A 449,981-nucleotide genomic window follows, 5' to 3' on the forward strand; every position below is an offset into this window, starting at 1 on the left:
TCGTCGATGACAAGATCATCACCAAGGAACGCGCGCTCCAGGCCGGCATCCATGTGCCGGAACTGTATGGCGTGATCTCCACCGAGAAGGAAATCGACAAGCTCGGCGAGATCATCGGCGGGCGCAACGATTTCGTGATCAAGCCGGCCCAGGGCGCCGGCGGCGACGGCATCATCGTGGTCGCCGACCGCTTCGAGGGCCGCTACCGCACGGTGTCGGGCAAGATCATCAGCCACGAGGAGATCGAGCACCACATCTCCAGCATCCTCACCGGCCTGTATTCCCTGGGCGGCCACCGCGACCGCGCGCTGATCGAGTACCGGGTGACCCCGGACCAGATCTTCCGCAGCATCAGCTACGAAGGCGTGCCGGACATCCGCATCATCGTGCTGATGGGCTACCCGGTGATGGCCATGCTGCGCCTGCCGACCCGCCAGTCCAACGGCAAGGCCAACCTGCACCAGGGCGCCATCGGCGTCGGCGTCGACCTGGCCACCGGCCTGACCCTGCGCGGCACCTGGCTGAACAACTTCATCAGCAAGCACCCGGACACCACCAACGCGGTGGACGGCGTGCAGCTGCCCTACTGGGACGGCTTCATGAAGCTGGCCGCCGGCTGCTACGAACTGTGCGGCCTGGGCTACATCGGCGTGGACATGGTGCTGGACCAGGACAAGGGCCCGTTGATCCTGGAGCTCAACGCCCGGCCGGGGCTGAACATCCAGATCGCCAACGATTGCGGGCTGACGTCGCGCACCCATGCGGTCGAGGCACACCTGGAGCAGTTGAAGGCCCGGGGCATCACCGAGTCGGTGGCCGAGCGCGTGGCGTTCACCCAGGAAATGTTCGGGCACATCCCGGCGGTCGAGGGCTGACCCCCTGTGGCGAGGGAGCAAGCTCACTCGCCACAGGGTCATGGCAACCGTTCGCCATTTGCCTCTTCCCGACATCCCCTCTAGGAGCGAACCCCTGAGGGGACTACAATCCCCACCCCGCCTCGATGGCCGATTTGCCCCGCCCATGCCGACCTGTTCCGTACACCCGCTGCCCTACCGCGCCGATCCCGCCGACTACTTCGCGGCTGTCCGCCACGCCCCCGGCGCCGTGCTGCTCGACAGCGGCCGCCCGAGCGCCGACCGCGGCCGCTTCGACCTGCTCAGCGCCTGGCCGTTGGAGCAACTGGCGGTGTTGCCGGACGAAAGCGGCGAGCGCTTCCTGCAACGCCTGCGCAGCCAGCTGACGCGCCTGGGCGACGCCGCATTGCCCGACGGCAGCGAACTGCCGTTCGCCGGCGGCCTGATCGGCTACCTGAGCTACGACTTCGGCCGGCACCTGGAGAACCTGCCGAGCCAGGCCCTGGACGACCTGCAATTGCCCGACGCACGCTTCGGCCTGTACGACTGGGCCTTGATCAGCGATCACCTGGCGGCCACCAGCCAACTGGTGTTCCATCCGTCGCTGGGCGACAGCGAAAGGCAACGCCTGATCGAGCTGTTCAGCCGGCCGGCGAGCGCGGCAGACACGCCTTTCGGCCTGCAGTCGCCGATGGCGGCCGACCTCTCGGCCGACCAATACCGCCAGGCGTTCGAGCGCATCCAACAGTACATCCAGGCCGGCGACTGCTATCAGGTCAACTTCGCCCAGCGCTTCCGCGCCCCGTGCGAAGGCGATCCATGGCTGGCGTACAAGGCGTTGCGCGCAGCCTGCCCGACACCGTTTTCCGGCTTCCAGCGCCTGCCCGACGGCGGTGCGGTACTGAGCCTGTCGCCGGAGCGCTTCGTCAAGGTCAGCCAGCGTCAGGTGGAGACCCGGCCGATCAAGGGCACCCGCCCCCGCGGCGCGACCCCGGCCGAAGATGCCGCCAATGCCGCCGAACTGCTGGCCAGCCCCAAGGACCGCGCAGAAAACCTGATGATCGTCGACCTGCTGCGCAACGACCTGGGCCGCACCTGCCGCACCGGGTCGGTGCGGGTGCCGGAGCTGTTCAGCCTGGAAAGCTATCCGAATGTGCACCACCTGGTCAGCAGCGTGACCGGCGAGCTGGCGGACGGCCGCGATGCGCTGGACCTGATCGCCGGCAGCTTCCCCGGCGGTTCGATCACCGGCGCGCCGAAGATCCGCTCGATGCAGATCATCGACGAACTGGAACCGACCCGGCGCGGCCTGTACTGCGGCTCGTTGCTGTATCTGGACGTGCGCGGCGAGATGGACAGTTCCATCGCCATCCGCAGCCTGCTGGTCAAGGACGGGCAGGTGTGCTGCTGGGGCGGCGGCGGGATCGTCGCCGACTCGGACTGGCAGGCGGAATACCAGGAGTCGATCACCAAGGTGAAGGTCCTGCTCGATACCTTGCAGAGCCTCTGAGCGGTGTGGCGAGGGAGCAAGCTCCCTCGCCACAATAGGCCTTACAGGCTCAAGTCCCGGTTCGACGCCTTGAGGAACTCCTGCTTCAGTTCGGCAAAGCTGTGCACCGCCGGGAACTGAGGGAACTCGCGGATGACGTTGTCCGGCGCATGGAACAGGATCCCCGCGTCCGCCTCACCCAGCATGCTGGTGTCGTTGTAGGAATCGCCGGCGGCGATCACCCGGTAATACAGGCTCTTGAAGGCCAGCACCGACTGGCGCTTGGGATCTTTCTGACGCAACTGGTAGCCGGTGACCCGCCCGCTGTCGTCGGTGACCAGACGGTGGCAGAGCAAAGTCGGGAAGCCCAGCTGACGCATCAGCGGCTGGGAAAACTCATAGAAGGTGTCCGACAGGATCACCACCTGGAAACGCTCGCGCAGCCAGTCGACGAATTCCGCCGCGCCTTCCAGCGGCTTGAGGGTGGCGATCACTTCCTGGATGTCCGAGAGCTTGAGGCCATGCTCGTCGAGGATCCGCAGGCGTTGCTTCATCAGCACGTCATAGTCGGGGATGTCCCGGGTGGTGGCCTTGAGCGATTCGATACCGGTTTTTTCGGCGAAGGCGATCCAGATTTCCGGCACCAGCACCCCTTCAAGATCAAGACAGGCAATTTCCACGACGACACTCCGTTTTTTAATGTTTATCGGGCCGAGCGACCCCGAACTCTAGCCGCTCGCCCCCGGCCGCGCAACGCAGAGCGCGCCCCGGCGGGCCGCGCTTTTTGTTACCATCGGCGCCACATAGAGCGCCCAGCGCCACCGACCTGTAGGAAGCCGCCCTGATGAGTGCAACGTTCGACATCGTGGAACTCGCCACGACCTATGCCAGCAAATCCCCGCAGGACATCCTGAAGCTCGCCTTCGCCGAGTTCGGCGACGACCTGTGGATATCCTTCAGCGGCGCCGAGGACGTGGTGCTGGTGGACATGGCCTGGAAGCTGAACAAGAACGTCAAGGTGTTCAGCCTCGACACCGGCCGCCTTCACCCGGAGACCTACCGCTTCATCGATCAGGTGCGCGACTTCTACAAGATCGACATCGACATCGTCTCGCCGGACTACACGAAACTGGAACCGTTCGTGAAGGAAAAAGGCCTGTTCAGCTTCTACAAGGACGGCCACGGCGAGTGCTGCGGCATCCGCAAGATCGAACCGCTGCGGCGCAAGCTGTCCGGCGTCAAGGCCTGGGCCACCGGCCAGCGCCGAGACCAGAGCCCCGGCACCCGCAGTGCAGTGGCGGTCATGGAGATCGACTCGGCCTTCTCCACACCGGAGCGCGTCCTGTACAAGTTCAACCCGCTGGCGCAGATGACCAGCGAGGAGATCTGGGGCTACATCCGCATGCTGGAACTGCCCTACAACAGCCTGCACGAGCGCGGCTTCATCAGCATCGGCTGCGAGCCCTGCACCCGCCCCGTGCTGCCGAACCAGCACGAGCGCGAAGGCCGCTGGTGGTGGGAGGAAGCGACCCAAAAGGAATGCGGGCTGCACGCGGGGAACATCATCAGCAAGGCGTAACGCCTTTCGCCGGCACGCTGGCTCCCACAGTGGTTTGGGGGTGGCGGCCGATCCCGAGTACATCCGCGATATCTGTGTGAGCTAGCTTGCTAGCGATAGCGGCCTGTCAGCCACCGGAGATGCCGGCCTTAGCGACCCAATCGCTGGCAAGCCAGCTCCTGCCGAACTGCACCAGCCAAAATGTGTACACATGAATGTCACCATCCGTGCCATTTATGTGTGCACTTTTCGTTTCCGCGCCCTGAAAAGTTACACCCGACGCTTCACCGCCCTCCTTCCATTCCCCCTCAAAATCCCCGGCGAAAAAATTTACCTGTTCAAACGGTCAATTTATATCGCCTCCATTTCAGTCACTTATCGCGCATCGATAACTTTTCGAAATGAGCGACGCCGCGCATAGATCTGCGACTGGCACGCATCTGGCTTAAGTGCATGCATGTTTTGTATACAAAACTATTCAAGACATACACACACTTTCGATCCGCACGCCTGAAGCGCCCTATCCCGTACAGGCTGCAGACGCCCCATCACCAGTGATGCCTCACTGGCCGCGACGAAGATTTGTCGAGCCCCAACGCTCATGCACAGTCATCGCGGCCCGGACATCAGGAGCCTGCCGGAATGCGTACAAGTCTCTCCAACAACATCGCGCTGAATCTGCCCGCCGTTTCCCCCGACCGAACCGTGACCGATGACGATGCCGCTGAACCGCTGCAACTGAGCCCGCGCCTGCACAACCGCGACCTGGCGCCGACCAAGGCCGAAGGCCGGCGCTGGGGCCGCTACAGCATCTTCGCCCTGTGGACCAACGATGTGCACAACATCGCCAACTACTCCTTCGCCATCGGCCTGTACGCCATGGGTCTGGGCGGCTGGCAGATTCTGCTGTCGCTGGGCATCGGCGCGACGCTGGTGTACTTCTTCATGAACCTGTCCGGCTACATGGGGCAGAAGACCGGCGTGCCCTTTCCGGTCATCAGCCGGATCAGCTTCGGCATCCACGGGGCACAGATTCCGGCCCTGATCCGGGCGGTGATCGCCATCGCCTGGTTCGGCATCCAGACCTACCTCGCCTCGGTGGTGTTCCGCGTGCTGCTCACGGCGATCCATCCGGGCTTCGCCGACTACGATCACGATTCGATCCTCGGCCTGTCGAGCCTGGGCTGGGTGTGCTTCGTGGCGATCTGGCTGGTGCAACTGACGATCCTGGCCTACGGCATGGAAATGGTGCGGCGCTACGAAGCCTTCGCCGGCCCGGTCATCCTGCTGACCGTCGCCTGCCTCGCCGCGTGGATGTACACACAGGCCGGCGCGACCGTCGCCTGGTCGATCCGCGAGCCGCTGACCGGCGCCGAGATGTGGCGCAACATCTTCGCCGGCGGCGCGCTGTGGCTGGCGATCTACGGCACGCTGATCCTCAACTTCTGCGACTTCGCCCGCTCCTCGCCGTGCCGCAAGACCATCAAGGTCGGCAATTTCTGGGGGTTGCCGGTCAACATCCTGGTGTTCGCCGGCATCACCGTGCTGCTGTGCGGCGCGCAGTTCCAGATCAACGGGAAGATCATCGAAAGCCCGACCGAAATCATCGCCTCGATCCCGAACACCTTCTTCCTGGTGCTCGGCTGCCTGGCGTTCCTGATCGTCACCGTGGCGGTGAACATCATGGCCAACTTCGTCGCCCCGGCCTTCGTGCTCAGCAACCTGGCGCCCAAGTACCTGACCTTCCGCCGCGCCGGTCTGATCAGCGCCACCCTCGCCGTGCTGATCCTGCCGTGGAACCTCTACAACAGCCCGTTGGTGATCGTGTACTTCCTGTCGGGCCTGGGCGCCCTGCTAGGCCCGCTGTACGGGGTGATCATGGTCGACTACTGGCTGATCCGCAAAGGCCGGATCCACGTACCGCAGCTCTACAGCGAACACCCTGCCGGGGCCTATTACTACAGCCGCGGGGTCAATCTCCGCGCCGTGGCGGCGTTCATTCCTGCGGCGCTGATCGCCATCGTCCTGGCGCTGGTGCCGGGCTTCCACAGCATTTCGCCGTTCTCCTGGCTGACCGGCGCCGGCATCGCCGCACTGCTCTACCTGATCATCGCCCAGCGCCAGCCGCACTACGCCGACGTCAGCGGCGAGGCCATCGCCGTCGACAACGTCAGCCACTGAACCTTCCGGCGGCCCGCCGACGGGCCGCAGCACCCACCGCAATAAGGACTTTCCATGCGCATTCTCGTGGTCAACGTCAACACCACCGAATCCATCACCCAGGCCATCGCCCGCTCCGCCCAGGCGGTCGCCGCCCCCGGCACTGAAATCGTCGGCCTGACCCCGTACTTCGGCGCCGACTCGGTCGAAGGCAATTTCGAAAGCTACCTGGCCGCCCTCGCCGTGATGGATCGGGTGATGGCCTACGACCAGCCGTTCGACGCCGTGATCCAGGCCGGCTACGGCGAACACGGCCGCGAAGGCCTGCAGGAGCTGCTCAACGTGCCGGTGGTGGACATCACCGACGCCGCCGCCAGCACCGCGATGTACCTGGGCCACGCGTACTCGGTGGTCACCACCCTGGACCGCACCGTGCCGCTGATCGAGGACCGGCTCAAGCTGTCGGGCCTGTGGGACCGCTGCGCCTCAGTGCGGGCCAGCGGCCTGGCGGTGCTGGAGCTGGAGCACGAGCCGCAGCGCGCAGTGGAGGCCATTGTCCGCCAGGCCGAGCTGGCGGTGACCCAGGACAGGGCCGAAGTCATCTGCCTGGGCTGCGGCGGCATGGCCGGGCTCGACGAGCAGATCCGCCAGCGCACCGGCGTACCGGTGGTGGACGGCGTGACCGCGGCGGTGACGGTCGCCGAATCGCTGGTGCGGCTGGGGCTGTCGACGTCCAAGGTGCGCACCTATGCGACGCCGCGGCCGAAGACCATCATTGGCTGGGGCGGGCGGTTCGGCCGCTAGACCGCGTCATCGTTCGTCGCCGGCAGGCGGGATCCCACATTCGGATCGCCTCCCACCCTGTGAGAGCCAGCCGGCTGGCGATCGGCCGTGCCTGGGTTCCGAACCAGGCTCACACAGCACTGAACCGCTGCGCCAGCCCCTGCCCGGCGAACCGCTCGATGATGAAATCGACGAACGCCCGGGTCTTGCCCGGCAGCAGCCTGTGCTCGGCGTAATAGATGGAAATGTTGCCGTCGTCGACGTACCAGTCCGGCAGCACCCGCCGCAGCGTGCCGGCCTCCAGGTACGGCACGGCGAACGGCATGCTCACCAGCGCAATTCCCAGCCCTTGCATCGCCGTGGCGCAGGCCGCTTCGGAATCGCTCATGGTCATGCGTGCCTTGAGGGTCAGCGGGCTGTGCTGACGGTTGCGGTGGGTCAGCTGCCAGGAGCGCACCCGGCCGGTCTGCGGCGAGCGGATCAGGATCCCGTCGTGGTCCGCCAGATCCTCCGGCCCCTGGATCACGGCGTGCCTGTCCAGATAATCCGCTGCGGCCACCAACACCCGATGCGCCGGGGTCAACCGGCGGGCGACCACACCTTGGGGCAACTCGAAGCCGCCGCCGATCGCCGCATCGAACCCCTGCCCGATCAGGTCGACCTGACGGTTATCGAAATGCCAGTCCGGACTGATCGCCGGAAACCGCCGCAGGAACTCCCCCAGCAGCGGCACGATGTACAGCCGTCCGAACACCGTGCCCATGCTGACCTTCAGCGTGCCGGCCGGTTGCCCGCCGGCGCTGGCCAGGTTGGCGACGGCGTTCTGGATGGTGGTGAGGCTGGCGCCGACTTCACTCAGGAACAGCTGCCCCGCTTCGGTCAGCGTCAGGCTGCGGGTGCTGCGCTGGAACAGCCGCACCCCCAGGCGCGCCTCCAGTTTCGCCACACTCTTGCCGACCGCCGCCGGCGTCAGGCTCAGGCGCCGGGCGGCCTCGGCGAAGCTGCCGACCTCGGCGCTGCGGACAAAGCATTCGATACTGCTGAAGGTTTCCATGGGCATCACTATAAACTTTTGGTTTACACAGACTATAGCAACCATGGTCTACCCTGCTCTGGGCCCGAAGCCGATACTCGGCTCCAACAACAAGGCATCCCGCCTTGAATTTTCCGGAGATCGAACATGACCACTCAAACCCTCAGCGGCAAAGTCGCTCTGATTCAAGGCGGATCCCGCGGCATCGGCGCCGCCATCGTCAAACGCCTGGCCGCCGAAGGCGTCGCCGTCGCCTTCACCTACGTCAGCTCCGCCGCCAAGGCCGAGGAACTGCAGAACAGCATCACCGCCACCGGCGGCAAGGCCCTGGCGATCAAGGCCGACAGCGCCGACGCCGGCGCCATCCGCCACGCGGTGAGCGCCACCGTCGAAACCTTTGGCCGCCTCGACATCCTGGTCAACAACGCCGGCGTCCTTGCGGTCGCCCCGCTGGAAGACTTCAAGCTGGAAGACTTCGACCAGACCCTGGCCATCAACGTGCGCAGCGTGTTCATCGCCACCCAGGAAGCAGCCCGGCACATGGGCGAAGGCGCCCGCGTCATCAACATCGGCAGCACCAACGCCGACCGCATGCCCTTCGCCGGCGGCGGTGTGTACGCCATGAGCAAATCCGCGCTGGTGGGCCTGACCAAAGGCCTGGCACGGGACCTGGGCCCCCGCGGCATCACCGTCAACAACGTGCAGCCGGGCCCGGTCGACACCGACATGAACCCGGCCCACGGCGACTTCGCCGACAGCCTGATCCCGCTGATGGCCGTCGGCCGTTACGGCACCGCCGACGAGATCGCCAGTTTCGTCGCCTACCTCGCAGGCCCCGAAGCCGGTTACATCACCGGGGCCAGCCTGACCATCGACGGCGGTTTCGGCGCCTGATCCGCCCTCTTCTGCCCAGAACGAAAAACGCCGCCCCTCCCGGCCAGGAGGGGCGGCGTTTTTTCGTGCCCGGGCCTTACGGGCCGGTCAGGCCCAGTCCAGCGCCGGCAAACCGCAGGCGCCCGGGGTGAAGGCTTTCAACGAGCGGAGAATCCCGTCGGCATGGGCGTACTTCTCATCGGCCATGGCCGCGTCGGGAATCGCGATGGCCGTCATGCCGGCCGCCTTCGCCGCCGTCACGCCGAACGGCGAGTCCTCGAACACCAGGCAATCCTCAGGCGCCACGCCCAGGCGTCGGGCGGCGGTGAGGAAAATGTCCGGCGCAGGTTTGGCCGCACCGACTTCCGGGTCGTCGGCGGTGACGATGAAGTCGAACAGCGCGAACCAGTCGCGGTGCAAGGTGGTTTTCTGGCCGAACGACTGGCGCGAGGAACTGGTGCCCACCGCGATCGGCACATCGTGCGCCTTGAGGTGGCGGATCAGCTCCTCGGCGCCCGGCATGGCCCGGGCGGTGGGGAAACGCTCGCGCATCAGCGGCTCGCGGATGACCAGGAACTCCTCGGCGGTGATCGGCAGGTCCAGCGCCTCGACCACATACCGCGCCAGATCCTCCGCGCCGCGACCGATGATGTTCTGCTTGACGCTCCAGTCGAAGGTCCGACCGTACCGCCCGGCGATGATGGACGTGACCTCGGTGTAGATGCCCTCGGTGTCCAGCAGCAAACCGTCCATATCGAAAATCACGGCCTTGACCGGGCCGAACGCCTTCATCGGTGCATTCATCACAGGATCCGTTATCAAAGACATCCCAGGCGGCTCGAACGGGCCGCTGCTCGGATCTGATTAAAGGGTTCAGCAGCATAACGAGAGCCGCGCGGATTGGGCAACGGGCAATCTCACCGCCGGTCTGCGGGCACCCGGATCATTTAAGGAATTGCCCTACAAGCATTGCCTCCTTTCCCGGCTTATTTACTTTTCGATCCCCAGCAAAGTTCCGCGCCTATCCATTGATCTGCGCGAGTGACTGCCCATGCTTCCATCCGACCGCCTCCTGGCCCTGAACAACAGCATCGGCCTGCTGGTGGTCGCCGCCCTGAACCCCGACCACCCCGACTTCGAATCGCTGATCGCCGAGTTCCGCCTGTGCCTCAACGACTACGACAGCTGGGCCGAGCAGTTCTGGGACGGCACCGCGCTGGATGTCGGGCAGGTGTTCAAGGTCGGCAACGACGTGCGCCTCGGCGCGCCGGTCAACCCCGCCAAACCCGTCAGCACCTCGGTGGTCATGTGCCCGGCCACAGGGCCCCTGACCCTGGTTCATCTGTTCGAAGCCGCACGCTTCGTGCCGATCGGCGACACGCCGGTCATGCTGGAACCGGTGCTGGCCGACAAGGGCGGAGTCCTGACGTACGGCGAGCCGTTGCACCGCACCATCGGCCCGAGCGGCATTCTGGAAGTCGACGACTGCGAACGGGGCCAGCGTTATCGCATCACCTTCTTTCCCGATGTTTCCTCCGACCATGTCAAGGCGCTGCATGCCTCCTATCAGGACGTCGTCAACGGGCTGGAAGCCTGGCTGCGTGAGGAATGGACGGGGTTCCAGCCCTTGTGGGCGGAGTTTTCCGACGCCGGCTTCCGTGAACGCTACGGCCAGCTGCAACGGGCGGACTGGCGTGGTTTCGAGCGCGCAATGCAAAGCGTCTGGGACGACATCAAGCAGGTGTTCGGCCTGCTCGCCGACCTGCAGGCCAACAGCGAAAAACTGCTGCAGTACCTGACCGACGTCGAGCTGGAGGCGTTGCTGAAGGCCTCCTCCGAGGCCCTCGCCAACGGGTTGCTGGTGCTCGGCGATGAGCCGTTGCTGTTCATCCATCTCGCCGCCTTCACCAGTTGGCTGAAGATGCTGCCGCCGCAGTGCCTGGCCGAAGTGGTGGCGGAGGTTCGGGCCGAGCTGCTGGTCGGTTTCCTGCTGACGAGCGTATCCGGTGGCGTGGGCCTGCCATTGCGGTTGAGCGACAAGGTGCTGGACAAGGTGAAGTCGCCCCGGGCCCGGCAGTGGCTGGCCGCTGCGGCCTTGCGGCTGTCCGAACAGGCGGCGGCTCCCGGCCTGACCCGGCACGCGAACGCACTGAAACCCTTGATGGTCAACGCACGGCCGGCGCCGTTGAGGCCGACGCCTGCCGTTCCATTGGAAATCCGCACGGCCGGCCCGCTGGTCTTGCGGGTGCCCAATCCGGCCCCGGTGGCCCGTGGCAAGTCCCGGGACATGACGCTGCTGGAGCGGCACGAACCCCGCCACGACGCCCCGGACCAGGCAAAGAACCCCAACGGCGACAGCGCCGACTGTGCTGCCCGCACCTGCACCAACGGCTGTCCGGTGTCGATGGTCACCGGCGAAGAACTGCTCACCCTCACCGACGGCACCCTCGACGGCCTGCTGCCGTTCGCGTTCACCCGGCTCTACCGCACCAGCGCCGCCGAGATCGACCTGGGCCTCGGGTTCGGCTGGAGCCATTCGCTGGCCCACCGGCTGGAGCCCGACGGCGACGGGGTCGTCTGGATCGACGACGAAAACCGGCGCACCCGCTTTCCCCTGCCGGACCGCGAGCGCCCGGCGATCCACAACAGCCTGTCGCGGGCGGCGATCTACCTCGGCGACGACCCGGAGGAACTGATCGTCGCACTGGCGGGCGAAACGGTGCGGTTCCACCACTTCCGGGACGGATGCCTGACCGCCATCAGCGATGCCTACGGCAACCGGCTGACCGTGCAGCGCGACATTTCAGGGCGGATCCAGCGCCTCGACAACGGCGCCGGCCGCTCCTTGCTGCTGCGCTACGAGCGCCGGCACCTGGCGGCCCTCGAATACCAGGTGTTCCGCGACGACGCCTGGCAGGCCGGGCAGCCCCTGGCCCGCTACCGCTACGACGCCCGCCACCGCCTGACCGAAGCCACCAACGCCGCCGGCGAGAGCGAACGCTACGACTACGACGACGCCCACGTCATCCTCCAGCGTCAGTTGGCCGGCGGCGCCAGTTTCTATTGGGCCTGGGAGCGCGTCGGCAAGGCAGCGCGCTGCGTGCGCCACTGGGCCTCGTTCGCGCAGATGGACACCCACTACGTCTGGGACGACGCAGGCCAGGTGACGGTGCGCTACGCCGATGGCCGCGAGGAGGCCTACGTCCACGACGAACGCGCGCGGCTGGTGCGCCAGGTCTCGGCGGACGGCGGCGAACGACGCATGGCCTACGACGGGGCCGGCCGCCTGACCGCCGAGCAGGATGCGCTGGGCGCCGTCACCGAGTATCGCTACGACGATGCCGGGCGGCTGGTGGCGCTGGTTCCGCCCCAGGATGCGCCGACCGCCTACGAGTACCGCGACGGTTTCCTGCACAGAAGACGCCGGGGCGATGCGGTCTGGACCTACCGGCGCAACGCCCAGGGCGACGTCACCGAGGCGATCGCTCCCGACGGCCAGGTCACCCACTGCCACTACGACCCGCAGGGCCGGCTGCTGTCGGTTCGCTATCCGGACAACGGCCGCCACACCTTCACTTGGAACGACCTTGGCCAACTGCTGGAGGAGACCCTGCCCGACGGCGGCGTGCGGCAGTACGCCTACGATGCCCTGGGGCGGCAGGTCAGCGTCCGGAACGAGCATGGCGCCGTCACCCGCCGGCAATGGGATCCCGTGGGCAGGCTGGTGCAGGTCACCCACCCCGACGGCGCGAGCCGCGACTACAGCTACAGCGCCTACGGCCAGGTCACCGCCGAACGCGACGAACTGGGCCGAATCACCCGCTATGAGTATGACGACGACCTGCACCGGGTCAGCCGCCGGATCAACCCCGACGGTACGCGGGTGCAGTACCGCTACGACCACGCGCAACTGCTGCTGACGGAGATCGAGAACGAGTCCGGCGAAAAGTACTCGCTGGACTACACGCCCACCGGGCTGATCCGCCAGGAGACCGGCTTCGACGGCCGACGCACCGGTTACGCCTATGACCGCAACGGTCATCTGCTGGAGAAGACCGAGTTCGGCGACGACGGCTCCACGCTCGTCACCCTTTACCAGCGGGACGCGGCCGGACGACTGCTGCGCAAGACCCTGCCCGACGGGGTGGAGGTCAGCTACCGCTACGACCTCCTCGGCCGACTGGTCGGAGTGGACGACGGCCAGGACCATCCGCTGGCGTTCGAGTACGACACCCAGGACCGCCTGACCGTCGAGCACCAGGGCTGGGGCACGCTGCGCTACGCCTACGACGCCTGCGGCCGGCTCACGCGCATGCGCCTGCCGGACAACAGCAAGCTCGATTACCGCCATGCCAAGGGCGGCGCACTGACGGGGATCGACCTCAATGGCGCGCCCCTGACCCGCCATGTCTATCGCTCAGGCCGCGAACAGCAGCGCCAGCAAGGCCTGCTCCTGAGCGAATACGTCTATGACGAACAGGGCCGGCTGAAGGCCCATGCCATCGGCCAACAGCACCATCCGCTGTACCGGCGCGACTATGCCTACAGCGCCAACGGCAACCTCGATCACATCGCCGACACGCGCCACGGCCAACGCAGTTACCAGTACGACGCCCTCGACCGGCTGATCCGCGTGCGCCACTCCCGGGACGAGGCGCCGGAGCGCTACGCCCACGACCCGGCCGGCAACCTGCTGATGCAGAACCGGCCCGGCCCCGCGAGCATCAAGGGCAACCGTCTGCTCAGCGATGGCGACCGGCTCTACGACTACGATGCGTTCGGCAACCTGATCCGCGAACGGCACGGCCAGGGACTGCCGCTCGTCACCCTGTACCGCTACGACAGCCAACACCGTCTGATCGGCCTCACCCGCCCCGACGGCCAAACCGCCAGCTACCGTTACGACGCCTTCGGCCGACGCATCGCCAAGACCGTCGACGGCCAGACCACCGAGTTCTTCTGGCAGGGCGACACCCTCGTCGCCGAAAGCGGCCCGGCGCACCACCGCAGCTACGTCTACGAACCCGGCACCTTCCGCCCGCTGGCCCTGCTCGACGGCCCCGGCCCGAAAAGGGCCTGCCCGTTCTACTACCAACTCGACCACCTCGGCACCCCGCAGGAACTCACCGACTTCAGCGGCGAAATCGTCTGGTCGGCGAAATACGACGCCTACGGCAAAACCACCCGCCTGAGCCAAAGCCCCGGCGAACGCCTCGACCAACCGCTGCGCTTCCAGGGACAGTACTTCGACGCGGAAAGCGGACTGCACTACAACCGACACCGCTACTACGACCCGGAGACCGGCCGCTACCTGACGCCGGATCCGGTGAAGCTGGCGGGCGGGTTGAATCAGTACCGGTATGTGCCGAATCCGACGGGGTGGGTGGATCCGTTGGGGTTGAATGATTGTCCGGGTGGTGACAACTGCAAACCTATCGCTAGAACGGTAGACCCAGCAAAAAGTGCGAAACTTGACGAAGGAGAACCTCCACTCCCAACTAGCGTGCAAAAAGAGGAGTACCTTTATCGCGGCGACATGAAGCATCCGGAAGAGATATTTGAAACCGGATTTCTAAGAAAAGGAGAAAGCAAAGACTTATTACTGCATGCAATAGACAGCAGCAATCCTCCAAGCTATTTTATTAGCACATCTCCATCATTGCACACGGGAATTGAGTTCGGCACAAAATTTAGAACCAGAAAAGGCTATGTCTATGCGCTCAGAAAAATGCTCGGACTACATGTAAACAAGGAGCTTGGAAACCTAACACCTTTCGCAGAAGAGACTGAAATTGCAATCCCAGGAGGCATCCACAGAAGCGAAATCCTAGGTGCAACACCACTCAAGAAAGATGGAAGCTATGTAGGATATTCAATCCCTAACCCGAATAGAGAATGACATGGAAAAAACCACCATATCGATTATTTTCAACAAAAAAGAACAAAAACTGAAAATTCTTTACGACTCGGCACGCGGATCAATAAAGCTCACTCTCCCTAATAAGCCCACTAAGCTTTATGAAGCGGACGATCTATACCTATGCTTGGCGAAAATCAGAGATGAAAATCCCGAAATAACCTTTTTGTGCAAAGGCGCAAAATTAAATGTAACGCCCTCAAGAATGTGCTCACAGATGAGCGGAGGCGAAGTAGCTTATGAACTTCAGCCCGGAAGATCCGCAACTTTCAAAAACATCGTTCACATCTTTGACTATGAAGACAAGAATCTTTCGAACAACCCTACAGAACAAAAAGAATTCTACATAGCTTGGCTAAACTCTCTCAACACGAACCAAGAAGGGTAACCATGATAATCCCAATGCCGCCCGAAACCCAAAAAGCCACTACAAAAACAATTGAAATCAAAATAGTATCAAATCTCAAAAATGAGACTGCGCTTCTTGAGCTAGACACCAAAAAATACAGGATGACATTCAAAAGAAAAAACGGCTTCACAAAAACCTACAAAACAGACAACTATTACTCTTGCTTTGGGCAATTAAGAGCAGACCTTCCAGAGATAACATTTTTATGCAAAGGCTCCAAGATAAATGTACATCCATCTAGTATGTCATCACAGATGTCGCGAGGTTTGGTAGCATATGAGTTAACGCTCGGAACTCCTAGCGAGGAAACTGACATGGTTAGAATTTTCGACCATGAAGAAAAAAATCTAACAAACAGCATAGAAGAGCAAAAACAATTCTACGCTCGCTGGAGAGACTCCTTCAACGCCCCCTCAACTCCCCTACTAAATGCTAAATTTTAATCACCCATTAAGTTTTTTCTATAAAACTCTCCAGATAGAGTGACGCTATTCAGCCAAATTCAACAAGCTCATAACAATCACTCATCATCGTCATAGTCGTTGTATTCAAACTCACCAGCCTCACTATCCTCCCAAAGCGGCACCAACACATCATCCATCAACGACCCCGGATCCTCATTCCCCGGGTCATTGATGAGCGGCAGTTCCTCAGGCTCCTGCCCTTCACAGTCATCTCGTTCGGCATCCACGGCACACCTCACCTTGTTCAGTCACGCATGAAATTCGAAGGCCCCTGCAACCCCATGTTCCTCCCGCTTCCCTGCAGAAGCAAAAAACCCGGCATCTCGCCGGGTTTTCGCTGACGCGGCACAGGGTCACCGGTGCCGGTATTTGTGTTTGTGCTTATGGCCACCGCCTGAATGGGATTTGCCGCCGTCGTCACCCAGGCTGCTGCCCACGGCGCCACCTGCTGCGCCGCCCAGGCCGGCGCCGATGGCGGAGCCGGTCGAGCCTCCGAGGCTGTTGCCGATCACCGAACCGCCGGCCGAGCCCAAGCCGCCGCCGATGGCCGCTTCGGTACGATTGCCTTTGCGTGCACCGACAGCGCTACCGGCTGCGCCACCCACGCCGGCGCCTACCGCCGCTCCGGTGCTGCCGCCGAGCTGGCCGCCGACCACGTTGCCCAGCACACCGCCCAGACCGCCCCCCACCGCTGCCGAGCCGTCGCCCGCCGCCATGGCGCCCTGAGCCACCAACAACCCCAAAACCAGTGCGGATAATGTCAAGCGCATACACACCTCACAGTTCCCGAAACGGGACGGTTCGCCCGATAGTGATCGAATGACGGGCCGTATGACGTTGGAGGCATGTTCGGGCAAAACGTTCAGGCACAAAAAAGCCCGGCATCGAGCCGGGCCTTTTGATCAGCAGTCGCGATCAGTGACGCTTGTGCTTGGACAGGTTGCTGCCCACCGCACCGCCGGCGGCACCGCCGAGGCCGGCGCCGATGGTCGCGCCGTTCTTGCCGCCGAGGCTGTTGCCGATCACGGAACCGCCAGCAGCGCCGATGCCGCCGCCGATGGCCGCCTTGGTGCGGCTGCCCTTGCCCGCCGCCATGGCGCTGCCGGCAGCGCCCGCAACACCGGCGCCGATAGCGGCGCCTGTGCTGCCGCCCATTTTCTGGCCGACCACATTACCCAGCGCGCCACCCAGGCCGCCACCCAGTGCGGCGGTGCCGTCGCCGGCCATTGCACCTTGAGCGACCAGAAGCCCCAGAACCAGAGCAGGCAGTGTTAAACGCATGACGAAAACCTCAACAATTAGGGATGACGAAAGGGCGGAGATTGAATGCCGACGCGGCGTTAAAGTCCAGACAAAATCCGACGACAAGGCGGACTTCGCGCCGATTGGACAACCATTCTGGAAAAGGTTTTACGCCGGACAAAAAAAAGCCCGCTGGGGAGACGGGCTGGAGACTTGCTTTCTAACGGATGGCTTCACCCTACGTCGGTAGCTGTGAAAAGTTTGTGAAAACTGTCAGGCGCATGGCCATACCCTGTAGGACATTTCAACAATCAACCTCAGACAAAAAACCCCGCTCATCGACGGGGTTTCGCTACGGCGGTTTACTTCCTGGAACGTGTCGTCACCTTGGGCAAAAACTTCGTTTTCGGCCCCTTGGGTGCAATCGACTTGATCTTGCCGGTCTGCACCGGATCTTCGCCAAAGCCAGCCTGATACTCGGTCTGGCCGCAACGCACGCAATTGTTGAACGGAAACTCGGCACCATCGTCTTCGATATACGGATCAGTCATCTCATCGCCCCTTATCAAAAACGGGGTCGATACCGGCAAGCCCTTTGCCTGAAGAATAACGACCCCAAGGCTTTTGAGACTAGCCGGTCATTACTGGACTCGTGGTTCAGATTGCCTGGAACCGACGAATGGCCTACACCGATTAAACAGCGCTCGGGCGCCCCTGAGAAAGAATCACCGTACCTGGGATCAGCGCAGTTTCACCGCGGTCCCGGTGGCGAACACCACGACCATGCCGCCCTTGCCGGCCGGCATGCTGATTTCGAAGTCCAGTCCGATCACCGCATCGGCCTGCAGCGCGCGCGCTCTTTCCTTGATTTCATCCGTCGCCTGGATCCGCGCCTCTTTCAAGGCTCGCTCCAGTGTCTGCGAGCGTCCGCCAAAAAAATCGCGCATGCCCGCGAACATGTCGCGGATCACATTGACGCCCTGCACCGATTCGGCGCTGACGATGTCGAGATAGGTCACGACTTGCCGCCCCTCGACCGTTTGAGTAGTCGTGATGATCATGTAAGCGATCCTTGCGTCAGTGCGAAAGCGGTGATTGTAGGCGAGCGCGGCATGACAATGGAAACAGGCAAAAAAATGGGCGACCCTGTGGTCGCCCATCACACTCGACATGTCGCCCTCAGAGAGAGGAAGAGCCCGGCCGTGCCGCGCCCCAGCCTTCGACCTTGTCCAGGATCTCGCCCAGGCACACGGAAATGGACTTCTCGCTGGCATCCAGCGTCAACGCCGGCGCCTCAGGCGCTTCATAGGTTGCGCTGACGCCCGTGAAGTCAGGGATCAGCCCTGCCCTGGCCTTACGGTACAGCCCTTTCGGGTCAAGGCCTTCGCAGACGCTCAGCGGGGTATTCAGATAGATTTCCAGGAACCGCTCGTCGCCGATGATCTCCCGGGCCTGTTCCCTCTGCAGCCGGCACGGAGAAATACAGGCAACGATGGCGATCAAGCCCGCCTCATTCATCAAACGTGCGACTTCTGCGATGCGACGAATGTTTTCGGACCGGTCCTCGGTGGAAAAGCTCAACCCCTTGCACAATCCGTGGCGGACGTTGTCGCCATCCAGCACAAATGCCGGCCTGCCGCTGTCGACCAACAGTTTTTCCAGGGCAAAGGCCAATGTCGACTTGCCTGCGCCACTCAAGCCCGTGAACCAAAGGGTCAGCGGTCGCTGCGAGAAAAGTCGCTCACGATCGGCCGGTGTCACGCGGGTCGGATGCAGCACCAGATTTTCGATGGCATCCGTTGTTGTTCTGTTCATACCGTTTCCTCATCTCGAGAAGAGTCTGAGCCCCGTCTACAAGATCGCCTCACTCAGCGGAACGACTGATGGTCGAACCGATCCAGCGCACGCCCAGGGAACCGCTCAGGTAAGGCAGTCTGTCCGCCTCAATGCTGAGCAGCAGTTTCGTGTTCAGGTAAATCTCAAGTCCACGGTCATTGGCCACCACGTTCAGGTCGCCGCTGAGCGGCAGCCCCGGCACCACAATGTCCGACTCCGGCGCCCATTGCGTTCCATCCTGGGTCCACAGCACCAGACGCGCTTCGGTGGCGCTCGCAGGCTGGATCAGCAAGGCGTTCATATCGGTGTCGTCACCGATGCCCTTGTAGATGACCACCGCCACGTGCGCATCCAAGGAAGACTGATCCATCGAATAACTGAACGACATCCGACGTTCGGCACCGGCTGCGACCTCACGTTGTTTCAGCAAGCACAACTGACCGGGCTTCGCCTCTCTTTCGCCCGACTCGAGCGGGACCGGAGCACCGAACACAAGTTCCCAACCCTTCCAGGCGTCCTGACTCTTGCGGTGACGATGGAAACTGGCCAGGCGCTCTTGCGAGTTGCGGGCGTACAGGTCTTTCTCAAGCAGTTCGCAGACCGACGAGAAGACGTGACCGTGGTGCGCGAAGTCTTTGACGTTCAGCAGCCTGACTTCGTTGACCGCGCCGTAGGGCCCCAGAGAGAGGTAGTCCAGCGGTTTGAGCGTGCTGCGCTCCAGCACCCACAGACCGCTCATGGAACTGCGACGTGATTCGCGCCCGGTCATCTGGCTTTCGCCCACGAGCATCACATCGGAAGACACCGCCAGCCCTCGGGCGTAGATCGGGCTGCCCGCCTGCCAGAGGACCTCATTGGAATCCAGATCGACCAAAGAGCCGATGGAACTGTGGCAGGCGATCTTCTGGCCCTCGTCCGACACCCATATGTTGTGCAGCCCCGTTCGCTGCTCCACGGGATCAAGGCTCACCACTTCCAGTTCAGGATAGGTCAGCACCGCCAGCACCGAACCGTTATGGTGCCCGTGGGCAATGACATAGAGGCGCCCGTCTTTTTCGAAGACGGAATTGAGATGATCGCCGGTGATTTCCTCGAGCGACAACCGGTCCCAGCGGACGCTGGTCAGTCGCTTCTCCTGAAAATGCCCGGGTTTGTTCAGGTCGATGACCGAGATGGCGTTCCGGCCGGTATTGGTGCAGACGACCCGGCCATCGGAAGCGCAAAGAATCTGGTGGGGCTGTGACAGGAACGGCTGGGTGGAGTGGGCGCCGTGGGAAAGATAACCGACTTCGGAGTTCGCATACCCCTGAATGTCGGTCAGCGTGAGATTATCCAGCCCCGAGTGGGACAACACGAGATCCTTGCCGCCCGGAAACCATGACACACCATAGTATTCAGGACGTTCGTTCTCGATCGGAGTGACTTTTCTGGTGTGCAGATCCACCAGAAGCAAGTATCCCGTTGTAGCGACAACCGCAAATAATGAATCCAACGCACAAACCTCAGCGTGACAACTCAACTCGACTCCAATACATCCTTGTCACGTGCAGAGCCACCGGTCGGCAATTTTAACCAGCCGGTTCAATAATTCAACCGACCTGGACGACTTATACGTGACCACTGCGTCACGGTTTCGATACAAATTGTTTTCGGGGGCGCTTTGACTCAGAGCAATGAAAAAACCCCTGGTTCCTTTCGAAACCAGGGGTTTTGTCTACATCGAATTTGGCGGTGAAGGAGAGATTCGAAACTACCCGTTTGCGTTTTTCGGAGCACACCCCCCCGGTTTACAAGGGCTGCAGAGGAGCGAGCCTCGCAAGCTCAGTCCCATGCCAGTCCCATGGGTTTTGCGCGCCAGGCTGAAAAACAGGGTCGCGAAGGCCATCCCGACGTTTCATGTTGACCCACGGGAAAAAGGTAATTTTGGTAATACGGCGTGAGGCCACCTCTGGAGGCCTTGAAAAACGGGGCGTTCAGAGAATTTCGCTGAGGTAATAATTTGGTAAGCAAAAGGTTAGGAAATTACCTTTCACATGGGTAATACGTCACATCAGCGAGCCCCAGTAAAATAGGGCTGTTGAGAAAAAATTACCTCATCCCTTACCTAAAATTACCCCCTGAGGTAATGCCTGGAAGCCAGGAACCACGAGGGCTGTAGCCCATTTCTGCTACTCGCTTACCAAAATTACCTTTTTCCCAGCCCACCTCTGAAAAATGGCCCAAGCGACAGCCCTTTCCGACGCTTTTCGCATCATGCAAATGGTACTGATTGCCAGGGGACTCTTGGTGACGCGATGCAATGCCGCAAAACACCGGAGAGCCAAGCACGCCGGGCCGTACAGCCGCTTTGCAAGCGGACTCGGCTGTGCCGGATAAGCCGTTGGTGTGAACAGGTCCGAAAAAGAAAATGCCCTGTACAGCAGGTTTTCCGGACCGTCCCCCCCTGCCCGCCGGGCGTTTCACTCTCCAGACGAGCTCGTCGCCGCTCCATAACGCTGTGCAGGGCCTCTGCACCTTTTTGCAAAACCTTGCACAGTGTGCAATCACAACAACGCCCACAGCCCCCGCAGCAGGCTTGGACGAGGCCGACACTTGCACCGCTCTGACCTTTGCAAAAAAAACGGACGCATAGCCCGCCGGCGGGAGGGGGATAAGTGCTTTTTGAAAGCCTTTTTCACAACGTTCAATCTAAATCCACCAACCTGGCGTACGCGCCAACCAAAGCTCCTTTCCAAGGGTGGATCTTGACCTGAGTCGAATCATGTGAAGCTCTACCGTTATGAGTTTTTACCGCTTGGAGCGGGAACGCTCGTCTGCTCCCCAATCGATGGAGTGAGGATCCGTAGATCCAAATCCTCCGAAATGCATAACAAGGGGGCAAATGGCCAAAGGCCACTCCCCTTGCTCTCAAAACCCATGCTACAGTTCGATTCGTGGGCATTTTTGACATTTTTTGTCAAAAAGTGGATCCAAAGGAGGCTTCAAAAGATGTTGATTCAGTTATCAGTAAGGAACTGGCGTTCTGTTCGGGATGAACAAACCTTTAGCTTGGTGAAAGCAGGCGGGGGTGAATTAACGGAATCGAACTCGTTTAACCCTCAAGCTCCGGCTACTGGTGAGCTTTTGCGTTCGGCAGCAATCTACGGTGCAAATGCCGCCGGAAAATCGAATTTAATTAATGCCATGAGAGTTATGGCACAGGTGGTTATTGGCTCTGCCAATCCCCAGCCAGGCAATGAAATTCCTGTACAGCCCTTCCTGCTTGACTCAAAAACCGAAAATGCGCCAACGGAGTTTGAAGTTGTATTTGTCGCGAAAAATGTAAGATATCAATATGGTTTCGCCGCCACAAAAAAGCGCATTACAGCAGAGTGGCTAATTGCTTTCCCAAATGGTAGACCGCAAGCATGGTTTACTCGTATGTGGGACTCTGAAACAGATGACTATATCTGGGATTTCAAGAACTCATTCTCAGGACAGAAGCAAGTTTGGCAAGACTCGACATTAAGCAACGCTCTATTCCTGTCCATTGCAACAAGCTTAAACAGCAAGCAACTTCAACCAGTTTTCAACTGGTTTAAATACACACTCCGCTTTGGAAGCGTTACGGGCTGGTCGACAAGCTATACGGCTTCCCAATGTGAAGTATCAGACCAGAAAGAGAAAATCCTCGACTTCCTCAGGGCGGCCGACCTCGACATCAAAGATGTAGATGTACAATCAGAAAAATTTTCGGCCAAACACTTACCAGACAGCCTGAGTGAAGAAGTCAAGAAAGATATCCTAGACAACATGAAAGACAATATGGTCTATGATATTAAAACCATTCACAAAGGAGCCCAGGGGCAGCCTATTGCATTTGAATTCGGTGAAGAGTCCGACGGAACACAGAAGTTATTTTCATATGCAGGCCCTTGGCTTAACGTACTTGAAACTGGCAGAGTTCTCTTTATCGACGAACTTCACGACAACCTGCATCCAAAACTCGTCCGTTTCTTGGTTGACCTATTCCACAACTCAGAAACGAACCCTAAAAACGCGCAGTTAGTATTCACAACCCACGAAACTTCAATCTTAAACCAAGATGTTTTTCGCAGAGACCAGATCTGGTTCTGCGAAAAAAATAAAGAGCAAGCTACGAGTCTCTATCCCCTGACTGACTTCAGCCCCAGAAAAGGTAGAGAAAGTCTTGAGGACGCTTACTTAGCAGGTCGCTACGGCGCTCTCCCATATGTAAGATCTATTCGCAGGACGAGGGTTAGCTGATGGGGACGGATAATTTATTCCACAAAAGGAAAGCTCAAAAACTCCAACGAAACAAGCCATCCAGAAAGCCTTACGAAAAGGTTCTAATTGTATGCGAGGGAAGAAAAACCGAACCAAACTACTTTAACGAGCTAAAGGATTTTTATGAGATCGACACTGCAAATATTCACATTAGCGGCGATTGCGGCTCGGATCCTATTAGTGTAGTCAGGCATGGAGAAGACCTCTTCAAAGAGGCCGCAAAAACTTCCGAACCGTTCGACAAGGTATTTTGTGTTTTTGATCGGGACAATTTTGGCGAGAAATTTCATGACGCGATTAGACTGATTGACTCTTTAAAACCAAAGAACACCTACAAAGCAATCACGTCTACTCCTTGCTTTGAGATTTGGCTCATCCTTCACTACACCTACATTTCCACTTCGATTGAGACTGTTGGCAAAAAGTCTTGTGGAGCGAGAACATTGGAGGAGCTTCATAAATATTGGCCCGAGTATAACAAGGGCCACCAAGGCGTATTTGAACATCTATTTAACCAGCTCGACTCTGCAAAATCTCTAAGTGCAAGATTGATTAACGACTCAAAAAACACAGGCTCTACCAATCCGTTGACCTTAGTCCACGAGCTTGTCGAATACTTACAAAACGTGAAGACTTAACCTGTAACTTCTTTCAGCTCGCTTTCTAAGCTGGCAGCTAGATTTGAATTTTCATAAAATCTCTCTGCATTAGAGGGCGGTTGACTGCTTCCATGAACATGCAATCCAATTTCAATATTAATTTCTTTTAAAATATTCAGTATCTCGCAAACTACCGCGAACAAATTCACGTCCTCAGACCCAATCCAGCTTTTTGGTGCCTGCATCCGCTGACTGATGCCGACTACACTTTCAAGCAAGCCCTCGATCCGCTCCCGCATGTCCCCGCCCACCGTCGCGTTATGCTTCTGCCCCACTACCAGGTTCAAATCTCGCCCGGTCGCCTGGTGCAGATCATCCACCGCCGCCAAGCTCGCGGAACCGCCCGACAACAATTTGAGCGCACCCAGCGCCTCGATCTTCTTGACGCCGCCCACCGTCTCGGTTGAGTGGTCATCGACCGCCCGCGTGTGACTCTGGAACTGCTCCCGGTTGTCCAGGGCCTCCACCTCGCGCTCTATCGCATGATCCCGGATCTTTCCGTCCGTCTGGCGCAGCCAGTTGCCGTCGGCATCGACGCGCTGCTGGGCGGCGCCGCTGTGCTGCCAGACCTGGTCACCTTTCGGCACCTTCGGCATGCTCAGCCCATGGGGCAGTATCGACTGGATGTAGGGCTTGTTCGGCAAGCCGTAGGCGAAGCACACCACCACCCGCGTGCCTTCCTCCGGGAAGGCGTAGACGCCCATTTCCTCGCCGCCGGTGGGTAACGGCAAGGGGACGCCGGTGAGCGGCGGCATGGCCGGATCCGGCTGGTCGTCCGGGCCCAGGACGACGATGTCCACGGCGTAGCGCGGGCGGTAGTCGTCGCAGATGCCGGCATCCACCGGCGCATCGGCCACGGCGGTGACCTGGGCGAAGCGCGGCAGGTGGTAACCGCCGGTGAGTTCGGGGAACTGGCGCTCTACTGAGCGGCGGATTGCGTCTTCCATCGGATGGCCATCTGGTCGTTGGCGAGCGCCACGCTGGTGATGCACTCGCCGTTGTTGATCGTTGCGCCTGGCCGCAGCCCGGGAAGGGCCGCGACCATCGCGCTTTGGTTGCCTTGGTAGCCGTCGAACAGCTCCGTGGGGATCTGCAGCGGCGCCCGTGCGCCGAAGAAGCTGTCGGCCCAACTGCCGGCGAACACCTCGCCGTTGCCCGCCTGGTGCCAGGTGAAGTCGGGGATGCCGAACACCCGGGCAAGGCTGTCCATCGCCTGGTAGCCGGCGGCGAGGTTGTAGAAGTACGGCGCCTTCACGCCGGCATAGGGCCGGTCCGGCACGCGGAAGCGCAGTCCGGTCTGCTCGCTGATGGCGGCCAGCACGGCGCGCAGATCGACGTGACGCAGGTTCAGCGGCAGCGGGTTGGCCAGCACTGCGGCCAGCTCGCGGCAGAACAGCACCTGCTCTACCGCGTTAGCCGCGGTGCAGCGTTCGACGTAGCCGACGAAGTGGCGCTGCAGCGGACCGTCGTTGTAGCCGATGTCCAGCGTCACCAGCCCTTTCAGCGCAACGGCGGACTGAACGGTGAAGTTCGCCCGGCCGGGGCTGGTGGCGTCCAGCCGGACGTCCTCCTTGACCAGAGCCACCCGCGACCCGTTGACGGCCAACACCTTGTGCAGCTTCATGCCTGCTCACTCCCGCCCAGCCACTTATCCACACGGCCCAGCACCTTTTCAAAGCCGCTCAGCTCGGGCTTGTCGCCCGGAGCGCTGCCGCCTTCGCCGACCGCGCTGCCCGGCGCGCCCTGGGCGTTCACCTTGTTGCCGGCGCGGCGCTCTTCGACCTTCTCCGGGTTCGACTCGCGCTCGCTCAGCGTGAACTGCACCAGCCAGGCTTTCAGGTTGTCCGCCTCGCGGGCGCTGACGCCCTCGGAGAACTCCACCTGGCGCACGCCGAAGGCCTCGGCGGTGTCGTTGACGACGCGGTACAGGTGGAGCTGGCCACCGCCGGCCGTGGCTTCGGCCAAGCGCATGAGGTCGGTCAGTTGCGTTTGATCGACAAACGGGATCGTCAGCGACACGGCCAGGGTCTTGGGCTTGAAGCCCTTGTGCGCCTTGTCGGTGTTGCTGGTCTGCCCCGACATGTCGCCGCTCTCGATACGCAGGTTGGCGGTGACCTTGAGGTTCTTCCCCTGGACCTTCTGTCCGTCGAGCAACAGCGTCATAGGCCCACCAGCTCTTGGACGAAGCTCAATCCCTCTTTCGTGCCCACCAGCAACAGGCCGGCGCACTGCACCCACTCATGCCCCGGGGCGTCTCCGGCCAGCAGCTCGCGGCGCAGCTCGCTGGTGTTGCCCGGGCCGATCAGGCGCGCCCGCATGCTGACGTCAGCGGATCCCCCGGCCAGCAGCTCTTTCAGCTCAGCCAACTGCCGGTCCCGTCCTTGCTGCTGGGCGCTCTTGCGGGCGGCGAGCGCGGCCAGGTCGCCCAGCGGCGAGCTGTCAGCCGCGTAGCCCTCCAGCACGGCGAGCTGGCCCGCCATGGACTGCTTGGCGGCCTTGACCACCGTGCAGCGTTCCAGCGGCAGCGCCTGCCAGCGTGGCAACGGCCCGGCGCCGGGGATCTCCCACTTGTCGTTCTCCAGCTTGGCCAGGTGCTGGGCGCGGCGCTCCGTGCGCACCAGGTCGGGGATCGGCAAAAGGGCGTTGAACCGCGACAGGCCGCTGGCCAACTGCTCCAGGCGCGTGCCCAGGAACAGGATCGACAAGGCGTATTGCTGCCCCCCCGGGCGCCCCGTGTCGGTGGCGTCCTCCAGCTTTTTCGCCAGGTGTTCCAGCACGTTCGGCGCCGACAGGAAGCGCTGGTAGCCCTTGCCCTGGCCGATGCCGCTCTGGAACGGCGTCACCACCAGGCACGCCGGTGCCTGGCCCAACTGCTCGCTGAGCGCGGCACGGCCGGCCGCAATCGCGTCCTTTGCCGCGTCGCCGACGGGCCCCGGGTTGGTGCTGGCCAGGCCCTCCAGCCCGGCGAGGCGGCGGGCGGTGCCGGCCAGCTCCCCGCCGGCCAGGCCCTGAGCCGCCGCCAGTCCGCCCATCCATTGCGTGGCCTTCTCCGGCCAGCGCATCGTCACCGGTGACCAGGTCATGCCGGCACCGTCCAGGCGATGTCCCTCATCGCCTGCAGGTCTTTGTCCTGCAGGGCCTTGGCCACCGCCTGGCGCAGGCTCTCGGCGCGCTGCTGCGCGGCCTGGCGGAAGCGCACCAGGTCATGGCTGACTTTCTGCAGTTGCGCGATGGTGTGCGGCCGGAAGGCCATCACCTGATGGGCGTCATAGCATGGGTAGGTGTCGTCCAGGCCCAGCAGCACCTGGGCGTTCAGGCTAACCTGGTCGTCGATCGCGCTGCCGTAGCGGTAGGCCTCGCCCAGGGCGCTGGAACTGAATCCGCCGGCGACGTGGGCCGCGCACTCGCTCTCGATCAGCTGCAGCTTTTTCGCCTGCAGCGCGGCCAGCACGGCATCGATGTCGTCGATCCATTCGCCGTCCTTCCAGACCTGGTTCGGCCCGGGCTTCTTCATCGTGTAGCCGGCCGGCACCGGCTCGAAGCCCTCCAGCGTGCGCGGCTCGCCGGTGTCGATGCTGTACACCACGACGCCGCCGAAGTAGTCCACAAGCTGCCAGGCCTTGCCGTTCCACCATGCGGCCTTGTGTTCGGGGATCGCCGGCGGCGCGGTTTCGACGCAGCCGCCGGGGATCAGGTAGACGCCGGGCTCCAGCGGCGATTCGTCGGCGGTCACGGCCGCGACGAAGATGCCCAGGTGGTTGGTCTGGTAGACGAGTTTGTCGGTCATGCTCGATCTCAATACTTGATGCAGAAAAGGAGGGCCATGTTCTTCGGCCGGGTTTCATTGCCGCCCGAGGGCGTGACGACGATGCCGTGGGTGTGGGCGCCCCCGACGTTCACGCCAACGTTGTGGACGTGCGCTTCCGCCCAGCCGATGCCGACGTTGTGCGCGTGGTTGCCTTGGTAGTCCGTGCGGTAAGGGCGGTTGTCCGCGTTCTGGCCATACGGCAGCTCAAGCGTGACCGCGCTGCCGCCAGCGGTTGAAGCGCCAATCGAAATGCCGGCGCCGTTGTCGACGTACCGAAAGCCGTGGTCGTGGTTGCCCTGGGCGTCGGTCCAGGCCGTGTGGATGTGTGCCCCCTGGGCGTCGGTCGAGGCCAAGTGCGCGTGGTCGCCGGCGGTGGCGGCCGATGCGGAGTGCGCGTGGGAGGCCAGCAGCATTTCCTGATAGCTGCCCAGGGCGCGTCCCGGATCGATGCCACGTCCGTCGTCCCAGGCCCGGGGGAACAGCCCGCGCAGATCTGGCAAGCCGAACGTGGTGCTTCCGTCGCCGGCGCCGAATGACGTGCCGAGGCGGGCAAAGAGCGTAGCGAAGGTGGTTCGGGACACGTTCGCGCCGTTGCACTTGAGCCAGCCGGTGGGCGCCGAGGAAAGAGCGAACCCCGCCACCATGCCGGTCATGGAGTCGCCGACCAGCTTCTGCACCTTGTTCAGTGCGGCGGTCGTGGCCAGGATCTCGCTGCTGTTGGTTTCCGGATCGTCGCTCTTGGCGTTGGGCAGGTTGCCCAGCTGGATGTCTTCTTTGGTTGTGCCCCGGGCGCGGAGGTTCGCGTAGTCGCCGTCCCGCGCCGCGAAGTGCTGGATCAGCGGGCCCGTGACCGGCTCGGGCTGGCGCATGTCCGAAAACCCCACTGAGGACAGGAAGTGGGCCACCGGCACGCAGTAATGGCGGGCGCCGGCGGAATCGGTGTAGTCGGCCTGTTCGCCGTACACCACTTTCCAGGTCGCCACCCGGTCGTTCAGTTGGCGTTCCAGGCACACGTCCAGGTTGATTCTGCCGACCGGGATAACGCCGGTGATGGGCAGCGCTTCGGCCAATGCCACGCGAATCCCCTCGATGTACGCCGTGCCCGGGCGCAGCTGGAACCCGTTGGCGGTCTTCTCGAAGGCCAGCGAGTCGGCGAAGAAGCAGGCGCGGCCGTACAGGCTGCGGTTGCTCTGGCGCTCGCGCTCATCGATGCCCGCCAGGCGCACGGTGAAGTCGTGTTGCCAGGTGCTGGCGTCGATGGTCACGCCGGTCAGCGCCTGGGCGCCGTCGAAGGCCACCAGGAAGTTGCGGGTGACGTTGTTGCCGACCTGCAGCGGCGGGATGTTCTTGCGCTTCTGCTGCAGCGGCACGTAGGACACGGCGAACAGGACGCCGTCGGCGTCCTCAAGGCCGACCCAGTTGAAGTCCCAGTCGCCGACGTCGGAACCCAGCTGGGCGCTGTACACCACCTGGTTGGGGTTCACGAAGCCGGCATTCTCTTTCGGGACGTCATAGACGTGGACGATCTGCGCCGCCGGCGGCTTGCCCACAGCGCGGTCCACCGGTACGTCCGGGATCAGCCCGGGCACGTTGGCGAAGACAAACCGGGTGATGATCAGGGGCTTGCTCTGGCTTTGCTTCAGGGCGATCTGGCTTTCGCCCGCCAAGGTGATGCTGGCGCTCACGGTGCGCTCCTACAGGCTGGCGACCAGCGTCTGCTGGTCGTCGTTGAAGTCGATCAGGCCCAGTTGCAGGCCCACGGGGGTGATGGTCACGAAGTCATAGCGCCGGCAGGTGCGGCCGTACTGCTGGATCAGCACGCGCAGCAGCTCGGGGTTGAGCGACAGCTGTGCGTTGCTGAACTTCAGCAGCACCACGTCCCAGTCCCGGCCGGGCTGGCGCTCCTCTATCTCGACGTAGCCGACGCCCAGGCGCTCGAAGATGCGCTTCATGCCGGCGGTGCTGCCGGCGTCCACCGAATTGATGAAGGCGTACTTCACGCGCAGGCGGAACAGCGCTTCGGGCTCTCCGGTGAAGCGCGTCACGTCGCGCTGCCAGGCCCACAGCTCCAGGATCGCCAGGTGGCAGGTGTCGGGATCGATCTGCTGGTATGGCCAGCGCAGCCAGCCGGTGACCGTCTCCCACCAGGCCTGGGCGGCAGCGACCAGCTTGCTCAGCTCTGTTCCGCCGAGCCAGAAAGGCAGTTTCAGCTTGGTCATTGCACCGTCACCTTCAGCTGAGCCAGGCGCGGGATGTTCAGGCCGCTGACGATGTCCTGGCCGGGCATGAAGCGCAGCGAGGCGATGTCGGCGAACTGCTGGTGCAGTTCTTCGCTGAGGCGGCTGTAGCTGAACCGCGACTGGGGATAGGTCAGGGTCGGCTGGTAGTCCGTGGGCGTGCTTTCGCGGAACGCGGCCCGGACGAACAGTTCCACCTCTTTCACCAGGGCGCTGACGCGCTCGGCGCCGAGGTTGGGTTTCGGCCACAGGAAAAGGGTCACCGTGGCGGGCACTTCCGGCATCACGAAGGTCAGCAGGTCGTCGCCGTGGCCGTGGTTGCCCTGGTCGCGGATATGCGCGTTGATCTGCGCCAGGTAGGTGTCCGCCGGCACGCCGGCGTCAAACAACACGTAGGCGTTCGCGCTGCCCGGCCCACGGGGCGCGCCGTGTTCGAAGTACACGCCGTCCGGCCGCACGCCCGGGAAGGCGGAGATCATGGCGCGGTACACCGCGTCCGTGTGCCACTGGTTGACCGCCGAGAATTGGTTGCGCACGCGCAGGCGCAACTGGTCGTTCGGCTCCGGATTTGCCCCAGGGGACGCCAGCCAGCCGTCGCGGTTCACCACCTGGACGATGCCGGGGATCGGCACCGGCAGGATCGCGTAGTACCCCGGCGCCAGGTTGAAGCCGCTCCCGGCCTCGACCGCCTCCACCGGAACGTCCAGCTGCAGCTGGCCCTGCTGGAAAGTCGCCGGCGCCGTGGTCACCAGCTGATAGACGTTGCCGTTGATCGCGGCCGACTGCACCACAATCCCTTTTTCCAGCTCCAGGACGCCGTCCGGCGTGGCCCGGGTGAACAGCAGTTTGCCCTGGGCCTTGGTGGCGCCCTTGCGCTCGACGTTGACCGCCCACGCCAGCATGTCCAGCCAGGCGTCCGCCGCCGTCTTCACGAAGAAGTTCGGCAGCACGGTCAGGCACAGGAAGTCCAGCAGCCACAGCACCGGCTTGGTGACCAGCGCGGTCATGACCCGCCAGAACGGCGAATAGCTGCTGGTGTTGGCGACCTTGGCGCCCTGGGCCTCGACCTCCTTTTCCCAGGCGGCCTTCAATCCCGCCTCGGTGGTCGGGATGCCGGCATCGGCGATCACCTTTTTGAAATCGACGCTCACAGGCTTACCTCTATCGATCCGAATTTCAGGGTTTTGGCGGTGACCAGGTAAACGCCCGGCGACTGCTCGGTGATGCGTGCCGTCCCCGGCACCAGGCGCACGTCGTCTTCCACCAGCAGTTCCATCCGCTGCACGCAATCGCGCTGTTTCAGCCGGTCGCGCTCGGCGACCAGGACGACCAGGAGGCCGCTGTCGCGGATCATGTGGGCGATGTCCTGGGCGATGCAGGCGCGATCGTCGATCAGCAGCGGCTGCTGCGACGGATCCAGCGCCAGGTCGTTGTCGACGATCAGCAGGTCCACGTACTCGCTCATCCGCCCACCGCCATGGCGACCATGTTTTCCATCTCCAGCGGCGTCATCGCCTTTCCGGTGTGAATGTTCACGTTCTCCACGTGCGTGCCCTTGTTCTGGCTGCTGCTGTTGTTCTGGATGCTGGTCAGCAGCCCGCCAGGCGGCACCGCCGAAGGGCGCGCCGGCGACAGGCTGGGGATCGCGGCGTTGATGGTCTGCTGGGCCTTCTGCGCGGCGTTGGCGGTGTCGGACGCACCGGTCGCGGCATCGACGCCCGGGATCTCCGGCATCCCGCCGAAGCGCGCTTCGATGTTCACACCGGGGATGCTGTTCAGCAGCTCGATCACGCCGTTGACGGCCTTGGTGAAGATGCCGACGATGCTGTCCCACGCGGCCTTGGCCATGCCTGACCAGCCGCCCATGGAGTTGAACCAGTCGGCGAGCTTCTGGAACTTCTCGGACACGAACTGGAACGCGGCCGTGTTCATCAGCGCCGCGGTCCAGGTGTCCCAGTAGTAGATCGCCGCAGCGACGACGGCGACCAGGGCGAGGATGCCGACCACGATCCACGTCACCGGGTTGGCCAATAGCGCCGCGTTGACCAGCCAGATAGCGCCCTGCCACAGCAGCATGGCGCCGCGAATGAGTGCCAGACCGGCGTTCAGCGTGTAGATCACCGTGACGTAAGCCAGGATCACCAGCTTCTGCAGGACGAACATCGCGATGGTGCGCAGCCCCATCAGGCGGAGGACTTTCCACACCGTCAGCAGGCCCAGCCAGGTCATCCTGGCGACACCGACCGCCACGGTCAGCAGCGACAAGGCGCTGATGATGGTCATGATGGCCAGCGAGGTGATGCCGATCACGCGGGTGATGTTGGGGAACATGCTCGACCAGCGGACCAGGGTCTTGCCGATGTCCACCATCTTGTTCATGAACGGCGTCAGCACCGGGATCAGCACCTGGCCGAACACCGTGCGCATGACCTCGACCAGGGACGCCCACTGCTGCCACGGATCGACCATCGCCTTGGCCATCTGCTCGGCGTTCTCCAGCCCGCGCACCTTGCCCAGTTGCTCGATGCCGTTGCGCAGGCGGTCGCTGTCCTTGGCCAGCGCGCCGATCACCTGGGCGCCCTCGCCGCCGAAGGCCTCCATGAGCTTGGCCCCGGCCGACGCGCTGGTCAGGTCGCCGAACTTGCCCTGCAGCTTTTCCAGGATGGCCATGATCGGCAGGATCTTGCCCTTCTGGTCGGTGAGCTTCATGCCGAGCTTTTCCGAAGCGGCGCCGATGTTCTCGAAGAACGCCTTGTAGCGCCCGCCGGCGTCGCCGCCCTCCATGGTGCTGCTCAGGGTGCCGATCACCGCCATCTGTTCGGCCAGGTCAACGCCGGAGGTCGTGGCGATCGCCCCGGCCTCCTTGAAGGCGTCCTTCATGGCCGCGCCGCTGGTGCGGAACAGCTTCACCGCCAGCGCCGTCTGGCCGCCAAGCCGCTCCACCCACGCGCCTTTGCCCATGGCGTCGGCCTGGGACTTCTGCAGGTTGTAGAGCGTGCCGACGTACTCGCCCATGGTTTCGGCGTCGGTCTTGGTGGCCTTGGCCAACAGGTTGCTGGTGTTGGTGAAGATGGCCAGCTGGCTGCCGGCCAACCCCTTGATGGCGCCCTCGATCAGGTAGGCCGAGGCCACAAAGTCCTTGGCGTTCTCCCCGTAGTCCACGGCGAACTCCAGCGACTTGGCGTTGAGCGCCGACAGCGCATCCTCAGCCACGCCGAGCGACCGCACGTCGCCCAGGGCACGGTTCACCTCCAGCGCCGGTTTCATGGACTCACTGATGGCGACCACGCCAGCGGTCAGCCCGCCGACGCCCAGGCCGATGGTCTTGATGTGCTTTTCGCTCTGTTCGGCAAGGTCGGAAAAGCCCGCCTTCACTTTGCCCAGGGGCGCGGTGACCTTGTCGTGCAGGCTCAGGATGAAAGCCAGGCTGGCGCTACGGTCTGCCAATGTCGTTACCCGTTCAGCGCAAGGGCTATGCCGTTAGCTACAGCAAACTCCATGCGTCTCCAGTGTTCGTCCTCAAGCCACTTGGCCGTCCCCATCGCCTCGGGCGTGGGTTCGGCACCAGGTAGCCAGCGGTTCGTCAGGGCCATCAGCTGGCCCAGGCCGTTTTCGCTCAGGCGCTCAGCGTGCTCGAGCGCTTTTTTACGATCACCTCAACGTTGGGGGCGTATTCCTCCAGCAGCGCGCCGGCGATCTGCATCACCATCACCGGGTTGCCCAGCAGCGGTTTCAGCGTGGCCTTCTGCTCCTGCTGGACGGTGGTCATCAGCAGGTTGTGGCCCGGGGCGACCTTGTTGGTCTGGGTCAGGGCGTTGAAGTACTTGGTCACGTCCGCCGGGGTCAGGTTGAAAGTGAATTCCTGTTCGCCGACTTCCAGGGTGATTTCTGCGTTTTGCTCGTTCATGGGGTGGTTCTCTCGTTGGGGTTGGGGAAAGTGGTGCCCGGGTTCGCCGGCGTCCGCCGGCACACGCCGAGGGCGTATTGCTGCAGTCCGAGGATCATTTGCCGGCTGAGGGCGATTTCTTCTCGGAGGGCGAAATAATCCGGTCGAGCGTCTGCAGCGAGTTCGGCGCCTCCTGCAGCAGCCACGCCGGCGGTTCCGGCGGTGTCGCGCACAGGTTCTGGGGCGGAACAGGTGGCGCGGATCCGCAGCCGTAGAGAGCCGTCGTCAACAGCGCGGCGCAGGCGCTCGATTTCAGTGCGTGCATGGGTCAGTTCCGTGGTGTTTCGTTGGTCGATGGCGTCCCGCTCGGCGAGCATTTCGCCGCTGATGCGCGCCGCTTCCTGCAGGCCTCGCACCTCCCGTTGCGCGCTGTCGCGCTCTTGCCGCGCCGTGTCGCGTTGTTCTGTGAGCGTGTCGAAGCCGATCCAGGCGATCAGGCACAGCACGGCGATAGACAGGCCTACGCGCAGCATCACAACCCCTCCGCGCACAGCTGGGACTCGGCCAGCCGGCGGTTGTGCAGGCCTGGGACAAACTGCTTTTTGCCCTTGGCGTCGGTCACGAAGGCCCACACCGGCGTCCTGCCGTCCGGCGCCCAGGCCAGGGCCCTGCAGCCCTCGGCGATGCGTCCGGCGTTGATCAGCGCCACCGCACGGCTGGCGCAGGTGCTGGGCGCGCCGAAGTTGTGACCATGGCTGGTCAGTGCGTCGAACGTGGTTTGGCTGACGTTCGGGTTGGTGATGCACTCGGCCAGCTGCAGCTGCGTCTTGCGGATCACCAGTTGCTCCACCTCGGCGCACTTGGTGGGCGACCAGTAGTCGCCGACCACGACCGGGTACGGGCTGGTGTACCGGGTGATGCCCTTGCACACGGTCGGCAGGCCGCCGGCCAGCTTGTCGGCGTAGACGGTGTTCTGGCCGTTGCCCTCCCAGGTGCCCAGGAAGATCACCAGCGGGGTGCTGGCCAGCGCGATCAAGCCGACGGTGATACGTCCGCGCAGGCTCATGGGAACCAGATCCTGAGCAAGGCCGGCCCGACCATCTGCGCGACAACGCCCAGGACGGTCAGCACGGCGAGCATCCGGGTCACCTTGGTGCCGATGTCGGCAACGGTGGCGGTCAGCTCGCGCTGGCCGTCGTTCAGGTCCGAGAGCTGGCCGGCCATGTGTTCGAACTCGCCTTCCAATCGGGTGACCCGCGTCGGGACGGTTTCATGGCGGTTTTCCAGGTCGGTGACCCGGTGCTCAAGCACGGCGAAGCGACTTTCCTGGTTGCCTTTCGGGGTGGCGCGTGGGGTCATCGGCGCTGTCCTTGTTCGATAAGGGTCTGGCACGGCACGCAGCGGGTCATGCCGCCGAGCGCCTGGCGTTTTTCCGGGATCGGCTGGTCGCAGTCCTCGCAGTGGGTCAGGCTCGGCCCGCTCGGCCGCTTGCGGTCCAGCTGGGCCTTGATCGCCTGGTCACGCTGGCGCTGCTCCAGGGCCTGTGCGCGGTCGAACCAATCCACCATCAGCGCAGCCCCTCGGTCTCTGCAGCGGCCAGGTAAGGCACGCCGTTGATTCGGATGAAGTCGGGGCTGGTGACGTCAAACGGCACCTTGTGCTTGCTCTTCTCGCCGCCCTTCGGGTCGATGGCCAGCAGGCTGGACACCTTGATCCGGCACCCGAACGCCTCGACGCGCATTTCCTCGTCCTCGCCGGCCTTGGCGAAGAACACCGCGTCAAAGGGTTTCAGCTCGCGGAAGCTGCCCGCCGAGCGCGCCGCATCCACCAGCAGGTTGAAGTTGGAGGTATCCAGCTCGAATTCGCCGGCGGCGGCGACGTCGCCGTCCACGTAGCCGTCCGGAACGCCCCGGGTCTGGGCCACGGCGGAGTTGTCGGTGATGTCCAGGGTGCAGCTCTCGACGTGCAGCGCGATGTCGCCCAGGTTCACGTCGAAGTTCTTGCCACCAATCTTTGCCATGGGGCGTTACTCCGTTTTGTCGGTGGAAAGGTCCAGGGCGATGTTCGCCTGCAGATCCTTGGGGCAGTTCAGGGGACGGAGCTTGAAATAGGCCACGACCTTGGTCTTGCTCAGCCACTCCAGCACCAGGTCGCCGTCCTTCGGCGGCTCGATGTCGCCGGGGAACACCTCGCCGTTGAACTTGACGGACTTGGCCATGGCACGCAGCGGCGCCATCAGTTGGCTGGTGTTGACCGCCATGCTGTTGGGGGTGTTGTTCAGGCGCCGGTCGGCGACGCGCCGGATCAGCAGCGGGCGGATCTGGCGGGCGGCCTTGTCGGTGATGCGCAGGTACTCGATCACCTGGAAGTCGCTGCCCGGAGCGTCCAGCATGTTGCCGTCGCCCCAGTACACGCCCGGGTAATCCGGATAGGTCTGCGACACGGAGATCCGTGCGCGGTCCAGCTCGCTGCGCACGGCCGACGGCAGCGGCACCTTGTCGGCGTCGATAGGCACAGGGCCAAGGCCCAGCACCGGGCCGGTGGCCACGCGCATGGGGCTGTCGGCGATGCTCACGGAGGCGTTGGCCAGGCGCCCGGCCACCACGCCCAGGTCATTGCCGTGCAGTTGCGCCACCGGCGAGACACGCGGTGCCGCCAGGTTGCCCACCAGCGCCTTTTGCTCGGTGACGTACTGCGACCAGGTCTGCTGGGCGGTGACGCCGGGAGTGGCCGCCAGGATGAAGAGGCGCCGGCCGTATTTGTTGTTGATGGCGACGGCCGCGTCGTTCATGGCCGTCAGCTCGGCGGCGGTGGTCACCGGCTTGGTGATTACCGCGCCTTCCACGGAGTAGCCCTGTTGCTGGGCCTTCTCCAGCGCGCTGGCCCAGTCGCCTTCCGAGCCGATGGGCGCGGCGACGCAGGCCCAGCGCTGGCCGCCGTTGAGCCGAGCCGCGGTGATTTGGGTCTTCAGGTCGCTGGCCGGCGCGCCCAGGGTGGCGTCCAGGTCGCTGTCGGTGTTCAGCGCGATGAACTGGCCGACGTTCTTGCCGGCCGGGCCGATGAAAAGGAAATAACGCTCGACCTCAGTCACGGCACCCTGGCCCAGATTGAGATTGTCGACGGTGACTGTTCCGAGTGCCATGCAGTGCCTCGTTAGCGGGGTGAAGTTAGGATCTGTTGCAGCACCTGGTTAACCAGGATGTTGGTGTCTCGTTCGGTGGCGGCGCCGATGAACTGGCGTTTGGGCAAAGTGATCTCCCAGCTCTGCGCGCCGCTGGACTCGTTGCGCTGGTCGTCCAGGATCCGGATCAGCAGGCCCGCCTGGGCGTAGTTCACGTGCTCCTGGATCCACGCCACGGACGGCCTGGCCAAGGCCTTCTTGCCGGCCTGGCGCACGCGAAAGCCCAGCCGGCGCAGGCGCTTCGCCTGCTTGTCGGTGGCGGCGAGCCCCGGCGGCGCCTTGTTCCATCGGCGCATCTGCGCGGCGGTTCGCCGCTCGCTGACGCCGTTGTGCTGCTGGGCGGCGACCCAGCGGGTCAGGGCGTTTTTCCAGCCCAGTTCCGCTTCGTCAGCGGTCAGCCGCGTGACGACCATCAGCTTGGCCAGGCCGGCTTCCATCTTCTTTTTGCCTTTGCCGTCGCCCTTGCGCGGGGCGAACGGCGAGCCGTCCAGGTTCCGCTGCTCACGCACGCGCTGGCGGCTCATCGTCCGCACGCGCTTGGTTACCTGGTTCAGCAGCCGGCGGCGTAGCTGAGGCGGCAGGCTGAGCAACGCCAGCTGCTCGCGCACGCCCAGGTGGCCCCGGACGTCGAGTTCGAAGGTGCTACGTCCCGCCATTGGTGGCCACCTCGCCGCGCTCGGCGATCCATAGGTCAAACGGGACGAACGCCCAGGCCTTGCCGAAGGCCTCGATCTCGCCGGCCGGGTCTTCGGCCAGGTACTGCGGTTCGACGAATTCCAGCGTGATTTCCACGTCGAACAGGTCGTTGTCGTCCGGCTCCACGGCGAACTCCGGCGCCGGCAGTTCGTGCAGGTCGCGGTCGGCGTCGTGGTTCTCCAGCCAACTGCCGACCAAAGCCATCAGGCGCGCCGGGTGGTCGGCGAATCGCTCCAGGATGATCGCGGCGCGGTAGCGCATGTCGCCCAGGTGCATGCCGTCCACGTCGGGTTTCCAGATGAGCTGCAGCTTTACCTGCTCGGTGAAGCTGTCCAGCTGCTCAGGCTCGACCAGGCGGCGCTGCAGCAGGTACGCGGTGAGTGCCTGCAGCTTGGTCATAGCAGCGCTGCCGTGATGCGGCCGCGTCCTTGCAGGACGCGCACGGCCGATTGGCTGTAGGCCAGGAAAGTGTCCTCGCGCTCGGGGGCTTCCTTGCCGGTGTTCTCGGCGCTTTCCCGGCGCGTCACGGTGGCGAACTGCTGCAGGGCGCTGGCCTTGGCGCGGCAGTACACCGCGCGCTTGTAGAGCCTGGCCTTGTGCGCATGGGCCCAGGCTGCGGGTGTCGCGATGCCTGCCACGGAGCCCAGATCCGGCACGCCGCTGTCCTGCAGGGCGGCCTTCACGGCGGCCAGGTCGCCGTTGACCTCGACCATGGCGATGGCCAGGGCGTCGGTCAGCAGGTCGCCCAGGAACTCCGCCGGCAGGCGGTAGCCCTTCTGGAACTCGGACACGGAGAGGTCCGGCCAAAAGCCGTCGTTCTCGATGATCTGTTCCACAAAGGTGGTGGGTTTCCCGGAAAAGCTCATTGCTGACCGCTCGAATAGGGCGGGGAGACTGTTTCTCATGGGGCTGGCCATAAATGGCAGACTCACGTCCACAGTTCCCCGCTGGGGGGGTAGTCGGTTATTGGGCGCCGGTAACGGCGGGTGCTTGCTTGGTCAGGGCCTTGCGGCACTTCGCGATGCGCGTCTCGTTGCCGGCCTTGGCGTAGAGCGCGGTGGAGCGTTCCAGGTGATGGAGCGCGGTTTCCCACTGCTCCGCCTCCATGGCGCGGATGCCGACCAGCTTGTGGTACTTGCTCGGGATCTGCTCCGTCAGATCCCATTCGCCATCCACACGCGGCAGCAGGTTCGACAGGTAGGGTTCCGGACTGCGGCCGCCGTTGTGTTCGGCATAGGCCCAGTCGATCACCGCGTCCGCGACAAAGGTCTGCACGTCGCGGCGCTTGAATCGCTCCGGCATCTGCTGGCCCTGCCCGATGGCGAAGTCCGCCAGCTCCAGGCCGTCTTCGAACTGCACCGTGTCGAACAGCCAGACCATCACCTGCACCAGGACGCGGTTTTCCATCACCAGCCCCGAGTCCATGTAGCGCTGGATAAAGTCCTGGTACTTGGGCAGCAGCTCGTCGCGCTTGAGCGCCTGTTTGCTGGCCAGATTCTTGAGGTTGCTCAGGCGCTCCAGGTCCTGGTCCAGCGCCGCTTCCATCAGCAGCAGGTGCTTCTTGGCGTTAGCCGGGCTGCTCAAGGCTTCCGCCGGCGAATACGCCTGGGGAGCCGCTGCAGCGGCGATCGCTGCAGCGCTTCCCATAGCCAGGGTGCGGCGCTTGTGCGCCAGGGCCAGGCTCACTTCACCAGCTCCACGTTCTCGGTCAGCGCGATCTTTTCCAGCTGCTCGATCACGTAGCCTTCGTTGCGGCTGTTGTAGTCCTCGACGCGGGAGCGCTTGGGGTTGTCCACGGTCTGCTTGCGCCAGCTGGAACCCTGGAAGTAGATCGACAGGTTGTCCCAACTGGTGACCAGCACCGCGTTGACCGGGAAGAACGGCACGCTGAAGCTCGGCAGGCCGCCGTAGGTGGCGATCACTTGGGCGTCCTCGATGCGTTCCTTTTCGGTCGGCACGTCGCCCTGCTTGGCGTACAGCTTCGCCTTGTCGGCGGCCAAGAGGTCGGAACCGATGATCGCTACCAGGTCGCCGCCGTCGCGCAGGCGTTCGTCCACCATCTGCTTGGTGTCGTGCACCAGGGCGTCCAGGTTGGCGTAATCGCCGCCCTGCCCCAAGGTGACCTTGCCGGCGGTCTTGCCTTCCTTGAGCACCTGTTGCGGCGCCTGCTCGCGTAGTTGCTGCAGCCAGCCCTTGTTCACGTCCTGCAGCATCGGATAGGCGGCGATGTCGGTCTGTACCGCCGCCTTGACGCCGTGGAAGCCGACCATGATGCGGTCCAGCGCGATCTGCTTCTGCACTGCCGCCGAATAGCGTTGATGGAAGTCAGGAAACTTGGCCCAGGCGTCGATCTTCGCGTAAGGCAGGCCCACGTCGGATTCGGTGGGCGACAGCTCGTAGGTGCTGTTCTCCAGCGCCGAAGCGTCCTTCGCCTCGCGGTCGGTGGTCTTGGTGTTGGTGCGGCCGGTGACCGGGCCGGAGACCCCGATAAAGATCTTCTCGCCCTTGATCTCGTCCACCGGAAAGACGTTGATGCGCTCCAGGAAGTCCGCCTTGGCGGTGATGGCGTCGTTCAGCTCCTGGGCCACCGACGGTTCGACGCTGAACATCTCGCTGGCCACCTCGACACCGTAGGTCTCGGCGATGGCCAACTGCATTTGGGCGTACATCTTGGCGCCGTAGGCGCTCAGGGAACGGCTCATGTCAAAGCACCCGAGGTTTGGCTTTGCCGGCTGGGCCGGCGGTGCGCGGCAGGTTGCGGCCGGCGGTGGTGTTCTGCAGGGCGGTAAACTGCTTTTGCAGGTTGCCCAGCGCGGCCATCACAGCCTTGTTGCCGTTGGCGTTACGCTTGAACTCGCGTTCCTCTTCGGCGGTGGTGACGATTTCGTCCACGGCCGCGCTCACGTCATCGACCAGCGACTGGTCAGGTTCCGGCGCCTCTTCGGCGGCAGGCTCGATCACGGCCTGGATGCCGGCGGCGACGACCAGCAGCTGGGCCAGCAGGGCCTTCAAGGCCGTTGCGGTAGCTTCATCCATTGGGGTTTTGCTCTCGGTTGGGGGTTGCTGAGTGGTTTCGGTGGGCGTGTCTTCGATCCCGAAACGCTTGAACAGGCGAGTGAACATCGCGGCAAGGCGCCCGATCTCGCCCTGCGGCTCGGTTTGGCTGAACGAGCCAAGCTCCTGGGAGGCCGCGAAGTAGGAATCGCGGTTGGTGCGGCTGGAAAAGTAGAGTTCCTGGGTGCCGACGCTGGCGGGTTCGTCGGTGACCGCGATGCCGGTCATGTACGCCTTGCCACGGCCCCGGAAATTCGGGGCGATCTCAATGCTGCTGAACAGCTTTTCGCCGGCGTCGTTCAGGCGCAGCAGCTTGTCGTTGGGCTTCAGCTGCGCTTCAAGGGCGACTTGGCCAGGCTCCAGGTCCTCGCCCTCCTCGATCAGGCGCACGGCGAACACGGTGCCGAACGAGCCGAACCAGCGGTCGTGCTCACACCAGATAACGGCGGTGTACAGGGTCGGCGTGTAGGTCTCGGCGATGTCGCGCAGTTCCTGTGGCAGGATCTCGCGTCCATCGACGGTCGGGCCGCTGGTGGCTACACGTTTCCAGTAGGAGACAAGGGAACGGGGCATGGTCGGTGACTGCGCTCAATCGTTGAATGAGCCGCCACGATAGGGAGCCGTGGGGGCCCGAACAAACGGTTGAATTCCGGCTTCCTCCTATTTCCGTGATGTAGGAGGTTCGCGGAATTTAACCCCGCGTTTAGCGCGTTTTCGCCGCATAGACTGCGGCCCATGAACTACCCAACCGAAGTCAAAGAAGCCGCCAAACGCCTCTACCTGCGCCGCTGTTCGGTGAAGGAAATCCAGGCGCACCTAAAGCTGCCCAACATCCGAATCGTCTACTACTGGATCCGCCAAGGGTGCTGGGACGAGATGCTGACGGATGAGGAGCCGCTGAGCGCGGTCAGCCGGCGGATCACCTTGATCCTGGAGAAAGCCGAGACGCTGGCAAAGGGCGAACTCGACGAGCTGGAGCGCCTGACCACGCTCCGGGAACGCCTCATCAAGCAATCGACCAAGCCGGCGCAGGTGCCGTCTCCGGACGGCCCGGACCAGGCCCGGGAGCGCCCGTCCGGGCAGCGCCGCGAGCGCGGCGAGGGAGGCGGCAAGAAGCGCGAAAAGAAGACCAAGAACGACGTCAGCGGCCTGACCGAAGTGGACTTCCTGGATAAGTTCATCTCCAAGATGTACGCCTACCAGAAAGAGCTGTTCGCGGCGAAGCAGAACCCGCTGACCCGCCGAATCCGGAACATCCTCAAGAGCCGCCAGGTCGGCCTGACCTACTACTTCGCCGGCGAGGCGTTCATGGACGCCGTGCTGAGCGGCGACAACCAGGTGTTCCTGTCCGCCAGCCGTGCGCAGTCGGAGATATTCCGCAGCTACATCGTCCAATTCGCTCAGCAGTGGTTTGGCATCGAACTGACCGGCAACCCGATCACCCTGAGCAACGGCGCCGAGCTGCGTTTCCTCAGCACCAACAGCAGCACCGCCCAGGGCTACCATGGCCACGTCTACGTGGACGAATACTTCTGGATCCGCGACTTCGAGAAGCTCAGCACCGTGGCCAGCGCCATGGGTACCCACAAGAAATGGCGCAAGACCTATTTCTCGACGCCCAGCGCCGTGTCGCACCAGGCGTACCCGTTCTGGTCGGGGGAGGAGTTCCGCAACAGCAAACGCGGCAAGAAGGCCGGCGGGGAGTGGCCGAGCGAAGCGGCCTACACGCAGGGCGCGCTGTGCCCGGACGGCCAGTGGCGCAAGACGATCACCCTGGACGACGCCATCGCCGGCGGCTGCGACCTGTTCGACCTGGAGCAGCTGCAGCTGGAGTACGACGAGGACAAGTTTCAGCAGCTCTTCTACTGCAAGTTCATCGACAGCACCCAAAGCGCGTTCAGCCTCAAGGACCTGGAGCGCTGCTACTCGGACCTGTCGTTGTGGGACGACTTCAACCCGGAACTGGATCGGCCGTTCGGCAACAGTCCGGTCTGGCTTGGCTACGACCCGAGCCGCACACGCGACGACGCCACCTGCGTGGTCGTCGCGCCGCCGCTCGAACCCGGGGCGAAGTTCCGGATCCTGGAGAAGCACAGCTGGCGGGGCCACTCGTTCACCTACCAGGCCGCCCAGGTCAAGAAGCTGACCGAGCGCTTCAACGTCCAGCACATCGGCATCGATGTCACCGGCGTGGGTTACGGCGTTTTCGACCTGGTGCGCGATTTCTACGCCAAGGCGACGCCGATTCACTACAGCCTAGAGGCGAAAAACGCCCTGGTGCTGAAAGCCCAGGACACGATCCAGGGGAGCCGCATCGAATGGGACGCCGGCTGGACCGACATTGCCCAGGCCTTCCTGACCATCAAGCGCGGCGCCACCAACAGCGGCCAGATCACCTACAGCGCCTCGCGCACCGATGCCACCGGCCACGCCGACATCGCCTGGGCGGTGATGCACGCCCTTTCCAACGAGCCTTTGAACACCAACAAGCGGCGCCGCAGCCGCTACGTAACGAGTAACCAGAACAGCCATGGCCAACCGCAAACGCAGAAAGCAACACGAAGCCAAACCGAAGCAGCAGCCGATGCGCACGTTTACGTTCGGGGAACCGGAGCAGGTGCTGTCCGGCAACATCGGCGAGTACGTGGGCGTGTTTCCCAGCGACGACGGCAGGATCTACAAGCCGCCGGTGTCGCGGGCCGGCCTGGCCAAGCTGCTGCGCGCCAACGCGCACCATGGCGCCATCCCGAAGTTCAAGCGCAACCTGCTGCTGCGTGAGTTCATCCCCTCGGCGGGCTGCAGCACGGAGACAATGGGGCGCGCCGGCCTGGACTACATGGTGTTCGGCGAAGCGTACTTCTACAACGACACCAATGCGTTCGGGCAGGTGCTGGAGCTGCAGCACCTGCCCGCGATCAACATGCGAGTGAAGGTCGACGGCGGCTTCGTGATGCTGCTGCCCGACAACAAGGAAATGGAGTTCGAGGCGCACGAGATCTCCCACGTCCTGGACTACGACGTGGAACAGAACATCTACGGGATTCCCGACTACCTGGGCGGCCTGCAGGCGCTGCTGCTGAACGAGGCCGCCACCCTCTTCCGCCGGCGGTACTACAGCAACGGCGCGCACGCCGGCTACATCTTCTACACCAACGACCCCGACCTGACCGAAGAGGACGAAGACGAGCTGCGCGCCCAGATCAGCGCGAGCAAGGGTGTGGGCAACTTCCGTTCGATGTTCGTCAACATCCCCAACGGCAAGGAGAACGCAATCCAGATCATCCCGGTGGGTGACTTCCAGGCGAAAGACGAACTGGAGAAGGTGAAGAACATCACCCGGAACGACGTCATTGCGGCCTGGCGAATGAACCCCGCGCTGGCCGGCATCATTCCGGAGAACACCGGCGGCTTCGGCGACATCGAGAAGATCGATCGAGTGTACACCAGCAACGAGATCAGGCCGATCTGCCAGCTGTTCAACCAACTGAATGATCGACTGCGAGATGATAGGCGATTTAGCTGGATACATGCGACAAAAACAGTTGAATCGACTGCATAAAAGACATCTTGCAGCGAATACCACTACAAAATATGGCACTATGGTGGCGATCAGTTGCCCCTGGGGAGGGACACCATGAGAGTTGTATGCAAGTGCGGCCACAAGGGCCGGATTGCCTCGCGGGAAGAGGTAACAACGGAGTTCGTGAAGCTTTACTGCCAATGCCTGGACGCAAAATGCGGGCATACCTGGGTGGCGAACCTGACGTTTTCGCACACGCTCAGTCCGTCATCGCAGACGTTCGAACGGATGCTCATCGATCGCCTGCGCGAGATGCCCAGGGCGAAACAGCGGGAGCTATTCGAGCAGTTGGGAACGCAGGCGGTGGCATGAGGTGAAAACCGCCGACATTGGATCGTCGGCGATCAGAATCAGGATGAGTCGATCAAGGCGTCAAGTATTGGCCGACTCTTCAGGATTTACGGCCAGAATCTCAGAGAGCCGGCGGATCTGTCCTTGTTCTCTTTCGCTCAATGACCGGTATAGGCCAATCAGACGGCGCTCTGGTTTGCTCAGGTTGTGCCAATCGAACTCGGCAAATCCCGTGCAATCAGGTTCTGTTTTGATGCGATCCAACATGCTTACTACTCCATAAAATGCATGGCTGAATCGGCGTTGACGGGGGAATCACTGGCTTTGGAACAAGGGGGTGCGTATGTCGCGGAAGCGTTGTTACAAGTTAACTCTGCTGACGGGCAGCGTCATCGGCCATTGCTTTCAAAAACCGGCGGATTGCTTCTTGGTCACCCGGAGTGATGCTCCGGTATTGGGTAATTAAGCAATCTTCCACTTCTGAAAGAGCTTCGTTCGGGAGTGTGGCGCGGATGCCATTGACGATAAAAGCAACGTCAAAACCTAGCTCACTAGCTGCAAGGCTCAGGTACGAAGCTGGAGCATCACTCGCGCCAGATTCGTAATTTCCTTGAGTTCGTTTTGAGACACCAAGTTTTTCAGCGAGCTGATCTTGCGTCAGCCCAGCTTGAGCGCGCAGTTGCCGCAGTCGGGCGCCAATCTCTTCAGACAGAGTCAATTTTTTTCCACTCAGATATTTACAATGGCAATTTTTTGCCACATCCTGCGCTCGTCATCACACGAAAACGCAAGGAATTGCACTATGCCCAACACAGCCATCAGCGAGCAAGCCCGCAAACAAGCGCGTGAAGCGCTGGAGAAGCGCGGCCAGACCGCGAAAAAATTTGCTGAATTGAACAACCTGAATCCCAGCACCGTGTATGCGGTGCTGAGTGGTCAGAGCCATTGTCGCCGGGGAGAGGCACATCGCGCCGCCGTACTACTTGGCATCAAAGACGGCGTTATCGAACAGTAATGGCACCACTCAACAGGGAACAGTAGAAGATGAAAAGCCACATTCTAGAGACGCGCAAGGAAGCCATGCGCGAGATCATTCGAAGTCATCCGGATGGGCGCGAAGGTGCTGCCACTCGTTTGGGAATGAAGGTGAAAAAGTTCGACAACCACGCCTATGAAAATGCGGGCTGCAGTCCACTGACAGACGCTCAGATTCATACGCTAGAGCAAGTCAGTGGCACCAGCTATTTCCCAAGTTACGTGGCGCAGTTGTACGGCGGTCTGTTTGTAGCCGTCGCCGCTCCGGAGAAACTGGACAACGTCGAGTTGTATGCCCGATCGGTTCAGGCATCGGCAAAGCGCGGCTGTGTTGATCAGGCAATCGCCCAAGCGCTTGAGGACGGCTCAATCAGCGTGGAAGAGGCCGAACACATCCTCGCCGCCCACAACCTCCACATGGCAGCGCGTCACGCTGAGGTGCTTGCCGCTATCGACCTGTATCGCGCCAAACCGGGGAAAAGCCAATGAACAACTTGCCGGCAGTACAGGAATATCAGGACATGCTGAAAGCCGCAGCTCTCGCGTTCCTTGAGCGGCACCAGTGCGAACACCTGGGCGACGATCAGCAATTGTTCAAGCGGGCCGTCCAGCACCTTGTGACTGATTACAACGCCACGACGCAGCATGCCGAACGACTGGTGCATTTGGCCAATAGCGAACTGTCAGCGGTGAGCGATCGGCAGCGATTGGACGTCGTGAACAGCACCTCCACGCACACCGTAATTTTCGATACCTCCACCGGCAACGCCTGGGCAATCCCGGTCAGCCTGATCTACGAGCGCATCCTCGTTGCTCCCGATAACGGGCGCTTCCGCATAACCGCTTCGTAACAACCAACCCATAAGTCCCCTACCCCACCGCCGTGGGTTTGGGTGAGCTGCGCCCGAAATTGAGGTTTGACGATGGAAAACACCCTGAATATCCACGCAAAGCTGCCGCCGAATCAGGCTCAAGCGCTCCTGGCCAACCTGCGTGAACAGTACCGTCTCAGCCTCAATGACCTTTGGTACGCAGACCAATACCGCTTTATCCCCGAAGGCCTGCGTCACGGTTCGATTCTCGCCAATTCCCCCGTGATGGCCGCTCAGAAACATCTGATCGGCGCCCTCTCCCTCTGCCTCAAGAAAGTGAAGTAACCATGAAAGAGCAATTGCGCGACGACGTGATCGAGCGCCTGAAAAAAGAATATGGGCTTAAGCAACGGTCAGGCGCCCACTACATGCGCGGGGGCACTTGCCCGAAGTGCCGGCAGAAGACGCTGTACACCCGTTTTGATGCTCCGTGGTTGGTGATCTGCGGCAGACCCGAGAAGTGCGCTCACACGATGCATGTGAAAGAGCTGTACGAGGATCTGTTTGAAGACTGGAGCAAGCGTGCGCCGGCGACCGATCAGCACCCCAACGCGACGGCTCGCGCCTATCTGGAGTTCGCCCGGGGCTTCCGCATTGAGCTGATTCAGGGCTGGTTCACCCAGGAAAGCTTCTACTCCGTCGAACACAACGCCGGCAGCGCCACCGTTCGCTTTGCATTGGAGAAAGGTGGCTGGTGGGAACGCCTGATCGACCGCCCGCACCGCTTCGGCAAGATGAAAGCGCGCTTCAAATCCAAGGATAGTTACCGCGGCGTCTGGTGGTGCCCGCCCTGCGTGGATCTGCTGGAAGCCAAAGAACTCTGGATTGTGGAAGGCATATTCGACGCGATCGCCTTGGTGCACAACGACATCGCAGCCGTATCGGCCATGTCTTCGAATGCATTCCCGGAGGAATCGCTACGGGCGCTCGCCCGTGACCGTGAAGGCAAGCTGCCGAAGCTGGTGTGGGCGCTGGATAACGAACCAGGCGCGCACACCTACACCAAACGCTGGGCAAAGCAGGCGCGAGCCTTAGGGTTCGTCTGTGAGGCGGCACAGATCCCTCTTCGTGACGGCCGCAAGACCGACTGGAACGACCTGCACCAGCGCTGGGGTTTCATCGAAGACGAAAGCGATCGCGCTAACCAGGTGGCGGCAGATCTGAAACAGGCACGCCACCTGGGCGCCCTGCTGCTTGCCGAGAGCGCCGCAGAAAAAGCCCTGCTCATGTACGACTGGAACAAGCGGGGTGAATTCCACCTGGGCTTCGGCAGCCGCTTGTACTGGTTCAAGTTGGACATGGAGAAATTTAACCGGGCAATGCAAGACATCGAGGACAGCGAGAACCACGACGACCAGTTGCTGAACCAGTCGCAGCAACGCGAAAAGGCCCTGCAGCAGTCAGGCAGCGTCGTCGAGATAGCTAACTGCTACCCGCAAGCCCTGTATTTCCAGCGCAACGAAGTCACCGACGAGTCCTGGTACTACCTGCGTGTGGACTTCCCGCATGACGCCGAAAGCGTGAAGAACACCTTCACCAGCGGTCAGTTGTCGGCCGCCAGCGAATTCAAGAAACGTCTACTCGGCATGGCCGCCGGCGCCATGTACACCGGCAGCGGGCAGCAGCTGGACAAGCTCATGAAGGATCAATTGTTCGGCATCAAAACCGTTTCGACGATCGACTACGTGGGCTACAGCAAGGAATACGGCTGCTACGTCTATGGCGACATCGCGATCAAGGAAGGCGTTACCTACAAGGTCAACAGCGAGGACTATTTCGAGTTCGGAAAACTGCGTCTGAAGACGCTGCAGAAAGGTGTGTCCATCACGCTGCAGCGCGATGGCAAGGACTTCGACGAAGCCTGGCTGAAATTGCTCTGGACATGCTTCGGCGCCCAAGGTTTGGTCGCCCTGGTGTTCTTCTTCGGCTCGCTGTTCTGCGAACAGATCCGCAGCCGTTGCCAGTCCTTCCCCTTCCTGGAAGCCACAGGCGAGGCCGGCGCCGGCAAGACCACCTTGCTCAATCTGCTGTGGAAGCTGCTCGGCCGCGAGGGTTACGAAGGCTTCGACCCCATGAAGTCGACAAAGGCCGGTCGCTCACGCTTGATGGGCCAGGTGTCCGGCATGCCCGTTGTGTTCCTGGAGGCCGACCGCCACGGCGATGATCGATCGCATGCCAAGACGTTCGAGTGGGACGAACTCAAGGACTACTACGGCGGCGGTACCCTGGCCACCAAGGGGGTGAAGACTGCCGGCAACGAGACCTACGAGCCACCGTTTCGCGGAACGATCGCCATCAGCCAGAACGCCCCCGTGGTCGCCCACGAAGCGATCATGACCCGGATCGTCAAACTGCACTTCATCCGTCCCACCGTCACCCCGCAAAGCCGCGTGGCGGCAGACAAGCTCAACGCCCTGGACGGCAAAACCTTGAGCCACTTTCTGATTCGGGCGGTCAGCAAGGAGTCCGCCGTGCTTGAGCTCTTCACCCAGCGCATGCCCGAGCACGAAGCCAAGCTGCGCCGCCTGCATACCCACTGCTTCACTTGCGGCGCGGAGTACCCCAGCGAGCAAGGCAGCTGCAGCAGTTGCGGGTATGACCTGCGCGGGTACATCCGGGTGGAGCGGATCAGCAAGAACCACGCGCAACTGCTCTCGCTGCTCGATGCTTTGCACTTGGTTGTGAAACTGGAAGATCCCCAGGTCGCCGCCACCCAGCGCCAAATCGTGCGCATGGCCATTGAGCGCCAGGCCTCGATCAGCTCCGACCACCCGGTGGTCGCCGAGTTTTGGGAGGTATACGACTACCTCCAATCGCTCAGCGAAGACCCCGTGGTCGACCACAGCAGCGATCCGAATGTGATTGCGATCAACCTCAACGAATTCAGCGAGCGCGCCGCCGAGCACAAACAGAAGCTGGCCGACGTAGCGACCCTGCGCGACCTGCTGAAAGAGTCCCGCTCGCACAAGTTTGTGGAGGCCAACAAGGCCGTCCATAGCGCCGCACGGGCAGCCCTGAACGCCAAAACCCCACTGGCCCCGGGCCGTCCGACGACGGTCAAGTGCTGGATCTTCAAAGCCTGAGAAGGAGGCAACACCGATGCAAATCCAAGTGTTTATGGGCAATGCCGGCGACGGCAACACGAACAAGCTGCAGACGGTTATCGACCAACTGCAGGCGTTGGGGCACACCCAACCGATGATCCAGGCCGGCGCCTACGGCGAGGAAGGTCTGCTGCAGATTCTTGAGGTGCGGGCCGCCGGTGGCCAGCGCGACATCCTGGTCAACGACTGCAGCCGGCAACAGATTTTGAGGGTCTTGGAATGGCAATCATGCGTGGAGCATGAACCTGTTTTTGACGACCTGGTGATACACCTGGCACGCAAGGACTGACCTGAAAAAAACAGTGTCGAGGAGTTGCAGCCCCCCGACACCCAACCACCACCGAGGGCAATACCATGCAAGCACAGCACCACAGCAGCAGCAGCGCCGCGAAGGCTACCACACCGGCACGGCACCTGGTGGCCACCGCGATCATCGGCGCGGCCATGATCGGCTACCTGATTCAGAAAACCCCGGAGTCGCGCACGCGCCTCGAAAACCTGAGCCAGATCGCCGGCACCTTGGGCCAGCTCAGCGATCGGGACGCCGCCGTCGTGGCCGACCTGCTCGCCCACCCACCCCGCCGGCGGGAAACGGCAGTCGCCGGGAGCGAGCGTCATGCCTGACCAATCCAGTGCCCACGGCATGCCACGTTTTCCCTGGAACCTCGACGCCGCCAGCCTGTGCGACCAGTGCGGCAAATGGCGCGTACAAGGCAGCCACGCACAGTGCAGCCGCACGCGGCAGTTGCTCAATGCCCACCGGCGCAAGCAGCCGCCCAAGCGATAGCCGCGTCCACTAGAAAACGCGCATCCAAATACTTGGCCCGGAAACGGGCCTTTTTGTTTCCGATCGTCAGACTGTCGATACACGAGTACAGCGTTAGGGGTTTACATGAGTGGCGTCGAAGCTCGCGGCAATTCCGTGAGAATCTACTTTCAATACAACGGGGAGAAATGCCGGGAATCCGTCCCCGGGGGCAACACGCCGGCAACCGTCGCCCAGGCCAGACGCCTGCTCGACATCATCGATTACGAGATCCAGACCGGCACCTTCGATTACGCCCGGCACTTTCCCCACTCCTCGAGGCTGGTGGAAAACACCTTCGGCCACTACCTGAACCTGTGGTTGAAGATCAAGGCCAACAGCGTGGCGGCGTCCAGCTATCGCGGGTATGCGAACAAGGCCGAAGTGCATGTGCGCCCGCGCTGGGGCAAACACCAGATCAACCAGATCGATCACCTGGATCTGCAGGAATGGATTCAGGGCACGCTGTCGAAGACCCTGAAGAACAAGACCATTCGCGACATCATCAGCAACGTGCGCCAGGTGTTTCGCCTGTACCGCACGCGGATGAAGGTCGCCCATGACCCGACCGAAGGGCTGATGGTCCGCCTACCTGATCCGGAGGCGCCCGATCCGTTTACCCGTGCCGAAATCAAACAGATCCTCACCACGCCAACCGACCGCACACTGGAGCTGCTGATGGTGCAGTTCATGCTGTGGGCCGGGCCACGGGTCTCGGAGACCATCGCCCTGGCCTGGGAAGACGTCGACCTGGCACAAGGCACCGTGAACTTTCGCCGCTCCAAGGTGCGCGGCGCCTACCGGGTCACAAAGACCCGCCGATCGACGCGCCGGGTGCGTCTGCTGGCCCCGGCGTGGGAGGCGCTACGCAAGATTGATGCGCTGACCCGCCGGCGCAAGGCGGAAACCGTCGAGGTCGTCGAGCGCGACAACAAGACAATCCGCCGACACACCCTGCACTTCGTCTTCCTCAACACGAAAAGCGGTCTGCCGCATGCCAACGACTTTGTCGTGCGAGACCGCTTTTTCAAGGCGCATCTGCTCGCCGCCGGCGTGCGTTACCGGGGGCCGGGGCAATGCCGGCATACCTACGCCAGCCAGTTGCTGACCACCGGCGTGGCGTCGATCGACTGGATCGCCGAGCAGATGGGCCACACCAACGGCAACATGATCCGCCAGCATTACGGGACGTGGATCAACGAAGACGGGCCGGACGTGGTGGGGATGTTGCAACTGGCCCTGAAGCTGTCACCCATTGGAGTTACTTGAAGCACGTTGTGGCCTATGGCGGGTACATCGTTGGATGTGCCCCCTGAACGCAACGCTTTACTTTCGGTCAGGTCGATGGCGGCGCGCATGGCTTCATAAACTCTTGTATTGACCAACCCGCCTGCGCGTAAGCCCCAGGCGAAGCCCTTGGCAAAAATCAACTCTCTTTGAACAATCTCCAGCTCAATCGACTGAGTAACACTAAATAGGGTGCGTTCCAAATGCTGCGTAAAGCTCCGTAAGCAGTCCTTCCAAGGCTACTAAAAGTAAGGGAGTAATCAGCTGCGGACTGGACATATGGTTAGTTCCTTTTCGAGCGAGTAGTGCTCTTTGAGTAAAACTAATCGATGGGACTCCGGCCTTTCAGTTCAAGACGGCTCTGCGGCAAACGAGAAAGTGACTCCCTCCAAAATCTAGATCTACCATAGCCATTGTGGTGTACCAAACACTAACCGGCGCGTGTTTTAGCTAAGCGTAATCCGCGAGTAGGCGACTGCGACACAAATCAAAAAAAGGTATAACAGGTAACGCCGCATAATAAGATGTTTTTAGCGCATGATCAAAATCCGGCCACTGACTCTTAATAGCTTGAACTCTATGCACATGATCAGAATACAGCGCTGTAACTCGAACTATCTCTGCATCCCGAATACCCAATGATGTTTTCAATAGAGAGCTAACTAGTCCTTCATACACACAATGCCCCCTCACAAAAAGATAAGCATTACTACTCGAATAACCGGTTCCAATAGCATCCGCCCGAAACCGATCATACTCAACTTTCTTTCCGGTCGAGACAATAAGGTTCTCAAGGCTTCTTTTAAGCTTCAGGAAAGAAGAAGAAATTCTTGAGAATTCTGGGCACGAACTCAGCGCTCGCTGACAATCTAGCTTAAGCTGTGACTGAAGTATTCTATTAAATTTATCTTTAAAAACATTGCGAGCTTTACGGGAGTGCAAAACAACGTCATAGAACGCCAAACCCAAAGCCACATCAAAAACAAGACTAGAGACCTCAGCAAGCAATCCCGAAGGCTTAGTAGCTAAGCTAGCGACCGGTGTCCCTGTCACACTTTCGAACACCCTATCCAACAAGTCAGACTGTAAGAAAACATTGTCTATCGCATAGACATTAGTAACATACACAAAATCCCTTTCTAGTTTTTGTGACGAGAAGCCGCTTATAAATTTCTTTAAGTAACTATCATCACTATCCAAACAAAAAATCTGCGCCTTGCCCAGGGTTATAACGCCATCTCTTTCCATCTTAAACAACCTATCGCAACCTGTTGAGACCTTTCCGTCAGGCGCGGTTATTTGATCTGGAATTTTTGGAAAAAACTTGTACTTCGGGGAATTCGGTAGATGAGCAAGCCAGAACCGTTTATCATCGAAAGCCTCCACCCACACATCAACATGAATAACACTAGTTCCATCAAGATTAAAATACTTAGTTTTCTCTAAATCTGCACTATTGAATGAAAAGCCTACATCCTTGTTTTTCCCCAACATAGTCACCCCCGCGCGGACGTTACGCAGCTAAAATTAGCCATATTCACAACCTGCTCACACTCAGTATTCATGACCATAAAGGGGGAATGAGTTGAAATAACAAACTGAGAGTTAGGTGCGAGCTTAGTTAGTGAAGGAATAAGCATACGCTGCCACTCCATATGTAAGGAGAGATCGGGCTCATCAAATAGAAAAACTGCAGTACTACTGTAAAGATGCACAATCAAGAACAACGCAAGAAGAGTTTTCTCTCCTCTTGAAAAATATATCCAAGGAATTTCTTGTCCATCTTCCAGATGCATCACTGCATGCTTATTTGTCCACTTCAACTTTCGATTTGTTAGCGCAAAAAATTTATTAAGCTCAACAAAGACTTCCGTACTCTCGAACGCATTTAGTGTATTTTCAAGGATTGCAGGATCTATTTTTTCTCGAACATATTCTCGAGCGGCACTTTCATCCTCCCGCCCACCAGACTTCTCCTCAAATTCTTTTAGCAAAGAGTAAACCGTATCAAAAACATTTGGGTTTTTCACTTGCCTTACCGCAAGCTCATAAAACAATGAAAATAAGGTTTGATTTATTCCTGAATTCCCATTCATTACCTCCTCAGAGACTTCACGCTTATAGTTAAAGTGAATTTCCGAATCAATAAATGCAACAGCTTCGACTTCCCCCCCAAACTCTTCGATTGTTTTGTCACTATTTGAAGAAAGTGCAATACATCCAAAAGCGCGCTCCGCCTTGTCACTATTAGACTTAAAGCTAGCACTAGGTTTATACTCTTTCACTACATCCTGAACACGATTATAAGCATCCTCAATCGTATCAGCACCTGTGAACTCTTTTTCAATTAAGTTTTTGATATCAGCTGGCGAGGAAGAGTGCGCATTCATCTTTAACGCCCGAAGTTTTAACTCACCCTCAAAAACAAGTTCAACAATCCAGTCATAGCTAGTCACTCTATACTCCTCATCCCGCAAAAGAGATAAGGATTCAAGTATCACACCAAGGGTTCTGCTTTTCCCTGACCCGTTATAACCCGTCAATACAAGAACGTTCTTCCCAGGCTCGATAGCTAGCTTTACGCTAGCATCCAATACCGGTGTATTAAATAGAGATATGCTAGTAATTTTTTTCAATTTTCGTTCCCAAATCTGCATCAGCCCACAATCGTCGTGCGTTTGTGTGAAAGGCCATCCATCGATCATAGCGAATGACCATCGGAATATCACTCCATCCCCAGAAATCCGTTAGACAAGGCCTTCCTACACCGCATCATAGAGTAGATCGATTGACTTAGCTGACATCTGCTGGTAGCGGCAATCTCTCTGGCTCGAGTCAGCAGGGGGGGGAGTTAGCGAATGTCCGTTTTTGACCGATTGCTTTTCGTCGGAGAGGTTCCCTAGAGCTGCCGTAGTCGCGTAATCACATCGGTAATTGCGCTGGCATTTGCATCCAGTGTTTTCATCGCTACGACCGCATTTTCTGCAACTGCTTCTAGGCCATTTTCTGAGAGCCATTTAGTGACCTCTTCTATTGCCGCCCCCAAGGCATGCTGGTTGTGTAGGAGCAATGTCAAAGCATCTGCTGTGGCGATGTTAGAGTCTGAGTTGTTTGGCATGGATCCATCCTTGAGCGAGGTGTCTAGAGAGACTAGTTCATGGGCGTCAGGTCATGACCAACGACTGACTCACGGCGCTCCATTTTTTGCACCAAAATAGCGCACCAGTCCCATGCCAGTCCCATATGGACTTTTTTCAGATGCCAGAAACCACAAACCCCCGACTTTCTCTAGGAAAATCAGGGGTTTGCGTTTACTGAATGTGGCGGTGAAGGAGAGATTCGAACTCTCGATACAGTTTCCTGTATACACACTTTCCAGGCGTGCTCCTTAAGCCACTCGGACACTTCACCGTATCTCGTCATTCGCGTTGCGTCTGTCGAGGCGCGCTAATGTAGTCGAAAGCTTTTCCGATGGCAAAGGTTTTTTTCAGAATTTTCATGCGGTTAAGGCATTTACCCTTTTCTGCGTGTTCCGGCCCATGGCAAACCGGCCATTCTCCGGGCGGCGCCAGGCCGTCTTCGGCACCGGAAATGCCTTCCATAGGGATCGGCAAGCGGAATGCGGTGACCGGCGGGTCAGTCACAGTGCTTTACCTGACCTGCATCGCTGGGTAACGTCTGCCTCAACTTTCTTATAAGGAATAGCGTCATGAGCGACCTGGTTGCCTATCACCTCGAAGACGGCATCGCGACCCTGACCCTGAGCAACGGCAAGGTCAATGCCATTTCCCCGGATGTGATCGCCGCGTTCAACGCAGCGCTGAACCGGGCCGTGACCGATCGCGCCGTGGTGATCATCACCGGTCAGCCGGGCATCCTGTCGGGCGGCTATGACCTCAAGGTAATGACCGCCGGCCCTAAAGAGGCGGTGTCGCTGGTGACCGCCGGTTCGACCCTGGCCCGTCGCCTGCTGTCGCATCCGTTCCCGGTGATCGTGGCCTGCCCGGGCCATGCGGTCGCCAAGGGTGCGTTCATTCTGTTGTCCGCCGACTACCGCATCGGCGTCGACGGCCCGTTCAGCATCGGCCTGAACGAAGTGCAGATCGGCATGACCATGCACCACGCCGGCATCGAACTGGCCCGTGACCGCCTGCGTCGCTCGGCCTTCCACCGTTCGGTGATCAACGGTGAGATGTTCGATCCGCAAACCGCCGTGGACGCCGGTTTCCTGGATAAGGTGGTGTCGGCCGAAGAGCTGCAAGGCGCCGCCCTCGCCGCTGCGCGTCAGTTGAAGAAGATCAACATGACCGCGCACAAGAACACCAAGCTCAAAGTGCGCAAGGCCCTGCTGGAAACCCTGGACAACGCGATCATTCAGGATCAGGAGCATCTGGGATAAGCCCCTGCCCCGCCATCGCGCAGCAAACAGAGAGCCCGGCCGTCGTGTCGGGCTTTTTCTTACGCGAGCATTTGAATCCTCCGACAACGCTCTAGGTCGCATCTGACCAACGAGTCGGAAACATGCGCTTAAACATCGGCCATCTCCGGACTCTTGAGCGGCAATTGCCGAAAACAGTGCACATCCGTACACTGCGCCACCTTTTTGTCCCGGTGGGCGTAAAAATGCTGTTTGCGTTTCGTATGTTGTTGATGGGGCTGCACTTTATCCTTGCCGGCGTGTTGGGTGTGATCCTCGGTCTGTGCCGGCCGTTCAATCCGGACAACAGTCGTCTGTGCGCCCGCCTCTATGCGCTGCCGGCCATGTGCATCCTGCGCCTGAGGGTTCGGGCCGAGGTCAGCGGACTGATGAACAAGCCCGCGAGCTGCGTGATCATCGCCAATCATCAGTCCAACTACGACCTGTTCGTGTTCGGCAACGTGGTGCCTTACCGCACCGTGTGCATCGGCAAGAAGAGCCTGAAATGGGTACCGCTGTTCGGCCAGTTGTTCTGGCTGGCCGGCAACGTGTTGATCGACCGTGGGAACGCGCACAAGGCGCGCAAGTCGATGTTGACCACCACCCACACCCTGCAGCATGAGGACACCTCGATCTGGGTGTTCCCGGAAGGCACCCGCAACCTGGGCAAGGAACTGCTGCCGTTCAAGAAAGGCGCGTTCCAGATGGCGATCGCCGCCGGCGTGCCGATCGTTCCGGTGTGCGTCAGCAACTACATCAACCACATGCGCCTGAACCGCTGGCGCAGCGGCAACGTGCTCATCCGTTCGTTGCCGGCAATTCCTACGGCAGGGCTGACGATGGACGACATGCCCCGGCTCATGGCCCAGTGCCAGGAGCAGATGCGCGAATGCATCGATGCGATGGACCGGCAGCTGCAAGCCGCCTGAAGATGAAACCCGCCCCGTGCGGGTTTTCTTTTGCCCGTGAACCATGCAGATTGCACGCACTCTGAAGCAACCACACGGCTAAGCTGAAGCCTGAACCCCCTGTCATCTGCCAAGAAGAAGTGAATCACCACCATGGGTCGAGTTGTCGCTGCTGCGGTTTACAGTGCCGGTAAGAAAGTCACCAACATCACCCTCGACGAAGGCGCGGCCTGGGCCGCGAAAACCGGGCACTTCGTCTGGATCGGCCTGGAAGAGCCGAACGCCCAGGAGCTGACCAACCTGCAACGCCAGTTCAACCTGCACGAACTGGCCATCGAAGACGCCCTGGAAAAGCACAGCCGACCGAAGCTGGAAACCTTCGGCGACGCGCTGTTCATCGTCACCTACTCGCCGGTGCGCCAGCACGGCATCCTGCAATTCATCGAAACCCATATCTTCGCCGGCAAGGGCTACATCATCACCGCCCGCAACGGCCACTCGGCGTCCTACGCCCACGTCCGCCAACGCTGTGAGGCGCGTCCGCTGCTGCTTGAGCACGGGGAAGATTTCGTACTGTATGCAATCCTGGATTTCGTGATCGAGAACTATCAGCCGGTGGGCGAAGCGATCCATGCCGAAATCGACGAACTGGAACGCAACGTGTTGTGCAGCGCCTTGAACGAGCATGACATCCAGAAGCTTCACGGCCTGCGTCGGGATGTCCTGCGCCTGCGGCGCTATGCGGCGCCCATGGTGGAGATCGGCGAGGAACTGCAGAAGCTGAGCTTCCCGTTCATCGACAAGAACATGCGCCCCTACTTCCGGGATGTGCAGATCCACGTGACGCGGCAGATGGAAGACCTGACGACCCTGGCGGACATTGCCAGCCAGACCATCGAGATCGGTGTGTTGCTGGAGGCGTCACGCCAGAGCGTGGTGCAGCGCAAGTTCGCCGCATGGGCGGCGATCCTGGCGTTCCCCACGGCGGTGGCCGGGATCTACGGGATGAACTTCCAGAACATGCCGGAACTGAGTTGGCACTACGGCTATTTCGGCGTGCTGGGGTTCATCACCGTGGGCTGCGTGGGATTGTGGGCGAGCTTCAAGAAGTCGGGCTGGCTGTAGCGAACCCCATGGCCGGGCCGCTTGGCGGCCCGGCGGGAGCAAACGCCATCGCCACAGGAGGCGGGTCAGGCGGTTGCCGGCTTGTGCGCCACGAAACGCATCATCCACTCCGCCACCGTGGTGCCATGGTGCTGATGCTCCAGGCTGGCCACGCCTTTGCTGTAGACCTGCTCGCCCAGGGCTTCCTGGCGCAGATCCAGCAGCGCACGCGAATAGTCGTGAATGAATTCCGGATGGCCCTGGAAGCACAGCACCTGATCGTTGATGTGGTACGCCGCGAACGGGCAGAAGTCGCTGGAGGCGATCACCGTGGCGTTCTCCGGCAATGCGGTGACCTGATCCTGGTGGCTGATCAAAAGCGTCAGCTCTTCCCGCACCGGGCTCATCCACGGCGCCTTGGCGGCCATCTTGTAGTTGTGGATGCCGACGCCCCAGCCCTGGGTGGCGCGCTCGCTCTTGCCGCCCAGCAGCAGCGCCAGCAACTGATGGCCGAAGCATACGCCGAGCAGCTTGTCGCCGCGCTCGTAGCGGGTCAGCAGGTAGTGCTTGAGGGTCTGGATCCACGGGTCTGTGCCGAACGAATCGGCCTTGCTGCCGGTGACCAGGTACGCATCGAAGGTCAGGTCATCGCTGGGGTAGTCGCCCTGCATCACGTTGTAGACGGTGAACTCGGCGGCGATCGGCTGCTGCGAGAACAGGCGCTGGAACATCTGCCCGTAGCCCTGATACTGATCGACCAGTTCCGGACGCAGGATGTCGGTTTCCAGAATGCAGATGCGTAGCGACATAAAAAATTCCTGACACGTGATGGGAATAATGCACACCCCAGAGCCTGCCTTGAAACCACCCGGCAAGGCAAGCCCCGAAATGCGCCCGATCCCTGTCAGGGCACCGTCAGAACATTTCCCCCTTCGCCGCCTTTTCAAGCAGCAAGGCCGGCGGCGCGAAGCGCTCGCCGTACTGTTCGGCCAGGTATTGCGCGCGGGCGACGAAGTCCTGCACGCCGTACTGGTTGATGAACTGCAAGGCACCGCCCGTCCACGCCGCGAAACCGATGCCGAAAACCGAGCCGACGTTGGCGTCGGCCGTGGACATCAACACGCCCTCCTCCACGCAACGGACGGTTTCCAGGGCCTGCACGAACAGCAGGCGATCACGCACGTCCTTCGGCGGGATCTGCCCATCGGGCTTTTCGAACCGGGCCTTCAGTTCGGGCCAGAGGTGTTTCTGGCCGCCGGCCGGATACTCATAGAAACCGCCTCCCGCCGCCTTGCCCGGCCGCTTGAATTCGTTGAGCAGCAAGTCAATCACGGCGAACGCCGGGTGCTCAATCAGCGGTTTCCCTTCCGCTTGCAGGTCTTTGGCCGTTTGCAGACGGATATGGCTCATCAGGCTGAGGGAAACTTCGTCGGAGATCGCCAGCGGACCGACCGGCATCCCGGCCTTGCGCGCTTCGGTCTCGATCATCGGCGCGCTGACGCCTTCGCCGAGCATGGCGATGCCTTCGTTGGTGAACGTGCCGAACACCCGCGAGGTGAAGAAGCCGCGGCTGTCGTTGACGACAATCGGGGTCTTCTTGATCTGCAGGACGAAGTCGAAACCACGGGCCAGGGTCTCGTCGCGGGTGTGCGCACCCTTGATGATCTCCACCAGCGGCATCTTGTCCACCGGGCTGAAGAAATGCAGCCCGATGAACTTGCCCGGATCCGGCACCGCCGTCGCCAGGCCGGTGATCGGCAGGGTCGAGGTGTTGGACGCGATCACCGCATCGGCGCCGGCCACCTGTTGCGCGGCCGCCGACACCTTGGCCTTGAGTTCGCGGTCCTCGAACACCGCCTCGATGATCAGGTCGCAGCCGACAAGGTCAGCATCGCTTTCGGCGGGACGGATCCGCGCCAGCACCGCGTCGCGCTGCCCGGCGCTCATGTGGCCGCGGGCGACTTTCTTGTCCAGCAGCGCCGCCGAATGGGCCTTGCCCTTCTCGGCGGCGGCCAGGCTCACGTCCTTGAGCACCACGTCGATGCCCGCCGCCGCGCTGACATAGGCGATCCCCGCCCCCATCATCCCCGCCCCGAGCACGCCCACCCGGCGTGTCACGTAAGGCGCATGACCCTGCGGCCGCGAGCCGCCGGCATTGATTTCGTTGAGCTGGAACCAGAACGTGCCGATCAGGTTCTTCGCGACCTGGCCGGTGGTCAGTTCGGTGAAGTAGCGGGTCTCGATCAGGTGCGCGGTGTCGAAGTCCACCTGCGCGCCTTCCACCGCCGCGCAGAGGATCTTCTCCGGCGCAGGCAAGGTGCCTTGGGTTTTCGTGCGCAGGATCGACGGCGCGATGGCCAGCATCTGTGCGACCTTCGGGTTCGACGGCGTGCCGCCGGGGATCTGGTAGCCCTTCACGTCCCAACGCTGCACCGCGTCCGGATTGGCCAGGATCCAGGCCCGGGCCTTGGCCAGCAGCTCGTCGCGGTCGGCCGCCAGTTCGTCGATCAGGCCGGCCTGCAACGCCTGCCGCGGGCGGACTTTCTTGCCTTCAAGCAGGTAAGGCAGCGCCTTTTCGAGGCCGAGCATGCGCACCATGCGCACCACCCCGCCGCCGCCCGGCAACAGACCTAAAGTCACTTCAGGCAGGCCGAGCTGCACCGACGCGTCGTCCAGCGCCACACGGTGATGGCAGGCCAGGCAGATTTCCCAGCCGCCGCCCAGCGCCGCGCCGTTGATGGCGGCGACCACCGGTTTGCCGAGGGTCTCCAGGGTGCGCAACTGGCCCTTGAGGGACAGCACCATGTCATAGAAGGCCCGGGCTTCGGGCTTGCCGACCTTGATCAGCTCGTTGAGGTCGCCGCCGGCGAAGAAGGTCTTCTTGGCGGAGGTGACGATGACGCCGGCGATCGTGTCCTTTTCCGCCGCCAGACGGGCGACGCAAGCGGCCATGGCCTCGCGGTACACCGCGTTCATGGTGTTGGCGCTCTGGCCCGGCATGTCGATGGTCAGGGTGACGATGCTGTCCTGGCCCAGTTCGTAACGGATGGCTTGGCTCATTGGGTTGGGTTCCTTGAAGTCCGGGCTCAGAGGCGTTCGATGATGGTGGCGATGCCCATGCCGCCGCCGACGCACAGCGTCGCCAGGCCATAGCGCAGGCGCCGGGCTTCCAGTTCATCGAGCAGGGTGCCGAGGATCGCGCAGCCGGTGGCGCCCAGCGGATGGCCCATGGCGATGGAGCCGCCGTTGACGTTGACCTTGTCCGGATCGACGGCCATGTCCTTGATGAACTTCAGCACCACGGAAGCGAAGGCTTCGTTGACTTCGAACAGGTCGATGTCCTCCACCCGCAGCCCGGCCTTGGCCAGCGCCTTGCGGGTGGCCGGCGCGGGGCCGGTGAGCATGATGGTCGGGTCGGTGCTGGTGACCGCCGTGGCGACGATCCGCGCCCGGGGCGTCAGGCCCAGCGCCTTGCCGCGGGCTTCGGAGCCGATCAGCATCAGCGCCGCGCCGTCGACGATGCCGGAGCTGTTGCCCGGCGTGTGCACATGGTTGATCCGCTCGACATGGCTGTAGACCCGCAGCGCCGTCGCATCGAAGCCCATCTGGCCGATCATTTCGAAGCTCGGCTTGAGCTTGCCCAGGCCTTCGAGGGTGGACTCGGCGCGGATGAACTCATCGTGATCCAGCAGGACGATGCCGTTCTGGTCCTGCACCGGCACCAGGGATTTGCTGAACGCCCCGGCGGCCCGCGCCCGTGCGGCCTTTTGCTGCGAATGCAGGGCGTAGGCGTCGACGTCCTGCCGGCTGAACCCCTCGAGGGTGGCGATCAGGTCGGCGCCGACGCCCTGCGGAGTGAAATGGCTGTGCAGGTTGGTCTGCGGATCCAGCGCCCAGGCGCCGCCGTCGCTGCCCATCGGCACCCGCGACATGGATTCGACGCCGCCGACCACCACCAGCTCCTCGAACCCCGAGCGCACCTTCATGGCCCCGAGGTTCACCGCCTCCAGGCCCGAGGCGCAGAAGCGGTTGATCTGCACGCCCGCTACGCTGATGTCCCAGTCGGCCACCTGCACGGCGGTCTTGGCGATGTCCGAGCCTTGGTCGCCGATGGGCGTGACGCAACCGAGCACCACGTCATCGACCTGGCTGGTGTCCAGCGCCGTGCGCTGCTGCAGTGCGGTGAGCAGCCCGGCCACCAGGTTCACCGGCTTGACGCTGTGCAGCGATCCATCGGCCTTGCCCTTGCCGCGGGGCGTGCGTAACGCGTCGAAAATCAAAGCTTGGGTCATGACGTCTCGAACCTGTGCGGTGAGTGAAATTCGTGCGCTCACTGTTGGCTCGCGCCGCCCCGGATTCAATGACCGCAGCGCTCAATGGCGTTGACGCGCACGCTCAGACGGACGGTCATCCCTGGCCAGGTTAACCGGTTCAGGCCGCCGAGCTGTCTAGCAAAAGGGCGGCAAAGAAGCTGGCAATGGGCCTCATGCCGTTTTAATCGCGACTTGCAGCCATTCCATACGAAATGGATCTAAGCCAAGCGTGACGCGGGCCCTAAGGTGAACAAGTACGCCGTTGTCGTCGGGTTTTGCCGAGGCACGCGTTCGTTACAGGAAGTGCAACGCTTGCCGTCATGGAGATCAGGCAAGCCTCAGGAAATAACAAAAAAGGCGGTCAAGCCATGTTCAAACAACCGAAAGTTCGTCAAGCGGGGCTCATTCTCTTTGCCACGACGCTGTTGTTGATTCTGCCCAACCTGACCAAGGTGCTCGGCTGACTCAAGCGGCAGGTTTCGCTCATCGCCACCTATCCTGTGACTGGCCCGCTACCCGGGCCAGCGTGGCTGTGCCACTCTTTGCGCACTTCCACGACATGGACGGCGATCATTTGAAAGCGCTCACTCTGTTCGGGGCCCTGCTGCTGAGCACGCCCCTCTACGCCGCACAGCTGAACCTGGAGCTGGGCGCGAACGGCCGCACCTGGCAGACCGAGGAACTGCTCAAGCATCCTCAGGCGCAGACCCTCACGATCAAGAACGATGTTTCCTACAAGCGGGACATGACCTACCGCGCCGTGCCGGTGGCCGCGCTGTTGACGGGCATCCAGCCGGCCGACCACCTGCAAGCGGTGGCGCTGGACGGTTTCGCCGCGGAGCTGGCCGCCGCACCGTTGCTCCAGACCCAAGGCGCGCGGGCCTGGCTGGCCATCGAAGACCCGGCGCAGCCGTGGCCTCCGCTGTCGGAAGGCAAGCCCAGCGCCGGGCCGTTCTATCTGGTCTGGACCGATCCCGAGGCCAGCCACATCAGCCCGGAGCAGTGGCCGTTCGAAGTCGCCAGCATCAAGCGCATGGCGCCGGTGGCCGAGCGCTTCCCGGCCCTGCTGCCGGATCCCGCACTGAAGGCCGACGACCCGGTGAACAAGGGCTTCGCGCTGTTCCAGAAGAACTGCCTGGCCTGCCACCGCCTCAACGGCGCCGGGGACGCGCAGTTCGGGCCGGACCTGAACATTCCGTACAACCCGACCGAGTACTTCGGTGCGGACTTCCTCAAACGCTACATCCGCGACCCGCAGAGCCTGCGCCAGTGGCCGCAGGCGAAGATGCCGGGCTTCTCCGCCCAGGTGCTGCCGGACGCGGAGCTGCAGAACCTGGTGGGCTACCTCAAGCACATGGCCGGACGCAAGGTTAAGCCCTGACCCCACACCATCCCTGTAGGAGCGAGCCTGCTCGCGAAGCGATCCGTCAGCCACTGCAAAGGTGGCCGATCCGCCTTCGCGAGCAGACTCGCTCCTACAGGGGCCCTCATCACTGTTGCTGGACGGAAATCACCGGCGTCGGCGACACCACCACCTTGGCGTGCATCTGTTCGTACCCGCCGCCCCGGCGCATGCCGCGCACCGGGCAGGCGTCGAGGTAGTCCAGGCCCACCGCGAGCTTGAGGTGCCGCTCCGGACGGGCCAGCCGGTTGGTCACGTCGAAGCTGTACCAGGCGTCGTCCAGCCAGGCCTCGGCCCAGGCGTGGCTGGCCAGGTGCTCGCAGTCCTCGCTGTACAGGTAACCCGACACATAACGCGCAGGCACCCCCAGGCTGCGCGCGCAGGCGAGAAACGCATGGGTATGGTCCTGGCAGACACCGGTCCGTGCCGCGAACGCCTCCGCGGCGCAGGTATCGACTTCGGTCGAGCCCGGCAGGTAGGCCATGTGCCGGTTCAGGCCGTGCATCAGGTCGATCAGCGCGGTGCGGTCACGGCGCTGCTTGCAGGCCTGCCCGGCGAATGCGCGCAACGCTTCGTCGGCCTCGGTGAGGCGGGTGAAGCGCAGGAACGGCAACGCCGACTGGCTCTCGTGTTCCGCCTCGCGCCGTTCGTCGATGTCGACCACCCCCCGGGCGCCGATGACGATCGCTTCGTGGGGTTCGTCGAGGGTCAGCACATGCAGGATGTTGCCGAACGGGTCGAGCTGCGCGCGCACCGGGCGCGGCAGGTTCAGTTGCCAATTCAGCACCTGCTGGCGTTCGCTGTCGTGCGGGGTCAGGCGCAGGTACTGGATGCTCGCCCGCACCTGATCTTCGTAGTGATAGGTGGTCTCGTGGCTGACGGAAAGTCTCATGCGGCCTCCAGGTAGGAACTGTGAATGGCGTTGCCCAGCTGGCGCACCAGCGGGATGAATTCGGTGAGCCAGGCGTGCAGGCCCTCTTCGAGGATTTCGTGGATGCCGGTGTAGCGCAGGCGCGCGTCCATTTCCGCCGCCAGCCGTTGCGCGGGCCGGCCGTTGGCCCCCGGCAACTGGGCGAGGATCTGGTCGATTTCCTCGGTGCAGGCCCGCAGCGAACGCGGCACGTCGGCGCGCAACAGCAACAACTCGGCGACATGCCGGGCGCCGGGCGCATCGCGGTAGATCTCGGTGTAGGCCTCGAACGACGACAGGGCCCGCAGCAGCGCGCTCCACTGGTAATAGGCGTGCGCGGTGCCGTCGCTGACCGCTTCGGCTTGGTCGCCGGCCATCTCGTAGCGGGCGTCGAGCAGGCGCAGGGTGTTGTCCGCCCGTTCGATGAAGGTGCCCAGGCGGATGAAGCGGAACGCGTCGTTGCGCATGATGGTGCCGTAGGACGCGCCGCGGAACAGGTGCGAGCGCTCCTTGATCCATTCGCAGAAGCGGCTCATGCCGTAGCGGCTCAGGCCCTGGTCGGCGATCCCGCGGATCTCAAGCCAGGTGGCGTTGATGTTCTCCCACATGTCGGCGGTGATCCGCCCGCGCACCGCATGGGCGCTGGCCCGGGCCGCGCCGAGGCAACTGTAGATGCTGGCCGGGTTGGCCGCATCGAGGGCGAAGAAGTGCAGCAGCCGTTCGGCGTGCAGCTCGCCGTGGCGTTCCAGGTAGTCGTCCAGGGTGCCGGTGATCATCAGCGGCATGGCGAGTTCGTGCAGGCCGTCGCCGCGGCCGCCCTGCGGCATCAGCGACAGCGAATAGCTGACGTCGAGCATCCGCGCGAGGTTTTCCGCCCGCTCCAGGTAACGCGACATCCAGTACAGATCCGAGGCAGTTCTACTTAACATGGCAGGCTTCCTTCAATCCTCGACCACCCAGGTGTCCTTGGTGCCGCCGCCCTGGGAGGAATTCACCACCAGAGAGCCTTCACGCAGGGCGACACGGGTCAGGCCGCCGGGCACCACCCGGGTTTCGCGGCCGGACAGCACGAACGGACGCAGGTCGATGTGGCGCGGCGCGATGCCGTTCTCGACAAAGGTCGGACAGGTCGACAACGACAGCGTCGGCTGCGCGATGTACGCGTGGGGCCTGGCCTTGATCCGCTCGCGGAACGCGTCGATCTCCGCCCCCGTCGCCGCCGGCCCCACCAGCATGCCGTAGCCGCCGGAGCCCTGGGTCTCCTTGACCACCAGATCCGGAAGATGGGCCAACACGTGGGACAGTTCCGACGGATTGCGGCATTGCCATGTCGGTACGTTCTTGAGGATCGGCTCCTCGTCGAGGTAGAAGCGGATCATTTCGGTGACGTACGGATATACCGACTTGTCGTCGGCCACGCCGGTGCCGATCGCGTTGGCCAGCACCACGTTGCCGGAGCGGTAGGACGACAGCAGCCCCGGCACGCCCAGCATCGAATCCGGGCGGAACGCCAACGGGTCGAGGAAGGCGTCGTCGAGACGGCGGTAGATCACGTCCACGGCCTTCGGGCCGTCGGTGGTGCGCATGTAGACCTTGTCGTCGCGCACGAAAAGGTCCGCGCCCTCCACCAGCTCGACGCCCATTTCCCGGGCGAGGAACGCATGCTCGAAAAACGCGCTGTTGAACCGCCCCGGCGTCAGCACCACTACGCTCGGGTCGTCCAGGGGGCTGGAGCTCTTGAGCGTGTCGAGCAGCAGGTTCGGGTAGTGGTCGATGGGGGCGATGCGCTGGGCGGCGAACAGTTCGGGGAACAGGCGCATCATCATCTTGCGGTCTTCGAGCATGTAGCTCACGCCGCTGGGGGTGCGCAGGTTGTCCTCCAGCACGTAGTAGGCGCCGTCGCCGTCGCGCACCAGGTCGACGCCGGAGATGTGCGAATAGATGTCGCGGTGCAGATCCAGCCCCTGCATCGCCAACTGGTACTGCTCGTTGGCCAGCACCTGCTCGGCGGGAATGATCCCGGCCTTGATGATGCGCTGGCCATGGTAGAGGTCGGCGAGGAACAGGTTCAGCGCCTTGACCCGCTGGATGCAGCCGCGTTCGACGGTCCGCCATTCGCTGGCGGGGATGCTGCGCGGAATGGTGTCGAAGGGGATCAGGCGCTCGGTGCCCTGCTCGTCCCCGTAGAGGGTGAAGGTGATGCCGGCACGGTGGAACAGCAGATCGGCCTCGCGTCGCCGCTGGGCCAGCAGTTCGTCGGGCGTCTCGGCCAACCAGCGGGCGAATTCCCGGTAATGCGGGCGGATCTGGCCGCCGGCATCGTACATCTCGTCAAAACGGGTGCGGTTCATGCCGTACTCCTTGTCACTCCGGACATCCGAACCTTCGCAAGGCCCGTGCCATCGGCAGAAACGCTTTGATTTCAGTCGGTTGGATAATCGCGCCGCGAACACCGCACCATTGCTGTGCGGCAAACGCCCCAACCCGATCGCCCCCGCTCCATGGCGACGCAACGCCGTCGCCTATCACCAGCATAGTCAGAGTTGATTTCACTGCCCGGCGGCGCCTGCGGATAATCCGCGCATCCGCTGCACGACGTCCCCCGCGAAGTGTGCAGCCCAACTGATCGATGGCCGCGACCGCAGCCCGCCCAGCCGTGACCCTGACCGGTTCCCTCTCCTTCCGGTCTTCCCTTTGAGCCACCTTCGACGGTGGCTTTTTTTTGCCTCGGATTCTTGTTTCAGGGTTTTGCCACGGCGTTTCCGGGGTTCGGAAACGACAACGGCCGACCCGAAGGTCAGCCGTTGCCCGACGCTGTCGCGAAAGATCAGTGCAGGCGCCGCCGGTTGCGCACCTCGTGCTTGACGCCCCAGCCTTCGATGACGCCGCCCAACGGCTCCACCACAGCGGAGAAACGCTGCTCGAAGTCGCCGATGCCGCCGTAGGTCGCATGCATGACCTTGCTCAGTTCCAGGTGCCAGGCGCCGTCGTCGCGCACGCTGACCTGGGCATTGAAGGATTCACCGCGAAAATGACCTGCCGCCCTGCGCGCCCGCTCCTCGTTCGGGAAAATGGCGTAGAACTCGATGGGATGGATCCTGGAGAAATCGAAACCGCCTTCTTTCATGCGGCGCAGCACGTTGCTGCTGATGTCTTCTTGGTAGGCTGTGCTCATGAAACGTCCCCCTCTGACAGATGGATAGACTTTCCGTATTCCCTGCACTCAAGCGTTGCGGCAACCGGGTTGCCCACGGGAAACAAGCATGTAGCTGACAAGACCAGACCTTAGCGATCCGTTCGCTGATCTCGCTTGCAGATTAGCCCCATGACAGAGCCGCTGCCAAGGCCTGGCGGTCAGCTGTCAGAAAGATTCAGACTGGGGTGATGCCGAGGATTTCGATGCTGTGCTGAGCCTTGAGGCTCTTGACGCCGGCATCGGCGGTGCGCCCCTCCAGATCGTTCAGATCCAGCTCGGCGGCGACGGGAAGGAATCGTTCCTTGATGAGACGGGCGGCGTGCTCGTGGCTCGGGCACTCCTCGCACTCGAAGACTTCGTTGACGGTTTCGCCATGATCATCCACGAAAGTGACTTTCCACTTTGACATCGGAGCCTCCTCGGTCAAGCCCGCAAATGGGCCTACACCTATCTCGACTTTTAGCCGAATTGATCGTTCCCGGGGAATGTCGCCGACGGAGATGAAAAACCTTTCATGCGGGAGCCGTTGCGCAAGGCGGCGCCTTGGCGGGCGCCATCGCCAGCAGGCTGGCTCCTGCAGTGCAGCGGGCAGCCTGGTGTCGCGGGAGCGGCGGTGCGACCCGCAGCTCCCGCAAGGGCTCAGTCGTTGGCCGGCTTGTTCACCGCCTGCAGCACGTATTGCGGCAGGGCGAAGGCGCCGATGTGGATTTCCGGGTTGTAGTAGCGGGTGACGATGCCGCTGCCGATGAAGCGCTGCTGCAAGGTTTCGCGGCTCAGCTTGCGGTAGGCCGGGTCGGTCGAGCCCCAGGCGAAGGTCATCGAGCCGCCGATGTAGGTCGGCACGGCCGCCTGATAGAAGTGCCAGTCCGGGAACAGGCTGCGCAGGCGGCCGGCGGTGGTCTTCACTTCGTCGATCTGCATGAACGGCGTGCCGTTCTGGGTCACGAGGATGCCGCCCTCGTTCAGGCAGCGGTGGCAGGCCTGGTAGAAGTTTTCCGAGAACAGCACCTCGCCCGGGCCGATCGGATCGGTGGAGTCGGAAATGATCACGTCGAACTTCTCGGTGGTGGTGGCGACGAAACGCATGCCGTCGTCGATCACCAGGTTCAGGCGCGGGTCGTCGTAGGCGCCCTTGGAATGGTTCGGCAGGAATTCCTTGCACATGTCGACCACGGTGCCGTCGATCTCGACCATGGTGATGTGCTCGACGCTGGCGTGCTTGGTCACTTCGCGCAGCATGCCGCCGTCGCCGCCGCCGATGATCAGCACGCGCTTGGCGGTGCCGTGGGCGAGGATCGGCACGTGGGTGAGCATCTCGTGGTAGATGAACTCATCCGCCTCGGTGGTCTGGATCACGCCGTCCAGCGCCATCACCCGGCCCATGCGCGGGTTCTGGAAGATCACCAGGTGCTGATGTTCGGTGCGCACTTCGTGCAGCATTTTTTCCATGCGAAAACGCTGGCCGTAGCCTTCGTAGAGGGTTTCCAGGTACTCGCTGGTCTTGGTGGTGCTCATGGGACGTGCTCCGGTGAATGCTGGGGCGACGGTCGCAGTGACGACTGCCCGGGAAAGGCGCGCATTCTACGTTGCGCAAGATGACAGGTCGAACCCCGGTTCATCGGCCGGGCGCGATCCTTGCGCGAGAGACGGCATCAATCCGGCCGGGCGGCGCTTCGGCTGACGCCGTCGCCAGCAGGTTTGCGCCCTGGCACCTGAGGGCCGGACCGGACAGTGGCTCGCAGGTTCGGGTCAAAGCCGCACATTGCCCCTTGGCCCCGCGATCGCCCAGATGATCAGGCCCAGCACCGGCAGGAGGATGATCAGCAGCACCCAGAGGATCTTCATCCCGGTTTCGGCGCCGCTTTTCAGCACATTGATGATCGCCCAGATGTCCAGGGCAAGGATGATCAGCCCGACCAGGCCGTTGAACGTGGAACCCATGGCGTCGCTCCGAAGTGGTGGCATGCACCTTTAGGATAGACGGCGCCGGCCGGGGTTCCTTTTTATTGCCTCAGACGTGCACCGCGACCTTCAGGGCCTCCAGCGCCGGCGCGGCGGCGATGCCGGTTTCGGCGCACAGCTCCAGCACCCGCGGCACGTCGTTGCCGTACACCAGCACCACTTGCAGCTCGTCATCGAGCAACTGGCTGAAGTTCATCAGCGTATAGCCGCCGTTTTCCTTGTTCAGGCTGCTCATCTGGATCTGGATGCGGTTGAGCGCGGTCAGGGCTTCGGTCTTGGCCAACTGCTTGGGCTTGAGGTTGAACGCCACGCCAGGGCCGAACGACGCGACGATCTGCGCGAACAGGTCCGCATAGGTGTCGGCCTGGAACAGCACGGTGTCCGGCAGGCTGCCGACCACTACCCACTCGCCCAGCGGGATCGGGAAGGTGTCGTCGTAGTTGATGTCGGTGTTGGCGGCCAGGAAGGCATCGGCATCGGCGTAGGCCTGCGCCGCTTCATCGGCGACCTTCAGGATCTCGTCCTCGGCCATGCAGCCGGAGCTGATTTTGCTGATGAGTTCGGCGAGTGCGGCTTTCATGGGGGCAGATCCTGTGGCGAAGGTTTTTCGAGGGCGCGAAGGATAGCGCATTCTCGCCTGCGCCACAGGCCCGGTTCCGGCCTGAGGCCGGTTTCAGCCCAGAAGCTTTTCCAGCAGCGCCGTGGTGTCGGCCGCGCCCATGGTGCGGGCCGCGTCGAGGGCGGCGACGCCGTTGGCGTCCTTGGCTTTCGGGTCGGCGCCCTTGCCGATCAGGTACTCGACGATCTCCACCCGGTTGAACATGGCCGCCATCATCAGGGCCGTGCGGCCGTCGAACGACGCGCCGTCGATGTCGGCGCCGCCGTCGACCAACGCCTTGACCACCGCCAGGTCACCCTTGAACGCCGCGCCGGCGATCGGGCTCTGGCCGTTGCCGTTGCGTTGCTCCGGGTCGGCCTTGTGCTTGAGCAACACCTGCACCGCGTCCAGGTGCCCGTAATAGCTGGCCAGCATCAGCAGCGTGTCGCCCTTGCCGTTGCGCAGGTTCACCGGCAGCCCCGCGCTGATCAGCCGGTCGAGCATCGCCGCATCGCCCTCGCGGGCCTTGTTGAACACCTGCTCGGTGAAGGCGGCGGCCTCTTCGGGGGTCATCTGGCGGTTTGGGTCGGACATGGGAAACTCCACTTTCGGTCAATCGGAATAGCGACAGTTTCCCGAGCCGGACGATAGCTGTCACCCCCTTTTTTCCAAGCCGCCCAATAGCCAAACTCAATAACGGTATTTCCCTGCGCCGATATCGGCCAATACCTGCCCGGTGACCTGCACGTACGTCTGGCTACCGGGCAGCCACGCGTACACCGGATCGTCCCCCGCAAGGTCCGGGTCGAAGCCTTCGCTCTTGAGGCGGGTCTTCTGGTACTTGAACGTGCCGGTGGTTTCCATCTTCACCTTCACCCGCAAGAACAGCGGCACCGCATAGGCCGGCATGCGCTGGCGTGCGAAGGCCAGCAGTTCGGCGAAGTCCAGGGTGGCCAGGGATTCGGCCGGCGTGATCGCCGCCATGCCGGCGCGGCCGTTGGTGTTGGGCACCTCCACGCCGTAGGCCACCGCCTCGGATATGTTCGGGTGCTGCAGCAGCAGGTTCTCCACCTCGGTGGTCGAGACGTTCTCGCCCTTCCAGCGGTAGGTGTCGCCGAGCCGGTCGACGAACTGCGCATGGCCGAAACCGATGTTGCGCAGCAGGTCACCGGTGTTGAAGAAGCGGTCGCCGCGGGCGAACACATCCTGCAGCACCACCTTGGCGGTCTTCTGCGGGTCGGTGTAGCCGTCCAGCGGCGCCTTGTCGTCGATCCGCGCCAGCAGCAGGCCCTGCTCCCCCTTGCCGACCTTGCGCATGAAACCGTCGCCGCCGCGCACCGGCTGACCGCTGTCGTGATCGTAGGCGACCAGTTCCCAGGCCATCAGCGAGAACCCGATGGTGTTGTCGAAATTGAGGATGTTGGTGAAGCCGATGTTGCCGTCGCTCGCCGCGTACAGTTCGCAGATGTGCTCCACCGCGAAGCGGGTCTTGAACTCGGCCCAGGCGCCGGGACGCAGGCCGTTGCCGATCATCTTGCGCACTTCGTGGCGGCTGTCGTCGGCGCTGGCCGGCTGGTCCACCAGATAGCGGCACAGCTCGCCGACGTAGCCGATGGTGGTCGCGCGGTAGCGGCGCACGTCGCCCCAGAACTGGCTGGCGCTGAACTTGCGGCGGATGGCGAAGCCCGAGGCGCCGTTGACCGCCGAACCCCAGCACACGCACAGGCCGGTGGCGTGATACAGCGGCAAGGTGCAGTAGACGACGTCGTCGGGGCCCATGTTCAGGGCGATCATGCCGAAGCTGGCCGAGCTGCGCATCCAGCGGCCGTGCTTGAACACCCCGGCCTTGGGCAGGCCGGTGGTGCCGGAGGTGTAGATGTAGAAGCACGGGTCGTCGAAATGGATGTCGCGGCTGCTGGCCGGGTTGTCGCCGCAGGCATCGGCGCTGGCGCTGATGAGGTTGACGTAGCCGTCGGGCGCGATGCCCGGATGGCGGAAGGTGTCCTGGTCGGCCACGAACCAGGTGCGCGGGGCCGGGATCGACACTTGCTCGCGCACCGCCGCATAGGCCGGCAGCAGTTCCGCGCCGACGACGATCGCCACCGGCGCCACCAGGTTCACGCTGTGGATCAGCGTGTCGCGGGTCTGGGAGGTGTTGAGCAGCGCGCTGACGGCGCCCACCTTGGCCAGCGCCAGAATGGTCACCAGCAGCTCCGGGCGGTTCTCGATGAACACCGCCACCACGTCGCCCTTGCCGATGCCCTGCCCGATCAGGTAGTGGGCGATGCGGTTGGCCCAGCGGTTGGCCTGGGCATAACTGAGCACGACGTCGCCGCACAGCAGCGCGGGGCCGTCGGGATTGCGCAGGGCCGCTTGCTCGAACGTCCAGCCCAAGCCACAGGTCTGGGTCGGATCCTTGACGTTGGCCGCCTTCATCCCCTTCACCACCCGTGGGAGGGCTTTGGCGATGGCCGGCAGTTTGCGGAGCATCATGCTCCAGGTGATCGTGTCGCTTGGCGCGTGACTCATGGCAGCTCCCGTTCGGCCTTGGCGTGCAGGCCGGCTTTTTTATTGTCGGGCAATCCTGTGCGGCGACCGGCGCTGTGGCAGCCAGGGCCGAGACCGAAAATACGTCAGCGCTTCTCGGGCTGTACACGCGGTTTTTGCAATGTTTTGTATCCGCCGTCCGCCCCGCCCGGGACGCGGTCACGGTGGCGGCGTAAACGTTCCTTCCCATCGGTCGCGATCCCGCAAAATGCAGGATGCACGATGGCCATTCATGCAGATTGCACGACAACCCAATCACAGCGAGTTTATAAGTTACTGATTTATAAAGAATTTTAAAAACAGGAATGCTGGCACAATCGCTGCAACCCTCTGTGCATGCTTGCCATTCATGTGCATACGGAGCTGAACGACATGAGCCTGATCCAAGAAAAATTCTCCTCCCTGTTCTCCCAGTACAGCGTCACCACCCAGGCACGCCCCGACGGCGGCATCCTGCTGACGCTGCGCGATAGTGAAGGCAAGGTGTTCAAGCGGGCGCTCACGTATCAGCAACTGCACAACGGCGACCAACTGTCGTGGGCGATCAGCGCGATCCGCCGCGACCTGGCCGAACAGGCCAGCGAACTGCCGCAGATCTCCATGCTGCAGAGCCAGCAGCGCTTTGCCCTGCCGACGTATCACTCGCTGTAACCCGACCGCAAAAGCAAACAGGCCGTGAAGGTTCGCTTCACGGCCTGTTTGCTTTTATGCGGACTGAAGGTCAGAACGCTTCCGGTTCGATGCCGGTGAAGCTGTCGACGGTGACGTGCCCTTCCAGTTCGCCGCCGTCGCGGGCCAGGCCGCAGGTCTTGAGGCCGGCGGCCTGGGCGGCATCGAGTTCCTGGACAATGTCCGACAGGAACAGGATCTGCTCCGGCCGGGCGCCGATGGCCTGCTGAATGTTGCGGTAGGACTGTTCTTCACGCTTGGGCCCCGACGTGGTGTCGAAGTAGCCGTCGAACAGCGGCGTCAGGTCCCCCGCCTCCGAGCAGCCGAAGATCAGTTTCTGCGCCTGGATCGAGCCCGAGGAATAAACGAACAGTTGATGGCCCGCCTGATGCCAGCGCTTGAGCGCCTCGACGGCATCCGGATAGACATGGCCCTTCAGTTGCCCGGCCTGATAGCCCTGTTCCCAGACCATGCCCTGCAACGCCTTGAGCGGCGTAGCCTTGCGGTCCTCGGCGATCCAGCCCAGCAAGATCGCGATGACGCGCTCGACATCGGCCTGCGGCTCGCCGCTGTCTCGGCGCACGGCGTCGAGCTGTTCGGCGACGTCCGTCCGTGCGGCGTTCTGCCGGACGAAATCCGGCAAGTGTTCGGCGGCATACGGGAACAGCACATCGAACACGAAGCTCACCGCACTGGTGGTGCCTTCGATGTCGGTGAGGATGACCTTGATCGACATCGGCTCAGTCCTCCAGGCGCGGGAAGCGGCCGGCGATGTCTTCGCCGGTGAAGTTGGCGACCCAGCCTTCGGGGTTGTTGAACAGGCGGATCGCGACGAAATGCGGGTGCTCGCCCATGTCGAACCAGTGTTTGGTGCCGGCGGGCACCGAAATCAGGTCGTTCTTTTCGCACAGCACCGCGTACACGTAGTCATCGATGTGCAGGGTAAACAAACCTCGGCCGGCGACGAAGAAGCGCACTTCGTCTTCACCGTGGCGGTGCTCGTCGAGAAACCTGGCGCGCAGCTCGGCCTTCTGCGGGTGGTCGCTGTTGAGGCTGACCACATCGACAGTGATGTAGCCGCGCTCGGTCATCAGTTTGTCGATCTGCTCGCGGTAGGCGCCGATGACCTCGTCCTGGCTGGCGCCGGGCTCGATCTTCGTGGCGGCCTGCCAGCGGTCGAAGCGCACGCCCTGCTCGGCCAGGGTCGCGGCGATGTCTTCGAAGTGGGTCAGCACCTTGTTCGGGATCTCAGGGCTGGATACGTGGTAGACGGACAGGCTGCTCATGGGGCGATTCCTCGGTTTCGGCCGCGCCGTCCGGTTTGTGGACACCGGTGGGCGCAGCGCTGCATCAGGCGGTCGGCGACGTCGGCGTCTGCCGTTAACGGTTCAATACGCTGCGGGTCTTGAGCTCGCATTCAAACAGGAATTCGAAGGCCTCGATCTGGCGCAGCGCGTCGCTCATCTGCGCGCCCCAGGTGTAGAGGCCGTGGCCGCGGATCAGATACCCGACGCAGTCGGGGTGGGCGTCCAGCCAAGGCTGCACCTTGGCGGCCAGGCGCGCAATGTCCTGGTCGTTGTCGAAGATCGGCACCCGCACCCGGGACTCATGGGTCGAAACGCCGCTGAAGGCCTTCTGCAGTTCGTAGTCTTCGAAATCGATGAAGTCGCCGGGCGTCAGGCGCGACAACACCGTGGCGTTGACCGAATGGGTGTGCAGCACCGCGCCGATTTGCGGGCGCCAGGCGTAGAGCTGAGTGTGCAGCAAGGTTTCGGCGGACGGTTTCTTGCCCGGCTCCAGGCTGTTGCCGGCAAGGTCGGTGGCGAGCACGTCGTCCGGGCCCAGTTGGCCCTTGTGCTTGCCGGACACGGTCAGCAGCGCCTCGGTCGGCGACAGGCGCGCCGAGTAGTTGCTGCTGGTGGCCGGCGACCAGCCGCGGCCATAAAGGAAGCGCCCGGCGTCGATGATCTGCTGGGCGAGCTGTTCACGGGTAAGGCTCATGGCCTGTCCTCTTGCATTCGAGTGGCAATGATAACGGCAGCGGCGAAGGCTGCGAGGCTTGCGATACTAAAGGTCAATGTCGCGCCGAGGGCGTTCCAGCTGTACCCGGCATACAGCGCGCCGAGCGCACCGCCGGTGCCGGCCAGCGCAGCGTACAGCGCCTGGCCCTGGCCTTGCTGGCGGGCGCCGAAGCTACGTTGCACGAACTGGATGGCAGCGGCGTGAAAGCTGCCGAACGTGGCGGCGTGCAGCACCTGGGCGAACAGCAGCGCCCCGAGGAATTCGGCGAACGACCCCAGGAGCAGCCAGCGCAGCGCCGCCAGCAGGAAACTGGCCATCAGCACCCGGCGCAGGGAAAAACGCGCCAGGATCCGGCTCATGGCCATGAACATCAGCACTTCGGCGACCACGCCCAGCGCCCACAGCATGCCGATCACGCCGCGGCTGTAGCCCAGGCGTTCGAGGTGCAGGGTGAGGAACGTGTAGTACGGCCCGTGGCTCATCTGCATCAGCGCCACGCACGCGTAGAACGCGAGCACGCCGGGGCGGCGCAATTGCTTGAGGAAGCCCTCCCCCGTCGGCCGGTCGCCCTGGGCGGGCTGCGCGTTCGGCACCCACAGGCTGCTGAGGACGATGCCCGCCATGATCAGCACCAGCGCCGCCGGGTAGATGTCCAGGCTCAGCCATTCGAACAGCCGGCCCAGTGCGACCACGGTGATGATGAAGCCGATGGAGCCCCACAGGCGGATCTGGCTGTAGCGGGAGGTCTGGCCTTGCAGGTGCGCCAGGGTGATGACCTCGAACTGCGGCAGCACCGCGTGCCAGAAGAACGCGTGCAGCGCCATGACCATCGCCAGCCAGGCGTAGCTCTTGCTGACGAAGATCAGCGAGAACGTCAGCAGCGTGCACACCGCACCGAAGCGCACGATGGCCAGGCGCCTGCCGGTGTGGTCGCCCAGCCAGCCCCAGAGGTTCGGCGCCACGCAGCGCATCAGCATCGGGATCGCCACCAGCTCGCCGATGCGCGCGGCGCTGAACCCCAGATGATCGAAGTACAGCGCCAGGAACGGCGCGGTCGAGCCGAGCAAGGCGAAATAGAACAGGTAGAAACTGGACAGCCGCCAGTACGGGAGCGCCGCCATGCCGTCAGGCCACGGCGGCTGTCAGGCGGCCCATCAGAGCTGGCCCAGCACCGGGGTGCTCACCTTCACGTCGGCATTCTGCCCGCGGTGGCGCAACAGGTGATCCATCAGCACGATGGCCATCATCGCCTCGGCGATCGGCGTGGCGCGGATGCCGACGCACGGGTCGTGACGGCCCTTGGTGATCACGTCCACCGGGTTGCCGTGGATGTCGATGGAGCGGCCCGGCGTGGTGATGCTGGACGTCGGCTTGAGCGCCAGGTGCGCCACGATCGGCTGGCCGGAGGAAATGCCGCCCAGGATGCCGCCGGCGTTGTTGCTCAGGAAGCCTTCCGGGGTCAGCTCGTCGCGGTGCTCGGTGCCGCGCTGGGCCACGCAGGCGAACCCGGCGCCGATCTCCACGCCCTTCACCGCGTTGATGCTCATCAGCGCGTGGGCCAGTTCGGCGTCGAGGCGGTCGAAGATCGGCTCGCCCAGGCCCGGCATCACGCCTTCGGCCACGACGGTGATCCTGGCGCCGACCGAATCCTGGTCGCGGCGCAGCTGGTCCATGTAGGCCTCCAGCTCCGGCACCTTGTCCGGATCCGGACTGAAGAAGGCGTTCTGCTCCACCGAGTCCCAGGTCTTGAACGGGATTTCGATCGGGCCGAGCTGGCTCATGTAGCCGCGCACGACGATGCCCTGGCTGGCCAGGTACTTCTTGGCGATGGCGCCAGCGGCCACGCGCATCGCGGTTTCCCGCGCCGAGCTGCGGCCGCCGCCGCGGTAGTCGCGCTCGCCGTACTTGTGGTGGTAGGTGTAGTCGGCGTGGGCCGGGCGGAACAGGTCCTTGATCGCCGAGTAGTCCTTGGACTTCTGGTCGGTGTTGCGGATCAGCAGGCCGATGGCGCAACCGGTGGTGCGGCCCTCGAACACGCCGGACAGGATCTCGACTTCGTCGGCCTCCTGGCGCTGGGTGGTGTGGCGGCTGGTGCCCGGCTTGCGCCGGTCGAGGTCGCGCTGCAGGTCGTCCAGGGAGATTTCCAGGCCCGGCGGGCAGCCGTCGACAATGGCGACCAACGCCGGTCCATGGCTCTCGCCTGCGGTGGTGACAGTGAACAGCTTGCCGTAGGTATTGCCGGACATGCAGGACGCTCCGTGAAATCGAACCCAAATTCGTGATGCGCGCCAGTATACGCAGGCTAACCGACTAGTTCATCCTCGAACCTTACGGGAGATGCCGAGTCCAACCGGCACCTTTGCAAATGATGGCGTGATGATGCTGCGAGTTTTGATCTTGAGCCTGACCCTGCTGACCGGCTTTGCCCAGGCGACCGTCCTGCAACGCCCGGTCACTTTGACCACCGACGGCGGCGAACTTTTCGGCTCGCTGTTGCTGCCAAAGTCCGACAAGCCTGTGCCTGTCGTCCTGATCCTTTCTGGCTCGGGGCCTACGGACCGTGACGGAAACAACCCCGACGGCGGGCGCAACGACAGCCTCAAGCGGCTGGCCTGGGTGCTGGCCAAGCACAATGTCGCCAGCGTCCGGTTCGACAAGCGCGGCGTGGCCGCGAGCCTGGCGGCCACGCCGGACGAGCGCAACCTGACCGTGGAGGCCTACGTGGCGGACGCGGTAGCCTGGGGCCGCCAGCTCAAGGCCGACCCGCGCTTCGGCCCGCTGATCCTGCTCGGCCACAGCGAAGGCGCGCTGATCGCCAGCCTCGCCGCGCCGAAGGTCGATGCGGCGGCGGTGATTTCCCTGTCCGGCAGCGCCCGCCCCATCGATCAGGTGCTGCGCCAGCAACTGGCCCGCAGCCTGCCGCCGGCCTTGATGCTGCGCAGCAACGAACTGCTCGACAGTCTCAAGGCCGGACAAACCGACGACCGCGTGCCGGCGCCGCTGCAAGTGATTTTCCGACCGAGCGTGCAGCCGTACCTGATTTCCCTGTTCCGCCAGGATCCGGCGGCGGCCTTCGCGGCGCTGAAGATGCCGGCGCTGATCGTCCAGGGCAGCCACGACATCCAGGTGCAGGTCGATGACGCCCGCCTGCTCAAGGCCGCCAAACCGGATGCGCGACTGGCGCTGATCGAAGGCATGAACCATGTGCTGCGCATCGTTCCCAACGACGTGAAGCGGCAACTGGCCTCCTACAAGGACCCGAATCTGCCGCTGGCGGCCGAGCTCGGCGCGCGGCTCCTGGAGTTCATTGACGGACTTCGCACCCGATAAGCGCCGTTTGCCCTCCAGTCCTCGCAAATGCGGCCGATAAGCCTTTGTCGCCCGCGTATCGGCTGGCGGCAAGCAGGGCTTGGACAGGATCTCGCCGTTATGACTGATACCCAGACTTCACCCGACACCACCGCTGAAAAAGACGCACCGCCAGCGGTCGAGCTGCCGTGGGCGGATGTCCACGTCGAGCACCACAAGATGCTCCGCCTGGCCCCCCAGCAGACCGACCGGAACACCGGCGCAAGGCCGCTGCGCTTTGTCGAGTTCGGTTACGCCGAACGCCACGGCAAGGACAAGAGCCTAATGCGCATGGCCATCAAGCTGCCCGGCCAGCGCGTGCGCAAGGAACAGAACCACCTGGACGTGTGGGTCGACCACACGGCCAAACGCGTGCATTTCGGCCCGGACACCGGCCTGCAGATCGAGCCGGTGAACCGCGGCATCGGCCGCTTCATGGCCGCCCAGGGCATTACGTGGGCGAAAAAGCGCTGGCCCGGCTACACCGTCGACGGCACCGACCTGAACAACAAGGACGCGCTGAACGAAGACACCCGCCTGCGCCGCGACCATTTCCTGCGCGGACACGGCTTTGAAGTGGCCTATGCCGACGCCCAGCACCTGAAGGGCAGCGTCAAGGACGTTGAGGTCGGCGACTTGCGCGGCGACTGGAACACGGAAAAGCTGCAGATCGTCGAGATTCTGGAGGCCGCGCAGATGCTGCAGCAGGCCGAGCAGAACCTGGCCGAGCAGGAAGTCAAACTGAAGAAACAGGAAGAAAAGGTCAGCAAGTTCAAGCGCGAAGACGCCGGGCTGCGCTTCACCATTACCTGCCTGGTAGCGTTTGCGGTGTTCCAGGCCGGCCTGCTGATCTGGATCGCCACCCACCGCTGACAGGTGTCGTGGCGAGGGCGCTCACGCCCCCGCCACACGCTGCACCGTCAGGTCAGACGCGCGAAGCGAACAGTGCCTGATGGGCGCGGCACTGTTCGGCGGTGAGCATGAACACGCCGTGCCCGCCGCGCTCGAACTCCAGCCAGGCGAAATCGACTTCCGGGTACAGCGCCTCGACGTGCACCTGGCTGTTGCCCACCTCGACAATCAGCAAACCTTTCTCGGTCAGATGGTCCGCCGCCTCGGCGAGCATCCGCCGCACCAGGTTCAGGCCATCGTCACCGCAGGCCAGGCCCAGTTCCGGTTCGTGCTGGTACTCGTCCGGCATGTCGGCGAAATCTTCCGCATCGACGTAGGGCGGGTTCGACACGATCAGGTCGAAGCGTTGCCCCGGCAGACCGTCGAAGCCGTCGCCCTGCACCGTGTACACGCGCTCCTCGACGCCATGGCGCTCGATGTTCTGGTTCGCCACCTCCAACGCCTCGAACGACAGGTCCGCCAGCACCACCTCGGCGTCCTGGAACTCGTAGGCGCAGGCGATGCCGATGCAGCCGGAACCGGTGCACAGGTCGAGGATCCGCGCAGGCGCACTGCCGATCCACGGGGCGAAGCGGTTTTCGATCAGCTCGCCGATCGGCGAACGCGGGATCAGCACGCGGGGATCGACTATGAACGACATTCCGCAGAACCAGGCCTCGCCCAGCAGGTAAGCGGTCGGGATGCGCTCGACGATGCGGCGCTTGAGCAGGTGCTGAAGATGGACCAGCTCATCGTCCTCCAGCGCGCAGTCGAGGTAGCTGTCGGCGATTTCCCACGGCAGGTGCAGCGCGCCCAACACCAGTTGCCGGGCTTCGTCCCAGGCATTGTCGGTGCCATGGCCGAAAAACAGATCCTCCCCATGGAAGCGGCTGACGGCCCAACGGATATGGTCACGCAGGGTACGAAGTCGGGAAGTGATCACGGGGCAGAACTCCAGAAAAAACGACTGGCGATTCTATCAGCCAAAACGCATCGCGACGATGCGGGAAGAAGACTGGCTCATCGGTAGGACGATTCTGTTTTTCACGCCGGCTATTGAACAGAACGTGTCACTTGACAAGGCTGCAGCCCAGTAACGACGGTGCCTACGATGGTAGCGATTCACAGAACCGCTCAGCCAGAGGAGAATGTCGCAAAAGCCCCCTCCCAAGGAGCCCCAGAATGTCCGTTCCAAAAACGATGTTTCAACTCAGCGGCCGCGGTTACGCAGCGGCCACGTTGAGCCATGCCACCGTGGTCATCATCGATGCCCAGAAGGAATACCTCAGCGGCCCGCTGGCCCTGAGCGGCATGGACGCGGCTGTCGCGAACATCAAGCAACTGGTCGCCGCCGCCCGTGCGGCCGGCCGCCCGATCGTGCACGTGCGCCACCTGGGCACCGTCGGCGGCCTGTTCGACCCGCAGGGCGAGCGCGGCGAGTTCATCCCCGGCCTGGAACCCCAGGGCGATGAGACCATCATCGGCAAACTGCTGCCGAGCGCCTTCCACGGCACCGAACTCTACGACCGCCTGCAGACCCTCGGTTCGCTGGACCTGATCGTCTGCGGCTTCATGAGCCACTCCAGCGTCAGCACCACCGTGCGCGCGGCGAAGAACCTGGGTTTCCGCTGCACCCTGGTCGAAGACGCCTGCGCCACCCGCGACCTGCCGTTCAAGGGCCGCGTGCTCAGCGCCGAACAGGTGCAGGAAGCGGAAATGGCGATCATGGCCGACAACTTCGCCACCCTCGCGCTGACCCAGGACCTGATCTGAAACCCCCTTCGGTGAGCGGCCCGCCGCGCCGCTCATCCGCAAAAGCCTCGCATTCGCTTCAATTACCCTAGCCTCAGGAACAACCCGGTCAACTCCCGGTCGAAGGGCCGATACCATTGAGGAAGGTCGGAATGAAGTTATCCGATGGATTTGACGCACGCCGCTTGCGGCCCAAGGGCCAACGCAACTGGCGTTTTCGGTTTGGCGCTGCGGTCGCCGCCATCCTGGCGATGTTCGGGGTGCTGCTGGCGATGGCCGGGGCCGCCAGCCTGCTGGGGCGCCCACCGGCCCTCGGCGACCTGAACGCCACGCCCGCCGCTTCGGCGATCGTCCTGGCGCTCGGTCTGCTGTTCCTGTACTTCGGCGTGGCCTTGTGGCGCCGCTGCCGGCGCCGCGCCCGGCAATCGCGGGAGCTGAACATGTCCCCGCACCTGATGAAAAAACACGACTGACCATACGGCCCGGCTTTTTGCCGGGCCGTTTTGCGTCGACTTGGGTAAACTGGCCGCCCTTCGCGGAGGCTGACATGCAAGACGACGATTTTTCCCTGTTCAAAAGTGCGATCCAAGGCGTCAAGCCGATCAAGCACGACCGCGCCGACACCGGCAAACCCAAGGCCGACCGCGCACAGATCGCCAAGCTGCGCCAATCCGCCACCGTGCGCACCGACACCACCACCGTCGACGGCCTGTCCGATCAGTTCGTGATCGACGTCGGCCCGGAAGACGAGCTGATGTGGGCCCGTGACGGCGTCCAGGAAAGCCAGGTGCGCAAGCTCAAGGCCGGCCAGATCCCGTTCGAGGGCAGCCTCGACCTGCACGGCATGACCGTCGAGAAGGCCCGGGAGACCCTGTGGGCATTTCTGGCCGAAGCCACGAAGCTCGAGATCCGCTGCGTGCGCGTCACCCACGGCAAGGCCGTGCGGCTGGACGGCAAGCGGCCGATGATCAAGAGCCACGTCAACACCTGGCTGCGCCAGCATCCGCAGGTGCTCGGCTTCACCTCGTGCCAGCCCCGCCACGGCGGCGCAGGGTCGGTGTACGTGATGCTCAAACGCACCATGATGGAAGGCCGCGACGAATAAAGCCGCCACGCCGAACTTGCAGGGCCGCGTCCGCCACCGTACCCTTGCCCTTTGCGAAAATCCCCACAGGTAGATTCATGTCCCTGGAACAGAATTACACCGCGATCCTCGGCCAACTGGGCGAAGACGTGTCCCGCGAAGGCCTGCTCGACACGCCAAAACGTGCAGCCAAGGCCATGCAGTACCTCTGCCGCGGTTACCAACAGACGCTCGAGGAGGTCACCAACGGTGCCCTGTTCAGCTCCGACAACAGCGAAATGGTGCTGGTCAAGGACATCGAGCTGTACTCGTTGTGCGAACACCACCTGCTGCCGTTCATCGGCAAGGCCCACGTCGCCTACATCCCGAGCGGCAAGGTGCTGGGCCTGTCCAAGGTGGCGCGGATCGTCGACATGTACGCCCGCCGCCTGCAGATCCAGGAGAACCTCAGCCGCCAGATCGCCGACGCGGTGCAGCAAGTCACCGGCGCCCTGGGCGTGGCGGTGGTGATCGAGGCCAAGCACATGTGCATGATGATGCGCGGTGTGGAGAAGCAAAATTCGTCGATGATCACCTCGGTGATGCTGGGTGAGTTCCGCGAAAACGCGGCGACCCGCAGCGAGTTCCTCAGCCTGATCAAGTGATTCGCGGCACAGGAAAACCGGCGTTGATCGCCGGTTTTTTTTCGTGCGCGAAAAATCGGGTAAGCTGCGCGCCTTCTCCAATGTCCCTGTGAGGCTTGTAACGTGTTCGTCAAAGCGCTTCGTGTCGGCCTCGGCCAACTGATCATCTTCATCGACTTCCTGACCCGCCCAGGCAAGAAACAGCGCCCCGCCGCCGCCCAGGCCCAGGTGGACGCCGCCGCCAAGGACCTGACCCTGTACCAGTTCCACGCCTGCCCGTTCTGCGTGAAGACCCGCCGCACCCTGCGCCGCCTGAACGTGCCGGTGGCCCTGCGCGACGCGAAGAACGACGAGCAGCACCGCCAGGCCCTGCTGGAACAGGGCGGCAAGATCAAGGTGCCGTGCCTGCGCATCGAAGAGAACGGCCAGACCACCTGGATGTATGAGTCCAAGGTGATCATCGAGTACCTGGACAAGCGGTTTGCGGCGGCCTGACCGCGGTGAGGCCCGCCGGATCGCCACAAGATCCAGACAAAAACAAACCGGCCCCTGGCCGGTTTGTTCGTTTTCAGGCCGCCTTGTCCGCCTGGGCCCGCCGAACCACCACCGCCAGCCGTCTGATTCCCTCCTCCAGCCTGTCCGGGTCGATGTGGCTGAAGTTCAGCCGCAGGTGACCGGGGTTGCGGTCCGGTTCGGGAAAGAACGGCTCCCCCGGCATGAACGCCACATCGTCGGCCAGCGCGGCGTCGAGCAAGGTGCGGGTGTCCAGCGGCCGCTTGAGGGTCAGCCAGAAGAACAACCCGCCCTGGGGCACGTTCCAGTCCGCCAGGTCTGAAAAGTGCCTTTCCAGCGCCGACTGGAACGCATCGCGGCGCTGGCGGTAGAAACTGCGCAATTGCGTCAGATGCGCCTGGTATCGCTCACTGCCGATCCATTGCAGGGCTTGCCACTGGCCGATGCGGTTGGTGTGCAGATCCGCCGACTGCTTGAGCTTGAGCAAGTGGGGGAACAGGTCCGGACTCGCGATCAAATACCCGACCCGCAGGCCCGGCAGCAGCGTCTTGGAGACCGTGCCGGTGTAGATCCAGCTGGATTTCTTCAGGCGCCCGGCGATGGGCCGGGCACTGCCGCCGTCGAAGGTCAGTTCGCGGTAGGGCTCGTCCTCGATCAGCGTGACGCCGAATTCGTCCAGCAACGCGGCGACCGCTTCGCGCTTGGCTTCGCTGTAGCGCACGGCCGACGGATTCTGGAAGGTCGGGATCAAGTAGATGAACGCCGGGCGATGCCGTTCAAGGCGCTGGCGCAGTTGCCCAAGATCGGGGCCGTCCGCCTCCAGCGGCACGGTCAGGCAGTCGGCGCCGAACAGCTGGAAAATCTGCAGCGCCGCCAGGTAGGTCGGTGCTTCGAGCAGGATCTGCGTGCCCTTGTCGATGTACAGCTTGGCGGCCAGATCGAGGGTCTGCTGCGAGCCGCTGACCACCAGCACCTGGCTCGCTGAGCACGGCAGGCCCAGCGCCCTCGCCTCGGCCGCTAGCATTTCGCGCAGGGCCGGCTCGCCTTCGCTCATGCCGTATTGGCCGAGGGTCACCGGCATGTCGCTCCAGTCGACATTCGGCAGCATGGCTTCGGCCGGCAGGCCGCCGGCGAACGACATCACTTGCGGCCGCTGGGCGGCGGCGAGGATTTCACGGATCAGAGAACTTTTGAGGCGCGAGACACGTTCGGAAAAAGCCATGGGAATCACCGCTGGCGAGGGTTGAGGGAGTTGAGTCAAACTGCTTGACCGAAACTACGGCAACCCGAACGAGTACGTCAATATGCTTGACCTTAAAAACCCCGTCAGCCAGCAACAGGCCATGGAAGCGTTCTTCTTCGGCTATCAGGCGTTCACCGCCAAGGCCGATGAAATGCTCGAACGGCGGGGCCTGTCCCGGGTGCATCAGCGCATCGTGTTTTTCATCGCCCGCTATCCCAACCTGAGCGTCAAGGAACTGCTGGCCTTGCTCGGCGTCAGCAAGCAGGCGCTGAACATGCCGCTGCGCCAATTGCAGGAAATGCACTTGGTGGACAGCGTGGCGTCGCAGACCGACAAGCGTAAGCGCCTGCTGGAGCTGACGGCCGAAGGCGCGAAGTTCGAACAGGCGCTCCGGCGCGAGCAGGTGAAACTGCTGGAGCGGGTGTTCGGCGAAGCCGGAGAGGCGGCGGTGAACGGCTGGCTGGCGGTGAACATGGCGCTGGGGAACAGTCAGGTTCAGCCTGACTGATCCGGCCGGCCTCACGCTGGCCAATCGAATCGTCGCACTGCAGCACCCACAGAATCGGCAATGGCGATATAGCCCTATCGCCAGAACTTTCGTCGACAAAGCCAAAAACATTATTTGCTTTATTTGTATACAAAAGCATAATCCACTGCGTGCGAGTTCCTGACCTAACGGTCAACAAATTCGCGTAAGCCTCAAAGGGCCGCTGCCACCCCTCCTGGGTCCGGCCCTGGAAATAACAATAAAACTCTTGAGGAGTACCGCTGTGGAAAGCCGCAAATCCGAAGCATCGACGCTGGACCTCTCGCCGCCGTTACGCAACGGCCTGTTGGAGCGCATCTTCAAACTCAGCTTGCACGGCACCACGGTGAAGACCGAGCTGATAGCCGGTCTGACAACCTTCATCACCATGGCTTACATCATTTTCGTCAACCCGAACATCATGGCCGACGCCGGCATCGACCACGGCGCGGCGTTCGTCGCCACCTGTATCGCGGCGGCGCTGGGCTGCCTGCTGATGGGCCTGTACGCCAACTGGCCGGTGGGCCTGGCGCCGGGCATGGGCCTCAATGCGTTCTTCACCTACACCGTGGTCGGCACCATGGGCTACAACTGGGAGACCGCGCTCGGTGCGGTGTTCGTCTCCGGCGTGCTGTTCATGATCCTGACCTTCTCGCGCATCCGCGAATGGCTGCTCAACAGCATTCCGGTCAGCCTGCGCTTTGCGATGGGCGCCGGCGTCGGCCTGTTCCTCGGGCTGATCGGCCTGAAGACCGCCGGCATCGTGGTCGACAGCCCGGCCACCCTGATCAAGCTCGGTTCCCTGCGCGAACCCGGCCCGCTGCTCGCCGCCCTGTGCTTCCTGATGATCGCGATCCTCAGCTACCACAAGGTGTTCGGCGCGATCCTCATCAGCATCATCACCGTGACCCTCGCCGGTTGGGGCCTGGGCCTGGTGCACTACGAAGGGATCCTGTCGGCGCCGCCGAGCCTGGCCCCGACCTGGATGGCCATGAACGTGGCCGGCGTGTTCAACGTCAGCATGATCAGCGTCGTGCTCGCGTTCCTGTTCGTACACATGTTCGACACCGCCGGCACCCTGATGGGCGTTGCCCAGCGGGCCAACCTGGTGGCGGCCGACGGGCGCATCGAAAACCTCTCCCGCGCCATGAAGGCCGACAGCGCCTCCAGCGTGTTCGGCGCGGTGGTCGGCGTGCCGCCGGTCACCAGTTACGTGGAGAGCGCCGCCGGCGTGGCCGCTGGCGGTCGGACCGGTCTTACCGCCGTCACCGTGGGTGTGCTATTTATTGCCGCCATGTTCTTCGCTCCGCTGGCCGGCATGATTCCCGCCTACGCCACCGCCGGTGCGCTGATCTATGTCGCGATGCTGATGATGGGCGGCATGGCCCACATCGAATGGGACGAGGCGACCGACAGCATTCCGGCGATCGTCACCGCGATCATGATGCCGCTGACCTTCTCGGTGGCCGACGGCATCGCGCTGGGCTTCATCACCTACGTGGCGCTGAAGGCCGGCACCGGCAAGTACAAGGAAATTTCCGTCAGTCTGTGGGTGCTCTGCGCGATCTTCATCGCCAAGTTCATCTTCTTGTAAGCGTCTCGCAGACCTGGCTACGAACCGGCCTCACCCCTTCGGGTGAGGCTTTTGCGCAAATGGAGGAAAGTGATGAGTCTGGAAACCTGGTTGCTGTTCAGCGGCGCTGCATTGGTGGTGATCCTCATTCCCGGGCCGCTGTCGTTGCTCATGATCAGCAACAGCCTGAACTACGGGCTGCGTCGTTCTTACCCGGCGTTTCTTGGTGGGGTGATCGCCTCGATCTGCCTGCTCAGCGCCTCGGCGCTGGGGCTCGGCGCGTTGCTGCTGGCCTCGGAGCAACTGTTCAGCGCCTTGAAGATCGTCGGCGCGCTGTACCTGTTCTACCTCGCCTGGCAGAGCTGGCAGCAATCGCGCCTGCCGTCGGTCGGCGCCGAAGTGCCCCAGGCCGCGCCGGTTCCGCGCTTTCGCACGCTGTTCGGGCGCGCTTTCGTGCTGGGCGCCAGCAACCCCAAGGACATCCTGTTCTTCGCCGCCTTCCTGCCGCAGTTCCTCAGTGCTCAGCAGCCGTTCCTGCCGCAGCTGCTGATCATGATCGCGACCTGGGTGGTGCTCGACCTGTGCTGCAAACTGGCCTACGGCCTCGGTGCCCACGGCGCGGCGCGCTACCTGCGCAGCGGCAAGGGTCAGAGCTGGTTCAACCGCGTCAGCGCCGGTTTGTTCAGCGGCGCGGGGGCGGCGTCTCTGCTTAGCCGTTAAAAGCATCGCCGGCAAGCCAGCTCCCACAGGCTCGGGGTGTTCAGATTCATTGCGCACGACCTGGACACTGTGGGAGCTGGCTTGCCAGCGATGGCATCAGCACAGGCACAGCTTTTCTGCAGGCAAAAAAAAGCCCGCAGTGTGAGCGGGCGAAAGACCAAAGAAGCTATATGCGCAGTCGCTTCCCGGCGGGGGCAGCTGCTTGGGGGTCAGCTGCCCCGATAGGTGGAATAGCTGTACGGCGAGATCAGCAGCGGAACGTGGTAATGGTCCTGCTCGGCAGAGATGCCGAAACGCAGCACCACCACGTCCAGAAAGGCCGGCTCCGGCAGCTGGACGCCACGGGCGCGGTAGTAGTCGCCGGCATGGAACTGCACCTGGTAGACCCCGGTGCGGTAGTCGTCGCCCTGCAGCAGCGGTGCATCGACCCGGCCGTCGCTGTTGGTGAGCGCACTCGCGACCAGTTCCAGGTGCGAACCTTCAACGCGGTACAGCTCGACCTTGATCGAGCTGCCCGGGCAACCGTGTGCAGCGTCCAAAACGTGTGTCGTCAAACGTCCCATTGATTCTGCGCGCCTGCCTGCCGGAAGCAGTCAGGCCTCGCGCCTCCCGAAGTCAGTTGAAAAGGAGGCCGCACCGTTTCGGAGCCCGAAAAGCTGCGGCGAGCGACTGATTAAGACATTTTTCATAAAAATTGTACACAATAAAAACGACATTTTTCCGCCCACCCCCGCCATCCGCCGATTTCCCGCCGATTCTCCAGCAAACCCCGCCTTCATTGAACCTCCGATCCATTAGCTGACCGGTCAGGCAGATTTCTTGCAGGCTCACGCCTTTATCAGGAAAAGATGACGGCCGGCGAAAAATGCGAAAATTCAGGCTTACAAATTGAGAATAAAGTTGTATACAATCAGCCCATCGCTGTGACGCCAGCCTGCCATCTCACGCCAGGGCGCCACACCACCTGTCAACGAATAAGAAGGAAGACTGCAGTGAGCGCTGACTATCCACGCGACCTGATCGGTTACGGCAGTAACCCTCCTCACCCACACTGGCCGGGCAATGCCCGGATCGCCCTGTCCTTCGTGCTCAACTATGAAGAAGGCGGCGAGCGCAACGTCCTGCACGGCGACAAGGAATCCGAAGCCTTCCTTTCCGAGATGGTCGCCGCGCAGCCCCTGCAGGGCGTGCGCAACATGAGCATGGAATCCCTTTACGAGTATGGCAGCCGCGCCGGCGTGTGGCGGATCCTGAAACTGTTCAAGGAATTCGACATTCCCCTGACCGTGTTCGCCGTCGCCATGGCCGCCCAGCGCCACCCGGACGTGATCCGTGCGATGGCCCAGGCCGGCCACGAGATCTGCAGCCACGGCTACCGCTGGATCGACTACCAGTACATGGACGAGGCCCAGGAGCGCGAGCACATGCTCGAGGCGATCCGCATCCTCACCGAAATCACCGGCGAACGCCCGCTGGGCTGGTACACCGGCCGCACCGGCCCGAACACCCGCCGGCTGGTGATGGAAGAAGGCGGCTTCCTCTACGACAGCGACACCTACGACGACGACCTGCCCTACTGGGAGCCGAACAATCCGACCGGCAAACCGCACCTGGTGATCCCGTACACCCTCGACACCAACGACATGCGCTTCACCCAGGTGCAGGGCTTCAACAAGGGCGACGACTTCTTCGAGTACCTCAAGGACGCGTTCGACGTGCTCTACGCCGAAGGCGCCGAGGCGCCGAAGATGCTCTCGATCGGCCTGCACTGCCGCCTGGTGGGCCGTCCGGCGCGCCTGGCCTCGCTCAAGCGCTTCCTCGAATACGCCAAGAGCCATGAGCAGGTGTGGTTCAGCCGCCGCGTCGACATCGCGCGCCACTGGCACGCGACCCACCCGTACCAAGGGGCCGCCAAATGAGCACCTTCCAGACCGTCAAGCCGTCGGCCCTGGGCCGCGACGCCTTCGTCAAGGCCTTCGCCGACATCTACGAACATTCGCCATGGGTGGCCGAAAAGGCCTTCGACCTGGGCCAGGACGCTTCGCTCGACGAGATCGAAACCCTGCACCAGCGCATGAGCGATATCCTGTTGAGCGCCGATCACGCAAGCCAGCTTGCCCTGATCAACGCTCACCCGGACCTGGCCGGCAAAGCCGCCGTCCAGGGCCAACTGACCGAAGCCAGCACCAACGAACAAGCCGGCGCCGGTATCCACCAATGCACGGCCGAAGAGTTCCAGCGCTTCACCGAGCTGAACGACGCCTACAAAGCCAAGTTCAAGTTTCCCTTCATCATGGCGGTAAAGGGCAGCAACCGGCATCAGATCCTCGCGGCGTTCGAAACGCGCATCCACAACCCGGTGGACACCGAGTTCAAGTGCGCGCTGGCGGAGATCAACAAGATCGCCCTGTTCCGATTACTGACTCTCTAGCAAGCCTGGCCCGAGAGACCTCTAGAACGCTTGTGTTTCCCAGGGCCTTGCAAGCATCCCCAGCCAACTATTTAAAGGCAGACAAGAAGAATGAAAGCTTACGCCGTACCTTTCGAGAAGTTCGTCAACCTGGCCGACGCCCGCCTGGGCACCAAGATCATTTCGGTCACCGATGACTGGTTCGCAGACGCCAACCGTCTGTTCCAACCGACCCCGGCCGTGTGGAAGGAGGGCGTGTTCGATGACAACGGCAAGTGGATGGACGGCTGGGAGTCGCGCCGCAAGCGCTTCGAAGGCTACGACAGCGCGGTGATCCGCCTGGGCGTGCCGGGCTCGATCAAGGGCGTGGACATCGACACCTCATTCTTCACCGGCAACTTCCCGCCGTCGGCTTCCCTGGAAGCCTGCTTCCTGGCCTCCGGCGAGCCGGACGAAAACACCCAGTGGACCGAAGTGCTGTCGGCCGTCGAGCTGCAAGGCAACAGCCACCACTACCATGAAATCAGCAACGGCCAGGCGTTCAGCCACCTGCGCTTCAACATCTACCCGGACGGCGGCGTGGCCCGTCTGCGCGTGTACGGCATTCCGTTCCGCGACTGGTCGGCGGTGGGCGACAACGAGCAAGTGGACCTGGCCGCCGCCCTCAACGGCGGACGCGCCCTCGCCTGCTCCGACGAGCACTTCGGCCGCATGAGCAACATCCTCAACCCGGGCCGCGGCATCAACATGGGCGACGGCTGGGAAACCGCACGCCGCCGCACGCCGGGCAACGACTGGGTCATCGTCGCCCTGGGCCATCCGGGCGAGATCGAGAAGATCGTCGTCGACACCCTGCACTTCAAGGGCAACTACCCGGACAGCTGCTCGATCCAGGGCGCCTTCGTCAAGGGCGGCACCGACAGCCAGATCGAGACCCAGTCGCTGTTCTGGCGTGAACTGCTGCCGAGCCAGAAGCTGGAGATGCACGCCGAACACACCTTCGTCGAGCAGATCAAGGCACTGGGCCCGATCACCCACATCCGTCTGAACGTGTTCCCGGATGGTGGTGTGAGCCGCCTGCGCGTTCTCGGCAAGGTCGCTAAACAAGGGTGAACCCCATCGCTGGCTAGCCAGCTCCCACAGGTCTTGTGAACGCCACAGTCCACTGTGGGAGCGGGCTCGCCCGCGATGGCGACAGTTCTAACAACACAGAATCCTGGACAAGAAGAACAGCATGCGCACACTGACGATTGAACCGCTGACCAAAGAAGCCTTCGCCCCTTTCGGTGATGTCATCGAAACCGACGGCAGCGATCACTTCATGATCAACAACGGTTCGACCATGCGCTTTCACAAACTGGCCACGGTCGAGACCGCCACGCCAGAGGACAACGCGATCATCAGCATCTTCCGCGCCGACGCGCTGGACATGCCGCTGACCGTGAGCATGCTGGAACGCCATCCGCTGGGCAGCCAGGCTTTCATTCCGCTGCTCGGCAACCCCTTTCTGATCGTGGTCGCGCCACTTGGCGATGCACCTGTATCAGGCTTGGTCCGCGCCTTCGTCACCAACGGCAGGCAGGGCATCAATTACCATCGCGGCGTCTGGCACCACCCGGTGCTGACGATCGAAAAGCGGGATGACTTCCTGGTGGTTGATCGCAGTGGCTCCGGCAACAACTGCGATGAGCATTTCTTCAAAGAGGATGAGCGTCTGATCCTCGCCCCCCACCAATAAGAGAAGGTCCGATCACGCGACGACAAGCGTGACGGGCGAGAGGTAACAACTGTGGAAGCACATCTGTTGGAATGGCTGAACCTGAGCGTGCGCTGGGTTCACATGATCACCGGCGTGGCCTGGATCGGCGCGTCGTTCTACTTCGTCTGGCTGGAGAACAACCTCAACCGCGTCAACCCGAAAACCGGTCTTGCGGGCGACCTGTGGGCGATCCATGGCGGCGGCATCTATCACCTGGAAAAGTACAAGCTGGCCCCGCCGTCGATGCCGGAGAACCTGCACTGGTTCAAGTGGGAAGCCTACTTCACCTGGATGTCGGGGATCGCGCTGCTGTGCGTAGTGTTCTACTCCAACCCCGTGCTCTACCTCGTGGCGCCCGGCAGTGGCCTGAGCGGCCCTGAAGGCGTGGCCATCGGCGTCGGCGCATTGATCGCCGGCTGGTTCATCTACGACTTCCTGTGCGATTCGCCGCTGGGCAAGAAACCCGCCCTGCTCGGCTTCATCCTGTTCGTGCTGATCATCGGCGCGGCCTACGGCTTCAGCAAAGTGTTCAGCGGGCGCGGCGCGTACCTGCACGTCGGCGCGATCATCGGCACCATCATGGTCGGCAACGTGTTCCGCATCATCATGCCGGCCCAGCGCGCCCTGGTGGCCGCGATCGCCGAGAACCGCACGCCGGATCCGGCCCTGCCGGCCAAAGGCCTGCTGCGTTCGCGCCACAACAACTACTTCACCCTGCCGGTGCTGTTCATCATGATCAGCAACCACTTCCCGAGCACCTACGGCAGCCAGTACAACTGGCTGATCCTGGCCGGGATCGCGGTGCTGGCGGTGCTGGTGCGTCACTACTTCAACACCCGCCACGACAGCCACAAGTTCGCCTGGACCTTGCCGGTGGCAGCGGTGGGCATGATCAGCCTGGCCTACGTGACCGGCCCCGCCACCGCCCCGACCGCCCCGGACGTGGCCAAGGCACCGGCGAAGATCGAGTACCAGCCCCTGCCGGAAACGGCGTTGGGCGGCGGCGCCAAACCGGCCGAGGCCGCGCAGCCGGCCGCACCTGCAGCCCCTGCCGCCGCACCGGCCCAGGCGTCCAGCGCAGGCCCTGCGTTCGACAAGGTGCACAGCGTGATCCAGGAACGTTGCGCGGTCTGCCACTCGGCCAAGCCGACCAGCCCGCTGTTCAGCGCGGCCCCTGCCGGCGTGATGTTCGACACCCCCGAGCAGATCCGCCAGAACGCGGCGCGGATCCAGGCCCAGGCCATCACCACGCAGATCATGCCGCTGGGCAACATCACCCAGATGACCCAGCAGGAACGTGACCTGATCGGTGCCTGGATCGCCCAGGGAGCCCAGACCAACTAAGCAATAAAAGCATCGCTGGCAAGCCAGCTCCCACAGGGTCCTGCATTGCCTGTGTGGGAGCTGGCATGCCAGCGAATTGCCGCAACGCGGTTTACCTGATGCAAAGAAACAGCTGTGAGCAACCCGGCAGCTGTTCAATCACAAGAATAAAAAAGATCCGAGGTGTTGCATGTCCGAGCTGTCCAAAGCGCGCATCCCCGACGCACCCGCCATTCAGCGTTTGCCCCTTTTGCAACTGATCCTGGTCGGTCTGCAACATGTTCTGCTGATGTACGGCGGCGCCATCGCGGTTCCGCTGATCATCGGACAGGCCGCAGGCCTGAGTCGCGAGGAAATCGCTTTCCTGATCAACGCCGACCTGCTGGTCGCCGGCATCGCCACCATCGTCCAGTCTCTGGGCATCGGCCCGATGGGCATCCGCATGCCGGTGATGATGGGCGCCAGCTTCGCCGCCGTCGGCAGCATGGTCGCCATGGCCGGCATGCCCGGCATCGGCCTGCAGGGGATCTTCGGCGCGACCATCGCCGCCGGGTTCTTCGGCATGCTCATCGCGCCGTTCATGTCCAAGGTCGTGCGTTTCTTCCCGCCGCTGGTGACCGGCACGGTCATCACCTCGATCGGCCTTTCGCTGTTCCCCGTGGCCGTGAACTGGGCCGGAGGCGGCGCCGCCGCCGCGCAGTTCGGCTCCCCCGTCTACCTGGCCATCGCCGCCCTGGTGCTGGCCACCATTTTGCTGATCCACCGCTTCATGCGCGGTTTCTGGGTCAACATCTCCGTACTGATCGGCATGTGCCTGGGCTATGTGCTCTGCGGCGCCCTCGGCATGGTCGACCTGAGCGGCATGGCCAACGCGCCCTGGGTTCAGTTCGTCACCCCGCTGCATTTCGGCCTGCCGAAGTTCGAGCTGGCGCCGATCCTGTCCATGTGCCTGGTGGTGGTGATCATCTTCGTCGAGTCCACCGGCATGTTCCTGGCGCTGGGCAAGATCACCGGCGAGGAGGTCTGCCCGCGCCGGCTGCGGCGCGGCCTGATGTGCGACGCCGCCGCCTCGTTTTTCGCCGGTTTCTTCAACACCTTCACCCATTCCTCGTTCGCCCAGAACATCGGCCTGGTGCAGATGACCGGCGTGCGCTGCCGCTCGGTGACCATCGTCGCCGGCGGCCTGCTGATCGTGCTGAGCCTGCTGCCCAAGGCGGCGTTCCTGGTGGCGTCGATTCCGCCGGCGGTGCTGGGCGGCGCGGCCATCGCGATGTTCGGCATGGTGGCGGCCACCGGGATCAAGATCCTGCAGGAGGCCGACATCGGCGACCGGCGCAACCAACTGCTGGTGGCGGTGAGCATCGGCATGGGCCTGATCCCAGTGGTGCGTCCGGAGTTCTTCGCCCACCTGCCGGTGTGGATGAGCCCGATCACCCACAGCGGCATCGCCATGGCCACCCTCAGCGCCCTGGTGCTGAACCTGCTGTTCAACATCCTCGGCGGCGCCGAACGCGCCGCGATCAACGACTGCCACGCTCACCCGCATTGATGCCAGCACCACCTCTCCTGTAGGAGCGAGCCTGCTCGCGATGACGGTATGACATTCAACAATACGTTGACTGAAAGAACGCTATCGCGAGCAGGCTCACTCCTGCAGGGACGTGCAACACCCTGCCTCAACAATAAAAACAAGAGGGAGCAACCGATGATTCGCACGCAATCGAACTTGCTATTGAGTGGCTGCCTGCTCGCCGCGTCCCAAGCCATGGCCGGCGATCTATTGCTGTGGCAGACCAACAGCCTGAGCTACCTGTACGGCAAGAACTTCGCGATCAACCCGTCGATCCAGCAGACGGTGACCTTCGAGCATGCCGACAAATGGAAGTACGGCGACAACTTCCTGTTCGTCGACAAGATCTTCTACAACGGCCAGGAAGACCGCAACAAAGGCCCCCACGCGTTCTACGGCGAATTCAGCCCGCGCCTGTCGTTCGGCAAGATCTTCGACAAGCGGATCGAATTCGGCCCGGTCAAGGACGTGCTGCTGGCGATGACCTACGAATACGGCGAAGGCGACAGCGAGGCCTACCTGATCGGCCCGGGCTTGGACCTCAAGGTGCCGGGCTTCAACTATTTCACCCTCAATTTCTACCGCCGCCAGACCGAAGGCCCGCGCCCCGGCGACGGCGTCTGGCAGATCACGCCCGGCTGGTCGTACAGCATTCCCGTGGGCAACTCCGACGTGCTGATCGACGGCTACCTCGACTGGGTGGTGGACAACGACGAGAACGCGCGCGGCACCTACCACGCCAACCTGCACATCAACCCGCAGATCAAGTACGACCTGGGCAAGGCCCTCGGCTGGCGCGAAAAGCAACTGTACGTGGGCACCGAGTACAGCTACTGGAAGAACAAGTACGGCGTCGAAAGCAGCCACAGTTTCGACACCAACCAGAACACCGCCAGCCTGCTGGTGAAGGTGCACTTCTGAGATGGCCCGCAACCGCGCCCCTGACCTGTCGTCGGTGCTCTGTTGCGGGGCACTTGAGGCCTGGCCGTCGAGTCAGTATTCTCCGCGGCCTCCTGAATTCGGTCTAAAAAAAAGCCCGAATTTAATTCCTGACCGAAAAGCCAACTTATCCAGGCCGCGGTCGGTGCCGAGGCATTCCGAAAACACGTTCATCCGACTGTTTTTCAGCAGCCGGACGGGCGTTTTTTTGCTTTCCGAAAGCCTTGGCGCAGCTCTTGCTGAATGCACCTGCCACAAGCGGCGGAGCTGACCGGACGGACGATTTTCGCAGTAACGAGAAAAGGCGCCACACCAGAGCGCCGACCTTAAAAAAATAACGTGGAACACCTACTTTGGGAGCAACCGAATGAAACGCACCTGCACCAGCCTGATGCTCGCGGGATCCTTGCTGGCCGGCGGCCAGGCCATGGCCGGCGACCTGCTGCAATGGCAGAACAACAGCCTGACCTACCTGTACGGCAAAGACTTCAAGGTCAACCCGGCCATTCAGCAGACCGTCACCTTCGAGCACGCCGATGCGTGGAAGTACGGGGACAACTTCCTGTTCATCGACAAGATCTTCTACAACGGCAAGCCGGATGGCGGCGTCGGCAACAACACCTACTACGGCGAGTTCAGCCCGCGCCTGTCGCTGGGCAAGATCCTCGACCAGAAGATCGAGTTCGGCCCGGTCAAGGACGTGCTGCTGGCGATGACCTACGAGTTCGGTGAAGGCGACGTCGAGTCCTACCTGATCGGCCCGGGCTTCGACCTGGCGATCCCAGGCTTCGACTACTTCCAGCTGAACTTCTACCAGCGCCACACCGAAGGCCCGCGCGCCGGCGACAACGTCTGGCAGATCACCCCGGTCTGGTCCTACACCATTCCGGTCGGCAAGTCGGACGTGCTGATCGACGGCTTCATGGACTGGGTGGTCGACAACGACTCCAATTCCAAGGGCGACTACCACGCCAACCTGCACTTCAACCCGCAGATCAAGTACGACCTGGGCAAGGCGCTGAGCTTCGGCGAGAAGCAGCTGTACGTGGGCGTCGAGTACGACTACTGGAAGGACAAGTACGGGATCGACGACACCCGTGCGTTCACCACCAATCAGAACGTGACCAGCTTCCTGGTGAAGTTCCACTTCTGATTCCGGGCCGCCCGCCAGGGCGCCTTCGCGAGCAAGCTCGCTCCCACAGGGTTTTGCAGAGGCCACAGAATCTGCATTCAATGTGGGGGCCAGCCTGCTGGCATTTTCACTGGCTGGCGCACCGCCGGCCTCAGGCCGGCACCACCGCCTCGCCGATCCCCAGGAACCGGCACAGCTCCTCGCGCTTGGCCAACGCATCGCGCCGGCCCAAGTCGATCAGCTCGCTGCAGTACCCCGCCTCGAACAGCAGATAGCTCAGCACCCCTGCCCCGCTGGTCTTGGTCGCGCCCGGCCCGCGCAAGAACAGCCGCAACGCCGCCGGCAATTCCTGACGGTGCCGCGCCGCGATTTCGTCGATCGGCTGACTGGGCGAAATCACCAGCACCTCCACCGGCGCCGCACCCAATGACCGGGTCGGCGTACCGTCGGGCAGCAGATGGCTGAACTGGTTCAGGCGCTGGAGCAGTTCGATGTCGCTTTCCAGGCTGTCGATGAACGTGCTGTTGAGCATGTGCCCGCCGATCTGCGCCAGCGTCGGCTGCTGGCCGGTGTAGGTGCGCTCCAGCGGCTGCTGCGGGTCGAAGCCGCGCGGGTTGCCGCTCACGCCCACCACCAGCACCCGGCTCGCCCCCAGGTGCAGCGCCGGGCTGATCGGCGCCGACTGCCGCACCGCGCCGTCGCCGAAGAACTCGGCGCCGATCTTCACCGGGGCGAACAGCAGCGGGATCGCCGAACTGGCCAGCAGGTGATCCACCGACAGTTGCGTCGGCACGCCGATGCGCCGGTGACGCAGCCACGCATCGATGGCGCCGCCGCCCTGATAGAACGTGACGGCCTGGCCGGACTCGTAGCCGAACGCCGTCACCGCCACCGCATGCAGCTGTTTGCGGGCGATGGACTCGGCGATGCCGGGCATGTGCAGCTTGTCGTGCAGCAGCGTGCGCAGCGGCGCACTGTTGAGCAGCGCCACCGGCACCCGCCGGCCCAGGCCCAGCAGGCTGTGGAACACGAACCGGGCGGCCTGGCGGATCACCCCCGGCCAGTCGCTGCGCAGCACCCGGTGGCTGCGAAAGCCCTGCCAGAACTGGGTGAGGCGCGCGACGGCGGCGCGAAAATCGGTGGCGCCGCTGGCCAGGCTGACGGCGTTGATCGCCCCGGCGGACGTGCCGACGATCACCGGAAACGGATTGTCCGCCCCCGGCGGCAGCAGTTCGGCGATGGCCGCCAGCACCCCGACCTGATAGGCCGCCCGAGCCCCGCCGCCGGAAAGAATCAAACCTGTGACCGGTTCAGCTGGGCTCATCGCAACGCTCCGTGGTGCTTTAAGGGAAAGGGAACATCAACCGCGCTTGGCGTACAGCTTCGGCTCGCCCGGCGGGCGGCTCTTGAAGCGCCGGTGGGCCCACAGGTATTGCTCGGGGCAATCGCGCAGCACGCCTTCGACCCACTGGTTGATGCGGATGCAGTCGGCCTCTTCGGTCTCGCCGGGAAAATCCTCCAGCGGCGCGTGGATCACCAGCCGGTAGCCGCTGCCGTCGGCCAGGCGTTCCTGGGTGAACGGCACCACCAGCGCCTTGCCCAGCCGGGCGAACTTGGTGGTGGCGGTGACGGTCGCCGCCTGGATGCCGAACAGCGGCACGAAAATGCTTTGCTTGGCGCCGTAGTCCTGGTCCGGCGCATACCAGATCGCCCGGCCCGAACGCAAAAGCTTGAGCATGCCGCGCACGTCGTCACGCTCCACCGCCAGCGAATCGAGGTTGTGCCGCTCGCGGCCGCGGCGCTGGACGAAATCGAACAGCGCGTTCTTGTGCTCGCGGTACATGCCGTCGATGGTGTGCCGCTGGCCGAGCAGCGCCGCGCCGATCTCAAGCGTGGTGAAGTGCGCGGCCATCAGGATCACGCCCTTGCCCTCGCGCTGGGCCTTCTGCAGGTGCTCAAGCCCTTCGACATGGGCCAGTTTGGCCAGGCGCTGGCGCGACCACCACCAGCTCATCGCCATCTCGAAGAAGGCGATGCCGGTGGAGGCGAAGTTCTCCCTGAGCAGGCGCTCGCGCTCGGCGGCGGACTTTTCCGGGAAGCACAGCTCCAGGTTGCGCTTGGCGATGCGCCGCCGGTCGCCGGCCAGGCGATACATCACGGCGCCGAGAAACCGACCGATGGCCAGCAAGGCCGGGTACGGCAGCTGCACGATCAGCCACAAGAGCCCCAAGCCGCACCAGAGCGGCCAGAAGCGCGGGGAAAGAAAGGCGGTTCGAAAACGCGGGCGTTCCATTAAAGCTTCCGTCAATGCAGTGGCCGCGCATTCTACATCGTTCGACCCGGCTTGCGGCTGGCCGGCGTTCTCGTTATAAGTCTCGGCACTTTTAGTGACAAGCCGTTGTATCCCGACATGAGCCAAACCGAACCGCTAGACCAGGATCCCGTGTTCCAGTTGAAGGGCAGCATGCTTGCCATCACCGTGCTGGAGCTGTCCCGCAACGACCTCGACAGCCTCGACCGGCAACTGGCGGCCAAAGTGGCCCAGGCCCCGAACTTCTTCAGCAACGCGCCGCTGGTCCTGGCCCTGGACAAACTGCCGCCGGGCGAAGGCGCGGTCGACCTGCCGGGACTGATGCGCGTGTGCCGCCAGCACGGCCTGCGCACCCTGGCGATCCGCGCCAGCCGCATCGAGGACATCGCCGCCGCCATCGCCATCGACATCCCGGTGCTGCCGCCGTCCGGCGCCCGCGAGCGGCCGCTGGAAGCGCCTGAGCCCGAGGTGAAGAAGCAGCCGGAAAAGGCGCCGGAGCCGGCCGTCAAGCCGACCCGCGTCATCACCTCGCCAGTACGCGGCGGCCAGCAGATCTACGCCCAGGGCGGCGATCTGGTGGTGATCTCTTCGGTCAGCCCCGGGGCGGAACTTCTGGCCGACGGCAACATCCATGTATACGGCCCGATGCGCGGACGTGCGCTGGCCGGCGTCAAGGGCGACACCAAGGCGAGGATTTTCTGCCAGCAATTGAGCGCTGAACTGATCTCCATCGCAGGCCATTACAAGGTTTCCGAAGATTTGCGCCGCGACCCGCTGTGGGGCGCCGGCGTGCAGGTCAGCCTGTCGGGCGACGTGTTGAACATCATTCGGCTTTAACGGATACTGCCGCATTTTCCAAGCATCTCTGAAACATAGCGAAAACGGCTCAAACGAAGTAGGAAAAAGGCCAAAAGCCGAATTCCAGCCAAGGCTGTCCGACTGCATTAGTTTTCAAGAGATGTTTTTCAGGGGCTGAACAGTCCTTCTTCCTTAGGGGTGAAACACCTTGGCCAAGATTCTCGTGGTTACATCCGGCAAGGGTGGTGTGGGTAAGACCACCACCAGCGCCGCTATCGGTACCGGCCTCGCACTGCGCGGGCACAAAACAGTCATCGTCGACTTCGACGTGGGCCTGCGTAACCTCGACCTGATCATGGGTTGCGAGCGTCGCGTGGTGTACGACTTCGTCAACGTGGTCAACGGCGAAGCCAACCTGCAGCAAGCCCTGATCAAGGACAAGCGCCTGGAGAACCTGTACGTGCTGGCCGCCAGCCAGACCCGTGACAAGGACGCGCTGACCCAGGAAGGCGTGGAAAAGGTCCTGATGGAACTCAAGGACCAATTCGACTTCGTGGTCTGCGACTCCCCGGCGGGCATCGAAAAAGGCGCGCACCTGGCCATGTACTTCGCTGACGAAGCGATCGTCGTGACCAACCCTGAGGTTTCCTCGGTACGCGACTCCGACCGCATGCTGGGCCTGCTGGCCAGCAAGTCGCGCCGCGCCGAAAAAGGCGAAGAGCCGATCCAGGAACACCTGCTGATCACCCGCTACCACCCGGAGCGTGTCGAGAAGGGCGAAATGCTCGGCGTCGAAGACGTCAAGGAAATCCTCGCCGTCCGCCTGCTGGGCGTCATTCCGGAATCCCAGGCCGTGCTCAAGGCCTCCAACCAGGGCGTCCCGGTCATCCTCGACGACCAGAGCGATGCCGGCCAGGCCTACAGCGACACCGTCGACCGTCTGCTGGGCAAGGAAAAAGAACACCGGTTCCTCAATGTCGAGAAGAAGGGATTCTTCGAGCGTCTGTTTGGAGGTAGGTAATGAACCTTTTTGACTTCTTTCGTGCCAACAAGAAGCCCAGCACCGCCTCGGTAGCGAAAGAGCGTCTACAGATCATCGTGGCGCATGAACGCGGCCAGCGCAGCACCCCCGACTACCTGCCGTCCCTGCAGAAGGAACTGGTGGAAGTGATCCGCAAGTACGTCAACATCGGCAACGACGACGTGCACGTGGCGCTGGAAAGCCAGGGCAGCTGCTCGATCCTGGAACTCAACATCACCCTGCCAGACCGCTGATCCGGCCTGACGGGAACGACGGCGGCTTCAGGCCCTTCCAGCGATGGAACGGCCTGAAGCCGCCGTCGGCATTTGTCACGAGACTGTTTTAATGCCGCTGTCCAACATCCGCATCATCCATCAGGACGCCGCCATTCTGGTGGTCGACAAGCCCACCCTGCTGCTCTCGGTGCCCGGCCGGGCCGAGGACAACAAGGACTGCCTGATCACCCGCCTGCAGGAAAACGGCTACCCGGAAGCGCGAATCGTCCATCGGCTGGATTGGGAAACGTCCGGCATCATCCTGCTGGCCCGCGACCCCGACACCCACCGCGAACTGTCGCGCCAGTTCCACGACCGGGAAACCGAAAAGGCCTACACCGCCTTGTGCTGGGGCCAGCCGGAACTGGACAGCGGCAGCATCGACCTGCCCCTGCGCTACGACCCGCCGACCAAGCCGCGCCATGTCGTGGACCACGAGTTCGGCAAGCACGCCCTGACCTTCTGGCGCGTGCTGGAGCGTTGCGGCGACTGGTGCCGCGTCGAGCTGACCCCGATCACCGGCCGCTCGCACCAGTTGCGCGTGCACATGCTGTCCATCGGGCATCCGCTGCTGGGCGACGGGCTCTATGCCCATCCGCAAGCCCTCGCGGCCTGGCCGCGCCTGTGCCTGCACGCCAGCATGCTCAGCTTCACCCACCCCCAGTCCGGCGAACGCTTGCGTTTCGAGTGCCCGGCTCCGTTCTAAGCGCCGCCCAGAGGGGCAGTCGCCTGTATTGAGACAAGGATTTTTGTTCCGGATGAGCGGTATCGATCCCCTGGCAACACCCGTCAAGAAAACCCGTCACCAACTGCTTTACCTGATTTACGGCAACCAGGATGTGTACCGGCGCGAAGCCAAGTTCAGCATCCTCACCGCCCTGTCCCAGGCCAAGAACGGCAAGCGCCCGGCGATCCGGATCCTCACCGACCGGCCGCAGGACTACGCCGGCTGGCCGGTGGACACCATCCTGCTGGACGAACAGACCCTGACCCGCTGGCAAGGCAGCCACGGCTACCACCACCGGCGCAAGGCCTGCGCGATCGCCGCCGGCCTGCAACTGGCGCAGAAGACCCTGTTCGTCGACACCGACACGCTGTTCACCAGCGACCCCAACCGGTTGTTCCAGCACATCACCCCCGGCCAGTCGGTGATGGACCGCTTCGAGTACGACTGGAAAGACGTGCACCAGCGCCAGGATTACCTCAAGCTCGCCCGCGACCTCGATGCCCACGGCGTGACGCCCGACAACGGCTTCAAGCTCTACAACAGCGGCCTGTGCGGGGTCACCGACAGCGACTCGGCGCTGTTCGAGGAGTCGATCCGCCTGATCGACGAATGGACCGCCGGCGGCTTCGAGATCCACACCATCGAGCAGATCGCCTTGTCGTACGCCATGCGCAAGCGTCCGGTGGTGGAGGCGCGCAAGCACATCTACCACTACTTCGCGGAGAAGCGCTTCTTCCATGCGATGCAGGCGTACTTCTTCTCCCAGCACGGCGAAGCGTTCAGCCAGCGCCTGGTGGACCTGTGCACCGATGTGCCGCGGGCCAAGCCGTTCCCGTCGGCCTGGCAACGCCTGAAGATCAAATGGAAGCTGCGCAACCAGAGCGGCACCTTGCGCAAGGTCGGCCGCGACTTGCTGTACGGCAGCGCGGCGCCGGACCATCCGTACTACACCGCTTGCCGCCATGAATGGTGGGAATGCGCGTCGCGGGAAATCCTGCGCTGGGACGAAAGCCGCCGGAAAAAGCTGCTGGACCATCCTCGCTGGCCGCAGCAACTGCCGCGTCCGGACAAGCCCGAAGACGAAAAGATCATCATGAGCTACCTGAAGAAGCGGGTGTCGGCGGCCCGCTGAGCCGGTTGCATTGCCCTTTGGTGCCTTTCGCCAGCAGGCAGGCTTCCACAGAAAAGCGGCGGGCAGGTGTGTTGCCCGTCGCGGGCAAGCCCGCTCCCACAGGTTTGCGGGCGCCAGCCTGCCGGCGTGGCGCCGGACCAGGCACCGCAAGGCCACGACCAAGACAGTTGCGCCCGCATGTCCCCAGCCTCGGACCGATGGGGTAAACTCCCGCCCATCGCTGTCTGGAGCCTCTTATGCGCGAAGAGTTGAACCAAGGCCTGATCGACTTCCTCAAGGCCTCCCCTACCCCGTTCCACGCCACCGCCAGCCTTGCCCAACGCCTGGAGGCCGCCGGTTACGTGCGCCTCGACGAGCGCGAGCCGTGGCACACCGAAGCCAACGGCCGTTACTACGTCACCCGTAACGACTCCTCGATCATCGCCATCAAGATGGGCCGCCACTCGCCGCTGCACGACGGCATCCGCCTGGTCGGCGCCCACACCGACAGCCCGTGCCTGCGGGTCAAGCCGCAGCCGGAACTGCAGCGCCAAGGCTTCTGGCAGCTGGGCGTCGAAGTCTACGGCGGCGCGCTGCTGGCGCCGTGGTTCGACCGCGACCTGTCGCTGGCCGGCCGCGTCACCTTCCGCCGCGACGGCAAGGTCGAAAGCCAGCTGATCGACTTCAAGGCGCCGATCGCGATCATCCCTAACCTGGCGATCCACCTCAACCGCGAAGCCAACCAGGGCTGGGCGATCAACGCACAGACCGAACTGCCGCCGGTGCTGGCGCAGTTCGCCGGCGACGAGCGCGTGGACTTCCGCGCCGTGCTCACCGACCAGCTGGCCCGCGAACACGGCCTCAACGCCGATGTGGTGCTCGACTACGAGCTGAGCTTCTACGACACCCAGAGCGCCGCCGTCATCGGCCTGCACGGCGACTTCATCGCCGGCGCCCGCCTGGACAACCTGCTGTCGTGCTACGCCGGCCTGCAGGCCCTGCTCAACGCCGACACCGAAGAGACCTGCGTGCTGGTGTGCAACGACCACGAAGAGGTCGGCTCCTGCTCGGCCTGCGGCGCCGACGGCCCGATGCTGGAGCAGACCCTGCGCCGCCTGCTGCCCGAAGGCGACGAGTTCGTGCGCACCATCCAGAAGTCCCTGCTGGTCTCGGCCGACAACGCCCACGGCGTGCACCCCAACTACGCCGAGAAGCATGACGGCAACCACGGCCCGAAACTCAACGCCGGCCCGGTGATCAAGGTCAACAACAACCAGCGCTACGCCACCAACAGCGAAACCGCCGGGTTCTTCCGCCACCTGTGCATGGCCGAAGAAGTGCCGGTGCAAAGCTTCGTGGTGCGCAGCGACATGGGCTGCGGCTCGACCATCGGCCCGATCACCGCCAGCCACCTGGGCGTGCGCACCGTCGACATCGGCCTGCCGACGTTCGCCATGCACTCGATCCGCGAACTGTGCGGCAGCCATGACCTGGCGCACCTGGTCAAGGTGCTGAGCGCGTTCTACGCCAGCCGCGAACTGCCGTAACCCGCCCTTGCTCCCGCCGGGCTGCAAGGCAGCACCGAAACCCGAGCATGCGATGCCGCAGGCACACCGCATGCCCGGGTTTACGGTCGCTGCGCAACCGGGCGGCAGCAAACGCCCTCGCCACAAAGGCCTTTGTCCTCCGCCGGGCAAAATCCCACCTAGACTTGAACCATCCCCTTCGACAAGGCAGTCGCCATGATCTCGATGTCATCGTTCCACGCCATGCTCATTCCGATCCTGTCGGGCATGATCCTGCTCGCCATCGGCTTCAACTTCCGCGACAAGAACGCCGGCGTGTTCGCCATGTGGGTCGGCATGCTGATGATCCTGGCCACCGTGGTCTACAAGATCCTGGCCAAACTCAACGAATGAGCCGCGCTGCGCTCGCATTGGCTCCGGCGGGCTCGTACACTCGCCCGATCCGCCCCTTGCGAGGTTGACTGCCCCGTGTTCGCCCGTCTCTTCACCCTGCCCTGCCTGTTTCTTGTGTGCCTGATGTCGTTGCTGCCGCTGGCGCCGGCCGGGGCGGTCGGCCTGCCGGGCATCCTCAACGGCGCGAACAAGGCCCAGCCCGAAGCCCAGGAACCGCTGGGCCAGTCGCTGGACGAAGTCATCAAGTCGCTGGAAAACGATCAGCAGCGCGCCCGCTTGCTGACGGACCTGAAGAAACTGCGCGACGCCACGCAAAAGGCCCAGGCCACCCCGGAAGAAGGCGTGCTGGGCCTGATCGGCGGCACCCTGGCCAACTTCGAGAAGCAGTTTTCCGGCGCCGACAGCCCGCTCAGCCGCTGGCTCGCCGAATTCGACCAGGCCCAGGACGAGCTGGCTGCCCTGATGGTGCCCGCCAGCGAATGGGTGCCGATCATCTTCGCCTTCGCCGTGATCCTCGCGGTCTGGAGCCTGCTCGCCGCCGCGCTGATCTGGCTCGGGCACCGGGTGCGCCTGCGCTTCGGCCTCACCGAAGAACTGCCGCAGCACCCCAAGGCCCTCGACATGCTGCGCTTCGCCTTGCGCAAGCTCGGGCCGTGGATGATCGCGCTGGTGATGACCGTCTACATGAGCTACGCCCTGCCGTCGTCGCTGGGCAAGAGCCTGGCGATGGTGCTGGCGTATGCCCTGGTGGTGGGCACCTGTTTCTCGGCGATCTGCGTGATCGCCTTTTCCCTGCTCGACGGGCCGCACCGCCACCGTGCGCTGTACATCCTGCGGCATCAGGCGTTCCGGCCGCTGTGGCTGATCGGCAGCTTCGCCGCGTTCGGCGAAGCCCTGAACGATCCGCGCCTGATCGCCAGCCTCGGCGCGCATCTGGCGCATACCGCCGCCACGGTCGCCAATGTCCTCGCCGCCCTGTTCACCGCGCTGTTCATCCTGCGCTTCCGGCGGCCCATCGCCCACCTGATCCGCAACCAGCCGCTGTCCCGCCGCCTGACCCGCCGCGCCCTCAGCGACACCATCGAGATCCTGGGCACGTTCTGGTACGTCCCGGCGCTGGTGCTGGTCGGCATTTCGCTGTTCGCCACGTTCATTTCCGCCGGCGACACCAGCACCGCATTGCGCCAGTCGCTGATCTGCACCGTGCTGCTGGTGCTGTGCATGGTCATCAACGGTCTGGTGCGCCGTCACGCGCTCAAGCCGCAGCGCGGGCCGAAGCGCCATGCGTTCTATTCCGAGCGCCTCAAGGGCTTTTTCTACACCCTCGCCCACCTGGCGGTGTGGCTGGCGTTCATCGAGCTGGGCCTGCGGGTGTGGGGCAAGTCGCTGATCGGCTTCACCGAAGGCGAAGGCCACGACGTCAGCGTCAAGCTGTTCAGCCTGATCGGCACCCTGATCTTCGCCTGGCTGATCTGGATCCTCAGCGACACCGCCGTGCACCACGCCCTCACCCGCTCGCGCAAGGGCCTGGCCAACACCCGGGCGCAGACGATGATGCCGCTGATCCGCAACGTGCTGTTCGTGGCGATCTTCATCGTGGCCCTGATCGTCGCCCTGGCCAACATGGGCATGAACGTCACGCCGCTGCTGGCCGGTGCGGGCGTGATCGGCCTGGCCATCGGCTTCGGTGCGCAGTCGCTGGTGGCGGACCTGATCACCGGGTTGTTCATCATCATCGAAGACTCGCTGGCCATCGACGACTACGTGGACGTCGGCGGCCACCTGGGCACCGTCGAAGGGCTGACCATCCGCACCGTGCGCCTGCGGGACATCGACGGCATCGTGCACACCATCCCGTTCAGCGAAATCAAGAGCATCAAGAACTACTCCCGCGAGTTCGGCTACGCGATCTTCCGGGTCGCGGTGCCGTACAACATGGACATCGACGAGGCGATGAAGCTGATGCGCGAGGTCGGCCAGAAGATGCGCACCGATCCCCTGCAGCGCCGCAACATCTGGTCGCCGCTGGAGTTTCAGGGGGTGGAGAGCTTCGAGTCCGGCAACGCGATCCTGCGGGCGCGCTTCAAGACCGCGCCGATCAAGCAATGGGAAGTCTCACGGGCGTTCAACCTGTCGCTCAAGCGCCACCTGGACGAAGCCGGGCTGGACCTGGCGACGCCGCGCATGAGCGTGCAGGTGGTGACGGCCGGGGGCGCAGAGCCGAAACCGGATTAACCGGGGCCCCGCCATCGCGAGCCTGCCGGCGATGGCGTCGGCAAGCGCACCGATTCAGTCAGACCACATCGACGCCGACATGGATCGCGTCATGCCGCCAGAACTCCAGGTCGCAGTCGATCAGCCGCTCGTGCTGGTCGTAGTTGACCCGGGCGATCCGCAGGCCCGGGCTGCCCACCGACACCCGCAGCGCCGCCGCAGCATCCACCGACAGCGAGGTCGGCACGATCTCGAACCGCACCCGTCCGTAGTGCAGGTCGTAGTTGCGCGCGTACAGCTCGGTGATCGACTGGTTCAGGTCGCAGTCCAGGATGCCCGGAAAATACTGCGGGTTCAGGTAGTGCTCCACATACAGCACCAGCCGCCCGTCGATGCGCCGCGACCGGCAGATCTGGATCACGCTCGACAGCGCCGGCAGTTGCAGCCAGGCGCACACCGCCGCCGACGCCGGCTGCAGCCGCGCCGAAATCACCTCGGTCGACGGCACCCGCCCCTGGGCGCTGACCATCGCATGGAAGTGGCTGCGCTGCATCAGGTTGTAGGCCAGGCGCGGCGGCGACACGAACCAGCCACGGCGCTCCTCGCGGTAGATCTGCCCTTGGGCCTCCAACTGCAGCAACGCCTCGCGCACCGTGATCCGGGTGGTGCCGAACAGCTCGCTGAGCTTGCGCTCGGCCGGCAGTTTGCTGCCGGGCGCCAGCAGGCCGTGGTTCATCTGCTCCTGAAGGATCTGGCAAATGGCTGTCACCGCTTTTGTTGCCTCATCGCGCATCAACGTTACCTATCTGGACTAGACCAGCACTGTTTCGGGGCAGAACCGCGCTGCAAAACCGGCTCATCACTGAATGCAAAGCCTAGGCAGCGCAGATGACCGGGAGATGACAAAACCGCCCGGCGGTCACGTTCACAGCCTGCAATACATCGGCCAAGTCCTTTGCGGGCCGGGCTTCGGCCATGGTCTACGCTTACCGGGCAGCCTGCGACGGCCCGCAGAAAAAAACACCGCCGGACGGTCGCCGACATCAAAGTGTCATCCAGCCCCCTTAGATTGGCTCAGGTATTGCTGACCTAGACCAACACACACCGCAATCGCAGCGTTGAACACGACCCAAGGAGCTTCGGAATGAAACAGTTTTTCCTGGCATCACTGTTAGGCTCGACCATTGCAATGTGCACCGCCGCCATGGCGGCCGACGACCTGAAAACCCTGGAAGCCGCTGCGAAAGCGGAAGGCGCCGTCAACAGCGTCGGCATGCCCGACGACTGGGCCAACTGGAAAGGCACCTGGGAAGACCTGGCCAAGCAGTACGGCCTCAAGCACGTCGACACCGACATGAGCTCGGCCCAGGAAATCGCCAAGTTCGCCGCCGAGAAAGACAACGCCACCGCCGACATCGGCGACGTCGGTGCCGCCTTCGGCCCGATCGCGGTCAAGCAAGGCGTGGTGCAGCCGTACAAGCCGAGCACCTGGGAGCAGGTGCCTGCCTGGGCCAAGGACAAGGACGGCAACTGGGCGCTGGCCTACACCGGCACCATCGCCTTCATCGTCAACAAGAAGCTGCTGCACGGCTCCGAAGTGCCGACCAAATGGGCCGACCTCAAGGGCGGCAAGTACAAGGTCTCCATCGGTGACGTGAGCACCGCCGCGCAAGCCGCCAACGGCGTGCTGGCCGCCGCGCTGGCCAACGGCGGCGACGAGAAGAACCTGCAGCCGGCGCTGCTGCTGTTCGCCGATATCGCCAAGCAGGGCCGCCTGTCGATGTCCAACCCGACCATCTCCACCATCGAGAAGGGTGAAGTGGAAGTCGGCGTGGTCTGGGACTTCAACGGCCTGAGCTACAGGGCCAAGATGGCCAACCCGGATGACTACGTGGTGCTGATCCCGTCCGACGGCTCGGTGATTTCCGGCTACACCACCATCATCAACAAATACGCGAAGAACCCGAACGCAGCCAAGCTGACCCGCGAATACATCTTCAGCGACGCCGGCCAGATCAACCTCGCCCGCGGCAACGCCCGTCCGATCCGCGCCGAGCACCTGACCCTGCCGGAAGACGTGAAGGCCAAGCTGCTGCCGAACGAGCAGTACAAGAAGGTCACCCCGATCAAGGACGCCGATGCGTGGGAAAAGACCTCCAAGGCCCTGCCGCAGAAGTGGAACGAAGAAGTCATCGTCGAGATGAAGTAAGCCGATAGATCCCCACTGGGTCTGGTACAAAACCCTGTGGGAGCGGGCAAGCCCGCTCCCACAGGATCCGTGTCGATTTCGAGTTTCCCGTTCTTATTGTTTCGCGGAGTTTCTGCCCCTATGAAGCACAACGTCATCCTTGTCGTGCTCGACGGCCTCAGCCACGAGGTCGCCCGTCACGCCATGGGGCATCTGCAAGCTTATGTCGGCGCAGGACGCGCCGCACTCCATCAACTGGAGTGCGAGCTTCCGGCCCTGTCCCGACCGCTGTACGAATGCATCCTCACCGGCGTGCCGCCCATCGACAGCGGCATCGTCCACAACAACGTCTCGCGCCTGTCCAACCAGCGCAGCATTTACCACTACGCCAAGGACGCGGGCCTGACCACCGCCGCGGCGGCCTACCACTGGGTCAGCGAGCTGTACAACCGCTCGCCGTTCGTGGCGGCGCGCGACCGTCACACCGACGATCCGGCCCTGCCGATCCAGCACGGCCACTTCTACTGGAACGACCACTATCCGGACTCGCACCTGTTCGCCGACGCCGAGCACCTGCGCCTGCGCCACAGCCCGAACTTTTTGCTGATCCATCCGATGAACATCGACGACGCCGGCCACAAGCACGGCCTCGACTCGCCCCAGTACCGCAACAGCGCCCGCAGCGCCGACATCATCCTGGCCGACTACCTGCAAGGCTGGCTCGACGCCGGCTATCAGGTGCTGGTGACCGCCGACCACGGCATGAACAACGACCGCTCGCACAACGGCCTGCTGCCGGAAGAGCGGCGGGTGCCGTTGTTCGTGCTGGGCGATGCCTTCAGCCTGGACGCGGGCGCGCGGCCGAAGCAGACCGACCTGTGCGGCACCGTCTGCGAACTGCTCGGCGCGCCCCACGACAAACCTGTTTGCCGGGAGCTGCTCAAGTGAATCCGATGACCCGCAGCAAATGGCTGGCCGCCCTGTGCCTGGTGCCTTTCGCCCTGTTCTTCATCGTGTTCGAGATCGCACCGCTGGCCTGGGTGATGATCAACAGCCTGCAATCGGAGGAGTCCGGCTGGGGCCTGGCCAACTTCACCAGGATCTTCAGCTCCAAGTTCTACCTGCAAGCGATCCAGTACAGCCTGGAAATCAGCTTCTGGTCGAGCGTGTTCGGCATCGTCATCGCGGTGCTGGGCGCCTACTCCTTGCGCCGCGTCGACAGCAAACTGCGCAACTTCGTCAACGCCTTCGCCAACATGACCAGCAACTTCGCCGGCGTGCCCCTGGCCTTCGCGTTCATCATCCTGCTGGGCTTCAACGGCAGTTTCACGATCATGCTGAAACAGGCCGGGATCATCCAGGACTTCAACCTGTACTCCAAGACCGGGCTGATCATCCTCTACACCTACTTCCAGATCCCCCTCGGCGTGCTGCTGCTCTATCCGGCCTTCGATGCGCTGCGCGAGGACTGGCGCGAGTCCGCCGCGCTGCTCGGCGCCAGCGGCTGGCAGTTCTGGCGCCACATCGGCCTGCCGGTGCTGACCCCGGCGCTGCTCGGCACCTTCGTGATCCTGCTGGCCAACGCCCTCGGTGCCTACGCGACGGTCTACGCACTGACCACCGGCAACTTCAACGTGCTGCCGATCCGCATCGCGGCGATGGTCTCCGGCGACATCTCGCTGGATCCGAACCTGGCCAGCGCCCTGGCCGTGGTGCTGGTGATCCTGATGACCCTGGTGACCGTCGTGCATCAACTGCTGCTCAAGAGGAGCTACCATGTCTCGCGCTGAATCCGGCCCGGCCGGCCTCTACCACCGCGCCGTGGTCTGCCTGCTGTTCGCCATTCTGCTGCTGCCGCTGGCCGGCACGCTGGTCTACTCGATCGCCAGCAGCTGGTCGGCCACGGTGCTGCCCAGCGGCTTCACCTTCAAGTGGTACATCCAGCTGTGGAGCGATCCGCGCTTCCTGCATGCCTTCGGCCAGTCGCTGTTGGTGTGCGTAGGGGCGCTGGTGCTGTCGGTGGTGCTGATCCTGCCGCTGCTGTTCGTGGTGCACTACCACTTCCCCAAGCTCGACGCGCTGATGAACATCCTGATCCTGCTGCCCTTCGCGGTGCCGCCGGTGGTGTCTTCGGTGGGGCTGCTGCAGCTCTACGGCTCGGGGCCGCTGGCGATGGTCGGCACGCCGTGGATCCTGATCGGCTGCTACTTCACCGTGGCGCTGCCGTTCATGTACCGGGCGATCACCAACAACCTGCAGGCGATCAACCTGCGCGACCTGATGGACGCCGCCCAACTGCTCGGCGCCAGCACCTGGCAAGCGGCGTTCCTGGTGGTGCTGCCGAACCTGCGCAAGGGCCTGATGGTGGCGCTGCTGCTGTCGTTCTCGTTCCTGTTCGGCGAGTTCGTGTTCGCCAACATCCTGGTCGGCACCCGCTACGAAACCCTGCAGGTGTACCTGAACAACATGCGCAACAGCAGCGGCCACTTCACCAGTGCGCTGGTGATCTCCTACTTCTTTTTCGTGCTGGTCCTGACCTGGGTCGCCAACATCTTGAACAAGGACAAAAGCCAATGAGCTATGTCAGCGTCCAACACCTGCAAAAGCACTACGCGGGCACCACGGTGTTCAGCGACATCAACTGCGAAATCAACAAGGGCGAATTCGTCACCCTGCTCGGCCCGTCCGGCTGCGGCAAGTCCACGCTGCTGCGCTGCATCGCCGGTCTGACGCCGGTGGACGGCGGCAAGATCCTGCTGGACGGCGTCGACATCGTGCCCCTGAGCCCGCAGAAGCGCGGGATCGGCATGGTGTTCCAGAGCTACGCGCTGTTCCCCAACATGACCGTGGAGCAGAACGTGGCGTTCGGCCTGCGCATGCAGAAGGTCAACGCCGACGACAGCCACAAGCGCGTGGCCGAAGCGCTGAAACTGGTGGAGCTCAACGACTTCGCCGGCCGCTACCCCCATCAGCTGTCCGGCGGCCAGTGCCAGCGCGTGGCCCTCGCCCGCTCCCTGGTCACCCGGCCCCGCCTGCTGTTGCTGGACGAACCGCTGTCGGCCCTCGATGCGCGGATCCGCAAGCACCTGCGCGAGCAGATCCGGCAGATCCAGCGCGAACTCGGCCTGACCACGATTTTCGTCACCCATGACCAGGAAGAAGCGCTGACCATGTCCGACCGGATTTTCCTGATGAACCAGGGAAAGATCGTACAGAGCGGCGATGCCGAAACCCTGTACACCGCCCCGGTGGACGTGTTCGCCGCCGGTTTCATCGGCAACTACAACCTGCTGGACGCCGACAGCGCCTCGAAGCTGCTGCAACGCCCGGTCCACCACCGCATCGCCATCCGCCCGGAAGCCATCGAACTGCGCCTGGACGGCGAACCCGATGCGCAGATCCGCAGCCACAGCCTGCTGGGCAACGTGATCCGCTACCGGGTCGAGGCCCGGGGCGTGGAACTGGTGGTGGACGTGCTCAACCGTTCGGCGGCGGACCTGCACCCCGACGGCCGCCGCCTGAAGCTTTCCATCGATCCGACGGCGCTGTGCGAGGTGGCTTGAGGGCAGCTATAAGCGGCAAGCTATTAGCGGCAAGCTGCAAGCGGCGAGCTGTAGGTTGCTGTTTGTTCAAATTCATTCTTGCGGCTTGAGGCTTATGGCTTGAAGCTGCCTACAACGAGACCCCACCGATGGCCCTGGCAATTTTTGATCTGGACGAAACCCTGATCCACGGCGACTGCGCCTCCCTCTGGAGCGAGCAGATGGGACGGCTGGGCTGGGTCGACCCCGAGTCGTTCATGCGCAGGAACAACGAACTGATGGACGCCTACAGCCATGGCAAGCTGCGCATGGAGGACTACATGGCGTTCAGCCTCGAGCCGCTGATCGGCCGCACCCCGGCGGAGGTCGAACACCTGGTCGAACCGTGGGTGGAAGACTTCATCGAACCCATCATCTTCAGCGATGCGACCAAAGCCATCGCCGCCCACCGCAAGGCCGGCGACCGGATCCTGGTGATCTCGGCCTCGGGCACGCACCTGGTCAAGCCGATCGCCGAACGCCTGGGCATCGACGAAATCCTCGGCATCGAACTGGAGGTCGCCCATGGCGTGTACAGCGGCCAGACCACCGGCATCCTGACCTACCGCGAAGGCAAGATCACCCGGCTGTTGGAGTGGCTGGACGCCGAGGAAGAGAACCTGGAGGGCGCAAGCTTCTATTCCGACTCGCGCAACGACCTGCCGCTGCTGCTGAAGGTGGACTACCCGCACGTCGTGAACCCGGACCCGGTGCTGCGCGAACACGCCGAACAGGCCGGCTGGCCGATCCATCTCTGGACCTGACCGTCCTGCGGGAGCGTCGGACCGCGCCGCCGCTCCCACGGGACCTTCGGGCCGTCAGGCCAGGCTGTCGTCGATCACCAGCACCACCTTCCCCGCCACCGTATTGCTCGCCAGCTGCGCAAACGCCGCTTCGGCGTCCTTGGCCGCGAAGGTCTTCGCCAACTGCGGGCTCAATCGTCCTTCGGCGAACAGCGGCCAGACATGCTGGTTGAGATCGGCAAACAGATCGGCCTTGAACCCGTCGTCGCGGCTGCGCAGGGTCGAACCCAGCAACTGCACACGCTTGCTCAACACCTGGGCCAGGTCCAGCTTCGCCTCGCGCCCGCCCATCAGGCCGATCAGCACCCAGCGGCCGTCCTGCGCCAGCAGCTTGAGGTTCAGCGCCGAGTAGTGGCCGCCCACCGGATCCAGGATCACATCGAACGGGCCGAAGTCCCGCAGGCTCTCCAGGTCATCGGTGCGCACCGCACCGCCCTGGGCCCCCAGCGCTTCGCAGTAGGCCAGGCGCTCGGCCGAGCCGACGCTGACCCAGCACGGGTTGCCGAACGCCTTGCACAGCTGGATGGCGGCCGAGCCGATGCCGCTGGCGCCGGCATGCAGCAGGACCTTCTCGCCCGGCTTCAGCGCCGCCAGCCGGAACACGTTCAGCCAGACCGTTGCGTACACTTCGGGCAGCGCGGCGGCTTCGGCCAGTGACAGGCCCTCCGGCACCGCCAGCACGTGCCGTCCGTCGACGACCACTTCTTCGGCCATCCCGCCGCCCGCCAGCAGCGCGCACACCCGGTCGCCGACCTGCCAGGACGACCCCGCGCCGACTTCGCTGACCACCCCCGAACACTCGAGACCGAGCACCTGGCTCACCCCCGGCGGCGGCGGATAGAGCCCGGCCTTCTGCAACAGATCGGCGCGGTTGAGCCCCGCCGCCGCCACCCGGATGCGCACTTGCCCCGCATCGCACGCAGGACTCGGCTCATCTACCCATGCCACTTGACCGTCAACGCCTTGCAATGCCTTCACACTGCCTCCATAGTGAGTCTGGACTGAGCCCGAAGCTGTAGCGCCGGGCTTTTTGCATTATGCGACCGGCCCTGGGTCTGAACGAACACTGAACGATTGTGTTCGGGCAGAGCGCAGAGGTACCGGCGACTTCAAAGACGGCCTAATATGCGTTATCAATTGTCCCCGCGTCGAATCAGCATGAAGCATCTGCTCCCCAGCTCCGCCCTCGCCCTCATCATCGGTATCGGTCTGCTGCCGGTCTCGGGCAGCTCATTCGCAGCCAACAGCTGGGACAAGCTGCAGCCAGACCGTGACGAAGTGATCGCCAGCCTGAACGTCGTCGAACTGCTCAAGCGCCACCACTACAGCAAGCCGCCGCTGGACGACGCCCGTTCGGTGATCATCTACGACAGCTACATCAAGCTGCTGGATCCGTCGCGCAGCTACTTCATGGCCAGCGACATCGCCGAATTCGACAAGTGGAAGACCCAGTTCGACGACTTCCTCAAGAGCGGCGACCTCAACGCCGGGTTCACCATCTACAAGCGCTACCTGGACCGCGTGAAGGCGCGCCTGGACTTCGCCCTCGGCGAACTGGGCAAGGGCGTCGACAAGATGGACTTCACCACCAAGGAAACCTTGCTGATCGACCGCAAGGACGCGCCTTGGCTCAAATCCACCGCCGAGCTCGACGACCTGTGGCGCAAACGCGTCAAGGACGAAGTGCTGCGGATGAAGATCGCCGGCAAAGAGCCCAAGCAGATCCAGGAAACCCTGACCAAGCGCTACAAGAACCAGCTGGCGCGCCTGGACCAGACCCGCGCCGAAGACATCTTCCAGGCGTACATCAACACCTTCGCGATGTCCTACGATCCGCACACCAACTATCTGTCGCCGGACAACGCGGAAAACTTCGACATCAACATGAGCCTGTCCCTCGAGGGCATCGGCGCCGTGCTGCAGAGCGACAACGATCAGGTGAAGGTCGTGCGCCTGGTGCCCGCCGGACCTGCCGACAAGACCAAGCAGGTCGCCCCGGCGGACAAAATCATCGGCGTCGCCCAGGGCAACAAGGAAATGGTCGACGTGGTCGGCTGGCGCCTGGACGAAGTGGTCAAGCTGATCCGCGGCCCGAAAGGCACCGTGGTGCGCCTGGAAGTGATCCCGGCCAGCAATGCGCCTAACGACCAGACCAGCAAGATCGTGCCGATCACCCGCGAAGCGGTGAAGCTCGAAGACCAGGCCGTGAAGAAGTCCGTGCTCAACCTGAAGCAGGACGGCAAGGACTACAAGCTCGGCGTGATCGAGATCCCGGCCTTCTACCTCGACTTCAAGGCGTTCCGTGCCGGCGATCCGGACTACAAGAGCACCACCCGCGACGTCAAGAAACTGCTGACCGAGCTGCAGAAAGAGAAAGTCGACGGCGTGGTCATCGACCTGCGCAACAACGGCGGCGGTTCCCTGCAGGAAGCCACCGAACTGACCAGCCTGTTCATCGACAAGGGCCCGACCGTGCTCGTGCGCAACGCTGACGGCCGCGTCGACGTGCTCGAAGACGAAAACCCGGGCGCCTTCTACAAAGGGCCGATGGCGTTGCTGGTCAACCGCCTGTCCGCCTCGGCTTCGGAGATCTTCGCCGGCGCCATGCAGGACTACCACCGTGCGCTGATCATCGGCGGCCAGACCTTCGGCAAAGGCACCGTGCAGACCATCCAGCCGCTGAACCACGGCGAGCTGAAACTGACCCTGGCCAAGTTCTACCGCGTCTCCGGCCAGAGCACCCAGCACCAGGGCGTGCTGCCGGACATCGACTACCCGTCGCTGATCGACACCAAGGAAATCGGCGAAAGCGCCCTGCCGGAAGCCATGCCGTGGGACACCATCCGCGCGGCGATCAAGCCGGCGGTGGATCCGTTCAAGCCGTTCCTGGCGCAGCTCAAGTCCGAGCATGACACCCGCACCGCCAAGGACGCGGAGTTCGTGTTCATCCGCGACAAGCTGGCCCTGGCGCAGAAGCTGCTGGAAGAGAAGACCGTCAGCCTCAACGAAGCCGACCGCCGCGCCCAGCACGCCGACATCGACGCCAAGCAACTGGCGATGGAGAACATCCGCCGCAAGGCCAAGGGCGAAGAGCCGCTCAAGGAACTGAAGAAAGAAGACGACGACGCCCTGGCCGCCGCCGAGCCGGACAAGGTCAAGCCGGAAGACGACGCCTACCTGAGCGAGACCGGGCGGGTGCTGCTGGATTACCTGAAACTGAGCAACCAGGTCGCCAAGAAGTAAGGTGATGGCAATTTAATGGTGACGATCCCCGGATCGTCATCAAACAGTCATCATTCTGTCGTGCAATAAAGGACTGGGAGCGACTCTTGAACAAGAGCGCTCCCAGTCCTTTTTTTATCGCCCGAGATTGCCATGACCACGACCGAACAGCTGAGTGCCTTGAGCTCGATCCTGACTCAAAGCGGTTTGCACAGCCTGTTCCAGCCGATCATCTGCCTCTCGGAGCGGCGCATCCTCGGCTACGAGGCCCTCACCCGGGGCCCGTCCAACAGCCCGCTGCACTCCCCCATCGCCCTGTTCGCCGTGGCCCGCCAAGCCGGTCGCCTGAGCGAACTGGAGATCGCCTGCCGGCAAAGCGCTTGCCGGCGCTTCAACGAACAGCGTCTGCCGGGCAAGCTGTTCCTCAACGTCTCGCCGGAGTCTTTGCTTGAGGCCGCGCACCAACCGGGGCGCACGCTGCAGTTGCTTCAGGACTTCGGCATCCCGCCCAGCCAAGTGGTGATCGAACTGACCGAGCAGACGCCGACCGACGACTTCCAGTTGCTGCAAACGGCGCTGCACCACTACCGGGCCATGGGATTCTCAATTGCGCTGGACGACCTCGGCGCCGGCTATTCGAGCCTGCGGCTCTGGTCGGAGCTGCGCCCGGACTATGTGAAGATCGACCGCCACTTCATCGACGGCATCCATCAGGATGCGCTCAAGCGCGAGTTCGTCGGTTCGATCCTGCAGATCGCCAAAGCCTCCCGGGCCCAGGTGATCGCCGAGGGCATCGAACTGCCGGAAGAGCTGGCCGTGCTCACGGAAATGGGCATCGACCTGGTGCAGGGCTACCTGCTGGGCCGCCCCCAGGAACACCCGCCCCGGGACGCCCGGGCGATGATGCCCAAGCATGACAGCAGCGCCGTCGCCCTGAACGACGAAGGCAGCGACCTCAGCGCCCTGCTCAACGACCAGCCGGCGGTCAACCGCGACACCCCGACCGCCACCGTCCTGGAAGCCTTCCGCCGCCAGGCCAACCTCAATTCGCTGGCGGTGCTCGACGCCCAGGGCCAGCCCTGCGGCATCGTCCACCGGCACTCGCTGTCCGATGCGCTGCTCAAGCCGTTCGCCACCGACCTGTTCGCCCGCAAGCCGATCAGCCGCCTGATGAGCGAAGACTTTCTCGCCGTGGAAATGAACCAGTCGCTGCAGCAGGTCAGCCGCCTGATCACCAGCCGCGCCCGGCAACGCATCGAAGAGGACTTCATCATCACCCTCAACGGCAGCTACCTGGGCCTGGGCCGGGTGATCGACGTGCTCAAGCTGATCACCGAACTGAAGATCCAGCAGGCCCGCTACGCCAACCCCCTGACCCTGCTGCCCGGCAACGTGCCGATCCAGCAGTGCCTCACCCGCCTGCTGCAGCAGGGCCGCGAGTCGATCATCTGCTACGTCGACATCGACAGCTTCAAGCCCTTCAACGACATCTACGGCTACGGCCGGGGCGACGAAGTGCTGCTGTGCCTGGCCCAATGCCTGAACGAACGCGTCGACCCCACCCGCGACTTCGTCGGCCACATCGGCGGCGACGACTTCCTGCTGGTGCTCGGCCCGGAGGACTGGCGCAAGCGCCTCAACCAGTTGCTCGACGACTTCCAGAGCCAGTGCCGCCGCTTCTACCGCCCCGAACACCTCGACGCCGGCTGCTTCACCGCGCCGAACCGTCAGGGGGTGCGTCAGGAATTCCCGCTGCTGTCGCTGTCCATCGGCGTGGTGCACCTGCACCCTGAGGCGTGCGGGCAACTGGACGCCAGCCAGCTCGCGGAGATGGCGTCTCAGGCCAAGCACCACGCCAAGAACATGCCGGGCTACAGCGTGCACGTCATCGACAGCCGGGCCGGGCCTGACGCTGAGCCGGCGTTGCTGATGGGGCAACGCTGACACTGTCTCCTGTGGGTGCGGGCAAGCTCGAACGGCAGGCGCAAAAACGGGGCGGGAGGTTGCCCTCACGCCCCGTTCGTTTGTTGAGACAGGCCAGTCACTCTGATCGTCCGCGCTCCGCCAGCTCCTTGAGCTTGACCTCCGCCAACGGATGTCCGGCCTTGGCGGCGATGCCCCACCAGCGCTCGGCCTCCGCCGGATCCGGCACCCTGGACGGCGTGCCAGCCAGGCTGATGGCCCCGGCCTGGTAGGCCGCCTTGCCGTCACCGGCCAGCGCGGCCAGGCGCAGCAACCGCACGCCCTCTTCACGCGCCCCCAGCCCCACGCCGCGAAACGTCAGGATATGCCCGTAGAAGCTCTGCGCGCCGACATCGCCCAGGTTCGCCATCCGGGCGAACTGGCCTTCGAGCCAGTGCCAGCCTCGGGGCTGGCGGACAAACCATGACCAGTGGAACAACCTGCGCGCCAGCCAGTAACCGGCATGCGCCTTGAACTTGAGAAACACTCAGGCCTCCGCCGATTCCGGGTATTCGTACTCGAACACCCGCACCACTTCGGAGGCGTGCCAGGACGCGGCGGCAACGCCGTCGGACGGCCCGGAGAAACGCCCCAGCCGCTCGACGCATTCAAAGAAACCGGTGCGCGGCAGGCGGCTGGCGCCCTGGCTGATCACCAGCGAACTGCGCAACGGTTGCTCGGCCTTGGCGTCCAGCGCGGCGAGGTGCTCCAGTGCCGCAGTCAGCGTCTGCATCGCCGGCGTGGGCAGTTGCAGTCGTTCGAGCAAGGCCCGATAGGTCAAAAGGTGGCGCTGCCTGCGCGCCTGATCCAGCTCCCCCAGCAATCCGTCCCAATGTTGACGGCTGATGCGTACGCTCACGATTGTTCCCTCCACCCTGGCACCGTCAGTTCCCAGGCCAGGCTGCGGCGAATCGCGGCGTCGGGCTGACGCTCGCCGTTTTCGATCATGGCCAGGTAAGACGGGCTGATGCCTACCGTGCGGGCGAGCGCCTCGATGGCGATGCCCTTCCCTTCGCGCAAACTGCGTAATTGGTCCAGACCTGGAAGAATCGGGTCCGGTGTGGCCGCGACCGGCGCCGGTGCCGGCCGCGACGGTGTTTCGTTGATGCCTGCTGCTTTCAGTAGAGCCTGATACTGAGCCCACGGCAGAACCGCATACTCGGGCTCGCCATCGCGTGTAATGATCTGAATATCCATGACTACCCCGTAGGACTACACCACTTAGCGAGTCAGCACTTTTCCCTTGAAGTGTAATCCTAACAGCGGCCACGGTCGTGGGGGGCATCTATCTGAATGAGCGACCGTCGCCGATCAGTTTTTTTTCGGGCCTTGCAGCTGAAGCTGCTCGGGGGTGTCCGGCAGGCGCTCGACCACGCGAAGCTTCTCCGGAGCCTGTTGGTTGCGCCACCGGCGAAACGCATCGAGTTCGTCCCCGAGGGTCTTCATCAGCCAGGCGAGCACGGCGATGTCGTCCAGCATGCCGAACACCGGAATGAAGTCGGGAATGGCGTCGACAGGACTGAGGAAGTACATCAGCCCCGCCACCACCGATACGATCGCCTTGGGGCTGATGGCCCGGTACTCGCCGCGCCACCACGCCAGGCACAACGCCTGAAGCAGGCGCAGGTCATCCTTGAGCTTGCCCAGCCGGTCGCCTTGGGCGGCGCCCTTGCTGGCCACCGCGAACAGCAACGTCGGCAGACGTCCGCGGGCGAGCAGGCGTCCGGCCAGGGGCAGGAATCGGGCGAAGTTCCAGGGCGTTTTCATCTGATTTTTCCCGTTGAAATGTTATCCACACAAATTGTGGATAACCTTGTGAACAGAGCTGCATTTCGACGCTGAGAGCCCCGTTTCACAAGGGCTGCGCTCAGATCGGGCGTTTTTTACTCACATAAAAAACCCCAATATTTCATTGACTTGGCGAGCCAGGGCGGCTACCGCCGGTGACTCAATGTCTGGGACTGCCGGCATCGGCAGGGGTTCGTTCTGTTTACGCTTGCCGCCGTCCAGATGCAACAACGCCCCGCATGTGCGAGGCGCTGTGGGCGAAACCGACGCGGCTTACTTGGCAGCGGCGTCTTCTTTGGCCGGATCCTTGATGGCCAGCAGTTCCAGGTCGAACACCAGCACCGAGTTGGCCGGGATCGCCGGGCTCGGGCTCTGCGCGCCGTAGGCCAGGTCGCTCGGGATGTACAGCTTGTACTTCTCGCCGACGTGCATCAGCTGCAGGCCTTCGACCCAACCCGGGATCACGCCGCTGACCGGCAGATCGATCGGGCTGCCGCGCTCCACGGAGCTGTCGAACACGGTGCCGTTGGTCAGCTTGCCGGTGTAGTGAACGGTCACCACATCGGTAGGCTTAGGCTGCGGACCGTCGGCCTTCTTGACCACTTCGTACTGCAGGCCCGAAGCGGTGGTGGTCACGCCGGCCTTCTTGCCGTTCTCTTCGAGGAATTTCTTGCCGGCGGCCGCCGACTCTTCGCTCATCTTGGCCATGCGCTCTTCGGCGCGCTTCTGCAGCGCCGCGAAGGCTTCGACCAGTTCTTCGTCTTTCAGCTTCTGTTCTTTCTTGCCGACGGCGTCTTCGATGCCTTGGGCCACCGCTTTGGAGTCCAGGTCATCCATGCCTTCCTGGGCAAGGCTCTTGCCCATGTTCAGGCCGATGCCGTAGGAAGCTTTTTGCGCCGGGGTTTTCAGCTCCACGCTGGTCTGCGAATCGCAACCTGCGAGTACCAGGCTAACCAGGGCAACCGCCGCCGCCAACCGATGCTGTTTCATGCTATTTCCTTGTTCATGCGCCGAATGGGCAATCGAGTAAAGCCGCGAGCTTATCAGGCCGCCACGACCAATGGCTACCGGCATGAGAGCAGGAAACTTGCGATAAGTTCAGGGATTGGAACGCATTTGATCCAGCGCAGGATGAAGCTTCTGTCATCTTGGCCTGAGCCCCCTTAGCGACGCTTCTCACACGGCTTGTCGTAATGGCCACTTGCCCGCCCTGCCGGGCTCAGGCATAACAGCGCAAAAAAAACGACAAGGATGTTCATCTTGCGCCTCTTCTCCCGTCTGTTGATCCTGATCGCCGCACTGGCAGGCCTTGCCCTGGCAGTGGTGCTGTACTACGTCGCCAACCCGAAACTCCCCTTTTACACCCCCGTGCAGCAGGTGCATTACCTGAAGCAGTGGACGGAAGACGAGCGCCAGACCTATTACTTCACGCCCCAGGGCACGCAAGTCAAAGGCCTGCGCTACGCGTGGTTCCAGGCGCTGGAACTGCCGTTTTCCCAGCAGCGCTTCGCGTCCCCGGAATACCTCGCACGTTTCGGTTTCCTGGTGGATCCGCAGCAGAAAGCCACGCCGCAGAACCCCGGCAACCTGCCGGTAGGGTTTGCCCGGCACCAGAATCCCGGCAGCCCGGAGCAATACCTCGACATCACCTGTTCCGCCTGCCACACCGGCGAGCTGCGCTTCAACGGCCAGGCCGTGCGCATCGACGGCGGCTCTGCCCAACACGTACTGCCTTCCAGCGTTCCTACATTGCGTGGCGGCAGTTTCGGACAGGCACTGGTGGCAAGTCTGGCGTCCACCTATTACAACCCATGGAAATTCGAACGCTTCGCCCGCGCCGTGCTGGGCGACGACTACGACAACCGCCACGGTCAGTTGAGAAAGGACTTCAAGCAATCGCTGGACACCTTCCTGCGCGTCGCCTGGAACGACACCCACCGCGGTCTCTACCCCACCGAGGAAGGCCCGGGCCGTACCGATGCGTTCGGCCGGATCGCCAACGCGGCCTTCGGCGATGCCATCTCCCCCGACAACTACCGTGTGGCCGACGCCCCCGTCGACTACCCGCAACTGTGGGACATGTGGACGTTCGACTGGGTGCAGTGGAACGGCTCGGCGCAGCAGCCGATGGCGCGCAACGTCGGCGAAGCGCTGGGCGTCGGCGCCACGCTGAACTTCTTCGATGCCGACGGCCAGCCGTTGCAAGGCGACGCGCGCTACCCCTCCAGCGTCCGCGTGCGTGACCTGCACACGATCGAACAGACGCTGCAAAAGCTACAGCCGCCGGCCTGGCCCGAGGATCTGCTGGGCGCCGTCGACAAACCGCTGGCCGCCAAGGGCCGGGCCCTGTTCGCCGAGAACTGCGCCGGCTGCCACGTGCCGCGCCAGACCCAGGAAGGCGGACGCTGGGTACAGCACCTGGCCATGCTGCCGGTGGACGTCATCGGCACCGATCCCGGTGCCGCCACCAACATCGCCAACCACCGCTTCGATCTGACGGCCCTGCAATGGGATCCGGCGGAACTGGCCAAGATGGACGTCAAACTGCACCCCGATCCCACCGCCCCCCTGGACCTGAGCCAGCTGTCGGTGGCCAAGGGATTGGCCTACGTGACCGCCTTCGTGGAAAACCGCGCCTACCGCGAGGCCGGCGTCACCCCTGCCGAGAAACCGCAACTCGACGGTTTCGGCCTGCCCATCGGCGTGCGCGAAAAAGTCGCCTACAAGGCCCGTCCGCTGGCCGGCGTCTGGGCCACGCCGCCGTTCCTGCACAACGGCTCGGTGCCCAGCCTCTTCCAACTGCTGTCGCCCCAGGATGAACGCGCCACCACCTTCTACAAGGGCACGTTCGAATACGACCCGCGGCATCTGGGCTACCGCACCGAGGCCTTCACCAACGGTTTCCTGTTCGACACCCGAATCACCGGCAACCACAACAGCGGCCACGAATTCCGGGCCGGCGAACGCGGCAACGGCGTGATCGGCCGGCTGCTTCAGCCCGAGGAACGCTGGGCCTTGCTGGAGTACCTGAAAGTGCTGGGCGGCCCGCTGGAGGCGCAACTGCCATGATCTTCAATACCTACAAAAGACCGTCCGCGCTGGCGCGCCTCTGGCTGTGGCTGGGGCGGATCGTCGGCAAGACCCTGCTGCTCTTGCTGGCGCTCGCCCTGATCGGCTGGGCCTTGGCCACCGCCTGGTTCGCCTGGCAGCACCGCGGCCCGGTCTCGGCGCTGGAACAGATCCCGCCGGGTGAAGCGGCCATGACCCAGGACGTCATCCAGACCGCCGTGCGCATCGTCGATCAGCACCGGGAAAGCACCCGCTACCTGCGTGATGCCCACGCCAAGGCCCATGGCTGCGTGAAGGCGCAAGTGCAGGTATTGCCGGATCTGGCCGAGAACCTGCGCCGCGGCGTGTTCAGCGAGCCGGGCAAGGTCTGGCAGGCGACGGTGCGCCTGTCCAACGGCAACGCCTACCCGCAGTTCGACAGCATCCGCGACGCCCGGGGCATGGCGATCAAGCTGCACGACGTGCCGGGCAAGCAGTTGCTGGACGGGCGTCAGGATCTGCATGAACAGGATTTCGTGATGTTCAGCCATCCGAACTTCTTTGTCAGCGATGTCGCCGAGTACCGTCAGAACGTGGCGGCGCAGGCGGACGGCAAGCAGGTGATGGCGTTCTTTCCGGGCTGGGATCCGCGCACCTGGCAGGTCCGCCATTTGTTCATTGCCCTGGCGACCCTGTCCGCGCCGCCGGAAAGCCCGACGCGCACGACGTACTTTTCGGTGTCCCCGTACCGGTTCGGGGACGCCAACGCCAAGTTCCGGGTGACGCCGGATCCGGACAACTGCCCCGCCTACACCTTGCCCAAGCAGAACCGGGACCTGCCGAACTTCCTGCGCAGCGCGTTGAACCAGCAGTTGTCGACGGATCGCGTGCCCGCCTGCTTCGCGCTGCAGATCCAGCGCCAGGACGCCCGGGCGTTCATGCCCATCGAGGACACCAGCATCGAATGGCGCGAGCAGGATGCACCCTTCGAGACCGTGGCGCGCATCACCCTGCCGCCCCAGGACTTCGATACCCCGGCGCAGAACCTGCAATGCGACAACCTGTCCTTCAACCCTTGGTTCGGCATCGAGGCCCATCGCCCGATCGGCGGGATCAACCGTCTGCGCAAGGCGGTGTATGAGGCGGTGAGCGACTACCGGCACAGCCGCAACGCCGGCCAATGAAACGCACTGTGGCGAGGGAGCTTGCTCCCGCCGGACTGCGCAGCGGGCCTGTTTTTAGGGCCGCTCCGCGCCCCGGCGGGAGCGAGCGCCCTCGCCGCAGGGGATGTGCGAAAGGCAAATCGCAGACAGCAAAAAGCCCGCACTAGGCGGGCTTTCCGTGTGGTGACCTGGCGTTCAGTGTTCCAGGTTACCGAATATGGCGCAGCGGACGGGACTCGAACCCGCGACCCCCGGCGTGACAGGCCGGTATTCTAACCGACTGAACTACCGCTGCGCGAAACGCTTGAAACGAATGGTGGGTGATGACGGGATCGAACCGCCGACATTCTGCTTGTAAGGCAGACGCTCTCCCAGCTGAGCTAATCACCCTTGCTTCGTTACGGGGCGCATTATGCCACAAGTTTTCGTAAAGTGTTGATTTAATTGAAGTTTTTTTCAAAAAAATCTGAAAACCCGTGAAACGATACAACCCGAGGAACAACGTACAAACTTGAGACAGAAAAAAACCCGCCTCGGCGGGTTTTCCGTGGTGACCTGGCGTTCAGTGTTCCAGGTTACCGAATATGGCGCAGCGGACGGGACTCGAACCCGCGACCCCCGGCGTGACAGGCCGGTATTCTAACCGACTGAACTACCGCTGCGCTAAACACTTGAAACAAATGGTGGGTGATGACGGGATCGAACCGCCGACATTCTGCTTGTAAGGCAGACGCTCTCCCAGCTGAGCTAATCACCCTTCGCTTCGGTGTGGCGCGCATTCTACGGAGCGACCCAACCTCTGGCAAGCACTTTTTCAATTAATTTTTTCAGGCCTTCCAAAGGCTTAGAGAAGGGTTGGCCTATGGCACGGCGAAGACAATAATGCCCTCCTTTGTATAAAGGAGAGATTCACCCCATGTGGTTCAAGAACCTGCTTATCTATCGCCTGACCCAAGACCTGCCTGTCGATGCCGAGGCGCTGGAAACCGCACTGGCCACCAAACTGGCGCGTCCATGTGCAAGCCAGGAGTTGACCACCTACGGTTTCGTCGCACCGTTCGGCAAGGGCGAGGATGCGCCGCTGGTGCACGTCAGCGGTGATTTCCTGCTGGTCGCCGCCCGCAAGGAAGAACGCATCCTGCCGGGCAGCGTCGTGCGCGACGCGGTGAAGGAGAAGGTCGAAGAGATCGAAGCGGCGCAAATGCGCAAGGTCTATAAGAAGGAACGCGACCAGATCAAGGACGAGATCATCCAGGCGTTCCTGCCACGCGCCTTCATCCGCCGCTCGTCGACCTTCGCCGCCATCGCGCCGAAGCAAGGCCTGATCCTGGTCAACTCCGCCAGCCCGAAACGCGCCGAAGACCTGCTGTCCACCCTGCGTGAAGTGCTGGGCACCCTGCCGGTGCGCCCGCTGACCGTGAAAACCGCACCGACCGCCGTGATGACCCAATGGGTCACCACCCAAGAGGCCGCCCCGGACTTCTTCGTCCTCGACGAATGCGAACTGCGCGACACCCACGAAGACGGCGGCATCGTGCGCTGCAAGCGTCAGGACCTGACCAGCGAAGAAATCCAGCTGCACCTGAGCACCGGCAAGGTGGTCACCCAACTGTCGCTGGCCTGGCAGGACAAGCTGTCGTTCATGCTCGACGACAAGATGACCGTCAAGCGCCTGAAGTTCGAAGACCTGCTGCAGGACCAGGCGGAGCAGGACGGCGGCGACGAGGCCCTGGGCCAACTGGACGCCAGCTTCACCCTGATGATGCTGACCTTCGGCGACTTCCTGCCGGCGCTGGTCGAGGCGCTGGGCGGTGAAGAGACGCCGCAGGGCATCTAATCCCGGAAGATGTACAACCTGTGGGAGCGAGCCTGCTCGCGATCGGGGATCGACATTCAACGAAAGGGTTGACTGAAAGTCCGCCATCGCGAGCAGGCTCGCTCCCGCAGTCGTTTTGCGGTGCACATAAACAATAAGGATCAGGCCATGCGCGCACTGGCAGCACTGAGTCGTTTCGTCGGCAACACCTTCGCCTATTGGGTACTGGCTTTCGCGGTGCTCGCCTTCCTGCAGCCGGCCTGGTTCCTGGGCCTCAAAGGGGCGATCGTGCCGCTGCTGGGCCTGGTGATGTTCGGCATGGGCCTGACCCTCAAGCTCGACGACTTCGCCGCCGTCGCCCGTCATCCGTGGCGGGTGGCGCTGGGCGTGGTGGCGCATTTCGTGATCATGCCGGGCATGGCGTGGCTGCTCTGCCAGGTGTTCCGCCTGCCGCCGGAAATCGCCGTCGGCGTGATTTTGGTGGGTTGCTGCCCGAGCGGCACGGCCTCCAACGTCATGACCTGGCTGGCCCGCGGCGACCTGGCGCTGTCGGTGGCCATCGCCGCCGTGACCACCCTCCTCGCCCCGCTGCTGACCCCGGCCCTGATCTGGCTGCTGGCGTCGGCCTGGCTGCCGGTGTCGTTCATGGAGCTGTTCTGGTCGATCCTGCAGGTGGTGCTGCTGCCGATCGTGCTGGGCGTGGTTGCCCAACGCCTGCTGGGCAACAAGGTCCGTCATGCGGTGGAGGTGCTGCCGCTGGTGTCGGTGGTGAGCATCGTGATCATCGTGGCCGCCGTGGTGGCCGCCAGCCAGGCGAAGATCGCCGAATCCGGTCTGCTGATCATGGCGGTGGTGATGCTGCACAACAGCTTCGGTTACCTGCTGGGCTATTTCACCGGGCGCCTGTTCAACCTGCCGCTGGCCCAGCGCAAATCCCTGGCGCTGGAGGTCGGCATGCAGAACTCCGGGCTCGGCGCCGCCCTGGCCAGCGCGCACTTCTCGCCGCTGGCGGCGGTGCCGAGCGCGCTGTTCAGCGTGTGGCACAACATTTCCGGGGCGCTGCTCGCCACCTGGTTCCGGCGCATGGACGAGAAGGACGGGCGCGACACGCTCGTTCAGCAGCCCGACTGAGCGCGAACTTGATCCCCCGGTCGATGCTGGGCACTATAGCGCCCAACGCGGGGACGACCCTGCGGCTCGCACGAGTCATTATCCTGGGGACGACCCCGTCAATCGATGGAGGTCCTGCATGTCCTGGATCATTCTGTTTTTCGCCGGCCTGTTCGAGGTCGGCTGGGCGGTCGGCCTGAAGTACACCGACGGCTTCAGCCGCCCGCTCCCCACTGCCCTCACCGTCGCGGCCATGGCCATCAGCCTGGGCCTGCTCGGCCTTGCGATGAAGGAACTGCCCCTGGGCACGGCCTATGCGATCTGGACCGGGGTCGGTGCCGTGGGCACGGTGATCGCGGGCATCATCCTGTTCGGCGAGTCGATGGCGCTGGTGCGCCTGATCAGCGTTGCGCTGATCGTGGCCGGGCTGATCGGGCTCAAGGCCAGCGCTTAAGCCACTGGCCCCTTCCCGGCGCATGATGGGCGCGGGCGTTACTTCCTGACCGTCCCGCGCAACTCCCCGACCAACGCCTGCAATTGCGCCGGCTGCGCCGCTTCGACGGCCACCGGCGCTCCCGCCACCAGCGTCACCCGCGACCACAAGCGGTGGAACAGCCCCTTGTCCGGATCCCGGCTGAAGAAACTCCCCCACAGCCCCTGCAACGCCATCGGGATCACCGGCACCGGCGTTTCTTCGAGAATCCGCGTCAGCCCGCCCTTGAACTCGTTGATCTCGCCGTCCGCCGTCAATTTGCCTTCCGGGAAGATGCACACCAACTCACCTTCCTTCAGATACCGGGCGATGCGGGTGAACGCCTTTTCGTAGATCTGGATGTCTTCCTGGCGGCCGGCGATGGGAATCGCCCCCGCCGTGCGGAAGATGAAGTTCAGCACCGGCAGGTTGTAGATCTTGTAGTACATGACAAAGCGAATCGGCCGACGCACCGCGCCGCCGATCAACAAGGCATCGACGAACGACACGTGGTTGCACACCAGCAGCGCCGCGCCTTCATCGGGGATCGCTTCAAGGTTGCGGTGCTCGACGCGGTACATGGAGTGGCTGAGCAGCCAGATCATGAAACGCATGCTGAACTCGGGCACGATCTTGAAGATGTAGGCGTTGACGCCGATGTTGAGCAGCGACACCGCCAGAAACAGCTGCGGGATCGACAGCTTCACCAGGCTCAGCAAGACGATGGACACGATGGCCGAAATCACCATGAACAGCGCATTGAGGATGTTGTTGGCGGCGATCACCCGCGCCCGCTCGTTCTCGGCGGTGCGCGACTGGATCAGCGCGTACAGCGGCACGATGTAGAAGCCGCCGAAGATGCCGAGGCCGAGGATGTCGATCAGCACGGCCCAGGCATGGCCGAAGCCGAGCACCCCGGTCCAGCTGTGCCCGCTCGCGCTTTCCGGGATCCCGCCGGAGTGCCACCACAGCAGCAGGCCGAACACGGTCAGCCCGAACGAGCCGAACGGCACCAGGCCGATCTCGACCTTGCGCCCGGACAGCCGCTCGCACAGCATCGAACCGACGGCGATGCCGACCGAGAACACCGTGAGGATCAGGGTCACCACGGTTTCGTCGCCGTGCATCCACTCCTTGGCGTAGGCCGGGATCTGCGTCAGGTAGATCGCGCCGACGAACCAGAACCACGAGTTGCCGACGATGGAGCGCGACACCGCCGGCGTCTGGCCCAGACCCAGTTTGAGGGTGGCCCAGGACTGGCTGAAGATGTTCCAGTTCAGGCGCAGCTGCGGGTCGGCGGCCGCCGCCCGGGGAATGCTGCGGCTGGCCAGATAGCCCAGCACGGCGATGCCGACGATCGCGGCCGACACCACCGGCGCATAGTGCGCCGACGACATCATGATCCCGGCGCCGATGGTGCCGGCCAGGATCGCCAGGAACGTGCCCATCTCCACCAGGCCGTTGCCGCCCACCAGCTCGTCCTCGTGCAGGGCCTGCGGCAGGATCGAGTATTTCACCGGTCCGAACAGCGCCGAGTGGGTGCCCATGGCGAACAGCGCCACCAGCATCAGCGACAGGTGGTCGAACAGGAAGCCGACCGATCCCACAGCCATGATGGCGATTTCCGCGAGCTTGATCAGACGGATCAGCGAGTCCTTGGCGAACTTTTCCCCGAACTGCCCGGCCAGCGCCGAAAACAGGAAAAACGGCAGGATGAACAGCAGCGCGCACAGGTTGACCCAGATCGAGCGGTCGCCTTCGATGGTCAGCCGGTAGAGGATCGCCAGGATCAGCGATTGCTTGAACACGTTGTCGTTGAAGGCCCCCAACGACTGGGTGATGAAGAACGGCAGGAAACGCCGGGTTCGCAGCAGGTTGAACTGTGAGGGGTGACTCATCTTCCGTGTGACCTGTTTTTTGTAGGGAGTAGGTAGGGAACGGCCTGGATACGGTTATTGGAGTCTCGAACCGCGATCCAGGCCACACCTTACCTAAACTTTGCCGGTCATTTCTTCAAACCCGCAATGCAGGGCGACACGAACAGCTCGCCGCGCCAGGCGCCTTGCAGGGTGCGCTTGCCGACGATCAGCCACATCACCGCCAGCAGCGCCACCAGCACGCAGCCCGCCACGCTGAAAAAGCCCAGGTGCAGCGTGCCGGCCAGTTTCAGGGTCGCCAGCGAGTACACGCCCAGCGGGAAGGTGAAGCCCCACCAGCCAAGGTTGAACGGAATGCCGTCGCGCAGGTAACGCACGGTGATCAGCAGCGCCATCAACATCCACCACAGGCCGAAGCCCCACAGGGTGATGCCGGCCACCAGGCCCAGGCCCGATGCGACCTCGCCGACGCCCGGCAGGCCGTTGGCGGCGAAGATCGCCGGCGCATCGCCGCCCAACAGCAGCATGCCCAAGGCGCCGGTGCCGATCGGGCCGAGGGCGAGCCAGCTCGACGCGGCCATGCTTTCGTGGGGCAGTTTGTGCAAGGCCATGCGCAGCAGCAGGATGGTGAGGATGCTGAACGCCACCGGCAGGGAGAACGCCCACAGCACGTAGCTCGTCGCCAGCACCACCAGTTGCGCATGGGCATCGGCCAGATGCGGCGCGAGCAGGCCGCCGCTGGCCGCCGCCACTTCCGCCGCCACCACCGGCAGCAGCCAGACGGCGGTCATCTGATCGATGCTGTGTTCCTGGCGGGTAAACATCATGTACGGGATCAGCACGCCGCAGGCCAGCGACATCGCCACGTCCAGCCACCACAGCGCCTCGGCCAGGTGGATCACCCCCTCGCCCCAGCGCGGCAGGCCGAACGCCAGGAAGCCGTTGATGATCGTCGCCAGCCCCATGGGAATGGTGCCGAAGAACATCGAAACCGTGGAGTGCCCGAAGATCCGCCGGGCCTCGTCGAAGAACAGCACCCAGCGCGCGGCGTAGGCAACGGTAAACAAGGTGAACAACAGGATGTTGAACAGCCACAGCCCTTCGGCCACGGCGTGCAGGCCGGGAACGGACACCGGCAGTTGCGCCAGCGCCAGGGCGAGCACGCCGGTGCCCATGGTGGCGGCGAACCAGTTCGGGGTGAACTGGCGGATCGCCTCACGCGGGTGATGCAGGTGGCTGAACGGTTTGATGCCGGGTTTGGCGGTGTTGGGGCAAGTCATCATGAACTCCTGTCCTCTGGTGAGGTTGGAGCCATGATAGATCCGGATCGAATATCTATATAACGGGTAATTTCTCTATCTGTTATCTGTTCTACAGATAAGCAGTCAGACGCTGCCTTCCGTTTCGATCACCAGGATCCGTGCTTCACCCTGAGGGTGGGCGACATGTTCGGTGCCGACCGAGGCGTAGAAAATGTCGCCGGCCTCCAGCAGCACCTGCCGCTCCTGGCCCTGTTCGCGGTAGCGCATTTGCACGCGGCCATCGAGCACCACGAACACTTCCTCGCCGTCGTTGACGTGCCATTTGTAGGGCTGGTCCGTCCAGTGCAGGCGCGTGGTGATGCCGTTCATGCGGGCGATGTCCAGGGCGCCCCAGGCGCGTTCGGCGGTGAACGCCTTGCTGCGGATGATCTTCATGGGTCGTTCCGTGAGAGAAGTGGCCGGCCAAGGCTAACCGAATCCGCTGCGCTTATGGAGCGCCGCACGCCTTCACCGCCTGCGGACGGAAGCTGACCAGCAGCGCCCCCACCGCCAGCGCAATCAGCACCGCGCCGTAACCGTCGGTGGTGGCCAGCAGGCCCAGGCTGCGGGTGAAGTGCCCCGCCAACAGCGCCGGCAGACAGAACGCCAGATAGCTGAGCACATAAAAGGACGACATCAGCCCGGCCCGCTCGTGGGGCAACGCCAGCGGCACCAGGCTGCGCACCGCACCGAGGAAACCTGCGCCGAATCCGCAGCCGGCCACCAGCGTGCCGAAGAAGAACAGCGACAGGCTGGCGCTGTGCACGCCCAGCAGCATCAGCACCACACCGCTCGGCAACAGGCTTGCGCCCAACTGCAACGCCCGGCCTGCGGGCCGGTTGCGCAGGGTGAAGATCATCAGGGCGCCGGTCACGGTCAGCGCGGCCACGGTTGCCCCACCGATCAGGTTGGAGGTGGAACCGGTCGCCGTGCGCACCAGCGACGGCGCCAGGGAGGCGTAAAAGCCGCCCAACGCCCAGGTGGCGGTGTTCAGCGGCAGCACCCGCCACAAGGTCGAACGGGCCTGAACCGGCACATGCAGGGTCGGCCGCAACGAAGCCCAGGCCCCGGCCTGCGGGGTGACGCTCTCAGGCAGGCGCCAGACGTACGCGGCCTGCAACACAAACAGCGCCAGCAGCAGCCAGTAGGTCAGTTGCAACGGCGCCGGGGCGAACTCCACCAGCACGCCGCAGCCCATGGCGCCTGCCGCCATGCCCAGCAAAGGCGCCACGCTGTTGATCAGCGGCCCCTGCACGCGGTCGGTGTCCAGCAGCGTGGCGCTCAACACCGCCGTGGCCATGCCCGTGGCGAAGCCTTGCAAGACCCGCGCACCGATCAGCCAGGCCACGCTGTCGGCGTAGATGAACGCCAGCATCGCCAGGGCGTTGAGCACCGCGGCGGCGAAGATCACCGGCTTGCGCCCCAGGTGGTCCGACAGCGAGCCGACGGTCAGCAGCGCCGCCAGCAGGCTCAAGGCATACACGCCGAAGATCAGGGTCAGCACCGCCGCCGAGAAATGCAGGTGATCCTGGTACAGGTGGTACAGCGGCGTCGGCGCCGTGGAGGCGGCGAGAAAACTGAGCAGGGTGATCGCCAGAAACCACAGGCTGGAACGGTTCGAAACAGGGCTGGTCATGGGCACGCTCCTTAAAAGCTAATTTTTTGCTTTTGCGGAGTGTGCGCTTGGCTTTCGCTTAAAGCAAATTCTTTGTGTTAAGGTCGGCCCCATGCCTATCAAAGAAAGCAGCCGCCCCGGCGGCCGAAGCGCCCGGGTGCAGGAATCGATCCACTGCGCCGTGCGCGCGCTCCTCCAGGAACAGGAGCGCTCCACCGTGACCGTCCCGCAGATCGCCGCGCGGGCCGGGGTCACGCCCTCCACCATCTACCGGCGTTGGGGCGACCTGTCGGCCCTGCTGGCCGACGTCGCCCTCGCCCGCCTGCGCCCCGAAAGCGATCCGCTGGACACCGGCAGCCTGCGCGGCGACATCCGCGCGTGGGCCGAGCAGTATCTGGACGAAATGAGCTCCGAGCCTGGGCGCAACGTCATGCGCGACGTGCAGGCCAGCGCCACGCCGGGGTTCTGCATCGCGATCATCGCCGACCAGTTGCAGACCATCGTCGACCGCTACCCGGACGACTCGCCGCCCTCGGTGGATCACCTGATCAACCTGGTGGTGTCGCCGACGGTGTTCCGCATCCTGTTCGCGGCCCAGCCGCTGGAAGTGGAAGCACTGCACCGGCTGATCGACATCGCGCTGCGCCGGGACTGACACCGAAGATCCCTGTAGGAGCCAGCCTGCTGGCGATGACGGCCTGCCTGACACACCGATGCCGGATGGGCCGCCGCCATCGCGAGCAGGCTCGCTCCCACATTGAAATGCGGCGCACGTGTCGACGCGCTCACCACAGAACCGCCCGGTTCCCCGCCTGCGACACCCCGCCGCGCCACGACCTTGGTCGACACTGACTAACCGCGGCACTCGTGCCAGACTGTCTGACCGGGCACAGGTCCGGGCGTGTTCTGTCGGGAGTGCTCATGTCGTTGTCCACCGGGCTGATTGCCATCGTCGCCCTGGCCTATATGGCCATCATGTTCGCCATCGCGTTCTACGGCGACCGCCGCAGCGCGCCGCTGCCGCCGCGGATGCGGGCCTGGGTGTACAGCCTGTCGCTGGCGGTCTACTGCACCAGCTGGACGTTCTTCGGCGCGGTCGGCCAGGCCGCCGAACAGCTGTGGTCATTCCTGCCGATCTACCTGGGGCCGATCCTGCTGTTGCTGGGCGCCCCGTGGGTGCTGCAAAAAATGGTGATGATCAGCAAGCAGGAGAACATCACCTCCATCGCCGACTTCATCGCCGCCCGCTACGGCAAATCCCAATCCCTGGCGGTGGTCGTTGCGCTGATCTGCCTGGTCGGCGTCCTCCCCTACATCGCCCTGCAACTCAAAGGCATCGTGCTGGGCGTCAACCTGCTGATCGGCGCCGGCGCCGACGCCATGGGCACCCGCGCCCAGGACACCGCGCTGATCGTGTCCCTGGTGCTGGCGCTGTTCACCATCGTGTTCGGCACGCGCAACCTCGACGCCACCGAGCACCACCGTGGCATGGTGCTGGCGATCGCATTCGAATCGCTGGTCAAGCTGTTCGCGTTCCTGGCGGTGGGCGCGTTCGTCACGTTCGGCCTGTACGACGGCTTCGACGACCTGTTCAATCAGGCCATGCTCGCCCCGCGCCTGGAGGAATACTGGAAGGAAACCATCAACTGGCCGTCGATGGTGGTGCAGACCGGCGTGGCGATGATGGCGATCATCTGCCTGCCCCGGCAATTCCACGTCACGGTGGTGGAGAACATCGACCCGCAGGACCTGCGCCTGGCCAAATGGGTGTTCCCGGCCTACCTCGCCCTGGCGGCGCTGTTTGTGGTGCCGATCGCCTTGGCCGGTCAGATGATGCTGCCGAACTCGGTCATTCCCGACTCGTTCGTCATCAGCCTGCCGTTGGCCGAGGCGCACCCGGCGCTGGCGCTGCTGGCGTTCATCGGCGGCGCCTCGGCGGCCACCGGCATGGTGATCGTCGCCAGCGTCGCGCTGTCCACCATGGTCTCCAACGACATGCTGCTGCCCTGGCTGCTGCGCCGCAACAATGCCGAGCGGCCGTTCGAAGTGTTCCGCCAGTGGATGCTGTCGGTGCGGCGGGTCAGCATCGTGGCGATCCTGCTGCTGGCCTACGTCAGCTACCGCTTGCTTGGCTCCACGGCAAGCCTGGCCACCATCGGTCAGATCGCCTTCGCCGCCGTCACCCAACTGGCCCCGGCCATGCTCGGCGCGCTGTACTGGAAGCAGGCCAACCGCCGCGGCGTGTTCGCCGGCCTCGCGGCCGGCACGTTCCTGTGGTTCTACACCTTGATCCTGCCCATCGCCGCCCGCAGCCTCGGCTGGTCGCTGGACAGCTTTCCGGGCCTGGCGTGGCTGGCCAGCAACCCGCTGAACCTGCCGATCACCCCGCTCACCCAGGGTGTGGTGCTGTCGCTGGCGGGCAACTTCACCCTGTTCGCCTGGGTCTCGGTGCTGTCGCGCACGCGGGTCTCGGAGCATTGGCAGGCCGGACGCTTCATCGGCCAGGAAATCAGCGCCCGGCAGAGCGCCCGTTCGATGCTGGCGGTGCAGATCGACGACCTCTTGAAACTGGCGGCGCGGTTCGTCGGCGAAGAGCGGGCGCGGCAGAGCTTCATCCGCTTCGCCTATCGCCAGGGCAAGGGCTTCAACCCGAACCAGAACGCCGACGGCGAATGGATCGCCCACACCGAACGCCTGCTGGCCGGTGTGCTGGGAGCCTCGTCCACCCGAGCGGTGGTGAAAGCGGCCATCGAGGGCCGGGAGATGCAACTGGAGGACGTCGTGCGCATCGCCGACGAAGCTTCGGAGGTGCTGCAATTCAACCGTGCCCTGCTGCAAGGCGCCATCGAGAACATCACCCAGGGCATCAGCGTGGTGGACCAGTCCCTGAAACTGGTGGCCTGGAACCGCCGCTACCTTGAGCTGTTCAACTACCCGGACGGGCTGATCAGCGTCGGTCGGCCGATCGCCGACATCATCCGCTACAACGCCGAACGCGGCCTGTGCGGCCCGGGCGAGGCGGAAGTCCACGTCGCCCGGCGCCTGCACTGGATGCGCCAGGGCCGCGCCCACACTTCCGAGCGCCTGTTCCCCAACGGCCGGGTGATCGAACTGATCGGCAACCCGATGCCGGGCGGCGGGTTCGTGATGAGCTTCACCGACATCACCGCGTTCCGCGAAGCCGAACAGTCCCTGACCAAATCCAACGAATGGCTGGAGCAACGGGTCAGCGAGCGCACCCAGGAGCTGTCGCAGCTCAACGTGGCGCTGACCGAAGCCAAGGGCAACGCCGAGGCGGCCAACCAATCGAAAACCCGCTTCCTGGCCGCCGTCAGCCACGACCTGATGCAGCCGTTGAACGCCGCCCGGCTGTTCTCCGCCGCCCTCTCCCACCAGGACGACGGCCTGAGCCCGGAGGCGCAGAAACTGGTGCAGCATCTGGACAGCTCCCTGCGTTCGGCCGAGGACCTGATCAGCGACCTGCTGGACATTTCCCGTCTGGAGAACGGCAAGATCAATCCGGACCGCAAGCCGTTTGCGGTCAACGAACTGTTCGACACCCTCGGCGCCGAGTTCAAGGCGCTGGCCCAGGAACAGGGCCTGAATTTCCGCGTGCGCGGCAGCCGCCTGCGCATCGACAGCGACAGCAAGCTGCTGCGGCGGATCCTGCAGAATTTCCTCACCAACGCGTTCCGCTACGCCAAGGGCCCGGTGCTGCTGGGTGTGCGCCGGCGGGCGGGCGAAGTGTGCCTGGAGGTGTGGGACCGCGGGCCGGGCATTCCGCTGGACAAGCAGCAGGTGATCTTCGAGGAGTTCAAGCGCCTCGACAGCCACCAGACCCGCGCCGAAAAAGGCCTGGGCCTGGGGCTGGCGATCGCCGACGGCCTGTGCCGGGTGCTCGGCCACACGCTGCGCGTGCGCTCCTGGCCCGGGCGCGGCAGCGTGTTCAGCGTCAGCGTGCCGATGGCCCGCACGCAAGCGGCGCAACCGGGCACCTTGCCTGAGCTCAACGGCAAGCCGCTCGGCGGCGCGCAGGTGCTGTGCATCGACAACGAGGACAGCATCCTGATCGGCATGAACAGCCTGCTGACCCGTTGGGGCTGCCAGGTGTGGACCGCACGCAACCGCGACGAATGCGCGGCGCTGCTGAGCGAGGGCATCCGCCCGCAACTGGCGCTGGTGGATTACCACCTGGACCACGGCGACACGGGCACCGATCTGATGGCATGGCTGCGCACGAACCTGGGCGAACCGGTGCCCGGCGTGGTGATCAGCGCCGACGGCCATCCGGAGACGGTGGCGCAGGTGCATGCGGCGGGATTGGATTACCTGGCCAAACCGGTGAAACCGGCGGCGCTGCGGGCGCTGTTGAGTCGGTATCTGCCGCTGTAGCGGTCAGCCGGGTTCGGTGGCGGCAGTGCGGACGCCATCGCCAGCAGGCTGGCTCCCACAAGGGATTGCAGGTGGCCGCAGGGTTCGCGCACACCACAAATCCTTGTGGGAGCTGGCTTGCCGGCGATGGCGGCGGCGAAGGCCTGCGGGCCTAGTCCGGCAACTCGACCAGGCCGTCCGCATCGGTCATGGCGCGTTCCAGCAGATCCGCCGGCAGGCTCTTGCTGGCCCGGGCGCCGAGCAGCTTGAGCTGTTCGCTGCGGCTGACCAGGTTGCCCCGGCCTTCGGTCAGTTTGTTGCGCGCGGCGCTGTAGGCCTTGTCCAACTGCTGCAGGCGGTTGCCGACCTCGTCCAGGTCCTGGATGAACAGCACGAATTTGTCGTACAGCCACCCGGCGCGCTCGGCGATCTCCCGGGCGTTCTGGCTCTGGCGCTCCTGCTTCCACAGGCTGTCGATCACCCGCAGGGTCGCCAGCAGCGTGGTCGGGCTGACGATCACGATGTTGCGGTCGAAGGCCTCCTGGAACAGGGTCGGCTCGGCTTGCAACGCGGCTGAGAACGCTGCTTCGATCGGCACGAACAGCAAGACGAAATCGAGGCTGTGCAGGCCTTCCAGACGCTTGTAGTCCTTACCGGCCAGACCTTTGACATGGCTGCGCAGCGACAGCACGTGCTGTTTCATGGCGGCCTGCCGCAAGCCCTCGTCGTCGGCGGCGACGGACTGTTGGTAGGCGGTCAGGCTGACCTTGGAATCGACCACCACCTGCTTGTCGCCCGGCAGGTAGATGATCACGTCCGGCTGGAACCGTTCGCCGTCCGGCCCCTTGAGGTTGACCTGGGTCTGGTACTCGCGGCCCTTCTCAAGCCCGGCGTGCTCCAGCACCCGCTCCAGGATCAGCTCGCCCCAGTTGCCCTGGGTTTTCTGCCCCTTGAGCGCGCGGGTCAGGTTGGTGGCCTCGTCGCTCAGGCGCAGGTTCAGTTGCTGCAGCCGCTCCAGCTCCTTGGCCAGCGAGAAACGCTCGCGCGCCTCGGCCTGATAGCTTTCCTCGACGCGCTTCTCAAAGGACTGGATGCGCTCCTTCAACGGATCGAGCAACTGGCCCAGGCGCTGCTGACTGGTTTCGGCGAAGCGCTGCTCGCGCTCATCGAAGATCTTGCCCGCCAGTTCGGCGAACTGCGCCCGCAGCTCGTCGCGGGAACCCTGCAGGTCATTGAGGCGTTGCTGATGGCTGTCCTGCTGCTCGCGCAGCTCGGCGCTCAGCGAGGCGGCCTGGGCGTCCAGGCGGCGCAGCTCGGCGTCCTTGCCGGCGCGTTCGAGGTTCCAGGCATGGGCGGCGTCCCGGGCGTCGTCGCGGTCGATCTGCAGCAGTTCGACCTCCCGGCGCAGCGCAGCCAAGTCCACCTGCTTGGCGGTGTTGGCCTGGCCGAGGTCGGCGATTTCGTCACGGCAGGCATCGAGCTGCGCGTTGAGGCCGTCCTGGGCCATCTGCGCCATCGCCAACCGCTCCTCGAGCAGCGCGAAATCCGCCTGGCCGACGCTGGCCCGGCGCTGCAGCCGCCAGGCCAGCGCCAGCAGCGGCAGGCCTGCGCCCGCAAGGCCCAGCAGCAGGCTGGTCAAGTCCATCGCCATCGTCATTCCCGCCGATCAGATAAAGCCTGAAGGTTAACCAAGGCGTCCGGTCTTGGACAGCTCAGTCTTCGATCAGACCAAGCTCCTGCTGCGCACGACGATCCCCGGCGCGGGCGGCCTGGCGCAGCAGATCCTGACCGATGCGGCGGTCCCGGGCGTTGCCGCACTCGCGGCACATCAGTTGGCCGAGCCGGCTCTGCGCGGCCACCACCCCTTCGCGCGCCGGCTGCTTGAGCAGGTGGCCCGCCAGGTGCTTGGCGTTGCGGCTGTCGCTCAGGCGCGGGCTGTCCAGCAGCCATTCAGCCACACGGACGGAAAATCGCTTGGGAGCGGTGACATGGGGAGATGAGGAAGGAACGGCGTCTGATACTGAGCGAAACTTCATAAAGCACTGTGGGACGAATCGGAAGGCGCGCCACTCTACTCTTTTTTTCACACAGGTAAAGCCGAAAAAATCCCGGCACGCCCGTGCTAGAGCAAGCGCTAGGGACAATCCACAGAAGCTGTGGATAACTCAGTGGACAACCGCCCTCCAACCCCCGCAAAGCCTTGTGGAACGGGGCCCGCAGTCAAACTGACGATTTTTTCACCAGCAAAAAAAAGCGATGTTTTTCATTGACTTAAACTTTCGACGCAGGCAGCCACCGGGGTCAGGATCGTTGTGACAGCGCGGTGACAGTCTGCGCAACTAATGTGCACAAGTACCTGTTGGGCGGTTATATCGATGCGCCTTTTCGGGTCGTTTCGGCAGCCGGATCTTCGCCGAACCGCTCTGGCCCGCTCTTTCGTACGAGGCCTTGGCGCGACCGCCGGTCGGAAGGCGGGCCATTTCGGGGCGAGCCCTTCCGGCATGGGGCTTGGGTTGACCGGCGCAAGGCTTTTTTTGCGCCTTGCGGTTTGCATTACGCAACGGGTTCGGTTAGCATCCGCGCCGTTAGTACCAAGCTGAAAGTCAATTCCGGTCGAACACATCCTCGCGGTCAGCCTTCTGCCAAAGAAGCCTCCACCGAAAAAACAGGATCGACCCCTCGATGGTTTCCAGGTAAATCCTGCGCCGGCACAGCCTCGAACGAAGGCCAAGCGTGTCGCGACACAGCGTTACTCTGACCGAACCAACCTGCAGATTGATCAGGATCTTCACCCTGGGCCATGGACCTCTGCCCTTGCTGTGTTGCCTGTCCTCCTAAGTACCTACCTGCCAGCCCGAGCGCGCCAAACCTTATAGCGCTTCAAACTGGCTGCCTTGTTCCAGCCGGGTTCTTCGTTCGACCGATGGCGGTCGTCGTTACTGGAACGTTTTAACGTTGCACGGATCTGATCCGTGTCATATGCAGGAACACCCATAACATGTCTACGACTATCCACACTCAGGATGCCATCCGCACCCTCACCAACGCTTTTGCACCGATGAACTGCCTGATCCTGGCCGCCCGCAAAGGCTGCTTCAGTTTCACCGTCGTCAACGAACACGGGATCGCCCGCCACAGCGAGCGTCTGTACCCCGATCAATACTCCAGCGCCGAACCGCTGCAGGCCGTGATCGACCGCACCCGCCAGGCACTGACCGCCTGAACGGCCGCAACGCCGCAAAAGCCAAGGCCCCGCCGACAACGCGGGGCTTTTTATTGCCCGATGTTTCCCAACCAGGCCGAACCGGTTAAGTCCGATCCGGCATAACGGTTATAACGGCCGTTCGGAAATATTGTAAAAACAGGCCTTTACGCCCTGAATATGACACTACACTTCAACTCAAGCGGCATGAACCGCTTCCGGCGGGCCTGATTCGTTCCACAGCTGCCAAGCACCCGGTCAGGCCCGCCGCCACTCCAACGCTCCGAGGGCTTTATGGGTATCGCCGCAAGCGAACTGTGCCGTTTCGTGATCCGTCCCACGCTGATCTACCTGGGACGCCACTGCGCCACCGCCGAATCCCTGCTGCTGGGCATCGCCGCCAGCCAGTCCGCCCTCGGCTCCGCCCTGCATGACCGCCGGGGCCACGGGCTCTACCGGATCGCCGAGCACCGCCACCAGGCCCTCTGGGACCATTACCTGGCGCTGGATCCGGAACGCGCCAGCCTGGTGCGCGGCCTGGCCAGCCAGCATGCCTTCCTCAGCGGGCCGCACCTGGAACTGACCGTCAACCTGCGCTACGCCACCGCCATCGCCTGGCTGCTGGTGGAAGAGCAGAACCCCACCCTCCCCGACCCGGACGACCTGCTGGGCATGGCGCGCATCTGGCGCCAGACCTTCCAGCCCCAGGGTCGCCTGCGGGATTTCACCTGCGCCTGGCAGGCCTGTGTTTCACCGCTGAATCAAGTCGCTTGCTGACCCGCCGGTTTCGGAAGATCGCCCATCACGACGCCAATCTGGTCGGATTGTCCTACAAAACCGCTCTAACTCAAGGCATACGGGCTCTGGCGCCCGGACGAAAATGTTGGTAATTTTCGCCCCGGTGATCACCAGGAGTTCTAATAATGAAAAAAGTCATGCTCAAAACCACCCTTAGCCTTGCCGTTTCCCTGGCATCCACCCAGCTTTTCGCAAGTGGCTTCGCCATCAACGAACACAGCATCAGCGGGATGGGGACTGGGTACGCCGGGCGATCTTCTTCTGCCGACGACGCAAGCACCGTTTACGGCAACCCTGCCGGCATGTCGCGCATCAAGCGCGAACAAGTCACCGGCGGCGTTGCGTTCCTCGACGCCTCGACCGACATCAGCCACGGCAGCTCCAGCCCTAACGGCGGGAGCAACAAAGGCGACATGGTGCCCTTCACCTCCGTACCTATGGGCTACTACGTCAAGCCGATCGACGAGCATTGGGCCTTCGGCCTCGGCATGTACGTGCCGTTCGGCCTGATCACCGACTACGAAAACGGCTTCGCCGGCCGCTACTTCGGCAGCAAGTCGAAAGTACAGGTCATCACCCTGCAGCCGACCGTCAGCTACGCCTTCAACGACAAGGTGTCGATCGGTTTCGGCCCGACCATCAACCGCATCGACGGCTCGCTGGAGTCCAACCTGTCGATCACCCAGGCTGCGCCGGACGGCAAGGTCAAGATCAAGGGCGACGACACTGCGCTGGGCTACAACATCGGCGTGCTGGTGCAGGCCACCGACAGCACCCGCGTCGGCCTGACCTACCACTCCAAGGTCGACTACAAGCTCGAAGGCGACACCAAGGTCAACTACGGCGTGCTGGGCGCAATCGGCCTGGGCGCCAGCCAGAAGTACGACGCCTCGCTGAAGATCACCACCCCTGAGTCCGCCGACCTCTCGGTCACCCAGGCGATCAACGATCAGTGGAACGTCTACGCCGGCACCACCTGGACCCGCTGGAGCCAGCTGGAGAAGATCACCGTCAAGAACTCCGGCGTGCAGCCGCTGCTGGCCGGCCAGTTCGGCGAAATCACCGAAGAGCAGAACTGGCACGATACCTGGGCCTACGCCATCGGTACTTCGTACCAGCTGAACAAGGAATGGGTGCTGCGCACCGGCCTGACCTTCGACCAGGCGCCGACCAACAACGTCGACCGTTCGCCGCGCATCCCGACCGGCGACCGGACCATCTTCAGCATCGGCGCCGGCTGGAGCCCGACCGACGACCTGACCATCGACGTCGCGTACTCCTACCTGAAGGAAGAGACCGTCAAGATCAACAACAGCAACGACCGTGGCCAGTCCTACAGCTCCAAGTACGACAACTCGGCCAACGGCTTCGGCATCGGCGCGACCTACCGCTTCTGATGGCCTGCGGCGAGGCTGAGCCCTCGCCCATGAAAAAGCCCCGACGTCCTGTGGACGCGGGGCTTTTTCATGCCTGCGATGTTTGCTGCGGGAGCGAGCCTGCCCGCGATAGCGTCAGCCAAGGCCCACCATGCGACCGATGCCGCTCATTGCCCAAGCGGCCTGGACGCAATCGCCTTCTCGATCGCCGCCAGAAACTCAGGATCATCCGGTTTGGTCAGGCTGGAGAAATTGGCGATCACCTTGCCCTGGCGGTCGATGACGTACTTGTAGAAATTCCACTTCGGCGCACTGCTCTGCCTGGCCAGCACCTGGAACAGATGGGTGGCGCCGTCGCCGCGGACTTTCTGCGGTTCGGTCATGGTGAAGGTCACGCCGTAGTTGGCGTAGCAGACCTTGGCGGTCTCGGCGCTGTCCTTGGACTCCTGCTTGAAGTCGTTGGACGGCACGCCGAGCATTTCCAGCCCCTGCGCCTTGTAGCGTTGATTGAGGGCCTCAAGGCCTTCGAACTGCGGGGCAAACCCGCAGAAGCTGGCGGTGTTGATCACCACCAGCGGTTTGTCGGCATAGCGCTGACACAGGTCGATGGACTCCTTGGCCCGCAGCTTGGGCAAGGAGCCTTGCAGCAGATCCGGGCAGTCCGCCGCCCGGACCACTCCGGTCAACGCGATCAGCAACGCAGGAACAGCACACCAGCGCATCAGCATGTCAGGCTTCCTCGGGCAGTCGTCAGACCCCGACGTTACTCGCCCCCCAACCCTCCCCGCAAGCGCTCTAGCAGATGCTCATGCCCAGTTGCATCAGCGCCAGGCCGCCCCGCAGCCAGCCCCACCACACCAGCGCCAGCAGCGCGGCGCCGAGCGCAATGACGGCGACCTGCGGCCACAGGCGCTTCATGCGGCGCTCACGCCCGCCTGCAGGCGCGCCACAGGGCGTTCGCGCACCGGCCAGTTCAGGGCCGCCGCCAGCAGACTCAGGAGGATCGCCACCTGCCAGATCAAGTCATAGCTCCCGGTACGGTCATACACCACCCCGCCCAGCCAGCCGCCGAGGAACGAGCCGAGCTGGTGGAACAGGAACACGATGCCGCCCAGCATGGACAGGTTGCGCACGCCGAACAAGGTCGCCACCGTACCGTTGGTCAACGGCACCGTCGACAGCCACAGGAAGCCCATCGCCATGCCGAACAGGTAGGCCGACGTGGTGGTGACCGGCAGCCACAGGAACAGCACGATCACCACCGCGCGCAGCAGATAGAGCCCGGTGAGCAGGCGCGGCTTGGACATGCGCCCGCCCAGCCAGCCGGCGGTGTAGGTGCCGAAGATATTGAACAGACCGATCAGCGCCAGCACCGTAGTGCCGACGGTGGCCGGCAAATGCTGGTCCACCAGGTAGGCCGGCAGGTGCACGCCGATGAATACCACCTGAAAACCGCAGACGAAAAAGCCGAACGCCAGCAGCCAGAACCCGGAGTGCGAACAGGCTTCGCGCAAGGCTTCGGACAGCGTCTGCTCATGACCGTGGACCGGCAGCGGCTTGTCCTTGAGCATGGCCACCAGCGGCACGATCAGCGCCACCAGCAGGCCCAGCGCCAACAAGGCCGCCGACCAGCCCAGCCAGCCGATCAGCCCGAGGGTGCCGGGCAGCATGGCGAACTGGCCGAAAGAGCCTGCGGCACTGGCGATGCCCATGCCCATGCTGCGTTTTTCCGGCGGCACGGCACGGCCGACCACACCGAGGATCACCGAGAACGACGTGCCGGACAGGCCGATGCCGATCAGCAGCCCCGCGCTCAGCGACAGGCTCAGCGCCGAGTCGGACAGCCCCATGCACACCAGCCCGACGGCGTAGAGCACACCGCCGGTCAGCACCACCTTCGCCGCGCCGAAGCGGTCGGCCAGCGCGCCGGTGAACGGCTGCGCCAGGCCCCAGATCAGGTTCTGCAAGGCGATGGCGAAGGCGAACACCTCACGCCCCCAACCGAACTGGGCGCTCATCGGCGACAGGAACAGGCCGAAGCCGTGCCGCACGCCCAACGACAGCGCCAGAATCAGCGCACTCCCCAGCAACACCCAACCACACGCACGCCACATCGAACTCATTATTGTTCTCCAGTCACGGGTATATACCCGCTTAAAGTCGGAAAAACCGGCGTCACGCCAGTTCGTCCAGCAGTCTCAGCAAGGTTTCACGCTTCTCGGCGCCCAGTCGGTCGATCAACCGCTGCTGCGCCGCTTCCCAGGCCGGCAGCGCCGCCGCCAGCCGCTGCGCACCGGTGTCGGTGAGCTTGACGATGCGGTTGCGCATGTCTTCGCCCTCGGTGAGCGCCACCAGGCCCTCGCCCTCCAGCACCCGCAGGTTGCGGCCCAGGGTGCTGCGGTCCAGGCCCATGGCCTCGGCCAGTTCGGAGATGCTCGGTTGATCCAGCCGCTGCAGGTTGCACAGCAGAGAATACTGGGCGACGTTGATCCCGAAGCCGTCGAGAGCGCCGTCGTAATGCCTGCTGACGCCACGGGCGGCGCGACGCAGGTTGGTGCACAAACATTGGGAAGGAAGCATGATGCGTGTATATACCCGCGACTCTGTTAAATCAAGTTACATGTGGTTTTGTTCAACAACATTTTCGATGGCCGCCAAGGGGCCGGCCGATCCGGGGCAAGGCTTTCAGGCCAGCGCCAACCCCACCAGCACCGCCATCTCCGTCAACTCCAGCAACGCCCCGGCCGTGTCGCCCGTGGTGCCGCCCAGCCGCCGCACCATCAAGCGCCGCGCCCAGACGAACACCCCGACCGCCACCAGCAGCGCCACAGCGCCCTTGATCCCGGCCAACGCCACGCAGGCCAGCGCGCAAGCCGCCAACACCCACCACCCCGCCTTGCGCGGCAGGTGATCGGCCAACGCCTGCCCCAGCCCGCCGGCCCGCACGTAAGGTGTGGTCAGAAACAGCCCCAACAACGCAGCACGCCCGATCAGCGGCACGATGACCAGTATCAAGCCTTCGCCCTGTCCGACCACCGCCAACAGCGCGGCAAATTTGAGCAGCAACACCAGCACCAACGTCACCACCGCGATCGGCCCGCTGCGCGGATCCTTCATGATCGTCAGCGTGCGCTCGCGGTCGCCGAAACCGCCCAGCCAGGCATCGGCGCTGTCCGCCAGCCCGTCGAGGTGCAAGGCGCCGCTGAGCACCACCCACGCCGTCAGCAGCAACGCTCCGTGCAGCAACGGCGGCGCACCGGCCAGCGCCAGGTCCAGCGCCCACAGGATCACGCCGAACAGCAGGCCCACCACCGGATAGAACAGCAGCGAACGGCCAAGCGCCTGAGGCGCCGGCATGCCCGGCAAGCGCACCGGCAGGCTGCTGAGGAATTGCAGGGCGATCCAGAACGGCAACATGTCAGTCCACTTCCCGAAGCGATCCGTCGGCCTCGACAATCAACGAAAACAATCCGCCATGGCCGACCTCGACGGTGAGCAACTGCTCACGCGGCAAGCCACGAGCCCTGGCCAGCAACAGGCGCATGACGCCGCCATGGGTGACCAGCAGCAGCCGCTCGCCGGCGTGGGCCGCCTGCAACCGCGCCACCGCCGCCAGCACCCGCGCCGAAAAATCGCTCACCGGCTCGCCCTGCGGCGGGGTGAATGCGTACGGGTCGGCCCAGAACCGCCCCAGCGCCTCGGCGTCCGTTTCCATCAGGGCGGCGGCGCCCTGCCCTTCCCAGGCACCGAAGTGCAGTTCCTGCACGGCCCCGTCCAACGTCAGCGGCAGATCCAGTTGCCCACGCAGCTCTTGCGCGAACCGCGCGCAGCGCTGCAACGGCGAGCTCACCAGGCGATCCCACGGCCCGCGCCCGACCACCGCCGCACGCATCTGCGCCCAGCCCTTGTCGGTCAGCGCGTCATCGAGGCTGCCGCGCAAGCCGCCGCCCAGCTCGGTCTCACCGTGGCGCAGCAGATCCAGGCGCAAGGTCATGCGGGGCGATCCGCCACCGCCGCCTCGGCGAACGTCGCCATCTGCCCGTGCAGGTCGCAAGCCAGGCGCAACAGCGGAACCGCCAGCGCAGCACCGCTGCCCTCGCCCAGACGCAGGCCCAGCTCGAGCAGCGGTTCGGCCTGAAGGGCTTCCAGCACATGCCGGTGGCCTGGCTCGGCGCCGCGGTGGCCGAACAGCAGCCACTCGCGGCAGGCCGGGTTCACACGGACGGCCACCAGCGCGGCGACGGTGCAGATGAAACCGTCCACCAGCACCGCGATGCCTTCCTGGGCACAGGCCAGGTAGGCACCGACAAGCGCCGCAATCTCAAAACCGCCCAGGTTGAACAAGGTCTGCAACGCATCGCCACGCTGGGCCTTGTGCAAGGCCAGCGCCCGCTCGATCACCTGCGCCTTGTGGCTGACGCCCTCGGCGTTCAGGCCGGTGCCGGGCCCGGTCAGGTGCGCCACCGGGCAATCGAGCAACGCGCAGGCCAGCGCACTGGCCGCCGTGGTGTTGCCGATGCCCATTTCGCCGCCGATGAACAATTGCGTCCCTGCGGCTTTGGCCCGCAGCACGCTGTCGCGCCCGGCCTGCAAGGCCTGCTCGCCCTGCGCAGGGGTCATCGCCGAGGTTTCGACAAAGTTCGCGGTGCCCGGGCCCAGGTGCAAATGACGCACGCCCGGCAACGCCAGCGACGGCGTCACCGTGCCCAGATCCACCACCTCCAGCTGTGCATCGAGCCTTCGCGCCAGCACGCTGATCGCCGCGCCGCCGCTGACGAAGTTCAGCAGCATCTGCCCGGTGACCTCCTGCGGATAGGCGGAAACGCCCTCGGCCACCACCCCGTGGTCACCGGCGAAGATCGCGACCCACAATCGGTCCAGGCACGGCTTGACCTGACCTTGCAGCCCGGCCAGTTGCACCGCCACCGCTTCGAGACGGCCGAGGGAACCGGCGGGTTTGGTCAGTTGCTGTTGCCGCGCCGCCGCCTCGGCAACGGTGTCGGCATTCACAGGTCGGCACGGGTTGCACCACCAGGCTTGGGTCATAGGGCAGGTCCTTTCAGAGTCAGGGGCAGGCCGGCGACCGTCAGCACCACGCGCTGACAACGTTCGGCCAGGGCTTGATGCAGCCAACCGGCTTCATCGACATAGCGGCGAGTCAATTCGCCCAGCGGCACGACACCCATTCCGGTCTCGTTGCTGACAAAAACGATGTCGCCCGGCAGCGTCGCCAGGCAGTCCAGCAGGGCCTCGCGCTCGGCGGCCAGGCGTTCGGCGTCATCGAGCATCAAAAGGTTGGTGAGCCACAGCGTGAGGCAGTCCACCAGCAGGCAGCGCCCGGCGCCGGCGTTATCGCGCAGCACGCGGGCCAGCGCCAGCGGCTCTTCGATCAGGCCCCACTCGGCGGGACGGCGGGCGCGGTGATGGGCCACCCGCTCGCTCATTTCACCGTCCAGCGGTTGGCTGGTGGCGATGTAGGTGACGGCCAGGCCGCTGTCGGTGGCGAGTTTCTCCGCCAGGCGGCTTTTGCCGGAACGGGCGCCGCCGAGGATCAGTTGGAGCATGAGAACATCCTGAACAATGTACGGTGAGGCAACCGGCCCCTTCGCAGGCTCGCCCGCGAAAGGCCCGGCACAGGCGAATCAGATCCCACAGAGCCGACGCAACAGCCCGGTATCCAGATGCTTTTCCACCAGGTCCGCCAGCCGTTCGATGTCCCGCTCGCGCAAGCCGTGGTAATCCACCGCCTGCACCTCGCTCAGGCCCGCCCAGCGCAGCAGCGCCGCACTGGCCGCCGGCGACTCGAACAGGCCGTGCAGGTAGGTGCCGAACACCTGCCCGTCGGCACTTTGCGCGCCGTCGCAACGGCCATCGTCCAGATGCACGGCGGCCAGCGCCAGGGCGGGCCCTGTCGTCACGCCGGCATGGATTTCGTAGCCGCTGACTTCGGCGTCTTCCAGCGCCAGGCGTCCGCGGACATTGCGCAACTGCTTCTCGGCTTCGAGCTGCGTCTCGAACGCCAGCAACCCCAGCCCGGCACTGGAGCCCGGCGCGCCTTCCAGGCCCAGCGGATCATGCACCTGCTCGCCGAGCATCTGCAGGCCGCCGCAGATGCCCAGGACCTTGCCGCCATAACGCAGGTGTCGGCGGATCGCCCCTTCCCAGCCGTTGGCGCGCAGATAAGCCAGGTCGCTGCGCACGCTCTTCGAGCCCGGCAGGATGATCAGGTCCGCCGGCGGGATCGCCTGGCCCGGGCCGATGAATTGCAGGTTCACCTGAGGATGCAGGCGCAGCGGATCGAAATCGGTGTGGTTGCTGATGCGCGGCAACACCGGCACCACTACGTTCAGCACCTGTTCGGCCTTGTCGGCCTGGCGCCGGTCGATGCCGTCTTCGGCTTCCAGGTGCAGGTCCATCACGTAGGGCAACACGCCGACCACGGGTTTGCCGGTGCGCTGCTCCAGCCAGTCGAGGCCCGGCTGCAGCAAGGCGAGGTCACCCCGGAAGCGGTTGATGATGAAACCCTTGACCCGCGCCTGTTCGCTGGGCGACAGCAGCTCGAGCGTGCCGACCAGATGGGCGAACACGCCGCCGCGGTTGATGTCGGCGATCAGCAGCACCGGGCAGTCCACCGCTTCGGCGAAGCCCATGTTGGCGATGTCGCCGGCCCGCAGGTTGATCTCCGCCGGGGAGCCGGCGCCCTCGACCATCACCAGCGGGTACGCAGCGACGAGCCGTTCGTGGGAGGCCAGCACCGCTTGCATGGCGATGGCCTTGTAGTCGTGATAGGCCACGGCATTCATGGTGGTGACGGCGCGCCCGTGGATGATCACCTGGGCGCCGGTGTCGCTGTTGGGCTTGAGCAGCACCGGGTTCATGTCGGTGTGCGGTTCCAGGTGCGAAGCCTGGGCCTGCACCGCCTGGGCGCGGCCGATCTCGCCGCCGTCGGCGGTCACCGCGCTGTTGAGCGCCATGTTCTGCGGCTTGAACGGCACCACCGCCACGCCCTGGCGGGTCGCCCAGCGGCACAATGCGGTCACCAGCGTGCTTTTGCCGGCATCGGATGTGGTGCCCTGCACCATGAGCGTGGTCATGCCGGCGTATCCATCGGGTGTTCCTTGGCGAACGCCTGCAAGGCCTGTTCGAGCCGTGCCTCGTCGGCGGCGTCGGCGGGCAGTCCGAACCGCAGGCTGCTGTTGTGGGTGAAGAGGCGCAGCAGGATGCCGCGCCGGGCCATGAACTCATGCAGCGCGGCCGCTTGCTCGGTGATCAGCCACTGGAACAGGGCACAGCCGCCGTGGGGTTTGAAGCCGTAGCGCTCCAGCAGCGCGGCCAGCCGTTCGCTGGCCTCGTCGCTGCGGATGCGCTGGCGGGTGTGGCCTTCGGTGTCCAGCAGGCACGCCTGGCCCAGCACCCGGGTCGGCCCGCTGACCGCCCAAGGGCCGACCTGTTCGGCCAACAGCCTGAGCAGTTTGCGCTCGGCCAGGACAAAACCCAGCCGCACCCCGGCGAGGCCAAAGAACTTGCCGAACGAACGCAGCACGATCAGGCCGACCTGATGGGCATGGGGCGCCAGGCTCAACTGGGGGGCGTTGTCCATGAACGCTTCGTCGACCACCAGCCAGCCGCCCCGCTGGGCCAGCCTGGCGTGCCAGTCGAGCAGCCGCGCCGGGGTCAGGCTCAACCCGGTGGGGTTGTTCGGGTTGACCACCACCAGCACATCGAGGCTGTCGAGAAAGAAATCGACTTCCTGCTCCAGCACCTCGCGCACGATGTAGCCGCTGCGGCGCCAGGCCTCGGCGTGCTCGGCGTAGCATGGCGACAGCACGCCGACCTTGCCGGCCCGACGCAGGCGCGGCAGCAGCTGGATGGCCATCTGCGAGCCGGCCACCGGCAGCACGTGCGCGGCGCCGTAGTAATCGCACGCGGCCTGCTCCAGGCCGTCGTCGGTTTCCGGCAGGCGGGCCCAGGCCCGCAGCGGAATGTCCGGCACCGCAAACGGCCACGGCGCAAGGCCCGTGGACAGGTCGAGCCAGTCCGGCTCGGCGATGCCGTACTCGATCGCCGCCCTGCGCAACCGGCCGCCGTGCTCAAGCATAGAATTCAGCCCCCACGCAAAGGATCAGCAGCCACAACCATACCCCGCGCTGCACCAATTGCCAGCCACGGTCGATGGAATCGGCATCCGCCGGCACACCCTCGCCCAACTGAGGGCGCTCGTGCAGTTCGCCGTGATAGACCGCAGGGCCGCCCAGTTCCACACCCAGCGCACCGGCGCCGGCGGCCATGACGGGGCCGGCGTTGGGGCTGTCCCACTTCGGGCCTTGGGTACGCCAGCACTTGAGGGCCAGGCGAGTCTTGCCCAACAGTGCGTAGGTCAACGCCACCAGCCGCGCGGGAATGTAGTTGAGCACGTCGTCGATTTTCGCCGCCGCCCAGCCGAAGCGCTCGAAGCGTTCGTTGCGGTAGCCCCACATGGCGTCGAGGGTGTTGCTCAAGCGATAGAGCACGACACCCGGCGCGCCGGCCACGGCAAACCAGAACAACGCGGCGAACACGGCGTCGCTGCCGTTCTCCAGCACCGATTCGGTGGCGGCGCGGGCGACGGCGGTGCTGTCCAGCTCGCTGGTCTGGCGGCTGACCAGATACCCGACGCGTTTGCGCGCCTCCTCCAGGTCATCGCTGCGCAAGGCCTTGGCCACCGGCCCGACGTGCTCGCCGAGGCTGCGCATGCCGAGGGCGCAATACAGCGCGAGGATCTCCACGACCCAGCCCACGTAGGGCGCCCACGACAGCGCCGTGGCCAAAATCGTCAGCGGCAGCACCACGATCACCCACGCCGTCACGCCATGGCTGCGCCAGCCACGGCCTGCGGCATTGAAGCGTTGTTCGACGCGTCCGGCGAAACGGCCGAACGCCACCAGCGGATGCCAGCGTTTCGGTTCACCCAGCAGCGCATCCAGCGCCACGGCGGCGACACTCAACAACGCGACACTCATTGATTCACTCCCCATTGGTTTTCGTACAGCAGCTCATCGAGCGGACGCGCCTGCGCCCACCCGTCGAGCACCAGCATCGGCGCCGGATAGAATTTCTTGACCGGCCCCAGGCACAGCACCGCCAACGGCTTGGCCCCCGCCGGCAGGTTGAGCAGGTCGGCCAGGGCCTGGGGCTCGAACAGCGACACCCAGCCCATGCCCAGCCCCTCGGCGCGGGCGGCCAGCCACAGGTTCTGGATCGCGCAGGACAGCGACGCCAAGTCCATTTCCGGCAGCGTGCGGCGGCCGAAGATGTGCCGTTCGCGGTCGTCCCCCAACGCGGCCACCAGCACTTCGGCGCAGTCGCCGATGCCTTCGACCTTGAGCTTCATGAACTCGTCGCTGCGCTCGCCGAGGGCTTGGGCGGTGCGCACCCGCTCTTCTTCCACCAGGTTCTGGATCCGGCCGCGCAAGGTGCGATCGCTGATGCGGATGAAGCGCCACGGCTGCATCAGCCCGACGCTGGGCGCCTGATGGGCGGCCTCCAGCAGGCGGCGCAGCAGTTCGGGCTCGACCGTGCCGCCCGTGAAGTGGCGCATGTCGCGGCGTTCGGCGATGGCGCGGTAGACGGCTTCGCGTTCGGCCGGGGTGTAGGCGTTGTCGCTCATGGCCGCTGCGCGAGCAGGCTCGCTCCCACTGCGGATCGCGGTTCGTCAGGGACGGCCGCGGCCTGGCGGCCGGGCGCCAGCAACGCGGCGATCGCCGACGGATTGGACGGGAAGTAAAAGTGCACGTAGGACGCGGTCATCCGCCCTTCCCGGTACACGGCCTCGGCACCGCGCCCGCCGTTGGGGCTCAGGCCACGGGCGATGGGCGTCAGCCCGGTGGTGGTCAGGGAATGGTGGTAGGTGTGGCCGCGCAGCGTGCCTTCCGGCAGTTCGACGGCCTGCAGGGCCAGCGCCGCCAGACGCTTCTGCATCACCGCATCGCCGCTGAGCAGGCCGGCCAGTTCGGCGCGGGTGCCGCTGACGTCGGTCAGCGAGTCGAGCAGATAGAGCATGCCGCCGCATTCGGCGAGCAGCGGCTTGCCGGCGGCATGATGGGCGCGGATCGCCTCCAGCATCGGTGTGTTCTGCGCCAGCGCCTCGTGGTGCAGTTCGGGGTAGCCGCCCGGCAGATAGAGGCTGTCGGCGTCCGGCAGCGCCGCATCGCGGATCGGCGAGAAGAAGCGCAGCTCGGCGCCCATCGCCCGCAGCAGATCGAGGCTGGCGCCGTAAGTGAAGGCAAACGCCTCGTCCCGGGCGACGGCAATCCGCACGCCTTGCAGCAGGGGCTCGACCTCCAGCGGCTCGGGGGCGGCGAATTCGACCGGCGGCGGCAGCGCGACCTCGCAGCTGTCCGCCAGGGCCTGCGCAGCGGCGTCGAGGCGCAGGTCCAGGTCATTGAGCTCGCTGGCCTGCACCAGGCCCAGATGACGGCTCGGCAGCTCGATCCCGGTTTCCCGGGACAGCGCGCCGTACCAGCGCAGGCCTTCGGTGAGGCTGCCCTCCAGCAATTGCGCATGGCGCACGGTGCCGACGCGGTTGGCCAGCACCCCGGCGAACGGCAGGTCCGGCTGATAGCGCGCCAGGCCCAGGGCCAGCGCACCGAAGGTCTGGGCCATGGCGGTGCCGTCGATCACGCCCAGCACCGGCACACCGAAATGCCGCGCCAGGTCGGCGCTGGACGGCGTGCCGTCGAACAGGCCCATGACGCCTTCGATCAGGATCAGATCCGCTTCGGCGGCGGCTTCCCACAACAGGCGGCGGCTTTCCTGCTCGCCGACCATCCACATGTCCAACTGGTAGACCGGCGCACCGCTGGCGCGCTCGAGGATCATCGGGTCGAGAAAGTCCGGGCCGCACTTGAACACCCGCACCTTGCGCCCGTGATTGCGGTGCAGGCGGGCCAGCGCGGCGGTGACGGTGGTCTTGCCCTGGCCCGAGGCCGGCGCTGCGATCAGCACCGCCGGGCAGTGACGAGACTGGTTCAAAGTTCGACGCCTTTCTGCGCTTTGATCCCGGCCTGGAAGGCGTGCTTGACCATGCCCATCTCCGTGACGGTATCGGCCATCTCGATCATTTCCGGCTTGGCCGCGCGCCCCGTGACCACCACGTGCTGCATCGACGGACGGGCCTGCAGATCGCTGAGCACCTGGTCGAGGTCAAGGTAGCCGTGCTTGAGGGCGATGTTCAGTTCGTCGAGCACCACCAGCCCGATGGACGGATCGCGCAGCATCTGCCGGGAGACCTCCCACGCGGCTTCGGCGGCGGCGATGTCGCGCTGACGGTCCTGGGTTTCCCAGGTGAAACCTTCGCCCATCACATGAAAACGCACCTGCTCGGGGAATCGGCGAAAAAACAGTTCCTCGCCCGTGCTGTTGCGGCCCTTGATGAACTGCACCACGCCGCACTGCATGCCGTGGCCCATGGCGCGGGCAAGCATGCCGAACGCCGAGCTGCTCTTGCCCTTGCCGTTGCCGGTGAGCACCAGCAACAGGCCGCATTCGTTCGGCGAATTGGCGATGCGCTCGTCGATCACGGCTTTTTTGCGCTGCATGCGCGCCAGGTGGCGCTCGTCACGCTCGGTGGTGTCAGTCATGGGGGAGCTCTCCGTTGAGGCTGGGTAACGGCGGGCGGGCACAAGAATAGACGGCGGCAAGCCTGGCATCGCCCACCGTGATGCCGTTGGATGGATCAGGCCGGTCTCCGGGCTCATGAGCGGCGCAAGGCCAGGCTGCGCGCCTTCCCGCGTCTTCGGACGCAGTGGCATCAGGCACAGCTTTCACTCATTTACCGTTGCGGGGGCAGCGCCGGGATCGCGGTCGCTCCACTGTGGACATGCGACCCTCACCGGCTTCCCTGTTTCACTCTGTCGACAGCCGCCACAGAGCACCTGAAACAAGCCGCGAAGGTTAGAGGGTTGGGGGTGGAGCGTCAAATGAAGCGGGGCTGCGGCGACGAAAAAATGCCGCCGATCAATTAACTGACGCCAATCTTGTGCCACACTGCCATGAGTGATATCAAAGAGCCATGCTTTTTGACTGCAGAGAGCACATCACAATAACAAGGGAGAGCACCATGCAAGGCATGATCATCAGCAATCCGCGGCTGGAATTCCTGCGCCCGGTGCTGGAACGCTGGTTTGACTGTATCGACCGCTACAACACCGTGCGCGGCGACAACGACACCCCCTACTGGCACGACGAAAAGGCCAACCTGGGCCTGCTCTCCGCCGCCGCGTGGATGGCCGAGCTGGTGACGCTGCGCGACACCGCCACCCGCAAGCAGAACGAGGACGGCGAACGCAACGCCCGCGCCGACCTGTTCCTGGCCGGCACCGACGACCGTGCCTACATCCAGGCCACCCAGCGCTGGCCCCGGGTCAACAGCCTCAACCTGACCCAGGCGCTGCACGACATCACCAGCGACGCCAAGCGCATCAGCTACGCCAGCGACCTCAAGCTCGGCTGCCTGTTCGTTTCGCCGCAGAAGGCCCAGCACAGCGCCAGCCCCGAAGAGCTTCAGGACATGGTCGACGACCTGCAGAAGGAACACACCTGTGCCGTGGCCTGGTACTTCCCTTACGCCTACCGCAAATTGCGCAGCGAAGCGGGCAACTACCACCCCGGCATCGCCGTGCTGTTCAAGGAGGCCCGCGGCTGAGCGCTTGAACCATCGGGGTCGCCCATGCCTCTATGATTGGGAATGCATTCATAGGGAAGACAAGCAATGCGCAAGCCCCCGTTCATTTTCGTCATCGCGGTTGCCGCAGGCCTTGCCGCCTGCGGCGAAACCTCAAGCCTGCAAGTCTCCGACGGCACCGGCCCGTCGCCCAAACTGCCCGAACCGAACAAGACCCTGATCCCGACGGTGCACATCGCCCCGGCGGTGGGCTGGCCGAGCGGCGCCAAACCGACGCCGGCGGCAGGCACCCGGGTGGCGGCGTTCGCCGAAAACCTCGACCACCCGCGCTGGCTCTACGTGCTGCCCAACGGCGACGTGCTGGTGGCGGAGACCAACGCTCCGCCCAAACCCGATGACGGCAGCGGCCTGAAGGGCTGGATCACCAAAAAGGTCATGGGCCGCGCCGGCGCCGGCGTGCCGAGCGCGAACCGCATCACCCTGCTGCGCGACGCCGATCATGACGGCGTGGCGGAAACCCGCACGGTCTTCCTGCAAAACCTCAACTCGCCGTTCGGCATGACCCTGGTCGGCAACGACCTGTATGTCGCCGACACCGATCGCCTGCTGCGCTTTGACTACGAACCCGGCGCGACCGAAATCAAGTCGCAACCGATCAAAGTCACCGACCTGCCCGGCGGCACGCTGAACCACCACTGGACGAAGAACGTCATCGCCAGCCAGGACGGCAGCAAGCTCTACGTCACCGTCGGTTCGAACAGCAACGTCGGCGAAAACGGCCTGGATCAGGAACAAGGCCGGGCTGCCATCTGGGAGGTGGACCGCGCCACGGGCAACCACCGCATCTTCGCTTCGGGCATCCGCAACCCCAATGGCCTGGCTTGGGAACCGCGAACCGGCGCCTTGTGGACGGCCGTCAACGAGCGCGACGAAATTGGCAGCGACCTGGTGCCCGACTACATCACCTCAGTCATGGACGGCGGCTTCTATGGCTGGCCGTTCAGCTACTACGGTCAGCACGTCGACGTGCGCGTGCAGCCGCAGAACATGGATCTGGTGGCGAAGGCCATCGCCCCTGACTACGCCGTCGGCCCCCACACCGCTTCGCTGGGCCTGGCCTTCGCCGAAGGCAACCGACTGCCGGCGGCATTCAAGGAAGGAGCGTTCATCGGACAGCACGGCTCATGGAACCGCAAGCCCCTCAGCGGCTACAAGGTGATCTTCGTTCCGTTCGCCAACGGCAAGCCGAACGGCGCACCGGTGGATGTGCTGACCGGATTCCTCGACAAGGACGAGAACGCCATGGGCCGCCCGGTGGGCGTGGCGGTCGACCGGCAAGGCGGCCTGCTGGTGGCCGACGACGTGGGGAACAAAGTGTGGCGCGTGTCTGCGGCCCGGTGAATCTCCGAGACCCCAAAAACCACTGTAGGAGCGAGCCTGCTCGCGATGGCGGTCTGTCAGCTGACCTGGAAGTCGGCTGGGCGGACACCATCGCGAGCAGGCTCGCTCCTACAGGTCGTCTTGGCGGCTAAGGGTTGTGCGCCAGGTGCTCCGGCTGCAGGACGCGCTTGGCGCTCAGGTACGCCTTCTGCCAATAGGCCTTGGACAAGCTGTCCAGCTTCACCGTGCCGCCGGTGGCCGGCGCATGGACGAAGCGCCCTTCCCCGACATAGATCCCCGCATGGCTGACCTGGGAGCCGCCGTTGGTGGCGAAGAAAATCAGGTCGCCGGTCTGCAGCCCTTCCTTGCCGACGTTCGGCGCCTGCATCACGATCATCTCCCGCGTGGAACGCGGCAAGGAGATGCCGGCGGCGTCGCGGTAGACGAAGCCGATCAGGCCACTGCAATCGAAGCCCGAGTCCGGCGTGTTGCCGCCCCAGCGATAAGGCGTGCCGACCAGGCCGAGCGCGCGGAACAGCACGTCTTCGGCAGCCGGAGAAAAGTTTTGGGAGGAGCCGAACACGATCGGCGTGCGCACCACCGGCGCGGGCGGCGGCGTGCGGCTGGCGCAGCCGCTGAGCAGCGCTGCGAACATCATCAAGGCGAGGCGGGCCGACATCGTCATAAGCAGAACATCCTGATCTGGCTGCGGCTTTCACTGCCGATTCGACAGAAAACAAAACCGCCTGCGTCGGGACGCAGGCGGTTTGCCATCAAAGTAGATCAGAATTCTAGCGGCTACGCGGCAAACTTCAAGTAAGACTTTAACTTCACCTTGTAAAGTTTACGTCTACTGACTGGCCGCGACCGTTTGTCGCCACGAACGCGGCGACAAGGGAGGCATCACTTGCGGGCGGTGACCACGGTCGGCGCCATCGCCAAGGCGCGCTTGGCCTCGATGAAGGACTTGCTCCAGTAGCTGTCACCCAGGCTGTCGATGCGCACACCGCCGCTGCGGCGGCTGCTGGAGTGGATGAACTGGTTGTCGCCCAGGTAGATGCCTGCGTGGCTCACACGGCCGCGACGGCCGTTGGTGGCGAAGAACAGCAGGTCACCCGGCTCGAGGTTGCCGCGCGAGACTTGCGGGGCATCCACGTTGATCATTTCGCGGGTGGAGCGTGGCAGGTTCATGCCGGCCTCTTCGCGGAAGAGGTAGCCGATGAAACCGCTGCAATCGAAGCCGGCTTCGGAGGTGCCGCCGAAACGGTAACGGGTACCGATCAGGGACATGCCGCGCTCAAGGATGCTGTCGGCCAGGACCGGCAGTTGGTAAGGCTTCTTGCCGTTGAAGTCGGCCAGTTCCTTTTCGGTGTCCAGCTCTTCCTGGTAAATGACGGAAGACTGAGCGGTAGCGGAATTCTTGTACTGCTGTTGCTGCTCTTGAACAGGTGAATGAGCAGCGCAACCGAACAGCAGGGTGACGAGTGCGAGAGGCACGAGGGGTGCGAAGCGCTTTAGCATGGGCACGACCGTGGCTGAAGTTGTAAAGAAGCCGAGACTATGCCCGCTATCGGCCTCATTTGCAAATTCAATCGATCTTTTTGTGACTTCCCGGTTTCTCGTTTACATCTAAGCGCTTAAGCCTATTTGAATCGATACGCAGCCTGAGCAGCGCTCAGGAAAGCGGGTTTTCTGGCGCCTGAAATCTGCCGAACCGGGCTGAAAGCCGCGGCCTTGAAGGCTTTCACCAGCCCAGGGTTTCTTTCAGGAAAGGGATGGTCAACTTGCGCTGGGCCTGCAGCGAAGCCTGGTCGAGCTGCTCCAGCAGGTCGAACAGCGCGCTCATGCTGCGGGTGCCCCGGGTCAGGATGAAATGGCCGACTTCGTCGGTCAGGTGCAGGCCACGGCGGGATGCGCGCAATTGCAATGCACGCAGCTTGTCTTCATCGGAAAGGGGGCGCATCTGGAACACCAGCGCCAGGGTCAGGCGGGATTTCAGGTCGGCCAGCTTCACCGGCAGTTCGCGAGGAGACGTCGAGGCGGCGATCAACAAGCGCCGGCCGCTGTCGCGCAGGCGGTTGAACAGGTGAAACAGCGCCTCTTCCCAGTCCGCCTTGCCCGCCACCGCTTGCAGGTCGTCCAGACAAACCAGTTCGTACTGCTCAAGGTGATCGAGGATCTCGATGCCGCGGTCCATCAGCTCCGCCAGCGGCAGGTAGACCGCCGGCTCCCCCATCTGCTCGAAACGCAGGCAGGCGGCCTGCAACAGATGCGTACGCCCTACCCCATGCTTGCCCCACAGATAGATCAGGCTTTCGGTCCAACCGGCGTCGGCTTCGCAGAGGCGCTCGACATAGCCGAGTGCAGCGGCATTGGCGCCTGGGTAGTAGTTGATGAAGGTGGCGTCGTCACGCAGACGCACACCTAGGGGCAGCTGAATCGGTTTCATGCTGACTGAACGGTCCCCGAGGAACCATTAGTGACCTCTGTGTAAAGTGTGCGAAGTTTATACCCGTGAAGCGGAGCGCACAATCCGACAGACCCCAAGCAAAATCAAAGGTTTGCGTTAACACCTTGGTTTCATGGCAGTTTCTCTGGCGGCTGCGCCTGCATGAGCCGGGCCAACCCGGCGATCCGCCGGGCAGCCCGCCGCTCGCGTCACAATTCAGGTTCGTCCACGCCGCTGTAGATCTCCGAGTCCTTGTACAGGTCATGGACATGCCGCACCAGCACCATGATCACCGCCGCCACCGGCAACGCCAGGAGCACGCCGGTGAAGCCGAACAGCTCGCCGCCGGCCAGGATCGCAAAGATCACCGCCACCGGATGCAGGCCGATCCGGTCCCCCACCAGCAACGGCGTCAGCACCATCCCTTCCAGCGCCTGCCCGACCATGAACACCGCGACGATCCCGATCATCGGATACAGCTCGCCGCCGAACTGGAACAGCCCGGCGATCAACGCCGAACCGATGCCGATCACGAAGCCCATGTACGGCACGATCGCCGCCAGCCCCGCAATCAGGCCGATCAACAGGCCCAGCTCCAGGCCGACGATCATCAGGCCCGCCGCGTAGATCACGCCCAACGCCACCATCACCAGCAACTGACCGCGCACGAACGCGCCCAGCACCTCATGACACTCGCCGGCCAGGGCCACCATGCGCTCCTCCCGGTCACGGGGCAGCAGGCTGCGGATCTTGGCCATCATCACGTCCCAGTCCCGCAGCAGGTAAAAACTCACCACCGGGATCAGCACCAGGTTCGCCAACCAGCCGATCAACGCCAGGCTCGACGCCGTCGCCTGCGTCAGCACGGCACCGACGATGTCGGTGGTCTGCCCGACGTGCTCACTGATCGCCGCCTTGACCTTGTCGAACTTCCAGAACCCTTCCGCCAGCCCCAGCTTCGCCTGCGCCCACGGCAAAGCGGTGTGCTGCAGCCAGTCGAGCATCTGCGGCGCCAGCTCATACAGGCGCAACAGTTGCCTGGCCAGCATCGGCACCAGCACCAGCAACAGCGTGGTCACGATCAAGGTAAAGAGCGCGAACACCGCGATCACGCCCCAGGTGCGGGACAGCCCGATCCGCTCCAGACGGTCCACCAGCGGGTCGAACAGGTACGCGAGCAGCAATGCCACCAGGAACGGCGTAAGGATCGGGTGCAGCAACCAGACGAACGCACACAACAGGGCCACCCCGCCCAACCAGAACCAACGCCGCGTATCGGCCATGTAAAACTCCATTGCTTTTATATAGGAAAGAACGACTTACCAGCGAAACCGCAGGGCCGGAACCGCCGGGGCCGCCGCCGGAACGGGAGCCGCGCCCGGCACCGTCGGCTGGGGAGCCGCCGCAGGCGTCGGCGCCTCGGCCGGCAGCTCCTGCAGCTTCGCCAGCGCCAGTTGCGCACGCAGCTGATCGGCGCTGCCGTTGACCCGGTACACGATGCGATCGGCATCGACACTCTGCAGGCGCACGCCAAACGGTTCGAGCAAGCGCATCAGGGCGGCGTAATGCTCAAGGTTCATGCCCTGCACGTCCACGGTCTGCTGGCCCGACGCCCCGGGCCTGGCAACGAAGCGCGGCGCCAACCGCCCGGCGACCGCCAGCATGACCGCATCGGCCACCGCCGCCTGATCGGCGCCCTGCACGCTGCCCGCCTCCTTTTGGTCGCCGAGCCACAAGTGCCATTTGGCTTGCCACTGGCCGCCCTCCTCGCGGGCATGCACCGCCAGCAAGGCGTCGGCGCCGTAGCGCTCCGACGCGCCGCGCAACGGCGCCGGGTCGGTGCCCTCCAGGGTCGGCGCGGTGGCCACCAGCTGTTCGCTCAGATCCGCCAGCGGCAAGCGCAGCGGCAGGCCGCGGTGCTGGGCCGCCCGGCGCAACGGCGCGGCACTGGCCTGGCCGTCGCCCACCAGGCTCGAACCTTCGGCGGAATCGTTCAGCCACCAGCCCAGGATCGAAGGGCGGTTGGCGCCCCACAACGACAGGCCCGCACGGCGCAACGCCTGCTCTGTGGTGCCCGGGTCGAAATCGACTTTCAGCACCTCCGGCGGCCCCGCGTCGAAACCGTACTGGCTGATGATCTGCTGCGGATCCTTGCGGATCGCCGCCAGCCCCGGATTCTGCGGTGCCTTCGGATCCCCCGTCAGGCGCAGCACGAGGGTGTCCAGCGCCGCCTGCGTGGCGCGGTCGCGCTCCTCGGGCGCCTGACCGCTGACCGGCTCGCGCACCTGATACAGGCCTTTGAGGTTTTCGGCGTGGCTCGCCAGGCTGACCAGAGACAGACAGCCCACAAACAGCAATTTGCAAAGACGCATGGAGAATTCCCGTCGACAAGAGCGGCTGGAACAGGCCGCGTGAACCGGCCAGAGCAAGCCTGTGACCACAGGCCGCCGCAAAACATTCACACGCTGGCGGTAAGTTTTTGCACAGCCCTAACGATAGACGGTTCCCTTATACAGGCAGCGGCGCGCTCACCGACCATTCAATTGCAATTTTTTTCAGGCGATATGCCCCTGCCCGTCGGCGCGAGGATGGCCGCTGCCCCTCAAGCCTGATAAAATCGCGCGCCTTCGCAGACCGGCAACAGCCGGGCCACCCGAATGACGCGTGAGGCATCCGCCCCACCGGTTTCGGTGTCCCGCAGAAATCGGTCGTTACCCAGAAATCCCTCCCTTACAAAGGCCTGGATCATGAGCAAGCAACCCTCCCTGAGCTACAAGGACGCCGGTGTAGACATCGACGCCGGTGAAGCATTGGTCGAACGCATCAAGAGCGTCGCCAAGCGCACGGCGCGCCCGGAAGTCATGGGAGGCCTGGGCGGCTTCGGCGCCCTCTGCGAAATCCCGGCCGGCTACAAACAGCCTGTGCTGGTGTCCGGCACCGACGGCGTCGGCACCAAGCTGCGCCTGGCGCTGAACCTGAACAAGCACGACAGCATCGGCCAGGATCTGGTCGCCATGTGCGTCAACGACCTGGTGGTGTGCGGCGCCGAGCCGCTGTTCTTCCTCGACTACTACGCCACCGGCAAACTGAACGTCGACGTGGCCGCCACCGTAGTCACCGGCATTGGTGCAGGTTGCGAACTGGCTGGCTGCTCGCTGGTTGGCGGCGAAACCGCTGAAATGCCTGGCATGTACGAAGGGGAAGACTATGACCTGGCCGGTTTCTGTGTCGGCGTCGTGGAAAAAGCGGAAATCATCGACGGCTCGAAAGTCGCCACCGGTGACGCCCTGATCGCCCTGCCGTCGTCCGGCCCGCACTCCAACGGCTACTCGCTGATCCGCAAGATCATCGAAGTGTCCGGCGCCGACATCGAAACCGTTCAGCTCGACGGCAAACCGCTGACCGACCTGCTGATGGCCCCGACCCGCATCTACGTCAAGCCGCTGCTCAAGCTGATCAAGGACACCGGCGCCGTCAAGGCCATGGCCCACATCACCGGCGGCGGCCTGCTGGACAACATCCCGCGCGTGCTGCCAAAAGGCGCCCAGGCCGTGGTCGACGTGGCGAGCTGGACCCGCCCTGCGGTGTTCGACTGGCTGCAAGAGAAAGGCAACGTCGACGAGACCGAAATGCACCGCGTGCTGAACTGCGGCGTGGGCATGGTGATCTGCGTGGCGCAGGAGCACGTTGAATCGGCCCTGAACGTCCTGCGCGAAGCCGGCGAGCAGCCTTGGGTCATCGGCCAGATCGCCGCGGCCGCCGAAGGCGCCGCCCAGGTCGAACTGAAGAACCTCAAGGCTCACTGATGCCGAGCACCTGTGATGTCGTGGTGCTGCTGTCCGGCACCGGCAGTAACTTGCAGGCCCTGATCGACAGCACGCGGACCGGCGACAGCCCGGTCCGCATCGCTGCGGTGATCTCCAACCGCGCCGACGCCTACGGCCTGCAACGCGCCAGGGACGCGGGCATCGAAACCCGCTCCCTGGACCACAAGGCCTTCGAAGGCCGCGAAGCCTTCGATGCCGCCCTGATCGAACTGATCGACGAATTCAATCCCGGACTCGTGGTGCTGGCCGGCTTCATGCGCATCCTCAGCGCAGGGTTCGTGCGCCACTACCAGGGTCGCCTGCTCAACATCCATCCGTCGCTGCTGCCCAAGTACAAGGGGCTGCATACCCATCAGCGCGCGCTGGAGGCCGGCGACGCCGAACACGGCTGCTCCGTGCACTTCGTCACCGAGGAACTCGATGGCGGGCCTCTGGTCGTACAGGCAGTGATACCGGTAGAGTTGCACGATTCGCCGCAGAGCCTGGCGCAGCGGGTCCACGTTCAGGAACACCTGATCTACCCGATGGCCGTGCGCTGGTTTGCCGAAGGACGGCTGGCCCTTGGCGAACAAGGTGCTTTACTGGATGGCCAGGCACTCGCGGCCACCGGCCACTTGATTCGAAACTAGGAGATTTTATGCGTCGCGCCCTGCTCTTCGCTTGCGCTCTGCTCGCCCTGCCTCTGGCACAGGCGGCAGACCTTCAACCGTTCTCCGCCAGCTACACCGCCGACTGGAAGCAGCTGCCCATGAGCGGCACCGCCGAACGCAGCCTGACCAAGGAAGCCAACGGCGCCTGGAAACTCAGCTTCAAGGCGTCGATGATGATCGCCAGCCTGTCCGAGGAAAGCACCCTGACCCTGGACAAGGACACGCTGCTGCCGCAGTCCTACCACTTCGAGCGCGGCGGCCTGGGCAAGGCGAAAAAGGCTGACCTGGACTTCGACTGGGCCAACAAGCTCGTCACCGGCACCGACCGCGGCGACGCGGTGAAGATCCCGCTGAACCGCGGCATGGTCGACAAGTCGACCTATCAGCTGGCGCTGCAGCATGACGTGGCCGCCGGCAAGAAGACCATGAGCTATCAGGTGGTCGACGGCGGCGAAGTCGACACCTACGACTTCCGCGTACTGGGCTCGGAGAAGGTCGAGACCAAGGCCGGCCAGATCGACGCGATCAAGGTCGAACGCGTGCGCGATCCGACGCAGAGCAAGCGCATCACCGTGCTCTGGTTCGCCAAGGACTGGGATTACCTGCTGGTTCGCCTGCAACAGGTCGAAACCGACGGCAAGGAGTACAACATCATGCTCCTGGACGGCACCGTCAACGGCAAGACCGTCAAAGGCAGCTGATCCGCCGTCACCCCGAAAGCCCCGCAAACGCGGGGCTTTTCTTTGCCCGGACGATTCACACCGAGAACTTGGCCACCATGTTATTCAGGTCCACCGCCAGCCGCGACAGCTCCTGGCTGGCGGCACTGGTCTGGTTGGCCCCGGCCGAGGTCTGCATCGCCAGGTCGCGGATGTTCATCAGGTTGCGGTCGACTTCCCGCGCCACCGCCGCCTGCTGCTCCGACGCGCTGGCAATCACCAGATTGCGCTCGTTGATCCGGGTGAACGCCGAGGCGATCTCCTCCAGCGCGGAGCCGGCGGCCTTGGCCAGCTCCAGGGTCGAACGGGCGCGCAGGTTGCTTTGTTGCATCGAACTGACCGCCGCATCCGTGCCCTGCTGAATGCCGCCGATCATCTGCTCGATCTCCTGGGTCGACTGCTGGGTACGATGGGCCAGCGCCCGCACCTCATCCGCCACCACCGCAAAGCCGCGCCCGGCATCGCCGGCCCGGGCGGCCTCGATGGCCGCGTTCAGCGCCAGCAGGTTGGTCTGCTCGGCGATCGAGCGGATCACATCCAGCACCTTGCTGATGCTGTAGACCTGCTGGGCCAGGTCTTCCACCTGAGTCGCATTGGCCGTGACGTCCTCGGCCAGGGACTCGATGGAAGACACCGTCTGCTGCACCTGCTCGCGGCCGTGCTGGGCAATGCGATCAGACTCCCGCGACGCCTCGGACGTGGCCACGGCGTTGCTGGCCACCTCCTCGACGGCCGCTGTCATCTGGTTCACCGCCGTGGCGGCCTGCTCGATCTCCAGGCTCTGCTGATGCAGACCGCGGGTGGCGTCTTCGGTCACGCAGCTCAGTTCTTCCGAGGCCGACGCCAACTGACTGGAGGATTCGGAAATGCGCCGGATCGTGTCGCGCAGGCTGTGCTGCATGCTGCGCAGCGCGTGCAGCAGCCGCGCCGGCTCGTCCTTGCCGGACACATTGATGTCGCCGGTCAGGTCGCCGCCCGCCACCACCTCAGCGACGTTCAGCGATTGCGAAAGCGGCAGCACAATGCTGCGGGTCAGCAGCAGCGCCAGCGCAACGGTGATCAACGCGGTGATGCCGATCATCACGCCGACCCACACCCGTGAATTGATGAACACCAGCCGCGCCGCCTCGGTGGCGAGGTTGGCGTTGTGTTTGTTCAGCTCGACCAGCTCTTTGAGGGTGACGGCGATATCGTCCGCCAACGGGCTCATCTGGCCATTGAGGATGGCCGCCGCCTCTTCTACCTTGTTCTGCGCGGACAGCGCCATCACCTGCGCCTGGAACTCCAGGTACTTGTGCTCGGCGACCTTGAACCGGTCGAACAGCGCCCGCTCCTCCCGCAAGACGATCAGGGCGTCGTAGCGCTGCTGGGCCTCGCTCAGCACGCCGCGCAGCTCGTTGAGCTTGCTGACGTTCTGCGCCAGCGCCTGCGGGTCGCGGTTGAGCAGCAAACGCATGGTCAGCGCCCGCAGGCGCAGCATGTCCTGGCTCATCTCGCCGACCGCCATCACGCTGGGCAGCCAATTGTTGTCGACCTCGTCGGACTGGGCGCGCATGTTCGACATCTGCAGCAGGGCGAACGCCCCGAGCGCAAACACCATCAGCGCCAGCACCCCGAAACCGAGGCCGGCCCGGGGGGCGATATTGAGGCTACGGATACTCATTGCTCTGGTTCCTTCCAAAAGCGCTGCATCAACCCTGCAGCTGGCTGCTTTAGAAGGTATCGGCCCGGCGGAAATTTGCGTAAGACGAAAAAGTGATATCAAAAGGCCTTGATACTTCGAACCCTCGGCATGAACGATTCAGCGATGGTTGCCCGGACTTCAGCTCCGTTCGCCGCACGTTCACCATAGGAATGCCCAAACGGCGTCTTCGCCACCTTGCGCGACGCGCAATAAAGTGGAACGCCGACTCAGCACACATGTTCTATACCTGCGAGGTTCTTTTTGATCGAATGGCTTTCCCACCGCTTGCGAGGTTCCCATGACCGTCACCGTCAATACCGTCTGCGCCGAAGGTTTTCGCCACACCGTCCAGATCGATGACCACGAAATGTTCACCGATGCGCCCGCAAGCGTCGGCGGCGAAGGCTCCGCTCCGGAGCCCCACGATTACTTCGACGCCGCCCTCGGCGCCTGCAAGGCCCTGACCCTGAAGCTGTACGCCAAGAAAAAGGACATTCCGCTGACCGGCGTCGGCGTCGAAGTCAAACGCGACAACAGCCAGGAGCAGAAAGGCAAGTACGCCCTGCATGTCACCCTCACCCTCAAGGGCGTGCTCACCGATGCCCAGCGCGAGGAACTGCTGCGGGTCGCCGACCGCTGCCCGATCCACAAGCTGATGACCACCAGCGAAGTCAGCATCGAAACCCACGCGCCGCAAGGCTTCGACAGCCAATGATCCTCCCGGGTGCGCGGCGGGTTATGCTCTTCGCGTCACCCGCCCAGCCTGGAACGCACCATGGACAAGCAACCCCTGATCATCCGCCCGCGCGCCGAAGACGTCGAAGGGCAGCCGATCCTGCGCCCGCTGCCGTCGGCCAAATGCCGCAGCGTCGGGCCTTTCGTGTTTTTCGACCACATGCTCGAGACCGTCTACCCGGCCGGCAAGGGCATGAACATCCGCCAGCATCCGCACATCGGCCTGTCGACCCTCACCTATTTGTTCGAAGGCCAGATCCGGCACAAGGACAGTCTGGGCTCCGATCAGGTGGTCAGCGCCGGCGACGTCAGCTGGATGACCGCCGGCAGCGCCATCGCCCATGTCGAGCGCACGCCTGCGCCGCTGTGGGAGCAAAGCTTCAGGATGCATGGACTGCAGATCTGGCTGGCCTCGCCCAAGGACCGCGAACAGGGGCCGGGACACTACAGCCACCACCCGGCGGCGACGCTGCCGGTCAGCGACAGCCTGGGTGTGCAGATCCGCATGATCGCAGGCTCAGGCTTCTGCCTCGAATCGCCGGTGCCGGTGCTGTCGCCGACGCTGTACGCGGAACTGAAGATGCAGACCGCGACCACGCTGTTGATCCCCACCGAACACGAGGAGCGAGCGGTGTACGTCCTCAGCGGCGATGTGCAGCTCAACGGTGAAACCCTCGAGCCCCATGCGCTGGCGGTGTTGCCGCCCGGCGAGGAAATGAGCCTGTTCGCCGACAGCGACGCCCATGCCGTGGTGTTCGGCGGCGCACCGCTGGACGGGCCTCGGCGGATCAACTGGAACTTCGTCGCCAGCGACCCGGCGGCGATCGACGAGGCTCGGCGCAAGTGGGCGGCCGGGGATTGGCCGACGGTGCCGGGGGAAGTCGAACGGATCGAATTGCCGTAGGTTTGCGTCGCTTGCGGATCCGTCTTCGCGGGCAAGCCCGCTCCCACAGTAGCCGGCGCAGCGCACAAAACCGTGGGCGCCAGCCTGCCGGCGATGGTATCAGCGGGAGCGCCGCCGACGCGGGACAAGACAGTTGCTCCCGCATCGGATAGGCGTCGTGCACAAATCCTGTGGGAGCGAGCCTGCCCGCGATGAAGCCCCGGCAGGCTCCGGCCCGGTCAGCCCTTGAACACTTCTTCCAGCAAGTCATGCATCGACTTGAACGCCCGCGCAGCGGTCTTGGCGTCGTACATCATCTTGCCCGGCACATTGGCGTGCGGGTCGGTGAACGAATGCACCGCGCCGCCATAGCTCAGCAACTGCCAGTCCACGCCTGCCGCGTTCATTTCTTCCTCGAACGCCGGCAACTGCTCCTTCGGCACCAGCGGGTCGCTAGCCCCGTGCAGCACCAGGACCGAGCCCTTGATGTTGTTCGCGTCCGCCGGGTTCGGCGAATCCAGCGTGCCGTGGAACGACACCGCCGCCTTCACCGGCGCGCCGGTGCGGGCCAGGTCCAGTGCGCAGCAACCGCCGAAGCAGAAGCCGAACACCGCCAGCTTCGAAGTCTCCACCGCCGCTTCGCCCTGCTTCTGCAACTGTTCAAAGGCTGCCTGCAGACGCTTGCGCAGCAAGGCCCGGTCGTTCTTCAGCGGCATCATCGCTGCGCCGGCCTGGTCGGCGTTCTGCGGACGCACGGCCTGCCCGTAGACGTCGGCGATCAGCACCACATAGCCCTTGGCCGCCACCGACTTGGCGATCTCTTCGGCCCCGGCGCTGACGCCCATCCAGTTCGGTGCCATCAACAGGCCCGGACGGGCACCCTTGTGTTCGGCGTCGAACGCCAGCCGGCCTTCATAAGCCTGGCCGTCAATCTGATAGACCACGGAACGCACAGTGATTTGGCTCATTTCTGACTCCTGATGATTAAACGCCGGAAAGAAAAAACCCGCCGAAGCGGGTTTATTCAGGTTGGGGTCAAGCCGACAGCTCAACCAGCAGCTTGTTCAGACGGCGCACGTAGGCGGCCGGGTCTTTCAGGCTGTCGCCGGCGGCCAGGGCCGCCTGGTCGAAGAGGATGTGCGACAGGTCGCCGAAACGCTCCTCGCTGGCCTCGCTGTCGAGCTTCTCGATCAACGGATGGTTCGGGTTGAATTCGAAGATCGGCTTGGAATCCGGCACCTTCTGCCCGCTCGCCTCGAGGATCTGGCGCATCTGCAGGCCCAGGTCCTGTTCGCCGATGGCCAGGATCGCCGGCGAATCGGTCAGGCGATGGGATACGCGGACTTCGGCCACGGACTCGCCCAAGGCGGTCTTGAGGCGCTCGACCAGGCCTTCCTTCGACTTGGCGACTTCTTCTGCGGCCTTCTTGTCCTCTTCCGAGTCCAGGTTGCCCAGGTCCAGGTCACCCCGGGCCACGTCGACAAAGCCCTTGCCGTCGAACTCGCTGAGGTAGCTCATCAGCCACTCGTCGATGCGGTCGGTCAGCAGCAGCACTTCGATGCCTTTCTTGCGGAAGACTTCCAGGTGCGGGCTGTTCTTGACCTGCGCATAGGACTCGCCGGTGAGGTAGTAGATCTTGTCCTGGCCTTCCTTGGCGCGGGCCAGGTAGTCGGCCAGGCCGACGATCTGCTCGTCGTCGCCGTTGGTCGAAGCGAAGCGCAGCAGGCCGGCGATCTTTTCCTTGTTGGCGAAGTCTTCGGCCGGGCCTTCCTTCATGACCTGGCCGAAGTTCTTCCAGAAGCCCTTGTATTGCTCAGGCTCGTTCTTCGCCAGCTTCTCCAGCATGTCCAGCACGCGCTTGGTCAGCGCGGACTTCATCGAGTCGATGATCGGGTCTTTCTGCAGGATTTCCCGCGACACGTTCAGCGACAGGTCGTTGGAGTCGACCACGCCCTTGATGAAGCGCAGGTACAGCGGCAGGAACGATTCGGCCTGATCCATCACGAACACGCGCTGGACGTACAGCTTCAGGCCCTTCGGCGCTTCACGCTGGTACAGGTCGAACGGCGCGCGGGCCGGCACGTACAGCAGCGAGCTGTATTCCAGCTTGCCTTCGACCTTGTTGTGGCTCCAGCTCAGCGGGTTTTCGAAGTCGTGGGCGATGTGCTTGTAGAACTCCTGGTATTCCTCGTCCTTGATCTCGGTACGGGGACGGGTCCACAGGGCGCTCGCGCGGTTGACGGTTTCCCACTCCAGCGCCGGCTTCTCTTCGCCTTCGGCGGCGGGAGCCTCTTTCGGCACCTCGATCGGCAGCGCGATGTGGTCGGAGTACTTCTTGATGATGTTGCGCAGGCGCCAGCCGTCGGCGAACTCGTCTTCACCGGACTTCAGGTGCAGGACGATGCGGGTGCCGCGCTCGGCCTTGTCGAGGGTGGCGACTTCGAACTCGCCCTCGCCCTGCGACGACCAGTGCACGCCTTCGCTGGCGGGGGTGCCGGCGCGGCGGCTGTACACGTCGACCTTGTCGGCGACGATGAACGCCGAGTAGAAACCGACGCCGAACTGACCGATCAGGTGCGAGTCCTTCTTCTGGTCGCCGGTGAGGTTCTTCATGAAATCGGCGGTGCCCGACTTGGCGATGGTGCCCAGGTGGGTGATCACGTCGTCGCGGTTCATGCCGATGCCGTTGTCTTCGAGGGTGACGGTCTTGGCGTCCTTGTCGAAGCTCACGCGGATTTTCAGGTCGGCGCCGCCTTCGAGCAGCTCAGGCTTGGCCAGCGCTTCGAAGCGCAGCTTGTCCACGGCGTCGGAGGCGTTCGAGATCAATTCGCGCAGGAAGATTTCCTTGTTGGAATACAGCGAATGGATCATGAGGTGCAGCAGCTGCTTTACCTCGGTCTGGAAGCCCAGGGTTTCCTTTTGAGTTTCCACACTCATGGTCATCAAACTCCAATCAGATGGCATTGGCCGCGACCTTGCCGGTCGGCGGCGGGTTGTTCTCTGAGTTGGGGACGCGTGTCAGGATTTCAAGGGGTCATCGATCTTGAAGTGCGCGCGGGCCGTGGCGATCGGTTCGCCTTCGGTGGTCTGCCAGGCCGTGACGGCCACGTTCGCCACCCGCCGGCCCTGGCGGCAGACCTGACATTTGGCCCAGGTGTCGCGAAACTGCCCGGCGCGCAGATAGTCGAGGGAGAAATCGATGATCTTCGGCACACCGGGCGCCCCGGTGAAAATCAGCAGGTGCAGGGCGGCGGCCAGCTCCATGAACCCGGCGATCACCCCGCCATGGATCGCCGGCAACAGTGGGTTGCCGATGTTGTCCTTGTTGGCCGGCAGCCGGAACAGCAGTTCGTCGCCGACCCGGGAACATTCGACGCCGATCAGCCCGGCATACGGGATCAGCTTCAGCAGGGGCGCGTAGTCGCCCTGCGCGTGGGCCTGCTCCAGTCGCCGCTTGAGGTCGCTCATTGCCCCTCCCCCTTGATCTTGCCGCCGAAGCCCTGGGTGCCCTTGAGTCCCTTGCCCATGCGCATGAAGGTGCCGACGACGTGGGCGATCGGCTGTTCCGGGTCGTCCTGGTAGGCGAAGCCACGGGCGAAGATCACGTCCGTGGTGACCCGGTAGCATTGCGCAAAGCCATAGACATCCTTGTGCGGCTGCGCGGCGTGCATGTAGTCGATCCGCAGGTCGAGGGTCGGGCACACCTCGAATTCCGGCAGCACGCACAGCGTGGCCATGCCGCACGCGGTATCCATCAGCGACGTCAGGGCGCCGCCATGGATGACGCCGGTCTGCGGGTTGCCGACGATGCTTGCGCTGTACGGCAAGACCACCGTCAGGCCTTCGCTGTCGGCGCTGTGCACGCGCAGCCCCAACACCTGACAGTGGCGCAGGGCCGAGAGAAATCTTGTCGCTCGCTCGAAAACGGGGTTTTCGCCCATGGGATAAATGCTCTCGTCAGTGCCTGTCGCCAGTATTGGAAAGAACAGGAAAAGTTCCTTCTCATAACAAACTTATATATCTATGGAAAATGAGGAACTTAACCTCGGGCAGTGCGTTCTTAAGGCCAGTAGTTCTTTTCCACCAGGAGAAACACCCCATGCGTAAGACTTTAGCTATTGCCTTGATGTTGACCGCTTCCCTCGGTCTCGCCGCCTGCGATAAAAAATCCGAGGACAAAGCTCAAGATGCCAACCAACACGCTGAACAAGCTCAGCAGAAAATGAATGAAGCTCAGGATAAAGTGAACGAAGCGGCAAAAGAAAACGCCGAAGCCGCCAAAGATCAGGCTGAATCGAACGCAGCCGCCGCAGACGAAGCCGCCAAGAAGCAATGACCTGCTCTTCGCTGCCATGAAAGAAAACCCGCCAAGTGCGGGTTTTCTTTTGCCTGTCATTTTTCGGCAATATGCCGAAGTGGCCTGTTAGAGCAAAACGGTTCTGAACGCAGGACTGATCATCAGCAATAGGGAACAAACTAAGCCGACCACCCAGACCAGGCTGCGTTGCCAGGCCAGGTCGGCCCAATAACACAATAAGTAGACCACTCGGGCGATCACGAAGACGATCGCCAGCGTATCGATGAGCCATCCGGCCGTTTGCGTGGTGTGCGCCATCAGCACCCCCACCGCAAACAGCATGAACGCCTCGATGCTGTTCTGGTGGGCCGCCAGCGCCCGGGCGCCGAACCCGGTCAACTGCGCCTGCTGACGACGCGGCTGGTGGTTGTCGTAGCCGCCCTGCTCCTTCATGGCCTTGGCCACCGGCATGCGCGCCACATAAATCAGCAGCGCACTGATAAACACGCACCAGAACGGAATACTCATCAAGCGGCCTCTTTGGTTGCCTCGGGCGATGGTGCCTCAGTAGGGGTATAGACCATCACGTCCAGGACGTCCGAGTGAAACTCCCGGCGATACAGCACCAGCACCACGCCGGCGCTCATCAGCATGAACAGCCACGGGCTGACGAACCAGGCCAGCATGCTCATGCCGAAGTAGTAGGAACGCAGGCCGAAGTTGAACTGGTTCGCCGCCATCGAAATCACTCGTGCCGCCCGCGAGGCGAATGCCTTGCGCTCCTGCTCCGACACCTGCCGCTCGCCGATCATCGGCGCCGAGCCGACCAGGACCGCGGCGAAGTTGTACTGGCGCATGCACCAACTGAAGGTGAAGAAGGCATAGACGAACACCAGCGCCAGGCACAGCAACTTGATTTCCGACATGCCCTGGGACGCCTGCTGCACCATCGGGATGTCCGCCAGCAGCGACACCGCACGCTCGGACGCGCCGAGCACGGTGAGGATGCCGGCCAGGATGATCAGGGTGCTGGAGGCGAAGAACGACGCGTTGCGCTCCAGGTTGCCGATCACGCTGGCGTCGGCGATGCGGTTGTCGCGCAGCAGCATGCGGCGCATCCAGTCTTCGCGGTAAAGGTGCAGGACGCTGGCCAGGCACGCGGTGTCGCGGCCCTTCCAGGTAGCGTAGCGGGTGTAGCCGCCCCAGCAGATGACGAACCAGAACGCGGCGAGCAGGTGGATCAGGTTGGCTTGGATGAACGACATGCAATTCCCTGTGGAGTATGAGCGCAGTACCGGTTTCCGGCGGGCACCGGCCTGCCGGCAGGTTCCCGCAGGAATGCGTTGCAGTGCTTCGACGTTAGTTCAGGGAAAAAGACACTGCCTCACGCCCATAAAAAATGCCCCGCATCTTTTGATACGGGGCATTTCTGCTGAATCGCTCAAGGCCCGCTTTTGGCGGGCCGGTCAGCGTCAGGCGATCGCTTCGCTGCGCTTGCCCAGCAGGCGGTCGCACACCACGGCGACCACCAGCGTCATCACGCACGGCACCAGCCACGCCAGGCCCTGCTCGCTCAGCGGCAGGTGCGCCAGCTGCGACGGCATCCAGTCGGCCAGACCGGCGCCCTTGAGCGCGTCGATGGTGCCGAACAGGAACGACACCAGCATCACAGGGCCGAGGATGCGGCCGTGCTCATGCCAGAAGTCTTTGCAGAAGCTCAGGGCCACGAGCACGATGCACGGCGGGTAGATGGCGGTCAGCACCGGGATCGAGAACGCGATCAGCTTGGTCAGGCCCAGGTTGGACACCAGCAGCGAGAATGCCGCGAGGATGATCACCAGGGTCTTGTAGGACAGCGGCACGACACGGCTGAAGTATTCGGCGCAGGCGCAGGTCAGGCCTACCGCGGTCACCAGGCACGCCAGGGAGATCAGCACCGCGAGGAAGCCGCTGCCCAGCGAACCGAAGGTGTGTTGCACGTAAGCGTGCAGCACCGCTGCGCCGTTGGTGGCACCGGCCGCGACTTCGTGGCTACCGGAGCCGAGGCGGAACAGGCTGACGTACACCAGCGCCAGGCCGACGCCGGCGATCAGACCGGCGATCACCGCGTAGCGGGTGATCAGCGCCGGCGACTCGACGCCGCGGGAACGGATCGCGTTGACGATGACGATGCCGAACACCAGCGCGCCGAGGGTGTCCATGGTCAGGTAACCGTTGATGAACCCTTGGGAGAACGGCGCCGCGACGTATTCAGGCGTCGCCTGACCGATGTCGCCAGCTGGCAGCGCGAACGCGGCGATGCCGAGCACCGCCAGGGCGATGATCTTCAGCGGCGCCAGGAAGCGTCCGACGGTGTCCAGCAGGCGGCCCGGATAGAGCGAAATGAAGAACACCAGCAGGAAGTAGACGGAGCTGTAGAGGAACAGCGCCAGCGGGCTCTCGCCGGTCAGCGGCGCCAGGCCCACTTCAAAGGACACGGTCGCGGTGCGCGGGGTCGCGAACAACGGGCCCACCGCCAGATAGCAGGCCGCCGCCAGCAGACCGCCGGCGATCTTGCCGATCGGGCTGCTCAACGAATCCATCGCGCCGCCGACCTTGGCCAGCGCCACGACGGTGATCACCGGCAGGCCGACCGCGGTGATCAGGAAGCCCAGCGCCGCCATCCAGACGTTGGGTCCGGACTGCAGGCCGACGATAGGCGGGAAAATGATGTTGCCGGCCCCGACGAACAGGGCAAATGTCATGAAGCCAAGCGCCAGGATGTCCTGGCCTTTCAAAACTTTCATCAAGGAAATACCACACTACTGAATCGGAATTTAGAGAGGGATTTCCCTGTTGGGTGAGGGAAATGCTGTCAGTCCGTATGAGACTGACCCGTTTAGCGCGTTGCATGCCTTGTGGGCGGCAGACGCAAAAATGGCTGCTAGCCTAACGAATCTGTCGGACAAACGCACTGTTTGAGGGCGAACTATCCGATACGCGACGTTTCTGTGTCGCGTTTTTGAATGAAAAACAGCTACAAGCTACAAGTTTCCAGCGGCAAGCAGCGCTTGAAAGTGGCCACTTGCGACTTGAAGCTTGTCGCTGCCCGGAAACGACAAAGGCCACCCGAAGGTGGCCTTTGTGTGCTGGAGCTTGAAAGTCAGCCGAAGCTTACTTCTTCACTTCCCAGCCAGTCAGCTCGGCCAGGGCCTTGCCGATGTCCGCCAGCGAACGCACGGTTTTCACGCCTGCGTCTTGCAGCGCAGCGAATTTCTCGTCTGCAGTGCCTTTGCCGCCGGAGATGATTGCGCCAGCATGGCCCATGCGCTTGCCCGGAGGAGCAGTCACACCTGCGATGTAGGAAACAACCGGCTTGGTCACGTTGGCCTTGATGTAGGCAGCCGCTTCTTCTTCAGCCGAACCGCCGATCTCGCCGATCATCACGATCGCCTCGGTCTTCGGGTCTTCCTGGAACAGCTTCAGGATGTCGATGAAGTTGGAGCCCGGGATCGGGTCACCACCGATGCCGACGCAGGTCGACTGGCCGAAACCGGCGTCGGTGGTCTGCTTCACAGCTTCATAGGTCAGGGTGCCGGAACGGGAAACGATGCCGACCTTGCCTGGCAAGTGGATGTGACCTGGCATGATGCCGATCTTGCACTCGCCCGGAGTGATCACGCCTGGGCAGTTAGGGCCGATCAGGGTGACACCCAGCTCGTCGCACTTAACTTTCGCGTCCAGCATGTCCAGGGTAGGAATGCCTTCGGTGATGCAGACGATCAGCTTGATGCCGCCGAAGGCCGCTTCCAGGATCGAGTCCTTGCAGAAAGGAGCCGGAACGTAGATCACGCTGGCGGTGGCGCCGGTGGCTTCTACGGCTTCTTTCACGGTGTTGAACACAGGCAGGTTCAGGTGAGTGGTGCCACCCTTGCCTGGAGTCACGCCGCCGACCATCTTGGTGCCGTAGGCGATGGCTTGTTCGGAGTGGAAAGTACCCTGCGCGCCGGTGAAACCCTGGCAGATGACTTTGGTGTCTTTATTGATCAGGACGCTCATTACTTGCCCTCCGCAGCTTTGACAACTTGTTGAGCAGCGTCGGTCAGGCTGGTAGCAGCGATGATGTTCAAACCGCTTTCTGCCAGTACTTTAGCGCCCAGTTCAGCGTTGTTGCCTTCAAGACGAACAACAACCGGGATTTTCACGCCGACTTCTTTCACGGCGCCGATGATGCCTTCGGCGATCATGTCGCAGCGAACGATGCCGCCGAAGATGTTGACCAGCACTGCTGCGACATTGCTGTCGGACAGGATGATCTTGAACGCTTCGGTCACGCGCTCTTTGGTCGCGCCGCCACCTACGTCGAGGAAGTTGGCTGGCTTGCCGCCGTGCAGGTTGACGATGTCCATGGTACCCATGGCCAGGCCGGCACCGTTGACCATGCAGCCGATGTTGCCTTCCAGGGCCACGTAGTTCAGTTCGAACTTGGCGGCGTGCGCTTCGCGCGGATCGTCTTGCGACGGATCGTGGAAAGTCTTCAGCTTAGGCTGACGGTACATCGCGTTGGCGTCGATGTTGATCTTGGCATCCAGGCAGTGCAGGTCGCCGTCGGCCTTGATCACCAGCGGGTTCACTTCCAGCAGGGCCAGGTCGTGATCCTTGAACAGCTTGGCCAGACCGGTGAAGATCTTGGCGAACTGAGCGACTTGCTTGCCTTCCAGACCCAGCTGGAACGCCAGCTCGCGGCCCTGGAACGGCTGAGCGCCGACCAGCGGATCGATGGTGGCCTTCAGGATTTTTTCTGGAGTGTCGTGAGCGATCTTCTCGATGTCCACGCCACCTTCGGTGGAAGCCATGAACACGATGCGGCGGCTCGAACGGTCAACGACAGCGCCCAGGTACAGCTCTTTAGCGATATCAGTGCACGATTCAACCAGGATCTTGGTGACCGGCTGACCGTTGGCGTCAGTCTGGTAGGTCACCAGACGCTTGCCCAGCCACTGCTGTGCGAAGGCCTTGGCGTCTTCTTTGCTGCGAACCAGCTTGACGCCGCCCGCTTTACCGCGACCACCGGCGTGAACCTGGGCTTTGACGACCCACTCGTTGCCGCCGATCTTGTCGCAAGCTTCTGCCGCTTCTTCCGGGGTGTCTACCGCGTAGCCTTTGGATACTGGCAGGCCGTACTCAGCGAACAGCTGCTTACCCTGATACTCGTGAAGATTCATGCTTTTTACCGTCTTCGTTAGGTACTGCGCATTCGGCGCTGCGCTCTTTATGAGTGCCGCGCCACCTGTGACTGCTGCTTGCGCAGCCTTTCCGGATACCCGGTGCAGCTACGCAAGACTGCGTCCAGCGGACATTCCGCGGTGAGTCTTGCACGCAAGGCTCACGACGGGCCGATACCGCCGTGGTTTCTTATTGTGTCTTAACGCTTCTTGCGGTTGGCCACGTGGATGGCGCCGCCATTCACGGCCAAAGCAGCTTCGTGCAAGGCTTCGGACAGGGTCGGATGGGAGAATACCATCATGCCCAGGTCTTCAGCGCTGGTGCCGAATTCCATGCCGATCGCGCCCTGCTGAACCAGTTCGGCAGCGCTCGGGCCGATCACATGCACGCCCAGGACGCGGTCGGTCTTGGCGTCGGCGATGACCTTGACGAAACCGCCGGTGTCGTTGGCCGCCATGGCTCGGCCGGAGGCCGCGAACGGGAAGGTGCCGACGTTAACTTCAACGCCTTCGGCTTTCAAGGCCTGTTCGGTCTTGCCGACCCACGCGATTTCCGGGTGAGTATAAATAACCGAAGGGATCAGGTCATAGTTCATCTGAGCCTTGTGGCCCTTGATGCGCTCGACGACCATGATGCCTTCTTCCGACGCCTTGTGCGCCAGCATCATGCCACGAACCACGTCGCCGATGGCGTAAACGCCCGGTACGCTGGTCGCGCAGTGGTCGTCAACGAAGATGAAGCCACGCTCGTCGATGGTCACGCCGCTGTCGGCAGCCAGCAGATCGGTGGTCACCGGACGGCGACCGACGGCTACGATCAGCTTGTCGAAGGTGATGGACTGTTCGCCGTTGGCGTCGGTGTAGTTCACCACGACTTCGTCGCCGGTCACTTTGGAGCCGGTCACTCGGGCGCCCAGCTTGATGTCCAGGCCTTGCTTGGTCAGGGTCTTCAGCGCTTCCTTGGAAACGGCGGTGTCCGCGGCCATCAGGAAGGTGTCCAGCGCTTCCAGGACGGTGACTTCAGCACCCAGACGCGACCAGACCGAACCCAGTTCCAGGCCGATCACGCCGGCGCCGATCACACCCAGACGCTTAGGCACGGTCTGGAATTCCAGGGCGCCGGTGGAGTCGACGATGACTTTCTGGTCGACCGGAGCCGGCGGAATGTCGATCGGACGGGAGCCGGAAGCCAGGATCACGTTCTCGGCTTCGATGACTTCGACCGAACCGTCAGGCTTGGTGACTTCGACTTTCTTGCCGGCCAGCAGCTTGCCGTGGCCCTGGATCGAAGTGACGCCGTTGGCCTTGAACAGGGTGGCAACGCCGCCGGTCAGGTTCTTGACGATGCCGGCCTTGCGGCCGACCATCGCGGCGACGTCCATCTTGACTTCGCCGGTGGAGATGCCGTGGACGTTGAAGCTCTCTTTCGCTTCCTTGTATTTCCAGGAGCTGTCCAGCAGCGCCTTGGAAGGAATGCAGCCTACGTTCAGGCAGGTGCCGCCCAGGGCCAGCTTGCCTTCGCCATCGGTGTACTTCTCGATGCAGGCAGTGGTGAGGCCCAGTTGTGCGGCCTTGATGGCAGCCACGTAGCCGCCAGGGCCCGCGCCGATCACTACTACGTCAAATTTCTGCGACATTCAAAAAATCCTCTTGAGCGAAAAGCTTCAAGCCGCAAGCCGCAAGCCGAACCGCCCTTTCCTGCGGCTCGAAGCTTGCAGCTCACAGCTGCTTCTATCAGATATCCAGCAACAGACGAGCCGGATCTTCCAGCAGGTTCTTGATGGTCACCAGGAAGGTCACAGCTTCTTTGCCATCGATCAGACGGTGATCGTAGGACAGCGCCAGGTACATCATCGGACGGATCACGACCTGACCGTTGACGGCCATAGGACGCTGGATGATGTTGTGCATGCCCAGGATCGCGGCCTGCGGCGGGTTGACGATCGGGGTCGACATCATCGAACCGAAGGTACCACCGTTGGTGATGGTGAAGGTACCGCCGGTCATCTCTTCCATCGACAGTTTGCCGTCACGGGCTTTCTTGCCGAAGGTGGCGATGCCGCCTTCGATTTCAGCCAGGCTCATCAGTTCGGCGTTGCGCAGGACCGGCACCACCAGGCCACGGTCGCTGGAAACGGCGACACCGATGTCGGCATAACCGTGGTAGACGATGTCCGAACCGTCGATCGACGCGTTCACGGCCGGGAAGCGCTTCAGGGCTTCGGTGGCGGCTTTCACGAAGAACGACATGAAGCCCAGGCGCACGCCGTTGTGGGACTTCTCGAACAGATCCTTGTACTTCGAACGCAGGGCCATGACTTCGGTCATGTCGACTTCGTTGAAGGTGGTCAGCATCGCCATGTTCGACTGGGCTTCGACCAGACGCTCGGCGACCTTGGCACGCAGGCGGGTCATCGGAACGCGCTTCTCGACGCGGTCGCCGGCAGCGAACACCGGAGCGGCGGCGGCAGGTGCGGCGGCCTTGGCAGGCGCAGCGGCCGGAGCGGCCTTCTTGGCGGCAACGGCAGCCACCACGTCTTCCTTGGTCACGCGACCGCCCTTGCCGGTGCCGGCAACGGAAGCGATGTTGATGCCGTTCTCTTCAGCCAGCTTGCGTGCGGCAGGCGCAGCGATCGGGTCGTCTTCGCCGTCGGCGGCAGCCGGGGCAGCGGCGGCGGCGGCCGGAGCAGCAGCGGCAGCCGGAGCGGCGGCTGCGGCGCCGCCTTCAACGATGGAGCCCAGCACTTCGTCGGACAGAACGGTGTCGCCTTCGTTCTTGACGATTGCGCCCAGCACGCCGTCGGCGGTGGCCAGCACTTCCAGCACGACCTTGTCGGTCTCGATGTCGACGATCAGCTCGTCACGCTTGACGGCGTCGCCCGGTTGCTTGTGCCAGGTGGCAACGGTGCCGTCGGCGACCGATTCCGGGAAAGTGGGGGCTTTGATCTCGATAGCCATTGTCTGTGGTTCCTTAAATTCGGTTTCAGGTGCGCGAAGGCGTTAAACGGTAAACGCGTCTTGCAGCAGTTGTTCCTGCTGCTCGGCGTGCATCGATGCGTAACCGCATGCAGGTGCGGCCGATGCCTCACGGCCCGCGTACTCGAGTACGAGAGACTTGTTGAGGTTGCCGACGCTGCGACGCAGGTGGTGCTGGCTGCAGTACCAGGCGCCCTGGTTCATAGGCTCTTCCTGACACCAAACGGCGTGTTTCACGTTGGTGTAAGGCGCCAGGACTTCCTTCAGGTCGTCCTCAGGGAACGGGTACAGCTGCTCGATACGCACGATGGCGATATCTTCACGACCTTCGGCACGGCGTTTTTCCAGCAGGTCGTAGTAGACCTTGCCGCTGCACAGGACAACGCGCTCGACCTTTTTCGGGTCCAGTGCATCGATTTCCGGGATAACGGTCTGGAACGAGCCTTCGGCCAGATCTTCCAGGGTCGAGATGGCCAGCTTGTGGCGCAGCAGCGACTTCGGCGTCAGGACCACCAGCGGCTTGCGCAGCGGACGGATCACTTGACGACGCAGCAAGTGGTAGATCTGGGCCGGGGTGGTCGGCATGCACACCTGGATGTTGTGCTCGGCGCACAGCTGCAGGTAACGCTCAAGGCGTGCCGAGGAGTGCTCGGGGCCCTGGCCTTCGTAGCCGTGCGGCAGCAGCATGGTCAGACCGCACAGGCGGCCCCACTTGTGCTCGCCGCTGGTGATGAACTGGTCGATCACGACCTGCGCACCGTTGGCGAAGTCGCCGAACTGGGCTTCCCAGATCACCAGCGCGTTCGGCGTGGTGGTCGAGTAGCCGTATTCGAACGCCAGCACGGCCTCTTCCGACAGGAACGAGTCGTACAGCTCGAAACGCGGCTGACCTTCGAACAGATGCTTGAGCGGAACGTAGGTGCCGGCATCTTTCTGGTTGTGCAGGACGGCGTGGCGGTGCGAGAACGTGCCGCGGCCGATATCCTGACCGGTCATGCGGATCGGGTGACCTTCGAACGCCAGGGTCGCGTACGCCATGGTTTCGGCGTAGCCCCAGTTGATCGGCAGGCCGCCGGCTTGCATCTTCTGACGGTCTTCGTAGATCTTGGCGACCTGACGCTGAACCACGAAGCCTTCCGGAATCTCCAGCAGCTTGGCGGACAGTTCCTGCAGGGTCTTGAGGTCGAAGCGGGTGTCGTGACGCGCGGTCCAGGCGTGGCCCAGGTACGGACGCCAATCGACGAACAGCTCTTTGTTCGGCTCCTTGACCAGGCTCTTCACCACGTGCAGGCCGTTGTCCAGCGCGTTGCGGTACTCGTCGACCTTGGCCTGGACGCGCTCGGCGTCGAGCACACCGCTCTGGGTCAGACGATCGGCGTACAGCTCACGGGTGGTGCGCTGCTTGGTGATCTGCTGATACATCAGAGGCTGGGTGCCGCTCGGCTCGTCGGCTTCGTTGTGGCCGCGGCGACGGTAGCAGACCAGGTCGATCACCACGTCGCGCTTGAACTGCATGCGGTAGTCGATGGCCAGCTGGGTCACGAACAGCACGGCTTCCGGATCGTCGCCGTTCACGTGAAGGATCGGCGCCTGGATCATCTTCGCAACGTCGGTGGCGTACTCGGTGGAACGCGAGTCCAGCGGGTTGCTGATGGTGAAGCCGACCTGGTTGTTGATCACGATGTGCACGGTGCCGCCGGTCTTGAAACCGCGGGTCTGCGACATCTGGAAGGTTTCCATGACCACGCCCTGACCTGCGAACGCAGCGTCACCGTGGATGGAGATCGGCAGCACCTTCTCGCCGGTCGGGTCGTTGCGGCGGTCCTGACGGGCGCGCACGGAACCCTCGACCACCGGGGAAACGATTTCCAGGTGGGACGGGTTGAACGCCATCGCCAGGTGGACTTCGCCACCGGAGGTCATCACGTTGGACGAGAAGCCCTGGTGGTACTTCACGTCGCCGGAGCCCAGCTCGACCTTCTTCTTGCCTTCGAACTCGTCGAACAGCTCGCGCGGGTTCTTGCCGAAGGTGTTGACCAGCACGTTCAGGCGGCCGCGGTGGGCCATGCCGATCACGACTTCCTTGGTGCCGTAGGAACCGGAACGCTGGATCAGCTCGTCAAGCATCGGAATCAGGCTTTCGCCGCCTTCCAGGCCGAAACGCTTGGTGCCCGGGTACTTGGTGCCCAGGTACTTCTCCAGGCCTTCGCCGGCGGTGACGCGCTCGAGCAGGTGGCTCTTGATGTCGGCGGAGTAGGTCGGACGGCCGCGTACGCTTTCCAGACGCTGCTGGAACCACTGGCGCTGCTCGGAATCGGTGATGTGCGTGAATTCAGCGCCGATGGTGCGGCAATATGTCTGCTGCAACGCTTCGTGAATTTCGCGTAGGCTCGCCTCCTCCTTGCCGATGAACAGGTCGCCGGCACGGAAGGTCGTATCAAGATCGGCATTGGTCAAGCCGTAGTGATTGATCGACAGGTCTGCCGGTGCAGGACGCTGCCACAGCCCCAGCGGGTCAAGCTGGGCTGCCTGGTGGCCACGCATACGGTAGGCCTGGATCAATCGCAGCACTTCAACTTGCTTCTTCTCGTGCTCACTGCTCACGCTGCCGGCGGAAACCGGCTGGGCGCGGCGCTGGTTCTTTGCCAGCAGCACGAAATGATCGCGAATCGTGGAGTGCGAAACATCGGTGGCAGAGCTGCCGTCGGCTGGCAGCTTCTGAAAGTAGGTGCGCCACTCTTCTGGCACAGCGTTAGGGTCGTGCAGGTAGAGCTCATAAAGCTCTTCCACATAGGCAGCGTTTCCACCTGAAAGGTAGGCGCTGTTCCACATGCGCTGCATCACGCTTTCTTGCATGCTTGGTCACCCTCGGTTAGGGGAACACCATCGGTGTCGACACCGAGCAAACTTGCAGAAGTCCGAATGCAGCGACCAAAACAAGCCACTTAGGATCACACTGATAGTCCGGGTACCAGCCCGGATGCCCCTGCTTGTCTCATTTCTTCAAAAATAAGAGCCGCAGCTTTTGGCTGTTGCTCTGGTTATAGCCAGGGCGCGGGTTGAAGCCCGCGCCGAGACCTTCTACGGGTACAGCGGTGCCGCTTTTTACAGCGGCGGGTACAGCAGCTGAATCACACGCCGCTCGAGAGCAGCATGTTACGGATGTGACCGATGGCCTTAGTCGGGTTCAGGCCTTTCGGACATACGTTGACGCAGTTCATGATGCCCCGGCAGCGGAAGACGCTGAACGGGTCATCGAGCGAAGCCAGACGCTCGGAGGTCTTGGTGTCGCGGCTGTCTGCCAGGAAGCGGTACGCTTGCAGCAGGGCGGCCGGGCCCAGGAACTTGTCCGGGTTCCACCAGAAGGACGGGCAGGAGGTCGAGCAGCAGGCGCACAGGATGCACTCGTACAGACCGTCCAGCTTTTCACGCTCTTCAGGGGACTGCAGACGCTCGATGGCCGGAGCCGGCGTGTCGTTCTGCAGGAATGGCTTCACCTTCTCGTATTGCTTGTAGAAGATGCTCATATCGACGACCAGGTCACGGATGACCGGCAAACCCGGCAGCGGACGAATGACCAGCTTGTTGCCCTTCACCACGGCGGACAGCGGCGTGATGCACGCCAGGCCGTTCTTGCCGTTGATGTTCATGCCGTCGGAGCCGCAGACGCCTTCACGGCAGGAACGACGGTAGGAGAAACCCTCGTCCTGCTCTTTGATCAGGGCCAGCACGTCCAGCACCATCAGGTCTTTGCCACCGGTATCGACCTGGAATTCCTGCATGAACGGCGCAGCGTCCTGATCAGGGTTGTAACGATAAACACTGACTTTCAACATGGCGGTCACCCTTAATAAGTCCGGACTTTAGGTTCGAAAGTCGGAACAGTCTTCGGCGAGAAGTTCACGGCACGCTTGGCGACACGTTTCTCACCCGGGAAGTACAGGGTGTGGCACAGCCAGTTTTCGTCGTCACGGTCTTCGTAGTCTTCACGGGCGTGGGCGCCGCGGGACTCTTTGCGCACTTCTGCAGCGATGGCGGTGGCTTCGGCCACTTCCAGCAGGTTCTGCAGTTCCAGCGCTTCGATACGTGCAGTGTTGAACGCCTGCGACTTATCGTTGATCTTCACGTTGGCGATGCGCTTGCGCAGCTCGGCCAGCTGGGCGATGCCCTTCTGCATGTATTCGCCGGTGCGGAACACGCCGAAGTAGTTCTGCATGCAGCTTTGCAGCTCGCGACGCAGGGTGGCGACGTCTTCGCCGTCGGTGCGGTTGTTCAGCGCGTTCAGGCGGGCCAGCGCGGCTTCGATGTCAGCCTCGGTGGCGTCGTCGTATTCGATGCCGTCGGTCAGCGCCTTCTCCAGGTGCAGGCCGGCAGCGCGGCCGAACACCACCAGGTCGAGCAGCGAGTTGCCGCCCAGACGGTTGGCGCCGTGAACCGATACGCAAGCCACTTCGCCCACCGCGAACAGACCCGGAATGATCTTGTCCGTGCCGTCGGCGTCCTGGGTGATCGCCTGGCCATGGATGTTGGTGGCAACGCCGCCCATCATGTAGTGACAGGTCGGAACGACCGGAACCGGAGCGACGACCGGATCGACGTGCGCGAAGGTCTTCGACAGTTCGCAGATGCCTGGCAGACGGCTGTGCAGCACTTCCTCGCCCAGGTGGTCGAGCTTGAGCATCACGTGGTCGCCGTTCGGGCCGCAACCGTTGCCGGCGATGATCTCTTTGACCATCGAACGGGCAACCACGTCGCGACCGGCCAGGTCTTTGGCGTTCGGAGCGTAACGCTCCATGAAACGCTCGCCGTGCTTGTTGATGAGGTAACCACCCTCACCGCGGCAGCCTTCGGTGACCAGTACGCCGGCGCCGGCGATGCCGGTCGGGTGGAACTGCCACATTTCGATGTCCTGCACCGGCACGCCGGCACGCAGGGCCATGCCGACGCCGTCACCGGTGTTGATCAGGGCGTTGGTGGTCGAAGCGTAGATGCGGCCTGCACCGCCGGTCGCCAGCACGGTGGCTTTCGAACGGATGTAGGTGGTTTCGCCGGTTTCGATGCAGATGGCGATCACGCCGACGAACTCGCCTTCCTGGTTCTTCACCAGATCGACAGCGTAGTACTCGTTCAGGAACGTGGTGCCGGCCTTCAGGTTGCCCTGATAGAGGGTGTGCAGCAGCGCGTGGCCGGTACGGTCGGACGCGGCGCAGGTACGGGCAGCCTGTCCGCCTTTACCGTAGTCCTTGGACTGACCGCCGAACGGACGCTGGTAGATGCGGCCGGTTTCGGTGCGGGAGAACGGCAGACCCATGTGGTCCAGCTCGAACACGGCGGCAGGGCCTTCCTGACACATGTATTCGATGGCGTCCTGGTCACCGATGTAGTCGGAGCCCTTGACGGTGTCGTACATGTGCCAGCGCCAGTCGTCGTTCGGGTCGGCCGAAGCGATGGCGCAGGTGATGCCGCCCTGGGCGGACACGGTGTGCGAACGGGTCGGGAAGACCTTGGTGATCACGGCAGTCTTGTGACCGCCTTGCGCCAGTTGCAGCGCAGCGCGCATGCCGGCGCCGCCGCCGCCAATGATGATGGCGTCGAAAGAAATCGTTGGAATGTTAGCCATGAATCAGATACCCCAGAGAATCTGCACACCCCAGACGAAGTAAGCGAACATCGCGACGCCGCATACCGCCTGGAAAAGGAAACGCACTGCAGTCGCGGACTTGCCCAGCGCCATCGGCGTCAGGTAGTCGGTCGCGATGGTCCACATGCCGACCCAGGCGTGGGCGCCGAGGGCAACGAGGGCCAGGAGACTGAAGATACGCATCGCATTGTGGGCGAACAGGCCGTGCCATTGCTCATAGCCGATGCCGGGGTTCGCGGCGAGGTAGCCGATCAGAAAAATGAAATAAGCCGCGAGAACGACCGCAGACACACGCTGTGCCATCCAGTCATAGAGGCCCGAACGCGAAAGGTTCGTAACGCTGGTTACCATATCCAAACTCCTGCCAGAACGATCAGCACCACGGAAACGGCGATGATGAGTTTCGAGCCCAGGCGGCCGCCTTCCAGCGTCTCACCGATGCCCATGTCCATGATCAAGTGGCGCACACCGGCAACCAGGTGATACAGCAGAGCGGACAGGAGGCCCCATGCTACGAACTTGGCCAGCGGGCTGGTCAAGCATGCCTTCACTTCGACATAACCTTCCTCGGAACCCAAGGACTTGCCCAATGCGTAAAGCATGATGCCGAGGCCCAGGAAGAGGATGATGCCGGAAACACGGTGAAGGAACGACGTAACGCCGGTGATGGGGAGTTTGATGGTCCTTAGGTCTAGGTTTACAGGTCGTTGGCTTTTCACGGCTTTTTTTTCACACTGAAGAGCCCCTAACAATCAGGGCAAAGTTGTTGGGGAGTGCACTGGTCAGGTAACCACCACCCAGGGATGCGACCCCCAATGAAAGCAAGCCCAAAAGCCCTTGGCGGTCGGTCGCCGAGTATAGACAGTTAGGCTACTAATGACAACGCAATCACCTACCCCCAATAGCGGATTGCACAACGCCCATAAAAGGCGTAAATGGCAGGCAATTTCGAGGAAAAAGTCTGCTTAAAGCCTTCTGGAGCAAGACTTTAGGCAAATTGACATTCGAATTTATCTCACTATAGTGGTGCGGGCCCTGCGTGGGGGGTCTGTCTGATGATTTCAAGCATAAATAGGAGGCCACATGGCTGACAAAAAAGCGCAGTTGATCATCGAGGGCGCAGCCCCCGTCGAGCTGCCCATTTTAACCGGCACCGTTGGTCCCGATGTTATCGATGTTCGGGGCCTGACGGCCACGGGCCGCTTCACGTTCGACCCAGGCTTCATGTCGACCGCCTCGTGCGAATCGAAGATCACCTACATCGACGGCGACAACGGCATCCTGCTGCACCGCGGCTACCCGATCGAACAGCTGGCCGAAAAGTCGGACTACCTGGAAACCTGCTACCTGCTGCTCAACGGCGAACTGCCGACCGCAGAGCAGAAGGCCCAGTTCGTCGGCACCGTGAAGAACCACACCATGGTTCACGAGCAGCTGAAGACCTTCTTCAACGGCTTCCGCCGCGACGCCCACCCGATGGCCGTCATGTGCGGCGTGGTCGGCGCCCTCTCCGCCTTCTACCACGACTCCCTGGACATCAATAACCCGCAGCATCGCGAAATCTCCGCGATCCGCCTGGTCGCCAAGATGCCGACCCTGGCCGCGATGGTCTACAAGTACTCCATGGGCCAGCCGATGATGTACCCGCGCAACGACCTGTCGTACGCGGAGAACTTCCTGCACATGATGTTCAACACCCCGTGCGAGATCAAACCGATCAGCCCGGTGCTCGCCAAGGCCATGGACCGGATCTTCATCCTCCACGCCGACCACGAGCAGAACGCCTCGACCTCCACCGTGCGTCTGGCCGGCTCTTCGGGCGCCAACCCGTTCGCCTGCATCGCCGCCGGCATCGCCGCGCTGTGGGGCCCTGCCCACGGCGGCGCGAACGAAGCCGTGCTGACCATGCTCGATGAGATCGGCGACGTGTCGAACATCGACAAGTTCATCGCCAAGGCCAAGGACAAGAACGATCCGTTCAAGCTGATGGGCTTCGGTCACCGCGTGTACAAGAACCGCGACCCGCGCGCCACCGTGATGAAGCAGACCTGCGACGAAGTGCTGAAAGAGCTGGGCATCCAGAACGATCCGCAACTCGAGCTGGCCATGCGCCTGGAAGAGATCGCCCTGACCGATCCGTACTTCATCGAGCGCTCGCTGTACCCGAACGTCGACTTCTACTCGGGGATCATCCTCAAGGCGATCGGCATTCCGACCAGCATGTTCACCGTGATCTTCGCCCTGGCCCGCACCGTCGGCTGGATCTCCCACTGGAAGGAAATGCTCTCCAGCCCGTACAAGATCGGCCGTCCGCGCCAGCTGTACACCGGCTACGAGTCGCGTGACATCACCAAGCTGGAAGACCGCAAATAAGACCTGTCTTGCGATAACGTCTTAGGCAGCACCCGAAACGGCCCCCATGCGAATGGGGGCCGTTTTGTTTTCCGGGCCTGGCGTGGGCATCGCACCAGCGCGCCCATCACGATCGCCAGGCCGGCCCCACAAAGGGCCAAGGCGCACACAAACGCTACACAACACCACAAAACCCTGCAGGAGCCAGCCTGCCGGCGATGAGGCCGGCACATCCCCCACAGCCATCGGCCCCTCCCCCCCTCTCTCCCCAACAGCAAAAAAATGCCCCGGTCTCTCGACCGGGGCATTTCACTTGCAGCTCAAGGCTTGCGGCTTGCGGCTTAGTGCGACACCGCCCCGCTCGCCCCCAGCCCCGTCTGCGAACGCACGAACTGCGGGAAGAACAGCGCACGTTCGTTCTCTGCGGCGGCCGACTTGTCGGTGACCGAGAAGAACCAGATGCCGATGAACGCGATGATCATCGAGAACAGCGCCGGGTACTCGTACGGGAAGATCGCCTTCTCGTTGTGCAGGATCTGCACCCAGATGGTCGGGCCGAGGATCATCAGGCCCACCGCGCTGACCAGCCCCAGCCAGCCGCCGATCATGGCGCCGCGGGTGGTGAGGCGCTTCCAGTACATCGAAAGCAGCAACACCGGGAAGTTGCAGCTGGCCGCGATGGAGAACGCCAGGCCGACCATGAACGCGATGTTCTGGCTTTCGAACAGGATGCCCAGGCCGATGGCCAGGATGCCCAGGGTCACGGTGGTGATCTTCGAGACGCGGATCTCGTCCTTCTCGTTGGCCTTGCCCTTCTTGATCACGCTGGCGTACAGGTCATGGGACACCGCCGATGCGCCGGCCAGGGTCAGGCCCGCCACCACCGCCAGGATGGTCGCGAACGCCACCGCCGAGATGAAGCCCAGGAACACGCTGCCGCCCACGGCGTTGGCCAGGTGCACCGCCGCCATGTTGTTGCCGCCGAGCAGCGCGCCCGCCGCGTCCTTGAACGCCGGGTTGGTGCTGACCAAAAGGATCGCGCCGAAACCGATGATGAAGGTCAGGATGTAGAAGTAGCCGATGAAGCCGGTGGCGTACAGCACGCTCTTGCGCGCTTCCTTGGCGTCGCTCACGGTGAAGAAGCGCATCAGGATGTGCGGCAGGCCGGCGGTGCCGAACATCAGCGCCAGGCCGAGGGAGAACGCCGAGATCGGATCCTTCACCAGGCCGCCCGGGCTCATGATCGCCTCACCCTTGGCGTGGACCTTCACCGCCTCGGAGAACAGGGTGTTGAAGTCGAAGTTGACGTACTTCATCACCATCAGCGCCATGAACGAGGCGCCGGACAGCAGCAGCACCGCCTTGATGATCTGCACCCAGGTGGTGGCCAGCATGCCGCCGAACAGCACGTACAGGCACATCAGGATACCGACCAGGATCACCGCGACGTGGTAGTCGAGGCCGAACAGCAGCTGGATCAGCTTGCCGGCGCCGACCATCTGCGCGATCAGGTAGAACGCCACCACCACCAGCGAACCGCAGGCCGACAGCGTGCGGATCTGGGTCTGGCCCAGGCGATAGGACGCCACGTCGGCAAAGGTGTACTTGCCCAGGTTGCGCAGGCGCTCGGCGATCAGGAACAGGATGATCGGCCAGCCCACCAAAAAGCCGATCGAGTAGATCAGGCCGTCGTAACCGGAGGTGAACACCAGCGCGGAAATCCCCAGGAAGGACGCCGCCGACATGTAGTCGCCGGCAATCGCCAGGCCGTTCTGGAAACCGGTGATCTTGCCGCCGGCGGCATAGTAGTCGGCCGCCGACTTGTTGCGCTTGGACGCCCAGTAGGTGATGCACAGGGTCGCGCCGACGAACACCACGAACATGACGATCGCGGAGACGTTGAGCGGTTGCTTGTGGACTTCGCCGGTCAGGGCGTCGGCGGCCCAGACGGCCGGCGCGAATGCAGAGATGCTCAGAAGAGCCAGTAGACGCCGGATCATTGCTGAGCCTCCTTGAGGATCGCGTTGTTCAGGTCGTCGAACTCGCCGTTGGCGCGACGCACGTAGATGCCGGTCAGGATGAAGGCCGAGACGATCAGCCCGACGCCGATGGGGATGCCCCAGGTGATGGACGAGCCGGCGCTGATCTTGGCGCCGAGCACCTGCGGCCCGTAGGCGATGAGCAGGATGAAGCCGGAGTAGAGCCCTAGCATGATCGCCGAGAGTATCCAGGCGAACCGTTCCCTTTTCTTCACCAGCTCCTTGAAGCGCGGGCTGTTCTGAATCGAGAGGTAAATGCTGTCGTTCATTGTTGTTATCCTCGCAGCACAGATTTTTATTTTTGGAACATATCCACTGTATGCGGCTGCGGGAGCGCTTCCAGACGACCTTAGTAGTAGAACGGCATGGCGATTTCGCCAATCTCAAGCACATGAAAACGACTGTGGGAGCGAGCCTGCTCGCGATAGCGCGGCATCAGTCGACGGATGAGTCAACTGACAGAACGCAATCGCGAGCAGGCTCGCTCCCACAGGGGCAAGCAACAGACCGATTATTTAGTCCAGTCGGCCACGCGCTCCGGGTGCTTGGCCACCCAGTCCTTGGCCGCCGCCTCAGGCTTGGCGCCGTCCTGGATCGCCAGCATGACCTGGCCGATCTCGTCCTTCGACGCCCACTGGAAGTTCTTCAGGAACTTGGCGACTTCCGGCGCCTTGGCGTCCAGTTCCTTGCTGCCGATGCTGTTCACGGTCTCGGCCGCGCCGTACACGCCTTTCGGGTCTTCGAGGAAGCGCAGCTTCCACTTGGCGAACATCCAGTGCGGCACCCAGCCGGTCACGGCGATGGATTCGTTCTTCTTCTCGGCACGGGTCAGCTCGGCGATCATGCCGGCGCCGGAACTGGCCTTGAGCTGATAGCCGGTCAGGTCGTAGTCCTTGATGGCCTGATCGGTCTTGAGCATCACGCCTGAGCCGGCGTCGATGCCGACGATGCGCTTCTTGAAGCTGTCGTCGGTCTTCAGGTCTTCGATGGACTTGGCCTTCACGTATTCCGGCACGATCAGGCCGATCTTCGCGTCCTTGAAGTTGGGGCCGTAGTCGACGACCTGATCCTTGTTCTTGGCCCAGTATTCGCCGTGGGTCACCGGCAGCCAGGCCGAGAGCATGGCATCGAGCTTGCCGGTGGCCACGCCCTGCCACATGATCCCGGTGGCGACGGCCTGCAGCTTCACGTCATAGCCGAGTTTCTGCTTGATCACCTCGGCCGCCACGTGGGTGGTCGCGACGCTGTCGGACCAGCCGTCAACGTAACCGATGTTCAGGGTCTTGGTTTCAGCGTTGGCCAGAGTCGCGCCCATCGCAAGCGCCAGGGCGGCACCTGCGGCTAAAAGTCGTCGCATCTTCATCGTTACTTCCCCGAAATGCTGCGTCCGACGGATGCCGGACGGCGTCAACGTATTGTTATGGTGCACGGCGCCCCCATCACGCCTGACCGCAAACTCGTACGAACATCAGCGGAGCACTGACGGCTTCGATCATCAACCCGGCGCCCCGTGCGACCTGCTCTGCCAGCGACCTCGACGCAACGAGAAACGACATCAGAAGGCCATTAAGCCGGCGCCGCAAAAACGTCTCGTGCAAACCGCCCGAACCTTGCATGCCAGAGCCCCGCAACCTGCAACCCGGGCCCGAATGCAGGTAACATGCGTCGCTTTGCAGCCACTCGGCCCGACCATGTCCGCGACGTCCCGTTTCCCGATCGTTCCTTATCTGTGCGCCTGCCTGCTCGGCCTGCTCGCCCTCTGCGGCTTCTGGTACGGCGCGGGCAAACCGGCAGCCCTGCCGGACGCCGCCAGCGCGACCCACAAGCTGCAATGCGCCTCCTACACGCCGTTCGACAAAGACCAGTCGCCGTTCGACGTGCCGTTCAAGCTGCGCCCGGAGCGCATGGACGCCGACCTCGCCCTGCTCGCCACCCGCTTCCAGTGCATCCGCACCTATTCCATGACCGGCCTCGAAGCCCTGCCGGAGCTGGCGCGCAAGCACGGCCTGAAGCTGATGATCGGCGCCTGGGTCAACAGCAACCCGGTGGACACCGAAAAGGAAGTCGATCTGCTGATCGCCTCGGCCAACGCCAACCCCGACGTGGTCAGCGCGGTAATCGTCGGCAACGAAGCGCTGCTGCGCAAGGAAGTCACCGGGGCCCAGCTCGCGCGGCTGATCAACAAGGTAAAGGGCCAGATCAAGCAACCGGTGACCTACGCCGATGTCTGGGAGTTCTGGCTCAAGCACCCGGAGGTCGCGCCGGCGGTGGATTTCCTGACCATCCATTTGCTGCCGTACTGGGAGGACGAGCCGTCGAACATCGACGCCGCCCTGCAGCATGTGGCGGATGTGCGCCAGGTGTTCGGCAACAAGTTCGCGCCCAAGGACGTGCTGATCGGCGAGACCGGCTGGCCGAGCGAGGGGCGCCAGCGCGAGACCGCCGTGCCGAGCCGGGTCAACGAGGCCAGGTTCATCCGCGGCTTTGTCGCGATGGCCGAAAAGGAAGGCTGGCACTACAACCTGATCGAGGCCTTCGACCAGCCGTGGAAGCGTGCGAGCGAAGGCGCGGTGGGCGGTTACTGGGGGCTGTTCGATGCCGATCGCCAGGACAAGGGCGTGCTGGAGGGGCCGGTGACCAACGTCCCTTACTGGAAGCACTGGCTGGCGGCGGGCGGGCTGGTGTTGTTGGGCACGCTGATCCTCGGCGGGCGCGTGCGCAGCACCCGGGCGGCCCTGGTGCTGCCTTTGCTGGGGGCGCTGGCGGCCTGCTCCCTCGGCGCCTGGGGCGACCTGGCGCAGGTGACGGCACGGTTCGCCGGCGAATGGCTGTGGGTCGGCTTGCTGGCCGGGCTGAACCTGTTGGTCCTCGCCCACGCCACGCTGAGCCTGAGCGCCCGCGAGGGCTGGCGCGGGCGTTGGTTCGACGCGCTGGAGCGCCGCGCCGGCTGGCTGGTGGCGGCCGCCGGTTTCGCGGCGGCGGTGATGATGCTGGAACTGGTGTTCGACCCGCGCTACCGCAGCTTCCCCAGCGCCGCGCTCGTGGTGCCGGCGCTGGTGTACCTGTGCCGCCCGGTGCGTGTGCCGCGCCGCGAAATCGCCCTGCTGACGTTCATCGTCGGTGCCGGCATCGCCCCGCAGCTGTTCCGTGAAGGGCTGCAGAACCAGCAAGCTTGGGGTTGGGCGCTGGTCAGCGGGTTGATGGTCGTTGCATTGTGGCGGTGCCTGCGGGTTCGCCAGGGCTGAGCTTCGGCGCCTTCAACAGCCTCATCGCGAGCAGGCTCGCTCCTACACCGGATCGAGATTCCCACAACAATTCTTGTGGGGGCTAGCCTGCTGGCGGGACACTTCAGGCGCTGCGGGGCTCCCGGACCAGCCGCAGCCCGGCGATCACCACCGCGAACACCGCCAGCGTCGTGTTGTACAGCGCCAGCGCCGGCAGCCCGAACGCCAGCGCCAGCACCGCCAGCCACCACCCTGCCCGCCCCGGCAGGACGAACCCGGCCAGCGCCGCCGCGACGGCCGCCCAGCCCAACGCCTTGAAGTGAATCATCAGGCCCAGGTTCGAGCGCACCTGGCATTCCCAACGGCCCGCCTCGTCGGCACAGATGCCGACCCATTGCCCGTCCTCCATGAAGCCGTAACGCGCGGCATAACTGGCGGCGAACCACAACGGCAGCAGAACGAGCAGCGACAGCACCGGCAGGCGGCGGGACATGGAACACTCCAATCAACAAAAAACCGGCGGCCAGCTTAATCCGCCGGCCATCTTATGCAAGGGCTAACAACACTTAACTGGCCTTCCCGTCGGCCCGGCGTGTATCGTCCGGCTACCATTACCCCGAATTCCGTCCGCTTGGTCGCAGAGCGTGGCACTTTGACGCAAATCCAGTGGTCATAGCCTGCGAACCTCATTCGGCACCTTCCTTTTAAGGGATCCAGTCATGCTCCGTTCCTTGCGCTTCGCCGCCCTGTTAGGCGGCCTTATCCTGAGTGCGTCCGCGCCGGCGGCGGACATCGACGCCGCCAGCTATGGCTACCCCTTGACCAACCCGTTCGAAGCGACCATCGCCACCACCCCGCCGGACCTGCGCCCGGACCTGCCGTCGGACGACGACATCCGCCAGTCCGACCGCAGTGTCACCCTGCGCCCCGAACGCGAGTTCATCCTGCCGGACAACTTCTGGCCGGTGAAGAAACTCACCTACCGCATCGCCACCCAGGACAAGGCCGCGCCGCTGATCTTCCTGATCGCCGGCACCGGCGCGCGCTACGACAGCACCCTCAACGAGTACCTCAAGAAGCTTTACTACAAGGCCGGTTACCACGTGGTGCAGTTGTCGTCGCCGACCAGCTTCGATTTCATGAGCGCCGCCTCGCGCTTCGCCACCCCCGGCGTGACCAAGGAAGACGCCGAAGACATGTACCGGGTGATGCAGGCCGTGCGGGCGCAGAACCCGAAAGTGCCGGTCACCGACTACTATCTGAGCGGCTACAGCCTCGGCGCGCTGGACGCCGCCTTCGTCGCCCACCTGGACGAAACCCGGCGCAGCTTCAACTTCAAGAAAGTCTTGCTGCTCAACCCGCCGGTCAACCTCTACACCTCGGTGACCAACCTCGACAAACTGGTGCAGACCGAGGTCAAGGGCATCAACAACAGCACCACGTTCTATGAGCTGGTGCTGGGCAAGCTGACCCGCTACTTCCAGCAGAAGGGCTACATCGACCTCAACGACGCCCTGCTCTACGACTTCCAGCAGTCCAAGCAGCACTTGAGCAACGAGCAGATGGCGATGCTGATCGGCACCTCGTTCCGCTTCTCGGCGGCGGACATCGCGTTCACCTCGGACCTGATCAACCGTCGCGGCCTGATCACTCCGCCCAAGTTCCCCATCACCGAAGGCACCAGCCTGACGCCGTTCCTCAAGCGTGCGCTGCAATGCGACTTCGACTGCTACATCACCGAACAGGTGATCCCGATGTGGCGGGCCCGCACCGACGGCGGCAGCGTGCTGCAACTGATCGACCAGGTCAGCCTGTACGCGCTCAAGGACTACCTGCACGACAGCCCGAAAATCGCCGTGATGCACAACGCCGACGACGTGATCCTCGGCCCCGGCGACCTCGGGTTCCTGCGCAGAACCTTCGGCGACCGCCTGACCGTTTACCCGCTGGGCGGCCATTGCGGCAACCTTAACTACCGCGTCAACAGCGACGCCATGCTGGAGTTCTTCCGTGGCTAAATATCTTCTGCTGACCGCAGCGCTCCTCTGCGCAGGCATGGCCCAGGCCGACAACAGCAAGGCCAACGCACCGGTGGTGGTCGACAGCGACGGCTTCAAGGAGCCGCTGTCGAAACTCAAGTTCAACCCAGGCCTGGACCAGCGCGAGTTCGAGCGCTCGACGCTCAGCGCGCTGAACGTCTACGACCCGCTGGAGGAATGGAACCGCCGGGTCTACCACTTCAACTACCGCTTCGACCAATGGGTGTTCCTGCCGGTGGTCGACGGTTACCGCTACATCACGCCGGGCTTTGTGCGCACCGGCGTCAGCAACTTCTTCAACAACCTGGGCGACGTGCCGAACCTGATGAACAGCCTGCTGCAGTTCAAGGGCAAGCGCTCGATGGAGATCACCGCCCGCCTGCTGCTCAACACCACCATCGGCATCGCCGGCCTGTGGGATCCGGCCACCGCCATGGGCCTGCAGCGCCAGAGCGAAGACTTCGGCCAGACCCTGGGCTTCTACGGTGTGCCGGGCGGCGCCTACTTCGTGCTGCCGATCCTGGGCCCGTCGAACCTGCGCGACACCGCCGGCCTGGCCGTGGACTTCAGCGCGGAGTCGGCGATCAACTTCCTCAACGTCTCCCAGGTCAGCGAAAACCATCCGGAAATCTGGGCGTTGCGCGCCGTCGACAAGCGCTACCAGACCCGCTTCCGCTACGGCCAGATGAACTCGCCGTTCGAGTACGAGAAGGTGCGCTACGTGTACACCGAATCGCGCAAGCTGCAGATCGCCGAGTAACGTCGGCGGCAACGAAAAAGGGCCATCCGACTCGCATCGGATGGCCCTTTTTCATGTCACTCAACCCTGTAGCAGCCAGCCTGCTGGCGATGAGGCCATGTCATTCGCCCAGGCCCGGGCTAACACACCGCCATCGCCGGCAGACCGGCCCCCCACAGAGGTCAGGCGATCAGCCCTTGATCGCCCGCCAGAGCTTGCCGACCACCGAAACCGCCGCCAGCACCACCGCGCCCGCGACGATCCCCGCCGCGCCGTTCAACAGCAGCGGCACCGCGAACCCGGCGCCGCCGGCCGCCGCGCCCACGCTTTCGATCCAGTGATGCACCGCCGGCACGCCGTGGGTCAGGATGCCGCCGCCGACCAGGAACATCGCCGCCGTGCCGATCACCGACAGGCCTTTCATCATGTACGGCGCCGCACGCAGGATGCCGTTGCCGACGGTCTTGGCCATCTGCGCAGGCTTGCGGGTCAGCCACAGGCCCAGGTCGTCGAGCTTGACGATGCCGGCCACCAGGCCGTATACGCCCACGGTCATGACCACGGCGATGCCCGACATCACGATCACCTGCTGGGTCAGCGAGGCGTCGGCGACGGTGCCGAGGGTGATGGCGATGATTTCCGCCGAGAGGATGAAGTCGGTGCGGATCGCGCCCTTGATCTTGTCCTTCTCGTAGGCCACCAGGTCGGTTGCCGGGTTGGCCACGGCCTCCGCCAACTGCGCGTGCCCGGCTTCGTCCTCGGCCTCGCTGTGCAGGAACTTGTGCGCCAGCTTCTCGAAACCCTCGAAACACAGGTACGCGCCGCCGACCATCAGCAGCGGCGTCACCAGCCACGGCACGAACGCACTGATCGCCAGCGCCGACGGCACCAGGATCAGCTTGTTGACGAACGAGCCCTTGGCCACCGCCCACACCACGGGGATTTCCCGCTCGGCCCGCACGCCGGAGACTTGCTGGGCATTGAGTGCCAGATCGTCGCCGAGCACCCCGGCGGTCTTCTTGGCGGCCATCTTGCTCATCAGCGCCACATCGTCCAGCACGGTGGCGATGTCATCGATGAGCACCAGCAGACTGCTTCCTGCCATGAATCATGTTTCCTTTTGTGAATAATGCTGCGCAGCATACGCGACCGCAGGCCACACGGGGCATTGTTGAGCGCCGCGCGAGGCCGGTGCTACCATGCGCAACCGCCAGAACAGGCAAGGAACCACCGGGTTTATGAGCACAATCCGCGAGCGCAACAAAGAACTGATCCTGCGTGCCGCCAGTGAGGAATTCGCCGACAAGGGCTTCGCGGCGACCAAAACCAGCGACATCGCCGCCAAGGCGGGACTGCCCAAGCCCAACGTCTACTACTACTTCAAGTCCAAGGAAAACCTCTACCGCGAGGTGCTCGAAAGCATCATCGTGCCGATCCTCCAGGCCTCGACCCCGTTCAACCCGGACGGCGTGCCCAGCGAAGTGCTCAGCGGCTACATCCGCTCCAAGATCCGCATCTCCCGCGACCTGCCCTTCGCCTCCAAGGTGTTCGCCAGCGAAATCATGCACGGCGCCCCGCACCTGAGCGCCGACCTGGTCGAGCAGCTCAACGGCCAGGCCAGGCACAACATCGACTGCATCCAGACCTGGATCGACCGCGGCCAGATCGCCCCGGTCGACCCCAACCACCTGATGTTCAGCATCTGGGCCGCGACCCAGACCTACGCCGACTTCGACTGGCAGATCTCCGCCGTGACCGGCAAGGACAAGCTCGACGAAGCCGACTATGAAGCGGCGGCGCAGACGATCATCCGGCTGGTGCTCAAGGGGTGCGAGCCGGACTGACAGCGCGCGGCGGCCGCATCGCTGGCAAGCCAGCTCCCACAGATCCCAGTGTTGAACCCAGATCCTGCGAGTGACACAAATCCTGTGGGAGCTGGCTTGCCAGCGATAGAGGCAAACCGGTTTCAGCTCAAACCCAAATGGCATCCCACAGCGGATAGTCGCCAAGGCTCTCCACCAACCTTGCCCGCAACGGGTTGGCGACGACATACCGCGCCATCTTCACAAGATCGTCCTCCCGTCTCAGTGCCCGGTCGTGAAAGCCCTGCTGCCAAAGTGATCCATTTCTGCCGCTGGAAAGATTCACCTCCCGGGTAGCCAATGACTTGGTTTCCCGCATCAGCCTTCTGAGCGAACAGTTTTCCAGCTCCACCAGCCAATGAAAGTGATCAGGCATGACGACCCATGCCAGAGAACTCGCCATCCCGATCGTTTGTGCCCGGCGAAACTGCTGAACCACCAGTCTGCCCAAGGCGACATCGGCAAAGACGGGCTCGCGGTCAAGTGTGTTGGCGGTCAGCAGGTAGATGCGGTTGGGCTCGGCATAGCGGCCCGTTCGCAGACGATGTGAAGCTGGAAGATCCGGCAATCCATTGCCCCTTCATGGTGGATTCCTCGGAAGGCTAGATCTTGGCGACCCGACTTGCAGGGCCGTCTTTTGTCTGGATGTGTCAATGAGGTCGCCATCGCTGGCAAGCCAGCTCCCACAGGTTCGTGAGCGACACAAAACTTGCGGGAGCCGGCTTGTCGGTGATGACGGTCGATCAGACACCGTCGATCAGGAGGCTACTCCCGCATCCGCCCGCAGGTCCAGCGCCTCGACGGCCTTGATCGCCACCTGCTCGTCCACATCCGACAAATCGCCGCTGATGCCGATCGCGCCCAGCACGTTGCCGGCCTGATCGCGGATCAGCACGCCGCCCGGCGCGGGCACCACGCTGCCCTGCCCCATGCTGTTGAGCGCGGCGATGAAGGCCGGGCGCTGCTGGGCGTCGAGCGCCAGCAGGCGCGACCCCTTGCCCAGGGCGATGGCGCCCCAGGCCTTGCCGATGGCGATGTCCGGACGCAGCAGGCTTGCGCCGTCCTCACGCTGCAGGGTGACCAGATGCCCGCCGGCGTCGAGCACCGCGACAGTCAGCGGCGCGGCGGAGATCGCCCGCCCTGCGCCGATGGCTTCGTTGACCAGATTGACTGCGGTTTTCAAGGTTAAAGCGCTCATGGTGCCGTCCTCATTTTGTTATTGGGAAAGCCGTTGGGCTGCGCGCTTGTGCCGCAGCCCGATGCCACAAATAGAACACAATGAATAATTTATTTGTATACAATAATTCTCGAAAATCGCCACATGCGACGAAAAGCCACAGCAGAAGTGGCTTCCGACGAATGAAACGGGTGCTTGAGAAAATGGATTGACCTGTATCGCTCGCCGTGAATACACTCTGCGCAAAGCCACTTGTATACAATTACAAAACGTAAAGAGGCACAAAACCATGAGCAAAATGAGAGCAATCGAAGCCGCCGTTCTGGTGATGCGCCGCGAAGGGGTCGATACCGCTTTTGGCATTCCGGGCGCTGCGATCAACCCGTTGTATTCCGCCCTGCAGAAGGTCGGCGGCATCGATCACGTCCTCGCCCGCCACGTCGAGGGCGCCTCGCACATGGCCGAGGGCTACACCCGCACCAAGGCCGGCAACATCGGCGTGTGCATCGGCACCTCCGGCCCCGCCGGCACCGACATGGTCACCGGCCTGTACAGCGCCTCCGCCGACTCGATCCCGATCCTCTGCATCACCGGGCAAGCGCCCCGCGCCCGCCTGCACAAGGAAGACTTCCAGGCCGTCGACATCACCAGCATCGTCAAGCCGGTGACCAAGTGGGCGACCACGGTCCTGGAGCCGGGCCAGGTGCCTTACGCGTTCCAGAAGGCCTTCTACGAAATGCGCTCCGGCCGTCCGGGCCCGGTGCTGATCGACCTGCCGTTCGATGTGCAGATGGCCGAAATCGAATTCGACATCGACGCCTATCAGCCGCTGCCGCTGCTCAAGCCGAGCGCCACCCGCGTGCAGGCCGAGAAGGCGCTGGCCCTGCTCGACCAGGCCGAGCGTCCGTTGCTGGTGGCCGGCGGCGGCATCATCAACGCCGACGCCAGCGAACTGCTGGTGGAGTTCGCCGAGCTGACCGGCATTCCGGTGATCCCGACCCTGATGGGCTGGGGCACCATCCCGGACGACCACCCGCTGATGGTGGGCATGGTCGGCCTGCAGACCTCGCACCGTTACGGCAACGCGACGATGCTCAAGTCCGACGCGGTGCTGGGCATCGGCAACCGCTGGGCCAACCGCCACACCGGTTCGGTGGACGTCTACACCGAAGGCCGCAAATTCATCCACGTCGACATCGAGCCGACCCAGATCGGCCGCGTGTTCACCCCGGACCTGGGCATCGTCTCCGACGCCGCCAGCGCGCTGACCGTGTTCATCGAAGTCGCCCGCGAGTGGCAAGCCGCCGGCAAGCTGAAGAACCGCAGCGCCTGGCTGCAAGATTGCCAGCAGCGCAAGGCCAGCCTGCAGCGCAAGACCCACTTCGACAACGTGCCGGTCAAGCCGCAGCGCGTTTACGAGGAAATGAACCAGGTGTTCGGCAAGGACACCTGCTACGTCAGCACCATCGGCCTGTCGCAGATCGCCGGCGCGCAGTTCCTGCACGTCTACAAGCCGCGGCACTGGATCAACTGCGGCCAGGCCGGCCCGTTGGGCTGGACCATCCCGGCGGCGCTGGGCGTGGTGAAGGCCGATCCGAACCGTAAAGTCGTGGCCCTGTCGGGGGACTATGACTTCCAGTTCATGATCGAGGAGCTGGCGGTCGGCGCTCAGTTCAAACTGCCTTACATCCACGTCGTGGTGAACAACTCGTACCTGGGGCTGATCCGTCAGGCCCAGCGCGGGTTCGATATGGACTATTGCGTGCAGCTGTCCTTCGATAACCTGAACTCGCCGGAGCTCAACGGTTACGGCGTCGACCACGTCGCGGTCGCCGAAGGCCTCGGCTGCAAGGCCCTGCGCGTGTTCGAACCGGCCGGCATCGCCCCTGCCCTGCGCCAGGCCGAACAGTTGATCGAGGAGTTCAAGGTGCCGGTGATCGTCGAGGTCATCCTGGAGCGTGTGACCAACATCTCCATGGGGACCGAGATCAACGCCGTCAACGAATTCGAAGACCTGGCGCTGGTCGGCAACGATGCGCCGACGGCGATCTCGCTGCTCGATTGACCGCTTTCCCGGTAGGAGCGAGCCTGCTCGCGATGAGGCCGGCACATCCGACATGGATGTTGTCCGGGCCATCGCTATCGCCAGCAGGCTGGCTCCCACAGGGAACCTGCACATACTTAAGGGAGACCACCATGCCGCGTTTCGCAGCCAACCTGTCCATGCTGTTCACCGAACAGGATTTCCTTGCCCGTTTCGATGCCGCCGCCAAGGCCGGCTTCAGCGGCGTCGAATACCTGTTCCCCTATGATTTCAGCTCGGCCGACATCAAAGCCAGGCTCGACGCCAACGGCCTGACCCAAGTGCTGTTCAACCTGCCGGCCGGCGACTGGGCCAAAGGCGAGCGCGGCATCGCGTGCCTGCCGGACCGGGTCGAGGAATTCCGCGCCGGGGTCGACCTGGCCATCGCCTACGCCCAGGTGCTGGGCAACACCCAGGTCAACTGCCTGGCCGGCATCCGCCCGCAGGGCGTGGACGACGCCACCGTGGAAAAGACCTTCGTCGCCAACCTCAAGTACGCGGCCGACAAGCTGCAGGCGGCGGGCATCAAGCTGGTGATGGAAGCGATCAACACCCGCGACATCCCGGGCTTCTACCTGAACAACACCGCGCAGGCCCTGTCGATCCGCGAGCAGGTCGGCAGCGCCAACCTGTTCCTGCAGTACGACATCTACCACATGCAGATCATGGAAGGCGACCTGGCCCGCACCCTGCAATCGCACCTGGACGAGATCAACCATGTGCAACTGGCGGACAACCCCGGCCGCCACGAGCCGGGCACCGGCGAGATCAACTACCGCTTCCTGTTCGAACACCTGGACCGCATCGGCTACCAGGGCTGGGTCGGCTGCGAATACAAGCCGCTGACCACCACGGAAGCGGGCCTGGGCTGGCTCAAGACCCACAACGCGATCTGACGCATTTCCCCTGTAGGAGCGAGCCTGCTCGCGATGAGGCCGGCACATGCAACAACCGCGCTGCCTGAAACACCGCTATCGCGAGCAGGCTCGCTCCTACAGAAAAGCAAGTCCCTATTTCGCTTGAGCAAGACAAAAACAAGAGGATTTTCTCATGGCTAAAATCGGATTCATCGGCACCGGCATCATGGGCCACCCAATGGCGGCGAACCTGCAGAAAGCCGGTCACAGCCTGTTCCTGTCGGCGCACCACGACGCCGCACCCGCCGACCTGGTGGCCGCAGGCGCCGTCGCCCTGGCCAACCCGAAGGAAGTGGCCCAGGAAGCCGAATTCATCATCATCATGGTGCCGGACACCCCGCAGGTCGAGGACGTGCTGTTGCGCGCCGACGGCGTCGCGGCCGGCATCGGCAAGGGCAAGGTGGTCATCGACATGAGCTCGATCTCGCCGACCGCCACCAAGGCCTTCGCCGCGAAGATCAACGAGAAAGGCGCGCAGTACCTCGACGCACCGGTGTCCGGTGGCGAAGTCGGCGCCAAGGCCGCGACCCTGAGCATCATGGTCGGCGGCGAAGGCGATGCGTTCGAGCGCGCCCTGCCGCTGTTCCAGGCCATGGGCAAGAACATCACCCTGGTCGGCGGCAACGGCGACGGCCAGACCGCCAAGGTCGCCAACCAGATCATTGTGGCCCTGAACATCCAGGCCGTGGCCGAAGCGCTGCTGTTCGCCGCCAAGAACGGCGCCGACCCGGCCAAGGTGCGCGAAGCGCTGATGGGCGGCTTCGCCTCCTCCAGGATCCTGGAAGTCCACGGCGAGCGCATGATCAAGGGCACCTTCGATCCGGGCTTCCGCATCAGCCTGCACCAGAAGGACCTGAACCTGGCCCTGCAAGGCGCCAAGGAGCTGTCGATCAACCTGCCGAACACCGCCAACGCCCAGCAAGTGTTCAGCACCTGCGCGGCCATCGGCGGCAGCAACTGGGACCACTCGGCGCTGATCAAGGGCCTGGAGCACATGGCCAACTTCTCGATCCGCGACAAGAAGTGATCCCTGCCTGAACCTGTAGGAGCCGGCCTGCTGGCGATGGGATCGGCGCGGTGTGTCTGACCGACCGCTGCGCCTGAATCGCTGGCAAGCCAGCTCCCACAGGGCACTGAGTCGCCCTTTCGAATAACAAGAATTCCGGGAGCCCGTCATGTCGGTCGATCCGCAACAACTGCTGCGCGAGCTGTTTGCCACAGCCATCGACGCGGCCCATCCGCAACACGTCCTCGAAGCGCACCTGCCCGCCGACCGCACCGGCCGCGTGATCGTCATCGGCGCCGGCAAGGCCGCGGCCGCCATGGCCCAGGTGGTCGAACGCTGCTGGCAGGGCGAGGTCTCGGGCCTGGTGGTGACCCGCTACGGCCACGGCGCCCCGTGCGAAAAAATCGAAGTGGTCGAGGCCGCGCACCCGGTGCCGGACGCCGCCGGCCTGGCCGTGGCCCAGCGCGTGCTGGCGCTGGTCAGCGACCTGACCGAAGCCGACCGGGTGATTTTCCTGCTGTCCGGCGGCGGTTCCGCGCTGCTCGCCCTGCCCGCCGAAGGCATCACCCTGGCCGACAAGCAGGCGATCAACAAGGCCCTGCTCAAGTCCGGCGCCACCATCGGCGAGATGAACTGCGTGCGCAAGCACCTCTCGGCGATCAAGGGCGGCCGCCTCGGCAAGGCTTGCTGGCCGGCCACCGTCTACACCTACGCGATCTCCGACGTGCCCGGCGACCTGGCCACCGTGATCGCCTCCGGCCCCACCGTGGCCGATCCGAGCACGTCCGCCGAAGCCCTGGCCATCCTCAAGCGCTATGGCATCGACGTGCCGGCCTCGGTGCGCAACTGGCTGCAGAGCCCCGCATCGGAAACGGTCAAGCCCGGCGACCCGTGCCTGGCCCGCAGCCATTTCCAACTGATCGCCCGGCCGCAGCAGTCACTGGAAGCGGCGGCGGTGAAATGCCGGCAGGCCGGTTTCAGCCCACTGATCCTCGGCGACCTGGAAGGCGAGTCCCGCGAGGTGGCGAAAGTCCACGCCGGCATCGCCCGCCAGATCATCCAGCACGGCCAGCCGCTGGCGGCGCCCTGCGTGATCCTCTCCGGCGGCGAGACCACCGTCACCGTGCGCGGCAACGGCCGCGGCGGACGCAACGCCGAGTTCCTGCTGAGCCTGACCGACAGCCTCAAGGGCCAGCCCGGCGTCTACGCGTTGGCCGGCGACACCGACGGCATCGACGGTTCGGAAGACAACGCCGGCGCCCTCATGACCCCGGACAGCTACGCCCGTGCCGCCGCCCTGGGCCTGAGCGCCAGCGACGAGCTGGACGACAACAACGGCTACGGCTACTTCGAGGCGCTCGATGCGCTGATCGTCACCGAGCCGACCCGCACCAACGTCAACGACTTCCGTGCCATCCTGATCCTCGAGAGCCCCAAACATGACGCCTGACAAAAAGGTCAAAATCCTCGCCACCCTGGGCCCCGCCGTCGACGGCATCGAAGACATCCGCGAACTGGTCGAGGCCGGGGTCAACATCTTCCGCCTCAACTTCAGCCACGGCGACCACGCCGACCATGCCAAGCGCTACCAGTGGATCCGCGAGGTCGAGCGCCAGCTCAACTACCCGCTGGGCATCCTGATGGACCTGCAAGGCCCGAAGCTACGGGTCGGCAAATTCGCCGAAGGCAAGGTGCAACTGCACCGCGGCCAGGCGTTCCGGCTGGACCTGGACGCCACCCCGGGCGACCAGCGCCGGGTCAACCTGCCCCACCCGGAAATCATCGCCGCGCTGGAAGCGGGCATGGATCTGCTGCTCGATGACGGCAAGCTGCGCCTGCGCGTGGTGACCAAGTATGGCGACGCCATCGACACCACCGTGCTCAACGGCGGCGAACTGTCGGACCGCAAAGGGGTGAACGTGCCGCAGGCGGTGCTCGACCTCAGCCCGCTGACGGCCAAGGACCGCCGCGACCTGAGCTTCGGCCTGGAGCTGGGCGTGGACTGGGTGGCGCTGTCGTTCGTGCAGCGCCCCGAGGACATCCGCGAAGCCCGGGCGCTGATCGGCGACAAGGCGTTCCTGATGGCAAAGATCGAAAAGCCGTCTGCGGTGCAGCAACTGCGGGAAATCGCCGAGCTGAGCGACGCGATCATGGTGGCCCGCGGCGACCTGGGCGTGGAGGTGCCGGCCGAGAGCGTGCCGCAGATCCAGAAGAGCATCATCGGCACCTGCCGCCAGCTCGGCAAACCGGTGGTGGTGGCCACGCAGATGCTCGAATCGATGCGCTTCTCGCCGGCGCCGACCCGCGCCGAAGTCACCGACGTGGCCAACGCCGTGGCCGAAGGCGCCGATGCGGTGATGCTGTCGGCGGAGACCGCCTCCGGCGAATACCCGCTCGAAGCCGTGCAGATGATGAGCAAGATCATCCGCCAGGTGGAGAACGGCCCGGACTACCAGACCCAGCTCGACGTCAGCCGGCCGAAGGCCGAGGCCACGGTGTCCGACGCGATCAGCTGCGCCATCCGCCGCATCAGCAACGTGCTGCCGGTGGCGGTGCTGGTCAACTACAGCGAATCCGGCGCCTCCAGCCTGCGTGCGGCGCGGGAGCGGCCCAAGGCGCCGATCCTCAACCTGACGCCGAACCTGCAGGCGGCCCGTCGCCTGAGCGTCGCCTGGGGCATCCATTCGGTGGTCAACGACCGGCTGCGCCAGGTCGACGAGGTCTGCTCCACCGCCCTGGAGATCGCCCAGGCTCAAGGCATGGCCGAACGGGGCGATACGCTGTTGATCACCGCCGGTGTGCCGTTTGGCCAACCGGGATCGACTAACTCGTTGCGGATCGAGACGTTGATCTGAACAACACCTTTGCGGTGGTGACAAGACTGTGGCGAGGGAGCTTGCTCCCGCACGGCTGCACAGCAGCCGCCTCGGGGACATGACGGTTTTCGCAGAAGAACCGCATCGACCCGTGTCGGGGCCGCTCCGCGCCCCGACGGGAGCAAGCTCCCTCGCCACAGGTCTGCGCAAGACCTTTTGATTTTCATACTGCCCAGATTTCCCGACATGCCTGCCAACCATTTCAACACCCACTGCCCCGACTGGGCCGAGGCCTTGCTCAACGGCTTCAGCCAGATCTTCCTCCAGCGCCATCCGCTCTGCGGGTTGCTGTGCCTCCTGGCGATCCTGCTGACCGCTCCGGTGCTGTTCGCCGGCGCCCTGCTCGGCGCCGTCGCCGGCCTGCTCACCGCCCAGCGCCGCAACTACGCCAAGGCGGACCGCCAGGCCGGCCTGTTCAGCTACAACGGCGTGCTGATCGGCCTATTGCTGAGCCTGCACTTTCCCTGGTCGCCGATGTTGCCGCCGCTGATCCTGGCGGCCGGCGGGCTGAGCGCGATGATCACCCAGCAGTGGCTCAAGCGTGTCAGCCTCAAGCAATGCCTGCCCGCCTACACCGCGCCGTTCGTGATGCTGGGCTGGATCGCCCTGACCTTCGCCGAACCGGCAGCGCCTGCGCCCGCCCCCGAAACGAACGCCGTCAACCTGATCGGCGCGGCGCTCAACGGCTTCGGCCAGGTGATGTTCCTCGACCATCCGCTGGCCGGCGCCTTGATCGCCGCCGGCCTGTTGCTCGCCGACCGCCGTGCGTTCGGCTGGGCGCTGCTGGCGTCGGCCATCGGCCTGGGCGCCAGCCTGCTGCAGCATGACAGCCAGGCTGCCCTGCTCGGCCTGGGCGGCTACAACGCCGTGCTGGCCGCGCTTGCCTTCAGCGCCCAGCGCCGGCAACCGTGGCTGCCGCTGGCGGGCATCGGCCTGGCGTTGCTGACGACGCCGCTGTTCGGCGCGCTGGGGCTGGCGCCCCTCACGGCGCCGTTCATCCTCGCCTGCTGGCTGCTGCGCACCGGCACACGCCTGGCGGGCGAACCCGAACCGAACGCCGCGTCTTGCGCTGGCGGGGAGAATCAACCTAGGCTGCGCTGATCTTTTCCCCGAGCGCTTTGAATGAACAGCAACGCCACGTGGCGCGACCGCCTCTACGTGATCATTTTCCAGACCGACACGGTGGCCGGCCGCCGTTTCGACAAGACCCTGCTCCTGATCATCCTCGCCAGCCTGGTGGTGGTGATCCTGGACAGCATCGACGACGTCCACCAGAACTACGCCAGCCTGCTGGCGTACATCGAATGGGGCTTCACGGTCATTTTCCTGGGCGAGTACCTGCTGCGCCTGTACTGCTCGCCCAGGCCATTGCGCTATGCCTTCAGCTTCTACGGGCTGGTGGACCTGCTGGCGATCGTGCCCGGCATCCTCGCGCTGTACTACGCCGACGCGCAGTACCTGCTGATCATCCGGGTGATCCGGATGCTGCGCATCTTCCGCGTGCTGAAGCTGGGCAACTACCTGAGCCAGGCGCATTACCTGCTCGACGCCCTGCGCGGCAGCAAGCAGAAGATTCTGGTGTTCCTGCTCACGGTCTGCACCCTGGTCACCGTGTTCGGCACCCTGATGTATGTGGTCGAAGGCCCCGAGCGCGGCTTCACCAGCATCCCCAAAAGCATCTATTGGGCTATCGTGACCCTGACCACCGTGGGTTACGGCGACATCGTGCCCAAGACCCCGTTGGGCCAGGTGATCTCGTCGATGGTGATGATCACCGGTTACTCGATCATCGCCGTGCCCACCGGGATCTTCACGGCGGAACTGGCCACCGCCATGCGCGGCGGGCAAAAGCGTCACGATTGCCCGGTGTGCGCCAAGGACAGCCATGAACAGGAAGCGTCGTTCTGCTCCCGTTGCGGTAATGCGCTATACAGGAAAATGGAATAAGCAAAGAGCTTTTTAATCTTTAAGCGACTATGCGCAGGCCGCTATAGTCGCTGGCAAATGGCCCGCCCCCGGCCGCAACACACCCCAGAACAAGGAATGCGCAGTGAAAAAACTCTTTGGCGCCTCACTTCTCGCCGCCGCCCTCGCCTTCACTGGCGCCGCCCAGGCCGCCCCGACCCTGCTGAACGTTTCCTACGACGTGATGCGCGATTTCTACAAGGACTACAACACCGCGTTCCAGAAGCACTGGCAGGCCGAGCACAACGAAAACATCACCGTGCAGATGTCGTTCGGCGGTTCGAGCAAGCAGGCGCGCTCGGTCATCGACGGGCTGCCGGCCGATGTCATCACCATGAACATGGCCACCGACATCAACGCCCTGGCCGACAACGGCCAACTGGTGCCGAACGACTGGGTCGCGCGTCTGCCGAACAACAGCGCGCCGTTCACCTCCGCCACCGTGTTCATCGTGCGCAAAGGCAACCCGAAAGCCCTGAAGGATTGGCCGGACCTGCTCAAGGACGGCGTGCAAGTGATCGTGCCTAACCCTAAGACCTCGGGCAACGGCCGCTACACCTACCTGTCGGCCTGGGGCTATGTGCTCAAGAACGGCGGCGACGAGAACAAGGCCAAGGACTTCGTCGGCAAGCTGTTCAAGCAGGCCCCCGTACTGGACACCGGCGGCCGCGCCGCCACCACCACGTTCATGACCAACCAGATCGGCGACGTGCTGGTGACCTTCGAGAACGAGGCGGAAATGATCGCCCGCGAGTTCGGCCGCGACCAGTTCGAAGTCATCTACCCGAGCGTGTCCGCCGAAGCCGAGCCGCCGGTGTCGGTGGTCGACAAGGTGGTCGAGAAGAAAGGCTCCCGCGCCGCCGCCGAGGCCTACCTCAAGTACCTGTGGTCGCCGGAAGGCCAGGAGATCGCCGCCGCCAACTACCTGCGTCCGCGTGATCCGGCGGTGCTGGCCAAGTACACCGACCGCTTCCCGAAAGTCGACTTCCTGTCGGTGGAGAAGACCTTCGGGGACTGGCGCACCGTGCAGAAGACCCACTTCAACGACGGCGGGATCTTCGATCAGATCTACACCAACAAGTAAGCCCCGGCGGCAATGAAAAAGGCGACCAAGCGGTCGCCTTTTTACATGGGGGAGTCACATCGGCGGGGTCACGCCGTCCTTGCCGGCCGAGATCGACTGCGCCGTCAGCGTGCCGTCCGCGCTCTGGGTCACGAACGTGACGATCTTCACCCCGACCTTGAGCAGGCTGCGGTCGCCCGGCAGCAGGTTGACGATGGGCACGTCCTCCGGCACCAGGATCTTCTGCTGGCCGCCCTTGTAGTTGACGGTCAGCACCCGGCCGTTGCTCACCACCAGGTCGCCGACGCTGCCGTTGGTCATGCTGCTGCCCTTGGCCAGGTCGAACGGCCGGTGGCCGTCGCCGCTGCCGGCCAGTTCCGGCGGGAACACATGCACCTCCAGCGCCTTGAGCGTGCCGTCCTCCTGGGGAATGGCCGCCGAACCGATGTAGCTGCCGGGCTTGATGTCCTCGATGTTGGCCAGGGTCACGGCGCGGATCCGGGTGTCCTTGGTCAGCTGGATCACCACGTTCTCGCCGCCGTTGGCGTGGACTTTCAAGGTGTCGGGGCTGACGACGGCGATCTCGCCGCGCACGCCCATGCGCATGCCCGGCGCCTCGCCGGCCTGCGCGCCGCCGGCACCGAACAGGCCGATCAAGGCCAGGGTTGCGCCGCAGCGAATCCACTGTCGAAACATCGCGATCCTCCCTTCATGAACTCGAAAACCCACCGACAACATAAGCACGCTATCGAACAAGATGTAAGTGAATGTATCATCAACCCTCAACGGCCGGACGCAAGGTTCGCCGATGGACGACATCCTCCGGGACGCCACCTATTCCGCAACGGAATAATTGATATCGATCCAGGGCCGCTACCGCCGCCCCGCCGCGTCCCTTAGCCTCACCGCACTCCCATTTGCCGGACCTGAGAACCCCATGACCGCCACAACTCACGCAATGACCCGAGGCATGGTGCTGCTGTTCGCTTTCTGCTGCGGCGCCATCGTTGCCAACATCTACTACGCCCAGCCGATCATCGGCCTGATCGCACCGGACATCGGCCTGACCGACACCCTGGCCAGCTTCATCGTCTCGCTGACCCAGATCGGTTACGCGCTGGGCCTGTTCTTCCTGGTGCCGCTGGGCGACCTGTTGGAGAACCGCCGCCTGATGATCGCCACCACCGTGGTGGCCATCGCCAGCCTGCTCGGCGCGGCGTTCACCGAACAACCCAACGTGTTCCTGCTGGTTTCGCTGCTGGTGGGCTTCAGCTCGGTGTCGGTGCAGATCCTCATCCCGCTGGCCGCGCACCTCACGCCCGAGGAATCCCGTGGCCGGGTGGTCGGCGCAATCATGGGCGGCCTGCTGCTGGGCATCCTGCTGGCGCGCCCCGTGTCGAGCGTGGTGGCCGACCACTTCGGCTGGCGCGCGATGTTCATGATCGCCGCGGCGCTGATGGCGGCGATCAGCATTGTCCTCGCCTTCACCGTGCCCAAGCGCCAGCCGGATCACAGCGCCTCCTACGGCCAGTTGATCGGCTCGCTCTGGACGCTGCTGCGCCAGCAGCCGGTGCTGCGCCAGCGGGCGTTCTACCAGGGCTGCATGTTCGCCGCCTTCAGCCTGTTCTGGACCGCCGTGCCGCTGGAGCTGGCGCGCAACCACGGCCTGTCCCAGAGCCAGATCGCGATCTTCGCCCTGGTCGGGGCCATCGGTGCCGTCGCCGCCCCGATCAGCGGTCGTCTGGCCGACGCCGGCCACACCCGCATCGCCTCGCTGCTGGCGATGCTGTTCGCCGTCCTGAGCTTCCTGCCCGCTTTCATCCACCCGGCCTACAGCGTGATCGGCCTGGCCGTCACCGGCGTGGTGCTCGACTTCTGCGTGCAGATGAACATGGTGCTCGGCCAGCGGGCGGTCTACGCCCTGGACGCCAAAAGCCGCGGCCGCCTCAATGCGCTGTACATGACCAGCATCTTCATCGGCGGCGCCTTCGGCTCGTCGGTGGCCAGCACGGTGTACGAGCATGGCGGCTGGCTATGGATCGTGATCGTGGGCAGCGCGTTTGCGCTCCTGGCGCTGGTGCGGTTCCTGAGTGTGGCGAAGAGGCCGGCGTTGGCGACGGCGTGATGTTCAGCAGCATCGCGTAGCCAAAGGTTCGCGCTGCCTTAGATTGCGCCAACGCCCGACACTCCACATTGCGTGAGGATCTGAGATGGACCGTCTCGCCGCCATGGAAACCTTCGTCTGCGTCGTGGAAACCGGCTCGTTTTCCGCGGCGGCCAGGCGCCTGGACATCGGCCAGCCCGCCGTGTCGAAAACCATCGCACAACTTGAAGCCCGGCTCGCCGTGCGCCTGTTGCTGCGCTCGACCCGGGGCCTGACGCCCACCGAGGCCGGATTGGCGTATTTCGAGCGGGCCAAGCGCACCCTGGAAGAGGCCGACGAAGCCGACAACGCCGCCCGCGGCAGCGCCAGCGGCCTGAGCGGCAATCTGCGGGTCAGCGCTGCCGTGACGTTCGGCCGGATGAACGTGGTGCCGCACCTGGGGCGGTTTCTCGACCAGCACCCGCAGTTGGGCGTCGATCTGGTGCTGGACGACCGCAACATCAACCTCATGGAAGAAGGGATCGACGTCGCCCTGCGCATGGGCAACCTCGTCGACTCCGGCCTGACGGCACGCAAGATCGCGTCCTGCCGCCGGGTCGTGCTGGGAACCCCGGCCTACTTTGCCCGACACGGCATCCCCACTTGCCCCGCCGATCTGGCGCAGCACCAGGCCACCGTGTACAACCGCAGCGGCGGCGCGACCTGGACCTTCTCAAAGGGCAGCGAAGAGCAGACCGCCACCCTGAGCGGACGCCTGCGGGTCAGCGCCGCCGAAGGCCTGCGCGCAGCCGTCCTCGCCGATCAAGGCTTGAGCGTCGCCTCCTGGTGGATGTTCGAGCCGGAACTGGCCAGCGGTGCGGCGGTGGAGGTTCTGAAGGACTGGACGCTGCCGGACCAGGATCTCTGGGCGGTCTTCCCGACAGGCCGGATGGCCAGCGCCAAGGCACGGGCATTCGTTGACCATGTGCAGAAATCTCTGATGACGGAACGCTGAAACCTTCACAGGACAGGATACGAGTGAGGCATTCCTCTTTCACCGCTGTATACGATGCATGTGTTTTGTACCCGGCCCCATTGAGGGACTTGCTGATGTGGCTCGCCCTCGCCGGGCGTTTTCGGGCGATGCTCTGAGCCCCCCGCACAACCGCCAGACGGCAAAACGGCGATCCGGGGATCGCCGTTTGCATTCACTGCCCGTACTGTTTGCCCAGCCCCGCCGGCACGCCGTGGATGTTGGTCTCCTCCCACGGGCCGTTGGGGCTGATCGAGCGGCTCCAGCCGTTGTTCCAGCGGTAGTAGGTGCGTTGTCGGTAGAAGGTGTCTGGCTGGTCGTCGAGGACGTAGACGCCCAGCTTCTGGTCCCAATGGCTGTTGCCGCCCGGCGGCGGGGCGAAGCTGGCGGAGGTGCGCGGAACCGGTTTCGAAGGTTTCGCGGGAACGCCCGGTTTGGCCGGTGTCGCCGGCGTCGACGGTTTGGGACCGGGCTGCGACGGCGGGATCGGCGGCAGCCGCGTCGGTTCAGGTTGCTGCACCGCACAGGCGCTGAGCCCTATGGCCAACGTGATGATGGTGATTCGGGCAAGGGCGTTCATGGCGGTGCGTTCCTGAAGTTGTCCGGCCTATTTGTCCGGGCTGTCGATGGTCAATGTCTGCGGCGCGGTGGTGCTGCTCGCCAATGGCTGGCTGCGGCCGACCCACTCTCCCGCCGTCGGTTGACCGGCACGGGAAACGCGCGCAACCAGTTGGACTTCAGGGAAGTTCGACAGTTTCAACTGCGGCATCATCGCGTCGGCATCGCCCAGCTCGACGGTCACCGGCAGGTCCGCGACGGTCAGGCGCTTGGCCGCCAGCGGCGCCGGAGGCCCCGAAGTGGCGCGGGCAAAGATGAACACGCTGTCGCCCGGCTGCACCTTGCCCTTGAGCTCGCTGGCCAGGGCCACGCTGACCTTGAGCCGTGCGGCGGCCTTCGGCGCCGGGGCCTGGGCGACCTTGCCGCCGCTGGCCACCAGCTTCTCGGTGGCGCGGTCGATGCCGCCCTGCAGGGCCTCGCGGGACTTGTCCTGGGGCGGCAGTTGCGCCAGCAGACGGTTCCAGTAATCGATGGCTTCCTGGTAACGCTCGCCTTCGAAGGCGGCGATGCCCAGCAGGCCGAGGCTGGTGACTTCCTTCGGATCGGCCTTCAGCGCCTCGTCGGTCAGGGCCTTGACCTTGTCCGACCACTTCTTGCCGTCGGCGAAATACTGCGCCTGGGCCCATTGGCCCAGCAGTTCCGGCTGGCGCCCGGCCAGGTTGACGGTGCGTTCGAACATCTTCGCCGCGTCCGCCGGCCGGTCCTGGGCCATGTAGGTGCGGCCGAGGAAGTAGAGGCCTTCGGCCGAGTCCGGCTGCGCTTCCACCGTGCGCTCAAGGCGCCGGGTCATCTCTTCCATCGACTGCGGCGCCTGGGCGAACTCCCGGGTCAGCTCGACCTTGTCGCTGGCGCCGAAATGCAGGTACAGCCCCAGGCCCAGCACCGGCACCAGCACCGCCGCCAGCAGCGGCAACGGCTTGCCCAGGCGGGAAACCTGCGCCGGCGCCACGCCTTCGGTGTCGGCCAGCAGTTCACGGGCCGCTTCGGCGCGGCCGCTGTCCATCTGCGCGGCGTCAAGCACGCCTTCAGCCTGCTGCGCCTGCAGTTCGGCCACGCGCTCCTGGTACAGCGCGACGTTCAGGGCGGTGCGGTCTTCCTCACGCTGGGCACGGCGACCGCGCAGCACGGGAATCAGCAGGAAACTCAGGGCGACCAGAAGCAACAGCCCTGCGGCGAGCCAGAAATCAATCATTCTTGGTTTTTATCCAACAGTTGGTCGAGGCGCTGGCGCTCTTCGGCGGACAGCGAGGACGGCGTCCCGGCGCGTTGCCCGCGACGGCGGCGCACGATCACGGCGATCACCGCCAGGCCGCCGAGCAGCAGCCCGGCAGGGCCGAACCACAGCAGCGCGGTCTTGGCGTTGAGCGCCGGCTTGTAGCGGACGAAATCACCGTAGCGGTCGACCATGAAGTCGATGATCTGCTGATTGTCCTTGCCCTCGCCGAGCATGCGGAAGATCTCCTTGCGCAGGTCGGCGGCGATCGGCGCGTTGGAATCGGCGATGTCCTGGTTCTGGCACTTGGGGCAACGCAGTTCCTTGGTCAGTTCGCGAAAGCGCTCGCGATCCGCGTCCGTAGCGAACCGGTAGGTGTCGATGGCCGCGTGGGCCACGCCGGCCAGGCTCAAGCCCAGGACAGCGGCGGCGATCCAGCGCTTCATGGCGTGGCCTCATCGACCAGCGCCTGGTACTTGGCCGCCAGTTTTTCCCGCCAGACCTGCTCGTCGATCACCCCCACGAACTTGTCGCGGATGATGCCCTTGGCGTCGATGAAGAAGGTTTCAGGGGCGCCGTACACACCGAGATTCAGGCCCAGGGAGCCTTCGTCGTCGCGGATGTCGAGCCGGTACGGGTTGTGGAACTCGGCCAGCCATTTCAGGGCGTCGGCGTTGGTGTCCTTGTAGTTGATGCCGTAGATCACCACGCCGCGCTCGGCCAGTTTGTTCAGCACCGGATGCTCGACCCGGCAGGAAATGCACCAGGTGCCCCAGACGTTCACCAGGGCCGGCTTGCCGAGGATGTCGGCGCGGGTCAGGGTCTTGTCGCCCTGCACCGCCGGCAGGGAGAACTCCGGGAACGGCTTGCCGATCATCGCCGACGGCAGTTCCGCAGGGTCCAGGTACAGGCCGCGGTAAAGGAAAACGGCCACCAGCAGGAACACCGCCAGGGGCACCAGCATCAACCAACGTCTCATGCAGCGGCTCCTTCCATGCCCAGCGCTTCACGCACCCGGCTTTTGACTTTGACCCGGTAGCGCCGGTCCAGCGCCGCGAGCACGCCGCCCAGGCCGGTCAGCAGCCCGCCGAACCAGATCCAGCGCACGAACGGTTTGACGTGCACCCGCACCGCCCAGGCGCCGTCGCCCAGCGGCTCGCCCAGGGCGACATAGAGGTCGCGGGTGAAGCCGGCGTCGATCCCGGCTTCGGTCATCATCGAACTCTGCACGGTGTACAGGCGTTTCTCCGGATGCAGCACGCTGACTTCCTTGCCGTCGCGCAGGACGCGGACGGTGCCCTTGTCGGACGTGAAGTTCGGCCCTTCAAAATGCTTGGCGCCCTCGAAGACGAACCGGTAGCCGGCCAGCTCCATCGACTCGCCCGGCTCCAGGCGCAGGTCGCGCTCGGCGCTGTTCTGGCTCGACAGCACCACGCCCAGGGCGCAGACGGCGATGCCCACGTGCGCCAGGTGCATGCCCCAATAACTGCGGGTCAGGCTCGGCAAGCCTTTGATCAGGCCCTTGTGGCGGGTCTTGTCGACAATGTCGCGCACGCTGGCCAGCAACACCCAGGCCGCGAGCAGGAACGTGGCCAGCACCGCCCAGTTGAAATCGCCGTAGGCCAGGCCGGCCACCACCGCCAGGCCGACGCTGCCCAGCAGCACCGGGGACAGCATGCCCGCCAGCCATTTCACCGGCGTGTCCTTCCAGCGCACGATCACCCCGACCGCCATCACCACCATCAGCAACGCCATCAACGGGATGAACAGCGCATTGAAGTACGGCGGGCCGACCGACAGCTTGGCGCCGCTCAACGCATCGAGCACCAACGGGTACAGGGTGCCGAGCAGGATCATCGAGGCCGCCACGACCAGGATCAGGTTGTTGCCCAGCAGCAGGGTCTCCCGCGACCACAGGTTGAAGCCGACCTGGCTCTTGACCACCGGCGCCCGCAGCGCGAACAGCGTCAGCGAACCGCCGACCACGAACAGCAGGAACATCAGGATGAACACGCCGCGCTCCGGATCCGAGGCGAACGCGTGCACCGAGGTCAGCACGCCGGAGCGCACGAGGAAGGTGCCGAGCAGGCTCAAGGAGAATGCGGCGATGGCCAACAGCACCGTCCAGCTCTTGAACACGCCGCGCTTTTCGGTGACGGCCAGCGAGTGGATCAGCGCCGTGCCCACCAGCCACGGCATGAACGAGGCGTTTTCCACCGGATCCCAGAACCACCAGCCGCCCCAGCCGAGCTCGTAGTAGGCCCACCACGAGCCGAGGGTGATGCCGATGCCCAGGAACGCCCAGGCGACGATGGTCCACGGCCGCGACCAGCGTGCCCACGCCGCATCGAGCCGGCCGCCGAGCAGCGCGGCGATGGCGAAGGCGAAGGCCACCGAGAAGCCGACATAGCCCATGTAGAGCATCGGCGGGTGAACGATCAGGCCGATGTCCTGCAGCAGCGGATTGAGGTCGCGGCCGTCGGCCGGCACCTGCGGCAGGATCCGCGAGAACGGGTTGGAGGTGATGATCAGGAACAGCAGGAAGCCCGTGCTGATCATGCCCATCACCGCCAGCACGCGGGCCAGCATGACCTGCGGCAACTGCCGGGAGAACACCGACACCGCAAAGGTCCAGCCGCCGAGGATCAGGGCCCACAGCAGCAGCGAACCTTCGTGGGCACCCCACACGGCGCTGAACTTGTAATACCACGGCAAGGCGCTGTTGGAGTTCATCGCGACGTAGGCCACGGAGAAGTCGTCGGTCATGAACGCGTAGGTCAGGCAACCGAAGGCGAACACCAGGAATGCGAACTGGCCCCACGCCGCCGGCTGGGCCAGGCCCATCCACAAACGGTCGCCGCGCCAGGCGCCGAGCAGCGGCACCACCGCCTGCACCAGTGCCAGGCACAGCGCGAGGATCATGGCCAGGTGGCCGAGTTCGGGAATGAAGATCGCGGACGTCATGGTTCAGCCCTCCTTCGCCGGTGCCGGCGCCGACTGGCCGCTGTCTTTCAGGGCCTTGGTCACTTCCGGCGGCATGTATTTCTCGTCGTGCTTGGCCAGCACCTCATCGGCCACCACCACGCCGTCGGCGTTGAGCTTGCCGAGGGCGACGATGCCCTGCCCTTCGCGGAACAGGTCCGGCAGGATGCCGCGGTAGGTGATGGTCACGGACTTGTTGAAGTCGGTGACGACGAAGCGGACGTCCAGGGAATCCGGTGAGCGTTGCAGCGAGCCCTGCTCGACCATGCCGCCGGCGCGGATGCGCGTGTCGTGCGGCGCTTCGCCGTTGGCGATCTGGGTCGGGGTGTAGAACAGGTTGATGTTCTGCTGCAGGGCGCTCAGGGCCAGGCCGACGGCGGCGCCGACCCCGACCAGGATGGCCAGGATGATGATCAGACGTTTCTTGCGCAGCGGATTCACTTGCCGTTCTCCCGGCGCAGACGACGCGCCTCCTGTTGCAGATACCGCTTGCGGGCCAGGATCGGCGCCGCGACGTTGAGGGCCAGCACCGCCAGGCAGATGCCGTAGGCCGACCAGACATACAGGCCGTGATGGCCCATGGCGAGGAAATCGCCGAATGACGCGAAACTCATCGGGCGGCCTCCAGGCTGTGCTGCACTTCTTCTTTGACCCAACTGGCGCGGGCTTCGCGCTTGAGCACCTCAAGGCGCATGCGCATCAGCAGCACCGCGCCGAAGAAGCAATAGAAGCCCAGCGCCGTCAGCAGCAACGGCAGCCACATCTCGGCCGGCATCGCCGGTTTTTCGGTGAGGGTGAAGGTCGCGCCCTGGTGCAGGGTGTTCCACCACTCCACCGAGTACTTGATGATCGGGATGTTGATCACGCCGACGATGGCCAGCACGGCGCAGGCCTTGGCGGCGCTGTCGCGGTTGCTGATGGCGTTGCCCAGGGCGATCACGCCGAAATACAGGAACAGCAGGATCAGCATGGAGGTCAGGCGCGCGTCCCAGACCCACCACGAACCCCAGGTCGGCTTGCCCCAGATCGCTCCGGTGACCAGCGCCACGGCGGTCATCCACGCGCCGACGGGCGCGGCGCATTGCAGGGCGACGTCGGCCAGCTTCATCTTCCAGACCAGCCCGACCACCCCGCACACCGCCAGCATCACGTAGATGGACTGAGCGAGCATCGCGGTGGGCACGTGGATATAGATGATGCGGAAGCTGTTGCCTTGCTGATAGTCCGGCGGCGCGAACGCCAGCCCCCAGACGACGCCGACGGCGATCAGCAACACCGCCGAAATGCCGAGCCACGGCAGCATTCTGCTGCTGATGCCGTAAAACCACTTGGGCGAGCCGAGCTTGTGAAACCAGGTCCAGTTCATACTGTTTCCATCACGGGTGCCCTTCGCGGTGAAGGGCCTGGGTCTTTGCTGATCAAATTTTGATCAGACCTCATCATTATTCGCCGACGCTGATCTTCAGGCCAGCCGCTATTGCAAAGGGTGTCAGGGTGATCGCCAGGGCGGCCAGGCTGCCGAGCCACAGGAGATAACCGGTCGCCGGCATGCCCTGCAGCGCCGCCTGCAAGGCGCCGCTGCCCAGGATCAGCACCGGGATGTACAGCGGCAGGATCAGCAGCGCCAGCAGCAGCCCGCCCCGCTTCAACCCCACCGTCAGCGCCGCGCCCACCGCACCGAGCAGGCTCAGCACCGGCGTTCCCAGCAGCAGCGAAAACAGCAGCACCGGCAGACAGGCGGTCGGCAGGCCGAGCATCAATGCCAGCAAGGGAGAGAGCAAAACCAGTGCCAGCCCCGAGAACAGCCAGTGTGCCAGCACCTTGGCCAGTACCAGAAGAGGCAGGGGGTGCGGCGAAAGGACCCACTGTTCCAGGGATCCGTCCTCGAAATCGCTGCGGAAAAGCCCGTCCAGCGAGAGCAGGACCGACAACAGCGCCGCCACCCAGACTAACCCCGGGGACAAGTTTTGCAACACTTGTGTTTCCGGGCCGACGGCCAGCGGGAACAGCGCAATGACGATGGCGAAGAAAATCAGCGGATTGGCCAGCTCCGCCGGGCGGCGGAACAACAGGCGGGATTCGCGGGCGACCAGCAGTCCGAACACACTCATGCCGCCCAATTCCCCAGATCGATGTCGCGGTAGCCGGCCGGCGTCCGGCCCAGCGTGTGGTGGGTGGTCAGCACCACCAGGCCGCCGCGCCCGCAGTGCTCGGCCAGGTGCGCTTCGAGCTGCGCCACGCCCGACTTGTCGAGGGCGGTGAAGGGTTCGTCGAGGATCCACAGCGGCGGGCTGTCCAGGTACAGGCGCGCCAGGGCCACGCGGCGCTGCTGGCCGGCGGAGAGGTTATGGCAGGGAACGTCTTCGAAACCGCGCAATCCGACCGCCGCCAGGGCCTGCCAGATCGCCTCCTTGGGGGCGGGCCGGTGCAGGGCGCAGAGCCAGGCCAGGTTCTCCTCCGGCGTGAGCAGGTCCTTGATGCCGGCGGCGTGGCCGATCCACAGCAGGTTGCGCGCCAGTTCGCTGCGTTGCTCGGCCAGCGGGCGGCCATTGAGCAGCACCTGACCGCCGGTCGGCTGCATCAGGCCGGCGAGCAGGCGCAACAGGCTGGTCTTGCCGCTGCCGTTGGGACCGCTGATCTGCACCATATCGCCACTGGCCAGTCTCAAATCGAGATTTTCGAACAGAAGCCGCAGGTCTCGCTCGCACGCGAGGGCAACGGTTTGCAGGACAGGACTGGTCAAGGGTTCACGGGCCTTATACGGTTCAAGTCGGCTCTGGGGCGGCCGTTAAAGAGTTGCAGCATAGATGCAATGACGGCCTGATCTAGAGAGCTGCGTCAAACAATTGCAATGTTTTTTGAACGAAGCGAAAGACGGGCGGCATTATACATGCCGTGCCTTACTCCAAAGAGCGCATTTTCCTCAGGTTGTGTCCGCGTATGACAGGCGAAATGAACATTCTCCCGATGCCGCAAACGCCTCCGGCGACGGCCCGCCCCCAGGTGATCAGCGGCGAGCTGCTCAAGCTGCTGACGCCGGTGGACGGGCTGATCGCCGCCGGCCAGAGCGCACGGGCCGAGGTGCTGTCGCTCAAGCAGGCGGACCAGAGCTTCGAGCTGCTGCTCAAGGTGACGCTCGACAGCGGCCGCCAGACCACGGTGCAGGCCACCAGCGCCCAGCCGTTTCCCCAAGGCACGAGCCTGGCGGTCGTGCAGCCGTCGGCAGGCAACCTGGCCATCACGGTGCAGCAAGCCATCGCCAGCAGCGTCGCCGCCCTCACCCGCATCGACACCGCGCAATTGCCGGTCGGCACGCTGCTGCAAGGCAAGGTGCTGACCGCCCAGGCCTTGCCGCAGGCGCCGGGGCAACCGACGGTGTACCGTTCGCTGGTCACGCTGCTGAACACGGCGCTGCGCGGCAGCACCCTGACCCTCGACAGCCCGCAGCCGTTGCGCATCGGCACCCTGCTGTCGGCGCTGGTGCAAGACACGCAAACCCTGAAATTCCTGCCCCTGAGCAGCCGCCAGGAACAATTGGCGGTGAGCCAGCAACTGGCCAGCCAGCAAAGCCGCCAAGGCTCCCTCGACGGCTTGCTCAAGCTGCTGCAGAACCTGCCGCCGGCCACGGACCAGACCTCGGCCGACCTGCGGGCCGCCGTCGACAAACTGCTCGCCGGCCTGCCCGACGCCCAGCAACTGAGCACCCCCAGGGGCCTCGCCCAGGCACTGGCCAACAGCGGCGCGTTCCTCGAAGCCAAACTGCTCACCGGGCAGAACCCGACGCTGGCGCCGGACCTCAAAGGCGATCTGCTCAAGCTGATCGCCCAGCTCACGCCGGGCCTGCCGAGCAGCACCAGCTTCAACGCGATCATCGCCGCCAACACCCTGGCGCAGGCGCTGCCGAATTTCGTGCGCAACGCGCTGGGCACCCTCGGCCAGGTCAGCGCCAAACCCGTGCCGGGCGGCTTCCCGCTGCCGGAGCGGTTGCTGCAAAGCCTGGAGGGCGAAGGCGATCTGGAGCAACTGTTGCGCCTGGCCGCCGCCGCCGTCTCCCGCCTGCAAAGCCATCAGCTGTCGAGCCTGGAACAGACCGGCCTCACCGACGACGGCCGGCTGCTGAGCACCTGGCAACTGGAAATCCCGATGCGCAACCTGCAGGACATCGTGCCGTTGCAGGTCAAGTTCCAGCGCGAAGAAGCGCCCGAAAAAGAACCACCGGACGAACGCCGGGACAACGAACGCGAACGCAAGCAGCCGTTGTGGCGCGTCGACCTGGCCTTCGACCTGGAACCGCTGGGCCCGCTGCAGGTGCAGGCGCAACTGACCGGCGGCAGCCTGTCGAGCCATCTGTGGGCCAAACGGCCCTACACCGCCGAACTCATCGAAAGCCATCTGCACGCGCTGCGCCAGCGCCTGCTGGACGCCGGGCTCAACGTCGGCGACCTCGACTGCCACCTCGGCACCCCGCCGCAAGGCACCCAAACCCGCCTCGAACACCGCTGGGTCGACGAAACCGCATGAACGATTCCACCGCTCCACGCCAGGCCATCGCCCTGCAGTACGACGGCAGCCACGCCCCTACCCTCACCGCCAAGGGCGATGACGAGCTGGCCGAAGAAATCCTGCGCATCGCCCGCGACTACGAGGTGCCGATCTACGAGAACCCGGAACTGGTGCGGCTGTTGGCGCGGCTGGAACTGGGCGACAGCATCCCGCAGGAGCTGTACCTGACGATCGCCGAGATCATTGCGTTTGCGTGGAATCTGAAGGGGAAGTTTCCGCAGGGCTTCGACCCGCAGGCGCCAACGATCGAGAAGGACATCACCGAACGCGGCGACGATTACTGAAGGCAAAAAAAACCGCAGTCACAAACTGCGGTTTTTTTGATTCTGCTTGCCGCTTGCCGCTTGAAGCTCGAATCCCTCAGCTGCTTCTGTGCAGCTTGCTCATCAACTCGGCCTCGGCCTGGGTCAGGCCGCAGGACTGGGTGAGTTCGTCGACGCTGGCGCCCATGCCGACCAGTTTCGCCGCCTGGGCGAACGACAGGCTGGACGGGTCGCGCTGCTCCAACTGAGTGATCTTGTCCGGCAAAGGGCTGACCACCGCGCGCAGCTCGTGCAGGTCTTCGCCCATGCGCACGTTGCCGTTCTGGTAGTCGTCGACACGCTTGGCCAGCTCCTTGATGCGCTGGTCACGCAGCGCATCGCCCTGGGCCTGCTGCGCAGCGATCAGCCGCTGCGCCTTGATGTACGCCAGAAACATCGCCAGCGTGCCCGCCCAGAACAGGAACAGGACAATGACCGCCACCTCGAGAATCAATCAGATGTTCTCCAGTTCCGACCATTCTTCTTCGGTCATCATCTTGTCCAGCTCGACCAGGATGAGCAACTCGTTGTTCTTGTTGCACACGCCCTGGATGAACTTGGCCGACTCTTCGTTGCCGACGTTCGGCGCGGTCTCGATCTCCGACTGGCGCAGGTAAACCACTTCAGCCACGCTGTCGACCAGGATGCCGACGACTTGCTTGTCGGCTTCGATGATGACGATACGGGTGTTGTCGCTGACTTCGCCGCTCATCAGGCCGAAGCGCTGACGGGTGTCGATCACGGTCACCACGTTGCCGCGCAGGTTGATGATGCCCAGCACGTAGCTCGGCGCGCCCGGCACCGGAGCGATCTCGGTGTAGCGCAGGACTTCCTGGACGCGCATCACGTTGATGCCGTAGGTCTCGTTGTCCAGCTTGAAGGTCACCCATTGCAGGATCGGATCTTCAGAACCCTTTGCCGCAGTCGCCTTGTCGTTCATACCCTAGCCCCTCGAAAAACCGCGGTTGGCGGTGTGTGTTCCGTGCGCCGGCACCCGGGTGCCGGCGCGTGTCTGTTATGTCGGTTTGCGGTTCGGCGTACTGCCGGACATGTGCTTCGCCCCGCCGCTGGCGATCAGTTGCGCCAGTGCGGCGACATCGAGCAAGGCGCACATGTGTTCAATCACCGTGCCGGCGAGCCATGGCCGCTGACCCCGGTGAGTCCTCCATTTGATTTCGTTCGGATCCAGTCGCAGCGAACGGCTGACCTGATGCACCGCCAGGCCCCATTCGTAGCCCTGGACCGAAATCACGTACTGCAGCCCCTGACGGAAATCGTCGCGGTAACGGTCGGGCATGACCCAGCGCGCGGTGTCCAGCACCTTCAGGTTGCCGGACTGGCTTGGCAGGATGCCGAGGAACCATTCCGGCTGACCGAACAGCGGCGTCAGGTCGTGGCCGGCCAGCGAGTAGATCGAACCCAGGCACACCAGCGGCACCGCCAGGGTCAGGCCCGCGACGTCGAACAGCAGGCACTCGAAGGCTTCGGACGCCCAGGCCGGACGGCCGTCGGTGTCGGCTGGCGGCGGTGTGTTGCTCGGCGGCAGGTGCACTTCGACCAACGGCGCGACGAGCGTCGGCTCGGCAGGCGTCGCGACCGGTGCCGGCGCAGGTGCCGGCTCGGGCTCGGGCTCTGCCGGCAGGGTCGCCGGCTGCAAGAGGCGCGTCTGCAAGAGCGGCGCGAGGGTCGAGAGCGGCGCGCGCGGCTCCGGCTCCTCCAGCAGCGCGACCGGCGGCTTGCTCACCGCGGCGGCTTTCGGGGCGGCGACCGGCGCCGAAACGCTGGCGGCCTTCTCGGCATCGCGCGCTTGCTCTTCGAGCACGGCGGCCTGGAATTCATCGAGGGCGGCGTTTTCCGGCGCAGGCGGCACCGTTTCGGCCGGCGCCTCAAGCACCTCGGGAACGTCCTGCAGCAGGCCGTCCAGATAGGACTGCAGCGCCTGCTGCGGGCGTGTGGTGAGCTTGATCGGGCGGTTCATCGGCGGACATCGCCCGACAGGAGCACCGCGTCGCCTGCTGCGCGGGCAAGCCCGCTCCCACAGGTGAGGTGCGAATCGAAAAGAGGCGGACGGGTCAGGGTCATGTCACGCCACCTGCGCAACGGACTGCTGCGCCAGCAGGTGCTTGAGCAGTGCGCGGTAGGCCAGCACGCCGCGGCTCTTGCCGTCGAACTGCGAAGGCGTGACGCCGGCGCGGCTGGCGTCGCGCAGGCGGGTGTCGACCGGGATGTAGCCCTGCCAGATCTCTTCGGGGAATTTGTCGCGCAGGATGCGCAAGGTGCCCATCGACGCCTGGGTGCGGCGGTCGAACAGGGTCGGCACGATGCTGAACGGCAGCGCCTGCTTGCGCGAGCGGTTGACCATCGCCAGGGTGTTGACCATGCGCTCCAGGCCTTTGACCGCCAGGTGTTCGGTCTGCACCGGGATCACCAGTTGCTGACTGGCGGCCAGGGCGTTGACCATCAGCACGCCGAGCAGCGGCGGGCTGTCGATGATGGCGTAGTCGAAGTCCTGCCACAGCTGCGCCAGACTCTTGGCGATCACCAGGCCCAGGCCGCTCTGCCCCGGCGACTGGCGCTCCAGGGTGGCCAGCGCGGTGCTGGACGGCAACAGGGAAATGCGCTCGTCGCTGGTGGACAGCAGCAACTGGCCCGGCAGGCCTTCCGGCACGCTGCCCTTGTGCAGGAACAGGTCGTAGTTGCTGTGCTCCAGGCTGTCGGGGTCGTAACCGAAATAGCTGGTCATCGAGCCGTGGGGGTCGAGATCGACCACGACCACGCGCTTGCCCGCCTCGGCCAGCAACCCGGCTAAAGCGATGGAGGAAGTGGTTTTACCGACACCACCCTTTTGATTGGCGACTGCCCAGACTCTCATTCGGATCGTTCCACCCGGCCGGGATGCCCGGCCGAGACATAGCTCAGCGTATTAATGCGGGTGACGGAGAATTGACGGCACTCTCGCGTCCCGACGTCTTGGCCGGGTTCGGTGCAGTTTGTGTGCCAGCCCGCTTCAGTGCCGCGTCCGGCGTCGCATGGGCGGTGCCGGTGCCGGTCAGGCTGCGGCGCACATCCAGGTTGCGCGACACCACCAGCACCACGCGGCGGTTCTTCGCCCGGCCTTCGGCGGTGGCGTTGTTGGCCACCGGCTGGAATTCGCCGTAGCCCACCGACGCCATGCGCCCCGGGTTCACGCCCTGCATTGCGAGCATGCGCACGATGCTGGCCGAACGCGCCGAAGACAGTTCCCAGTTGGTCGGGTACTGCGCGGTGCGGATCGGCTGGTCATCGGTGAAGCCTTCGACGTGAATCGGATTGTCGAACGGCTTGAGGATCGCCGCGACCTTGTCGATGATGTTGAACGCCACATCGCTCGGCATCGCGTCGCCGCTGCCGAACAGCAGGCTGGAGTTGAGTTCGATCTCGACCCACAGCTCGTTGCCGCGCACGGTCATCTGGTTGGAGGCGATCAGGTCGCCGAACGCGGCGCTGATGTCGTCGGCGATGCTTTTGAGCGGGTCGCTGGCGCCGGCGATGCCGGCGTCGACCTGCTCCGAGTCCTTGACCAACGGCTTGGCCGGGGTCACGGTCTTGGGGCGCTCATCACCGATGGGAATGGGCTTGAGCGCGCGGTCGGCGTCGGTGAAGACCCCGATCAGCGCCTCGGAAATGATCTTGTACTTGCCTTCGTTGATCGACGAGATCGAGTACATGACCACGAAGAACGCGAACAGCAAGGTGATGAAGTCCGCGTAGGACACCAGCCAGCGTTCGTGGTTGACGTGTTCTTCATGCTGCCGGCGACGAGCCATAGTCCATTACCCCCATCAATCCATGAAGCCCTGAAGCTTCAGCTCGATAGAGCGAGGGTTTTCACCTTCGGCGATCGACAGGATCCCTTCCAACAACATTTCGCGATAACGCGACTGCCGCAACGCGATTGACTTCAGCTTGGCGGCGATCGGCAGCAGCACCAGGTTGGCGCTCGCCACACCGTAGATGGTGGCGACGAACGCCACGGCGATGCCGTTGCCCAGCTGCGACGGATCGGCCAGGTTGCCCATCACGTGGATCAGGCCCATCACCGCACCGATGATGCCGATGGTCGGCGCGTAGCCGCCCATGCTTTCGAACACCTTGGCCGCCTCGACGTCGCGGGCTTCCTGGGTGAAGAAGTCCACCTCGAGGATGCTGCGGATCGCTTCCGGCTCGGCGCCGTCGACCAGCAGTTGCAGGCCCTTGCGCGAATAGGCGTCGGGTTCGGCGTCGGCCACGCCTTCCAGCCCGAGCAGGCCTTCCTTGCGTGCGGTGAGGCTCCAGTTGACGACGCGGTCGATGCCGCCGGCCAGGTCGACCCGCGGCGGGAAGAAGATCCACGCCAGGATCTGCATGGCGCGCTTGAAGGCGCTCATCGGCGACTGCAGCAGCGCGGCGCCGATGGTGCCGCCCAGCACGATCAGCGCCGCCGGCCCGTTGGCCAGCGCGCCGAGGTGGCCGCCCTCAAGGAAGTTGCCGCCGATGATGGCGACAAACGCCATGATGATCCCGATAAGGCTTAGAACATCCATCAGATACACGCCTCGACGATGTGCTTGCCGATGTCGTCCAGGCCGTACACCGCGTCGGCCAGGTCAGCCTTGACGATGGCCATCGGCATGCCGTAGATCACGCAGCTGGCCTCGTCCTGGGCCCAGACGGTGCTGCCGCCCTGCTTGAGCAGCCGCGCGCCTTCACGGCCGTCGGCGCCCATGCCGGTCAGCACGACCGCCAGAACTTTGTCGCTATAGGACTTGGCGGCGGAACCGAAGGTGATGTCCACGCACGGCTTGTAGTTCAGGCGTTCGTCGCCCGGCAGGATCTTCACCGCGCCGCGGCCGTCGATCATCATCTGCTTGCCGCCGGGGGCCAGCAGCGCCAGGCCGGGACGCAGGATGTCGCCGTCCTCGGCTTCCTTGACGCTGATGCGGCACAGCTTGTCCAGACGCTCGGCGAAGGCCTTGGTGAACGCCGCCGGCATGTGCTGGATCAGCACGATCGGCGCCGGGAAGTTGGCCGGCAGTTGGGTGAGCACCCGCTGCAGGGCCACCGGGCCGCCGGTGGAGGTACCGATGGCGACCAGTTTGTAGGCCTTGCGCTTGGGGGCCGGCGACGAAGCGCTGGCCGCCGGTGCGCGTGCAGGCGCAGGAGCAGGCGCCGGGCGGGCCGGTGCGCTGGTGCTGTGGCTGCTGAAGCCGGACGCCGCCGGAGCAGGCGCAGGCGTCGGCGCAGCGGCCGGCGCCGGTGCGCTGTAGGCGCTGAAACGACGGTTGCTGCGCGAGATGCTGTGCACCTTCTCGCACAGCAGTTGCTTGACCTTCTCCGGATTGCGGGAGATGTCTTCGAAATTCTTCGGCAGGAAATCCACCGCGCCGGCATCCAGCGCATCCAGGGTCACCCGGGCGCCTTCATGGGTCAGCGAGGAGAACATCAGCACCGGGGTCGGGCAGCGCTGCATGATGTGCCGCACGGCCGTGATGCCGTCCATCATCGGCATCTCGTAGTCCATGGTGATCACATCGGGCTTGAGGGCCTGAGCCTGCTCGATCGCCTCTTTACCGTTGGTCGCCGTACCGACGACCTGGATGGTCGGATCCGCCGAAAGAATTTCCGAGACGCGGCGGCGGAAAAAACCCGAATCGTCCACCACCAGGACTTTGACTGCCATAAACACTCCATTAGGTGCAGCGAGGCGCTGGCGCCCCGCTGCCCCGGATTCAAATACGCCGTGCGGCGTAACGCTTGAGCATGCTCGGAACATCGAGAATCAGCGCGATGCGGCCGTCACCGGTGATGGTGGCGCCGGACATGCCCGGAGTCCCTTGAAGCATCTTGCCCAACGGCTTGATGACCACTTCTTCCTGGCCGACCAGTTGATCGACGACGAAGCCGATCCGCTGGGTGCCCACCGAAAGGATCACCACATGGCCTTCGCGCGGCTCTTCGTGAGCGGCGGAGCTGACCAGCCAGCGCTTGAGGTAGAACAGCGGCAGCGCCTTGTCCCGCACGATCACCACTTCCTGGCCGTCCACCACGTTGGTGGTCGACAGGTCGAGGTGGAAAATTTCGTTGACGTTCACCAGCGGGAACGCGAACGCCTGGTTGCCGAGCATCACCATCAGGGTCGGCATGATCGCCAGGGTCAGCGGCACCTTGATGACGATCTTCGAGCCCTGGCCCTTGGTCGAGTAAATGTTGATCGAACCGTTGAGCTGGGAAATCTTGGTCTTCACCACGTCCATGCCCACGCCGCGGCCGGACACGTCGGAGATCTCGGTCTTGGTCGAGAAGCCCGGAGCGAAGATCAGGTTGTAGCACTCGGTGTCGCTCAGGCGGTCCGCCGCATCCTTGTCCATCACGCCGCGCTTCACGGCGATGGAACGCAGGACGTTCGGGTCCATGCCCTTGCCGTCGTCGGAGATCGACAGCAGGATGTGGTCGCCTTCCTGCTCGGCCGCCAGGATCACCTTGCCGCCGCGGGGCTTGCCCGACTCTTCGCGCTCTTCCGGCGACTCGATGCCGTGGTCGACCGCGTTGCGCACCAAGTGCACCAGCGGGTCGGCCAGCGCCTCGACGAGGTTCTTGTCCAGGTCGGTCTCTTCGCCGACCAGTTCCAGGTTGATCTCTTTCTTGAGCTGGCGCGCCAGGTCGCGGACCAGGCGCGGGAAGCGGCCGAACACTTTCTTGATCGGCTGCATCCGGGTCTTCATCACGGCGGTCTGCAGGTCCGCGGTGACCACGTCGAGGTTCGACACGGCCTTGGACATGGCTTCGTCGCCGCTGTTGAGGCCCAGGCGCACCAGACGGTTACGCACCAGCACCAGCTCGCCGACCATGTTCATGATCTCGTCGAGGCGCGCGGTGTCGACCCGCACGGTGGTCTCGGCTTCGCTGGTCGGTTTTTCCGGCGGTGGCGCGGCCGGGGCACGCGCTGCCGCTGGCGCGGCCGCAGCAGCCGGCTTCGGCGTTTCGGCCTTGGCCTCAGGCGCCTTGGCGGCCGGTTTCGGCGCCGCAGCAGCGGCCGGGGCCTTGGCAGCCGGCGCGGCAACCGCAGCAGTGCTGCCCGCCGTCACCGGCGCACCGGTGTTGACGTCGGTGAACTTGCCTTTGCCGTGCAGCTCGTCGAGCAGCGACTCGAATTCGTGGTCGCTGATCAGGTCGCTGCCGGCGACAGCGGCGGCCGGTGCGGCAGCAGCCGGGGCCGGAGCCGACGCGATCGCCGATTCCAGCGCTTCGACGGCGAAGTTGCCTTTGCCGTGCAACTGGTCGAGCAAGGCTTCGAATTCGTCGTCGGTGATGTCCGAGCTGTCGCCCGCCGCCGGGGCCGCCGCAGCGGGTGCCGCCGGGGTGACCGCCTCAGGTGCGAACTGGCCTTTGCCGTGCAACTGATCGAGCAGCGACTCGAACTCGGCGTCGGTGATTTCGTCGCTGGCCGCTTCGTCGCCCGCAGGCGCAGGTGCGGCGGCAGCCGCCGGGGCCTCGGCTTCGGCCTTGACGGCGCTCAGCGAGTCCAGCAGTTGTTCGAATTCGTTGTCGGTGATGTCGCCCGAGGCGCTTTCGGCAACCGGCTCCTCAACCACTTCCGCAGCGGCAGGCGCGGCCTCATCGGCCGACTGCGGCTCGGCCAGGCGGGCCAGGGCCGCCAGCAGTTCCGGGGTGGCGGCGGTGATCGGGCTGCGGTCGCGGACTTCGCCGAACATGCTGTTCACCGAGTCCAGCGCCTCAAGCACCACGTCCATCAGTTCCGCATCAACGCGACGCTCACCCTTGCGCAGGATGTCGAACACGTTCTCGGCGATGTGACAGCACTCCACCAGCTCGTTGAGCTGAAGGAAGCCGGCGCCCCCTTTTACAGTGTGGAAACCGCGAAAAATTGCGTTGAGCAAGTCTGCGTCGTCCGGACGGCTTTCCAGCTCGACCAGTTGTTCGGACAGTTGCTCAAGAATCTCGCCGGCCTCAACCAGGAAATCCTGAAGGATCTCTTCATCGGCGCCGAAGCTCATTAATGGGGTGCTCCTACAGGTCTAAAAACCCAAAAAAACTCAAAATCCAAGGCTGGATAACAAATCGTCCACATCGTCCTGACCGGACACAACGTCTTCTCGTTTATCGGCATGAATCTGCGGACCTTCACCCTGCGAGAGATGTTTTTGCGGATCTTTTTCGGCAAGCATCGCCGCACGGTCATGTTCGATGCCCGCAAAGCGGTCCACCTGACTGGCCATGAGCACGAGCTTGAGCAGATTGCTTTCGACTTCGGTGACCAATTGGGTCACGCGCTTGATCACCTGACCGGTCAGGTCCTGGTAATCCTGGGCCAGCAGGATGTCGTTCAGGTTGCCCGACACCGCCCGGCTGTCCGCGCTGCTGCGCGCCAGAAAACCGTCGACCCGGCGCGCCAGTTCGCGGAACTCTTCGGCCCCGACCTCGCGACGCATGAACCGGCCCCAATCGGCGCTCAGCGCCTGGGCTTCGTCAGCGAGCGCGTTGACCACCGGCGTTGCGCTCTCCACCAGATCCATGGTGCGGTTGGCGGCGTTCTCGGTCAGCTTGACCACATAGCCAAGGCGCTCGGTCGCATCGGTGATCTGCGACACCTCTTCGGCCTGGGGCATGTGCGGATCGATATGGAAATTGACGATCGCACTGTGCAGCTCGCGCGTGAGCTTGCCCACTTCCTGGTACAGGCCGCGGTCACGGGTCTGATTGAGCTCATGGATCAGTTGCACGGCCTCGCCGAACTTGCCCTTTTCAAGGCTGTCGACCAATTCGACCGCGTGTTTTTTCAGCGTCGACTCGAAGTCGCCCTGTGAAGACTCTTTATGCTCCATAGCTCCCCCGCGCGTTCATCAGCCGATGCGTTCGAAAATCTTCTCGATCTTTTCTTTCAAAGCCTGGGCCGTGAATGGTTTGACCACGTAGCCGTTGACGCCGGCCTGGGCCGCTTCGATGATCTGCTCGCGCTTGGCTTCCGCCGTCACCATCAGGACCGGCAGGTGCTTGAGGCGCTCGTCGGCGCGCACCTTGCGCAGCAAGTCGATGCCGGTCATGCCGGGCATGTTCCAGTCGGTGACCAGAAAATCGAAGTGCCCGCTTTCCAGCATCGGCAACGCGGTGTTGCCGTCGTCGGCCTCGGCGGTGTTGGTGAACCCCAGGTCACGCAGCAGGTTCTTGATGATCCGCCGCATCGTTGAGAAATCGTCAACGATGAGGATTTTCATGTCTTTGTTCAATTCGACCTCCAAGCAGTCTTAAACGCGCCCGGCAACGGGACGCGCCATTTCATTCAATCCGGCAAGGCACTCTCGATGACTGTCTGGAGCACAACGGATCGAGACCGGTGCCGCTCACCACCGCACCAGCCTCGTTCGCAGTGTCCCCACACTGCCTTCAGCGCGCTCGCCACTCCCCCAAACGCCCCCGCAAACGGGCCGCGCACTGGCTGTGCAACTGGCTGACCCGCGATTCGCTGACGCCAAGGACCTCACCGATTTCCTTGAGGTTCAGTTCCTCGTCGTAGTACAGCGCCAACACCAGTCGCTCGCGCTCCGGCAAATTGGCAATCGCGTCCGCCAGCGCCGCCTGGAAGCGTTCGTCTTCCAGATCGCGCGACGGCTCAAGATGAGCGCTGGCGCCATCCTCATGCAGCCCTTCGTGTTCGCCGTCCTGCAGCAGGTCGTCGAAACTGAACAGCCGGCTGCCCAGGGTGTCGTTCAAAATCCCGTAGTAATCGTCGAGACTCAATTGGAGTTCGGCCGCAACCTCGTGATCTTTAGCGTCACGGCCGGTTTTAGCTTCAATCGCGCGAATCGCGTCGCTGACCATGCGGGTATTGCGGTGGACCGAGCGCGGTGCCCAGTCCCCTTTGCGCACCTCGTCAAGCATCGCGCCGCGGATCCGGATGCCCGCGTAGGTCTCGAAACTGGCGCCCTTGCTGGCGTCGTATTTGTTCGAGACCTCGAGCAGGCCGATCATCCCGGCCTGGATCAGGTCTTCGACCTGCACGCTGGCCGGCAACCGCGCCAGCAAGTGGTAGGCGATGCGCTTGACCAGCGGCGCATAACGCTCGATCAGCTCGTACTGCGCATCGCGCGCCGACTTCTTGTACAGGTTCATACCGCTGGCGGTCATAGCACAGGCCCTGCCGTTTGCTGCACGAGACGCTCGACGAAAAACTCGAGGTGGCCGCGCGGGTTGGCGGGCAGCGGCCAGGTGTCGACCTTTTGAGCGATCGCCTTGAAGGCCAGGGCGCACTTGGAACGCGGGAAGGCTTCATAGACCGCACGCTGCTTCTGCACCGCCTTGCGCACGCTTTCGTCATAAGGCACCGCGCCGACGTATTGTAGGGCGACGTCCAGGAAGCGATCCGTGACCTTGGTCAACTTGGCGAACAGGTTGCGCCCTTCCTGCGGGCTCTGGGCCATGTTGGCCAGGACGCGGAAACGGTTCATGCCGTAGTCGCGGTTGAGCAGTTTGATCAGTGCGTAGGCGTCGGTGATGGAGGTCGGCTCGTCGCAGACCACCAGCAGCACCTCCTGGGCGGCGCGCACGAAACTGACCACCGAGTCACCGATGCCCGCAGCGGTGTCGATCACCAGCACGTCGAGGTTGTCGCCGATGTCGCTGAAGGCCTGGATCAGGCCGGCATGCTGGGCCGGGCTCAGGTGCACCATGCTCTGGGTGCCTGAGGCGGCCGGCACGATGCGGATCCCGCCGGGGCCCTGCAGCAGCACGTCGCGCAGCTCGCAGCGGCCTTCGATCACGTCGGCCAGGGTGCGTTTGGGTGTGAGGCCCAGCAGAACGTCGACGTTCGCCAGACCCAGGTCGGCGTCCAGCAGCATGACCCGACGGCCAAGCTCTGCCAGCGCCAGGGACAAGTTCACTGACACGTTAGTCTTGCCGACGCCACCTTTGCCGCCGGTCACCGCGATCACCTGTACGGGATGCATGCTGCCCATGTTATTTCTTTACCTTGTCTTGCATAGACGGAGGCCACATTACTGGCTGCGCGTTCACGACCGGAACAATGCGTGGCAGGCCATCGATGTAGGTACAAAAACTGTTCATTACCTCAGCCGACCTGCTTGGTCGGGCTGTGGTAGATATCAGCGAACATGTCGGCCATGGCTTCTTCGCTGGGTTCTTCCTGCATTTGCACGCTGACGGCGCGGCTGACCAGTTGGTGACGGCGCGGCAGATGCAGGTCATCCGGGATCCGCGGGCCGTCGGTCAGGTAGGCGACCGGCAGTTCGTGGCTGATCGCCAGGCTCAGCACTTCGCCGAGGCTGGCCGTCTCATCCAGTTTAGTCAGGATGCAACCGGCGAGCCCGCAACGCTTGTAACTGTGATAAGCGGCCGTCAGCACCTGTTTCTGGCTGGTGGTGGCCAGAACCAGATAGTTCCTGGAGCGGATGCCGCGGCCGGCCAGGCTTTCCAGCTGCATGCGCAGCGCCGGATCGCTGGCCTGCAGGCCGGCGGTGTCGATCAGCACCACGCGCTTGCGCAGCAGCGGGTCCAGCGCCTGCACCAGGGACTGGCCCGGATCGACGTGGGTCACCGACACATTGAGGATCCGGCCCAGGGTCTTGAGCTGTTCCTGGGCGCCGATGCGGAAGCTGTCCATGCTCACCAGGGCAATGTTCTGCGCGCCGTACTTGAGCACGTAACGCGCCGCGAGCTTGGCCAGGGTGGTGGTCTTGCCCATGCCGGCGGGGCCGACCATGGCGATCACCCCGCCCTCTTCCAGCGGTTCGACCTCCGGCACGCCGATCATCCGCGCCAGGTGCGCCAGCAGCATGCGCCATGCCTGGCGCGGCTCCTCGACGTCGCTGATCATCGCCAGCAGGTCGCGCGACAGCGGGCCCGACAGGCCGATGCGCTGCAGGCGGCGGTACAGGTTGGCCTGGGCCGGACGGTTGCCCTGCAACTGGTTCCACGCCAGGGTGCCGAGCTGAACTTCCATCAGCTCGCGCAGGCTGTTGAGCTCCGAACGCATCGAGTCGAGGGCGCGCGGATCGACACCGGCCGGGGCCGGCGCAGGCGCCGGTGCGGGACGGGCCGGTGCGGCGTAGGCCGGCTCCGACAACGGTTCGGCGGCGGTCAGCGGCAAGCCGGCGGTCAACGGCAGCCCGGCGAACAACTGACGGTTGGTGTTGCCGTCGGCTTCGCCGCGCAGGCTCAGCTCGGCCTGGGCGGTGACGATGCGCGACTGGGTCTTGCGCAGCTCGTCTTCGAGTTCCATGTTCGGCACGCGCGGGGCCAGCGCCGACAGTTTGTAATCCAGCGCCGCGGTCAGCTCGACACCGCCGGCGATGCGGCGGTTGCCGATGATGGCGGCATCAGCGCCCAGCTCATCACGAACCAGCTTCATGGCCTGACGCATATCGGCGGCGAAAAAACGCTTAACTTGCATAAACCACTACCTCAGCCGTTGGGCCCTACTGTCGCAACGATGGTCACTTGCTTGTTGTCCGGAATTTCCTGGTAGGCCAGCACGTGCAGTCCGGGAACTGCCAGGCGACCGAAGCGCGAGAGCATCGCGCGGACCGGGCCTGCCACCAGCAGGATCACCGGTTGGCCTTGCATTTCCTGACGCTGGGCCGCTTCGATGAGCGAACGCTGCAGCTTCTCGGCCATGCTCGGCTCCAGCAGAACGCCCTCTTCCGAGCCTTGTCCTGCCTTTTGCAGACTATTGAGCAAAATTTGTTCCAACCTTGGTTCCAAGGTGATCACAGGCAGCTCGGACTCAGTGCCTACAATGCTTTGGACGATGGCGCGGGATACGCCGACCCGCACGGCCGCCACCAGCGCGGCGGTATCTTGACTCTTGGCGGCGTTGTTGGCGATCGCTTCGGCGATGCTGCGGATGTCGCGCACCGGCACGTGTTCGGCCAGCAACGCCTGGAGCACCTTGAGCAACTGCGACAGGGTGACGACCCCCGGCACCAGCTCTTCGGCCAGCTTCGGCGAGCTCTTGGCCAGCAGGGTCATCAGTTGCTGCACTTCCTCGTGGCCGATCAGTTCGCTGGAGTGCTTGTACAGAATCTGGTTCAGGTGGGTCGCCACCACGGTGCTGGCGTCGACCACGGTGTAGCCGAGCGACTGCGCCTGGGCGCGCTGGCTGACTTCGATCCACACCGCCTCAAGGCCGAAAGCCGGATCTTTGGCGGTGATGCCGTTGAGCGTGCCGTAGACCTGGCCCGGGTTGATCGCCAGTTCGCGCTCCGGGTAGATCTCGGCTTCGGCGAGGATCACGCCCATCAGGGTCAGGCGGTAGGCGCTCGGCGCCAGGTCGAGGTTGTCGCGGATGTGCACGGTGGGCATCAGGAAGCCCAGGTCCTGGGAGAGCTTCTTGCGCACGCCCTTGATCCGCGCCAGCAGTTGCCCGCCCTGGTTGCGGTCCACCAGCGGGATCAGGCGGTAGCCGACTTCCAGGCCGATCATGTCGATCGGCGTCACATCGTCCCAGCCCAGCTCCTTGGTCTCCAGGGCGCGGGCCGGCGACGGCAGCAGTTCCTGCTGGCGCTTGACCTCTTCCAGAGCCTGCACCTTGGCCACGTTCTGCTTCTTCCAGAACAGGTAGGCGCCGCCGGCCGCCAGGGCCGCCATGGTCAGGAAGGAGAAGTGCGGCATGCCCGGCACCAGCCCCATGATCGCCATCAGGCCGGCCGCGACGGCCAGCGCCTTGGGCGAGGCGAACATCTGGCGGTTGATCTGCTTGCCCATGTCTTCGGAACCCGAGGCACGGGTCACCATGATCGCGGCGGCGGTGGACAGCAGCAGTGATGGCAATTGCGCCACCAAACCGTCACCGATGGTCAGCAGGGCGTACACCTTGCCGGCGTCGGCGAAGGTCATGTTGTGCTGGAAGATACCGACGGCCATGCCGCCGATCAGGTTGATGAACAGGATCAGCAGGCCGGCGATGGCGTCACCGCGCACGAACTTGCTGGCACCGTCCATCGAACCGTAGAACTCCGCCTCCTGGGCCACTTCCGCCCGGCGGGCCTTGGCCTGGGTCTGGTCGATCAGGCCGGCGTTGAGGTCGGCGTCGATCGCCATCTGCTTGCCGGGCATCGCATCGAGGGTGAAACGCGCGCTCACCTCGGAAATCCGCCCGGCACCCTTGGTCACCACGACGAAGTTGATGATCATCAAGATGGCGAACACCACGATGCCGACCACGTAGTTGCCGCCGATCACCACCTCGCCGAAGGCCTGGATCACCTTGCCGGCGGCGGCATGGCCGTCCTGGCCGTGGAGCATCACCACCCGCGTCGATGCCACGTTCAGCGCCAGGCGCAGCAGCGTCGCCACCAGCAGGATCGTCGGGAACACGGCGAAATCCAGCGGCCGCAAGGCGTACACGCACACCAGCAGCACGACGATGGACAGCGCGATGTTGAAGGTGAAGAACACGTCCAGCAGGAACGGCGGCACCGGCAACATCATCATCGCCAACATGACCAGCAGCAACAGCGGCACACCCAGATTGCCCCGGCTGAGCTCCGACAGGTTGCTGCGGGCACTGTTGATTAACTGAGAGCGATCCACCGGTTTTCCCCGTTCCTTTCAAGCAAACTTTTGACGCCCGAAGCGGGCGCACGGCGGCTACTGCAAAAAGCCTTCCAACTTTTGCCGGGGATTGAAATAGAAGGGATTACCTTGCTTTTTTGTAGGAGCGAGCCTGCTCGCGATAGCAATCGTCCAGCCACTGAAAGGTGAATGACAAACCGCTATCGCGAGCAGGCTCGCTCCTACATTTGGAATGCGTTTCCCTGTGGGAGCGACGGTGATCGGCGCTGAACTCAGGAATCGCGCCGCAGGTCCGGCGGAATCGGCAGGTCGTCCTTGAGCGGCTCCGGCGGCTTGCCCTTGCCGGCGCGGTACTGGCGGATCTGGTAGACGTAGGCCAGCACCTGGGCGACCGCCAGGTACAGGCCGCCGGGGATTTCTTCCTCGAGCTCGGTGGAGTGGTAGATCGAACGCGCCAGGGCCGGCGATTCGAGCAGCATGATCTCGTTGGCCGTGGCGATCTCGCGGATCTTCAGCGCCAGGAAGTCGGTGCCCTTGGCCAGCAGCACCGGCGCGCCGCCCTTGTCGGCGTCGTACTTGAGCGCCACCGCGTAGTGGGTCGGGTTGGTGATGACCACGTCGGCCTGGGGAATGGCCGCCATCATCCGCCGCTGGGACATCTCGCGCTGCACCTGGCGGATCCGCTGCTTGACCTCCGGACGGCCCTCCTGGTCCTTGTGCTCGTCGCGCACTTCCTGCTTGGTCATCTTGAGCTTCTTGATGCTCTCCCAGATCTGCACCGGCACGTCCACCGCCGCAATGACGATCAGTCCGCAGGCCATCCACAAGGTGCTCCAGCCCACCAGCAGCACGCTGTGGATGATCGCTTTCTCGAGGGGCTCGTGGGCGATGCGCAGCAGGTCGTCGACGTCGCCGGACAGCACCACCAGCGCCACCGCCAGAGTGATAAGAAACTTGGCCAGCGCCTTGAGCAGCTCGACCACGGACTTGGCCGAGAACATGCGCTTGATTCCCGACAGGGGGTTCATCCGGCTGAACTTGGGCGCCATGGAGCCGGCGGCGAACAGCCAGCCGCCGAGCGCGATCGGCCCCAGCAGCGCCGCGAGCAGCAAGGTGATCATGATCGGCTGGATCGCCAACAGCGCCATCAGCCCCGAACTCATCAGGAACCGGCCCATGGAACCCTGATCCATGATCACTTCCCGCGACAGCGTGAAGTTCACCCGCATCAGTTCCATCAGGTCCTCGGCCAGCATGCCGCCGAAGATCAGCAGCGCGGCGGAGCCGGCGAGCATGATCGCCAGGGTGTTGAGCTCCTTGGAGCGCGCGATCTCGCCCTTCTCGCGGGAATCCTTCTTGCGCTTCTCCGTGGGGTCTTCTGTCTTGTCCTGACCGCTCTCGCTCTCAGCCATGGCTCAGCGTGCCCGTGCCAGTTCGCGCAGCAACTGCAAGGACTCGGCGGCCAGCGGTTGGTACTGATTGAGGATGTCCGCAAGGCCCACCCAGACGATGAACAGGCCGAGCACCAGGGTCAGCGGAAAACCGATGGAGAAGATGTTCAGCTGCGGCGCCGCCCGGGTCATGATGCCGAACGCGATGTTGACCACCAGCAGCGCCGTGACCGCCGGCAGCACCAGCAGCAGCGCCGCGCCGAGCACCCAGCCGAGCTTGCCGGCCAGCTCCCAGTAGTGGGCGGTCATCAGGCCGCCGCCGACCGGCAGCGTGGTGAAGCTTTCCGTCAGGACCTCGAACACCACCAGGTGGCCGTTCATCGCCAGGAACAGCAACGTCACCAGCATGGTGAAGAACTGCCCGATCACGGCCACCGACACGCCGTTGGTGGGGTCGATCATCGAGGCGAAGCCCATGCCCATCTGAATGGCGACGATCTGCCCCGCCACCACGAATGCCTGAAAGAACAATTGCAGGGAGAAGCCCAGCACCGCCCCGACCAGGATCTGTTCGGCGATCATCAGCAGACCGCTCAGGTCCAGCGGACTGACCGCCGGCATCGGCGGCAGGTTCGGCGAGATGACCACGGTGATCGCCAGCGCCAGGTAGAGGCGGATGCGCTTGGGCACGAGGGTGGTGCCGAACACCGGCATCACCATCAGCATCGAACCGATGCGGAACAGCGGCAGCATGAACGTCGCCACCCAGGTGCTGATCTGGGTATCGGTCAGTTGAAGCAGCGATTGCATGGCTCAGCCGATGACCAGCGGAATGTTTTTGTACAGCTGAGTGATGTATTCCATGAACGTCTGCACCAGCCAGGGGCCGGCGACGATCAGGGTGACCAGCATCACCAGCAGGCGCGGCAGGAAGCTGAGCGTCTGCTCGTTGATCTGCGTCGCCGCCTGGAACATCGACACCAGAAGCCCCACCAGCAGGCTCGGCACCACCAGGATCGCGACCATCATGGTGGTCAGCCACAAGGCTTCGCGAAAGATGTCGACCGCAACTTCAGGCGTCATGGCGATACACCTCCGAAACTGCTGGCCAGGGTGCCGATGATCAGCGCCCAGCCATCGACCAGCACGAACAGCATGATTTTGAACGGCAGGGAAATGATCAGCGGCGACAGCATCATCATGCCCATCGCCATCAGCACGCTCGCGACCACCAGGTCAATGATCAGGAACGGGATGAAGATCATGAAGCCGATCTGGAACGCGGTCTTGAGCTCGGAGGTCACGAAGGCCGGCACCAGGATCGTCAGCGGCGCCTGCTCAGGCGTCGCGATGTCGGTGCGCTTGGACAGGCGCATGAACAGCTCAAGGTCCGTGGAGCGGGTCTGGGCCAGCATGAAGTCCTTGATCGGCACCTGGGCCTTTTCCACCGCCTGCTGGGCGGTCAGCTTCTCCGCCAGGTAAGGCTGCAGCGCGTCGTTGTTCACCCGGTCGAACACCGGCGCCATGATGAACAGGGTCAGGAACAGCGCCATGCCGGTGAGGATCTGGTTCGACGGCGTCTGCTGCAGGCCCAGGGCCTGACGCAGGATCGAGAAGACGATGATGATCCGGGTGAAGCTGGTCATCAGGATGACGAACGCCGGAATGAAGCTCAGCGCCGTCATGATCAGCAGGATCTGCAGGCTGACCGAATACTCCTGCGCGCCCTCGGCGTTGGTGCCCAGCGTGATCGCCGGGATCGACAGCGGATCGGCGGCGAACGCCAGCGGCGCGGCCAGCATCAGGGCCAGGGTCAAGACGATGCGCAACGCACCCATTACTTCTTATCCTTCTGATCCTTGCCGAGCACCTTCAACAGATGCTGGGCAAACTCCGGAGTGGCCTTTTCGGCGGCGGCCGGCACGTCGACCGGCTCCTTGAGCACATGCAGCGCGGTGATGGTGCCGGGGCTCAGGCCGAGCAGGATCTGCTCGTTGCCGACCTGCACCAGCACCAGGCGGTCGCGGGGGCCGAGCGCGCGGGAGCCGATCAGCTCGATCACCTGGCCCTTGCCGGCGGGACCGGCCTGCTGCACCCGGCGCAGCAGCCAGGCGAGAAAGAAGATCAGGCCGAGCACCAGCAGCAGGCCGAGCACCAGTTGCGTCAACTGACCGGCGACGCCGCCGCTGACCGCAGGGGCGGCCGCCGTGGCGGCAGTCGCCGCCGGCTCGACCGCCAGCGCTGCGACCGGCAACGCCATTGCCGACAAGAAACCGAGCGCCTTGTTCACTCAGCGCAGCTTCTTGATGCGTTCGCTTGGGCTGATCACGTCGGTCAGGCGAATGCCGAACTTCTCGTTGACCACCACCACCTCCCCGTGGGCGATCAGGGTGCCGTTGACCAGCACGTCCAGCGGCTCGCCGGCCAGACGGTCCAGTTCGATCACCGAGCCCTGGTTGAGCTGCAGCAGGTTGCGGATGTTGATGTCGGTGCTGCCCACTTCCATCGAGATCGACACCGGGATGTCGAGGATCACATCCAGGTTCGGACCGTCCAGCGACACCGGCTCATTGTTCTTCGGGTGGCTGCCGAACTCTTCCATCGGCACACGGTTGGAGCTGGACACACCGGCGTCAGCCGCCAGCAGCGCGTCGATGTCGGCCTGGCCGCCCTCGCCGGTCTCTTCCAGGGCCGCAGCCCATTCGTCGGCCAGCGCCTGGTCGTCCTGGGTGTTCATATCGTCGTTCATCATTTGTCCTCGGCGGGCAAAAAAACCGGTAAAAACCAAAAGGGGGTGGAGGCGCGGCTCAGCGCCGCTCGATCGGCTCGATCACTTGCAACGCGAGGTTGCCCTTGTGCGAGCCCATCTTGACCTTGAAGGCCGGCACGCCGTTGGCGCGCATGATCATGTCTTCCGGCATCTCGACCGGGATCACGTCGCCCGGCTGCATGTGCAGGATGTCGCGCAGCTTCAGCTGGCGGCGGGCGACGGTGGCGCCGATCGGCACCGCCACGTCGAGCACGTCCTGGCGCAGGGCGTTGACCCAGCGCTCGTCCTGGTCGTCCAGGTCCGACTGGAAGCCGGCGTCGAGCATCTCGCGCACCGGTTCGATCATCGAGTACGGCATGGTCACGTGCAGGTCGCCGCCGCCGCCGTCCAGTTCGATGTGGAACGTGGACACCACGATGGCTTCGCTGGGACCTACGATGTTGGCCATGGCCGGGTTCACTTCCGAGTTGATGTACTCGAAGTTGACTTCCATGATCGCCTGCCAGGCTTCCTTCAGGTCGACGAAGGCCTGCTCCAGCACCATGCGCACCACGCGCAGTTCGGTCGGGGTGAACTCACGCCCTTCGATCTTGGCGTGACGGCCGTCGCCGCCGAAGAAGTTGTCCACCAGCTTGAACACCAGCTTGGCGTCGAGGATGAACAGCGCGGTGCCGCGCAACGGTTTGATCTTGACCAGGTTGAGGCTGGTCGGCACGTACAGCGAGTGTACGTACTCGCCGAACTTCATCACCTGCACGCCGCCCACGGCGACGTCCGCCGAACGGCGCAGCATGTTGAACATGCTGATGCGGGTGTAGCGGGCGAAACGCTCGTTGATCATCTCCAGGGTCGGCATGCGTCCGCGGACGATGCGATCCTGGCTGGTCAGGTCGTAGCTTTTGACGCTGCCCGGCTCGGCGGCGTTATCGGTCTGTACCAGACCGTCGTCGACGCCATGCAACAGCGCGTCGATCTCATCCTGGGACAGCAGATCCTGCACGGCCATGTCGTGTTCCTACTGCAATACGAAATTAGTGAAAAGCAACTGTTCGATCACCACTTTGCCCAGTTCCTTCTGCGCCACTTCCTGCACGCTGGCGGTGGCCTTCTGACGCAGCATCTCCTGACCGACCGGCGTCGCCAGGGTGGCGAAGTCCTGACCGGAGAAGAGCATCACCAGGTTGTTGCGGATCACCGGCATGTGCACCTTGAGCGCGTCCAGGTCCGCCTGGCTGCGCGCCAGCATGGTGATGCTCACCTGCATGTAGCGCTGACGGCCGTTCTGGTTGTAGTTGGCCACGAAGGCCGGCGCCATCGGCTCGAAGATCGCCGGCTGCTTGCCGACCGGAGCCGCTTCGGCCGCCGGGGCAGGCTTGCTCTGCGCGCTGTGCATGAAGTACCAGGTCGCGCCCACGGAGGCACCGATCGCCAGCAGCAGCGCCACCACGATCAGGATGATCAGCTTGAGTTTGCCTTTGGTTGCGGGGTCTTTTACAGCTGCTGCTTCGCTCTTCGCCATGCCAATAATCCGTCATTAATCGGGTTTTCACAGTCGCACGGCAAGGCAAGAGCAAGTGTTATGCCAGAAGTGTCGGAGTCAATGACGGCTTCCCCAAAACCACTGTAGGAGCGAGCCTGCTCGCGATTGCGGCGTGTCAGTCAATACTCATGTGACTGATACATCGCAATCGCGAGCAGGCTCGCTCCTACAGGGTGGGTGTCGCTGTCGATCAGGCGTAATAGTCGACCGCGCTGGTGCCGATCACGCTGGTGGCCTGGGCAGCCGCCTCGGCCACGGCAGCCGGGGTCAGTTCCTCTTCCGCCGAGTCCGGACGGCCGCCTGCGGCACTGGCGCGACCGCCCTGCCCCTGCTGCGCCTGTTCCTGACCCTGCCAGCCACGGTTCTGATCGGACACGTTGACGTCGACCTGGCCCATGCCCTGCTGGGTGAACATCTCGCGCAGGCGGTGCATCTGGCCGTCCAGCGCTTCACGCACGCTCGGATGGGCGCTCATGAACGTCACTTGGGTCTGCTGGTCCGGCACCATGTTCACCCGGATGTCGAGACGACCGAGCTCGGCCGGCTGCAACTGGATGTCGGCCGCCTTGAGGTTGGCGCTCGACAGATACATGACGCGGTTCACCACCTCTTCGGTCCAGCCGCTCTGGTGCATGGCGATCGGCTGGTTCACCGGCAGGGCGTTGGCGGTCTTCGGCGTGGCGGCCTGCGTCAGCGCCGCCAGACGGTTGGCGAAATCATCGACGCGGGTGTCGCTGCTGGCCGACTTCAAGTCCTTGAGCCCTTCATCGAGCAGGCCGCTGAAGGCCTTCTCGCCGCCCTGGCTGGTGCTGTCCTTGTCTGCCTGCACATCGAGCATGTTGGCCATGCCGGCGGCGAAGTTCTGCGCCGCAGTCAATTCGCCGTCGGCCTGAGCCTGTGCCGGGGTCGGCGCAGCCTTGGGCTGGGCCTGGCTGGCAGCGGAAATGTGGCCGCTCTGCTCCATCGCCAGACGGACGGCCGGCAGGTTGTCGAGCGGATCGGCCTCCGGGTCGAAACCGCTGTCGGCAACCGGCGCCGGGGCCGGTGTCGGCGACGCCGTCACCGCCGGGGTTTCGACCTTGGCCGGCGCAGGCGTCTGCGCCACCGGTGCAGGCTCGACCGGTACGGTCAGCGGCGGCTGCACCGCCTCGACCAGGGCCGGATCCAGCGTCGGATCCACCGGCGGCGCATCCGCCACAGGCGTTTGAGGGGTTTGCGCCGAATCGTCGTCGCTGGCACTGCGCTCGTCTGTCGAGCCGGAGGCCGGCTTGTCGGCGGGCAAGGGTTTGCCGCTATCGGCAACCGCAGGTTCGGGAGCGGCAGACTGATCCTTGCCGACGTCCTTTTTGCCGCCGTTGTCCGCGCTGTTGTCGCGCGCAGGTTTCACCGGCGTAGCGGTGGCGGCCGAAGGCTTTGCCGGCCCCTGGTCGGCAAACACCTGGGCGAAGCTGGAGGCCTTGTCCCCGGGCTCTGCGGCCAGGGCCGGCGCTTTGGCGGAGGCGGCTTGCGCCTTGGCCTGGGCGGCAGCCTGAAGAAGGATGTTGGGGGTTGCAGGCATGGTACGGTCTCCGCTGCACTGGGATCGTAGGTACAGTTGAGCGAGATGGTTGCAAGTGCCGGGCCAGCTTTCGGCGCAGAGGCCAAAAAGCGCCGGACGGCAGGCTCAGTGGGTCAGGGAACGCTGTCGTTCGGCTTCGTAGACGGGGCGCACATCGGCGAACTCGCTGTTGATGTCCGCCACCAGCTTGATGATTTCGGAAGGGCTCTTGTCCTTGGCGTGCAGCTCAAGCTCATGGCAGAGCTCGGCGAGGCGGGTCGCGCCCATGTTGCTGCTGCTGCCCTTGAAGCTGTGGGCCACGAACGACAGCACTTCGGCGTCGACGGTCTTCTGCAGCTCCCGCAGGCGGTTCTCGGAGTCCGCCAGGAAGGTGTCGAGCAATTCCGGATAGTTGTCCTCCATGACTTCGGCCATCGAGTTCAGTACGTCGCGATCTACATGTATGTCAGCCACTTGTTCACTCCTTGATCAAGAATGCGCGGATTATGCCAGAGCCTCCCAGGAAAACTCCACGCGGACACTGCGGCCGTCGTCCGACCAACGGGCGCTGCGCGTCAACTGACGGACCAGGCTGACCCCGCGCCCGGACAGGCGGATCCCGTCCGGGGGCCGATCCATCACCCGCGCCACGTCGAACCCGTTGCCGCTGTCCTCGACCCGGATCACCAGGGTTCCGCCCGAGCCTTGCGGCACCACGTCGAAATGCACCCGCACATGGCCGTCCCGCAGGGCGTCGAGCCGGGCGTTGCGCAGCTCATAGTAACGCGCAAACCCGCTGGCATCGCGCTTGAGGCTGGAGTCGAGCCCCAGGACGCCATGTTCCAGGGCATTGGAGTACAGCTCGGCCAGCACACTGTACAACGCCCCGCTCTGCGCCCGCAGCCCGTGCACCTCCAGCAATAGCTGCAGCAGGTACGGCAACGGGTTGAAGCGCTTGAGCGTCGCGCCCCGGAACTCGAAGCTCGCCGACCAGTCGAGCGGACAGGACTGGCCGCTGTCGGAGTAGACCGGCACCGGCGCGTGCACCTGCGCCGCCTCGAGCAGGCTGATCTCGACCATGCTGACATCGTCCCGGGCCTCGCCGCGGAACGCCTGGAGCGCTTGCTCGATGTCTTCGAAGAGCCGGTCCGGCTCACGGTTGGCCGCAAACACCTGCCGCAGCCGCTCGACGCCGAACAACTGGTCGTTGGCGTCGCAGGTGTCGATCACCCCGTCGGAGAGCAGGAACACCCGATCCCCCACCTCCATCGGCAGCACCTCGGTGCAGTCATCGAAGGCCTGCGGGCTGAGCACGCCCAACGGCAGATGCCGCGCCGCCAGCGGCGTGCGCTCCCCCGTGGCGATGCGGTGCAGGTAGCCGTCGGGCAGGCCGCCGTTCCAGTACTCCACCGAGCGGCGCTGCGCGCTCAGGCACAGCAGGGTCGCGCAACAGAACATGTCCACCGGCAGGATGCGCTTGAGCTTGGCGTTCATTTCCCGCAGGGTCTCGGCCAGCCCGTAGCCCTTGGCGGTCATGCCGTAGAACACCTCGGCCAGCGGCATGGCGCCGACCGCCGCCGGCAGGCCGTGGCCGGTGAAGTCCCCGAGCAGCACATGCATGTCGCCGGCCGGCGTGTACGCCGCCAGCAGCAGGTCGCCGTTGAACAGCGCGTAGGGCGATTGCAGGTAGCGGATGTTCGGCGCATTCAGGCAACCGGAATGGGCGACCTTGTCGAACACCGCCTTGGCCACCCGCTGCTCGTTGATCAGGTAATCGTGGTGCCGGGCGATCAGGTCGCGCTGCTCCAGCACCGTGGCCTGGAGGCGGCGCAGGCGATCCATCGCCTTGATTTTGGCGGCGAGGATCACCGGGTTGTAGGGTTTCGCCAGAAAATCGTCGCCACCGGCATCCAGACAGCGTGCCAGCGCCTCGCTTTCGGTGAGCGACGTAAGGAAGATGATCGGCACCAGGGTTTCCCCCGCCAGCGCCTTGATCCGGCGCGCCGCCTCGAAACCGTCCATCACCGGCATCATGGCGTCCATCAGCACCAGTTGCGGCTGCTGGCGACGGAACACGTCCAGCGCTTCCTCGCCGTTGCCGGCGGTCAGCACCTCATGCCCCTGGCGGCGGACGATGGTCGAGAGCAGCAGGCGGTCGGCGGCGCTGTCCTCGGCGATCAGGATGGTCAACGGCTCCTGCGGCTGCATGGCCGTCAAGCGATGTCGAACAACTTGTCGAAATTGGAAATGGCGAGGATCTTGCGCACGTCCGAATTGCTGTTGATCACCCGCACGTCGGAATTTTCGCCGCCGGCGTGGTCGCGCAGCAACAGCAGCATGCCCAGCGCCGAGCTGTCGAGGTACGTGGCCTCTTTGAGATCCACCACAATGGAGTCGGGTTTCTTGCTGAGCCGCTCATAGGACTCGCGAAACTCCTGATGGCGACCGAAATCGAACCGACCCTTGATCGAGATCGTCAGCTTTTGCCCATCCGGAGAGACTTCTGTAACGACTGACATGCGCTGGCTTCCTTGTCATTGACGAACCTGTACAAGGTTTAGCACTTGCCGGGGGCGGCGGCAAGGCATGATGCCGCCGGCCGCTGTCAGCGATTGCCCCGTCAAAAGGCCTCGTGCCGCGGCAAACGCTGGGACAGTTCGTCCAACAGCTTCTGCTCGCGCTTGTCTTCGGCCCGCTGCGCCTCGTCGCGGTAGCGTTGTACAAGTTTGCGCAGGCCTTCGACCCGCGCAAAGGCCTCTTGCCAGGTCTCGCGGGCCTTGTTCAGGTTGTTCTGATGCCAGTTCAGGCTCTGGCGCTGCTGGTCGACCGCCGTGTCGAGCTGGGCCAGGAAGCCCTGGAAGCCCAACAGCCACTGCCCGGTCACGCCGGTGCTGCCCCGCACGATCCATTGCTCGGAATAGTCCAGGCGAAACGCCTGCAGATCGGCGAGCTTGCTTTCGGCGACCTTGACCTGCCCCTGAAAGTAGCCCAGGCGCTGCACGGCGGTCTTCTCGGCCTTCTCGGCCATGTCCACCACCGGCGCCAGGCGCGCGGCTCGACTCAGGGCCATGGCCGGTTACCCGCCGGCCGCCGGGGCGAACAGGGTTTCGAGGTAGGCTTCGCTTTCGCCCAGGCTGATGCTGTCGTTCAGGCCTTGACGCAAGTACCTGACCATTTGCGGCTGCAGCGAAATCGCCAGGTCGGTCTCGCGGTCGCCGCCGGCCACGTAGGCGCCGACGCTGATCAGGTCGCGGCTCTGCTGATAGCGCGACCACAGTTGCTTGAAGTACTGCGCACGGGTCATGTGCTCCGGCGACACCACCGCCGGCATCACCCGGCTGATCGAGGCTTCGATGTCGATGGCCGGATAATGGCCCTCCTCGGCCAGGCGCCGGGACAGCACGATATGCCCGTCCAGCACACCCCGCGCCGAGTCGGCGATCGGATCCTGCTGGTCGTCGCCCTCGGACAGCACGGTGTAGAACGCCGTGATCGATCCGCCGCCCTTCTCCGCGTTGCCGGCGCGCTCCACCAGCTTCGGCAGCTTGGCGAACACCGACGGCGGGTAACCCTTGGTCGCCGGCGGTTCGCCGATGGCCAGGGCGATTTCCCGCTGGGCCTGGGCAAAACGGGTCAGCGAGTCCATCAGCAGCAGGACGTTCTTGCCCTTGTCGCGGAAATACTCGGCGATGCGCGTGCAGTACATGGCGGCGCGCATGCGCATCAGCGGCGCATCGTCCGCCGGGGACGCCACCACCACCGAACGCTTGAGGCCTTCTTCGCCGAGGATGTGCTCGATGAATTCCTTCACCTCGCGCCCCCGCTCGCCGATCAGGCCGACGACGATGATGTCCGCCTCGGTGAAGCGGGTCATCATGCCCAGCAGCACCGATTTACCGACACCGGTACCGGCGAACAGGCCGAGGCGCTGGCCGCGGCCCACCGTCAGCATCCCGTTGATGCAGCGGATGCCCACATCCAGCGGCACGCTGATCGGATCGCGGTTGAGCGGGTTGATCGTCGGGCCGTCCATCGGCACCCAGTCTTCGGCCTTCATGCCGCCCTTGCCGTCCAGCGCACGGCCGGCGCCGTCCAGCACCCGGCCGAGCATGCTCATGCCCATCGGCAAGCGGCCGGCATCGGCCAGCGGCACCACCCGGGCGCCCGGCGCGATGCCGGCCACGCTGCCGACCGGCATCAGGAAGACCTTGTTGCCGGAAAAGCCCATGACTTCGGCTTCGACCTGGGACGGATGGTAGGTGTCGTCGTTGATCACCATGCAGCGGGTGCCCATGGCGGCCCGCAGCCCCTCGGCCTCGAGGGTGAGGCCGACCATGCGCAGCAGGCGCCCTTCGAGGATCGGCGCACCGGCAAGCTCGGTGGCCTCGGCGTAGGTGCTCAGGCGCTTGGCGAAACTGGTGCGTTCAAGGCGCATCGGGGGCGTCCGCGGACGGCTCGGCGGCGGGCGCCGGCCGGGCGTCTTCCGGCAGGTCCAGGCTCAGGTCCGGCGCGGCCGGGTGCAGGGCCTGTTCGTGCAGTTGGTCGAACAGTTTGTCCATGACCTGGGCGATGCGGGTCTCGATGCTCGCGTCGATGCGGCTGTGATCGGTCTCGACCCGGCAGCCGCCCGGCAGCAAGGTCTCGTCCTCGACGATGCGCCAGGTCTCTTCGTGGCGCTCGCGCAACGCTTTGACCTGGGCGAAGTCCTGCGGATTGACGTACAGCCGCACATTGCCGACGCCCAACGGCAGCAGCTTGAGGGCGTCGCGCATGACGCGTTCGATCTGCGTCGAGTCGATGGCCAGTTCGCGCTGGATCACCTGTTTGGTGATGTGCCGCACGAGGTCGACCAGCGACTTCTCGATCTGGGTGTCCTGCTCGGCGATCGGCTCGAACAGATGGCCCATCAGTTGCTCGAGGCTGGCGACCTTCGCCGCCAACGCCACCTCGGCCTCCTGACGCACCTTGAGGGTGGTGCTGTGGAAACCTTCCTTCTCGCCGATGGCGAAGCCCTCGTTGTAGGCCTCCTGACGGATGCTTTCGAGTTCTTCCAGGGTCAGCGGCTGGACTTCCTCCAGCGGCACTTCCTCGATTTCCGGCGGCTCGGGCTCCGGCTCCGGCTCGGGTTCCGGCGGCGGCGGATCGAAGCTGGGCAGCGCCCAGGTATCGAAACCGCGGACATCCCGCGCGCGGATCAGGTCCGTCACGTCGTCGTCATGCTTGTCCATGGGCTTAGATCATTTCCTCGCCGCCCTTGCCGCCGAGCACGATCTCTCCGGCTTCGGCCATACGGCGGGCGATGGTGAGGATTTCCTTCTGCGCGGTCTCCACGTCGCTGACGCGCACCGGGCCCTTGGCCTCGAGGTCGTCGCGCAGCAGTTCGGCGGCACGCTTGGACATGTTCTTGAAGATCTTTTCCTTGACGCTTTCGTCCGAGCCCTTGAGGGCCAGCACCAGCACGTCGGAAGACACTTCGCGCAGCAGCGCCTGGATGCCGCGGTCGTCGACGTCGGCCAGGTTGTTGAACACGAACATGAGGTCTTCGATCTGCGTGGACAGGTCTTCGTCGACCTCGCGGATCGAGTCCATGAGCTGGCCTTCGATCGAGCTGTCGAGGAAGTTCATGATGTCCGCCGCACGCTTGATGCCGCCCAGGGTGGTGCGCGAAGCGTTGGAGTTGCCGGAGAACTGCTTCTCCAGGATCTGGTTCAGTTCTTTCAGCGCCGCCGGCTGCACGGTGTTCAGCGACGAGACGCGCAGGATGATGTCCAGGCGCACCTTGTGGTCGAAGTTGCCCAGCACTTCGCCGGCCTGGTCCGGATCCAGGTACGCCACCACGATCGCCTGGATCTGCGGGTGCTCGTAACGGATCACGTCGGCGACGGCGCGCGGCTCCATCCACTTCAGGCTGTCCAGGCCGCTGGTGTTGCCGCCCAGCAGGATGCGGTCGATCAGGCCGTTGGCCTTGTCCTCGCCCAGGGCCTGGGTGAGCATCTTGCGCACGTAGTCGTCGGAGCCGACGCCCAGGCTGGTCTGGTCGCCGACGATGTCGACGAACTCGCTCATCACCTGCTCGACCTGCTCACGGTGGACGTTGCCCATCTGGGCCATGGCCACACCGACCCGCTGAACCTCTTTGGGGCCCATGTGGCGCAGCACTTGCGCAGCATCGGTGGAGCCCAGGGACAGCAGCAGGATCGCGGCTTTATCGACCCGGGACAGTTTGGCGACGGCGGCTCGGTTATCACTCATCTGCGTTAATCCACTCTTTCACGACCTGGGCCACACGGCCCGGGTCTTCTGCCACCAGACTCTTGATTGCGTTCAACTGGGCGTCATAGCCTTCGCTCGGGCTCGGCAGCAGAATGCTCTGCGGACCGCCGAGGCTCACGCGGTCGTTGGCCAGCTCGCCGTCCAGACCGCCCATGCCGCCCAGCTCCACATCGCCCAGGGCCGCCAGTTCTTTGTTCTTGCCGCCGCCGGTGATGTTGTTGAGCACCGGACGCAGCACACCGAACACCAGCACCAGGATGAACAGCACGCCCAACACTTGCTTGACGATGTCCCAGAACCAAGGCTGCGAGTAGAACGGAATATCGGCGACCACTTCGCCGCGATCGGCGGAGAACGGCATGTTGATCACGCTGACGCTGTCGCCGCGGCTGGCGTCGAAGCCGACGGCGTCCTGCACCAGACGGGTGAAGCGCGCCAATTCGTCGGCGCTCCATGGGGCACGGGTGGTTTCGCCGTTGGCCGGGTTGACCTTGACCTGATCGTCCACCACCACCGACACCGACAGGCGGTTCAGGCGACCCTGCTGCTGCTTGGTGTGGCTGATGGAACGGTCGAGCTCGAAGTTCTTGGTGGATTGCTGACGCTTGTCCGCCGGGTACGGCGCGAGCATCGGCTGGCCGGTGGCCGGATCCATGATCTGCTGACCGTTGGCGTCAACCAATGGCTGGCCCGGCTGCACCATGCCGGCGGCCGCTTGGGCGCCGCCGGTGGTCTGCGGCGCCGAGGCCGGCGACGGCGGCTGGTTGCTCAGGGCACCCGGCACGCCTTGCGGGCCGTTGCTGGCGGTGCGCTGCTCGTTGACCGACTGCTCGCTGCGCAGCGCCGGCTGATCCGGGTTGAACTGCTCGGCGGTGGACTCGACGGCGCTGAAGTCGATGTCGGCCGACACTTCGGCCTTGTAGCGGTCGTTGCCCAGCACCGGCTGCAGAATGTTGTGCACGCGCTGAGTGAGCATGCTTTCCATGCGGCGGCTGTAGTCGAACTGCTTGCCGGCCATGGTCATTTCGGAGTTTTCCGCCTGATCCGACAGCAGGTTGCCCTTCTGGTCGACGACGGTGATCTGCGACTTGCTCAGCTCAGGAACGGAGGTCGCCACCAGATTGACGATGGCCACCACCTGGCCCGGCTCCAGCGAGCGGCCGGAATACAGCTCGACCAGCACCGAGGCGCTTGGCTTGCGCTCGTCGCGCACGAACACGGAGCTTTTCGGGATCGCCAGGTGAACACGTGCGCCCTTGACGTTGTTCAGGCTGGAGATGGTGCGTGCCAGCTCGCCTTCCAGGCCGCGACGGTAGCGGGTCGCTTCCATGAACTGGCTGGTGCCCAGACCCTGTTCCTTGTCGAGGATCTCGAAACCGATGTTGCCGTCGCTGGGAGTGACACCAGCGGCCGCGAGCTTGAGTCGCGCACGGGACAGGTCATCGGCCTTGACCAGCAAGGCGCCGGAGTTCGGCTCGACGGTGTAGGGAATGTCGGCGGAGGCCAGGGTGTCCATGACCTGCTTGGCGTCCATGCCGGCGAGGCTGCCGTACAGCGGCCGGTAGTCCGGCTGCTGCGACCACAGCACCACGGCAAAGCCGATCGCCACGCTCGCGGCCAGGCCGACCAACAGGCCCACCTGACGCAGCATGGTCATCTCGGAGAGGTTTTCCAGGAAGGACAGGCCGAACAGCGGCGGTTTGCCGTCTATCGGGGTGGCCTTGGCCGGAACGTTATCGGCGACTGCTTCTGCCATGACTCAATCTCGTCCTTAAACCGGCATCTGCATGATGTCTTGATAGGCCTGAACCAGCTTGTTGCGCACCTGGGTCAGAGCCTGGAACGACACGCTGGCCTTCTGCGAGGCAATCATCACGTCCGTCAGGTCGACGCCGCTCTTGCCGATCTCGAACGCATTGGCCAGCTGGGTCGAGGCCTGCTGGGTGTCGCTCACTTTATTGATGGCCTGACCGAGCATGTCGGAAAAGCTGCTGCCCGCCATTTCAGGGACGGCGGCAGTCGATTTCGGCGCAGACATGGCGTCCATTTGCATGGCGCGCATATCCAGCATCAACCGATTAAATTCAATACCTTGGCTCATGGTCTACTCTCTTGGGCGGCCCGCAATTTTTTGACGCTCACTCGGCGGGTACACAGGTATTAGCAACAAGGGTGCCAGCTCACGGGCACCCTCTTCAGAAACCTTCCTTCAGGCAAACGCGCCGCCGCTCACGTGGCGAACAGATACCCTTCGACATCCATGCCCGCATCACGCATCTGCGCCAGTTTGTAACGCAGGGTGCGGGGGCTGATGCCGAGCTTTTCCGCCGCCTCCTTGCGCCGGCCGCGCTCGGCCCGCAGGGTGTCGATGATCATCTGGAATTCATGGCGGCGCAGGTCGTCGCCCAAAGCACCGGCCGAATCCGCCTCGATCTCGACGTCGCGCACCGCAGGGTTCGCCACGGCGACCGCCGGCGATGCGGCGAACGTCACGGGACCGGCCAGGCAGAAATCCTGCGGCCGGATCAGGCCGCCCTGCTGCAGGATCAACGCCCGCTGGATCGCGTTGTCCAGTTCACGCACATTGCCCGGCCACGGATAGCCGACCAGGCACGCCCGGGCCTCCACCGAAAGCTTCGCCGTGGCGTGTTTCATTTTATTGACGTGTTTGGCCAGCAGGCGCTCGGCCAGCGGCAGGATATCGGCGGTGCGCTCGCGGAGCGGACGCCAGGCCAGCGGAAAAACCGACAGGCGGTAATAGAGGTCTTCACGGAAACGCCCGGCGGCCACCTCCCCCGCCAGGTCGCGGTTGGTGGTCGCCACCACTCGGATGTCGAGGCTGATCGGCTTGCGCGCCCCGACCCGCTCCACTTCGCGCTCCTGCAGGACCCGCAGCAGCTTGGCCTGCAAGCCCAGGGGCATCTCGGAAATCTCGTCCAGCAGGAGGGTGCCGCCGTCGGCCTGCTCGAACTTGCCGGCCTGGGCCGCGATGGCGCCGGTGAAGGAACCCTTCTCGTGGCCGAACAGCGTAGCCTCCAGCATGTTGTCGGGAATCGCCGCGCAATTGATCGCAATGAACGGCTGGCTGGCGCGGTGCGACTGCTGGTGAATGTAACGCGCCAACACTTCCTTGCCGGTGCCGGACTCGCCGGAGATCAGCACCGTGGAATCGCTGCGCGCCACTCGCGCCGCCAACTCCAGCAATTGTGCGCTGGCCGGCTCGACCGCCACCGGACCTTCATCATCCGCCGCCTCCAGCGCGCCCGACGCATGCCGCGCCACCAGCACCAGCAAGGCACCGGGCTCGAAGGGCTTGACCAGGTAATCCGCCGCGCCCTGGCGCATGGCGTCCACGGCCCGCTCGACCGCGCCGTGCGCCGTCATCAGCAACACCGGCAACTGCGGCTGACGCGCGCGCAACAGGCTCAGCAACTGGTGGCCATCCATGCCCGGCATGTTGACGTCGCTGACCACCAGGCTGAACGGCTCGCGCTCGACGGCTTTCAGCGCCTCTTCGGCCGAACCCACCGCGTGATGGTCGTGGCCGGCAAGCAGCAGCGTATCGGCCAGCGCTTCGCGCAACGAGCGGTCATCCTCGACCAGCAAAACCTTGATGCCCATGTCCTTCACTCAGCTCCTTGTCCTGCGGAAAACAACGGCAGGATCACCTGCGCGCACGTGCCGCGCCCGATGCGCGAGCGCAGCCGCAATTCTCCCTGATGCGCCCGGGCGACCGCCTTGACCACCGTCAGCCCCAACCCCGTGCCGGTGACCTTGGTGGTGAAAAACGGCTCGCCCAACCGCGCCAGCACCGCAGGCTCGATGCCGCTGCCGCTGTCGCTGACGCACAGGCGCAATGTGTTGTCGCGGGTGTAGCCATGCACTTTCAGGCGCACGTCGCCGCCGCTGGCCTGAACCGCGTTCTCGATCAGATTGAGGATGGCCCCGACCAGGGTGTCGCGGTTGCACAGCAATTCGCCGGCATGGCTGTCGCACTGCCAGCGGATCGGCAGGTCCTGCACATGGGTCAGCGCCGCGGCCTGCACCGCCTGCATCAAGGCATGGGGCGTGACCCGGTCGGTCAGCGGCAGCTCGCCGCGGGCGAACACCAGCATGTCGCGCACCTGGTGCTCCAGCTCGTGCAGGCGCTCTTTGAGGCGCCCGGCGAAACGCTGCTGGGTGGCGACCGGCAGTTCCTGCTCGGTCAGATGACTGGCGTAAAGCAAGGCAGCGGACAGCGGCGTACGGATCTGATGGGCCAGTGACGCGACCATGCGCCCCAGGGAAGACAAGCGCTCGTGGCGCGCCAGCTGATCCTGCAGGTGACGGGTTTCAGTCAGATCGTTGAGCAGCACCAACTGCCCCGGCTCGGCATCCAGCGAGCGGGTGGCGATCGACAGGCGCCGACCGTTCTTCAGGGAAATTTCGTGGCCGTCGTCTTCGCGCGGAGCGAAGCAGCGGGCAATGACATGGCGCCACAGCTCGCCTTCCAGCGGCAGTCCCAGCAGCTCGGTGGCCGCCGGGTTGGCTTCGCAGACGATGCCGTGGCCGTCGATGACGATCACGCCGCCCGGCAACAGGTCGAGGAGGTTCTGCAGACGGTTGGCCAGACGCTCCTTTTCCGCCAGTTCCTGCATGCGCTGGGCGCTGACCACCGCCAGCTCGCCCTTGAGCTCGGTGACCCGGGCCTCGAGCATGCTGTAGGAATCGGTCAGTTGGCTGGACATCTGATTGAACAGCGCGAACGCCTGCTCAAGCCCCTGCCGGCTCGCCTGCTCTACGGACGACGGTTGCCCCGAAGCATTGGGGGCAGAAGACATCTGGGCGGCTTGGGGCATTGTGCTCTCTCGCATGGCTGACCGTCAGTGAAACGGAACGTTGCGAGGGCTGTAGCAATACCCGTGCCTAAAAAAAACAGCTTATGAATGAAGCACTTGAAAAACAGGCGTCAATCATCCGCCTGTTCGTCTCCGTCACGCCGGCTCATGCCGTACTTGCGCATCTTCTCCACCAGAGTGGTGCGACGGATGCGCAGACGCTCGGCCGCACGGGCGACGATGCCGTTGGCGTCATCCAGCGCCTGCTGGATCAGGCCCTGCTCCAGACCACCGAGGTAGTCCTTCAGGTCCAGGCCTTCGGGCGGCAGCATGGCGTTGGCGGTGAAGTCCGGCGTGTGGCCGTTGATCGCGACGCGCTCTTCCAGGTCGCTGCGCAGGCTGTCGACCATCTGTTCGTCTTCGTCGTCGACGTAGCGGAATTTCTTCGGCAGCTCGGCCACGCCGATCACCCCGTACGGGTGCATGATCGCCATGCGCTCGACCAGGTTGGCCAGCTCGCGGACGTTGCCCGGCCAGCCGTGACGGCACAGCGACATGATCGCCGCCGAGTTGAAACGGATCGAGCCGCGCTTTTCGTGCTCCATGCGCGAGATCAGCTCGTTCATCAGCAGCGGGATGTCTTCGACGCGCTCGCGCAGCGGCGCCATCTCGATCGGGAACACGTTCAGGCGATAGTAGAGGTCTTCGCGGAAGGTGCCGATCTCGATCATGCTTTCGAGGTTCTTGTGGGTCGCGGCGATGATGCGCACGTCGATGCTTTGGGTCTTGTTGCTGCCCACGCGCTCGAAGGTGCGCTCCTGCAGCACCCGCAGCAGCTTGACCTGCATCGGCAACGGCATGTCGCCGATCTCGTCGAGAAACAGCGTGCCGCCGTTGGCCAGCTCGAAGCGGCCGGCACGGCTGGTGATCGCACCGGTGAAGGCGCCCTTCTCGTGGCCGAACAGTTCGCTTTCCAGCAGCTCGGCCGGAATCGCGCCGCAGTTGACCGGCACGAACGGCGCATCGCGGCGCTTGGAATGGTAATGCAGGTTGCGCGCGACCACTTCCTTGCCGGTGCCGGACTCGCCGAGGATCAGCACGCTGGCGTCGGTGTCGGCCACCTGCTGCATCATCTGGCGCACATGCTGGATCGCCCGGCTGGTGCCGACGAGGCTGCGGAACAGGTTGGGTTCGCGGTGACGGCCGCGCTCGCGGGCCTGGTCGTACATTTCGCGGTAGACCTGGGCACGGTGCAGGGAATCGAGCAGCTTGCTGTAGCTGGGCGGCATTTCGAGGGTGGAAAGCACGCGGCGGCGCTGGTCTTCCGGCAGGTCGACGGAAGAATTTTCGCCCATCAGCAAAACCGGAAGGAACTCATCCCAGGTGGACAGTGTCTTTAACAAGCCCATCAGCGCACCCGGAGCATTGACCGTCCCGATCAGCACGCAAATGACTTCACGGCTCGACGACAAAGAGCCGACAGCCTGCTGCCAGTCATGGCTGCCGCAGGGCAAATTTTCTTCGCCGAGAAAATTCAAGATCACCGCCAAATCGCGGCGGCGGACGCTATCGTCATCGATCAGCAGAATTTTGGTTTCACGCCACATGCAATAGCAACTTCCCTAGTCAACTCAATGCCCGAAACGAGGGGCAAGCGAGACGCTTGCAGGACACCTTGTGCCCGTAGACGTCCGAAATCTGAAAACAGCCACTAGTTAAGTCAAAAAACCGTGCACAGTCAAATTTATGGCGCACACATCTGGATTAACTGAGGGTTAATTAACCAAACAGATGGTAAACCTTTGCCGCGTTCTTGGCTTGGTTGATCTGCGTCATCTCGTCGACTATAGCCTGACGCTCCCCCATCGCCACTTCCAGCAGGTCCTTGTACACGTGCAGCAGCTGCTCAAGGTTGCTGCGCAACTCCTCCTCGTCCAGCGACGCTTCGCTCAAGACGTCTTCCATGCAGGATCGGCAATCGAGGTCCAATTGCCCGATCGCCTCCCAGTTGCGCTCGGCCAGTGCGCTGACGAGCGCCATGCGGGTATCTTCGATTCGCTGCAACACAGGGCTCATGACGGCCTCCTCAGGGCTGCGCACCGGGCGCAGGCGCAATGGCGTCCCAGCCTTCCTTGACGGTGGTCAGCAGGCCTGCCACTTCGTCCAGGATGCGCGGATCGCTGCTGATGTTCGCCTCGGCGAGACGTTTCATCATGTAGATGTACAGACCGTCCAGGTCGGCCAGCGCCTCGGCGCTGTTCTCCAGGTCCAGCCCTTCGCGCAGGCCGCTGACGATGCCGATGGCCTTGCTGATCGCCGTGCACTTGGCCGGGACGTCCTTACGCTCGATGGCACCCTTGGCCTGGGCGATGCGCGACAGGCCACCCTCCATCAGCATCTGCACCAGACGGTGCGGGCTGGCTTCGGAAGTCTGGGCGTGGGAGCCGACCTTCTGGTACTGCCGAAGGGCTAACATCGGATTCATGTTCTACCTCATTTGCCACAATGACTCGTATAGCCAATGTATCGCCAGCGAGTCGGGAAACTTTAGACCATAAGACAAAAACCCGGCGCACGCACAAATGCGTAGCCGGGTTTTTGTCATTCTTGCGCGTTACTTCGCAGATTGCTGAGCGGTCAGCGACGTGAAGAACGACGTGATGTTGCTCGCCGTGGCTTTCATTTGCCCTACGAGCAAGTCCATGGCGTTGTATTTTGCGGTCAGCGTTTTGGTCAGGCTGGCCACCCGGATATCCAGCGCTTTCTGCTGATCGGAGATGTCCCGGGTATTGTTGTTCAGGATCGCGAGCCGCTGGTCCAGCAAGCCCTTGGTCTTGCCGTCGGCCGAAGGCTTGAGGTACGGATCCACGGACTTGCTCACGCGCGCCAGCAGACCGTTGGTGTCGTCGGTGCCGGTGAACAGTTGCTGCACCTGGCCAGACGCTCCCGGAACCGCCATCGCCTTGTTAAAGGCCGTGGTGTCGAGCTTCAGGTTACCGGTGATCGGATCGGTGTTCACGCCGATTTCCGACAGGAACGAAATCTTGCCGTTGGTCTTCGTGTTGGTGAACTCGGCACGGATGCCGGCGATCAGCGAACGCGGCAGGGCATCGCCCGTGAACGCAGCCTGCACGGTCAGCTTGCCGTCTTCGTCCGGCGTCGCCTTGGACAGGCTGTCGACGGTGCTCTTGAGCGTGTTGTAGGCGTCGATGAAGGTCTGGAGCGACGTCTGCAGGCCCTTTGTGTTGTTGTCGACGGTGACCGTGGTCGGCGTCGCGTTGGCGGCCACCAGGTTCAGGGTCATGCCGCTGATCGCACCGGAAACCGTGTTGCTCTTGCTGGTCACCGGCAGACCGTCGATGGTCAGCGACGCATCCTTGGCGACATCGCCGACAGAGCCCGAGTCGCCGGCCGCCGGAGTCGCCGACATGACCTTGGTGCCGTCGATTTCCAGGCCGGCGATGCCGCTGACCGTCAGGTCGGAGCCCGCACCGGTCTTGTTCGAGCTGATCACCAGGCGCGAAGCGCCGCTGGCGTCGGTCACGATGTTGGCGGAAATGCCGTTGCTGCCCTGGGCCGTGTTGATGGCGTCGCGGGTGCTCTGCAAGGTGGCGTTGGCCGGAATGGTGACATTGTAATCAGTGCCATTCTGACTGATTTTCAGGGTACCACTCGGAATGGCACTGGACGCACCGCCGGCAAAGGCCGCGCTGGCGACTTTCGAACCTGTGGCCAGATTCTTCACGACGACGCTGTAGGAGCCGGACACCGCGGTGTTGTCAGAGGTGACGGTCAGCGTCTCAGGCTTGCTCGACGTGGCCGTGTAACCGGCGAACGCAGGGTTGGTCTTGCTGCCCAGGGTGGCCAGCGTCGACTGGAATGTGGTCAGCGCGCTCTTGAGCGTGCCCACACCCGAAATCTTCAGGGTGTTGTTTTTTGTCTGGGTATCGAGTTGCGTCTGCTTCGCTGCCTTGTCGGCATTGACCAGCGCGGTGACGATCGCACCGATGTCCAGGCCGGAACCCAGGCCGGTACCCGGTAGAATTGGACTTGCCATGTGCATCTCCCTTCAGTTTGCTGCCGGTCTTTTGACCTTTGCCAGCGCCTAAGACACTTCAAACACTATTCATGCCAGTTGTCAGACTTTGGCGTCGAACAACACGTGGCTCGCGTTGGCGAGGCTGTCTGCCAGCTTGAGCGCCTCCGCGGAGGGAATCTGTCGAACGACCTCGCCCGTCTCGCTCGCGATCACCTTGACGATGACCTTCCCGGAGTTCTCGTCGATCGAAAACTCGAGGTTGCGCTTGATCGACTGCACGAACTTCTCGATCTCCTGCACGGCCAGCTTCAACTTGGTCTCCTCGGTTTCACGGGTCTTCTTGTCCGCGACGGGGGTGACTTCGGCCGCCTTGGCAGGCTCGGACGGTTTTTCAGCAACGGTATTCGCTGGCTTGGGAGCCGGATAAGACACGTTAAGCTTGACGCTCATGTCCATGTCCATCACCTCCTAACGTGAAAAAGCGAGAGAGCACGACCAGCGCACTCCCCCGCCTAAACTCATTCCGAAATTACTGAAGCAGCTTCAGTACAGCGGAAGGCAGTTGGTTGGCTTGAGCCAGAACGGAGGTCGAAGCCTGCTGCAGAGTCTGCTGCTTGGTCAGGTTAGCAGTTTCCGCGGCGAAGTCGGTGTCTTGTACGCGACCTTGTGCAGCGGTGGTGTTTTCGTTGATGTTCTGCAGGTTCTGGATGGTGCTGGTCAGACGGTTCTGCGAAGCACCCAGGTTTGCACGGGTTGCACCGATGGTGGCGATAGCGGCGTCGATAGCGGTGATCGCGTTGTCGATGTTCTGTGCAGCGCCGGTTACGGTAGCACCGGTCAGAACCACAGTACCGCTGCCTACGGACAGGCTGGCGGCGTCGAACTTGGCGCTCAGCACCAGGTCGATGTGGTTGGCGGAGCCAGTGTTCGCGCCCACTTGCAGGGTCACAGTACCAGCCGAACCGTCCAGCAGGAACTTGCCGTTCAGGTTGGTGGACTGAGCGATACGAGTCAGTTCGTCAGACATCTGAGCGAATTCGGCGTTGGTCGCGGTCTGGTCAGCGGTGCCGTTGGTTCCGTTACGGGCTTTAACAGCCAGTTCACGCATACGCTGCAGGATGTCGGTCGAAGCTTGCAGAGCGCCTTCAGCGGTCTGGGCAACGGAGATACCGTCGTTGGCGTTCTGGATGGCCTGGGTGTTACCGCGGATCTGCGAAGACATGCGGTTGGAGATTTGCAGGCCAGCGGCGTCGTCTTTGGCGCTGTTGATTTTCAGGCCGGAAGACAGGCGCTGCATCGAAGTCGACAGAGCGTCGGAAGCGCGGTTCAGGTTTTTCTGAACGTTCAGCGACGTGGTGTTGGTGTTTACAGTTAAAGCCATGACGAATTCCTCGTTGGTTGGGTACTGCGGCTTCCGGCCCTGGCAACCGCCGGGTATGGCCTAGAGAACCTTCGTAATAGTTATCGTCGGGATCGCAGGTTGCTTGAGGGCTTTTTTCAAAAAATTTGCCATCAACCTGCCACCCCTCAGAAAACAAGGACTTAGCCTTCCTTTACCCACGAAAAAATGACGTCATAAAACCGTCCGCAGCGCAAACCTGCGGGCTAGCGCCTCCGGCGCTGCTCAGCCCGACAGGTTTTGCAGAAGGTCGACCAGTTCACATTCCATGTGATCGGCCAGCCCCAGCCAATCCTGGCGCTCCTGACACGCCAGCATGTGCGTCAGCACCTGCATCCACCCCTGCTGGCTTTCCGGCGTTGCGCCGACCATCAACCGCTGCGCTTTCTCGAACACATCGACCATCTCCAGCGCCGCTTCGACATCGCGTCCCAACCGGAACAGCCCGGCACATTGTCGACACTCCTCGACGCACTGCTGCAACGCGCTCATTGCACGAACTCCTCGTTGAAACCCGTTCCGGCGATCCTCGCCCCCGCCCGGCTGCTGTTGAGGAACTTCACCTGCGGGTGACGGGCGATGTAGCGCTCCAGCACGCAGAGATAGCCTCGGAAGTTGAGCTGGGTCTTGACTCGTTCGCCGTTGCCGTCATGCACCCAGTGCCGCGCCTGGTTGACCGACGGCCCCAGGTCGCCGTCGTTCCAACCGGCATGGGTCTTGTTCATCGGAAAGGCGAAGTCGGCGCCGAACAGCGTGATGCTCGCCGCCCCCATCTTCACCGCCAGATCCACGGCGGGATGGATCACGCTGCCGCCCACATGCAGCAAGGCCCGCGGGTGTCGCTCGCGCAGCCCGGTGTAGACCGGGCTGAGCGAGTAGCCGCCGTAACGTTTGCCCTTCCAGGCCTTCAGCACCTGCGGATCGCTCATCGGCAGGTACACCAGCGCAATGCCGTCGGAGTCTTCGAACGGCAAGTGCCGCAAGCTGATGCGCTGATCGATGCTCACCACGATGTCCGGCACGATTCCGCGCTCGCGCAGCGGCCGGTAAGCGGTGTCGACGCAAATGAACAGCGGGCGCTCGGCCCGCCCGCGAATCGCCGCCAGCCGCTCGAAGTGCCCTTCCAGGGTCGGCCCGGTGGCGATCACATAGACCTCGCGGCCGGCGCAGCTGCCGAACAGTTGCGCGACGTCGTCGTCCGCCAGCAGCACCGGCAGGCAGTCCTGCAAGCGCTGGACAATGAATGGCGACTGCGGGTCGAACTCGCGGTTGTTGAAGCTCAGGTGCACTTCGCTGACCAGCCGATCGCGGATCTTCGCGTTGAAGTCGTCGGCCAGCAGCATCTCCGCCGGCAAGGCAAAGAACGGCGTGCAGATATCGGGCAGATCCCCGGCGTACAGCAGCTCCACCCGGGCATCGTCCAGCCAGTGGCGCTGATCGAGCAATTGCAGCACCAGCGAGAACAGCGCGCCGTTGAGGATGTGCACGTACAGCCGCTCAAGCCCCGGGCGCTCCAGCAGCACCGCCGGCAAGTCCCCCAGGCCGGTGCCGTAGACATGCAGTTGCGCCTTGTCGGCCGGCAGGCTCGCCGCCTGGATCCGCGCCTCGTGCACACGGTCGTGGCGGCTGGTGAGCTGGATGCCGGCCACGCTCAGTGTCGATCCCAGCCCCTGCGTCAACTCTGCCTGGACCGCCGAACTGTCCTCGGCCATCAACCGCGCAGCCAGTGCCGGCCAACGGCGCTCGATGACCTCGGCGTTATCCTGGAAAAACTCGCTCACTGGCACCTCGCATTTCGTTCAGGCAAAAAAATGGCGTTCAAGGTTAACCCTTGAACGCCATTTTTGTATCCGTTGTTTCCGCCCGGGCTCAGGGACGGTAGATGATCGCCGAACCCCACGACAGCCCGACGCCGAAACCGCTGAGCGCCACACGCTGCCAGGACGAGTCCAGCGCATGCTTCTCCAGCAGCAGGGGAATGCTCGACGACACGGTGTTGCCGGTCTCGACCATGTCCTTGACGAACTTCTCCGGGTCGCCCTCGAAGCGGCGCGCCACGGCATCGACGATGGCCGCGCTGCCCTGGTGGATGCAGAACGCGTCGATGTCGTCGGCCGCAAGGCCCGAATCGTCGAGCAGCTCATGCAGGTGCGCCGGCACCTTGAGCAGCGCGAAGTTGAACACCTGGCGACCGTTCATGAAGAACACGCCGTCGGTGACCTTAAGGTGCGGCGCGCCGGAGCCGTCGGTGCCGAACTTGGCCTTGCCCAGCGCCCAGGTCGGGTCTTCGCCCATCCAGGTGGCGGTGGCGGCGTCGCCGAACAGCATGGTGGTGTTGCGGTCCTGCGGGTCGACGATCTTGGAGTACGGGTCGGCGGTGATCAGCAGGCCGTTCTTCAGGCCGGCGGCTTCCATGAAGCCCTTGATCGCATAGATGCCGTAGACGTAGCCCGAGCAGCCCAGGGAAATGTCGAACGCCGCGACGTGGGTCGGCAGGCCCAGTTTGTCCTGGACGATGGCGGCGGTGTGCGGCAGGCCTTCTTCGTCGCCGTTCTGGGTGACGACGATCAGGGCGTCGATGGATTCGCGTTTCAGGTCAGGGTTGCTGGCAAACAGCGCATTGGCCGCTTCGACGCACAGGTCGGAGGTTTCCTGTTCTGCGTCCTTGCGCGGCAGGAAGGCCGAACCGATCTTGCCGAGGATGAACTCTTCATCCTTCTCGAATTTTGCACCTTGTGCGTAATTGTCCACGCCGGCTACAGGAACGTAGCTCGCAATGCTTTTTATGCCAATCATTACGGCTTCCCAATAATAAACAGCCCAATACCACCGCTCGCAAGGAATTCGAGGGGCGCCGACAAACAGAAAACGGCCGCCGCAAAGGGCAGCCACGGGGAGCGCAAAGGGCTGTCACTGGAACCGAATCACGGGCCAGGCGCCATCTCCCCGGTCAATACAATACAGTGAAGATGCGCGTTATGACTCGCAGGTCACGCTATTTTGCCGAATCGGTCCGGATCAGGTCATTCGACCAAGGACCAGTCCAGCGGCGTGCCGCGTTTGATCGGCTGGCGCGCACGGCGCCCAAGGACGGTTTCGGCGTGTTTGGGCGCCAGGCCCAGACCGGGACGGATGGCGCGCAGGTTGGCCGCCGTGAAGGGTTCGCCGGCCGCCATGTCGGCGGTGACGTACAGCGAACGGCGATAGACCAGCGACTTGCGCTCGGCCTCGGTGACGCCGTAATGCACCTGGCCCAGGGCCTGCCAGGCGCGCTCGGTCTCCACCACCAGGCTGGCCAGTTCGGCCGGCTCCAGCGAGAAACTGGCGTCCACCCCGCCGGCCGAGCGGTCGAGGGTGAAATGCTTCTCCACCACCGTCGCCCCCAGCGCCACGGCGGCGACGGACACGCCGACACCCATGGAATGGTCGGACAGCCCCACTTCGCAGCCGAACAGCTCACGCAGATGAGGAATCGTGCGCACGTTGCTGTTGAGCGGCGTCGCCGGGTACGTGCTGGTGCACTTGAGCAGCACCAGATCCTTGCAGCCGGCCTCGCGGGCCGCGCGCACGGTCTCGTCCAGCTCGGCGAGGCTGGCCATGCCGGTGGAGATGATCAGGGGCTTGCCGGTGGCCGCCACCCGGCGGATCAGCGGCAGGTCGGTGTTCTCGAAACTGGCGATCTTGTAGGCCGGCACGTCGAGGCTTTCCAGGAAATCCACCGCCGTGTCGTCGAACGGCGTCGAGAACGCGAGCATGCCCAGTTCCCTGGCCCGGGCGAAGATCGGCGCGTGCCACTCCCACGGGGTGTGGGCCTTTTCGTACAGCTCGTACAGCGAGGTGCCGGCCCACAGGCTGCCGGGATCCTTGATGAAGAACTCGCCTTCGGCCAGGTCCAGCGTCATGGTCCGGGCGGTGTAGGTCTGCAGCTTCAAGGCGTGGGCGCCGGCCTTGGCTGCCGCTTCGACGATCTGCAGGGCCACGTCCAGCGACTGGTTATGGTTGCCGCTCATCTCGGCAATGATGAACGGCGGCGCGTCGGCACCGATCAGGCGGTCACCGATCTTGAAACGGCTCATGGGCGGGATTCCTTCAACTCACGGGTGAACGCGCAGGCACTCTGGGTGAACCCGGCGTCGCGAAATACATTCATTGAGGCCTGGTTGGCCGGCAGCACCCGGGCGGTGACGGCGGTCAGCTGCGGCCAGTGCGCAGAGACGAACGCTTCGCCACGGGCCAGCAGCGCCCGCCCCCAGCCAAGACCGAAACGCCCCTCCAGCAGGTAGATCGACACTTCGGCCTCGAAACCGCGCAAATCATAGCGCAGCACGCCGACCGGGCCGTCGTCGGCCTCGGCGATCAGCAACAGACGCCGGGGATTGCTCAAGCTTGCCGTCAGCCAGTTCAGGTGCTGCGGCCACTCGATCACGCCGGACTCCAGCGACCAGCGCCGCACCGGCTCGGCATTGCGTCCGTCAAACAGCAATTGCGCATCGTCCGCCGTCGCCGGCCGCACCGTAAGCACCGCGCCGGCCAGCGCGGCCGCGACCCGCAGGGCACCGCGCCCGTCCACCAGCTTTCGCGAACGCTCGGCCAGGCCCTGGCGCAGGTAAGGGTTGCTCACGACAAAGCCGACCGCCTGACGCAGCTGCTCGACGCTGACCTGCTCCCGGGCGCCCATGAACACATGCGCGCCCGCCGCCGCCATCACTTCGCCGTTGGCCTGCTGGTTGTTCGACACCGCGATGCAGATCGTCGGCAGGCCCAGGGCCGCCCGTTCCCAACTGGTGCCGCCGCCGGCGCCGATGAACAGGTCGGCCTCGGTCATGCGTCGGTGGAAGTCACTGACGAAACTGTGCAGGCGCCAGTTCGGCCGCGTCTCGGCCAGTGCCTGCATTTGCGTCCAGGCCGGGTTGTCGGCGCCGGCGACGAAGTCCACGTCTAGCTCGGAAAAGTCCGCCAGCGCCAGCATCGCGTGATGGGTCTGCCGGGCCGCATCGAAGCCGCCGAAGTTCACCAGCACACGCCTGGCCACAGGCTTGATGTCGATCGGCGGGCAGCTGAATTCCTCGCGCAGCATGGCGTAGCGCGGGCCGAGCAGCGTGCGGCAGTGCGCAGGCAGCAGCGGCCGGTAGTCTTCGTGCAGGCCGGAGAGGTTCTGATTGAGCAGCAGGTCGACGCTGTAGCGGCGGGTCGCCAGGTCGTCCACCGCCGCGATCCGGGGCGCCCAGCGGCGGGCGGCGGTCTGCCAATGGTGATCGAGGCCGTAATGGTCGGCGATGATCCAGTCGAACGCGGCGTGGCCTTCCAGTTGCGCGGCCAGCGCGTCGATGTCCGCCTGCCACGGCAGCATCGATTCGATGGCCTGGTGCGGGTCTTCGCCGGGGTAGCGCTCCGGCAGCGCGAAGGTTTCGAAGCCCTCGGCCCGCAAGGCCTCCAGCCGATGCCCCGGCAAGCGGCGGCAAGCGAACGCGACATGGCTGCCCTGCGCGCGCAACACCCGGGCCAGCGGCAGGCAGCGGGCGATGTGGCCGCTGCCGATGGTCGGCGAGGCGTCGGCGCGGATCAGGAGTCTCATGACAGTGCTCCGCCGGCCTTGAGCGCGGCGTAGAGGTACTCGGCCCGCGTCCAGTCTTCGGGCGTGTCGATGTCTTGCACCAGATGCCGGGGCAGGATCACCGGCAGGCTGGCCGGCGAATACAGCACCTCGCCGCGCAGCCAGGCCTCACGGCGGCCCCAGTAGAACTGGCCGGCGTCCTGGAACGCCTCGGGCAGATCCTGCGAACGGGTGTTGCGAAACTCGGGGTACAACGCCGTCAGGGCGCCCTGCCCGTCGAGCGTCAGCGCGCGCTGCACCGGGAAGCCGAAGCCGCACACGGAGAAGGCGAACGACTTGTCGGGATGGCGTTCCAGCGCTTCGAACCCTTCGCGCAGATAGCGCGCCTGCAACAGCGGTGCGGTGGCGTACACGCAGCAGGCGTAATCGAACGCCGGCAACTGCCGCAATGCATGTTCGATCACCGCGGCGGTGCCGGTGAAGTCATCGGCCAGATCCGCAGGACGCAAGAATGGCACCTGCGCACCATGGGCCCGTGCGACGTCGGCGATCTCCTGATCGTCGGTGCTGACGACGACCTGGTCGAACAGCCCCGACTCGAACGCCGTGCGGATCGAACGGACGATCATCGGCACGCCGTCGAAGGGCTTGAGGTTTTTGCGCGGGATGCGCTTGCTGCCGCCCCGGGCCGGGATGATCGCCACGTTGCTCAAGGGCGTTTTTCCAGCAGGAACCAGGTGATGTCATCCACCGGGAACTGCGGGTCGCGGTGATAGGCGAAACCGTAGTCCAGCAGGTGCAGGTCGGCGTAGCGATCAAGCATTTCGCCGGCGAAGTCGCGCTTGAACAGCTTGCCGCTGTTGCCGCGGTAGAAGACCTCCACCGGCGCCGGGTTGTAGTACTCGGCGATCAGGATGTAGCGCCGGCTCAGCCGATACAGCTGTTCGTAGGCGTTCGCCAGCAACTCGGGCGCCAGATGGATCAGCACGCCCTTGCTCAGGGTCAGGTCGTAGCTGCGCTCGCGGGGAAAGTCGAACAGCGAGCCGTGCCAGATCTGCGCGATGTCCAGCGCCCTTGCCTGCTCGCAGGCGTTGGCGTTGATTTCGACGCCGAACAGCTCGCACCCGGGCAGCAATTGACGCAATGCCTGCAGGTTGTTGCCGGCGTTGGTGCCCAGTTCCACCAGGCTGTCGATCCGCCCGGCGCGGGCCAGCGCCTTGGCGAACAGCGCCAGGTTGGCCGCCACCAGCGGCTGGCCGACGTTGCGGCCGACATACTGGTTGCCGAACTCGCCCTGCCAGAACTTTTCCTGTTCGCTCAAATCACGCATTTCAGATACCCGTCCGCCGCAGCGGCATTCATTCGGTCAGGCGGCGCAACTGCTCGACCACATGATCCTGCTGCGCTTCGGTCAGCAACGGGAACATCGGCAAGCTGATGGCCTCGGTGTAATAGCGCTCGGCCTCGGGGAAATCCCCTTCGGCGAATCCGAGCTCACGGTAGTACGGCTGCAGGTGCACCGGAATGTAATGCAGGTTCGCGCCGATCCCGGCCGCCCGCAAGCCTTCGAACACTTCGCGGTGGCTGCGGCCGATGCGCTCGGTCTGCAGGCGCACCACGTACAGGTGCCAGGCGGATTCGGCCTCGGCCTGGGCGCTGGGCAACGTCAGCGGCAGGTACGCCAGCAGACGGTCGTAACGCGCCGCCAGCTCACGGCGGCGGGCGACGAAGGCGTCGAGCCTGGCCAGTTGCGAGAGCCCCAGGGCAGCCTGCAGATCGGTGATGCGGTAGTTGAAGCCCAGCTCCACCTGCTGGTAGTACCAGGGGCCGTGGCTGGGTTCGGTCATCTGCTGCGGATCGCGGGTCATGCCGTGGCTGCGCAGGCGTTGCAGGCGCTCGGCCAGTTCCCGGCAGTTGGTCAGCACCATGCCGCCCTCGGCGCTGGTGATGATCTTCACCGGGTGGAAGCTGAACACGGTCATGGCGGCGAACTCGCCGCAGCCGACCGGCCGCCCGGCGTAGCTCGCCCCCACCGCGTGAGAGGCGTCTTCGATCACGGTGAAGCCGTAGCGCTCGGCCAGCCCGGCGATGCGCCGCATGTCGCAGCTCTGCCCGGAGAACGCCACCGCCACCAGCACCTTGGGCAGCGTGCCTGTGCGTTCGGCGTCATCCAGCTTGGCGGCCAGCACTTCGGCGTCGAGGTTCCAGGTCAGCGGATCGATGTCGACGAAATCGACCTCGGCGCCGCAGTAGCGCCCGCAGTTGGCCGACGCCAGAAAGGTGTTCGGCGTCGTCCACAGACGGTCGCCCGGCCCCAGCCCCGCCGCCACGCAGGCGATGTGCAGCGCCGCCGTGGCGTTGCTCACCGCCACGGCGAAATCGGCCTGGCAACGCTCGGCCACGGCCTGCTCGAAGCGCTCGATGGTCGGCCCTTGGGTCAGCCAGTCCGAGCGCAGCACCTCCACCACCGCATCGATGTCTGCCTGGTCGACGCTCTGCCGGCCGTACGGGATCATGCCGAGAGCTTCGCGTGCAGGTCGGCGATCTGAGCCACCGACAGGAAGTGCGGGTTGGTGTCGGAACGGTACTCGAAGTCCTCACCCACCGGCCGGCCACGCTCGCCGAGCTTGTCCACGGAGAAATCCACGTCGACGCTGGTGAAACGGATCGACGGCTGGATCGTGTAGTGGTCGTCGAACTCCAGGGTCATCCGCGCATCGTCCAGCGGTACCATCAGCTCATGCAGCTTTTCCCCCGGACGGATGCCGACGTGCTTGTGCGGCAGGTGTTCGGCCATGCCCAGCGCCAGGTCGACGATGCGGATCGACGGGATCTTCGGCACGAACACTTCGCCGCCGTGCATCCGCGCGAAGCTGTCGAGGACGAACTGCACACCGTGGTCGAGGGTGATCCAGAAGCGGGTCATGCGCTCGTCGGTGATCGGCAGCTCCCGGGCGCCTTCGGCGATCAGCTTGCTGAAGAACGGCACCACCGAGCCCCGCGAGCCGGCCACGTTGCCGTAGCGCACCACGGCGAAGCGGGTCTGCTGTTCACCGGCGATGTTGTTGGCGGCGACAAACAGCTTGTCCGACAGCAGCTTGGTCGCGCCGTACAGGTTGATCGGGCTGGCGGCCTTGTCGGTGGACAGCGCCACGACTTTCTTCACGCCGTTGTCGATGGCCGCGGCGATGATGTTCTCCGCGCCGTTGACGTTGGTGCGGATGCATTCGGTGGGGTTGTACTCCGCCGCCGGCACCTGCTTGAGCGCCGCGGCGTGCACCACGTAGTCGATGCCGCGCATGGCCTGGCGCAGGCGGTCGGCGTCGCGCACGTCGCCCAGGAAGTAGCGCATGCACGGCGCGTTGAACGTCTGCTGCATTTCGTACTGCTTGAGTTCATCCCGGGAGAACACCACCACCCGCTTGGGCTGGTACTGCTCCAGCAGGCGGCGGATGAACTGGCGACCGAACGAGCCGGTGCCGCCGGAGATGAAGATCGATTTACCGTTGAACATGTCTTGAGTCCCGTCCCCTGCGCGAAGGCTTAGGCAAGCAGTTGCGCCCAGTCCGGCGAAGCGCTTTCGTTGAGGGTATAGCCTTTGCCGGTCAGGCTCAGGTTCGCGTTGTAGGCCTGATCCGCGGCGAAGGCCGCGGACCATTTTTCCCGCAGCGCCTCAAGCGCTTGCGGCGCCTGGGGCAGTTGGCCCGGATGCAGCACCTGCACCGACGGCGTCCACACGGTGAGGTAGCCGGCCTGCCCCGCTTTCAGGCACAGGTCGACGTCGCTGAAGCCGTCCGCGAAGGTGGCGTCGTCCAGACCGTCCAGGCCATCGAACAGCGCCTTGCGCACCATCAGGCAAACGCCCGACACCGCCGAATAGCCGTGCTCCACCGACAGGCGGTACAGGTAACCGTCGGCGTCGTGCTTCTCGCCGATGAAAGCCGAACCGACTCCGCCGTTCAGGCCGAGGATCAAGCCCGCCTGGCTGACCTTGCCGTCGCGGTCCACCAGTTTCGGGCCGACCACGCCGACTTCCGGACGCAGCGCGTGGTTGAGCAGCGAGTCGAGCCAGTTCGGGTTGACCACTTCCGCATCGGCGGCAAGCAGCACCAGGTATTCACCCTGGGCCTGACGGCTGGCGGCATTGATCAGTGCCGGCCCGTTCAACGGCTGCTCGGCGCGCAGCACCTGGACCTTCGGATGCCGATAGGCGCCCAGCCAGTCATTGACCTCGGCCGACTGCTGCGCCGTCGCGGCCACCAGGATCTCGTAATGGTGATAGCGGGTACGCAGCAGCACGCCTTCCAGGCAACGCTGCAAGGCAGGCAGGTCGTTGCCGGCCGGCACGATCACCGACACCAGCGGGCGCTCGGTGTGGTGGTAGTCGATCTGGTAGATCCCCGGCGTCGAGGACGTGACCTTGGCCTTGTAGCCGCGGGAGCCCAGGTGACGCAGCAGGGCCAGGCGCTCGTGAGGGTTTTCCTCCAGCTTCGGCGCACGGGCGATCAGCAGCGGCTCGTCGAGGTGGGCCAGGCTGTTGAGGCCGTCCTGTTCGAGGATGCGCAGCAGCAGGTCGAATTCCAGCGCCTTGCTGAAGTCCGCCCGATAGCCGCCGACCGCGACCAGCGACTCGCGGCGGATCAGCCAGTGGCGCGCCATCATGCCCGGCAGGCTCAGCAGCAAGTCCAGGTTGAAGCCCGGACGGAACACATCCGCCAGCGCGCCGCTGTCCTGACGCTGAATCTCGTCGGTGGACACCGCGCTGCAACCGTCGGCGGCCATCAGTTCCAGGCTGGCGCGCAGCAGGCCGCCGGCGGTGAACTCGTCGCCCGCTTCGGCCAGCAGCACCCAGTCGCACGGCGACTGGCGGGCGCTCTGGTTGAGCTTCTCGACCAGGTTGCCCGGCGTGACGCGGACAAAGTGCAGGGTGTTCTGCGCCGTGGTGGCGGCCGGCGGCTCACCGGTGGTGAACACGACGATCCGGAACGCCTTGCACTGGCCTTCGAGCAGGCTGTCGAGGGTGACTTGCACCTTGTCGATGTCGTTGTCCAGGTCCAGCAGGAAAACGCCGAACTGCGGGCCGCCGCCGTTGACCGCCAGGTGCCCGGCAATCGCTTCGCGTTGCCGGGCATCCGGCTGACGCGCAGCCAGCCACTTGAGCAACTTGCCGGACTGCATCTTCCCGAACGTCTGACGGTGATCCTCAAGGGTCACGGCCTCCAGACGCGCGAGCCAGTCGCGCGTCTTCTGCGCCTCTTCGTCTTCGCCCGCCTGCTCCAGCTGCGCCAGCAGGCGCTTGAGCACTTCGCGGTTGAAGGCGTTGAGGTCGTGGGCCTGCCACAAGCGGTCCAGCACGCTCTCGGCGGTGTCGTTGTTGCGTGCCTGCAGCAAGTGAGCCTGACGGGTCCACACGCCCTCCAGGCCGTTCAACTGCACGCGGCCGGCCGGCATGGTGTGGAGCATGAATTCGATCTGCTCCAGGCGATCGAAGAAGGCCTGGTTGTAGAACGGCATTTCCACGTACTGCAGCGGTCCGAACCGACGGTCCGGACGCTTGAGCGCCTGGTGCCAGGTGGACTGGAAAATCAGCTCGGCGGTCAGGGCGCGCCCCGATTGCAGGCTGTCGACCATCGCCTCGAAACTCTCCAGGGCAAAGGCCTTGCCTTGCTCGGCGTCCAGTCCCTGGATGCCGGTGGGCAACGACGCCAGGAACTCGGCGAACGCCTCGCGCTCGGCCACCGACTTGGCGTCCATGTACGTCAGCGAGTGGTACACCTCGGTGCTGTGCTCGGAGTTGCCGTAGTTGATTTCGCGCACCACGTAAGGGATCGGCAGGATCCGCGCCTTGGCGCAGGCCAGCATGTAGTACACATGGCCGATCTCCTGCCACTGGAAGCTGGTGCCCGCCGGCATCGCCGCGTGCCAGGACTTCATCAGGTCGGTACGGGTCACCGCGTAGAACGGCGGGATGTACTGGCTCATGTAATCGATGACGCGGTCCTGGGCCCGCTCGGACGCATAGTCTTCGCAGACCTTCTTGTCGCGGCGGTAGTAGCTCACGTCGCCGGCCAGGGTCAGGTACATCAGGCAGTAGCCGTGGCACATGCCGTAGTCGGGATGGTCTTGCAGGAAACCCACGGACTCGGCCAGCGAATCGTGCAGGATGAAGTCGTCGTCCGCCGCCAGCACGGTGTACGGCGTGGTCACGCGCTCCACGCCATAGGCCAGCTTGGCCTGCATGCCCCAATAGGCGAACTGCGGCACGTGGTGATAGTCGATGGCGGAAAAGTCGCCTTCGGGCAGTTCCGGACTGGAGTCCAGCACCATGATCCTGCAAGGCAAGGCGCTGTAATACTTCACCGCCCGGCGCAGGAACGCCGGACGATTATGGGTAAACAGCACCACGGTCAACAGCTCATTGAGCACCGGCGCCTGTTCCGAACCGTACTTGCCTTGCATAACCTCTCCCCACTACCGGCGAATCGCCAAATCTACGCTTTGATGATGTTTCGATTAACGCACGCGACGCAGGTAGCCGTCCGGCGCCACGGTGATCAGCAGCTTGTTCTGCAACTGAACGTCGATCTCGAAATCCTTGTTCTCTTCCAGGTATTTCCACACGGCGGTCTTCGGGTTGTCGCCCGGGCCCCACGGACGGTCCGGGAAGAAGTCGGCCGGCATGTCTTCGACCACGGTGTCCATCACCACGCAGTAGCTGTCCACGGAGACCAGCGGCGCGTACAGGCGCAGCTCTTCGAGCACGTGGTCGTGGGTGTGGTTGGAGTCCAGCACCAGGATCACTTTCTTGCCTTCGGCGGCGGCGCGCACCTTGGCGGCGATCTCAGGGTCGATGCTCGAACCTTCGATCATGGAGATGCGCTTGCTCATCGGGTGGCTCTCGATGGCTTCGCGGTTGTGCGGGCGGATGTCCAGGTCGACGCCCAGCACTTCGCCGTGGCCTTGCAGTTCCAGCAGCGAGGCGTAGTAGATGATCGAACCGCCGTGGGCGATGCCGCACTCGATGACCAGGTCCGGCTTGACCTGCCAGATGATCTCCTGCATCGCCATCATGTCTTGCGGCAGCTGGATGATCGGGCGGCCCATCCACGAGAAGTGGTAGCTGTACTTGTGCTTGGCCGATTCATTGAAGAAATCCCGGGCCAGGCCAGTGAGTTTCTGGTCGTCGCCTTGCTGGGCGATCTGCTCGCGGCACTCGGCTTCGAAGGCTTTGTTGATGCTGTTGTCGGTCATGTTCACGATCTCGGTAGTCACTGGAACGAAGCGCTGTCAACGGCGTGATAGACGTAGCGCCCATCGGTCATCCGCTTGATCTCTTCGAGGTAATTGGAATTCATCACAAACAGGTTGGCGCCTTCGGGCAAGGCGTCCATGGCTTCTTGCGGCGAGGATACCCGCGCGCCGCTCAGGGGCAGGTAGCGCCCCTGCTTGGCCGGGTTGATGTCCACCACGCGATCCACCGCCACGCCCGCCCTTTGCAGGAACAGCGAATAGATCACGCCTTTGGAGGACGCACCCCAGATCGCCGAACCCTGTCCGGGCGCGGCCTGGATGATCTGCACCGCGCGCTCAAGGCTCGCGGTGAAGCCGTCCGGCAGGGCCAGGCGCGGCACCGGTTGCTCCGGGGCCAGGCGCAGCGTGGCCAGGTCGGCGACGATGTACAGGTATTGGCCGCCGAACAGGTGGCCGGCCTCGTGCACGGTGCCGAACATCCGGCGCAGGTCGTCGAGGCGGAAATAATTGACGTGCTCGTAGAACAGGTCGAACCAGGCGCGGTGTTCGAGGATCCAGTCGAAGCACGGCACTTCGATATAGATCTGCCCGCCCTGGTTGGCTTCGGCGATCACCGCCAGAAAGCTCACCGGATCCTGGATGTGCTCCAGCACGTGGCGCAGCACCACGGCGTCCGCCGCCAGGCCCAGGCCGCGGGTGAACGGGGCTTTGATCACGTCGGCGCTGTCGCCTTCGTAGGCCGGGTCGATGCCGGTGATGCGGTAGCCCAGGCCCTTGAGCAGCTCAAGGAAGTAGCCCTTGCCGCAGCCGACCTCGATCAGCTCCTGCCCCTTGAAGTGCTTGGCGATGATGCCTTCGACGTCGTGCAGGTGCTTCTGGAACTGGCCGGAATGGGCCTGCTCGTTCTGGTAGTCGGCGTCGTAGCTGAGCTTGTCGGCGTCGAACGCCGCGTTGAAGATCAGGCCGCTGCGCTCGTCCTGGACCAGCAGCATGTCGGCGCGGGCCGATGCCTTCGCCGACTCGGGATCGGCGAAGGTGCGGTTCTGCAGCACCGGCAGGTCGGTGGCGCGGTACAACTCATGCCTCATGGCGGTCTCCCAGTAACTGTTGCAGACGCTCGGTCACCGCCCAGAACGCCATCGGCTCGTGGGTCGGGTACGGGTAGTGACCCAGGTTCAGGCCGATGGACGCGCCGCGCTCGCGCACGCGCTGCTCGACCAGTGCACGCACCGAAACCGGTTGGCCGCTGGCGCAGTTGAGCGTGCCGTCGAAATCGCGTTTGTGCAGGATCGCGGCGAGATGCGCGGCGGCGGTTTCAATCGCCAGAAAATCCCGTAACTGTTCACCGGCCGACATGTTGAACGTGGGCTCACCCGCATCGATCGCCCGGTCCAGCGCCGCCAGCAGACTGTTGGGGTTCTGCCCTTCGCCGTGCAGGTAGAACAGCCGCACCCATTGCAGAGTGAACGGATATTCCTGCTGCAAATTCTGCAGAAACAGGTGCAGCGTATGCTTGGCCAGCCCGTAGGGGTTGGTCGGCTGCGCATCGTTCCGTTCGCTCAGCGGGCCGCTCTGCATGCCGTATTCGAAGCAGGTGCCGGTCACCAGCACTTGCTTCACGCCCGCCTCCACCACGCTTTTGACGAAGCGGTAGTCGGCCATCAGGTTATGTTCGAAATGGAACAGCGCGCGGTAGTTCGGCAACCCCGGCCAGGCCAGGTGCGCGAGGGCATCGACACCTTCGGTCAGCGCGCCGATGTTCAGGTCCGCTGCGTGAATATCCGCGCTGACGAACTCGACGTCATTGATCCACGGCATATCCGCAGCTTTCTGTGCATCACGCGCCACCGCCCGCACCGTGCAGCCGCGGGCCAGCAGCGCCGCGACCAGGTGACGACCGACGAAGCCGGTGGCTCCGGTGACCAGGACCTTCACAGGACTTTCATCTCCGGCACGGCGATCACGAAGCGTCCGTCCCACTGACGCACATGCGCCAGTTGCTGGCTGACTTCGTGCAGCAGGTTCCACGGCAGCACCAGCACGTAGTCCGGTTTCTCGAGGTCGATCCGCTCAGGCGCCACGATCGGAATGCGGCTGCCCGGCAACAGCTTGCCCTGCTTGTGCGGGTTGGCGTCGGCCACCCAGGCCAGCAGGTCGGGCTTGACCCCGGCGTAGTTGAGCAGCGTGTTGCCCTTGGCTGCCGCGCCGTAGCCGACCACGCGCTTGCCGTCGGCCTTGGCCTTGAGCAGGAAGCGCAGCAAGTCGTGCTTGATGCGTTCGGCGGCGGGCGCCAGCGTCGCGTAGTAGCCGGCGGTCTTCACCCCGGCGTCGAGCTCGGCCTGCAACTGCTGCTGCACCGCCGGCTGCACGGCGCGTCGCTCGCCGTCCCGGCGCTGCACGAACACCCGCAGCGAACCGCCATGGGTGCTCAGTTGGCTGACGTCGAACACTTCCAGGCCGTTGCGCTCGCACAGGGTCTGCACGGCGGTCAGGGACAGGTAGGAATAGTGCTCGTGATACAGCGTGTCGAACTGCGCGCCGGCCATCAGCGTCAGCAGTTGCGGGAACTCGAACGTGGCCACGCCGGTGGGCTTGAGCAACGCGGCGAAACCGCCGAGGAAATCGTTGATGTCCGGCACATGGGCCAGCACGTTGTTGGCGGCCATCAGGTCGGCGGCCCAGCCGTCGGCCTTCAGTTGCGCGGCGGTGTCGCGGCCGAAGAACAGCTCACGGATCTCCAGGCCCTTTTCCCGCGCTGCCTGGGCGGTGCTGCGGGTCGGCTCGACGCCCAGGCACGGAATGCCGCGACCGGCCACGTACTGCAGCAGGTAGCCGTCGTTGGCGGCGACTTCCACCACCCGGCTGTCGGCGTTCAGGCCGAAGCGCTCGGCCATCTCGGCCACATAACGCTCGGCATGGGCCAGCCAGGTGCTGGAGAACGAACTGAAATAGGCGTACTCGGCGTCGAACAGGCTGTCGGCGGAGGTGTAGTCCTCGGTCTGCACCAGCCAGCATTGCTGGCACACGGCGACCTTCAGCGGCACCCATTGCTCGGCCTGCTCCAGGCGGTCGGCATGCACGTAGGCGTTGGACGGCGGCGAGGTGCCGAGGTCGATCAGCGGCAGGCTCAGCGGTGCGGCGCACCCACGGCAATTCATAGACGCACTCCAGCGAAGTGTTGATCGAGCGCGGGATGGCTGGAGTCCCGCGCCGACAAATTATTGACAGGCAACGGCCAGGCGATGGCCAGCCGCGGATCGTTCACCGACAGCCCGCCCTCGTGCTCCGGCGCGTAGTCGGCGCTGTGCAGGTAAAGCAGTTCGGCGTCGTCGGTCAGGGTCTGGAAGCCGTGGGCGAAGCCGGCCGGGATCAGCAGGCTGCGGCCGTCGCCGGCCTTCAGGTGTTCGGCGTGCCAGTGCAGGAAGGTCTCGGAGTCCGGGCGCAGATCCACCGCCACGTCCCACACCTCACCGCGCACGCAGGTGATCAGCTTGGCTTCCGGCGCGTGGGCGTTCTGGTAATGCAGGCCGCGCACGCTGCCCTTCTCGCGGGTGCAGGAATGGTTGATCTGACGGATATGGAACTCACGGCCGAACGCGCTCAGGCTGCCCTCGCAGAACAGCCGGGCGAAGTGCCCGCGCTGGTCTTCGAAGCGCTTGTGGCGGACGTTGAACAGCCCGGCCAGCGGCAGGGCCTGCAAGGAGAATTCGCTCACAGCGCGCCCCGGTACAGGTTCAGCTGGCCGAGGGAGACCCGGCGCATGTCATCGCCGTTCTGCCACGCCAGGTGCCAGTCGAGGGTCTGGGTCAGGCATTGCTGCAAGCTCCAGCGCGGCTGCCAGCCCAGCACCTGACGGGCGCGGCTGCTGTCCAGGCGCAGCAGGCCGGCCTCGTGCAGCTCGCTCGGCTCGATGCGCAGGCCACGGGCCTGGGGCCAGCGGTTGGCGAGCAGTTCCACCACTTCGCCGACGCTGCACATGTCCGCCTCGCCCGGGCCGAAGTTCCACGCGCCTGCGTACTCCGGGCCCTCTTCGTAGAGGCCGGCCGCCAGTTGCAGGTAGCCGGCCAGCGGCTCCAGCGCGTGCTGCCACGGGCGCACGGCCTGCGGGTAGCGCAGGGTCACCGGCTCGTCGGCCGACCAGGCTTTCAGTACATCGGGAATCAGCCGTTCAGGGGCGAAATCGCCGCCGCCCAGCACATTGCCCGCACGCGCCGTAGCCAGGGCCAGACCGTGTTCGGCGTACTTGTCCGCCGGGAAGAACGACGCCGCGTAAGATTGCGCCAACAGTTCGCAGCAGGCCTTGCTGCTGCTGTAAGGGTCGTGGCCGCCGAGGGCTTCGTCCTCGCGGTAGGGCCACAGCCATTCCTTGTTGGCGTAGACCTTGTCGGTGGTCACCAGCACGCAGGCCCGCACGCAGCCGACCTGACGGATCGCTTCGAGCAGGTTGAGGGTGCCCATGACGTTGCTGGAATAGGTACCCAGCGGATCGCGGTAGCCTTCGCGCACCAACGGCTGGGCCGCCAGGTGCAGGACGATCTCAGGCTCGGTGTCGGCGATGGTTTCCAGCAAGGCGCCCAGGTCGCGCAGGTCGCCGCGCTGATCGTTGATGCCTTCGTGCACCCGCGCCAGTTCGAACAGGTTCGGTTCGGTCGCCGGGTCGAGGGCGAAGCCGCTGACCTGCGCGCCCAGGCTTTGCAGCCACAGGGTCAGCCAGCTGCCCTTGAAACCGGTGTGGCCGGTGACCAGAACCCGCTTGCCGCGCCAGAACTCCGGACTCAGGCCCATTGCTTCCATGGGGCCTCCCCGCTCTGCCACAGCGCTTCGAGGTGGTTCTTGTCGCGCAGGGTATCCATCGGGTGCCAGAAACCTTCATGCTGGAACGCCTGCAACTGCTGTTCGGCGGCGAGGTTGGCCAGCGGTTCGGCCTCCCAGGAGGTCTGGTCGCAAGCGATGTAAGGCAGCACCTTGGGCGACAACACGAAGAAGCCGCCGTTGATCCAGCCACCGTCGCCCCGGGGCTTTTCGGTGAAGCCCAGCACGCGGTCGCCGTCGCGCTCCAGCGCGCCGTAACGGCCTGGCGGCTGCACGGCGGTGACGGTGGCCAGCTTGCCGTGGCTCAGGTGGAAGTCCACCAGCTCGCCGATGTTGAGGTCGGACACGCCGTCGCCGTAGGTGAAGCAGAACGCCTCTTCGCCTTCCAGGTAGCGTGCGGCGCGGCGCAGGCGGCCGCCGGTCATCGTGTCTTCGCCGGTGTCCACCAGCGTCACGCGCCACGGCTCGCTGTAGTTCTGGTGCACGTCCATGCGGTTGTTGCGCATGTCGAAGGTGACGTCGGAGGTGTGCAGGAAGTAGTTGGCGAAGAAGTCCTTGATCGCGTAGCCCTTGTAGCCGAGGCAGATCACGAAGTCGTGGATCCCGTGGGCGGAATACTGCTTCATGATGTGCCAGAGAATTGGCTTGCCGCCGATCTCGATCATCGGCTTGGGCTTGAGGTGCGATTCCTCGCTGATGCGCGTACCGAGCCCACCCGCCAAAATAACTGCCTTCATCGTCTCCCCTCTCGTTCGTCACAGGGCTGCGCGCGGCGTTCTTGAGCCTGGCGGGCCTTCTGGCTAAACCTTTTTGCCGTTGCGGGCGCCTGGGCAATGGCCGCGAGCGCTCGTTTTATGGCGATTTGAGGGGGACTTGCAGGAAACGCGCCAGCTCTGCGGGCGTTGCGTCGGCGGGGACGGCGGGCATGAAAAAGGGATGGATCCGTCGCCGGGGCCATCCCTTTCTTGTGGCTGCATCAATGCATCGGTGGATCAGCCGAAAAGCGCGAACCCATCGACAGTGGCACGCAGGTCGTAAGACTGGCCGTCGGCGGTCTGCAGGATCTCGATGTTGTCATTCCCGGCATACCAACCCTGCAGCTTGACGCCGCTGTCCGGAACACCGGCGCTGCCATCATTGACGCTGTGCAGGTACGCGTCGTCGCCGACACGGGTGACGTTCAACTGGCTGATGTTGGCAATGGTATTGAGGATCAGGGTGTCGTTGATCTCCCAGCCGGACTGGTCCTGAATCGTCACCAGACCGGTCGTGTTGACGATGTAGGTATCGTCCCCGCTGCCGCCCATCGCGACGCCGCCGCTGTTCGACTGCCCGGCAAGGTTGAGCACCAGCACGTCGTTGCCGCCGCCACCGGACAACAGGTAATTGCTGCCGGTACCGGTGAGCAGGTCAAAGCCCTCCTCACCAAAGGCACTGCCACTGCCGACCGTGATGGTGTCATTGCCATCGCCACCGTAGGCAAGGGTGCCCAAGTCATTTTTGGCGCCGACGATCACGTCATCGCCGGCACCGCCATTGAGGATGTCAGCCTGCGCGGCATCGCTGTCGAGCCCCGACTTCAGCCCGCCGTAGAGGTAGTCGTTGCCGTAGTCGCCGTTCAGCGTGTCGTTGCCGTCGCTGCCTTCGAAGATATCGTCGCCCATGCTGCCCGTCATGACGTCGTCGAAGTGACTGCCACGCAGCGCCTCGATGTTCAGATACATGTCGCCCTGGGCCGTGCCGTTCTGGCCCAGTTGCCACATCCCGACCGCCACACCGACATCGCTGTCCTCATAGCTGACGGTATCCATCCCCTCGCCGCCGTCGAAGACGTCCTGACCGAGACCACCGTAGAACACGTCATTACCGATGCCACCGACGATGATGTTGTCACCGTCATTGCCATAACCTGTGAAATCGGCAGTGCCGGTGTAGGTCATTTTTTCGATGAACGGATCCATCTTCATCAGCGACAGGTTGGTGTACAGCTCGTCAAAGCCATCAGTCTCGCCCTCGATGATGCTCACGCCAATGCTGTTGACCGTGTAGATGTCACCGCCTCGGCCACCTTCGAAGGTGATGCCCGCCGAGTTGGCAGTGAAGTGGTCGGCCAGATCCGAACCGACGATTTTTTCCACGTTGATCAGGGTGTCGCCTTCGGCGTAGCCACCCGTTCCAAAGGCCTTGCCATCGTGAAATTCGAAGGTGACCGCATCGTTCGAACGGCTGTAGTCGGCAGCGTCGAAACCATCGGCGCCGTCCATGACCATGGCGCTCTCGCCGGCAAAGATCACATCGTTGAAATTCGAACCCTGCACGCCCTCGATACTCGAGTAGGTATCGCCGAAAGCGAAACCGGTGGCGCCCCAGATGCTGGACAACTCGATACTGAGCCCTTCAGGGCTGTCGGTGTAGCTGACAGTATCGAAGCCTTCACCGCCCACGAACTGATCGCCGCCATCGCCGCCCCACAGCACGTCATTGCCGGCACCGCCAACAATCACGTTCATCTGGGCATTGCCGTAGCCATTGAAGTCGCCCGTGCCGGTGAAGGTGAGTTTCTCCAGGAACGGATCAAGCTTCATGGTGTTGACGCTGGTGCGCAGCTCGTCATAGCCGCCGCGTTCCTCTTCAATGATCGTCACGCCTTCGCTGTCGATGAGGTAGATATCGTCACCGCCAGCCCCCTCCAGCGTCACCCCGGCAACCGAACTGGCCAGCGTGTCGTTGTTGGAGCTGCCGATGACTTTCTCGATATTGACCAGCGTATCGACGGATCCATCCGCCTTGGTGACCGTCGCCAGCGTTTCGCGCAGATCGACACTGACACCCGCCTGCATCAGCCCATAGTCCGCCGCATCGAACCCTTCCCCGCCATCCAGAAGATCCGAGCCGGCGCTGGCCCAAAGCCGATCGTCCGACTCCAGTCCGTAGAGTTCGTCATTGTCTTGAGTGCCGCCCATGAAATCCGCATCACTCGTTCCATTCATCACTGCCATGTGTTTCTTCCTTGCGTGGTTGTTGAATCCTGAACCGGTGGCGCAGACCTCTCTCCCAGGCCTGCCACCTGATCACCTAAACGGCGAATACGAAGCTATCGACTCGAAAAAACCAAAGCTTGACACCCACCGCGAAAAAGACTTTGCGGTGGTCGTCGGGTATGAACGCCAGCCGCAAAAAAGGCACGCCCCCGAATCTTCAGATCCGGGGGCGTGCCTTTTTCAGGCCGGCGTGTTCAAGCAAACACTTCAACCCTTCGCAGCGCGCCGCTCAACCAAACAGGGCAAACGCATCGCTGTTGGCCGGCAGGTTGATCAACTGTCCGTCGGCCGTCTGGATCTGCTCGATGGTGGCGGAGCCGGCGAACCAGTCCTTGAGCAGCACACCCTCTTGCGGCGTCTGCCCGGCCACGAACTTCGACTCGTGCAGATAGAGGTCGTCGCCGACGCGGTCAGCAAGCAGATCCGTGCTGCGGATGAGCGACAGAATCACTTTGTCGCCACGGCTGGCGCCGTCGTCCTGGATCGAGACCAGCGCCCGGGTGCTGACGGTATAGGTGTCGTCACCTTCACCGCCGTTGGCCCAGCCGCTGCCTTGCAGCACCAGCCGGTCGTCGCCCGCGCCGCCGAACAGCGAGAAGCCGGTGCCCGTGCCGGTCAGCAGGTCATTGCCGTCGCCGCCGTCGGCCATGCCGTAGGTCACGGTGATGACGTCGCCGCCCGCTTCGCCGTAGGCGCGGCTGCCGTGGTCGTCGGCGGCGGTGACGATGGTGTCGTTGCCGTTGCCGCCGTAGATCACGTCGGCCTGCGGCCCGTTGGTCAAGCCGTCGAGGGTGAACGGCCCGATCTGCGACACCAGGCCGCCATAGAGGTAATCGTTGCCGTCGCCGCCATAGATGACGTCGTTGCCGAGGCCGCCTTCCAGGTAATTGACGCCGGCATCGCCGGTCAGGCTGTCGTTGAAGTGACTGCCCACCACCCGCTCGATATTGCTCAGCACGTCGCCCTCGGCGTCCCCGCCCTGGTTGACGTTGGTCTGCAGGTTGACCGTGACGCCCGTGGCGCTGGTGATGTACCAGACGCTGTCCTGGCCTTCGCGCCCGTCGATGGTGTCTGCGCCGGCACCGCCGATGAAGGTGTCGGCCAGGCGCGAGCCTGACAGCGTGTCGTTGAAGCCGGAGCCCTGGAACAGTTCGATGTTGACGTAGGTGTCGCCCGCCGCATCGCCGGCGTTGGCGCCGGTGGTCAGGTCGATGGTCACGGCGCTGTCCGACAGCTCGTAGCTGACCAGATCCTGACCTCCTGCGCCATCCAGGCCCATGGCCGCGCTGGCGCCATAGAAAATGTCGTTGTAGTTCGAACCCCGGATCGCTTCGATGCCGGTGTAGGTATCACCGGCAGCGATGCCGGAGTGCACGCCTGTCTTCAGGTTGAGGGTCACGGCCACTTTGCTGTCGAGGTAACCCACCGTGTCGTAACCGCTGCCGCCGATGAACTGGTCAGCGCCCGCGCCACCGTACAGCGTGTCGTTGCCCGAACCGCCGGTGATGATGTTGTCGCCGGCATTGCCCCAACCGGTGTACGCACCGTTGCCGATGAAGGTCAGGCGCTCGACATTGTCTGCCAGGTAGGTGCCGCTCGGATTGACCACGGTGACGCGCACCTCGTCATTGCCGCCACCCGCCTGCTCGACGATGGTCGGCGTCACGCCGGTGCTGATGTAGTAGATGTCGTCACCCGCCCCACCCTCCAGGCGGACCGCCGTGGCCGTGTGGTCCGGGCCCGAGGTCAGGACGTCGTCGAACGCCGAGCCGATGACGTTCTCGATGCCGGTCAGGGTGGTGCCCTCGGCGTCGCCGCCCTTGCCCGCCGCACCGGTGCCGAAACGCACCTCGACGGTGACCCCGGCCGACGAGCCCGAGTAGTCCACCGTGTCGAAGCCCGCGCCGCCGTCGAAGTGCATGCCGCGGCCGTCGCCGACGAAGGTGTCGTTGTAGTTCGAGCCCTTGATCGTCTCGATCTCGGTGTAGGTGTCGCCCGCCGCGATCCCGGTGTTCACGCCGGTCTTGAGGTTGACCGTCACGCCGGTCTTGCTGTCGGTGTAGCCGGCGATGTCCAGCCCCGCGCCGCCGACGAACCGATCCGCGCCTGCGCCGCCGTACAGCGTGTCGTTGCCCGAGCCGCCGGTGATGACGTTGTCCAGGTCGTTGCCGTAGCCGATGAAGGCCTTGTCGCCCAGGTAGGTCAGGCGCTCGACGTTCGCCGCCAGCACGGTGCCGCTCGGGTTGATCACCGTCACCCGCACTTCGTCGTTGCCGCCGCCGGCCTGCTCGACGATGGTCGGCGTCACGCCGGTGCCGATGTAGTAGATGTCGTCGCCCGCTCCGCCCTCCAGGCGGACCGCCGTGGCCGTGTGGTCCGGGCCCGAGGTCAGGACGTCGTCGAACGCCGAGCCGATGACGTTCTCGATGCCGGTCAGGGTGGTGCCTTCGGCGTCGCCGCCCTTGCCCGCCGCGCCGGTGCCGAAACGCACCTCGACGGTGACCCCGGCCGACGAGCCCGAGTAGTCCACCGTGTCGAAGCCCGCGCCGCCGTCGAAGTGCATGCCGCGGCCGTCGCCGACGAAGGTGTCGTTGTAGTTCGAGCCCTTGATCGTCTCGATCTCGGTGTAGGTGTCGCCCGCCGCGATCCCGGTGTTCACGCCGGTCTTGAGGTTGACCGTCACGCCGGTCTTGCTGTCGGTGTAGCCGGCGATGTCCAGCCCCGCGCCGCCGACGAACCGGTCCGCGCCTGCGCCGCCGTACAGCGTGTCGTTGCCCGAGCCGCCGGTGATGACGTTGTCCAGGTCGTTGCCGTAGCCGATGAAGGCCTTGTCGCCCAGGTAGGTCAGGCGCTCGACGTTCGCCGCCAGCACGGTGCCGCTCGGGTTGATCACCGTCACGCGCACTTCGTCATTGCCGCCGCCGGCCTGCTCGACGATGGTCGGCGTCACGCCGGTGCCGATGTAGTAGATGTCGTCGCCCGCGCCGCCTTCGAAGCGGATCGCGGTGGCCGTGGCGTCAGGCCCGGAGGTGAAGACGTCGTTGAACGCCGAGCCGATGACGTTCTCGATGCTTGTCAGCGTGGTGCCTTCGGCATCGCCGCCCTTGCCGGCCAGGCCGGTGCCCAGGCGCACGTCCACGTTGACGCCCTCGGCCGAGCCCGAGTAGTCCACGGTGTCGACACCGCCGCCACCGTCGATGGCCCGGCCGCTGCCGTCGCCGATGAAGGTGTCGGCGTAGTTCGATCCCTTGAAGGCTTCGATGTCGGTGTAGGTGTCGCCGGCGGCGATGCCGGTGTTTACGCCGGTCTTGAGGTTGATCGTCACGCCGGTCTTGCTGTCGGTGTAGCTGACGGTGTCACGTCCGGCGCCGCCGACGAACCGGTCCGCGCCCGCACCACCGTACAGGGTGTCGTTGCCCGAGCCGCCGGTGATGACGTTGTCCAGGTCGTTGCCGTAGCCGATGAAGGCCTTGTCGCCGAGGTAGGTCAGGCGTTCGATGTTCGCCGCCAGCACGGTGCCGCTCGGGTTGATCACCGTCACCCGCACTTCGTCATTGCCGCCGCCGGCCTGCTCGACGATGGTCGGCGTCACGCCGTTGCCGATGTAGTAGATGTCGTCGCCCGCGCCGCCTTCGAAGCGGATCGCGGTGGCCGTGGCGTCAGGCCCGGAGGTGAAGACGTCGTTGAACGCCGAGCCGATGACGTTCTCGATGCCGGTCAGGACATCGCCTTCGGCATCCCCGCCGCGCCCGACCAGCCCCGTGCCCAGGCGCACGTCCACATTGACGCCCTCGGCCGAAGCCGAATAGTCGACCGTATCGACACCGCCGCCGCCGTTGATCTTGTCCGCGCCGGCGCTGCCCTTGATCACATCGTTGCCGCCCAGGGCATTGATCTCGTCGTCCCCGTCCGTACCTGTCAGCGTGTCCGCGCCGTTTGTTCCATTGATGATTGCCATGTGTTTCTTCCTTGCCTTTGATTGATCCGGTACTCGCCGGCGGAACGGCCCAGCCGTCCATTCCGAACGAACGATTGAGTCTTATCGACAGGCGAATGCCAAACCTTGAACCGACACCCCGTCGGCAGCCGCGAAATAGAGAGGTTCGTCACGGCAAAAAAAAGAGGCGACCGCACAGGTCGCCTCTTTTTGACAGCATGCCGTCTCGAACCGGTCAGTCCGCCAGCCAGCCGTTCTCCCAGTAACGCAGGTTCTCGTCGCGCAGCACGTAGTCCCGCAGCACGACCTCGCGCAACTCGTCGCCCATACGGTAGCTGGCGTCCGGGTCGGCCAGGTGCATGCGGATGGCTTGCAGCCATTCGTCGGTGGTGTTGGTCTTGACCCGGGTGCACGGCAGGTAACCGCGGTAGGCCTCGGTGTCGGTGCAGATCACCGGGTAGCCGCAGGCGCCGTACTCCAGCAGACGCAGGTTGCTCTTGCAGTCGTTGAAGATATGGAACTCCAACGGCGCCAGGGCCAGGTCCAGGTTGAGGCTGGCCAGTTTCGCCGGGTACACGTCCAGCCCGATCACGCCGTGGAACTCGTGCATGTACGGCAGCAGGTCGTCCGGGCACATGCCGAAGAACACCCAGTCGACCTCGTTGGCCAGTTCGCGCACCACGTCGGCGATCACCGCCAGGTCGCCGTGGTGGCTGGTGCCGCCGCCCCAGCCGACCCGCGGCTTCTTCGAGGTGCGGCGCTGGCTGCGCAGGTCGGTCCACAGGTGCCGGGACAGCATGTTGGGCACGACGCGGATGTCGTGATGCATGTCCGACAGGACGTTGGCCAAAGGCGCGGTGGACACGACCACGCGGTCGCAGTAGCCGATAGCACGGCGCACCAGTTGCTCCATTTCATCGCGCTTGGGCATGTTGCGGATGTGCGCATTGCGCTGTGGCACGTCGATGACGTTGTCATCGAGCTCGAAGATCCTCCGCGCATTGGAGAATTGCTTCAGCGGCGGGATCTCATCGATGGCGTGCTTGGAGTAACGCCCTTGCAGCACGATCACGTCCGGGGACTGGCGCTCAATCTCAATGATCGACGGCAAGCCGTAGCAAATGCGCCCTTCGGCCCGGTTCGCCGCTTCCAGCTCGATCATCGGCTGGCTGATGCGGTAGTGGCCGATGGCGGACGCGTTGATCGGCACGGCCAGCACATTGGGCAGCAGTTTCCTTGAGAACGGCGTCCAGCCGGTGCGCAGGCCCGGCTCCAGGCTGAAACTGCTCGCACCGACGCCTTGCAGCGCCAGGTTGACGTTGAAGGCCGGATCGCGAGCGATGACCGGCAACCAGCGCTGATAAAACGTTTCGTGCTCTTGCACATGCAACTGCTGCTCTTGCTCCGTCGTCTCCACGGCGGGACGCGCGCCCAGCGCCAGCTTGGCGTAAGGGTTCCAGACCACCAGATAGCCGTCCTGACCGACCCGCAGGCACAGGTCCACGACGTTGAGCGTCTGGGTCAGTTCCTGTTCGTCCAGCCCTCCCGCCGCCTGGAAGACCTCTTTGCGGATCATCAGGCAATCGCCGCCGACGGCACTCAAGTCATGGACCGTCTGGAGGCGGTACATGTAGCCGTCCGCCTGCATCGGCTGGCCGTAGAACGGCAGCCCGACGGCCCCTTGCATGCCCAGCACCAGGCCGGCGTGCAGCACGCAACCGTCCGGGTTGTAGATCTTGGCGCCGACCACGCCGACTTCCGGGCGCTGGGCGTGATTGAGCAGTTCGTCCAGCCAGTCCGCCTGGGTGATCACCGCAAAGGAGTTGAGCATCAGCACGTATTCGCCGCGGGCCTGGCCCACTGCGAAGTTGTAGGTGGCGGCCGGGTTGCCCTGCTGCGGGTAACGCAACACGCGCAGCCGGTCGCTGCCCAACTGCGCCATGCCGTCCAGCCACGCCAACGCCTCGGCGCTTTCGCTGCCGTTGTCGACCAACAGCAGTTCGTACTCGCTGTAGGCGGTCTTTTCCAGCAGCGTCTCGACGCAGCGCTGCAAGGCCGCCGTCTGGTCCTTGGTGACGATGACCACAGACACCAATGGGCGGCGGGCATGGCGATAGTCGATGCGGTTGAGCAGGTCGATGCTGCCGCGGCGCAGCTCATGGGCAACGCCCAGGCGTTGCAGGTGCGCTTCGAGCACCCGCGGGCTCTGTTCGACGACGCCCGGTTCGGCCAGCCATTTGGCCAGGTCGAAGACCGATTCCAGCATCACTTCGGCGATATGGCCGACCACGTGCGTGCCGCCGCTTTCGACCATGCGCCACAGCACATCGTGAGGCGCCAGTTCAGCGAACTCCGGCGCAAAGCCGCCCACGGCCAGGAAGCGCTCGCGCTCAAACGCCAGCGCACGCCCGACGTAAGGGTAACTGCGCATGAGGTCGAGGTTGAAGTCCGGCTTGAACGCCGGCTCCGCCGACTCGCCGTCGCGCAGGCTGCCTTCGTCGCCGTACAGGCAGGCCAGCGACGGGTTGTGCACGATCCGCTCGGCCATGACCAACAGCGCCGGAGCCACCGGGCGGTCGCCCGCCCGCAGCAGGTAGAACCAGTCGGCCCCTTCCAGTTGCGGCAGCAGCGCATTGAGCTGCTCCAGGCCGTCGCCCTGCAACGGCATGCGGAAGACCTGGCCATCCAGCTCTGGCTCGGAACAGTCGGCGGACAGCACCAGGATCAGCTCCGGCGGATAGTCCTGGGCCGCCAGCGCCTCCAGCGTGCGCTCGACGCCGTCGCGGCTGCCTTCTGCGTCGATGACCACCGGCACGATCCGCGGCTTGTGCGACCAACTGGCGAAGGTCTCCGGCAGTTGTCGGCGCTGCGCCTCGCTGAGCACGCGGCAGCCCAGCCATTGCGCATAGAGTTCGGCAAAGCTCCAGCTGTCGATGCCGACGCACCATTCCTGGCGGCTCTGCTTGGTGCCCAAGGTGCGGCTCAGGGGCAGCTCTTCCCAGGCGCGCGGCGACTCGTCGGCCTTGGCCAGCGGCACATAACGCACCCAACCCGGGGCCGGCGCCGATTCGCCGCTGCGGGCCTTGAGCATCTGCGACATCCACTCGCGCTCGACTTCCAGCGCATCCTTCATCGGCTGGCTGGCGCTCAGGCGCTCGGGGTAGAGCCGTTCGGCACTGAGGACGTTGTTGGAGATCGCCACGTTGCCGCGCCGCATCAGGCAGATGTACAGGGCGAAATCCAGCGACGCGGTGAAGCAGTGGCCTTCCTGGGTCAGCGCCGGCAGCAGCTCCTCAAGATCGGTGCGCCGGAACAGGGCGTTGCTGAAGCCGCCCAGGACGTTCACCGGGAACTTCTCGAAGATCGCCAGCAGGTCGTCGCCCTTGAACAGGCCGCTGGCCGGCGACAGCGAGGTGTTTTCCAGGCGCGCCGGCAGGATGATGTCCTGCGCGTCCCAGAGCAGCCGCTGGGCCAGCACCAGGCTCACTTCGTCACGCACCAGCTCGTGGGCCTGCTGCTCGATGCAGGAGGCGTAGAGGTGGTCGTCGTCGCACAGGAACTTGACGAACTCGCCCTGCGCCTCGGCCAGACAGGCCTTGAGGTTGCCGATCATGCCCAGCGTGCGCGGGTTGCGCACGTAGCGCACCGCAACGCCGGACTGCTCGCTCACCGAAGCGACAATCTCCTGGATCTGGCTGCCGCGGCTGTCGTCGCAGACGATGATTTCAAGAGAACCGTAGGTCTGGCTCACGGCGCTGTTCAACGTCCGCTCGAAGAAGCGCGGGTTGAAGGCGGGAATGACGAGGCTGACAAGGGGGAGTGAATTCACGGCGGACTCGCAAGCGGCGGGAACCCGCCCGATACAGCGAGCCCTTCGAAACCGCAAAAGAAGACAAAGAAAGAACGGTGGGGAAACGGGCGCTCGCGCGCCCGCTCATCCTCAGATCCTGTCGAACAGGCTCAACTGGGAGATCTTGCTGAACGCCAGTTGGGCGGCCTGCAGCATGGTCTGCTGCAGGGTCAGGCGGGTCATCACCTCGGCCGGATCCGAATCGCGGATCGAGCTCTGGGTGGTGGCGTTCGCCGCGGTCAGGCTGTCGTTGGTGGTGCTCTGCTCTTCCAGCGCCTGCCCGCGGGCACCGATCGAGGTGACGGCGGTGCCGATCTGGTTCACGGCGCTGTCGATGTTGCCCAGCGCCGACTCCATGGTGCCCTGGAATTTCTGCTTGGCCACCGGGTCGCCGTCGATCGGCGCCTTCAGCGCGGTGATCATCTGGCCCAGGGTGTCGAGCACGTTCTGGGTCTGGTGGTTGTTCGACTGGATCGAGAACTGGTCGCCGCTGGCCGGCGTGCCGCCGATGGCGAAGGTCACGCCGGCGGCGACGGCGTTGCCGCCGACCATGGTGCCCGACGAGATCGGCTTGCTGTCGGCCGTGATCGGCGCGGCATACAGGTCAAAGGCGGTGGCGCTGGTGAACTTGAGCACCGTGCTGCCGTTCGCCGGGAAGGTGTTGGTGTAGTCCGACGGGTTGGTGATGGTGGAACCGGTGATCACCGCCGTCGACGGGTTGCCCGGGCTGCGCGCCGTGGTGAACGAGTCAGGGCTGGCCGACAGCTGGAAGCTGTGGCCGGCGATGACGGCGTCCGGGTTGGTGTCGCCGGGCTTGAGGTTGATGTTCAGCTTCATGTCCACGCCACGGAAGCTGACCGTCTGGTTGGCGCCGTTGCTGTTGCTGATCACGCCGTTCTGGCTGGCCTCGGCGGTCACGTCGTTGCCCAGGGCATCGGTGATCTTGATCTGGGTGCTGCTCAGGAAGCTGACGGTGTACGGCTGGCCGCCGCTGAACTTGGCGTTGTAGGTCGCGGCGGTGCCGACGGTGCCGTTGGACAGCACCACACGGCCGTCGTCCACGGCCGGGGCGGTCATGGCGGTCTGGGTGCGGCTGGTGTTGATGGTCTGCTGGAACGCGTCCCAGCCGGTGGTGTTGGTGCCCACCGTCAGGCCGTCGCCGATGCCCAGGTTGATCTGGGTCTGGTCGCCGTTGTAGGTGAACGTGCCGTCGGCGTTCTGCGAGTACGGCGCGGTGTCGGTCTTGGAGCCGGAGAACAGGTAGTTGCCGTCGGCGTCCTTGGAGTTCATCAGGCCCAGCACCTGCTGCTGGATCTGGCCCAGTTCTTCGGCGTAGGCGCTGCGGTCGGCGTCGGTCTTGAAGCCGTTGTTGGCGGCCAGGCCCAGTTCCTTGGCGCGCGCCAGCGCGGTGTTGATGGCGTCCAGGGTGGTTTCCTGCAGGTTCAGCGCACTCTTGGTGCTGCTGATGTTGCCCTTGTACTGTTCCAGGATCGCGCTCTGCTGACCCAGCGCCAGCAGGCGGCCAGCGCCGATGGGATCGTCGGCGGCGGTGTTGATTTTGGTCAGGCTGCTGGCTTCGTTGCTGGTCGCCACGGCGTTGCTGTAGTTGCGCTGGTAGTTCGCAGCTTGCGTTTCGTAATACTGGGCGGTGGAAATGCGCATGGATTACGACTCCTTAAAGGCTGTTGATCAGCGTGCTGAAAGTTTCCTGCGCAGCCTTGATGATCTGCGAAGACGCGGTGTAGTACTGCTGGTACTTGACCAGGTTGGCGGCCTCTTCGTCCAGGACGACACCGGACAGCGAGTCGCGGGCACTCTTGGCCTGGTTCAGGATCACCGTGGTGGCGGCGCTGTCGGACTTGCCCTGGGCCGCCTGGGTGCCGACGTTGGTCACCAGTTTGTTGTAGGCGTCGGTCAGGCTGATGCCCTTGCTCGCCGAACCGGTGTCCACGGTCTGCTTGGTCTGCAGGCCGACCAGTGCCTGGGCGTTGCGGTTGTCCGAAGACGCCGCGCCGGTCAGGTTCATCGTGAAGGTCTCGCCGGCCTTCGGCGTGGCGCCCACGGTGGTCTGCACGGTGAAGGTCTTCTGCACCGGCGGCACGACGCTGTTGTCCATCACCGGCGCGCCGGTGGCGTCGACCATGCCCACGTTCAGGTTCAGGGTGTTGGCCTGGCCCGGAACGATGGTGCCGGTGCCGATGCTGTTGCCCTTGGCGTCGACCATGCTGTAGGACTGGCTGCCGCCGCTCACCGCGCCGAACACCAGCTTGACCGGCGTCGAGTACTTGAGCGCGGTCTGCATTTCGGCCTGGGCGGCCGGGTTGTAGATGTCGATGGTGCTGGTCAGCGTCGGCTGGGTGTAGGTGCCCGAGTTGTTGGCGCTGGCCACGCCGGTCAGCGGGCCGGCCGCCGCGATTTTCTTCGGATCGGTCAGCACGGTCTGGATGCTGGCGGCCGCGTTGCGGGTCGGCGTCACCTTGAACGAGTCGCCGGCGCTCAGGGCGCCGCCGTTGAGCGACAGGGTGAAGCCGTCGATCACCGGAGGCGGCGTGGTGGTGGTGCTGAACGTGCCGAGGTCAGTGCCGTCGGAGCGCTTGACGGTGTAGTCGGTGGCGCTGGTGAAGGTGACCTGGTAATCGCTGGTGGTCAGCTTGCCGGTGTCCTTGATGGTCACATCGAGGTTGCCGGAGCCGGCGCTGTTGCCGTCTTTGCCGATGCTGCGCTGGCTGATCAGCGCGGCGCTGTTGATGTTGTTGAAGATCGCCGCGCCGAAGTCACCGTTCTTGTCGATGCCCTGGGCCTGCTGGCGGTTCATCTGGTCGGCCACCACCAGTGCGACGCGGCCCAGCTCGTTGAGCGAAGGGTCGAGCACTTCTTTGCGGTAGGTGAGCAGGCCGCCGATTTCGCCGCCGCTGACCACCGAGGTGATGTCGATGGTGCTCGAACCGCGGTCCATCTGCAGCGCCATGCGCGACGGATCGTCCTTGCTCGGCACGGTGCTCAGGGTGTTGGTGGTGTTGCCGACGACCAGCGGCTGGCCGCTGCCGACGTACACGTCGAGGCTGGTGCCGCGCTCGACGACCTGGGCGCCGACCAGCTCGGACAACTGGCGCACGGCCTCGTTGCGGCTGTCGAGCAGGTCGTTCGGCTGGCCGCCGCTGGTGGAGATCTCGCCGATCTTCTGGTTCAGCGTGGCGATCGAGGTCGCCAGCTTGTTCACCTGGGACGCCATGTCCGACAGGTTGCCGTTGATCGTGGTGTTCTGGTCGTTCAGTTGCTTGGCCAGCGCGTTGAAGCGGCTGGTCAGGGCCTGGGCGCCGGTCAGGACGGTCTGGCGGGAAGTGTCGTCGGTGGGCGAAGTCGCGACCGACTGCATCGACGAGAAGAACTTCTGCAGCACGCCGGTCAGGCCGGTGTTGGTTTCCGACAGCGAGGCATCCAGCGCGGTGGCCTGGGCCTGGTAGGCGGCCGCTTCGCTGTTGAGCGAGGTGGCGGTGTGCAGCTGGGCCTCCAGGTAGGAGTTGTACACCCGGCGCACGTCGGCCAGGGTCGTGCCCGTGCCGATGAAGACGTTGCCGTACTGCTGCGAGGACTTGGTGCCCTGCACGGTTTGCTGGCGCGAATAACCGGCGGTGTCGACGTTGGCGATGTTATTGCCTGTCGTCGCCAGCGAGGCTTGGCTGGCGGACAGCCCCGACATCCCGATATTGAGCAAACTCATGATTTAAACCTTATTCCTTATGCCCTAGAGAGGCGTGGTGGAGGCACCCGCCGCAGCGTAGTTGGGGTAACTGCCCATCTGCCTGGCTATCTGCGAAATCTTGGTCGCGTAGTTCGGGTCGGTCGCGTAACCGGCCTTTTGCAACTCGCGTACAAACTGTTCTGGGTTATCGGCCGACTTCAGCACTTCTTGATAGCGATTGTTGCTCTGCAGCAACGTCACCAGGTCGTGGAAGCTGTCCTTGTACGAGGCGTAGGAACGGAACTCGGCCGTCTCCTTGACCATCTTGCCGTTGCGGAACTCGCTGGTGATCGCCCGGGCCGAATCGCCCTTCCAGTTGCCGCTGGCCTTGATGCCGAACAGGTTGTGGCTGCTGCTGCCGTCCTGGGCGCGCATGACCGATTTGCCCCAGCCGGTCTCCAGCGCGGCCTGGGCCACCAGGTAGCGCGGATCGACGCCGATGCGCGCGGCGGCCTCTTTGGCCATCGGCAGCATCGTGTTGACGAATTCGTCGGCGTCGCTGAACGCGCGCTTCGCCGGCGCCAGCGGGATCTGCGCCATGGCGCGGCCGTAGATCTGCATCTGCCCGCCGGAAGCCTTGTCCGCCTCGGCCCGCGCCAGCCAGTCGCCGTTGTACAGCGGGCCTGCGCCAGCGTTGGCGGCCATGGCGTTGACCGTGTTGCGTTGCGGCAACGTGGTGTTCGTGGCCGTCGAGGCGGACGGCACCAGGCCGGCGAGCAGGCGGTCGGCCAGCTTCGGCGGCAGGGCCAGACGGCGCCGGTTGATCATTTCCATGTCGTTGCTGTGGGACAGCTCGACGTTCGGCGCACGCAGCGATCGCGATGCCCACAGCGGACGCTCGCCGTTGACCCGCGACAGCGGACCGGTGGCGGCGGTGCCGGCGGCGACCGGCGTCTGCACTGCCTCTTGCTTGGCGGCCGCTGCGGCCGCCGCCTCGCCCGGCGCCACCGGCTTGTTCTTCGACATCTGACGCATCAGCACGTCGGCCAGGCCGATGCCGCCGCCCTCGCGGGACAACGACACCGCCAACTGCTGGTCGTACATTTCCTGGTACTGCTTGGCCTCTGCGGTGTTCATCGGGTTGTCTTTCCCGAGGGCCTCGGTGGCCGAACGCATCGACTTGAGCATCTCGCCCAGGAACAGCGATTCGAATTCCTGCGCCACCTTGCGCATGTTCGCATCGCTGTTCTTGTCGCCGACCTTGAGCTGGTTCAGGCGATTGAGGTCCGAATAGGCCCCGGAATCGCTGCTGCTGACCAGACCGCTCTTGCGCATATCCATGGTCGCCGTCCTCAGATCACGATCAGGTCGGCTTGCAGCGCGCCGGCCTGTTTCAATGCTTCAAGGATCGCCATCAGGTCGCCCGGCGCTGCGCCGACCTGGTTCACCGCACGCACGATCTCGTCGAGGGTGGTGCCCGGGCCGAACTTGAACATCGGCTTGGCTTCCTGCTCGGCGTTGACCCGCGAGCGCGGCACCACGGCGGTCTGGCCGTTGGACAACGGGCCCGGCTGGCTGACGATCGGGTCTTCGGTGATGGTCACGGTCAGGCTGCCGTGGGTCACGGCGGCCGGTGCCACTTTCACGTTCTGGCCGATGACTATGGTGCCGGTGCGCGAGTTGATGATGACTTTCGCCACCGCCTGGCCCGGATCGATTTCCAGGTTCTCCAGGATCGACAGGTAGTCCACGCGCTGGCTCGGATCCAGCGGCGCGGTGACGCGGATCGAGCCGCCGTCGATGGCCTGGGCCACGCCAGGGCCGAGCATGTCGTTGATCTTGTCGACGATGCGCTTGGCGGTGGTGAAGTCGGAACGGTTCAGGTTCAGGGTCAGGCTGTTGCCCTGGTTGAAACCGCTCGGCACCGCACGTTCCACCGAGGCGCCGCCGGGGATCCGGCCAGCCGACGGAACGTTGACGGTGATCTTGGAGCCGTCACGGCCTTCGGCGTCGAAGCCGCCGACCACCAGGTTGCCCTGGGCCACGGCATAGACGTTGCCGTCGATGCCCTTGAGCGGGGTCAGCAGCAGCGTGCCGCCGCGCAGGCTCTTGGAGTTGCCGATGGAGGAGACGGTGATGTCGATCTGCTGACCCGGCTTGGCGAACGCCGGCAGGTCGGCGCTGACCGACACGGCCGCGACGTTCTTGAGCTGCACGTTGCCCGATCCCGGCGGCACCTTGATGCCGAACTGCGAGAGCATGTTGTTGAAGGTCTGCAGGGTGAACGGGGTCTGCGTGGTCTGGTCGCCGGTGCCGTTGAGGCCGACCACCAGGCCGTAGCCGATCAACTGGTTGGAACGCACGCCGGAAATGCTGGCGATGTCCTTCAGCCGTTCGGCGTGTGCGTTGAAGGCCGCCGACAACAACAGCGCGGCCATCATGAGGCGCTTGAAATTCAAAGTAGCCACCTAGAAAGGGAACAGCGGGCTGAGGAAGAAACGGTCGAACCAGCCTGGCTGGCTCGCATCGGCGAACGAACCGGTGCCCGAATAGGTGATGCGCGCATCGGCGACCCGGGTCGAGGACACGGTGTTGTCGGTGGCGATGTCATCGGCACGCACAAGGCCTGCGATCCGCACCAGCTCGTCGCCGGTGTTGAGGGTCATCCACTTCTCGCCGCGCACGGCGATGATGCCGTTGGGCAGCACGTCGGCCACGGTCACGGTGATCGAGCCGGTCAGGGTGTTGCCCTGGGCCGCCTTGCTGTCGCCCTTGGTCGCGCGGTCGCCGCTGTAGCCGACGTCCAGGCTCAGGTCATTGCCGCCCAACGGGTTGTTGGTGGTGCCGCTGCCGCCGAACAGCGAAGTCAGGCCGATGCCGGTCTTGCTGTTCTTGGCCACCTGGGAGTTGGCGTTCTTGCTGGCCTGGGTCTTCTCGTTCAGGGTGATGGTGATGATGTCACCGACCCGGAACGCCTTGCGGTCGCTGTACAGGTTCTGCTCGAAGCCGGCCTGGTAGATCGAGCCGTTGTTGGCCGCCGACGGCAGCGGCGTGCGCGGCAGCACCGGGGCGTAATAAGGGTCATTGGGCTTGGGCGTCGGCGCGACGCAGCCCGCGAGCGAGACCGCCCCACTCAATGCCAGAACGGATACAAAGCGATTCATGACCCTTTACCTCACGGTGTTGCCGGCGGCCTCATGGCCGCCGTTCGGACTTGATTACAGATTCTGCGTTACGAACGAGAGCATCTGGTCGGCGGTGGAGATCACCTTGGAGTTCATCTCGTACGCGCGCTGGGTGGTGATCATGTTGACCATCTCTTCCACGGTGCTGACGTTGGAGGTTTCCAGCATGTTCTGCTCGGTGGTGCCGAAGCCGTTCAGGCCCGGGGTGCCGACCTGCGGCGCGCCGGAGGCGGCGGTCTCCAGGAACAGGTTGCTGCCGATGGCCTGCAGGCCGGCCGGGTTGATGAAGTCGGCGGTCTGCAGGTTGCCGATCACCTGGGAGGCCGGGTTGCCGGCGACGGTGATCGAGACGGTGCCGTCCTTGCCCACGGTGAAGGTCTGGGCGTTGTTCGGGATGACGATGGCCGGCTCCAGGGCGAAACCGTTGGCGTTGACGATCTGGCCGTTGGAGTCCAGGTGGAAGGTACCGTCACGGGTGTAGGACGTGGTGCCGTCCGGCTGCAGGATCTGGAAGAAACCGCGGCCGTCGATGGCCATGTCCAGCGGCTGCTCGGTGGTCTGCAGACTGCCGGGGGTGAAGTTCTTCTGGGTGCCGACGATGCGCACGCCGGTGCCCACTTGCAGGCCCGACGGCAGTTCGCTGTCCTGGGTGGACTGGGCGCCTGGCTGACGCTTGATCTGATACAGCAGGTCCTGGAACTCGGCGCGGTCGCGCTTGAAGCCCGTGGTCGACACGTTGGCCAGGTTGTTGGAAATGGTGGTCAGGTTGGTGTCCTGGGCGGACAGACCGGTTTTGGCAACCCATAGAGCCGGAAGCATTCGATTCTCCTCGTGCGCCTGTTTTACGGCGCGACGTTCTGATAATTAGCTGATCTGCAAGACCCGAGCCATGGCCTGGTCGTCGTCTTTGGCGGTGTTCATCATCTTGACGTGCAACTCGAACTGCTTGGCCAGGGCCAGCACCGAGGTCATCTCTTCGACGGCGTTGACGTTGCTCGACTCCAGGAACCCCGACACCAGTTTGACGTTGGCGTCGGCCGGCGCAGGCTGGCCGTCCTTGGTGTGGATCGAACCGTCCAGGCCCTTGGTGATGGTCTTGATGTCCGGGTTGACCAGCTTGATGCGGTCGACCTCGGCCATGACCCGCGGGCCCTCGCCCATCGCGCGGATGCTGATGGTGCCGTCTTCGCCGACCTCCACCTGCTGCTCCGGCGGCACGGCGATCGGCCCGCCGTTACCCATGACCGGCATGCCGTTGCCGGCGCGCAGCACGCCCAGGGCGTCGATATTGAGGCTGCCGGTGCGCACGTAGCTCTCGCCGCCGTTGGGGTTCTGCACGGCGATCCAGCCGTTGCCGCTCACGGCCACGTCCAGGTCGCGCCCGGTCTGCACCAGCGAGCCTGGGCTGAAGTCCGTGGCCGGCCGTTCGCTCATGGCAAACGCACGCGCCGGAAAGCTGTCGCCGAACACCGGCATCGAACGCGCCTGCTCCAGGTCGCGCTGAAAGCCGTTGGTGGAGATGTTCGCCAGGTTGTTGGCATGAGCCTTCTGCGCCAGTGCGTTCTGGCTGGCGCCGGTCATTGCCACATAAAGGTACTTGTCCACGCTGATTCCTCTGCCTGCCGGACGTTTGCCGCCCACTGCTGTACTGCGAAGCCATAAGCAATTTGCAGACCAACTTTTTTCTGGCGGCCGACAGCCCGGTAAACAAAGGACTTGAGGGGTTCAGCAGGGAATCGGGGGAATGTATCGAAGACGAAAAACCGGCGCGCTCCTGCCGCTTGGCGGCAATGTGCGGCGAGATGACCTGTGGTGAAACCTGTGGCGAGGGAGCTCGCTCCCGCCGGGCCGCGCAGCGGCCCCAAGCAGGTGAGCGCCTTGCGCTCAAGCGGGAGCAAGCGCCCTGGGATCGCTCAGGCCTCGGGGTCTTTACCCACCTCGTACTCGCGCAGTTTATTGGCGATGGTGGTGTGCGAGACCCCCAGCCGCTTGCCCAGTTGCCGGCTGCTCGGGTGCTCGGCGTACAGCCGCTCCAGCACCGCCTTCTCGAAGCGCCCGACGATTTCGTCCAGGCCGCCCTCCAGCGAAAAATCGCCAAGCGGCTGACGCACGCCGTAATCCGGCAGGCGGATGTGCTCGGCCTTGACCGTCCCGCCGTCGCAAAGGGAAACCGCCTGGAACAGCACATTCTCCAGTTGCCGCACGTTGCCCGGCCAGTGGTAATGACTGAGGCGATCCATCGCCGCCGGCGCAAGCCTGGGCAGCGGGCAGCCGATCTGCCGGCTGGCCTGGTCGAGGAAATGCTCCACCAGCGGCGTCAGGCCGTCGAGGCACTCGCGCAGGGGCGGAATGTGCAGCGACAGCACGTTGAGCCGATGGTAGAGATCCTGACGGAACTCGCCCCGGGCGCACAGCTCGGACAAATCCACCTGGGTCGCGCAGATCACCCGCACATCCAGGTACACCTCTTCGTCGCTGCCCACCCGACGGAAGCAGCCGTCCTGCAGAAAGCGCAGCAGCTTCACTTGCAGGCGCGGGCTCATCTCGCCCACGCCGTCGAGAAACAGCGTGCCGCCCGCCGTCAGCTCCAGCAGCCCGAGCTTGCCTTCGGCTCGCGCGCCTTCGAAGGCGCCAGGGCCGTAGCCGAACAGCTCGGTCTCGGCCATCGACTCCGGCAGGCCGGCGCAGTTGAGCGCCATCAGCGGCGACTGGCCGCGCGGGCTGGCCAGGTGGCAGGCCCGCGCCAGCAGCTCCTTGCCGGTGCCGGTCTCGCCTTCGATCAGCAGCGGCGCATCCAGCGGCGCCATGCGCCGGGCCTCGCGCACCACTGCCGCCATGACCCTGGAGCTCTGAAAGATGCTGTCGAAGCCGCGCAGCTCCTGTTTGCGCACGTTATAGATGCGCTCGCCGACCCGGTCGGCCCGGTGCAGGGTCAGCACCGCCCCGGCCATGGCCTCGCTGTCGTCGTGCTCCGATTGCAGCGGCGCGATGTCGGCCAGGAAGATGTCGCCCTTGACCTTGACCCGCATGCCGTTGATCCGCGACTTGTTGGCGCGCACCAGCTCCGGCAGGTCGAAGTCCTCGGCGTAGCGCGACAGGGGAATGCCCGGCACCTCATCCACCCGCACCCCAAGCAGTTGCGCCGCCGCCCGGTTGGCCGCGACGATCGAGCCGCCCATGTCGATCGACAGCACCGGGAACTCCAGGGCCCCGAGCAGCGCATTGAGTTCCATGTGCCGGCGTTCGCTGGGCATCAGCCCGACCCGCTTGACCCCGAACACCCCGGCGATGGCCTCGAACTTGGGCCGCAGCGCCTGGAACTGCAGGTTGATCAGGTTCGGGCAATGCAGGTAGATCGCGTTGCCGTGCTCCCCGCCCACCTCGCCGCGGGCGACGTTGATGCCGTACTCCACCAGCAGGTTGAGGATGTCGCGCAGGATGCCGATGCGGTTCTGGCAGTGGACTTTGATACGCATAGAAAGCTCGGATAGCGGTGAATGGATGGAATGCCCGATGCACATCTCTGCGGGCGGCACTGCCCTGAATTTCTGTCGGGAGGCGAAAACAGTCGTCAAGATTATGTGACACGCGGGCGCGCTTTCAAACCCGAAAACCACCGCAAACGCGACCCGCCCCACAAAGCGTAACGAATAGTTTACGAATTACAGAGACTTTTCCTACGACAAACCTGTACCGACCTGCTGCATTCCCGCCCCGCCTGCGCTAATTCTGAGTCCATCGCAGGACATAACAAGAACGAATTCCCCTCGCAGGAGAGCAGTATGAAGCACACGCAATACGTGGCCCGCGAGCCCGATGCGAACGGTTTTATCGACTACCCCGCCGAAGAGCATGCGGTGTGGAACACGCTGATCACCCGTCAGATGAAAGTGATCGAGGGCCGCGCGTGCCAGGAATACCTGGACGGCATCGAGAAGCTCGGCCTGCCCCACGACCGCATCCCGCAACTGGGCGAAATCAACAAGGTGCTCGGCGAGACCACCGGCTGGCAGGTCGCCCGCGTGCCGGCGCTGATCCCGTTCCAGACCTTTTTCGAACTGCTCGCCAGCAAACGGTTTCCGGTGGCCACCTTCATCCGCACCCGTGAAGAACTGGACTACCTGCAAGAGCCGGACATCTTCCACGAGATCTTCGGCCACTGCCCGCTGCTGACCAACCCCTGGTTCGCCGAATTCACCCACACCTACGGCAAGCTCGGCCTGCAGGCCACCAAGGAAGAGCGCGTGTACCTGGCGCGCCTGTACTGGATGACCATCGAGTTCGGCCTGCTGGACACCCCGCAAGGCAAGCGCATCTACGGCGGCGGCATCCTGTCTTCGCCGAAGGAGACCGTGTACAGCCTGTCGGGCGAGCCCGAGCACCAGGCCTTCGACCCGCTGGAAGCCATGCGCACCCCTTACCGCATCGACATCCTGCAGCCGCTGTACTTCGTCCTGCCGAACCTCAAGCGCCTGTTCGACCTGGCCCACGAAGACATCATGGCCATGGTCAAGCAAGGCATGGAGCTGGGCCTGCACGCACCGAAGTTTCCGCCCAAGCCCAAGGCCGCGTGACCCGCAGGTTTGACTTGCAAGTGAGTCTGTCCGTCGCCGCCGCTTTGGTTTAGCGTGGCGACACAGACGACCGATACGCCCCATAAAAAAAACACACACCCGATTTCAGGAAACATGCCATGTCCAGTTTGAACCAAGCCCATTGCGAAGCCTGCCGTGCCGATGCGCCACAAGTCAGCGACGAAGAGCTGCCGATCCTGATCAAGCAGATCCCTGACTGGAACATCGAAGTGCGCGACGGGATCATGCAGCTGGAAAAGGTCTACCTGTTCAAGAACTTCAAGCACGCGCTGGCCTTCACCAACGCCGTGGGCGACATCTCCGAGGCCGAAGGCCACCACCCTGGCCTGCTGACCGAATGGGGCAAGGTCACCGTGACCTGGTGGAGCCACTCGATCAAGGGCCTGCACCGCAACGACTTCATCATGGCCGCCCGCACCGACGACGTGGCCAAGACCGCAGAAGGACGCAAGTGATGCACTTCGACGCCATCGGCCGGGTGCCCGGCGACCCGATCCTCGGCCTGATGGAGGCCTACGCGCAGGATCCCGACCCGCGCAAGTTCGACCTCGGCGTGGGCGTCTACAAGGATGCCCAGGGCCTGACGCCGATCCCCGAAGCGGTGAAGATCGCCGAGGCGCGCCTGGTGGACAGCCAGACCACCAAGACCTACATCGGCGGCCATGGCAACCCGCTGTTCGGCAAGGTCATCAATGAACTGGTGCTGGGCGCAGAGTCGGCCCTGATCGCCCAGCAGCGCGCCGGCGCCACCCAGACCCCGGGCGGCACCGGTGCCCTGCGCCTGGCCGCCGACTTCATCGCCCACTGCCTGCCGGGCCGTGGCGTATGGCTGAGCGACCCGACCTGGCCGATCCACGAAACCATTTTCGCGGCGGCCGGCGTCAAGATCAGCCACTACCCTTACGTCAGCAGCGACAACCGCCTCGACGTGGACGCGATGATCGCCGCGCTCAGCCAGGCACCGAAGGGCGATGTGGTGCTGCTGCACGCCTGCTGCCACAACCCGACCGGCTTCGACCTGAGCCACGACGACTGGCACCGGGTGCTGGAGGTGGTGCGCAGCCGCGACTTGCTGCCGCTGATCGACTTCGCCTACCAGGGCTTCGGCGACGGCCTGGAGCAGGACGCCTGGTCGACCCGGCTGTTCGCCGCCGAACTGCCGGAGGTGCTGATCACCAGCTCCTGCTCGAAGAACTTCGGCCTGTACCGCGACCGCACCGGCGCGCTGATCGTCTGCGCGAAAACCGCCGACAAGCTGACCGACGTGCGCAGCCAACTGGCGCACATCGCCCGCAATCTGTGGTCGACGCCGCCGGACCATGGCGCGGCGGTGGTGGCGACCATCCTCGACGACCCGGAGCTCAAACGCCGCTGGGCCGACGAAGTGGAAGCCATGCGCCTGCGCATCGCCCAACTGCGCAGCGGTCTGGTCGAGGCGCTGGAGCCCCACGGCCTGCGTGAGCGCTTCGCCCACATCGGCGTGCAGCGCGGGATGTTCTCCTACACCGGCCTGTCGCCGGAGCAAGTGAAAAACCTGCGCGACCACCACAGCGTGTACATGGTCAGCTCGGGCCGGGCCAACGTGGCCGGCATCGACGCCACCCGCCTGGATCTGCTGGCCGAGGCCATCGCCAAGGTCTGCCGCTAAATCCCTTGTGGGGGCGGGCAAATCCGCCCCCACAAGGCGTTGCAACCTCCCCTGCGGAAGCGGGCTTGCCCGCGATGACGTCAGCCCAGGCACCGCCGAGCAGAATCCAGACGCCGGCTTGCGCATTCCCGCCATTGACCTGTCTAGACAATCCCGCCCGTCGAAATAAACGGACATGAAAGCCTGATTGTCATTTTCAGTGCTGTATCCTTCCCAGGCTTTTTTCAAAGCGCGGATCTACCAGATCTATCAACAGACTTAGCGAGGAGCGCAACCATGCACGAGATTCCGAATCTCCCCTTCCCAAGCCTGCACGTACCTGAGCAGACGACCCCGCAACAGGCCGGCGCCCAACAGCCCGAGCCCAAAGAAGCCGCCGAAGGCCGCCCGGCCGACAGCGAAGAGTAAAACCCGCCGTACAGACCGTGTGGAAAGCGCTAACATGCGCTTTCCACACTGCCTGAAAGCCGCCCCCGCCATGACCGACGATTCCTTCAACGAACAGCAGGCCGCCGTCCTGATCGACGCCACCGAGCGCATGATCGAAATCTGGAGCCGTCTGCCGCCGGAAAAGCAGGCCGCCCTGCTCGCCCGCTTCGGCAGCGAAGAGAACGCCCTGGCCGCGCTGGTCACCACGCAATTGGTCGCCCCCGACAAATAGTTTTACTTTTGCGCGCCCCTGCCCCATCCACGCCGGTATCATAAGCAGCCTATCTATCCTGCCTGTCCCGTGGATCGTTCCCCATGTCAGAAACCCGGCGCCCCCTGGCGGTCACGCTGCAAGTCGTCTCCATCGTCCTGTTCACCTTCATCGGCTACCTCAACATCGGCATTCCGCTCGCCGTGCTGCCCGGCTACGTCCACAGCGACCTGGGCTTCGGCGCGGTGATCGCCGGGCTGGTGATCAGCGTGCAATACCTGGCCACCCTGCTCAGCCGCCCCTACGCCGGCAAGATCATCGACAACAAGGGCAGCAAGCGTGCGGTGATGATCGGGCTGGCGGGCTGCGGCCTGAGCGGCGTGTTCATGTTGATCTCGGCGTGGACGCCGAACTTGCCGCTGATCAGCCTGATCAGTCTGCTCATCGGCCGGCTGGTGCTGGGCAGCGCGGAAAGCCTGGTGGGCTCGGGCTCCATCGGCTGGGGGATCGGCCGGGTCGGCGCGGCGAACACCGCCAAGGTCATTTCCTGGAACGGCATCGCCAGCTACGGCGCCCTCGCGGTCGGCGCGCCGCTGGGGGTGTGGCTGGTCGGCCGCCTGGGCCTGTGGAGCATGGGCGTGAGCATCATCCTGCTGGCGGCGCTGGGGCTGCTGCTGGCCTGGCCGAAGACCGCCGCGCCCATCGTCGCCGGTGAACGCCTGCCGTTCATGCATGTGCTGGGGCGCGTCTTCCCCCACGGCTGCGGCCTGGCGCTGGGCTCGATCGGCTTCGGCACCATCGCCACCTTCATCACCCTGTACTACGCCACCCGCCAGTGGGACAACGCCGTGCTGTGCCTGAGCCTGTTCGGCGCCAGCTTCATCGGCGCACGGCTGCTGTTCGGCAACCTGATCAACCGCCTCGGCGGCTTCCGCGTGGCGATCGCCTGCCTGTCGGTGGAGACCCTCGGCCTGTTGCTGCTGTGGCTGGCGCCGGACGCCCACTGGGCGCTGGCCGGGGCGGCGCTCAGCGGCTTCGGCTTCTCGCTGGTGTTCCCGGCGCTGGGCGTCGAGGCGGTGAACCTGGTGCCGGCCTCCAGCCGCGGTGCGGCGGTGGGCGCCTACTCGCTGTTCATCGACCTGTCGCTGGGGATCACCGGGCCGCTGGCCGGGGCGATCGCGGCGGGGTTCGGCTTCGCTTCTATCTTCCTGTTCGCGGCGCTGGCGGCGCTGAGCGGCCTGGCGCTGAGCGTCTACCTGTACCGGCACACGCGCAAATACCCGCAGGACTAGGGTCTGTGTGAAAAGTCTTGAGACGAAGGTCAGGCAAGGCTGTTTTCAACGCAGCATCACCGAGTATCAAGGCTTTTCGCACAGAGCCTAGAACTCCACCTTGCCCCGGCCGGCCTTGATGTTGCCGCGCTTGGCCTTGGACTCCAGCCGACGCTTCTTGGAGCCCAGGGTCGGCTTGGTCGGACGGCGCTTCTTCTCGACCTTGACGGCGCCCTGGATCAGCTCGGCGAGGCGCTCCAGCGCATCGGCGCGGTTCTGCTCCTGCGTGCGGTATTGCTGGGCCTTGATGATCAGCACGCCGTCGGCGGTGATGCGGCCGTCGCGCAGCGCCAGCAGGCGCTCCTTGTAGAACTCGGGCAGCGACGAGGCCGGAATGTCGAAGCGCAGGTGCACGGCGCTGGAGACCTTGTTGACGTTCTGCCCGCCGGCGCCCTGGGCGCGGATGTAGGTCAGCTCGATCTCGGCGTCGGGCAGGTGCACGTTGTTGGATATCGCCAGCATGGAAAAGCGTCCGGATTCAGAGCGCGCAGGATACCGCGAAACCGTCCTGCCCTTGCCGCCAATCCATGGCGGGAAGGCCAGAAACGACAAACCCGGCACGGGGCCGGGTTTGTCGTTTCCGCATCTGACGCTTACTTGGCGACGCCCGCCGCAGGCACGGCGTGCTGCGCGCTGCGCTTGTTCTTGATCACGTAGCAGACCCACATGAACACGACCCACACCGGAATCGCGTACACCGACACCTGGATGCCAGGGATCAGCAGCATCACGCCCAGGATGAACAGGACGAACGCCAGGCAGACATAGTTGCCGTACGGGTACCACAGGGCCTTGAACAGCGGATTCTGGCCGGTCTTGTCCATGTGCTGGCGGAACTTGAAGTGCGAGTAGCTGATCATCGCCCAGTTGATCACCAGGGTGGCCACCACCAGCGACATCAGCAGCTCCAGCGCGTGCTGCGGCATCAGGTAGTTGAGCAGCACCGCCACCAGCGTCACCGCGGCGGAAGCGAGGATCGAACGCACCGGCACGCCGCGCTTGTCGATCTTGGCCAGGCCTTTCGGCGCATCGCCCTGCTCGGCCATGCCCAGCAGCATGCGGCTGTTGCAGTAGGTGCCGCTGTTGTACACCGACAGCGCGGCGGTCAGCACCACGAAGTTGAGGATGTGCGCGGCGGTGTTGCTGCCCAGCATCGAGAACACCTGCACGAACGGGCTGCCGCTGTAGGAGTCCCCGGAGGCGTTCAGGGTCGCCAACAGCGTGTCCCATGGGGTCAGGGACAGCAGGATCACCAGGGCGCCGATGTAGAAGATCAGGATCCGGTAGATCACCTGGTTGATCGCTTTCGGGATCACGGTCTTCGGCTTGTCGGCTTCGGCTGCGGTGAAGCCGAGCATCTCAAGGCCGCCGAAGGAGAACATGATGATCGCCATGGCCATCACCAGGCCGCTGACGCCGTTGGGGAAGAACCCGCCGTGGGACCACAGGTTGCTCACCGAGGCCTGTTCGCCGCCGTGGCCGCTGACCAGCAGGTAGCTGCCCAGGGCGATCATGCCGACGATGGCCACGACCTTGATGATCGCGAACCAGAACTCGGCCTCGCCGAAGACCTTGACGTTGGCCAGGTTGATCGCGTTGATCAGCAGGAAGAAGGCCGCCGCGGTGACCCAGCTCGGGATCTCCGGCGCCCAGTAATGGATGTACTTGCCGACCGCGGTCAGCTCCGACATGCCCACCAGGATGTACAGGATCCAGCAGTTCCAGCCCGACAGGAAGCCGGCGAAGCCGCCCCAGTACTTGTGCGCGAAATGGCTGAAGGAGCCGGCCACCGGCTCTTCGACGATCATCTCGCCCAGCTGGCGCATGATCATGAACGCGATGAAGCCGCAGATGGCGTAACCGAGGATCATCGACGGGCCGGCGGACTTCAGCACCCCGGCCGAGCCGAGGAACAGGCCGGTGCCGATGGCGCCGCCGAGGGCGATCAGTTGAATGTGGCGATTTTTCAGGCCGCGTTTCAGTTCGCCTGATTGCGGGTTTTGTCCACTCATGAAAAGGGTCTCACGCAGGGTTTGATGATGGTCAGTAGACGTTGCTGCACGGTCGCGATTTTCAGGCGACCCCGATCAAACCCCAGCGCAGGCACCAGGAATTAAGCTCTTTAACAACACTCATGCGTCACCTGTTTGTTCTTGTCTGTGACGAAATCGAACCCGGCACGCTTGTGGCGCGACGGAGTGAACAAGGCGGATGGCCTTGAGGTTTGCGCGATTACGCAGGGAGTCACAGTTCAAACGCGGCGCATTGTACACCGCCAACCCCCTGCTGCCAGACATCACTGGATCAGCGTTGCCTTGGGCCGGGATTGCACGTGTCCGCCCCGGGAGGCCCGGGCGGCTGCAAAAGAAGGGTCAGGCCTTTGCGGGCCATCGGCGCGGACGTCGGAAACCACGTCCCACGGGGTGAGAAAAAACGGATTGCGGCGTTCATTGCGCCTCCTTCTTGTTATGCACCTGCACGACAGGCATGGGGCGCATCTCACCTGCCAAACGCCCCTGAAACAAGCAGGCCAGAGCCTTGGGAAGCCCACGGGGGCGGGCACTTCGGCAGGTTTTCCTTACACCCTCGAAAAGCCCCTGCGCTAAGGTCGTTTCTCCGGCATTTTCGTAAATATTTCTATACAAGCCGTAACGAAAAAATTCCATTTCAGAAAATTCCGACAGCCGTCTGCAAATTGACGGTAGGACGCTAACGATCAGGTGAATCGATTTAGTCACTGTTTTGCAATGAGAAAGATTCGCCAGGAAAAATGGAATAAAAAGTCCATTTAAAAATTAAATAGAGGATTTTTTGCAATGCAAAAAGCGCTGGTCTACGTTCTTCACGTCTCGCCGAGCCGCATCGACCGGCGAGTCAGTGCGTGACCCGCCCTTGGGCCGCACTGTTGCTCCCACCGTGAACGTTATCTAGGAGATAGACCATGCAAGCGATCGAAAAAGACCTGGACTCCGAACTGCAACTGGACGAATGGTTCGAAGCACCGACCCATGAAGCCGCCGTGGAAATGATGCAAGCCGACGCGGTCGTACCGTTCGGCACGGCGATGTGGCCTCTGTAAGCCATTCCCGGGCGGGCACGATCGGCCGGTCGTGCCCGCCGCATTCCACACGGTCTGTCAGGGAGCATCCATGGACAAGCCACGCGCGATTGCGCACTTCCTTTACTACCTCGAACACCACCCTGCCCTTGCCGGCCTCGAATCGGCGAAGGTACTGCTCGGCCACACCGCCGACTACGAAGCGCTGACCGGCGCCATCGCCGAACAGGCCGGCGATCACCCGCGCTTCGGCTTCAACGCCATGCGCCTGGATCTGGAATCCACCGCCGCGCTGACCTCGGCGATCGCCGACACCGATCTCTACATTTTCTTCTACGACTCTTCCACCCTGCCCAACCCGCGCCCCGACGGCCCGGACTTCGTACGCGCCCTGCAAGGGGTGATGGCGGAGAACTGGAAGAAATCGCTGCTGTTCAAGGACTACGGCGATTATTTCTACGACACCTTCAGCATCGCGCCGCAGCGCATCGCCGGGCTCAACAGCCACCTGATCCAGCGCATGTCCCAGGCCACCACCTTGAGCTTCAGCGACGAGCACGGCTCGTGGTTCGAAACGCCCATGAGCAGCATCAAGAAGTGGACCGACATCAACGGCGTCGGCAACTTCGACCTGGCCCCCGGCGAAATCGCCACCCACAGCGAGGCGATCAACGGCCATGTGAAGTTCAAGGGTACCTTCCTCAGCACCATTCCGTTCGCCCGCAAGTACGGCGTGCTGGAGTCGCCGCTGGAACTGTGGATCGAGAACTCGACCATCCAGCGTATCGCCACCGAGGTGCCGGGCCTGGAACACGACTTCAACAAGTACCTGGACGCCAACCCGTCGAACCGGCGGATCGAGGAGCTGGGCATCGGCACCAACGAAGGCGTGAAGTCGCTGTATGCGCGCAACGCCGGGTTCGAGGAACGCCATTGCGGCCTGCACCTGGGCCTGGGCGGCGGCGCCAAGGGCAGCCATCACCTGGACCTGATCTTCTCCGGCGGCGTGCTGGCGCTGGATGACAAGCCGGTGTTCGACGGGCGGTTCGTGCTCTGAACCCGGAGTTGCATCAAGGCCACCGGCCTCTTCGCGGGCAAGCCCGCTCCCACAGGGCACAGTGCTGTCCTTGCGGGAGCGGGCTTGCCCGCGAAGACGGATTGCCGGACACCGCATGACTGAATGCCGGGCACAAAAAAAACGCCAACCCTGAGGTTGGCGTTTTTCATTTACCGCACCGGCTGGAGCTTAACGCGGCTTCGGCGTGCTGCGGCGCTTGCCCGCTGGCTTGTCGCCGTCGGTCAGCTTGATCCCCGGACGCTTCGCCGCCGGCTTGGCCGGGCGCTTGGTGTCGGCCGGACGCTCGGCCACCGGCGTACCGCGGCCGGCTGGGGCACCGCGGCCTTCGCCACGTTCGCTGCGGCCACGGGGTGCACGCTCACCCTCCCCGCGGGCGGCCGGTTTGCGGCCTGGACGCTCGCCTTCCAGCTGCGGCTCACGGCCCGTGCGCGGCGTGGCCGGCGCGCCGTTGGCCGGGCGCAGGGTGCGCACCCGGTCGGCCCGGGCCATCGGCCGCGACGACTTGCGCTGCAGGCGCTCCATCTTGTCCTTGCTCTTGGCGTTCAGTTGCGGCAACGCCACCGGGGTCAGGCCGACCTCGGCGCTCAGGATGTCGATTTCGTACTGGCTCATTTCGCGCCAGCGGCCCATCGGCAGGTCGGAGTTGAGGAAGACCGGGCCGAAACGCACGCGCTTCAGGCGGCTCACCACCAGGCCCTGGGATTCCCACAGACGACGCACTTCACGGTTGCGGCCTTCCATCACCACGCAGTGGTACCAGTGGTTGAAGCCTTCGCCGCCCGGAGCCTGCTGAATGTCGGTGAACTTCGCCGGACCGTCTTCGAGCATGACGCCGGCCTTGAGCCGGTCGATCATTTCGTCGTCCACCTCGCCGCGCACGCGCACCGCGTATTCGCGGTCCATCTCGTAGGACGGGTGCATCAGGCGGTTGGCCAGTTCACCGTCGGTGGTGAACATCAAAAGGCCAGTGGTGTTGATGTCGAGGCGGCCGATGTTGATCCAGCGGCCCTCTTTCGGACGCGGCAGCTTGTCGAACACGGTCGGGCGGCCTTCCGGGTCGTCGCGGGTGCAGATCTCGCCGTCGGGCTTGTTGTACATGATCACGCGGCGCACGGACTCGGCGGATTCTTCGCGCTTGATCACTTTGCCGTCGATGGTGATGGCGTCGTGCAGGTCGACCCGCACGCCGAGGGTCGCGTCCTTGCCGTTGACCTTGATCCGGCCCTGGCTGATCCAGGCCTCGACGTCACGGCGCGAGCCCACGCCGATGCGGGCGAGGACCTTCTGCAGTTTTTCGCCTGCAGGCGGGGTTGGCTGGTCGTCTTGCTGTTCGATGTCGCTCATCTGGGCACCTCCCGGTGTGGTCTGTCCAGGGCCCCTGAAAGGGCGCCCTGTAGCATTGGAAACTGTGTGTTCGGGCGAAGGGTTCGCCGAAGGGCCGCGAATCATACGCGGATATGGCCGTTCGCGCATCAGAGACTAGCTGACGCGCGAACGTTCATTTCTTTTTCCGCCGACCGGTGGCGCCCAACTTGGCCAGGCGCAGCGCGGCCTCGGCCAGCACCGTGCGCCGGTCGTCCTTGTCGAGCTTCTTCCAGGCCTTGATCTCGCGCTTGCTGCGGCCGCAGCCCAGGCAGATGTCGTCGCCGAACTTGCAGACATCGATGCAGGGGTCTTTGGTTGAGCTCATGCATTTCTCCGACGTCGGATAGGCAAACCTGTGGGAGCCAGCCTGCTGGCGATGGCGGCTGGTCTGACACATCGATTCCGAATGGACTGCCGCCTTCGCGAGCAGGCTCGCTCCTACAGGTGTTGGCGTCAGTCTTCGCGCTCGAGGCGCTCGGCTTCGATGGCTTCGGCCAGGGCGCGGGCTTCGGCTTCTTCGTCGCTCAGTTCAGGTTCCGGCCGTTCAAGTGCGGCGACGGCGGCCAGCAGCTTTTCCCTGGCTTCGGCGACGCCGAGGATGTCTTCTTCGGGCTCAGGTTCAGGTTCAGGTTCAGGCTCGGGTTCAGATACCGACTCAGGTCCCGGCACGTCTTCGAAACCGTCCGGCGTCCCGCCCTCTTCCAGTCCGTCGCGCAGCAGGTCGTCGAAATCGGTCTTGATCCCCTCCTCCATGCTGTCCAGCTCCAGCAGCAGGGTGTGGAAACTGGTTTCCTCCTTCGGCTCCTCGGGCTCGGCGCTGGCGTCGGCCTGCTCCTGGAGGCTCGGCGGCACCGGGGCGTCGTCGAAGTCGAGCATCGGTTCCGGCTCGATCTCGCGCAGTTCCGCCAGCGGCGGCAGTTCGTCGAGGCTCTTGAGGTTGAAGTGATCGAGGAACGCCTTGGTGGTGGCGAACATCGCCGGTTTGCCCGGCACGTCGCGGTAGCCGACGATGCGGATCCACTCGCGCTCGATCAAAGTCTTGACGATGTTGCTGTTGACCGCCACGCCCCGCACGTCTTCGATTTCGCCACGGGTGATGGGCTGGCGGTAGGCGATCAGCGCCATGGTTTCCAGCAAGGCACGGGAGTAGCGCTGCGGGCGCTCCTCCCACAGGCGGCCGACCCACGGCGAATACTTCTCGCGGATCTGCAGGCGGTAGCCGGAGGCCACCTCCTTGAGCTCGAACGCCCGGCCTTCGCAGGACTTGCCCAGCAGGGTCAGGGCCTTCTTGAAGACTGCCGGCTCCGGCCGTTCGCCTTCTTCGAACAGTTCGAACAGGCGCTCAAGGGATTGCGGCTTTCCCGAAGCCAACAGGAAGGCTTCAAGCAGGGGGGCCAGCTCGCGGGGTTCAGTCAGGTTCATGTTTCGACTCGTTATTCGGCTCGGGCTCGCACGTGGATCGCGGCGAACGGCTCATTCTGCACCAGCTCGACCAAGGATTCCTTGACCAGCTCAAGGACCGCCATGAAGGTCACCACCACCCCGAGCCGGCCTTCCTCGGCGGTGAACAGCTCGACGAACGGCACAAACCCGCCGCCCTTGAGGCGTTCGAGCACATCGCTCATGCGTTCGCGGGTGGACAGCGCCTCTCGGCTGACCTGGTGGCTTTCGAACATGTCGCCCCGGCGCAGCACCTCGGACATGGACATCAGCAGCTCTTCCAGGATCACGTCCGGGTGCAGCTTGCGCACCTGGGCCTGGGGGGCATCGAGCTTGGGCACGATCACGTCTCGGCCGACCCGGCTCAGCTCGTCGATGCCTTCGGCGGCGGACTTGAAGCGCTCGTACTCCTGCAGGCGGCGGATCAGCTCGGCCCGGGGGTCTTCCTCCTCGTCCTCGACGGTCTCGGCCCGGGGCAGCAGCATCCGCGACTTGATCTCGGCGAGCATCGCGGCCATCACCAGGTATTCGGCGGCCAGCTCCAGGCGCACCGACTGCATCAGCTCGACGTAGCCCATGTACTGGCGGGTGATTTCCGCCACCGGGATGTCGAGGATGTCGATGTTTTGCTTGCGGATCAGGTACAGCAGCAGGTCGAGCGGGCCCTCGAAGGCTTCGAGGAACACCTCCAGCGCGTCCGGCGGGATGTACAGGTCAATCGGCAGCTGCGTGACGGCCTGGCCATAGACCATGGCGAACGGCAGTTCCTGCTGGGCTCCGGCCTGGGGATCGACGGTTTCGACGGCGGACATTCAGGCCTCGACCATGAACGGGGTCGGGTCGCCGCAGCCGACGCGGATCACTTCCGGGTCGTCGCCGGTCAGGTCGATCACGGTAGAGGCCTTGATGCCGCCGAAACCGCCATCGATGATCAGATTCACCTGATGCTCGAGCAACTGGCGCATCTCATAGGGATCGCTCAACGGATCCTCGTCGCCGGGCATGATCAGGGTCACGCTCATCAGCGGTTCGCCCAGCTCGTCCAGCAGCGCCAGGGCGATCGGATGGCTCGGCACCCGCAGGCCGATGGTGCGTTTCTTGGGGTGCAGCAGCAGGCGCGGCACTTCGCGGGTAGCATTGAGGATGAAGGTGTACGGCCCCGGCAGGTGGGCCTTGAGGATGCGGAACGTGCCGGTGTCGATCTTGGCGTAATTGCCCAGTTGCGACAGATCGCTGCAGATCAGTGCGAAGTTGTGCTTGTCGTCCAGTTGGCGCAGGCGGCGGACGCGCTCGATGGCGCTCTTGTCGCCAATTTGGCAACCGATGGCGTAGGAAGAGTCCGTGGGATAAATCACCACCCCGCCCTTGCGGATGATCTCGACCGCCTGTTTGATCAGGCGCGCCTGCGGGTTTTCCGGATGGATCTGGAAAAATTGACTCACATTCTCTTCCTGTTCAGACGGCCGCGATAACTGGGTCATGTTTGAACCGGCGCCACAGGGGCGGCAGGTCCTCCGGCACCGGCCGGTACTGGCCGATCTCGGACCAGCCACCAGGGCCATGGAAATCACTGCCGGCGGTGACCAGCAGACCGAATTCGCGGGCCAGGATCGAGAGGCTGCCCACCTGCTCCGCCGGCTGGTGGCCGTTGACCACCTCAAGCGCCTGTCCGCCCGCTTGAATATAGTCGGCAATCAGCCGGCGGCGCTTGCTGCGGGTGAAATCGTAGTGCCAAGGATGCGCCAGGCTGACCCAGGCCCCGGCGGCCCGCAGGGTCGCGACGGTATCCTCCAGGGTCGGCCAGTGCTGCTTGACATCCCCCAGCTTGCCGGCGCCCAGCCATTTGCGGAACGCCTCGGCGCGGTCCTTGACGAAGCCTTCGCGCACCATCCAGTCGGCAAAATGCGGACGGGCCGGCGCGTTGCCGCTGTCGCCCAGCGCCTGCTGGATCTGCCGCGCGCCTTCGAATGCGCCGGGCATGCCCTTCTGGGCCAGCTTGCGGCCGATCTCCTCGGAACGCAGCCAGCGGCCGTCGCGCAGTTGGGCGATGGCCTCGACCAACGGTGCGGCGTCGACGTCGAAGCCGTAGCCCAGCACATGAATGGTCGCCCCGCCCCAGGTGCACGACAGCTCGACGCCGTTGATCAGTTGCATGCCCAGGCCTTCGGCGGCCGCGCGCGCTTCGGCCAGGCCTTCCAGGGTGTCGTGATCGGTCAGGGACAGGATCCGCACGCCGTTCTCGAACGCTCGCGCAACCAGTGCCGCCGGCGCCAGGGCGCCGTCGGAGGCTGTGCTGTGGCAGTGCAAATCGACATTCACGGGGATGTGTAACCTCAAATCAGCTGGCGCTATCGCGCGCCCGTATGTTTGTTATTATGCCGCCACATCCAGCTTCTGGCTCTCACTGTGAAACAATTCATCGATTTCATCCCGCTCCTGCTGTTCTTCATCGTCTACAAACTCGATCCGCGCACCGTCGACGTCGCCGGCCACGAGCTGACCGTAGGCGGCATCTACAGCGCCACCGCGATGCTGATCGTCAGTTCCCTGGTGGTCTACGGCGCGCTGTTCGTCAAGCAGCGCAAGCTGGAGAAGAGCCAGTGGCTGACCCTCGTCGCCTGCCTGGTGTTCGGCAGCCTGACGCTGGCCTTCCACAGCGAGACCTTCCTGAAGTGGAAAGCCCCGGTGGTCAACTGGCTGTTCGCCCTGGCCTTCATCGGCAGCCATTTCATCGGCGACCGCCTGCTGATCAAGCGCATCATGGGCCACGCCCTGAGCCTGCCGGATCCGGTGTGGCTGCGCCTGAACATCGCCTGGATCGCGTTCTTCCTGTTCTGCGGGGCCGCCAACCTGTTCGTCGCCTTCACCTTCCAGAGCATCTGGGTCGACTTCAAGGTGTTCGGCAGCCTGGGCATGACCGTGCTGTTCCTGGTCGGACAGGGCATCTACCTGTCCCGTCACCTGCACGACGCCGATACCACAACGCCAAAAACCGAGGACTGACATGCTTTACGCCATCATTGCCACCGACGTCGCCAACTCCCTGGAAGCCCGCCTGGCCGCGCGCCCTGCGCACCTTGAGCGTCTGCAAGCGCTCAAGGGCGAAGGCCGCATCGTGCTGGCCGGCCCGCACCCGGCGGTCGACAGCAATGATCCGGGCGCGGCGGGCTTCTCCGGCAGCCTGATCGTCGCCGAGTTCGATTCCCTGGCCGCCGCGCAGGCCTGGGCCGACGCCGACCCGTACATCGCCGCCGGCGTCTACGCCAACGTCATCGTCAAGCCGTTCAAGCAAGTCCTGCCGTAACTTTTCCCGCCGACGTCCCCAGGCGATGAACCTTCCCGGTTCATCGCGCTCTCAATCGCTCATTATTCTCGTTTGCCGGCCGACAACCTGCCCACTATCCAATGGGAAACAGGAGTCGCGATGCGCAAGGGTCCGTTGTGTCTGATGTGGGTCACGCTGTCGGTCATGGCACCCGCCCATGGCGAAGAAAGCGTCGAAAACGGCAATTCCACGCCGCTGTCGCTGAGCGCCGGCACGCAGATCACCGAGCTGCAGCAGCGCCTCAAGGCCAGCGAGCAGCAGCGGGAAGAACTGAGCAAACAGCTGCAGAATGCCGACAGCGAACGCGAAAGCCCGCAACTGGCCCGGTTGCGTCAGGAGAACCAGCGCCTGAAACTGCAACTCAAGGAAGCCCAGTCCAGCCCGCTGCCGCGTCTGCTGACCGAGCAGCAGCAGTGGTTCGTCACCGGGGCCGCCGTTGCGCTATTGGCGCTGCTGTGCGGTATCTTTGCCGGTGGTGGACGCAGAACGCGTCGGCAATGGCTAAATTGAGTGAGTCATGAGCGAGCTGTTACTGATAGATGACGACCAGGAGCTGTGCGAACTCCTGAGCAGTTGGCTGAGCCAGGAAGGTTTCCAGGTGCGCGCCTGCCACGACGGCCAGAGCGCCCGCAAGGCCTTGGCCGAATCCGCGCCGGCGGCGGTGGTGCTGGACGTGATGCTGCCCGACGGCAGCGGCCTGGAACTGCTCAAGCAACTGCGCAGCGACCACGCCGACCTGCCGGTGCTGATGCTGTCGGCCCGGGGCGAACCGCTGGACCGCATCCTCGGCCTGGAGCTGGGCGCCGACGACTACCTGGCCAAGCCCTGCGACCCCCGCGAGCTGACCGCCCGTCTGCGCGCCGTGCTGCGCCGCAGCCACCCGGCGGCCGTGTCGACCCAGCTTGAGCTGGGCGACCTGAGCTTCAGCCCGGTGCGCGGCGTGGTCAGCATCAACGAGAAAGAGCTCACCCTCACCGTCTCCGAAAGCCGCCTGCTCGAAGCCCTGCTCAAGCAGCCCGGCGAGCCGCTGGACAAACAGGAACTGGCGCAGATCGCCCTCGGCCGCAAGCTGACCCTCTACGACCGCAGCCTGGACATGCACGTCAGCAACCTGCGCAAAAAGATCGGCCCGCACCCCGACGGCCGCCCGCGCATCGTGGCCCTGCGCAGCCGCGGCTACTACTACAGCCTCTGACGCTGCGTCAGTTTTGTCAGGCCGGCGCCGGAACGTCTTTACTCAAGCTTTACCCAGCGCTGACCGCCGCTGACCTTGATCTCCGTAATCTGTACCCATCCGGAACGTACCGGGAACGAGACAAGGAGATACACCATGCGCAAGACCCTCATCGCTCTGATGTTCGCCGCTGCCCTGCCGACCGTCGCCATGGCCATGCCGGAAGGCGCAGGCCCGATGGGCGGCCCGCTGGACGGCCCGCACCACGGCGGCCAGATGCACGGCATGCACGGCAAAGGCCCGTACAGCCAGCTGGACCTGTCCCGCGAACAGCGCGAGCAGATCCGCAAGATCATGGGCGAGCAGATGCACGAGCGCCGTCAAGTGGTCGACAAGTACCTGGAGAAACTGTCGCCGGCCGACCAGAAAGCCATGAAGGATGAGATGGCGGCCAACCACAAGAAAGCCGAAGCCGACGTACGCGCCGTGCTGAAGCCGGATCAGCAGAAGAAATTCGACGAGATCCAGAAGAAGCAGGCCGAGCGCCGCGCCGAATGGGCCGAATTCAAGGCCTGGAAAGCGCAACAGCCGCAAAAGGCGCAATAATGTCCTGAACCCCGGACCCGACGGCCTCCCCCGTCGGGTCTTTCTTGTTTGATCCCCTGTGGGATGCAGGTCTGACCGAGGACTGTCTGTGCGTTCACTGTTCTGGCGTATCCTGGCCAGCTTCTGGCTGGCCATCGCTCTGGTTGCAGGGCTCTCCATCCTGATGGGGCACATGCTCAACCAGGACGCGTGGATCCTCAGCCGCCACCCGGGCCTCAACACCCTGGCCGCCGAGTGGACGCAGACCTACGAAAGCCAGGGCGAAGACGCCGCCCAGGACATCCTTGAGCAGCGCAAACGCCAGTACCACATCGACGTGCAGGTGCTCAACGAAAGCGGCGACCCGGTGGTGCGCGGCACCTTCCCGCGCCGCGCCGCCGCGTTCGAGGCCCGCCAGAACAACGACGACCGCCGCCTGCCCTGGCGGCGCCTGACCGACGAATACACCAGCGCCAAGAGCGGCGACACCTACCTGTTCATCTACCGCATCCCGCACCCGGAACTCGACGCCTGGCACCGCGAAAGCCTGCTGTGGCCGTTGAGCGCGCTGGGCATCGCGCTGGTGGTGCTGACCCTGTTCAGCCTGCTGGTGACGTTTTCCATCACCCGGCCGCTCAACCGCCTGCGCGGCGCCGTGCACGACCTGGGGCAGACCACCTATCAGCAGAACAGCCTGGCGCAACTGGCCAACCGCCGCGACGAATTCGGCGTGCTGGCCAACGACTTCAACCGCATGGGCGCACGCCTGCAAAGCCTGATCGGCAGTCAGCGGCAACTGCTGCGCGACGTGTCCCATGAATTGCGCTCACCGCTGGCCCGGCTGCGCATCGCCCTGGCGCTGGCCGAGCGGGCCAGCCCCGAAGAACGGGAAAGGCTGTGGCCGCGCCTGGCCCGCGAATGCGACCGGCTGGAAGCGCTGATCAGTGAAATCCTGGTGCTGGCGCGGGTCGACGCCGACAACGCCAGCGCCGAAGACGTGGACCTGAACGCCCTGCTCGGCGCCCTGCAAAAAGATGCGCAGCTCGGCTCACCGGACCAGGCCGTGCGCCTGGAGGCCGAACCGCACCTGGCGCTGACCGGCTGGCCGACCATGATCGAACGGGCCGTGGACAACCTGCTGCGCAACGCCCAGCGCTTCAACCCTCAGGACCGGCCGATCGAACTGCAGGCTGCGCGCCAGGGCGAGCGGATCGTGGTCAGCGTGCGCGACCACGGGCCGGGGGTGCAGGACGAACATTTGAGCCAGTTGGGCGAGCCGTTCTACCGCGCACCGGGCCAGACCGCCGCCGGCCACGGCCTGGGCCTGGCGATCGCCCGCCGTGCGGCGGAACGGCACGGCGGCGCGCTGGTGCTGGCCAATCACCCGCAGGGCGGCTTCATCGCCAGACTGGAACTGCCCCTCGTGCCCGGCGCCGTCACCCAGCCCTGAACCTCTGCAGGAGCGAGCCTGCCCGCGATGGCCGCGTGTCAGGCCCATCCTTTTTTGGCTGACAGACCGCTATCGCGAGCAAGCTCGCTCCCACAGTGTCCGAGGGGTTCACAGGTTCGGCGTTCGCCCGCGACACCTGTGGGAGCGGGCTTGCCCGCGATGGCGTCATGTCAGTCACAACACCACTGACAGGCAGACCGCTATCGCGAGCAGGCTCGCTTCCACACTGTCCGAGGGGTTCACAGATTCGGCGTTCGCCCGCGATACCTGTGGGAGCGGGCTTGCCCGCGATGGCGGCCTGTCAGTCACAACACCACTGACAGGCAGACCGCTATCGAGAGCAGGCTCGCTCCCACAGTGTCCGAGGGGTTCACAGGTTCGGCGTTCGCCCGCGATACCTGTGGGCGCCAGCCTGCTGGCGATGGCCTCGGTCAAGACGCCGGGGACTCAGGCCTCGGCCGGCCAGGCGCTGACGAATTCGGCCAGTTCGACCTTCTCCGCCACCCGCGGCTCTTTCAGCGGAGTGCCCAGGTACAGGAAAGCAATCACCTGTTCGTCCTCGGTCAGCCCCAGGCCCTTGGCGACGTGTTTCGAGTAGGCCAGCTCACCGGTGCGCCACACCGCGCCGATCCCTTGGGCATACGCCGCCAGCAGGATCCCGTGGGCCGCGCAGCCCGCCGCCAGCAGTTGCTCGGATTTCGGGTACTTGACGTGATCCTGCAGCTTGGCGATCACCACAACCACCAAAGGTGCGCGCAGCGGGCCGTTGCGCGCCTTGTCGATGGCCGCCTCGGTGACTTCGCCATCCTGCATCTGCGCCGCTTCGGCCAGCAGCTCGCCCATCCGCTCGCGGGCCGGGCCTTCGACGGTCAGGAAACGGTACGGCTGCAAATGCCCGTGATCCGGCGCACGCAGGGCGGCGCCGAACAGGGCCTCGCGCTGCGCGGCGGTCGGGGCCGGGTCGGTCAGTCGCGGAACGGAAACACGGTTGAGCAAAGCGTCGAGAGCCTGCATCGGCCACCTCCTGTCAAAAATGTCGGGCTATTCTAGCGGCAAGTGCCCGCTCGATGCCGGTTTACATGCCTTGCCCCGCGGGTAGAATGGCGCCCTTCCCCCTTCAGCCCGAGTGGATTTCATGGCGTTGCCGACCTTAAGGATCATTGGTTTCATCATCGGCATCTTCCTGATCACCCTGGCCATCGCCATGATCGTGCCCATGGCCACCTTAGTGATCTTCGACCGCACCGGCGACATGCCGTCGTTCCTCTGGTCGAGCATGATCACCTTCGTCGCCGGCCTGGCGCTGGTGATCCCGGGCCGTCCGGAGCACATTCACCTGCGGCCCCGGGACATGTACCTGCTGACGGTCAGCAGTTGGCTGGTGGTGTGCATCTTCGCCGCGCTGCCGTTCCTGCTGACCCAGCACATCAGCTACACCGACTCGTTCTTCGAGAGCATGTCCGGCATCACCGCCACCGGCTCGACCGTGCTCACCGGCCTGGACAGCATGTCCCCCGGTATCCTGATGTGGCGCTCGCTGCTGCACTGGATCGGCGGCATCGGCTTCATCGGCATGGCCGTGGCGATCTTGCCGATGCTGCGCATCGGCGGCATGCGCCTGTTCCAGACCGAGTCCTCGGACCGCTCGGAAAAGGTCATGCCCCGCTCGCACATGGTGGCGCGGCTGATCGTGGCGGCCTACGTGGGCATCACCATTCTCGGCAGCCTGGCGTTCTGGTGGGCCGGCATGAGCCCGTTCGATGCGGTCAACCACGCCATGTCAGCGATCTCCACCGGCGGTTTCTCGACCTCCGACCAGTCCCTGGCCAAGTGGACGCAGCCGGCGGTGCACTGGGTCGCGGTGGTGGTCATGATCCTCGGCAGCCTGCCGTTCACCCTGTACGTGGCGACCCTGCGCGGCAACCGCCGGGCGCTGATCAAGGACCAGCAAGTGCAGGGGCTGCTCGGCATGCTGCTGGTGACCTGGCTGGTGCTCGGCACCTGGTACTGGTGGACCACCAACCTGCATTGGCTGGACGCGCTGCGGCACGTGGCGCTGAACGTGACCTCGGTGGTCACCACCACCGGATTCGCGCTGGGGGACTACAGCCTGTGGGGCAATTTCTCGCTGATGCTGTTCTTCTATCTGGGCTTCGTCGGCGGCTGCTCCGGCTCGACGGCGGGCGGGATCAAGATCTTCCGTTTCCAGGTCGCCTACATCCTGCTCAAGGCCAACCTCAACCAGTTGATTCACCCGCGGGCGGTGATCAAGCAGAAATACAACGGCCACCGCCTCGACGAAGAGATCGTGCGCTCGATCCTGACCTTTTCGTTCTTCTTCGCCATCACCATCTGCGTGATCGCCCTGCTCCTGTCGCTGCTGGGCGTCGACTGGATGACGGCGTTGACCGGCGCCGCCAGCACCGTGTCCGGCGTCGGCCCCGGCCTGGGCGAGACCATCGGCCCGGCCGGCAACTTCGCCAGCCTGCCGGATGCGGCCAAGTGGATCCTGTCGTTCGGCATGCTGCTGGGGCGGCTGGAGATCATCACGGTGTTTGTGCTGTGCATTCCGGCGTTCTGGCGTCACTGACCGCGTTCGGCGCGTCCAGCAGGCGGGCGCGGTAGTCGCCGGGGGTGGTGTCGAACCAGCGGCGGAAGGCGCGGAAGAAATTGCTCGGGTCGGCGAACCCCAGCAGGTAGGCGATCTCCAGCAAGGTCATGTTCGGCTGCGCCAGGTACTGCTCGGCCAGTTCGCGGCGGGTATCGTCGAGCAACTGCTGGAAGCTGGTGCCCTCTTCCTGCAGGCGGCGCTGCAAGGTGCGCTGCGACAGGTGCAGGGTCTGCGCCACCGCATCGCGCTTGGGCTCGCCCTGGGGCAGCAGGCGGCACAGCACCTGACGCGCCTTGTGGGTCACGCGGCTTTCGGAGAACCGCGCCAGGTACTCCCCGGCGAACCGGTCGTGCAGCAGCGCCATCGCTTCGTTGGCGGTGGGCAGCGGCGCTTCCATGTCGGCACGCTCGAAGATCAGCGCATCGTACGGCGCGTTGAACACCAGCGGCGCGTGGAAGGCCTGCCGATAGGGCTCCAGGTCGTCCGGCTCGTCGCCCTGCACCAGCACCTTGCGCGGGTGCAGGGTGCGCCCGGTCAGCCAGCCACACAGGCTCAAAGCGCAGGCCAGCGAGGCCTCGGCGCTCTGGCGGGTCGGCGGCAGGTGGTCGCCGTGCACCGTCAGGATCAGCGCATAGCCTTCGTCGAGCAGACGGAAACTCAGGTCGGCGCTTTCGGCGATGATCCGCTGATAACGCACCAGCCGCTGAAAGCCTTCGGCCAGGGTGTTGCTGGACATCAGCGCATAGCCGGCGACATGGAAGGAGGCCGGGCGCACCACCTTGCCCATGTTCAGGCCGATCGCCGGATTGCCCGACAGCTCGACCGCCCGCTGCCACAGACGGGTCATGGAATCCTGCGGGAAGCGTGCGTCCGGATCGTCCAGCGCCGCGTAGTCGAGCCCCAGTTGCCTGAACAGAACCCGGCAATCCAGGCCGTCCATTTCCAGTGCCTTGACAATCCCCATCGCCCAGCTTGATGAAGTCGTTCGTTCGCTCATGGCGTTTATTCTTAAATGACATGACGGGCCGCATACTACGGCGGATTTTCCAAGGATAGTAAAGTGGCGCCGATTGTCACTGGCCAGCACCGACGATCACTCTAGACTCAAATAAGCTACCCGCCGAACAACTCGCCATCAGAACAATAACCACAGAGATCGCAGTCGTGGACACCCTCAAGCCTTTCAGCAGCTTCGCCGAGTTCTATCCGTATTACCTCAGCGAGCACAGCAACAGCGCCTGCCGGCGCCTGCATTTCGCCGGCACCACACTGGTGCTGTTGATTCTGGCGCTGGCCATCGCCCAGGGCGCGTGGCTGCTGTTGCTGGCGCTGCCGCTGGCCGGCTACGGCTTCGCCTGGGTCGGGCATTTCTTTTTCGAGAAGAACCGCCCCGCCACCTTCCAGCATCCGTTCTACAGCCTGCTCGGCGACTTCGTCATGTACCGCGACATGCTCCTGGGCCGCGTGCCGTTCTAGAACCCCAGCAAACGAGGACGGCCGATGAACGCCAACGCCCGCTTCACCCACATGAAGGACGGCACCCGGGAAGACTGGGCGATCATCGCCGCCGATTTCAGCGCCTACGCCCGCCAGTTGCCCGGCCGGATCCTGGCGCACCTCAAGTTGCTGGAAGGGGATTTCGGCGGGTTTGCGGTGGATCGCCTCACCCACTCCCTGCAGACCGCGACCCGCGCCTGGCGCGACGGCCGCGACGAGGAGTACGTGGTCTGCGCCCTGCTCCACGACATCGGCGACACCCTCGGCTCCTACAACCACCCGGACATCGCCGCGGCGATCCTCAAGCCGTTCGTCAGCGCCGAGAACCTGTGGATGGTGGAAAAGCACGGCATCTTCCAGGGCTATTACTTCTTCCATCACCTGGGCATGGACCGGCACCTGCGCGAGCAGTTCAAGGGGCATGCCCAGTATCAGGCGACGGTGGAATTCTGCGCCCGCTATGACGCCGCCGCGTTCGACCCGGCCTATGACACGCTGCCGCTGAGCTTCTTCGAACCGATGCTGGAGCGGGTGTTCGCTGCGCCGAAGAATTCGATCTACAAGGCGGCGATGCAGGAACACACACCGGCCTGAGTGACTTGGGAACCGCTGCGCGGTTCATCGCCAGCAGGCTGGCTCCCACTTCGATTGGCGGCGACCACAGATTCTGCCTTCACCTCTGATCCCTGTGGGAGCCAGCCTGCTGGCGATGGCGTCAGCAAGGACGCCGCATGACCGAAGAGACTGTCGCTCCGATCGGCGATCCGACAAACGCATACAACCTAAGCCAGCTCAGCCACCTTGGCCGCCTTCAGTTGCGCCTCCCGCGCCTGCGCATCCGCCAGCCGGTACAGCTCGATGGTGCCGTCCCAGTGCTCGATCAGCGCCGTGCACGATTCCACCCAATCGCCGCAGTTGAGGTAGTCCACCTCGCCCACCTTGCGGATCTCGGCATGGTGGATGTGGCCGCAGACCACCCCGTGCAGCTCGCGCTTGACGCACTCGTGGGCGATGGCTTCCTCGAAGTCGCTGATGAAGTTCACCGCCGTCTTCACCTTGTGCTTGAGGTAGGCCGACAGCGACCAGTAGCCGTAGCCGTACTTCGCCCGCCAGTGGTTGAGCCAGCGGTTGAGGGTCAGGGTGAATTCGTAGGCCGAGTCGCCGAGGAACGCCAGCCAGCGGTGATAGCGGGTGATCACGTCGAACTGGTCGCCGTGGATCACCAGCAGGTGCCGGCCGTCGGCGGTGACGTGCACCGCTTCGTCCACCAGCTGGATGTTGCCCAGGATCAGCTTCGAATAGCGGCGCAGGAATTCGTCGTGGTTGCCGGTGACGTAGATCACCTCGGTGCCGCGCTTGCTCATGGTCAGCAGGCGGCGGATCACGTTGGTGTGCGCCTGGGGCCAGTACATGCCGCCGCGCAGTTTCCAGCCGTCGATGATGTCGCCGACCAGGTAGACCTTGTCGGCATGGTAGCCCTTGAGGAACTGCGACAGGTGCTCGGCCTGGCAATCCCGCGTGCCCAGGTGCACATCGGAGATCCACAAAGTGCGCACCCGTTGTTTACGGCTGGGTCTGGCGAGCTCGGCGCTGGTCATGGACAACCCTCTGCAATGTTTTGCAAAGCTTGCGCCTGCGCGGTGACCCGACCATGACAACCGTGCGTCAGTCCCGTGACAGCGCACAAGCGCCCGGGCGGTGTAGACTGAACGCCACTTCGGAGACCTGCGGCCATGCGACCGATCCTGACCCTGCGCCACTACACACACGACCTGATCGTCCACAGCCACGACCACGCGCAACTGGTGTTCGGCCTGTCCGGCGCGCTGGACTTCGAGGTCGAAGGCTGCGGCAGCCAGGTGCGCCAGCAGAGTTTCGTGGTGGTTCCCGGCGGTGCCCGCCACGCCTGCGGCAGCCCCGACGGCAGCCGCTGCCTGGTGCTGGACGTGCCCGAGGGGCCGTGGGTCGCCGACTCGCTGGGCGACCACGCCGACGCCAGCCGCCGCCTGCTTGAGCGCCCCGGGCGCCTGACGCTGGACAGCGGCCAGAGCCAGTTGGTCAGTTGGCTGGCCAACAGCCCGATCGGCGATCCCTTGATCGCCCGCCAGGGCGCGGTCCTGCTGCTGGCCAGCCTGAACAGCGCCCGCCCCGCCGAACTCGCCGCCCGGCGCCTGCCCTACGCGGCGCTGGATGCGCACATCGAGCAGTACGCCGCCTACCCGTTGCAGGTGGCCGACCTGGCGCGGGTCGCCGGCCTGTCCAGCGCCCGCCTGCATGCGCGCTTCGTCGCCGAATGCGGGCAGACGCCGATGGACTACATCCGCAGCCGTCGCCTGCACAAGGCCGCCGGCCTGTTGCGCGACACCGCCCTGCCCATCGGCGAAATCGCCAGCCGGGTCGGCTACAGCTCCCAGAGCGCCTTCGCCGCCGCCATGCTGCGCGAGTTCGGCGCCTCGCCCGGCAACCTGCGCCGCGAGGCCGGCGACAAAGGACGATAGTCTGCCGACAGACATCCCCGACGCGGCGTCCCTAAACTGTCGCTGTGTTGAACCGGATTCCCAAGGACCGCAATGACTCCCCGCACAGCCCTCGGCGCCCTGCACATCGGCGCACTGATGTTCGGCCTGACCGGCGTGTTCGGCAAACTCGCCGCCGCCACGCCTGCGGTCATCGTGTTCGGACGCGCCGCCTTCGCCGTCGTCGCCCTGGCGTTCTTCGCCCGGATCGCCAGCCAGAACGCCTGGCAACGGCTCCAGGCGGCGGACTGGCGCCGCCTCGCCCTCGGCGGCGTGCTGCTGGCCGGGCACTGGGTGAGTTTCTTCCTGGCGGTGAAGGTCGCCGGGGTGGCGATCGCGACCCTGGGCTTCGCCAGTTTCCCGGCGTTCACTGTGATCCTCGAAGGGCTGGTCTTCCGCGAGCGGATCCGCACCAACGAAATCGTGCTGGTGGCGCTGGTGAGCGTCGGCCTGGTGCTGGTGACGCCGGCGTTCGACCTGGCCAGCGGAGCCACCGCCGGCCTGCTCTGGGCGGTCCTGTCGGGCCTGCTGTTTTCCCTGCTGTCGCTGACCAACCGCGCCGGTTCCGGACGCATCCCCGCAGTGCAGGCGGCGCTGTGCCAGAACGTGGTGGTGGCGCTGTGTCTATTGCCGGTGGCGGCGCCGCAGCTGGGCGGCGTGCGGGCCATGGACTGGCTGTGGATCGCCCTGCTCGGGGTGTTCTGCACCGGCGTCGCCCACAGCCTGTTCGTCGCCAGCCTGGCGGTGATCAAGGCCCGCACTGCCGCCGTGGTGTTCGCCCTGGAGCCGGTGTACGGCATCACCGTCGCCTGGCTGCTGTTCGATGAGGACCCGACCTTGCGCATGCTGGCCGGCGGCGCGTTGATCATCGTCGCCATCGTGGTGTCGAGCCGGCTGTCAGGCGGCTCGGGCAAGAACGCCGTCGGGGCCCAGGCGCCGTCTCACTGAGTGCGGTCGTTGTGGCCGAGGTCGCGGTCGGGGTCGATCCGGTCGCGCACCCGCTGCTTGAGCACCTTGGCCTCGGGGAAGCCGCCGTCGGCCTTGCGCTCCCAGATCTGCACGCCGTCGCAGGCGATGTGGAACACCCCGCCGGTGCCCGGCACCAGCGACACCTTGCCCAAATCGTCGGCAAACGTGCTGAGCAGCTCCTGCGCCAGCCAGGCGGCGCGCAGCAGCCACTGGCATTGGGTGCAATAGGTGATGACGATTTCCGGTCTTGGGGCGGACATGTTCGCTGAAACTCCTGAGGCAGAGGGCGCCGCTATAATAGCCGGCTTTACCGCTCGCCCCGAGACTCACCATGCGTCGCCTTCTGATCTGCCTGCTGCTTGGTTTCCTTCCGCTGCTTGCCCATGCCGATGAAACGGCGCGGCCCAAGGTCGGCCTGGTGCTGTCCGGCGGCGCGGCCCGGGGGCTGGCGCACATCGGCGTGCTCAAGGCCCTGGAGGAGCAAGGCATCAAGATCGACGCGATCGCCGGCACCAGCATGGGGGCGGTGGTCGGCGGCCTCTACGCCTCGGGCTACAAGATCGACGAACTGGAGAAGCTCGCCCTGTCCATCGACTGGCAGCAGGCGCTGTCCGACGCGCCGCCCCGGGAGGACGTGCCGTTCCGGCGCAAGCAGGACGACCGCGACTTCCTGGTGAAACAGAAGCTCAGCTTCCGCGACGACGGCAGCCTCGGTCTGCCGCTGGGGGTGATCCAGGGCCAGAACCTGGCGCTGATGCTCGAAAGCCTGCTGGCCCACACCAGCGACACCCGAGACTTCGACAAACTGCCGATCCCGTTCCGCGCCGTGGCCACCGACATCGCCGACGGCGAGAAGGTGGTGTTCCGCAAGGGCCACCTGCCCCAGGTGATCCGCGCCAGCATGTCGATCCCGGCGGTGTTCGCCCCGGTCGAACTGGACGGCCGCCTGCTGGTGGACGGCGGCATGACCGACAACATTCCCCTCGACGTGGCCCGGGAAATGGGGGTCGATGTCGCCATCGTCGTCGACATCGGCACCCCGCTGCGCAACCGCAAGCAACTGGCCACGGTGGTCGATGTGCTGAACCAGTCCATCACGCTGATGACCCGGCGCAACTCCGAAGAGCAACTGGCGGCGTTGCACCCCGGCGACGTGCTGATCCAGCCGCCGCTGGCGAGCTTCGGCGTCACCGATTTCGGCCGCGCCCAAGAGATGATCGACGCCGGCTACCGCGCCACCCGGATCCTCGACGCCCGCCTGGCCCGCCTCAAGCCCTCCCAACCCCAGGACACCGAACTGGCCGCCGCCCGTTCACCGGGCCAGCGCACGCCGGTGATCACGGCGATCCGGGTCGAGAACGACTCGAAGGTCGGCGACGACGTGATCCGCTACTACATCCGCCAGCGCATCGGCGAACCGCTGGACCTGGGCCGCCTGCAGACCGACATGGGCACGCTGTACGGCCTGGACTACTTCGAGCAGGTGCAGTACCGCGTGGTGCACAAGGGGCCGGACCACACGCTGGTGATCAGCGCCCGCGGCAAGCGCAGCGGCACCGACTACCTGCGCATCGGCCTCAACCTGTCCGACGACATGCGCGGCGACAGCGCCTTCAACCTCGGCGCCAGCTATCGGGTCAACGGCATCAACCGCCTCGGCGCCGAATGGCTGACCCGCGCGCAGATCGGCGACAAGCAGGAGCTGTACACCGAGTTCTATCAGCCGCTGGACGTCGGCTCGCGCTACTTCCTCGCGCCCTACGCGGCGTTCGCGGCGCAGAACGTCGACTCGGTGCTCGACAACGACCCGATCGCCCAATACCGCGTCGAGCGCTATGGCTTCGGCCTCAATGTCGGCCGGCAGATCGGCAACAGCGGCGAGGTGCGGCTGGGCATCGGCGAGGCCTGGGGCAAGGCCGACGTGCGCATCGGCGACCAGAACCAGCCCGGCGAACACTTCAACGAAGGTTTCTATGCGCTCAAGTATTCGTTCGACTCGCTGGACAACGTGTACTTCCCCCACGAGGGCGAGGACATCGGCCTGACCCTGGCGCAGTTCGAGCCGGGCCTGGGTTCCGACACCCGTTACCGGCAATGGGAGTTCAAACTGGACAAGGCCATGAGCCACGGCCCGGACACCCTGGTGCTCGGCGGCCGCTACGGCCGCACCCTGGACGATGCCAACGTGGTGGTCTCCAGCTTCCTGCTCGGCGGCGCACGGCAGTTGTCCGGATTCCGCGAAGATGCGGTCTCCGGCCAGAACGTCAGCCTGATGCGCGCCGTGTACTACCGTCGCCTGACCCCGCGCTCGTTCCTGCCGCTGGACTTCCCGCTGTACGCCGGCGCCTCGCTGGAGCGCGGCCGGGCCTGGAACAACGACAACGAATTCGACAGCGGCTACATCAACGCGGCCAGCGTGTTCATCGGGTTCGACACACCATTGGGGCCGCTGAACTTCAGCTATGGGTTGAACGATGCGGATGAGCAGGCGGTTTATCTGAATCTGGGGCAGACGTTCTGAGGCAGGCCTGGATTTTCTGCGGCGTCTGACGGATCGCTATCGCGAGCAAGCTCGCTCCCACAGTGTCCTAGGGGTTCACAGATTCCGCATTCGCCTGCAATACCTGTGGGAGCGGGCTTGCCCGCGATGGCGGTGCATCAGCCCCATCATTCTTGGCGGACAGACCGCTATCGCGAGCAGGCTCGCTCCCACAGTGTCCGCGGGGCTCACGGACTCCGCGTTCGCCTGCAATACCTGTGGGAGCGGGCTTGCCCGCGATGGCTGTACATCAGCCCTGTCATTCTTGGCGGACAGACCGCTATCGCGAGCAGGCTCGCTCCCACAGTGTCCGAGGTGTTCAGGGGGGGCGTTCACCCGTGATACCTGTGGGAGCCAGCCTGCTGGCGATGGCGTCAGCTCAGGCACCGCAGGGCAAAATCCAAAATGCCTCAGCGGATCCCCGCCAACAGCGTCCGCGCCGTCTGCCTGAGCGGTTCGTCGCCCTCCTTGAGCAACTCGTTGAGCAGGGCGATGGCGCTGTCGATGTCGCCGTCGTCGATGCAGGTCTGAGCCTGTTCCAGTTTCCCGGCACCGGCCGGCGGACCGGGCGGTTTGCCGGGGTCGCCGAACGCGTTGAGGAAGTCCTCGTCCAGCGTCGGCTCCTGCGGTTCAGCGATCCATTCCAGCTCCTCCGCTTCGGCATCGGCGTCCTGGGGCAGTTCGAAATCCTGAGGCAGAATCTCCAGGGTGTCGCCCAGCGTGGACGTCTCCTGTGAAACCGGCTCGGCGGGCCGTTCGTCGTCCAGATCCCAGCTTGAATCCATCGACAGATCGCCGATATCCAGCTCGAAATTGTCCTCGGGCTCCGTCGGCGGTGCCGTGACAACCGGTATCGCCGCCGTCATGGCCGCGGCCTGCACAAGCGGCGCGACAGGCGTCGGGGGCGCGACAGGGGCCAGCGGCGCGACCGGAGCCAGTTTCGGGCAACGGCTGCGAACGTCCTGCAACGCCGGTTCCGCCACCCCCTGCCCGCGCAGGTGGCTTTCCTGTTCGTCATAGGCGGCGCCATCGCCTTGCCGGCCCAGCACCTCAAGCAATTGCAGGCCGAGGTCGGTGCGTTCCGGCTCCTTGTCCAGCGCGTCACGCAGCAGGCCGGCCGCTTCGGCCAGCCGCCCGTAGGCCAGATAGATGCCGACCGCCTCCAGCACCTGGCCGGCGCCGGATTCCTCACGGTGTTCGGCGGCGTGGTGAAGCGCAGCGGGCCGGGATGTACCGCCCCCTTCAACCTGGGGTTCATTGCGCTGCGCCGGGGCCGGCTGCGCAGCCTGGGCTTGCGTCGCCTGCCGGCGCCGACGCAACACGAACAGGCCGGCCACCAGTGCGCCCAGCAGCACTAGCAATCCGCCGTACAACGGCCAATCGCTCGAGTGCTCCTGGGGCTCGACCGGGGCGGCGACCGCCGCAGGCGCAGGTGCCGCCACCGGCGGGGGCGGGGCCTGCTGAAGCTCGGTCAGGCGGGCCTGCAGGTCGCTGAGCTGCTTCTTGCCGTCAGCGATCTGGATGTCCTGGGCCTGAAGCCTGGTGTTCAGCTCATCAAGGGATTTCTGTAGTTGCTGGTTCTGCAGGACGCTGGCCGCCAGTTGTTCGGCCAACGCGTCGTTGGCGGGCGCTGCGGGCGCGGGCGGCGCGCTGGCGACCGGTTGGGCCGCAGGCTTGCCGGGGGCGGTGGGCGCAGGCGCTTCGGGGGTCGGAAAGCCGGAGTCCTGGGCGCGCACGTCCGGTTCGTCGGTGGCCGGCACGATGCCCGGCGAGCCCGGCGGGTCGATCAGCACCGTGTATTCGCGCAGCAAGCGGCCGTTGGGTTGATTGACCTGCACCAGGAAATTCAGGAAAGGTTCGTTGACCGGTTTGCCGGACGTCACCCGGATCAGGTTGCGGTCGCCCCGCAGGATCGGGGTGAACTTGAGGTCATTGAGGAAGAACACCCGCTCGACCCCGGCCCGGCTGAACTCGTCGGCCGTGGCCAGGCTGACCGACAGTTCGCTTTGGCTGAGCCCGCCGACGTCCAGCAAGGCGATGTCGGCCTTGAACGGCTGATCGAGGCCCGAATGCACGGTGATGTCACCGAGCCCCAGCGCCAAGGAGGCGGTTGACCAGACAAGCACGCCGGCCAACACCAGCGGGCGGGCGCAACGCAGTACCACGTGCCGACTTCCGAGCATGAGCATCCCTTATATAAGCAAAACCGACTTCTATGCGTTCGCACATCCGGTACGAACACGATATTGCCCAGTAGTTCTTATAGTCGGCCCGACGCGATCCCTCAAAAAAACGGCACGGGGTTTTGCCTCAGGATTTTTCCAGGTTGCCCAGAATGTGCGCGTGAACACGCATGCAGACCTTCAGGTCCGCGTCGTCCACACCCTCGAACAGTTCATGGCGCAATTGCGTGGCGATGGTTTCGATCTGGTCGATCAACGGCCGGGCCGGGGGACACAGCACGATCTTTTTCGCCCGACGGTCTTCCATCACGGACTGGCGTTGCACCAGCCCCTGGCTTTCCAGGCTGTCGAGCAGGCGGGCCAGGGTCGGCCCTTCGACGCCGACGCTCTGCGCCAGCTCACGCTGGGTCGGCGCCTCGTCGAAGCGCGCCAGGTGCAGCAGCACCAGCCAGCGCGCCTGGGACAGGCCCATGCCGGCCAGCCGGCGATCCAGTTCGGCACGCCACCCACGGGACATCTGCGCCAGTTGCATGCCAAAGCGGTGTTGATCGGTTAACGGCATAAAACACTCATGGTTAGACTGAAGAAATAGAAAAAAACTAATTATTAGTCAGCTAAGCATGACATTTGGCTATAGGCAAGAGGATGTCTTGCACTGAATCGTTACATCAAAGCAACGGGTCGTGTAAGCCAAGGCTCACATCTCGAATTCCGACTGCAACGCCGCGCGCACGCAATACAGCACGCCTTCGGGCACCCGGCTGCCGAACAGCTCCGCCACCTCGGCCACCGACGGCAGTTCGCCTTCTCCGTCGAGGAAGGCGTCATGGACTTCGCCCATCAGGTCTTCCGGCAGGTCCAGCGCCTGTTCCAGCGACAACTGCTGCTGACCGATGGCCTCGGCCAGCATGCTGTAGACGTTCTTTTCCGAACACTGCAACTGGCCGGCGATCTGTAGCGGCGTCATGCCGGCACGGGCCAGGGTGATCAACTCATGGCGCACGTCGGCCACGGCCTTCGGCGTTTCGGCCTCGCCGCCGAGCACTTCGAGGAAAGCCTCGCCGTAGCGCTCCAGCTTGCGGGCGCCGACGCCGCTGACCCGGGCCATTTCCGCCAGCGTGGTCGGCTGGCTGCGCAGCATTTCCACCAGGGTCGAATCGGGGAAGATGACGTAAGGCGGCACGCCGTGCTCCTGGGCCAGTTTGCGCCGCAGGGTGCGCAGGGCTTCCCACTGTTCGCGCTCTTCGGCACGCACCAGTTGGCTGGCCGGGCTCTTGCTGAGCCCCTTGGCGCTGACCTGCGGCTTGAGGTCGCGGCGCAGCTCCAGGGTCACCTCGCCCTTGAGCAGCGGCCGGCAGGTGTCGCTCAGGCGCAGGCCGCCGTACCCTTCATGGTCGACGTCAGCCAGCCCCCGGGCCACCAGTTGACGGAACAGCGAGCGCCATTCGCCCTCGCTCAAGGCCTTGCCGACGCCGTACACCGACAGGTGCTGATGGCCGAAGCTGCGCACCTTTTCGTTGTCCTTGCCCAGCAGCACATCCACCAGGTGGCCGACGCCGTAGCGCTGGCCGGTGCGGTAGATGGCCGACAGGGCCTGGCACGCGGGCTCGGTGGCGTCCCAGGTCTGCACGCCGTCGACGCAGTTGTCGCAATGGCCGCAGGGCTCGGGCATGTCTTCGTCGAAATAGGCCAGCAGCGCCTGGCGGCGGCAGCGGGTCTCTTCGCAGAGCGAGAGCATGGCGTCGAGCTTGTGCTGCTCAAGGCGCTTGTGGCGCTCGTCGCCCTCGGAGTTCTGCAGCATCTGCTTGAGCATCACCACGTCTTGCAGGCCGTAAGCCATCCAGGCATCCGCCGGCAGGCCGTCTCGGCCGCCGCGCCCGGTTTCCTGGTAGTACGCCTCAAGGGACTTGGGCAGGTCCAGGTGGGCGACAAAGCGCACGTTGGGCTTGTCGATGCCCATGCCGAACGCCACGGTGGCGACCATGATCAGGCCTTCCTCGTTGAGGAAACGCTGCTGGTGATAGGCCCGCAGGTCGTTGGGCAGGCCGGCGTGGTACGGCAGCGCCGGGAACCCTTGCTCGGTGAGGAACGCCGCGACCTCCTCGACCTTCTTGCGCGACAGGCAGTACACGATGCCGGCATCGCCGCGCCGCTCGCCGAGGAACGCCAGCAACTGCTTGCGCGGCTGCTCCTTGGGCACGATGCGGTAGAAGATGTTCGGCCGGTCGAAGCTCGACAGGAAACGTTCGGCGTCCTGCAGGTGCAGGCGGGTGACGATTTCCTCGCGGGTGCGCTTGTCGGCGGTGGCGGTCAGGGCGATGCGCGGCACGTGGGGGAACATTTCCGCCAACTGGCCCAGTTGCAGGTATTCCGGGCGGAAGTCATGGCCCCATTGCGACACGCAGTGGGCTTCGTCGATGGCGAACAGGGCGATGTCCAGGCCTTGCAGGAAGCTGAGCATGCGCGGCTGCACCAGGCGCTCGGGGGCCAGGTAGAGCATCTTCACTTCGCCGCGGCGGATCCGCGCCGCCAGGTCGCGCTGCTGCTCGGCGCTCAGGGTGGAGTTCAGCGCGGCGGCGGCCACGCCCAGCTCCTCGAGGGTGGCGACCTGGTCGTCCATCAGCGCGATCAGCGGCGACACCACCACCGCCAGGCCTTCGCGCAACAGCGCCGGCACCTGGAAGCACAGCGACTTGCCGCCGCCGGTGGGCATCAGGACCAGGGCGTCGCCGCCGCTGGCCACGCGCTCAATGATCGCACCCTGACGGCCACGGAAACTGTCGTAGCCGAAGATGTCCTTGAGGACGCGCTGAGCCTGTTCGAGCATAGAAACTCCAAAAATCACCGAAACATCCCTGCACAGGCTGGTTCAGGGCAGCCGGGGCTGCTTAAACAAAACGTAAGGGCGCATTGCATGATCGTCGTCATGCCGGCAGGGATCGCAAAACGCGGCAGTATACCCGAGCGTTCCCCGACAGAGGGTGCCGCTGAGAAGCCGGCTCGCGAAACCTTGGGAAAACACAAAACCTGTGGGAGCTGCGGTGCGACGACTCGACTTGCCAGCGATGACGTCGGCACCTTCAACATCAATTCCGACATTGCCACCGCTATCGCTGGCAAGTCGAGTCGTCGCACCGCAGCTCCCACAGGGCCTGTACCGTGAACCGGGATTTCAGGCAAATCTGCCGTGCGGCTGGCTTGAGGGCTCAAGAAGGCCTAGAATTCCCGCATTGTTTATTCCCCCAAGGTAGCCCCGTAATGTCCTTCGCCGAGCAACTAACCCGCCTGCAAGTCTTCCTCGACGCCGACGAGCTGCATGAAGAAGCGCTGGATTACGTGGCCGCCCACGGTTACCTCACCGCCCTGTCGATCTGCTCGGACGTGGTGCCGGACCGTGAATGGATCGACGCGCTGTTCGCCGAAGAGCCGCACTACACCAGCGACGCCCAGCGCGAAGAGATCGAAGCCACGCTGATCGGCCTCAAGGCCCACATCGCCCGCCAGCTGGCCTCCGACGAAGAGTTCGAGCTGCCGTGCGACCTGGACCTGGGCGACGAGCCGGACGACTCCGAACTGCGCGGCTGGTGCATCGGCTTCATGGAAGGCGTGTTCCTGCGCGAAGAGGCCTGGTTCGAGACCGCCGAAGACGAAGTCAGCGAAATGCTCCTGCCGATCATGGTGGGTTCGGGCCTGTTCGACGAACAGCCGGAGTTCGAGGACATCGCCAAGGACGCCAACCTGATGGACGACATGATCGTGCAGATCCCGGAAGCCCTGACCGCGCTGTACCTGCTGTGCCAGGCACCGGACGAAAAACCGGCGATCCTCAAGCCTCGCCACCACTGAGTTCCCGCCTATGGACAACCCCATAGGCAACCGCCCCCTGATGTCGCGCTACATCCTGCTTGCCGTCGGCTGGCTCAGCGTGGCATTGGGGGTGATCGGGATTTTCCTGCCCGTCCTGCCCACCACGCCTTTCCTGCTGCTGGCCGCCGCCTGCTTCGCCCGCAGCTCTCCGCGTTTTTACCGATGGCTGGTCGACCACCCGAAGCTCGGGCCGTGGATCCGCGATTATCTTGATGGCAACGGCATTCCGCTCAAGGGCAAGGTCTATGCGATCGGGCTGATGTGGGCGAGCATTCTGTTGTCTTGCTATCTGGTGCCCTTGCCCTGGGCGCGGGGATTCATGCTGACCAGCGCAACGCTGGTGACGGTCTACATCCTGCGGCAGAAGACCCTGAGAAAAACCTGACCTGTGGTGATCTCTGTGGTCAGGGACTACGCCGCCATTCGTCGCAAACCCGCCTCCCCCTGTCAGATCTGACAGTAGCCAACCTGCCCCTTCCGGCTTCCAATGACCCCGTCGCCCACCCGCACCGGAGTCTGCGCCATGCTCATCCAGCCCCTGCGTACCGTCGCCCCCCTGGCCCTGCGCGATCCCGAGATCCCCGGCCGCACCGAACCGCCATTGCCTGACGGCTCATGGGGCATCAACCGCGCCGCCGCGCTGGACAACTTCCCCGGCCGGGGCCTGAAGGTGCACATCCTGCCCTGGGCCAACATGAGCCGCGGCGACAAGGTCGATCTGCTGTTCGACAACGGCAAGGTCGACCAGCACACTCTCACCCAGGACAGCGAGGTCAACGAGCGCGTGACCCTGTGGGTGGCGCCGGGGCGCATCACCAGCGGCGCGCACACCCTGGGCTACACCGTCACCCGCCTGAGCCAGGCGCCGGAACCCTTCGCCCCGGCGCTCCAGCTCTACGTCAAGCTGGAGCTGCCCGGCGGCCAGGACCTGGATCCGGAGGACGGCGCCCATTCAGAACTCTTCCAGTACATCGACCCGGCGCTGGTCGCCGACGGCATCGACAAGGACACCGCCGCCCAGGGCGTCGACGTCACCCTCAAGGCCAGGCCCGGCCGCCCGGCCAAGCCCGTCTACCCCAACATCGCCGTGGGCGACGTGGTCACCCTGAGCTGGGGCGGCGTGCTGGTGAGGTCGGCGCCGGTGACCCAGGCGCAGATCGACGCCCCGGACGCCAACCCCCTCACCGTCCACGTCGGCCAGGCGGCGATCCTCGAGGCCGGCGACTCGGGCCCCGAAGGCCTGGCCGTGACCTTCACCCTGCACGACCGGGTCAACAACGCCGCCGAGGACTGGTGCCGGGAGACCCGGATCGTGGTGGACACCGGCAATTCGCGGCTCGGGGCGCCGATCGTCAAGGAGGCGGTCAACAACACGCTGGATCTGGACACCCTGGGCGACGCCGACGCGACCGTGCAGATCGTCGCCCTGGCTCCCGACTTCAAGTTGGGCGACGTGATCATCGCCGTGCTCAAGGGCACCACGCTGGAGGGCGAAGCGGTGGCCGTCGAGGTGCGCGGCCAGCCGCTGACCAACCTGCCGAGCATCGTCGAGCTGAAGATGCCCAACCTCAAGGTGCGCGACCTGGCCAAGACCCAAGCGATCTTCAGCTACCGCGTGGAGCGCGGCGGCTCGCCCGACCTGATCTCCAAGGGCCGCTTCGTCAACATCGTCGGCGAACCCAAGCGCCTGGCCGCGCCCGTCGCCGAGGACGCCCAGGACGGCGCCCTCGACCCGGACCTGCCGGCCGTGCGCGTGCGCATCCCCTACGACCCGCTCATCCAGGAAGGCATGGCCATCGTGCTCAAGTGGCTGGGCACCCGGCCCGACACCACCACCTACGACCCGGTGCTGGAGTGGTACTTCCCCAGCAAGGCCGAAGCCGACGACCCGGCCGGCTTCGTGGTGACGGTCGAGGGCCGGCACCTCAAGACGCTGGAGGGCGGCACGCTGGATCTGTCGTACAACCTACTCGCCGACGAGGGCGACACCATCGTCAGCCGCAGCTCCCTGCACGCCGCGCTGCTCAACGTCGGCGAGCCGCAACTGGAGCTGGCCAAGCCCACCGTCCTCGGCGAGAAGGACGGCGCCCTGGAACCCAAGGACCTGGCCGGCGGCACCAGCAAGGTCACCTGCCCCAACCCGGTCGCCAACCCGACCAAGCCCCAGGACGTGGTCACCTGGCAGCTGCGCGACGCCGCCGGCAGCGTGATCTACCAAGACAGCAAGACCCTCAACGCCCTCAGCGCCGGCAAGAACGTCGACTTCGCCCTCAGCGCCGCGTTCGTGCAGCAGCACTTCGAGGCCCGGCGCGGGGAGACGCTGACGGCGAGCTACAACATCAAGCGGGCGGAGACGGGCAAGGTGAGCTATTCCAATCCGCTTGAGTTCGTGATCGGCGTGGCGGTCGAGCTGAAGCCGCCGACCCTCACGTCGGTGAAGGACTCAGCGGGCGTCGAGATCCCGGACGGCGGCACCACGGTCGACACCCGCGTGACGCTCACCGGCACGGCGGCGCTGGGGCTGACGGTCGAGGTGTTCGACGGCGCCGTGTCCAAGGGCCAGGCGACGGCGGACGCCGCCACCGGCGTGTGGACGCTGACGGTGTCCGGATTGAGCGTGGAAACCCACAGCTTCAGGGCCAAGGCGCTGTACGGCGACAATCCGGAATCGGCAGTCAGGACCTTGAAGGTGGTCGCCGCGACGGCGCCCACCATCACGTCGGCAAAAGACTCGGAAGGCACCGAGATTCCCGACGGCGGCACCACCACCGACACCAGCGTGACCCTCACCGGCACGGCGGCGCCGGGGCTGGCGGTCGAGGTGTTCGACGGCGCCGTGTCCAAGGGCCAGGCGACGGCGGATGCCGTCAGCGGCGTGTGGACATTGACGGTATCGGAACTGAGCGTGGCGACCCACGGCTTCAAGGCCAAAGCGCTGTACGGCGACAACCCGGAATCGGCGGTCAGGACCCTGACCGTGACGCCGGCCAAGATAGAGCTGTTGCCCCCAACGCTGGTGGCGCCGGCGGTGAGCCCGATCGATCCGTCGCGGTACCCCAACGGCGTGACGCTGCGGATCGAATACCTCGACGCCCTGCCGGGTGACCGCGCGCGGCTGGTGGAGGTCAACCCGCCGGCGGGCGCGGCGCAGTTTCCGTTGGTGGAGTTCGACAAGAACAATCGGGTGAACGTGGTGCTGAGCCAGGCGTACCTGATCGAGCGGCAGGGCAAGGACCTGCAGTTCCGCTGGAACCTGAACCGCAACGGGGGGCAGGTGGCGAGGTCGCCGGTGTTGAAGGTGAGTGTGTTGCCGTATTCCGATGTGGTGCCGACGATTGATTCGGTGAAGGATTTGAAGAACGTCGAGATTCCTCACGGCAACAGCACGGTTGACTCCACCGTGCAACTAACAGGGACGGCCGGCACTTTTTTCGAAGTGGAGATATTCGATGGGACGCAGTCCAAGGGCAGGGTGAAGGCAGATGGCAACGGTATCTGGACGATCCCGATGACCGGATTGAGCTTGGGCGTACATGGCTTTGTTGCTAAGGCATTGTATGGAAACGGAAACCAGTCGGAGGTCAGAACCCTCACAGTGGAGGCCTGGACCGACTCGGTCACCGACTTTAACAACGGCTCCTCAAATGGCTGGGCCATAGGGCCGGCTGGTTATCAAGGCCGCATTACCGGTGGAGTGTTCCACAACGACACCACTGGAGGATCTGGCCATTCCGGTGTGCTGCTCAGTCGGTCGTTCCGACTCATAGCGGGATATGCGTACTCATTCAGTTATCGAGCTCGAAACTTCAGTCCGAACAGCAACAACGTCCCCCCCATCTTCTCGGTCAGACTTTCATCTGGTCAACAGATCTTGCCGGTCTTTAGTGTTCCCCGTACCAGCCAGTGGTATACCCAAGCAGCTAACTTTTCAGTCACACAGAGCGCAGCCTATACCATTCAGCTAATGAGCCATCAAGATCGAGGAGGAGGTAGCGGCGCGGATGGTGGCAATGATTACCAACTCGATGACATCATCCTCCGACTTATCCGGTGAACATGAAAAACGGGAACCAGAAAATGGAGACAGACTTATTTGTCAGTCCCCATATACGTATTCAGCTCTGACAAATACTTTTCAAAGGACGGATATATTTATCCGTCCTTTTTCGCTTCATCGCACGTACATCGACGCATTTCAGCCCATCCGCAAAATCCGTTTGAAACCGTTTAAATAAATTTCCATAACCCCACACCACCTTGCGTCATTGCCTACAGCTGCGCCAGAATCCGCCGGCTTGTGCGCCTTGGGGGCGGGCTCTATCGTTTGGCGGTCGCTGACGAATCAGTGATCGGATTTGACCGTCCGCCCAACATCAAGGCGCACCAGCGTCCCTGCACGTGTTCAGGTATTGTCTGAAATCATGTCGCGGTGGCTGTGCGTGGGACACCTTCGGGTGTGCCGGATTCCTTGATGTCCGGTCGGTCAACCCGCGTACAGCCGCCACCCTGTTTGTTTGACCGCGAACGGTGGCGGCTCCAACCATCAAGGAGCTTCCCCATGTTCAAACCCACCCCCAACCCACCCGAATCCGACCCCACCTCCCCCTACGAATCCCCCGACTCGCGCAAGCTCAACGAAGCCGCCGAGCGCGCCCTCGATCATTACCTCAACCCGATTTTCGTCCCGGAACCCGCGCTCAAGATCAGCAAGCTCTACGCCATCGCCCCCGCCGCCGACAACGAGGAATTGCTGGCCGACGCCTGCGAGACCCTGACCTCGGCCAAGGTCATGGCCAACAACTTTGCGGGATTGCTGGACGGCCAGCACCGGCACACGGCCCAAGGCATCGCACAACTGATCATGCTCGGCGAGCTGGCGGTGAACCGGGTGCTGGACAGCCTTGAGCTGAAGGCCGACGCGGTCCTCTGAGCAGACGCAAAACCCTGTGGGGGCCAACAGACTGGCTTCTGCAGGGGTCGCGGTGGCTGAACAGGGTTTCGTGCACATCGCCAGTCATCGGAAATCCCCCTCCCCCTGTCAGATCTGACAGTGGTCAAACGCCCCTGCGCAGTCCCTAATTCCGGTCAACGACACACTCCTGCACCCCCATGCCCACCTCGGCAAGGAGCTGACCATGACCGCTTTGCGTTCCTACCTGCCTGCCCCGCTTACCCTCGTCGGCGCCGCGCCCGGTTTCGGCGTGCTGGCCCTGCAGCCGTTGTTCATCGCCGGCATGACACGACCGATCGAGGACGGCGACGGCGGCGTCAGCATTGCGGTGGTCACCGACCATGACCAAGGGGTGATGTTCGTCATCGACCCGTGGATCTCTATGGCCGAGGGCGACACCGTGGATGTGTTTCTCGACCGGACCGTGGTCTATCACCATGCGGTGGCGGCGAACGACGTCAATCAGCGGCTGTTCTTCTTTGTCGAGGCCAGCCGGTTCGTGCCGGGCTGGATCGAAGAATGCTATTTCCTGCTGCACCGCGCGGGGGAAGCGGCGCCGGACGATCCCTCTGTGCCGCTGCGCCTGCGGGTCAAGCTCGACCGCCCGGCCGGCATCGACAAAGAGCCACACAAGCCCGGCCACTCGGAGCTCAAGATCGTGCAGTTGCCCCAGGAGGTGATCGAGCAAGGCATCGATGCCGAGTGGGCCGCCAAAGGCGTGCCGATGACCATCCAGCGCTATCCCAACATCGCGTTGCGCGACACGGTCCAGGTGAAGTGGGGCAGCGTGTTCCTGGCGCCGCTGGTGCTGACGCAGGCCCACGTCGACGGCACCGAACCCATCGTGGTGCGCGCCGAGCAGGCCGACATCCTCGCCGGCGGCGACAGTTCGGCGTTGCTGATCGCGTATGAAGTGCATGACGAAGTCTGGAACTATTCGGAGAAGTGGTCGCTCACCACCACCGTCGACGTCGAGGCCGGTGCCTCGCGCCTGGAGGCGCCGATCATCAAGGAATCGGTCAACGGCGTCATCGACCTCATACAGCTGAACCAGCAGCCCGTCACCGTACAGATCCATGTCCGCACCGAAGACTTCGCCATCGGCGACACGGTGACGATGACCTGGACCGGCACGCCGCTGATCGGCAAGCCGCTGGTCCACACGCAATCGACGGTCATCGCCAACGTGCCGAGCATCCTAGAACTGCGGGTTCCCTACGAAGAGGTGCGGGCGCTGGCCAAGGGGTCGGTGGATGTGTTCTACGTGCTGACCAAGCGGGACGGCCAGCCGCCGCTGGCTTCCAAACACGCCTTCGCCAACGTGATCGGCGATGTGTACGCCTATCCCGCACCGGTCGTGCGCGAAGCGGTGGGCGATTTCCTTGAGCCCGACGTGAACCACGCCACCGTCGACATCCGCTACCCCGGCATGGCGGACGGCGACACTGTCGAGCTGATCTGGGAGGGCACCCTGGCCAGCGGCACGCCCTACGTGCACACGGAGCAGTTCGACGTCAGCCGCAACGATGCAGAGGCGAAACTCATCACGCTGTATGTCATGGGCGAACACATCGGCCTGCTGGCCAACGGGCGCCTGGACCTGTGGTACCGGGTGACCAACGACAACGCCGCCTACGGCGTGAGCGAGTCCGAGCACCTGTTGCTGAAGGTGCAGGCGATCCCCGCGACGTTGCCGGCGCCGGAGGTGCCCGAGGCGATCGAAGGCGTGCTCGACCCCTCCAGGGTGTTTGAAAAGGTCACGGTGCGCGTGGGCTACACCGGCACGGTGAAGGACGACATCCTGACCTACTACTGGACCGCCGTGAGCGCTGAAATCAGCACCAGCGACTGGCTGCCCATCACCACCGTGTCGGCCGGCAAGCCGGTGAACTTCCGGGTGGACGCAAGCTTCGTCACGCCCAGCATCGGCCAGTACGTGAAGATCCGCTACACCCTCAAGCATGCGGCCACCGGGTTGCTGAGCTATTCGGCCACCTATGAACTGCTGATCGGGCAACTGGTCGGCGAACTGCCGCCGCCCGAGGTGCTCCAGGCCAATGCCGGGAACCTCGACCCGATGGATGCGCTCGCCGGGGTCGATGTGGCGGTCGAGTACGCCAACATGGATCCGGAGCTCGACACGATCGCCCTGAAGTGGCGCGGCACGCCCGGCGCCGGCACGTCGGAGGATCTGGAGCTGCCGGCCGACGCCAGCGGCCGGGTGCAGTTCCATCTGCCGGCGTCGGTGGTGGGGCCCAACATCGGCCGGCCGGTGACGGTGACCTATGACGTCAAGCGTTACAACTTCTGGACGAGCTCCAAGATGCTGACGCTCAACGTGCTGCGGTTCCAGTCGCCGGAGACGCAACTCCCGCGGCCGGAAGTGCCGCAAGCGGTCAATCAGGTGCTGGATCTGATGGCGTTCGCCGGCAATCCGGATGTGCTCGTCAAAGTCTGGCCTTACATCGCGCTTGAGCAGCGTTTGTGGCTGCGCCTGGAGGGCAAGGCGCTGGACGGCAGCGACTATCGCATCGTGATGCTGGACGGTGCGCTCATCACCGCCTTGCAAGTCAGCGCCGGTTTGCAGGAAACCCTGCCCCGCGCCGAGCTGCTGAAACTGGATCACGCGTCACCGGCGTCCGTCGTGTGCAAGGTGGCCTTCGACGGCGACGTGCAGGAGCACACCGCCATCGAGTTCCCCCGGCTGAACCTGACGATCCGTACCCGCTACGACTACCTGACACCGGTCATCACCGGGGTCGCCGACCAATGGCGCCCTTTGGACAATGGCGATGTGACCTACAACACTCAAGTGACCGTGACGGGCACGGCGACCCGCGGGCAGAAAGTGGAGATTCTCGATGGGGCCAACTCCTATGGCTCGGCGGACGTCGCCTCCGGCGGCACCGGCTCGGAAGGTGTCTGGAGCAAGGTACTGAACAACCTGACGGTCAAGGCCTATCACATCACTGCCCGGGCGTTGTATGACGCCAATCCGGTGGCCAGCCAACCGTGGGCGTTTACGGTGGCCGTCGCCAACGTGCCGGTGATTTCCAACGTCACGGATTCCCGGGGCACCGTGGCCAACGGCGCCACCACCTACGACCGGAGCGTCACCGTCAGGGGCACGGCCAGTCCCGGTCAGAAGGTGCAACTGCTCGATGGTACGCAGGCCTTGGGCGAACCGCTGGCCGACGGTCAGGGGGACTGGAGCCACGTCGTCACAGGATTGACCGTCAAGGCCTACAACCTCACCGCCAAGGCGCTGTATGGCGATGGTCCGGTGTCCGCTCCACCGCGTACGTTTGTGGTGGCGGAGCATATCGCCCCCACCCTCACCTCGGTGAGAGACTCGAACGGCGAAGTGCCGCAAGGCGGCAGGACCACCCGCACAACGGTGACGTTGCAGGGCGGCGTGACGCCGGATCACGAAGTGCAGATCCATGACAACAATGTGCCCAAACATACAGTGCGGGCGGTGGGCAACGTCTGGAACACGACGCTGAATGTGGCCTTGGGCGCTCATTCGATCACGGCCAAGGCCGTCAGCACCGGGCAGGTGTCCAATGCCCGGAGCTTTACCGTGGTTTCGCCGTTGAGCTTCAACACCAGTCCGGTGACGTTGAGCGGAAAAATCTATTTGCTGCCTGCCTATCCAAATTTGCTGCCGGCCTTTGGCCCCGGCACCTCAGTGCGTCACCAGGCATCCAACGGCCAGCCACCCTACACCTATACATCCAGCAATCAGGCGGTGGCGGTCGTTGACTCAACCGGGTTGGTAACCGTCAGGGGGCGCGGAACCGCAAGCATTACAGCGAAGGACGCGACCAATCAGTCGTTGAGCTATTCAGTGTCCGTAAGCGGTGTGATTCATGTTTTCGGGGTGGGAGCAGGCACTTGGGCACAAATGAGCTCAGCGGCCAGCAACTTGGGAGCACATATTCCTAACGCAGATGAAATGCACGAGATCCAACGGTCTTACGGTGGACGCTGGCCAATGGGAAGCAACTTTTACTGGTCGAGCACACCTACCAGCTATTTCTTGAAACCGGCCAAGGTAACGGTTCATCTGGTAACGGGAGCCAGGAGCGCAGCCATCGTAAACAGTTTCTTCAACAACCATGCCCTCGGTGTTGGAATCAGGTGACCAGACCAGTGATGCCCAGCGCTCCCATACATCGTGAGCGCTGGGCCATGCTGATCCAACTGTCCGTTCAGACCGTATCCACCTTCAACGAATGATCATTGAGCATCCCATTGATGATCGTCGCCGTGTCCGCCCCGCCCGCGATCACACCGCCCGCCCCCGGCGTGACGCCGTAGTGGCTGGCCAGGTTGACCCCTGCCAGGTCGATGGTCTGGTTCGGCGTGGCGCCGGCCATGGCGCTCACGTCGATGGTGGTCACCACCGAGGCGCCGCTGCCGGTGACGGTGAAGTGCAGGTAGTCGTCCAGCGACGCCGCCGTGCCGTTCTCCCCTTGCAGCAGTTGCGACAGGTCGAGCTTGTCGGTGCCGGGGGTGAAGTCGGTGACGGTGTCGTGGCCGCTGTTGCCCTTGAGCCACTGGAAGGTGTCGGCCCCAGGCCCGCCGGTGAGGGTGTTGTTGCCCATCCCGCCGATCAGCAGGTCGTCGCCGCCTCCGCCGTTGAGGATGTCGTTGCCCAGGCCGCCGTTGATGACGTTGCTGTTGTTGTCGCCGGTGAGGGTGTCGTTGAAGTTCGAACCCACGAGGTTTTCGATGCCGGTCAGGGTGTCCGTCCCGGCGCCCACGGTGTTCTGCGCGCCCGGCAGGCTCAGGTTGACCGTCACCCCGGCGGTGGCGTGGGCGTAGCTGGCGGTGTCGATGCCGCTGCCGCCGTCGAGCAGGTCGTTGCCCGGACCGCTGTAGAGCAGGTCGTTGCCGGCGCCGCCGTGCAGTTCGTTGTTGCCGGAGCCTGCGGTGAGCACGTCGTTGCCGTCGCCGCCGTTGAGGATGTTGTCGCCGCTGCCGGCCACCAGCACGTCATCGCCCGAGGTGCCGGTGAGGGTGTGGCCGTCCTGGTAGCTGATGGTCACATTGGCTGTGTCGTTGCCGCCGTGGTTGTCATTGGCGGTGTAGGTGCCGTGGTAGTCCGGGGTGGTGTTCTGGGCCCCGGCGTAGTTCACGGTCATGGTCAGTTGGTAGTTCTCCGCCGCGTTGGCGTTGCCGCCGCTGGTGTTGGTGATGTTGGTCAGGTGGATCTGATAGGTGCCGTCGGCGCCGGCGGTGAGGGTACCGCCGTCGGCGATGCTGACGAACGCCCCGCCGTTGAGCGAGTACTCCATGGTGATGTGCCCGGCCGCCAGGTTGTGGTCCAGGTTGAGGGTCTCGCCCTGTTTCAGCTTGATGGTGATCAGGTCCTCATCGTTGGCGTTGGCGTTGGTCACCGCGCCCAGGTAACCGCTGACCACCAGCACGGCGGTCATGGTCGCGGCATTGGCGGCGAACGAATTGCGCACGTCGGCCAGGCTCTGGTTGGCGGCGGTGTTGCTGGTGCCGGAGAAGTTGATGGCGCCTGAGCCGGTGAAGTCCGCGCCCTTGGCCACCCAGCCCGTGTTGAAGCTGGTGGGCGAGGCGTTGAGGGTGTCGCCGTCCGAGTCGCTGTCGTTGGCCAGCAGCAGTTCCCCCGGCACCACGATGTTGCCCGACAGCACGTTGGTGATGATGTGGTCGTCCACCGCCACCGGCGGCGAGTTGGGGATGACCTTGACCGTCAGCGTCGAGCTGGCGAGGTCGCCGTCGTTGTCGCTGACGGTGAAGCCGATGTTCTCGGTGATGACCGTGGTGGTGGTCTTCTGCGAGGTGTAGCTGTAGTCGCCGGTGTCGAGGTTGATCACCAAGGTGCCGCTGTTGTTGGTGGCGATGCTCAGGGTGTTGTTGACCGTGTTGAAGGTGCCGTGGTTGGCGCCGCCGCTGAAGGTCAGCGAACCCTGACCGCTGTTGGCTTTCGGGTCGTAGGTGTAGGTGGTGCCGTCCACCACGATGGCTTTGATGAAGCCGCCGTCGGCGCCGAACGTGCCGCCCTCGCCCAGCAGCGAACCGGTGACCGGCGCTCCCTGCACGGTACCCGACAGCACCGAGTTGAGCTGGTTGAGGTCGGTGACCACCACCGCGTTGGTGTCGGTGTGGCTGATGCCGTCGTAGGCCAGCGGATCGAGGTTGGCGTTGCTCACGCCGTTGCCCAGGCCGATGGCGTAGTTCTTGATGTTGTTGGCGTCGAGGAAGGCCTTCAGCGCCGCCTCGTCGGCGGTGCCGATCTCCTGGCCGGTGGTGGGTTTGCCGTCGGAGAAGAAGTAGCCGACGTTCTGCGCCCCGGTGAGCTTGCCGGAGGTGTTGAACGCGGTCTGCAGCATGGCCACGGCGGCGTCGTAGTTGGTGCCGCCGCCGGCGCTGAGGCCGGCCAGGATCGTCTTGGCGGTGGCCACGTCGACCCACACCGAAGTGCGGTCGGTGGCGCTGCTGCTGAAGGTGACGAGCTGCACTTTCACGTCGCCCAGGTCATCGTACTTGTCGAGCAAGGCGCTGATCGCCTGCTTGGCCAGGTCCAGCCGCGACAGGCCCGGCACGCCGGAGGCGTCGGCCATGCTGCCGGAGATGTCGAGCACGATGAGGATGTTGGAGTCGATCTCCACCGCCGCCACCGAGCGGTCGGACGCCACGGCCTTGGGTACGTCGTCGACGATATTGACCACGATGGTGCTGGTGGTGGAGTTGCCCAGCGCGTCGGTGGCCTTGTAGGTGAAGCTTTCGCTCAGCACGTTCGGCCCGTCGTTGGCGTTGGGCGTGGTTTTCGGCGCCGAGGTCAGGGTGTAGGTGTAGGTGCCGTCGGCGTTGAGCAGGATCTGCCCGTAGGTGCCGGTGCCGCTGCCGACCAGGGTGTAGGTGATCGCCCCGCTGCCGCCGGTGACCGAGCCGACCAGGGTGCCGGACATGGTTTCGCCGGTGTTGCCCGGCTCGCTGCCGGTGACCGTGCCGGCGGCCAGGTCCTGGCCGTCCTTGGTCAGGTCGAGGGCTTTTTCGTAGACGGTCACGTCCTGGTCGACCGACGCCTTGAGGTTGGAGTCGGCGACGTTGATGGTGATCGTGGTGGTGCTCTCGTCGCCGTCGGTGTCGCGGATGGTGTAGGTGAAGGTGTCGGTGGCGCCGGGCGGGCTCACCGAGTTCGGGTTGCTGTGGTAGACCGCGTTGCCGGCGGCGTCCAGGGTCAGGTAGCCGTAGGTGCCGTTGATGTTGCTGTTGAGACCGCCGATGGCCGAGGTCGAGGTGTTGCTGCCGGCCCGCACGCCGACCACGGCGGCCGCGCCGTCGGCGCCGCTGACGTCGTTGCCCAGCACGCTGACGTTGACCGTGCCGCCCTCCGCCACCGAGCCGGTGTCGGATTTGGCGGTGGGCAGGTCATCGATGATGTTGACGTTGATCTGCCCGCTCGCGGTGCTGCCGTCGCCGTCGGTGGCCACCACGTTGAAGTTCTCGGTGAGGCTGTTGGCGCCGTTGGCGGCCGGGTGGGTTTCGTTGTCGACCAGGGTGTAGCTGTAGCTCACCACGCCGGTCGCGGCGTTGAAGCCGGTGATGGTCAGCGTGCTGCCCAAAGGCGTGGTGACCGATTGCGGGAAGCCCGCCGCCACGCCGTTGGTGACCACGGCGATGCCGCCCACGGTCAGGGTTTGCAGACCGTCCAGCGCGGTCACCGTGAAGGTGCCGCTTTGGGTCAGGGCGGAGGCGTTGGGGCTGCTGCCGTCGCTGAGGTTCTTTTCGTAGACGGTCAGTTCGCCGCCGTTCACGTCCAGGCCGCTGATGGTCACCGGATCGTCGTTGTTGTGGATCTGGAGCACGAGATTCGCCGTGCTGGTGTCTCCATCCGAGTCGGTGATGGTGTAGGTGAACGTTTCGGTGCCGTTGCCGCCGCCGTGCAGGTTTTTGAAGTCGGCGTCGCTGGTGTTGAGCGTGTAGGTGTAGGTGCCGTTGGCGTTCAGCACCAAGGTGCCGTAAGTCCCGGTGAAGGTCCCTGCGGTGATCGGCCCGGCGTTGGGGCCGGTCGGTACGCGGTCGGCGCCTTGCACGTCGTTGGTGAGGACGTTGCCGGTCAGGGTGAGGTTGGTTTCCGACGCGGTGCCTGCGTTGCTGTCATCCACGCCCTTCGGCAGGTCGTCGATGATGTTCACGTCCAACGTGCCAGTGGCGGTGGTGCCGTTGTCGTCAACGACAGTCACGGCGAACTGCTCGGGCAGGCTGTTCGCGCCGTTGGCGTTCGGGTGGGCTTCGTTGTCGACCAGGGTGTAGCTGTAGCTCACCACGCCGGTGGCGGCATTGAACCCGGTGATGGTCAGCGTGCTGCCCAAAGGCGTGGTGACCGACTGAGGGAAACCTGCGGCCACGCCGTTGGTGACTACGGCAATGCCGCCGACGGTCAGCGTAGTAACACCGTCCAGCGCGGTCACCGTGAAGGTGCCGCTTTGGGTCAGGGCCGCCGAGTCAGGCGCGCTGCCATCGCTGAGGTTTTTCTCGTAGACGGTGAGTTCGCCACCGTTCACGTCCAGGCCGGAGATGATGACCGGGTTGTCGTTGTTGTGGATCTGAAGCACGAGATTGGCGGTGCTGGTGTCGCCGTCCGAGTCGGTGATCGTATAGGTGAAGGTTTCCGTGCCGTTACCCCCGCCGTGCAGGTTTTTGAAGTCCGGGTCGTTGGTGTTGAGCGTGTAGGTGTAGGTGCCGTTGGCGTTGAGCACCAGCGTCCCGTAAGTCCCGGTGAAGGTGCCGGCGGTAATCGGCCCGACGTTGGGGCCGGTCGGTACGCGGTCGGCGCCTTGCACGTCGTTGGTGAGGACGTTGCCGGTCAGGGTGAGGTTGGTTTCCGACGCGGTGCTGGCGTTGGTGTCGTTCACGCCCTTCGGCAGGTCGTCGATGATGTTCACGTCCAACGTGCCAGTGGCGGTGGTGCCGTTGTCGTCAACGACAGTCACGGCGAACTGCTCGGGCAGGTTGTTCGCGCCATTCGCGTTCGGGTGGGCTTCGTTGTCGACCAGGGTGTAGCTGTAGCTCACGACGCCGGTGGCGGCGTTGAACCCGGTGATGGTCAGCGTGCTGCCCAGCGGTGTGGTGACCGACTGCGGGAAGCCTGCGGCCACACCGTTGGTGACCACGGCGATGCCGCCGACGGTCAGCGTGGTGACGCCGTCCAGTGCGGTGACGGTGAATGTGCCGCTTTGGGTCAGGGCTGCCGAGTCAGGCGCGCTGCCGTCGCTGAGGTTTTTCTCGTAGACGGTGAGTTCGCCGCCGTTCACGTCCAGGCCGCTGATGGTCACCGGATCGTCGTTGTTGTGGATGTTCAGCACCAGGTTGGCGGTGCTGGTGTCGCCGTCCAAGTCGGTGATGGTGTAGGTGAACGTTTCGGTGCCGTTGCCGCCGCCGTGCAGGTTTTTGAAGTCCGGGTCGTTGGTGTTGAGCGTGTAGGTGTACGTGCCGTTGGCGTTCAGCACCAAGGTGCCGTAGGTGCCGGTGAAGGTGCCGGCGGTGATCGGGCCGGTCGGCACGCGGTCAGCGCCCTGCACATCGTTGGTGAGGACGTTGCCGGTCAGCGTGAGGTTGGTTTCCGACGCGGTGCTGGCGTTGGTGTCGTTCACGCCCTTCGGCAGGTCGTCGATGATGTTCACGTCCAGCGTGCCGTTGGCCGTCGTGCCGTTGTCGTCCACCACCGTGACGGCGAACTGTTCAGGCAGGTTGTTCGCGCCGTTGGCGTTCGGATGCGCCTCGTTGTCGACCAGGGTGTAGCTGTAGCTCACGACGCCGGTCGCAGCATTGAACCCGGTGATGGTCAGCGTGCTGCCCAGCGGCGTGGTGACCGATTGCGGGAAGCCTGCGGCCACGCCGTTGGTGACCACGGCAATGCCGCCGACGGTCAGGGTGGTGACGCCGTCCAGCGCAGTGATGGTGAACGTGCCGCTTTGGGTCAGGGCCGCCGAGTCAGGCGCGCTGCCATCGCTGAGGTTTTTCTCGTAGACGGTGAGTTCGCCGCCGTTCACGTCCAGGCCGCTGATCGTCACCGGATCGTCGTTGTTGTGGATGTTCAGCACCAGGTTGGCGGTGCTGGTGTCGCCATCCGAGTCGGTGATGGTGTAGGTGAACGTTTCGGTGCCGTTGCCCCCACCGTGCAAGGCCTTGAAGTCGGCGTCGCTGGTGTTGAGCGTGTAGGTGTAGGTGCCGTTGGCGTTCAGCACCAAGGTGCCGTAAGTCCCGGTGAAGGTGCCGGCGGTGATCGGCCCGGCGTTGGGGCCGGTCGGTACGCGGTCTGCGCCTTGCACGTCGTTGGTCAGGACGTTGCCAGTCAGGGTGAGGTTGGTTTCCGAGGCCGTACCGGCGTTGGTGTCGTTCACGCCCTTCGGCAGGTCGTCGATGATGTTCACGTCCAACGTGCCGTTGGCCGTCGTGCCGTTGTCGTCCACCACCGTGACGGCGAACTGTTCAGGCAGGTTGTTCGCACCGTTGGCGTTCGGATGCGCCTCGTTGTCGACCAGGGTGTAGCTGTAGCTCACGACGCCGGTCGCAGCATTGAACCCGGTGATGGTCAAGGTGCTGCCCAGCGGCGTGGTGACCGATTGCGGGAAGCCTGCGGCCACACCGTTGGTGACCACGGCGATGCCGCCGACGGTCAGGGTGGTGACGCCGTCCAGTGCGGTGACGGTGAAGGTGCCGCTTTGGGTCAGGGCGGAGGCGTTGGGGCTGCTGCCGTCGCTGAGGTTCTTCTCGTAGACGGTGAGTTCGCCACCGTTCACGTCCAGGCCGCTGATGGTCACCGGATCGTCGTTGTTGTGGATCTGGAGCACGAGATTCGCCGTGCTGGTGTCGCCATCCGAGTCGGTGATGGTGTAGGTGAAGGTCTCGGTGCCGTTGCCGCCGCCGTGCAGGTTTTTGAAGTCGGCGTCGCTGGTGTTGAGCGTGTAGGTGTAGGTGCCGTTGGCGTTCAGCACCAGCGTCCCGTAAGTCCCGGTGAAGGTCCCTGCGGTGATCGGCCCGGTGCCCTCCCCGACCGGAATGCGGTCGGCGCCCTGCACGTCGTTGGTCAGCACGTTGCCCGTCAAAGTCAGATTGGTTTCCGACGCGGTGCCTGCGTTGCTGTCATCCACGCCCTTCGGCAGGTCGTCGATGATGTTCACGTCCAGCGTGCCGTTGGCGGTGGTGCCGTTGTCGTCAACGACAGTCACGGCGAACTGCTCGGGCAGGTTGTTTGCGCCGTTGGCGTTCGGGTGGGCTTCGTTGTCCACCAGTGTGTAGCTGTAGCTCACGACGCCGGTTGCGGCGTTGAACCCGGTGATGGTCAGCGTGCTGCCCAAAGGCGTGGTGACCGATTGCGGGAAGCCCGCCGCCACACCGTTGGTGACCACGGCGATGCCGCCGACGGTCAGGGTGGTGACGCCGTCCAGCGCAGTGATGGTGAACGTGCCGCTTTGGGTGAGCGCTGCCGAGTCCGGTGCGCTGCCGTCGCTGAGGTTTTTCTCGTAGACGGTCAGTTCGCCGCCGTTGACGTCCAGGCCGCTGATGGTCACCGGATCATCGTTGTTGTGGATGTTCAGCACCAGGTTCGCGGTGCTGGTGTCACCATCCGAGTCGGTGATGGTGTAGGTGAAGGTCTCGGTGCCGTTACCCCCGCCGTGCAGGGCTTTGAAGTCGGCATCGCTGGTGTTGAGCGTGTAGGTGTACGTGCCGTTGGCGTTCAACACCAAAGTGCCGTAAGTCCCGGTGAAGGTCCCTGCGGTGATCGGCCCGGTGCCCTCCCCGACCGGAACCCGGTCCGCACCTTGCACGTCGTTGGTCAGTACGTTGCCGGTCAAAGTCAGATTGGTTTCCGACGCAGTGCCTGCGTTGCTGTCATCCACGCCCTTCGGCAGGTCGTCGATGATGTTCACGTCCAGCGTGCCGTTGGCGGTGGTGCCGTTGTCGTCCACCACAGTCACGGCGAACTGCTCGGGCAGGTTGTTCGCGCCGTTGGCGTTCGGGTGGGTTTCGTTGTCGACCAGGGTGTAGCTGTAGCTCACCACGCCGGTGGCGGCGTTGAAGCCGGTGATGGTCAGCGTGCTGCCCAAAGGCGTGGTGACCGATTGCGGGAAGCCCGCCGCCACGCCGTTGGTGACCACGGCGATGCCGCCGACGGTCAGGGTGGTGACGCCGTCCAGCGCAGTGATGGTGAAGGTGCCGCTCTGGGTGAGCGCCGCCGAGTCAGGCTCGCTGCCAAGGGACAGGTTCTTCTCGAACACCGTCACCTCACCCCCTTCGACGTTCAACCCGCTGATGACGACCGGATCGTCATTGTTGTGCACCTGCAGCACCAGGTTCGCCGTGCTGGTGTCGCCATCGGCGTCTCGCAGGGTGTAAGTGAAGGTCTCGGTGCCGCTGCCGCCGCCGTGCAGGTTCTTGAAGTCGGCGTCGCCGGTGTTGAGAGTGTAGGTGTAGGTGCCGTTGGCGTTCAGCACCAGGGTGCCGTAGGTGCCGACAAACGTGCCGCCCACCACGGGCCCGCTGTCGGGGCCGACGGGGATGCGGTCGGCGCCCTGAACATCGTTGGGCAACACGTTGCCGGTCAGGGTGAGGGTGGTTTCCGAGGCGGTTGAGGCGTTGCTGTCGTCCACGGCCTTGGGCACGTCGTCGGTGATGTTGACGTCCAGCGAGCCAGTGGAGGTGTCACCGTTGCTGTCCCCGGCCACCACCGTGAAGTGTTCGCCGAGGCTGTTGGCGCCGTCGCCCGCTGCATGGGTCTCGCTGCCGTTGAGGGTGTAGCTGTAGGTCACGGTGCCTGTCGCCGGGTTGTAGCCGATGACGGTCAAGGTGTTGCCCAGGGGCGTGGTGACCGACTGCGGGAAGCCTGCGGCCACGCCACCGACGATAACGTTGATGCCGCCGATGCTCAGGCTGGTCAGGCCGTCGGGGGCGGAGACCGTGAAGCTGCCGGTCTGGGTCAGCGCCCCCGGGTTGGCGGCGGAGCCGTCAGGCAGGTTGGCCTCGTTGACCGTCAGCTCGCCCCCCGGCACGTCTAGGCCGCTGAGGGTGACGGGATTGTTGACCGGCGGCACGACCGGCGCCGGGGTGTTGTCGCCGTTGTCGATCACGGCGTTGTGGCGCTCTTGGGGGAACTCGGGAATGCCGCCGAACCCGGCGGTGGGGAAACCGATGATCGGATCGACCCGCCCGCCCACTTCGGTCAGCAGCACGAAACTGTGGCCGCCGCCCAGCTCGCCGGGCGCGCCACCGGTCGCACCGGGGCCGGCCGCGGTGGCTTCAGCGGATTTCGTCGGGTCTTCGCCGGCGGCGATGGCTTTCTGGATCTGCTCGACGTCGGTCAGTTGCGCTTCGCTGGGGGTCAACGCTTCCGGGGTGTCGACGTGGGTGGCCTGGTGGGCCAGCAACTGGCCGGTCATGGTCAGGCTGCTGTCGCGGCCCAGCGTCAGTTCCTGGCCGTTCTGCAGGTGCACCGCCACGGCGCCTTCGGCCCCCGTGACCAGCTGATCGCCGGCGTAAAGCCGGTCGCCTTCGACCACGGCGCGCCGGCTGCCATCGCCTCCCACCGCAAAAACCTGACCCACGACCTTAGTGACGATCCCGATGAGCGTTGCCATGTGCATTTCCTCCGCTGCCGACCACCGTCGGCGCTGGTTCGCGAAGCAGCCCATGGCTCAAGCGGGTTGCCGGGGCGACGCTCTCGCACCTCGGCAGTTCGTTTCGCAGGTCGCGCAGGACCGGGAAATGTCAGTGCCATCAAGCACTTGGGATCCCTGGTCACTGCAGCACGCCCACTAGCGCTACGTAACGGTGGTGAATCACCCGAGTGACAAAAAACTGTCGCCCATTGGCCGCTACGCGTCCCTCCCCTTTAGCAGTACTTCGCCGTATGTCGCAAAGTGAGTGGAACTTTCCTCAAGCCTTTCTGTGCTCCCTAAAGCTCATAAAACAAAGGCTTTCGAGAGGAACAATGTGCCGGTTTCGGCCAAGCGCATAAGTTTTTTTCGGCATAACCCATATGAAAATTTTTTCTTAGCTACGCTTCAGGATGTTCTTAGCTCTGTTGTTAAAGAGATGAAACGCTTTTTACGATAAAAATCGTCAATAAATTGGCGACAGTGAAACACCATCAGGACTCAGGGAGATGTAAACCATGCGCGTATTGACCCCCCTCTGCAGTGCGGTTTTGCTGGCCATGGCTTGCACTTCCCAGGCTCAGGCCATGAACCTTACCGAAGCCATCCAGAGCACCATCGCCACCCACCCGGAACTGGCCTCGCGCGTGGACGCCCGCCTGTCCGCGGATGAGCAGGTGAAGGTCGCCAAGGGCGGCTTCTATCCGTCGGTGGACCTGAACGCCGCCTACGGGCGCGGCTACAGCGACAACACCAACACCCGGGCCTTCGGCAACCACCACACCGAAATCCTCAACTACACCCAGTCCGAGCTGCGCCTGCGGCAGATGCTGTTCGACGGCTTCAACACCGCCAACGAGGTCGAGCGCACCAAGGGCGTGTCCAACTCCCGCGCCTACTATGCGCAAGGCACCGCCCAGGATCTGGCCCTGCGCACCATCGAGGTCTACCTCGAAGTGCTCAAGCGCCGCGAACTGGTGACCCTGGCCAAGAACAACCTGCAGGCGCACCTGCGGGTCAACGACCAGATCGGCCTGCGCACCGAACGCGGCGTGGGCAGCACCGCCGACTCCGACCAGTCGGTGGCCCGTAAGGCGCTGGCGCAGAACAACCTCGACACCGCCGAGGTCGACCTGGCCGATGCCGAGTCGAACTTCTACAGCGTGGTCGGGCGCATGCCCGATGAGCTGGAGACCCCGCCCTCGACCCGCGGCGAGATGCCAGCCGACTTGCGCGAGGCCCAGCAGAGCATGGTCGAGAACAACCCTTACCTGAAATCCGCCCAGGCTGACGTGCAATCGGCCGAGAGCCAGTACGAGGTCGCCAAGTCGCCGTTCTACCCGCGCTTCGATGCCGAAGCCGCCGTGGGCGCGAACAACAACGTGCAGGGCGACGAAGGTCACGACAACGAATGGCGCGTGGGCGTGGTGATGAACTACAACCTGTTCCGCGGCGGCAGCGACAAAGCCCGCCTGGCGTCCGACGCGCACCAGATCAACCAGGCGATGGACATCCGCAACAACGCCCTGCGCCAGCTCAACGAGAACATTCACCTGGCGTGGAACGCGATGGTCAACGCCAAGAAGCAGACCCCGACCGCCCGCGAATACGCCGAGACCACCAAACGCGTGCGCGCCGCCTACCAGGATCAGTTCGGCCTCGGCCAGCGTACCCTGCTCGATTTGCTCGACAGCGAAAACGAGCTGTACAACGCCAACCGCCGCTACACCGAAATCCGCTACACCGAAGAGTTCTCGATGTACCGGGTGCTGGCGAACATGGGCCAGTTGCTGAGCAAGCAACGGGTGGTGCTGCCCGCCGATGCGATCGCCGCCACGGAAGTGAAGAACGAGGCGCGCCTGCCCGAACTGAAGTAGCTCGTCTGAAGTGATTCGCTGTGGCGAGGGAGCTTGCTCCCTCGCCACAGGTCATCGGCCCTTCATCAAGGGGAGCGATCGGTATGACCAGCATGGAACCCGGCAGCACCGGGATCGATCCGCGGCTGAGTTTCGACGACCCGTTGCTCGACGGTCTGTTGATCCTCTGCAAGCTCCACGGCGCCATCGTCAGCCGCGCCAGCCTGAGCGCCGGCCTGCCCCTGGACAAGCAACGCCTGAGCCTGGACCTGCTGCCCCGCGCAGCCGCACGGGCCGGTTTGCAGGCGCGCCTGCTGCGCCGCGAACTGAAAGACATCTCCCCGCTCAACCTGCCGGTGCTGCTGCTGTTGAACAACGGCCGCACCGCCGTGCTGCGGCGCCTGGCCGATGACGGCAAGGCGCTGATCCTGCCCAGCGAGGCCGACGGCGGCGAGCAGTGGGTCAGCCACGAAGAGCTTGCCGGGCACTACAGCGGCCAGGCCCTCTTCGCCCGACCGCGCCATGAGCTGGAAGACCTGCGCTCGCCGCTGGTGCCACGGGTGCAGGCCTGGTTCCGCGACACCCTGAAACTGTCGAAATGGTTGTACAGCGACGCGGTCCTCGCCAGTTTCCTGATCAACCTGCTGGGCCTGATGGTGCCGCTGTTCGTCATGCAGACCTACGACCGCGTGGTGCCGAACCAGGCCACCTCGACCCTCTGGGTGCTGGCCATCGGGTTGCTGATCGGCACCGGCTTCGAACTGGTGCTGCGGGTGGTGCGCGCGCACCTGCTGGACACCGCCGGCAAGAAGACCGACGTGATCCTGTCCGCGACCCTGTTCGAGCGCATCACCGGCATGGCGATGAAGGCCAGGCCCGCGACCATCGGCGGCTTCGCCCAGAGCATCCACGACTTCCAGGGCCTGCGCGAATTCCTCACCGCAGTGACCCTGACCAGTCTGATCGACCTGCCCTTCGTGGTGCTGATGCTGGCGGTGATCGGCCTGCTCGGCGGCTGGCTGGTGGTGATTCCGCTGGCGGCGTTCCCGGTCACCATCGTGTTCGCCCTGGTGATCCAGGCCCGCCTGCGCGACACCGTACAGAAAAGCCTGAGCCTGGGCGCCGAGCGCCAGGCGCTGCTGATCGAGACCCTCGGCGGCCTGGAGACCCTCAAGGCGTGCAGCGCCGAAAGCGAGCGCCAGCACAAGTGGGAAAGCACCCACGGCGCCCTCACCCGCCTCGACAGCCATGCGCGCAACCTCTCGGCGCTGGCGACCAACGGCACGCTGTTCATCCAGCAGTTCTCGGGGATGGCGACGATCGTCGCCGGGGTCTACAGCATCATCGCCGGCAACCTGAGCGTCGGCGCGCTGGTGGCCAGCTACATGCTCGGCAGCCGCGTGCTCGCGCCGCTGGGGCAGATCGCCGGGCTGATCACCCGCTACCAGCAAGCGCAACTGACGATGAAAAGCACCGACGCCCTGATGGCCCTGCCCCAGGAGCGCGACGGCAAGCAGCGGCCCCTGGAGCGCACGCAACTGCAAGGCGCGCTGGACGTCAACGGCGTGACCTTCCATTACAACGGCCAGAACGCCCCGGCCCTGAACCACATCAGCTTCAGCCTCAAGCCCGGTGAACGGATCGGCATCATCGGCCGCAGCGGCTCGGGCAAAAGCACCCTGGCGCGGCTGGTGATGGGTTTCTACGAGCCCGGTGAAGGCCAGTTGCTGCTCGACGGCCTGGACCTGCGCCAACTGGACGTGGCCGACCTGCGCCAACAGGTCGGTTACGTCGCCCATGACCTGCCGCTGCTGGCCGGCAGCCTGCGCGACAACCTCACCCTCGGCGCCCGCTACGTCAGCGATGCGCGGATGCTCGAAGTCGCCGAACTGACCGGCGTCACCGAACTGGCCCGTCAGCACCCGCAAGGCTTCGACCGGCCGGTGGGCGAGCGCGGCCAACTGCTCTCCGGCGGCCAGCGCCAGGCGGTGCTGCTGGCCCGGGCGCTGCTGCTCGATCCGCCGATCATGCTGCTGGACGAACCCACCAGCGCCATGGACAACAGCAGCGAAGACGCCCTGCGCCAGAAGCTCCACGAACAGGTGCAGGGCAAGACCCTGCTGCTGGTCACCCACCGCACCTCGATGCTGAGCCTGGTGGATCGGTTGCTGGTGCTGGACAACGGCCGGATCGTCGCCGACGGTCCGAAGGAAGCGGTCATCGATGCGCTGCGCAAGGGCCGGGTCGGCTCGGCCGCGGTCTAGGAGTTGCCCCATGTCTGCTTCTTCCTCTTCAAAACAGCGCGGCTACTTCGACAGCTTCGGCAAAAGCGCCGAGGCCGAGTTCATGCCGGAAACCGCCGGCGCCTCGCTGCAGGATTCGCCGCGGGCCTCGCGCATCACCGTGTGGCTGGCGGCGGCGCTGCTGATCAGCGCGCTGGTGTGGGCCAGGTTCGCCGTGCTCCAGGAAGTGACCATGGGCGAAGGCAAGGCGATCCCGTCGAGCAAGGTGCAGGTGATCCAGAACCTGGAAGGCGGCATCGTCACGGAAATCTTCGTGCGCGAAGGCCAGATGGTGAACAAGGGCGACACCCTGCTGCGCCTGGACGACACCCGGTTCCTGTCGAACAAGGGCGAAAGCGAAGCCGACCGCTACGCGCTGATGGCCCAGGTCGAGCGGCTGTCGGCGGAAGCCGAGGGCCGGCCGTTCACGGTGTCCGCCGAAGTCAGCGGCAAGGCCCCGCAGGTGGCCGAGGACGAACGGTCGCTGTACGAGCAACGGCAGCGACGGCTGGCCAGCGAACAGCGCACCCTCAGCGAGCAGCTGCGGCAGAAGACTCAGGAACTGGCCGAATTCCGTTCCAAGCAAGGGCAGTTCAGCTCAAGCCTGGCGCTGGTCAACCAGGAAATGAGCATGTCTGAACCGCTGGTGAAAACCGGCGCCGTCTCCCCGGTGGAGATCCTGCGGCTCAAGCGCAGCGCGGTGGAGATCCGCGGCTCGCTCAACGCCACCACCCTGGCGATCCCCCGGGCCGAATCGGCCATCGCCGAGATCCGCAGCAAGATCGACGAGTCGGAACAGACTTTCCGTTCCGAAGCGGCCAAGGAGCTCAACGAGAAACGCACGGACCTGTCGAAAATCACCGCGTCGAGCATCGCCATCGACGACCGCGTCAGCCGCACCACCGTGACCTCGCCGGTGCACGGGGTGATCAAGCAATTGAAGGTCAACACCATCGGCGGCGTGGTGCAGCCGGGCAGCGACATGGTGGAGATCGTGCCGCTGGAGGACAACCTGCTGATCGAAGCCAAGGTGCGTCCGCAGGACGTGGCGTTCCTGCATCCGGGCCAGAAAGCCATGGTCAAGTTCAGCGCCTACGACTACACGATCTACGGCGGGCTCAGCGCCAAGCTGGAGCTGATCGGCGCCGACACCATCACCGACGACAAGGGCAACAGCTTCTACCTGATCCAGGTGCGCACCGACAAAAACCATTTGGGCGGAGACGTGAAGCCGCTGCTGATCATTCCGGGGATGGTGGCGACGGTGGACATCATCACCGGCGAGAAGACCGTGCTGGACTACCTGCTCAAGCCGGTGCTCAAAGCCCGGACCGAGGCGATGCGCGAACGCTAGCGATCATCCGGAATCTGTACGGACGGGCATGGCCCCATCGCTGGCAAGCCAGCTCCCACAGGTTTAGCGCCGGGCTCAGGCTTTGTGTTCGGCCTGGACATTGTGGGAGCTGGCTTGCCAGCGATGGGGCCAGCGAGCGCACCGATCATTTTTCGGCATGATTACGCTGGAAGGTCTCCTCCCCCATCGCCGCGATCTGCCCCTCGATCAAGGCTTCGAACGGCTTGAGCAGCGCTTCGAACGACGCCGGCGCCTCCAATGTCTGCAAGGCCTGGACGATCGCCTCGACCGTGGACAACGCCCCGGGCCCCGGCGCCTTGCGCAGGCGGTAGCGGGACACCCCGCCCTCGGCCAGCGTCACCCGCGGCAGCGCCGCCAACGACGGGTTGAGGTGCAGCAGCTTGCGCGCCTTGCGCCAGGTGCCGTCGGGCACCACCAGCAGCAGCGGCTCATCGGACGCGCCGCAGGCCTGCAGCGGCTGCGCATCCTCGGCCGGAAACAGCAACCGCGCCTGATACCCCGGCCGGTTCAGCAGCGCCGGCAGATCCTCGAACACCTCCCCGACGATCAGCTCGGCGTTGGTCAGCCCCAGCGCCGCCAGCCGCGCCGTGTTGAGCGCATGGTTGACCTCGCTCGGATGCTGCAGCAGCAACACCCGCGTGCGGCTGTCGAGGCTGGGGATCAGCGCGCACAGGCAATGGGTTAGGGGGCGCAGGCAGCGCGGGCATTGGGGTCTGGACATTTTCAGGCCTGATTGAGCTGGGCTTTGAGCAAATCGCGGAAGGTCTGGATCAGCGGCTCGCGGCTGCGGCCACGGCGCATGATCATCGAGAACGGCGCCTGGTAACCGAAGGTCGCCGGCAGCAGCACGCGCAGGTCGCCCTTGTCGGCCCAGGCCTGGGCGTAATGCTCCGGCAGGTAACCGATGTAGGCGCCGGACAGCACCAGGATCAGTTGCGCCTCCATGCTCTCCACCGTCGCGGCGCTGTGCTTGAAGCCGTGGCGGGCCAGTTCCGCCTGGCTCCAGTAGCCGCGCCCGACCATGCGCTGCTGGGTGATGACCTGCTCGGGGATCCGCCGTTCGGTGAACAGCGGGTGACGGTTGCTGCAGTACAGCCAGTGCTGCTCGCGGTACAGCGGCATGTACACCAGGCCGCTCATGCGTGTGGAGAACGCGCCGATGGCCAGGTCGAGGCGGTTGTCCTGCACGCCCAGCTGCAATTCGTACGGGCTCATCACCGACAGGTGCAGGTGCACCGCCGGGTGCTCCTGGCTGTAGGCGCCGATGGCCTCGGCGAACGGCAAGGCCTTGTCGCTGACGGTGGAGTCGATCACGCCCAGATTGAGCGTGCCGCGCAGCTCGCCCTTGAGTGCGGCGGCGTACTGCTCGAAGCCTTCGAGCTCGGCCAGCAGACGCAGGGTCTCCTGATGGAACAGCTCGCCCTTGCTGGTCAGGCTGAAGCCGCCGCGCCCGCGGTGGCACAGCACCAGGCCGAGGGCGGCCTCGAGCTGGCTCATGTAGGTGCTGATCGCCGAGGTCGACAGGTTGAGCTCCTGCTGGGCGTTGGCGAACCCCTGATGGCGCACCACGCTGACGAAGATGCGCAAAAGTTTCAGGTCGGGTAAAGCGTTGGCCATAAAAATGCTCCGGACTCGGGTAAAGCGCTCAACTCAACACAACGAAAAACCCTGTAGGAGCGAGCCTGCTCGCGATGGCGGTGGCTCAGTCAACGTTGATGCTGGCCGTCGGTCCGTCATCGCGAGCAGGCTCGCTCCTACAGGTTTTGTATTCGTCATCCCATTTGGGGATGGCCGAGAAGTCTATCTCGCGCCTCGCCATTAGTTCAGAAAAAACTGAACTAAGTATTTGCCCGCAGCGATTCTTCCGACCTGCGGCATTTCGCAGAATCCGCCCACAACGGTGCCCGAACCTTGCGTAAGCGGCGCACCCGAACAACTAAAACAAAGACGATGAGGCCTTACCCGTGGACAAGATTCTTCACCAACCACTGGGCGGCAACGAAATGCCGCGCTTCGGCGGCATCGCCACCATGCTGCGACTCCCCCACCTCGACACCGCCGCCGGCCTGGACGCCGCCTTCGTCGGCGTGCCGCTGGACATCGGCACCTCGCTGCGCCCCGGCACCCGTTTCGGGCCGCGTGACATCCGCACCGAATCGGTGATGATCCGCCCGTACAACATGGCCACCGGCGCCGCCCCGTTCGACTCGCTGTCGGTGGCCGACATCGGCGACGTGGCGATCAACACCTTCAACCTGCTCGACGCCGTGCGCATCATCGAAGAGGCCTACGACAACATCCTCGAGCACAACGTGATCCCGCTGACCCTGGGCGGCGACCACACCATCACCCTGCCGATCCTGCGCGCTATCCATAAGAAGCACGGCAAGGTCGGTCTGGTGCACATCGACGCCCACGCCGATGTGAACGATCACATGTTCGGCGAGAAGATCGCCCACGGCACGACCTTCCGTCGCGCCGTCGAAGAAGGCCTTCTGGATTGCGACCGCGTGGTGCAGATTGGTCTGCGGGCCCAGGGCTACACCGCCGACGACTTCAACTGGAGCCGCGACCAGGGTTTCCGCGTGGTGCAGGCCGAAGAGTGCTGGCACAAGTCGCTGGAGCCTTTGATGGCCGAGGTGCGCGAGAAGGTCGGCGGCGGCCCGGTGTACCTGAGCTTCGACATCGACGGCATCGACCCGGCCTGGGCGCCCGGCACCGGCACCCCGGAAATCGGCGGCCTGACCACCATCCAGGCGATCGAGATCGTGCGCGGCTGCCAGGGCCTCGACCTGATCGGCTGCGATCTGGTAGAAGTCTCGCCCGCCTACGACACCACCGGCAACACCTCGCTGCTGGCCGCCAACCTGCTGTACGAAATGCTCTGCGTACTGCCTGGCGTGGTCCACCGCTGAGGGTTCGCCATGAACGAACGTGATCAGGTTCTGCAGGCGGCCGCCGACCTCGTGTCCGCCTTCGCCCGCAACGACCGCGAAGCCTACTTCGGTGCGTTCAGCGCCGACGCCAGCTTCGTGTTCCACACCCTCGAACAGCCCCTGCTGTCGCGCGACGCCTATCAGGCGCTGTGGGACAGTTGGCGCGCCGAGGATGGCTTCGAGGTGCTCTCGTGCACCTCGAGCAACGCCTGCGTCAGCCTGCAAGGGGACGTGGCGGTCTTCATCCATGACGTGGCCACCGAGCTGCGCATGCAAGGGGAGCAACACTTCAGCCAGGAGCGCGAGACGATTGTGTTCAGGAAACACGCGTCGAGCCTAGAACAACAAGGCCTATGGCTGGCCTGCCATGAACATTTGTCCGCAATGCCGGAAGGGCTGCCACCCCCTTAGCCAAACAGGTGACGCCCACGCACGATGGGCGCGCCTTTATGATCGGAGCAGATCATGAATAACAAGAACAACGACCAAAGCCTTACGCAGATTGAAACCCACGGGGTCGAACAGATCCCGGACCACGAACGCACCGCAGGTCCGGCGGATCTGTTCCGCATGATCTTCGGCGGCGCCAACACCTTCGCCACCGCCGTGCTCGGCAGTTTCCCGGTGCTGTTCGGCCTGTCGTTCCAGGCCGGTGTCTGGGCGATTGTCTCGGGCGTGCTGCTGGGTTCGCTGATCCTTGCGCCGATGGGCCTGTTCGGTCCGCTCAACGGCACCAACAACGCCGTGTCATCCGGTGCGCACTTCGGCGTGCACGGGCGGATCGTCGGCTCGTTCCTGTCGCTGCTGACCGCCATCGCCTTCTTCTCGCTCTCGGTGTGGAGTTCGGGGGATGCGCTGATCGGCGGCGCCAAGCGCCTGATCGGCCTGCCGGAAACCGACCTGACCCTGGGCCTGGCCTACGGCCTGTTCGCGGTGCTGGTGCTGACCGTGTGCATCTACGGCTTCCGCTTTTTGCTGTGGGTCAACAAGATCGCGGTGTGGAGCGCCAGCCTGCTGTTCCTGCTGGGCGCGTTCGCCTTCGCCGGCCCCTTCGATGCGCATTACGCCGGCACCGTCAGCCTCGGCCAGCCGGGCTTCTGGGCGGCGTTCATCGGCGCGGCGCTGGTGGCCATGAGCAACCCGATCTCGTTCGGCGCGTTCCTCGGCGACTGGGCCCGCTACATCCCGCGCGACACCTCCCGGCAGCGGATCATGACGGCGGTGATCCTTTCGCAGATCGCCACCTTCATCCCGTTCCTGTTCGGCCTGACCACCGCCACCATCGTGGCGATCCAGGCGCCGGACTACATCGCGGCCAACAACTACGTCGGCGGCCTGCTGGCGGTGTCGCCGGGCTGGTTCTTCCTGCCGGTGTGCCTGATTGCGGTGATCGGCGGCATGTCCACCGGCACCACGTCGCTGTACGGCACGGGCCTGGACATGTCCAGCGTGTTCCCGCGGGTGCTGTCGCGGGTCAAGGCGACGCTGCTGATCGGCGTGCTGTCGATCGCCTTCATCTTCATCGGGCGCTTCGCGGCCAACCTGGTGCAGAGCGTGTCGACCTTCGCCGTGCTGATCATCACCTGCACCACCCCGTGGATGGTGATCATGATCATCGGCCTGGTGGTGCGCCGCGGCTTCTACTGCCCGGACGACCTGCAAGTGTTCACCCGCGGCGAGCGAGGCGGCCGCTACTGGTTCCACCACGGCTGGAACTGGCGCGGCATGGGCGCCTGGATCCCCAGCGCGGCGGTCGGCCTGTGCTTCGTCAACCTGCCGGGCCAGTTCGTCGGCCCGCTGGGCGAGCTGGCCGGCGGCATCGACATCAGCCTGCTGGTGACCCTGGGCCTGGCCTCGGTGCTGTACCTGATGCTGCTGAGCCTGTTCCCGGAGCCGGCGCTGGTTTACGGCCCGCAGGATATGCGCAGCCGACAGGCAGATGCACCGGGCAAGACGGCCATGCGCCAAGCCGCCTGAGCAAAAGCACATACCCCTGTGGGAGCGAGCTTGCTCGCGAAAGCGATCTGTCAGTCACATCACTTTTGAGTGTGCCGACGCCTTCGCGAGCAAGCTCGCTCCCACAAGAAACCAAACTTGTTTCACCATAAAAAAGACAATCGGAGACACGCCATCATGGCTTTGGATTTATTCGTCGTCCTCATCTACGCGGCCGGCATGCTCTTGCTCGGCTACTTCGGCATGCGCAAGGCCAAAACCAACGAAGACTTCCTGGTCGCCGGGCGCAACCTGGGCCCGAGCCTGTACATGGGCACCATGGCCGCGACCGTGCTGGGCGGTGCGTCCACCGTCGGCACCGTGCGCCTGGGCTATGTGCACGGGATCTCCGGCTTCTGGCTCTGCGCGGCCCTGGGCTGCGGCATCGTCGCGCTGAACCTGTTCCTGGCCAAGCCGCTGCTGAAACTGAAGATCTACACCGTCACCCAGGTGCTGGAGAAGCGCTACAACCCGATGGCCCGCTCGGCGAGCGCGGCGATCATGCTGGCCTACGCGCTGATGATCGGCGTGACCTCGATCCTGGCCATCGGCACCGTGCTGCAAGTGCTGTTCGGCCTGCCGTTCTGGATCTCGGTGCTGCTGGGCGGCGGCGTGGTGGTGGTCTACTCGGCCATCGGCGGGATGTGGTCGCTGACCCTGACCGACATCGTCCAGTTCATCATCAAGACCGTGGGCCTGATGTTCATCCTGCTGCCGATCTGCCTGTACCGCGTCGGCGGCTGGGACGATCTGGTGATGAAGCTGCCGGCGGCGGCGTTCAACTTCACCACCATCGGCTGGGACACGATCATCACCTACTTCATGATCTACTTCTTCGGCATCCTGATCGGTCAAGACATCTGGCAACGGGTGTTCACCGTCAAGAATGAGAAAGTGGCCCAGTACGCCGGCAGCTTCGCCGGGATCTACTGCATCCTCTACGGCCTGGCCTGCGCCCTGATCGGCATGGCGGCCCACGTGCTGATCCCGGACCTGGACAACGTCAACAACGCCTTCGCCGCCATCGTCAAACTGTCGCTGCCGGACGGCATCCGCGGCCTGGTGATCGCCGCCGCGCTGGCCGCGATGATGTCCACCGCCAGCGCCGGCCTGCTGGCCGCGGCCACCACCCTGACCGAGGACCTGCTGCCGAAGCTGCGCGGCGGCAAGCCGTCGAGCCTGGGCATCAACCGCCTGTTCACCCTGCTGACCGGCGCCGTGGTGCTGGCCATCGCCCTGGTGGTGAACGACGTGATCAGCGCCCTGACCCTGGCCTACAACCTGTTGGTGGGCGGCATGCTGATCCCGCTGATCGGTGCGATCTTCTGGAAGCGCGCCACCACCTCCGGCGCCATCGCCAGCATGGGCATGGGTTTCGCCACGGCGCTGCTGTTCATGGTCAAGGACGGCCTGGACGCCAACACCCCGATCTACTACAGCCTGGCCGTGGGCCTGGTGAGCTTCGTGGTGGTCAGCCTGATCTCCCGTCGCCCTGCCCCGGTGGCCAGCGCGATCTAAGCTTCACATAACGACTCGATGCTTTCTTCGGCGGGTGTGGCGTCGGTTGCCACACCCGTTTTTTTCGTCTGGAGAAAATGATTGATGAAGATCGTCAGCCGCGACCGGTGGTTCGAAGTCCAGTCCCTGGGCGACGGCATCCGCCTGATCCACGAGCCGTACATCCGGCCGTTCTACCGCTGCAACCTGTGGCACATCCAGGGCCGCGACAAGGATCTGCTGCTCGACAGCGGCTCGGGGCTGGTCAGCCTGCGCGAGCAACTGCCCTGGCTCACCGAGCGGCCCTTGGTGGCGGTGGCCAGCCATTGCCACTTCGACCACATCGCCGGCCACCACGAATTCGCCGAACGCCTGGTGCATCCGGCCGAAGCCGACATCCTGGCGGCGCCGGACGGCGACAACGACCTGAGCCGCGCCTTCGTCGGCGACGACATGTTCGAGGCCCACCCGGACTGCCCGCTGTGCTATGCCGAGTACCGGGTCAAGGCAGCGCCGGCCACCGGCTTCGTCGAGGACGGCGACGTGCTGGACCTGGGTGGCCGCACGCTGCAGGTGTTGCACACGCCGGGGCATTCGCCGGGCGGGATCAGCCTGTACGAGGCGGCGACCGAAACCCTGTTCAGCGGCGACATCATCTACGACGGCCCGCTGATCGAAGACGCCTACCACTCCGATCCCGACGACTACGCCGCCAGCCTGCGACGCCTGCACGGCCTGGCGGTGCGCACGGTGCATGGCGGGCACTTCGGCAGCTTCTCCGGGGAGCATCTGCGGGGAATGATTGACCAGTGGCTGCGCCGGCACGGGTGAAGCCTGCTGTACTCAATCAGGTCGCCCCCTTCGAATGACTGCCATGAACAGAGCCGCCGTGCGCGCCGCCGTGCACCGATTCATCCTCCGCCTGCTGGAAAACCGCGAATTCGACGACGACACCAGCCTGGCGCAACTGGGGCTGGAGAAAGCGGACATCGAAGATCTGATCTTTCATCTGGAAGATGAATTCGGACTGACGGCGTTCACCGCCGAGGAAGACCGGATGCTCAGGCGCGCGAAGACGGCCAATGACTTGAGCCGGTTCCTGATGGAAATCAGCCGGCATTGAGAACGGTTGCCTGATACGTGCTTGAGGACGAGACCTGCTGAATCGCAGAGCAGGCCAGTGTAACGAGGAAGCTTGCTCCCGCCGGGCCGCCAAGCGGCCCTGTGATGGGTGGCGGCTGAGCCTTGGGCGGGAGCAAGCGCCCTCGCCACAGGATCCGCCTGGGTTACCGACGACGCGGCTGACGCCGGCGCTGTTCGTCGTCGGTGCGGATCGGTACGGGTTGCAGAGGCGGTTCGATCAAGCCGAGGGCAACACCCAAATCGTGCAGCCAGTTCTGAATTTTCTCTTTCATCGTCATGCCCCCTTCAGGGTGGTGCCGAGCGGCCGGAATTCTGAGGCCGCTTCGCACTGATAATAGTCTGAAGTCCTACGCAATGCGCAGTGAAATCCGCAATGATCTGTTACTGAATCGGACGAAATCCCTGACCGTTCGCTCAAGCCGTTTCTCGGGCGTCTTCGCCGGCCACGGGATAGAGCGCCCGCTGCTGTTCGATCCAGGCATTGAGGTTGGCGCCGACCATCCCTCTGCGCCACATCAGCCACGTCGTCGCGCTGGCGAACGGCTCGGCCAGCGGGTGCACCGCCACGCCTTCGCGCCCCGGCAGGCTGGCGAGCATCGACTCGGACATCAGCGCCACCCCGCTGCCGGCGATCACGCAGGCCAGCATGCCCTGATACGACTCGATCTCCATCGCCCGGCCCATGGCCGCGTGGTAGTGGGCGAACCAGGATTCCAGCCGCGCACGGTAGGCGCAGCCATGGCGGAAGGTGAACACCGCGCGGCCCTCGACGTCCTTGGCGCTGCGCACCGGCGGGTGCTCGGCCTCGCTGATCAGCACCAGCCGCTCGTTGCACAGCGGCACGCCGTCGATGCCCGCCAGCTGCGGCGGGCCGTCCACCAGCGCCGCGTCGAGCCGGCCGGTGAGCAGGCCTTCGAGCAACTCGCCGCTGGGCCCGGACTGCACTTGCAGGTTCACCGCCGGATAGCGTTTGTGATAGCGGGCCAGCAGCGCCGGCAGATGGATCGCCGCCGTGCTGTACAGCGTGCCCAGCACGAAGTCGCCGGCCGGCTGCCCGCCCATCACCGCCGCGCTGGCCTGGTCGCGCAGGGCGAACAGCTTGCCGGCGTAGTCCAGCAGGACCTTTCCCGCAGGCGACAGCTGCAAGCGCTGACGCTCACGGACGAACAGTTCGACGCCCAACTGCTCCTCCAGCTGCTTAAGCCGGGTCGACAGGTTGGACGGCACCCGGTGCAGGCGTTCGGCGGCGCGGGTGATGGAACCTTCCTCGGCCACCGCCTGAAAGATTCGCAGTTGGCTGAACTCCACAAACCTTCTCCCTAACAGAACAAGTTACTCACTATTATTCAATTTTAAAGAAAGTCAATCAGTCCTAGCCTGACGGTCATCGAACCTTCCTGGAACTGCGACCATGTCACCGCTGATTCGCCTTCTCGCCAGTTTTATCGCCCTGATGATGGCCATGGGCATCGGGCGCTTCGCCCTCACCCCGCAAATGCCGCACCTGCTCAGCGAAGGCCAGGTCGACCTGACCGGCGCCGGCCTGATTGCCGCCGCCAACTACTTCGGCTACCTGCTGGGCGCGGTGGATGCGATGTTTTCCCGCCGGCCGGAGCAGGTGCGCGGTCGCTTGCTCGGCGGCCTGTGGCTGTGCGTGCTGCTGACCCTGGCCTCGTTCCGGGCCGACGGTTTCTGGTCGCACCTGGTCCTGCGCTTCGGCACCGGCGTGGCCAGCGCCTGGGTGCTGGTGATGATCACGGCCTTGAGCCAGCCGCTGGCATTGGCCGCCGGTCGCCCACGGCTGGGCGCGGTGGTGTTTGCCGGGCCGGGATTGGGGATTTTTCTGACAGGCCTGCTGGCGCTGGCCTCACACCTGTTGAACCAGACGTCCGCCACCTTGTGGCTGATCTACGCCGCCGTGGCGCTGGCGATGCTGCTGGCCATCGTACGGATCCTGCCGCAACCGGCTGCCCCGGCGGTCGCAGCCCCCGTGGCCAGCGGCGCGCCGACCCGCGGCATCGCCCGGCTGGCGGTGGTGTACGCGCTGTACGGGGTGGGTTACATCATTCCGGCCACGTTCCTGTCGCAGATGGCCAACGCGCAGTTCCACGGGCAATGGCAGGCGGATCTGTTCTGGCCTTGCTTCGGCCTGGCGTCGGCCCTCGGCGTCGTGCTGGTGAGCCTGCGCAAACCCGACGGGGGCACCACCCGTCATTGGCTGCTGGCCACCTTGTGGCTGCAGGCGGCCGGGGTGTTCGCCTGCCTGCTGGGCAGCGGCGCCGGGCTGGCGCTGGGGGTGATCCTGTGCGGCACGCCGTTCCTGGCCTGCATGCAACTGGTGATGCAGCGTTCGCGGGAGCTGGCGCCCCACGCCACCCAGCGCAACGCCGGGCTGCTGACCGCATGCTTTGCGGTCGGCCAGCTCAGCGGCCCGTTGCTGGCGGCGCTGAGCAGCCATTTCGGCGGCGGCCTGCAACCGGCGCTGGTGATCGCCGGCAGCGGCCTGTTGGTCGCCGGCGGCCTGGCCCTGCAACCGCTCAGGGCTGACCGAGGGCTTTGCGCAAGCGCCGGCGCACCCACTGCTCGGCGCTGACGAAGGTGATGCCGAGCAGCACCAGCACCGCGCCGACGATGAAATTCAGGCTCAGCTTCTCGCCCAGCAACAGCACGCCGAATGTGACGCCGAACAGCGGCGTCATGAACGAAAACACCGCCAGGTTGGCCGCCAGGTAGCGCCGCAGCAGCCAGAACCAGATCAGGTAACTGAAGAACGACACCACCACGCCCTGGAACAGCACGCTGGCCACCGCCACGCCGGTGAGGCTGACGTGGGTGATCTGGCCGCTGAACAGCGCAATCGCCAGCAGACCGAGGAAACCGACGATCAACTGATAGAACAGGGTCAGCGTCACCGGCGCCTCGGACAACCGCGAGGCGCGCACCACCACCGTGGTCGCGCCCCAACAGGCGCCGGCCAGCACGCCCAAAGCATCGCCCAGCAGCATGCGCCGGTCGAGGTTGTCCCACGACACCCCGCCGGCGAAGGCGATGGCGATGCCGACGAACGCCAGGCAGATGCCCAGCCACTGCACCGCGCGCAGACGCTCGCCCGGCAGCAGAAAATGCACGCCCAGCGCGGTGAAGATCGGCGCGGTGTAGAGGAACACCGACATGTGCGCCGCCGTGGTCAGTTGCAGCCCCTCGGCGATGAAGAGGAACTCGAGGCCGAACAAGGCACCGGCCAGCAAGCCGCCGCGCCAGGTGGCGCCCACCTGATCCCAGCCGCCCTTGACGCAGATCAGCAGCCCCACCAGCAACGCAGAGATCCCCGACCGCCCCGCCGCCTGCATCACCGGCGCGATGTCGGCCGCCGCCCACTTGATCATCACCTGCTGCACGCCCCAGACCAGGCACAGGCCGATCATCACTTGCAGGGCGAAACCGTCGGCGTTGCGCCGCTCGGCGCTCATCGCGACACCTCGAATACACGGGTCATGGCAGATTTCCCCCAACGCTGAAAATAAAGCCCCGGACGGATCCGGGGCAGATGGATGACGGCTGCGCCGTCAATCGCGAGCAGGCTCGCTCCCACAGGGAACGAGGCCGGTTCGGGCAGCACAGACAGCCGTAAAACTCAGGTCAGCTCGATGCGGTCGGCATGGATGACGATCTGGCCGTTCTTGTACAACGCCCCGATGGCCTTCTTGAAGTTGCCCTTGCTGACGCCGAACAGGCTGCTGATCAGCGCCGGATCGCTCTTGTCGCTCACCGCCAGGGTGCCGTTGCTTTCGCGCAGCTTGGCGAGGATCTTCGCGTTCAGGCTGCCCGCCGCCTCCTGGCCGACCGGTTGCAGGCTGAGGCTGATCTTGCCGTCGGCGCGCATTTCCTTGATGAAGCCCTTCTCGCGCATGCCCGAGCGCATGTACTTGAAGATCTCGTTCTTGTGGATCAGGCCCCAATGCTTGTTGTTGATGATCGCCTTGTAGCCCATGTCGGTGGACTCGACGACCAGCAGATCGACCTCTTGCCCTGGCGTGTAGGTGGCCGGGGTCTTGTCCAGGTAGCGGTCCAGCCGCGCGGTGGCGGTGATGCGGCGAGTGCGCTTGTCGAGGTACGCATGCACCACGCAGTAGTCGCCGGCGCTCAACTGGCGCTTTTCCTCGGAGTACGGCAGCAGCAGGTCCTTGGGCAGGCCCCAGTCGAGGAACACGCCGATGCTGTTGATCTCGACCACCTTGAGGCTGGCGAACTCGCCGACCTGGATCTTCGGTTTTTCGGTGGTGGCGAGCAGTTTGTCTTCGCTGTCCAGATAGACGAACACGTTGAGCCAGTCTTCATCTTCGCTGGGCACATCCTTGGGGACGTAGCGGTTGGGCAAGAGAATCTCGCCGTCGGCGCCGCCGTCCAGGTACAGGCCGAAGCTGGTGTGCTTGACCACTTGCAAACTGTTGTAACGCCCGACTAAAGCCATTTCCAATACCCTCACTTGCGTGGGCGGCATTCTACCCGGTTTTGCCCGGCGCGTTGACGGCGCGAACGGCCGGCGAGGGAGATTCGCCCATGGCCGGGGCTTTCTCTTGAAGGTGCCGTTCGTCCGATTGTCGAAAGGGCCTGCGCCTTTCTGCGCAGGCCCCCATGCCCGCCGATGTTCTGATTCAAAACAGGAGGTTAGCGGGCAGTTTCAACCCGCGGGCCGACAATATCCGACTTTTTCGGTTGGTCTTTGCCCCGGACATTCACCCAGATTTTGTCGGGGAATTACGGTAGTCTGGCCGGCCGAGCCACTTTTACAGGTCAATGCCCGCCATGCGTGTCAAAGCCTCCGCCAGCAAAGCCAAGCCCGCTCCAGCCGTTGAAACCAGCGAATCGCTGAACGACCAGATCGCCGCGTTCCTCAAGTCCGGCGGCGAAATCCAGCAGATCGCCAAAGGCGTCAGCGGCCAGACCTTCGCCCCTTCCCGGCAGATCAGCCTGGGCAAGAAGTAACACCCTCCGTCCACAGGCGCTTTGAGCTTCGAAGCGTCTGGACCGGCCCCTCGCTCCACCTCCCTCGTGTTTAATCCCTCAACGGCAATCGACGAACGGCCCCCGGCGCCGGTCATTCGCCGGTATCCTTGCACGCGTCTGGATAAAGCGTTTCAGCAGGCCCTACCGCCCTGCCCTCGCTGTTCAAGGAGTGACGCATGTTCAAACCATTCTGTTTATTGCTTGTGGGACTGCTGGCCTGCCCCGGCGCCTTCGCGCAGATCTTCCAGCGCGAACTCGGCGACTTCGACCTCAAGCTCGGCACCAGTCCCAGCCGCAGCATGGCCCAAGGCCTGGTAAAGCCTTCGGCGGTCGGCGCCTTCCACGGCGGCCTCGACCTGAGCCACGACAGCGGCCTCTACTTCGGCCAATGGTCGCCCAGCGTGGGCCTCACGCCGGGCAAAGACCTGGAAGTCGATTCCTACCTGGGCTTCAAGCAGCCCTTCGACCAGACCCTGGGCTATGAGATCGGCACGATCCGCTACAGCTATCCCCGCGTCGAGACGCCCGACAGCCAGGAACTGTTCGGCGGCCTGACCCTGCTCGGCAGCCGCTTCGGCCTGGCCTTCAGCGACGATCCGGACAAGCGCAACAACACCCTGTTCGCCGACTTCGGCGGCAACCAGCCGTTCGGCATCGGCATCAGCATCAGCATCAGCATGAAGTACACCCGCCACCGGCTGAACACGCCGGTCTCGGTGGACGGCGGCTATGTCAGCGCCTTCAGCGACTGGTCGCTGAAGTTCTCCCGCCCGTTCATGGGCATCGACCTGAACCTGATCTACAGCAACTCCAGCCTCGGCGGCAGCGACTGCTCGGCCTACTCCGGCCACAACAGCCAGTGCGACGGCCTGGTCACCCTCAAGGCCGAGCGCGCGTTCTATTGATCGGCTGAACCGGCGGGGCCATGCTGCGTTCACATGAACATCAGACTGGCTTTCGCAAGGATTCGCCCATGTCTCGCCGGTTCAAGCACCTCATTGTCCTGTTGGCCTTCATCCTTGCCCTCGGCGCCTGCAGCCGCATCGGCCTGGCCTACCGCAATCTCGACGTGATCATTCCGTGGACGCTCAGCGACTACCTGGACATGAACGGCGAGCAGAAAGGCTGGTTCAACGAGCGCCTCAAGGAACACCTGAGCTGGCACTGCACCACGCAGTTGCCGGGTTACCTCGACTGGCTGGATCGTTTGCAGTCAATGGTCGAGAACAACCAGATCACCGACGCGGCCCTCCAGGCCCGCACGGCGGAAGCCAAACAGGCCATCGCCGAGACCGCCCGGCGAATCACCCCGTCGGCCGTCGAACTGCTGCAAGGGCTGGACGACCGGCAGGTCGCCGAGATGAATGACGCGTTCGCCAAGGATCTGCGCAAACGCGAGCAGGAATACCTCAAGCCGCCGCTCGACCAACAGATCGCCGAACGCGGCGCCCGCATGGACAAGCGCCTGAACGACTGGCTCGGGCCGTTGAGCGTCACCCAGGAGCAACGGGTGATGGCCTGGTCCACGGCGTTGGACGACCAGAACACCCAATGGATCGCCAACCGCGCCCACTGGCAAAAGCAGTTCAGCGCGGCGGTGGCGCAGCGCCAGAACCCCGGATTCCCACAAAGGATCGAGACGCTTCTGGTCAACCGCGAGAGCTTGTGGACGCCGGACTACCGCAAGGCCTACGCCAACACCGAGGCCCAGGCCCGCTCGCTGATCGTCGACCTGATGGCCGAGAGCACGCCCCAGCAGCGTCAGCGGCTGTTGAAGAAGATCGAGGGCGTGCGCAAGGACTTCAACGACCTGAAATGCCTGAAGGCTGCCCAAAGCAGTTAGGCAAGCGGTGCCTGCTGGCGATGGCGGCCTGTCAGCCACCGGAGAGGTCGGCTGTGATGGCCCAATCGCTGGCGAGCCAGCTCCCACAGGTTTCTGTGGTGTGCAGGGGATCCCCTGTGGGCCAGCCTGCTGGCGATGGCGTCGGTGAGGCCACCGCAACACGCAGGCCAAAGGTTCAGGCAATCTGCGCCTTGGAGGCCACCCCGTCGAACGTCACCTCGTCCAGCGCGTCCTCCTGCTCGTCCAGCACCTGCCGAGGGTGGTCGTTGCCGGGGATGCTGCTGTCGATCAGGCTCAACAGGCTCGCGCCGCGCGGGGTCAGGATGAAGTTTTCCCCGGTGCCGCCTTCCTCTTCCGGCCGTGGCTCGATGTAGCCGCGCAACAGCAGCAGCTTTTCGTACTCGCAGGCCAGGGTCTTGAGGTGATCCAGGTTGTCTATCGGCTCACCGGCCGCCGCTTGCTCCGCCGCGTGCTGCTCGGCGTAAGGCCTTGGCGTGAAATTGTGGCCGGCGCTGTTCTGCGCTTCGTGCAGCAAGCGCTCGATCAAATCCCAGTTGTAAGTCGTCATCCGATTCACCCTCCGGTGTGCGTCAGCGAAAACGCTCTCAAAAGGTGTGACCGGAGGCGTCCGGTGCCGTTCAGCCGGATTCAGGGCCCCGACCGACCGGCGGTCTGTCGAATTCACCCCTGAGTGAGCGACTAGTCTGAGACAGACGGTTTCAACCCCGCAGGAGAAATCATCATGAACGTGCAGAATCATCCGGTGGTGTCGCGCGAAGAATGGCTCGCCGCCCGCCAACGACACCTGGCCGACGAAAAGGCCTTCACCCGTGAACGCGACCGCCTCAGCGCCCAACGCCGTGCCCTGCCCTGGGTGAAGGTCGACAAGGACTACCGCTTCCGCGGCCCCGACGGCGAACTGAAACTGGCCGACCTGTTCGGCCAGCACAGCCAACTGATCGTCTACCACTTCATGTTCGCCAAGGGCTGGGAAGAAGGCTGCCAGGGCTGCTCGTTCCTGGCCGACCACTTCGACGGCGCCGACTTGCACCTGGCTCACCACGACATTGCCCTGGTGGCGGTGTCCCACGCACCGTTCGCCGAGTTCCAGGCCTTCAAGCGGCGGATGGGCTGGGCATTCGATTGGGTGTCGTCAGACGGTTCCGATTTCAACTACGACTTCGGCGTTTGCGCCCGGAGCGAAGACGCCGCCGCCGGAAAAGCCACCTACAACTACGAAAAGACCGACAGCGCCGAGGAAGAAATGCCAGGGCTGAGCGTGTTCTACCGAGATGAGGCCGGCGCGATCTTCCATACCTATTCCACGTATGCGCGGGGCCTGGATCTGCTGGTGGGCGCCTACAACTTTCACGACCTCACGCCCAAGGGCAGGAATGAGGACGAGATCATGGAGTGGGTGCGGCATCATGACCGGTATGAGGGTGGGGCGAAATCGGCGTGCTGCCACGGTGAATGAACAGGAGCGCGAACGGGGAGAGGGCTTCCCCGTTGTGCTCATGAAGCGCTTCCTTTTTGGGGCCGACCTCGACCTCATACCGAAAAGCGTCGTACCCGTGAACGATGCCGCCTTCGACCCTCTGGAAAACTTTCTGGAATAGCTCAGAATCCTCTGCAATCACTCGACCGGCAAATACCCATAACCACGCACCATGGCTTTGCCTTCTTCAGCCTTGCGCACCCGGATGAATTCCATCGAGCGCTCTTGGGTGTATTCGACGAAGTACTCCTTGCCCGCTTCGACCGGCAAGGTCAGGCGCACATTGCGTGGGTTCGGTTGCTGGCCGGCAGAAACCTTGTGCAGGCCAGGACTTACGTATACCCAGGAGTAATTGCGGTCGTTGAGGGCCACGACGGCGCTGTCGTTGATGCTGAACACGCTGTCGTACAGGCTGCCCTGCAGGACCTGGGTGCGCATCATGTAGACCAGCGCCTTGCCTTGGGGCGGCTGGGGCGGGTCGAAGTAAGGCTTTGCAGGTTTGTTGTGGCCGCAAGCGGTCAACACCGTCATCAGCAGCAGTGCCGAACATCCTTTGATGAAGCCGTTCATTGGTTTTGCCCCAACAGTTGATTGAGCACCGGCCCCATCTTTTCTTCCACGGTGGCGAGTTTCGACAGGTCGAAACCGCCTTGATTGGTCAGGTAGTAATGGGCGAAACCGATCTGTCGGTCGCCCTTGTAGAGCCGGACGCTGGCATCCGACAGGTACATGGACAAGTCCCACGAACGGATCGCGGTGTAGCTCATGCGGTATTCGCAACTGGCCGGAACGGGCGCGGCGTAGAGCTGACTGTCGATCGAATGGCGGCGCAGCAGGTTCTGCATCCCGGCGACGAAATCGCCTACCACCACTTGCGGGTTCTCTTCGATGCACAGTTTCGTGATCTTGTATTGAGGCGCGACCGGCTCGACCTTGATGTTGGTGCAACCGGTCAGCGCGAGCAGCAGCCCTGCCGTGACGACTCTACGCAGCATGTGCAGTCCTTTGGATCGCGAAAGATATCAAAATGGTGGCGCATGCTAGGTGAAGCCCCCGTGACGGTCAATCGGCGGCCGATGCGAGTGAACTTTCAGCGTCGGCGGCGCCTCAACCGGTTGACCCGCCTTGACCGCCACGAGAGGCCTGACCGATGAAAACCCTGCTCAAACTGACCCTCGCCGCCACCCTCGCCTGTGCCCTGCCCGCCTGGGCCTGCACCCCCGAAGAAGCCACCGCCAAACGCGAAGAGCTGGCCCGGCAAGTCGCCCGGCTCACCGAACAGAACCCGGCCAAGGCCAAGGAAATCAACGACGAGTTGCAGAAGATGGACTTGGGCACCGCCAGCGCCGACCTGCCGGACAAGTGCCAGTTGATCGACCAACGCCTGAAGGAACTGAACAGCGCCGAGAAAAAGGCTGAGGGCTGACCCGCCGCCGTCGCCTGAGAAAACCTCGCCCCCCTTCCGATGTAACGGCCGGCCGTCGTCCGCAGTCCTCGATTTTGCATAAATGCATTAATTTTCTTGCATTAACGCATATCCATCCTATGGTTAAGTTGAGCCCGTCACCGGAACCTGCCATCGGACATGGCACCTCTCGTACGCCGGAGGGCTCTGCGACAACGCAATGCCTACGCAAGCCGGAGGCTTGTCTTCACTCATGGAGGATTGAACGATGTTGAACACAGAAACCCCATCACTTCCTGCCGACGCACTGCCAAGGTGCCTGGCCGGCCGTCTGCTCGACCCGCAACTGGTGGAGGTCGAAGCGGCCGCCCTCGCGGCGCCGCTGGCTGCCAGCCTGAATTTCACCGTGCAGCAGCAGACCCAGACCAACTGGTGCTGGGCCGCCGCGTCCGCGTCGGTCGGCAACTACTACGGCACCGGTTCCTGGACCCAGTGCGCCGTGGCCAGCACCGCGCTGGACCGCAACTGCTGCAACCAGCCGGGGCCGTGCAACGTCTACGGCTACCTGGACACGGCGCTGCGGATCACCCGTAGCTACAACGGCATGAACCAGGGCTCGCTGCAGATGGCGGCCATCCAGAACCAGATCAACATGGGCCGCCCCGTCTGCCTGCGTTGCGCCTGGTACGGCGGCGGCGCGCATTTCCTGACGATCTACGGCACCAACGGCAACTATGTGCTGGTCGCGGATTCCATCTACGGCTACTCGACCCGCGCGCTGAACACGTTCCCCGGTTCCTACAACGGCGGCGGCAACTGGACCCACACTTACTTCACGGCCAAAAACTAGGAGGGCCTCGACATGCAACTGACTTATCCGAAAGCGCCTTCCAACGGCGTGCAGACCCTGCGCCCGGCCTTGCAGGCCGCGCTGCAGACCCAGGGTTTCGGCGTCAACCGCCAGTTCGCCAACGCCTCGGCGGGCCGGATCAGCCTCAGCGAGGCCTATCGCGGCTACTCGCTGAGCCTGGAAGACCTGAGCCAAGGCAAGGGACTGAAGGACGCCCGGCTCGGCAACTGGCATTACCTGGTGTTCGCCGACGGCGTATCGATTGCCGATGCGCAGTTGGCCGACGTGCGCGGCCATGTCGAGTTCGCGTCGCTGAACCACGGCAACCTGGCGGCCGCCACGGTCGATGCGTTGAGACTGGCGGAGCAGTCTGCGCAGTTGCAGGGCAAGACCGTCGAACTGCGGGTGCTGTTCGTGTCGGCCCTGAGCGTTGTGGCGATCTGGCTGCACGGCAGCGGTGAGGATGTGCTGATCCCGATCGCGCCGACGCCCAAAACCCTGGCGACCGCTCAGGTGTACGACGCCGCCGCCCTGCTGGCGCGGCTCAAGCCTGCGGCCGATCAGGCGCGGCAGCACTTTGATGCGGACACCACCGGGCTGTTGGGAGGCTGACCCTCGGCGGGCATAAAAAAACCCGGACGCTGTCCGGGTTTTTCATTGGTTCTGCGCTGTGGCTCACTCAGCCGCAGGCGCTGGCTTGCGGCGCTTGAGCGGGGCCAGGCCGTCGCTGCTCACCAGCGAATCCGACTTCGGCCGGTTCACGGTCTTGCGCTTGTTCGGCGTCTTGGCGGCGGCTTTTTTCTTGTCGCCCTTGCCGTCGGTCTTTTTCTTCTTGGTGCCGGCGGCCTTGCCCGACGCCTTGACCTTTTTCGGCCCTGCGTAGGTGCCTTTGACTTCCTTGATGGTGCGGCGCTCGAAGCTCTGCTTGAGGTAGCGCTCGATGCTCGACATCAGGTTCCAGTCGCCGTGGCAGATCAGCGAGATCGCCAGGCCTTCGGCGCCGGCGCGGCCGGTGCGGCCGATGCGGTGCACGTATTCGTCGCCGCTGCGCGGCATGTCGAAGTTGATCACCAGGTCCAGGCCGTCGACGTCCAGGCCACGGGCCGCCACGTCGGTGGCCACCAGGATCTTGACGCTGCCTTGCTTGAGGCGGTCGATCGCCAGTTTGCGGTCCTTCTGGTCTTTCTCGCCGTGCAGCACGAACGCTTTGTAGTCCTGGGCGACGAGGCGGCCGTAGATGCGGTCGGCCATGACCCGGGTGTTGGTGAAGATGATGGCCTTGGCGTAGGTCTCGTTGGCCAGCAGCCAGTTGACGATCTGCTCTTTGTGCTGGTTGTGGTCGGCGGTGATGATCTGCTGACGGGTGGTTTCGTTCAGTTGGCTGACCGCGTTGAGCTGCAGGTGCTCAGGGTTCTTCAGCACCTTGGCGACCATCTCGCGCAGGCCCGAACCGCCGGTGGTGGCGGAGAACAGCAGGGTCTGGCGCTGCTCGGGGCATTCGTTGACCAGGCGCTGCACGTCGTCGGCAAAGCCCATGTCGAGCATGCGGTCGGCCTCGTCCAGCACCAGCACTTCGATTTCCTTGAGGTCGAGGTTGCCGGCGTTCAGGTGCTCGATCAGACGGCCCGGGGTACCGATCAGGATGTCCGGCACCTTGCGCAGCATCGCGGCCTGCACCTTGAAGTCTTCGCCGCCGGTGATCAGGCCGGACTTGATGAAGGTGAACTGCGAGAAGCGCTCGACTTCCTTGAGGGTCTGCTGGGCCAGTTCGCGGGTCGGCAGCAGGATCACGGTCTTGATGCTGACGCGGATCTTGGCCGGGCCGATCAGGCGGTTGAGGATCGGCAGGACGAACGCGGCGGTCTTGCCGCTGCCGGTCTGCGCCGTCACCCGCAGGTCACGCCCCTGGAGCGCCAGCGGAATGGCCGCGGCTTGCACAGGCGTTGGCTCGACAAATTTCAGCTCGTCCACGGCTTTGAGCAAACGTTCGTGCAGGGCGAATTGGGAAAACACGGGGGCGACCTCGAAGATGGGCAAAAAACAGCTGCATAGGTTACCGGTTTCGAGCGCTCAGGCCGAGTTTCTTTATACAAACGGTGGCAAACAGTGGCTTTTTTGTTGCCTGATTTGTCTCCAACGGTAATACACAGCGTCTTGAATGCTCTAATCGTCCCTCGCGTCCTACAGAAGAATCGCCCCACCCATGGATTTCAAACAGCTCTGGCTCAACGCCCAAGACCTCTTCGGCGCCCTCGAACAGCACCCGATCCTGCACGCCGGCCTGGCCCTGGTGCTGCTGCTGGTGATCGCCCTGGTGCTCGGACGGGTGGCGCGCTACCTGATCCTGCACGCCAGCCGCATGCTCGGGCGCCAGCCGGCGCTGCACTGGATCAACGATTTCCGGCACAACAAGGTGTTCCAGCGCCTGGCCCAGATGACGCCGTCGCTGGTGATCCAGTTCGGCCTGCACCTGGTGCCGGAACTGAGCAAGGCCGCGACGGTGTTCCTGGGCAACGTCGCCCTGGCGTTCACCATCCTGTTCCTGATGCTGGCGGTCAGCGCCCTGCTCAACGCGCTGCTGGACATCTACGCGCGCACCGAACACGCCCGCACCCGCTCGATCAAGGGTTACGTGCAACTGGCGAAAATGGTCTTGTACGTGTTCGGCGCGATCATCATCGTCGCCACCCTGATCGACCGTTCGCCGCTGTTGCTGCTGTCCGGCCTGGGTGCGATGTCGGCGGTGATCCTGTTGGTCTACAAGGACACCCTGCTGTCGTTCGTGGCCAGCGTGCAACTGACCAGCAACGACATGCTGCGGGTCGGCGACTGGATCGAAATGCCCCAGGTCGGCGCCGACGGCGATGTGGTGGACATCACCCTGCACACGGTCAAGGTGCAGAATTTCGACAAGACCATCGTCTCGATCCCGACCTGGCGGCTGATGTCCGAGTCGTTTCGCAACTGGCGCGGCATGCAGCAGTCCGGCGGACGGCGGATCAAGCGCAGCCTGTTCATCGACGCCAGCGGCGTGCGCTTCATTCGTGACGATGAAGAAGAGAAACTCTCCCAGGTGCACCTGCTGACCGCTTACATGGGCCGCAAGAAAGCCGAGCTAAAGGCCTGGAACGAGGCGCAGGGCAACGTCGCGGCGATGTCGGCCAACCGCCGGCGGATGACCAACATCGGCACCTTTCGCGCCTATGCGCTGGCCTATCTGAAAAGCCACCCGGAGATCCAGCCGAACATGACCTGCATGGTTCGGCAGATGCAGACCACGGCGCAGGGCATTCCGCTGGAAATCTATTGCTTTACCACCACCACGGTCTGGGCCGATTACGAGCGGATCCAGGGGGATATCTTCGATTACCTGCTGGCGGTGCTGCCGGAGTTCGGGTTGAGCCTGTATCAGCAGCCCAGTGGCGGGGATTTGCGTAGCGGGTTGTTGCCGGCGGTGCTGGGTTCGGCGCATGTTCCTGAACCCGAAAAACACCTGATGTAACCCACCATCCCCGTAGGAGCGAGCCTGCTCGCGATTGCAGCCTGTCAGTCAGCCCTTCATCGACTGACCGACCGCCATCGCGAGCAGGCTCGCTCCCACCGGGGAACGTCAGTGCGCGACCAGCGGCCTGCGCACGCCCAACCGGCTGATCCACACCGCCCCCAGGATCACCGCTCCACCGAGGAACAGGCGGCCCAGATCCTCGTCCAGATTCCAGATCAGCAAGTTCATCAGCAGCCCCACCGGCACATGCAGGTTGTTCATCACCGCCAGCGTGCCGCCGTTGACCAGGCACGCGCCCTTGTTCCACCAATAGATGCCCAACGCCGTCGAGACCAGGCCGAGGAACAGCAACACGGCCCATTGCAGCGGTGCTTCAGGCAGGAAGTTGGCTTTGCCGAACAGCAGGAATGCCGGCAAGACCACCACCAGCGCGCCAATGAAGAAGAAGCCGAAGCGCCGGTAATGCGGCAGATCGCTGGGGTGTTTCGCCACCAGATGTTTGTACATCACCTGCCCGGCGGCATAGGTGAAGTTGGCCAGTTGCAGCAGCAGGAAGCCCATGAAGAAGTCCCCGGCGATGTTGTCGAAGCGAATGATCGCCGCACCGGTCACCGCCACCAGCGCGGCCACCAGTGCCCACGGGTTGAAGCGTCGGTTGAGGGCATCCTCGATCAGCGTCACGTGCAACGGCGTGAGGATGGTGAACAGCAGCACTTCCGGCACCGTCAGCACGCGAAAGCTCAGGTACAGGCACACGTAGGTGATGCCGAACTGCAGCGCGCCGATCAGCAGCATGCCGCGCATGAACGCCGGCTCCACCGAACGCCAGCGGGTCAGCGGGATGAACACCAGCCCGGCCAGCACCACCCGCACCAGCACCGCGAAGTAGCTGTCGACGTGACCGGCCAGGTATTCGCCGATCAGATTGAAGGAAAACGCCTGGATCAGCGTGACAAACAGTAGATAGCCCATGGTCGCCTCGAATTCGAATGGCGGCGACGATAGCGTTTTTTGCATTTCGCAACCAACACATATCCCTTGTAGGAGCGAGCCTGCTCGCGATAGCGCTGGGTCAGATACGTACAAGTCGACTGACACACCGCTATCGCGAGCAGGCTCGCTCCTACAGCGGATATGCAGGCCATTAAACCGCAGGCAAAAAAAAGCCCGATCTCGCTAAGGCGTTCAATCGGGCTACAGCACTCAGGAGCACAAGTGCAAAGGGAGGTTCGATGCGCGTGGAGCCTTGAAGGGTTGCGCCGGATCAATAGACCACCCGGGGATTATCCGGCGATTAACGGCTCAGGCGACCTGGGCCAGTTTGGCGTTGGCCTGGTTCAGGCCCTTCTCCTGGAAGTCGCCGCCCAGGTTCATGCCTTCGGCGTGGATGAAGGTCACGTCGTGGATGCCGATGAAGCCCATCACCTGGCGCAGGTACGGTTCCTGGTGGTCGGCAGGGCCGCCGGCGTAGACGCCGCCGCGGGCGGTCAGGACAAAGGCGCGCTTGCCGCTGAGCAGGCCCTGGGGGCCGGTTTCGGTGTACTTGAAGGTCACGCCGGCGCGCAGCACGTGGTCGAGCCAGGCCTTGAGGGTGCTCGGGATCGCGAAGTTGTACATCGGAGCGGCCATCACCAGCACGTCGGCGGCCAGCAGTTCGTCGGTCAGCGCGTTGGAGCGCTCCAGCGAAGCCTGTTCGTTGGCGTTGCGCTGATCGGCGGGTTTCATCCAGCCGCCCAGCAGGTTGCTGTCCAGGTGCGGCACGGGGTTCACGGCGAGGTCACGCACGGTGATCTGATCGTTGGGGTGCGCAGCTTTCCATTGGTTGATGAAGGTCTGGGTCAGTTGACGGGAAACCGAGTCTTGCTGGCGGGCGCTGCTTTCGATGATCAGAACGCGGGACATGGTGTGTAGCCTCCATCCGAGAATGTTGTAAGTCGATGGAGTGAAGCTTAAACAGGGTCGTATCGATGAAAAAGCGCAAATAATTGCTGCAAAGCATCGAATTATTCGTTTAGATGCACCTGTTTACCTTTGCAGGAGTGAGCCTGCCCGCGATAGCAGTGTGTCAGCCAACACGTAAACATCTGATACAGCGCATCGCGAGCAGGCTCGCTCCTACGGGGATCAGCGCTACTTCGGGGTGCAGCTCAGCTGGATGCGCAGCTTGATGATGGTGCGGGTGAACTTGGCCGTGGCGTTCTTGTGCTTGCCGGCGGCCACGTCGATGTTGCGGGTGCGCGGCGCCTCCGGGCCGTTGATGAAGCGCACCTTGCAGGTCGCGTCGACGTCGCCGTAGTTGTTCACCTGAATGGAGCCGATGTCGTTGTCGGTGTCGTAGGTGTTGTAGTCGATCTTCAGGCCGTTGAGGTCCTTTTCCACCTCGATCGGGTACGCAAACGCCGTCAGCGGCAACAGCGCCAGCAACACACAACAGAATTTTTTCATTCGGCAGTCTCCAATGGGGACGGCCAGCTTAGGACAAGAGGAGCTATTGATGAAAGCGCCCCGCGTGACCCTTGATCAATGGCGCACGTTGCAGGCCGTGGTCGACCACGGCGGATTCGCCCAGGCCGCCGAGGCCCTGCACCGTTCGCAGTCGTCGGTGAGCTACACCGTCGCGCGCATGCAGGACCAGCTCGGCGTGCCGCTGCTGCGCATCGACGGGCGCAAGGCCGTGCTCACCGAAGCCGGCGGCGTGCTGCTGCGCCGTTCGCGGCAACTGGTCAAACAGGCCAGCCAACTGGAAGACCTCGCCCATCACATGGAACAAGGCTGGGAGGCGGAAGTGCGCCTGGTGGTGGACGCCGCCTACCCCACCGCCCGCCTGGTCCGCGCCCTGACCGCGTTCATGCCGCAGAGCCGCGGCTGCCGCGTGCGTCTGCGTGAGGAGGTGCTGTCGGGCGTCGAGGAGGTGTTGCTCGAAGGTGTGGCCGATCTGGCGATCACCGGCCTGAGCATTCCCGGCTACCTCGGCGCGGAGTTGAGCGACGTGGAATTCGTTGCCGTCGCCCACCCCGAACACGCCCTGCATCGACTGAACCGTGAACTGAATTTCCAGGACCTGGAAACCCAGATGCAAGTGGTGATCCGCGACTCCGGCCGCCAGCAACCCCGGGACGTCGGCTGGCTCGGCGCCGAGCAGCGCTGGACTGTCGGCAGCCTCGCCACCGCCGCCAATTTCGTCTCCAGCGGACTGGGCTTTGCCTGGTTGCCACGGCACATGATCGAACGGGAATTGAAGGAAGGCCTGCTCAAGCTGCTACCGTTGGATCAGGGCGGCAGCCGCAATCCGAGTTTCTATCTGTATTCGAACAAGGACAAACCGCTGGGGCCGGCCTCGCAGATTCTCGTCGAACTGTTGCGCACCTTCGACACCTTGCCGCTGGACGCACCGTTCGCCGCCCCCGAACAAGCCTGACACGGAGTCCCCCGATGGCCTATTTCGAGCATGAAGGCTGCAACCTGCACTACGAGGAATACGGCCACGGCACGCCGTTGCTGCTGGTCCACGGGCTCGGTTCCAGTACCCTGGACTGGGAAATGCAGATCCCGGCGCTGTCCGCGCACCATCGGGTGATCGTCCCGGACGTGCGCGGCCACGGCCGCTCGGACAAACCCCGGGAGCGCTACAGCATCGCCGGCTTCAGCGCCGACCTGCTGGCGCTCATCGAGCACCTGAACCTGGAGGCGGTGCATTACGTCGGCCTGTCCATGGGCGGGATGATCGGCTTCCAGTTCGCCGTCGACCATCCGCAACGGCTCAAGAGCCTGACCATCGTCAACAGCGCCCCGCAGGTCAAACTGCGCAGCCGCGACGACTACTGGCAGTGGCTCAAGCGCTGGAGCCTGATGCGCGTGCTCAGCCTCGCCACCATCGGCAAGGCCCTGGGCGCCAAACTGTTCCCCAAACCGGAGCAGGCGCAATTGCGACAGAAGATGGCCGAACGCTGGGCAAGGAACGACAAACGTGCTTATCTCGCCAGCTTCGATGCCATCGTCGGCTGGGGCGTTCAGGAACGACTGTCGAAGGTCACCTGTCCAACCCTCGTCGTCAGCGCCGACCGGGACTACACCCCCGTCTCGCTGAAAGAATCCTATGTGAAACTGCTGCCCGACGCGCAGCTGGCAGTGATCGCCGATTCGCGCCACGCCACCCCGCTCGATCAGCCCGAACGCTTCAATCAAACGCTGCTGGCGTTCCTCGCCGCAGCCGACAACCACCCTCAGGACCTCTGACCCATGCTGAAAAAAATCGCCCTCGCCGCAGGCTCCGTGCTGTTCGCCGCCAACCTGATGGCGGCCACCCCGGCCAAGGCGCCGCACGTGCTGCTGGACACCTCCAACGGCCAGATCGAGATCGAACTGGATCCGGTCAAGGCGCCGGTCACCACCAAGAACTTCCTGGAATACGTCGACAGCGGCTTCTACACCAACACCATCTTCCACCGCGTGATCCCGGGCTTCATGGCCCAGGGCGGCGGATTCACCCAGCAGATGCAGCAGAAGGACACCAAGGCCCCGATCAAGAACGAGGCGAGCAACGGCCTGCACAACGTGCGCGGCACCCTGTCGATGGCGCGCACCTCCGACCCGAACTCGGCCACCAGCCAGTTCTTCATCAACGTGGCCGACAATGCCTTCCTCGATCCGGGCCGCGACGCCGGCTACGCCGTGTTCGCCAAAGTGGTCAAGGGCATGGACGTGGTCGACATCATCGTCAACTCCCGCACCACCACCAAACAAGGCATGCAGAACGTGCCGGTCGACCCTGTGATCATCAAGTCGGCCAAGCGCATCGACTAAGCTGTACAGGGCATGACGAGCGGCCGCCACCGACGGCGCGCCGCTCACACCGATAAAAGGAGAGCCCGCACGCCGGGCGAGTTATCCGATGCTCTATCGCCGTTTCGAACAACTGATCGACATTTTCCGCGACGCCCCCACGGCGGCCCCGCCGAACCGCGTCCTGCCCTTCTACACCTATTACCTGAAGCAGGTCTGGCCGAGCTTCGCCGCCCTGCTGGTCATCGGCCTGTTCGGCGCACTGATCGAAGTGGCGCTGTTCAGCTACCTGAGCCGCATCATCGATCTTGCCCAAGGCACGCCGAACGTCGATTTCTTCAAGATCCACGGCGCGGAACTGGCCTGGATGGCCGTGGTGGCGCTGCTCCTGCGCCCGCTGTTCCTGGCCCTGCACGACATGCTGGTGCACCAGACCCTGAGCCCGAGCATGACCAGCCTGATCCGCTGGCAGAACCACAGCTACGTGCTCAAGCAGAGCCTGAACTTCTTCCAGAACGACTTCGCCGGCCGCATCGCCCAGCGCATCATGCAGACCGGCAACTCGCTGCGCGACTCCGCCGTGCAGGCGGTGGACGCGCTGTGGCACGTGGTGATCTACGCGATCAGTTCCCTGGTGCTGTTCGCCGAGGCCGACTGGCGCCTGATGATCCCGCTGCTGACGTGGATCGCCGCCTACATCGGCGCGCTCTACTACTTCGTGCCAAGGGTCAAGGACCGCGCGGTGGCGGCCTCCGACGCACGCTCCAAGCTGATGGGGCGGATCGTCGACGGCTACACCAACATCGCCACCCTCAAGCTGTTCGCCCATACCAACTTCGAGCAGCACTACGCCCGCGAAGCCATCCAGGAACAGACCGAAAAAGCCCAGCTGGCGGGCCGCGTGGTCACCAGCATGGACGTGGCCATCACCACGATGAACGGCCTGCTGATCGTCGGCACCACGGCGCTGGCCCTGTGGCTGTGGACGCAGTCGCTGATCACGGTCGGCGCGATCGCCCTGGCCACCGGCCTTGTGATCCGCATCGTCAACATGTCCGGGTGGATCATGTGGGTGGTCACCGGCATCTTCGAAAACATCGGCATGGTGCAGGACGGCCTGCAGACCATCGCGCAACCGGTCAGCGTCACCGACCACGCCCAGGCCAGGCCGCTGGACGTGGCCCGTGGCGAAGTGCGCTTCGAGCACGTGGATTTCCACTACGGCAAGAAGAAAAGCATCATCGGCGACCTCAACCTGACCATCCGGCCCGGCGAGAAGATCGGCCTGATCGGGCCGTCCGGCGCAGGCAAGTCGACGCTGGTCAATCTGCTGCTGCGCCTGTACGACGTCGAGGCCGGGCGCATCCTGATCGACGGCCAGAACATCGCCGAAGTCGGCCAGGAAAGCCTGCGCGCACGGATCGGCATGATCACCCAGGACACGTCGTTGCTGCACCGCTCGATCCGCGACAACCTGCTCTACGGCAAGCCCGACGCCACCGACGAAGAACTCTGGGAGGCGGTGCGCAAAGCCCGGGCCGACGAGTTCATTCCGCTGCTGTCCGACGCCGAGGGGCGCACCGGGTTCGACGCCCATGTCGGCGAGCGCGGCGTCAAGCTGTCCGGCGGCCAGCGCCAGCGCATCGCGATCGCCCGCGTCCTGCTCAAGGACGCGCCGATCCTGATCATGGACGAAGCCACTTCGGCGCTGGACTCGGAAGTCGAGGCGGCGATCCAGGAAAGCCTGGAGACCCTGATGCAGGGCAAGACCGTGATCGCCATCGCCCACCGCCTCTCGACCATCGCCCGGATGGACCGGCTGGTGGTGCTGGAGAACGGCAGGATCGCCGAAAGCGGCAGCCATGCCGAACTGCTGGCCCATGGCGGCCTGTATGCGCGGCTGTGGCGCCACCAGACGGGCGGGTTCGTCGGCATCGACTGACCGACCCCGGAGCCTGGGGCCGTGGCGGGGGTGCGTGCTCCCGCCAGACAGCGAAGCTGTCCCAATCGGGACACCCGTCAAGCCGAGCATTGTGATTGCGACTGCTTCGCAGCCAAGCGGGAGCAAGCTCCCCCGCCACAGCAGGCGGGGGCTGGACATCTGCGCAACGCCTGCTGTACTGAGACAAGGCTCCGGCGTGGAACCTGTCGTAATTCTGAAAGGACTCGCAACCCGTTTCAGTCTCGATAGCACGCCTATCAAGGACATTCCCATGTCTCTGTTCAAACGTTCGGTCACGGAGTTGTTAGGTACGTTCTGGCTGGTGCTGGGCGGTTGCGGCAGCGCGGTGATCGCCGCGTCCCCGCCCACGGGCATCGGCGTGCTGGGGGTGGCCCTGGCCTTCGGCCTGACGGTGCTGACCATGGCATTCGCCATCGGCCACATCAGCGGTTGCCACCTCAATCCGGCCGTGTCGCTGGGCCTGACCGTCGGCGGCCGGTTCCCGGCCAAGGAGCTGCCCGCCTACATCGTCGCCCAGGTGATCGGCGCCATCATCGCGGCGGCGCTGATCGCCTGGATCGCCAGCGGCAAGGAAGGCTTCGACATCGCCGGCGGCCTGGCCTCCAACGGCTACGGCGAGCACTCTCCCGGCCACTATTCAATGGCCGCCGGGTTCGTCACCGAGCTGGTGATGACCGCCCTGTTCGTGGTGATCATCCTCGGCGCCACCGACCGGCGCGCGCCGGCGGGCCTGGCGCCGATCGCCATCGGCCTGGCCCTGACCCTGATCCACCTGATCTCGATCCCGGTCACCAACACCTCGGTGAACCCGGCCCGCAGCACGGGGCCGGCGCTGATGGCGGGCGGCTGGGCCATCGCGCAACTGTGGATGTTCTGGGTGGCGCCGCTGCTCGGCGCCGTGGTGGGCGGGGTGATTTATCGCTGGCTGGGCCATGACGATAGCTGACTCACACCTTTTCTTTGCAGGAGCGAGCCTGCTCGCGATAGCGGTTTGCCAATCACTATCGTTGACCACTGATCCACCGCCATCGCGGGCAGGCTCGCTCCTACAAGGGATCTGTCAGGCCTGGCGGTAGGGCAAGGCGGCCCGCGCCTCTTCGGCGTAGGCCAGCACCCCGGCGCGTTCCTGGCGCAGGAAGTCCTTCACGGCCGCCTTCAGGCCGGGGTGGCGCAGGTAGTGCCAGGAGCGGGTGATCACCGGCTCGAATCCGCGAATCAGCTTGTGCTCGCCCTGGGCGCCGGCATCGAAGCGCTGAAAGCCCTCGGCGATGGCGTAGTCCATGCCCTGGTAGAAACAGGTCTCGAAATGCAGGCGATCGAACTCCGCCAGGCAACCCCAGTAACGGCCATAGAAGCTGTCGCCACCGACCAGGCTGAAGGCCATCGCCACCGGCCTTGAACCCTGTTTGGCCAGCACCACGCGGATGGCCTCGGGCATGCGTTCGGCCAGCAGGCTGAAGAACGCCCGGGTCAGGTACGGTGCTTGCCGCCGCACGGCGTAGGTGTTGGCGTAACAGGCGTAGACGAAATCCCATTGCGCCTCGTCCAACTCCCGCCCCTCCAGCCATTGGAAGCTGAAGCCCTGCCCCGCCACCTGCTCGCGCTCCTTGCGCATCTGCTTGCGCTTGCGCGAACTGAGCCCGTCGAGAAAGTCCTGGAAATCCCGGTAGCCGCGGTTCTGCCAGTGGTACTGGCAGCCGATGCGCTGCAGCCAGCCCGGCTGTTCGGCCATGGCCGCGTCGGTGAACGGATCGGTGAAGTTGATGTGGGCGCTGGAGAGCCCTTCGATCTCCAGGTAACCCGGTAGGCTCTTGAGCAGTTCGAAGCCGTCCTCGACCGACGCCGCCAACAGCCGCGGGCCGCTGACCGGGCTGAACGGCACGGCCACCAGCAGCTTGGGGTAGTAGTCGATGCCGGCCCGGGCGCAGGCATCGGCCCAGCCGTGATCGAACACGTACTCGCCGTAGGAGTGCCACTTGCGGTAGGCGGGCAGCGCAGCGATCAGCCGGTCGTTTTCGACGTGCAGCAGATGCTCCGCTTGCCAGCCCGTGTGCGCGCCGACGCTGCCGCTCTCCTCCAGCGCCGCGAGGAAACCATGGCGCAGGAACGGCTGGTTCTCCGGCACCAGCGCATCCCAGTCGGCGGATGCGATTTGCGACAGTTCGTGCAGGCGTTGCAGCGGCATTTTCCTCTCCGGTTCGGGGCGTGACAGCCCGCCGAGTATCGCCGATCGGCCTGTCGTTGCACACGTTGAAATCGGCGACAGCGCTCTGGCCCGATAGTTCAGGGCGGTTTTGTATCGTCACGAACCTGCCATCACTGTGCCACTGCTCTGTCATAAACCGTCGCGATACTGGCGCCTGTTTTTAGAGCGCCGGGTTCTACCCGGACACTGTTTTCCGACCGTCAAACCGTCGGTTGTGCCCAGGATGGCTTCGCCATCCCCTCTCATCTTCGGAGATTGCTATGCGTCTTGCTTCCACGAAAACTGCGGCGGCCCTGTGCGGTGGCCTGCTGCTGGCCATGAGTGTTCCGGCCAGTGCCGCGGTCGACGCCAAACTGCTCGACATGCTCAAGGCCAACGGTTCGATCACCCAGGCGCAGTACATCGAACTGCAGACCGAGCTGGCCAAGGACCAGAAGGCCCAGCAAATCGCCCAGCAGGCGCAGCAAGAGACCAACGAACAAGTGGCCGCCGTCGCGAAGAAGGCCAACGAACAGAGCGCCTTCGACCAGAAGCTGGCGTGGGCCGCCAAGACCCAGTTCAAGGGTGACGTGCGCATCCGCCAGGAAACCGTCAAGATCGACGGCGAGTCGAACAACGGCGGCCGCGACAAGGACCGTCAGCGCATCCGTGCCCGCCTGGGCGCCTACAGCGAAATCAACCCGCAGGTGGACACCGGCATCCGCATCGCCACCGGCGGCGGCGACGACGCCCGCTCCACCAACCAGGACATGGACAACTACTTCGACAAGAAGCAGATCTGGCTGGACCTGGGCTACATCGACTACCACCCGGACGCCATCAAGAACCTGCACGTGATCGGCGGCAAGATGCTGCAGCCGTGGGTCAGCATGGGCGACGTGATCTGGGACAGCGACATCAACCCCGAAGGCCTGGCCGTCACCTACAAATACCCGTTGGGCAGCAGTGCCGAACTGTTCGGCAGCCTGGGCAACTACACCCTCAAGGACAACGTCGACGGCGAAGGCGTGCAGTTCCGCCACGACCTGCGCCTGACCGCCGGCCAACTGGGCAGCCGCTTCGCCATCACCGACAACCTGAAACTGACCCTGGGCGGCAGCGTCTACGCCTACCAGAACGACGAAGACAGCCGCTGCACCGGCACCTCCACCCCGTGCGCCCTGTCGGTCAACGGCAACTCGGCCAACAACCAGTTCCGCCTGTACGAAGGCTTCAGCCAGATCGACATCGGCGGCCTGCCGATGCCGCTGTCGTTCTACGGCCAGTACGTGAAGAACAACGATGCGGTGACCGATGCGGACACCGCATGGCTGGTGGGCGCCAAGTCGAAGGTCTTCGGCCTGAACCTGGACTACAACTACCGCGACGTGCAGCGCGACGCCGTGGTCGGCGCCTTCACCGACTCGGACTTCGCCAACGGCACCACCGGCTCCCGCGGCCACAAGTTCAAGGTCGGTTACGACATCGACAAGAACTTCGCCATCGGCGCCACGTACTTCCTGACCAAGGCCGACTTCTCCAGCCGCACCCAGCGCGACGCAGACACCAACACCCTGCAGTTGGACGCGGAAGCGAAGTTCTAAAGAAACAGCGACAAGCCTTGAGCCTCAAGCTGCAAGTCGAATGCCTCGACTTGCAGCCGAAGCCTGCGGCCTGGAGCTTGCGACTCAAGCCCGGTGCGGGCGGGACGATCCCCATCATCCGTTCGTGTCATCCGCACCGTGCCGTCCCCCTACCTGTGGCGAGGGAGCTTGCTCCCTCGCCACAGTGTTTTTGTCAGGAACGATCCTTCTGACGTTGCGCCGCCAGGCGCTCGGCCAACGCGTCCACGCCCTCCTCAGGCTTGGGCGGCATGGCCCGCAGCGTCGCCTGCATCAGCCGCATCTGACGGATGAACCGCCGGCAATTGCGGCAGAACATCAGGTGATGACGCACCATCAGCTTCTCGCGAAAGCTCAGCCGGCCATCGAGATAATCGCTGGATCGCGCCACTTGCTCCTTGCAGGTCAGCATTCTCCGGTCTCCTCAAAATGTTCCACGGTCGCAAAGACCTTCAAACGTGCCCGATGCAGCAGCACGCGGACATTGGAGAGCGAGATGTCCAGAAGATTACAGATATCCTCCAGCTCCAGGCCTTGTTGCTCGCGCAACGTCAACACGCTGCCCTGCAGCTGCGAAAGGCTTTGCAGGGTGTGCTCCAGACAGTCACGCAGTTCGCTCTCGGTCAGCAAGGCCTCGGGAGTGTCATGGTGCCAGGCGAACGGCGCCGCCCGCCAATGGCCGTCGCCCGGTGAGAAGCGGTCGTCATCGAGGGTGCCGTGCGGCGCCGGCAAATCGTCCAGCAGCACCTCGCGGCGGTTGCGCTTGTAGCGGCTCTTGGCCGAATTGGCGGTGATGGTCAGCAGCCAGGTCTTGAGGCTGGAGCGGCCCTCGAAACTGCCGAGATGGCGCACCACCGACAGCCAGGCATCCTGCACCACTTCCTCGACATGACGCTGGCCGACGATGGCATAGGCCACGGCGCGCATGGCGCTCTGGTAGGTCGAGACCAGTTCCTTGAAAGCCTTTTGCTCGCCGGCCAGCAAACGCGCCAGCAATTGGGTGTCGTCAACCGCCATCCATCAATCCCCTTGTCCCGGTTCCGAAAATGACGGCGGCAGGATCTCTCCTGCCGCCACTTTCGAAAATTACAGCGTTCGCGCTGATCCGGATGCAGGAAACTTCAGCGCGATTAAGAGGAAATGAAACGTCCCTTAACGCTTGCGCAGAATCACGCTGCCGATCGAATAGCCGGCACCGAACGAACTCAGCACCGCCAGCGAACCGGCCGCCAGGTCGTCCTGGTGCTTGTGGAACGCGATCACGGAACCGGCGGAGCTGGTGTTGGCGTAGGTGTCGAGGATCACCGGCGCCTCTTCTTCGGTGGCTTCGCGGCCCAGCAGCTTGCGCACGATCAGGTGATTCATGCTCAGGTTGGCCTGGTGCAGCCAGAAGCGCTTCACGTCGCCGACGTTGAGCTTGTTCTCTTCCAGGTGCTCGCCGATCAGCTCGGCCACCATCGGGCAGACGTCCTTGAACACCTTGCGGCCTTCCTGCACGAACAGCTTGTCGCGGGCGCCGACGCCCTCTTCCGCCGCGCGGTTGAGGAAGCCGAAGTTGTTGCGGATGTTGTTGGAGAACTTGGTCAGCAGCTTGGTGCTGACCACGTCGAACTGGTGCTTGGAGGTCGCAAGGTCGGCGCGCTCGATGACCACGGCGGTGGCGGCGTCGCCGAAGATGAAGTGGCTGTCGCGGTCACGGAAGTTCAGGTGGCCGGTGCAGACTTCCGGGTTGACCATCAGGATCGCCCGGGCCTGGCCCAGCTGCACGCTGTTGGCGGCGGCCTGGATGCCGAAGGTGGCGGACGAGCAGGCCACGTTCATGTCGAAGCCGAAGCCCTGGATGCCCAGCGCTTCCTGGACTTCGATGGCGATGGCCGGATAGGCGCGCTGCAGGTTGGAGCAGGCGACGATCACGCCGTCGATGTCGGCGGCGGTCTTGCCGGCGCGCTGCAGGGCCTGCTCGGCGGCGGCGGTGGCCATCTGGCAGAGCACCGACCATTCGTCGTTGGAACGCTCCGGCAGGCGCGGTGTCATGCGCGAAGGGTCGAGGATGCCGTCCTTGTCCATGACGAAGCGGCTCTTGATGCCGGAGGCTTTCTCGATGAACGCGGCGCTGGATTCGGTCAGGGCCTGGATCTCGCCGCGGGCGATGGCATCGGCGTTGTCGGCGTTGAACTGCGCAACGTAGGTGTTGAACGAGTTCACCAGTTCTTCGTTGGAGATGCTGTTGGCCGGGGTGTACAGGCCGGTGCCGCTGATGACGACGTTATGCATGGTCGTTTCTCTGATCTGTTCAGGCAGAAAGTGCTGGCACCGACGTGCCAACACGCAAAGGGTCTATTCCCGTCCGGTAGACGCAAAAACCGGGTGACGCTTTATTGCGCAGCGCATCCTGCGCCGGAGGCTCTAGGCCGTGAATCCGGCGTTTATGGTCGCGAAGTGTGCCATAAACCCAAGGTTTTGGCCTCTGTCCCACGCACAACGGACGATTGGCTGTGAGAGCGAGCCTGCCCGCGACGAGGGACTGTCAGACAATCGGTCAATCGTTGCCTGATGCTCCGTCATCGCGAGCAGGCTCGCGCCCGAAGGCTAGGCCTCGACCTGCGTCCACTGTTTGTTCAGGCGCTTGTCGGACACCGGCACCTTCGTCCCCAACTGCTGGGCGAACAGCGAAACCCGGTATTCCTCCAGCCACCAGCGGTACAGCTCCAACTGCGGATCGCGCTTGCCTTCCTGGGCGTGCTTGGCGGCGCGGGTCTGGTACTGCGTCCAGAGGCCGGCCAGCTCGCCGCTCCACACCCGGTCCTTCTGCACCTGGGCACCGAGCTTCTCGAACCGCTGCTCGACCGCCTTGAGGTAGCGCGGCAGTTCCTTGAGCCACAGCATCGGCGTTTCCCGCACGAAGCCCGGATACACCAACTGGCTGAGCTGCTGCTTGATGTCGTTCAGCGCGACGGCCTGGGCCAGGTCGATCTTGCCCTTGAAGCGTTTTTGCAGGCCGTGCCACAGCTTGAGGATCTCCAGCACCAGGCGCGCCACCCGTTCGGCATGCTCGGTCCAGGCGCCGCGCTTGCGCTCGGCCAGCGCCGCCAGACCGGCGCCGTCCCGGGGCAGCGGGTCTTCGCCCTCGAGGATGCAGGTGTCGAGGCTGGCCAGCAGGATGTCCTCGACCAGCGCCTCCACCCGCCCCAGTTCGCGGTACAGCAGGCCCAGCTCGGTCAGCCCCGGCAGCTTGCCGCGCAGGAACTTGGCCGGCTCGGCCAACTGTTGCAGCAACAGCCGCTGCAACGCACGGCGGTGCCGGAACTCGGCTTCGGCCGGCGTCGAGAAACGCCCTTCCTTGACCGTGCCGCCCTCTTCCACCAGCGCCGGGTACACCGTCATCGACAGCCCGGCGATCTTCTGCCGGGTCTTTTCCGCCACCGGCGCAAAGACCTTGGCCTCCACCGGCTGCTGCGCCTTGGCGCTCTGCGGCACGGCCAGCGCCGCTTGGCTGGCTTCGGCGAAACGCGCGGTGAGCTCGGCCAGGTCACGCCCTTCGCCGAGGAACTTGCCCTGGCCGTCGACGATTTCCAGGTTCATCCGCAGATGCCCTTCGACCTGCTGTCCGGCTTCGGCCCAGGCTTCGTCGCTGACCCGCGCACCGGTCATGCGCAGCAGTTCGCGGCCCAGGGCCTGGGGCAACGAGCCCTCGGCGAAAGCCATGCGCTGCAGCGCGGCCCTGACGAAGTCCGGCACCGGCACGAAGTTCTTGCGCAGGGCCTTGGGCAAGTTGCGCACCAGCGCAATGCACTTGGCTTCGATCAGCCCCGGCACCAGCCATTCCAGGCGCTCCGGCGGCAGCATCGGCAACAGCGGCGCCGGCACCCGCAGGGTCACGCCGTCGCGGGGGTGGTTAGGCTCGAAGTGATAACTGAGCGCCAGCTCCAGGTCGCCGATGTGCAGGGTGTCCGGGTAGTCCCGCGCGGTGACTTCGCTGGCCTCGCGGGCCAGCACGTCCTCTTCGCGCATGATCAGCAGTTGCGGATCCTTCTGGCTGTTGACCCGGTACCAACTGTCGAACGTGGCGGTCTGGTGAATCTCCGCCGGCAGGCGTGCGTCGTAGAAGGCGTACAGGGTCTCTTCGTCGGCCAGGATGTCGCGGCGCCGGGCCTTGGCCTCCAGTTCGTCGAGCTGCTCCAGCAGCTGCTTGTTCGCCGTCAGGCACTTGGCCCGGGACTGGATCTCCCCGCGCACCAGCCCTTCGCGGATGAACAGTTCCCGCGAGACCACCGGATCCACCGGGCCGTAATGCACCGGGCGGCGGCCGACCACGATCAGGCCGAACAGGGTGATCTGCTCGAACGCGATCACCTGGCCGCGCTTCTTCTCCCAGTGCGGTTCGAAGTGGTTCTTCTTGATCAGGTGCCCGGCCAAAGGCTCGATCCAGTCGGCATCGATCTTGGCCACCATCCGCGCGTAGAGCTTGGTGGTCTCCACCAGTTCGGCGGCCATCACCCACTGCGGGCGCTTCTTGCCGATCCCGGACGACGGGTGGATCCAGAAACGCCGCTGCCGGGCGCCGAGGTAATCGCCCTCTTCGGTCTTCTGGCCGATCTGGCTGAGCAGGCCCACCAGCACCGCCTTGTGGAACTTCGCGAAGTCCGCCGGCTCCTTGTTCAGGCTCAGCTGAAGGTCGCGGCAGATCAGGCTCAGTTGCCGATGGGCGTCGCGCCATTCGCGCAGGCGCAGGTAATTGAGGAAATTCTTGCGGCACCAGTTGCGCAGCGGGCTCGCGGTCAGCGCCTGGCGCTGCTCCTCGAAGCCGCGCCACAGGTTGACCAGCGCCGCGAAGTCCGAATCGGCGTCCTTCCACTGCGCGTGGGCCTGGTCGGCGGCCTGCTGGCGCTCCGGCGGACGTTCGCGCGGATCCTGCACCGACATGGCGCTGGCCACGATCAGCACTTCCTGAAGGCTGCCCAGGCGCGCCGCTTCCAGCAGCATGCGGCCCATGCGCGGATCCACCGGCAGGCGCGCCAGTTGGCGGCCGATCGGGGTCAGCTGATTGTTGCGGTCCACCGCCGACAGCTCTTGCAGCAGGTTGAAGCCGTCGCTGATCGCCTTGCCGTCCGGCGGCTCGATGAACGGGAACGCGGTGATGTCGCCGAGGCGCAGATGGAGCATCTGCAGAATCACCGCGGCCAGGTTGGTGCGCAGGATCTCGGGGTCGGTGAATTCCGGCCGGCCGAGGAAGTCCTCTTCGCTGTACAGGCGCACGCAGATGCCCGGCTCGACCCGCCCGCAACGGCCCTTGCGCTGGTTGGCGCTGGCCTGGGAAACCGCCTCGACGGGCAGGCGCTGCACTTTGGCGCGGTAGCTGTAGCGGCTGATGCGGGCGGTGCCGCTGTCGATCACGTAACGGATGCCCGGCACGGTCAGCGAGGTTTCGGCGACGTTGGTCGCCAGCACCACGCGCCGGCCCGGGTGGGACTGGAAGATCCGCTGCTGCTCGGCCGGCGACAGGCGCGCGTACAGCGGCAGGATTTCGGTGTGCTTGAGCTGGGCCTTGCGCAGCATTTCGGCGGCGTCGCGGATCTCCCGCTCGCCCGGCAGGAACACCAGCACATCGCCGGGGCTGCGGCGCTCGCTGCGCTCGTAGGCGGCGATTTCGTCGAGGGTGGCGAGGATCGCCTGATCCACGGTCAGGTCGTCTTCGACCCGGTTGCCCTCTTCGTCCTGCTCCAGGGTCAGCGGGCGGTACCAGGTCTCCACCGGGAAGGTGCGGCCGGAGACTTCCACGATCGGCGCATCGTCGAAGTGCCTGGAGAAGCGCTCCAGGTCGATGGTCGCCGAGGTGATGATGACCTTCAGGTCCGGACGGCGCGGCAGCAGGGTCTTCAGGTAGCCCAGCAGGAAATCGATGTTGAGGCTGCGTTCGTGGGCCTCGTCGACGATGATCGTGTCGTAGCGTTCCAGGTAACGGTCGTTCTGGGTCTCCGCCAGCAGGATGCCGTCGGTCATCAGTTTGATCAGGGTGTTGGAATCGCTCTGGTCCTCGAACCGCACCTGATAGCCGACCAGCGCGCCCAGCGGCGTGCCGAGTTCTTCGGCGACCCGGCTGGCGACGCTGCGCGCGGCGATCCGGCGGGGCTGGGTGTGGCCGATGAGGCCGTGCCGGCCGCGGCCGATCTCCAGGCAGATCTTCGGCAACTGGGTGGTTTTGCCCGAGCCGGTCTCGCCGGCGATGATCAGCACCTGATGCTGTTCAAGCGCCTTTTTGATCTCGTCACGCTTGGCGGCGATGGGCAGGCTGTCGTCGTAGCGGATCGCAGGCACGCTGGCCTTGCGCGCCAGCACCTGGTCGCAGGACGCCTGCATGCGCGCGACCCACTGGGCCAGCTTGGCCTCGTCGGGTTTCTTGCGCTGCTCAAGCAACTGCCGGCGCAACCGGTGGCGGTCGGCGAGCATGGCGTGGTCGAGGTTCTTCAGCAGTTTGTCGATGGAGGGCGATTCGTCGGTCATCGGGTACGCAATTCGGTAGTCTGGTGGCGCAAGGGGGCGATTGTCGCAGAAAAGCAGCGGCAAGCGGCAAGCCGTAAGCCGCAAGGTAGCTGCAAGCGGCAAGCTGTAAGCTGCAAGATGAATGTGACCTTCGGCTTACCGCTTACCGCTTGCCGCTTGCAGCTTGCCGCTTGAAGCTTGAAGCTTGAAGCTTGCAGCTTGTGGCTTGCCGCTTACGGCTGCCCTATTCGTTATCCAGCCCTTTGCGCCGGTACGGGAACACATCGATCACTTTCCCCGCCCGGATCGCCTCTTGCAGGCCCTTCCAGTAGTCGGCGTTGTACAGCTCGCCGTGCAACTGGTCGAACAGCTTGCGCTGCCCGGCGTCGGCGAACAGGAACGGCGGGAATTCCTCCGGGAACACGTCCAGCGGCCCGATCGAGTACCACGGCTCGGAGGCCATTTCGTCCTCCGGGGTGCGCGGTGGCGGGATGTGGCGGAAGTTGGCCTCGGTGAGGAAGCAGATCTCGTCGTAGTCGTAGAACACCACCCGGCCATGGCGGGTGACGCCGAAGTTCTTCAGCAGCATGTCGCCGGGAAAGATGTTGGCCGCCGCCAGTTGCTTGATCGCCAGGCCGTAGTCCTCCAGCGCCTCGCGCACCTGGGCTTCGTTGGCGTTGTCCAGGTAGAGGTTGAGCGGGGTCATCCGGCGTTCGGTCCAGCAGTGGCGGATCAGCACGGTCTCGCCTTCGAGCGACACGGTCGAGGGCGCGACCTCCAGCAGTTCTTCAAGGCACGCCGGGTCGAACTTGCTCACGGGGAAACGGAAATCGGCGAACTCCTGGGTGTCGGCCATGCGCCCCACGCGGTCGACGCTTTTCACCAGCCGGTACTTTTCGATCACCGTGGCGCGGTCGACGTTCTTCGACGGCGAGAAACGGTCCTTGATGATCTTGAACACCGTATTGAAGCCCGGCAGGGTGAACACGCTCATGACCATGCCGCGCACGCCCGGCGCCATGATGAAGCGGTCGTCGGTGTTGGCCAGGTGGTTGATCAGCGCGCGGTAGAACTCCGACTTGCCGTGCTTGTAGAAGCCGATGGAGGTGTACAGCTCGGCGATGTGCTTGCCCGGCAGGATGCGCCGCAGAAAGCCGATGAACTCCGCCGGCACCGCCACGTCCACCATGAAGTACGAACGGGTGAAGGAGAAGATGATCGACACCTCCGCCTCATCGGTGATCAGCGCGTCGATCTGGATCCCGCGCCCTTCGCGGTGCAGCAACGGAATCACCAGCGGCCACTGGTCGTCGTTGGTGTAGAGGCGCCCCACCAGGTACGCGCCCTTGTTGCGGTACAGCACCGAGGAGAACAGCTCGACGCTCAGCTCCGGATCCTTGCACACCCAGTCCGGCAGGTTTTCCCGCAGTTGCGCCTCGAGGCGCTGCAGGTCCCGGGGCAGGTCGGCATAGTCTTCGCTGAAGCGGTAGTCGGCGAAGATGCTGGCGAGCATCCCCGACAGTTGCCCCTCGGGCCGGTAGATGCGCGTCTGGGCGGCGCGGGCACGGCGCAGGCTCGGCCGGGTGGTGTGGATGAACATGCAGCCGTCGCTGATCAGGTCATGGCTGAACAGCCCGCAGAAGATCGAGTTGTACCAGGTCTCGGACAGCTCATCGTCGAAGCGCAGGTCGATGATGCCGATGTAGGCGCTCTTGACCAGCGGCCAGCAACTGACGTCCATCAGCACCGGCTCCTCGAAGTGCTCGCGCAGGCGCACCACGGTCTCGCCGACCTTCTCTTCGTACAAGTTGATCCGCGCCGCCGAGGCGGTCTGCGTCTCCTGCCAGCGCGCCTGCTCGAAGCGCTCCCGCGCACCGTCGGTGATCCGGCGGAAATGCTCGCGGTAATCGTCGAAGCCATCGAGGATCATGCGGGCGATATCGGTGGCTGGCCATTGCTGCGGCATAGATGAGACCTCTGCGGGAATTAAGGATCTGTGCTCCAAAGCCTGAGCTTAGCCACGGAAGCCTGCGCAGGAGAAGCGCAATTTGCGCCAAATCCGCGGACGGCACGCCCTGCTCACCGCCGACAGGAATTAAATGCCCGAACAGCGGTTGCCATCGCCGGGGCCGTCGGCAACACTCTCGTCCCTTTGCAGCAGGAGGTGCGCCGTGAGCCCCGTCGATGTATTCCGGTTACTGTCGTTGGCGGCCATCTGGGGCGCCAGTTTTCTGTTCATGCGCATCATCGCGCCAGTGATCGGCACGGTTCCCACGGCGTTCTTCCGGGTCTCGATCGCCGCCGCCGGGCTGCTGGTGATCCTCGGCCTGATGCGCATCAGCTGGGACTTCAAGGGCAAGCTGAAGACGGTGATGCTGCTGGGCCTGATCAACTCCGGGATCCCGGCCACGCTGTATTCGGTGGCCGCCCAGGTGCTGCCGGCCGGGTACTCGGCGATCTTCAACGCCACCACGCCAATGATGGGCGTGCTGATCGGCGGGCTGTTCTTCAGCGAAAGGCTCACGGCGGCCAAGCTCGGCGGCGTGTTTCTCGGCCTGTTCGGCGTCGGCGTGCTCACCCGCGCAGGCCCGGTGGCGTTCGACCTGCCGCTGCTGATGGGCGCCCTCGCCTGCCTGCTGGCCACCACCTGCTACGGCTTTGCCGGGTTCCTGGCGCGGCGTTGGCTGGACCAGGCCGGCGGGCTCGACAGCCGCCTGTCGGCACTGGGCAGCATGCTCGGCGCCACCTTGTTCCTGCTGCCGCTGTTCGGCTACAGCGCCCTCACCCGGCCGCCGGCGAGCTGGGGCGGCTGGAACGTCTGGCTGTCGCTGCTGGGCCTGGGCCTGGCGTGCACCGCCTTCGCCTACATTCTCTATTTCCGTCTGCTGAGTTCGATCGGCCCGGTCAAATCGATGACCGTGACCTTCATGATTCCGCCGTTCGGCGTGCTGTGGGGGGCGTTGTTCCTGGATGAGCCGCTGTCGTTGGCGCATCTGTATGGCGGGGTGTTGATTGCGCTGGCGTTGTGGCTGGTGCTGAAACCGGCGGCGGCGAAGCCTGCCGAAGCGCCGGCACGCTAGACCGGCAAAGAAAGGCGGGCTCCCACAGAACACGGTAGGAGCCCGCCTGTAAGCGATGAGGCCGGCACCGACGGCATCGCCGCCAGGCCGGCTTCCACCAGGCGATTCCCGTGGAAGCCGGCCCGCCGGCGATGACCGTCATCAGGCCTTACGGAACACGAACACCAGGCCGACGATGATCAGCGCCATCCCCAGCACGCTCAGCATCGCCAGGCGATTGCCGAAGATCAGGTAGTCCATCACCGCCGTCACCGCCGGCACCAGGTAGAACAGGCTGGTGACGTTCACCAGATTGCCCCGGGCGATCAGCCGGTACAGCAACAGCGTGGCCAGCACCGACACCACCAGCCCCATCCACAGCACCGGCACGATGAACCCGGCCGTGCGCTCGAAGTGGAACGGCTGGAACGGCACGAAGATCCCGCACAGCAACAGTCCGGCCAGGTACTGCACCGGCAGCGTGCCGAGCGGATTGTCGGTGATGCGCTTCTGCATGATCGAGCCGAAGGTCATGCTCGCCAGCGCCAGCAGGCCGAACAGCATGCCGGCCCATGACATTCCGGCCAGGCCGATGCCCTGGTAGACCACCATCACCAGCCCCGCCAGCCCCAGCGCCAGGCCGAACAGCCGTGAGGCCGAGCGCTGGCGCTCCATGATCGCCACCGTCAGGATCGGCTGAACGCCCATGACAGTCGCCATCACCCCCGGCGTGACTTTGCGGTCCAGGGCCAGCAGATAGAAGATCTGATAGGCCCCCAGCAACACCACACCGGTGGCCAGCGCATACAGCATCGGCCTGCCGCCGGCAGGCAGCTTCAGCTTGAGCAACGGCACCAGCAGCACCAGCCCGCACAGGGCGATCACAAAACGCAGCAGGAGAAAGGCAAAGGGCGACGCGTGGGCCAGGCCCCATTTGGAGAAGATCGCCCCGCTGCTCCACAGCAGGACGAACAGGCTCGTGGACGCCGCCGCGAGCGCGGATTTTTTCGAAAGGACAAACATGCATGCCACCTGTAGTCAGGCAAATAGCCAACTCAGCCGAAGCTGAAATTCAGTAGGTTTTTCCGGGCGGGCACGGGGGACGGCAGAAAACGCCGATCAGCCCCGAACCCCGACGCCCGGTGGCGGTGCGACTGCGCGCACCGGCGTGCCACTGACAGGTGGTGGAGGGTAATGACTGATCTGCACAGGCTGCCGGTTCCCGCACGGCACGACGCCAGCGTTGACCGCCGGATCGACTACCGCGTTGACAGGGGATGCAGGCATCTGGACTGATCTTCTTTGCAGATTGGAGGGGTGAGCCTGAAGCTCACGAGGGCCGACTATAACCAGCCGGGGACACAGAATGCAACGATGAGGCGCGTCGACCGAACGCCGCGCGCATCACCCCGGACTCGCGGGCATGAAAAAGCCGCTCATCGGGAGCGGCTTTTTCGTTTCCGGCCGGGTCTCACCCAAACAGCCAATACCCCAGCAACGTCAGCACCACCACCGCCAGCACCGGCCGCATCACGCGGTAGGCCTTGGGGTTGCGGCGTTTCCATTGCTTGACCGCGCCGCTGAACCTGTCGCTGAAGCTTTTGCTCCAGGCGTAGGCCCGGTTGATGCCGCCGACGCGTTCGTCGTCCAGGTTCTGGGGGGCCGTGGCCCGGCCCAGCCAGGCGCTGATGAAGCGGTTGATGCGGGTCATCAGGCGGTTGCTCAGGGGACGCTCGATGTCGCAGAACAGGATGACGCGGGTCTTTTCGGTTTCGTTCTTGACCCAGTGCACGTAGGTCTCGTCGAACATCACGTCCTCACCGTCGCGCCAGGCGTAGACCTGGCCGTCGACGAAGATCCGGCAATCGTCGGAGTTTGGGGTCGACAGGCCGAGGTGATAGCGCAGGGAACCGGCGAACGGATCGCGGTGCGGATTCAGATGGCTGCCGCCCGGCAACAGCGCGAACATCGCGCCCTTGACGTTGGGGATCGCGCTGACCAGCGCCACGGTCTTGGGGCACAGGGCCTCGGCGGACGGCAGCGGCTTGTCGTACCACTTGAGGTAGAAACGCTTCCAGCCCTTCTTGAAGAACGAGCCGAAACCGGCGTCGTTGTTCTTTTCGGCGGCGCGGATGTAGCCCTCGTCGAACAGGTGCATGGCCTCGTCGCGGATGGTTTCCCAGTTGTCGCGCAGCACGTCCAGCTCAGGGAACTTGCTGCGGTCCAGGTACGGCCTGGACGGCACGCCCGAGAACAGGTACATCAACGTGTTGTACGGGGCGAACAGCGCCGAGTGGTTGACGAACTGACGCAGCACCGGCAGGCGCGCCTTGCCGCGCAGATGCACGAAGAGAATGCTGCCCACGAACAGCAACAGCACCGACACCTTGGCGGCCAATGGAAAAGTCATCAACAACTCCTTGAAAAAAGACAACGCTGCGCAATGTCATCTGCCCGACATGGCGGCGGGCCATGATAAACACTCCCGACGCCGGGAAAAACCCGCCAGGCCAAGATTCAGTGTTAAGGGTTGCGCAACAAAGCACTTCTTAACACACGCGTCCTGAACCCAGGCTGACGTGAGTCAATCCTTGCCCTTACTGCTGGTTCTCCTGATCGGTGAACAGATCGCTGAACAACATGCTCGACAGGTAACGCTCGCCGGAGTCCGGCAGCACCACGACGAGGGTCTTGCCTTGCATTTCCGGGGTCTCGGCCAACCGCACCGCCACCGCCATCGCCGCACCGCAGGAAATCCCGCACAGGATGCCCTCTTCCTGCATCAGCCGCAGGGCCATGGCCTTGGACTCGTCGTCGGTGACCTGCTCGACCCGGTCGACCATCGACAGGTCCAGGTTCTTGGGCACGAAACCGGCGCCGATGCCCTGGATCTTGTGGGGGCTGGGCTTGATCTCCTCACCGGCCAACGCCTGGGTGATGACCGGGGACGCCACCGGCTCCACCGCCACCGACAGGATCGGTTTGCCCTGGGTGTTCTTGATATACCGCGAGACACCGGTGATGGTTCCGCCGGTTCCCACCCCCGCCACCAGCACGTCGATGGCGCCGTCGGTGTCGTTCCAGATTTCCGGGCCGGTGGTCTTCTCGTGGATCGCCGGGTTGGCCGGGTTGTCGAACTGGGCCGGCATGAAATATTGGCCGGCGTCGCTGGCGGCGATTTCGGTGGCCTTCTCGATGGCGCCTTTCATGCCCTTGGCCGGTTCGGTGAGCACCAGTTCCGCGCCCAGGGCCTTGAGCACCTTGCGCCGCTCGATGCTCATGGAGGCCGGCATGGTCAGCATCAGCTTGTAGCCCCGGGCCGCCGCGACGAATGCCAGGCCGATGCCGGTGTTGCCCGAGGTCGGTTCGATGATGGTCATGCCCGGCTTGAGCCGGCCGCTGCTTTCGGCGTCCCAGATCATGTTCGCGCCGATCCGGCACTTGACCGAGTAGCCCGGGTTGCGACCTTCGATCTTGGCCAGGATGGTTACGCCGCGCGGGGCGATCCGGTTGATCTGCACCAGCGGCGTGTTGCCGATGGAATGGGCGTTGTCAGCGAAAATGCGGCTCATGGCTGGGTCCTTAAGACAGCGTTGGATTCAGCCCTCCAAGGTAAGCCTGTTGCTGCGGCCAGTCCAGCCCGTCCCGCCCCGGTCGAACGACTGCGGCGGGCGGCAGTCAATCGCTTTAAACCCTGCGGAAAATGCCGTCATGAAGCGTCGCTACCGCTGGCCCCTGTGGACGCTCGCCCCCCTCGTCGCGTTGCTGGTCGCCCTGCACGTCGCCCTGCCTTGGCTGGTGCGCGACTACCTGAACGACAAACTGGCGGACATGGGCGACTACCGCGGCCGGATCACCGACGTCGACCTCGCCCTGTGGCGCGGCGCCTACAAGATCAACGGCCTGAAGATCGTCAAGGTCACGGGCAAGGTGCCGGTGCCGTTCGTCGACGCGCCGCTGATCGACCTGTCGGTCAGCTGGCGTTCGCTGTGGCACGACCATGCAGTGGTGGCACGGGTCAAATTCGTCAAACCCGAGGTGAACTTCGTCGATGGCGGGGCCAACAAGCAGAATTCCCAGACCGGCCAGGGCACCGACTGGCGCGCCCAACTGGGCAAGCTGCTGCCGATCACCCTCGATGAAGTGCAGATCGACGACGGACGCATCCGCTTTCGCAACTTCAACTCCAAGCCACCGGTCGACATGAGCGCCACCCACGTCCAGGCCATCGTGCGCAACCTGACCAACGTGGCGGACACCCAAGGCAAGCGCGACGCCCGCCTGGAAGGCAAGGCCCTGCTGCTGGGCCACGCACCGCTGGAAACCCTGGCCACGTTCGATCCCCTGAGCAACTTCGAAGACTTCGAGTTCCGCCTGCGCGCCCGGGACATCGAACTCAGGCGCCTGAACGACTTCGCCTCGGCCTACGGCAAGTTCGACTTCAATGCCGGCCACGGCGATGTGGTGATCGAGGCCCGGGCCGAGAAGGCCCGGCTCAGCGGCTACATCAAACCACTGCTGCGCGACGTCGACGTGTTCAATTGGCAGCAGGACGTGGAAGACAGGAACAAGGGCCTGTTCCGCTCGATCTGGGAAGCGCTGGTGGGCGGCACCGAAACCGTGCTGAAAAACCAGGGCAAGAACCAGTTCGCCACCCGCGTCGAACTCAACGGCAGCGTCCACCGCCAGGACATCAGCGCGTTCGAGGCGTTTCTGCAGATCCTGCGCAACGGCTTCATCCAGGCGTTCAACGCCCGGTATGAACGGCCGAAACCCGATGCGGGCTAGGGTTTGCGGTTGACGATGTAACGGCCGGTGTCCTCTGCGGCGGACAATGCCGGCTTCAATTGCAGAGAGTCCCATCCCAGACACGCCAGCGCCAATGCACGAGGCACCGGTCCCCGGCCATTGCCGTAACGGCTGATGCTGCGGGCGCTGACCCCCAGGGCCTCGGCGGCTTCGCTCAAGGACAGCCCGGTACGGGCGCGCCACTCCATGAAGATCCGCGTGTTTTCGTCTGCCGCATTCTGCGCCAGCGCATCCCGGTACAGGGTGTCAGCGCCGATCTGGATGTCAGGCTCCAGCCATTCCACGCTCCAGCCGTCATCGCCCACTTGCGCAGTGGCGAAGACCGCCGGGTTCAGCAGTAGGCTCAAACCGGGATAACGCTGAAGGTCACGGCTCAGATCCAAAGTCAGCTGCTGGCCATCGATGAAAGCCAGCGACAAGCGCCCGTCTGACAGGGCTCGCACGGCCGATAGCCGAGGCCGTTTCATGGGTAACATCGTTTCCAGTCCTCCAGCAATTGCGCCTGATGGGCCGCGACCCATGCCAGCGCTTCCTTGATGATCAGCGGCGGTGCCCGGCCCGTCATGACCTGAACGGTCTCCAGGCTCAGCATCACGTCCACGCCTCCGCCGGTCAGGTGTACATGAGGGGGTGGGTGATCCTTTTCCCGCAGCTGAATTCTGTACTTCTCTCTGAATCGGTATTTGGTAGACATGCACGCAGGCTATCGCCAAATCGGCGATACATGAATACTGGCCATCGGCCGAAACCGAGTCAACATGTGACGCCCCATTCAGAGACTGAATACGCCGTCTGCGTTCACAGTCGGCCGGGCTGCGCGTTATAGTCGGGCCATCCGTTTTTTTGCCCCCGCCCTGCCCGTTCAGGCCGGCGTCACCGTTCGAGGATTAGCAGATGAAGTTCGAAGGCACCCAGGCCTACGTCGCCACCGATGACCTGAAGCTGGCGGTCAACGCCGCCATCACCCTGGAGCGGCCGCTGCTGGTCAAGGGCGAACCGGGCACCGGCAAGACCATGCTCGCCGAGCAACTGGCCGAGTCGTTCGGCGCCAAGCTGATCACCTGGCACATCAAGTCCACCACCAAGGCCCACCAGGGCCTGTACGAGTACGACGCGGTCAGCCGCCTGCGCGACTCGCAGTTGGGCGTGGACAAGGTGCACGACGTGCGCAACTACCTGAAGAAGGGCAAGCTGTGGGAAGCCTTCGAGTCCGAGGAGCGGGTGATCCTGCTGATCGACGAAATCGACAAGGCCGACATCGAGTTCCCCAACGACCTGTTGCAGGAACTCGACAAGATGGAGTTCTACGTCTACGAGATCGACGAGACCATCAAGGCCAAGAAACGCCCGATCATCATCATTACCTCCAACAACGAGAAAGAGCTGCCGGACGCCTTCCTGCGCCGCTGCTTCTTCCACTACATCGCCTTCCCCGACCGCACCACCCTGCAGAAGATCGTCGACGTGCACTACCCGGACATCAAGAAGGACCTGGTCAGCGAAGCGCTGGACGTGTTCTTCGACGTGCGCAAGGTGCCGGGCCTGAAGAAGAAGCCCTCGACCTCCGAACTGGTGGACTGGCTCAAGCTGCTGATGGCCGACAACATCGGCGAAGCGGTGCTGCGCGAGCGCGATCCGACCAAGGCCATCCCGCCGCTGGCCGGCGCCCTGGTCAAGAACGAGCAGGACGTGCAACTGCTTGAGCGACTGGCCTTCATGAGCCGTCGCGGCACCCGCTAAGAGGCTGACGCCATGCTGCTCAACCTGTTCAACGAAATGCGCGCAGCCAAGGTGCCGGTGTCGGTGCGCGAGCTGCTGGACCTGATCAACGCGCTCAAGCAGCGCGTGACCTTCGCCGACATGGACGAGTTCTACTTCCTGTCCCGGGCGATCCTGGTGAAGGACGAGCGCCATTTCGACAAGTTCGACCGCGCGTTCGGCGCCTACTTCAACGGTTTGGAGAAGCTCGACGACCACCTCCAGGCGCTGATTCCCGAAGACTGGCTGCGCAAGGAATTCGAACGTTCGCTGACCGACGAGGAGCGCGCGCAGATCCAGTCCCTCGGTGGCCTGGACAAGCTGATCGAAGAGTTCAAGAAGCGCCTGGAAGAACAGAAGGAACGCCACGCCGGCGGCAACAAGTGGATAGGCACCGGCGGCACCAGCCCGTTCGGCTCCGGCGGCTTCAACCCCGAGGGCATCCGGGTCGGCGACGCCGGCAAGCGCCAGGGCAAGGCCGTGAAGGTCTGGGACCAGCGCGAGTACAAAAACCTGGACGACTCCGTGGAGCTGGGCACCCGCAACATCAAGGTCGCCCTGCGCCGCCTGCGCAAGTTCGCCCGCCAGGGCGCGGCGGAAGAGCTGGACATCGACGGCACCATCGACCACACCGCCCGCGACGCCGGCCTGCTGAACATCCAGATGCGTCCGGAGCGGCGCAACACGGTCAAGCTGTTGCTGCTGTTCGACATCGGCGGCTCGATGGACGCCCATGTGAAGATCTGCGAGGAGCTGTTCTCGGCCTGCAAGACCGAGTTCAAGCACCTGGAGTATTTCTACTTCCACAACTTCATCTATGAGTCGGTGTGGAAGAACAACATGCGCCGCACCTCCGAGCGCACCTCGACCATGGACCTGCTGCACAAGTACGGCGCCGACTACAAGGTGATCTTCATCGGCGACGCCGCCATGGCGCCCTACGAGATCACCCAGGCCGGCGGCAGCGTCGAGCACTGGAACGAAGAGCCGGGCTACGTGTGGATGCAGCGCTTCATGGAGAAGTACAAGAAGCTCATCTGGATCAACCCGTACCCGAAAGACACCTGGGGCTACACCTCCTCGACCAACATCGTGCGCGACCTGATCGAGGATCAGATGTACCCGCTGACGTTGCGCGGGCTGGAAGAAGGGATGCGGTTCCTGTCCAAGTAACCGCTGCGTCTATGGCGAGGGAGCAAGCTCCCTCGCCACAACTAGAAGCGTCGCAAGTACTCGACGTGTTCCCGGTGCGCGGTTTCCTGCACCACCGGCCGCAACCGCACCTGCGCCCCCGGCAGGCACTGGGCCAGCCGCGCCAGCGCCAACGGCGTCAACGCCCCCAGCCGCGGGTAGCCGCCGATGGTCTGCCGGTCGTTGAGCAGCACGATCGGCTGGCCGTCCGGCGGCACCTGCACCGCGCCCAGGGGAATGCCTTCGGAAATCATCGGCCGGCCCTGGTACTGCAACGGCGTGCCCAGCAGGCGGATGCCCATGCGGTCGGCCCGGCTGTCGAGGGTCCAGGCACTGTTGAACGCATCGAACAGGCTCTGCCCGCTGAATTCGCCGATCTGCGCGCCCAGCACCAGATCCAGCGGTGCCTTCAGGGCCAGGTCCGGCCGATGCTCCGGCGGCACCTCACGCAGCGGCAATGTGGCGTCGTCACAGTCCAGCAGCGCGCCTTTGGCCAACGGCAATCCCCTGCCCTCGAGGCCGCCCAATTCTTCGCGCACCACCGTCGAGCAACTGCCCAGCACCTGCGCCGCCGCAAAGCCGCAGGGCGCCGCCAGGTAGGCGCGGGCGCCGTTCAGCGGCTGGGTGAACTGCAGCGTCTGTCCCCGACGCAAGGTGAAGCTGCGCCAAGGCAACAGCGGTTCGCCGTCGATCCGGGCGCCGAGGTCGGCGCCGGCCAGCGCCAGCACGCAGTCCTGTTGCGCCACCACGGCAAAACCGCCGAGGGTGATCTCGATCACCGGCCGGTCAAGCCCGTTGCCCAGCAGCCAGTTGGCCCAGGCCATCGAGCGCCAGTCCGCCGCGCCGCCCTGGGTCACGCCCAGATGACGCACACCGAACCGCCCCGCATCCTGCAACTGGCACAGCGGCGTGCTCGCTTCGATCAACAATCGGCTCATGCCAGGGCCTCCAATGGCGTGTCGTCGCCGCCGAGGCGGATGAACTCGGCATGGCTCACCGCCTCGAACCGCACGGTGTCGCCGGGCTGCATCAGGCTGTAGCCGTCGCGGTCACGGTCGAACAGCCTGACCGGGGTGCGGCCGATCAGGTTCCAGCCGCCGGGGGACGCCGCCGGATAGGCTGCGGTCTGGCGCTCGGCGATGCCGACGCTGCCGGCGGCGACCTTCTTGCGCGGTGTGTCCAGCCGCGGCGCCGCCAGCACCTCTTCCACCAGCCCCATGAAGGCGAAACCCGGGGCGAAGCCGAGGGCGAACACCTGATATTCCCGTGCGCTGTGGCGGCGGATCACCTCCTGCACCGCCAACCCGCTGCGCCGGGACAGCAGGCTCAGTTCCGGGCCGACGCTCAGGTCGTACCAGACCGGCAGCACATGGCAGCGGCCCGCGGAACCCGTGCTCGGCGACAGCCCGGTCAAGGCCTCGGCGATCCGCTCCCGCGCCTGGGCCGGGCTCAGGGCCGTCAGGTCGTAATGCACCATCAGTGTCGTATAGGACGGCACCAGATCGATCAGGCCATCACCGAACACGGCGCGCAACCGCTCGCCGGCGGCCAGCATCCACGGCATGTTGGCCTCGGCGATCTCATCGAACAGGCGCACCATCAGACAATCCAGCGCCACCACTTCCACCCGTGGGTTCATGACGCGCCCTGCCCATCCAAGGCCTGGCGGATGCGCTGCACGGCGGCCACGGAAGCGGCGTTGTCGCCGTGCACGCACAGTGTGTTGGCGTGCAGCAGCAGATCGGTGCCGTCGCTGGCCACGAGGGGCTCGCCGCGGGCGATGGTCAGCGCCTGCCGCACCACCGTTTCCGGGTCGTGATGCACCGCGCCCGGCAATTGCCGCGACACCAGCCGCCCGGCGTTGTCGTAGGCGCGGTCGGCGAAGGCCTCGAACCAGAGCGTCACGCCGTACTCGTCACCCAACTGCTGCGCCGCCGAGTTGTCGCGGGTGGCCATCAGCATCAGCGGCAGCGCACGGTCGTACGCCGCCACGGCCTGGATCACCGCCCGCAGTTGGGCCGGGTTGGCCATCATGTCGTTGTACATCGCGCCATGGGGTTTGACGTAGCTCACCCGCCCGCCCTGGGCGCGGCAGATGCCGTCGAGGGCGCCGATCTGGTAATGCAGGATGTCTTGCAGTTCCTGGGCGCTGTAGGCCATGGAGCGCCGGCCGAACCCCACCAGGTCCTGGTAGGCCGGGTGCGCGCCGACTTTCACCCCGTGGCTCAGGGCCAGGCTCACGGTCTTGCGCATGATGCCCGGATCGCCGGCGTGGAAGCCGCAGGCGATGTTGGCGCAGTCGATGAAGGGCATCACTTCGGCGTCCAGCCCCATGGTCCAGCTGCCGAAACTCTCGCCGATGTCGCAATTCAATAGCAGGCGGTTCACGGTGAACACTCCTGTAGCTTTGATCTTTTTCTGCCGTAGGACGCTTGCCGTCAGGCAGCGCCCCGCAGGTTATCAGTTACTGTGCGTCCAGTTGCTTGCCACGGGTTTCCGGCAGGCTCAACGCCGCGAGGATCACCACACCGTAGGACACCGCCGCGAAGGCGCCGATGCCCAGGCTCAGCGGCACTTTCTGGCTCAGCAGGCCGATCAGCAGGGGAAACAGCGCCGCCAGCGCCCGGCCGACGTTGTAGCAGAAACCCTGGCCGGAGCCGCGGATGCGGGTCGGGAACAGCTCGGTCAGGAACGCGCCCATGCCGCTGAAGATCCCCGAGGCGAAGAAGCCCAGCGGGAAGCCCAGCCACAGCATCACGCCGTTGCTGACCGGCATCTGCGTGTAGAGCAGCACGATGGTGAACGAGCCGACCGCGAACAGGATGAAGTTCTTCTTGCGCCCCAGCAGGTCGGTCAGATAGGCGCTGATCACGTAACCGGCATAGGAACCGACGATCACCATCGCCAGGTAACCGCCGGTGCCGAGCACGCTCAAGCCGCGCTCGTTCTTCAGGAAGGTCGGCAGCCAAGAGGTGATCGCGTAGTAGCCGCCGAGCGCACCGGTGGTCAGGAGCGAAGCGCGGAGCGTGGTGAAGCGCATGCCGGGGGCGAAGATCTCATAGAACTTCGACGGGTTCTGCGGGGTTTGCGCGGCCTTGGCTTCGCGGTAGATCTCCGGATCCTTCACCAGGCGGCGGACGAACACCACGAACACCGCCGGCACGATGCCGAGGATGAACAGCGCCCGCCAGGCGTCTTCGGCCGGCAGCACCGAGTACAGCAGCGCATACAGGATCGCGGTCAGCCCCCAGCCCAAAGCCCAGCCCGACTGCACCATGCCCACCGCCTTGCCGCGGTCCCTGGCGCGGATCACCTCGCCGATCAGCACGGCGCCGGCGGTCCATTCGCCGCCGAAGCCGAAGCCCATCAAGGTGCGGGCGATCAGCAGTTGCTCGTAGTTCTGGGCGAAGCCGCAGAGGAAGGTGAAGAACGCGAACCACAGCACCGTCAGCTGCAGGGTGCGTACGCGGCCGATGCGGTCGGAGAGGATCCCCGCCACCCAGCCGCCGATGGCCGACGCGATCAGGGTGCTGGTGTGGATCAGCCCGGCCTGGCCCGTGGTGATGCCCCACATGGCGATCAGGGTCGGCACCACGAAGCTGAGCATCTGGGTGTCCATGCCGTCGAGGCCGTAGCCGATCTTGCAGCTCCAGAAGGTGCGGCGCTCTTGCCGGTCGATGTTGCGGTACCAGTCGAACGGGCCGGGGCGGGCCGCCGTCTTGGGGTGGTCGAGGGTGTCGGGCGCACTCATGGCAAGTCTCCGCAGGCTTTTATTGGTCTTGTTCGTAGTCCCGACGACGCCTATCGTGGGAACCGCATGCGCCGATTCTTGGGCGCGCCGCCCTGCTGCGTCCAACGAATAAAAACCCGCCCTAGCCATAAGAAAAATTTGATCCCATGAACCTGAAGTTTCTCGAGACCTTTGTCTGGGTCGCCCGCCTGAAGAGCTTTCGCCTGACCGCCGACAAGCTGTTCACCACCCAGGCTTCGATTTCCAGCCGCATCGCGGTGCTCGAAGGCGAACTGGGGGTGAAACTGTTCGTGCGCGACTCCCGGGGCGTCAGCCTGACGCCCGAAGGCCTGAAGGTGCTGGAATACGCCGAGCGGATGCTCGACACGATGCAGGCGCTGAAGCAGTCGATCGAAACCCGCTCCAGCAAGGTCGGCCGGGTGCGCATCGGCGTGATGGACACGGTGATCCACACCTGGCTCAGCCCGTTGGTGGCGCAGATGACCGACCTGTACCCACGGGTGGAAATCGAGCTGGTGGCGGATACGTCGCTGAACCTCTGCGATCAACTGCAAAAAGGCTTTCTCGACCTGATCCTGCAGACCGACCTGGTGCGCCAGGAAAGCGTGCGCAGCCTGGCGCTGGCCAGCCATCCGGTCGGCTGGATCGTCGCCAGCCACTCGATCTACAACCGCGACTACACAGGCCTGGCGGATCTGGCGCAGGAGCGGATCATCACCTATTCGAAGAACTCCCGGCCCCACCAGGACATCCTCGCGCTGATGCAGGCCGAGGGCGTGCCGGCGCCACGGCTGAACTGCGTGAACTCGGTGTCGGCGATCACCCGCCTGCTGCGCGACGGCTTCGGCATCGGCGCCCTGCCGCCGGTGCTGGTGGCCGAGGAACTGGCGCGGGGGGAACTGACCTTGCTCGACATCGCGCAGCGGCCGCAGGACCTGCAGGTGGTGGTGTCGTGGCGGATCGGGGTGGAATGGGTCGAGGAGATCGTGACCCTGTGCCAGCAGGTGCTGGAGGCGTATGCGCGCAAGGTGGGCGAGGGTTACATCGTCCTGTCGAAATGACCCGTGGCGAGGAGCTTGCCCTCGCCACAGCAAGCTCCGTTGCCACGGCGGTCAGAGGCCGCGCAGGTCGCGCTCTTCGATCGGACGGCTCTGGCGCAGGCGCTTGCCGCCCAGCACCACCCAGTCGATCAGGCGGAACAGGCATTCCAGGCCGAACGACAGCAGCATCGCCCCGCCCATGCCCCAGACCATCGCCTCCGGGGTCAGCAGGATCTGGTAGCTGTAGCCGTTCCAGGTTTCCTTGCGGATGTCCGGATCGGCCGCCAGCACCACTTGCAGGAAGCGGATGTACCACGGCCCCTGCATCGCCTGGAACTGCTTGTCCAGCGCGAGCTGACGGTTGAGCAACGTGCTCAGGCTGTCGGCGTCGCTGCGAAACACCGGGTCTTCGCTGGCGCGGTAGTGGGCGACCAGCGCCTGCAGGTCACCCTTGAAGAACTGCTCGGCGGTGCCCTGGAAGCCGCGCAGGCCGGTCTGCGCCTCGATCAGGTGAGCCTCGACCCGTTTGGCGTAGTCGTTGATGAACCCCGGCACCTGGACACCGACCAACAGGCCCGCCGCAAACAACACCAGCCGCAGATAACTGAGCAACATCGCAGGATCCTTATTCGGTCTTGCCCTGGCTGACGCATTCGCCGCGCCGCCACAGGCTCCACTGGCCCGGTTCGTAGCGGGTCCAGGTTTCGTTTTCGGTCAAGGGTTCGGTGGCGATCACCGTGACCACGTCGTTGGGCGTGGTTTCGGCCTGGAAATCGACGATCACATCGACGTCCTTCAGCCGCGCCGGGCCGAACGGCGCGCGCCGGGTGATCTGCGCCAGTTTGGTCGAGCAATAGCAGAACAGCCAGTCGCCGTCGCTGAGCAGGCAGTTGAACACGCCTTTGCCGCGGTATTCGGCGCAGGCGGCGACCAGGTCCGGCAGCAGCACTTCGATGTCGACCGGTTCCGGGAACGCGGCGCGCACGCGGTTGAGCAGGTCGCAGAACGCCGCCTCGCTGTCGGTGTCGCCGACCGGGCGGTAGAAGCTCTGCGCCGGCGCGAAGTCCGCCAACTGGCCGTTGTGGGCGAAACACCAGTTGCGCCCCCACAGCTCGCGGACGAACGGGTGGGTGTTGGACAGGCAGACCTTGCCGACGTTGGCCTGGCGGATGTGGCCGATGACCACTTCGCTCTTGATCGGGTAGCGCTGCACCAGGTTGGCGACTTCCGATTCACAGCTGGCCGCCGGATCCTGGAACAGCCGCAACCCGCGCCCTTCGTAGAACGCGATACCCCAGCCGTCGCGGTGCGGGCCGGTGCGGCCGCCGCGCTGCATCAGCCCGGTGAAGCTGAACACGATGTCGGTCGGCACGTTGGCGCTCATGCCCAATAGTTCACACATGTGCAGGTTCCCGTGGCTACAGACGCGGCTCGACCCGCATGCGCTGCGGGTTGCCCGGCAGCGGCGGACGGCCGTAGCGGTCGTCGCCGGCGCCGCCGAAGGGTTGGCCGGCGTCCCGCTCGTCTTCGGCGCGGGCCGCCGCACGGGCGGCTTCGGCCTGCTCCTTGCGGGCGTTGGAGGCCCGTTCGATCGGGAAGCGGATCAGCACGAAGATCAGGTAGATGCCGAAGGCGATCATGCCGTACATCAGCAGTTCGGAGATCGCACGCCAGGCGTTGTTGCCGACCTTGAACAACAGGTCCAGCGCGGTGATGGCCACCGCCGGGGCGTATTTTTCCTTCACCGGGTCGATGATGGTCGGCGCGAACAAAAGCACCGCCACCAGCAGCCGCAGCGGCTCGCGCAGCCAGCGCCACATCCAGCGGGTCATGCGCATCCACACCAGCAGGCAGCCCAAGGCGGCGAAGGCGTAGAGGCCCCAGGCGATCAGATAGTCGTTCTCGGTCATGGTGTCCATGGCAAGGCAGGCAAAGAGGCGCTTATAGTAACGGCTTTTCGCACGGCCGGCTTGCCCCAAAAGACATGCAGCCTGCGGGAGCCGGCCTGCCGGCGACGAGGCCGGCGCGTTCCCCCACAGGATCGGCCCTGCCGTCCCGGCCTGCGAACACCCCATTTCCGAATCTTGTCCTGGAGCCCTCCATGCCCGCATCCGCCAACGCCCCCAGCGCCCCGATCGCCCGCAAGGCCCCCGGCGCCGACCCGTACGCCTGGCTGCAGGAGCGCGACACCGACGCGGTGCTCGACTACCTCAAGGCCGAAAACGCCTACCAGCAGGCACAGACCGCCGATCAGGAAGGCCTGCGCGAAACCCTGTTCGAGGAGATCAAGGGCCGCATCCTGGAAACCGACCTGTCGCTGCCCTCCCCTTGGGGCCCGTACCTGTACTACACCCGCACCACCGCCGGCGACGAATACGCCCGCCATTACCGCTGCCCGCGGCCGGCCGACGGCAGCCTGACCCTGGACGAAAGCCGCGAGCAACTGCTGCTCGACCCCAACGCCCTGGCCAACGGCGGGTTCTTCTCCCTCGGCGCGTTCAGCGTCAGCCCGGACCATCAGCGCCTGGCCTACAGCGTCGATGCCTCGGGGGATGAGGTCTACACCCTGTTCGTCAAGGAGCTGTCCAACGGCAAGGTCAGCGAACTGGCGTTCGAGGACTGCGACGGCAGCATGACCTGGGCCAACGACAGTCTGACCCTGTTCTTCGGCGTGCTCGACGACACCCACCGCCCGCACAGGCTCATGCGCTACCGGCTGGACGGCACCGCCGCCGAAGAGGTGTTCCACGAGCCGGACGGGCGCTTCTTCCTGCATTGCTACCGCTCCAGTTCCGAACAGCAATTGCTGCTGTCGCTGGGCAGCAAGACCACCAGCGAAGTCTGGGCGCTGGACGCCAACCGGCCGCAGGAGGCCTTCACCTGCCTGGCGCCGCGGGTCGAGGATCACGAGTACGACGTCGATCACGGCAAGCTCGACGGCCAGTGGACGTGGTTCATCCGCACCAACCGCGACGGCATCAACTTCGCGCTGTATCACGCCCCCGACACCGGCCACGCCCCGACCGTAGCCGATTGGCAGAACTTGATCCCGCACAGCGACACGGTGATGCTCGACGGCCTGAGCCTGAACGCCGGCGCCCTGACCCTGAGCCTGCGCGAAGGCGGCCTGCCGGTCATCGAAGTCCGCCCCCAGGGCCTGGCGCCCTACCGCGTGCAACTGCCGGACGCCGCCTACAGCCTCTACGTGCAGAACAGCCTGGAGTTCGACAGCGACCGCATCCGCCTGCGCTACGAAGCGCTCAACCGGCCGGCCCAGGTGCGCCAGCTGATCCTGGCCAGCGGCGAACAGGCCGTGCTCAAGCAGACCCCGGTGCTCGGCCCGTTCGATGCCGACGCCTACATCAGCCAGCGCTTGTGGGCCACGGCGCCGGACGGCACCCAAGTGCCGATCAGCCTGGTGGTCAAGCGTGAGAAGCTCGGCCAGCCGGTGCCGCTGTACCTGTACGGCTACGGCGCCTACGGTTCGAGCCTCGACCCGTGGTTCTCCCACGCGCGCCTGAGCCTGCTGGACCGCGGCATGGCCTTCGCCATCGCCCACGTGCGCGGCGGCGGCGAGCTGGGCGAAGCCTGGTACCGCGCCGGCAAGCAGGAACACAAGCACAACACCTTCAGCGATTTCATCGCCTGCGCCGAGCACCTGATCGCCGAGGGCTTCACCACCTCGCCGCAACTGGCGATCAGCGGCGGCAGCGCCGGCGGGCTGCTGATCGGCGCGGTGCTCAACCAGCGCCCGGACCTGTTCGGCGCGGCGATCGCCGAAGTGCCGTTCGTCGACGTGCTCAACACCATGCTCGACCCCGAGCTGCCGCTGACCGTCACCGAATACGACGAGTGGGGCAACCCCGAGGAGCCGGACGTGTACACGCGGATCAAGGCCTACGCGCCGTACGAGAACGTCACCGCCCAGGCCTACCCCGCCACGCTGGTGATCGCCGGCTACAACGACAGCCGCGTGCAGTACTGGGAAGCGGCCAAATGGGTGGCGAAGCTGCGCGCCACCAAGACCGACGACAACCCGCTGCTGCTCAAGACCGAACTGGGCGCCGGCCATGGCGGCATGAGCGGGCGTTATCAGGGATTGCGTGACGCAGCCCTCGAATATGCGTTTGTCTTCAAGGTTCTGGGGATCGCCTGAGGAACTCCGCCGGTCAGTCGGGTCTTAACTCCCGACACCGCAGGCCGATAGTTCATACGGCCCTGTGGGAGCGAGCCTGCTCGCGATAGCGATCTGTCATCCACCTCGAGGGTGTCTGACAGGCTTTCGCGAGCAGGCTCGCCCCACCGGGGATCTGTGTGAAGCCTGGAAACCGTGAAAACAAAAAAGACCGCGACGACATGTCAGAACCGACTCTGCTCAACAACGAAATCCGCGACTGGCTGATGGACTGCGGCCTGTTCGACCAACTGCAACCGGCGGACTTCGCCGCCGCCTCGGGTTACTTCAGCATCAGCACCGTGGCCGAGGGCCAGGCGATCTTTCGCGAAGGCGATGCCGGCAGCTTCATGTGCATCATCCACAGCGGCCAGGTGGCGGTGCAGAAGACCAACGGCGACGGCCAGACCGTGACCATGGCCACCCTGCGCGGCGGCCGGGCGTTCGGCGAGATGGCCGTGCTAGACGGCGAACGCCGCTCGGCCACCTGCGTGGCGGCGAGCGACTGCCAGTTGCTCAACCTGGGCAAGGACTCCCTGGAAAAGATGCTCAACGATGCGCCGAAGATCGCCGCCAAGATCATCCGCGCCCTCGCCGTCTCGCTCTCCAGGCGCCTGCGCATGGCCGACGGCCAACTCGCGGCGCAGCAGATCTAGCCGCCGGGGGACTTGCTCTTGGCTGGGGGCTGCTCCAGCCCCGGCAACGGCTGGTCCTTGGCCGGCGGGCTGGGCATTTCGATCGGCACCAGCGGCGGGCCGCCGCTGCCGGATCCGGTCTTGGGGATCGGCACCGGGCTGATCTGCGGGTACGGGGTCGGCGTCGCGGTGCCGGGCGAGCCGGGCTGACCGGCCGGCGCCACAGGAACCGACTGCTGGGCCTGGACCGCCGGGATCGAGATTGCGGCCATCGCAATGACCGCTAGAATGGTGCGCTTCATTCAGGGCTCCGTATTGGCCTGAGTCTGTGCACAGGCTACTCCCAACCGGATCCGGCTGCCTGTCCTTTCTTGCAGGATCCTGCGGGCCCTGGGCTAAACTCTGCTGTAACCGTCATTAGTCTTTTACCAAGGTGAACCCATGAGTTCGTCGACCCCGACCAACACCTCGAAACTGGACCGCATCCTCGCCGACAACCAGCGCGACAAGGAAATGGGCTACCGCGACAAGGCCCTGAAAATGTACCCGCACGTGTGCGGACGCTGCGCCCGGGAGTTCTCCGGCAAGCGCCTGAGCGAACTGACCGTGCACCACCGCGACCACAACCACGACAACAACCCGCAGGACGGCTCCAACTGGGAGCTGCTGTGCCTGTACTGCCACGACAACGAACATTCGCGCTACACCGACCAGCAGTACTTCGGCGAAGGCTCGCTGAGCACGCCGAAGATCGCCAAGGCCACGCACAACCCGTTTGCGGCGTTGGCCGGGATGATGAAGAAGGACGACTGACGCTCTTCGCCGGCCATCCGGGCCTCATCGCGGGAAGCCCGCGATGAGGCCGGAACAGGCACCGCAGATCCCGAGCCTGCCCCCGCCCCGCCAATCCCCGTATAATCGCCCTCTTTTTTCCGAAGGCACCCCGCTCGTGGCAGACAAACGGTACAGCTGCATTGGTTTGTTCAACCCCAAATCACCGGAGAACGTCGGTTCGGTGATGCGCGCCGCCGGCTGCTACGGCGTGGCGTCGGTGTTCTACACCGGCAAGCGCTATGAACGCGCCGCCGACTTCGTCACCGACACCAAGCGCGTGCACTACGACATCCCGCTGATCGGCATCGACGATCTGAAGAAGATCCTGCCGCTGGGCTGCGTGCCGGTCGCCGTGGAGCTGGTGGACGGTGCCCGCGCCCTGCCGGAGTACACCCACCCGGACCGCGCCCTGTACATCTTCGGCCCGGAGGACGGCTCGCTGGACAAGGAGATCCGCGACTGGTGCGAAGACGTCGTGTACATCCCCACCACCGGCTGCATGAACCTGGCCGCCACGGTCAACGTCGTGCTCTACGACCGCATGGCCAAGGGCCTGAACACCCGCTCCGGGCCGAAATTCCGCTGAAGCGTCGCCTTTGCGATGGAACAAGCCGACGGCCCGCGCAGTCAGCTTGAGTATCCCCACTCATTGCCCGGAGACAGATCATGAGCGAACTCAAACGCGTCGAACGCATCGAATCCACCCCGTTCCAGAGCCGTTCCGAACAGAACGTCCAGGGCTGGGAGCGCATCGGCTCGCTGGCCGGCGGCGTGCTGATGGTCGGCAAGGGCCTGCGCCGGGGCGGCGTGTTCGGCCTGATCCAGGTGGCCATCGGCGGCGTGGCCATGGCCCGCGGCCTCACCGGCCACAGCTCGGTGAAGAGCCTGCTGGAACAGAGCCGTCAGGACATGAACAACGTGCGGGCGAAGATCGAGCGGGCCGGCGAAGAGTTGCGTACCTTGAAGGCCAATGCCGAGGCCGCGACCCGCACGGCGACGGTGACCGGCAACGAGTCGGTGAAGTCCCCGAAGGCCGGGGTCTGACCCCACATCTGCATTGAGCCGAATGGCCCTATCGCCAGCAGGCTGGCTCCCATAGGGGAAAGGGTGGGAACCATCGCGGGCAAGCCCGCTCCCGCAGAGATGGCAGGTGTCCGCAGAATCGGTGCACGCCACCCAACCTGTGGGAGCCGGCCTGCCGGCGGTGGCGGCGCTACTTGAGCAAGGCGCTGTCGAGCACCCTGGACGACTCGCCGATCACGCCCTCGGCCAGTTGCACGAACGCCTGGGCATCCACCCGCCCCGCCTGCATCGCCCCGCGCAGCACATCGTCCAGCGAGCGCTTGTTGCGGGTCTTGAGGCGGATCTCGCGGTCCAGCTCCTGCATCAGCAGCACGGCCTTGGCCACCTGCGCCGGACTGGCCTGGGCGCCGCGCAACGTGGTGACGCCATGGCTGTCCGTGGCCAGCTTCGCCTGCCAGGCCTGATACCGGTCGTCGCTCATGCCGCCGGCGCGGCGCAGCAGTTCAACGGCGTAGAACTCGGCCAAGCCTTCGCTGATCCAGTCGTTGCGCTGCCCGTCGTTGATCCGGCCCAGCACTTGGGTCAATTCGCGCAGCACGGCGCTGGCGCCGCTTTCGCTGACCAGCGGCAGACGCGTGTTCAGGTAGACGGAGCCGTGGGCGCCCAGGCTGCCGCGCCACATCGGGTCGTTGGCGCCGACGATCAACAGCTTGCCGGGATGCCGGGGATACAGCGCCTGCACCTGCGGCCAGACGAACGTCAGCAACGTCAGCACATCCATGCGCCGCATGCCCTGGCCCTTGGGCGAGGCCACGGTGACTTCGGTTTCCCCCAGCCGTGCGCGGCGGCTGCCGAGGTGGCCGGCGAGCATCCAGCCGGTGGGGCGGTCGAACAGGCGCGTCGGGTTGTCGATGCGGAACTTGTTCCGGCCGATGCGCGGCCAGGCGGTTTCGATGCTGTTCCAGCCGTCGGGCAAGTCGAACTGCAGACGCGCGACCAGCTCGGTGCCGTCCTGCTGGTCGAGCCGGGCCGGCGGCACCAGCTCATCGCCGCGCAGCAGCGCCCAGGCCGGGGTCATCCGGGTGTCGAAGCTGCCGCTCTTGCGGCCGTGGCTGATGCGCACGCGGTAGGTCAGGCTGGCGCTGTCCGCCGCCGGGCGCCACACGCCGCGGGCCTGCTTGCCCGGGCTCAGTTGCCATTGGCCGTCGGCCTTGAAATCGCTGTAGCGGCTGCCGTCGCCAAGGTCGAAATCCAGACGGCGCACCGCTTCGCCCTTGGCGAGGGTCAGGCGCACTTCGGCTTGATCGCTCTGCGGCAACAGGCGCACGCGGTAATCCAGATCGACCTTGTTCGCCGCCCACGCCGGCGCGCTCAACACCAGCAGGCCCGCGGCCAGCACGCGACGCAATCCCGAAGCCATGCACACTCCCTTGTGAGTCTGTGAGGTTTATCCGGCGCGGAAAATCAGGTGATCTTCCCAGTCCTCTTCCGGCACGCTGCCTTCGGCGAGCATGCGCCCGGACTGGGAAATGCGCTCGTGGTGCACCGCGTCACGGTCGCCGCACACCAGGTGATGCCACAACGGCAGATCCTTGCCTTCGCTGACCAGGCGGTAGCCGCAGGTCGGCGGCAGCCATTTGAACTCGTCGGCCTTGCCCGGCGTGAGCTGGATGCAGTCCGGCACGAATTCGCGGCGGTTGGGGTAGTCGCTGCACTGGCAGGTCTTGAGGTCCAGCAGCTTGCAGGCGATGCGCGTGTAATAGACGCTGTTGTCCTCTTCGTCCTCAAGCTTCTGCAGGCAGCACAGGCCACAGCCGTCGCACAGCGACTCCCATTCCTGCGAATCGAGCTGATCGAGGGTTTTGCGTATCCAGAACGGTTCGACTTTGGCGGCCATGGCTCAAGCATCAACATCAGGTGGTGAAAAGGCCGCCAGTCTAGTGCCCAAGGCCCGGCGGACCAAGCGTCGGCGACTGCCGGTTGCGCCGGGCTTGTCAGTTCCCCCGGGGCCAAGTAGCTTTGCCTGTCGCAACAAGCCCCGCCCGGGTGCCATCAACGCTCGACCGCGTTGCCGTCCGGCGAACCGCACGGCCCAACGGAACCCCATCGGTCAGTCCGCCTGACCCCGCCGGGTTCCGGTTCGACTCTCTTACTCAAACGTAGCAAGGAATCTCTTGATGAGTGCCAACCCTCGCGTTGCCGATTACGCCATTCACCCGCAATTCACTGACCGCTGGTCGCCCCGCGCCTTCACCGGCGAAGCGATCCCGGAGGAAACCCTGCTGAGCTTCTTCGAAGCTGCGCGCTGGGCGCCGTCGGCCTACAACTCGCAGCCGTGGCGCTTTCTCTACGCCCGTCGCGACACGCCGAACTGGGAGCGTTACCTGGGCCTGCTCAACGAATTCAACCGCGCCTGGGCACAGCACGCCTCGGCCCTGGTGATCGTGATCTCCAAGACCACCTTCACCGCACCGGGCGCCGCCGAAGAGACCCCGGCGCTGTGGCACACCTTCGACACCGGTTCGGCCTGGGGCCACCTGGCGCTGCAGGCCAGCCTGAGCGGCTGGCACACCCACGGCATGGCCGGCTTCGACCAGGAACTGACTCGCAAGGAGCTGAACATTCCTGAAGGTTACGCGCTGCACGCCGCGGTCGCCGTCGGCAAGCTGGGCGACAAGGCTTCGCTGGCCGAATACCTGCAGGCCCGCGAAGTGCCGAGCCCGCGCCGTCCGCTGAGCGAGCTGGCCGCCGAGGGTGATTTCACCCTTTAAGGGATCGGCTTCCTCACTGACGCCATCGCCAGCAGGCCGGCTCCGACAGGGAAATGCGCACGACGCCAATCCCCTGCGGGAGCGAGCCTGCTCGCGATTGCACTGCGCCAGACACCTCAAAGGTGACTGACACGCTGCTGCCACGGGCAGGTCCGCCCCCCAGAGTGCCTATCGTTCATGGGCTTCAGTAGCCCCGGGCGAAGTCCACTTCTCCGCGCAGCGGCTCACCGGTCTCATAGGCCTTCAGGTTCTCCAAAAACAGCTGCACCATCATCGGCGGCGAAGTCGGCGCCGAGCTGTGCCCGGTCAGCAGCAGGCCCCAGGCGGTCCAGAACGGATGCCGCTGCGGCAACGGTTCCTGACGGCAGACGTCGATCACCGCGCCAGCCAGATGCCCTTCCTTCAAGGCCTCCACCAGGTCCGCATCGACCACCGCCACACCGCGACCGGCGTTGATGAACAGCCCCGTCGGCTTGAATTGCCGGAACAGCGCCGCATCGTAGATGTCGTGGGTCTGCGGGGTGTTCGGCAACAGGTTGACCACGTAATCCACCTCACCGACCAGGCGCGGCAGATCGGCCATCGAACCGACCTCGACGAACGGCGCCTGCTCCCGGGCGCTGCTGGCGATGCCGTACAGCTCGACCCCGAACGGCCGCAGGAACTGCGCCACGCTCTGGCCGATGTCGCCGGTGCCGACGATCAGCACCTTGCGCCCCACCAGGCTCTGGCCGGTGCGGTTGTCCCATTTGCGCTCGACCTGGCTCACCAGCCGCGCCAGCACTTCGCGCTCGTGGCCGAGCATGTAGGTCAGCACGTACTCGGCCATCACCTGGCCGAAGATGCCCACGGCCCGGGTCAGGCGGTAATCGCGGTACAGGCCGTCGGCCAGCAGCGGCGTGATGCCGGCCCAGGTCGATTGCAGCCACTGCGGCCGGTGGCCCTGGCGCAGCAGGGTCGCCAGCAGGTCCGGCTGGCCCAGCCACACCGGGCATTCGACGGCCTGGCGGGCGAGTTCGGCGGAGTCGCCGCTGGTCAGCACTTCAAGCTCAGGCGCCGCCTGACGCAACAGTCGGGCATATACCGCGTGGTCGTGTTCGGCAATCAGAACGCGCATGTTAAAACCTTTCGCAAACCGTGCGACGGCCGCCCGCTTCGTGGCAGCCATCGCCGTAAAAATCAGTTCCAGGGAAATCCGGGGCCCAGGACAGGGCCCCGCGGATCAGACCGGATCGTTGCGTCGCAGCAACTCTTCGGGCAGGTGTTCGATGTATTCGTCCTCGGCCGGCGGCATCTGCAGGTGATAGCCCTGCTTGTCGAGGTTTTCCAGCACCACGGCGATGTCCTCGCGCGCCAGCTTGCGCTCGGGGGTCAGCACCAGGTCAAAGGCGTGCTGCGGCTTGCCGAAAGCGGCCAGCAGCGGCTCCGGCACACGCTCCAGCGCATCGCTCTTGAGCACGTACAGGTACATTTCGTTTTTCTTCGGGCTGCGGTAGATCGAGCAAATCTGTTTCAAGGCTGTTCTCCGGCGGCGGCCAGGCTGTCGAGCAGCTGCTGGCCCATCAGTTCGCGGCGCCAGCCACGCAGCGAATCTGGCAGTTGGTAAGGCCCCTCGGGGAAGCCGCTCTTGACCAGCGCTTCGAGGGTTTTCTTGCGCAGCATCAGTTCCGGCGCGATCTCCAGACGCTCCGCCTCGGCCTGGCCGATGGCGCGCAGCCGCTTGATCAGCGCAGCGGCCTCGATCGGCAGCGGTTCGGGGATCGCCGGCGGCCACTGGTCAGGGGACACACTGCCAGAGCGCTTGATCAGATCAAGCAGAAACTCGCCGTCCTGACGCACGGTGCGCGGATGCATGTCTTCGATCTTTGCCAACGCGCCGAGGCTGTCCGGTTGCGTGCGGGCCAGCGGCCACAGCGACTGCTCGCGCACGATGCGGTTGCGCGGCAGGTTGCGCGCCCGGGCCTCGCGTTCGCGCCAGGCGCACAGTTCGCGCAGCACGGCCAATTGGGCGCGGGACAGTTTCCACGCCAGCTTGGCGTCGCGGTACACCTCGTAGGGGTCGGTTTCGCGGCGCAGGTTGGCGACCAGTTCCGCACCGTCCTCCAGCACCCAGGCGCAGCGCTCGTCCGACAGCTTCGGGCGCAGCTTCACGAACACTTCGGCCAGGTGCACGGCATCTTCGGCGGCGTAGCTGACCTGGGTGTCGGACAACGGCCGCTGCAACCAGTCGGAGCGGGTCTCGCCCTTGGGCAGTTCGATGCCGAGCACTTCCTGCACCAGCCGCGAATAGCCCATGGAGAACCCCAGGTTCAGGTAGGCGGCGGCCAGTTGGGTGTCGAACAGCGGCGCCGGCAGGCTGCCGGTCAGGCGCAGGAGCACTTCGAGGTCTTCGCTGCACGCGTGCAGCACCTTGACCACCGCTGTGTTCTCCAGCAGCGCGGCCAGCGGTTGCCAGGCGTCGATGGTCAGCGGGTCGATCAGGTAGGCGCGCTGGCCGTCGCCGACCTGCAGCAGGCCGGCGATCGGGTAAAAGGTATCGACCCGCATGAATTCGGTGTCGAGGGCCACGAAGGGCAACTGCTGCCACTCGGCGCACAGGCGCGCCAGGCTATCGTTGTCGCGAATCCAGTGAATATCGATGGCCACACGGCTCTCCCTTGAAGAATGGCGCGCAGTATATATCGCCGCCGGCGCTTTCCGCGCCTCTGCAGGGCAGGTGGTTTGATGAAATCTCCTGCTTGAGAGCAAGAATAGTCTGACAGGACGTGTCTGAAGTCTCAGTCCTTGGCCAGCACCCCGTCGATCACCGCGCCGCGGCATCCGGCGAACAGGTCCAGGTCATGCCGGTAGACATTGCTCTGCACTTCCAGCAGGCCGAGCATCGAGTGGAACAGGTTGTCCTGACTCAGGGGCTTGTCGCGGCTCAATTGCAGGCAATGGGTGTCGACCGAGTAGGCCTTCTGGTAGCTGTCGGAGAACCAGGCCAGCATCGCCACGTGCTTTTGCTGTTCCGGCGCCAGCATGTACGGCGTGCCGTGCAGGAACAGGTTGTACTCGCCCAGGGACTCGCCGTGGTCGGACAGGTACAGCATCGCGGTGTCGACCTTGTCCTGGTTGCTGCGCAGCACATCGATCAGGCTCGACAGCACATGGTCGGTGTAGACCAGCGTGTTGTCGTAGCCGTTGACGATGCTTTCGCGGCTGCAATTGTTCAGGGCGTTGCTTTCGCACACCGGGGTGAAGTGCTCGTATTCCTTGGGGTAACGCTTGAAGTATTCCGGCCCGTGGCTGCCCATCTGGTGCAGCACCAGCACGGTGTCCTTGTCCAGGCGGTCGATGAAGCCCTGCAAGCCTTGCAGGAGGATTTCGTCGCGGCACTCGCTGTTCGCGCACAGCGCCGGGTCTTTCAGGTTGCTGACGTCCTGCACGGTGACCCGGTCGCAGGTGCCCTTGCAGCCGGACTGGTTGTCGCGCCAGATCACCTCCAGGCCGGCGCGCTTGAGCACGTCCAGCAACCCTTCCTGGTTCTTCGCCTTGCTGGCGTCGTAGTCCTGGCGGCCCATGTCGGAGAACATGCACGGCACCGACACGGCGGTTTCGGTGCCGCACGAGTGCACGTCGGTGAAGGCGATCAGGCCGGCTTCCTTGTCCAGTTTCGGCGTGGTGTCCCGGTCGTAGCCGAGGATGCCGAAGTTCTCCGCCCGGGCGCTCTCGCCCACCACCAGCACGGTCAGCGACTTGCGCGGACGGTCCTGCACGGCCGGACTGCGCCGGGCGTCTTCGCCGATCTTGACGAACGGCTGCTGCGCCGAGGCGACCTGTTCGCGCAGATAACCGGCCGAGGCGCCGATGTAGTTGCTCGGCACCAGCATCAGGCGCAGTTCATGGTGATTGCGGAACAACGATGACAAGCCCTGATAGTTGGCCAGCGCCACCCCGCCGATGACCGCCGCCGAGGCGACGCACACGATAACTTTGCTCAACAGTTCCCGGTGCCACTTTCGGTAGTTGACCGGAACTTTCCACAACAGCCAGGTCGGTAAGACCCCGAGCAGGAGAATATAAACAAACAACTTCAAGGACAGCAGGTCGCGAACTTCCGTGGCATTGGTTTCGGCGAAGTTGCGAAACATGCCCGCATCAATCAATACGCCATATTGGCTCATGAAGTAGGCCACGCCGGCGCTGACCAGAAACATCAGGCTCAGCAGCGGCTTCATCACCGGCCGGAACGCCAGCAGCGTCAGCACGATGTTGTAGGCCGCGAAAATCATGACGCCGAAGGCGATGCGCATGGCGATGCCTTTGCCGTCCGCCGACGTGATGTCGGACAGGTGCTGCCAGAGCACGCCATTGAATCCGAGCAAAAGAAAGGCACTGGCCAACAACGTCACCCATTCCGGGCGCACGGCTTTTAACTTCAGCATAAAGAGGGGCATTTCCTGAAAGAAGCGCTGTGACCAATTGTGAAAATTTCATTGATCAAGGCGGAACAAACTTTAAGCAGGCAACCATCAATTTTTTGTGAAAAAGAAGCCAACGAATGGTTGGCCTGATGTATTTGAGAATAGTTCGTTCACAGGTTTTGCCCGGACGGTGTGGCGCCATCGCTGGCACAACCGACACCTGTGGTGACCGCCACGCCGTGATATCGACTTTTCAAATGCCACCGCAGACTTTCTGATTTGCCCGTCCGCAGGCCCCGCGCGCCTAATCGACCGCCTCCCGTCCTAAGGTTCGTCAATGGAAAGCGTGCGCACCACAACCACCCGTCCTGCCGCCTGGCTGATGCTCGGCATCGTGCTGGTCGCCCTCAACCTGCGCCCGTCGATGGCGGCGGTCGGCCCCTTGCTGTCGGCCATCCGCAGCGACATCCCGCTGAGCTTCAGCCTCGCGTCCCTGTTGACCATGCTGCCGGTGACGGCGATGGGGCTGGCGATGTTCTTCGGCCTGGGCATCAGCCGGCGCCTGGGCGAACGGCGCACGGTGCTGCTGTCGTTGCTGGTCATCGGCCTGGCAAGCTTGTCGCGGCTGTTCCTCGATTCGGCGCCGCCGCTGATCGCCAGTGCGGTGCTCGCCGGGATCGGCATCGCGCTGATTCAGGCCCTGATGCCGGCGCTGATCAAATCGCACTTTCCCGACCACGTCGCGCTGTGCATGGGGCTGTACGTCACCTCGATCATGGGCGGCGCCGCGCTGGCCGCCTCGCTCGCGCCGCTGGTGCTGCTGCACGGCGGCAGCTGGCGCGAAGGGCTGGCGCTCTGGTCGGCCTTGGCGCTGTTCGCCGCAATGGCGTGGCAGATGCAAGGTGCGGGGTCGTCTCCCGTCGCGGCGGCGAAGGCCGGGAGGGAATCCTTTTTCTCCAATGCCCGCGCCTGGTGGCTGGCGCTCTTCTTCGGCCTCGGCACGGCGTCCTACACCTGCGTGCTGGCCTGGCTGGCGCCGTACTGCATGGAGCAAGGCTTCAGTGAGCAGCACGCCGGCCTGGTGCTGGGTTTCCTCACCGCCATGGAGGTGGTCGCCGGCCTGGCGGTGCCCGCCATCGCCAACCGCAGCCGTGACCGGCGAGGAGTGCTCGGCGGGCTGCTCGTGCTGATCATCGCCGGCTTCTGCGGCCTGATCCTCAGCCCGCACCACCTGGGCCTGCTGTGGCCCTGCCTGCTGGGCCTGGGCATCGGCGGCCTGTTTCCCATGAGCCTGATCGTGTCCCTGGATCACCTCGACGACCCGCAACGGGCCGGCGGCCTGACCGCGTTCGTGCAAGGGATCGGCTACCTGATCGCCGGCCTGTCGCCGTTGCTGGCCGGGTTCATCCGCGACCGCTCGGGCAGCTTCGAGGGCGCCTGGTGGTCACTGACCGCCGTGATGGCGCTGATGCTGCTGATGGTGCTGCGCTTCGACCCCAAACATTACGCCCGCCACATCCGTTGAGCGTGCCTTGAGCCCGCCTGCGGGGAAGGCCTCTGGCCATCTTTTACGGGTTTACTTCGGCACGTCGTGTTGCTGGAACTTTCTGTCCCACAACTGACCGTAAAATGTCCTACAGGGGTTTTTCCTGGCACCATCGTTCCGTTAGGATCGTCCGCACACGTTTGCGCGGATCGGCGCAAGGAGCACTGCAGGACGGAACGGATGCTGAACAGTAACTTGCTTAGAAAGCTCGACATGCAGGATCTCATGGTGTTCGTCGCCGTGTACGAGCAAAGCAGTGTCACCGACGTGTCGGAGGCGCTGTTCGTCAGCCAGTCCACCGTCAGTTACTGCCTGAAGAAACTGCGCACCAGCTTCGAAGACGAACTCTTCATCAACACCCGCACGGGCATGCGGCCGACCTACAAGGCCGACGGCATGTACAGCCATGTGCAGAAGATCCTCGAAAGCATCAACCTGTGCCACGCCGGCCCCCCGGTGTTCGATCCGACGGCCCAGGCGGTCACCTTCAACATCTGCGCGCCGGAGTACTTCGAGCAACTGATCCTGCCGCGGATGCTCAAGCGCTTCGACTTCGACGATTTGCCGGTGATGGTCAACATGCACAAGTTCGAGACCGACGTGCCCGCCGACGAGCTGCGCGACGGCAGCCTCGACCTGGTGATCTGCTTCGGCCCGCACTTTCACCGCCAGCACGCCGACCTGAAGTCGCGCATGCTGCTGGAGGACGACCTGGTCTGCGTCTTCGACAAGCGCGCCACGCCCCTGGAGCCGCGCCTGAGCCTCAAGGCCTTCACCGAACGCCGGCACGTGTTCCCCACGCCGTGGATGTCCACCACCAACATGGTCGACGGCTGGCTGGCGCGCCAGGCGCAGAAGCGCCAGATCGTCGCCCGCTCCAACAGCTACAGCGCGGCGCTGAAGATGATCACCGGCACCGACTTCATCCTCACCCTGCCCCGGCGCATCCAGCGCCTGCTGACCAACGACGCGGTGTTCAACCACTGCGAGGCGCCCAACGGCCTGCCCGGCTTCACCCTCGACATGCAGTGGAGCCGCAACGCCGACCAGGACAGCGCCAACCTCTGGCTGCGCGAGCAGGTCATCAAGACCTGCTCGGAGCTGGAGGCCGCCTGAGCCTCACACGCCGATGGCGGTCTTGGTGTAGGACTCGCGGTCGATGTCCAGCAGCTCCACGCACAGCTGCACGTCGACCCCGGCCGGCCACTCGCACAGGTCCTGCAGCGCCGCCAGCAGGCTTTCCGACAACTGCCGCTTGATCTGCGGCGAACGCCCGCTGAGCAGCGCCAGCTTCACATGGACGAAGGCCCGCTCGCCCGGCGCGGTGCCGACCCTGAACGTCTCGACCTTCACCGCACGGCTCTTGATGTCGTACTCCGCGGCGAACTGACCGGAAGCCACCAGGGTGTTGTTGAGCCGGATCAGCGCCAGGTCGGCGTTCAGTTGCGGCAGGTTGGCGGTGTATTCCAGGTGCAGGTGCGGCATGGGGGAGAACTCCAGTCATTGGGCGCAAAGGCCGTACATATATCACTAATCCCTGTGGAGCGGGCTCGCGCCTACAGGTGCTGCGGTGTCGGTCAGGTCGCGGGGCGTTCGCTCATCAGCGCCTCAAGGCGCGAGCGCAGCCAGCGCTCGGCCGGGTCGCTGTCCACATGGCTGAGCCAGACCATCGACAGGTCCAGGGTCGGCGTCTTGAACGGGAACGGTTCCTTGAACAGCAGCCCCGAGGCGGCCATTGCGTCGGCCGTGTAGTCCGGCAGGCTGGCGATCAGGTCGGTGCCGGCCAGCAGCGCCGGCAACGCGCTGTACTGCGGCACCGACAGTACCACCTGACGGGTGCGGCCGATGTCCGCCAGCCACTCGTCGGCGTAGCCGCTGACGTTGGCGGTGTGGGACACCAGCACGTGCGGGCGGGCGCAATACTCATCGAGGGTCAGCGGCGTGGCGCTGGCGTCGGCCCGCAGGACGCTCGGCTGGATGTGCCGCAACAGCTTGCGCTTGGCGTTGGCCGGCAAGCCGCGGGTCTGGCTGATGCCGACGGTGATGTCGCCCGAGGCCAGCAGGTCGGGGATCCGCCAGTAGTCGACATGCTGCACCACGAACACCACGTTCGGCGCCTCCTGGCGCAGGGTGCGCAGCGCCGGCGGCAGCAAGCCGAACTCGACGTCGTCGGACAGGCCGATGCGAAAGGTCATGGTGCTGACGGCGGGATCGAAATCGCGGGTCAGGCTCAGGGCCACCGAGAGCGCGTCCAGCGCCGGCTTGAGGTGGCGGAAGATGTCTTCGGCCCGGGCCGTCGGCTCCATGCGGTGACCGACGCGGATGAACAGCGGATCGTTGAGTATCGTGCGCAAGCGGTTGAGCGCCGAACTGATGGTCGGCTGGCCGAGGAACAGCTTCTCGGCGGCGCGGGTCACGTTGCGTTCGAGCATCAGCGTCTCGAACACCACCATCAGGTTGATGTCGGCCTTGCGCAGTTCATTTCGGTTCATCCTTCACCCCCGTCCCCAGATGGCGGCAGTGTAGAAAGGCATGGGGGGCGCCGTCCATCGAAACGGCGCGGCGGCAGGCCTGACGCCCGCAGGTCATCGGTACGTCCAGACGTTGTGCAGCACGAACGTGAAGGCAGGCACCGTCAGCGCCACCGCCGCGACGCCCAGCAGATAGTGCAGGCCGGCAACCTGCGCCGACCAGGCCACGAACACCGCCAACAGAAACCCGCCCGCCGACACCGACATGAAGCGCAGCAGGGTCTTGCCGTGCAACCTTGCGGAGAAGCTCCAGGCCGTGTTGACCGCATACGACACCACCGTCGCCATGGCGAAGGCCACGCCGTTGGCCACCGGCGGACGGGGGCTGACGAAGCGGATGATCAGCACCGCCACCAACGCATGCAGCGCCGTGACGAACAGCCCGGTCACGGCGAAACGCAGGCCGCGGCGGATCAGGGCGGACCGGTCGGCGACCGTCACGGTTTGCGCGCCAGCACGAACACGCTCAGGCCGGCCAGGCGATTGATGCCCATCAGGGGCAATTCGAGCCTGCACATCGCTTTGAGCAGCGCATTGACGAAAGCAGAGTGACGCTTGAGCTGCGAGCGCGGCACCGAACGTGCGGCCAGCAGACGCGACGCCAGCGCGAACGGAAACACCGCACCGAAACCGTAGGCGCCCCGCTCCACTTGCAGGCCCGCAGCGGCGGCCAAGGCCTCGCACCGTCCCAGGGTGTAGCGGCGCTTGTGGCCCAGAAAATCGTCGTGCCCGCTCCACATGAACGCAAAGGCCGGCACCGTCATCAGAAAGCGACTGCCGGACGGGACTTGGTCGATGCAGGCCCGAAGCAGGCCGAGGTCGTCATCGACGTGCTCCAGCACATCCATCAGCAACACGAGGTCGGCGTCCACGGGCCCGAGGGCGCGGCGGTAATGCACCGGTTTGCCGGCGCTCTCCCCACTGCAATCGGCGGGGTAGCCGGTGTCCACGCACCAGGCTTCGCACGCGGCGGTGCAGGCCAGCAGATGGCGGGAAAAGAACCCTGAACCGGCGCCGACATCGAGAATCCGCCTGACCGGCGCATCCCCCAGCATCCGGCGGATCGCCGCGGCCTTGGTGCAGTAGTACCAATGCTCACCGATGCGGTCGCCGAGGATGTCGGCTTCCTTGAGGTCCATGCATCAGTCCTTGGGTTCGTAGATGCGGCGCACCAGGAACACCGGCCGGTGCTTCGCTTCGATGTAGGTGCGGCCCAGGTACTCGCCGAGCACCCCGATGCCGATCAGTTGCAGGCCGCCGAGAAACGTCACGGCGACCATCAGCGAGGCATAGCCGGGCAAGTCGACGCCGTAGATCAGCGTCCGCGTCACGATGAACATCGCGATGCCAAAGGACACCAGCGACACCGCCGCGCCCAGGTAGGTCCAGATCCGCAGCGGCTCGGTGCTGAAACTGGTGATGCCCTCCAGGGCGAAATTCCACAGCCGCCAGCCGTTGAACTTGCTCTTGCCCGCCGCACGCTCCGGCCGCTCGTAATCGACATGGGTGGTGCGGAACCCGACCCAGGCGAACAGCCCCTTCATGAAGCGCCTCGACTCCGGCAGGGTCAGCAGCGCGTCCACCACGCAGCGGTCCATCAGGCGGAAGTCGCCGACGTTCTCCGGCAGGGGCTGCTCGGCGATCCTGTTGTGCAGGCGGTAGAACCAGTTGGCGGAGGTCTGCTTGGCCCAGGAATCGTTGCGGCGGCTGATGCGGTGGCCCAGCACCATCTCATAGCCTTCCCGCCAGCGGGCGACCATCTGCAGGATGACTTCGGGCGGGTCCTGCAGGTCGACGTCGATCGGCACCACGATCCGCCCCGTGGCGGTCTGCAGGCCGGCGGACAGCGCCGCCTCCTTGCCGAAGTTGCGGCTCAGGTCGACGATGCGGATCCGCGGGTCGTCCATCTGATGACGCAACAGCCGATCCAGCGTCGCATCGGTGCTGCCGTCATTGACGAACACCAGCTCTAGCCCGATCTGCGCCTCGCGCGCGAAGACCTGCCCGATGCGCACAAGAAAGCCGTCGAGGCTGTCTTCCTCGTTGAACACGGGGATCACCAGCGACAACGTCACCGGCCCCGCAGCGTGCATCCCGAGCGGTTGATTCACGGGCCTGCTCTTCTCTTGGCGTGTTGACCGGTTGCCGAACCGGGATCGAATACCTTGAGCCGCACTTCATTAAGCAGCACCGCCCCAGGCGGCGCAAGAATCGGGCGACGGCATCGCACCTCGCCCGGAGCCGGTTCGTGCGCCCGGGCCTTGCTCACACATCTCCCAACGATTGGAAACAAATGCCCGATAGCCAAAAAAGCCAGCTCCGCTAGGCTTGCGTCGGTGCGTCACAGCGTGTCGCAATATCCCTATCGCATGGAGCGAACTGAATGTATTTCGAGATCTACAGACAATCCAAAGGCACCCTGAGCACCGGCAAGGGCCAATGGCGCTGGCGGCTGAGGGCCGGGAACCACGAAACCGTCGCCAGCGGGGAGTCCTATGTGAACAAGGCCGACTGCCTGCACGTGATCGAACTGATCAAAGGCGTGCACGCAGAGACGCCGGTCAAGGAGATCTGACGCCGGCAAAGGCCGCCGCAGCTGCCGCCCCCGGCGGTTTCGGCGGCCCATGGCTCAGAAGCGCTCCACCACTTGCTTGAAGGGGTAATTCGTTTCCCGATAGCCTCCCGGCTTTTGCCGCTTGGGCAAGACGACCTTTTCCCGGGGCACCTCTTTATAGGGAATGCGGCTGAGCAGGTCGGAAATGATGTTCAGGCGCGCCCGTCGCTTGTCGTTCGAGTCGGCCACCAGCCATGGCGCGTAGCCGGTGTCGGTGGCTTCGATCATCTCATCGCGGGCCCTGGAGTAGTCGTACCAACGGCTGTAGGACTTCAGATCCATGGGCGAAAGCTTCCAGATCTTGCGCCCGTCGGTGATGCGCTCTTCAAGCCGGCGGGTCTGCTCCTCCTGGCTGACGTTCAGCCAGTACTTGAGCAGGATCACCCCCGAATCGACGATGGCCCGCTCCACCAGCGGCACGGTCTGGAGAAACTTCTCCACCTGCTTGTCGGTGCAAAAGCCCATCACCCGCTCGACCCCGGCGCGGTTGTACCAACTGCGGTCGAAGATCACCACCTCACCGCCCGCCGGCAGATACGGCAGGTAGCGCTGGATGTACATCTGGCTCTTTTCGCGGTCGGTCGGCGCCGGCAGCGCGATCACGCGGAACACCCGCGGGCTCACCCGGTCGGTGATCGCCTTGATCGTCCCGCCCTTCCCCGCCCCGTCACGCCCCTCGAAAATGATGCAGACCTTGATGCCGTTGGCCGTCACCCACTCCTGCATCTTCACCAGTTCGACATGCAGACGACGCAGCTCGGCCAGGTAGTCCTTGCTCGACAGCTTGGTCTTTTCGGTCGTCTTGCCTTTTTCGCCGTCCTTCTTCTTGCCTTTCGCCATGGCCAAACCTCACGGATTGAAATGGCTGCCGGAAGAGACCGGCGGCCCATGACCCTGAACCGGAAAGTTTAGCCAGTTATCGCGAAACGCAAGCCCGCGTTCGGCCGGCTTTCTTCGGCGCAAACAAAAAGCCCCGTAGCTTCTCAGCTACGGGGCTTTTCGAATAATGGCGGAGAGATAGGGATTCGAACCCTAGGTACCCGCGAAGGTACAACGGATTTCGAATCCGTCCCATTCGGCCACTCTGGCATCTCTCCAACGGCGCGCATCATAACAACACTTTTGCCGGAAGCGAACCCCCTGACGCAAATTTTTTCCGTGCTATCAGATGCTTGCGTCGGTTAAAGCGGTACGCCCAGACGGTGGGCCACTTCTTCGTAGGCTTCGATGACGTCACCGAGGCCCTGGCGGAAGCGGTCCTTGTCCATTTTTTTCTTGGTGTCCTTGTCCCACAGACGGCAGCCGTCCGGGCTGAATTCGTCGCCCAGGACGATGGAGCCGTCGCTGAACACACCGAATTCCAGTTTGAAGTCCACCAGCAGCAGGCCGGCGTCGTCGAACAGTTTGCTCAGGACGTCGTTGACCTTCAGGGACAGTTCCTTCATGCGCACCAGTTGCTCGGCAGTGCCCCAGCCGAACGCCACGACGTGGGATTCGTTGATGAACGGATCGCCCTTGGCGTCGTCCTTCAGGAACAGCTCGAAGGTGTAAGGGTTGAGCTTCATGCCCTCTTCGACGCCCAGGCGCTTGACCAGGCTGCCGGCGGCGTAGTTACGCACGACGCACTCGACCGGGATCATGTCGAGTTTCTTCACCAGGCACTCGTTGTCGCCCAGCAGCTTGTCGAATTGGGTCGGGATGCCGGCCGCTTCGAGCTTCTGCATGATGAAGGCGTTGAACTTGTTGTTCACCATGCCCTTGCGGTCGAGCTGTTCGATGCGCTTGCCGTCGAACGCCGAGGTGTCGTTGCGAAACAGCAGGATCAGGCGGTCGGCGTCGTCGGTCTTGTAAACCGATTTGGCTTTGCCGCGGTAGAGTTCTTCACGTTTTTCCATGATGGGCTCCGCTTGCTAAATAGGTGGGCTAGGCGATGTGGCGCCAGTCGAGCCCTGAATCTTGATCGGCCAGTTGCAGCCAGTCCGGGTCGCACCCGAGGGTGTCGACGAAACATTGCCGGGCCAGCTGCGGCAGGTTGTTCTTGCTGCTCAGATGGGCCAGGACCAGGTGTTGCAGGCCTTGCCAGCCCAACTCGGCCACCAGGAATGCCGCCTGATGGTTGTTCAGGTGTCCCCGCTCGCCGCCCACCCGTTGCTTGAGAAAGTACGGGTAGTGACCGCGGGCCAGCAAATCGCGGCAATGGTTGGCCTCGATCATCAACGCATCGAGATCCCGGTAGCCGTCCAGCACCTGTTCGCAGTACGAGCCCAGGTCGGTCAGCAGGCCGAAGCGCCGCTCGCCGTCGCTGAACACATACTGGGTCGGCTCCTGCGCATCATGGGCCACGGCAATGGCGTGGATGCTCAGGGCGCCGATCTGCAACCGCTCGCCGCCGGCGACGAAACCGGTGGCGTCAATCGGCTTGCGCATCCCGCGCAAGGTGCCGCGGCTCAGATAGACAGGCAGATTGTAGCGCCGAGACAGCAAACCCACGCCATGCACGTGGTCGGCATGTTCGTGGGTCACGAGTATCGCGCTCAGTTGCGCCGGGTTCACACCCAGGCGCAACAGGCGTTTTTCGGTTTCCCGCAGGGAGAAGCCACAATCCACCAGCACCACCGTATCGGCGCTGGCGACCAGCGTGCCGTTCCCTTGGCTACCGCTGCCGAGAACGGCGAAACGCATCGGATCAGCCCAGGTTGTCCTGAATCACGCTCAACACCTTGCGGGCCACTTCGGCCGGCGCCACGGTGTTGATGTTCTTCTCGACGGTCACCTGGACGTTCTCGCCCACCTTGCTCAGGCGAACCTGATAGCGCTCGGCGCGGGCTTCGACTTCTTCCTTGTCAGGCTTGCTGCCGAACAGGCTGCTGAAGAAACCGGGCTTGTCGTCTTTCTTCTCGGCCTTTTCGGCCAGGTTGATGTAGTACAGGCCCAGGCTGCGGTTGATGTCCTCCACACGCCATTCGCCTTGCTCCAGCGCACGGCCGACGCTCGACCAGGCGCGGTCGAGGTCGCTGCCGACGTTGAGCACCGGGTTGCCGCTGCCGTCTTCGCTGAGGCTGACGCGGCTCGGCGCATCGAAATCGCGGGAAGCCAGCATCGACACGGAACCGCCCTTCTCGGAGGTACGGCTCATGCTCGCCAGCATGTCGTCGACCAGCGCCGCGTCCAGGCCGGTGTTGACCGAACGGTTGGTGAACGCCACGTCGGCGGTGCTGCCGGCAGGACGCTCGGCGCTGACCACGTAGACTTCACTGGTGTTGCGCTGCACGCCCGGCTCGATGCGCACCCGCACGCGGGTTTCGCTGTCGGCGCCGACGCCGGCCGCGCTCAGGCGCTTGGCCATGGAGGCGGACAGCTCATCGGAATGCTGCCAGGTGGTGGTGAACTCGCCGGTCTGCGGACGCTGCTCGTCCAGACGGAAACCGTTGTCCTGGAAGAACTGCACGGCGACCGGCCAGACTTCGGCCGGCGGATGCTGGGCCATCACCCAGCGCGAATCGCCGCTCTTCTGCAGCGAGTAGTCACCGGCGTCGGCGATGGCCGACAGCGGTTGCGGACGAGGAACCACGTACTCGCCTTTTGCGGTGTCGTCAGCCACGTTGCGCGGGATCGGCAACAGCGGATCCAGACGCTTGGAGGTGCTGACACCCGACGGCAGTTGCATCGGCGCGGTCTGTTGCGCCTGCAGGTAGTCGCTGCCACGGTCACGGAAATAACCTTCCGGGCCCCAGATCCATCCACAGCCGCTGGTGCTGGAGATAATCAAGGCAAGTGCGGAAAGTCCGGCCATTCGCTTCATGCGTTGTACTTCCTCAATTAAACCAGGACGCCGCACTGGCGCAGGGCCGAGCGCAGCGTTTCATGACAAGGAGCGCTCAGCCAGGTCAGCGGCAGGCGGATGCCTTCGTGCATCAGGCCCATTTCAGCCAAAGCCCACTTCACCGGGATCGGGTTGGCTTCGATGAACAGGTCCTTGTGCAGCGGCATCAGTTTTTCGTTGATGGCCCGCGCCTTCTCGGCGTTGCCTTCCAGCGCGGCCTCGCACAGGTCGGCCATTTCGCGCGGGGCGACGTTGGCGGTGACGGAGATGTTGCCCTTGCCGCCCATCAGGATCAGTTCGACGGCGGTCGGATCATCGCCGGACAGCACGATGAAGTCCTTGCTCACGCCATCTAGGATCGCCTTGGCGCGCTTGAGGTCGCCGGTGGCTTCCTTGATGCCGATGATGTTCGGCACGGTGGAGAGGCGGATCACGGTCTCGGCCTGCATGTCGCAGGAGGTGCGGCCGGGAACGTTGTAGAGGATCTGCGGGATGTCGACCGCTTCGGCGATGTGCTTGAAGTGCTGGTACAGGCCTTCCTGGGTCGGCTTGTTGTAGTACGGCACCACCAGCAGGCAGGCGTCGGCGCCGGCCTCTTTGGCGTTGCGGGTCAGTTCGACGGCTTCACGGGTCGAGTTGGCGCCGGTGCCGGCGATCACCGGGATGCGGCCGGCGACCTGCTTGACCACGGCTTTGATGACGGCAATGTGTTCTTCGACGTCAAGGGTCGCCGACTCGCCGGTGGTGCCGACCGCGACGATGGCATGGGTGCCGTTCTTGAGGTGGAAGTCCACGAGTTTGCTGAGGCTGTCCCAGTCTAGACGCCCTTGTGCATCCATGGGTGTGACCAATGCCACCATACTGCCCGCAATCATGAAACCGCTCCTGCCGGAAAAAGAGAGCGGTAATGGTACTGGCGCCAACATGCTTGCACAAGCGAAGTACTGCGCTGCCGCCATTCCCCTTGGCGCCGCTTTTCGCTACCCTTCAGGCTTTGATCGGTACAGATCGGCTCGCATGCCGGGTTCCAGCCTCCCGAATCGGCCCTCCGGGCCCCGTTCCAGCGTCGCCGCCGGACGCTCCCGCCACGGCGGACGCCGACGAAGCACGTTGCCGGGGCCTTGCGCACAGGCCTGTTCAGGCACTTCCCGACAGTCGATGCCCTCTAATGACTACCGACCGCTCATCGCTTTAGGAACGCTGCATGTCCACCCCCACAGTTCGCGAACAATTCCTTGTCATCAGTGCCCTCGGCGCCAACCCCATGGAGCTGACCAACGTGCTGTGCCGCGCCAGTCATGAAAACCGCTGCGCCGTGGTCACCTCGCGCCTGACCCGCCACGGCGAGTGCAGTGCGCTGGTGCTCGAGATCTCGGGCAGCTGGGACGGCCTGGCCCGCCTCGAGAGCAGCCTGCCGGCCCTGGCCAAGCGCCATGCCTTCACCGTCAACGTCGTGCGCAGCGCAGCCCTGGAAAACCGCCCTCAGGCCTTGCCGTACGTGGCCTACGTCAGCTCGGCCTACCGCTCCGACATCATCAGCGAGCTGTGCCAGTTCTTCGTCGACCACAACATCGACCTGGAAAACCTGACCTGCGACACCTACCAGGCTCCGCAGACCGGCGGCACCATGCTCAACGCCACGTTCACCGTGACCCTGCCGGCCGGCACCCAGATCAGCTGGCTGCGCGACCAGTTCCTGGACTTCGCCGACGCGATGAACCTGGACGCGCTGATCGAACCGTGGCGCCCACAGAACCCAATGTAAGAAGGAAGCTTTCATGGCCGTTGTGATCGACCGACCGGTCGCCGATTTCGAAGCCCCCGCCACCAGCGGGAAAACCGTCAGCCTCGCGGGCCTCAAGGGCAAGCAGGTGGTGATCTACTTCTATCCGAAGGACAGCACCCCCGGCTGCACCACCGAAGGCCAGGGCTTTCGCGACCAGTACGCCGCGTTCCAGGCCGCCGACACGGAAATCTTCGGGGTTTCCCGCGACGGCCTGAAGTCCCACGAAAACTTCAAGTGCAAGCAGGAATTCCCGTTCGAGCTGATCAGCGACAAGGACGAGGCCGTCTGCCAGCTCTTCGACGTGATCAAGCTGAAGAAGCTGTACGGCAAGGAATACATGGGCGTGGATCGCAGCACGTTCCTCATCGACAAGAACGGCGTGCTGCGTCAGGAATGGCGCGGCGTGAAGGTGCCGGGGCATGTGGACGAGGTTCTGGCGGCGGCGCAGGCCCTGAACAAGGCCTGATGCCTTTGTGGCGCCCTCCCGGGCGCCATCACGACGTTCGCTACAGCAGCGGCGCCACCACCGGCTCCTTGCGCGGCCAGGCATCCAGCACAGCCTTGAACAACGTCGCCAGGGGAATCGCGAAGAACACGCCCCAGAACCCCCACAACCCGCCGAACAACAGCACCGCGCAGATGATCGCCACCGGGTGCAGGTTGACCGCTTCGGAAAACAGCAACGGCACCAGCACGTTGCCGTCCAGGGTCTGAATGATCCCGTACACCGCCATCAGGTAAATGAACTGGTCGCTCCAGCCCCACTGGAACAGCGCGATCAGCAGCACCGGCACGGTCACCACCACCGCCCCGACATACGGCACCACCACCGACACGCCCACCAGCAAGGCCAGCAGCGCGGCGTAGTTGAGGCCCAGCGCAACGAAGGCGATGTACGTCACCCCGCCGCAGATCACGATCTCGATGACCTTGCCGCGGATGTAGTTGGCGATCTGCCGGTTCATTTCCTGGGCGACCCGGGTGATCAGCGCCCGCTCCCGCGGCAAATAGCCGCGCACCCATTCGCCGATCATCGCCCGGTCCTTGAGGAAGAAGAACACCAGGATCGGCACCAGCACCAGGTAGATCATGACGTTCACCAGCAGCGGCAGGCTCGACAGCGAGAACGTCAGCGCCCATTGGCCGAACTTGCCGATCTCGCCCCGCGCCGCCTCGATGGCCTGCAGCACCTGCTCGTCGGAAACCAGATGCGGATAGCGCTCGGGCAGCAGCAACAGCAGCGACTGCCATTTGGCGAGCATGCCCGGCAATTCGTTGAACAGCGTGATCAACTGATGCCAGAGCAGCGGCAGCACCACCACGATGAACACCATCAGCACGCCCATGAACAGCGCGAACACCAGCCCTACCGCCGCACCGCCGGGCATGCGCAGCCGTTCGAGGGTGACCACCAGGCCCTGCATCAGGTAAGCCAGCACCATCCCCGCCAGCACCGGCGCGAGCATGCCGCCCAGGGTGAGCACCGCCGTGAAGGCGAGAAACAGCAGCACCGCCAGCACCACCGCCTCTTCATCGGAAAAGTAGCGCTGAACCCAGTCGCGTAACACTTTGAACATCAATATTCCTTAGGTCTTGAACGCTGTCGGTTTCAGGCTTTTTTCAACCAGTAACGGTAGACGCCCGCCTCGTCTTCTTCGCGCAGCAGCGTATGACCGGCCAATTTGGCAAAGGTGCGGAAATCACGCTGGGAACCGGCGTCCGTGGCGATCACCTTGAGCACCGCGCCGCTGGGCAGCTTGTTGAGCTCCATCTTGGCCTTGAGCAACGGCAACGGGCAATTCAGGCCGCTGGCGTCCAGTTCGCGGTCATGGGCTACAGCGTCGTTCATGCGTCACTCCGGATCAGGTGGGTCAGGCCGCCTAGAATATCTGGTCGCAGGCCCGGTGTCCGGCTACAGTAAGGTCTTTGTCGACTAAGGCTTTGTGCATGACTTTTCTGCGCCCTACCCTGCTGACGCTCGCTTGCCTGCTCGCCTCGCCGGGCTTCGCCGACGATCTGCCGTCACTCGGTGATGCCAGCTCTGCCATTGTCTCGCCGCAACAGGAATACCAACTGGGCCGCGCCTGGCTGGCCCTGCTGCGCAGCCAGGTTTCCCAACTGAACGATCCGCAGCTCAAGGACTACGTCGAGTCCAGCGTCTACAAGCTGGTGGAGACCAGCCAGGTCAGCGACCGGCGCCTGGAGTTCATCCTGATCAACAGCCCGCAGCTCAACGCCTTCGCCGCGCCCGGCGGTGTGGTCGGGGTCAACGGCGGCCTGTTCCTCAACGCACAGACCGAAGGCGAGTACGCCTCGGTGCTGGCCCACGAACTGGCGCACTTGTCCCAACGCCACTTCGCCCGGGGCGTCGAAGCCTCCCAGCGGATGCAGGTGCCGATGATGGCCGCCCTGCTGGCCGGCATCGTGATCGCGGCCGCCGGCGGCGGGGATGCCGGCATTGCGACCATCGCCGGCACCCAGGCGGCGGCGATCCAGTCGCAACGCACCTTCTCGCGCCAGAACGAGCAGGAAGCCGACCGCATCGGCATCCTCAACCTGGAAAAGGCCGGCTACGACCCGCGCTCGATGCCGACCATGTTCGAGCGCCTGATGCGTCAGTACCGCTTCGACGCCAAGCCGCCGGAATTCCTGCTGACCCACCCGGTCACCGAATCGCGGATCGCCGACACCCGCAACCGCGCCGAACAGGCCAAGCCCGGCGGCATCGAGGACAGCCTGCGCTATCAGTTGATCCGAGCCCGGGTGCAGTTGATCTACGAAGAGACCCCGGGGCTGGGCGCCAAGCGCTTCCGAGCGCAGTTGGACGAAAACCCGAAAAGCGATGTGGCGCGCTACGGCCTGGCCATTGCCCAGATCAAGGGCGGCCAGTTGAATGACGCCCGCGAGAACCTCAAGCAGTTGCTGGCCAAGTCCCCGAACGAACTGATCTACAACCTGGCCCAGGTCGACCTCGACATCACCAACAACCGCCTGCCCGATGCCCAGGCACGGGTCGACCGGCTGCTCACGCAGTTTCCCGGCAATTACCCGCTGAACCAGGTGCGGGTCGACCTCCTGCTCAAGCAGAACCGCGCCGCCGATGCGGAAAAGGCCCTGGACAGCCTGCTCAAGTCGCGCCCGGACGATCCGGACGTGTGGTATCAGGTGGCCGAGACCCGCGGCCTATCGGGCAACATCATCGGCCTGCACCAGGCCCGCGCCGAGTATTTCGCCCTCGTGGGCGATTACCGGCAGGCGATCCAGCAACTGGACTTCGCCAAGCGCAAGGCCGGCAACAATTTCCCGCTGTCGTCGCGCATCGATGCCCGTCAGCGCGAACTGATGGAACAGGAGCGCATGATCAAGGACATGATGGGCTGAAGCTGCCCCCCGGCCACAAACTGCGGGCATAAAAAAACCGCCTCTTTCGAGGCGGTTTTCTATTGGATCGACTACCTGATCACTCGGCCAGCTTGAAGGTGATGAAGCTGGCGCGTCCCTGACGCAGCACCCGCATCGACACCGAGCGGTTCTTCGGCAACGCCTTGGCGATCTCGGCGAACTCCTTGGCGGAGCCGATGGCCTGGTTGTTCAGGTGGGTGATGATGTCGCCCGGCTGCAGGCCGATCAGCGCCGCAGGGCCGTCCTGGACTTCCTTGATGACCACGCCGCCCTTGAGGTCGTAGGTTTTCTTCTGCTCGGCGCTCAGCTCACCGACCGATACGCCCAGACGGTTGCTGGTGCTCTCGACACCGGACTTCGGCAGCACGTCCGTGTCCTTGTCCTCATCGGGAATCGCACCGACGGTCAGCTCGACGTTCTTGCGCTTGCCGTCGCGGATCACTTCCAGATTGGCCTTGGCACCCGCCTTCAGCGCGCCGACCAGATGCGGCAGGTCGGCGGACATGACGATCGGCTGGCCGTTCATGCTCAGGATCACGTCGCCCACTTGCAGGCCACCCTTGGCGGCAGGGCCGTCATCCTGGATCTGGGCCACCAGCGCACCGGCCGGCTTCTCCAGGCCGAACGATTCGGCCAGATCCTTGTTCACTTCCTGGATGACCACGCCCAGCCAGCCACGGCTCACCTTGCCACCGCTCTTGAGCTGATTGGAGACATCCATCGCAACGTCGATCGGAATGGCGAACGACACGCCCATGAAGCCGCCGGAGCGGGTGTAGATCTGCGAGTTGATGCCGACCACTTCACCGTTCAGGTTGAACAGCGGGCCACCGGAGTTGCCCGGGTTGATCGGCACGTCGGTCTGGATGAACGGCACGTAGTTTTCGTTCGGCAGGCTGCGGCCGACGGCGCTGACGATGCCTTGGGTCACGGTGTGGTCGAAGCCGAACGGCGAACCGATCGCCACCACCCACTGGCCGGCTTTCAGATCCTGGGACTTGCCGAGCTTGAGCACCGGCAGATCCTTGCCGTCGATTTTCAGCAGAGCCACGTCGGAGCGCGGGTCGGTGCCGATCAGCTTGGCTTTCATTTCGCTGCGGTCGGCGAGGCGGACGAGGATTTCGTCGGCGTCGGCGATCACATGGTTGTTGGTCAGGATGTAGCCGTCGGACGAGATGATGAAGCCCGAACCCAGCGACTGGGCTTCACGCTGACGGTCGCCGCGGGGCGAACGCTGCTGCGGCGGCATGCCCCGCTCGAAGAACTCGCGCAGCATCGGCGGCAAGCCTTCCAGGTCCGGCATCTGCTGGTTCACCTTGCGGTCGGGCAGCTTCTGCGTGGTGCTGATGTTCACCACCGCAGGCGAGGCCTGCTCGACCAACTGGGTGAAATCAGGCAGCTCGGCCGCCTGGACGGCGGGCACGGCCTGACTGAGCACCAGCACGGTGGCGAGAATGGAGAGATAGGACTTCAAGCTAGGTATCGACATACAGCTCCCGTTACGACGAGCAGGGTTAAGCGATATGGAGCAAGGAACACCGGAAACTGCGGGCCGGCATTTTTGTTCCGGGAACGACAGACAAGGCCAGAGCCGAGAGGCTCTGACCTATAGAAAAAAATCGGGTGTTTTGCAAATGAAAATGCTCAGCAAACATTTCTGCATCTCGACGAGGCAGCGCAAACAGCCTGGCCGGAATCGGCTTATTGCTTGCTGGTTGCGGCGCCATCATTGCGCATCGACAAGGCAATTCGTTCGGCGGTGCCGATCGGAATCTCACCGACCACGGTCACCATCATTTCACCCTCGGGCGTGGTCAGGCGACGGGACACCGCAACGGTCGGGCCGAGTTGCGTCCGGGTGTCCGTGACCGTGGCGCCGTTGAGCGGCTCCAGGAACACCGAGAAGCGCGCCAAGCCATCGTCGTACATCAGACTGCTGACCTGGGTCTTGGTCTCCGGATCCTTGCGGGAAGTGCTGCTGGTCAGCTCGAAGCCCGGCGGCAGCCAGTCCGAGTGCCAGACCTGGGCGGCCTTGACGGCGGACGCCTTGTCGCTGTCCAGAGCAACGGCACGGCAGTCGGGCCCTGCTTGCAGATCGTTGTCGGAAGGGATTTCAGTGGTATCGAGGCGGGTGAACTGGAAACGCTCGAGCAACTGGCCTTTGTCGTTGAGCAGGAGCGACTTGAGGGGCAGGCCCGTCTGCTTGTCCAGATGCAGTTCGAAACCGTAGCGGTGCTGATCGCGAGGCGTCAGCGAAACGATCACCGCTTCGCGCCCGGCCACGCGCGACTTGCCGATGACGGCAAGTTCGTACCAATTCTTGAGTTTTTGAGGATCGAGGGGGCGGGCGGCGGAATTCGGAGAGTCCCCCAGCCCCGCAATCAGTGCGCCACTGACACATTGGGTCCGTCCATCCACCCGCACCACTTCCTGCGCCGATCCGTCAAGCTGAAGCAGACGCTCGCGAACCTGGCCGTTCTGGACGCGATGCCAGATGGTATGGGTAGAGAAACTACCGTTACGCTCGTAGACGAAAGTGCCGTGAAAGCTCTGCTGCTGTTCGGCCTGTCCCAGACGGGTCAACCAGTCCTGGGCGTCGTCGGCATGGGCTGGAACGATGAACCAGCCGCCAAGCAGAAGCGAGAGTAGCGGTATGGCGCGCATGATCCTCCTTAACGGTTTTCCAGACTGGCTGCACGCGCGTAAGGCAGTGCGCTTTCAGTTCCCTTGAGTGCGGCCTGCTGGGCATGCTGGCGCAGATAGCCTGGCAGACGCTGGTCGTGCCAGCCTGGCTGGCCTTGCAGAACGCCGTTGGCCATCGGGCCGGTGGCTTCCGAGCTCTCATTGTAGCCTGCCAAAACCGCCGGGCCCTTGACTTGAGGCACGGCCAACGTCGGTTGGCTGGACTGCTGAGCCAGTTCCACGCCAGCGATTTCGTCGTGGTTGTACAGGCGCACGCCGGCCAGCACGGCCACGGTCACCGACGCCGCGACAGCCAGACGGCCGAGATTGCGCCACGGACCGCGGGAGACCTTGGCCGGTGCCGTCTCGTCTTCCAGCGCAGCAGAGACCGCCGCAGCGAGATCCAGACGCGGAAGCAGCAGATCCTTGTGCATGGCTGCCCGAGCGATCTGGTAGCGAGCCCAGGTTTCACGGGTTTCAACATCGTCCAGTGCATTGAGCACCCGACGCAATTCCAATTCGTCCGCTTCGTTATCCATCACTGCGGACAGCGATTCCTGCAGGGCTTCCCGACTCATGGCGTTCCTCTCTTGGCTGTCGCCGCTGTCTTTAGTTTTCCTGCAACAACGGCTGCAGGGCTTTGTCGATGGCCTCCCGGGCGCGGAAGATCCGGGAGCGCACGGTACCCACCGGACATTGCATGACGCTCGCAATGTCCTCATAACTCAGACCGTCGAACTCGCGCAGCGTCAACGCAGTGCGCAAATCTTCCGGCAGTTGCTGAATGGTTCGATGGACGGTGCCTTCGATCTCATCCCGCAGCAATGCGCGTTCTGGCGATTCGAGATCCTTGAGGCCATGGTCGCCGTCGTAGAACTCTGCGTCTTCGGAACTGACATCGCTATCCGGCGGCCTGCGGCCGCGTGAAACCAGATAGTTCTTCGCCGTGTTGATGGCGATGCGGTAAAGCCACGTATAGAACGCACTGTCTCCGCGAAAGTTGCCAAGCGCTCGGAACGCCTTGATGAAGGCTTCTTGCGCAACGTCCTGGGCCTCATGGGTGTCGTGCACGAAACGCACGATCAACCCGAGAATTTTGTGCTGATACTTCAGCACCAGCAGATCGAACGCCCGCTTGTCGCCACGCTGAACGCGCTCGACCAGCTGCTGATCCTCTTCCTGGGTTAGCATGAACACTCCTCGATGAGCTCGGAGGAGGCTTGCATAACCAAACGACCGGACTTGCAAACATAGACTCGGGCTTTTCGCAAAAGTTCTCCCCCTCCAAGCAAGTTTCCTGCGGGGCTCTGATTAGGCACGCACGAAAAACGCAGCGCGGAATGAACCGGCTGCGCGAATAATCTTGTCATCGGTCCGCCGGCAGGAACCCGACCTCAGGTTCCGCTTCGAAGCCGACACTGTCCCTTGTCTCAGGCACCTGTCTATTGATCTTGGGCCCTTGGCAAAAGTTCCAAATATTTATAGCCGCGCCATACCGACATTGGGCGACCATGAGCGGAAAAAGTGTGTTTCATCCCCGATACAGCCGTCTTTTTGCAATGTCTGCCAAAAAGGCATCCGACGAAACGTTCGGATTTTCCCGTCACGGTAGTTTCACAATGCCATATCGGCCCGGCTATTGTGCCGATCCCCCCCTCTATATACTAGTGGGCTGTGTGGCGGTCCCGACGTGCCGATCCAGCTGTCTTGCGCCACCCCCGACCCGGGTCGCTTTGAGCGGAATCCTGAAATGAGCCAACAGTTTCAACACGATGTTCTGGTCATTGGCAGCGGCGCTGCCGGTTTGAGTCTTGCGCTGACCCTGCCGGGTAATTTGCGCATCGCCGTGCTGAGCAAGGGCGATCTGGCCAACGGCTCCACCTATTGGGCCCAGGGCGGCGTTGCGGCCGTGCTGGACGACACCGACACCGTCGAGTCCCACGTCGACGACACCCTGAACGCCGGCGGCGGCCTGTGCCATGAAGACGCAGTGCGCTTTACGGTCGAACACAGCCGCGAAGCGATCCAGTGGCTGATCGATCAAGGCGTGCCCTTCACCCGCGACGAACACTCCAGCGGCGAAGACGGCGGCTTCGAATTCCACCTGACCCGCGAGGGCGGCCACAGTCACCGGCGCATCATCCACGCCGCCGACGCCACCGGCGCGGCGATTTTCACGACGCTGCTGGCCCAGGCCAAGGAGCGCCCCAACATCGAACTGCTGGAGCAGCGGGTCGCCGTCGACCTGATCACCGAACGCCGACTGGGCCTGGACGGCGACCGCTGCCTCGGCGCCTATGTGCTCAACCGCCGCAGCGGCGAAGTCGACACCTACGGCGCCAGGTTCGTGATCCTGGCCTCCGGCGGTGCAGCCAAGGTCTACCTCTACACCAGCAACCCCGACGGCGCCTGCGGCGACGGCATCGCCATGGCCTGGCGGGCGGGTTGCCGGGTGGCGAACCTGGAGTTCAACCAGTTTCACCCCACCTGCCTGTATCACCCGCAGGCCAAGAGTTTCCTGATCACCGAAGCCCTGCGCGGCGAAGGCGCCCACCTGAAGCTGCCGAACGGCGAGCGCTTCATGCAGCGCTTCGACCCGCGCGCCGAACTGGCGCCCCGGGACATCGTGGCCCGGGCCATCGACCATGAAATGAAGCGACTGGGCGTGGACTGCGTCTTCCTGGACATCAGCCACAAGCCCGAAGCCTTCATCAAAAGCCACTTCCCGACCGTCTACGAACGCTGCCTCGGGTTCGGCATCGACATCACCCGACAGCCGATCCCGGTCGTCCCGGCGGCGCACTACACCTGCGGCGGCGTGATGGTCGATCAACAGGGCCGCACCGACGTGCCGGGCCTCTATGCCATCGGCGAAACCAGTTTCACCGGCCTGCACGGCGCCAACCGCATGGCCAGCAACTCGCTGCTGGAGTGTTTCGTCTACGCCCGCTCGGCAGCGGCCGACATCCTCGGCCAACTGGACGACATCCGCGTGCCCAGCGCCCTGCCCGCCTGGGACGCCAGCCAGGTGACCGATTCGGACGAAGACGTGATCATCGCGCACAACTGGGACGAGCTGCGGCGATTCATGTGGGACTACGTCGGCATCGTGCGCACCAACAAGCGCCTGCAGCGGGCCCAGCACCGCGTGCGCCTGCTGCTGGACGAGATCGACGAGTTCTACAGCAACTACAAGGTCAGCCGCGACCTGATCGAACTGCGCAACCTGGCGCAGGTGGCGCAGCTGATGATCCGCTCGGCCATGGAGCGCAAGGAAAGCCGCGGGCTGCATTTCACCCTCGACTATCCGCAGCTGCTGCCCGAAGCGCTGGACACTATTCTGGTGCCGCCCACCTACGCCGGCTGAACTTGAGGCGGACCCGCAGGCGACGGTGCACGTCAGCCGCCTGCGCGTCGCGGGGCACGCAGACCGACCGCGTGCGCCGTTCGCCCCGCAGGCGGAAACGCAGCACCACGATCAGCGGCAGCGCCAGGCTGTCCGGCCGCAACTGCACCGGCTGCCAGCCATCGGCGCGGTTCCACAGCTGCCAACCGTCCGCGTCGCGACGCAAACCGCTGAAGGCCTTGGGATGGCTGAGAAGAATCTGACGCGGCAACACCCACGCGGCATGGGCCAGACAAGCGAAAGCCCCGGACAGGCTGGCCCAGAGCGGCACGGACAGACAAAAAACAGCCCCCAGGGCGAACGCCTGGGTCAGCAGGTACGCCGCCAGCAGTTGCCCTGAGGCCTGCCAGCGGCATTCGAACGCATCACTTGGGCTGGACACGGTCCAGGATCATGCGAACCATGCGCTGCAGCTCCGGATCGTCGGACTCGCTGCGTTCCATGAACCAGCCGAACATGTCCTGGTCCTCGCATTCGAGCAGACGGACATACAGTGCGCGATCCACGTCGTTCAGGTTCGCGTAGACCTCTTTCACGAACGGCACCAGCAGCACGTCCAGCTCGAGCATGCCACGGCGGCTGTGCCAAAAGAGGCGGTTCAGTTCAACTTGTTCGACCATGGAGCGCTCCTCAAATAGGCCGCAAGTATACAGGCCGGGCGCGTGCCGAACAGTCAGCTTTGGTCGGCCACCACCGATCCTTTATGAACTATCCATTTCAACGTGCCCCCCTTATGATGTGCCCCAGTCTCTTTACCCTGCGATGACCCATGGCCGATTCTGCTTTTTTCTGCACCCTGTCACATGAAGGCGTTCTCGCGGTCCGCGGCGCGGATGCCGGCAAGTTCCTGCAAGGCCAGCTGACCTGCAACATCAACTACCTGAGCGACAGCCAGTCCAGCCTCGGCGCCCGCTGCACGCAAAAGGGCCGGATGCAGTCCAGCTTCCGCATCCTGCTCGAAGGCGACGGCGTGCTGATGGCGATGGCCGGCGAACTGCTGGAGCCGCAACTGGCGGACCTGAAAAAGTACGCGGTGTTCTCCAAGTCCAAACTGACCGACGAAAGCGCAGCCTGGGTGCGCTTTGGCCTGGTTGACGGGGACGCGGCCCTGACCGGGCTTGGCCTGGCCCTGCCGGCCGAGACCGACAGCGTGGCGCGCCACGAAGGCCTGATCGCGGTTCGCGTCTCGCCGGATCGCGCCGAGCTCTGGGGGCCCGCCGATCAGACGGACGCCATCAAGGCCCGTCTGTCCGCCGCATTGCCCGAAGGCGACCTGAACGGCTGGCTGCTGGGCCAGATCCGCGCCGGCATCGGCCAGGTCATGCCGAGCACCCGCGAGCTGTTCATTCCGCAGATGCTCAACCTGCAGGCCGTCGGCGGCGTGAGCTTCAAGAAAGGCTGCTACACCGGCCAGGAAATCGTCGCCCGCATGCAGTACCTGGGCAAGCTCAAGCGTCGTCTGTACCGCGTCAGCCTGGAGGCCGGCGAACTGCCGCAACCCGGCACCCCGCTGTTTGCGCCGAGCCACGGCAGCGCCATCGGCGAAGTGGTGCTGGCCGCCCGCGCCGAACACAACATCGAACTGCTCGCGGTGCTGCAAGCCGAAGCCGCCGACGAGGGCGATGTGCATCTGGGCACGCTCGAGGGCCCGGCGCTGCAATTGCTCGACCTGCCTTACGAACTGGATCGCGACCGCGAGATCCAGCGCTGAGCGCGGCCTTTGGTGCAAGACCTAGAGAAACGACATGAGCGAGCTGGCGGATAAGGTCCAACAGGATTTGGTTGAGGCCATCGACAACGATGATCTGGTTCTGCCGACCTTGCCGGAAGTGGCCCTGCAGATCCGCAAGGCCGCCGAAGACCCGGAGATCAGCGTCAGCGACCTGAGCAAGGTGATCGGCCGGGACACGGCACTGTCGGCGCGCCTGATCAAGGTGGTCAACAGCCCGCTGCTGCGCGCGACGCAGGAAGTCACCGACCTGCACACGGCCATCACCCGGCTGGGCGTCAACTACAGCAGCAACCTGGCCATCGGTCTGGTGATGGAGCAGATTTTCCACGCCCGCTCCGACGTGGTGGAGCAGAAGATGCGCGAAGTCTGGCGCAAGAGCCTGGAGATCGCCGGGGTCAGCTACGCGCTGTGCCGCCGCCACACCCAGCTCAAGCCCGATCAGGCCGCCCTCGGCGGGTTGGTGCACCAGATCGGCGTCCTGCCGATCCTGACCTACGCCGAAGACCACTACGAG

General features: G+C 64.4%; 437 protein-coding genes, 6 tRNA genes, 2 pseudogenes and 1 riboswitch (2 of these 446 cut by a window edge). Of the genes and pseudogenes, 168 read left to right on the plus strand and 277 right to left on the minus strand.

Annotation, left to right across the window (positions count from 1 at the left end):
* Both KVG96_RS15660 and pabB read left to right on the plus strand, forming a co-directional pair.
* Positions 1-875, plus strand: partial view of an alpha-L-glutamate ligase-like protein gene (locus tag KVG96_RS15660; protein WP_217892945.1) — the 3' portion only. It extends 112 nt beyond the left edge of the window; only the last 875 of its 987 coding nucleotides appear in the window; the start codon falls outside the window, past its left edge; it ends in the stop codon at positions 873-875.
* A gap of 145 nt (positions 876-1,020) precedes the next feature.
* Positions 1,021-2,364, plus strand: a complete 1,344-nt coding sequence (pabB, locus tag KVG96_RS15665; RefSeq protein ID WP_217892946.1) for an aminodeoxychorismate synthase component I — start codon at positions 1,021-1,023, stop codon at positions 2,362-2,364.
* Between the two features lie 41 nt (positions 2,365-2,405).
* On the opposite strand, the gene thrH is transcribed toward pabB, so the two are convergent.
* A complete protein-coding gene (gene thrH, locus KVG96_RS15670) occupies positions 2,406-3,023 on the minus strand; it encodes a bifunctional phosphoserine phosphatase/homoserine phosphotransferase ThrH (RefSeq protein WP_217892947.1) in 618 nt (205 codons plus the stop codon).
* Positions 3,024-3,187: 164 nt separating this feature from the next.
* Between thrH and KVG96_RS15675 the strand changes: the two genes are divergently transcribed.
* The 3 genes from KVG96_RS15675 to KVG96_RS15685 all read left to right on the plus strand — a co-directional run bounded on the left by KVG96_RS15675 (position 3,188) and on the right by KVG96_RS15685 (position 6,865).
* Entirely contained in the window at positions 3,188-3,922 is a 735-nt protein-coding gene (locus tag KVG96_RS15675; protein ID WP_217892948.1) for a phosphoadenylyl-sulfate reductase, read from the plus strand.
* Between the two features lie 621 nt (positions 3,923-4,543).
* Positions 4,544-6,082 carry an NCS1 family nucleobase:cation symporter-1 gene (locus tag KVG96_RS15680; protein ID WP_217892949.1) on the plus strand — a complete coding sequence of 513 codons (1,539 nt, stop codon included), beginning with the start codon at positions 4,544-4,546 and terminating at the stop codon, positions 6,080-6,082.
* Between the two features lie 54 nt (positions 6,083-6,136).
* Positions 6,137-6,865, plus strand: coding sequence for an aspartate/glutamate racemase family protein (locus tag KVG96_RS15685; protein ID WP_217892950.1), 729 nt, complete (start codon positions 6,137-6,139; stop codon positions 6,863-6,865).
* Between the two features lie 109 nt (positions 6,866-6,974).
* On the opposite strand, the gene KVG96_RS15690 is transcribed toward KVG96_RS15685, so the two are convergent.
* Positions 6,975-7,898 carry a LysR family transcriptional regulator gene (locus KVG96_RS15690; protein ID WP_217892951.1) on the minus strand — a complete coding sequence of 308 codons (924 nt, stop codon included), beginning with the start codon at positions 7,896-7,898 and terminating at the stop codon, positions 6,975-6,977.
* Positions 7,899-8,024: 126 nt separating this feature from the next.
* Here KVG96_RS15690 and KVG96_RS15695 point away from each other — a divergent pair, with 126 nt between their 5' ends.
* The gene (locus tag KVG96_RS15695) at positions 8,025-8,771 is read left to right on the plus strand and encodes a 3-oxoacyl-ACP reductase family protein (protein ID WP_217892952.1); all 747 of its coding nucleotides are present in this window, start codon (positions 8,025-8,027) and stop codon (positions 8,769-8,771) included.
* 87 nt (positions 8,772-8,858) lie between these two features.
* Here the strand turns inward: KVG96_RS15695 and KVG96_RS15700 are convergent, their stop codons facing one another.
* The gene (locus KVG96_RS15700; protein WP_217892953.1) at positions 8,859-9,554 is read right to left on the minus strand and encodes an HAD-IA family hydrolase; all 696 of its coding nucleotides are present in this window, start codon (positions 9,552-9,554) and stop codon (positions 8,859-8,861) included.
* Positions 9,555-9,801: 247 nt separating this feature from the next.
* On the opposite strand from KVG96_RS15700, the gene KVG96_RS15705 reads away from it, so the two are divergent.
* The 3 genes from KVG96_RS15705 to KVG96_RS15715 are packed head-to-tail and all read left to right on the plus strand — an operon-like array spanning position 9,802 to position 15,519.
* On the plus strand, positions 9,802-14,649 hold the full coding sequence (locus tag KVG96_RS15705; RefSeq protein WP_217892954.1) for an RHS repeat-associated core domain-containing protein: 4,848 nt from the start codon (positions 9,802-9,804) through the stop codon (positions 14,647-14,649).
* Position 14,650: 1 nt separating this feature from the next.
* Positions 14,651-15,055 (plus strand): hypothetical protein, encoded by a 405-nt coding sequence (locus KVG96_RS15710; RefSeq protein ID WP_217892955.1) that lies wholly within the window; start codon positions 14,651-14,653, stop codon positions 15,053-15,055.
* A 2-nt stretch (positions 15,056-15,057) separates the two neighbouring features.
* Positions 15,058-15,519: a hypothetical protein gene (locus tag KVG96_RS15715; protein WP_225927418.1), complete on the plus strand. Its 462-nt coding sequence runs from the start codon at positions 15,058-15,060 to the stop codon at positions 15,517-15,519.
* Between the two features lie 77 nt (positions 15,520-15,596).
* Here KVG96_RS15715 and KVG96_RS15720 read toward each other — a convergent pair whose 3' ends face one another.
* The 7 genes from KVG96_RS15720 to KVG96_RS15750 form a co-directional block, all read right to left on the minus strand.
* A complete protein-coding gene (locus KVG96_RS15720) occupies positions 15,597-15,767 on the minus strand; it encodes a hypothetical protein (RefSeq protein ID WP_217892956.1) in 171 nt (56 codons plus the stop codon).
* A 126-nt stretch (positions 15,768-15,893) separates the two neighbouring features.
* Positions 15,894-16,310, minus strand: a complete 417-nt coding sequence (locus KVG96_RS15725) for a glycine zipper domain-containing protein (protein WP_217892957.1) — start codon at positions 16,308-16,310, stop codon at positions 15,894-15,896.
* Positions 16,311-16,455: 145 nt separating this feature from the next.
* Complete coding sequence (locus tag KVG96_RS15730; RefSeq protein WP_085577627.1) at positions 16,456-16,821, minus strand: glycine zipper domain-containing protein; 366 nt, start codon at positions 16,819-16,821, stop codon at positions 16,456-16,458.
* A 323-nt stretch (positions 16,822-17,144) separates the two neighbouring features.
* Positions 17,145-17,333 (minus strand): hypothetical protein, encoded by a 189-nt coding sequence (locus KVG96_RS15735; RefSeq protein ID WP_085577628.1) that lies wholly within the window; start codon positions 17,331-17,333, stop codon positions 17,145-17,147.
* A gap of 189 nt (positions 17,334-17,522) precedes the next feature.
* Positions 17,523-17,843, minus strand: a complete 321-nt coding sequence (locus tag KVG96_RS15740) for a YbjQ family protein (RefSeq protein WP_217892958.1) — start codon at positions 17,841-17,843, stop codon at positions 17,523-17,525.
* 118 nt (positions 17,844-17,961) lie between these two features.
* Entirely contained in the window at positions 17,962-18,597 is a 636-nt protein-coding gene (cysC, locus tag KVG96_RS15745; RefSeq protein ID WP_217892959.1) for an adenylyl-sulfate kinase, read from the minus strand.
* 49 nt (positions 18,598-18,646) lie between these two features.
* The gene (locus KVG96_RS15750; protein WP_217892960.1) at positions 18,647-20,062 is read right to left on the minus strand and encodes a hypothetical protein; all 1,416 of its coding nucleotides are present in this window, start codon (positions 20,060-20,062) and stop codon (positions 18,647-18,649) included.
* Positions 20,063-21,606: 1,544 nt separating this feature from the next.
* On the opposite strand from KVG96_RS15750, the gene KVG96_RS15755 reads away from it, so the two are divergent.
* Positions 21,607-22,884, plus strand: a complete 1,278-nt coding sequence (locus KVG96_RS15755; RefSeq protein ID WP_217892961.1) for an AAA family ATPase — start codon at positions 21,607-21,609, stop codon at positions 22,882-22,884.
* Positions 22,884-23,543: an RloB family protein gene (locus KVG96_RS15760; RefSeq protein ID WP_217892962.1), complete on the plus strand. Its 660-nt coding sequence runs from the start codon at positions 22,884-22,886 to the stop codon at positions 23,541-23,543. The genes KVG96_RS15755 and KVG96_RS15760 overlap by 1 nt, the downstream gene beginning before the upstream one ends.
* Here the strand turns inward: KVG96_RS15760 and KVG96_RS15765 are convergent.
* The 24 genes from KVG96_RS15765 to KVG96_RS15875 form a co-directional block, all read right to left on the minus strand.
* Positions 23,540-24,511, minus strand: coding sequence for a hypothetical protein (locus KVG96_RS15765; RefSeq protein WP_217892963.1), 972 nt, complete (start codon positions 24,509-24,511; stop codon positions 23,540-23,542). The genes KVG96_RS15760 and KVG96_RS15765 overlap by 4 nt on opposite strands.
* On the minus strand, positions 24,484-25,188 hold the full coding sequence (locus KVG96_RS15770) for a hypothetical protein (RefSeq protein WP_217892964.1): 705 nt from the start codon (positions 25,186-25,188) through the stop codon (positions 24,484-24,486). Before KVG96_RS15770 ends, KVG96_RS15765 begins: the two co-directional genes overlap by 28 nt.
* Positions 25,185-25,727, minus strand: a complete 543-nt coding sequence (locus tag KVG96_RS15775) for a baseplate complex protein (protein ID WP_217892965.1) — start codon at positions 25,725-25,727, stop codon at positions 25,185-25,187. The genes KVG96_RS15770 and KVG96_RS15775 overlap by 4 nt, the downstream gene beginning before the upstream one ends.
* Positions 25,724-26,647: a hypothetical protein gene (locus KVG96_RS15780; RefSeq protein ID WP_217892966.1), complete on the minus strand. Its 924-nt coding sequence runs from the start codon at positions 26,645-26,647 to the stop codon at positions 25,724-25,726. The genes KVG96_RS15775 and KVG96_RS15780 overlap by 4 nt, the downstream gene beginning before the upstream one ends.
* On the minus strand, positions 26,644-27,351 hold the full coding sequence (locus KVG96_RS15785; RefSeq protein WP_217892967.1) for a DUF4376 domain-containing protein: 708 nt from the start codon (positions 27,349-27,351) through the stop codon (positions 26,644-26,646). The genes KVG96_RS15780 and KVG96_RS15785 overlap by 4 nt, the downstream gene beginning before the upstream one ends.
* 8 nt (positions 27,352-27,359) lie before the next feature.
* Positions 27,360-29,057 (minus strand): phage tail-collar fiber domain-containing protein, encoded by a 1,698-nt coding sequence (locus tag KVG96_RS15790; protein ID WP_217892968.1) that lies wholly within the window; start codon positions 29,055-29,057, stop codon positions 27,360-27,362.
* 9 nt (positions 29,058-29,066) lie between these two features.
* Positions 29,067-29,591 (minus strand): phage tail protein, encoded by a 525-nt coding sequence (locus tag KVG96_RS15795; protein WP_217892969.1) that lies wholly within the window; start codon positions 29,589-29,591, stop codon positions 29,067-29,069.
* Positions 29,588-30,760, minus strand: coding sequence for a baseplate J/gp47 family protein (locus KVG96_RS15800; RefSeq protein WP_217892970.1), 1,173 nt, complete (start codon positions 30,758-30,760; stop codon positions 29,588-29,590). The genes KVG96_RS15795 and KVG96_RS15800 overlap by 4 nt, the downstream gene beginning before the upstream one ends.
* A complete protein-coding gene (locus KVG96_RS15805) occupies positions 30,757-31,074 on the minus strand; it encodes a DUF2590 family protein (RefSeq protein ID WP_217892971.1) in 318 nt (105 codons plus the stop codon). Before KVG96_RS15805 ends, KVG96_RS15800 begins: the two co-directional genes overlap by 4 nt.
* A complete protein-coding gene (locus KVG96_RS15810) occupies positions 31,071-33,056 on the minus strand; it encodes a phage tail tape measure protein (RefSeq protein ID WP_217892972.1) in 1,986 nt (661 codons plus the stop codon). Before KVG96_RS15810 ends, KVG96_RS15805 begins: the two co-directional genes overlap by 4 nt.
* A gap of 5 nt (positions 33,057-33,061) precedes the next feature.
* Positions 33,062-33,202: a DUF6890 family protein gene (locus tag KVG96_RS27825; RefSeq protein WP_039013052.1), complete on the minus strand. Its 141-nt coding sequence runs from the start codon at positions 33,200-33,202 to the stop codon at positions 33,062-33,064.
* Positions 33,203-33,225: 23 nt separating this feature from the next.
* Complete coding sequence (locus KVG96_RS15815) at positions 33,226-33,516, minus strand: putative phage tail assembly chaperone (protein ID WP_217892973.1); 291 nt, start codon at positions 33,514-33,516, stop codon at positions 33,226-33,228.
* The gene (locus tag KVG96_RS15820; RefSeq protein ID WP_217892974.1) at positions 33,513-34,028 is read right to left on the minus strand and encodes a lysis system i-spanin subunit Rz; all 516 of its coding nucleotides are present in this window, start codon (positions 34,026-34,028) and stop codon (positions 33,513-33,515) included. The genes KVG96_RS15815 and KVG96_RS15820 overlap by 4 nt, the downstream gene beginning before the upstream one ends.
* The gene (locus KVG96_RS15825) at positions 34,028-34,561 is read right to left on the minus strand and encodes a lysozyme (protein WP_217892975.1); all 534 of its coding nucleotides are present in this window, start codon (positions 34,559-34,561) and stop codon (positions 34,028-34,030) included. Before KVG96_RS15825 ends, KVG96_RS15820 begins: the two co-directional genes overlap by 1 nt.
* Positions 34,558-34,854 carry a hypothetical protein gene (locus tag KVG96_RS15830; RefSeq protein WP_085694520.1) on the minus strand — a complete coding sequence of 99 codons (297 nt, stop codon included), beginning with the start codon at positions 34,852-34,854 and terminating at the stop codon, positions 34,558-34,560. Before KVG96_RS15830 ends, KVG96_RS15825 begins: the two co-directional genes overlap by 4 nt.
* Positions 34,851-35,063, minus strand: coding sequence for a TraR/DksA family transcriptional regulator (locus tag KVG96_RS15835; RefSeq protein WP_217892976.1), 213 nt, complete (start codon positions 35,061-35,063; stop codon positions 34,851-34,853). The genes KVG96_RS15830 and KVG96_RS15835 overlap by 4 nt, the downstream gene beginning before the upstream one ends.
* Positions 35,063-35,515, minus strand: a complete 453-nt coding sequence (locus KVG96_RS15840) for a phage protein (protein ID WP_085694524.1) — start codon at positions 35,513-35,515, stop codon at positions 35,063-35,065. The genes KVG96_RS15835 and KVG96_RS15840 overlap by 1 nt, the downstream gene beginning before the upstream one ends.
* 6 nt (positions 35,516-35,521) lie before the next feature.
* Positions 35,522-36,637, minus strand: a complete 1,116-nt coding sequence (locus KVG96_RS15845; protein ID WP_085694526.1) for a DUF2586 domain-containing protein — start codon at positions 36,635-36,637, stop codon at positions 35,522-35,524.
* A gap of 11 nt (positions 36,638-36,648) precedes the next feature.
* Positions 36,649-37,332: a phage virion morphogenesis family protein gene (locus tag KVG96_RS15850; RefSeq protein WP_217892977.1), complete on the minus strand. Its 684-nt coding sequence runs from the start codon at positions 37,330-37,332 to the stop codon at positions 36,649-36,651.
* Complete coding sequence (locus KVG96_RS15855; RefSeq protein WP_217892978.1) at positions 37,319-37,771, minus strand: phage tail protein; 453 nt, start codon at positions 37,769-37,771, stop codon at positions 37,319-37,321. Before KVG96_RS15855 ends, KVG96_RS15850 begins: the two co-directional genes overlap by 14 nt.
* The gene (locus tag KVG96_RS15860; protein ID WP_217892979.1) at positions 37,768-38,238 is read right to left on the minus strand and encodes a head completion/stabilization protein; all 471 of its coding nucleotides are present in this window, start codon (positions 38,236-38,238) and stop codon (positions 37,768-37,770) included. The genes KVG96_RS15855 and KVG96_RS15860 overlap by 4 nt, the downstream gene beginning before the upstream one ends.
* Before the next feature lie 97 nt (positions 38,239-38,335).
* Entirely contained in the window at positions 38,336-39,058 is a 723-nt protein-coding gene (gene gpM, locus KVG96_RS15865) for a phage terminase small subunit (protein ID WP_217892980.1), read from the minus strand.
* Positions 39,055-40,074: a phage major capsid protein, P2 family gene (locus KVG96_RS15870; protein WP_217892981.1), complete on the minus strand. Its 1,020-nt coding sequence runs from the start codon at positions 40,072-40,074 to the stop codon at positions 39,055-39,057. The genes gpM and KVG96_RS15870 overlap by 4 nt, the downstream gene beginning before the upstream one ends.
* A gap of 1 nt (position 40,075) precedes the next feature.
* Positions 40,076-40,999 (minus strand): GPO family capsid scaffolding protein, encoded by a 924-nt coding sequence (locus KVG96_RS15875; RefSeq protein ID WP_217892982.1) that lies wholly within the window; start codon positions 40,997-40,999, stop codon positions 40,076-40,078.
* Positions 41,000-41,161: 162 nt separating this feature from the next.
* On the opposite strand from KVG96_RS15875, the gene KVG96_RS15880 reads away from it, so the two are divergent.
* From KVG96_RS15880 to KVG96_RS15890, 3 genes are all read left to right on the plus strand, one after another.
* A complete protein-coding gene (locus KVG96_RS15880) occupies positions 41,162-43,204 on the plus strand; it encodes a terminase large subunit domain-containing protein (RefSeq protein ID WP_217892983.1) in 2,043 nt (680 codons plus the stop codon).
* Entirely contained in the window at positions 43,116-43,985 is an 870-nt protein-coding gene (locus KVG96_RS15885; RefSeq protein ID WP_217894235.1) for a phage portal protein, read from the plus strand. The genes KVG96_RS15880 and KVG96_RS15885 overlap by 89 nt, the downstream gene beginning before the upstream one ends.
* Positions 43,986-44,060: 75 nt before the next feature.
* A complete protein-coding gene (locus KVG96_RS15890) occupies positions 44,061-44,318 on the plus strand; it encodes an ogr/Delta-like zinc finger family protein (RefSeq protein ID WP_217892984.1) in 258 nt (85 codons plus the stop codon).
* Positions 44,319-44,378: 60 nt separating this feature from the next.
* Here KVG96_RS15890 and KVG96_RS15895 read toward each other — a convergent pair whose 3' ends face one another.
* Positions 44,379-44,564: a hypothetical protein gene (locus tag KVG96_RS15895; protein ID WP_217892985.1), complete on the minus strand. Its 186-nt coding sequence runs from the start codon at positions 44,562-44,564 to the stop codon at positions 44,379-44,381.
* A gap of 100 nt (positions 44,565-44,664) precedes the next feature.
* Positions 44,665-45,015 (minus strand): helix-turn-helix domain-containing protein, encoded by a 351-nt coding sequence (locus tag KVG96_RS15900; RefSeq protein ID WP_217892986.1) that lies wholly within the window; start codon positions 45,013-45,015, stop codon positions 44,665-44,667.
* An 84-nt stretch (positions 45,016-45,099) separates the two neighbouring features.
* On the opposite strand from KVG96_RS15900, the gene KVG96_RS15905 reads away from it, so the two are divergent.
* The 9 genes from KVG96_RS15905 to KVG96_RS15945 all read left to right on the plus strand — a co-directional run bounded on the left by KVG96_RS15905 (position 45,100) and on the right by KVG96_RS15945 (position 51,382).
* The gene (locus KVG96_RS15905; protein ID WP_217892987.1) at positions 45,100-45,312 is read left to right on the plus strand and encodes a DNA-binding protein; all 213 of its coding nucleotides are present in this window, start codon (positions 45,100-45,102) and stop codon (positions 45,310-45,312) included.
* A gap of 29 nt (positions 45,313-45,341) precedes the next feature.
* Positions 45,342-45,821 carry a YmfL family putative regulatory protein gene (locus KVG96_RS15910; RefSeq protein WP_217892988.1) on the plus strand — a complete coding sequence of 160 codons (480 nt, stop codon included), beginning with the start codon at positions 45,342-45,344 and terminating at the stop codon, positions 45,819-45,821.
* Positions 45,818-46,183 (plus strand): hypothetical protein, encoded by a 366-nt coding sequence (locus KVG96_RS15915; RefSeq protein WP_217892989.1) that lies wholly within the window; start codon positions 45,818-45,820, stop codon positions 46,181-46,183. Before KVG96_RS15910 ends, KVG96_RS15915 begins: the two co-directional genes overlap by 4 nt.
* A gap of 72 nt (positions 46,184-46,255) precedes the next feature.
* Positions 46,256-46,489 carry a hypothetical protein gene (locus KVG96_RS15920; RefSeq protein WP_085694552.1) on the plus strand — a complete coding sequence of 78 codons (234 nt, stop codon included), beginning with the start codon at positions 46,256-46,258 and terminating at the stop codon, positions 46,487-46,489.
* A gap of 2 nt (positions 46,490-46,491) precedes the next feature.
* Positions 46,492-49,287 carry a toprim domain-containing protein gene (locus tag KVG96_RS15925; protein ID WP_217892990.1) on the plus strand — a complete coding sequence of 932 codons (2,796 nt, stop codon included), beginning with the start codon at positions 46,492-46,494 and terminating at the stop codon, positions 49,285-49,287.
* Positions 49,288-49,303: 16 nt separating this feature from the next.
* The gene (locus KVG96_RS15930; protein WP_217892991.1) at positions 49,304-49,597 is read left to right on the plus strand and encodes a hypothetical protein; all 294 of its coding nucleotides are present in this window, start codon (positions 49,304-49,306) and stop codon (positions 49,595-49,597) included.
* Positions 49,598-49,662: 65 nt separating this feature from the next.
* Complete coding sequence (locus KVG96_RS15935; RefSeq protein WP_217892992.1) at positions 49,663-49,932, plus strand: hypothetical protein; 270 nt, start codon at positions 49,663-49,665, stop codon at positions 49,930-49,932.
* The gene (locus KVG96_RS15940) at positions 49,925-50,095 is read left to right on the plus strand and encodes a hypothetical protein (RefSeq protein WP_217892993.1); all 171 of its coding nucleotides are present in this window, start codon (positions 49,925-49,927) and stop codon (positions 50,093-50,095) included. The genes KVG96_RS15935 and KVG96_RS15940 overlap by 8 nt, the downstream gene beginning before the upstream one ends.
* Before the next feature lie 105 nt (positions 50,096-50,200).
* Positions 50,201-51,382, plus strand: coding sequence for an Arm DNA-binding domain-containing protein (locus tag KVG96_RS15945; protein WP_217892994.1), 1,182 nt, complete (start codon positions 50,201-50,203; stop codon positions 51,380-51,382).
* A gap of 468 nt (positions 51,383-51,850) precedes the next feature.
* Here KVG96_RS15945 and KVG96_RS15950 read toward each other — a convergent pair whose 3' ends face one another.
* From KVG96_RS15950 to KVG96_RS15970, 5 genes are all read right to left on the minus strand, one after another.
* A complete protein-coding gene (locus KVG96_RS15950; protein ID WP_217892995.1) occupies positions 51,851-52,894 on the minus strand; it encodes a DUF4435 domain-containing protein in 1,044 nt (347 codons plus the stop codon).
* Positions 52,895-52,896: 2 nt separating this feature from the next.
* Entirely contained in the window at positions 52,897-54,105 is a 1,209-nt protein-coding gene (locus KVG96_RS15955; RefSeq protein WP_217892996.1) for an AAA family ATPase, read from the minus strand.
* A 194-nt stretch (positions 54,106-54,299) separates the two neighbouring features.
* On the minus strand, positions 54,300-54,518 hold the full coding sequence (locus KVG96_RS15960) for a hypothetical protein (RefSeq protein ID WP_217892997.1): 219 nt from the start codon (positions 54,516-54,518) through the stop codon (positions 54,300-54,302).
* A 203-nt stretch (positions 54,519-54,721) separates the two neighbouring features.
* Positions 54,722-54,811 (minus strand) — tRNA-Ser (locus KVG96_RS15965).
* 8 nt (positions 54,812-54,819) lie between these two features.
* Positions 54,820-55,044: a hypothetical protein gene (locus KVG96_RS15970; RefSeq protein WP_217892998.1), complete on the minus strand. Its 225-nt coding sequence runs from the start codon at positions 55,042-55,044 to the stop codon at positions 54,820-54,822.
* Between the two features lie 65 nt (positions 55,045-55,109).
* On the opposite strand from KVG96_RS15970, the gene KVG96_RS15975 reads away from it, so the two are divergent.
* The 3 genes from KVG96_RS15975 (at position 55,110) to KVG96_RS15985 (ending at position 57,850) form a co-directional block, all read left to right on the plus strand.
* On the plus strand, positions 55,110-55,799 hold the full coding sequence (locus KVG96_RS15975; protein WP_217892999.1) for a crotonase/enoyl-CoA hydratase family protein: 690 nt from the start codon (positions 55,110-55,112) through the stop codon (positions 55,797-55,799).
* Between the two features lie 224 nt (positions 55,800-56,023).
* The gene (locus KVG96_RS15980) at positions 56,024-56,746 is read left to right on the plus strand and encodes a 1-acylglycerol-3-phosphate O-acyltransferase (RefSeq protein WP_217893000.1); all 723 of its coding nucleotides are present in this window, start codon (positions 56,024-56,026) and stop codon (positions 56,744-56,746) included.
* Between the two features lie 132 nt (positions 56,747-56,878).
* Positions 56,879-57,850 carry a magnesium and cobalt transport protein CorA gene (locus KVG96_RS15985; RefSeq protein ID WP_217893001.1) on the plus strand — a complete coding sequence of 324 codons (972 nt, stop codon included), beginning with the start codon at positions 56,879-56,881 and terminating at the stop codon, positions 57,848-57,850.
* Positions 57,851-57,915: 65 nt separating this feature from the next.
* Here the strand turns inward: KVG96_RS15985 and KVG96_RS15990 are convergent, their stop codons facing one another.
* The 3 genes from KVG96_RS15990 to KVG96_RS16000 form a co-directional block, all read right to left on the minus strand.
* Complete coding sequence (locus tag KVG96_RS15990) at positions 57,916-58,638, minus strand: amidotransferase (protein WP_217893002.1); 723 nt, start codon at positions 58,636-58,638, stop codon at positions 57,916-57,918.
* 106 nt (positions 58,639-58,744) lie between these two features.
* Positions 58,745-60,889 (minus strand): 3-hydroxyacyl-CoA dehydrogenase NAD-binding domain-containing protein, encoded by a 2,145-nt coding sequence (locus KVG96_RS15995; protein WP_217893003.1) that lies wholly within the window; start codon positions 60,887-60,889, stop codon positions 58,745-58,747.
* Between the two features lie 26 nt (positions 60,890-60,915).
* Positions 60,916-62,121, minus strand: a complete 1,206-nt coding sequence (locus KVG96_RS16000) for an acetyl-CoA C-acetyltransferase (RefSeq protein WP_217893004.1) — start codon at positions 62,119-62,121, stop codon at positions 60,916-60,918.
* 341 nt (positions 62,122-62,462) lie between these two features.
* Here KVG96_RS16000 and KVG96_RS16005 point away from each other — a divergent pair, with 341 nt between their 5' ends.
* Positions 62,463-62,606, plus strand: coding sequence for a hypothetical protein (locus tag KVG96_RS16005; protein ID WP_170929964.1), 144 nt, complete (start codon positions 62,463-62,465; stop codon positions 62,604-62,606).
* A 95-nt stretch (positions 62,607-62,701) separates the two neighbouring features.
* On the plus strand, positions 62,702-63,523 hold the full coding sequence (locus KVG96_RS16010; RefSeq protein ID WP_217894236.1) for a c-type cytochrome: 822 nt from the start codon (positions 62,702-62,704) through the stop codon (positions 63,521-63,523).
* Positions 63,524-63,632: 109 nt separating this feature from the next.
* Here KVG96_RS16010 and KVG96_RS16015 read toward each other — a convergent pair whose 3' ends face one another.
* The 10 genes from KVG96_RS16015 to KVG96_RS16060 form a co-directional block, all read right to left on the minus strand.
* The gene (locus tag KVG96_RS16015) at positions 63,633-64,436 is read right to left on the minus strand and encodes a transglutaminase family protein (RefSeq protein WP_217893005.1); all 804 of its coding nucleotides are present in this window, start codon (positions 64,434-64,436) and stop codon (positions 63,633-63,635) included.
* On the minus strand, positions 64,433-65,383 hold the full coding sequence (locus KVG96_RS16020; protein ID WP_217893006.1) for an alpha-E domain-containing protein: 951 nt from the start codon (positions 65,381-65,383) through the stop codon (positions 64,433-64,435). Before KVG96_RS16020 ends, KVG96_RS16015 begins: the two co-directional genes overlap by 4 nt.
* 12 nt (positions 65,384-65,395) lie before the next feature.
* Positions 65,396-66,805 carry a circularly permuted type 2 ATP-grasp protein gene (locus KVG96_RS16025; RefSeq protein WP_217893007.1) on the minus strand — a complete coding sequence of 470 codons (1,410 nt, stop codon included), beginning with the start codon at positions 66,803-66,805 and terminating at the stop codon, positions 65,396-65,398.
* 476 nt (positions 66,806-67,281) lie between these two features.
* Complete coding sequence (locus KVG96_RS16030; RefSeq protein WP_217893008.1) at positions 67,282-67,629, minus strand: ribonuclease E inhibitor RraB; 348 nt, start codon at positions 67,627-67,629, stop codon at positions 67,282-67,284.
* Positions 67,630-67,825: 196 nt separating this feature from the next.
* Positions 67,826-68,059 carry a hypothetical protein gene (locus KVG96_RS16035; RefSeq protein ID WP_217893009.1) on the minus strand — a complete coding sequence of 78 codons (234 nt, stop codon included), beginning with the start codon at positions 68,057-68,059 and terminating at the stop codon, positions 67,826-67,828.
* A 230-nt stretch (positions 68,060-68,289) separates the two neighbouring features.
* The gene (speE, locus tag KVG96_RS16040) at positions 68,290-69,165 is read right to left on the minus strand and encodes a polyamine aminopropyltransferase (protein ID WP_085577644.1); all 876 of its coding nucleotides are present in this window, start codon (positions 69,163-69,165) and stop codon (positions 68,290-68,292) included.
* A gap of 234 nt (positions 69,166-69,399) precedes the next feature.
* Entirely contained in the window at positions 69,400-69,591 is a 192-nt protein-coding gene (locus tag KVG96_RS16045) for a PLDc N-terminal domain-containing protein (RefSeq protein WP_011062611.1), read from the minus strand.
* Between the two features lie 70 nt (positions 69,592-69,661).
* A complete protein-coding gene (locus KVG96_RS16050; RefSeq protein WP_217893010.1) occupies positions 69,662-70,192 on the minus strand; it encodes a hypothetical protein in 531 nt (176 codons plus the stop codon).
* Between the two features lie 93 nt (positions 70,193-70,285).
* Positions 70,286-70,804, minus strand: coding sequence for an ankyrin repeat domain-containing protein (locus KVG96_RS16055; protein WP_217893011.1), 519 nt, complete (start codon positions 70,802-70,804; stop codon positions 70,286-70,288).
* 96 nt (positions 70,805-70,900) lie between these two features.
* Entirely contained in the window at positions 70,901-72,739 is a 1,839-nt protein-coding gene (locus KVG96_RS16060; protein ID WP_217893012.1) for a long-chain-acyl-CoA synthetase, read from the minus strand.
* A 390-nt stretch (positions 72,740-73,129) separates the two neighbouring features.
* Here KVG96_RS16060 and KVG96_RS16065 point away from each other — a divergent pair, with 390 nt between their 5' ends.
* Positions 73,130-73,408, plus strand: a complete 279-nt coding sequence (locus KVG96_RS16065) for a DUF3509 domain-containing protein (RefSeq protein ID WP_217893013.1) — start codon at positions 73,130-73,132, stop codon at positions 73,406-73,408.
* A gap of 70 nt (positions 73,409-73,478) precedes the next feature.
* On the opposite strand, the gene mtnC is transcribed toward KVG96_RS16065, so the two are convergent.
* From mtnC to aroC, 5 genes are all read right to left on the minus strand, one after another.
* Entirely contained in the window at positions 73,479-74,162 is a 684-nt protein-coding gene (gene mtnC, locus KVG96_RS16070; RefSeq protein ID WP_217893014.1) for an acireductone synthase, read from the minus strand.
* 4 nt (positions 74,163-74,166) lie between these two features.
* Positions 74,167-74,712, minus strand: coding sequence for a 1,2-dihydroxy-3-keto-5-methylthiopentene dioxygenase (locus KVG96_RS16075; protein ID WP_217893015.1), 546 nt, complete (start codon positions 74,710-74,712; stop codon positions 74,167-74,169).
* A gap of 94 nt (positions 74,713-74,806) precedes the next feature.
* A complete protein-coding gene (locus KVG96_RS16080; RefSeq protein ID WP_217893016.1) occupies positions 74,807-75,427 on the minus strand; it encodes a methylthioribulose 1-phosphate dehydratase in 621 nt (206 codons plus the stop codon).
* Entirely contained in the window at positions 75,424-76,569 is a 1,146-nt protein-coding gene (locus tag KVG96_RS16085) for an MFS transporter (RefSeq protein WP_085577651.1), read from the minus strand. The genes KVG96_RS16080 and KVG96_RS16085 overlap by 4 nt, the downstream gene beginning before the upstream one ends.
* Positions 76,570-76,602: 33 nt before the next feature.
* Entirely contained in the window at positions 76,603-77,694 is a 1,092-nt protein-coding gene (aroC, locus tag KVG96_RS16090) for a chorismate synthase (protein WP_217893017.1), read from the minus strand.
* Between the two features lie 130 nt (positions 77,695-77,824).
* On the opposite strand from aroC, the gene KVG96_RS16095 reads away from it, so the two are divergent.
* Positions 77,825-78,778 carry an alpha/beta hydrolase gene (locus KVG96_RS16095; RefSeq protein WP_217893018.1) on the plus strand — a complete coding sequence of 318 codons (954 nt, stop codon included), beginning with the start codon at positions 77,825-77,827 and terminating at the stop codon, positions 78,776-78,778.
* 99 nt (positions 78,779-78,877) lie between these two features.
* Positions 78,878-79,669 (plus strand): hypothetical protein, encoded by a 792-nt coding sequence (locus KVG96_RS16100; RefSeq protein ID WP_217893019.1) that lies wholly within the window; start codon positions 78,878-78,880, stop codon positions 79,667-79,669.
* A gap of 52 nt (positions 79,670-79,721) precedes the next feature.
* Here the strand turns inward: KVG96_RS16100 and prmB are convergent, their stop codons facing one another.
* Positions 79,722-80,630, minus strand: coding sequence for a 50S ribosomal protein L3 N(5)-glutamine methyltransferase (gene prmB / locus KVG96_RS16105; RefSeq protein WP_217893020.1), 909 nt, complete (start codon positions 80,628-80,630; stop codon positions 79,722-79,724).
* A gap of 239 nt (positions 80,631-80,869) precedes the next feature.
* On the opposite strand from prmB, the gene KVG96_RS16110 reads away from it, so the two are divergent.
* From KVG96_RS16110 to KVG96_RS16130, 5 genes are all read left to right on the plus strand, one after another.
* Complete coding sequence (locus KVG96_RS16110; RefSeq protein ID WP_085577656.1) at positions 80,870-81,460, plus strand: cysteine hydrolase family protein; 591 nt, start codon at positions 80,870-80,872, stop codon at positions 81,458-81,460.
* Positions 81,461-81,591: 131 nt separating this feature from the next.
* Positions 81,592-81,912, plus strand: coding sequence for a hypothetical protein (locus tag KVG96_RS16115; protein WP_217893021.1), 321 nt, complete (start codon positions 81,592-81,594; stop codon positions 81,910-81,912).
* Between the two features lie 74 nt (positions 81,913-81,986).
* Entirely contained in the window at positions 81,987-82,544 is a 558-nt protein-coding gene (locus tag KVG96_RS16120) for a Smr/MutS family protein (protein WP_217893022.1), read from the plus strand.
* A 77-nt stretch (positions 82,545-82,621) separates the two neighbouring features.
* On the plus strand, positions 82,622-83,167 hold the full coding sequence (gene folE, locus KVG96_RS16125) for a GTP cyclohydrolase I FolE (RefSeq protein WP_011333202.1): 546 nt from the start codon (positions 82,622-82,624) through the stop codon (positions 83,165-83,167).
* Positions 83,168-83,269: 102 nt separating this feature from the next.
* Positions 83,270-83,641, plus strand: a complete 372-nt coding sequence (locus KVG96_RS16130; protein WP_217893023.1) for a glutaredoxin family protein — start codon at positions 83,270-83,272, stop codon at positions 83,639-83,641.
* Between the two features lie 73 nt (positions 83,642-83,714).
* Here KVG96_RS16130 and KVG96_RS16135 read toward each other — a convergent pair whose 3' ends face one another.
* Positions 83,715-84,881, minus strand: coding sequence for an aminotransferase-like domain-containing protein (locus tag KVG96_RS16135; RefSeq protein WP_217893024.1), 1,167 nt, complete (start codon positions 84,879-84,881; stop codon positions 83,715-83,717).
* Positions 84,882-84,963: 82 nt separating this feature from the next.
* Between KVG96_RS16135 and KVG96_RS16140 the strand changes: the two genes are divergently transcribed.
* The 3 genes from KVG96_RS16140 to KVG96_RS16150 all read left to right on the plus strand — a co-directional run bounded on the left by KVG96_RS16140 (position 84,964) and on the right by KVG96_RS16150 (position 87,721).
* Positions 84,964-85,410 (plus strand): MarR family winged helix-turn-helix transcriptional regulator, encoded by a 447-nt coding sequence (locus KVG96_RS16140; protein ID WP_217893025.1) that lies wholly within the window; start codon positions 84,964-84,966, stop codon positions 85,408-85,410.
* Between the two features lie 262 nt (positions 85,411-85,672).
* The gene (locus tag KVG96_RS16145) at positions 85,673-87,022 is read left to right on the plus strand and encodes an NCS2 family permease (RefSeq protein WP_217893026.1); all 1,350 of its coding nucleotides are present in this window, start codon (positions 85,673-85,675) and stop codon (positions 87,020-87,022) included.
* A 72-nt stretch (positions 87,023-87,094) separates the two neighbouring features.
* Complete coding sequence (locus KVG96_RS16150; RefSeq protein WP_085577665.1) at positions 87,095-87,721, plus strand: LysE family translocator; 627 nt, start codon at positions 87,095-87,097, stop codon at positions 87,719-87,721.
* A 209-nt stretch (positions 87,722-87,930) separates the two neighbouring features.
* Here KVG96_RS16150 and uraH read toward each other — a convergent pair whose 3' ends face one another.
* Positions 87,931-88,284, minus strand: coding sequence for a hydroxyisourate hydrolase (uraH, locus tag KVG96_RS16155; protein WP_011333195.1), 354 nt, complete (start codon positions 88,282-88,284; stop codon positions 87,931-87,933).
* Positions 88,285-88,713: 429 nt separating this feature from the next.
* Here uraH and puuE point away from each other — a divergent pair, with 429 nt between their 5' ends.
* From puuE to KVG96_RS16195, 8 genes are all read left to right on the plus strand, one after another.
* Positions 88,714-89,640 (plus strand): allantoinase PuuE, encoded by a 927-nt coding sequence (puuE, locus tag KVG96_RS16160; protein ID WP_217893027.1) that lies wholly within the window; start codon positions 88,714-88,716, stop codon positions 89,638-89,640.
* Complete coding sequence (gene uraD, locus KVG96_RS16165) at positions 89,637-90,152, plus strand: 2-oxo-4-hydroxy-4-carboxy-5-ureidoimidazoline decarboxylase (protein WP_085577667.1); 516 nt, start codon at positions 89,637-89,639, stop codon at positions 90,150-90,152. The genes puuE and uraD overlap by 4 nt, the downstream gene beginning before the upstream one ends.
* Positions 90,153-90,242: 90 nt before the next feature.
* A complete protein-coding gene (gene alc / locus KVG96_RS16170) occupies positions 90,243-91,244 on the plus strand; it encodes an allantoicase (protein ID WP_217893028.1) in 1,002 nt (333 codons plus the stop codon).
* 121 nt (positions 91,245-91,365) lie between these two features.
* A complete protein-coding gene (locus KVG96_RS16175) occupies positions 91,366-91,869 on the plus strand; it encodes an ureidoglycolate lyase (RefSeq protein WP_085577669.1) in 504 nt (167 codons plus the stop codon).
* A gap of 51 nt (positions 91,870-91,920) precedes the next feature.
* Positions 91,921-93,234 carry a urate hydroxylase PuuD gene (locus KVG96_RS16180; RefSeq protein ID WP_085656318.1) on the plus strand — a complete coding sequence of 438 codons (1,314 nt, stop codon included), beginning with the start codon at positions 91,921-91,923 and terminating at the stop codon, positions 93,232-93,234.
* A gap of 169 nt (positions 93,235-93,403) precedes the next feature.
* Positions 93,404-94,762, plus strand: a complete 1,359-nt coding sequence (locus KVG96_RS16185; protein ID WP_217893029.1) for a nucleobase:cation symporter-2 family protein — start codon at positions 93,404-93,406, stop codon at positions 94,760-94,762.
* 156 nt (positions 94,763-94,918) lie between these two features.
* Positions 94,919-95,704 carry an outer membrane protein OmpK gene (locus tag KVG96_RS16190; protein ID WP_217893030.1) on the plus strand — a complete coding sequence of 262 codons (786 nt, stop codon included), beginning with the start codon at positions 94,919-94,921 and terminating at the stop codon, positions 95,702-95,704.
* Between the two features lie 385 nt (positions 95,705-96,089).
* Positions 96,090-96,875, plus strand: coding sequence for an outer membrane protein OmpK (locus KVG96_RS16195; RefSeq protein WP_085577673.1), 786 nt, complete (start codon positions 96,090-96,092; stop codon positions 96,873-96,875).
* Positions 96,876-97,005: 130 nt separating this feature from the next.
* Here KVG96_RS16195 and KVG96_RS16200 read toward each other — a convergent pair whose 3' ends face one another.
* Positions 97,006-98,178 carry a patatin-like phospholipase family protein gene (locus KVG96_RS16200; protein WP_217893031.1) on the minus strand — a complete coding sequence of 391 codons (1,173 nt, stop codon included), beginning with the start codon at positions 98,176-98,178 and terminating at the stop codon, positions 97,006-97,008.
* 36 nt (positions 98,179-98,214) lie between these two features.
* Positions 98,215-99,147, minus strand: coding sequence for a lipid A biosynthesis lauroyl acyltransferase (locus tag KVG96_RS16205; protein ID WP_217893032.1), 933 nt, complete (start codon positions 99,145-99,147; stop codon positions 98,215-98,217).
* 117 nt (positions 99,148-99,264) lie between these two features.
* On the opposite strand from KVG96_RS16205, the gene minC reads away from it, so the two are divergent.
* The 8 genes from minC to KVG96_RS16245 all read left to right on the plus strand — a co-directional run bounded on the left by minC (position 99,265) and on the right by KVG96_RS16245 (position 107,251).
* Positions 99,265-100,002: a septum site-determining protein MinC gene (gene minC, locus KVG96_RS16210; protein ID WP_217893033.1), complete on the plus strand. Its 738-nt coding sequence runs from the start codon at positions 99,265-99,267 to the stop codon at positions 100,000-100,002.
* 169 nt (positions 100,003-100,171) lie between these two features.
* Complete coding sequence (gene minD / locus KVG96_RS16215) at positions 100,172-100,984, plus strand: septum site-determining protein MinD (protein ID WP_085577676.1); 813 nt, start codon at positions 100,172-100,174, stop codon at positions 100,982-100,984.
* Positions 100,984-101,238 (plus strand): cell division topological specificity factor MinE, encoded by a 255-nt coding sequence (minE, locus tag KVG96_RS16220; protein WP_007960071.1) that lies wholly within the window; start codon positions 100,984-100,986, stop codon positions 101,236-101,238. Before minD ends, minE begins: the two co-directional genes overlap by 1 nt.
* A 91-nt stretch (positions 101,239-101,329) precedes the next feature.
* Positions 101,330-101,965 (plus strand): RluA family pseudouridine synthase, encoded by a 636-nt coding sequence (locus KVG96_RS16225; protein WP_085577677.1) that lies wholly within the window; start codon positions 101,330-101,332, stop codon positions 101,963-101,965.
* A 52-nt stretch (positions 101,966-102,017) separates the two neighbouring features.
* Entirely contained in the window at positions 102,018-103,118 is a 1,101-nt protein-coding gene (locus KVG96_RS16230; protein ID WP_217893034.1) for a hypothetical protein, read from the plus strand.
* 236 nt (positions 103,119-103,354) lie between these two features.
* A complete protein-coding gene (locus tag KVG96_RS16235) occupies positions 103,355-104,644 on the plus strand; it encodes a M18 family aminopeptidase (RefSeq protein WP_085577679.1) in 1,290 nt (429 codons plus the stop codon).
* A gap of 195 nt (positions 104,645-104,839) precedes the next feature.
* Positions 104,840-105,016 carry a hypothetical protein gene (locus tag KVG96_RS16240; RefSeq protein WP_007965354.1) on the plus strand — a complete coding sequence of 59 codons (177 nt, stop codon included), beginning with the start codon at positions 104,840-104,842 and terminating at the stop codon, positions 105,014-105,016.
* 75 nt (positions 105,017-105,091) lie between these two features.
* The gene (locus tag KVG96_RS16245; RefSeq protein WP_217893035.1) at positions 105,092-107,251 is read left to right on the plus strand and encodes a mechanosensitive ion channel domain-containing protein; all 2,160 of its coding nucleotides are present in this window, start codon (positions 105,092-105,094) and stop codon (positions 107,249-107,251) included.
* A 58-nt stretch (positions 107,252-107,309) separates the two neighbouring features.
* Here the strand turns inward: KVG96_RS16245 and KVG96_RS16250 are convergent, their stop codons facing one another.
* Positions 107,310-108,023, minus strand: coding sequence for a UTRA domain-containing protein (locus KVG96_RS16250; RefSeq protein WP_217893036.1), 714 nt, complete (start codon positions 108,021-108,023; stop codon positions 107,310-107,312).
* Positions 108,024-108,374: 351 nt separating this feature from the next.
* Here KVG96_RS16250 and KVG96_RS16255 point away from each other — a divergent pair, with 351 nt between their 5' ends.
* From KVG96_RS16255 to KVG96_RS16280, 6 genes are all read left to right on the plus strand, one after another.
* Positions 108,375-109,439: an ABC transporter substrate-binding protein gene (locus KVG96_RS16255; RefSeq protein ID WP_217893037.1), complete on the plus strand. Its 1,065-nt coding sequence runs from the start codon at positions 108,375-108,377 to the stop codon at positions 109,437-109,439.
* 120 nt (positions 109,440-109,559) lie between these two features.
* On the plus strand, positions 109,560-110,366 hold the full coding sequence (locus KVG96_RS16260) for an alkaline phosphatase family protein (RefSeq protein WP_217893038.1): 807 nt from the start codon (positions 109,560-109,562) through the stop codon (positions 110,364-110,366).
* Positions 110,367-110,371: 5 nt separating this feature from the next.
* Positions 110,372-111,208: an ABC transporter permease gene (locus KVG96_RS16265; protein WP_217894237.1), complete on the plus strand. Its 837-nt coding sequence runs from the start codon at positions 110,372-110,374 to the stop codon at positions 111,206-111,208.
* A complete protein-coding gene (locus KVG96_RS16270) occupies positions 111,195-111,995 on the plus strand; it encodes an ABC transporter permease (RefSeq protein ID WP_217893039.1) in 801 nt (266 codons plus the stop codon). The genes KVG96_RS16265 and KVG96_RS16270 overlap by 14 nt, the downstream gene beginning before the upstream one ends.
* On the plus strand, positions 111,992-112,981 hold the full coding sequence (locus tag KVG96_RS16275; RefSeq protein WP_217893040.1) for an ABC transporter ATP-binding protein: 990 nt from the start codon (positions 111,992-111,994) through the stop codon (positions 112,979-112,981). Before KVG96_RS16270 ends, KVG96_RS16275 begins: the two co-directional genes overlap by 4 nt.
* A 128-nt stretch (positions 112,982-113,109) precedes the next feature.
* Positions 113,110-113,763: an HAD family hydrolase gene (locus KVG96_RS16280; protein WP_217893041.1), complete on the plus strand. Its 654-nt coding sequence runs from the start codon at positions 113,110-113,112 to the stop codon at positions 113,761-113,763.
* Between the two features lie 54 nt (positions 113,764-113,817).
* On the opposite strand, the gene KVG96_RS16285 is transcribed toward KVG96_RS16280, so the two are convergent.
* On the minus strand, positions 113,818-114,780 hold the full coding sequence (locus KVG96_RS16285; protein WP_217893042.1) for an NAD(P)H-quinone oxidoreductase: 963 nt from the start codon (positions 114,778-114,780) through the stop codon (positions 113,818-113,820).
* Positions 114,781-114,960: 180 nt separating this feature from the next.
* On the opposite strand from KVG96_RS16285, the gene KVG96_RS16290 reads away from it, so the two are divergent.
* Together KVG96_RS16290 and KVG96_RS16295 are read left to right on the plus strand one after the other, a co-directional pair.
* Positions 114,961-117,045 (plus strand): carboxy terminal-processing peptidase, encoded by a 2,085-nt coding sequence (locus KVG96_RS16290; RefSeq protein WP_217893043.1) that lies wholly within the window; start codon positions 114,961-114,963, stop codon positions 117,043-117,045.
* 132 nt (positions 117,046-117,177) lie between these two features.
* Positions 117,178-118,968: a bifunctional diguanylate cyclase/phosphodiesterase gene (locus KVG96_RS16295; protein ID WP_217893044.1), complete on the plus strand. Its 1,791-nt coding sequence runs from the start codon at positions 117,178-117,180 to the stop codon at positions 118,966-118,968.
* A gap of 97 nt (positions 118,969-119,065) precedes the next feature.
* Here the strand turns inward: KVG96_RS16295 and KVG96_RS16300 are convergent, their stop codons facing one another.
* From KVG96_RS16300 to bamJ, 5 genes are all read right to left on the minus strand, one after another.
* Positions 119,066-119,473: an SEL1-like repeat protein gene (locus KVG96_RS16300; RefSeq protein WP_217893045.1), complete on the minus strand. Its 408-nt coding sequence runs from the start codon at positions 119,471-119,473 to the stop codon at positions 119,066-119,068.
* Entirely contained in the window at positions 119,474-119,845 is a 372-nt protein-coding gene (locus KVG96_RS16305) for a hypothetical protein (RefSeq protein ID WP_003223109.1), read from the minus strand.
* Entirely contained in the window at positions 119,842-120,183 is a 342-nt protein-coding gene (locus KVG96_RS16310) for a helix-turn-helix domain-containing protein (protein WP_217893046.1), read from the minus strand. The genes KVG96_RS16305 and KVG96_RS16310 overlap by 4 nt, the downstream gene beginning before the upstream one ends.
* A gap of 114 nt (positions 120,184-120,297) precedes the next feature.
* Positions 120,298-120,753, minus strand: coding sequence for a YkvA family protein (locus KVG96_RS16315; RefSeq protein ID WP_085577693.1), 456 nt, complete (start codon positions 120,751-120,753; stop codon positions 120,298-120,300).
* 294 nt (positions 120,754-121,047) lie between these two features.
* Positions 121,048-121,764, minus strand: coding sequence for a BamJ family beta-barrel-assembly machinery protein (gene bamJ / locus KVG96_RS16320; RefSeq protein ID WP_007950433.1), 717 nt, complete (start codon positions 121,762-121,764; stop codon positions 121,048-121,050).
* 270 nt (positions 121,765-122,034) lie between these two features.
* Here bamJ and KVG96_RS16325 point away from each other — a divergent pair, with 270 nt between their 5' ends.
* On the plus strand, positions 122,035-123,843 hold the full coding sequence (locus KVG96_RS16325; protein ID WP_217893047.1) for a di-heme-cytochrome C peroxidase: 1,809 nt from the start codon (positions 122,035-122,037) through the stop codon (positions 123,841-123,843).
* Positions 123,840-125,006 (plus strand): catalase family protein, encoded by a 1,167-nt coding sequence (locus tag KVG96_RS16330; protein ID WP_217893048.1) that lies wholly within the window; start codon positions 123,840-123,842, stop codon positions 125,004-125,006. The genes KVG96_RS16325 and KVG96_RS16330 overlap by 4 nt, the downstream gene beginning before the upstream one ends.
* A gap of 197 nt (positions 125,007-125,203) precedes the next feature.
* Here the strand turns inward: KVG96_RS16330 and KVG96_RS16335 are convergent.
* From KVG96_RS16335 to KVG96_RS16350, 4 genes are all read right to left on the minus strand, one after another.
* A tRNA-Asp gene (locus tag KVG96_RS16335) sits at positions 125,204-125,280 on the minus strand.
* A gap of 19 nt (positions 125,281-125,299) precedes the next feature.
* A tRNA-Val gene (locus KVG96_RS16340) sits at positions 125,300-125,375 on the minus strand.
* A 195-nt stretch (positions 125,376-125,570) separates the two neighbouring features.
* Positions 125,571-125,647: transfer RNA gene (locus KVG96_RS16345), tRNA-Asp, on the minus strand.
* 19 nt (positions 125,648-125,666) lie between these two features.
* Positions 125,667-125,742, minus strand: a tRNA-Val gene (locus tag KVG96_RS16350).
* A 159-nt stretch (positions 125,743-125,901) separates the two neighbouring features.
* On the opposite strand from KVG96_RS16350, the gene rdgC reads away from it, so the two are divergent.
* The 3 genes from rdgC to sugE all read left to right on the plus strand — a co-directional run bounded on the left by rdgC (position 125,902) and on the right by sugE (position 128,365).
* The gene (gene rdgC / locus KVG96_RS16355; protein WP_217893049.1) at positions 125,902-126,822 is read left to right on the plus strand and encodes a recombination-associated protein RdgC; all 921 of its coding nucleotides are present in this window, start codon (positions 125,902-125,904) and stop codon (positions 126,820-126,822) included.
* Between the two features lie 147 nt (positions 126,823-126,969).
* Positions 126,970-127,932 (plus strand): bile acid:sodium symporter family protein, encoded by a 963-nt coding sequence (locus KVG96_RS16360; protein WP_217893050.1) that lies wholly within the window; start codon positions 126,970-126,972, stop codon positions 127,930-127,932.
* A gap of 118 nt (positions 127,933-128,050) precedes the next feature.
* A complete protein-coding gene (gene sugE, locus KVG96_RS16365) occupies positions 128,051-128,365 on the plus strand; it encodes a quaternary ammonium compound efflux SMR transporter SugE (RefSeq protein ID WP_085577699.1) in 315 nt (104 codons plus the stop codon).
* A 38-nt stretch (positions 128,366-128,403) separates the two neighbouring features.
* Here sugE and KVG96_RS16370 read toward each other — a convergent pair whose 3' ends face one another.
* From KVG96_RS16370 to KVG96_RS16385, 4 genes are all read right to left on the minus strand, one after another.
* Positions 128,404-130,281, minus strand: a complete 1,878-nt coding sequence (locus KVG96_RS16370) for an MFS transporter (RefSeq protein WP_217893051.1) — start codon at positions 130,279-130,281, stop codon at positions 128,404-128,406.
* A gap of 107 nt (positions 130,282-130,388) precedes the next feature.
* The gene (locus KVG96_RS16375; RefSeq protein WP_217893052.1) at positions 130,389-131,540 is read right to left on the minus strand and encodes a TDT family transporter; all 1,152 of its coding nucleotides are present in this window, start codon (positions 131,538-131,540) and stop codon (positions 130,389-130,391) included.
* Positions 131,541-131,645: 105 nt separating this feature from the next.
* Positions 131,646-131,957 (minus strand): cupin domain-containing protein, encoded by a 312-nt coding sequence (locus KVG96_RS16380; protein WP_217893053.1) that lies wholly within the window; start codon positions 131,955-131,957, stop codon positions 131,646-131,648.
* Positions 131,958-132,009: 52 nt separating this feature from the next.
* Entirely contained in the window at positions 132,010-133,197 is a 1,188-nt protein-coding gene (locus KVG96_RS16385) for an MFS transporter (protein ID WP_217893054.1), read from the minus strand.
* 91 nt (positions 133,198-133,288) lie between these two features.
* Between KVG96_RS16385 and KVG96_RS16390 the strand changes: the two genes are divergently transcribed.
* Together KVG96_RS16390 and KVG96_RS16395 are read left to right on the plus strand one after the other, a co-directional pair.
* Positions 133,289-133,831 (plus strand): TetR/AcrR family transcriptional regulator, encoded by a 543-nt coding sequence (locus KVG96_RS16390; RefSeq protein WP_217893055.1) that lies wholly within the window; start codon positions 133,289-133,291, stop codon positions 133,829-133,831.
* Positions 133,832-134,097: 266 nt separating this feature from the next.
* Positions 134,098-137,568 (plus strand): hybrid sensor histidine kinase/response regulator, encoded by a 3,471-nt coding sequence (locus tag KVG96_RS16395; protein WP_217893056.1) that lies wholly within the window; start codon positions 134,098-134,100, stop codon positions 137,566-137,568.
* A gap of 151 nt (positions 137,569-137,719) precedes the next feature.
* Here KVG96_RS16395 and KVG96_RS16400 read toward each other — a convergent pair whose 3' ends face one another.
* Positions 137,720-139,084, minus strand: a complete 1,365-nt coding sequence (locus KVG96_RS16400; protein ID WP_217894238.1) for a DNA recombination protein RmuC — start codon at positions 139,082-139,084, stop codon at positions 137,720-137,722.
* A 175-nt stretch (positions 139,085-139,259) separates the two neighbouring features.
* Positions 139,260-139,583, minus strand: coding sequence for an SEL1-like repeat protein (locus KVG96_RS16405; protein WP_217893057.1), 324 nt, complete (start codon positions 139,581-139,583; stop codon positions 139,260-139,262).
* Positions 139,584-140,545: 962 nt separating this feature from the next.
* On the opposite strand from KVG96_RS16405, the gene KVG96_RS16410 reads away from it, so the two are divergent.
* From KVG96_RS16410 to KVG96_RS16420, 3 genes are all read left to right on the plus strand, one after another.
* The gene (locus KVG96_RS16410) at positions 140,546-140,770 is read left to right on the plus strand and encodes a hypothetical protein (RefSeq protein WP_217893058.1); all 225 of its coding nucleotides are present in this window, start codon (positions 140,546-140,548) and stop codon (positions 140,768-140,770) included.
* Between the two features lie 273 nt (positions 140,771-141,043).
* On the plus strand, positions 141,044-141,526 hold the full coding sequence (locus tag KVG96_RS16415) for a hypothetical protein (RefSeq protein ID WP_085577709.1): 483 nt from the start codon (positions 141,044-141,046) through the stop codon (positions 141,524-141,526).
* A gap of 146 nt (positions 141,527-141,672) precedes the next feature.
* On the plus strand, positions 141,673-142,944 hold the full coding sequence (locus KVG96_RS16420; RefSeq protein WP_217893059.1) for an OmpP1/FadL family transporter: 1,272 nt from the start codon (positions 141,673-141,675) through the stop codon (positions 142,942-142,944).
* Between the two features lie 146 nt (positions 142,945-143,090).
* On the opposite strand, the gene KVG96_RS16425 is transcribed toward KVG96_RS16420, so the two are convergent.
* The 14 genes from KVG96_RS16425 to cobO form a co-directional block, all read right to left on the minus strand.
* Entirely contained in the window at positions 143,091-143,651 is a 561-nt protein-coding gene (locus tag KVG96_RS16425; protein ID WP_217893060.1) for a glutathione peroxidase, read from the minus strand.
* Between the two features lie 67 nt (positions 143,652-143,718).
* On the minus strand, positions 143,719-143,841 hold the full coding sequence (locus tag KVG96_RS27645; protein ID WP_264082382.1) for a hypothetical protein: 123 nt from the start codon (positions 143,839-143,841) through the stop codon (positions 143,719-143,721).
* On the minus strand, positions 143,838-145,037 hold the full coding sequence (locus tag KVG96_RS16430; RefSeq protein WP_217894239.1) for an MFS transporter: 1,200 nt from the start codon (positions 145,035-145,037) through the stop codon (positions 143,838-143,840). The genes KVG96_RS27645 and KVG96_RS16430 overlap by 4 nt, the downstream gene beginning before the upstream one ends.
* Positions 145,038-145,098: 61 nt before the next feature.
* On the minus strand, positions 145,099-145,503 hold the full coding sequence (locus KVG96_RS16435) for a MarR family winged helix-turn-helix transcriptional regulator (protein WP_085577713.1): 405 nt from the start codon (positions 145,501-145,503) through the stop codon (positions 145,099-145,101).
* A 105-nt stretch (positions 145,504-145,608) separates the two neighbouring features.
* Positions 145,609-146,340: an adenosylcobinamide-GDP ribazoletransferase gene (locus KVG96_RS16440; RefSeq protein ID WP_217893061.1), complete on the minus strand. Its 732-nt coding sequence runs from the start codon at positions 146,338-146,340 to the stop codon at positions 145,609-145,611.
* Position 146,341: 1 nt separating this feature from the next.
* Entirely contained in the window at positions 146,342-146,917 is a 576-nt protein-coding gene (gene cobC / locus KVG96_RS16445) for an alpha-ribazole phosphatase family protein (RefSeq protein ID WP_217893062.1), read from the minus strand.
* Positions 146,914-147,969 (minus strand): nicotinate-nucleotide--dimethylbenzimidazole phosphoribosyltransferase, encoded by a 1,056-nt coding sequence (gene cobT / locus KVG96_RS16450; RefSeq protein ID WP_217893063.1) that lies wholly within the window; start codon positions 147,967-147,969, stop codon positions 146,914-146,916. The genes cobC and cobT overlap by 4 nt, the downstream gene beginning before the upstream one ends.
* Positions 147,966-148,487: a bifunctional adenosylcobinamide kinase/adenosylcobinamide-phosphate guanylyltransferase gene (gene cobU, locus KVG96_RS16455; RefSeq protein ID WP_217893064.1), complete on the minus strand. Its 522-nt coding sequence runs from the start codon at positions 148,485-148,487 to the stop codon at positions 147,966-147,968. The genes cobT and cobU overlap by 4 nt, the downstream gene beginning before the upstream one ends.
* 78 nt (positions 148,488-148,565) lie before the next feature.
* Positions 148,566-150,017, minus strand: coding sequence for a cobyric acid synthase (locus tag KVG96_RS16460; protein WP_217893065.1), 1,452 nt, complete (start codon positions 150,015-150,017; stop codon positions 148,566-148,568).
* Positions 150,014-151,021, minus strand: coding sequence for a threonine-phosphate decarboxylase CobD (gene cobD, locus KVG96_RS16465; RefSeq protein ID WP_217893066.1), 1,008 nt, complete (start codon positions 151,019-151,021; stop codon positions 150,014-150,016). Before cobD ends, KVG96_RS16460 begins: the two co-directional genes overlap by 4 nt.
* Complete coding sequence (cbiB, locus tag KVG96_RS16470; protein ID WP_217893067.1) at positions 151,014-151,922, minus strand: adenosylcobinamide-phosphate synthase CbiB; 909 nt, start codon at positions 151,920-151,922, stop codon at positions 151,014-151,016. The genes cobD and cbiB overlap by 8 nt, the downstream gene beginning before the upstream one ends.
* On the minus strand, positions 151,919-152,569 hold the full coding sequence (gene bluB / locus KVG96_RS16475; RefSeq protein WP_217893068.1) for a 5,6-dimethylbenzimidazole synthase: 651 nt from the start codon (positions 152,567-152,569) through the stop codon (positions 151,919-151,921). The genes cbiB and bluB overlap by 4 nt, the downstream gene beginning before the upstream one ends.
* The gene (locus KVG96_RS16480; protein ID WP_217893069.1) at positions 152,566-153,933 is read right to left on the minus strand and encodes a cobyrinic acid a,c-diamide synthase CobB; all 1,368 of its coding nucleotides are present in this window, start codon (positions 153,931-153,933) and stop codon (positions 152,566-152,568) included. Before KVG96_RS16480 ends, bluB begins: the two co-directional genes overlap by 4 nt.
* The gene (cobO, locus tag KVG96_RS16485; RefSeq protein WP_217893070.1) at positions 153,930-154,541 is read right to left on the minus strand and encodes a cob(I)yrinic acid a,c-diamide adenosyltransferase; all 612 of its coding nucleotides are present in this window, start codon (positions 154,539-154,541) and stop codon (positions 153,930-153,932) included. The genes KVG96_RS16480 and cobO overlap by 4 nt, the downstream gene beginning before the upstream one ends.
* Before the next feature lie 81 nt (positions 154,542-154,622).
* A riboswitch (cobalamin riboswitch) is annotated at positions 154,623-154,854 on the minus strand.
* A 166-nt stretch (positions 154,855-155,020) separates the two neighbouring features.
* Between cobO and KVG96_RS16490 the strand changes: the two genes are divergently transcribed.
* Together KVG96_RS16490 and KVG96_RS16495 are read left to right on the plus strand one after the other, a co-directional pair.
* On the plus strand, positions 155,021-155,605 hold the full coding sequence (locus KVG96_RS16490) for a hypothetical protein (protein WP_217893071.1): 585 nt from the start codon (positions 155,021-155,023) through the stop codon (positions 155,603-155,605).
* Positions 155,606-155,671: 66 nt separating this feature from the next.
* A complete protein-coding gene (locus KVG96_RS16495; protein ID WP_217893072.1) occupies positions 155,672-156,985 on the plus strand; it encodes a PQQ-dependent sugar dehydrogenase in 1,314 nt (437 codons plus the stop codon).
* A gap of 127 nt (positions 156,986-157,112) precedes the next feature.
* On the opposite strand, the gene KVG96_RS16500 is transcribed toward KVG96_RS16495, so the two are convergent.
* The 5 genes from KVG96_RS16500 to KVG96_RS16520 form a co-directional block, all read right to left on the minus strand.
* On the minus strand, positions 157,113-157,649 hold the full coding sequence (locus KVG96_RS16500) for a C40 family peptidase (RefSeq protein ID WP_217893073.1): 537 nt from the start codon (positions 157,647-157,649) through the stop codon (positions 157,113-157,115).
* A gap of 218 nt (positions 157,650-157,867) precedes the next feature.
* Entirely contained in the window at positions 157,868-158,485 is a 618-nt protein-coding gene (locus tag KVG96_RS16505) for a C40 family peptidase (RefSeq protein WP_085577727.1), read from the minus strand.
* A gap of 223 nt (positions 158,486-158,708) precedes the next feature.
* Positions 158,709-159,413 carry a DnaA regulatory inactivator Hda gene (gene hda / locus KVG96_RS16510; RefSeq protein ID WP_085577728.1) on the minus strand — a complete coding sequence of 235 codons (705 nt, stop codon included), beginning with the start codon at positions 159,411-159,413 and terminating at the stop codon, positions 158,709-158,711.
* Between the two features lie 209 nt (positions 159,414-159,622).
* Positions 159,623-160,696 carry an AI-2E family transporter gene (locus tag KVG96_RS16515; protein WP_217893074.1) on the minus strand — a complete coding sequence of 358 codons (1,074 nt, stop codon included), beginning with the start codon at positions 160,694-160,696 and terminating at the stop codon, positions 159,623-159,625.
* Positions 160,697-160,732: 36 nt separating this feature from the next.
* Positions 160,733-161,785, minus strand: a complete 1,053-nt coding sequence (locus tag KVG96_RS16520) for a DUF2066 domain-containing protein (protein ID WP_217893075.1) — start codon at positions 161,783-161,785, stop codon at positions 160,733-160,735.
* Positions 161,786-162,160: 375 nt separating this feature from the next.
* On the opposite strand from KVG96_RS16520, the gene purM reads away from it, so the two are divergent.
* From purM to KVG96_RS16535, 3 genes are read left to right on the plus strand one after another with little or no spacing between them, the layout of a single operon-like run.
* On the plus strand, positions 162,161-163,219 hold the full coding sequence (purM, locus tag KVG96_RS16525) for a phosphoribosylformylglycinamidine cyclo-ligase (protein ID WP_217893076.1): 1,059 nt from the start codon (positions 162,161-162,163) through the stop codon (positions 163,217-163,219).
* Entirely contained in the window at positions 163,219-163,869 is a 651-nt protein-coding gene (purN, locus tag KVG96_RS16530) for a phosphoribosylglycinamide formyltransferase (RefSeq protein ID WP_085577732.1), read from the plus strand. Before purM ends, purN begins: the two co-directional genes overlap by 1 nt.
* 8 nt (positions 163,870-163,877) lie before the next feature.
* Complete coding sequence (locus KVG96_RS16535; RefSeq protein WP_217893077.1) at positions 163,878-164,591, plus strand: DUF3108 domain-containing protein; 714 nt, start codon at positions 163,878-163,880, stop codon at positions 164,589-164,591.
* 55 nt (positions 164,592-164,646) lie between these two features.
* Here the strand turns inward: KVG96_RS16535 and KVG96_RS27830 are convergent, their stop codons facing one another.
* Positions 164,647-165,510, minus strand: coding sequence for a methyl-accepting chemotaxis protein (locus KVG96_RS27830; RefSeq protein ID WP_437180521.1), 864 nt, complete (start codon positions 165,508-165,510; stop codon positions 164,647-164,649).
* Positions 165,511-165,549: 39 nt separating this feature from the next.
* A pseudogene (locus tag KVG96_RS27835) lies at positions 165,550-166,272 on the minus strand (MCP four helix bundle domain-containing protein); the annotation flags it as partial.
* A gap of 319 nt (positions 166,273-166,591) precedes the next feature.
* On the opposite strand from KVG96_RS27835, the gene KVG96_RS16545 reads away from it, so the two are divergent.
* Positions 166,592-167,008 carry an OsmC family protein gene (locus tag KVG96_RS16545; RefSeq protein WP_217893079.1) on the plus strand — a complete coding sequence of 139 codons (417 nt, stop codon included), beginning with the start codon at positions 166,592-166,594 and terminating at the stop codon, positions 167,006-167,008.
* 60 nt (positions 167,009-167,068) lie between these two features.
* On the plus strand, positions 167,069-167,932 hold the full coding sequence (locus KVG96_RS16550; protein WP_217893080.1) for a pirin family protein: 864 nt from the start codon (positions 167,069-167,071) through the stop codon (positions 167,930-167,932).
* 218 nt (positions 167,933-168,150) lie between these two features.
* Here KVG96_RS16550 and KVG96_RS16555 read toward each other — a convergent pair whose 3' ends face one another.
* From KVG96_RS16555 to KVG96_RS16570, 4 genes are all read right to left on the minus strand, one after another.
* A complete protein-coding gene (locus KVG96_RS16555; protein WP_217893081.1) occupies positions 168,151-168,879 on the minus strand; it encodes a dienelactone hydrolase family protein in 729 nt (242 codons plus the stop codon).
* A 67-nt stretch (positions 168,880-168,946) separates the two neighbouring features.
* Positions 168,947-170,848 (minus strand): molecular chaperone HtpG, encoded by a 1,902-nt coding sequence (gene htpG / locus KVG96_RS16560; protein WP_217893082.1) that lies wholly within the window; start codon positions 170,846-170,848, stop codon positions 168,947-168,949.
* Between the two features lie 81 nt (positions 170,849-170,929).
* Positions 170,930-171,379, minus strand: coding sequence for a PaaI family thioesterase (locus tag KVG96_RS16565; protein ID WP_217893083.1), 450 nt, complete (start codon positions 171,377-171,379; stop codon positions 170,930-170,932).
* Positions 171,376-171,852, minus strand: a complete 477-nt coding sequence (locus KVG96_RS16570; protein WP_217893084.1) for a PaaI family thioesterase — start codon at positions 171,850-171,852, stop codon at positions 171,376-171,378. Before KVG96_RS16570 ends, KVG96_RS16565 begins: the two co-directional genes overlap by 4 nt.
* Before the next feature lie 158 nt (positions 171,853-172,010).
* Here KVG96_RS16570 and KVG96_RS16575 point away from each other — a divergent pair, with 158 nt between their 5' ends.
* The gene (locus tag KVG96_RS16575) at positions 172,011-172,247 is read left to right on the plus strand and encodes a hypothetical protein (RefSeq protein WP_065260459.1); all 237 of its coding nucleotides are present in this window, start codon (positions 172,011-172,013) and stop codon (positions 172,245-172,247) included.
* 87 nt (positions 172,248-172,334) lie between these two features.
* On the opposite strand, the gene KVG96_RS16580 is transcribed toward KVG96_RS16575, so the two are convergent.
* The 12 genes from KVG96_RS16580 to sdhC form a co-directional block, all read right to left on the minus strand.
* Positions 172,335-172,736 carry an MAPEG family protein gene (locus KVG96_RS16580; RefSeq protein WP_217893085.1) on the minus strand — a complete coding sequence of 134 codons (402 nt, stop codon included), beginning with the start codon at positions 172,734-172,736 and terminating at the stop codon, positions 172,335-172,337.
* A complete protein-coding gene (locus KVG96_RS16585) occupies positions 172,736-173,473 on the minus strand; it encodes a DUF599 domain-containing protein (RefSeq protein WP_217893086.1) in 738 nt (245 codons plus the stop codon). Before KVG96_RS16585 ends, KVG96_RS16580 begins: the two co-directional genes overlap by 1 nt.
* 207 nt (positions 173,474-173,680) lie before the next feature.
* Positions 173,681-174,994 (minus strand): branched-chain amino acid transport system II carrier protein, encoded by a 1,314-nt coding sequence (gene brnQ, locus KVG96_RS16590; protein WP_217893087.1) that lies wholly within the window; start codon positions 174,992-174,994, stop codon positions 173,681-173,683.
* Positions 174,995-175,361: 367 nt separating this feature from the next.
* Positions 175,362-176,246 (minus strand): succinate--CoA ligase subunit alpha, encoded by an 885-nt coding sequence (gene sucD, locus KVG96_RS16595; protein ID WP_011333119.1) that lies wholly within the window; start codon positions 176,244-176,246, stop codon positions 175,362-175,364.
* Positions 176,246-177,412, minus strand: coding sequence for an ADP-forming succinate--CoA ligase subunit beta (gene sucC / locus KVG96_RS16600; RefSeq protein WP_085577743.1), 1,167 nt, complete (start codon positions 177,410-177,412; stop codon positions 176,246-176,248). Before sucC ends, sucD begins: the two co-directional genes overlap by 1 nt.
* A gap of 200 nt (positions 177,413-177,612) precedes the next feature.
* Positions 177,613-179,049 carry a dihydrolipoyl dehydrogenase gene (lpdA, locus tag KVG96_RS16605; protein ID WP_085577744.1) on the minus strand — a complete coding sequence of 479 codons (1,437 nt, stop codon included), beginning with the start codon at positions 179,047-179,049 and terminating at the stop codon, positions 177,613-177,615.
* 97 nt (positions 179,050-179,146) lie between these two features.
* Complete coding sequence (gene odhB, locus KVG96_RS16610; RefSeq protein ID WP_085577745.1) at positions 179,147-180,370, minus strand: 2-oxoglutarate dehydrogenase complex dihydrolipoyllysine-residue succinyltransferase; 1,224 nt, start codon at positions 180,368-180,370, stop codon at positions 179,147-179,149.
* A gap of 42 nt (positions 180,371-180,412) precedes the next feature.
* On the minus strand, positions 180,413-183,244 hold the full coding sequence (locus tag KVG96_RS16615) for a 2-oxoglutarate dehydrogenase E1 component (protein ID WP_085577746.1): 2,832 nt from the start codon (positions 183,242-183,244) through the stop codon (positions 180,413-180,415).
* Positions 183,245-183,519: 275 nt separating this feature from the next.
* A complete protein-coding gene (locus KVG96_RS16620; RefSeq protein ID WP_065260469.1) occupies positions 183,520-184,224 on the minus strand; it encodes a succinate dehydrogenase iron-sulfur subunit in 705 nt (234 codons plus the stop codon).
* An 11-nt stretch (positions 184,225-184,235) separates the two neighbouring features.
* Positions 184,236-186,008, minus strand: a complete 1,773-nt coding sequence (gene sdhA / locus KVG96_RS16625) for a succinate dehydrogenase flavoprotein subunit (protein ID WP_085577747.1) — start codon at positions 186,006-186,008, stop codon at positions 184,236-184,238.
* Between the two features lie 3 nt (positions 186,009-186,011).
* Positions 186,012-186,380, minus strand: a complete 369-nt coding sequence (gene sdhD, locus KVG96_RS16630; protein WP_055137329.1) for a succinate dehydrogenase, hydrophobic membrane anchor protein — start codon at positions 186,378-186,380, stop codon at positions 186,012-186,014.
* Positions 186,374-186,748: a succinate dehydrogenase, cytochrome b556 subunit gene (sdhC, locus tag KVG96_RS16635; RefSeq protein ID WP_011333113.1), complete on the minus strand. Its 375-nt coding sequence runs from the start codon at positions 186,746-186,748 to the stop codon at positions 186,374-186,376. The genes sdhD and sdhC overlap by 7 nt, the downstream gene beginning before the upstream one ends.
* A 364-nt stretch (positions 186,749-187,112) precedes the next feature.
* Between sdhC and gltA the strand changes: the two genes are divergently transcribed.
* On the plus strand, positions 187,113-188,402 hold the full coding sequence (gene gltA / locus KVG96_RS16640; RefSeq protein WP_007959044.1) for a citrate synthase: 1,290 nt from the start codon (positions 187,113-187,115) through the stop codon (positions 188,400-188,402).
* Positions 188,403-188,722: 320 nt separating this feature from the next.
* Here the strand turns inward: gltA and KVG96_RS16645 are convergent, their stop codons facing one another.
* The 3 genes from KVG96_RS16645 to KVG96_RS16655 all read right to left on the minus strand — a co-directional run bounded on the left by KVG96_RS16645 (position 188,723) and on the right by KVG96_RS16655 (position 191,783).
* A complete protein-coding gene (locus tag KVG96_RS16645) occupies positions 188,723-190,381 on the minus strand; it encodes a cation acetate symporter (RefSeq protein WP_085631178.1) in 1,659 nt (552 codons plus the stop codon).
* Positions 190,378-190,689: a DUF485 domain-containing protein gene (locus KVG96_RS16650; protein WP_217893088.1), complete on the minus strand. Its 312-nt coding sequence runs from the start codon at positions 190,687-190,689 to the stop codon at positions 190,378-190,380. The genes KVG96_RS16645 and KVG96_RS16650 overlap by 4 nt, the downstream gene beginning before the upstream one ends.
* A 242-nt stretch (positions 190,690-190,931) precedes the next feature.
* Positions 190,932-191,783: a glycine betaine ABC transporter substrate-binding protein gene (locus KVG96_RS16655; RefSeq protein WP_217893089.1), complete on the minus strand. Its 852-nt coding sequence runs from the start codon at positions 191,781-191,783 to the stop codon at positions 190,932-190,934.
* Positions 191,784-192,069: 286 nt separating this feature from the next.
* Here KVG96_RS16655 and KVG96_RS16660 point away from each other — a divergent pair, with 286 nt between their 5' ends.
* Positions 192,070-193,665 carry a glycoside hydrolase family 17 protein gene (locus tag KVG96_RS16660; protein ID WP_217893090.1) on the plus strand — a complete coding sequence of 532 codons (1,596 nt, stop codon included), beginning with the start codon at positions 192,070-192,072 and terminating at the stop codon, positions 193,663-193,665.
* 103 nt (positions 193,666-193,768) lie between these two features.
* Here the strand turns inward: KVG96_RS16660 and KVG96_RS16665 are convergent, their stop codons facing one another.
* Positions 193,769-194,137: a hypothetical protein gene (locus KVG96_RS16665; protein WP_217893091.1), complete on the minus strand. Its 369-nt coding sequence runs from the start codon at positions 194,135-194,137 to the stop codon at positions 193,769-193,771.
* Between the two features lie 226 nt (positions 194,138-194,363).
* Between KVG96_RS16665 and KVG96_RS16670 the strand changes: the two genes are divergently transcribed.
* Both KVG96_RS16670 and KVG96_RS16675 read left to right on the plus strand, forming a co-directional pair.
* Positions 194,364-195,662 carry a serine/threonine protein kinase gene (locus tag KVG96_RS16670; protein WP_217893092.1) on the plus strand — a complete coding sequence of 433 codons (1,299 nt, stop codon included), beginning with the start codon at positions 194,364-194,366 and terminating at the stop codon, positions 195,660-195,662.
* Positions 195,655-196,443: an MlaA family lipoprotein gene (locus KVG96_RS16675; protein ID WP_085577754.1), complete on the plus strand. Its 789-nt coding sequence runs from the start codon at positions 195,655-195,657 to the stop codon at positions 196,441-196,443. Before KVG96_RS16670 ends, KVG96_RS16675 begins: the two co-directional genes overlap by 8 nt.
* A gap of 169 nt (positions 196,444-196,612) precedes the next feature.
* Here the strand turns inward: KVG96_RS16675 and KVG96_RS16680 are convergent, their stop codons facing one another.
* Positions 196,613-197,527 (minus strand): DUF808 domain-containing protein, encoded by a 915-nt coding sequence (locus tag KVG96_RS16680; RefSeq protein ID WP_217893093.1) that lies wholly within the window; start codon positions 197,525-197,527, stop codon positions 196,613-196,615.
* Positions 197,528-197,660: 133 nt separating this feature from the next.
* Here KVG96_RS16680 and KVG96_RS16685 point away from each other — a divergent pair, with 133 nt between their 5' ends.
* Positions 197,661-198,266 (plus strand): TetR/AcrR family transcriptional regulator, encoded by a 606-nt coding sequence (locus KVG96_RS16685; RefSeq protein ID WP_217893094.1) that lies wholly within the window; start codon positions 197,661-197,663, stop codon positions 198,264-198,266.
* 127 nt (positions 198,267-198,393) lie between these two features.
* Here the strand turns inward: KVG96_RS16685 and KVG96_RS16690 are convergent, their stop codons facing one another.
* Together KVG96_RS16690 and KVG96_RS16695 are read right to left on the minus strand one after the other, a co-directional pair.
* Complete coding sequence (locus tag KVG96_RS16690) at positions 198,394-198,852, minus strand: REP-associated tyrosine transposase (protein ID WP_217893095.1); 459 nt, start codon at positions 198,850-198,852, stop codon at positions 198,394-198,396.
* A gap of 189 nt (positions 198,853-199,041) precedes the next feature.
* A complete protein-coding gene (locus KVG96_RS16695) occupies positions 199,042-199,482 on the minus strand; it encodes a GlcG/HbpS family heme-binding protein (RefSeq protein ID WP_217893096.1) in 441 nt (146 codons plus the stop codon).
* A gap of 268 nt (positions 199,483-199,750) precedes the next feature.
* On the opposite strand from KVG96_RS16695, the gene gcl reads away from it, so the two are divergent.
* From gcl to KVG96_RS16735, 8 genes are all read left to right on the plus strand, one after another.
* Positions 199,751-201,526: a glyoxylate carboligase gene (gene gcl, locus KVG96_RS16700; protein WP_217893097.1), complete on the plus strand. Its 1,776-nt coding sequence runs from the start codon at positions 199,751-199,753 to the stop codon at positions 201,524-201,526.
* 131 nt (positions 201,527-201,657) lie between these two features.
* Positions 201,658-202,440 (plus strand): hydroxypyruvate isomerase, encoded by a 783-nt coding sequence (gene hyi, locus KVG96_RS16705; RefSeq protein WP_217893098.1) that lies wholly within the window; start codon positions 201,658-201,660, stop codon positions 202,438-202,440.
* Positions 202,441-202,594: 154 nt separating this feature from the next.
* Positions 202,595-203,488: a 2-hydroxy-3-oxopropionate reductase gene (locus KVG96_RS16710; RefSeq protein ID WP_217893099.1), complete on the plus strand. Its 894-nt coding sequence runs from the start codon at positions 202,595-202,597 to the stop codon at positions 203,486-203,488.
* A gap of 148 nt (positions 203,489-203,636) precedes the next feature.
* Positions 203,637-204,917, plus strand: coding sequence for a glycerate kinase type-2 family protein (locus KVG96_RS16715; protein WP_217893100.1), 1,281 nt, complete (start codon positions 203,637-203,639; stop codon positions 204,915-204,917).
* Entirely contained in the window at positions 204,907-206,322 is a 1,416-nt protein-coding gene (gene pyk / locus KVG96_RS16720; RefSeq protein WP_217893101.1) for a pyruvate kinase, read from the plus strand. The genes KVG96_RS16715 and pyk overlap by 11 nt, the downstream gene beginning before the upstream one ends.
* 207 nt (positions 206,323-206,529) lie before the next feature.
* On the plus strand, positions 206,530-207,444 hold the full coding sequence (locus tag KVG96_RS16725) for an urea transporter (RefSeq protein ID WP_217893102.1): 915 nt from the start codon (positions 206,530-206,532) through the stop codon (positions 207,442-207,444).
* 21 nt (positions 207,445-207,465) lie between these two features.
* A complete protein-coding gene (locus tag KVG96_RS16730; RefSeq protein ID WP_217893103.1) occupies positions 207,466-208,290 on the plus strand; it encodes an ion transporter in 825 nt (274 codons plus the stop codon).
* Between the two features lie 103 nt (positions 208,291-208,393).
* Positions 208,394-209,392 (plus strand): sulfate ABC transporter substrate-binding protein, encoded by a 999-nt coding sequence (locus KVG96_RS16735; RefSeq protein ID WP_217893104.1) that lies wholly within the window; start codon positions 208,394-208,396, stop codon positions 209,390-209,392.
* Between the two features lie 54 nt (positions 209,393-209,446).
* Here KVG96_RS16735 and KVG96_RS16740 read toward each other — a convergent pair whose 3' ends face one another.
* Positions 209,447-210,067, minus strand: a complete 621-nt coding sequence (locus tag KVG96_RS16740) for a DUF5666 domain-containing protein (protein ID WP_217893105.1) — start codon at positions 210,065-210,067, stop codon at positions 209,447-209,449.
* A 241-nt stretch (positions 210,068-210,308) separates the two neighbouring features.
* On the opposite strand from KVG96_RS16740, the gene KVG96_RS16745 reads away from it, so the two are divergent.
* The 3 genes and pseudogenes from KVG96_RS16745 to KVG96_RS27705 all read left to right on the plus strand — a co-directional run.
* A complete protein-coding gene (locus KVG96_RS16745) occupies positions 210,309-211,496 on the plus strand; it encodes an MFS transporter (protein ID WP_217893106.1) in 1,188 nt (395 codons plus the stop codon).
* Between the two features lie 85 nt (positions 211,497-211,581).
* Complete coding sequence (locus tag KVG96_RS16750; RefSeq protein WP_217893107.1) at positions 211,582-212,469, plus strand: LysR family transcriptional regulator; 888 nt, start codon at positions 211,582-211,584, stop codon at positions 212,467-212,469.
* A 23-nt stretch (positions 212,470-212,492) separates the two neighbouring features.
* Positions 212,493-212,597: pseudogene (locus KVG96_RS27705) on the plus strand (PIN domain-containing protein); the annotation flags it as partial.
* A 65-nt stretch (positions 212,598-212,662) separates the two neighbouring features.
* On the opposite strand, the gene KVG96_RS16760 reads toward KVG96_RS27705, so the two are convergent.
* From KVG96_RS16760 to ccmA, 10 genes are all read right to left on the minus strand, one after another.
* Positions 212,663-213,067 (minus strand): hypothetical protein, encoded by a 405-nt coding sequence (locus tag KVG96_RS16760; RefSeq protein ID WP_217893108.1) that lies wholly within the window; start codon positions 213,065-213,067, stop codon positions 212,663-212,665.
* A 27-nt stretch (positions 213,068-213,094) separates the two neighbouring features.
* Positions 213,095-214,297 (minus strand): c-type cytochrome biogenesis protein CcmI, encoded by a 1,203-nt coding sequence (gene ccmI, locus KVG96_RS16765; RefSeq protein ID WP_217893109.1) that lies wholly within the window; start codon positions 214,295-214,297, stop codon positions 213,095-213,097.
* Positions 214,294-214,764, minus strand: a complete 471-nt coding sequence (locus tag KVG96_RS16770; RefSeq protein ID WP_217893110.1) for a cytochrome c-type biogenesis protein — start codon at positions 214,762-214,764, stop codon at positions 214,294-214,296. The genes ccmI and KVG96_RS16770 overlap by 4 nt, the downstream gene beginning before the upstream one ends.
* Positions 214,761-215,297 (minus strand): DsbE family thiol:disulfide interchange protein, encoded by a 537-nt coding sequence (locus KVG96_RS16775; RefSeq protein WP_085577777.1) that lies wholly within the window; start codon positions 215,295-215,297, stop codon positions 214,761-214,763. The genes KVG96_RS16770 and KVG96_RS16775 overlap by 4 nt, the downstream gene beginning before the upstream one ends.
* Complete coding sequence (locus KVG96_RS16780; RefSeq protein WP_217893111.1) at positions 215,294-217,282, minus strand: heme lyase CcmF/NrfE family subunit; 1,989 nt, start codon at positions 217,280-217,282, stop codon at positions 215,294-215,296. Before KVG96_RS16780 ends, KVG96_RS16775 begins: the two co-directional genes overlap by 4 nt.
* A gap of 3 nt (positions 217,283-217,285) precedes the next feature.
* Positions 217,286-217,741 carry a cytochrome c maturation protein CcmE gene (gene ccmE, locus KVG96_RS16785; protein ID WP_217893112.1) on the minus strand — a complete coding sequence of 152 codons (456 nt, stop codon included), beginning with the start codon at positions 217,739-217,741 and terminating at the stop codon, positions 217,286-217,288.
* Positions 217,738-217,914, minus strand: coding sequence for a heme exporter protein CcmD (gene ccmD / locus KVG96_RS16790; protein ID WP_008055370.1), 177 nt, complete (start codon positions 217,912-217,914; stop codon positions 217,738-217,740). The genes ccmE and ccmD overlap by 4 nt, the downstream gene beginning before the upstream one ends.
* Positions 217,911-218,666, minus strand: coding sequence for a heme ABC transporter permease (locus KVG96_RS16795; RefSeq protein ID WP_217893113.1), 756 nt, complete (start codon positions 218,664-218,666; stop codon positions 217,911-217,913). Before KVG96_RS16795 ends, ccmD begins: the two co-directional genes overlap by 4 nt.
* Before the next feature lie 76 nt (positions 218,667-218,742).
* Positions 218,743-219,411, minus strand: a complete 669-nt coding sequence (gene ccmB / locus KVG96_RS16800) for a heme exporter protein CcmB (RefSeq protein WP_085577887.1) — start codon at positions 219,409-219,411, stop codon at positions 218,743-218,745.
* The gene (gene ccmA / locus KVG96_RS16805; RefSeq protein ID WP_085577781.1) at positions 219,408-220,043 is read right to left on the minus strand and encodes a cytochrome c biogenesis heme-transporting ATPase CcmA; all 636 of its coding nucleotides are present in this window, start codon (positions 220,041-220,043) and stop codon (positions 219,408-219,410) included. Before ccmA ends, ccmB begins: the two co-directional genes overlap by 4 nt.
* 197 nt (positions 220,044-220,240) lie before the next feature.
* On the opposite strand from ccmA, the gene fliK reads away from it, so the two are divergent.
* Complete coding sequence (fliK, locus tag KVG96_RS16810) at positions 220,241-221,821, plus strand: flagellar hook-length control protein FliK (protein WP_217893114.1); 1,581 nt, start codon at positions 220,241-220,243, stop codon at positions 221,819-221,821.
* Positions 221,818-222,147 carry an EscU/YscU/HrcU family type III secretion system export apparatus switch protein gene (locus KVG96_RS16815; protein WP_217893115.1) on the plus strand — a complete coding sequence of 110 codons (330 nt, stop codon included), beginning with the start codon at positions 221,818-221,820 and terminating at the stop codon, positions 222,145-222,147. Before fliK ends, KVG96_RS16815 begins: the two co-directional genes overlap by 4 nt.
* Positions 222,148-222,223: 76 nt before the next feature.
* Here the strand turns inward: KVG96_RS16815 and KVG96_RS16820 are convergent, their stop codons facing one another.
* The 68 genes from KVG96_RS16820 to KVG96_RS17155 form a co-directional block, all read right to left on the minus strand.
* Positions 222,224-222,619 carry a DUF2802 domain-containing protein gene (locus tag KVG96_RS16820; protein WP_217893116.1) on the minus strand — a complete coding sequence of 132 codons (396 nt, stop codon included), beginning with the start codon at positions 222,617-222,619 and terminating at the stop codon, positions 222,224-222,226.
* Complete coding sequence (locus tag KVG96_RS16825; protein ID WP_217893117.1) at positions 222,620-223,105, minus strand: chemotaxis protein CheW; 486 nt, start codon at positions 223,103-223,105, stop codon at positions 222,620-222,622.
* 75 nt (positions 223,106-223,180) lie between these two features.
* Positions 223,181-224,143, minus strand: coding sequence for a CheW domain-containing protein (locus KVG96_RS16830; RefSeq protein WP_217893118.1), 963 nt, complete (start codon positions 224,141-224,143; stop codon positions 223,181-223,183).
* A gap of 105 nt (positions 224,144-224,248) precedes the next feature.
* Complete coding sequence (locus KVG96_RS16835) at positions 224,249-225,037, minus strand: ParA family protein (protein ID WP_217893119.1); 789 nt, start codon at positions 225,035-225,037, stop codon at positions 224,249-224,251.
* A 43-nt stretch (positions 225,038-225,080) separates the two neighbouring features.
* Entirely contained in the window at positions 225,081-225,971 is an 891-nt protein-coding gene (motD, locus tag KVG96_RS16840; protein ID WP_217893120.1) for a flagellar motor protein MotD, read from the minus strand.
* A 15-nt stretch (positions 225,972-225,986) separates the two neighbouring features.
* Positions 225,987-226,727, minus strand: coding sequence for a flagellar motor protein (locus KVG96_RS16845; protein WP_085577789.1), 741 nt, complete (start codon positions 226,725-226,727; stop codon positions 225,987-225,989).
* Positions 226,727-227,863 (minus strand): protein-glutamate methylesterase/protein-glutamine glutaminase, encoded by a 1,137-nt coding sequence (locus KVG96_RS16850; protein ID WP_217893121.1) that lies wholly within the window; start codon positions 227,861-227,863, stop codon positions 226,727-226,729. The genes KVG96_RS16845 and KVG96_RS16850 overlap by 1 nt, the downstream gene beginning before the upstream one ends.
* A gap of 49 nt (positions 227,864-227,912) precedes the next feature.
* A complete protein-coding gene (locus tag KVG96_RS16855) occupies positions 227,913-230,198 on the minus strand; it encodes a chemotaxis protein CheA (RefSeq protein ID WP_217893122.1) in 2,286 nt (761 codons plus the stop codon).
* A gap of 39 nt (positions 230,199-230,237) precedes the next feature.
* Entirely contained in the window at positions 230,238-231,026 is a 789-nt protein-coding gene (locus KVG96_RS16860; protein ID WP_217893123.1) for a protein phosphatase CheZ, read from the minus strand.
* 18 nt (positions 231,027-231,044) lie between these two features.
* Complete coding sequence (locus KVG96_RS16865) at positions 231,045-231,416, minus strand: chemotaxis response regulator CheY (protein ID WP_085577793.1); 372 nt, start codon at positions 231,414-231,416, stop codon at positions 231,045-231,047.
* 169 nt (positions 231,417-231,585) lie between these two features.
* Positions 231,586-232,326, minus strand: a complete 741-nt coding sequence (gene fliA, locus KVG96_RS16870) for an RNA polymerase sigma factor FliA (RefSeq protein ID WP_085577794.1) — start codon at positions 232,324-232,326, stop codon at positions 231,586-231,588.
* Positions 232,323-233,153, minus strand: a complete 831-nt coding sequence (gene fleN, locus KVG96_RS16875) for a flagellar synthesis regulator FleN (protein WP_003222917.1) — start codon at positions 233,151-233,153, stop codon at positions 232,323-232,325. The genes fliA and fleN overlap by 4 nt, the downstream gene beginning before the upstream one ends.
* 113 nt (positions 233,154-233,266) lie before the next feature.
* Positions 233,267-234,607 carry a flagellar biosynthesis GTPase FlhF gene (flhF, locus tag KVG96_RS16880; RefSeq protein WP_217893124.1) on the minus strand — a complete coding sequence of 447 codons (1,341 nt, stop codon included), beginning with the start codon at positions 234,605-234,607 and terminating at the stop codon, positions 233,267-233,269.
* 11 nt (positions 234,608-234,618) lie between these two features.
* Positions 234,619-236,748 carry a flagellar biosynthesis protein FlhA gene (gene flhA / locus KVG96_RS16885; RefSeq protein WP_217893125.1) on the minus strand — a complete coding sequence of 710 codons (2,130 nt, stop codon included), beginning with the start codon at positions 236,746-236,748 and terminating at the stop codon, positions 234,619-234,621.
* A gap of 254 nt (positions 236,749-237,002) precedes the next feature.
* Complete coding sequence (flhB, locus tag KVG96_RS16890) at positions 237,003-238,142, minus strand: flagellar biosynthesis protein FlhB (RefSeq protein WP_085577797.1); 1,140 nt, start codon at positions 238,140-238,142, stop codon at positions 237,003-237,005.
* Between the two features lie 3 nt (positions 238,143-238,145).
* Positions 238,146-238,931, minus strand: a complete 786-nt coding sequence (gene fliR / locus KVG96_RS16895) for a flagellar biosynthetic protein FliR (protein ID WP_217893126.1) — start codon at positions 238,929-238,931, stop codon at positions 238,146-238,148.
* Positions 238,932-238,934: 3 nt separating this feature from the next.
* On the minus strand, positions 238,935-239,204 hold the full coding sequence (gene fliQ, locus KVG96_RS16900) for a flagellar biosynthesis protein FliQ (protein WP_085577799.1): 270 nt from the start codon (positions 239,202-239,204) through the stop codon (positions 238,935-238,937).
* Positions 239,201-239,959, minus strand: coding sequence for a flagellar type III secretion system pore protein FliP (fliP, locus tag KVG96_RS16905; protein ID WP_085631148.1), 759 nt, complete (start codon positions 239,957-239,959; stop codon positions 239,201-239,203). Before fliP ends, fliQ begins: the two co-directional genes overlap by 4 nt.
* Positions 239,959-240,411 carry a flagellar biosynthetic protein FliO gene (gene fliO, locus KVG96_RS16910; protein ID WP_437180507.1) on the minus strand — a complete coding sequence of 151 codons (453 nt, stop codon included), beginning with the start codon at positions 240,409-240,411 and terminating at the stop codon, positions 239,959-239,961. Before fliO ends, fliP begins: the two co-directional genes overlap by 1 nt.
* Positions 240,412-240,870, minus strand: coding sequence for a flagellar motor switch protein FliN (fliN, locus tag KVG96_RS16915; protein ID WP_085577802.1), 459 nt, complete (start codon positions 240,868-240,870; stop codon positions 240,412-240,414).
* A 58-nt stretch (positions 240,871-240,928) separates the two neighbouring features.
* The gene (gene fliM / locus KVG96_RS16920; RefSeq protein ID WP_085577803.1) at positions 240,929-241,897 is read right to left on the minus strand and encodes a flagellar motor switch protein FliM; all 969 of its coding nucleotides are present in this window, start codon (positions 241,895-241,897) and stop codon (positions 240,929-240,931) included.
* Positions 241,898-241,906: 9 nt separating this feature from the next.
* The gene (gene fliL, locus KVG96_RS16925) at positions 241,907-242,410 is read right to left on the minus strand and encodes a flagellar basal body-associated protein FliL (protein WP_217893127.1); all 504 of its coding nucleotides are present in this window, start codon (positions 242,408-242,410) and stop codon (positions 241,907-241,909) included.
* Positions 242,411-242,621: 211 nt separating this feature from the next.
* A complete protein-coding gene (locus KVG96_RS16930) occupies positions 242,622-243,989 on the minus strand; it encodes a flagellar hook-length control protein FliK (RefSeq protein ID WP_217893128.1) in 1,368 nt (455 codons plus the stop codon).
* A 105-nt stretch (positions 243,990-244,094) separates the two neighbouring features.
* Complete coding sequence (locus tag KVG96_RS16935) at positions 244,095-244,442, minus strand: Hpt domain-containing protein (protein WP_217893129.1); 348 nt, start codon at positions 244,440-244,442, stop codon at positions 244,095-244,097.
* A gap of 30 nt (positions 244,443-244,472) precedes the next feature.
* Positions 244,473-246,176, minus strand: a complete 1,704-nt coding sequence (locus tag KVG96_RS16940) for a fused response regulator/phosphatase (RefSeq protein ID WP_217893130.1) — start codon at positions 246,174-246,176, stop codon at positions 244,473-244,475.
* Between the two features lie 5 nt (positions 246,177-246,181).
* Entirely contained in the window at positions 246,182-246,487 is a 306-nt protein-coding gene (locus KVG96_RS16945) for an STAS domain-containing protein (RefSeq protein WP_217893131.1), read from the minus strand.
* Positions 246,488-246,588: 101 nt separating this feature from the next.
* A complete protein-coding gene (gene fliJ, locus KVG96_RS16950; protein ID WP_085577809.1) occupies positions 246,589-247,038 on the minus strand; it encodes a flagellar export protein FliJ in 450 nt (149 codons plus the stop codon).
* Between the two features lie 6 nt (positions 247,039-247,044).
* A complete protein-coding gene (gene fliI, locus KVG96_RS16955; protein ID WP_085577810.1) occupies positions 247,045-248,403 on the minus strand; it encodes a flagellar protein export ATPase FliI in 1,359 nt (452 codons plus the stop codon).
* The gene (gene fliH, locus KVG96_RS16960) at positions 248,393-249,196 is read right to left on the minus strand and encodes a flagellar assembly protein FliH (RefSeq protein WP_217893132.1); all 804 of its coding nucleotides are present in this window, start codon (positions 249,194-249,196) and stop codon (positions 248,393-248,395) included. Before fliH ends, fliI begins: the two co-directional genes overlap by 11 nt.
* Before the next feature lie 4 nt (positions 249,197-249,200).
* Positions 249,201-250,220 (minus strand): flagellar motor switch protein FliG, encoded by a 1,020-nt coding sequence (fliG, locus tag KVG96_RS16965; RefSeq protein ID WP_085577812.1) that lies wholly within the window; start codon positions 250,218-250,220, stop codon positions 249,201-249,203.
* Positions 250,213-251,997 carry a flagellar basal-body MS-ring/collar protein FliF gene (fliF, locus tag KVG96_RS16970; RefSeq protein ID WP_217893133.1) on the minus strand — a complete coding sequence of 595 codons (1,785 nt, stop codon included), beginning with the start codon at positions 251,995-251,997 and terminating at the stop codon, positions 250,213-250,215. The genes fliG and fliF overlap by 8 nt, the downstream gene beginning before the upstream one ends.
* A 15-nt stretch (positions 251,998-252,012) precedes the next feature.
* Positions 252,013-252,342, minus strand: coding sequence for a flagellar hook-basal body complex protein FliE (gene fliE / locus KVG96_RS16975; protein WP_085577814.1), 330 nt, complete (start codon positions 252,340-252,342; stop codon positions 252,013-252,015).
* Between the two features lie 128 nt (positions 252,343-252,470).
* On the minus strand, positions 252,471-253,862 hold the full coding sequence (locus tag KVG96_RS16980; protein ID WP_217893134.1) for a sigma-54-dependent transcriptional regulator: 1,392 nt from the start codon (positions 253,860-253,862) through the stop codon (positions 252,471-252,473).
* A gap of 5 nt (positions 253,863-253,867) precedes the next feature.
* The gene (locus tag KVG96_RS16985; protein WP_217894241.1) at positions 253,868-255,061 is read right to left on the minus strand and encodes a sensor histidine kinase; all 1,194 of its coding nucleotides are present in this window, start codon (positions 255,059-255,061) and stop codon (positions 253,868-253,870) included.
* A gap of 128 nt (positions 255,062-255,189) precedes the next feature.
* Positions 255,190-256,665: a sigma-54 dependent transcriptional regulator gene (locus KVG96_RS16990; RefSeq protein WP_085577816.1), complete on the minus strand. Its 1,476-nt coding sequence runs from the start codon at positions 256,663-256,665 to the stop codon at positions 255,190-255,192.
* 172 nt (positions 256,666-256,837) lie between these two features.
* A complete protein-coding gene (fliT, locus tag KVG96_RS16995; RefSeq protein ID WP_085577889.1) occupies positions 256,838-257,134 on the minus strand; it encodes a flagellar protein FliT in 297 nt (98 codons plus the stop codon).
* Between the two features lie 10 nt (positions 257,135-257,144).
* Positions 257,145-257,543 (minus strand): flagellar export chaperone FliS, encoded by a 399-nt coding sequence (gene fliS, locus KVG96_RS17000; protein ID WP_217893135.1) that lies wholly within the window; start codon positions 257,541-257,543, stop codon positions 257,145-257,147.
* A 129-nt stretch (positions 257,544-257,672) separates the two neighbouring features.
* On the minus strand, positions 257,673-259,115 hold the full coding sequence (fliD, locus tag KVG96_RS17005; protein ID WP_217893136.1) for a flagellar filament capping protein FliD: 1,443 nt from the start codon (positions 259,113-259,115) through the stop codon (positions 257,673-257,675).
* A gap of 81 nt (positions 259,116-259,196) precedes the next feature.
* On the minus strand, positions 259,197-259,553 hold the full coding sequence (locus KVG96_RS17010) for a flagellar protein FlaG (protein WP_217893137.1): 357 nt from the start codon (positions 259,551-259,553) through the stop codon (positions 259,197-259,199).
* A gap of 73 nt (positions 259,554-259,626) precedes the next feature.
* Positions 259,627-260,478 carry a flagellin domain-containing protein gene (locus tag KVG96_RS17015; RefSeq protein WP_085577818.1) on the minus strand — a complete coding sequence of 284 codons (852 nt, stop codon included), beginning with the start codon at positions 260,476-260,478 and terminating at the stop codon, positions 259,627-259,629.
* Between the two features lie 243 nt (positions 260,479-260,721).
* Positions 260,722-260,988: a hypothetical protein gene (locus tag KVG96_RS17020; RefSeq protein WP_217893138.1), complete on the minus strand. Its 267-nt coding sequence runs from the start codon at positions 260,986-260,988 to the stop codon at positions 260,722-260,724.
* On the minus strand, positions 260,985-262,277 hold the full coding sequence (locus KVG96_RS17025; RefSeq protein ID WP_217893139.1) for a motility associated factor glycosyltransferase family protein: 1,293 nt from the start codon (positions 262,275-262,277) through the stop codon (positions 260,985-260,987). The genes KVG96_RS17020 and KVG96_RS17025 overlap by 4 nt, the downstream gene beginning before the upstream one ends.
* Positions 262,278-262,365: 88 nt before the next feature.
* Positions 262,366-263,292 (minus strand): ketoacyl-ACP synthase III, encoded by a 927-nt coding sequence (locus tag KVG96_RS17030; protein WP_217893140.1) that lies wholly within the window; start codon positions 263,290-263,292, stop codon positions 262,366-262,368.
* A 227-nt stretch (positions 263,293-263,519) separates the two neighbouring features.
* On the minus strand, positions 263,520-264,572 hold the full coding sequence (pseI, locus tag KVG96_RS17035) for a pseudaminic acid synthase (RefSeq protein ID WP_217893141.1): 1,053 nt from the start codon (positions 264,570-264,572) through the stop codon (positions 263,520-263,522).
* Entirely contained in the window at positions 264,569-266,071 is a 1,503-nt protein-coding gene (gene pseG, locus KVG96_RS17040) for a UDP-2,4-diacetamido-2,4,6-trideoxy-beta-L-altropyranose hydrolase (protein ID WP_217893142.1), read from the minus strand. Before pseG ends, pseI begins: the two co-directional genes overlap by 4 nt.
* A complete protein-coding gene (gene pseF, locus KVG96_RS17045) occupies positions 266,068-266,763 on the minus strand; it encodes a pseudaminic acid cytidylyltransferase (RefSeq protein ID WP_217893143.1) in 696 nt (231 codons plus the stop codon). Before pseF ends, pseG begins: the two co-directional genes overlap by 4 nt.
* Positions 266,760-267,380, minus strand: coding sequence for a pseudaminic acid biosynthesis-associated methylase (locus KVG96_RS17050; RefSeq protein ID WP_217893144.1), 621 nt, complete (start codon positions 267,378-267,380; stop codon positions 266,760-266,762). Before KVG96_RS17050 ends, pseF begins: the two co-directional genes overlap by 4 nt.
* 28 nt (positions 267,381-267,408) lie before the next feature.
* Complete coding sequence (gene pseC / locus KVG96_RS17055; protein ID WP_217893145.1) at positions 267,409-268,566, minus strand: UDP-4-amino-4,6-dideoxy-N-acetyl-beta-L-altrosamine transaminase; 1,158 nt, start codon at positions 268,564-268,566, stop codon at positions 267,409-267,411.
* Complete coding sequence (gene pseB, locus KVG96_RS17060; protein ID WP_217893146.1) at positions 268,563-269,564, minus strand: UDP-N-acetylglucosamine 4,6-dehydratase (inverting); 1,002 nt, start codon at positions 269,562-269,564, stop codon at positions 268,563-268,565. Before pseB ends, pseC begins: the two co-directional genes overlap by 4 nt.
* Before the next feature lie 29 nt (positions 269,565-269,593).
* A complete protein-coding gene (locus KVG96_RS17065; RefSeq protein WP_217893147.1) occupies positions 269,594-272,509 on the minus strand; it encodes a glycosyltransferase family 2 protein in 2,916 nt (971 codons plus the stop codon).
* A 54-nt stretch (positions 272,510-272,563) separates the two neighbouring features.
* Positions 272,564-273,301 (minus strand): cephalosporin hydroxylase family protein, encoded by a 738-nt coding sequence (locus KVG96_RS17070; RefSeq protein WP_217893148.1) that lies wholly within the window; start codon positions 273,299-273,301, stop codon positions 272,564-272,566.
* Positions 273,302-273,318: 17 nt separating this feature from the next.
* Complete coding sequence (locus KVG96_RS17075) at positions 273,319-274,389, minus strand: class I SAM-dependent methyltransferase (RefSeq protein WP_217893149.1); 1,071 nt, start codon at positions 274,387-274,389, stop codon at positions 273,319-273,321.
* Positions 274,379-275,236 (minus strand): NAD-dependent epimerase/dehydratase family protein, encoded by an 858-nt coding sequence (locus tag KVG96_RS17080; protein ID WP_217893150.1) that lies wholly within the window; start codon positions 275,234-275,236, stop codon positions 274,379-274,381. The genes KVG96_RS17075 and KVG96_RS17080 overlap by 11 nt, the downstream gene beginning before the upstream one ends.
* A complete protein-coding gene (locus tag KVG96_RS17085) occupies positions 275,233-276,459 on the minus strand; it encodes a class I SAM-dependent methyltransferase (protein ID WP_217893151.1) in 1,227 nt (408 codons plus the stop codon). Before KVG96_RS17085 ends, KVG96_RS17080 begins: the two co-directional genes overlap by 4 nt.
* Positions 276,456-277,016 (minus strand): dTDP-4-dehydrorhamnose 3,5-epimerase, encoded by a 561-nt coding sequence (gene rfbC, locus KVG96_RS17090; protein WP_217893152.1) that lies wholly within the window; start codon positions 277,014-277,016, stop codon positions 276,456-276,458. The genes KVG96_RS17085 and rfbC overlap by 4 nt, the downstream gene beginning before the upstream one ends.
* Positions 277,013-278,095 (minus strand): CDP-glucose 4,6-dehydratase, encoded by a 1,083-nt coding sequence (gene rfbG / locus KVG96_RS17095; RefSeq protein WP_217893153.1) that lies wholly within the window; start codon positions 278,093-278,095, stop codon positions 277,013-277,015. Before rfbG ends, rfbC begins: the two co-directional genes overlap by 4 nt.
* Positions 278,077-278,850, minus strand: a complete 774-nt coding sequence (rfbF, locus tag KVG96_RS17100; RefSeq protein ID WP_217893154.1) for a glucose-1-phosphate cytidylyltransferase — start codon at positions 278,848-278,850, stop codon at positions 278,077-278,079. Before rfbF ends, rfbG begins: the two co-directional genes overlap by 19 nt.
* A 255-nt stretch (positions 278,851-279,105) precedes the next feature.
* On the minus strand, positions 279,106-281,112 hold the full coding sequence (locus tag KVG96_RS17105) for a calcium-binding protein (RefSeq protein WP_217893155.1): 2,007 nt from the start codon (positions 281,110-281,112) through the stop codon (positions 279,106-279,108).
* Between the two features lie 271 nt (positions 281,113-281,383).
* Entirely contained in the window at positions 281,384-285,112 is a 3,729-nt protein-coding gene (locus tag KVG96_RS17110; protein WP_217893156.1) for a beta strand repeat-containing protein, read from the minus strand.
* Between the two features lie 214 nt (positions 285,113-285,326).
* Positions 285,327-288,920, minus strand: a complete 3,594-nt coding sequence (locus KVG96_RS17115; protein ID WP_217893157.1) for a glycosyltransferase — start codon at positions 288,918-288,920, stop codon at positions 285,327-285,329.
* A gap of 111 nt (positions 288,921-289,031) precedes the next feature.
* Positions 289,032-290,603, minus strand: a complete 1,572-nt coding sequence (locus tag KVG96_RS17120; RefSeq protein WP_217893158.1) for a flagellar hook-associated protein 3 — start codon at positions 290,601-290,603, stop codon at positions 289,032-289,034.
* A 13-nt stretch (positions 290,604-290,616) separates the two neighbouring features.
* On the minus strand, positions 290,617-292,662 hold the full coding sequence (flgK, locus tag KVG96_RS17125; RefSeq protein ID WP_217893159.1) for a flagellar hook-associated protein FlgK: 2,046 nt from the start codon (positions 292,660-292,662) through the stop codon (positions 290,617-290,619).
* Positions 292,663-292,686: 24 nt separating this feature from the next.
* A complete protein-coding gene (gene flgJ, locus KVG96_RS17130; RefSeq protein WP_217893160.1) occupies positions 292,687-293,964 on the minus strand; it encodes a flagellar assembly peptidoglycan hydrolase FlgJ in 1,278 nt (425 codons plus the stop codon).
* A gap of 11 nt (positions 293,965-293,975) precedes the next feature.
* Positions 293,976-295,064, minus strand: a complete 1,089-nt coding sequence (locus tag KVG96_RS17135) for a flagellar basal body P-ring protein FlgI (protein WP_085577892.1) — start codon at positions 295,062-295,064, stop codon at positions 293,976-293,978.
* A gap of 27 nt (positions 295,065-295,091) precedes the next feature.
* Positions 295,092-295,787 (minus strand): flagellar basal body L-ring protein FlgH, encoded by a 696-nt coding sequence (gene flgH / locus KVG96_RS17140; protein ID WP_217893161.1) that lies wholly within the window; start codon positions 295,785-295,787, stop codon positions 295,092-295,094.
* 54 nt (positions 295,788-295,841) lie between these two features.
* On the minus strand, positions 295,842-296,627 hold the full coding sequence (flgG, locus tag KVG96_RS17145; RefSeq protein ID WP_217893162.1) for a flagellar basal-body rod protein FlgG: 786 nt from the start codon (positions 296,625-296,627) through the stop codon (positions 295,842-295,844).
* A gap of 45 nt (positions 296,628-296,672) precedes the next feature.
* Positions 296,673-297,413: a flagellar basal body rod protein FlgF gene (locus KVG96_RS17150; RefSeq protein ID WP_085577845.1), complete on the minus strand. Its 741-nt coding sequence runs from the start codon at positions 297,411-297,413 to the stop codon at positions 296,673-296,675.
* A gap of 308 nt (positions 297,414-297,721) precedes the next feature.
* Positions 297,722-299,284 (minus strand): sigma-54-dependent transcriptional regulator, encoded by a 1,563-nt coding sequence (locus tag KVG96_RS17155; RefSeq protein ID WP_217893163.1) that lies wholly within the window; start codon positions 299,282-299,284, stop codon positions 297,722-297,724.
* A gap of 261 nt (positions 299,285-299,545) precedes the next feature.
* Between KVG96_RS17155 and phhA the strand changes: the two genes are divergently transcribed.
* The 6 genes from phhA (at position 299,546) to KVG96_RS17180 (ending at position 303,983) form a co-directional block, all read left to right on the plus strand.
* The gene (gene phhA, locus KVG96_RS17160; protein ID WP_367617500.1) at positions 299,546-300,382 is read left to right on the plus strand and encodes a phenylalanine 4-monooxygenase; all 837 of its coding nucleotides are present in this window, start codon (positions 299,546-299,548) and stop codon (positions 300,380-300,382) included.
* A gap of 119 nt (positions 300,383-300,501) precedes the next feature.
* A complete protein-coding gene (locus KVG96_RS17165; RefSeq protein WP_085577848.1) occupies positions 300,502-300,858 on the plus strand; it encodes a 4a-hydroxytetrahydrobiopterin dehydratase in 357 nt (118 codons plus the stop codon).
* Positions 300,858-302,051 carry an amino acid aminotransferase gene (locus KVG96_RS17170; protein ID WP_225927419.1) on the plus strand — a complete coding sequence of 398 codons (1,194 nt, stop codon included), beginning with the start codon at positions 300,858-300,860 and terminating at the stop codon, positions 302,049-302,051. The genes KVG96_RS17165 and KVG96_RS17170 overlap by 1 nt, the downstream gene beginning before the upstream one ends.
* Before the next feature lie 276 nt (positions 302,052-302,327).
* Complete coding sequence (locus KVG96_RS27650) at positions 302,328-302,459, plus strand: hypothetical protein (protein ID WP_264082383.1); 132 nt, start codon at positions 302,328-302,330, stop codon at positions 302,457-302,459.
* 34 nt (positions 302,460-302,493) lie between these two features.
* Positions 302,494-302,712, plus strand: a complete 219-nt coding sequence (locus KVG96_RS17175) for a hypothetical protein (RefSeq protein WP_217893166.1) — start codon at positions 302,494-302,496, stop codon at positions 302,710-302,712.
* 83 nt (positions 302,713-302,795) lie between these two features.
* On the plus strand, positions 302,796-303,983 hold the full coding sequence (locus KVG96_RS17180) for an MFS transporter (protein WP_217893167.1): 1,188 nt from the start codon (positions 302,796-302,798) through the stop codon (positions 303,981-303,983).
* Between the two features lie 87 nt (positions 303,984-304,070).
* Here KVG96_RS17180 and arfB read toward each other — a convergent pair whose 3' ends face one another.
* Together arfB and KVG96_RS17190 are read right to left on the minus strand one after the other, a co-directional pair.
* The gene (gene arfB, locus KVG96_RS17185; RefSeq protein WP_217893168.1) at positions 304,071-304,484 is read right to left on the minus strand and encodes an alternative ribosome rescue aminoacyl-tRNA hydrolase ArfB; all 414 of its coding nucleotides are present in this window, start codon (positions 304,482-304,484) and stop codon (positions 304,071-304,073) included.
* 131 nt (positions 304,485-304,615) lie between these two features.
* A complete protein-coding gene (locus KVG96_RS17190; protein WP_217893169.1) occupies positions 304,616-306,034 on the minus strand; it encodes an amino acid permease in 1,419 nt (472 codons plus the stop codon).
* Positions 306,035-306,963: 929 nt separating this feature from the next.
* Here KVG96_RS17190 and KVG96_RS17195 point away from each other — a divergent pair.
* Together KVG96_RS17195 and KVG96_RS17200 are read left to right on the plus strand one after the other, a co-directional pair.
* Entirely contained in the window at positions 306,964-307,101 is a 138-nt protein-coding gene (locus KVG96_RS17195; RefSeq protein ID WP_170930044.1) for a hypothetical protein, read from the plus strand.
* Between the two features lie 70 nt (positions 307,102-307,171).
* Positions 307,172-308,137: a M29 family metallopeptidase gene (locus KVG96_RS17200; RefSeq protein WP_217893170.1), complete on the plus strand. Its 966-nt coding sequence runs from the start codon at positions 307,172-307,174 to the stop codon at positions 308,135-308,137.
* A 189-nt stretch (positions 308,138-308,326) separates the two neighbouring features.
* Here KVG96_RS17200 and rluB read toward each other — a convergent pair whose 3' ends face one another.
* From rluB to KVG96_RS17230, 6 genes are all read right to left on the minus strand, one after another.
* A complete protein-coding gene (rluB, locus tag KVG96_RS17205) occupies positions 308,327-309,502 on the minus strand; it encodes a 23S rRNA pseudouridine(2605) synthase RluB (RefSeq protein WP_217893171.1) in 1,176 nt (391 codons plus the stop codon).
* Between the two features lie 154 nt (positions 309,503-309,656).
* Positions 309,657-309,848, minus strand: a complete 192-nt coding sequence (locus KVG96_RS17210) for a DUF1289 domain-containing protein (protein WP_217893172.1) — start codon at positions 309,846-309,848, stop codon at positions 309,657-309,659.
* Positions 309,849-309,976: 128 nt separating this feature from the next.
* Positions 309,977-310,945, minus strand: a complete 969-nt coding sequence (gene scpB, locus KVG96_RS17215; protein ID WP_217893173.1) for an SMC-Scp complex subunit ScpB — start codon at positions 310,943-310,945, stop codon at positions 309,977-309,979.
* An 11-nt stretch (positions 310,946-310,956) separates the two neighbouring features.
* Entirely contained in the window at positions 310,957-311,775 is an 819-nt protein-coding gene (locus KVG96_RS17220; protein ID WP_496197698.1) for a segregation and condensation protein A, read from the minus strand.
* A complete protein-coding gene (locus KVG96_RS17225; RefSeq protein ID WP_217893174.1) occupies positions 311,776-312,405 on the minus strand; it encodes an L-threonylcarbamoyladenylate synthase in 630 nt (209 codons plus the stop codon).
* A gap of 13 nt (positions 312,406-312,418) precedes the next feature.
* Positions 312,419-313,282, minus strand: a complete 864-nt coding sequence (locus tag KVG96_RS17230) for a PHP domain-containing protein (protein WP_217893175.1) — start codon at positions 313,280-313,282, stop codon at positions 312,419-312,421.
* An 87-nt stretch (positions 313,283-313,369) separates the two neighbouring features.
* Here KVG96_RS17230 and KVG96_RS17235 point away from each other — a divergent pair, with 87 nt between their 5' ends.
* The 6 genes from KVG96_RS17235 to KVG96_RS17260 all read left to right on the plus strand — a co-directional run bounded on the left by KVG96_RS17235 (position 313,370) and on the right by KVG96_RS17260 (position 317,497).
* Positions 313,370-313,966: a septation protein A gene (locus KVG96_RS17235; protein WP_217893176.1), complete on the plus strand. Its 597-nt coding sequence runs from the start codon at positions 313,370-313,372 to the stop codon at positions 313,964-313,966.
* A gap of 1 nt (position 313,967) precedes the next feature.
* Positions 313,968-314,267, plus strand: a complete 300-nt coding sequence (locus KVG96_RS17240; protein ID WP_217893177.1) for a YciI family protein — start codon at positions 313,968-313,970, stop codon at positions 314,265-314,267.
* A gap of 120 nt (positions 314,268-314,387) precedes the next feature.
* Positions 314,388-314,798 (plus strand): translation initiation factor 2, encoded by a 411-nt coding sequence (locus tag KVG96_RS17245; protein ID WP_217893178.1) that lies wholly within the window; start codon positions 314,388-314,390, stop codon positions 314,796-314,798.
* Between the two features lie 7 nt (positions 314,799-314,805).
* The gene (locus KVG96_RS17250) at positions 314,806-315,483 is read left to right on the plus strand and encodes a response regulator transcription factor (protein WP_217893179.1); all 678 of its coding nucleotides are present in this window, start codon (positions 314,806-314,808) and stop codon (positions 315,481-315,483) included.
* Between the two features lie 135 nt (positions 315,484-315,618).
* On the plus strand, positions 315,619-316,068 hold the full coding sequence (locus KVG96_RS17255; protein ID WP_217893180.1) for a Spy/CpxP family protein refolding chaperone: 450 nt from the start codon (positions 315,619-315,621) through the stop codon (positions 316,066-316,068).
* Positions 316,069-316,156: 88 nt separating this feature from the next.
* On the plus strand, positions 316,157-317,497 hold the full coding sequence (locus KVG96_RS17260) for a sensor histidine kinase (RefSeq protein WP_217893181.1): 1,341 nt from the start codon (positions 316,157-316,159) through the stop codon (positions 317,495-317,497).
* Positions 317,498-317,944: 447 nt separating this feature from the next.
* Here KVG96_RS17260 and KVG96_RS17265 read toward each other — a convergent pair whose 3' ends face one another.
* On the minus strand, positions 317,945-318,511 hold the full coding sequence (locus tag KVG96_RS17265) for a nitroreductase family protein (RefSeq protein ID WP_217893182.1): 567 nt from the start codon (positions 318,509-318,511) through the stop codon (positions 317,945-317,947).
* A 121-nt stretch (positions 318,512-318,632) separates the two neighbouring features.
* On the opposite strand from KVG96_RS17265, the gene KVG96_RS17270 reads away from it, so the two are divergent.
* Positions 318,633-320,087 (plus strand): TrkH family potassium uptake protein, encoded by a 1,455-nt coding sequence (locus KVG96_RS17270; RefSeq protein ID WP_217893183.1) that lies wholly within the window; start codon positions 318,633-318,635, stop codon positions 320,085-320,087.
* Here the strand turns inward: KVG96_RS17270 and KVG96_RS17275 are convergent.
* Positions 320,044-321,105: an AraC family transcriptional regulator gene (locus tag KVG96_RS17275; protein ID WP_217893184.1), complete on the minus strand. Its 1,062-nt coding sequence runs from the start codon at positions 321,103-321,105 to the stop codon at positions 320,044-320,046. The two genes, KVG96_RS17270 and KVG96_RS17275, sit on opposite strands and share 44 nt — an antisense overlap.
* Positions 321,106-321,272: 167 nt before the next feature.
* Between KVG96_RS17275 and KVG96_RS17280 the strand changes: the two genes are divergently transcribed.
* Positions 321,273-321,584: an Mpo1-like protein gene (locus KVG96_RS17280; RefSeq protein WP_217893185.1), complete on the plus strand. Its 312-nt coding sequence runs from the start codon at positions 321,273-321,275 to the stop codon at positions 321,582-321,584.
* A 24-nt stretch (positions 321,585-321,608) separates the two neighbouring features.
* A complete protein-coding gene (locus KVG96_RS17285) occupies positions 321,609-322,199 on the plus strand; it encodes an HD domain-containing protein (protein WP_217893186.1) in 591 nt (196 codons plus the stop codon).
* Between the two features lie 188 nt (positions 322,200-322,387).
* Here KVG96_RS17285 and KVG96_RS17290 read toward each other — a convergent pair whose 3' ends face one another.
* A complete protein-coding gene (locus KVG96_RS17290) occupies positions 322,388-323,203 on the minus strand; it encodes a UDP-2,3-diacylglucosamine diphosphatase (protein ID WP_085577871.1) in 816 nt (271 codons plus the stop codon).
* 135 nt (positions 323,204-323,338) lie between these two features.
* On the opposite strand from KVG96_RS17290, the gene KVG96_RS17295 reads away from it, so the two are divergent.
* Both KVG96_RS17295 and KVG96_RS17300 read left to right on the plus strand, forming a co-directional pair.
* Entirely contained in the window at positions 323,339-324,103 is a 765-nt protein-coding gene (locus tag KVG96_RS17295; RefSeq protein WP_217893187.1) for an AraC family transcriptional regulator, read from the plus strand.
* Between the two features lie 72 nt (positions 324,104-324,175).
* Entirely contained in the window at positions 324,176-325,069 is an 894-nt protein-coding gene (locus KVG96_RS17300) for a DMT family transporter (RefSeq protein WP_217893188.1), read from the plus strand.
* On the opposite strand, the gene KVG96_RS17305 is transcribed toward KVG96_RS17300, so the two are convergent.
* The gene (locus KVG96_RS17305; protein WP_085577874.1) at positions 325,063-325,350 is read right to left on the minus strand and encodes an Rdx family protein; all 288 of its coding nucleotides are present in this window, start codon (positions 325,348-325,350) and stop codon (positions 325,063-325,065) included. The two genes, KVG96_RS17300 and KVG96_RS17305, sit on opposite strands and share 7 nt — an antisense overlap.
* Before the next feature lie 71 nt (positions 325,351-325,421).
* On the opposite strand from KVG96_RS17305, the gene KVG96_RS17310 reads away from it, so the two are divergent.
* Positions 325,422-327,611 (plus strand): patatin-like phospholipase family protein, encoded by a 2,190-nt coding sequence (locus KVG96_RS17310; RefSeq protein WP_217893189.1) that lies wholly within the window; start codon positions 325,422-325,424, stop codon positions 327,609-327,611.
* A 428-nt stretch (positions 327,612-328,039) separates the two neighbouring features.
* Here KVG96_RS17310 and KVG96_RS17315 read toward each other — a convergent pair whose 3' ends face one another.
* The 3 genes from KVG96_RS17315 to recQ form a co-directional block, all read right to left on the minus strand.
* On the minus strand, positions 328,040-329,812 hold the full coding sequence (locus tag KVG96_RS17315; RefSeq protein ID WP_217893190.1) for a motility hub landmark protein FimV: 1,773 nt from the start codon (positions 329,810-329,812) through the stop codon (positions 328,040-328,042).
* A 127-nt stretch (positions 329,813-329,939) separates the two neighbouring features.
* Positions 329,940-330,374: a MarR family transcriptional regulator gene (locus KVG96_RS17320; protein WP_085577876.1), complete on the minus strand. Its 435-nt coding sequence runs from the start codon at positions 330,372-330,374 to the stop codon at positions 329,940-329,942.
* 135 nt (positions 330,375-330,509) lie between these two features.
* Positions 330,510-332,639 (minus strand): DNA helicase RecQ, encoded by a 2,130-nt coding sequence (gene recQ / locus KVG96_RS17325; protein ID WP_217893191.1) that lies wholly within the window; start codon positions 332,637-332,639, stop codon positions 330,510-330,512.
* Between the two features lie 431 nt (positions 332,640-333,070).
* On the opposite strand from recQ, the gene KVG96_RS17330 reads away from it, so the two are divergent.
* The 5 genes from KVG96_RS17330 (at position 333,071) to KVG96_RS17350 (ending at position 342,777) form a co-directional block, all read left to right on the plus strand.
* Complete coding sequence (locus KVG96_RS17330) at positions 333,071-333,658, plus strand: UPF0149 family protein (protein ID WP_085577878.1); 588 nt, start codon at positions 333,071-333,073, stop codon at positions 333,656-333,658.
* Positions 333,659-333,668: 10 nt separating this feature from the next.
* Complete coding sequence (locus KVG96_RS17335; protein WP_217893192.1) at positions 333,669-334,064, plus strand: YbaN family protein; 396 nt, start codon at positions 333,669-333,671, stop codon at positions 334,062-334,064.
* A 138-nt stretch (positions 334,065-334,202) separates the two neighbouring features.
* Entirely contained in the window at positions 334,203-337,733 is a 3,531-nt protein-coding gene (locus tag KVG96_RS17340; protein ID WP_217893193.1) for an Ig-like domain-containing protein, read from the plus strand.
* Between the two features lie 504 nt (positions 337,734-338,237).
* A complete protein-coding gene (locus KVG96_RS17345) occupies positions 338,238-338,609 on the plus strand; it encodes a DUF6124 family protein (RefSeq protein WP_217893194.1) in 372 nt (123 codons plus the stop codon).
* A gap of 205 nt (positions 338,610-338,814) precedes the next feature.
* On the plus strand, positions 338,815-342,777 hold the full coding sequence (locus KVG96_RS17350) for an immunoglobulin-like domain-containing protein (RefSeq protein WP_217893195.1): 3,963 nt from the start codon (positions 338,815-338,817) through the stop codon (positions 342,775-342,777).
* A 67-nt stretch (positions 342,778-342,844) separates the two neighbouring features.
* Here the strand turns inward: KVG96_RS17350 and KVG96_RS17355 are convergent, their stop codons facing one another.
* Positions 342,845-352,252: a retention module-containing protein gene (locus KVG96_RS17355; protein ID WP_217893196.1), complete on the minus strand. Its 9,408-nt coding sequence runs from the start codon at positions 352,250-352,252 to the stop codon at positions 342,845-342,847.
* A 536-nt stretch (positions 352,253-352,788) separates the two neighbouring features.
* Here KVG96_RS17355 and KVG96_RS17360 point away from each other — a divergent pair.
* The 3 genes from KVG96_RS17360 (at position 352,789) to KVG96_RS17370 (ending at position 357,762) form a co-directional block, all read left to right on the plus strand.
* Positions 352,789-354,147 (plus strand): TolC family outer membrane protein, encoded by a 1,359-nt coding sequence (locus KVG96_RS17360; RefSeq protein WP_217893197.1) that lies wholly within the window; start codon positions 352,789-352,791, stop codon positions 354,145-354,147.
* 83 nt (positions 354,148-354,230) lie between these two features.
* On the plus strand, positions 354,231-356,390 hold the full coding sequence (locus KVG96_RS17365; RefSeq protein ID WP_217893198.1) for a type I secretion system permease/ATPase: 2,160 nt from the start codon (positions 354,231-354,233) through the stop codon (positions 356,388-356,390).
* 10 nt (positions 356,391-356,400) lie between these two features.
* On the plus strand, positions 356,401-357,762 hold the full coding sequence (locus KVG96_RS17370; protein ID WP_217893199.1) for an HlyD family type I secretion periplasmic adaptor subunit: 1,362 nt from the start codon (positions 356,401-356,403) through the stop codon (positions 357,760-357,762).
* A gap of 145 nt (positions 357,763-357,907) precedes the next feature.
* On the opposite strand, the gene KVG96_RS17375 is transcribed toward KVG96_RS17370, so the two are convergent.
* Positions 357,908-358,504 (minus strand): tRNA-uridine aminocarboxypropyltransferase, encoded by a 597-nt coding sequence (locus KVG96_RS17375; RefSeq protein WP_217893200.1) that lies wholly within the window; start codon positions 358,502-358,504, stop codon positions 357,908-357,910.
* Between the two features lie 2 nt (positions 358,505-358,506).
* Positions 358,507-359,400 carry a LysR family transcriptional regulator gene (locus tag KVG96_RS17380; protein WP_085584957.1) on the minus strand — a complete coding sequence of 298 codons (894 nt, stop codon included), beginning with the start codon at positions 359,398-359,400 and terminating at the stop codon, positions 358,507-358,509.
* A gap of 347 nt (positions 359,401-359,747) precedes the next feature.
* Between KVG96_RS17380 and speB the strand changes: the two genes are divergently transcribed.
* From speB to KVG96_RS17410, 6 genes are all read left to right on the plus strand, one after another.
* Positions 359,748-360,698 (plus strand): agmatinase, encoded by a 951-nt coding sequence (gene speB / locus KVG96_RS17385; protein WP_085584959.1) that lies wholly within the window; start codon positions 359,748-359,750, stop codon positions 360,696-360,698.
* A gap of 9 nt (positions 360,699-360,707) precedes the next feature.
* Positions 360,708-361,130 (plus strand): YybH family protein, encoded by a 423-nt coding sequence (locus KVG96_RS17390; protein ID WP_217893201.1) that lies wholly within the window; start codon positions 360,708-360,710, stop codon positions 361,128-361,130.
* A 54-nt stretch (positions 361,131-361,184) separates the two neighbouring features.
* Positions 361,185-362,696: a purine-cytosine permease family protein gene (locus KVG96_RS17395; RefSeq protein ID WP_217893202.1), complete on the plus strand. Its 1,512-nt coding sequence runs from the start codon at positions 361,185-361,187 to the stop codon at positions 362,694-362,696.
* A 156-nt stretch (positions 362,697-362,852) separates the two neighbouring features.
* Complete coding sequence (locus KVG96_RS17400; protein WP_217893203.1) at positions 362,853-364,232, plus strand: sodium:solute symporter family protein; 1,380 nt, start codon at positions 362,853-362,855, stop codon at positions 364,230-364,232.
* Positions 364,233-364,316: 84 nt separating this feature from the next.
* Positions 364,317-365,042: an MBL fold metallo-hydrolase gene (locus KVG96_RS17405; protein WP_217893204.1), complete on the plus strand. Its 726-nt coding sequence runs from the start codon at positions 364,317-364,319 to the stop codon at positions 365,040-365,042.
* Positions 365,043-365,085: 43 nt separating this feature from the next.
* A complete protein-coding gene (locus KVG96_RS17410) occupies positions 365,086-365,334 on the plus strand; it encodes an acyl carrier protein (RefSeq protein ID WP_217893205.1) in 249 nt (82 codons plus the stop codon).
* A 163-nt stretch (positions 365,335-365,497) separates the two neighbouring features.
* On the opposite strand, the gene KVG96_RS27655 is transcribed toward KVG96_RS17410, so the two are convergent.
* Together KVG96_RS27655 and ptrR are read right to left on the minus strand one after the other, a co-directional pair.
* Positions 365,498-365,626 carry a PA1414 family protein gene (locus KVG96_RS27655; RefSeq protein ID WP_003184145.1) on the minus strand — a complete coding sequence of 43 codons (129 nt, stop codon included), beginning with the start codon at positions 365,624-365,626 and terminating at the stop codon, positions 365,498-365,500.
* A gap of 142 nt (positions 365,627-365,768) precedes the next feature.
* Positions 365,769-366,662 carry a putrescine utilization regulator PtrR gene (ptrR, locus tag KVG96_RS17415; RefSeq protein ID WP_217893206.1) on the minus strand — a complete coding sequence of 298 codons (894 nt, stop codon included), beginning with the start codon at positions 366,660-366,662 and terminating at the stop codon, positions 365,769-365,771.
* 103 nt (positions 366,663-366,765) lie between these two features.
* On the opposite strand from ptrR, the gene KVG96_RS17420 reads away from it, so the two are divergent.
* The gene (locus KVG96_RS17420) at positions 366,766-367,947 is read left to right on the plus strand and encodes an MFS transporter (RefSeq protein WP_217893207.1); all 1,182 of its coding nucleotides are present in this window, start codon (positions 366,766-366,768) and stop codon (positions 367,945-367,947) included.
* Here KVG96_RS17420 and KVG96_RS17425 read toward each other — a convergent pair.
* Complete coding sequence (locus KVG96_RS17425; protein ID WP_217893208.1) at positions 367,892-368,824, minus strand: DMT family transporter; 933 nt, start codon at positions 368,822-368,824, stop codon at positions 367,892-367,894. The genes KVG96_RS17420 and KVG96_RS17425 overlap by 56 nt on opposite strands.
* A gap of 164 nt (positions 368,825-368,988) precedes the next feature.
* Complete coding sequence (locus KVG96_RS17430; RefSeq protein ID WP_217893209.1) at positions 368,989-369,825, minus strand: CvfB family protein; 837 nt, start codon at positions 369,823-369,825, stop codon at positions 368,989-368,991.
* A gap of 326 nt (positions 369,826-370,151) precedes the next feature.
* Between KVG96_RS17430 and KVG96_RS17435 the strand changes: the two genes are divergently transcribed.
* The 3 genes from KVG96_RS17435 to KVG96_RS17445 all read left to right on the plus strand — a co-directional run bounded on the left by KVG96_RS17435 (position 370,152) and on the right by KVG96_RS17445 (position 372,204).
* A complete protein-coding gene (locus KVG96_RS17435; protein ID WP_217893210.1) occupies positions 370,152-370,340 on the plus strand; it encodes a PFL_1563 family small protein in 189 nt (62 codons plus the stop codon).
* A gap of 197 nt (positions 370,341-370,537) precedes the next feature.
* Positions 370,538-371,266 carry a TorF family putative porin gene (locus KVG96_RS17440; protein WP_217893211.1) on the plus strand — a complete coding sequence of 243 codons (729 nt, stop codon included), beginning with the start codon at positions 370,538-370,540 and terminating at the stop codon, positions 371,264-371,266.
* Positions 371,267-371,334: 68 nt separating this feature from the next.
* A complete protein-coding gene (locus tag KVG96_RS17445; protein WP_217893212.1) occupies positions 371,335-372,204 on the plus strand; it encodes a DUF6279 family lipoprotein in 870 nt (289 codons plus the stop codon).
* A gap of 175 nt (positions 372,205-372,379) precedes the next feature.
* Here KVG96_RS17445 and KVG96_RS17450 read toward each other — a convergent pair whose 3' ends face one another.
* Positions 372,380-372,772 (minus strand): transcriptional regulator, encoded by a 393-nt coding sequence (locus tag KVG96_RS17450; RefSeq protein ID WP_217893213.1) that lies wholly within the window; start codon positions 372,770-372,772, stop codon positions 372,380-372,382.
* A gap of 174 nt (positions 372,773-372,946) precedes the next feature.
* Between KVG96_RS17450 and KVG96_RS17455 the strand changes: the two genes are divergently transcribed.
* A complete protein-coding gene (locus KVG96_RS17455; protein WP_217893214.1) occupies positions 372,947-373,681 on the plus strand; it encodes a DUF899 domain-containing protein in 735 nt (244 codons plus the stop codon).
* A 159-nt stretch (positions 373,682-373,840) separates the two neighbouring features.
* Here the strand turns inward: KVG96_RS17455 and KVG96_RS17460 are convergent, their stop codons facing one another.
* On the minus strand, positions 373,841-374,272 hold the full coding sequence (locus tag KVG96_RS17460) for a DUF2846 domain-containing protein (RefSeq protein WP_225927420.1): 432 nt from the start codon (positions 374,270-374,272) through the stop codon (positions 373,841-373,843).
* A complete protein-coding gene (locus KVG96_RS17465; RefSeq protein ID WP_217893215.1) occupies positions 374,269-374,697 on the minus strand; it encodes an Sbal_3080 family lipoprotein in 429 nt (142 codons plus the stop codon). Before KVG96_RS17465 ends, KVG96_RS17460 begins: the two co-directional genes overlap by 4 nt.
* 155 nt (positions 374,698-374,852) lie before the next feature.
* On the opposite strand from KVG96_RS17465, the gene KVG96_RS17470 reads away from it, so the two are divergent.
* The 3 genes from KVG96_RS17470 to KVG96_RS17480 all read left to right on the plus strand — a co-directional run bounded on the left by KVG96_RS17470 (position 374,853) and on the right by KVG96_RS17480 (position 376,569).
* Positions 374,853-375,128, plus strand: a complete 276-nt coding sequence (locus KVG96_RS17470) for a hypothetical protein (protein WP_217893216.1) — start codon at positions 374,853-374,855, stop codon at positions 375,126-375,128.
* Between the two features lie 247 nt (positions 375,129-375,375).
* A complete protein-coding gene (locus KVG96_RS17475; protein ID WP_217893217.1) occupies positions 375,376-375,957 on the plus strand; it encodes a C39 family peptidase in 582 nt (193 codons plus the stop codon).
* 12 nt (positions 375,958-375,969) lie between these two features.
* On the plus strand, positions 375,970-376,569 hold the full coding sequence (locus tag KVG96_RS17480; protein ID WP_217893218.1) for a hypothetical protein: 600 nt from the start codon (positions 375,970-375,972) through the stop codon (positions 376,567-376,569).
* A 63-nt stretch (positions 376,570-376,632) separates the two neighbouring features.
* On the opposite strand, the gene KVG96_RS17485 is transcribed toward KVG96_RS17480, so the two are convergent.
* Complete coding sequence (locus KVG96_RS17485; RefSeq protein ID WP_217893219.1) at positions 376,633-377,970, minus strand: DEAD/DEAH box helicase; 1,338 nt, start codon at positions 377,968-377,970, stop codon at positions 376,633-376,635.
* A gap of 190 nt (positions 377,971-378,160) precedes the next feature.
* Here KVG96_RS17485 and KVG96_RS17490 point away from each other — a divergent pair, with 190 nt between their 5' ends.
* Positions 378,161-379,459, plus strand: a complete 1,299-nt coding sequence (locus KVG96_RS17490) for a mechanosensitive ion channel family protein (protein ID WP_217893220.1) — start codon at positions 378,161-378,163, stop codon at positions 379,457-379,459.
* Between the two features lie 108 nt (positions 379,460-379,567).
* Here the strand turns inward: KVG96_RS17490 and KVG96_RS17495 are convergent, their stop codons facing one another.
* The 3 genes from KVG96_RS17495 to KVG96_RS17505 form a co-directional block, all read right to left on the minus strand.
* Positions 379,568-380,434 carry a carboxylate/amino acid/amine transporter gene (locus tag KVG96_RS17495; protein WP_217893221.1) on the minus strand — a complete coding sequence of 289 codons (867 nt, stop codon included), beginning with the start codon at positions 380,432-380,434 and terminating at the stop codon, positions 379,568-379,570.
* Between the two features lie 330 nt (positions 380,435-380,764).
* Positions 380,765-381,364, minus strand: a complete 600-nt coding sequence (locus KVG96_RS17500; protein ID WP_217893222.1) for an FMN-dependent NADH-azoreductase — start codon at positions 381,362-381,364, stop codon at positions 380,765-380,767.
* A 228-nt stretch (positions 381,365-381,592) separates the two neighbouring features.
* Positions 381,593-381,907: a 3-phosphoglycerate kinase gene (locus tag KVG96_RS17505; RefSeq protein ID WP_217893223.1), complete on the minus strand. Its 315-nt coding sequence runs from the start codon at positions 381,905-381,907 to the stop codon at positions 381,593-381,595.
* 49 nt (positions 381,908-381,956) lie between these two features.
* Here KVG96_RS17505 and KVG96_RS17510 point away from each other — a divergent pair, with 49 nt between their 5' ends.
* The 5 genes from KVG96_RS17510 (at position 381,957) to aqpZ (ending at position 387,153) form a co-directional block, all read left to right on the plus strand.
* A complete protein-coding gene (locus KVG96_RS17510) occupies positions 381,957-382,880 on the plus strand; it encodes a PA3225 family LysR-type transcriptional regulator (protein WP_065258273.1) in 924 nt (307 codons plus the stop codon).
* 14 nt (positions 382,881-382,894) lie between these two features.
* Positions 382,895-383,698, plus strand: a complete 804-nt coding sequence (locus KVG96_RS17515; RefSeq protein ID WP_217893224.1) for an alpha/beta fold hydrolase — start codon at positions 382,895-382,897, stop codon at positions 383,696-383,698.
* Between the two features lie 3 nt (positions 383,699-383,701).
* The gene (locus tag KVG96_RS17520) at positions 383,702-384,265 is read left to right on the plus strand and encodes a peptidylprolyl isomerase (protein ID WP_217893225.1); all 564 of its coding nucleotides are present in this window, start codon (positions 383,702-383,704) and stop codon (positions 384,263-384,265) included.
* A gap of 88 nt (positions 384,266-384,353) precedes the next feature.
* Positions 384,354-386,186: an ABC transporter ATP-binding protein gene (locus KVG96_RS17525; RefSeq protein WP_217893226.1), complete on the plus strand. Its 1,833-nt coding sequence runs from the start codon at positions 384,354-384,356 to the stop codon at positions 386,184-386,186.
* A 271-nt stretch (positions 386,187-386,457) separates the two neighbouring features.
* Positions 386,458-387,153 (plus strand): aquaporin Z, encoded by a 696-nt coding sequence (gene aqpZ, locus KVG96_RS17530; RefSeq protein ID WP_217893227.1) that lies wholly within the window; start codon positions 386,458-386,460, stop codon positions 387,151-387,153.
* Between the two features lie 114 nt (positions 387,154-387,267).
* Here aqpZ and KVG96_RS17535 read toward each other — a convergent pair whose 3' ends face one another.
* Positions 387,268-388,392, minus strand: a complete 1,125-nt coding sequence (locus KVG96_RS17535; protein ID WP_217893228.1) for a GNAT family N-acetyltransferase — start codon at positions 388,390-388,392, stop codon at positions 387,268-387,270.
* A 281-nt stretch (positions 388,393-388,673) separates the two neighbouring features.
* Between KVG96_RS17535 and KVG96_RS17540 the strand changes: the two genes are divergently transcribed.
* On the plus strand, positions 388,674-389,996 hold the full coding sequence (locus KVG96_RS17540; RefSeq protein WP_085585019.1) for a putative porin: 1,323 nt from the start codon (positions 388,674-388,676) through the stop codon (positions 389,994-389,996).
* A gap of 193 nt (positions 389,997-390,189) precedes the next feature.
* Here the strand turns inward: KVG96_RS17540 and KVG96_RS17545 are convergent, their stop codons facing one another.
* From KVG96_RS17545 to aceK, 5 genes are all read right to left on the minus strand, one after another.
* A complete protein-coding gene (locus tag KVG96_RS17545; RefSeq protein ID WP_217893229.1) occupies positions 390,190-390,426 on the minus strand; it encodes an anti-sigma factor family protein in 237 nt (78 codons plus the stop codon).
* Entirely contained in the window at positions 390,420-391,031 is a 612-nt protein-coding gene (locus tag KVG96_RS17550; RefSeq protein WP_217893230.1) for an RNA polymerase sigma factor, read from the minus strand. The genes KVG96_RS17545 and KVG96_RS17550 overlap by 7 nt, the downstream gene beginning before the upstream one ends.
* Before the next feature lie 135 nt (positions 391,032-391,166).
* Complete coding sequence (locus KVG96_RS17555) at positions 391,167-392,288, minus strand: beta-ketoacyl-ACP synthase III (protein ID WP_217893231.1); 1,122 nt, start codon at positions 392,286-392,288, stop codon at positions 391,167-391,169.
* 315 nt (positions 392,289-392,603) lie between these two features.
* Positions 392,604-396,515 carry an ATP-dependent RNA helicase HrpA gene (gene hrpA, locus KVG96_RS17560; protein WP_217893232.1) on the minus strand — a complete coding sequence of 1,304 codons (3,912 nt, stop codon included), beginning with the start codon at positions 396,513-396,515 and terminating at the stop codon, positions 392,604-392,606.
* 223 nt (positions 396,516-396,738) lie between these two features.
* On the minus strand, positions 396,739-398,460 hold the full coding sequence (gene aceK, locus KVG96_RS17565; protein ID WP_217893233.1) for a bifunctional isocitrate dehydrogenase kinase/phosphatase: 1,722 nt from the start codon (positions 398,458-398,460) through the stop codon (positions 396,739-396,741).
* Positions 398,461-398,665: 205 nt separating this feature from the next.
* On the opposite strand from aceK, the gene KVG96_RS17570 reads away from it, so the two are divergent.
* Positions 398,666-399,574 (plus strand): DMT family transporter, encoded by a 909-nt coding sequence (locus KVG96_RS17570; RefSeq protein ID WP_217893234.1) that lies wholly within the window; start codon positions 398,666-398,668, stop codon positions 399,572-399,574.
* Between the two features lie 141 nt (positions 399,575-399,715).
* On the opposite strand, the gene KVG96_RS17575 is transcribed toward KVG96_RS17570, so the two are convergent.
* From KVG96_RS17575 to cysK, 3 genes are all read right to left on the minus strand, one after another.
* Entirely contained in the window at positions 399,716-400,576 is an 861-nt protein-coding gene (locus tag KVG96_RS17575) for a DMT family transporter (protein ID WP_217893235.1), read from the minus strand.
* Positions 400,577-401,024: 448 nt separating this feature from the next.
* On the minus strand, positions 401,025-401,963 hold the full coding sequence (locus tag KVG96_RS17580; RefSeq protein WP_217893236.1) for an aspartyl/asparaginyl beta-hydroxylase domain-containing protein: 939 nt from the start codon (positions 401,961-401,963) through the stop codon (positions 401,025-401,027).
* 187 nt (positions 401,964-402,150) lie between these two features.
* Positions 402,151-403,125 carry a cysteine synthase A gene (cysK, locus tag KVG96_RS17585; RefSeq protein ID WP_217893237.1) on the minus strand — a complete coding sequence of 325 codons (975 nt, stop codon included), beginning with the start codon at positions 403,123-403,125 and terminating at the stop codon, positions 402,151-402,153.
* A gap of 139 nt (positions 403,126-403,264) precedes the next feature.
* Between cysK and KVG96_RS17590 the strand changes: the two genes are divergently transcribed.
* Entirely contained in the window at positions 403,265-404,341 is a 1,077-nt protein-coding gene (locus KVG96_RS17590; RefSeq protein WP_217893238.1) for a DUF748 domain-containing protein, read from the plus strand.
* Here KVG96_RS17590 and KVG96_RS17595 read toward each other — a convergent pair.
* Complete coding sequence (locus KVG96_RS17595; RefSeq protein ID WP_217894244.1) at positions 404,338-404,838, minus strand: helix-turn-helix domain-containing protein; 501 nt, start codon at positions 404,836-404,838, stop codon at positions 404,338-404,340. The genes KVG96_RS17590 and KVG96_RS17595 overlap by 4 nt on opposite strands.
* Positions 404,826-405,056 (minus strand): DUF4160 domain-containing protein, encoded by a 231-nt coding sequence (locus KVG96_RS17600; RefSeq protein WP_217893239.1) that lies wholly within the window; start codon positions 405,054-405,056, stop codon positions 404,826-404,828. Before KVG96_RS17600 ends, KVG96_RS17595 begins: the two co-directional genes overlap by 13 nt.
* Before the next feature lie 200 nt (positions 405,057-405,256).
* On the opposite strand from KVG96_RS17600, the gene KVG96_RS17605 reads away from it, so the two are divergent.
* Positions 405,257-406,102, plus strand: coding sequence for an AAA family ATPase (locus KVG96_RS17605; protein ID WP_085585042.1), 846 nt, complete (start codon positions 405,257-405,259; stop codon positions 406,100-406,102).
* A 12-nt stretch (positions 406,103-406,114) separates the two neighbouring features.
* Positions 406,115-407,293: a vWA domain-containing protein gene (locus KVG96_RS17610; protein ID WP_085585044.1), complete on the plus strand. Its 1,179-nt coding sequence runs from the start codon at positions 406,115-406,117 to the stop codon at positions 407,291-407,293.
* 41 nt (positions 407,294-407,334) lie between these two features.
* On the opposite strand, the gene KVG96_RS17615 is transcribed toward KVG96_RS17610, so the two are convergent.
* The 4 genes from KVG96_RS17615 to KVG96_RS17630 form a co-directional block, all read right to left on the minus strand.
* Positions 407,335-408,249 (minus strand): 5-oxoprolinase subunit C family protein, encoded by a 915-nt coding sequence (locus KVG96_RS17615; RefSeq protein WP_217893240.1) that lies wholly within the window; start codon positions 408,247-408,249, stop codon positions 407,335-407,337.
* Positions 408,246-408,950, minus strand: coding sequence for a 5-oxoprolinase subunit PxpB (pxpB, locus tag KVG96_RS17620; protein ID WP_217893241.1), 705 nt, complete (start codon positions 408,948-408,950; stop codon positions 408,246-408,248). The genes KVG96_RS17615 and pxpB overlap by 4 nt, the downstream gene beginning before the upstream one ends.
* The gene (locus KVG96_RS17625; RefSeq protein WP_217893242.1) at positions 408,947-409,699 is read right to left on the minus strand and encodes a 5-oxoprolinase subunit PxpA; all 753 of its coding nucleotides are present in this window, start codon (positions 409,697-409,699) and stop codon (positions 408,947-408,949) included. Before KVG96_RS17625 ends, pxpB begins: the two co-directional genes overlap by 4 nt.
* A gap of 76 nt (positions 409,700-409,775) precedes the next feature.
* On the minus strand, positions 409,776-411,062 hold the full coding sequence (locus KVG96_RS17630) for an MFS transporter (protein WP_217893243.1): 1,287 nt from the start codon (positions 411,060-411,062) through the stop codon (positions 409,776-409,778).
* A gap of 146 nt (positions 411,063-411,208) precedes the next feature.
* Here KVG96_RS17630 and KVG96_RS17635 point away from each other — a divergent pair, with 146 nt between their 5' ends.
* On the plus strand, positions 411,209-412,123 hold the full coding sequence (locus tag KVG96_RS17635; protein WP_217893244.1) for a LysR family transcriptional regulator: 915 nt from the start codon (positions 411,209-411,211) through the stop codon (positions 412,121-412,123).
* A gap of 51 nt (positions 412,124-412,174) precedes the next feature.
* On the opposite strand, the gene KVG96_RS17640 is transcribed toward KVG96_RS17635, so the two are convergent.
* From KVG96_RS17640 to KVG96_RS17650, 3 genes are read right to left on the minus strand one after another with little or no spacing between them, the layout of a single operon-like run.
* The gene (locus tag KVG96_RS17640) at positions 412,175-412,717 is read right to left on the minus strand and encodes a DUF2937 family protein (protein ID WP_217893245.1); all 543 of its coding nucleotides are present in this window, start codon (positions 412,715-412,717) and stop codon (positions 412,175-412,177) included.
* Positions 412,718-412,727: 10 nt separating this feature from the next.
* Complete coding sequence (locus tag KVG96_RS17645) at positions 412,728-413,504, minus strand: class II glutamine amidotransferase (RefSeq protein ID WP_085585059.1); 777 nt, start codon at positions 413,502-413,504, stop codon at positions 412,728-412,730.
* A gap of 16 nt (positions 413,505-413,520) precedes the next feature.
* Positions 413,521-414,021 (minus strand): MFS transporter, encoded by a 501-nt coding sequence (locus tag KVG96_RS17650; RefSeq protein ID WP_217893246.1) that lies wholly within the window; start codon positions 414,019-414,021, stop codon positions 413,521-413,523.
* A gap of 182 nt (positions 414,022-414,203) precedes the next feature.
* Here KVG96_RS17650 and KVG96_RS17655 point away from each other — a divergent pair, with 182 nt between their 5' ends.
* The gene (locus KVG96_RS17655) at positions 414,204-416,258 is read left to right on the plus strand and encodes a S9 family peptidase (protein ID WP_217893247.1); all 2,055 of its coding nucleotides are present in this window, start codon (positions 414,204-414,206) and stop codon (positions 416,256-416,258) included.
* 200 nt (positions 416,259-416,458) lie between these two features.
* The gene (locus KVG96_RS17660) at positions 416,459-416,932 is read left to right on the plus strand and encodes a cyclic nucleotide-binding domain-containing protein (protein WP_217893248.1); all 474 of its coding nucleotides are present in this window, start codon (positions 416,459-416,461) and stop codon (positions 416,930-416,932) included.
* Here KVG96_RS17660 and KVG96_RS17665 read toward each other — a convergent pair.
* A complete protein-coding gene (locus KVG96_RS17665) occupies positions 416,929-417,213 on the minus strand; it encodes a hypothetical protein (RefSeq protein WP_217893249.1) in 285 nt (94 codons plus the stop codon). The genes KVG96_RS17660 and KVG96_RS17665 overlap by 4 nt on opposite strands.
* A 139-nt stretch (positions 417,214-417,352) precedes the next feature.
* On the opposite strand from KVG96_RS17665, the gene KVG96_RS17670 reads away from it, so the two are divergent.
* The 3 genes from KVG96_RS17670 (at position 417,353) to KVG96_RS17680 (ending at position 418,789) form a co-directional block, all read left to right on the plus strand.
* A complete protein-coding gene (locus KVG96_RS17670) occupies positions 417,353-417,724 on the plus strand; it encodes a YajD family HNH nuclease (protein WP_085585065.1) in 372 nt (123 codons plus the stop codon).
* Between the two features lie 136 nt (positions 417,725-417,860).
* Positions 417,861-418,331 (plus strand): RNA methyltransferase, encoded by a 471-nt coding sequence (locus tag KVG96_RS17675; RefSeq protein ID WP_085585067.1) that lies wholly within the window; start codon positions 417,861-417,863, stop codon positions 418,329-418,331.
* An 80-nt stretch (positions 418,332-418,411) separates the two neighbouring features.
* The gene (locus KVG96_RS17680) at positions 418,412-418,789 is read left to right on the plus strand and encodes a YgaP family membrane protein (protein ID WP_217893250.1); all 378 of its coding nucleotides are present in this window, start codon (positions 418,412-418,414) and stop codon (positions 418,787-418,789) included.
* Positions 418,790-418,958: 169 nt separating this feature from the next.
* On the opposite strand, the gene KVG96_RS17685 is transcribed toward KVG96_RS17680, so the two are convergent.
* Positions 418,959-420,188: a hypothetical protein gene (locus tag KVG96_RS17685; protein ID WP_217893251.1), complete on the minus strand. Its 1,230-nt coding sequence runs from the start codon at positions 420,186-420,188 to the stop codon at positions 418,959-418,961.
* Between the two features lie 27 nt (positions 420,189-420,215).
* Positions 420,216-420,665, minus strand: a complete 450-nt coding sequence (locus KVG96_RS17690) for a YcgN family cysteine cluster protein (RefSeq protein ID WP_217893252.1) — start codon at positions 420,663-420,665, stop codon at positions 420,216-420,218.
* Between the two features lie 280 nt (positions 420,666-420,945).
* Here KVG96_RS17690 and KVG96_RS17695 point away from each other — a divergent pair, with 280 nt between their 5' ends.
* The gene (locus KVG96_RS17695; RefSeq protein ID WP_217893253.1) at positions 420,946-421,539 is read left to right on the plus strand and encodes a nitroreductase family protein; all 594 of its coding nucleotides are present in this window, start codon (positions 420,946-420,948) and stop codon (positions 421,537-421,539) included.
* A gap of 184 nt (positions 421,540-421,723) precedes the next feature.
* On the opposite strand, the gene KVG96_RS17700 is transcribed toward KVG96_RS17695, so the two are convergent.
* The 4 genes from KVG96_RS17700 to KVG96_RS17715 all read right to left on the minus strand — a co-directional run bounded on the left by KVG96_RS17700 (position 421,724) and on the right by KVG96_RS17715 (position 425,966).
* Entirely contained in the window at positions 421,724-422,656 is a 933-nt protein-coding gene (locus KVG96_RS17700; protein WP_217893254.1) for a D-2-hydroxyacid dehydrogenase, read from the minus strand.
* Positions 422,657-422,761: 105 nt separating this feature from the next.
* A complete protein-coding gene (locus tag KVG96_RS17705) occupies positions 422,762-423,055 on the minus strand; it encodes a YcgL domain-containing protein (protein WP_085585079.1) in 294 nt (97 codons plus the stop codon).
* A complete protein-coding gene (gene rnd / locus KVG96_RS17710; RefSeq protein ID WP_217893255.1) occupies positions 423,052-424,185 on the minus strand; it encodes a ribonuclease D in 1,134 nt (377 codons plus the stop codon). Before rnd ends, KVG96_RS17705 begins: the two co-directional genes overlap by 4 nt.
* Positions 424,186-424,316: 131 nt before the next feature.
* Positions 424,317-425,966 carry a phosphoethanolamine transferase gene (locus tag KVG96_RS17715; RefSeq protein ID WP_217893256.1) on the minus strand — a complete coding sequence of 550 codons (1,650 nt, stop codon included), beginning with the start codon at positions 425,964-425,966 and terminating at the stop codon, positions 424,317-424,319.
* Positions 425,967-426,282: 316 nt separating this feature from the next.
* Here KVG96_RS17715 and KVG96_RS17720 point away from each other — a divergent pair, with 316 nt between their 5' ends.
* Together KVG96_RS17720 and KVG96_RS17725 are read left to right on the plus strand one after the other, a co-directional pair.
* Positions 426,283-427,470, plus strand: a complete 1,188-nt coding sequence (locus KVG96_RS17720) for a cyanate transporter (RefSeq protein ID WP_217893257.1) — start codon at positions 426,283-426,285, stop codon at positions 427,468-427,470.
* A gap of 201 nt (positions 427,471-427,671) precedes the next feature.
* A complete protein-coding gene (locus KVG96_RS17725; RefSeq protein WP_085585087.1) occupies positions 427,672-428,607 on the plus strand; it encodes a LysR family transcriptional regulator in 936 nt (311 codons plus the stop codon).
* 3 nt (positions 428,608-428,610) lie between these two features.
* Here the strand turns inward: KVG96_RS17725 and KVG96_RS17730 are convergent, their stop codons facing one another.
* From KVG96_RS17730 to KVG96_RS17750, 5 genes are all read right to left on the minus strand, one after another.
* A complete protein-coding gene (locus tag KVG96_RS17730) occupies positions 428,611-428,976 on the minus strand; it encodes a 5-carboxymethyl-2-hydroxymuconate Delta-isomerase (protein WP_085585089.1) in 366 nt (121 codons plus the stop codon).
* Between the two features lie 92 nt (positions 428,977-429,068).
* Complete coding sequence (locus KVG96_RS17735; protein ID WP_217893258.1) at positions 429,069-429,983, minus strand: LysR family transcriptional regulator; 915 nt, start codon at positions 429,981-429,983, stop codon at positions 429,069-429,071.
* Positions 429,984-430,076: 93 nt separating this feature from the next.
* The gene (locus KVG96_RS17740) at positions 430,077-430,463 is read right to left on the minus strand and encodes a GtrA family protein (RefSeq protein ID WP_217893259.1); all 387 of its coding nucleotides are present in this window, start codon (positions 430,461-430,463) and stop codon (positions 430,077-430,079) included.
* Positions 430,460-431,161: a class I SAM-dependent methyltransferase gene (locus tag KVG96_RS17745; RefSeq protein WP_217893260.1), complete on the minus strand. Its 702-nt coding sequence runs from the start codon at positions 431,159-431,161 to the stop codon at positions 430,460-430,462. Before KVG96_RS17745 ends, KVG96_RS17740 begins: the two co-directional genes overlap by 4 nt.
* Positions 431,162-431,164: 3 nt before the next feature.
* Complete coding sequence (locus tag KVG96_RS17750) at positions 431,165-432,115, minus strand: glycosyltransferase family 2 protein (RefSeq protein WP_217894245.1); 951 nt, start codon at positions 432,113-432,115, stop codon at positions 431,165-431,167.
* A gap of 290 nt (positions 432,116-432,405) precedes the next feature.
* Between KVG96_RS17750 and KVG96_RS17755 the strand changes: the two genes are divergently transcribed.
* On the plus strand, positions 432,406-432,597 hold the full coding sequence (locus KVG96_RS17755; protein WP_085585099.1) for a YegP family protein: 192 nt from the start codon (positions 432,406-432,408) through the stop codon (positions 432,595-432,597).
* A 54-nt stretch (positions 432,598-432,651) separates the two neighbouring features.
* Here KVG96_RS17755 and ppk2 read toward each other — a convergent pair whose 3' ends face one another.
* The 6 genes from ppk2 to dapA form a co-directional block, all read right to left on the minus strand.
* Positions 432,652-433,476, minus strand: a complete 825-nt coding sequence (gene ppk2 / locus KVG96_RS17760; RefSeq protein WP_217893261.1) for a polyphosphate kinase 2 — start codon at positions 433,474-433,476, stop codon at positions 432,652-432,654.
* A 167-nt stretch (positions 433,477-433,643) separates the two neighbouring features.
* Positions 433,644-433,733, minus strand: a tRNA-Ser gene (locus KVG96_RS17765).
* Positions 433,734-433,817: 84 nt separating this feature from the next.
* Positions 433,818-434,531, minus strand: coding sequence for a phosphoribosylaminoimidazolesuccinocarboxamide synthase (purC, locus tag KVG96_RS17770; RefSeq protein WP_085585103.1), 714 nt, complete (start codon positions 434,529-434,531; stop codon positions 433,818-433,820).
* A 28-nt stretch (positions 434,532-434,559) separates the two neighbouring features.
* Complete coding sequence (locus KVG96_RS17775; RefSeq protein ID WP_217893262.1) at positions 434,560-435,318, minus strand: MBL fold metallo-hydrolase; 759 nt, start codon at positions 435,316-435,318, stop codon at positions 434,560-434,562.
* A gap of 4 nt (positions 435,319-435,322) precedes the next feature.
* A complete protein-coding gene (gene bamC, locus KVG96_RS17780; protein ID WP_085637200.1) occupies positions 435,323-436,438 on the minus strand; it encodes an NlpB/DapX family lipoprotein in 1,116 nt (371 codons plus the stop codon).
* 17 nt (positions 436,439-436,455) lie between these two features.
* A complete protein-coding gene (gene dapA / locus KVG96_RS17785) occupies positions 436,456-437,334 on the minus strand; it encodes a 4-hydroxy-tetrahydrodipicolinate synthase (protein ID WP_085585109.1) in 879 nt (292 codons plus the stop codon).
* A gap of 329 nt (positions 437,335-437,663) precedes the next feature.
* On the opposite strand from dapA, the gene KVG96_RS17790 reads away from it, so the two are divergent.
* Both KVG96_RS17790 and KVG96_RS17795 read left to right on the plus strand, forming a co-directional pair.
* The gene (locus KVG96_RS17790) at positions 437,664-438,224 is read left to right on the plus strand and encodes a glycine cleavage system transcriptional repressor (protein ID WP_217893263.1); all 561 of its coding nucleotides are present in this window, start codon (positions 437,664-437,666) and stop codon (positions 438,222-438,224) included.
* Between the two features lie 13 nt (positions 438,225-438,237).
* Positions 438,238-438,711 (plus strand): peroxiredoxin, encoded by a 474-nt coding sequence (locus KVG96_RS17795; RefSeq protein WP_085585115.1) that lies wholly within the window; start codon positions 438,238-438,240, stop codon positions 438,709-438,711.
* Between the two features lie 40 nt (positions 438,712-438,751).
* Here KVG96_RS17795 and KVG96_RS17800 read toward each other — a convergent pair whose 3' ends face one another.
* Together KVG96_RS17800 and KVG96_RS17805 are read right to left on the minus strand one after the other, a co-directional pair.
* Complete coding sequence (locus KVG96_RS17800) at positions 438,752-439,822, minus strand: AI-2E family transporter (protein WP_085585117.1); 1,071 nt, start codon at positions 439,820-439,822, stop codon at positions 438,752-438,754.
* Between the two features lie 32 nt (positions 439,823-439,854).
* Positions 439,855-440,094, minus strand: a complete 240-nt coding sequence (locus KVG96_RS17805) for a sulfurtransferase TusA family protein (protein ID WP_085585119.1) — start codon at positions 440,092-440,094, stop codon at positions 439,855-439,857.
* 98 nt (positions 440,095-440,192) lie between these two features.
* Here KVG96_RS17805 and KVG96_RS17810 point away from each other — a divergent pair, with 98 nt between their 5' ends.
* On the plus strand, positions 440,193-441,626 hold the full coding sequence (locus KVG96_RS17810) for a M48 family metalloprotease (protein ID WP_217893264.1): 1,434 nt from the start codon (positions 440,193-440,195) through the stop codon (positions 441,624-441,626).
* A gap of 79 nt (positions 441,627-441,705) precedes the next feature.
* On the opposite strand, the gene KVG96_RS17815 is transcribed toward KVG96_RS17810, so the two are convergent.
* The 4 genes from KVG96_RS17815 to rpoE form a co-directional block, all read right to left on the minus strand.
* The gene (locus KVG96_RS17815) at positions 441,706-443,136 is read right to left on the minus strand and encodes a DegQ family serine endoprotease (protein WP_217893265.1); all 1,431 of its coding nucleotides are present in this window, start codon (positions 443,134-443,136) and stop codon (positions 441,706-441,708) included.
* A gap of 212 nt (positions 443,137-443,348) precedes the next feature.
* Positions 443,349-444,311, minus strand: a complete 963-nt coding sequence (locus KVG96_RS17820; protein WP_217893266.1) for a MucB/RseB C-terminal domain-containing protein — start codon at positions 444,309-444,311, stop codon at positions 443,349-443,351.
* A gap of 8 nt (positions 444,312-444,319) precedes the next feature.
* Positions 444,320-444,907 (minus strand): sigma-E factor negative regulatory protein, encoded by a 588-nt coding sequence (locus KVG96_RS17825; RefSeq protein ID WP_217893267.1) that lies wholly within the window; start codon positions 444,905-444,907, stop codon positions 444,320-444,322.
* Positions 444,908-444,938: 31 nt separating this feature from the next.
* On the minus strand, positions 444,939-445,520 hold the full coding sequence (rpoE, locus tag KVG96_RS17830; protein WP_085585129.1) for an RNA polymerase sigma factor RpoE/AlgU: 582 nt from the start codon (positions 445,518-445,520) through the stop codon (positions 444,939-444,941).
* A 559-nt stretch (positions 445,521-446,079) separates the two neighbouring features.
* Here rpoE and nadB point away from each other — a divergent pair.
* Positions 446,080-447,696 (plus strand): L-aspartate oxidase, encoded by a 1,617-nt coding sequence (gene nadB, locus KVG96_RS17835; RefSeq protein ID WP_217893268.1) that lies wholly within the window; start codon positions 446,080-446,082, stop codon positions 447,694-447,696.
* Here nadB and KVG96_RS17840 read toward each other — a convergent pair.
* The gene (locus KVG96_RS17840) at positions 447,665-448,117 is read right to left on the minus strand and encodes a protein YgfX (protein WP_217893269.1); all 453 of its coding nucleotides are present in this window, start codon (positions 448,115-448,117) and stop codon (positions 447,665-447,667) included. The two genes, nadB and KVG96_RS17840, sit on opposite strands and share 32 nt — an antisense overlap.
* Complete coding sequence (locus KVG96_RS17845; RefSeq protein WP_085585135.1) at positions 448,101-448,355, minus strand: FAD assembly factor SdhE; 255 nt, start codon at positions 448,353-448,355, stop codon at positions 448,101-448,103. The genes KVG96_RS17840 and KVG96_RS17845 overlap by 17 nt, the downstream gene beginning before the upstream one ends.
* Positions 448,356-448,504: 149 nt before the next feature.
* Here KVG96_RS17845 and ygfZ point away from each other — a divergent pair, with 149 nt between their 5' ends.
* A complete protein-coding gene (gene ygfZ, locus KVG96_RS17850; RefSeq protein ID WP_217893270.1) occupies positions 448,505-449,446 on the plus strand; it encodes a CAF17-like 4Fe-4S cluster assembly/insertion protein YgfZ in 942 nt (313 codons plus the stop codon).
* A 34-nt stretch (positions 449,447-449,480) separates the two neighbouring features.
* Positions 449,481-449,981, plus strand: the 5' portion of a protein-coding gene (locus KVG96_RS17855; protein ID WP_085585139.1) for an HDOD domain-containing protein. The gene runs 321 nt beyond the window's last position; the window shows 501 of its 822 coding nt (coding positions 1-501); the start codon lies at positions 449,481-449,483; its stop codon lies beyond the right edge, outside the window.

It is taken from the genome of Pseudomonas ekonensis, from assembly GCF_019145435.1.
Lineage (GTDB): Bacteria > Pseudomonadota > Gammaproteobacteria > Pseudomonadales > Pseudomonadaceae > Aquipseudomonas > Aquipseudomonas ekonensis.

Excerpts from the sequence above, each read along its gene's own strand:
- KVG96_RS17020 (WP_217893138.1), bottom strand. The coding sequence starts at position 260,988 with ATGAGCGCGTTGCAGCAGTGCGTCGAGGAGTGTCGACAATGTGCCGGG.
- aceK (WP_217893233.1), bottom strand. The coding sequence starts at position 398,460 with ATGCCGCAGCAATGGCCAGCCACCGATATCGCCCGCATGATCCTCGAT.
- bluB (WP_217893068.1), bottom strand. The coding sequence starts at position 152,569 with ATGAGCGACAACGCCTACACCCCGGCCGAACGCGAAGCCGTCTACCGC.
- KVG96_RS17430 (WP_217893209.1), bottom strand. The coding sequence starts at position 369,825 with ATGGCTTTAGTCGGGCGTTACAACAGTTTGCAAGTGGTCAAGCACACC.
- KVG96_RS16080 (WP_217893016.1), bottom strand. The coding sequence starts at position 75,427 with ATGAGCCTTACCCGTGAACAGCTCGCCCAGCAGATCATCGACGCCGGG.
- flhF (WP_217893124.1), bottom strand. The coding sequence starts at position 234,607 with ATGCAAGTTAAGCGTTTTTTCGCCGCCGATATGCGTCAGGCCATGAAG.
- fliS (WP_217893135.1), bottom strand. The coding sequence starts at position 257,543 with ATGAATCCGATGTTAGCCCTTCGGCAGTACCAGAAGGTCGGCTCCCAC.
- KVG96_RS17510 (WP_065258273.1), top strand. The coding sequence starts at position 381,957 with ATGAAAGCGCCCCGCGTGACCCTTGATCAATGGCGCACGTTGCAGGCC.
- KVG96_RS16780 (WP_217893111.1), bottom strand. The coding sequence starts at position 217,282 with ATGACGTCCGCGATCTTCATTCCCGAACTCGGCCACCTGGCCATGATC.
- KVG96_RS16120 (WP_217893022.1), top strand. The coding sequence starts at position 81,987 with ATGCAAGACGACGATTTTTCCCTGTTCAAAAGTGCGATCCAAGGCGTC.
- KVG96_RS15860 (WP_217892979.1), bottom strand. The coding sequence starts at position 38,238 with ATGAGCTTTTCCGGGAAACCCACCACCTTTGTGGAACAGATCATCGAG.
- KVG96_RS16460 (WP_217893065.1), bottom strand. The coding sequence starts at position 150,017 with ATGACCACGCTCATGGTGCAGGGCACCACATCCGATGCCGGCAAAAGC.
- hyi (WP_217893098.1), top strand. The coding sequence starts at position 201,658 with ATGCCGCGTTTCGCAGCCAACCTGTCCATGCTGTTCACCGAACAGGAT.
- KVG96_RS17065 (WP_217893147.1), bottom strand. The coding sequence starts at position 272,509 with ATGCAAGGCAAGTACGGTTCGGAACAGGCGCCGGTGCTCAATGAGCTG.
- KVG96_RS16085 (WP_085577651.1), bottom strand. The coding sequence starts at position 76,569 with ATGGCGGCGCTCCCGTACTGGCGGCTGTCCAGTTTCTACCTGTTCTAT.
- KVG96_RS15710 (WP_217892955.1), top strand. The coding sequence starts at position 14,651 with ATGGAAAAAACCACCATATCGATTATTTTCAACAAAAAAGAACAAAAA.
- KVG96_RS16930 (WP_217893128.1), bottom strand. The coding sequence starts at position 243,989 with ATGCCTGCAACCCCCAACATCCTTCTTCAGGCTGCCGCCCAGGCCAAG.
- KVG96_RS16415 (WP_085577709.1), top strand. The coding sequence starts at position 141,044 with ATGGGTATCGCCGCAAGCGAACTGTGCCGTTTCGTGATCCGTCCCACG.
- KVG96_RS15875 (WP_217892982.1), bottom strand. The coding sequence starts at position 40,999 with ATGCCCCGTTCCCTTGTCTCCTACTGGAAACGTGTAGCCACCAGCGGC.
- KVG96_RS17320 (WP_085577876.1), bottom strand. The coding sequence starts at position 330,374 with ATGCCGTTAACCGATCAACACCGCTTTGGCATGCAACTGGCGCAGATG.
- dapA (WP_085585109.1), bottom strand. The coding sequence starts at position 437,334 with ATGATTGCGGGCAGTATGGTGGCATTGGTCACACCCATGGATGCACAA.
- KVG96_RS16645 (WP_085631178.1), bottom strand. The coding sequence starts at position 190,381 with ATGATCCGGCGTCTACTGGCTCTTCTGAGCATCTCTGCATTCGCGCCG.
- recQ (WP_217893191.1), bottom strand. The coding sequence starts at position 332,639 with ATGCTCGAACAGGCTCAGCGCGTCCTCAAGGACATCTTCGGCTACGAC.
- KVG96_RS17335 (WP_217893192.1), top strand. The coding sequence starts at position 333,669 with ATGGACAACCCCATAGGCAACCGCCCCCTGATGTCGCGCTACATCCTG.
- KVG96_RS17600 (WP_217893239.1), bottom strand. The coding sequence starts at position 405,056 with ATGTCTACCAAATACCGATTCAGAGAGAAGTACAGAATTCAGCTGCGG.
- fliF (WP_217893133.1), bottom strand. The coding sequence starts at position 251,997 with ATGGCAGAAGCAGTCGCCGATAACGTTCCGGCCAAGGCCACCCCGATA.
- KVG96_RS15935 (WP_217892992.1), top strand. The coding sequence starts at position 49,663 with ATGCAAGCACAGCACCACAGCAGCAGCAGCGCCGCGAAGGCTACCACA.
- KVG96_RS16290 (WP_217893043.1), top strand. The coding sequence starts at position 114,961 with ATGAAGCATCTGCTCCCCAGCTCCGCCCTCGCCCTCATCATCGGTATC.
- KVG96_RS15840 (WP_085694524.1), bottom strand. The coding sequence starts at position 35,515 with ATGGCAAAGATTGGTGGCAAGAACTTCGACGTGAACCTGGGCGACATC.
- pseI (WP_217893141.1), bottom strand. The coding sequence starts at position 264,572 with ATGAGCCGTTTCAAGATCGGTGACCGCCTGATCGGTGCCGACGCGCCG.
- KVG96_RS17480 (WP_217893218.1), top strand. The coding sequence starts at position 375,970 with ATGCAACTGACTTATCCGAAAGCGCCTTCCAACGGCGTGCAGACCCTG.
- purC (WP_085585103.1), bottom strand. The coding sequence starts at position 434,531 with ATGGAAAAACGTGAAGAACTCTACCGCGGCAAAGCCAAATCGGTTTAC.
- KVG96_RS17605 (WP_085585042.1), top strand. The coding sequence starts at position 405,257 with ATGAAGTTCGAAGGCACCCAGGCCTACGTCGCCACCGATGACCTGAAG.
- KVG96_RS27650 (WP_264082383.1), top strand. The coding sequence starts at position 302,328 with ATGCACGAGATTCCGAATCTCCCCTTCCCAAGCCTGCACGTACCTGAG.
- KVG96_RS17155 (WP_217893163.1), bottom strand. The coding sequence starts at position 299,284 with ATGCGTATCAAAGTCCACTGCCAGAACCGCATCGGCATCCTGCGCGAC.
- KVG96_RS15705 (WP_217892954.1), top strand. The coding sequence starts at position 9,802 with ATGCTTCCATCCGACCGCCTCCTGGCCCTGAACAACAGCATCGGCCTG.
- KVG96_RS16225 (WP_085577677.1), top strand. The coding sequence starts at position 101,330 with ATGCCGCTGTCCAACATCCGCATCATCCATCAGGACGCCGCCATTCTG.
- KVG96_RS15890 (WP_217892984.1), top strand. The coding sequence starts at position 44,061 with ATGAGAGTTGTATGCAAGTGCGGCCACAAGGGCCGGATTGCCTCGCGG.
- KVG96_RS17635 (WP_217893244.1), top strand. The coding sequence starts at position 411,209 with ATGAACCTGAAGTTTCTCGAGACCTTTGTCTGGGTCGCCCGCCTGAAG.
- mtnC (WP_217893014.1), bottom strand. The coding sequence starts at position 74,162 with ATGTCGATCAAGGTCATCCTCACCGACATCGAAGGCACCACCAGTGCG.
- KVG96_RS15910 (WP_217892988.1), top strand. The coding sequence starts at position 45,342 with ATGAAAAGCCACATTCTAGAGACGCGCAAGGAAGCCATGCGCGAGATC.
- KVG96_RS17050 (WP_217893144.1), bottom strand. The coding sequence starts at position 267,380 with ATGCGTGATTTGAGCGAACAGGAAAAGTTCTGGCAGGGCGAGTTCGGC.
- KVG96_RS17195 (WP_170930044.1), top strand. The coding sequence starts at position 306,964 with ATGCAAGCGATCGAAAAAGACCTGGACTCCGAACTGCAACTGGACGAA.
- aqpZ (WP_217893227.1), top strand. The coding sequence starts at position 386,458 with ATGTCTCTGTTCAAACGTTCGGTCACGGAGTTGTTAGGTACGTTCTGG.
- KVG96_RS17495 (WP_217893221.1), bottom strand. The coding sequence starts at position 380,434 with ATGGGCTATCTACTGTTTGTCACGCTGATCCAGGCGTTTTCCTTCAAT.
- KVG96_RS16190 (WP_217893030.1), top strand. The coding sequence starts at position 94,919 with ATGATTCGCACGCAATCGAACTTGCTATTGAGTGGCTGCCTGCTCGCC.
- cobD (WP_217893066.1), bottom strand. The coding sequence starts at position 151,021 with ATGCTTGAGCACGGCGGCCGGTTGCGCAGGGCGGCGATCGAGTACGGC.
- KVG96_RS17105 (WP_217893155.1), bottom strand. The coding sequence starts at position 281,112 with ATGGCAGTGATGAATGGAACGAGTGATGCGGATTTCATGGGCGGCACT.
- KVG96_RS17545 (WP_217893229.1), bottom strand. The coding sequence starts at position 390,426 with ATGCTGACCTGCAAGGAGCAAGTGGCGCGATCCAGCGATTATCTCGAT.
- KVG96_RS16410 (WP_217893058.1), top strand. The coding sequence starts at position 140,546 with ATGTCTACGACTATCCACACTCAGGATGCCATCCGCACCCTCACCAAC.
- hda (WP_085577728.1), bottom strand. The coding sequence starts at position 159,413 with ATGAAACCGATTCAGCTGCCCCTAGGTGTGCGTCTGCGTGACGACGCC.
- KVG96_RS16205 (WP_217893032.1), bottom strand. The coding sequence starts at position 99,147 with ATGGAACGCCCGCGTTTTCGAACCGCCTTTCTTTCCCCGCGCTTCTGG.
- cbiB (WP_217893067.1), bottom strand. The coding sequence starts at position 151,922 with ATGAGTGTCGCGTTGTTGAGTGTCGCCGCCGTGGCGCTGGATGCGCTG.
- KVG96_RS17825 (WP_217893267.1), bottom strand. The coding sequence starts at position 444,907 with ATGAGTCGGGAAGCCCTGCAGGAATCGCTGTCCGCAGTGATGGATAAC.
- KVG96_RS15730 (WP_085577627.1), bottom strand. The coding sequence starts at position 16,821 with ATGCGTTTAACACTGCCTGCTCTGGTTCTGGGGCTTCTGGTCGCTCAA.
- KVG96_RS17270 (WP_217893183.1), top strand. The coding sequence starts at position 318,633 with ATGGCGTTGCCGACCTTAAGGATCATTGGTTTCATCATCGGCATCTTC.
- KVG96_RS16990 (WP_085577816.1), bottom strand. The coding sequence starts at position 256,665 with ATGTGGCGTGAAACCAAAATTCTGCTGATCGATGACGATAGCGTCCGC.
- KVG96_RS17645 (WP_085585059.1), bottom strand. The coding sequence starts at position 413,504 with ATGTGTGAACTATTGGGCATGAGCGCCAACGTGCCGACCGACATCGTG.
- KVG96_RS16565 (WP_217893083.1), bottom strand. The coding sequence starts at position 171,379 with ATGAGCGACCTCAAGCGGCGACTGGAGCAGGCCCACGCGCAGGGCGAC.
- KVG96_RS16680 (WP_217893093.1), bottom strand. The coding sequence starts at position 197,527 with ATGGCAGGAAGCAGTCTGCTGGTGCTCATCGATGACATCGCCACCGTG.
- KVG96_RS15930 (WP_217892991.1), top strand. The coding sequence starts at position 49,304 with ATGCAAATCCAAGTGTTTATGGGCAATGCCGGCGACGGCAACACGAAC.
- KVG96_RS17520 (WP_217893225.1), top strand. The coding sequence starts at position 383,702 with ATGCTGAAAAAAATCGCCCTCGCCGCAGGCTCCGTGCTGTTCGCCGCC.
- sdhA (WP_085577747.1), bottom strand. The coding sequence starts at position 186,008 with ATGGCTAACATTCCAACGATTTCTTTCGACGCCATCATCATTGGCGGC.
- KVG96_RS17400 (WP_217893203.1), top strand. The coding sequence starts at position 362,853 with ATGGCTTTGGATTTATTCGTCGTCCTCATCTACGCGGCCGGCATGCTC.
- KVG96_RS16620 (WP_065260469.1), bottom strand. The coding sequence starts at position 184,224 with ATGTTGAAAGTCAGTGTTTATCGTTACAACCCTGATCAGGACGCTGCG.
- fliR (WP_217893126.1), bottom strand. The coding sequence starts at position 238,931 with ATGCAATCGCTGCTTCAACTGACCGATACCCAGATCAGCACCTGGGTG.
- KVG96_RS17375 (WP_217893200.1), bottom strand. The coding sequence starts at position 358,504 with ATGTCCAGACCCCAATGCCCGCGCTGCCTGCGCCCCCTAACCCATTGC.
- KVG96_RS15830 (WP_085694520.1), bottom strand. The coding sequence starts at position 34,854 with ATGACCCCACGCGCCACCCCGAAAGGCAACCAGGAAAGTCGCTTCGCC.
- KVG96_RS17290 (WP_085577871.1), bottom strand. The coding sequence starts at position 323,203 with ATGACCAGCGCCGAGCTCGCCAGACCCAGCCGTAAACAACGGGTGCGC.
- KVG96_RS17755 (WP_085585099.1), top strand. The coding sequence starts at position 432,406 with ATGTATTTCGAGATCTACAGACAATCCAAAGGCACCCTGAGCACCGGC.
- KVG96_RS17010 (WP_217893137.1), bottom strand. The coding sequence starts at position 259,553 with ATGGACATGAGCGTCAAGCTTAACGTGTCTTATCCGGCTCCCAAGCCA.
- KVG96_RS15825 (WP_217892975.1), bottom strand. The coding sequence starts at position 34,561 with ATGAGCCTGCGCGGACGTATCACCGTCGGCTTGATCGCGCTGGCCAGC.
- KVG96_RS16100 (WP_217893019.1), top strand. The coding sequence starts at position 78,878 with ATGACTGATACCCAGACTTCACCCGACACCACCGCTGAAAAAGACGCA.
- KVG96_RS16140 (WP_217893025.1), top strand. The coding sequence starts at position 84,964 with ATGCTTGACCTTAAAAACCCCGTCAGCCAGCAACAGGCCATGGAAGCG.
- KVG96_RS17240 (WP_217893177.1), top strand. The coding sequence starts at position 313,968 with ATGCTTTACGCCATCATTGCCACCGACGTCGCCAACTCCCTGGAAGCC.
- KVG96_RS16310 (WP_217893046.1), bottom strand. The coding sequence starts at position 120,183 with ATGGATATTCAGATCATTACACGCGATGGCGAGCCCGAGTATGCGGTT.
- KVG96_RS15725 (WP_217892957.1), bottom strand. The coding sequence starts at position 16,310 with ATGCGCTTGACATTATCCGCACTGGTTTTGGGGTTGTTGGTGGCTCAG.
- KVG96_RS16860 (WP_217893123.1), bottom strand. The coding sequence starts at position 231,026 with ATGGAGCATAAAGAGTCTTCACAGGGCGACTTCGAGTCGACGCTGAAA.
- KVG96_RS16945 (WP_217893131.1), bottom strand. The coding sequence starts at position 246,487 with ATGTCAGTCGTTACAGAAGTCTCTCCGGATGGGCAAAAGCTGACGATC.
- KVG96_RS15925 (WP_217892990.1), top strand. The coding sequence starts at position 46,492 with ATGAAAGAGCAATTGCGCGACGACGTGATCGAGCGCCTGAAAAAAGAA.
- KVG96_RS17670 (WP_085585065.1), top strand. The coding sequence starts at position 417,353 with ATGAGTTCGTCGACCCCGACCAACACCTCGAAACTGGACCGCATCCTC.
- KVG96_RS17810 (WP_217893264.1), top strand. The coding sequence starts at position 440,193 with ATGACTTTTCTGCGCCCTACCCTGCTGACGCTCGCTTGCCTGCTCGCC.
- KVG96_RS17795 (WP_085585115.1), top strand. The coding sequence starts at position 438,238 with ATGGCCGTTGTGATCGACCGACCGGTCGCCGATTTCGAAGCCCCCGCC.
- folE (WP_011333202.1), top strand. The coding sequence starts at position 82,622 with ATGTCCCTGGAACAGAATTACACCGCGATCCTCGGCCAACTGGGCGAA.
- fliN (WP_085577802.1), bottom strand. The coding sequence starts at position 240,870 with ATGAACGACGATATGAACACCCAGGACGACCAGGCGCTGGCCGACGAA.
- KVG96_RS15695 (WP_217892952.1), top strand. The coding sequence starts at position 8,025 with ATGACCACTCAAACCCTCAGCGGCAAAGTCGCTCTGATTCAAGGCGGA.
- purN (WP_085577732.1), top strand. The coding sequence starts at position 163,219 with ATGCCGAGCACCTGTGATGTCGTGGTGCTGCTGTCCGGCACCGGCAGT.
- KVG96_RS16855 (WP_217893122.1), bottom strand. The coding sequence starts at position 230,198 with ATGAGCTTCGGCGCCGATGAAGAGATCCTTCAGGATTTCCTGGTTGAG.
- pseC (WP_217893145.1), bottom strand. The coding sequence starts at position 268,566 with ATGATCCCGTACGGCCGGCAGAGCGTCGACCAGGCAGACATCGATGCG.
- KVG96_RS16195 (WP_085577673.1), top strand. The coding sequence starts at position 96,090 with ATGAAACGCACCTGCACCAGCCTGATGCTCGCGGGATCCTTGCTGGCC.
- KVG96_RS15780 (WP_217892966.1), bottom strand. The coding sequence starts at position 26,647 with ATGACCTGGTCACCGGTGACGATGCGCTGGCCGGAGAAGGCCACGCAA.
- KVG96_RS16255 (WP_217893037.1), top strand. The coding sequence starts at position 108,375 with ATGAAACAGTTTTTCCTGGCATCACTGTTAGGCTCGACCATTGCAATG.
- KVG96_RS16585 (WP_217893086.1), bottom strand. The coding sequence starts at position 173,473 with ATGTCGTTCATCCAAGCCAACCTGATCCACCTGCTCGCCGCGTTCTGG.
- KVG96_RS17085 (WP_217893151.1), bottom strand. The coding sequence starts at position 276,459 with ATGAATTGCCGTGGGTGCGCCGCACCGCTGAGCCTGCCGCTGATCGAC.
- KVG96_RS17425 (WP_217893208.1), bottom strand. The coding sequence starts at position 368,824 with ATGAGCGCCGAGCGGCGCAACGCCGACGGTTTCGCCCTGCAAGTGATG.
- KVG96_RS16065 (WP_217893013.1), top strand. The coding sequence starts at position 73,130 with ATGAGCCTGATCCAAGAAAAATTCTCCTCCCTGTTCTCCCAGTACAGC.
- KVG96_RS16750 (WP_217893107.1), top strand. The coding sequence starts at position 211,582 with ATGGACCGTCTCGCCGCCATGGAAACCTTCGTCTGCGTCGTGGAAACC.
- KVG96_RS17180 (WP_217893167.1), top strand. The coding sequence starts at position 302,796 with ATGTCAGAAACCCGGCGCCCCCTGGCGGTCACGCTGCAAGTCGTCTCC.
- KVG96_RS17220 (WP_496197698.1), bottom strand. The coding sequence starts at position 311,775 with ATGTCCGCCGTCGAAACCGTCGATCCCCAGGCCGGAGCCCAGCAGGAA.
- KVG96_RS16650 (WP_217893088.1), bottom strand. The coding sequence starts at position 190,689 with ATGAACGACAGCATTTACCTCTCGATTCAGAACAGCCCGCGCTTCAAG.
- KVG96_RS17435 (WP_217893210.1), top strand. The coding sequence starts at position 370,152 with ATGCCCGCCATGCGTGTCAAAGCCTCCGCCAGCAAAGCCAAGCCCGCT.
- purM (WP_217893076.1), top strand. The coding sequence starts at position 162,161 with ATGAGCAAGCAACCCTCCCTGAGCTACAAGGACGCCGGTGTAGACATC.
- odhB (WP_085577745.1), bottom strand. The coding sequence starts at position 180,370 with ATGGCTATCGAGATCAAAGCCCCCACTTTCCCGGAATCGGTCGCCGAC.
- cysK (WP_217893237.1), bottom strand. The coding sequence starts at position 403,125 with ATGAGCCGCATTTTCGCTGACAACGCCCATTCCATCGGCAACACGCCG.
- KVG96_RS17595 (WP_217894244.1), bottom strand. The coding sequence starts at position 404,838 with ATGTTACCCATGAAACGGCCTCGGCTATCGGCCGTGCGAGCCCTGTCA.
- KVG96_RS16420 (WP_217893059.1), top strand. The coding sequence starts at position 141,673 with ATGAAAAAAGTCATGCTCAAAACCACCCTTAGCCTTGCCGTTTCCCTG.
- pseB (WP_217893146.1), bottom strand. The coding sequence starts at position 269,564 with ATGTTCAACGGTAAATCGATCTTCATCTCCGGCGGCACCGGCTCGTTC.
- KVG96_RS17615 (WP_217893240.1), bottom strand. The coding sequence starts at position 408,249 with ATGAGCCGATTGTTGATCGAAGCGAGCACGCCGCTGTGCCAGTTGCAG.
- bamC (WP_085637200.1), bottom strand. The coding sequence starts at position 436,438 with ATGAAGCGAATGGCCGGACTTTCCGCACTTGCCTTGATTATCTCCAGC.
- KVG96_RS17200 (WP_217893170.1), top strand. The coding sequence starts at position 307,172 with ATGGACAAGCCACGCGCGATTGCGCACTTCCTTTACTACCTCGAACAC.
- fliM (WP_085577803.1), bottom strand. The coding sequence starts at position 241,897 with ATGGCCGTGCAGGATCTGCTGTCCCAGGATGAGATCGACGCGCTGTTG.
- KVG96_RS16010 (WP_217894236.1), top strand. The coding sequence starts at position 62,702 with ATGGACGGCGATCATTTGAAAGCGCTCACTCTGTTCGGGGCCCTGCTG.
- KVG96_RS15960 (WP_217892997.1), bottom strand. The coding sequence starts at position 54,518 with ATGCCAAACAACTCAGACTCTAACATCGCCACAGCAGATGCTTTGACA.
- KVG96_RS17535 (WP_217893228.1), bottom strand. The coding sequence starts at position 388,392 with ATGCCGCTGCAACGCCTGCACGAACTGTCGCAAATCGCATCCGCCGAC.
- KVG96_RS16710 (WP_217893099.1), top strand. The coding sequence starts at position 202,595 with ATGGCTAAAATCGGATTCATCGGCACCGGCATCATGGGCCACCCAATG.
- KVG96_RS17075 (WP_217893149.1), bottom strand. The coding sequence starts at position 274,389 with ATGAGGCATGAGTTGTACCGCGCCACCGACCTGCCGGTGCTGCAGAAC.
- KVG96_RS16055 (WP_217893011.1), bottom strand. The coding sequence starts at position 70,804 with ATGTCCGACCCAAACCGCCAGATGACCCCCGAAGAGGCCGCCGCCTTC.
- KVG96_RS15760 (WP_217892962.1), top strand. The coding sequence starts at position 22,884 with ATGGGGACGGATAATTTATTCCACAAAAGGAAAGCTCAAAAACTCCAA.
- cysC (WP_217892959.1), bottom strand. The coding sequence starts at position 18,597 with ATGAACAGAACAACAACGGATGCCATCGAAAATCTGGTGCTGCATCCG.
- KVG96_RS17470 (WP_217893216.1), top strand. The coding sequence starts at position 374,853 with ATGAAAACCCTGCTCAAACTGACCCTCGCCGCCACCCTCGCCTGTGCC.
- KVG96_RS15895 (WP_217892985.1), bottom strand. The coding sequence starts at position 44,564 with ATGTTGGATCGCATCAAAACAGAACCTGATTGCACGGGATTTGCCGAG.
- KVG96_RS15845 (WP_085694526.1), bottom strand. The coding sequence starts at position 36,637 with ATGGCACTCGGAACAGTCACCGTCGACAATCTCAATCTGGGCCAGGGT.
- KVG96_RS17845 (WP_085585135.1), bottom strand. The coding sequence starts at position 448,355 with ATGGTCGAACAAGTTGAACTGAACCGCCTCTTTTGGCACAGCCGCCGT.
- KVG96_RS16515 (WP_217893074.1), bottom strand. The coding sequence starts at position 160,696 with ATGGCCGATACGCGGCGTTGGTTCTGGTTGGGCGGGGTGGCCCTGTTG.
- flgJ (WP_217893160.1), bottom strand. The coding sequence starts at position 293,964 with ATGGATATGCGCAAGAGCGGTCTGGTCAGCAGCAGCGATTCCGGGGCC.
- cobO (WP_217893070.1), bottom strand. The coding sequence starts at position 154,541 with ATGACTGACACCACCGAGCGTGACGAGCGCCACCTGGCGCGCATGCAG.
- KVG96_RS17505 (WP_217893223.1), bottom strand. The coding sequence starts at position 381,907 with ATGAAAAAATTCTGTTGTGTGTTGCTGGCGCTGTTGCCGCTGACGGCG.
- KVG96_RS16000 (WP_217893004.1), bottom strand. The coding sequence starts at position 62,121 with ATGACCCAAGCTTTGATTTTCGACGCGTTACGCACGCCCCGCGGCAAG.
- KVG96_RS15690 (WP_217892951.1), bottom strand. The coding sequence starts at position 7,898 with ATGGAAACCTTCAGCAGTATCGAATGCTTTGTCCGCAGCGCCGAGGTC.
- KVG96_RS17120 (WP_217893158.1), bottom strand. The coding sequence starts at position 290,603 with ATGCGCATTTCCACCGCCCAGTATTACGAAACGCAAGCTGCGAACTAC.
- KVG96_RS15770 (WP_217892964.1), bottom strand. The coding sequence starts at position 25,188 with ATGAAGCTGCACAAGGTGTTGGCCGTCAACGGGTCGCGGGTGGCTCTG.
- KVG96_RS15855 (WP_217892978.1), bottom strand. The coding sequence starts at position 37,771 with ATGACCAAGCTGCAGGCACTCACCGCGTACCTGCTGCAGCGCCGCCTG.
- KVG96_RS16440 (WP_217893061.1), bottom strand. The coding sequence starts at position 146,340 with ATGTTGCCGTTCTGGATCGCCCTGCAATTCCTCAGCAGCCTGCCGGTG.
- KVG96_RS15755 (WP_217892961.1), top strand. The coding sequence starts at position 21,607 with ATGTTGATTCAGTTATCAGTAAGGAACTGGCGTTCTGTTCGGGATGAA.
- KVG96_RS16235 (WP_085577679.1), top strand. The coding sequence starts at position 103,355 with ATGCGCGAAGAGTTGAACCAAGGCCTGATCGACTTCCTCAAGGCCTCC.
- KVG96_RS17315 (WP_217893190.1), bottom strand. The coding sequence starts at position 329,812 with ATGCTCGGAAGTCGGCACGTGGTACTGCGTTGCGCCCGCCCGCTGGTG.
- KVG96_RS17405 (WP_217893204.1), top strand. The coding sequence starts at position 364,317 with ATGAAGATCGTCAGCCGCGACCGGTGGTTCGAAGTCCAGTCCCTGGGC.
- KVG96_RS17725 (WP_085585087.1), top strand. The coding sequence starts at position 427,672 with ATGCTGAACAGTAACTTGCTTAGAAAGCTCGACATGCAGGATCTCATG.
- KVG96_RS17790 (WP_217893263.1), top strand. The coding sequence starts at position 437,664 with ATGTCCACCCCCACAGTTCGCGAACAATTCCTTGTCATCAGTGCCCTC.
- KVG96_RS16395 (WP_217893056.1), top strand. The coding sequence starts at position 134,098 with ATGTCGTTGTCCACCGGGCTGATTGCCATCGTCGCCCTGGCCTATATG.
- KVG96_RS17720 (WP_217893257.1), top strand. The coding sequence starts at position 426,283 with ATGGAAAGCGTGCGCACCACAACCACCCGTCCTGCCGCCTGGCTGATG.
- rpoE (WP_085585129.1), bottom strand. The coding sequence starts at position 445,520 with ATGCTAACCCAGGAAGAGGATCAGCAGCTGGTCGAGCGCGTTCAGCGT.
- fleN (WP_003222917.1), bottom strand. The coding sequence starts at position 233,153 with ATGGGCAGCATGCATCCCGTACAGGTGATCGCGGTGACCGGCGGCAAA.
- KVG96_RS16770 (WP_217893110.1), bottom strand. The coding sequence starts at position 214,764 with ATGAAGCGCTGGATCGCCGCCGCTGTCCTGGGCTTGAGCCTGGCCGGC.
- KVG96_RS16660 (WP_217893090.1), top strand. The coding sequence starts at position 192,070 with ATGCAGGTAACATGCGTCGCTTTGCAGCCACTCGGCCCGACCATGTCC.
- KVG96_RS15765 (WP_217892963.1), bottom strand. The coding sequence starts at position 24,511 with ATGGAAGACGCAATCCGCCGCTCAGTAGAGCGCCAGTTCCCCGAACTC.
- KVG96_RS15835 (WP_217892976.1), bottom strand. The coding sequence starts at position 35,063 with ATGGTGGATTGGTTCGACCGCGCACAGGCCCTGGAGCAGCGCCAGCGT.
- KVG96_RS17445 (WP_217893212.1), top strand. The coding sequence starts at position 371,335 with ATGTCTCGCCGGTTCAAGCACCTCATTGTCCTGTTGGCCTTCATCCTT.
- KVG96_RS16330 (WP_217893048.1), top strand. The coding sequence starts at position 123,840 with ATGATCTTCAATACCTACAAAAGACCGTCCGCGCTGGCGCGCCTCTGG.
- KVG96_RS16380 (WP_217893053.1), bottom strand. The coding sequence starts at position 131,957 with ATGAAGATCATCCGCAGCAAGGCGTTCACCGCCGAACGCGCCTGGGGC.
- KVG96_RS17500 (WP_217893222.1), bottom strand. The coding sequence starts at position 381,364 with ATGTCCCGCGTTCTGATCATCGAAAGCAGCGCCCGCCAGCAAGACTCG.
- KVG96_RS16375 (WP_217893052.1), bottom strand. The coding sequence starts at position 131,540 with ATGACTTGCCCCAACACCGCCAAACCCGGCATCAAACCGTTCAGCCAC.
- KVG96_RS16580 (WP_217893085.1), bottom strand. The coding sequence starts at position 172,736 with ATGAGTATTCCGTTCTGGTGCGTGTTTATCAGTGCGCTGCTGATTTAT.
- KVG96_RS17475 (WP_217893217.1), top strand. The coding sequence starts at position 375,376 with ATGTTGAACACAGAAACCCCATCACTTCCTGCCGACGCACTGCCAAGG.
- KVG96_RS17365 (WP_217893198.1), top strand. The coding sequence starts at position 354,231 with ATGACCAGCATGGAACCCGGCAGCACCGGGATCGATCCGCGGCTGAGT.
- fliJ (WP_085577809.1), bottom strand. The coding sequence starts at position 247,038 with ATGGCCCTGAGTCGAGCCGCGCGCCTGGCGCCGGTGGTGGACATGGCC.
- KVG96_RS17650 (WP_217893246.1), bottom strand. The coding sequence starts at position 414,021 with ATGGACACCATGACCGAGAACGACTATCTGATCGCCTGGGGCCTCTAC.
- KVG96_RS16435 (WP_085577713.1), bottom strand. The coding sequence starts at position 145,503 with ATGCTTCCTTCCCAATGTTTGTGCACCAACCTGCGTCGCGCCGCCCGT.
- KVG96_RS16500 (WP_217893073.1), bottom strand. The coding sequence starts at position 157,649 with ATGACGATGTCGGCCCGCCTCGCCTTGATGATGTTCGCAGCGCTGCTC.
- KVG96_RS16295 (WP_217893044.1), top strand. The coding sequence starts at position 117,178 with ATGACCACGACCGAACAGCTGAGTGCCTTGAGCTCGATCCTGACTCAA.
- flgH (WP_217893161.1), bottom strand. The coding sequence starts at position 295,787 with ATGAATCGCTTTGTATCCGTTCTGGCATTGAGTGGGGCGGTCTCGCTC.
- KVG96_RS16315 (WP_085577693.1), bottom strand. The coding sequence starts at position 120,753 with ATGAAAACGCCCTGGAACTTCGCCCGATTCCTGCCCCTGGCCGGACGC.
- KVG96_RS16275 (WP_217893040.1), top strand. The coding sequence starts at position 111,992 with ATGAGCTATGTCAGCGTCCAACACCTGCAAAAGCACTACGCGGGCACC.
- KVG96_RS27830 (WP_437180521.1), bottom strand. The coding sequence starts at position 165,510 with ATGCAGCACAGCCTGCGCGACACGATCCGGCGCATTTCCGAATCCTCC.
- KVG96_RS17450 (WP_217893213.1), bottom strand. The coding sequence starts at position 372,772 with ATGACGACTTACAACTGGGATTTGATCGAGCGCTTGCTGCACGAAGCG.
- KVG96_RS17265 (WP_217893182.1), bottom strand. The coding sequence starts at position 318,511 with ATGCAGGCTCTCGACGCTTTGCTCAACCGTGTTTCCGTTCCGCGACTG.
- KVG96_RS17685 (WP_217893251.1), bottom strand. The coding sequence starts at position 420,188 with ATGGCTTCGGGATTGCGTCGCGTGCTGGCCGCGGGCCTGCTGGTGTTG.
- KVG96_RS16020 (WP_217893006.1), bottom strand. The coding sequence starts at position 65,383 with ATGTTAAGTAGAACTGCCTCGGATCTGTACTGGATGTCGCGTTACCTG.
- ccmD (WP_008055370.1), bottom strand. The coding sequence starts at position 217,914 with ATGAGTTTCGCGTCATTCGGCGATTTCCTCGCCATGGGCCATCACGGC.
- KVG96_RS16385 (WP_217893054.1), bottom strand. The coding sequence starts at position 133,197 with ATGACCAGCCCTGTTTCGAACCGTTCCAGCCTGTGGTTTCTGGCGATC.
- KVG96_RS15675 (WP_217892948.1), top strand. The coding sequence starts at position 3,188 with ATGAGTGCAACGTTCGACATCGTGGAACTCGCCACGACCTATGCCAGC.
- speE (WP_085577644.1), bottom strand. The coding sequence starts at position 69,165 with ATGAGCACCACCAAGACCAGCGAGTACCTGGAAACCCTCTACGAAGGC.
- KVG96_RS17525 (WP_217893226.1), top strand. The coding sequence starts at position 384,354 with ATGCTCTATCGCCGTTTCGAACAACTGATCGACATTTTCCGCGACGCC.
- KVG96_RS16730 (WP_217893103.1), top strand. The coding sequence starts at position 207,466 with ATGAACAGCAACGCCACGTGGCGCGACCGCCTCTACGTGATCATTTTC.
- KVG96_RS17330 (WP_085577878.1), top strand. The coding sequence starts at position 333,071 with ATGTCCTTCGCCGAGCAACTAACCCGCCTGCAAGTCTTCCTCGACGCC.
- KVG96_RS17490 (WP_217893220.1), top strand. The coding sequence starts at position 378,161 with ATGGATTTCAAACAGCTCTGGCTCAACGCCCAAGACCTCTTCGGCGCC.
- KVG96_RS15735 (WP_085577628.1), bottom strand. The coding sequence starts at position 17,333 with ATGACTGATCCGTATATCGAAGACGATGGTGCCGAGTTTCCGTTCAAC.
- KVG96_RS15905 (WP_217892987.1), top strand. The coding sequence starts at position 45,100 with ATGCCCAACACAGCCATCAGCGAGCAAGCCCGCAAACAAGCGCGTGAA.
- KVG96_RS17515 (WP_217893224.1), top strand. The coding sequence starts at position 382,895 with ATGGCCTATTTCGAGCATGAAGGCTGCAACCTGCACTACGAGGAATAC.
- rdgC (WP_217893049.1), top strand. The coding sequence starts at position 125,902 with ATGTGGTTCAAGAACCTGCTTATCTATCGCCTGACCCAAGACCTGCCT.
- KVG96_RS17190 (WP_217893169.1), bottom strand. The coding sequence starts at position 306,034 with ATGAGTGGACAAAACCCGCAATCAGGCGAACTGAAACGCGGCCTGAAA.
- KVG96_RS16115 (WP_217893021.1), top strand. The coding sequence starts at position 81,592 with ATGAAGTTATCCGATGGATTTGACGCACGCCGCTTGCGGCCCAAGGGC.
- KVG96_RS17390 (WP_217893201.1), top strand. The coding sequence starts at position 360,708 with ATGAACGAACGTGATCAGGTTCTGCAGGCGGCCGCCGACCTCGTGTCC.
- KVG96_RS17275 (WP_217893184.1), bottom strand. The coding sequence starts at position 321,105 with ATGAGCGAACGAACGACTTCATCAAGCTGGGCGATGGGGATTGTCAAG.
- KVG96_RS16825 (WP_217893117.1), bottom strand. The coding sequence starts at position 223,105 with ATGAACGACAAGGCGACTGCGGCAAAGGGTTCTGAAGATCCGATCCTG.
- KVG96_RS15870 (WP_217892981.1), bottom strand. The coding sequence starts at position 40,074 with ATGAGCCGTTCCCTGAGCGCCTACGGCGCCAAGATGTACGCCCAAATG.
- motD (WP_217893120.1), bottom strand. The coding sequence starts at position 225,971 with ATGGCTCGTCGCCGGCAGCATGAAGAACACGTCAACCACGAACGCTGG.
- KVG96_RS17170 (WP_225927419.1), top strand. The coding sequence starts at position 300,858 with ATGCACTTCGACGCCATCGGCCGGGTGCCCGGCGACCCGATCCTCGGC.
- KVG96_RS17680 (WP_217893250.1), top strand. The coding sequence starts at position 418,412 with ATGAGCGAACTCAAACGCGTCGAACGCATCGAATCCACCCCGTTCCAG.
- KVG96_RS15820 (WP_217892974.1), bottom strand. The coding sequence starts at position 34,028 with ATGCTGCGCGTAGGCCTGTCTATCGCCGTGCTGTGCCTGATCGCCTGG.
- fliA (WP_085577794.1), bottom strand. The coding sequence starts at position 232,326 with ATGACCGCCAGCGGTATGAACCTGTACAAGAAGTCGGCGCGCGATGCG.
- KVG96_RS15815 (WP_217892973.1), bottom strand. The coding sequence starts at position 33,516 with ATGAACGAGCAAAACGCAGAAATCACCCTGGAAGTCGGCGAACAGGAA.
- sugE (WP_085577699.1), top strand. The coding sequence starts at position 128,051 with ATGTCCTGGATCATTCTGTTTTTCGCCGGCCTGTTCGAGGTCGGCTGG.
- KVG96_RS16150 (WP_085577665.1), top strand. The coding sequence starts at position 87,095 with ATGAGTCTGGAAACCTGGTTGCTGTTCAGCGGCGCTGCATTGGTGGTG.
- fliI (WP_085577810.1), bottom strand. The coding sequence starts at position 248,403 with ATGCGCCTTGAACGCACCAGTTTCGCCAAGCGCCTGAGCACCTACGCC.
- KVG96_RS27655 (WP_003184145.1), bottom strand. The coding sequence starts at position 365,626 with ATGAAAGAGAAAATTCAGAACTGGCTGCACGATTTGGGTGTTGCCCTC.
- KVG96_RS16260 (WP_217893038.1), top strand. The coding sequence starts at position 109,560 with ATGAAGCACAACGTCATCCTTGTCGTGCTCGACGGCCTCAGCCACGAG.
- KVG96_RS17750 (WP_217894245.1), bottom strand. The coding sequence starts at position 432,115 with ATGCACGCTGCGGGGCCGGTGACGTTGTCGCTGGTGATCCCCGTGTTC.
- KVG96_RS17820 (WP_217893266.1), bottom strand. The coding sequence starts at position 444,311 with ATGCGCGCCATACCGCTACTCTCGCTTCTGCTTGGCGGCTGGTTCATC.
- KVG96_RS17030 (WP_217893140.1), bottom strand. The coding sequence starts at position 263,292 with ATGATTGGCATAAAAAGCATTGCGAGCTACGTTCCTGTAGCCGGCGTG.
- KVG96_RS16280 (WP_217893041.1), top strand. The coding sequence starts at position 113,110 with ATGGCCCTGGCAATTTTTGATCTGGACGAAACCCTGATCCACGGCGAC.
- KVG96_RS17665 (WP_217893249.1), bottom strand. The coding sequence starts at position 417,213 with ATGAAGCGCACCATTCTAGCGGTCATTGCGATGGCCGCAATCTCGATC.
- KVG96_RS16615 (WP_085577746.1), bottom strand. The coding sequence starts at position 183,244 with ATGCAAGAAAGCGTGATGCAGCGCATGTGGAACAGCGCCTACCTTTCA.
- fliQ (WP_085577799.1), bottom strand. The coding sequence starts at position 239,204 with ATGACGCCTGAAGTTGCGGTCGACATCTTTCGCGAAGCCTTGTGGCTG.
- KVG96_RS17360 (WP_217893197.1), top strand. The coding sequence starts at position 352,789 with ATGCGCGTATTGACCCCCCTCTGCAGTGCGGTTTTGCTGGCCATGGCT.
- arfB (WP_217893168.1), bottom strand. The coding sequence starts at position 304,484 with ATGCTGGCGATATCCAACAACGTGCACCTGCCCGACGCCGAGATCGAG.
- KVG96_RS17420 (WP_217893207.1), top strand. The coding sequence starts at position 366,766 with ATGTCACCGCTGATTCGCCTTCTCGCCAGTTTTATCGCCCTGATGATG.
- KVG96_RS17285 (WP_217893186.1), top strand. The coding sequence starts at position 321,609 with ATGAACGCCAACGCCCGCTTCACCCACATGAAGGACGGCACCCGGGAA.
- KVG96_RS17540 (WP_085585019.1), top strand. The coding sequence starts at position 388,674 with ATGCGTCTTGCTTCCACGAAAACTGCGGCGGCCCTGTGCGGTGGCCTG.
- alc (WP_217893028.1), top strand. The coding sequence starts at position 90,243 with ATGAAAGCTTACGCCGTACCTTTCGAGAAGTTCGTCAACCTGGCCGAC.
- KVG96_RS15850 (WP_217892977.1), bottom strand. The coding sequence starts at position 37,332 with ATGGCGGGACGTAGCACCTTCGAACTCGACGTCCGGGGCCACCTGGGC.
- KVG96_RS16745 (WP_217893106.1), top strand. The coding sequence starts at position 210,309 with ATGACCGCCACAACTCACGCAATGACCCGAGGCATGGTGCTGCTGTTC.
- gltA (WP_007959044.1), top strand. The coding sequence starts at position 187,113 with ATGGCTGACAAAAAAGCGCAGTTGATCATCGAGGGCGCAGCCCCCGTC.
- KVG96_RS16545 (WP_217893079.1), top strand. The coding sequence starts at position 166,592 with ATGACCGTCACCGTCAATACCGTCTGCGCCGAAGGTTTTCGCCACACC.
- KVG96_RS15995 (WP_217893003.1), bottom strand. The coding sequence starts at position 60,889 with ATGAGCCAAGCCATCCGTTACGAACTGGGCCAGGACAGCATCGTCACC.
- KVG96_RS17295 (WP_217893187.1), top strand. The coding sequence starts at position 323,339 with ATGCGACCGATCCTGACCCTGCGCCACTACACACACGACCTGATCGTC.
- KVG96_RS16425 (WP_217893060.1), bottom strand. The coding sequence starts at position 143,651 with ATGCTGATGCGCTGGTGTGCTGTTCCTGCGTTGCTGATCGCGTTGACC.
- fliP (WP_085631148.1), bottom strand. The coding sequence starts at position 239,959 with ATGGGTGCGTTGCGCATCGTCTTGACCCTGGCCCTGATGCTGGCCGCG.
- gcl (WP_217893097.1), top strand. The coding sequence starts at position 199,751 with ATGAGCAAAATGAGAGCAATCGAAGCCGCCGTTCTGGTGATGCGCCGC.
- KVG96_RS16050 (WP_217893010.1), bottom strand. The coding sequence starts at position 70,192 with ATGAAAGCCGCACTCGCCGAACTCATCAGCAAAATCAGCTCCGGCTGC.
- cobT (WP_217893063.1), bottom strand. The coding sequence starts at position 147,969 with ATGACCCAAGCCTGGTGGTGCAACCCGTGCCGACCTGTGAATGCCGAC.
- KVG96_RS16985 (WP_217894241.1), bottom strand. The coding sequence starts at position 255,061 with ATGTCTTCTGCCCCCAATGCTTCGGGGCAACCGTCGTCCGTAGAGCAG.
- KVG96_RS16185 (WP_217893029.1), top strand. The coding sequence starts at position 93,404 with ATGTCCGAGCTGTCCAAAGCGCGCATCCCCGACGCACCCGCCATTCAG.
- KVG96_RS15985 (WP_217893001.1), top strand. The coding sequence starts at position 56,879 with ATGGGTCGAGTTGTCGCTGCTGCGGTTTACAGTGCCGGTAAGAAAGTC.
- KVG96_RS17015 (WP_085577818.1), bottom strand. The coding sequence starts at position 260,478 with ATGGCTTTAACTGTAAACACCAACACCACGTCGCTGAACGTTCAGAAA.
- KVG96_RS16550 (WP_217893080.1), top strand. The coding sequence starts at position 167,069 with ATGGACAAGCAACCCCTGATCATCCGCCCGCGCGCCGAAGACGTCGAA.
- KVG96_RS16835 (WP_217893119.1), bottom strand. The coding sequence starts at position 225,037 with ATGAGAGTCTGGGCAGTCGCCAATCAAAAGGGTGGTGTCGGTAAAACC.
- KVG96_RS15715 (WP_225927418.1), top strand. The coding sequence starts at position 15,058 with ATGATAATCCCAATGCCGCCCGAAACCCAAAAAGCCACTACAAAAACA.
- KVG96_RS15795 (WP_217892969.1), bottom strand. The coding sequence starts at position 29,591 with ATGACCAAGCTGAAACTGCCTTTCTGGCTCGGCGGAACAGAGCTGAGC.
- KVG96_RS17690 (WP_217893252.1), bottom strand. The coding sequence starts at position 420,665 with ATGGCCGCCAAAGTCGAACCGTTCTGGATACGCAAAACCCTCGATCAG.
- KVG96_RS16740 (WP_217893105.1), bottom strand. The coding sequence starts at position 210,067 with ATGTTTCGACAGTGGATTCGCTGCGGCGCAACCCTGGCCTTGATCGGC.
- KVG96_RS16075 (WP_217893015.1), bottom strand. The coding sequence starts at position 74,712 with ATGAGCAGCCTGTCCGTCTACCACGTATCCAGCCCTGAGATCCCGAAC.
- KVG96_RS16670 (WP_217893092.1), top strand. The coding sequence starts at position 194,364 with ATGCTCCGTTCCTTGCGCTTCGCCGCCCTGTTAGGCGGCCTTATCCTG.
- KVG96_RS17250 (WP_217893179.1), top strand. The coding sequence starts at position 314,806 with ATGAGCGAGCTGTTACTGATAGATGACGACCAGGAGCTGTGCGAACTC.
- KVG96_RS17630 (WP_217893243.1), bottom strand. The coding sequence starts at position 411,062 with ATGAGTGCGCCCGACACCCTCGACCACCCCAAGACGGCGGCCCGCCCC.
- KVG96_RS16570 (WP_217893084.1), bottom strand. The coding sequence starts at position 171,852 with ATGGGCGAAAACCCCGTTTTCGAGCGAGCGACAAGATTTCTCTCGGCC.
- ygfZ (WP_217893270.1), top strand. The coding sequence starts at position 448,505 with ATGGCCGATTCTGCTTTTTTCTGCACCCTGTCACATGAAGGCGTTCTC.
- KVG96_RS17305 (WP_085577874.1), bottom strand. The coding sequence starts at position 325,350 with ATGTCCGCCCCAAGACCGGAAATCGTCATCACCTATTGCACCCAATGC.
- fliE (WP_085577814.1), bottom strand. The coding sequence starts at position 252,342 with ATGAGCCAAGGTATTGAATTTAATCGGTTGATGCTGGATATGCGCGCC.
- KVG96_RS17135 (WP_085577892.1), bottom strand. The coding sequence starts at position 295,064 with ATGATGGCCGCGCTGTTGTTGTCGGCGGCCTTCAACGCACACGCCGAA.
- cobC (WP_217893062.1), bottom strand. The coding sequence starts at position 146,917 with ATGACCTTGCGCCTGGATCTGCTGCGCCACGGTGAGACCGAGCTGGGC.
- KVG96_RS16685 (WP_217893094.1), top strand. The coding sequence starts at position 197,661 with ATGAGCACAATCCGCGAGCGCAACAAAGAACTGATCCTGCGTGCCGCC.
- htpG (WP_217893082.1), bottom strand. The coding sequence starts at position 170,848 with ATGAGTGTGGAAACTCAAAAGGAAACCCTGGGCTTCCAGACCGAGGTA.
- KVG96_RS17070 (WP_217893148.1), bottom strand. The coding sequence starts at position 273,301 with ATGACCGACAACAGCATCAACAAAGCCTTCGAAGCCGAGTGCCGCGAG.
- KVG96_RS16505 (WP_085577727.1), bottom strand. The coding sequence starts at position 158,485 with ATGCTAAAGCGCTTCGCACCCCTCGTGCCTCTCGCACTCGTCACCCTG.
- KVG96_RS16370 (WP_217893051.1), bottom strand. The coding sequence starts at position 130,281 with ATGAGTCACCCCTCACAGTTCAACCTGCTGCGAACCCGGCGTTTCCTG.
- KVG96_RS17590 (WP_217893238.1), top strand. The coding sequence starts at position 403,265 with ATGAAGCGTCGCTACCGCTGGCCCCTGTGGACGCTCGCCCCCCTCGTC.
- KVG96_RS17610 (WP_085585044.1), top strand. The coding sequence starts at position 406,115 with ATGCTGCTCAACCTGTTCAACGAAATGCGCGCAGCCAAGGTGCCGGTG.
- KVG96_RS17715 (WP_217893256.1), bottom strand. The coding sequence starts at position 425,966 with ATGCTGAAGTTAAAAGCCGTGCGCCCGGAATGGGTGACGTTGTTGGCC.
- uraD (WP_085577667.1), top strand. The coding sequence starts at position 89,637 with ATGAGCACCTTCCAGACCGTCAAGCCGTCGGCCCTGGGCCGCGACGCC.
- KVG96_RS16200 (WP_217893031.1), bottom strand. The coding sequence starts at position 98,178 with ATGAGCCCAGCTGAACCGGTCACAGGTTTGATTCTTTCCGGCGGCGGG.
- KVG96_RS16795 (WP_217893113.1), bottom strand. The coding sequence starts at position 218,666 with ATGAACTGGACCTGGTTTCACAAGCTCGGCTCGCCCAAGTGGTTTTAC.
- KVG96_RS16135 (WP_217893024.1), bottom strand. The coding sequence starts at position 84,881 with ATGGCTTTTTCCGAACGTGTCTCGCGCCTCAAAAGTTCTCTGATCCGT.
- KVG96_RS16095 (WP_217893018.1), top strand. The coding sequence starts at position 77,825 with ATGATGCTGCGAGTTTTGATCTTGAGCCTGACCCTGCTGACCGGCTTT.
- KVG96_RS16035 (WP_217893009.1), bottom strand. The coding sequence starts at position 68,059 with ATGTCAAAGTGGAAAGTCACTTTCGTGGATGATCATGGCGAAACCGTC.
- KVG96_RS17745 (WP_217893260.1), bottom strand. The coding sequence starts at position 431,161 with ATGGACCTCAAGGAAGCCGACATCCTCGGCGACCGCATCGGTGAGCAT.
- KVG96_RS16175 (WP_085577669.1), top strand. The coding sequence starts at position 91,366 with ATGCGCACACTGACGATTGAACCGCTGACCAAAGAAGCCTTCGCCCCT.
- KVG96_RS16535 (WP_217893077.1), top strand. The coding sequence starts at position 163,878 with ATGCGTCGCGCCCTGCTCTTCGCTTGCGCTCTGCTCGCCCTGCCTCTG.
- pabB (WP_217892946.1), top strand. The coding sequence starts at position 1,021 with ATGCCGACCTGTTCCGTACACCCGCTGCCCTACCGCGCCGATCCCGCC.
- KVG96_RS17350 (WP_217893195.1), top strand. The coding sequence starts at position 338,815 with ATGACCGCTTTGCGTTCCTACCTGCCTGCCCCGCTTACCCTCGTCGGC.
- minC (WP_217893033.1), top strand. The coding sequence starts at position 99,265 with ATGAGCCAAACCGAACCGCTAGACCAGGATCCCGTGTTCCAGTTGAAG.
- KVG96_RS15945 (WP_217892994.1), top strand. The coding sequence starts at position 50,201 with ATGAGTGGCGTCGAAGCTCGCGGCAATTCCGTGAGAATCTACTTTCAA.
- KVG96_RS16250 (WP_217893036.1), bottom strand. The coding sequence starts at position 108,023 with ATGCGCGATGAGGCAACAAAAGCGGTGACAGCCATTTGCCAGATCCTT.
- KVG96_RS17575 (WP_217893235.1), bottom strand. The coding sequence starts at position 400,576 with ATGTTTGTCCTTTCGAAAAAATCCGCGCTCGCGGCGGCGTCCACGAGC.
- fliD (WP_217893136.1), bottom strand. The coding sequence starts at position 259,115 with ATGGCAAGTCCAATTCTACCGGGTACCGGCCTGGGTTCCGGCCTGGAC.
- KVG96_RS16865 (WP_085577793.1), bottom strand. The coding sequence starts at position 231,416 with ATGAAAATCCTCATCGTTGACGATTTCTCAACGATGCGGCGGATCATC.
- KVG96_RS17465 (WP_217893215.1), bottom strand. The coding sequence starts at position 374,697 with ATGCTGCGTAGAGTCGTCACGGCAGGGCTGCTGCTCGCGCTGACCGGT.
- KVG96_RS15940 (WP_217892993.1), top strand. The coding sequence starts at position 49,925 with ATGCCTGACCAATCCAGTGCCCACGGCATGCCACGTTTTCCCTGGAAC.
- lpdA (WP_085577744.1), bottom strand. The coding sequence starts at position 179,049 with ATGTCGCAGAAATTTGACGTAGTAGTGATCGGCGCGGGCCCTGGCGGC.
- pseG (WP_217893142.1), bottom strand. The coding sequence starts at position 266,071 with ATGAGACTCCTGATCCGCGCCGACGCCTCGCCGACCATCGGCAGCGGC.
- KVG96_RS15740 (WP_217892958.1), bottom strand. The coding sequence starts at position 17,843 with ATGATCATCACGACTACTCAAACGGTCGAGGGGCGGCAAGTCGTGACC.
- ppk2 (WP_217893261.1), bottom strand. The coding sequence starts at position 433,476 with ATGGCGAAAGGCAAGAAGAAGGACGGCGAAAAAGGCAAGACGACCGAA.
- KVG96_RS16940 (WP_217893130.1), bottom strand. The coding sequence starts at position 246,176 with ATGCAGCCGCAGGAGCCGTTGACCATCCTGATCGCCGAGGACAGCGCC.
- KVG96_RS17110 (WP_217893156.1), bottom strand. The coding sequence starts at position 285,112 with ATGGCAATCATCAATGGAACAAACGGCGCGGACACGCTGACAGGTACG.
- KVG96_RS16045 (WP_011062611.1), bottom strand. The coding sequence starts at position 69,591 with ATGGGTTCCACGTTCAACGGCCTGGTCGGGCTGATCATCCTTGCCCTG.
- KVG96_RS15915 (WP_217892989.1), top strand. The coding sequence starts at position 45,818 with ATGAACAACTTGCCGGCAGTACAGGAATATCAGGACATGCTGAAAGCC.
- KVG96_RS16030 (WP_217893008.1), bottom strand. The coding sequence starts at position 67,629 with ATGAGCACAGCCTACCAAGAAGACATCAGCAGCAACGTGCTGCGCCGC.
- KVG96_RS17550 (WP_217893230.1), bottom strand. The coding sequence starts at position 391,031 with ATGGCGGTTGACGACACCCAATTGCTGGCGCGTTTGCTGGCCGGCGAG.
- KVG96_RS17800 (WP_085585117.1), bottom strand. The coding sequence starts at position 439,822 with ATGTTCAAAGTGTTACGCGACTGGGTTCAGCGCTACTTTTCCGATGAA.
- KVG96_RS16760 (WP_217893108.1), bottom strand. The coding sequence starts at position 213,067 with ATGAACGCCCTTGCCCGAATCACCATCATCACGTTGGCCATAGGGCTC.
- KVG96_RS15975 (WP_217892999.1), top strand. The coding sequence starts at position 55,110 with ATGAGCGACCTGGTTGCCTATCACCTCGAAGACGGCATCGCGACCCTG.
- rfbG (WP_217893153.1), bottom strand. The coding sequence starts at position 278,095 with ATGGAAGCAATGGGCCTGAGTCCGGAGTTCTGGCGCGGCAAGCGGGTT.
- uraH (WP_011333195.1), bottom strand. The coding sequence starts at position 88,284 with ATGGGACGTTTGACGACACACGTTTTGGACGCTGCACACGGTTGCCCG.
- KVG96_RS17460 (WP_225927420.1), bottom strand. The coding sequence starts at position 374,272 with ATGAACGGCTTCATCAAAGGATGTTCGGCACTGCTGCTGATGACGGTG.
- KVG96_RS16495 (WP_217893072.1), top strand. The coding sequence starts at position 155,672 with ATGCGCAAGCCCCCGTTCATTTTCGTCATCGCGGTTGCCGCAGGCCTT.
- KVG96_RS27645 (WP_264082382.1), bottom strand. The coding sequence starts at position 143,841 with ATGAAGCGCCTGTGGCCGCAGGTCGCCGTCATTGCGCTCGGCGCCGCG.
- KVG96_RS17735 (WP_217893258.1), bottom strand. The coding sequence starts at position 429,983 with ATGAACCGAAATGAACTGCGCAAGGCCGACATCAACCTGATGGTGGTG.
- KVG96_RS16555 (WP_217893081.1), bottom strand. The coding sequence starts at position 168,879 with ATGAGCCAAATCACTGTGCGTTCCGTGGTCTATCAGATTGACGGCCAG.
- pyk (WP_217893101.1), top strand. The coding sequence starts at position 204,907 with ATGACGCCTGACAAAAAGGTCAAAATCCTCGCCACCCTGGGCCCCGCC.
- KVG96_RS17660 (WP_217893248.1), top strand. The coding sequence starts at position 416,459 with ATGTCAGAACCGACTCTGCTCAACAACGAAATCCGCGACTGGCTGATG.
- KVG96_RS16430 (WP_217894239.1), bottom strand. The coding sequence starts at position 145,037 with ATGTGGCGTGCGTGTGGTTGGGTGTTGCTGGGGAGTGCGCTGATTCTG.
- sucC (WP_085577743.1), bottom strand. The coding sequence starts at position 177,412 with ATGAATCTTCACGAGTATCAGGGTAAGCAGCTGTTCGCTGAGTACGGC.
- KVG96_RS16230 (WP_217893034.1), top strand. The coding sequence starts at position 102,018 with ATGAGCGGTATCGATCCCCTGGCAACACCCGTCAAGAAAACCCGTCAC.
- KVG96_RS16490 (WP_217893071.1), top strand. The coding sequence starts at position 155,021 with ATGCAAGGCATGATCATCAGCAATCCGCGGCTGGAATTCCTGCGCCCG.
- KVG96_RS16110 (WP_085577656.1), top strand. The coding sequence starts at position 80,870 with ATGTCCGTTCCAAAAACGATGTTTCAACTCAGCGGCCGCGGTTACGCA.
- flhB (WP_085577797.1), bottom strand. The coding sequence starts at position 238,142 with ATGGCTGAGAGCGAGAGCGGTCAGGACAAGACAGAAGACCCCACGGAG.
- KVG96_RS15805 (WP_217892971.1), bottom strand. The coding sequence starts at position 31,074 with ATGAGCGAGTACGTGGACCTGCTGATCGTCGACAACGACCTGGCGCTG.
- KVG96_RS15700 (WP_217892953.1), bottom strand. The coding sequence starts at position 9,554 with ATGAATGCACCGATGAAGGCGTTCGGCCCGGTCAAGGCCGTGATTTTC.
- KVG96_RS17775 (WP_217893262.1), bottom strand. The coding sequence starts at position 435,318 with ATGCGTTTCGCCGTTCTCGGCAGCGGTAGCCAAGGGAACGGCACGCTG.
- KVG96_RS16850 (WP_217893121.1), bottom strand. The coding sequence starts at position 227,863 with ATGGCAGTCAAAGTCCTGGTGGTGGACGATTCGGGTTTTTTCCGCCGC.
- KVG96_RS17455 (WP_217893214.1), top strand. The coding sequence starts at position 372,947 with ATGAACGTGCAGAATCATCCGGTGGTGTCGCGCGAAGAATGGCTCGCC.
- KVG96_RS16980 (WP_217893134.1), bottom strand. The coding sequence starts at position 253,862 with ATGGGCATCAAGGTTTTGCTGGTCGAGGATGACCGCTCGTTGCGCGAA.
- cobU (WP_217893064.1), bottom strand. The coding sequence starts at position 148,487 with ATGCTCCAACTGATCCTCGGCGGCGCCCGTTCCGGCAAAAGCCGCCTG.
- KVG96_RS17700 (WP_217893254.1), bottom strand. The coding sequence starts at position 422,656 with ATGCGCGTTCTGATTGCCGAACACGACCACGCGGTATATGCCCGACTG.
- KVG96_RS15990 (WP_217893002.1), bottom strand. The coding sequence starts at position 58,638 with ATGTCGCTACGCATCTGCATTCTGGAAACCGACATCCTGCGTCCGGAA.
- KVG96_RS16575 (WP_065260459.1), top strand. The coding sequence starts at position 172,011 with ATGCGTAAGACTTTAGCTATTGCCTTGATGTTGACCGCTTCCCTCGGT.
- KVG96_RS16240 (WP_007965354.1), top strand. The coding sequence starts at position 104,840 with ATGATCTCGATGTCATCGTTCCACGCCATGCTCATTCCGATCCTGTCG.
- KVG96_RS16060 (WP_217893012.1), bottom strand. The coding sequence starts at position 72,739 with ATGAGTCACGCGCCAAGCGACACGATCACCTGGAGCATGATGCTCCGC.
- KVG96_RS16520 (WP_217893075.1), bottom strand. The coding sequence starts at position 161,785 with ATGCGTCTTTGCAAATTGCTGTTTGTGGGCTGTCTGTCTCTGGTCAGC.
- KVG96_RS17370 (WP_217893199.1), top strand. The coding sequence starts at position 356,401 with ATGTCTGCTTCTTCCTCTTCAAAACAGCGCGGCTACTTCGACAGCTTC.
- KVG96_RS17300 (WP_217893188.1), top strand. The coding sequence starts at position 324,176 with ATGACTCCCCGCACAGCCCTCGGCGCCCTGCACATCGGCGCACTGATG.
- KVG96_RS17655 (WP_217893247.1), top strand. The coding sequence starts at position 414,204 with ATGCCCGCATCCGCCAACGCCCCCAGCGCCCCGATCGCCCGCAAGGCC.
- KVG96_RS15785 (WP_217892967.1), bottom strand. The coding sequence starts at position 27,351 with ATGACCGACAAACTCGTCTACCAGACCAACCACCTGGGCATCTTCGTC.
- KVG96_RS16270 (WP_217893039.1), top strand. The coding sequence starts at position 111,195 with ATGTCTCGCGCTGAATCCGGCCCGGCCGGCCTCTACCACCGCGCCGTG.
- KVG96_RS16845 (WP_085577789.1), bottom strand. The coding sequence starts at position 226,727 with ATGGATGTTCTAAGCCTTATCGGGATCATCATGGCGTTTGTCGCCATC.
- fliK (WP_217893114.1), top strand. The coding sequence starts at position 220,241 with ATGACAGGCGAAATGAACATTCTCCCGATGCCGCAAACGCCTCCGGCG.
- KVG96_RS16405 (WP_217893057.1), bottom strand. The coding sequence starts at position 139,583 with ATGAAGTTTCGCTCAGTATCAGACGCCGTTCCTTCCTCATCTCCCCAT.
- KVG96_RS16655 (WP_217893089.1), bottom strand. The coding sequence starts at position 191,783 with ATGAAGATGCGACGACTTTTAGCCGCAGGTGCCGCCCTGGCGCTTGCG.
- KVG96_RS27825 (WP_039013052.1), bottom strand. The coding sequence starts at position 33,202 with ATGGCCCTGACGAACCGCTGGCTACCTGGTGCCGAACCCACGCCCGAG.
- sdhD (WP_055137329.1), bottom strand. The coding sequence starts at position 186,380 with ATGGTAACCAGCGTTACGAACCTTTCGCGTTCGGGCCTCTATGACTGG.
- KVG96_RS16390 (WP_217893055.1), top strand. The coding sequence starts at position 133,289 with ATGCCTATCAAAGAAAGCAGCCGCCCCGGCGGCCGAAGCGCCCGGGTG.
- KVG96_RS17210 (WP_217893172.1), bottom strand. The coding sequence starts at position 309,848 with ATGAGCTCAACCAAAGACCCCTGCATCGATGTCTGCAAGTTCGGCGAC.
- KVG96_RS17440 (WP_217893211.1), top strand. The coding sequence starts at position 370,538 with ATGTTCAAACCATTCTGTTTATTGCTTGTGGGACTGCTGGCCTGCCCC.
- KVG96_RS16265 (WP_217894237.1), top strand. The coding sequence starts at position 110,372 with ATGACCCGCAGCAAATGGCTGGCCGCCCTGTGCCTGGTGCCTTTCGCC.
- minE (WP_007960071.1), top strand. The coding sequence starts at position 100,984 with ATGAACCTTTTTGACTTCTTTCGTGCCAACAAGAAGCCCAGCACCGCC.
- KVG96_RS17395 (WP_217893202.1), top strand. The coding sequence starts at position 361,185 with ATGAATAACAAGAACAACGACCAAAGCCTTACGCAGATTGAAACCCAC.
- KVG96_RS16725 (WP_217893102.1), top strand. The coding sequence starts at position 206,530 with ATGCCTGCCAACCATTTCAACACCCACTGCCCCGACTGGGCCGAGGCC.
- KVG96_RS16360 (WP_217893050.1), top strand. The coding sequence starts at position 126,970 with ATGCGCGCACTGGCAGCACTGAGTCGTTTCGTCGGCAACACCTTCGCC.
- KVG96_RS17175 (WP_217893166.1), top strand. The coding sequence starts at position 302,494 with ATGCGCTTTCCACACTGCCTGAAAGCCGCCCCCGCCATGACCGACGAT.
- ccmB (WP_085577887.1), bottom strand. The coding sequence starts at position 219,411 with ATGAGTGTGTTCGGACTGCTGGTCGCCCGCGAATCCCGCCTGTTGTTC.
- KVG96_RS17310 (WP_217893189.1), top strand. The coding sequence starts at position 325,422 with ATGCGTCGCCTTCTGATCTGCCTGCTGCTTGGTTTCCTTCCGCTGCTT.
- scpB (WP_217893173.1), bottom strand. The coding sequence starts at position 310,945 with ATGAACCTGACTGAACCCCGCGAGCTGGCCCCCCTGCTTGAAGCCTTC.
- nadB (WP_217893268.1), top strand. The coding sequence starts at position 446,080 with ATGAGCCAACAGTTTCAACACGATGTTCTGGTCATTGGCAGCGGCGCT.
- flgG (WP_217893162.1), bottom strand. The coding sequence starts at position 296,627 with ATGCTTCCGGCTCTATGGGTTGCCAAAACCGGTCTGTCCGCCCAGGAC.
- KVG96_RS15775 (WP_217892965.1), bottom strand. The coding sequence starts at position 25,727 with ATGACGCTGTTGCTCGACGGACAGAAGGTCCAGGGGAAGAACCTCAAG.
- KVG96_RS16830 (WP_217893118.1), bottom strand. The coding sequence starts at position 224,143 with ATGAACCGCCCGATCAAGCTCACCACACGCCCGCAGCAGGCGCTGCAG.
- rluB (WP_217893171.1), bottom strand. The coding sequence starts at position 309,502 with ATGAGCGACATCGAACAGCAAGACGACCAGCCAACCCCGCCTGCAGGC.
- KVG96_RS16775 (WP_085577777.1), bottom strand. The coding sequence starts at position 215,297 with ATGAGACGTTGGTTGATGCTGGTGCCCCTGGCGGTGTTCCTGCTGGTG.
- KVG96_RS17555 (WP_217893231.1), bottom strand. The coding sequence starts at position 392,288 with ATGCATAACGTCGTCATCAGCGGCACCGGCCTGTACACCCCGGCCAAC.
- KVG96_RS17730 (WP_085585089.1), bottom strand. The coding sequence starts at position 428,976 with ATGCCGCACCTGCACCTGGAATACACCGCCAACCTGCCGCAACTGAAC.
- KVG96_RS15680 (WP_217892949.1), top strand. The coding sequence starts at position 4,544 with ATGCGTACAAGTCTCTCCAACAACATCGCGCTGAATCTGCCCGCCGTT.
- fliG (WP_085577812.1), bottom strand. The coding sequence starts at position 250,220 with ATGAGTGATAACCGAGCCGCCGTCGCCAAACTGTCCCGGGTCGATAAA.
- KVG96_RS17245 (WP_217893178.1), top strand. The coding sequence starts at position 314,388 with ATGCGCAAGGGTCCGTTGTGTCTGATGTGGGTCACGCTGTCGGTCATG.
- KVG96_RS15980 (WP_217893000.1), top strand. The coding sequence starts at position 56,024 with ATGCTGTTTGCGTTTCGTATGTTGTTGATGGGGCTGCACTTTATCCTT.
- aroC (WP_217893017.1), bottom strand. The coding sequence starts at position 77,694 with ATGTCCGGCAATACCTACGGCAAGCTGTTCACTGTCACCACCGCAGGC.
- KVG96_RS16025 (WP_217893007.1), bottom strand. The coding sequence starts at position 66,805 with ATGAACCGCACCCGTTTTGACGAGATGTACGATGCCGGCGGCCAGATC.
- KVG96_RS16815 (WP_217893115.1), top strand. The coding sequence starts at position 221,818 with ATGAACGATTCCACCGCTCCACGCCAGGCCATCGCCCTGCAGTACGAC.
- KVG96_RS15880 (WP_217892983.1), top strand. The coding sequence starts at position 41,162 with ATGAACTACCCAACCGAAGTCAAAGAAGCCGCCAAACGCCTCTACCTG.
- KVG96_RS16695 (WP_217893096.1), bottom strand. The coding sequence starts at position 199,482 with ATGAGCGCTTTAACCTTGAAAACCGCAGTCAATCTGGTCAACGAAGCC.
- KVG96_RS17345 (WP_217893194.1), top strand. The coding sequence starts at position 338,238 with ATGTTCAAACCCACCCCCAACCCACCCGAATCCGACCCCACCTCCCCC.
- KVG96_RS15685 (WP_217892950.1), top strand. The coding sequence starts at position 6,137 with ATGCGCATTCTCGTGGTCAACGTCAACACCACCGAATCCATCACCCAG.
- KVG96_RS17340 (WP_217893193.1), top strand. The coding sequence starts at position 334,203 with ATGCTCATCCAGCCCCTGCGTACCGTCGCCCCCCTGGCCCTGCGCGAT.
- KVG96_RS16015 (WP_217893005.1), bottom strand. The coding sequence starts at position 64,436 with ATGAGACTTTCCGTCAGCCACGAGACCACCTATCACTACGAAGATCAG.
- fliL (WP_217893127.1), bottom strand. The coding sequence starts at position 242,410 with ATGGCGAAGAGCGAAGCAGCAGCTGTAAAAGACCCCGCAACCAAAGGC.
- KVG96_RS16665 (WP_217893091.1), bottom strand. The coding sequence starts at position 194,137 with ATGTCCCGCCGCCTGCCGGTGCTGTCGCTGCTCGTTCTGCTGCCGTTG.
- hrpA (WP_217893232.1), bottom strand. The coding sequence starts at position 396,515 with ATGACCGACGAATCGCCCTCCATCGACAAACTGCTGAAGAACCTCGAC.
- rfbF (WP_217893154.1), bottom strand. The coding sequence starts at position 278,850 with ATGAAGGCAGTTATTTTGGCGGGTGGGCTCGGTACGCGCATCAGCGAG.
- KVG96_RS17815 (WP_217893265.1), bottom strand. The coding sequence starts at position 443,136 with ATGTCGATACCTAGCTTGAAGTCCTATCTCTCCATTCTCGCCACCGTG.
- KVG96_RS17380 (WP_085584957.1), bottom strand. The coding sequence starts at position 359,400 with ATGGCCAACGCTTTACCCGACCTGAAACTTTTGCGCATCTTCGTCAGC.
- KVG96_RS17410 (WP_217893205.1), top strand. The coding sequence starts at position 365,086 with ATGAACAGAGCCGCCGTGCGCGCCGCCGTGCACCGATTCATCCTCCGC.
- sucD (WP_011333119.1), bottom strand. The coding sequence starts at position 176,246 with ATGAGCGTCCTGATCAATAAAGACACCAAAGTCATCTGCCAGGGTTTC.
- fliT (WP_085577889.1), bottom strand. The coding sequence starts at position 257,134 with ATGAGCCCTGTGTTGCAGCGAATCGAAGATACCCGCATGGCGCTCGTC.
- KVG96_RS17580 (WP_217893236.1), bottom strand. The coding sequence starts at position 401,963 with ATGACTTTTCCATTGGCCGCCAAGGTGTCGGTGCTGTTGCTGTTCGTG.
- KVG96_RS17695 (WP_217893253.1), top strand. The coding sequence starts at position 420,946 with ATGAGTGCCAACCCTCGCGTTGCCGATTACGCCATTCACCCGCAATTC.
- KVG96_RS17640 (WP_217893245.1), bottom strand. The coding sequence starts at position 412,717 with ATGTTGCTCAGTTATCTGCGGCTGGTGTTGTTTGCGGCGGGCCTGTTG.
- KVG96_RS17255 (WP_217893180.1), top strand. The coding sequence starts at position 315,619 with ATGCGCAAGACCCTCATCGCTCTGATGTTCGCCGCTGCCCTGCCGACC.
- fliH (WP_217893132.1), bottom strand. The coding sequence starts at position 249,196 with ATGGACAAGCATGACGACGACGTGACGGACCTGATCCGCGCGCGGGAT.
- brnQ (WP_217893087.1), bottom strand. The coding sequence starts at position 174,994 with ATGAAAGTTTTGAAAGGCCAGGACATCCTGGCGCTTGGCTTCATGACA.
- KVG96_RS15955 (WP_217892996.1), bottom strand. The coding sequence starts at position 54,105 with ATGATCGATGGATGGCCTTTCACACAAACGCACGACGATTGTGGGCTG.
- KVG96_RS17355 (WP_217893196.1), bottom strand. The coding sequence starts at position 352,252 with ATGGCAACGCTCATCGGGATCGTCACTAAGGTCGTGGGTCAGGTTTTT.
- bamJ (WP_007950433.1), bottom strand. The coding sequence starts at position 121,764 with ATGAAACAGCATCGGTTGGCGGCGGCGGTTGCCCTGGTTAGCCTGGTA.
- KVG96_RS15950 (WP_217892995.1), bottom strand. The coding sequence starts at position 52,894 with ATGTTGGGGAAAAACAAGGATGTAGGCTTTTCATTCAATAGTGCAGAT.
- pxpB (WP_217893241.1), bottom strand. The coding sequence starts at position 408,950 with ATGAACCCACGGGTGGAAGTGGTGGCGCTGGATTGTCTGATGGTGCGC.
- KVG96_RS17165 (WP_085577848.1), top strand. The coding sequence starts at position 300,502 with ATGTCCAGTTTGAACCAAGCCCATTGCGAAGCCTGCCGTGCCGATGCG.
- KVG96_RS16005 (WP_170929964.1), top strand. The coding sequence starts at position 62,463 with ATGGAGATCAGGCAAGCCTCAGGAAATAACAAAAAAGGCGGTCAAGCC.
- flgK (WP_217893159.1), bottom strand. The coding sequence starts at position 292,662 with ATGAGTTTGCTCAATATCGGGATGTCGGGGCTGTCCGCCAGCCAAGCC.
- KVG96_RS16715 (WP_217893100.1), top strand. The coding sequence starts at position 203,637 with ATGTCGGTCGATCCGCAACAACTGCTGCGCGAGCTGTTTGCCACAGCC.
- ccmI (WP_217893109.1), bottom strand. The coding sequence starts at position 214,297 with ATGATTGATTTCTGGCTCGCCGCAGGGCTGTTGCTTCTGGTCGCCCTG.
- KVG96_RS17805 (WP_085585119.1), bottom strand. The coding sequence starts at position 440,094 with ATGAACGACGCTGTAGCCCATGACCGCGAACTGGACGCCAGCGGCCTG.
- KVG96_RS15920 (WP_085694552.1), top strand. The coding sequence starts at position 46,256 with ATGGAAAACACCCTGAATATCCACGCAAAGCTGCCGCCGAATCAGGCT.